The organism is Serratia sp. FS14 (assembly GCF_000695995.1).
Lineage (GTDB): Bacteria > Pseudomonadota > Gammaproteobacteria > Enterobacterales > Enterobacteriaceae > Serratia > Serratia nematodiphila.
In genome coordinates this window covers 1,892,021-2,353,393 of record NZ_CP005927.1, presented here as the reverse complement: position 1 = coordinate 2,353,393, position 461,373 = coordinate 1,892,021, and the positions used below count along the sequence as shown (strand labels likewise).

The window sequence follows — 461,373 nt, the reverse complement described above, 5'->3', positions numbered from 1 at the left end:
CTGGTGCTGTCGGCGGTGTTCGTGCCGATGGCGTTCTTCGGCGGCACCACCGGCGCCATCTATCGCCAGTTCTCCATCACCATCGTCTCCGCCATGGTGCTGTCGGTGCTGGTGGCGATGATCCTGACCCCGGCCCTGTGCGCGACGCTGCTTAAACCGATCGCCAAAGGGCACCATCACGGCAAGCGCGGCTTCTTCGGCTGGTTCAACCGCATGTTCAACCGCAATGCCGATCGCTATGAGCGCGGCGTGGGGCGCATTCTGCACGCCAGCGGCCGCTACATGGTGATTTATCTGCTGTTGCTCGGCGGCATGGCGCTGCTGTTCATCAAGCTGCCGACCTCGTTCCTGCCGCAGGAAGACCGCGGCATCTTCACCGTACAGGTGCAGTTGCCGGCGGGCTCGACCCTGCAGCAAACCTCCAAAGTGGTGGAAAAGGTCGAGCGGTACTTCCTCACCGAAGAGAAACAGGACGTTTTGTCGGTGTTCGCCATCATCGGCTCCGGGCCCGGCGGCAACGGCCAAAACGTGGCGCGCCTGTTCGTGCGGCTGAAAGACTGGGATCTGCGCACCTCGGGTGCCAACAGCTCGTTCGACATCATCGATCGCGCCACGCTGGCATTCAACAAGATTAACGAAGCCCGGGTGATCGCCAGCAGCCCGCCGGCGATCACCGGCCTCGGCAACTCCTCCGGCTTCGACATGGAGTTGGAAGACCACGCCGGGCTCGGCCACGCCAAACTGATGGCGGCGCGCGATCAGCTGCTGCAGCTGGCGGCGCAAAACCCGCTGCTGTCGCGCGTGCGCCACAACGGCCTGGACGACAGCCCGCAGCTGCAAATCGATATCGATCAGCGCAAGGCTCAGGCGCTGGGCGTATCGATCGACGACATCAACAATACCCTCTCCACCGCCTGGGGCTCGACCTACGTCAACGACTTCATCGACCGCGGGCGGGTGAAAAAAGTCTACGTGCAGGCCGCGGCGCCGTTCCGCATGCTGCCGGATGACATCAACAAATGGTATGTGCGCAACAGCGCGGGCGGCATGGTGCCGTTCTCAGCCTTCGCCAGCTCGCACTGGGAGTACGGTTCGCCACGGCTGGAGCGCTATAACGGCAGTTCGGCGCTGGAGATCGTCGGCGAGGCGGCCAACGGCGTCAGCACCGGCACCGCCATGGCGGAAATGGAAAAACTGGTCAGCCAACTGCCGACCGGTTTCGGGCTGGAATGGACGGCGATGTCCTATCAGGAACGGCTGTCCGGCTCGCAGGCGCCGGCGCTGTACGCCATCTCGCTGCTGGTGGTGTTCCTGTGCCTGGCGGCGCTGTACGAGAGCTGGTCGATACCGTTCTCGGTGATGCTGGTGGTGCCGCTGGGGGTGATCGGCGCGGTCGCCGCCACCTGGCTGCGCGGCCTGGAGAACGACGTCTATTTCCAGGTTGGCCTGTTGACCATCATTGGGCTGTCGGCCAAAAACGCCATTCTGATCGTCGAGTTCGCCAATGAGCTGAACCATAAAGGGCAGGATCTGACGTCGGCAACGCTCGACGCGTCACGCATGCGTCTGCGGCCGATCCTGATGACCTCACTGGCGTTCATCTTCGGCGTGCTGCCGATGGCTACCAGCAGCGGCGCCGGTTCCGGCAGCCAGCATGCGGTCGGCACCGGGGTGATGGGCGGCATGATCTCCGCCACTCTGCTGGCGATTTTCTTCGTGCCATTGTTCTTTGTGCTGGTTCGCCGCCGTTTCCCGGGTAAAGCGCATCCGGCAGGCAATACGCCGGCCACCGGGGACTGATCCGCGAGATATAAAAAAAGCAGCGTCGGGTTACCGATGCTGCTTTATTTCGAACGAAAATCTCGTTCCCAAGGTGTTTCAGTGACTTTCCAATGACTCAACCTTGCCATCTGCTTCAACGCTGTGTCAGTTGCCCAACATCTCATCAATGAAGTCTTTCCAGTTTCCTAATTCACGATCAACCATAATACTTTACAACCTCAATTATTTGACGAAGCGGATTCTACGCCTGTTTTTTGACCATGTGAAGGGAAACGGGAACGATGCCGGGCTCGGAAACCGGGCTTAGCGCACATTTTCGTATTTATCTGATCAATGTTCAGTGCAGCTATTCCCTTGTGATATCAATTTCTCCACGATAGCGTGTAAAAGGTATAAAAATACGCCAATGGAGCCCAGATCATGTCCACTTCTTTGTCTCTCTTAGAGTTAAAAACGCAGGGCCGCTATCAGGAGGCGACCGCGCTGGCGCTAAGGCAACTGGCGGCAGAGCCGGAAGCGGCAACGCTGCACTTTCAGCTGGCCTGCCTGTATGACGTACAGGGCCTGGAGCAACAGGCCATTCCCTGTTACCTCGCGGCGTTGGCTCGCGATTTGCCGCCCGCCCAACGCCGCGAGGCCTGGCTGGGTCTCGGCAGCACCTACCGCGCCCTGGGAGAATATTCGGCGTCGCTACGGGCTTTCGACGACGGCCTGGCCGAGTTCCCGCAGGCCAACGAGCTGATGCTGTTTCGCGCCATGGCGCTGTACAACCTGGGTGAAAATAAACGGGCCGTGACCGATCTGTTGCTGCTGCTGGCGGAAACCTCGTCAGACCCCGACATCCGCGGTTATCAACGCGCTATTCGGCACTATGCCGCCGATCTCAGTCTTATCGGTTAGAGGAAAACGATGGAAATTATCACCGACTCGAGTCGCCGCGCCATCGACTGGCAGCGGCTGTGTGAATTGCTGGAGGCCGCCGGGCTGGGCAAGCGCGATCCGCACACCTTGCGGCGCGTTTACCAACACAGCCAGTTTTGCTATTGGGGGTTTATCGGCGACGAGTTGATCGCCACTGCACATGCCATCAGCGATCTGACATCGGTCGCTTACCTGGCGGACGTGGCGATCGATCCGCGCTTTCAGGGACAAGGGCTGGGGCGCAGGTTGATGGATCGGGTGATGCAAGATCTGGCGCCGCTCGGCAAGATTTTCATCTATTCCGTGCCGGAAAAGCTCGCCTTCTATAAAAAGTACGGCTTTCACGATTTGACCACCGGCATGGTGTATGCGGACGGCGCTGCGCTGCAGCGCCTGCAACAAGGGGGCTACGTGCGTTAAACGTGCATCACAAGGTTTTGCTCATAAAGATACGGCGGGTTCCCGGCGGCAAGCAAGGCACTTCACCCATACGCTGCCAGCCATGCCGTTGATAAAAGTCCGGCGCCTGAAAGCTGATGGTGTACAACACGGCGGAAAGGCAACCGCGCCGGCGGCCTTCCTGTTCGAAGCGGCGCAACAGTTCGCTGCCCAATCCCGCGCCGCGCAGCGCTTCCGGCAGATAAAAGAGCTCGAGAAACAGCAGCCCTAACGATGAGCGTCCGGTAATCCCTCCCAGAACTTCCCCACTGTCGGGATCTCTTACCACCACCGCCAGCGGCAGACGATCGCCGTAGCCGACATGTTGATCGTTAAAACGGTCCAATCCCTCCGCGATACAGGACGTTATTTCCTGCGTTACCCGCTCGGAAATTTCGATATGACATTTTTTCACGCCGGCTCTCCGGATCAATCATCCATGTTCACACTCTGATTACAGCTTAAAACATCGCAGTTTCTTTGTTTAGAATTATCTTTGTCTCAATTTCAACGTTAATTTTTTCATGACCTCATCGCCGACTCTGGTGACGTTCAAAATAAAGCCACTCATCGTGACAAAACCAAGAAAAATCTTAGTTATTAATTCGTTAAGCCCAAACAGTCACCCTTAAATGATCGTCAAAACCGATCATTTAACATATTTTGATAGCCTTAATCTATGTTAATTCCTTTTAATTACCAAGGTATTAATAGAAGATGTCTATTCTATTAACCTTACCTTGCTTAAAAATTCGGTTGAAAAAAAGATTTACTCTTTATAAATCATGCTAGTATATAACCTTCCCTTCAAAGCTCGCGCCCAGATAACGCTCATTCATTTGCGGCGCAAGAAAAGTTCAACATGCAATTATTTGGATTATTTCTTTTTTTATGTTTTAAGATAGCCATCCTCACCGGGAAATAAAAAGTAAAGGATTATAATAAAATGGAAATTGATATTTTCAGCGAGTGTGCTTATACCACCGTCGGCATCCGACAACTCATTAACCAAACCTGGGCGGAAAAACGCGCGCCGGCCGGCTTTAGCCGCAGAAGGGTCTGCTTTATCGATGTCACCATCGCCAACTTTGAAGCGCGTTACCGCGATGAATATGCCAACCCCAATACCTACAAAATAATCATTATTACCGACTGCCTGCATGAGATGGTGATTGTCGACAATAAGACCATTATATTATCAAACCTTATATCATTGATCCGCTTCAGCCACCTGGTCGGCGACTTATATAAGCGTTACAGTCACTATACCGAGCCGCCGCAACTCTCTCAGCGCGAATCGCATTTTCTCTCGGAGTGGTCGACGGGAAAATCGCTGGCCGACATCAGCAATGCCATGAATATCAGAAATAAAACCGCCAATCATTACAAATCACGAATCATGAAAAAACTCGGCGCCAGCAGGATAAAACCGCTGTTGCATATTACCCGCGTACGGTGTTTGACCGAGCGTTTAAACATAAGAATCAATAAAGAGTAGTTCTCTCTCCCCCGCGCCGCATTGGCGGCAGAACGCGTTCGCCGGCGCCTTTTAACAGCCCCGCCGGCGAAGATAGCCGTTTCATCAATTTGCCAACCTCTCTCCGTGGCGCCCAATCGTCTCTCGCGCGCATCGTTGTCTGGATCTCGCCGCCGCTTTACTGGCATTATCTCTGCTATCGCCGGGCGGCGAGAAGGCCTAAGACCGCGCCCGCCGCTCAGTATCGACTCGACGAGACAGGTAGCTTTACGCCATGGCAAATAAACCGCAACAGACAACGCTGACGATGTACGGCATCAAAAACTGCGACACCATCAAAAAAGCCCGCCGCTGGCTGGAAGATCAGGGCATAGCCTATCATTTTCACGACTACCGCGCCGACGGCCTGACCGAACAGCAACTGCGCGGTTTCGTCGCGCAACTGGGTTGGGAGCCGCTGCTCAATACCCGCGGCACCACCTGGCGCAAGCTGGATGAAGCGCAGCGCAACGCCTGTGATAACGCCGACGCCGCCATCGCGCTGATGCTGGCGCAGCCGGCAATCATTAAACGTCCGCTGCTGGACGACGGCAACGGCCACGCTCTGCTCGGTTTCAACGCCGACGCTTACCAACAATTTATCGCCGAGGTTGCCGTATGACTTGCCCGGTTATCGAACTGGCCCAGCAGTTGATCAAACGCCCTTCCCTCAGCCCGAATGACGAAGGCTGCCAGCAACTGATGATCGAACGCCTGCAGGCGATCGGCTTCACCGTCGAAGCCATGGACTTCGAAGACACCCAAAACTTCTGGGCCTGGCGCGGCGAAGGGCAAACTCTGGCGTTTGCCGGGCACACCGACGTAGTGCCGACCGGCGATGAAAAACGCTGGGACAACCCGCCGTTTGAACCGGCAATCCGCGACGGCATGCTGTATGGCCGCGGCGCTGCGGACATGAAAGGCTCGTTGGCCGCGATGGTGGTGGCCGCGGAACGCTTTGTCGCCGCCAACCCGAATCACCGGGGCCGCCTGGCATTTCTGATCACTTCGGATGAAGAAGCCAGCGCCACCCACGGCACGGTTAAAGTGGTCGAAGCGCTGATGGCGCGCAACGAGCGGCTGGATTACTGCCTGGTCGGCGAGCCGTCCAGCACCGAACGCGTCGGCGACGTGGTGAAAAACGGCCGTCGCGGCTCCATCACCGCCAACCTGCATATCCACGGCGTACAGGGGCACGTCGCCTATCCGCATCTGGCGGACAACCCGGTGCACCGCGCCATGCCGGCGCTGAATGAACTGGTGGCGATCGAATGGGATCGCGGCAACGAGTTCTTCCCGCCGACCAGCATGCAGATCGCCAACGTGCAGGCCGGCACCGGCAGCAACAACGTGATCCCGGGCGATCTCTACGTGCAGTTCAACTTCCGGTTCAGCACCGAACTCACCGACGCGATGATCAAGCAGCGCGTGGAAGAGCTGCTGGAACGCCACCAGTTGAATTACAGCATCGAATGGCGGCTGTCCGGTCAACCGTTCCTCACCTCGCGCGGCGCGCTGGTGGATGCGGTGGTCAACGCCGTCGAGCACTATTCTGAATTGACGCCGCAGCTGCTGACCACCGGCGGCACCTCCGACGGCCGCTTCATCGCGCAGATGGGCGCGCAGGTGGTGGAACTGGGGCCAGTCAACGCCACCATCCACAAGGTCAACGAATGTGTCAACGCCGCGGATCTGCAGCTGCTGAGCCGCATGTATCAACGCATCATGGAGCAATTGGTCGCATGATCACCGCAGAGATGCTCACCGGCCGTTCGACCGAACACCTGGCGCCGCTGAGCGGCAACCATCGGCTGCAGCCGCAGGCGGTCAATGCCTTCCTGGCGATGCAACAGGCCGCGCGTGAAGCCGGATTCGATCTCCAGCCCGCCAGCACCTTCCGCGACTTCGACCGCCAGTTGGCGATTTGGAATGGCAAATTCTGCGGCCAGCGGCCAGTATTAGATAAGGACAGTCAACCGATCGACGTCGCGCCGCTGTCAGCCGCCGAACGCTGTGAGGCGATCCTGCGCTGGTCAGCCCTGCCTGGCGCCAGCCGCCATCACTGGGGCAGCGATTTGGACGTGTACGATCCGTCGCTGTTGCCGGAAGGGCAAAAGCTGCAGCTGGAGCCGTGGGAATATGAAGAAGGCGGTTACTTTGCGCCGCTCAACCAGTGGCTGACGGCGCATATGGCCGAGTTCGGTTTCTATCGCCCCTTTACCGAAGACAGCGGCGGCGTGGCGGTGGAGCCGTGGCATCTAAGCTACCGACCGCTGGCGCAAGAGGCTGAACATTTGCTGACCCCGGCGCTGTTGCTGGCGGCCTGGCAAGACAAGGAGGTCGCCGGTGTCGAATGGCTCGAACGCCATCTGCCCTCGATTTTTTCGCGTTTCATACGCAGTGAAGGAAAGGAGTAGCTATGCAATGGTTAGCTGATTACTGGTGGATTATTCTGCTGGTTCTGGTGGGGATGGTCGTCAGCGGCATCAAGGAACTGCGCCGCGTCGACGTGAAAAGCTATCTGGCCAACAAGCCGGAGATACCGCCGCACCGCGACAACAATGCCCAGTGGGATGACGAAGACGACTGGCCGAAAAAGAAATGACATCAGGGCGCTCATCGGCGCCCTGAGTTTTTAGCGAAAGGCGATCAGCTCGCCGCGCTTGCCGGACAATGCCTCGTCCCAGTAGCGCTGTGGCACGTAATAATGCAGCCTTTCCAGCGCGGCGTTCATCATGCCCTGATTGATCGCATGCCCGACGTTCTCTTCCACGTCGAGCGTGAAATCCACGCCGTTGGCCCGTAACGCTTCCGCCGCCGCGTGAGCGTGTTGCACCGCGATCACCGCGTCCTCTTCACCGTGGATCAAATGCACCACGCTGTCGCCGAAAGCCTGCTCAGGCAACTGGGCGAAACGCCCGCTGAACGCGACCACGCGCCCGGCCAGCCGGGTTTCCGCTTTTAACGCCTCAAGTGCCATGATCGCCCCCTGCGAGAACCCCACCAGAGCAGTGCCGGCATAGCCCACGCCGCTCAGCTGCTGCCAATGACGCACCACGGCCACAAACTGCGGCATCACGTCTGCGATGCGGGCCGCGCGGTTCTCTTCGGTCACGTCCTGTACCGAAAACCACTGGCGCCCGGCACCGTTGCCAAACGCTTCGGGACCACCGATGCTCACCACCTGTGCCTGAGGAAAGTCTTTGGCGAAGTAGCTGCCGATCTCCCCCATCGCCACCGGGTTGTCGCCGACACCGTGAAACAGCAAGATCAGCTGCGCCGCCGGGGTCGCCGGGCTTTGGACAACGAAATGCTCATGTTTCATCGATGACTCCTTAATAGTAACCAAACCTGGTGTGGCGACAGTCGCCGCCGCACCGCTGACAGTGACTATACGCCGTTGAGAAATCGGGAAAATCGGGTTTTATTGAGCGAGTTATTCAATTTATTGCAACGACTGCGCCCAGTCGTGCCAGTAGCGGCAGTGTTGCGCATTCAACTGTTCCAGCGCCTGCGCCGTTTCGTGCCGCCAGTGGCGCAGCAAGGCTTTCTGGCCGCTTACGCCCGCCTGCTCCACGCAGGCCGCCGGGGATTGCCGCCGTTGCAGGTGGCCGCGCAGCGCGGGCAGCGGCAGACTGCTGGCCAACAGCAAACGCTGCAATGCCCCCAGGCTGGCCTCCAGCGGCCGATGGGCGAAAGCGAACCCGGCCAGTTCGCGCCAGTCCTCTTCACCGAGCGACGTGTCGCCGTCATCGCCCGGGATCGCCAGCACGAGTTCGATGCGCTGCCGCAGCCAGGGCCAGTCGCGCGCCAGGTGCTTGTGCGCCGCGTGCCGCAGCGCCTCCCCTTGCTCGCTCAAGGGTAAGATAGCCATCGCGGTATAACAGCCGCTGCTGGCCTCCGGCTTGCTGCCGATGCGCACCAGCTCGAAACCGCAGGATTGCCAAAAGCGCCACAGCGGCTCGGTATAGCCGAAGCTGACCGACAGGAAATCCAGCCCCTGCGCCTGACGACGTTGCCGCTCGACCAGCTGACGCGCAATACCCTGCCGCCGCAGCGTCGGCAGCGTCGCGATGCGGGTAATGCGCCGTGACCGCAGCGTCGGCGCCCACCACTGGCCGCCATGCGCCGCCAGCGACTGCGCCACCAGGTTGCCGCGCGGCCGGCGGCGGCCGGCCCACACGTCGTGCGCCAACTCGGCGCTCAACCCGCCTTCTTCCGCCAGCCACACGGCACCGACCACCTCCTGTCCGGCCTGCGCCAGCCCGAAATGCATGCCGGGCGCGTCCATCAGCCGGCGTAAGTCCAGCGGCGAGGTGCGGTAATGCGCGCTGCTCAGCAGAGCATAGAAACGCGCCAGCCGCTGCGGATCGGCGCACAGTTCACGCTGCTCCGCCTGGCTGTAATCGATCGCCTGGCCATCCACCGGCCAGGCGGGCAGCTCGTTGAACAACAGCGCATTGTCCGTGACCCGTTCCAACGCATCGCCCTGCGCCCAGCGCATCGGCTGTTGCAGACTCAACGCCTGATAGGACGGCAGCCCGGCGCAAAACTTCAGCAGAAAACCGCGGCCGGTGCCTTCATAGCCCTGCACCGTGGTGGTCAGCAACACGCGCGGGAAATAGCCGATCAGCTGTTGCAACAGCGGCGCGGGGATCGCCGCCGCTTCATCCACCAGCAGCCAGCCCACGTCACTGACGTCCCCCTCCCGGCACTGCGCCAGCAAGGCATCGGGCGCCCAAAACTGTGCGCGCCCCTGCGCCCATTCCCCGGCCACCTCTGTGGCGGCGCGGCTCGGCCCGGTTATCCAGCAGGTCAGCGGCGACTGCGCCATCAGCATGCCGGCCAGCGTCGATTTGCCGCGGCCGCGGGCGGCGGTCAGCACCCACACGCCGGACTCGGCCTGCAACAACGCCGTCAAGATCGCCTGTTGTTCCTCGGTCGGCCCGCCATCCGGCGGCTGCCAACCTTCACGCGCCGGCAGCGCGGCCAACGTCAGGGGCTCATCCTGCCGCCAGACAGTCACTTCGCTGTCGTCGGCCAAATGATGCTGCAGATGATGAATGAAATGCGGCGTGGTGATCGGCTGCGGACAATCGCTCCAGCGCAGGCTGTCGCCGTCCGGCAACTGAGGCCATTGCCGCCAGGGCGGCGTCAACAGCAGCAGCCAGCTGCCGGCGCGCAATGCGCCGCACAGCGCCGCCAACGCCTCCACGTCGAGCGACTGACCGGCATCAAACACCGCGTGCAGCCGCTCCTGCCCCAGCAATTGGCGCACCGCGCGGCTCGGCAAAGCCGACAGGCCGGGCGGCGGGTTTTCCCCCACCCACGGCCAGTCGCCCGGCAGCGTCGCCGCCAGCCGCTGCGCCTGTTCGCGGCACCACTCGGGTTCACCGCTGAGCACCAGCAAACGCCGGATGCCCTGCCGCCGCATGAGTTGTTGCGCTGCCTGTAGCATAAGGCTGTATCTCAATCCGAAAAAAATGCCGGAGTCAGGCTCCGGCACTTGAGGCGTTAACGGGATGCAAAGGTGTTGCAGGTATTGGGATCGCCGCTGTCGAAACCCTGTTTAAACCAGGTGTAGCGCTGCTGCGAAGTGCCGTGGGTGAAGCTGTCCGGCACAACGCGGCCCTGGCTCTGCTGCTGCAACCGGTCGTCGCCAATCGCCTGCGCGGCATTCAACGCCGCCTGCAGGTCACCCTCTTCCAGCATCTGCTGCTTCTCGGCGTATTTGCCCCACACGCCGGCAAAGCAGTCCGCCTGCAGCTCCATTTTCACCGACAGGCGGTTCACTTCCGCCTGGCTAGCGCCTTGCTGCATCTGGCGCACCTTCGGCTCGATGCCCAGCAGGTTCTGCACGTGGTGGCCGACTTCGTGCGCCACCACATAGGCCTGAGCGAAATCACCGCCGGCGCCCAGCTTGGTCTTCATGTCCTGATAGAAAGACAGATCGATATACACCGTTCTGTCGCCCGGGCAGTAGAACGGCCCCATCGCCGCCTGACCGGTGCCGCAGCTGGTGCGCGTTACGCCGCGATACATCACCAGCTTCGGCGGTTGATAGGTTTTGCCCATGCGCTGGAAAATCTCTTTCCAGTTATCCTCGGTCGAAGCCAGCACCACTGAGGTGAATTTGGCCAGCTCATCGTCTTTCGGACTGATGTTGGCGCTCTGTTGTTGACCCTGAGGAGCGACGTTACCGCCGTTCAACAGCGGCGACAGATCGATGCCGTAATAACCGGCCACCAGCACCACTACCAGAATAACGATGCCGCCCTTGCCACCCACCGGCACGCGGAAACCGCCGCCACCGCCGCCCAAACCTGAAGACTGCCCGCGACGATCCTCAACATTGTCACTTTCCCGACGCCCTTGCCAACGCATAAATACACTCCAGATATTTCCCCTGCTCGTTGAAGTTGCGCCGCGATCGTAAGCGCAAAGGCAGCTTCAAGCCTGAGTGGGATAGGTTTTAGTCATCTCACATCCATCATTATAAATGGTCTGCCGCGGAGGAAATGTAGAAATTTTCTGGAAAAACGCAGAATAGCGGGACGATCCGGCCGGATCGCCCCGAATGGCGGTGCCGACGCTTAGTCGAGTTTCACGCCGATGCGGCGCGCCACTTCTTCGTAGGCTTCGATCAGGCCGCCCAGGCTTTGACGGAAACGGTCTTTGTCCATCTTGTCCAGGGTGTTTTTGTCCCACAGGCGGCTGCCGTCCGGCGAGAACTCATCGCCCAGCACCACTTCGCCGTTGAACAGACCGAACTCCAGTTTGAAGTCGACCAGGATCAGGCCGGCGTCGTCGAACAGCTGGGTCAACACGTCGTTGGCGCGGTAGCTCAGCTCGCGCATGCGCGCCAGATGCTCTTTGCTCACCCAGCCAAAGGTTTCGCAGTAGGATTCGTTCACCATCGGATCGTGCATGGCGTCGTTTTTCAGGAACAGATCGAACAGCGGCGGGTTCAGCACCAGACCTTCTTCAATGCCCAGACGCTTCACCAACGAACCGGCGGCGCGGTTGCGGATCACGCACTCCACCGGCACCATGTCCAATTTCTTCACCAGCACTTCGTTGTCGGACAGCAGACGCTCCATCTGGGTCGGGATGCCGGCTTCTTCCAGTTTGCTCATGATGAAATGGTTAAACTTGTTGTTCACCATGCCTTTGCGATCGAACTGCTCAATGCGCTGACCATCCAGTGCTGACGTATCGTTGCGGAACTCCAACACCAACAGATCGGGATTCTCGGTGGTGTAAACGGTTTTTGCCTTTCCGCGATACAGCTCAGCTAGCTTTTGCATCTTACTTACTCCAGTGATGTATCCCCGTTGTCTCCCGAGCGCGGCCCGAAATTAGGGGGTATAGAATTGACCTAATGAATTCTTTGGCGTGCCGGACACTATTGTGCCAAACCTGCGACGCAAACGATACCGTATAGACAAAACAAAAAGGGGCCGAAGCCCCTTTTTGATTAGTTAACGCTGGTTTTGCTGAAGGCTGACTGGAATGCCGCCACCAGTGCGTCGTTTTTCGACTGGGTGAGCGGTTTGCCTTTCGGATCGATGAATTGCAGGCTGGTGCGGTTGTTGAGATCGCCGACCTGCAGTTTGTAATCGCCTTCCGTCAGTTCAGGATCCTTGACGCCCAACGCATCCCAATCGCTGCTGCTCAGGGACTTGTAAGTCACGGCGACGGTGCCCTGCGGACGGCTGCGGTCACCCACTTTCATCCCCAGTTTTTCGAGCGCCGGCGGCAGGCGATCCCACACGACGGTGTACGGGCCGCGCACCACCAGCATCGGCAGGCCGGTATCATCGGCACCGCTCTGCACGTCCAGCGCGCCGAAGCGGTTGGCCGTCTGGGAGCTCGCCAGGTTATCCTGCTTGTCCAGGCCTTCGATCAGGGTGTTGATCATCATGCCGTTGTAGCGCTGGATCTCAGACTGATCGGTCACCTGTTCGGTCTTGCCCTGCTGCTGCAGGCCAACGCTTTTCACCACCAGCGCCTGCTGATAGCCCTGCTGCTGCACGCTGATCTGATAACGGCCTTCGTACTGGTTGTCTTCGTCCAGACGGTTCCACTTCACCCAGTCGGTGGTCAGGGTCTGACCGGCGTCCTGACGGGAAGCGATCGCGATGTTCTTCGCCTGCAGCAGGCTGACCACGCGCGACCACAGGTTCTGGTTCTGCGGGCTGTTTTCCAGCAGCAGCGTGCCGCTGTCGCCGGCGTATTGCGCGCGTGAACCGCTCAGCAGCGCCAACGGCTGCACCGGCGGACGAATGTCCAACTGCTTGCCGACGTTGCCTTGCACCGTTGTGGCCGGCACGTCATAGTTGCCGCTCTGCACCGGCAGGATCATGCCGGACGGCGCGTTCAGCGCCTTGAGCGGAGCCGCGTCGAGGTAGGCCTCGTCGCCGCTGACCTGGCGCTTGTAGCGCTGATCGCTGCTGCAGGCTGCCAGCATCATCACCAATGAGATGCCCACTACTTTTGCTACCGTCGACTTTTGCAATGAATAAGCCATCAAATTTCCCTTAGAGTTACAGCAAGCCGACGCTTTTCAGCGCGCGCTCCACCACCGGGCGGGCGGCTTCGCTCAACGGCGTCATCGGCAGACGCAGCGTATCGGTTGCCATCAATCCCAACGCCTTACAGGCCCACTTCACCGGAATTGGGTTTGCTTCTACAAATAGATCCTGATGCAACGGCATCAAGCGCTGATTTAAGCGGCGCGCTTCGGCAAATTTGCCCTGCGCCGCCAGCGCGCAAAGTTCCGCCATCTCGCGCGCAGCCACGTTGGCCGTCACGGAAATCACCCCTTTGCCGCCCAGTTGCATGAAGTCCAGCCCGCTGGCGTCGTCGCCGCTCAGCAAAATGAAGTCTTCATCGTCAACCAGCACTTGGATCTGACTAACGCGACTTAAGTTCCCCGTCGCTTCTTTTACAGCAACAATATTCTTGATTTTCGCCAGCCGAGCGATGGTCGGCGGCAGCATGTCGCAGCCGGTGCGCGAAGGCACGTTATACAGGATCTGCGGCAGCTCGGTGCTCTCGGCGATCGCCTTGAAGTGCTGATACAGCCCTTCCTGCGTCGGCTTATTGTAGTACGGCGTCACCGTCAAACAACCCACCACGCCGGTGTTGGCGAAGCGGGTGGTGAGCGCGATGGCTTCGGCGGTAGCGTTGGCGCCGGTGCCGGCGATCACCGGAATGCGGCCGTCGGCCAGCTCCAGCGTCTGCAGCACCACGTCAACGTGCTCGTCATGGGCAAGCGTTGCGGACTCGCCGGTGGTCCCTACGGAAACGATCGCCGCGGTGCCACTGGCTACATGATAATCGATCAATTTTTTCAGGCTCGCGCGATCGACAGCACCTTTGTCGTCCATCGGCGTAACCAGTGCAACAATACTTCCCGTAAACATTGGCCGTCCCCTCCACAAACAAGTCACTCATGGTACTTTTGCTGCCTATCCAAAAGCAAGCGCACAACCGCGTTGTAAGCGCTTGGCAGGCGGTTTTTTTATGTTTACCATGGTAACCCCATTAAGCACGACAGGAAGCGCTATTTTGCCTCAGTCAGACGAACACTATCTCGTGATTACCGCGCTCGGCGCCGACCGCCCCGGAATCGTCAATACCATCACCCGCCACGTCAGCAGTTGCGGATGCAATATCGAAGATAGCCGTCTGGCCATGCTGGGAGAGGAGTTCACGTTCATCATGCTGCTGTCCGGCAGTTGGAACGCCATCACCCTGATCGAATCCACCCTGCCGCAAAAAGGCGCGGAGCTGGATCTGCTGATCGTGATGAAGCGCACAAACTCGCACGAAAGGCCGCCGATGCCGGCCACGGTGTGGGTGCAGGTGGAAGTGAAGGACTCGCCGCACATCATCGAACGCTTTACCGATTTGTTCGACTCCAGCCAGATGAATATCGCCGAACTGGTCTCGCGCACGCAGCCGGCGGACGGCGACCTGCCGCCGCAGCTGTATATCCAAATTACCGCCCACAGCTCCGGCGATCGGGACGCCTCAAATATTGAGCAAGCCTTCCATCGCCTATGTACAGAATTGAACGCGCAAGGCAGTATTAGCGTGGTGAACTATCCACAGCATGACGAGAAAGATGGAGAGTAGTGATGAGCCCATTGAAAGCCGGTGACACAGCGCCGAAATTTAGTTTGCCTGACCAGGACGGTGAGGAAATTAATTTGGCCGACTTCCAGGGACAGCGAGTATTGGTCTATTTCTATCCGAAGGCGATGACGCCGGGCTGCACCGTGCAAGCCTGCGGCCTGCGGGACAACATGGACGAATTAAAAAAGGTCGGCGTCGAAGTGCTGGGCATCAGCACCGACAAACCGGAAAAACTGTCGCGCTTCGCCGAAAAGGAGCTGCTCAACTTCACGCTGTTGTCTGATGAAGATCATCAGGTGTCACAACAGTTTGGCGTGTGGGGCGAGAAAACCTTCATGGGCAAGACCTACGACGGCATTCACCGCATCAGCTTCCTGATCGATGCCAACGGCAAGATTGAAAAAGTGTTTGATGATTTCAAAACCACCAATCACCACGACATCGTTCTGAACTACCTGCAGCAGTAATTCTCACGAAGCGCAGCGGCCTGCTGCGCTTCGTTTCTTCCCTGTCAGTCGGCCTTGTCTTCCACCTCGACCCGCAGTTCATCCGGCCAGGCATGGATCACCGCCTTCACCAGCGTCGCCAGCGGTATGGCGAAAAACACGCCCCAAAAGCCCCACATCCCGCCGAACACGATCACCGACAGGATAATCACCAGCGGATGCAGGTTGACCGCTTCGGAGAACAAAATGGGCACCAACAGGTTGCCGTCCAGCCCCTGCACCACCAGGTAGGCGACGATCAGCGTCCAGAAATCGGCGCCGACGCCCCACTGGAACAGCGCCACCACCACCACCGGTATGGTGACCAGCACCGCGCCGATGTAGGGGATCAGCACCGAGAACCCCACCAGCACCGCCAGCAGCAGCGAGTAGCGCATGTCCAGCACAGCGAACACCAGGTAAGTCGCCACGCCGACAATCACCATCTCCAGCACTTTGCCGCGAATGTAGTTGGTGATCTGCTGATTCATCTCGTTCCAGACCTGCCCCGCCAGGCCGCGATTGCGCGGCAGCACGCGGCGCACCGCGTTCAGCAGCTGTTCTTTGTCCTTCAGCAGGAAGAACATCATCATCGGCACCAGGATCAGATAGATAGCCAACGTCAGCAGGCCGACCAGCGACGCCAGCGAGAATTTCACCACCGATTCGCCCATGCCGGACAACCGGCTGCGCAGGTTTTCCGCCATCATGTCGATGATGCCGGCATCCACCAGCGCCGGATAACGCTTCGGCAGCGTCGCGGCGAAGTTATAGAACTGATTGAGCATGCCCGGCAGATCGCTCATCAGATTGATGCCCTGCTGCCAGGCGGTCGGCGCGACGACGAACACCAGCAGCATGGCGACGCCCGCGAACACCAGCAGCATGATGCTCGCCGCCCAGGTGCGCGAACAGCCGATGCGCTGCAGGCGCGCGGTCGGCCACTCGAGCAGATACGCCAGCACGATGGCAACCAGCAACGGGGTCAGAATGCCGTGCAAAAAATAGAGAATAAGGAACCCGGCAACCAGGATCACCAGCAGCGCGATGGCCTGAGGATCGGTGAAGCGGCGGCGGTACCACTGTAATAACATCTCCAGCATCAGAGCGGGCTCCTTGAGATTTGGCGGGCGGGCATGGCGATTCCTGTGATGGGCCTGATTAAAGCATAGATAGAACGGGCGCACGCGGGATGTGCAAAGCACTCAGAGTACTCAAAGTTCGCCATACATCAACAGCGATCTGGCTGATTTTATCGCGCGGGCAGACGATCGACGCAAAAATCCGCAGACGCGGCGACTGGCTCGATGAGCGGCCCCGAACGGGGCCGCGGAAGATTACAGCGAAGTAGCGACAGAAAGGGGCGAACCGACCGCCAATGCGAACAACAACACACAGCCAATCGCGATCGCCGCCGCCAGATCATTTTTCATTGTCCCGTCCCCTGATGCTTAAACTGGTTATCGTCACGAACTCTGTCGGTTCTACGTTCACGGCCTTTTCCGATGCACGTCATTAAAAACCCCCGCCTAAGCGGGGGAGAAAACGTTCTGGTGCATCAAGTGTTACAAGGAGGTCATGAGGGATTGCTAACCCTAAATGACTATTTCAAGCTAGGATTATTCCCAGAACATGGCAAGCGATCGCGTCGAGGTTATCCGCACTTTGGGATAAACCTCATAAAAAAATCCCGCACGGCAGCGGGATGAAGGGATGATAACGTCATGAATTTTTTATGCGGACAATGAGGCGGTATTGTCGTCATTTGGCGACAATACCGCGCCGGCACGGTGGTCACAAGGGAAATTTGGCCACGGTGAGGAAATCAGAATTTCGCCAATGCCCGCGATCGCGCGCCCGTCAGCATCAACGAAAAAATGGGATTTTCGTCAGACAGCCACCGGGAAAAAACCGGTAGCATGGCCGATATAATCCCAAATGCCGTAGGGGGAAAAATGAACAGCAAACCGTGTGAATTTGATGAAGCCATCTGTCTGGCGATCGGGCGTGGCGTTTGCGAAGTCGTCAAGATAGGAGATGAAATCAGCATCTTCTCCCTGCTGGAAGCCATCGAGAGCTTCATCGAACGGCAGGCGCTCAGCGAAAGCGAAATCGCGGCGGCGGACGACGCGCTGGATTTGATCACCGGTTTGGTTCGCCGCCAGTGCTGACGCCTGTTACGAGGCGCGGCCGATGAGCCGTTGCTCTACCGTGACGCCGGGCATCATTTGCCGTAAACCGGCAATCAATTCGTCGCCCGCCTCGTGCAGCGCCGCCAACGGCATCGCCGGCAGGCTCTCCAGGATGAACCACATCCGCTCGGCCTCGGCGCTCAACCGGGTTCTGACCCCCTGGCGCCAATTCCAGCGGCGGCAGGTCACGCCGCGATCGTCGCGCCAAACCACTTCACCCGCCTCCGGCGATTCATGGATCACCGCCCCCTCCTTGACGGTATCAAACAGTTCGCTGCCATCCGCGATAATCAGCCGCGGCTCGCCGACATAGGCCGCGATATTCTCGCCCCCCACCGGCACCGCATAACGAATGCTGACGGCGTTGTAGAGATCGACTACCGGATCGATGCTGGGTATCGTGCCGTCGCGCAACGCGCGCTTGCGCAGGGCGTCGGCGGAACAGGGCGTACGCTTGGGTTTGGCGCCAAACTGCATGAAAACCTCGCGCCAGGCCGTGAGATGCGCCTCTGCCCAGGGGGCGTCTTCCTCGGCGAGAGCGCGACAGGCTTGCGTCAACGCCAATGCCCCTACGTTCGGATGGGCTATGGGAGCCGCAACCGCGGTAATGCTTAACGCCCGGAAACCGGGTGCCAGCGCAGCGACGGCCGGATCGATTGACGGATCGACTAAAATCATTGAATAATCCTATATTGACTATTTTATTGCATAATATTGACCGATGAACGCAAAAGTCAACAGACCGACCGAGTTCGGCGCCGACGTGCAAACCGTCAGCGAAGCGGTGTCGCACCGCATCAAGCAACAGAGAAAAAGCCAAAAGCTATCGCTGGATGAACTGTCGCGCCGGGCGGGCGTCAGCAAAGGCATGCTGGTGGAGATCGAGAAAGGCACCGCCAATCCCAGCATCGCCATCCTGTGCAAGCTCGCGGCGGCGCTGGGCCTGTCGGTGGCGGACATCGTCAACGTCACCCGCGCGCCCGCCGCCTACCTGATTGAAAGCCAAGATATTCCCACGCTGTGGCATGGCGATCGCGGCGGCTCGGCACGTTTGCTCGCGGGCACCCAAGGCCCGAACATGATAGAACTGTGGCGGTGGGAAATGGCGCCGGGGGAAGCCTATACATCGGGCGGCCACCCGACGGGCACCTTCGAGCTGCTGCACGTTGAGCGAGGCGTCTTGAGCCTTGCCGTCGAACAGACCGAGCTCATGATTGCGCCGGGCTGTTCGGCGGTCGCCAAAACGGACGGCCCACATCGGTACGCCAACGAAGGCGAAGACACGCTGATTTTCACCATGACGGTCGCCGAGCTGCACGCCTGAACGGCGACCCTGACCTGAACGCTTGCACAGGAGAAGAGCCATCATGACAACCCCTGCCCCACTGGAGTGGCAGCGTGCGGACTATCTCGTCAGCACCGATCCCGCCCTGCTGGATCTCGATGCCATCCACGCTTTTCTGACCCGTTCGTCATGGGCGGAAGGAATCGATAGAGAAACCGTTCGCCAGTCCCTCGCCCACAGCTTGTGTTTCGGTTTGTATCACGGCGCCAGGCAGATCGGTTTCGCCCGGCTGGTCACCGATTACGCCACTTTCGGCTATCTGTGCGACGTGTACGTGCTGGAAACATTCCAAAAAAGCGGGCTGGGCCTGTGGCTGGCGGAATGTTGCCAGGCCCATCCGCTGATGGCGACGCTGAGGCGAGTCATGCTGGTCACCAGCACCGCCCCCTGGCTCTATGAGAAAGTGGGCTATTCGGCCATCAACCGCCCCGACTTTGTCTGGCAGATCGCCCGGCCGGACATCTACCGACGGTAATGCTATTTCAGCTTCAGCGCCTGCTCGGCCAGCAGCCCGAGGGCGATGACGATCATCGCCGCGCCGGAGATGCGCCCCACCACCTTTGCGGCCTGAGGACGCGTGCGCAGCACCGACTGCGAACCAAACCCCACCAGCAGATACACCAGGCCGCAGCTGATCAAATGCACGACGCCCAACGCCAGCATCTGCATCGGCACCGACCATTCAGCTCGGGCGTCGGTAAATTGTGGCAGCAGCGCCAGAAACAGCAGAAACACCTTGGGGTTCAGCCCGCTGACGCACACGCCTTTGCCGGCCCAGCGCAGCCAGGAATCGGAACGCTGATCTTCACCGGCGCCGGGCACCGGCGGGTGCAACAGCATGTTGAAACCGATCCACAAGAGGTAAGCCGCCCCCAACAGGGTGAGCGCCGTCAGCGCCAGCGGGTTGCCGACCAGCAGCGCGCCGACGCCCGCCACCACGATCGCAATCATCAACAAATGGCCAAACAGCAAACCGGCGACGGCGGGCACTACCACCCGGCCGCGAATGCCCGCCGAGATCACATAGGCCCAATCCATACCCGGCGTGATCACCAACAAAATCGACACCGCCCAAAACGCGGCGAACAGAGCGAGCGTCATGCCGGCGCCCTCTCAAACGCACCGCGCCACACCGAACAGAGAACCATTGCGCTTTCCTCGTGGAAGAAGAACGGCCTCCGCCTGCCGCGGCGGCCGTCAAAACCGTTCAACAGATGGCAAGAATATCCTCAAGGCGTTAAAATGTGCTTTCAATTACTTGCCTGAAATCGGCATAAACGGGGAAATTTTTCCAAATGGACAAGATTGATCGCAAGATTCTTGCTGAACTGCAGGCTGACGGCCGTTTGTCGGTGACCGAGTTGGCCGAGCGGATCGGTTTGAGCGTATCCCCCTGCCACCGCCGGGTGCGGGCATTAGAGGAGTCTGGAGTGATCAGGGGTTACCGCGCCCAGCTCGATCCCGGCAGCCTGGGCTATAACTTTTCCGCCCTGGTGTTCGTCACCATGCGCGAAGGCGATCGCCGCGCCGTCGAAACCTTCGAAAACGCCATGGTGGACATTCCGCAGGTGGTGCAAGCGCAGCGGCTGTTTGGCGATCCCGACTATCTTCTGCACGTTATCGCCCGCGATCTGCCCGCCTTTCAGCAGCTTTACGACGAGAAGCTCTCCGCCCTGCCGGGCGTGCAGCGCCTGAGCTCCACTCTGGTGATGAAAACCGTGGTGCCGGAACGCTCGTTCCTGCCGCTGGGGAAATGACGACGGGAGCGTTGCCGCTCCCGTTTTTATCTTTTTAAGGCACAATCACGAAATCCGGATTGGCGACGGAGAACAACGCCTCGCGGTCCGCTGCCGGTGGGTAAATCCACTGCGTGTTAATCTCCTGTTTAATCTTTTTGCCTTCCTGACGGGTAAAGCGCACCTGGCGCTGCCAGCCTTCGGTATACAGCGCGCCCCAGGGGCCCAGATCCAGACAGGTCACATACTTCGGCTGGCTGTACGGGTGCGTCGGTAACCCCACCAGCTCCGCCGCCGCATTGTGACCGGCGACGCGGCCAAGGCTCATCGCATGCTGGCAGGTCATCAGATTGTGGTTACCGAGATCGTCGGTCGCCGCTTTCACCGTATCGCCGGTCACGAAAATGCCCGCCGCCGCCGGCGCGCGCAGGAAGGCGTCGCCGATCACCCGGCCATTGGCGTCGCGCTCGCCGGGGATCTGCTCGGTCAGCGGATGCGCACGCACGCCTGCCGCCAGGATCACCGTGTTGGCGGCGATGCGTTCACCGTTCGACAGCATCACCCCCTCGGCGTCGATAGCCGAGACGCGCAGGCCGGCTCGCGCTTCCACGCCGCACTCCGCCAGCGCCTGGCGAATTACCGCCCCCGGCTCCGCGCCCATTCCGGCGCCCACTTCCGGGGCGCTATCGACGATCACCACACGCACATTCTCGTTTTGCCCCAGCGCATCGCGCAGCCGCTGCGGCATCTCCGCGGCGCTCTCCAGCCCGGTCAGCCCCGCTCCCACCACCACGGCGGTGTTGCGCGCCGGCGTTGACGGTTTGGCCGCCAGCGCTTTGATATGAGCGCCCAAGCGCTGTGCGCTTTCCAGCGTATCGACATTGAAACCGTATTCGGCAAAGCCCGGCACCGCAGGCACGGAAAGCCGACTGCCGGTGGCCCACACCAAACGATCGTAGGCCAACTCAAGGGGTTCCCCCGCCGCCGGTGCCACCCTGAGCGTTTTGGCGGCGGCATCGATGCGTTCCACCGTCCCGGCCAGGTGCCGCACACCGACGGCGGTGAGCTGCGCGGAAATGTCGGGATTCATGTTTTCCAGCACCGCTTCATACAGGCGTGGCCGGATGGTGACCGTTGGCGTCGGCGAAACCATCAGCACCTCGATGTCGTCATGCTTACCGGCAAGGGTAATGGCGCGCATGGCGGACACGGCGGCCCAAAAACCGGCAAAACCGGAACCGGCAATCACTATTTTCTGCGTCATGGGATGACTCCTTCATACAGGGTTGACCGGGCGACGAGGCTGCCCGCAGTTTTTTCGGATGAACGGCGCCGTTCCGCTCCCGTAGCAGGGTGCAGAAGGACCGCCCGCCCCTTCCGAAGAGGCGGGAAAAAGTGTGTTTTGTTTTAAGGAAAGGCGGAGTTTAGGCCTTGGCGCGAGCCGTTTTGCCGCTGCGCGCGGTGCGTTCCGTCATGCGCTCGTCGAGCCAGATGTTGACCTCGCCGAAGAAGCCCTGTGGCGCCTTGCGGCCAAAACGGGCAGCGACGTCGCCGAGGGTCTGCGCCGCCAGCGCATCGCGCATCGCCTTCTCCGCCTGCAGCATCACCGCATGGATAGCGCATTTGCCGGAGACCGCCCAATCCGGCGGGGAATCATCGAACACCGCACAGCGCCCGCGCACCTCCTGGCAATCGAACAGCGGTTTGTGCCCCTCGATGGCGTCGATAATCTCCAGAAAGCTGATCTCTTTCGCCGGACGGGCCAGCCGGTAACCGCCGCGCACCCCTTCACTGGCGGCGACGATGCCCGCCTTTTCCAGCTTGGGGAAAATCTTGGCCAGAAAGCTGGGGGAGATCCCTTGCAGCTCGGCGAGTTCGCGGCTGCTGAGCGCGCGCTGGTTATCGCCGACCAGCCACAGCAGGCAGTGGATGCCATATTCAACGCTGGTTGTGATGTACGCCATATGTCCGTTTTTGACCGTCAGTAAATCTTCAATAACGCAGACTATATGAGTCTGCGTTTATCTTGTCAATAAAACACAGACTAACTTTATCCGTGTTTTATCGAAGTTCCGTCTCGCTACCGACGGAGAAAACGCCCTTCGAAATGAAAAATAAAACTTTTTTGCCCGATTCGCCCCCGGCTAACGTTTCCTTGTCGCCTGCCGCTGACTATGATGTGATGATTGCCGTCGCGGCGGTTTGTGATCCGCCGCACTTTCACGCGGATCGCGCCGTGGGAATAAAGAACTCTTGTCTGCTGCTGACGTCTTAGAAATGATTATTTAAGGGAAACGCCTGACTATGACCAACCGGTTGACCAAAGCCGCGTTAGCGGTGCTGTTGCTCGGCACGTTGAACGCCACCGCCCTGGCGCCAGCACAGGCGGAAAGCCAGGACCAGTTGCCGGATATGGGCACCTCCGCCGGCGGCACCCTGAGCATCGGACAAGAGCTGGCGATGGGCGACTTCTACGTGCGCCAACTGCGCGCCAGCGCCCCGCTGATCAACGATCCGCTGCTAAGTCAATACATCAACCAACTGGGCAACCGGCTGGTGGCCAGCGCCTATTCGGTGCGCACGCCGTTCCATTTCTATCTGGTGCGCAACGACGAAATCAACGCCTTCGCCTTCTTCGGCGGCAACGTGGTGCTGCATTCCGCCCTGTTCCGCGTCAGCGACAACGAAAGCCAGCTGGCCTCGGTGCTGGCGCATGAAATCTCGCACGTCACCCAGCGCCACCTGGCGCGCGCAATGGAAGATCAGCAGCGCAACGCCCCGCTGACCTGGGTGGGCGCACTCGGTTCCATTCTGCTGGCGATGGCCAACCCGACCATGGGCATGGCGGCGCTGAGCGGCACCATGGCCGGCACCCAGCAAGGCATGATCAGCTTTACCCAATCGAACGAACAGGAAGCCGACCGCATCGGCATTCAGGTGCTGCAGCGCGCCGGTTTCGATCCGGAAGCCATGCCCGACTTCCTGCAGAAACTCTCGGATCAGTCGCGCTACGCCTCCAAGCCGCCGGAAATGCTGCTGACGCACCCGTTGCCGGACAGCCGCCTCTCCGACGCGCGCAACCGCGCCAACCAGATGCCGAAACACATCGTGCAGTCTTCGCAGGACTACCTGATGGCCAAGGTGCGCGCCCTGGGCATGTACAGCTCGGAAGGCTACGGCCTGAACGAAGAGCTGCTCGGCTCACTCAGCAAGGGCAACGTGCGCGAACAGGCGGCCGCCAAATACGGCCGCGCCATTCTGTTCTATGAAGCGAAAAAATACGACGACGCGCGCAACATCATTCAGCCGATGCTGGCGCAGGATGCGAAAAACGTCTGGCTGATCGACCTGATGACCGACATCGATCTCGGTCAGAAACGCGCGCCGCAGGCCATCGCCCGCCTGCAGGCGGCCAACGCCGCCCAGAACAACAACCCGGTGCTGCAGCTCAATCTGGCCAACGCCTATGTCGAAGGCAACCAGCCGGCGCAGGCGTCGAAGATCCTGAACCGCTACACCTTTGCCCATCCGGACGATCCGAACGGCTGGGATCTGCTGGCGCAGGCCAGCGCCGCTCAGGGGCTGCGCGATGAAGAGCTGTCGGCCCGCGCCGAAAGCCTGGCGCTGACCGGCCGGCTCGATCAGGCCATCGGCCTGCTCAGCAATGCCAGCTCGCTGCAGAAACTCGGCAGCCTGAAACAGGCGCGCTACGATGCGCGCATCGACCAGCTGCGCCAACTGCAACAGCGCTTCCGCCAATACCAGCGCAGCTGATTCAACAAGGAATGAACGCCATGAAAAACGTCACGATTTACCATAACCCGCGCTGCTCCAAGAGCCGTGAAACCCTAGCGCTGCTGGAGCAGCACGGTGTCGATCCCAAGGTAGTGCTGTACCTCGATACGCCCCCTACGGTCGATGAGCTGAAAAAACTATTGAAAGAACTGGGCTTCACATCGGCGCGCGATCTGATGCGCAAAAAAGAAGATCTGTACAAGGAATTGAAGCTGGCGGACAACAGCCTGAGCGAAGAGCAACTGCTGGCGGCGATGACGGCGAACCCGAAACTGATCGAACGACCGATCGTGGTGAAAGGCAGCAAGGCGCGCATCGGCCGGCCGCCGGAGCAGGTGCTGGAGATTTTGTAAATTCGAATTCGGGCGCGGACTATTGCGCCCTTTCTTTTACGGTAGCGGCTACAGCCCCAGGATCTCTTTAACGAACGGAATGGTCAGCTTGCGTTGGGCAGTGATCGAGGCGCGATCGAGCTGATCGAGGGTCATAAACAGCGTGCGCATCTCGCGATCCAGCCGCTTCAGCAGGAAGCGGCCCACGTCTTCCGGCAGTTCGAAGCCGCGCAGTTTGCCGCGCAGCTGCAGCGCCAGCAGCTTCTCTTCGTCCGACAGCGGCTGCAGCTTGTAGATCTGCCCCCAGTCCAGACGCGAAGCCAGATCCGGTAAACGCAGGTTCAGCTGACGCGGCGGGCGATCCCCGGTGATGAACAAACGGGTGCGGCCGGTTTCCAGGATGCGGTTGTAAAGGTTGAAGATCGCCATCTCCCACTCTTCGTCGCCGGCGATGCATTCGATATTGTCGATGCAGACCAGCGCCAGCTGTTCCATGCCGTCCAATACTTCAGGCACGAAGTAAGCGCGCTTGTCGAGCGGCACATAGCCCACCGCTTCCCCCTTCTGCGAAAGCTCGGCGCAGGCCGCATGCAGCAAATGGCTGCGCCCGCCGCCTTCACGCGACCAGAAATAGATATAGCTGCCATGTTCCTGACGGACGGCGGATTGGATCGCGGCTAATAGGGATGGGTTCTCGCCCGGATAAAAACTGGCGAAAGTTTCATCATCGGGAAGATAAAGTGGCAGTGAAAGCTGTGCCGGCGTATTCAGAGAAGCACCTCAACCAAAACTGGCAGAAAAACGTGGGCAGTTTAACACAGAAAACGGGCGCTGTTGAACCGGCAGGATCTTATGCCGCAATAGTGAACAATGCCTAAGCGCCGCTTGATTGGCTGCGGCTCCCGCCAAGGCAAGAATTATCCGATATCATTCCCTAACCCCATGCCTGCGCAGGTTAAATTTGTCATTTAAGCCAAATCTGGCCTAGTATAGGTAGGCTAAACGCAATCACCATCAACAAGGTTTCTGCAAGGATATAGACGATGAAAGTATGGAATAAAGTGCTGTTGGCCTCCTTTATCGGGTTGTTGGTTGCCGGCTGTGATGACTCGTCCAAGGTTGACGCCAACCTGGATAAAGCCAAAGACAGCGCCGAGCAGATGAAAGACGCCGCCCAGAAAAAAGCGGACGATCTGACGGACAAGGCGAAAGCGACGGCGGATGAAATCAAAAAAGAGGCCGCCACGCAGGCTGACCAGCTGAAGGACAAAGCTTCGGCGATTAAAGAAGACGCAGCCAAGCAGGCGGACGCCATCACCAACGACGCCAAGGCCAAGGCCGCCGCGATCAAAGATGACGCCGGCAAGCAGAGCCAGCAGTTGGTGGATCAGGCCAAGGCCATCAAGAACGACGCCATCAACGGCGCCAACGATTTGACCGAGCAGGCCAAGGCCAAGACCGAAGCCATCAAGAACAGCGCCGAAAACAAAGCGCAAGAGTTGAAACAAGAGACCGATGCGGCGGTGAACGGCAATACTCAGACTCAGCCAGCCACCCAGCAGTAAGCTATTCTCAGCCACAAAAGAAAGGAGCAGTAAATGGGGATTATTTCCTGGATTATCTTCGGCCTGATCGCCGGTATTTTGGCTAAGTGGATCATGCCCGGCAAAGACGGCGGCGGCTTTATTCTGACCGTCGTGCTGGGGATCGTCGGCGCCGTGGTCGGCGGCTATATCAGCACCTTCTTCGGCTACGGCAAGGTTGACGGCTTCAACTTCGGCAGCTTCGTGGTGGCGGTTATCGGCGCCATCGTGGTGCTGTTCGTGTACCGCAAAATTCGCAGCTGAGGCGAATGCCATCAGTCAAAAGGGCAGCCCCTGGGCTGCCCTTTTCGTTACTTCTGCTCTGCCGGTTCGTCCGGCGCGTCGAGCACCTCTTCTTCCTTGCGGAACAGGCTGATGACCTTGAACAGCAGGCTCAAGCCAATGCCGACGATGGTCGCCAGCGCCATGCCTTTCAGCTCCGCCGCGCCGATGTGCACCTTGGCGCCGCTCACGCCGATAATCAGGATCACCGAGGTTAAAATCAGGTTTTGCGCTTTGTTGTAATCCACTTTGGACTCGATCAACACGCGAATGCCCGAGGCGCCGATCACGCCGTACAGCAGCAGGGAAACGCCGCCCATCACCGGCACCGGCACCGCCTGGATCGCCGCCGCCAGCTTGCCGATGCAGGACAACAGGATCGCCAGCACCGCCGCGCCGCCGATCACCCAGGTGCTGTAGACCTTGGTGATGGCCATCACGCCGATGTTCTCGCCGTAGGTGGTGTTCGGCGTGGAGCCGAAGAAGCCGGAGAATACCGTCGAGATGCCGTTGGCGAACATCGAGCGGTGCAGGCCCGGATCGCGGATCAGGTCTTTTTTCACGATGTTGGCGGTCACCACCAGGTGGCCGACGTGCTCGGCGATCACCACCAGCGCCGCCGGCAGAATGGTGAAGATGGCGAACCACTCAAAGCGCGGGGTGTAAAAAGTCGGCAGCGCGAACCAGTGCGCCTCGCGGATCGGGGTCAAATCCACCACGCCCATGAAGAACGACAGCGCATAGCCCACCAGCACGCCGATCAGGATCGGGATAATCGCCAGGAAGCCGCGGAACAGCACTGAACCGAGCACCGTGACCGCCAGCGTCACCAGCGAAATGGTGATGGTGGTCGAGTCGGCGCTGGCGCCTTCCGCCGGCAGCAGCCCCGCCATATTGGCCGCCACGCCCGCCAACTCCAGGCCAATGACGGCGACGATCGCCCCCATCGCCGCCGGCGGGAACATCACGTCCAGCCAGCCGGTGCCGGCCTTTTTCACGATCAGCGCCACCAGACAGAAGAGTACGCCGCACATGATGAAACCGCCCAACGCCACTTCATAACCGAGCGGCAACAGCAATAGCACCGGCGAGATAAACGCGAAGCTGGAACCGAGGTAGGCCGGGATCTTGCCTTTACAGATGAACAGATACAGCAGCGTGCCAATGCCGTTGAACAACAGCACGGTCGCCGGGTTGATCTTGAACAGGATAGGCACCAGCACGGTGGCGCCGAACATGGCGAACAGGTGCTGGAAGCTGAGCGGAATGGTCTGGAGCAGCGGCGGGCGCTCGCTGACGCCGATGGCGCGACGGGTCATGTGTGTTTTTCCTCGGTTTATTGGTTTTATAGGTTTTAGTCAAAAAAAGCCGACTCATTAAGTCGGCTCAAATGTTTACTTGGTACCAAATATCTTGTCGCCCGCATCGCCCAGGCCAGGCACGATGTAGCCCTTGTCGTTCAGACACTGATCGATGGAGGCGGTGTACAGTTCAACGTCCGGGTGCGCTTTCTCCAGCGCGGCGATGCCTTCCGGCGCGGCGACCAGAACCAGCACCTTGATGCTGTGACAGCCGGCTTTCTTCAGCAGATCGATAGTGGCGATCATCGAACCGCCGGTGGCCAGCATCGGGTCGACGACCAGCGCCATGCGCTCTTCGATGTTGGAAACCAGCTTCTGGAAATACGGCACCGGCTCCAGGGTTTCTTCGTCGCGGTATACGCCCACCACGCTGATGCGCGCGCTCGGCACGTGCTCCAGCACCCCTTCCATCATGCCCAGACCGGCACGCAGGATTGGTACTACGGTAATCTTTTTCCCTTTGATCTGGTCCACTTCAACTGGCCCGCACCAGCCTTCGATGGTGACTTTTTCCGTCTCCAGATCGGCGGTCGCTTCATAGGTCAGTAAACTACCCACTTCTGAGGCCAGCTCACGGAAGCGTTTGGTGCTGATGTCATTTTCGCGCATCAGGCCAAGCTTGTGTTTTACCAGCGGGTGTTTCACCTCAACGATCTTCATCATTTTTCTCCTATTAAGGTGGTTGCGGCCAAAAAAATCGCGGGATTATACCTCCTTTTTTTCGCCGCGCCACCCACAATAGCCCGATCGGGATCAACAAAAGTTTGAATATCAGTATAGATGACGAAAAAGCGGAGCCGGTTCACAAGCCGCTCGCAAACGTTTGCCTGCGCTGTTAGAATTGCCGCGCCTTATTCCGGAATCAACATCGGAAGCACAGTTTTCAAACCGCAAACCGTCGTGGGGAATCGCGCAGTGACCGACAAAACCTCTCTCAGCTATAAAGACGCAGGTGTCGATATCGATGCAGGCAACGCATTGGTAGATCGCATCAAAGGTGTAGTTAAACAGACCCGTCGCCCGGAAGTGATGGGCGGTCTGGGCGGGTTTGGCGCCCTGTGTGCGTTGCCGCAGAAATACCGCGAGCCGGTGCTGGTTTCCGGTACCGACGGCGTGGGCACCAAGCTGCGTCTGGCGATGGATCTGAAACGCCACGACACCATCGGCATCGATTTGGTGGCGATGTGCGTCAACGATCTGGTGGTTCAGGGCGCCGAGCCGCTGTTCTTCCTCGACTACTACGCCACCGGCAAGCTGGATGTGGACACCGCGGCCAGCGTGATCACCGGCATCGCCGAAGGCTGCAAGCAGTCCGGCTGTGCGTTGGTGGGCGGCGAAACCGCTGAAATGCCGGGCATGTACCACGGCGAAGACTACGACGTGGCCGGTTTCTGCGTCGGCGTAGTCGAAAAATCCGAGATCATCGACGGTAGCAAAGTGCAGTCAGGCGATGCGCTGATCGCCCTGGGCGCTTCCGGCCCGCACTCCAACGGCTACTCGCTGGTGCGCAAGATCCTGGAAGTGAGCAGCACCGACCCGACAGCCACCCAGCTGGAAGGCAAGTCGCTGGCCGACCACCTGCTGGCGCCGACCAAAATTTACGTGAAGTCCGTGCTGGAGCTGATCGAGAAGGTTGACGTCCACGCCATCGCTCACCTCACCGGCGGCGGCTTCTGGGAAAATATTCCACGCGTGCTGCCGGAAGGCATGCAGGCGGTGATCGACGAAGCCAGCTGGCAGTGGCCGGCGGTGTTCACCTGGCTGCAGCAGGCCGGTAACGTCAGCCGTCATGAAATGTACCGCACCTTCAACTGCGGCGTAGGCATGGTCATCGCCCTGCCGAAAGCCGAAGTGGAAGCGGCCATCGCGCTGCTGACCGCGGCAGGTGAAAAAGCGTGGAAAATCGGTAAACTGACTGCCTCTTCCGACGAACAACAAGTGGTCATCAACTGATGAAAAAGATCGTGGTGTTGGTCTCCGGCCAGGGGAGCAATCTCCAGGCCCTGATTGACGCCTGCCAGCAGGGCCGCATCGCCGCCGAGATCGTGGCGGTATTCAGCAACAAGGCGCAGGCTTACGGCCTGCAGCGCGCCGAAGCGGCGGGCATCGCCGCCCAGGCGCTGGATGCCAAGGCCTACGCCGATCGCACGGCGTTCGACGCCGCGTTGGCGGACGCCATCGACCAGTACCAGCCCGATCTGGTGGTGCTGGCCGGCTACATGCGCATCCTCAGCCCGCAGTTCGTGCAGCGTTATGCCGGCCGCATGCTGAACATTCACCCTTCCCTGCTGCCGAAATACCCGGGGCTGCATACACATCGTCAGGCCATCGACAACGGCGACAGCGAACACGGCACCTCGGTGCACTTCGTGACCGAACAGCTCGACGGCGGCCCGGTGATTTTACAGGCCAAGGTGCCGATTTTCCCCGGCGATGAAGAGGATGACGTGGTTGAACGGGTGCAAGCCCAGGAACACACGATCTATCCACTGGTGGTGAGCTGGTTCGTCGACGGCCGCCTGGCGATGCGCGACGGCGCCGCCTGGCTGGACGGCGAACGCCTGCCGGTGCAGGGCCACGCCGCCGACTGATGCGCGCAGCCTGAACCTTGCCTAAACGGCGCCCACGCGGCGCCGTTTTTTTCGCTGCCCGCCGCGATGGTTCCAAAAGGCTCGCTGCGCCGTGGCCAAACTGCCCGCTTTAGGGCCAACCCCGTCGTGAGCGCGTCCCAGTATGTCGCATCAATGCCCCGCCCGGAACCGAACGCATCACGGGCGCCAAGCCAACTGTGGTTCCGCGCGCAATAATCCTTGTCAAAAAATAAAACCATTATAATACTTTCCACCCTAAAAAATATTAGATGAAATTTTTCAAAAAAGAATATATTCATCCCTTATACATAGTTTTAAATTAAATAAATTAACGTCAACCCCATGATTATTGTGAACTTCGTTGCAATAACAGAAAAAACCCCTGTCAATTGTAATGATGTGTTGCCGTTCTATTACAAGTATGTAAGAGTGTGTCTAACACGATAACTTAACATTACGTACATAGGATTCCTTTCATATTCGCAAGCGCCAGTCATATATTACGCCTTCAAAGGCAAATAATTCAATATGAAAGAATTCAGTATCGCCGCTGCTTATTTTTATATAATTAGCGCGATATTAAAATTGATTTTTATTTTTCAGATAAATATTTAATGGGGAATATCCCATTGAGATGAATTCGTTTGAATATATTTCAACGATATGCAGCAGCTCGAATCATGTTATAGCTAACTCATCAATAAACTGATTAATAAGGATATTTATGCTTAATCATAGCTCTCTGACTCGTCAATCCCACCGTTTCGATATTGTTCTCGACTCGCCTTCCATGCCCTCTGACGGCATTGATTTATTAGTCGAAGAACTGCCTGAAACGCTGCACTTTGCCAGCGATTGCGCCTCAACCGGCAGCAGCGTCAGCACCGCCTCTACAGCGGGCTGCGGCTGCATTGCAACGGCGAGCTGCATCGGCACAATGGGCAGCATTACCAGTAGCGGCAGCTAAATCATTACCCACAACCGGTACAAGATACTGTGCCAGTTAGTTATCTGAAACTCTACTCACTGGCTTTAAACAATGAGCACGTACACTGACGCCACTTTAGATTTCGACAGCAGTCATAAGCCAACCCTGGATATATCTTGGGATCGCCAACGGCCGCTATTAGAGGTCGAGTCACTGAATAAGTTTTATGGTGACACGCAAGTTCTTCATGACATCTCGCTGCAAATCAAGCCGGGAGAAATCATTGGATTGGTCGGACCTAACGGTGCCGGCAAAACGACGCTCATGGAAACCTTGTACGGAGGACAGCCCTTTGAAGCCGGCTTGGTGCGTTTATTTGGCGAAGACGTTCGACAAGGGCTTAATCACATCATCAAGCAACAGTTAGGCGTCGTTCCGCAATCCTTTAGTTTGCCTTCGCTGCTGCGCGTTGAAGAGATCATTTCGCTCTATCAGGTACTTTATACGGATGCGTTGTCGGTTAAGCAGTTATTGGACATTGTGGCGCTAAAAGCGCAGCGTAAAATGCGTTTCTCGCGGCTTTCAGGGGGGCAAAAAAGACGTTTGGTGTTGGCGCTGGCATTGGCCGGCAAACCCAAGCTTCTTTTGCTGGATGAACCCACCAGCGATCTTGACCCGCAAAGCCGACGCTATATTTGGCGGCACATTATTGCGAATTCTCGTCAATCTGGCACGGGCGTATTGATCGCCACTCACCAAATGGATGAGGCGGAGAATTTATGCGACCGGGTGATGATCATCAACCACGGCCGGTTGCTGGAGAATGCCAGCCCACAACAGCTTATTGAGCGTTATTGTCCTGGGCATCATATCCGATTCTCAGTGCCGTTGACGTCGGTTGACGAGTTCCTCGCGCTCTTCCCTGAGGCGACGCAGGAAAGCGATGAACATGATCAAACCTTCCGCCGCCTACATATTCCCACCCAAGAATTGGCACAGGTGTTACCGCAAGTGATTGCGTTATCACAACGATTGGGTTGTGAACCCGAACAAATGCAGGTAAGCAAAAACACCCTCGAGGATGTGTTCATTCATCTGACAGGCGAAGCATTAAGGGATTAACATGAGCCATAGCTGGCAGATTTATCGGCGCTTCTTCGGCGCCAACACCAAAGAATATTTACGCGATCCGCTATCAACCTTATTTTCTCTTGTATTGCCGTTATTTTTCATCTTTACCTTTGGCATAACGGCAAAAATTATTAATGGCAATCATCAACCGTTCTCCATGCAGGTGAGCGTTGTCGGAGACACGCCGGAAACAGAGGCTCTCTGGCTTAAATTGAACAATTATCCTGGCCTGGTCGTCCAGCGCCAGCTTCGAAGCGATCCGGAAGCGCTGGTGCGCGCGAATGAAGTGAACGCGGCGGTGAGTTGGGATGCAGTACAACAGCGCCCTGCGATCACCACGACGGAATCCATGAGCTCCGTCGCTCAACTGGTTTCCGCCGCACTCAATCAGCAACCGGCCGACGCCCAGCAGCCGATACGCTTCATTACGCTGAAAACTGAGCGTTTCAACTATTTTAGTTTTATCTTCCCGTCCTTGCTGACGCTGGCCCTGTTGCAAGTCGCCTTATTTGGCACGGCGACGCCGCTGATCGCCGCGCGAGAAAAAGGCACTTACCGCTATTACGGCGTCATTCCGTTGCCGCGCTGGATTCTGCTCGCATCACAGGTCAGCGTCCGCCTGATGATATCACTGGTTCAGATCGCCCTGTTAATGCTCATTAGCAGTCTGGTCTTTGGCTTTACCCTTGAGCATCCCCTGCTGTTTATCGTGCTGCTCGTCGCCGGCGCACTGTTGCTGGTAAGCTTTGGGTATGCGCTGGCCGGCTTATTCCGCACGAATACCGTCGCGACAATCGCCCTGACCTTACTCAACTTTTGGTGCATGTGTTTCGGGCAATTGTTCCTCGATCTGAGCGCATTCCCGCCACTCAAATGGTTAATTTTGACGACGCCGGTCGGTTTTGTCTCCGATGCACTGCGATACGCCATGAATGGCAGCGAAGGCGTATTCCCCTTCTTCATTAACTGTATCGGCATGGCGATATGGGGTGTGATCACGCTGTTTGTCGGCGTTAAGTGGTTCCTTTTCCAGCCAAAACAATCTTAAAAAAACAGGTACGCAAAGATGAAAAACAGATCGGCATCTTGGCATTTTTACAAGCTGTATATCGGTAGCCATCATGATGGAATGGACTTTCTGATCACCCAGGGATTGACCCAAGCACTGGCGTACGCTCCTGATTCTCCTTGGTTCTTCTTACGTTATATCGATGAAAAAGGATTACATTTACGCGTTCGTTTTCTGCTGCAGGAAAAGGACAGCCAGCGCTTGGAAACCGCCATTTACGCTGCGCTGCATGATGCGCTGAATAGCCTGCCGTTGCGCCCGGCCAACCTGTGGACGCCATTGGTCAGCTTCCGCGGCAACACGCCGTTTCCCACGCATGAACTCCCGGTCCATTGCGAACGCGCGGAATATGAGCCGGAAACGGACGTCTACGGGGGCGAAACGGGCATTGGCATCGCCGAAGCGCTGTTTCACCAATCCAGTGACATTGCCCGTGCCATATTGCTGGCCGAGGCAGGCGGCGGCATGACGCGCAAAGAGTTTGCGTTGCCTCTGATGCTGGCCATGTTGGAAACGTTCATTCCTGTTGCCCGGCGTTCCGCCTTCCTTGAAAGCTTCTCGACTTTCTGGCTGGCGGGCTCTGCGGATATCGGAATGATCAAAAACAGCTTTACCGATCGCGCATGGGAACTGATTGATGAAAACTCGGTTCTTCTGTCGCCGCAGATACGGCAAGACGCGCAAAGCGCCGAACTGGTGGATCGCTGGCAGTCTGCGCTAGACCAGACCCGGCGTAACTATGAACGCCATTGCGAACGATACAGTGACGGCCTCGCGAAAAATCTGGCATTCCAATTCATGCACCTAATGAACAATCGCCTTGGCTTAAGCACGCTGGATGAAGCCTGGCTGGCCGTGTTGCTGAGCAAAAGCCTGGAAAGCGGAGTTATTCATGCATCATCATAACTTTGCCGTTTCCGCGTCCATGCGCCAGAAATATCCGTTCATGTCGCTGCTCTCGCCGCTGACGGGCGTTGTCGGCAGCGTCTACCCGTTGGAACCGCAGGAGATGCATATCCCCCGCTTTTCGTCGGTTCTGGCCAGCCTGGGCAATCTGTCAATGCCATATCCCCATATCATTGACAATAAAGGCAACGACCTGCAAAAAATCGCGCTTGCCGGCTGCGGCGCCGATGAACACGTCGATATGGCGATCGTCCGCGCTGTCGCCGAAGCGGCAGAGCGATACGCCACCTGCGTCTACCATCCTCGCGATGTTTCGGTCGCCAGCTTCCGCGAACTCGGGACTGACGGTTTGGCGGCCGACAGCCTGCCCCGTTGCAGCGAGGAGGAGCTCGCCGATCCGCTCTGCCCGGTCAAACCCATTGATGACGCCCAGCCGTTGCGCTGGGTGGAAGGTTACTCGTTGACGGACTCCCGCCCGCGCAAGATCCCGTTGATCATGTCGCATCTGTATGTGCGGCCCTGGGAAAGCGAGCGTTTCTGGTTGCCGATATCGACAGGCGTCGCGGCGCACACCGACCTCACCACCGCCACGGTAACCGCGATCAATGAAGTCATCGAACGCGATGCGATTGCCCTTACCTGGCTATTGCAAATGCCTTTAGCGCGCATCCGCTTCGATGAACCGGTACCGGATAGATTACAAGACAAGTTTTCACGCCTGGCGGCCAGTGGGCTGGAACAGCTGTTCTTCGATGCCACTACCGACATCGGCTGCCCGACAATCTACGGATTGCAGCTGCGCGACGGGCATCCGACCTCGGCCCAGTTCGTCAACTGCTCTACGGGGTTCGATCCCTGGGGCAGCTGCGGCAAGATTATTCGAGAAAGCGCCATGGGGCGTTCGGTACTCGAACATCAACTGCCGGTGCCGGACGATATACGCGATTTTATCGCTCTCGAACATGGCGCCATCTTCATGGGGCGAGCCGAACAGCGTTCCGCATTCGATTTTCTCACCGCCAGCGAGCGGCAGATGCCGATTAGCCGCCTGCAGGCCGGGCAACCGCAAACGCCGGCAGCACAGCTGAAAAAATTGGTGGCGCGTTTTCGTCAACTCAAGATGGACGTCGTGATAGCGGACATGACGACGGATGAACTGCGCGATGCCGGTTTACATGTGGTGCGCGCTGTCATCCCCGCCCTTTTGCCCATGACGGCATGCTATCGCGCCCGCTATCTCGGGCATCCGCGCCTACGGGAACAGCAGCAACGGTTGAGTGAACAATTAGGCAAAGCCGCCACGATAAATCCGTGGCCGCAACCTTTTGCCTGAAGGAGAGTGGTAATGATTATCGTCAGTGACACCGCGTTCGGCAATGACGTGGCCGATTATATGCACTGCCAGGAAGGGATCTCTCAACTGACATTGGCAACCGCACTGAACTATTCCTGGGCCGACAGCAAGGCTTCGTTCGTCGGGATCGCGCTATCCGGCGGCGCGCCGCTTAAGCTTGAACAGCTCACCACGCAGCTGTTTCGCGCCGGGATCCCTCACGCTTGCACCGTGTTGAACGACCATATGCTGTTTTGCGGCCCCCTAGTCATCCCAGGCCGAACCGCCTGTTATGCCTGTGCGGCGAAGCGCCTGCTCAGCCTCGCCGAAACGCCGCGTACGGCAATGATGGATTTGAACCTGCAGCGATATCATGAACAGCAGCCGCAGAACGCATTGCGCGGATATACGCCGGCGCTGGTGCTGATGGCTGGATTACGGTTAAAGCAGTATGCGCAGCTCCCCGAAGACCAATTCGGCAAACTGACCGCCGTGAGCTTTGGCAGCAATCGCACCGCGAGCAGTTCCGTGGTGGCGTTACACGGCTGCAGCTGCCGTGAAAACCGGCATATTTCGCAGGCTCAGGGCACGGCCTTGTTGGCCGAACACCTGGAAGGAGCCTTACGCTAATGAAAGCCACTCATATGTCGACCGTCTTGTCGGGCGCACAGTTTAGCCACCATAACGATCTTTACGCTTTGCTGCCCAAGCGCCCCAAATTAATTCCGGAACTGATTTTCATTCCTGAAAGCGATACCCGCGTAGCCGTGTATGGCGCCTATCAGCCGCGCATCCTGACCTGCGTTCAGGGGATAAACACGCTGGCGGTCTTCCTCGAGCGCCTCGATGGCGTCAACGTGCTGGAAAGCGTGCTGACCGACGACGCGACCATGAGCCGCGAGAATGCCCTGGGCATGCTGTCCTTACTGTTTCGCTATGGCTTCCTTGAAGAAGGTGAAGGCCTGGATGACGGCGCCCCAAGCCATTTGGCAAGCTATTGCGGCCGCTTTGTCGACAATACCCGCCTGCACGCCAACCGCACTGCGGCGCTGCAGTCCGCCCGCCGCCGCAGGCTCGCCCTGGTTTGCCCGGAATATGTGTCATCGCTACTGCAACACGCGTTGGCGCCTATGGCCGCCAGCATTGACGTTCTGACCGAGCGCCCAACCTCCAGCGCCCTCCCCTGGGATGATGCACTGATCATTTTTGACGGCAGCGAGTCCGACGCTTTCCGCCAGGCATGCGCCGATGGGTTGCACCAGGCCGGCGTGCGTTATCTGAGCTGCATTATTGGCGCGGATCGCACGCTGGTGGGCCCTTATACCCTCCCGAACATCAGCGCCAGTTATCAATGCGCGCGCACGCAATGTGAGCAGCCATCGCCCGCCAACGATCGGCAAGAGGTGGCGTTCCGCGCCGTCTATGCCGCCCATGAGCTGGGGCAAATTCTGCTCGGGCTGTCCTCTGAAAGCTACCTCAACAAGGTCGTTTCCCATAGCCATCGGGGCGAAGGGGAGTACACCTTAGCCTATAAGGTCGCCCGCATTCCCGGTACCGCGCTAAGCGGTTTAGGCCATGCCGCCTATCTGCCGCCGGGGGAAGAGGCATTTACTGCCTGGCAGCACCATATCGGCACACGCTTGCCGCCGCAGGGCTTGTTGCCACCGCGTTCGCATCAGATGCACTTCACGCTGGATAACCTCAACCGCCACGCCTCAAGGCCGGTCAGGCTGCATGGGCAGCAGCATATCAACCTGCCCGACAGCGCATTGGCGGAGCGCTGTCCGCCGCCCTGGCGAATGTCGGCAATGCCGTCACAACCGTTGACGCTGGCCAATTTGGGCTGGTTGCTGCGCCACGCCACGGGTTATCAAAAAGGTGAAGACGGCACATTACGCCGCATCGCGCCCAGCGGTGGGCAACTGCTCTCGTGCGATATGTTTGTGGTCGTCCGCCGGCCGCTGCCGGAGATACCTTGCGGGGTCTGGTTCTATCTCGGTGAAAAGCACCAGCTCGTCAGGATTGACGGCATTGACTGCCAGCAATTGGAACACTTGCTCCAGCATCCCGAAGAGCCGATTTCACTCATTATCAGCGGCAACCTGAACCGCGTGCGCGGCAAATATAACGACTTCAGCTATAACATCGTTAACCTTGACGCCGGAGTGGTTAATCAATATTGCGCGCTTTCCGCGCGCGCGGCGGGCTGGACGCTGAGAGAAGATCATGGCGTCGACCTGCAATGGTTGGCGTCATTGCTCTTCTTCACGCAACAGGATAACCCCCATATCCTCTGCCAGGTCTTGCATGTGCAAGCGCCCCCGTCACAGGGTGAGCCGTGCCCTGCTCCACTTTATGAAACGGCGAGCAGCCTGGTCGCCGTTAGCCACCGCCCACGGCCGGCCGCCGCGCCAGCGTCGCCCGCGCCCGCTGCTCTCTCATCACTGGCGACTGTGCACCGCGATGAGCCGCTCTCCGCGTTGCTGGAGCGCCGCAGGGCGACGTATGACTATGCCGATAGCCCGTTCCCGGAAACCTGGCTGAATACCCTGATCGCCGTCGCGCATGCCGGTCTTGAACAAAGCCGCCTGCGCGGGATGCCGGCGTTGCCAATGGAACCCTGGATATTGCTGCCGGAAGCCAGCGGCGAACTTGCCGCGGGCATTTATCAGTGCAGTCAGGCAGATCGCCGTTACTGGCGGAAACGGGATAGCGGGTTTGGCCGCGCACATTTGGCTGATTGCATCAATCAATTAGCGTTCCATAAAGCCGGCGCGTTGCTGATGTGGGTTGCCGATCTTGAAAAGACCCTGCATGACCATGGCGCGGCGGGATACCGCATGCAGCTGCAAAACGCCGCGGCAAGCGCGATGCAGTGCTGGTTGGCGGCGCTGGACTGCGGCTTGACCGGAACGCTGGCGGGAGGCGTGATCGAAGAAGGGCTCATTCGCCACGCGGGCGCCGACGGCTATCGCGAGGCGCCGCTGTTCTGTCTAGTGCTGGCGTCCCCTCCGCCGGCAGAGGGTGTTTAACATGCCGCCTGCATCCCCCCTGTTGCGTTTAAACGAGGATGTGAAACTGATCTCTCCGCAGGCGAATGTGGCGCTGTTGCTGCAAGAAAACAGTAATGCGCCGTTAAAGCTGAGTGGGTTTTCTGCCCGGCTTGCCCAACAGTTGCAAGGGGGTAGCTCCATGGCGGCCCTCCTGGCGGAGCTGGCAGAACACCACCCGAACGCAACGCCCGAACAGTGCCAACAGGCGCTGTCCGCGTTTCTGCTGCGGTTGAAACAGGCGAATATGATCGTTGATGGCGCGCAAAAGCCGCCTGCGGCGGCGAAAGTGGCCGGGCGATATCAGCTGCCTAACCCCGATCGCGCCGCACATAAAATCGCCACCGTGCTGCGGGTTGTCCCGCGCGGGTTAGGTTACGGCATGCTGAGCCTCGCGATTGCCGCTGCCTTGTGGCGTTTCATCGCGTGTTTGCCAGGGCTAAACGCCTGGCTGCTGCAGGGCGAATGGGCCAGCGTCCAGCTGATGGTGATGCTTGTCGGCATACCGTTATGGCTGTTTTTGCATGAAATGGCGCATGCCGTCGTTTGCCGTCTTTACGGCTGCCCGGTTCTGGGGGCAGGTCTGCAATTTCGCGGCTGGTGGCTGCCCTCCGTGTTTGTCAACACCAGCGCCATCGCGCTATTCCCACTGCGCGGCATGAAGGCCTGGGTGGCGATGGCAGGGCCATTGATGGATCTCTTGTGTCTGGGAGCGCTCGCGGCGCTGAGTGAAAGCGCCGCCGCCACCGCGATACGGCCGTTACTGCTGTTGATATTGTTCGGCCTGCTTTTCAATCTCACCCCTTTTCGACTTTCGGATGCCACGCGGGCATTTCGCGCCTTTGCCCAACCCGGCGCCAATAAGAAAACCCGCGAGTGGTCTGCCCGAGGCCGCCGCCTATTCCGCAGTTATTGCCTGCTTTACAGCCTCTGCATGGCGGCGGCGATGGGTTGGTTAAGCTTCGTGAGTTGGCAGAAGGTGAATAACTGGTTGGCATCTGGAGTATTATCATGACGTTACCCGCGCAGCCTTTGTTGCTCGTCGCCCCTTTTATCATGCTGCGCACCGCAGGCTTGCCGGCGCACTATGTCAGCCAACTTCCGGATGATTTATCCGCGATTATCCGGCAACACCACTTGCAGGAGCCGGCCTGGCGGCAACTCGGGCAGGCGCTTATCGCCAGGCTGCATGCGAATATCGCATTACCCTCGGCGGACAGCGTTCGCCAGGATATGATTCGCTGTCGCCGCCATATCTTCAACGATCGCTATTTCAACCTGTCTGCCGAAGTGCGCGCCTGGTTGGCGCATTACGACTCAGCCGCTCTGGAGCAACTGACCGAATGGTTGGCGATAGCGGATGAACGCCGGCAGTTGGCGGCAACCTTTAACCAGCGCTGGCAGCGTGTCAACGAACAGACGCAGGCCTTGTTGCTCAAAGCCGCCAACGAACCGGCTCTGCGCCGGGCGCTCTGCCTTGCCTCCCCGCAGTTGCTTTGCGATCTGGAACAAAATTGGCAGAGTTGGCCGGCCAAACGGCGCCGGCGCGTAGAGCGCTCCTTGTTTGCCTACATGATTCGAGCGGCGGGCAAAGTCAGCCCATTCAGCACCTTTTCCTCTTTTAGCCTGGTCCCGTTTGAAAGCTCGGCCGGCGAAGCCACTCTGCAAACCGGTGAAGGCAAGGTGACCTCGACCGTACACCTCAACCGCTCCATCGCATTAGCCTTGCGCGACGCGCTGTATACGCAGCTCTGGTTGGCGAAACATGATCTGCCGCTGTGCCGTAACCCCTCCTTGCAACGCATTTCCGCCAGCCAGATGCGCGGCCATTTCTATCGCTATGAGAAACGCCACGGTTTGTTATGGAACGAAGAGCAGCAATTTGTCCTGGGCCTGGAGGCGGCGGAAATCGACGCCGTTCTGAGCGCCAGCCACCAGCAAAGCTGGAGCGCGTGGCGAGCGCATTTCGAACTGGCCGGGATGGCCCCGCCCGAAGCGGAAAGACTGCTGAGAAAGCTGGTGCGCAAGGACGTCTTGCGCCCGACATTACAGTGGGGAACGCATCATCCTGCCCCTCTGGCCGATGTTTTGGCGCTGATGCCGGCGGAGCTCTCCAGCGACGCTCTGCGCAACCTGCCCGAACTGCCCGAACGCTTTGGTGCGGCAGAAAACGCGGAGCGCGTTGCGCTGCTTGAGCAGGCTCAACAGACGATTCAACAGAGCTGGGAGCGGCTGACCCGCCATCAGATGCCCGAAATTCGCAATATTTTATATGAAGACGCCTGGCGGGAAGGGATCAGGATGACATTGCCTGACGCTTTCATTCCCAATGTACTTGCCCGCGTAGCGAAAGCGGTGGCCAAACGCGCCACGTTGTCGCAGGAGTACCTCTGGCTGCTGCAGAACTTTATCGACAAATACGGCGCAGGTGGCCACTGCACCGATGTCTCATTGTTTTTGCAGCAGAGCTGGCAGGGATTTATTCAATTCACCCAACAACGTATCTCGCAGTCCGCCGCCACAACGGCCCGCTGGCGGCAGCACAATATCAACCCCGCCGCCCTGAAGCTGCCGGTAACGCTCTTCCTGCAATTGGATGCCCGTCATGTGGGGCAGCTAGCGCATCCCCGGGGCAAAGTGGTCATCAACAATGCGTATTCGCGTATCGGCTGGCAGTTGGCGCGCACCACGTTGACCAACGACAGCCAGGCCGACGACAGGCGCCATCAGCTGCAAAACTGGCTGCGCCAGTTCGCCGCGCCGGCGCTGCCATTAACCTTCAGCGTCAGCGGCGAGTCCAGCAATCTTCAGGCTCAGGCCCGCCTGGCGGCTCATCATCTGTGCCTGGATGAGCCGCCTCAGGTTGCCGGCGACCTGACGCTCGACCGGCTCCAACTGCATCATGATACGCAGAGCGGCCTGCTGAAGCTGACGGACAACCAGGGACAAGCGTTCCAATTATGTTACCTCGGCGCGGCGACGCCGATGGTGGCCTGGGGAACCAAATACCTGCTTACCGTACTGGCCGAACCGGTGCAGATTGGCCGCCCCGCCTACAAGCGATTGATGGCCAATGAGCTGGATCATGACTTCCGCCATGCCCCGCGCATGGAGGAGGAAGACTGTGTCCTGATCCGTGAAACCTGGTGGGTCCGCTCTTCCCGCATTTTCCAGGAGCTGTCCGGGCATCAGGCGGCGGAGCATCCGGCGCGCCTGTTGGCATTGTTACTGAAGAACGGCATTCCGACGGACAGCTATGTGAACGGGCAATTCAACGATCATCTTAGCTGGCAGTCATTTAACAACGACAAGATTCGCAAGCCGATGTGGTGCAGGCTGGGCAATTCACATTGCCTTGACCAATTGCTGCTACTGGCGCGAAAAGTTGACTGGTTAGTCTTCCGAGAGGCTCTCCCGTCACCGGAAAACAGTTGGATGGAAGTGAAGAATGAAACCTATCTCACTGAAATACACACTGAGATGGTCATCCCTGGCGATTACCTCGACGCCTCTCTTATGTCCCCTCTGAAGGAGAAATCCCATGCATAAAGTATCAGGCTTGCTGCTTATTATCGGCCTCGTCATGTTCGCTGTCGCCCTGGCCCTCAATATCTACAGTAGCTACACGGCGAGCAACGCCAACGGTGCGTCATTGTTCTCCACCAACTGGTGGGCGCGCTGGTTCCCGCTTTACGCTTCGGGAGCCGCTCTGCTCTTCATTGGTGTGATCTTGCGCCTGACAGTAGGGGATCGTTAAGCACCTATGCGTTCCCCATCTTCAGAGGCACCGCGCAACGCCGCCCGCCAGCAGGCGTTGCACCTGCTGAACTCGCCTCATACTCCGCCGCGCGGGCGGCCATGGCGCAAAGCGGCGCTCGTCGGAGCGATTGCGCTGGCGTTAGCCTTAGGTCTCGTTGCCGGCAGGGCATGGTATACCCAGCCAGCAGCGGCCGAGCGCGCCAGCGCCGCCGAGCCTCAGGCCAACACCGCAGCTGTCGAGCCAGCGCCCCCTGCGGCGGCCGCATCTGCAGTCACGGCCGCAGGATTCATCAAGGCCTCGCGCCTCTCCACCGTTTCGGCAGAGATTACGGGAACGGTGCAAGAGATTTATGTGCAACGCGGGGACAAGGTAAAAAAAGGCGAGCGATTGGCATCACTCGACGGGCGTTCGCTAAGAGCGCAGCTTGCGTCGCTCCAGGCCAGCCAGCAAATCGCGGCGGGCAAACTCGCGCAGACAGAGTCCCGCCTGCCGCGCGCCCGCAATCAGCTGCAGCGATTGAACCGTTTGTTGCCGCTCAACTATGTGAGCCAGGATGATGTCGACAGCGCCAAAGCGGAGTTGGATTCGTTCGAGGCGCAGCGCCGCCAATATCAGGCAGAATTACAACAAGTGGGCTGGCAGATAAAAGCCAGTGAAATCGACCTGTTGCGTACGATTATCCGCGCGCCCTTCGACGGCCAGGTGGTGTCGTTAGACGCCTCCCCGGGGGAAACGGTCTCGCCCATTTCCGCCGGCGGCGGTTTCACCCGCACGGGGATCGCCACCATTGTCGGTTTGGATGATTTTGATGCCGAAGTTTGGCTGCCCGAAAGCCAGCTGGCGAAAGTCGCGCCCCAACAACGAGTGACAATCAAGCCGGATGGCCTCCCCGATCGACAGATCTCAGGCACCGTCAGCCTTATCTCTTCGGTGGTGGATGAGCAACGCGCGGCGGTTTTAGTCATTATCAAGCTCGCTCAGCAACAGCCCTGGCTGAAACATAATATGTCAATTCAGGTAGATTTTTATGAATAAAACGGCAACCGCGCCGAGCGATCCGGTCGTGCAACTGCAACAGGCCGGCAAAGACTATAAAAAAGGGCGCGAACACATCACGGTATTGCACGATCTTGATTTTAGCCTGCACGGCGGCGAGATGGTCAGCATCATGGGGCCATCCGGCTCAGGGAAATCGACGCTGCTCAATCTGATCTCCGGCGTTAATGTCTGCGATCGGGGCGAGGTATTTTTGCAAGGGCATTCGCTGCATCGGCTGCGACCTGAAGAACGCACCTCGCTGCGAGCCCGCCATATTGGCTTCGTCTTTCAGTTTTATAACCTGTTACCTGTGCTCAGCGCCGAGGAGAATGTCGCCCTCCCCCTGCACCTTTGGCATATGGACGCCAAACAGCGCCGGCAACGCGTCGACGCCGCGCTGGAGCTGGTTCAGATGGAACACCGGCGCCGCCACTTGCCGGATGAACTCTCCGGAGGAGAGCGCCAACGCGTGGCCATTGCGCGTGCGATAGCCACTAATCCGGATCTGCTGCTGTGCGATGAGCCTACCGGCGATCTCAGCCAGGAGGCGGGGGAGGAAATTATGGATATTATGACGCTACTGAGCCGGGAGCAGGGCAAGGCTATCATCGTCGTGACGCATGATATTCAGGTCGCCGCGCGGGCACAGCGCCAATTCCAACTCAGGGACGGCAAGCTGATCCGTAGGGATATGCCATGAGAGCCGTGTTTTACCTCTGGTTGTGGCGCTCCGCCACTGAGCAGTCGAGAAGATTTATCATGATCTTGCTGTTTATCGCCAGCGGCGTCATGTTGCTGCTGCTCATGCTGACCTTTGATCGCGCCTTCAGCTTAAAGGCAAGCGCTCCGCCCGGCGCAGACAACCGGCTACTGGTGCTGAATGCCCTCAGTTCCCAGATGCTGCTGCCGCAGTTTTATCATCAGAAAATGAGTCAACTGCCGGCGTTGGATCGGCTGAGCTGGGGAGTTTGGGTCGGTGCTTACTATCGCCACCCCGGATGGTTCGTGCCCGCTATCGCGGTAGAAGACCAACACTACTTCGCCATGATCCCCTCTTTAAAAATAGCGCCGGGCTTACTGGAACGTTGGCAGAATGACCGGCAAGGCGTGCTGGTCGACAGCCGTTTTGCGGCGCAATATCGCTTAAAAGCGGGCGATCGGCTGCCGCTTTCATCCGCGATTTGGAAGCTCGCGCCTAACCCCATTCTCGATCTTTACATTACTGGCATCGTTGAAGAAACCCAAACCGACACCCCTCCCGCGGTCTGGATGCATTATGACTACCTCGACAGCGTGAGACAAAATGGCAAGCGGCTGGTGAGTTTTTTCATGGCGACCCCTAAACCCGGCATGTCTGCCGAGAACCTCTCCCGGCAGATTGATGCCCTGTTTGGCGCGGAGCGGTTGCGCGGCACCACGCAGACAGCCCCCGTACGCATGCATATAAAATTGTTTATGAGTAAATTGTTCGATTTCCATCGCGTGATTTTTTGGGTCAATCTGGCGCTGTGCCTGTTATTGGCGCTGCTGCTCAGCACCAACTTCTATGTCATGACGCATAAAGCCTTGAGCGACTACCGCACCCTTAATTATCTGGGTTTTCGCAAATCACAGTTGATTAAAGCGGTTGCCGTGCAACTCGGCGCCATCACCTTGGCGGGTGCCATCGTGGGCATAGTGTTATCGGTTATTTTTATTCTGCTGTTGCCGACGCTGTTCCCCGCCGTATTAAACGGCGTTGAGCCGCATTTCCAGGATTATGCCATCGGCCTCCTGCTGGTCTTTATTTTATCCCTGGTCTGCGCATTGCCCTCCCTCTTGCAAATCGCTCGCCTGCAGGAGGAGAGAAAATGAACCCGCGTTCATCCTCAAAAATCCACCAGCTCGGGATATTGCTGGGCATTGGATTACGCAACCTGTGGCGGCGGCCGCTTTATTTCACCGCGATTCTATCCAGCTTCATTTTTCTCGCGGTCATTGTGACATCGTTATTTTCACTGCGCGCAGGGCTGATCGGCGCGCTGGAGTCGAGTGCGGAACCCGGCCTGTATTTTGCGCAAAGCAAAGACTCCTCTTCCGAACTGACCAGCACGATAACGCGAACGCAGGCGGCGCAACTTTCGCGCTTGCCCGGCCTTGTTGCGGCTTCGCCGGAGTGGGTTGTCCTGGTGCGGCTCCGCCCAGACAACGTGGAGAAAGAGTATCTGGTGCGCGGCGTAACGCCGGCGGCATTCACGCTGATGAACGCGAACAACGGGCAACCGCTGGTCACCCTCACCCGCGGCAGAGCATTTCAGCCGGGGCAAAATGAGCTCGTCGTCGGCGCGTCATTGGCGCGGCATTATCCGGCGTTCCACGTGGGCGAGACCATACGCCTGCACGACCGCGATTGGAAAATCGTCGGTGAATTTACCACCGGCGGTTCGCCGCGGCAGTCCGAGTTCATGGCCGATCTGGAACATATCCGCACCAGCTGGGGCGCGGGACTGGATTACAACCTGGTGGCATTGACCAGCAATGTCACCTCTGTCGAGCAACTGCAACAAGCCATCCAGGGGACGCTCAATGACCGAGTCGCCATTAGCGACAGCCGAACCTACTATGCCGGCAGCAGCGAAGGGTTGGGCCAGGTGCTGCTGTGGTTCGGCCTGTTATTTTCATTGCTGGCGGGGGTGTCGGTGACTGCGGGCATCATCGCGCTGTGTGAATCGCTCATCGCCAACCAACAAGACCAGCTGGCAATAACGCTGTTGCTGGGATTCGGCAGGGTTATTGATGTGTCTTATCTCTGCCAAACCCTCTTGCTGGGCCTGGCAGGCTCTTCCATTGGCGCCTTATTGAGCATGTTGCTGTTCAACGGCATCACGTTCACCACGTTTGGCCACGCGCATGAGCTGGTGTTCCCCATGATGGTCAGCGGAAAAATGCAGATGATCAGTATCGCTTATGGCGTATTCATCAGCTTTATCGCCTCACTGTTTGTACTGCCGGCCATTCGCGCAGCGACAAAGGGAAAATAATGCCGGGCGCAACGGAGAGCCGGCGAAAAGCAAGCCGCGCGTCGCCGCCGGGGTGCGGCCCAATAGCGATTAAAAAATGATAACTACTTAATTTATTGCGGTATGCCCGGCGAAACGCGGCAGAAGATTTTGCGATGACCTTGGCGATAAGGGCAAGGCAATTTCCCCGCCGGTCATTGTCGCCAACGAAGAGCGCAGGGCATTCATTGAATGAAATCGCGCAAGGTGAAAAACCCAAAGCACTGAATATCAATTACACAGAGATATTGATTTGATTTTGCAGGCCAAAAGAAAAATGGAAAGCCTGGTAACAAGGCACTTGAGTACCACTCCAGAACAGGAGCCAGAGAAAAAATGAATGATTCATCCCTTAATAATACCCCCCTGGCGGACACCCAGCAGGGCGTATGGTACGCATCGCAAGCGAGCCACTCTTCCAAACTCTATGCGACGGCGCAAGCCCTGCGCCTGCACGGTGAAATTAATCGGACATTATTGCTCAACGCCATCGAACTGGCTCTGCAGGATATTGAGGTGCTCAACCACCGTTTCCTCGATATCGATGGCACTCCGTCTTTCGGCATCCGCCAGCCTGCTGGCCGCGTGACCGTCTGCGATCTCAGCCATCACGCAGACCCGGAGGCGCTCGCCTGGCGCGCGATGGAACAGATAACGCAACGGGAACAGGGACCAGAGAATTTACATCTTCATGAACATCAGCTGTATGTTTTGAATGAACGCGAAGCGATATGGTTTTCCCGAATACACCATATCGCTTTCGACGCCTACGCCTATTCCCTGCTCCACCGCCGTGCGGGGGAGCATTACCGAGCGCTGTTGCAAGGAACGCCGCCTCTCCCCAGCCGCTTTGTCAAACTGACCACGCTCTGCCAGGACGACGTCCTCTACAGGCAGAGCACGCAATATGCGGACGATCACCGCTACTGGATGCAGCGCTGCGCGCAGTTGCCTGCGCCGACCTTTCTGGGTGCGCCAGCGCAAGCCATGGCCGAGCACACGTTGGAAGTCGAGACCGTTATCGATACCGAGCTGGCGCTAGCCCTGGGCAGCTTCTACCAAAGCAGCGGGATCGCGTTATCCGACATCTTGCTCAGCGCGTTCGCCAGCTATTTCTCCCGCTGTCAGTCGGGCGAGCGGCAACTGTTGTTCGGCCTGCCCTGCATGGGGCGGCTTGATACTTATGGCGCCCAGGCGGCGGTCACACGCAGCAATATCCTGCCGCTTCTGCTGGATTTGCCGCAACACGCGCACTTTCGCGACGTTTGCGCCACCGTCGCCCGCAGCCGGCGCGAGCTGCTCGCGCACCAGCGCTACCGCGGAGAATGGATCGGCCGAGCCATCGGCAGGGTAGGCGATACTCTGCCCCTTTACGGCATCGAACTGAACATCTTGCCTCCGCCTGCGACGCTCGATTTTGCGGAGCTAAGCGCCACGGTCAAACATATCGCCACCGGCCCCGTACGCGATCTTAACCTCCACCTGGAACTGGGTACGGACCTGCAACCGCGCCGCCTGCGTCTTATCGCCAATGCCGCGCGCCATCATCACGCAGAGCTGCAATTGCATGTGCGGCGGCTGTTGCATTGGATCATGCAGTTGGTTGCGGCGCCGACCCTTCCGCTGCAACAACTGACGCTGCCGGCACCGGCGGAACTGGCGTTAATCGCGCAATGGAACGACACCGCCCAGCCGTTACCCGCCAACACGATCCTCGGCCTGTTCCTCAAACAGGTTCAAGCCACTCCGCATCAGCTAGCCGTGCTCGACGAAAACGAACGGCTGAGCTATTCGGCGCTGGAACTGCGCTCACGGCGGTGCGCGCATGCCCTTGAACGCCATCTGCAAGGCGCTCGCGGCCAGGTGATCGCCGTCACACTTGAACGCAGCGTAGCCTTAGAAGTGGTTCTGCTGGCCATTATGCGTGCCGGCGCCACGCTATTGCCGCTGTCGCCCGAACTGCCGACGCGGCGACAGCAAAAGATGCTCGAGCAGGCCAATGCGGCATTGCTGATAGCCGATCGCGCCGATGACGACAGGTTGCCGGACAGCGTTCCCCGGCTCGATCTCGCCGCGCTGTACTCACTGGCCGCCCATCAGGGCGACGCGGCATTGCCGCTCGTCACGCGGCAAAGCGGCGCAGATCCGGCTTATATTCTGTTCACCTCCGGTTCCAGCGGCGCCCCAAAAGGGGTGATCGTGAGCCATCTTGCCCTGGCCAATCGCCTGCAATGGATGCAGGCCGAATATCCTCTCGGAACGCAGGATCGCGTGCTGCAGAAAACGCCGGCCACCTTTGATGTGTCGATTTGGGAGTTTTTCTGGCCGCTGATCGGGGGCGCAACTTTAGTGATGGCGCGGCCCGGCGGCCATACCGATCCGGCGTACCTGCTGAATTGCATCGTGCAGCATCGCATCACAACGCTGCACTTTGTTCCATCGATGCTGGCGCTGTTTCTCGACGCCGTCGAACGCAGGCCCGAACCGCTGCCGCTGCTCAGGGTATTCGCCAGCGGGGAAGCCTTGTCGCCGGAGCTGGCCCAACGGCAGCGGACATTGCTGACGGCGCCTTTGCATAATCTTTACGGCCCGACGGAGGCCGCCATTGATGTCACTTACCACGCGCTGAGCTGCAGCGACGAGAAGCGCAGCGTGCCTATCGGCCGCCCCATTTGGAATACGCGCATCCACGTGCTGGATCCCTTCGGCAACATCACCCCCATCGGCATCGAAGGGGAATTGCACATTGAGGGCATTTGTCTCGCTGACGGCTATGCGGGCCAACCCGAGCTGACGGCAGAACGGTTTTTCGCCACGGCGGACGGCAAGCGGCTTTACCGCACGGGAGACCTGGCGCGCTGGCGCCCGAATGGCGAAATAGACTATTTGGGGCGGCTGGATCACCAGATAAAAATACACGGGCAGCGTATTGAGCTGGAGGAAATTGACGCGGTTCTCAATCGACATCCGCAGGTGCTCCAGTCCTGCGCCAACATGCATGACGGGCGCATTGTCGCCTATGTCGTGGCCAGCGGCGCCGAGGCCGATGAAAAAGCCTTACTAGCGCTCTGCCGGGAATATCTCCCTGCCTACATGCTGCCGCAGTGCCTGGTGTTTCTCTCCGAACTGCCGCTCAGCCGCAATGGCAAACTGGATAGAAAAGCGCTGCCCGCTCCGCAAAGCCCGCAATCACAGGGCGGTGGCATTCCCTCCTCCCTGACGGAGCAACGGCTGTGCGAATATTTTGCCGATGCGCTGCGCCTGCCTGCCGTGGCGCCTGAAGCCAACTTCTTCGAACTGGGAGGCAACTCGCTGAGCGCCGTTGATGTCGCCGCCCGCATTAACGCCGGCCTGGGTTGGCAAATCACCATCGCCAGCATCTTTGCTCATCCTTCAGCCCGGGCGCTGGCCGAACAAGGCCAGCACTCAGCGCCGGATATGCTCGATGCCACACTGCTGCTGCGCCCTGGCGCCGGCGCTTCGCAAAACGCGCTGCCGACGCTGTTTTGCATCCATCCGGCTGGCGGCATCGCCTGGTGTTACAGCGGCCTGGCGCGTTTTCTCAAAACGCCGTGTGAAATCGTCGGCTTGCAAGCTCAAGGCCTGACGCCGGGCAGCAATATCACCCGAACGATGGATGAAATGGCCGCAGAATATGCCAGGCGCATACGCGCCCATCAGCCCGAGGGGCCTTACTGGATCATCGGGTGGTCGGTTGGCGGCATGATCGCCCACAATGTCGCCATCCACCTAGAGCGACAAGATCAGCAGGTCGAATTGCTGGCTATGATGGATGCCTATCCCAGCGATCTGTGGCGACGCTTCGCTTTTGAAACGCTCAATGGCGAAGAGGAGGAGAGCCTGGCGCTGGCCGCCCTGTTGTTCATTGCGGGCATCGCCTTGCCCTTCGATCAAGAATTGCCTTCGCTGGTCGTGCCGAAAGGCGAGATCCTGCAACGCGCGGAAACAATCGCCCTGTTACGAAAACACGGAAGCGCCCTGGCCAGTCTGGATGACGGCACGCTCGACCGCTTGATTGACGTGGTGATTAATAGCCGCCGCCTGGTCGGCCAGTCGGAACACGGCCACTTCTACGGTAATTTGCTGTTCTTCACGGCAGCAGCGCCGCGCGCAGAAGACTGGTTGGATTTGGAGGCCTGGCGCCCCTATGTACATGGACGAATACAAAATATCGACATCGACTGCGATCACCCCGCGATGGCCAGGGCGGAAGCATTGCGCGATATCGCCGGGCATCTGGACGCCGCTTTTGCTCGTTTCGCGCAGCGCACGTCCGTATCAGAACTGAACTACACCATAGAGTACATCACCCAATGAGCGATTCTTTTTTACTTAAGGACCTGGCGGAAAATTTAGTGCCTTTCACGGCACACCGGGTTACGTCCTCTCTCATTTGGTCCGCCGAAGAAAAGGCAGACGGCGAAGCGCTGCACGCCGCGTGCAGCTATCTGGTCACTCCCGATACGCCAGGCGCCGTCAAAGTTTTCCACGCGGAACGTTACGGCGGAGGCGGTATTCAACGTAACGGCGGCGGCGCCCGCTGCGGTTTTGATGGCCGTTACCAGGTGAAAGGAATCGGTGCTAATCCGCTGGTCGGGCAAGGTTCGGATTGGTATCACTCCAATGGCGAACTGCGCGCCGAACAGGCGATCTATGAAGCCCTATGGAGCGAAATGCTGGCGCAGACGTTGCCTTATGGCGCCGCGCGCACCCACGCGATTTTGCTCACCGACAGCTATACCCATGGGGATTTCACCCGCACAAAGGGCCGCTCTCGCCGCGCCCTTCTGGTTCGCGAGCCCCTGGTCCGCCCGGCACATTTTGAACGAACGCCCTACTTCCGGCCCAAAGCGGAATATGCCGGGCAGCTCATGCATGACGTTCAACGGGTTAAATCCGTGCTTCGCCGCCTGCCGGACTATTTGCCGGTCCCCACCGCGGGCTTCAGCGAACAGGCCGCTCGCGATCCGCGGCGCCGCTGCCTTGAGGGGATGTATGAGCTCACCAAACGTCTGGCTCGGCAAATGGCGTTTTGCCGCACCCGCTTCCTGATGTTGACCACCTCATCCTCCAACATCACCATGGACGGTAGGGTATTGGATTTTAACGGGCTAACCTGTTTATTCCCCAGCGATCATCGTTACGATTTCGAATACCAGCTCAAGTTTGCACAATTGATGAGAGAACCGGCAATCATTCAGAACAGCCTATCCGAGCTGTGCTTCTACCTTGGGAAGTACCTGTTTGATCGGCCTTTCATTGCCATCGCCCAGCAACAGGTAAAAACCTATTTCTGGCATTTTTTTCAGCAGGCCTGTTGCCGCGGCTATTTGACGCTACTGGGCATTCCCATCGACCTGCTCTCACCGGCGGAGACACCAAAACTCTTAGAGAGGCTGGCAAACAGTTTCCTGCAGCTGCTTATCCACCGTTGCCGAAAGCTCTATGTCTCAGCGGAAATGGCGGGAGACGAATCGCCGCTGGAACGTTTGGTCGTGACCTTGATTCGCTGCAGCCAAGGGCACCCCGTCCCCACGCATGACGATTTCTCACGGGATGCGCGTTTTATGGGCACCCTGCGCGCTTTCTCGCAGGTCAATCATTGGTTGGTCGAAACCTGCCGCGCCCAGGGAATCGATGCCACCGTTATTCAGAAAGGCATGGCGCAACAGGCTCGCCTCAGGCTGCGGCCCCGCCCCCAGTGCGGGAAAATACAGATGCTCAACGAAATCACGGCTCTGGTGGAGGCCAATGGTGATGACGACCAACGCTTGCGGCAACTGTTAACCGACATGCGGATAAAGGCGGTGGCCTTCGCCAAAGAAACCTTTGGCGGGCAGCCGCTTGTCATCCTCTCCAGGAGAAATGAACCAGCATGACGCTCTATATTCGAGAAACCGCCGGCGGCCAAGATCAATGGTCAGACTATGAGCAGCTTGGTTTTGCCGTGAGCTGCATGTTACATCACCGAAATTACAGCCTTCATCCGATAAAAAGCGTTCAAGAGCGCTTGATATTTGCCATACAGCACGGGCAGATCAAGTTTCTTTTCGACACCAATGACCAACCGCTGGCCTATGTTCTCTGGGCCTGTCTGACGGAGGACACCGAAACGCAATTGCAACGCGATCCGGGGTTCCCACTTCACCCTTCCGAATGGAATGAGGGAGACAGGATATGGCTGCTCGATTTTTGTTGCAGGCCCGGTTTCGCACCTCAGGCAATCAAGCGCTTCAACAAGCTCAAACCCTGGGGAGAGGGCCAGGTGCGCTGGCAGAACAGAAAGAGAAAGGTAATGACGCTGGCCTGATCCGCACGGCCCGCTCCTTAAATAAAACGAATGGAGAGCCCCTCGATGGACGGATTTGTACTCATGGCGATCAAACGAATCGCGGTAGAAACGGCATTTTTCTGTGAAGGCCCCTATGACAGCGATAACGGATTTGAGCGTCTGATGGCCTGTAAAACCCGCAGCGACTTGAACAGTAGCGCGTTTGGCGATGTCTTCCTGCATTCGTTTCTTCGCGGCAAAAGCGTGGAAGAAATAAAAAGCGTTGTCCTAAATTCGGCAATTCAATTGATTGTTGCGATTAAGAAAGTATCGGCGGAAATCGCCGAACAAATTTTATTGCAGACTCCATTGCCACCAGAGGCCATAAGTGTCGCCAGGCCAGCTAATACCTGCACCGTCTGAAGTCTGAACCTTGCCTAAACGGCGCCCTTGCGGCGCCGTTTTTTTTCGCCTTCATCCATTCTGTGAAGTTATACTTTGCACAATTTCACGGCACAGAGGAGCCCACATGTCCAGCACTGCCAGCGTCAGGTTACGCCCATTGGAACGGGACGATCTGTCGTTCGTCCACCAGATGGACAACAACGCCAGCGTTATGCGCTATTGGTTTGAAGAACCCTACGAAGCCTTTGTCGAACTTTCCGATCTCTACGACAAACACATCCACGATCAGAGCGAGCGCCGCTTTATCATCGAGCACGAAGGCGCCAAGGTCGGCCTGGTGGAACTGGTGGAGATCGATCACATCCACCGCCGTGCTGAGTTCCAGATCATCATCGATCCCGCCCACCAGGGCAAAGGCTATGCCAGCACCGCCGCTCGGCTGGCGATGGACTACGGCTTCTCGGTGCTGAACCTGTATAAGCTGTACCTGATCGTCGACAAGGAGAACCCGAAGGCGATCCACATCTACAGCAAGCTGGGCTTTAACGTGGAAGGCGAGCTGATCGACGAGTTCTTCGTCAACGGCGAATACCGCACCGTGCTGCGCATGTGCATCTTCCAGCCGCAATATCTGGCGAAGTTCAAAACGCCGGGCGATAAGCCGCTGGTGAAGTGACGGTCTGCGAGAAAAAAGAGAAAACCCGCCTAGGCGGGTTTTTATTGGGAAATAAGTGGCTAGTATTAAGGCATGCTATTTTATCGTCAGGAAACAACCTGATGAATACGAAAATAAATAATATTCTCCAATATAATTAATCGAAAAATAATTAATAGTGATAGTAAGAGTTACCCTCTGCCTCTACAAAGGAAAAATGCCATGACAACCGTCTCAAACCTGCTGCTTTTTATCGGCCTGGCGATGCTCGCCATCGCCGCCGGTCTAAATACCTATAGCGGCTACACGTCCGCAGATCCCAACAGCACCCCGCTGTTTTCCCCGCTCTGGTGGACGCGCTGGTTCCCGCTCTATGCCTCGGGCGCTGCGTTGTTGTTGGTGGGGTTGGTATTGCGGGTTACGGCTAAAGGCCGCGCGCATTAAGGATTACCATTTCAGCACCGCCGAGCCCGCCACAGCCATTATCGACATGAGCAATTATATTGATCATCACCGACAACATAATTGTGGTTGATAATAAATTGCAGAGAATGGATTGAATTCCACATGATGAAAAATGAATAAAACAAACTCGCCGGCAATCAGACTTATGCCATGCCTTAATTCATGCCGGCTTAATGCGCGGGTAAAATAAAACAGCAGACGCAGGCCGACTGCAGCGGCCATTGTCGGCGACGGAGCGAAAACCTCCGTCGCTCTACCCTCACCCATACCGCCCGGTAATATAGTCTTCGGTGCGGCGCTGGCGCGGCGAGGTGAAAATGGCGTCGGTGTCGTTGTATTCCACCAGTCGCCCCTGATGAATAAAGGCGGTGTAGTCGGAGACGCGCGCCGCCTGCTGCATATTGTGCGTCACCAGCACCACGCTATAGCGCTGCTTGAGTGCGGAAATCAGCTCTTCGATGGTCAGCGTGGAGATCGGATCCAGCGCCGAGGTCGGCTCGTCGAGCAACAGCACCTCCGGCTCGATGGCGATGGCGCGCGCGATCACCAGGCGCTGCTGCTGGCCGCTGGACAAGCGGAAGGCGTTTTCGCGCAGCCGGTCCTTCACCTCATGCCACAGCGCGGCGGCGCGCAGCGAACGCTCCACCGCCTCATCCAGCAAACGCCGGTCGCGCACGCCCTGCAGCCGCAGGCCGTACACCACGTTTTCATAGATCGATTTCGGGAACGGGTTCGGCCGCTGGAACACCATGCCCACCCGCCGCCGCAGCGCCGCCACGTCGATCTGCGCACCGGAGATCGCCGCGCCGTTCAGCTGCAGTTCGCCCTCGATACGGCAGTTGTCCACCAGATCGTTCATGCGGTTGAAACAGCGCAGCAGCGTCGATTTACCGCAGCCCGAGGGGCCAATCAAAGCCGTCACCCGGTGCTTCGGGATACGCAGCGAAATATCATGCAGCACCTGTTTGTCGCCATAAAACAGGTTCAGGCCGTTGACCGCCAGCGCGGTCTGTTCATCGTCGAGATGCTGGACATCCAGCCGGGGCAAACTGCCTGGCGTCATCAAACCCATTACGCACTCCCCAAAAATAGCGTCATTGTTACTGCGACCATGCTCGGTACCGCTCCCTCAACGAATGGCGGATACCCATCGCCGCCAGATTCAAACTCACCACGATCGTCACCAGCAGGAAGGCGGTGGCGAACACCAGCGGCCGCGCCGCCTCTACGCTCGGGCTCTGGAATGCCATATCGTAGATCTGGAAGCTCAAATGCATGAACTTCCGCTCCAGGTGCAGATACGGGAAAATCTCGTCCACCGGCAGCACCGGCACCGATTTCACGACCCCCACCAGCATCAGCGGCGCGGTCTCACCGGCGGCGCGCGCCACCGCCAGGATCAGGCCGGTCATCATCGCCGGCGCCGCCATCGGCAGCACGATGCGCCACAACGTCTCGGCCCGGCTGGCGCCCAGCGCCATCGAGCCCTGCCGCAGCGAGGCGGGAATGCGCGACAGCCCTTCCTCGGTGGCGACGATCACCACCGGCAGCGTCAGCAGCGCCAACGTCAGCGCCGCCCACAGCACGCCGGGCGTACCGAAGGTCGGGTTGGGCAGGGATTCAGGATAGAACAGCTGATCGAGCGTGCCGCCTATCATATAGACGAAGAAGCCGAGGCCGAATACGCCATAGACGATCGAGGGCACGCCGGCCAGGTTGACCACCGCGATGCGGATCACCCGCGTCAGCAGATTGTTGCCGGCATATTCGTGCAGATACACCGCCGCGATCACGCCAAACGGCATCACCACGATCGACATCAGGATCACCATCAACACCGTGCCGAAAATGGCCGGGAACACCCCGCCTTCGGTATTCGCTTCGCGCGGGCTGTCGGTGAGGAACTTCTTCACCTGCTCGCCCCAGTGTGCCAGCTTCTCGGTGGTGTTCATGGCGTTCGGGTACCAGGCATCGCGCACCTGGCTGAGCGGAATGGTCAACGTCTGCCCGTGCATGTCGCGCAGCAGCAACGCATCGCGCTGGCGATCGCGGTTCAGCCCCGCCAGACGTTCGGACAACAGCTGATACTGCCGCTGCAGTTCCAGCCGTTCGGCCTTGATGGCGTCCTGTGCGCGGGCGTCCAGCTTATCGTCGCGCTGCAGGCGCTTTTCCCGCAGCCGCAGCGCGTCAAACTGCTGATTGATGCGCGCCATGTCGCGGAATTGAATGTCGTGCGCCTGGCGCGAGAGCGCGGCGATTTGCGGCAGGCGCTGCTGGAACGCCTGCCCCAGATTGCGGCCAGTCAGCGGTTGCCCATCTTCCAGCAGCCCCGCCAGATAACCGTAAGCGGTGCCGTGGCTGTCGCGTTCCAGCACCAACAGGCTGCGCGGCGTGCTTTGGCTGCGGATATCACTGGCCAGCAAGGTGCGGAAATCCTGCCCCTCGCGCTCGCGATTGCCGACCTTAATCAGATAGCGTTCGACGCTCTGCGCCTCACCCGGCGGCGTAACGCCCGCCTCCGTCAGCTGGCGCCGGGAAATGCTTTGCTGCTGATACAACTCGCCGATCACCGTCACCGGTCCGGCGCCGTTCTGATTGAGTTCGAACTGATAAACCGGGCTCGGCCAGAAATAGCGCATCCCCTGCCCGGCCAGCAGCAACAGAATGCCGATCAGCGCCAGCAGGCTGACGGCCACCGAACCGGCGGTCAGCCATATCCACGGCGACCCGCTCTTCACCCAGTTCTTCATGGCGCCTCCTGATTCGGCGTGTAGCGCTTGCGCAGCCGCAGGCGCACCGCCTCCGCCAGCGTGTTGAACACGAAGGTGAAGACAAACAGCACCAGCGCGGTCAGGAACAGCACGCGGTAATGGCTGCTGCCGGAGACCGCCTCCGGCATTTCAATGGCGATGTTGGCCGCCAGCGCGCGCAGCCCCTGGAACAGGCTGCCGTCGATAATCGGCGTGTTGCCGGTGGCCATCAGCACGATCATGGTTTCCCCCACCGCGCGGCCAAAGCCGATCATCAGCGCGGAGAAAATGCCGGCGCTGGCGGATGGCAGCACCACCTTGATCACCGTCTGCCACTGGGTAGCGCCCAGCGCCAAAGAACCCTGGCTCAGGGTCGCCGGCACGCTGAACAGTGCGTCCTCCGCCAGCGAGAAGATGATCGGCACCAGCGCGAAGCCCATCGCCACACCTACCACCAGCGCATTGCGCTGGTCATAATTATCCCCCAGCCAGAAATGCAGCGGCTCACCGAACAGCGCCACCTCCAGCCACGGCCCCAGGTTGAGCGCCAGCCACACCGTCAACGCCAGCAGCGGCAGCAGCAACAGCAGATCGACGCCCGGCCGGCAGCGCGGCATAAAGCGATGGGTCAACGCGCCGCACAGCAGCACCGCCGCCGCCAGCAACAGCGGCAACGCCAGCACCGCCAACAGATACTGCTCGATGATCGGCGCCAGCCAGATGCCGGCCACCAGCCCGATCACCACCGTCGGCAGCGCGCCCATCACTTCGATAGCCGGTTTGATCACCCGCCGCAGCCCCGGCGTCATAAAGTAAGCGGTATAGATGGCGCCGGCCAAGGCCAGCGGGATGGCGAACAGCATCGCGTAAGCCGCCGCCTTAAAGGTGCCGAAGATCACCGGCATCAGGCTGAATTTGGGTTGGTAACTGTCTTCGCCGGAGGTGGACTGCCAGACATAGGCCGGCTGCGGGTAGTTCTCATACCACACCTTGCCCCACAACGAACGCCAGGTAACGTCCGGATACGGGTTGTCGAGCGCATAGCGCTGCCAGCCCTGCGCGCTCTCCAGCAGCAGGCCATCGCCGCGCGGCGCGAACGCCATCTGCCGCACCTCGGCGCCCAAACGGGTATTCAGCAGCGGCTGCGGTTGAATGGCGGAGAACAGCGAGAAGCCGCCATCGGGCCGCAGGGTGGCGAACACCCGGCGGTAAGGCTCAGCCACCGTCAGCTCCTGCCCGTCGGCGCCGTGGTCGAAATGCTGCACCGGCGTCAGGCGCCAGCGCCGATCTTTTTCCACCTCGAACCACTCGCGCAGATTGCCGTCGGCGCCCTTGATCAGCAGCGCGCTGCCGCCGGGCAGCGCCGTCATCTGATACGGGGCATGTTCGCCAAGGGTACGCGTTTCACGCAGCTGCAGCTGTGCGCCGTCGATCTGATAACGCGCCAGCCGGTTGCCGGTCAGCAGATAAAGCTGGCGGCCATCCGGCGTCAGCACCAGCTGCTCCCCGTCGTGATCCAGCGGCCGCTCGCTGAACTGCGGCGGCCGGTCGGGGCTGAAGCGGCCGAACACCAGCCGCCGATCGTCGGTCACTCCGGCCAGCAGATACTGCCCGCGATGCGCATCCGCCAGCGACAGCAGCTTCAGCGGCTTGCGCTGTGGATCCAGCGCCAATGGCTGCTGCCCGAGCGGGAACTGCCACTGCGGCCGGCCGTTTTCCGCCGTGGCGAAATCCGCGCGCGCCACCACCAACCGGCCGTCAGCCTGCGCCAGCGCAAACAGATCGCGCTCGCCGGCGGCCTGCGCGAGCAGCGTCGGTTTGGCCAACAGCGTCTGCTGCGCCAGCGGCGTCTGGGCCTGGCCGCTCGGCGCCGGCGTCAGACGATAAAATTGCCCCGCGCCCTGCGCGTCGATGCGATAACCGACGCGCTGCTGCACGTCCATGCCCAGCGCCAGCGCCGGGGCCGATACCGTGAACGGCAGCGGCTGCGCATGGCCGAGCGAGGCCGGTTTGAACAACGGCAGCACCGCAAACAGCAGATAAACGAAGATCAGCATCAACGTCATCAGCACCATCAGCCCGCTGGCGGTCACTGCCGCCTGCACGCCGCGGTCGATGCGCCCGCGCATGCGATCTCGGGGATGTTGATTGGCCGTCGTCTGTGTCATGTGTCTCGCTGTCGCTGATGTAATCGGGCTTGCGCCGTAAGATAACCGGGCATCTTATGTCAGTTTTATGACGTTTGCATGACAAAGTTACCCGCCATAACTCAGGTTTTTTACACTGCCATCAGACAATATGAATTTGATATATTGCTGAAAAATGACCATAAACACGCTTTATAACGCCAAGAATAAGCCTGCTAACCGTCATTTCATGCTGATCGTTTCACTGCCGGGCATCCCGCTGCGGGGAAAATTTATTGCCGCCGAAAAACGCCGCGCGCCAACGCAATGGATATGTTGGACTTTCCTGTCAATCTCTCGCAATAATGATGAAGGACACTAGAGCGGCATCCGGGCGCTGCGTCCCGGATCCTATTCTAAATTTGAACTGGAGTGGCAATGGGTCAGGAAAAGCTCTACATCGAAAAAGAACTAAGCTGGTTATCCTTTAATGAGCGCGTGTTGCAGGAAGCCGCAGATAAGAGCAATCCCCTGATTGAACGTATGCGTTTTCTGGGCATTTACTCCAACAACCTCGACGAGTTCTATAAAGTCCGCTTCGCCGATCTCAAACGGCGCATCCTGATCAGCGAAGAGCAAGGCTCCGCCGGTTCCTCACGCCATCTGCTGAAAAAGATCCAGGCCAAGGTGCTGAAAACCGATCAGGAGTTCGACGGTCTGTACAACGATCTGCTGCTGGAAATGGCGCGCAACCAGATCTTCCTGATCAACGAACGCCAGGTGTCCGAGAACCAGCAAATCTGGCTGCGGCAATATTTCAAACAGCACCTGCGCCAGCACATCACGCCGATCCTGATCAACCACGACACCAACCTGGTGCAGTTCCTGAAAGACGATTACACCTATCTGGCGGTGGAGATCATCCGCGGCGCGCGCATCGACTATGCGCTGCTGGAGATTCCGTCCGACAAGGTGCCGCGCTTCGTCAATCTGCCGCCGGAAGCGCCGCGCCGCCGTAAGCCGATGATCCTGCTCGACAACATCCTGCGTTACTGCCTGGACGATATCTTCAAGGGCTTCTTTGACTACGACGCGCTCAACGCCTATTCGATGAAGATGACCCGTGACGCCGAATACGATCTGGTCACCGAAATGGAATCCAGCCTGCTGGAACTGATGTCCTCCAGCCTGAAGCAGCGCCTCACCGCCGAGCCGGTGCGCTTCGTTTATCAGCGCGACATGCCGAACGAGATGGTGGAGCTGCTGCGCGGCAAGCTGGGCATCTCCAACTACGATTCGGTGATCGCCGGCGGCCGCTATCACAACTTTAAAGACTTCATCAGCTTCCCGAACGTCGGCAAGGCCAATCTGGTCAACAAGCCGCTGCCGCGCCTGCGCCACATCTGGTTCGACGGTTTCCGCAACGGCTTCGACGCCATTCGCGAAAAGGACGTGCTGCTCTACTACCCGTACCACACCTTTGAACACGTGCTGGAGCTGCTGCGCCAGGCGTCGTTCGATCCGAGCGTGTTGGCGATCAAAATCAACATCTACCGGGTGGCGAAAGACTCGCGCATCATCGAATCGATGATCCACGCCGCGCACAATGGCAAAAAAGTCACGGTGGTGGTCGAGCTGCAGGCGCGCTTCGACGAAGAGGCCAACATCCACTGGGCGAAGCGCCTGACCGAGGCCGGCGTGCACGTGATCTTCTCGGCGCCGGGGCTGAAAATCCATGCCAAACTGTTCCTGATTTCACGCCGTGAAGGCGATGAAATTGTGCGCTATGCTCATATCGGTACCGGCAACTTTAACGAAAAAACCGCGCGCATCTATACCGACTATTCGCTGTTGACCGCCGACTCGCGCATCACCAACGAGGTACGCCGGGTATTCAACTTTATCGAGAACCCCTACCGGCCGGTCACCTTCGACAACCTGATGGTGTCGCCGCAGAACTCGCGCCTGAAGCTGTATGAGCTGATCGACAACGAAATCGCCAACGCCCAGGCCGGGGAACAGGCCGGCATTATGTTGAAAATAAATAATCTGGTGGATAAAGGGCTGGTAGATCGGTTATATACCGCGTCCGGCGCCGGCGTGAAGATCCGTCTGCTGGTGCGGGGCATGTGTTCCCTGATTCCCAACCTGCCGGGGATCAGCGACAATATTCAGGTGATCAGCATCGTCGATCGCTTTTTGGAACACGATCGGGTTTACGTTTTCGACAACAAAGGTGACAAACGGGTGTATCTGTCCTCCGCCGACTGGATGACCCGCAACATAGATTACCGTATCGAAGTGGCGGTATCGCTGCTGGATCCGGCGCTGAAACAGCGCGTTCTGGACATTCTGGAGATCCTGTTCAGCGATACGGTCAAGGCCCGTTATGTGGATAAAGAACTGAGCAACCAGTACGTGCCGCGCGGCAACCGCCGCAAAGTGCGCGCCCAGGTGGCTATTTACGAGTATTTAAAAGCTCTGGAACAACCAGGACAGTAGGCCAGCAACTATGCCGCTAAAAAACACTGCAACGAACAAACCGCAGGAAATCGCCGCCATCGACCTCGGGTCGAACAGTTTCCACATGGTGATCGCCCGCGTCGTCAACGGCGCCTTACAGGTATTGGGCCGTTTAAAACAGCGGGTGCACCTCGCCGACGGATTGGACAGCAACAACGTACTCAGTGAAGAGGCGATAGAACGCGGCCTGGCCTGCCTGGCGCTGTTTGCCGAACGGCTGCAGGGCTTCCCGGCGGATAACGTCACCATCGTCGGGACCCATACCCTGCGCCAGGCGGTGAACGCTGAAGTGTTCCTCAAGCGCGCCGCCAAAGTGATCCCCTACCCGATCGAAATCATCGCCGGCCAGGAAGAAGCGCGCCTGATCTTCATGGGCGTGGAGCACACTCAACCGGAGAAAGGCCGCAAGCTGGTGATCGACATCGGCGGCGGCTCCACCGAGCTGGTGATCGGCGAAGACTTCGAGCCGCTGCTGGCGGAAAGCCGCCGCATGGGCTGCGTCAGCTTCGCCCAGCTGTTCTTCCCCGGCGGCGAGATCAGCAAAAACAACTTCCGCCGCGCGCGGCTGGCGGCGGCGCAGAAGCTGGAAACGCTGGCCTGGCAGTACCGCATTCAGGGCTGGCAGTATGCGCTGGGCGCCTCGGGCACCATCAAGGCCGCCCACGAAGTGCTGGTGGCGATGGGCGAAAAAGACGGTCTGATCACCCTCGAACGCCTGGAAATGCTCGCCGAACAGGTGCTGCAGTTCAAAAGCTTCGGCTCACTGAGCCTGCCGGGGCTGTCGGAAGATCGCCAATCGGTGTTCGTGCCGGGGCTGGCTATCCTGTGCGGCGTGTTCGATGCGCTGGCGATCCGCGATCTGCGCTTGTCCGACGGCGCACTGCGCGAAGGCGTGCTGTATGAAATGGAAGGCCGCTTCCGCCACCAGGACATCCGCAGCCGCACCGCCAAAAGCCTGGCCGATCACTACAACATCGACCGCGAACAGGCCAAGCGGGTGCTGGAAACCACCGAACTGCTCTATTCGCAGTGGATGGCGCAAAACACCAAGCTGGTGCATCCGCAATTGGAAGCCCTGCTGAAATGGGCCGCCATGCTGCACGAAGTGGGGCTGAGCATCAACCACAGCGGCATGCATCGCCATTCGGCCTACATTCTGCAAAACTCCAACCTGCCTGGCTTCAACCAGGAACAGCAGCTGCTGTTGGCGGCGCTGGTGCGTTTCCACCGCAAGGCGATCAAGCTGGAAGAGCTGCCGCGCCTCAACCTGTTCAAAAAGAAACACTACCTGCCGCTGATCCAACTGCTGCGTCTGAGCACCCTGCTCAACAACCAGCGCCAGTCGACCACCACGCCGGAAACGCTGCGCCTGACCACCGACGACAACCACTGGACGCTGCGCTTCCCGGCCGGCTACCTGGCGCAAAACAACCTGGTGCAGCTGGACTTCGAGCGCGAGCAGGCCTACTGGAACGACGTCGTCGGCTGGAAGCTGCTGATCGACGAAGAAGGCTCGCAAGACGAACAGCGCTCCGCCTGATCCCTCGCCCCCTGCCAGCCAGGGGGTTTTTCTTTCCGCCCTCGCTCCGCCAACCTAAACGAAACCCTAATACGCCGCGCCGCTCGCCGGAAAAAAATGGACAACTTTTGTCATCAGCGCCTAAAATCCGGTTACAAATTCTCGAGCGAATAACACAGGACACCGGCATACCGGGTGATATATGCGCAAGAAAACCACCGGACAGATGACGAAGATAGTGTTGTTTATCAGCTTTATCATTTTAGTCGGCCGACTGCTGTACGCCGCCGTGGTGGCGGTGCCTCATCATCAGGAAAAAAAGCAGGCCGCTGCGCAAAACGCCGCCGAAGTCAGCGCGCCGCAACAGGACGCCTCCTCTGAATAACCGCCGCGCCCCGTCCGTTTCATAAAAATGACTCCGGCACTCGCTATGCTCTATCTTTTAATGAGCCTGCGTCAGGAACGCCGAGCGCCCGTTAAGGAACACCATGTCAGCCGCAACCCATAACGTCAAAAAAGTCGCTGAACACCGCCAGCGCATTCTCACTCTGCTGTTGAACAATAAGGAATTGGTCGACGGCATTCTCGGCCGGCCAGGGGATGAACACGCCCTCAGCCAAAGCGAACTGCTGAACCAAACGGCGGAAATCACCGGCCTGCTGGACGACATGCACGCCGCCGACCTGGCGGACCTGCTGGAGGCGCTGCCGCAGGACGAACGTATGGCGCTGTGGCGGCTGGTGGGCAACAGCAAGCGCGGCCAGACGCTGGTGGAAGTCGCCGAACCGGTCTGGGACAGCCTGATCGAAGAAATGAGCGACAAAGACCTGCTCAAAGCGATCAAAACGCTGGACGTCGACGAACAGGCCTACCTGGCGCAATACCTGCCGCGTAACCTGATGGGCCGGTTGCTGACCTCGCTGGAGCCGGAACAGCGCGCCCAGGTGCGCGAGATGAGCCAGTACGCCAAAGACAGCGTCGGCTGGATGATGGATTTCGAACTGGTGACGGTGCGGCCGGACGTCACGCTCGGCGCAGTGCACCGCTTTTTGCGCATGCGCAAAACCATTCCCGACGCCACCGATAAACTGTTCGTCACCGATCGCAAAAACACCCTGCTGGGCGAACTGCCGCTCACCGCGGTGCTGCTGAACGACCCGGAGATCCCGGTACGCGAAGTGATGGACAGCGATCCCGCCACCTTCCAGCCTGAGGACAAGGCCGATGAAGCGGCCGGCGCGTTCGAACGTTACGACCTGATCAGCGCCCCGGTGGTTGACGCCAAGGGCAAACTGATGGGCCGCCTGACCATCGAAGAGATCGTCGACGCCGTCAACGAAGAGAGCGACACCAACCTGCGCCGCATGGGCGGTTTAAGCCCGGAAGAAGACGTGTTCGCCCCGGTCAGCAAGGCGGTTAAAACCCGCTGGGCCTGGCTGGCGATCAACCTCTGCACCGCATTCATCGCCTCGCGGGTGATCGGCCTGTTCGAGCACACTATTTCCCAGCTGGTGGCGCTGGCGGCGCTGATGCCGATCGTCGCCGGCATCGGCGGCAACACCGGCAACCAGACCATCACCATGATCGTGCGCGCGCTGGCGCTGCACCAGATCGAAGTCGGCAACATCTCGCGCCTGATGCTCAGAGAGCTAGGCGTCGCCATCATCAACGGCGTGGTGTGGGGCGGCATCATGGGCGTGATCACCTGGCTGCTGTACGGCGACGCGGCGATGGGCGGGGTGATGACGCTGGCGATGCTGCTCAATCTGCTGCTGGCGGCGCTGATGGGCGTGGTGATCCCGATGACCATGCTCAAACTGGGCCGCGATCCGGCGGTCGGCTCCAGCGTGCTCATCACCGCGCTGACCGATACCGGCGGCTTTTTCATCTTCCTCGGCCTCGCCACCCTGTTCCTGCTGTAAGACGCTCAAAGCCGGCCCCGCGCCGGCTTTTTCGTCATTCTGTCGCCGGGTTTGCGCTAACGCAGTAAAGTCGGCCCTCCCGATAGGTTTTCCTCCCGCGCTGTACTACCCTTTTTCAATAAATCATCTTGATTCATCCACGTCATGAATCCAATCACAGGCAGAGGTCATCGGTAAGGATGTCTATGGATATCAGCGCGCCGAACGCGTTCGGCACACACAAAGGCGTTATGCTGACACATTCTCTGTTCGTGGCGCTGGCGACATTTTTGCTCGCCTTGCTGAGCCTGTCGTTATCCAGTGAGGCTCATCACTTCACGCCGCTGTGGTTCCCGACCGCCGCCGCGATCGCCGTGCTGTATCGCCATCCTCCGCGTCATTGGGGTTTGCCGCTGCTGGCCAGCGGCACAGGCATCGTACTCGCCAGCTTCCTGCTGTTCGGCTTCAGCGCCATTCCGGTCAAGCTGGCCGCCATCAACCTGCTGGAAGCGGCAGTGTGCGCTCTGCTGCTGCGCCGCACGCTGCCGGCGATCGATCCGCTGAGCGATCTGGGCTGTTGGCTGCGCTTCGTGGTCTGCGCGGTGATTTTTACCCCGTTGTTCAGCGCGCTGCTGGCCGCCGGACTGACCCCCACGCCGGACCTGACGTTTTGGCAATCGTTCGGCACCTGGTTCATCTCTGAAGCGATAGGGGTGCTGTCGCTGGCGCCGCTCGGGCTCACCTATCACCGCCGTCTGTTGGCCGGGCTGAATCCGTATCCGCTGCTGTTGACCCTGATGGGCTCGCTGGCCTTCAGCTATCTGGCGCTGACGCATCTGCCCTTCCCCTTTACCTTCGTCATCCTGCCGCTGCTGTGGGCGGCTATCGCCCTGTCGCGCTTCGAAACCTTCACCGTCTGTTTCTGCACTCTCCTGCTGATCACCGTCCTGCTGTCGCTGGGCCTGCTGCGCCTTCAGTCTTCCCAGCACACTTTCCTGGGCGAACTCGGCCTCTATCTGCCGATGTTGCTGATCCTGATCCCGGCGCACGCCATGGCGATGGTGATGCACACCTTCCGGGTGGAAAAGCAACATATCGTCGAGAGCGAAAGCCGCTTTCGCAGCGCGCTGGAGTATTCCGCCATCGGCATGGCGCTGGTGTCGCCGGAGGGCAAATGGCTGCAGGTCAATCAGGCGCTGTGCAAGCTGCTCGGCTATCCGCCCGAAAGACTTTATCGCCTGACCTTTCAAGAGATCACCCACCCGGACGATCTGAACGCCGACCTGACCCAACTGCACGAACTGCTCGACGGCCATATCAGCAGCTACACCATGGAGAAGCGTTATATCCGTAGCGACGGGCAGACGGTCTGGGCGCTGCTGGCGGTCTCGCTGGTGCGCGACGGCGAAGGCCGGCCGTTGTACTTCATCTCTCAGGTGGAGGACATCAGCGACCTTAAGCGCAGCGAGGCGGAGAACAACCGGTTGGTGGAGCGCATCACGCTGGCCAACCAGGTGGGCGGCGTCGGCATCTGGGAATGGGTGATGAGCCAGGAAAACTTCACCTGGGATCAGCGCATGTTCGAACTCTACGATCTCCCCCCCGACCAAACGCCGACGCTGGCGTTGTGGCGCACCCTGCTGGTGCCGGAAGATCGCGAGCGCACCGATCGCGAGCTGGCCGAGATCCTGGCGCAGCCGCGACCGTTCGTCATGGAATTTCGCATCACTACGCGCAGCGGCAAACTGCGCCACATCCGCGGCCAGGGCAACGTGATCCTCGACGATCAGGGCCGGCCGCTGCGCCTGATCGGCACCAATATCGACATGACCGAGCTCAAGAGCCTCGCCGAGGCGCTGCACGAAGAGAAAGAGCGCCTGCACATCACCCTCGACGCCATCGGCGAAGGGGTGATCTCCACCGACAGCCACCTGCGCATCACCTTTATGAATCCGGTGGCGGAACAGATGTGCGGCTGGCCGCTCGACCTGGCGATCGGTATGCCCGTCGCCGGCGTGGTGCGCCTGACCAACGGCAAAGACGGCCCGGAAATCGAAAACCTCACGCAATACCCACGGCAATGGCCGGCGGATTATGCGCTGGTGCTGCACAGCCGCGACGGGCGTTATTTCGACGTACAGCAGTCGGTCTCACCGCTGAAAACCCTCGACGGGGAAACCATGGGCGCGGTGATGGTGCTGCAGGACGTCACCGCCTCGCGCGAGCTGATGAAAAAACTCAGCTACAGCGCCTCGCACGATGCGCTGACCGGATTGCCGAACCGCACCCGCTTCGAGAAACAGCTGAAAGCGGCGATCGTCGCCGGCGGGGAACCGTCGTCGCCGCATTCGCTGGTGTTCCTCGATCTGGATCGGTTCAAGGCGGTGAACGACACCGCCGGCCATGCGGCGGGCGATGCCCTGCTGCGGGATATCGCCCAGCTGATGCGGCACCAACTGCGCGGCAGCGACTGCCTGGCGCGTTTGGGCGGCGACGAGTTCGGTCTGATCCTGTACGACTGCCGGCTGGAACAGGCCAAATCGCTGGTGCAGCAAGTGGTTAATCAAATCAGCCAGCACCCGTTCTACTGGGAAGGGAAGATTTACCGCGTCGGCGCCAGCGCCGGCATCACACGCATCAGCGCCAACGCCAAAAGTAGCGAACTGCTGGCGCAGGCCGATATCGCCTGCTACACCGCCAAGCACCAGGGGCGCGGCCAGGTTTATCTGTACGAAACGCGGCAGAAACAGCTGCTGGAGCGGCAGCACGAGGTGCTGAGCCTGCAGGAAGTACAGACGATCATCAGCGAGGGGCAACTGCGGCTGCTGACTCACGCGGTCGCGCCGCCGGCGACGCCGCTGTCGGCCGCGTTTCACCAGGTGAAGCTGCAGGTGATGGCGCCGGACGAGCGCCCGCTGTCGCACAAGGCGTTCATCGCCGCCGCGCAGCTGTACGGCCTGATGCCGGACATCGACCGCTGGACGGCGGCGCAACTGCTGGTGAAATATGCCGACGACATCAAACGCAAAGGGCTGTCGCTCGCGCTGCCGCTGGCCATCGACAGCCTGCTGAGCGCCGACTTCCAGCGCTACCTGACGGAAACGGTGCGCGCTTCCTCGCTGCCGCCGCAGGCGCTGCTGTTCAGCGTCGATGAGGCCGCGATACTGGAACACGCCGCGCAGTGTCGGGCATTTCTCCGCGAACTGCAGCAGCAGGGCTGCCGGCTGATAGTCAACGGCTTCGGGCATAACATCAATGCGTTCGATGAACTCAGCGACCAGAGGATCGACATCATTCGCATCGATGAGCGCTTTATCACCAACGTGCACTGCAACCAGATGGACGAGCTGATGGTCTCGATGCTCAACGGCGCGGCGCATCGCATTAAAGCGCAGACCTTCGCCGGACCGGCTCACCAGCCGGTGACGCTGCAGGCGCTGCGCGACATCGGCGTCGATCTGGCGGACGGCGACCAGGTGGCGCTGGAGCAGCCGCTGGCGGTGTTGCTCAGCGACGGTTATTTCGGCATCCGTTAACCCCTTTCCCCCTCTCAGGCGCCGTCTCCCGGGCGGCGCCTCGCTTCTCGTTCGTTACATGATATTAACCAAGACAAGATTAGTGATATAAATAACACCTGAAGCTTAAACGATTAAGTAAGATGAAATCCCCATGCGAACATCGACGTATCCGTTGATTTTCCTCGACAGGTGATGGCTCAGAGACAAGGGACTATGGAAAAGAAATGGTTTTCCGCCAGGGAACTGATGGGTAAGGCGGGGTTGCCCTCAACCCCGCAAGGGGTCAATTTGATGGCCCGGCGCGAAGGCTGGGTCAGTCGCCGCCGCAGCGGCGTACAGGGCAAAGCGCTGGAATACCATATCGACAGTCTGCCGTACGGCGCGCGCAGCCTGTCGGCGTTGCGCGAAACCGACCAACCGGATTACGACGTCAAACGTCAGGATCCGGTACGGGTCTGGATCGAGTATTACTATCACCTGACGCCGGCCGAACGGGAAAAGCTGCTGGCGTTCCTGATGCGTGAAGGCATGAGCCGCCTGCTGCAGCTGATCGAGTCTCCCCGCTAGCCGCGTTCAACTCTCCGCTTCCGGCGCCCAGCCGCCGTTGTGCCACAGATGCAGCGTGGCGTAAGAGCGCCACGGGCGCCAGCGCTCGGCGTAGCGTTCAATCTGGCGCGGCGTCATGCCGGGGAAACGCTGTTTGATCAGGTAGTCGCCGGCCAGGAACACGTCCGGCCACGACCAGGCGCGCATCGCGATATAGCTGGCGGTCCAGCTGCCGATGCCCGGCAGCGCGGTCAGCGCCTTGATGCCCTGTTCGATATCCAGCACGTTGTCGAGCTGCAGCCGCCCTTCGCCCAGCGCGCGGGCGATCTCGATCAGCGCCGCCGCGCGCTTCACTTGCACCCCGAGCGAGCGCAGTTCTTCAGGCTGCAGCTGCGCCACCCGTTCTGCTGTGGGGAAAACGTGAGTGATGCCCTCATGCGGCGTCGCCAGCACTTCGCCCCAGCGTTCGGCCATCCGCCCGGCAAAGGTCGCCGCCATTTTCACGCTGACCAACTGCCCCAGCACCGCACGCGTCGCCTGCTCGAAACTGTTCACGCAGCCCGGCAGGCGCAGCCCCGGCGCATCGGCCGCCAGCAAGCCCAGCGCCTCATTGATGCGATCCGGCGCGGCGTCCAGATCAAACAGCAAGCGCACCCGGCGCAACACCTCCGTCGTTACCAAACTGAGCGTCGGCGCTACCTCGACCCGAACCCGATTGCGCGCCTCTTCCGGCTGCACGCTAAGCCAGCCGCGATGTTCCGTGCCGCCCTGGCTGACGGCGATCGAGCGCAGGTAGCGGCGCCCCTCGACCCGCTCCACGCCCTGCACGGCGCGCGCCTGCAAGAAATTCAGCATGCGCTCCCAGTCATAGGGCGGCCGATAGCCCAGGTGAAACACCAACCCGCTGGCGGTAGCCCGTTCACCGCGCGCGCCGCCGCTGCGCAGCGCCGACGGGATCAGGCGGTAACGCGCCTTGAACAGCTCATTGAAACGCCGCAGGCTGCCGAATCCGGCGGCGAACGCCACCTCGCTGAGCGGCAGATCGGTGTCCGCCAGCAGGCGCTTGGCCTGCAGCAACCGGTGCGACTGCGCGTAATCGATCGGCGAGGCGCCAAACTGTTCGGCGAAGATGCGCCGCAGATGGCGATCGGAAATGCCCAGCCGCGCCGCCAGCGCTCCGCAGCTGTGTTCGGACAGATATCCCTGCTCGATGAGCTGCACCGCCACTTGGGCATAGCGGTTGCCCAGGTCGATCAGCGCCAGGCCGGGCGCCAGTTCCGGTCGGCATTTGAGGCAGGGGCGAAACCCCGCCAGTTCGGCCGCCGCCGCGCTCGGATAAAAGGTGCAGTTTTCCAGCTTCGGCGTGCGGGCGCTGCACACCGGACGACAATAGATGCCGGTGGAAGAGACGCCGACGAAAAAACGGCCGTCGAATTTGCGGTCACGCGCGCGCAGCGCGTCGTACAACGCTTGCTGTTGAGTATTCATGGCAACGCTCGGGTTCGGTTTTTTCTGCATTATGGGACTCGGCTGGCGCGCTGACGTGCGGAATTCGGACATTAAGTTAAGCACGCCGCCGCCGCGCCCGCTAAATTTTTCGACACTCGCGCATTGGCGCATTGCCCGCCGGCCTCGTCTCGGGTAAAGTCGCCCCCCTTCATTGGCATGGGGACAAAAAAGAGATGTTTATTGGATTCGATTACGGGACCGCCAACTGTTCCGTTGCAGTGATGCGCGACCACGGCCCCGAGCTGTTGACGCTGGAAAACAACGCGCCCTATCTGCCTTCGATGCTGTGCGCGCCGACCCGCGAAGCGGTGAGCGAATGCCTGCACCGCCATTGGCAGATCCCGACCGGCAGCGAAGAAAACCAGCAGTTGCTGCGCCGCGCCATCAGTTACAACCGCGAAGAAGACATTCCGGTCAACGGCGACAGCGTGCTGTTCGGCCTGCAGGCGCTGGCGCACTACATGGAAGATCCGGAAGAGGTGTACTTCGTGCGCTCGCCGAAATCCTTCCTCGGCGCCAACGGCCTGAAGCCGCAGCAGATCGCGCTGTTCGAAGACCTGGTGTGCGCCATGATGTTCCACATCAAACGCCAGGCGGAAAATGTGCTGCAGACCGGTATCGATCAGGCGGTGATCGGCCGGCCGATCAACTTCCAGGGCATCGGTGGCGACGAAGCCAACCGGCAGGCGCAGGGCATTTTGCAGCGCGCCGCCGAACGCGCCGGTTTCAAGGACATTGAATTCCAGTTCGAGCCGGTGGCGGCGGGGCTGGACTTCGAGGCGACGCTGAGCGAAGAGCAAACCGTGCTGGTGGTGGACATCGGCGGCGGCACCACCGACTGCTCGGTGCTGCTGATGGGGCCGCAGTGGCGCGACCGCGCCGATCGCCAGCAGAGCCTGCTGGGCCACAGCGGCTGCCGGGTCGGCGGTAACGATCTGGACATCATGCTGGCCTTCAAACAGCTGATGCCGCTGTTCGGCCTCGGCGGCGAAACCGCGAAGGGCATCGCCCTGCCGGCGCTGCCTTACTGGAACGCGGTGGCGACCAACGACGTGCCGGCGCAAAACGACTTCTACAGCGCCGCCAACGGCCGCGTGCTGCGCGATCTGATCCTCGACGCGGCGGAGCCGGAAAAGGTGAAACGCCTGCTGAAAGTGTACCAGCAGCGCCTGAGCTACCGACTGGTGCGGGCGGCCGAAGAGAGTAAGATAGCCCTGTCCGGCCAAACGGCCATCAGCGCGCCGCTCAATTTCGTGCAGGCCGATCTGGCGGAGAGCATCAGCCAGGATCAGCTCGCCGACGCCATCTCGCAGCCATTGATGCGCATCCAGGAGCAGGTCAGCGCCGCATTGGCCAGCAGCCAGACCGCGCCGCAGGTGATCTACCTGACCGGCGGCAGCGCGCGTTCGCCGCTGCTGCGCGCCGCGCTGCAACAGCAGCTGCCGGGCATTCCGATCGTCGGCGGCAACGACTTCGGCTCGGTCACCGCCGGGCTGGCGCGCTGGGCGCAAACGCTGTTCCGTTGACCGCCCAAGGGCGCGGCTCGCCGCGCCTTTGTTTATTGGAGGCCCTATCATGTCCACCTTGCTTACCCTCGACAGCGCCAGGCTGCGGCTGCGCCCTTGGCGTGACGACGATCTGCCGGCCTTCGCCGCGCTTAACGCCGATCCGCAGGTGATGCGCTATTTCCCGGCGCCGATGACGGCCGAGGAAAGCCGCGCGCAGGCCGAACGCATCCGCGCCTTCATGCAACAACACGGCTGGGGGCTGTGGGCGGTGGAAGTGAAAGACGGCGCGCCTTTTATCGGCTTTGTCGGGCTGGCGCGGCCGGGTGACGACCTGCCTTGCGCCCCCTGCGTGGAGATTGGCTGGCGGCTGGCGGCGGCTCACTGGGGCAACGGCTACGCCGCTGAGGCGGCGCGCGCCGCGCTGGCGTGCGCCTTCGACACGCTGCACCTGCCGGAAGTGGTGTCCTTCACCGCCGAAGATAACCAGCCGTCGCGCCGGGTGATGACGCGCATCGGTATGCGCTTCGACGGTGAAACCTTCCTGCACCCGCGCCTGCCGGCGGGCCATCCGCTGCAAAAGCACGTCTTGTACCGGCTTAACCGGCAAACGTGGTGCGAACGCCACGGCGATTAATACAGCGTATCTTTCAGCCGCTGCGGCAGCGCGCTGTCGTACTCCTCACCGTCGAAGCGCGTTTGGCTCACCGCGGCCAAGATTTGGCCGGGGCTGGGCAGCGCCGAACGTTCGAGGCGGCGGCCCTCTTCCCACAACCCCGAACGCAAGATCGCCCGGCTGCACTGGAAGAACACCGCCTCCACCCGAATGCGCAGCACCGAACGCGGCAGCTGGTTGCGGTGGGCGAAGCGCTGCAACACCGCCGGCGCCACCACGATCTCCGCCCGCCCGTTAATCCGCAGCGTTTCGCCGATGCCGGGGATCAGCAACAGCAGCGCCACCCGGTTATCGTGCAGGATATTGCGCAGGCTATCGATGCGATTATTGCCGCGCCGGTCCGGCAACAGCAGGGTTTTCTCGTCTTCGATCTGGATAAAACCGGCCGGATCGCCGCGCGGGGAGACATCCATGCCGTCCGGCCCGACGGTCGAGAGGGCGGCAAACGGCGCCGCCTCGATAAACGGACGGTACGCCGGGTGGATATAGCTGACTTCTTTAAAAACCGAGGGCGCGGCAGGTTTGCCGTAAAGCTGTTCCAGCGCCGCGAGGTCGTTGATGATATCGCCAGACATTGCAGTTTCCTGAATAAGTCATATTGACCCCTTCAGCATAGAGCAAAATCGCCGGCGGCTCTTACTCAGCGCTGGCGTGGTTCAGCGTCTGAATGTCGTCCGCATCCAGCGTCAGGCGGGTGGCGCTGACCAACTCATCCAGCTGCGGCAACGAGGTGGCGCTGACGATCGGCGCGGTGATGCTCGGACGCGCAATCAGCCAGGCCAGCGAGACCTGCGCCGGAGAGCTGCCGTGTTTGCCCGCCACCTGATCCAGCGCCGCCAGAATGCGGAAACCGCGCGGGTTCAGGTAGCGTTCGACGATGCGATCGCCGCGCTGGCTTTTGCCCTCGTCCGCTTTGCTGCGGTATTTGCCGGTCAGAAAACCGCTGGCCAGCGCGAAGAAATTGATCACCCCGAGCCCGTGGCGCTGCGCCACGCCTTCCAGCTCGGCTTCATACCCTTCGCGCGCATACAGATTGTATTCCGGCTGCAGGGTTTCGTAGCGCGCCAATCCGTTGTTCTCGCTCACCCGCAGCGCTTCTTCCAGGCGATCCGCCTGATAGTTGGAGGCGCCGATCGCCCGCACCTTGCCGGCCTTGATCAGCGCATCGAACGCCGCCAGCGTCTCTTCCAGCGGCGTATCGCGGTCATCGTCGTGCGACTGGTAGAGATCGATATAATCGGTTTGCAGGCGCCGCAGCGAATCTTCCACCGCCTGCTGAATATAGCGCGGCGACAGCCCCTGTTTGCCTTCGCCCATCGGTTTGCCCACCTTGGTGGCGATGATCACCTGGTCGCGCTTGCCGCTCTTCTTCAGCCATTCGCCGATGACGGTTTCCGATTCGCCGCCCCGGTTGCCCGGCGCCCAGCTGGAATAAACGTCGGCGGTATCGATAAAGTTGAGCTGATTGTCCACCAGCGCATCCAGCAGATTGAACGAGGTCGCTTGATCCGCCGTCCAGCCGAACACATTGCCGCCAAAGGTCAACGCCGGCACCTGAATGCCTGAACGGCCCAATTCTCTGTTGCTCATCACCTGCTCCTGTGGGAAAAGATTCGCGGGTTAATTATTAGCGCCAACCAGGATAGAACGCTAAAACGGATTGGCTATAAGCTGAAACCAATCACTTATAAACATAGCACGCTCAAATCACCCACTTATTAGGACAATGCTGACGGTTCCTCCATATTTCCTTCATTTTTATGCCGTCCCCGCTGGCTAAACTAGTATCCTGTAAGGAGTGTCATTTTTGTGGCAATGAGTGCCCGCACCCCTGCCTTTTGGAGAGAATTTTCGCCGCCATGAATGCAAAACCCCAACGCCGTTCCCTGATGCCGCGCCTGCTGGTTGCGGCCATCCTGGTCATCGCCGCCGTCTTCGCCTGGCGTTATTTTAACGCCGCTCAACCGCCGGCCGGCACGGCCCCGGGCGCGCAGCAGGCCGGCGGCAAAGCGGGGGCCGGTCGCGCGGCGGGCGGGCGGCGCGGCGCGCCGATGTCGCCGGTACAGGCCGCGACGGCCACGCAACAGACGGTGCCGCGCTATCTTTCCGGCTTGGGCACCGCCACCGCCGCCAATACCGTGACCGTCACCAGCCGGGTCGATGGCCAGCTGATGGCGATCCACTTTACCGAAGGCCAGCAGGTCAAAGCCGGCGATCTGCTGGCGGAGATCGATCCCCGGCCGTTCCAGGTGCAGCTGACCCAGGCGCAGGGGCAGTTGGCGAAAGATCAGGCCACGCTGGCCAACGCCCGGCGCGATCTGGCGCGCTATCAGCAGTTGGTGAAAACCAATCTGGTTTCCCGTCAGGAGCTGGATACGCAGGCCTCGCTGGTGCAGCAAACCGAAGGCGCCATCAAGGCCGATCAGGGCGCGGTCGACAGCGCCAAACTGCAGATCACCTACAGCCGCATCACTGCGCCAATCGACGGCCGCGTCGGGTTGAAACTGGTCGACGTCGGCAACTACGTCACCAGCGGCAGCACCACCGGTCTGGTGGTGATCACGCAGACGCACCCGATCGACGTGGTGTTCACGCTGCCCGAAGGCAACATCGCCGATCTGCTCAAGGCGCAAAAAGCCGGGCCGGTGAGCGTCGAAGCCTGGGATCGCACCAACCAGAACAAGCTGACTACCGGTTCGCTGCTGAGCCTGGACAACCAAATTGATACCGCCACCGGCACCATCAAGCTGAAAGCGCGTTTCGCCAACGAAGATGACGCGCTGTTCCCCAACCAGTTCGTCAACGCGCGGCTGCAGGTGGATACCCTGCACGATGCGGTGGTGATCCCGACCGCCGCGCTGCAGATGGGCAACGAAGGCAACTTCGTCTGGACGCTCAGCGAAGACAACAAGGTCAGCAAACATCGGGTCACCGCCGGCGTGCAGGACAGCCGGCAGGTGGTGATCAGCGCCGGCCTCAACGCCGGCGATCGGGTGGTGACCGACGGCATCGATCGCCTGACCGAAGGCATGCAGGTGGAAGTGCTCGCGCCGAGCGACGCGCCTGCGACGTCAAAAGCCAAGCGCGAACCTGACGTTCAGAGGAAGTCCTGATGCAGGTGATGCCTCCCAACGCCGGCGGCGGTCCATCCCGCCTGTTTATTCTGCGCCCGGTCGCCACCACGCTGCTGATGGTGGCGATACTGCTGGCGGGGATCATCGGCTATCGCGCGCTGCCGGTTTCCGCGTTGCCGGAAGTGGACTACCCCACCATCCAGGTGGTGACGCTATACCCCGGCGCCAGCCCGGACGTGGTCACCTCCGCCATTACCGCGCCGCTGGAACGCCAGTTCGGCCAGATGTCCGGCCTGAAGCAAATGGCGTCGCAAAGCGCCGGCGGCGCCTCGGTGGTGACACTGCAATTCCAGCTGACGCTGCCGCTCGACGTCGCGGAGCAGGAAGTGCAGGCGGCGATCAACGCCGCCACCAACCTGCTGCCGAACGATCTGCCCTACCCGCCGATTTACAGCAAGGTTAACCCCGCCGATCCGCCGATCCTGACGCTGGCCGTGACCTCCACCGCCATGCCGATGACGCAGGTGGAAGACATGGTGGAAACCCGCGTGGCGCAAAAAATTTCTCAGGTGACCGGCGTCGGCCTGGTGACCCTGGCCGGCGGCCAACGCCCGGCGGTGCGCGTAAAATTAAACGCCGCGGCGGTCGCCGCCTATGGCCTGAACAGCGAAACCATCCGCGCCGCCATCAGCAACGCCAACGTCAACTCGGCGAAAGGCAGCCTGGACGGCCCGACCCGCTCGGTCACCCTGTCCGCCAACGACCAAATGAAATCCGCCGACGACTATCGCCAGCTGATCGTCGCCTATCAGAACGGCGCGGCGATCCGCCTGCAGGATATCGCCACCATCGAACAAGGGGCGGAAAATACCCGACTGGCGGCCTGGGCCAACCAGCAGCAGGCGATCGTGCTGAACATTCAGCGCCAGCCCGGCGTCAACGTCATCACCACCGCCGACAGCATCCGCGAAATGCTGCCGACGCTGATTAAAAGCCTGCCCAAGTCGGTCGATGTCAAGGTGCTGACAGATCGCACCACCACCATCCGCGCCTCGGTCAGCGACGTGCAGTTCGAGCTGCTGCTGGCGATCGCGCTGGTGGTGATGGTGATCTACGTGTTCCTGCGCAACGTGCCGGCGACCATTATCCCCAGCGTGGCGGTGCCGCTGTCGCTGGTCGGCACCTTCGCCGCCATGTATTTCCTCGGCTTTTCCATCAACAACCTGACGCTGATGGCATTAACCATCGCCACCGGTTTCGTGGTGGATGACGCCATCGTGGTGATCGAGAACATCTCGCGCTACATCGAGAAAGGGGAAAAACCGCTCGACGCCGCGCTGAAAGGGGCCGGCGAGATCGGCTTCACCATCATCTCGCTGACCTTCTCGCTGGTGGCGGTGCTGATCCCGTTGCTGTTCATGGGCGACATCGTCGGCCGCCTGTTCCGCGAGTTCGCCGTCACGCTGGCGGTGGCGATTTTGATCTCCGCCGTGGTATCGCTGACGCTGACGCCGATGATGTGCGCCCGCATGCTCAGCCACGAATCGCTGCGCAAGCAGAACCGCTTCTCCGCCGCCTCCGAGCGCTTTTTCGAGCGCGTGATCGCGCGCTACGGCCAGTGGCTGAAAACGGTGCTTAACCACCCCTGGCTGACGCTCGGCGTGGCCGTGGGCACCCTGGCGCTGACGGTGTTGCTGTACCTGCTGATCCCGAAAGGCTTCTTCCCGGTGCAGGACAACGGCATCATTCAGGGCACGCTGGAGGCACCGCAGAGCGTTTCGTTCAGCAACATGGCCGAGCGCCAGCAGCAGGTCGCGGCGCAGATCCTCAAGGATCCGGCGGTGGAAAGCCTGACCTCGTTCGTCGGCGTCGACGGCAGCAACGCCACGCTCAACAGCGGCCGGCTGCAGATCAACCTGAAGCCGCTGAGCGAACGCAGCGACCGCATTCCGGCGATCATCAGCCGCCTGCAGCAGCAAACGGCGCAGTTCCCCGGCGTGAAGCTGTACCTGCAACCGGTGCAGGATCTGACCATCGATACCCAGGTCAGCCGCACCCAGTACCAGTTCACCCTGCAGGCGATGTCGCTGGACGATCTCAGCCTGTGGGTGCCGCAGCTGATGGATGAGCTGAAACAAACCCCGCAGCTGGCGGACGTCACCAGCGACTGGCAGGATCAGGGGCTGGTGGCCTACGTCAACGTCGATCGCGATTCGGCCTCCCGCCTCGGCGTCACCATGAGCGACGTGGACAATGCGCTGTACAACGCGTTCGGCCAGCGCCTGATCTCCACCATCTACACCCAGGCCAACCAATACCGCGTGGTGCTGGAGCACGACGTCAGCGCGACACCGGGGCTGACGGCGCTCAATGAGATCCGTCTGAGCGGCAACGACGGCGCCGTAGTGCCGCTGAGCGCCATCGCCAAAATCGAAGAGCGCTTCGGCCCGCTGTCGGTCAACCATCTCGATCAGTTCCCATCGGCCACCGTTTCGTTCAACGTCGCCGACGGCTACTCGCTCGGCGAGGCGGTGGACGCGGTCACCCAGGCGGAAAAAAATCTCAACATGCCAAGGGACATCACCACCCAATTCCAGGGGGCGACCCTGGCCTTCCAGGCGGCGCTCGGCAGCACGCTGTGGCTGATTTTGGCGGCGGTAGTGGCGATGTACATCGTGCTGGGCGTGCTGTATGAAAGTTTCATTCACCCGGTGACCATCCTCTCCACCCTGCCGACCGCCGGGGTCGGCGCGCTGCTCGCGCTGATGATGGCCGGCAGCGAGCTGGACGTGATCGCCATCATCGGCATCATCCTGCTGATCGGCATCGTGAAGAAGAACGCCATCATGATGATCGACTTCGCGCTGGCGGCGGAACGCGAGCAGGGCTTATCGCCGCGCGACGCCATCTATCAGGCCTGCCTGCTGCGTTTTAGGCCGATCCTGATGACCACGCTGGCAGCCCTGCTCGGCGCGCTGCCGCTGATGCTGAGCACCGGCGTCGGCGCGGAGCTGCGGCATCCGCTCGGCGTCTGTATGGTCGGCGGTTTGATCATGAGCCAGATCCTGACGCTGTTCACCACGCCGGTGATCTACCTGCTGTTTGACAAACTGGCGCGCAACACGCATCGCCAGCCGGATACGCAGGAGCTGCCGTGAAATTCTTCGCCCTGTTCATTCACCGGCCGGTGGCCACTACCCTGCTGACGCTGGCCATCGCCATCAGCGGCGCGATCGGCTTTCGCCTGCTGCCGGTGTCGCCGCTGCCGCAGGTGGATTTTCCGGTGATTTCGATCAGCGCGTCGCTGCCGGGCGCCTCGCCGGAAACCATGGCGTCCTCGGTGGCGACGCCGCTGGAGCGCGCGCTGGGCCGCATCGCCGGGGTCAATGAAATGACCTCGATGAGCTCGCTCGGCAGTACCCGGGTCATTTTGCAGTTCGATCTCGATCGCGACATCAACGGCGCCGCGCGCGACGTGCAGGCGGCGATTAACGCCGCGCAAAGCCTGCTGCCGACCGGCATGCCGAGCCGCCCCAGCTACCGCAAGGTCAACCCATCCGACGCGCCGATCATGATCCTGACGCTGACCTCGGACACCTACAGTCAGGGGCAGCTTTACGATTTCGCCTCCACCCAGCTGGCGCAGAAGATCAGCCAGACCGAGGGCGTCGGCGACGTTTCCGTCGGCGGCAGCTCGCTGCCGGCGGTGCGGGTGGAGCTGAACCCTTCGGCGCTGTTCAATCAGGGCGTGTCGCTGGACACCGTACGGCAGGCCATCGCCAACGCCAACGTGCGCCGCCCGCAGGGCGCCGTGGAAAACCCGCAGCAGCGCTGGCAGATCCAGGCCAACGACGCGCTGAAAACCGCCGATGCTTATCGTCCGCTGATCATTCATTACAACAACGGCTCGGCGGTGCGTTTAGCCGACGTGGCCGAGGTCAAAGACTCGGTGCAAGACGTGCGCAACGCCGGGATGACCGACGCCAAACCGGCGATCATTCTGGCCATCAGCCGCGCGCCGGACGCCAACATCATCGAAACCGTCGATCGCATTCGCGCCGAACTGCCCGCCCTGCAGGAGAATATCCCGGCTTCGATTCAACTCAACGTCGCACAGGATCGTTCGCCGACCATCCGCGCGTCGCTGGCCGAGGTGGAACAATCGCTGGCGATCGCCATCGGGCTGGTGATCCTGGTGGTGTTCATCTTCCTGCGCTCCGGGCGCGCCACGCTGATCCCGGCGGTCGCCGTACCGGTGTCGCTTATCGGCTCGTTCGCCGCCATGTATCTGTGCGGGTTCAGCCTCAACAACCTGTCGCTGATGGCGTTGACCATCGCCACCGGCTTTGTGGTGGACGACGCCATCGTGGTGCTGGAAAACATTTCCCGCCACGTCGAGGCCGGCATGAAACCGATCAACGCCGCGCTGCTGGGCGCGCGGGAGGTCGGTTTCACCGTGCTGTCGATGAGCGTTTCGCTGGTGGCGGTGTTTATCCCGCTGCTGCTGATGGAAGGCCTGCCCGGCCGGCTATTCCGCGAGTTCGCCGTCACTCTGTCGGTGTCGATCGGGCTGTCGCTGATCGTCTCGCTGACGCTAACGCCGATGATGTGCGCCTACCTGCTGCGCCACCAGCCGCCGCGTTCGCAGCGGCGGGCGCGCGGCTTCGGTAAAATGCTGCTGGGGCTGCAGCAGGGCTACGGGCGCTCGCTGAACTGGGTGCTTGGCCACTCGCGCTGGGTGCTGGCGGTGTTCCTCGCCACCGTTGCGCTCAACGTTTGGCTGTATATCAGCATCCCGAAAACCTTCTTCCCGGAACAGGATACCGGGCGTCTGATGGGCTTTATCCAAGCCGACCAAAGCATTTCGTTCCAGGCGATGCGCGGCAAACTGGAAGACTTCATGAAAATCGTGCGCGAAGATCCGGACGTGGAAAACGTCACCGGTTTTACCGGCGGTTCGCGCACCAACAGCGGTTCGATGTTCATCTCACTGAAACCGCTGTCGGTACGCAGCGACGACGCGCAGAAAGTGATCGCCCGCCTGCGCGCCCGCCTGGCCAAAGAACCGGGCGCCAGCCTGTTTCTGATGGCGGTGCAGGATATCCGCGTCGGCGGCCGGCAGGCCAACGCCAGCTATCAATATACGCTGCTGGCGGACGATCTCGCCGCGCTGCGCGAATGGGAGCCGAAGATCCGCACCGCACTGGCCGCATTGCCCGAGCTGGCGGACGTCAACTCGGATCAGCAGGATAAAGGCTCGGAGATGGATCTGGTCTACGATCGCGAGACCATGGCGCGCCTCGGCATTTCGGTGTCCGACGCCAACAACCTGTTGAACAACGCCTTCGGCCAGCGACAGATTTCGACCATCTACCAACCGCTCAACCAATACAAAGTCGTGATGGAAGTGGCGCCGCCCTACACCCAGGACGTGAGTTCGCTGGACAAAATGTTCATCATCAACAACGAAGGCAAAGCGATACCGCTCTCCTACTTCGCCAGTTGGCGGCCGGCCAACGCGCCGCTGTCGGTCAACCATCAGGGGCTGTCCGCCGCCTCGACCGTCTCCTTTAACCTGCCGGACGGCGGCAGCCTGTCGGACGCCACCGCGGCGGTCGAGCGCACCATGACTCAGCTCGGCGTGCCGTCTACGGTGCGCGGCGCGTTCGCCGGCACCGCCCAGGTGTTCCAGGACACCCTGAAGTCGCAGCTGATCCTGATCCTGGCGGCGATCGCCACGGTGTACATCGTGCTCGGCGTGCTGTACGAGAGCTATATCCATCCGCTGACCATCCTTTCCACGCTGCCTTCCGCCGGCGTGGGGGCGCTGCTGGCGCTCGAGCTGTTCGGCGCGCCGTTCAGTCTGATCGCGCTGATCGGCATCATGCTGTTGATCGGCATCGTGAAGAAAAACGCCATCATGATGGTCGACTTCGCGCTCGAGGCGCAGCGCAACGGCGGCATCAGCGCCCGCGAGGCGATTTTCCAGGCCAGCCTGCTGCGTTTCCGGCCGATCATGATGACCACGCTGGCGGCGTTGTTCGGCGCGCTGCCGCTGGTGCTGACCCGCGGCGACGGCGCGGAGCTGCGCCAGCCGCTCGGCATCACCATCGCCGGCGGCCTGGTGATGAGCCAACTGCTGACGCTGTACACCACCCCGGTGGTCTACCTTTACTTCGACCGGCTGCAGGCGAAGTTCCGCCGCAACAAGCAACTGGCCCCGCTGCCCCATTAATGGCCGACCGATGCTGATGAAACACACCGCCACGGTACGCTGGCAACTCTGGATAGTGGCATTCGGCTTCTTTATGCAGACGCTGGATACCACTATCGTCAACACCGCCCTGCCCTCAATGGCCGCCAGCCTGGGGGAGAACCCGCTGCGCATGCAGTCGGTGATCGTCTCCTATGTGCTGACGGTGGCGGTGACGCTGCCGGCCAGCGGCTGGCTGGCGGACAAGATCGGCGTACAGCGGGTGTTTTTCAGCGCCATCGTGCTGTTTACCCTCGGCTCCCTCCTCTGCGCCCGCTCGGAAACCCTGAACGAGCTGATCGCCTCGCGCGTGATTCAGGGCGTCGGCGGCGCGATGATGGTGCCGGTCGGGCGCCTGACGGTGATGAAGATCGTGCCGCGCGAGCAGTACATGGCGGCGATGACCTTCGTGACGCTGCCGGGCCAGATCGGCCCGCTGATGGGGCCGGCGCTGGGCGGTTTCCTGGTGCAATACGCCAGTTGGCACTGGATTTTCCTGATCAATATTCCGGTGGGCATCGTGGGCGCCATCGCCACGCTGCTGCTGATGCCCAACTACCAAATGCAGACCCGCCGCTTCGATCTCAGCGGCTTTATCCTGCTGGCGATCGGCATGGCGTCGCTGACGCTGGCGCTCGACGGCCATAAAGGCATGGGGCTGTCCGGCGGCGCCATCGCCGGCCTGGTGGCGCTGGGCGCAGCGGCGCTGTTGGGGTATGTTTGGCATGCCAACGGCAATAGCCGCGCCCTGTTCTCGCTGCGGCTGCTGCGCACCCCGACCTACAAAATCGGGCTGCTGGCCAGCCTGCTGGGGCGCATCGGCAGCGGCATGCTGCCGTTCATGACGCCGCTGTTCCTGCAGGTGGGCATGGGTTTCTCGCCGTTCCACGCCGGGCTGATGATGATCCCGATGATCATCGGCAGCATGGGCATGAAGCGCATCGTAGTGCAGGTAGTCAACCGCTTCGGCTACCGCAACGTGCTGGTGGCCGCCACGCTGCTGCTGGCGCTGGTCAGCCTGAGCTTCCTGCTGGCGGCGATGCTCGGCTGGCTGTGGCTGCTGCCGGTGGTGCTGTTCTTCCAGGGGATGATCAACTCACTGCGCTTCTCGGCGATGAACACCCTGACGCTGAAAGATCTGCCGGACCGACTGGCCAGCAGCGGCAACAGCCTGCTGTCGATGGTCATGCAGCTGTCGATGAGCCTCGGCGTCAGCGTCGCCGGCATCTTGATCGGCAGCTTCGCCCATCACCAGGTGGTGGCCGATAGCCCGGCCATCCACAGCGCATTTATTTACAGCTACGGCTGTATGGCGTTGATTATCGCTCTGCCCGCGCTGGCCTTCGCGCGCGTGCCGGCCGATAGCGCGCCCAACCGCACGCTGACCAAAGAGCCGGGTACCGGCTCAACGAGGTTGCAATGAGGATAGGCATTACCGGAAAACTGTTCCTGGCCATTTTCGCTACCTGCATGCTGGTGTTGATCACCATGCATTGGGGGGTGCGCGTCAGCTTTGAGCGCGGCTTTATCGATTACATCAAGAGCAGCAACGAGCAGCGCATCAACATGCTGAGCGAAGCTCTGGAAGAACAGTACAGCCATCATGGCAACTGGATATTCCTGCGCAATAACGATCAGGTGGTCTACCAGATCATGCGTTCGTTCGAGCAGAATAGCGACAGCAGCCACAATCTGCCGCCCAAGGGGTGGCGCACCCAGTTTTGGGTGGTGGACAGCCAGTTCAATCGCTTGGTCGGGCATTCGGGCCCCTTGCCGAAGGAGGGGCCGCGCCACCCGATCCGCTACAACAACGAGATCGTCGGCTGGGTGCTCACCACCCCGGTCGAGCGCCTGACGCGCAATACCGACATCAACTTCGATCGCCAGCAGCGGCGCACCAGCTGGATTATCGTCGCGCTCTCCACCCTGTTGGCGGCGGCGGTGACCTGGCTGCTGTCGCGCGGCATGCTGGCCCCGGTCAAGCGCCTGGTGGCGGGTACCCACCGCCTGGCGGCGGGCGATTTCACCACCCGCGTGGCGGTCAGCAGCCAGGATGAACTGGGCAGGCTGGCGCACGACTTCAACCAGTTGGCCACCTCGCTGGAAAAAAAACGAGCAGATGCGCCGCGCCTTTATGGCCGACGTATCACATGAGCTGCGCACGCCGCTGGCAGTGCTGCGCGGCGAACTGGAGGCGCTGCAGGACGGCGTGCGCCAGCCGACGCCGGCGTCGCTCAGTTCGCTGCAGGCCGAGGTATCCACCCTGACCAAGCTGGTCGACGACCTGCACCAGCTGTCGCTCTCCGATCTCGGCGCGCTGGCCTACCGCAAGGCGTCGGTGGACTGCGTGCACCTGGTGCAGATCGCCGTCGCCGCCTTTCGCGAACGCTTCCGCGCCAAAGGGCTGGAGATCGTCACCCATCTGCCGGCCCAGGCGCCGCTGTTCGGCGATCCCGATCGCCTGAACCAACTGTTCAATAACCTGCTGGAAAACAGCCTGCGTTACACCGACGCCGGCGGCCGGTTGGAGATCGGCGTCGAACTGCAGCCGGGGCGGCTGCTTCTTTACTGGCAGGACAGCGCGCCGGGCATCAGCGATCAGCAACTAACGCGCATTTTCGAACGTTTCTACCGGGCGGAAGGTTCACGCAACCGCGCCAGCGGCGGTTCCGGGCTGGGGTTGGCGATCTGCCACAACATCGTGGAAGCGCACGACGGGAAAATCCGCGCCGAGCATTCGCCTTTAGGCGGCGTGCGCATTACAGTAGAATTTGCTACCCCGATAAAAAATAAGGCGCCCTGATGGACATTCAGAATCAACCCCTGCAGATCATGATTGTTGAAGATGAGCCCAAGCTGGGCCAGCTGCTGGTGGATTATCTCCAGGCGGCGGGCTACGCCACCCGCTGGCTGACCAATGGCAATGAGGTGGTGCCGACCGTGCACCAGCATCCGCCGGCGCTGATCTTGCTCGACCTGATGTTGCCGGGGGCCGACGGCCTGACGGTGTGCCGCGAGCTGCGCCGCTTCAGCGACGTGCCCATCGTGATGGTGACGGCGAAAATTGAAGAGATTGACCGCCTGTTGGGGCTGGAGATCGGCGCCGACGATTACATCTGCAAACCCTACAGCCCGCGCGAAGTGGTGGCGCGGGTGAAAACCATCCTGCGCCGCAGCTATCGGCCACAGGAGAACGCGCGGGAAGATGACCTGCTGCATATCGATGAACCGCGCTTCCAGGCCAGCTATCAGGGGCAGTTGCTGGATCTGACGCCGGCGGAGTTCCGCCTGCTGAAAACGCTGGCCAGCCAGCCGGGCAACGTGTTTTCACGCGAGCAGCTGCTGAACAACCTGTACGACGACTACCGGGTGGTCACCGACCGCACCATCGACAGCCACATCAAAAACCTGCGCCGCAAGCTGGAACTGATCGATGGGGAAAAATCCTTTATCCGCTCGGTATACGGCGTGGGCTACCGCTGGGAAGCCGAGCCCTGCCGGCTGATGAATGGGGTTTAGGGGGAAATCAGCGCGTCCAGTCTTCAACCGCCAACCCGGGCACCATGGCGAATGCGCGATCGTTGGTCACCAGCGTCGCGCCACGGCTCTGCGCGTGAGCGGCGATCAGTTGATCCATCGCGCCCATGATTTTGCCCTTTCTCTCCATGTTTGCCCGCATTTCACCGTAGCAGCGGGCGGCCTCGCTATCCCATGCATAGACCGTCACCGCAGCAAGAAAGGCCTCGACCATGCTTTGCAACGCCTTGTTCCGCCGTTTAGCCACACCGTAACGAAGTTCCGCCTCCGTGACGCTGGAAATACATACGGCAGAAGGCGGGAGCTTTTCCATGACGTTAAGCACCTGCGGATGCTGCCGAAACAAGTGGCTGACGGTGTTGGTATCAAACATGTACATCGCCTACTCTTCCTCTGAGAAGGGATCGCGGTCGGCAACCCCTTGCTGACGATCTTCCGCGCCAAGAAACTCTTGCGGCACCGGCGTTTGGGCGATAATGCTCAGCAGCGGTGCCCAGCTGTCCGGCTTTGCCGGATATTTGGATAAAATCACGTTGCCCTCCCGATCGCGACGGATATAGACACGATCCGTATCAAATTCAAATTCCACCGGTAACCTCACCGCCTGATTTCTGCCGTTTTTAAACAGCTTTGCGATCCTTTCCATCTCGATACCTCCACAGCAGGCATAGGCCAAAGCATATGCCTGTAGCGTGTCGATGCCAAGATGTATCGCTCATTTTTCATCCACATTGACGAAACGGCCAAACAGTAACGCACAATCTCACGGGGTGACACCCTGTTCCCCTCGTTATGCGGCGCACTGCGCAATCACGCCTTCTCCCTTAGCTTCCCGTGCGGCGCTGTGCCTCTCGGGCGAAAACTCCGCGCCGGCGCAAAAAAACTGCGCATTTTTTCAACTAAGCTGCTGTGAGGTTTAGCCGCCGATTTTCAAGCGATTGGCTACACTTACATCACGAATCGGAACCTACAGGAGAAGAACCATGGCAATCGGTCATTACGAGCTGAAAAAAGCAAAGAACGGACAGTACCACTTCAACCTGAAAGCCAGTAACGGCGAGATCATTCTGGCCAGCGAGATGTATGCCAGCAAAGCCTCGGCGGAGAACGGCATCGCCTCGGTGCAGACCAATTCACCGCACGAAGCGCAGTACGAACTGAAGCACAGCGCCAGCAATCAGCCCTACTTTGTGCTGAAGGCCAAGAACCATCAGGTGATCGGCGTCAGCGAAATGTACAGCTCCGAAAGCGCGGCCAAAAACGGTATCCAGTCGGTGATAAAAAACGGCCCGACCACCGATATCCGCGATTTGAGCGCCTGATCCCCCGTTTCACCCGCGCGGTGGCGGCCACCGCGCGTTTTCCGTTTGACCGGGATCAATCTCCCTTGAATAAATCCGGTTAACTGCTGATTTCTTGCCGCGCTGCGGCTACAATCCCCCGCTTTTACTGCGCCATCAGGTGGCGTGGTGCTGACCTGAAATCAGACCGAGACACACTATGTTTACACCAGAACTTCTCTCCCCGGCCGGCACGCTGAAAAATATGCGTTACGCCTTCGCCTACGGCGCCGATGCGGTTTACGCCGGCCAGCCGCGCTACAGCCTGCGGGTGCGCAACAACGAGTTCAACCACGAGAATCTGGCGCAGGGTATCAACGAAGCGCATGCGCTGGGCAAAAAGTTCTACGTGGTGGTGAACATCGCCCCGCACAACGCCAAGTTGAAAACCTTCCTGCGCGATCTGAAGCCGGTTATCGATATGGGCCCGGATGCGCTGATCATGTCCGATCCCGGCCTTATCATGATGGTGCGCGAAGCCTTCCCGCAGATGGACATCCACCTGTCGGTGCAGGCCAACGCCGTTAACTGGGCGACGGTAAAGTTCTGGAAGCAAATGGGCCTGACCCGCGTGATCCTGTCGCGCGAACTGTCGCTGGAAGAGATCGCCGAGATCCGCGCCGAAGTGCCGGACATGGAGCTGGAGATCTTCGTCCACGGCGCGCTGTGCATGGCCTACTCCGGCCGCTGCCTGCTGTCCGGCTACATCAACAAGCGCGACCCCAATCAGGGCACCTGCACCAATGCCTGCCGCTGGCAGTACAAAGCGGAGGAAGGCAAAGAGGACGACACCGGCAATATCGTGCACCTGCACGAGCCGATCCCGGTGCAAACCGTCGAGCCGACGCTGGGCATCGGCGCGCCGACCGACAAGGTGTTCATGCTGTCTGAAGCGCAAAAGCCAGGCGAATATATGAGCGCCTTCGAGGACGAACACGGCACCTATATCATGAACTCCAAGGATCTGCGCGCCATCCAGCACGTGGAGCGTCTGACGCAGCTCGGCGTGCATTCGCTGAAGATCGAAGGGCGCACCAAGTCGTTCTACTACTGCGCCCGCACCGCTCAGGTCTATCGCCGCGCCATCGACGACGCGGCCGCCGGCAAACCGTTCGATCCGACCCTGCTCACCACGCTGGAAGGCCTGGCGCACCGCGGCTATACCGAGGGCTTCCTGCGCCGCCACGTGCACGAAGCGCAGCAGAATTACGACTACGGCTCCTCGCTCTCCGAGCGCCAGCAGTTCGTCGGCGAATTCACCGGCGTGCGCCGTGATGGCTGGGCGGAAGTCGACGTGAAGAATAAGTTCGCGCTCGGCGACAGCGTCGAAATGATGACGCCGGGCGGCAACGTGGTGTTCACCCTCGAGAGCATGCAAAATAAGAAAGGCGAATCGATTGAGGTGGCGCCGGGCAACGGCCATATCGTTTATTTGCCGATCCCGCAGGATATCGATCTCAATTATGCGTTGCTGATCCGCAATTTGGCGGAAGAAAATAGCGCCGGGGCATAAAAATGAATCGCCGTCATTCGGCGGCGATTTTTAGCAAATATTAGAATTGGATCACATCAATGCGCGCGCAGCTTGGTTACTATCACGCTGCTTAAAACGAACAACGAAAATATTTGCATAGCAATACTAGGAACCACCTCCTTAGCCGGCCCAATCTCCCTTGGGCTGGCTTTTTCTTTATGGGTGCGCCTATTTTTTTCCACCATGCCTATTTCCATAACTTATTCCCGTTATCCGTTTTAATAATAATAATCACGCCGCTTCGATATATAAATAACGCTACAGCGATTAATCCTCGCTTCTTTAACACTTCGCTTATTTCTGCGTAAAATTCAGATAAATTCGCATTGCTTCATATTCACTGAGCGTCGGCAAATAACCGGAATTAGCTGAATATTCTGATGGCCTGGTGGCGGCAGCTGGTTTATCTTGAGGCATTCTTGGTTTTCCGCCGGAGGATATCGGCAATGCCTCAACACTCACATGCGTCCGCCCTGCTTATCATCAACGGCAAAGGCGCCGGTAACGAAGAGCTGCGTCAGGCGGTCAACCGGCTGCGCAAAGAACAGATAACGTTGCACGTGCGCGTCACCTGGGAGCACGGCGATGCCGCGCGCTATGTCGGGGAAGCCGCGCAGCTCGGCGTCGGCACCGTCGTCGCCGGCGGCGGTGACGGCACCATCAACGAAGTGGCCGCCGCGCTGGTGCAGCTGCCGGCGCACAACCGGCCGGCGCTGGGCATCCTGCCGCTCGGCACCGCCAACGACTTCGCCATGGCCTGCAACATTCCCCTCTCGCCCGAGCAGGCGCTGCAGCTGGCGATCAAGGGCCGTTCAGTGCCGATCGATCTGGCGAAGGTCAACGGCGAGCGCTACTTCATCAACATGGCCACCGGCGGCTTCGGCACCCGTATCACCACTGAAACGCCGGAGAAGCTGAAAGCGGCGTTGGGCGGCGTGTCCTACTTCGTTCACGGCTTGCTGCGCATGGATACGCTGCAGGCCGACCGCTGTGAAATCCGCGGGCCGGACTTCCGCTGGGCCGGCGAAGCGCTGGTGATCGGCATCGGCAACGGCAAACAGGCCGGCGGCGGCCAGGAACTGTGCCCCAACGCGCTGATTAACGACGGGCAGTTGCAGCTGCGCCTGCTGATCGCCGATGAACTGCTGCCGGCGCTGGTCGCCGCCCTGTTCAACGACGAAGAGAGCAACAGCATCCTCAGCGCCGCGCTGCCGTGGCTCGAGATCGACGCGCCACATGAGATGACCTTCAACCTCGACGGCGAGCCGCTCAAAGGCCGCCATTTCCGCATCGAAGTGGTGCCGCAGGCCATCGAATGCCGCCTGCCGCCGAACTGCGCCCTGCTGGGCTAATCCGGCTCTGCGCCCGCTCGCCACTCGGAACGCCAAGGCAGGCGAGATCGAACAATCAAGCACTTAACGCGCCGGGGGCGATCGCCCCCGCGTATTTGGCCACGCAAATGGCATTTCCTCTCAATCGCATCTATTGTTTGTCCTTGCCGGAGCAAGTTCGGTAGCATCGCTTTACAGCTTCAATCACCGCTTTTTACTGCGCCGGTGGTCAAAAACCCTTGCATTGCCGGTGTATGAAGAAGCTTAATCGGGAGTGAATCATGACTGATATTGTGCAGTTGCTAGGAAAGGAAGCGGAAGATCTGCTGCAACACCGCTGTACCACTATCCCCGCCGAGAATCTCTACCTGCCGGGCGCCGACTTCGTCGACCGCGTAATGATCGATAACAACCGCCCCAACAGCGTGCTGCGTTCGATGCAAACCCTGTTCAACCACGGCCGCCTGGGCGGCACCGGTTATCTGTCTATCCTGCCGGTCGACCAAGGCATCGAGCACTCCGCCGCCGCCTCGTTCGCCGCCAACCCGCTGTATTTCGATCCGAAGAACATCGTCGAGCTGGCGATTGAAGCCGGCTGTAACTGCGTCGCCTCCACCTACGGCGTGCTGGCGTCGGTATCGCGCCGCTATGCGCATAAAATTCCGTTCCTGGTCAAACTCAACCACAACGAAACGCTGAGCTATCCGACCCAGTACGACCAGACCCTGTACGCCAGCGTCGAGCAGGCGTTCAACATGGGGGCAGTGGCGGTCGGCGCCACCATTTACTTTGGTTCAGAGCAGTCGCGCCGCCAGATCGAAGAGATCTCGATCGCCTTCGAGCGCGCGCATGAGCTGGGCATGGTCACCGTGCTGTGGGCCTATCTGCGCAACCCGGCGTTCAACAAAGACGGCGTGGACTACCATTCCAGCGCCGATCTGACCGGGCAGGCCAACCACATCGCCGCCACCATCGGCGCCGACATCGTCAAACAGAAAATGGCGGAAAACAACGGCGGCTACCGCGCGGTGAAATTCGGCTATACCGACGACCGCGTCTACACCAAGCTGACCACCGATCACCCGATCGATCTGGTGCGCTACCAGCTGGCCAACTGCTACATGGGCCGCGCCGGGCTGATCAACTCCGGCGGCGCCGCCGGTGAGAACGATCTGCAGGAATCGGTGCGCACCGCGGTGATCAACAAACGCGCCGGCGGCATGGGCCTGATCCTGGGGCGTAAAGCCTTCAAGAAATCGATGAAAGACGGCGTAGCGCTGATCAACGCCGTGCAAGATGCCTATCTGGACAAGAAGGTCACCATCGCCTGATGTGACGGACCGCCTGTCCCAAAGCCCGGTTCGCCGGGCTTTTTTGTGCCCGTTCCCCTAAACCCGACGCCGCCAACCTTCTCTTTCTTTCACTTTAAACTTTCAAAATAAAATATTTATCTTTCAAACTGTGATCTATTTAAAACAAATAGCCCAACAAAGTGACTACTGTAAGGCCCATGGCGACAGAGCCGCCGTTCGCTCCAGGCCATAACAGTCCATTACAGGAGAACATAATGATTGAGCTAATCACCCACGGCGCCGAGTGGTTTATCGGCCTGTTTCAGAAAGGCGGTGAAGTGTTTGTCGGCATGGTGACCGGCATTTTGCCTTTGTTGATCAGCCTGTTGGTTATCATGAACGCGCTGATCAAATTTGTTGGCCAGGAACGTATCGAACGATTGGCGCAGCGCTGCGCGGGCAACCCCGTTTCGCGTTATCTGCTGCTGCCGCTGATCGGCACCTTTGTCTTCTGCAACCCGATGACCCTCAGCCTGGGGCGCTTCATGCCGGAGAAATACAAGCCGAGCTACTACGCGGCAGCCTCCTACAGCTGCCATTCGATGAACGGCCTGTTTCCGCACATCAACCCCGGCGAGCTGTTCGTTTACCTCGGCATCGCCAGCGGCCTGACCACCCTCGGCCTGCCGCTCGGCCCGCTGGCAGTGAGCTATTTCCTGGTGGGGCTGTTCACCAACTTCTTCCGCGGCTGGGTCACCGATCTGACCACCAGCCTGTTCGAACGCAAGATGGGCATCCGTCTGGATCGCCAGGTGCAACTTTAATTCGTGGAGTGCAGCATGAGTGCTTATATCCGTATTGAAAAAGGCGCCAGCGGCTGGGGCGGCCCTTTGGAACTGCCGATCGAACCCGGCAAAAAAGTGGTGTACATCACCGCCGGCACCCGGCCTTCCATCGTCGATCGCCTCAGCGAATTGACCGGCTGGCCCGCCGTCGACGGTTTCAAAGAGGGCGAACCGCCGGCGGAAGAGATCGGCGTGGCGGTGATCGACTGCGGCGGCACCCTGCGCTGCGGCCTGTACCCGAAACGCCGCATTCCGACGGTCAATATCCATGCCACCGGTCAGTCCGGCCCGCTGGCGCAGTTTATCCTCGAAGACATCTATGTCTCCGGCGTGCGCGACCACAACATCAACCGAATCGAAGCGGCAGATAGCCAACCCGCCGCCGCCGTTGCCGCGCCGCCCAAGGCGCGCGACTACGACACCAGCAAGAAGATCACCGAGCAAAGCGACGGGCTGCTGGCGAAGGTCGGCATGGGCATGGGATCGGTGGTGGCGGTGTTCTTCCAGGCTGGGCGCGACACTATCGACACCGTGCTGAAGACCATTCTGCCGTTTATGGCGTTCGTCTCGGCCTTGATCGGCATCATCATGGCCTCCGGCCTCGGGGACTTTATCGCTCACGGCCTGACGCCGCTGGCCAACAGCCCGATCGGCCTGGTGACGCTGGCGCTGATCTGTTCATTCCCGCTGCTGTCGCCGTTCCTCGGCCCCGGCGCGGTCATCGCCCAGGTGATCGGCGTGCTGGTCGGGGTGCAGATCGGCCTCGGCCATATTCCGCCGCAGCTGGCGCTGCCCGCGCTGTTCGCCATCAACGCGCAGGCCGCCTGTGATTTCATTCCGGTCGGCCTGTCGCTGGCGGAAGCCAAACAGGACACCGTACGGGTCGGCGTGCCTTCAGTGCTGGTTGGCCGCTTTCTGACCGGCGCGCCAACGGTCCTGATCGCCTGGGCCGCCTCGGCCTTTATTTATCAATAGCATGATTTCCAGGGAGACGTTTATGCACACCATTTTTCACACCACCATCACGCAGATCGGCGGCTGCGCCCGCGACGCGTTGCTGGACAACATGCTGATCACCTTCCGTGAAGGCGCCCCGGCGGATATCGAAGAGTTCTGCTTTATCCACCGCCACGGCGCAACCGCCGGCGAGCTGCAGGTGGGCGGCGTGATGGAACTGGCGCAGCAGCGCTACGCCATCACCGCCGTCGGCAGCGTCGCCACGCAGAATCTGCGCGAGCTGGGCCATATCACCGTGCGCTTCGACGGCGAAGCCGATGCCGAATTTCCCGGCTCGATCCACGTATCCGGCCCGACGCCGACCGATATCCCGTTGGGCAGCACGCTGTCATTTATCGCATAAGGAGTAGACCATGTCTGAAGTAGCTGTAGTGATTGGCGGCGGCCAAACGTTAGGTGCCTTTTTGAGCCACGGGCTGGCGCAGGCCGGTTATCGGGTGGCGGTGGCCGATCTGAACGCCGACAACGCCAGTCTGGTGGCACAGCAGATCAACGAAGAGTACGGCACAGGCAGCGCCTGCGGTTTTCAGGCCGACGCCACCGACGAGCAGAGCGTGATCGCGCTGGCGGCGGCGGTTGACCGGGCGTTTGGCCAGGCTAATTTGCTGGTGTACAGCGCCGGCATCGCCAAGGCGGCGCCGATCACCGATTTCCCGCTGGGCGACTTCGACCGCTCGCTGCAGGTGAACCTGGTGGGCTATTTCCTCTGCGCCCGTGAGTTCTCGCGCCTGATGATCCGCGACGGCATCGCCGGGCGCATCATCCAGATCAACTCCAAGTCCGGCAAGGTCGGCAGCAAGCACAACTCCGGCTACAGCGCCGCCAAGTTCGGCGGCGTGGGGCTGACGCAGTCGCTGGCGCTCGATCTGGCGGAGTACGGCATCACCGTGCATTCGCTGATGCTCGGCAACCTGCTGAAGTCGCCGATGTTCCAGTCGCTGCTGCCGCAGTACGCGCAAAAACTGGGCATCGCGCCGGATCAGGTGGAGCAGTACTACATCGACAAGGTGCCGCTGAAGCGCGGCTGCGACTACCAGGATGTGCTGAACACCCTGCTGTTCTACGCCAGCGACAAGGCCTCTTACTGCACCGGCCAATCGATCAACATCACCGGCGGCCAGGTGATGTTCTGACGCCAATCGATGCCCCCTTCAGCAGAGGGGGCTAAGGAGAACGCCATGACACAAGCTTTGATCGCCTTCGCGCTGCTGGCCTGGCTGCTGCAAATCGCCTTCGGCTGGTGGCAACTGCAACGTTTCAACCGCGCCTTCGATGGTTTATGCCGGCTGGGCGCCGTGGGCGTCGGCCGTTCCGGTGGCCGTTTTCGCCCGCGAGTGGTGCTGGCGCTGGCCTTCGACGCCGATCGGCGGGTGTGCGGCAGCCTGTTGCTGCGCGGCCTGACCGTTTTCGCCCGGCCACGCCCGCTGCCTCATTTACACGGGTTACATCAGCGGGATTTGCGCCCGGATGTGATCTTCCCCGAGGATCGCGCATGCCAGTCTGCACTATCGTTAGCGATTGAACCCAAATCGTGATATTTTCACATTAAAAGACATTACCTTTCATAGTGAATTATTCAGCGAGGGGAAATGCCCAACTCTTGTGAACGGGAATCGCGATGAAACCAAAGCAGCGGCAGGCCGCTATCCTTGAATATCTGCAGCGACATGGCAAAACGGCAGTGGACGCCCTGGCCGAGCATTTCTCCACTACCGGCACCACCATCCGCAAGGATCTCACCCTGCTGGAAGAAGAAGGCGAGGTGATCCGCACCTACGGCGGCGTGGTGCTCAGCCGCGACGACGGCGATCAGCCGATCGACCGCAAAACCCATATCAACACCGAGAAAAAACGCCAGATCGCCAGCGCCGCCGTGGCACTGATCGCCGACGGCGACTCGCTGATCTTCGACGCCGGCAGCACGGTGCTGCAGATGGTGCCGCACCTGGCACAGTTCAACAACATCACGGTGATGACCAACAGCCTGACCATCGTCAACGCGCTGGTGGAGCTGGACAACGATCAGACCATCCTGATGCCCGGCGGCACCTACCGCAAGAAGTCGGCCTCGTTCCACGGCAGCCTGGCGGAATCGGCGTTTCAGCAATTCAGCTTCGACAAGCTGTTTATCGGCGCGGACGGCGTCGATCTCAACGCCGGCGTCACCACCTTCAACGAAGTGCACAACGTCAGCAAGGCGATGTGCGAAGCCGCCGGCCGCATTATTCTGTTGGTAGACTCCTCGAAATTCGGCCGCAAGAGCCCGAACGTGGTGTGCGAGCTCAGCGCCGTCGATACGCTGATCACCGACCGAGACATCAACCCCGATTATCTCGCCGCCCTGCAGGCGAAAGGCATCAATATCCTTCTGGTAGGAGACCCCGATGAGTAACGCCAACGCCCTGCTCGCCTTTGCCCGCGAAACGCTGGAGATCGAGCTGACCGAAGCGCAGCGCCTGCTGGCGCGCCTGGATGACAACTTCGTCTGCGCCTGCGAGCTGCTGCTGAACTGCCGCGGCAAAGCGGTGATTTCCGGCATCGGCAAGTCCGGCCATATCGGCAAGAAGATCGCCGCGTCGCTGGCCAGCACCGGCACGCCGTCGTTCTTCGTGCATCCGGCGGAGGCGCTGCACGGCGATCTCGGCATGATCGGCGCCGATGACGTGGTGGTGTTCATCTCCTATTCCGGCCGCGCCAAAGAGCTGGATCTGATCCTGCCGCTGCTGGCGGAGAACGGCATTCCGGTGATCGCCATCACCGGCGGCAAAGAGTCGCCGCTGGCGCTGGCCGCCGCCTGCGTGCTGGATATCGGCGTCGAGCGCGAAGCCTGCCCGATGGGGCTGGCGCCGACCTCCAGCGCGGTCAACACCCTGATGATGGGCGACGCCCTGGCGATGGCGCTGATGCGCCAGCGCGGTTTCAACGCGGAAGACTTCGCCCGCTCGCACCCGGGCGGCAGCCTGGGGGCGCGCCTGCTGAACCGTGTGCATCACCTGATGCGCACCGGCGATCGCCTGCCGCGCGTGAGCGAAAGCGCCAACGTGATGGAAGCGATGCTGGAGCTGAGCCGCACCGGGCTGGGGTTAGTGGCGGTGTGCGACGCGCAGCAGCGGGTAGTGGGCGTATTTACCGACGGCGACCTGCGCCGCTGGCTGGTGAAGGGCAACAGCCTGCAGGATCCGCTCAGCCCGGCGATCACCCGCCCTGGCTATCGGCTGCCGGAGCAGTGGCGCGCCGGCGAAGCGCTGGAAGCGCTGCACGAACAGCACATCAGCGCGGCCCCGGTGGTCAACATGGACGGCGTGCTGGTGGGGGCGCTCAACCTGCACGATCTGCATCAGGCCGGCATCGGCTGATCGGTGCCGGGGGCGCCGCCAGCGGCGCCCCCGGTCTGATTATTTCCAGTCGGGATTGTTCTCGAACTGCTGCTTAAGCAGTGCCTTCATGTCGTCATCCGGCTTACCGAGCCACTGGTACCTGGCATACTTCTTCGGGTGATCGACGGCTTCCGGCCGGTCTTCCACTTCCACCCGCACGCCCCAGGCCTGGGATTTATCCGCGCTGAACGCCACGATCAAAAAGTTGTTGCCGCAGTCGTGCGGTTTGCACAGATTGCCGACCAGATACTCTTTGCCTTTCCAGTTCAGATTCTGCGCCGGCGTAGAGGTGCCGACGCCCTTGCGCGCCCAGCCCGGCATCCGCGCCTGGCCTTTGACCATGTTTTGCCAACTGGCCTGATACCCCGGCTGCTGAATCAAATCCGACGTGGTGACGATCTGCTGGGCAAAGCTGCCCGCGCTGAAGCTGAGCAGTGCGCCGAAGAGGGCGCAACGCAGCGCCTGGTGTCCCGTCATAGTCCTTCTCCCTAGGTTAAATCAGGTTTCGCCCGTAAACCGGGCCTGAACTAGTCAGACCACGGTTGCGGCAAAAAGTTGGCTCACCACCAGGCGTGAAAATGATGCACCGGCCCAATGCCGTGCCCCACTTCCAGCGTATCCGCCTGTTGCAGCGCTTGTTGCAGGTAGTCCTTGGCGGCGGCCACCGTGGCCGCCCAGTCGGCATGGCGCGGGCGCAGCGCCGCCAGCGCGGCCGAGAGCGTGCAGCCGGTGCCATGGGTATGGCGGGTGGCGACGCGCGGCGCGGTAAAGCGCTGCTCGCCTTCGGCGGTAAACAGCCAGTCCGGGCTCTCGCTTTCGCTCAGGTGGCCGCCCTTCATCAGCACCGCCTGGCAGCCCATCGCCAGCAGCGCCCGCCCCTGCTCGCGCATCTGCGCTTCATCTTCCGCCGGCGCGCACGCCAGCAGCGCCGCCGCTTCCGGCAGGTTCGGCGTAATGATCGACACCAGCGGCAACAGCTCGCGCCGGATAGACTCTACCGCCTCCGGCGCCAACAGCGGATCGCCGCTTTTTGCCAGCATCACGGTATCCAGCACCACAAATTCCGGCCGGTAATGGCGCAGACGTTCGGCCACCGCCTGCACGATGTCGGCGTTGGCCAGCATGCCGATCTTGACGCTGTCGATGCGCACGTCGCTGAACACCGAGTCCAGCTGCGCGGCGACGAACGCCGGATCGATGTAATACACCGACTGCACGCCGCGGGTATTCTGCGCCACCAGCGCGGTGATCACCGAAGTGCCGTAGGCGCCAAGCGCCGAGAAAGCTTTCAGATCGGCCTGAATGCCGGCGCCGCCGCTGGGATCGGTGCCGGCGATGGTCAGCGCGTTAATACGTTTCATCACAGATCCTCCCCGCGTAGTTGATACAGGGCGTCGAGGAACGCCGGCGTAAAGCTGCCCGGCCCGGCGGCCTGCCTGGCCGCGAGGCCGCCGCAGTGTGACATCACCCGACAGGCGGTTGCCACGTTGTCCAGGCGATCGCCCGGCAGGGCGCAAAACGCCGCCGCCACCGCCGACAGCGCGCAGCCGGTGCCCACCACCCGCGTCATCAGCGGGGAGCCGCCTTCGATCGCCCAGTCGCGTTGGCCGTCGGTGACGTAATCCACCGCGCCGGTGACCGCCACCACCGCGCCGCTGCGCCGCGCCAGCTCACGCGCGGCGGGCAATGCCGCCAGGGAATCGTCGCCGCTGTCCACGCCGCGGCCGCTGGCCAGCAACCCGTTGAGCGCCATGATTTCCGAGGCGTTGCCGCGTATCGCCGCCGGTTGCTCGTCCAGCAGCTGTTTAGCGAAGGCGGTGCGGTAGGAGAGCGCGCCGACCGCCACCGGATCCAGCGTCCAGGGCTTGCCGGCCTGATTGGCGGCGGCCACCGCCGCCCGCATCGATTCGGCGCGCAGCGCATTGAGGGTGCCGACGTTGATCAGCAGGCCGTCGGCCAGCGCGCTGAACTGCGCCGCCTCTTGCGGCTCCACCACCATCGCCGGGGAGGCGCCGAGCGCCAGCAGCACGTTGGCAGTCAGCGATTGCACCACTTCGTTGGTCAGGCAGTGGATCAGCGGAGGCCGCTGTTGGAATTGGGTCAGGCAGGCCGCGGCGCGGGCGCCGGGTAGTGCATCAGGTCGAGCGATCATATTCCTCCCAACCGGCGTTCAAGAAGGCGGCGCCGGTTGAGCGGCCGTGACTTCCCTACGCTGGCATTATCCAGATCAGGTAATACGGGTATTTCTCAGCCTTCACGCGGAAGGGCACCCCGAGTCATGAAAATCAATAGGTTGTGATCAACGTTGCGTTAATCCCTGCAGGGGATCATGCCAGCGGCGGCGCGGACAAACAAGCGATTAAATTGGCTCGCGCCTAAGCGATGCTTCCCTCTTTTCCCGCCAGATACAGGCTCAGCACGCCGGGCAGCTCCGCCAGGGTAAACGCCACGTTCTGCGGCGCCGTTTTGAAGATGTGGTGCAAAGTGCCGGCCACCAGGCTTTGCAACAGCCGGGTTTGCTGCAGGATCTCCGCTTCGGCGGTCTCGGGGCGGCGCAGCTGCAGCACTCGGGCGATCAGCGCCAGGAAGCTGGACTTTTCATCCGGCAGGTTCATTTCCCGCATCACCGGCAGGTAGTCGGCGTGCTCGCGCAGGTACTGCGCATAGGGAGAAAACAGCCGCTGGATCACCTCTTCAGCGGAGAGGCGCCGCCACTCGTCGTCGCTGGCCAACGCCATGTCGCGCACCAGCGCCTCGATCGATTCGGTGTGCCGATCCGCCAGCGCCTTGATCACCGCGTGGCGATCGGGGAAAAAGTGATACATCGAGCCGATGGAGGTTTTGGCGTGCTTGGCGAGCCGCTGCATGCTGAGCGCCGCCAGCCCGTCCTGCGCCACGATCGCCGCCGCCGAATCCAGAATGGTTTGTACGCGTTGCCGCCCTCTTTCCTGCTGCGGCTCCCGCCCGGTGATGTGTTCGTCGATTTGCATATTCGTTTCTGCCCGCTGTCATCAACGCATTATACCCATTTGCCGCCGCGAAGGCAGGGTGACACAAAAAACTAGATTAACCCCTCTAGTTTAGAGTAGAGTATTTATTCTAGTTTCTCCTTGCGCAAGCGTGGGGAAGACAAACAGTGACCTCACTCACTGAAAAAGAGTCATTCCATTCGGCCCGTCGACCAAGCCAATCGCCAGAGAAAGCCCTATGCCCGACAAAAAACTGCTTATCACCTGCCTGACCGCGCTGCTGCTCACCGGGTGCTCACCGGCACCGTCCATGGTGGTGTTCGGCGCTTCGTTCCCCGACTGGCTGTTTTGCCTGTGCGGCGGCGTGGCGGGCATGGTGGCGATCCACCTGCTGCTGCGCACCCCGGAAAAACGCGCCTGGCTGGCGCCGCAGCTGCTGACGTATCCGGCGCTGACCGCGCTGATCGCCATGCTGACCTGGTTACTGGTTTTCCCCCACTGAGACTGACGCCATGACCCAACCACAAACCTCCAACAAGCGCAGACTGCTGGTGCTTACCATCCTGGCGTTGACGCTCATCGTGGCCGCCGTCGTCGTCTGGCGGGTGGAAAACGCCCCCACTACCGACGATGCCTACGCCTATGCCGACACCATCGACGTAGTGCCGGAGGTGAACGGCCGCATCGTCGAGATGCCGATCCGCGACAACCAGGAAGTGCGGCAAGGCGATCTGCTGTTCCGCATCGATCCGCGCCCTTACCAGGACGCGCTGGCGGCCAGCGAAGCGCGCCTGATCACGCTGAATGAACAGATCAAACTGACGCAGCGTTCGGTCAACGCGCAGCAGTACAACGCCGAATCGATGAACGCCATCGTCAAACGCTCGCAGGCGCTGGTGGCGCAGGCGACCGACACCCTCAACCGCCGGCAGAAGCTGCTCGGCAAGAACTACGTTTCGGCGGAAGAAGTGGAAACCGCCCGCACCTCCCAGCGCTCGGCGCAGGCGGAACTGCAGGCCGCATTGCTGCAGGCGAAACAGGCGGAAGCCGCCGTCAGCGGCGTCGAAGCCCTGGTCGCGCAGCGCGCCGAAGTGCAGGCCGACATCGCCATCGCCAAGCTGAATCTGGAATTTACCGAGGTGCGAGCGCCGTTCGACGGCCGCATCGCCTCCCTGAAAACCACCGTCGGCCAATATGCCTCCAGCGCCAAACCGGTGTTCACGCTGATCGACACCCGCCACTGGTACGTGGTCGCCAACTTCCGCGAAACTGACCTGAAAGGCGTGCATCCCGGCGTGCCGGCCACGCTGTATTTAATGAGCGACGCCGGCCAGACCTTCAGCGGCAAGGTGGAGTCGGTCAGCTACGGCGTGCAGCCCGACGACGGCGGCAGCGTGCTGGGCGGGCTGCCCAACGTGTCGCGCAACATCAACTGGGTGCACGTTTCTCAGCGCTTCCCGGTCAAGATCGCGGTAGAGGCTCCCAACCCGGCGCTGTTCCGCGTGGGCGCTTCGGCGGTGGCCAAGCTGAACCTGCGCCATGAAGAATAAAACGATGTCTCGCGGCTGGCTGTCCCAGTTGATCGACGAGCTGCGCCCTTCGGACAGCCGCATAAACCTGGTGATCCGCGCCCTGCTCTCCAGCGCGATCGCCATCGTGACCTCGCAGACGCTGCAGGTACCGTGGCTGGCGCTGTCGCTGATCGCTGTCTTCTTTATCACGCAGTCCAATATCGTGATCACCCGCGCGATCGGTATCCTGTTTTTCGTCAGCTCCACGCTGGCGATCGGCGCCGCTATCCTGGTGCTGAAGTTCACCTACGACTACCCGATGCTGCGCATCTTGCTCTCCAGCGCGCTGTTTTTCCTCAGCGTGTTCCTGATGCGGGTGACCAAGGTTGGGGTGCTGTTCTTCCTGATGGCGCTGGTGGTGATCTACACGCAAAGCTTTGTCGATCTCACTCCGCAGGCGGAAGTGGTGATACGACTGGTGCTGTGGGTATGGGTGGCGATCAACTACGCCATCCTGCTCACCCTGATCGTTAATACCCTGCTGCTGCCGGCCGAACCGCTGAAACAGCTAAAGGGTCGGATGAACGCGGTGTTGGACGAAACCCGCGCTATGTTGACCAACGGCGGCGAGACGCGCGATCTGAGCGCCATCTCCCAGCACGCCACTGAGCTGCATAAGCTGCTGCGCTTTTCGGTGATGCGCAGCGATCGCTGCCGCGCCAACGAGCCCGGTTATCTGGCGCTGATCACCCTGGTGTTGCAGCTCAATATCCTGGCCTACCAGCTGCCGCCGGCTTTCGGCGCGGCCGCGCGTCAATTGGCGCAAGAGATAGATGCCGCCTGCCGCGCACTGCAAACCGCGATAAGCTACGAAAGCGCACTGCGATTTTCCGTCGCGATCGCCGGCAGCGACGATCCGCAGGTGCCGGCGCCGCTCAATGAAATGGCCAGCCTCCTGCAGGTCTACGCCAACCGCAGCGACTACGCCGACGCCCTGCAGGCCGCGCCGCCGCCGAAAGTGCCCTTCTTTACCCCCGACGCCCTGACCAACCCGGTTTACATCCAGTTTTCGTTGAAAACGCTGCTGACCGTACTGGTCGCCTACGTGTTTTATACCGCCGTCGATTGGTCCGGCATTCATACCATCATGCTGAGCTGCCTGATCGTGGCGCAGCCCAGCCTCGGCGCCACACAGCGGCGGGCGCGGCTGCGTCTCGGCGGCGCGGCGATCGGCAGCCTGCTGGCGCTGATCTCGGTGGTGTGGATCATGCCTCACCTCGACAGCCTCGTCGGCTTGCTGCTGCTGACGCTGCCGGTGATCGCCCTCTCCGCCTGGATCGCCGCCGGCTCCGAGAAAATAAGCTATGCCGGGGTACAGATCCTGTTCACCTTTTCCCTGGCGCTGCTGGAAAGCTTCGGCCCGGTCACCGGGCTGACCGAGATCCGCGATCGCCTGATCGGCATCGTGCTGGGGGTAGGGTTCGCCACCTTCATTCACGCCACGCTGTGGCCGGAATACGAAGGGGAGTCACTGCGGCAGCAGGTTGCCAACGTGCTGCGGGAACTGTCGCGCTTCCTCGGCGGCGAGAACACAAACGCCATCGGCATCTGGCAAAAGATCGAGGGCTGCGAAGCGGTAGTGGCCCGGGTGACGCTGGAGCCCACCTGGCAGCTGGCGGACGATAACCATGAAAGCTTCACCCGGCATATCCAACTGATCTTTAACCAGACGCGCAGCCTGTTGCTGACCAGCGAAAAGCTCAACACCTATCTGGCAGGCAGTAGCGCGGCGCTGTCCGCGCAGGAACGCCAGGCGCTGTTCGAGGTGCAACGTCAGGGCGGGCGCGTTCTCGCCGAGTATGCGGCGCAGCTTTCCCGTGCGCCGCAAGCGTTGCGGGCGCCCGACTTTCATCCACCGTTGGCCGCCCTGCACGCCGACACCGTGCGCCACCTGGCTCAGGAGCTGAGCGACGGGGTAAATCGCCTGCCCGCCTGGGGCGACGCCTAGCATTTTCCGTTTGCGGCCATGCACGCCCGGCGCCATGCGCTATAGTGAGCAAAAACCACCGGGAGATGCCATGCAAATAAGACCTTACCAAGAGGCCGATCGCCCCTTCCTGCGCACGCTGTACCTGGCGTCGCGCAAGGCGGCGTTCGGTTGGCGCGATACCTCGAACTATCAGTTGGAAGATTTCGACCGCGCGACGCTGGGCGAAGCGATTTGGGTTGCGGAAGACGGCGGCGTGCTGCTGGGATTCGTCTCCATCTACCGCGAAGACAACTTCATTCATAACCTGTATGTCGATCCCCATCAGCCGCCGCGCGGCGTCGGCAGTGCGCTGCTGCAAGCGGCGCAAGCCACCTTCACCGCCACCGGCTCGCTGAAATGCCTGGTGAAGAATGAAAAGGCGCTGACGTTCTACCGCAAACACGGCTGGCGTATTATCTCTACCGGCAACGACGGCGAAGAAGATTATTACCTGATGCACTCACCGGCACGCTAGCTCTTACCCGCCGCATCCGGCATGCCGCGCAGCGTCAGCCGCCAAAACAGCAGCGCGCTCAGGCTGACGCCTGCCCCCAGCCAGCAGACGCCGCTCCACCCCGCCCAGGCGTACATATGGGTGCCGGCAAAGGCGCCCAGCCCGCTGCCGACGGCGTAAAACAGCATGTAGCAGCCCACCAGCCGGCTATGCGACTGCGGGTGGGCGCTGAAGATCATGCTCTGGTTCAGCACGTGGATCGCCTGGCCCGCCAGATCCAGCAGCACAATGCCCGCCACCAGCCAAACCAGGCCGCTGCCGAGCAAACCGAGCGGCAGCCAGGCCAGCGTCAACAGCAGCAGACACGCGCCGCTGACCGCCTGCCCCAGCCCGAGATCCGCCAGATGCCCGGCGCGCACCGCCGCCAGCGCGCCCACCGCGCCGACCAGGCCGAACGCTCCCACCGCAGCATGGGTGAAGTTGAACGGCGGCCGGCTCAGCGGCAACACCAGCGAACTCCAAAAGAGGCTGAAAGCGCCGAACATCAGCAGCGCCAGCATGCCGCGAATTTGCAGCGTGCGGTCATGCCGCAACAGGCTCAACATTGAACGCAGCAACGCGGGATAACTCAGCGTGCTGGGCGCGGTGCGCGGCGCAGGCAGCAGGCGCGACAGGATCGGCAGCAGCACCAGCGTCACTCCGGCTGAGAAGAAGTACACCGTGCGCCAGCCGCCGACGTCTGCCAGCGCGCCGGACAGGGTGCGCGCCAGCAGCAGCCCCAACACTACCCCGCCCTGCGCCGCGCCAACCACCCGCCCGCGCTCCTGCGGCGCCGCCAGGGCCGCGGCGAATGCGATCAGCCCCTGCGTCATGGCGGTGCCCAGTAGCCCCACCAGCAACATCCCCGCCAGCAGCCAGGGCGCGCCGTGCGCCCATCCCACCAGCAGCAGCGCACCGATCAGCCCCAGCTGTTGCCCCGCCAGCAATCGATGCCGGTTCAGCCGATCCCCCAACGGCACCACCAACAGCAACGCCAGCGCGCAGCCCAACTGAGTCACGGTGATCACCATGCCGACCGCCGCCAGGCTGATGGAAAAATCGCGGGCGATGGCGTCCAGCAGCGGCTGCGCATAGTAAACGTTGGCCACGCTAAAGGCGCTGGCACCGGCCAACAGCAGCACCAGGGCGGCCGGCAGACGCCCCAGCGCCGCACAGGGGGGATCCAGCAGTTTGTCGCTCATCGCACACCCCAATCTGGTTTCATAATTAAACCCAATGAACTTTAGATGCGGAGGTTTTATAATGCAACCAGAATATGTAGTTGGAGATAACCGCCGTGAAACGTAAAAGCCTGGAAGACGCGCCGTGCCCGGTGGCGCGCACGCTGGATGTGATTGGCGACTGGTGGTCGCTGCTGATCGTGCGCGACGCCTTCGACGGCGTCACCCGTTTCAGCGAGTTTCAAAAAGGGCTGGGGATGGCGAAGAACATTCTTGCCACCCGGCTGCGCGCCCTGGTGACGCACGGCGTGCTGGAGATCGTGCCCGCCGCGGACGGCAGCGCCTATCAGGAGTATGTGCTGACTGAGAAAGGCCGCGCGCTGTTTCCGGTGATCGTTGGCCTGCGCCAGTGGGGGGAAGATCATCTGTTCGCCGAGGGAGAGGCGCACTCAACGCTGGTGGAAAGTGACAGCGGCCGCCCCGTGCCGCGCCTGACACCGATCGGCAGCGCCGGGCAGACGCTCACCCCGCTGAATACCCGAGTGGTGAAGGTGGGGGAACGCTTTGAGCCGTCTTTTAACAATCCCCAATTAGCGATAAAAGAAACACTTCCAACCGAAATCGCCGCACAGATCGACGCCGCATGCAACGTGCTGACAGAACAACTCGGCGAGAAACTCTTGGGCATCCATCTGTATGGATCCGCGGTCGATGGCGGTCTTAAACCCAACAGCGATATTGACATCTTGGTCGTCATCAGCAAGCCGCTGATGTCAACCTCTCGGGCCGCCCTTATGAAAGCTTTGCTGACCGTGTCGGCTCCGCCAGGTGCCGACAGTATCTTTCGCCCGCTGGAAGTCACCGTGCTGGTACAGACCGACATCAAACCCTGGCGCTATCCGCCACGACGTGAGTTACAGTTTGGCGAATGGCTGCGTGAAGAGTTGCTGGTGGGAATTGTCTCCCCCGCCACCTTGGATCCTGATGTGGCGATCCTGCTTACCAAAGCCCGGCAGCATCATCGACATCTGTTCGGCGCCTCCTTTGAACTCCTGTATGACAGCGTCCCTCGCAGCGACTTCATCGCCGCGCTCACCGATACCCTGAGTCAATGGAACGAGCCTGATGACTGGCATGGCGACGAATGCAACATTGTGCTGGCGCTGGCGCGCATCTGGTTCAGCGCGGCGACCGGTCGGATCGCCCCCAAAGATGTGGCCGCCGAATGGCTGCTGGAACGCTTGCCATCTGAACACCAGCCGGTACTCAGCACCGCGCGGCGAGTTTATCTCGGACAAGCGATAGATGATCTGCCTCAGCATCAGCAGCCGTTGGCAGCATTCATCGGCTATGCCAAAACGACGATCGCAAGTCTATTGACGACAACAGCATCGCAATAAGACGCCAGCCTGTCGACACCACTTATCGTCTGCACTTATTGATGCAGGGACGGATTTTGTTCATGGCCGCCGCCCCCTGCATGATTCGCTTCGCAGCGTCATCCGGGTAATGTATAGTCCGCGTTTTACGGAGATCCCATGCTGACTAACTCATCCATTCGTCTGAACAAATACATTAGCGAGAGCGGCATCTGCTCACGCCGCGACGCCGATCGATACATCGAACAGGGCAACGTTTTCATCAACGGTAAACGCGCCACCGTTGGCGCCCAGGTATTTGCCGGCGATGTCGTGAAGGTTAACGGTCAGCTGATCGAACCGCGCAATGAAGAAGATCTGGTGCTGATCGCGCTGAACAAACCGGTCGGCATCGTCACCACCACCGAAGACGGCGAGCGCGACAACATCGCCGACTTCGTCAACCACAGCAAACGCATCTTCCCGATCGGCCGCCTGGACAAGGATTCGCAGGGGCTGATCTTTCTGACCAACCACGGCGATCTGGTCAACAAGATCCTGCGCGCCGGCAACAATCACGAGAAAGAGTATCTGGTGACGGTCAACAAGCCGGTGACCGACGAGTTTATTCGCGGCATGGGCGCCGGCGTGCCGATGCTGGGCACCGTGACCAAAAAGTGCAAGGTGAAGAAAGAGGCGCCGTTCGTGTTCCGCATCACGCTGGTGCAGGGGCTGAATCGCCAGATCCGCCGCATGTGCGAACACTTCGGCTACGAGGTCACCAAGCTGGAACGCACGCGCATCATGAACGTCAGCCTGAAAGGGTTGCCGCTGGGCGAGTGGCGCGATCTGACCGATGACGAGCTGATTGAACTGTTCAAGCTGATTGAAGGCTCCTCGTCCGAGGCCAAGCCGGCGAAGAAGGCCCCGGCCAAATCCGCCGCGGCGAAAAAGCCGAGCGCCGGCGGGCCGAAAAGCGCCGACAAAGCCGCTGCGCCGGCCGGCCGCAAGCGCTTTACCCAGCCGGGGCGCAAGAAAAAAGGGCGTTAAACGCCTTCCCCCGTTCAGCCCGCCGTTGCGCGGGCTTTTTTATCGTGAAAGTCAGCCACCGGCCGCCACTGAGTTACCACCATAAAAAAGGCCCGCATCAAGCGGGCCCGTCGGTACCAGAGAAGTCTAGAGGGAAAATCAGAACGACCAGCGCAGGTTGGCGTTGACCGAATTAACGCGGGTATCGGCGCCGAATTGCCCCTGATAGCCGACATCCAGCGTCGCAGCGCGCGACAGCTTCACGCTCACGCCGATATCGCCCACCATCACGTTGTCATCCACGGCCTGGCCCTGCGTGACGAACGCGTCGCTGCCGGCAAACGCCATGCGCGATGAGGTGTTCTTATCGCCGTAAGCATGCTGCCAGCCGAGCGAGCCGTAGAGGCTGACGTTCTTCGGCAGTTCGGTCACGCCGCGCACCCCGAGCGTGGAGTAGAAGGTGTTCATCGTTTCATTGCGCACGCTCAGCGCCGCCGCGCCACCCGACTCCTGGAAGCTGTCGGTATGCAGGCGGATGTAGCTCAGGTTGATGAACGGTTCGACGTTCATCTCCGGCTGGCCGAAACGGTAACCCGCTTCGGTGAACGCCAGCAGCGAGTTGGCGTCGTAATCCGACTTCAGTCGATCCGAGAAGCCGCTGAAATCGACGTTGCGCTTGCCTTCAATCTTGTGCCAGGTGTAACCCAGCGCGCCGCGCAGCGAGAACGCATCCTGCTGCCCGGCCGCATACAGGCCGAGGTGGTAGTTGTCGGTATCGGCTTTGGAGCGGCGGCTGTCGACATCATAGTCGCCGCGGCTGTAACCGAAGTAGCCGCCGATGCGCACGTTATGGTCCGCCAGTTTGCGATCCGCCCCCAACAGGAAGCCGGTGGTGTTGCCATCCAGCTTGCCCACGTTGCCGTTGCCGCTGTTTCTGCCCCAGGAACTGAAGGTCTGCCCCCAGACGCCGCTGTTTTGCGCCGGCGCCGGTTGCACCAGCGACATCGCCAACGGCGGTACCGGCAGACTGTCGTTGTCGAACAGGCGCAGCATGCGCTGGTTCAGCACATTGAACAGCTGGGTGCTGCCGGCGATCAGGTTAGACTGCATCGACGGATAGACTTCGCCGGACAGCTGATTGAACGCCTCGCGCGCTTCCGGCGCGCTCAGCAGCAGCAGCGAGTTGTACAGCGCCAGCGAAGGTCCGCTCTGCGTCAGCGTCGAGAGCGCGCCGGCGGTATTCCACTGGTTGCCGCTCTCGGCCACCGTTTGGAAAATGCCCGGCTTGCCGCTGCCTGGATTCTCGCCCCCCGGATTTTCCCCGCCTGGATTTTCCCCGCCCGGATTCTCGCCCCCCGGATTTTCCCCGCCTGGGTTTTCTCCGCCCGGATTCTCGCCTCCTGGATTCTCGCCGCCTGGATTTTCCCCACCCGGATTCTCACCGCCTGGGTTTTCCCCGCCCGTGTCTTTCTGCGCGATGGTCAGATCCACGGCGTTGGCGCTGTGGTTCAGCGCCACATCGAGGAAGGCAGACTTGGAGACCGCCGACGCGAACTGGCCGTCAATGCCGCCGTCCGAGGTCAGAATGCGGTAGCTTTGGCCGGTTTTATAGCTGGTTTGCGGATCCAGCGCCGTCACCTGCACTTTGGCCCGATCGCTGATGGTGGTTTTGCCCGCCACCAGCAGCTGGTCGCTGCGGCCGTCGCCGGCGATATCGACGTCATAGAAGGATTCGCCGATAAAATTCAGGTAGCGTTTCAGCGTCAACGTGCCGATATTGCCGTCGCCGGGCGAGATATGGCCGCCGGACTGGATCTCGGTCTGGCCCAGCGTGCCGTTGCCGCCCAGCGTGCCGCCGGCCTTGATCGACGCGGCGCTGCTGTAGCCCAGCCCGTTATTGACGCCGGTACCCGCCGTCGCATTCAGGATCAGCGTGCCGCCGTTCTCGGCGCCGAGGGTTTGGATCTCGAAGATGTCGTCTTCTTTCTGGGTATTGATGTCGCTGGCGATGATGAGCTTGCCGCCGCGCGCGGTGACGTTCGCCTGCAGCTCAGAGAGATCGCCGTTCAGCGTCGTGTGCCCGGCGCTGTTGATCACCTCGCCTTCGCCGCTCATCTTGTTGCTGAAAACGTAATTGCCGTCGGTATGGTTAAAGTACACATAGCTGCGGAACAATCCGCCCCGCAGGGCGATCGCCGTCTGGGCATCGATGGCTCCAGCAGCGCCCGCCGCGCCGAGCGTCGGCTCGGTCAACCCGGTGCCGGTGTCCATATTGCCGCGGCTGCCGATAATCAGCGCGCCGCGGTTCGAGCCGGAACCGGTCTCGCCCAGCACCACTTCGTTGCCGCCGGCGGAGAATGTCCCGCCGTCCATGACCGCCAACACGCCGTTGCCGTAATCGCCGACGTTGACGCTGCTGCCGCTGGTAAAGCGCGAGCCGTTGCCGGCGACCACCAGCTCAGCGGTTTTACGCGCGCCCGAGACACCCGCCACCTGGATGTTGCCGACGTTGACCGCAGCGCCGTTCAGCACGTCCAGATCGCCGTAGAGCGTGAGCGCGCGGCCGACGTTCCACTGGGAATTGGCCCCGGTGACCGTAGCTTTCGGGCTCAGCGTATCGGTCTCACCCGGTCCGCTGCCATTGCCGATGCGCGCGTCAAAGGCGGTGTTCAGCACCGCGCCGTCTTCGATCGCCAGCGTGGATCGTGCCCCTAAATCGGTGCCGACACTGAGAAAATTGCTGGTGACGCGAGAACCGGCGCCGGTGGCGATCAGGTGGCTGTCGTAGCCACGGGTGGTGCCGACCACGATCTCTTTCGCGCTGGCCAGCGCGCCGTCTTCAACCCGCAGCGTACCCCGCCCCAGATTCAGGCCGCCGCGCAGCACGAACTGATCGTTCACCGCGTTCAGCTCGGCGTTCGGCCCGCGAACCGTGACCACGCTGTCGTGAATTTGGCCGTTGAACATCCGGCCGATATTGATGTTATAGGCGCTGATCTTGCCATTCTCGATCAGCAAGTTGCCGCTTTGATTGCGGCCGACGTAAACGTCCCCGGTGTAGGCCAATGATTCGGTAATTTTTGAGTCGCCGTCAAAAATGGCATCGTCTGCGCGAGCGAGATCGGCGGGCGCCAGCATCAACAACGGCGCGGAAAATAGAGCGAGGTAAAGTTTGGAAAGCGGTGTTCTAACCGCTAAAGGGTGCGATGTTTTGTCATTCACGGGCTATCTCCGTACTCGTTAGCGTGATGTCGCGAAATTTATTGTTATAGGGAACTCAATACACTAGAGGAGAAGTGAGGCGTTATTTCGCGCACGCCGGTTTAGTGATCGTCGAAGCAAAAGCTTATTGCCCCCCGGCGCTGACGCTCCGACGATGAAAAACCAGGAAGCGGTAATACCGCCCCCAAAGCGAATTATTTATGCGTGACCACCGGCGTACAGGTCGGCGCGCTCAGCGACGGCGAGGAACCTAAAATTCCCGGCATCATCAGCGACGAGCAATCGAAAATGCGGCCTTTTTCCGTGGTGGCGCGATATGAAAGTTTTTGGCCGCCCAGCGCATCCGGCTGTGCGCCATTGACGTTGGTCACGGTAATTTCGTCCGACGATCCCAGCCCCAGCATTTTGGCGGTTTCCGCCTGCAGTAATGGAATGGCCTGATCGGTTTTCAAGGTGGAACAACCGGCTACCATCATCGTAACGGTTAAAGCGATAAGTGGTTTCTTCATAAATTATCCTTTATAACCAATCAGTTAAAATTACCGATTGGCTTTATGTTTTCTCTTATCCAAATCCTCGAATAATATATTTCCCTTTCCTAAACGAAAAAACCCTCCTAAAGTAGGGAGGGTTGATAATAATTCATCAGACCTATCTGATATTTGAAGGCGAAAGGAGAATCCTTTGGGGCAGGATTATGCGTTGGTCGTTGATGACCATCCATTGGTAGCAAGCGGCATCGCCAATTTTCTCAGCACGCATTGCCGATTCAAACAGGCGCATGTGGTGACCAATGAAGAGAATTGCTACCGCCATATTAGGGAAAATGGCCCACCGCGTTTACTGGTGATCGATTTTTGGCTTTCTTCCGGTACAGCGTTGAAATTACTCAAAGAAGTAAAGCAACTTTACCCTCAGGTGCGGATCTTGGTGGTTAGCGGCGACGAGAATAACGATATCTGGCAGAAAGTGCACACTGCCGGCGGGCATGGATTTGTATTAAAAAACGAACCGCCTGAATTATTCGCCAGGGCGGTTTTTGCGTTGAATAATAATCAGGATTGGTTCCCTGACGGTAATGAAACCTGCATAAAAAGCCATCATGAGCACTTAAATAAATTCAATTTAACGCCGAGGCAAATCGACGTATTAACCATGATGCTGCGCGGCCTGCCAAATAAAAGAATTGCGACGCAACTGTCTATTTCCGAACCCACCGTCAAAGAACATATCAGCAATATATTGAAAAAGATCGGCGTCAACAGCCGGGTGGAAGCCATCACGCTGTTGCACGGCAAACGGGATCCGTCGTCATGAGGTTTTTCCAGCATTTACAAAATGATGGCATCTCCCCACGCGCGCAGATCCGCCTGCTGGACAACACCTTCATGCGGCTGGTGTTCAGCTTCACCGCCGTGCCTTTCGTCGGCATCCCATTCGCCATCTGGATTTATTTGCTGGGGGATGAACTTGGCCCAACCATTGCCTGGATCATGGTTTACCTGCTATGCGCCGTGGCGATCAGAATATGGCATCGGCGCTACCTGCGCGAGGCCAAAGAAAATGATGAAGACGCCGTGCTGCGCCGCTGGCTGCCGCGCATTAATAAGGTGGCCTTTATTCACGGCTTGGGGATCTCCTCACTCTATTTAATTACGCCGCAGACCCATAACTTTGACTTTTTTCTGCTGCTCAATATCAGCATCGCCGCGATCGTCGCCGCCAACGCAACGCACCTGACGCCGGTTATCAGCACCTTTACCCGCTTTTTCTTCGCCTCCTGGGGGCTGCTGAACCTCGGCATCATCTGGCGGCTGGAAGACGTGATGTTCATCGTGCTGATGCTGAACTTGCTGTACGGCTTCGCCATTTACCGCCACGCGTTAACCTCGCATGCGTTCTTTATTCAGCAGGCGCTGCTCGAAGAACAAAGCTCGCGCCTGGCGGAGCAGTTCCGTCAGGCCAAAGAAGAGGCGGAACAGGCGCTGCTGGATAAGAACCAATTCCTGACCACCGCCAGCCACGATCTGCGTCAGCCGGTGCACGCCATGGGCTTTCTGATCGAGGCCATCATCCACAAAAACCGCGACGACAGCCTGACGCCGCAGCTGCTGGATCTGCAGCAGAGCGTGCGTTCGGTGCATTTGATGTTCAATTCGCTGCTCGATCTCAGCAAAATCGAATCCGGCAACGTGCGCACCGCCGCCACCCATGTGGATATCGGCGCCCTGCTCGACTCGGTAGTCACCCTGTTCCGCGAAGAGGCCAACAGCCGCGCCCTGACGCTGCGCACCTGGCGCCCCAGACGGCGTATCAGCGTGATGGGCGATCCGCTGCTGGTGCGGCAATCGTTGATCAACCTGATCCAGAACGCCCTGCGCTACACGCAACGGGGCGGCGTGCTGATCGCCATCCGCCCGCGCGGCGCCGAGTGCCTGGTGGAAGTGTGGGACACCGGCGTGGGCATCGCCGACGAAGAGAAAAGCAAAATCTTCTCCCCTTACTACCGCCCCGAGCTGGCGTGGAAAATCGACAGCGCCGGCCACGGGCTGGGGCTGGCGGTGGTGGCGCGCTGCGCTAAGCTGATGAAGGTGAAGTACGGCATGCACTCCGTCGAAGGCAAAGGATCGCGTTTCTGGATGCGCTTCACGCAATACATCGGCGAAGACAAAGCGCCGGAAACCGCGGCCGCCTACGACAACACCGCCACGCCTACCCGCTATGCGCCACTGCGCGGCGCCTGCCTGGTGGTGGACGATGATCCCTTGGTGACCTCCGCCTGGGAGAGCCTGATGAGCACCTGGGGCATCACCGTGCGCTGCGCAGCCTCCGCCGAGGAGGCCTTCGCCATTGTCGACGGCGGCTTCACGCCGTTCGCCGTGCTGTGCGACCAGCGCCTGCGTTCCGGCGAGAGCGGTTTCGACATCCTGAAAGCGCTGTTCGAACGCCTGCCGGACGTGAGCGGCGCGATGGTCAGCGGCGAGTTCAATTCGCAAATATTGCAAGAGGCCGAGCAGGAAGGCTATCTGGTGCTGCGCAAGCCGCTGGAACCGGCCAGGCTGCATGCGCTGCTGACCCAGTGGGGGCGGGTTAACTGCGTCGATGGCGCACGTTATCCGCCAGCAATAAGGCAGGCTTAATGAATAAAACATTAAGCCTGCCGCATATTACGCTGCGTTATCTAAATACGATTAATCGCATTTAGGCGGTTTTGGTTTGCAGACCGGCGGCTCAGGTTTACATACCGGCGGTTTTGGCGTGCAACCGCCCCAGGCATTATTCCACGCGTTTCCCCAGCTGTTAACAACCTTGCCGATGATAGCCAAACCCAGGCCAATCGTTGCGCCGTTCACCTGCTGAACTTCTGTTGAGTTTAATTCTCTCATTTTTCATCTCCATTCACTAAAAGAATCAATTAAAAAAGACTGCTTTTTATGAACCGTCGGTTCACGCTTTAGGTATAAGGCGCTCGATAAATTAACTCAATAACGAAAATCTTAATTAAAGATGAAATAAATATAAAATTTTATATTTCATCAAACAATTACGCCATTGCATTTACAGGTTGCAATGTAATTACCCGATCTGCCGATGCAATCGTCGATGGCCGATGAGCAATGATAACGCGGGTCATTTTCAACGAGGATATGGCTTCGTTCACCCTTTTTTCATTGTCCAGATCCAAATGACTGGTGGCTTCGTCCATAAACAGAATACTGGGCCTTCGATATAACGCGCGGGCGATAAGAACCCGCTGTTTTTGCCCGCCGGAAAGGCTCCCCCCTAATTCGCCCACCAACGTTTCATATCCCATCGGCATTTTCATAATATCGTCGTGAATATTGCAATGCTTGGCGCATTCAACGATAAATTCCGTATCGGGATGAGCATCAAAACTGCATATGTTCTCGGCAATTGAACCGGAAAGCAGTTTATCTTCTTGCAATACACACGCGATGCACTCCCGATAATTATTAATGCCGATATCATGAATGTTAATGCCGTTGATAAACAAGCGCCCTTCCGTCGGTTCCAACAGCCCGCACATCAGCTTCATCAACGTGGTTTTGCCAACGCCTGAAGGCCCGACGATCGCCACGCTTTCTCCCGCTGCGATCTGCAGGCTGAGCCTGGGGATCACTGGGCGCGAAAGGCTGTCATATTGATAAAGCAGATCGCGCACTTCAAAAGTCACCGCCTCGTTGGTATTGCATATCTTGCGATAGGGTTTTTCTTCCTCTGTCGTAGAAAGCACGATGTCCGCCAGCCTTTCATTATGCAAATTCAGCATTCGCAGCCGAATGACCATATCGATAAGATTTGACGCGCGATCGGAGAATTGCCCCCGATAGGCATTAAAGGCGACAAACATGCCTAATGTCATTTGACTGTCGATCACTAAAGACGCGCCCAACCACAAGATAACGATTTGATCGCAGGCCGCAAGAAACGCATTCACGCCGCCAAAGAACATATCGAGCTTCGTCACCCGAATATTGGCGTTTGCCGTATCGATATTTAAATTTAACCAGAATTGCGAACGCGTTCCCGCCAACCCCAACGACTTCAGCGTCGCGATGCTGTACAGCGTCTCCATAAAATGTGAGCTGGCTTTCGCCGACTTCACCAATTGCTCCTCGGACGCTTGCCGATAATAGCGATAGGTCGAAAGGCGCAGCAGAACATATAAGACCGTAAAGCCGGAGGCTACCCACACCAGCCAGCCGCCGTACATGAACATCATGATAAATACGCCGACCGACATGATGCCATCAATGATGCTGGAAACGATACTGGTGGTAAACGTGGTGCGAATGGCGTCCAACGAGCCAAAGCGCGATTGAATATCACCCAGCTTGCGCTTTTCAAAATAGGCAAGCGGGAGCTTCATCAGATGATCAAACAGCCCTGATTTCCACTGTATATCGATCAGCGCGCCCATCACGATGGAGATCCACGAGCGAAACATCGAAACGCAGGTGCGGAACAAGATAAAAAACAATAAACCGACGCAAATAATGACCAATAAATTATGGTCGCCGGCCTGGATGACGTGGTCCATCACCAACTGAGTCCCGACGGGCATCAGCAGGTTGACGGCCTCAATGACCAGCGACAGCGCGAAAATTTTTACCAGCGCGCTTTTAAGACCGGTGACATTGCTGAGCAGTTTTCTAAAGTGCAGGCGATTTTTCTGCACCACAGGCGTGAATTCACTGCTTGGCCATACCTCTAAAGCGATTCCGGTAAAATGAAGGGAAAACTCCTGCAGGCCGATAACCCGGCGGCCAAATGCCGGATCGTGCAGGGTTATCCGCCCACCGCGAATGTTGACCAGGACCACAAAGTGATTCATATCCCAGTGCAATATGCAGGGCCTTTTCACCTGGTGAATCTCATCCAGGCTCAAGGATAAAGCCCGTGTTTTCAAATTGAGATTCTCGGCGATCGCGATCAGCGAGCTCAGGGTGGCGCCGCGGGCCGAGATATCAAACTTCTGGCGCATCGACAGCATATCGATGTGCATGCCGTAATAGCCGCACACCATCGCTAAACTGGCCAGCCCGCATTCGGCGGCCTCCGTTTGCAAGACCTGCGGCACTTTTCTTCTGAGCGACAGGTTCAGCTTGCCAACGATATTCTCATAAACTTTATTCACGAAGTGGCCCCGACACACTGTTTTTCATGTCATAAAATGGCGCGAACATCCATTGGTAGATGGGTCTTTTCTCCAGGAAAAGCGTGGCTTGCGCCTTCATGCCGCTTGAAAGGTTCAGCTTCTTTCCCTGATAGCCAAACTGCGTGTTATCGATAGCCACCAGCACTTTGTAGTACGACTCAACCAGTTCAGCCGATTGTCGAGTTGGCGAACTGCTGTAAGTGGACATTTCCTGAATCGATGCGGGAACATAAGCGATGCTTTCGATCACGCCGGGAAACTGACCAAATTTTTCATACGGAAAGGCGTCATAGCGAACGTTGATGTGATCGCCTCGGCTCACGTAAGGCACGCTGCTGTTGGGCAACCATAAAACCAAATAATAGATGGCATGATTACTGGGGATTAATTGCGCCAGGCTGTCTCCCGTATTGACCATTTGCCCAGGCGTCACGCTGAGCGATTCAACGCGCCCGTCCGCCGGCGCATTGACAATCAACGAGCCGCTGGCGTCCGCTTCGGCCAGCTGCCGCAGGAGATCATTGCGCTGAAATTGATATTGTGAGATTTGATTATCGAAATCGGACGCTCTTGTCGCGAGATCGCTATTCAGGTTAGTTATCTGCAAAGACTCTTGAATGCTTTGGTTATAGAGACTGTGGAACGTACTCTGCTGCTGATAGTAGAGGTAAACCTGGTTATTCAGCTGATCCCGATTAATGAGCCCCTTACTGCGATACTCATCGTAATTTTTCATGGTTTCGCGCATGAAGTTAACGCCGTTGCGTGAATTCTCGACCATCTGTTTGGACTGGCTGTGCGCCAGTTTATATTGGTCAATCTGCGCTTGCAGATTGACCAGGGTCGTTTTCTTGTTCGCCTCCAATTTGGCGATGATGCTATCGACCTGCGCCAGTTGATTTTCTATCGCCTGCCGCGTGCTTGCGCTGACGGTGCCGGAATCCGTCACCCTGCTGACGTCTATCTGATAAAGATGCTGCCCTTTTTTTACCTGATCGCCCACATTGACAAAGCGTTGTGCAATGAATCCCTGCTGAGTAGCAAATATGTTGACCGACCTTGGCAGCGTCGTGACCTCTCCGCCAACGCTGATACGCCGGGTATAACCGCCATAGGTCACGAAAATGATCAGCACAGAAACGAATGAAAGTGAAATGCCCGCGATGACCCAGGCCGGCAACCCTGCAATTAACAATGCTTTTCCTGCCCATTTAGAACGACTGTGCGATAAGGCCTCTTCCCTAAACAAATTTTGACCTCTCCATATATAGCGACACCGTTCATTTTTATCTTATCCATGGCCCAATACGGCGCTTATTTAGATTTAGTCTTTGTTGGCAAAACCCACAAGTAATAATAATCTTAAAAAACCACAAAACTGCTGAAACGTCACAAAAAGTGCGACCCTAATATTAGCGACGGCGTTATGAGTTGCATATTTCAACGCCGACCTCTTTAATCTAAGCGTATTCTCATCAAGCCGTCATTCACAGAGGCTGCGAGAATTAAGCTGCGAAACGCTTTACGTTTCGTTCCTGAGGTATAGGGATAAAGTTGAAAGGATTTACTATGAAAGAGCTAAATACTGCAGAGATCGAAATCGTTTCTGGTGCGGGGATTATTTCCGATACGGCAAGCTTTGTATCAGGATTTGCCGGCGATGTTATCATTGATACCGTAAAATTGGCCAATGATGCGCTTAATACCCGATTGATCTCTTCCGTAGGCCAAGGGTTCAACGCGATCGGTTTTGGCTTGGGCGCCGTTCATAATGTCGCAGACTCGCTTGGCTATGCGGCATTTAAAAGCGTTGCAGCCGTAGGCTCCCTGCTGGGTGGGGATGCAAGCCGTATCGAATATCATTACGAGAAAGAATGGGGTGCTTGAAAACAAGCGGCTCCCTCTGAAAGGTTAATTATGCTAACCACCTGCCCAATCAGGTGGTTATTTCAATTACGCACTCACTAACTCTTCTGTTTGAAAACCGCTTTAGTCAATGGAGAGGAGAACACGTTGTGCGGATCGTACTTATTCAGCACGTTGCAGGCATGATTCCAACTGTCATTGTTCCCTGCCCCGGCATTAAAGCTGCGCGGAATGTTTTCTTCGAGTACGGTTTTATCCTGCCACGCTGCCTGTGACGTATAACCCCAGCCTTTACTCCACTCTACACGAACCGTCGCATAGTCGCCCGCATAGTGGCTAAAAATCCATTTTTCCATTTCACTGTAGAATTTATTGGCATCCGGCGTATCGGGCATGGTCAGAATATCCAACCAGATCGCGACATCCCATTCCGGATGGGATTCAACGGGGCGAATAGCCGAAAGATCGGGAACAATGGCATTGGCCACCGCGCTCTCTTTTGCACTGTCCAACCCGGTGACGCGAATTTCAATCGGGCCATTCATCGGAAATGAATTCTTGCGCTGGTAATCGGCCACCATTTCTTCATATTTTTTCGTGAAATCGTGCAATACGTTTTGAATATTGCTCCGCTTCGTGATTATCGCGTAACCATTGGCCGTCACGCGCAGCGTTGTCGGCTTCACATACAACAGCAGATCCTTGCTCCACCCCCACAGATCCGCCGACACGGTGGCCCCTAAACCAATGCTGACCAACTCCATCTGCGCCTTGCCGAGTGTCGGGGTCAGCTCCGGGTGGCCATTATTGATTTTTTTAATAATATCGGAAATTTTAACCGGCAAATTATCCGAGAACGGATAGTTAAATGGACCATTAACCGGTTTTGACACTTTTGGGAAGCTGTCTTCTTGCTTCCACACTTTCAGCCATGGTTTTTCCGTGAACGGGAACCAGATGACTTCAACGCGCCCGCACAGATCCAAGAAATGGCTGAAGGTATTTTTTGTCGTGCTCGCAGTGGAAAAAAGATCCGCCGCGGTGACATTAACATAACTTTGACAGCGTAAACGCCGGTTGCGCGGCACCTGCAGCGTCACTTCGCTGATAAAAGCCCGGCCGACATGCACCAGGAATGCCGAGCTCTCCGCATTATCACGCGTAAACTCCTTTAATTCATACTTCGACCGCGCCTGATCCCAAACGACAGCTTTTAGCGACACCACGCTATTGCTCACGGAACCAAAGCTGGCAAACTCAGCCAGACGCTCATCTTTTGCCGGGATGCAGGTTCCATGGCCGCCGATGGCGAGCACGCCGCCCAGGGTCAGATCGCCAGGCGCCGGCGTCGCGTAAAAGCCGAGTTTCTTTTTTTCTAATTCAGTGAGCAAAGCCTGCATTGTCACCCCCGTTTGCGCGGTGACGTATCCATGCTCTCCCACTTTATTGATTGAGATGTTTTTGAATTTCCTGGTGAGGTCGATCAGCACGACATTGCTGTTATCCTCCCCGTTTGCAATAACGAGCGGTGACCAGTTGTGCTTGATGCCAACCGGACGCACGCAATATTTATTCTCATGCGCCCAGTTAATCACGGCCAAGAGCTCATCCGTATTTTTTGGATAGCAGGTCAGAATATGATTGCCGGAGATTTCTTTTGACCAATTAACAAAGTTGACATACTCATAGCCCACAGGGAACGTGTTCAAACTAGAACTAGTCATAACTGACTTCCTTTTAAAATTAAAATCGATAGAGATAAAAACGGCAACAGCCCGAGCGCTAATTAATCACCCTGATAAGCACCTCCTTTTCCTTGGGATAACCCCTCTGTTTTACTGCCCGAAGAGCGTCAAGACTTGCCAATATAAACCAACACCTTGACGTTAAGTTCTGCGTATTGAAAATTCTTTTCTTTATGCAATTCAATTAAAAAGCCGTTTCTTATTCGCACACCAAGCAAAGGAAGATAGGCGTCATAGATGCTGTCAAAAAAAACCAGGTATTCGTTCAACCTGCCGTTAAACTCGAACAACAAATACTGCCCTCTTATCAACGTCAGATTGCGTGTCTCGTAGTACCCTTTGCTGAGCGTTACTTCCCAACCGGATGATGCCAACTTTACCGTGTGCATTGACGTATCGGTGTTTTTCCCTGTGCGGCTGCTGTATTTCTGTCGTTCCTCTCCTCCAGAGCAGGAAGCACTCATCGAATGATAGAGAAAAAACTTATATCCCTTAAGCAGGTATATGTTCTTGGGCATTTCGACAAAATGATATGCTGACGAATTTTGTATTAAAAAGGGAGGAAGATGTTTGGAAAAGTCCCATTCCTGGCTCGTTCTAAAGTCCTTTGGGCTTTCACCGAAAAAGCGTTGAAAGGCGCGGCTAAAAGCCTGCTGGGAGCTAAAGCCGATAGCAGTAGCCACTTCCAATACTTTTAAATCAGACTGTTTGAGCATGACGGCAGACTTGCTCAGACGCCTATTTCTGATATACGTCGCTATTTTCATTCCCGTATAACGCTGAAACATTCTTTGCAAGTGCCATTTCGAATAACCAGACAAATCTGATAACTTTTCTATCGAGAGATCATGCTGTATATTCATCTCGATCAAATTAACTAGCTCGACCACGATACTATGCTGGTAACTCATAATGACATCCATGCCCTAACAAAACCCACCCTCAGACAACCTGCTCATTGGGCTTTTATCCATTAAAATGAAAAACAAAGCGCTGCCGCAATCATGCAATTAGGATTAGAATATGAAAAACGATGAACCTTTTATAGTTGATTGACAAAGAGATACTTCTTTTTGGGTAGACATCCTCCTTGTGACGTTATTGGTATAATTCTTATAAAGCTTTTCCCTGGTGAAGGCTTTTCCTGTCCCTTTCATCTTGACCAATATCCATCCTGACGTTGTGCAACTAAGCAGTCAAAAGAAAGCATGTCCTGGCATTCGTTGATAAATCGTTTGCCTCCCTCTCGGCGGTGCATTTTAATACCCTTACATTTAGAGTAGCCTATGTAGATAGCTTAGAAAATATCAAATACCAGATAATTACACAGTTCGCACTTTATGTTACGACAATAATTAAAAGACAAGAAAAATCATATAATTAGAATTTAAATTCCAAGCAATTAATGCCAATAAAACGTAGGAATCGCCCTTGAGAAGCGTTATTAAATACAATGAAACTGCTGATTTCCCCAATAAAAACAGAAGGAAAGATTTATAAAATAAGAAATAGACTAATTCACCATATCCTTCTGATATATTTATTCGTCAGACCAAGTATTTCAGAAAAATCCCATAAAAAGGCTTGCAGAGTCCTTTAATTTTCGCAGAGGATTAATTAGCTACGCTATAGCCCGATGCCGATGAGTCGACGCGCCTCAATACGGCAATTCATTTTAATGCCGCGGCCCGGCGGGTACGGTGAATAAAGACCCGTTATCCGACGAAGTGCGCGTGGTTGCAGAATACCGTGCTGCGGATAGGCGCAAAACCGAGATGGAAAACGCCGCGCCTCAGGAAATGAGCCGTAAGCAAAGCGCAGGCGGCTCCGCGCGGGCTGTCCTCTCCGTTCGCGCCTCTCTCAACCCAGCCCTCCTTTCGGATCGGAGGCCGTCTACGGTACAGGGCGCCAAACATCGGGCATAAAAAAACCCGCCGTTAAGCGGGTTTGGTTCTCATGTGCGGTTCACTGACGCCAGCCTACGCCGGACGAGGGATTACTCCCACTCAATCGTCGCCGGCGGCTTGCCGCTGATGTCGTACACCACGCGGGAGATGCCGTCTACTTCGTTGATGATGCGGTTGGAGACGCGGCCGAGGAAGTCATACGGCAGGTGCGCCCAGTGCGCGGTCATGAAGTCGATGGTTTCTACCGCACGCAGGGAGACCACCCAGTCGTATTTGCGGCCGTCGCCCATCACGCCGACCGAACGCACCGGCAGGAACACGGTGAACGCCTGGCTGACTTTGTTGTACAGGTCGGCTTTGTGCAGCTCTTCGATGAAGATGGCGTCGGCGCGGCGCAGCAGATCGCAGTACTCTTTCTTCACTTCGCCCAGCACGCGCACGCCCAGACCCGGGCCCGGGAACGGGTGACGGTACAGCATGTCGTACGGCAGGCCCAACTCCAGGCCAATTTTGCGCACTTCGTCTTTGAACAGCTCTTTCAGCGGCTCAACCAGGCCCAGCTTCATCTCTTTCGGCAGGCCGCCCACGTTGTGGTGCGACTTGATCACGTGCGCTTTGCCGGTGGCGGAAGCGGCGGATTCAATTACGTCCGGATAGATGGTGCCCTGCGCCAGCCATTTCACCTGCTCTTGCTTGCAGGCTTCTTCGTCGAACACTTCAACGAACACGCGGCCGATGATTTTACGCTTGGCTTCTGGTTCGTCCACGCCCGCCAGTGCGGTCAGGAAGCGGTTTTCCGCCTCGACGTGCACGATGTTCAGGCCGAAGTGGTCGCCGAACATTTCCATCACCTGCTTGGCTTCGTTCAGGCGCAGCAGGCCGTTGTCGACGAACACGCAGGTCAGACGCTTGCCGATGGCGCGGTGCAGCAGCATCGCGGTCACAGAGGAGTCTACGCCGCCGGACAGGCCGAGGATCACGTGGTCTTCCCCCACCTGCTCGCGGATGCGCTCAACCGCATCTTCGATAATGGTGGCCGGCGTCCACAGGGCTTCACACTGGCAGATGTCCAGTACGAAGCGCTCCAGCATGCGCTGGCCCTGACGGGTGTGGGTCACTTCCGGGTGGAACTGCACGCCGTAGAAGCGTTTTTCTTCGTTGGCCATAATGGCGAACGGGCAGGTGTCGGTGCTGGCGACGGTCACGAAGTCGGACGGGATCGCGGTCACTTTGTCGCCGTGGCTCATCCACACGTCCAGCAGCGGTTTGCCCGCCGGGCTGATGGCGTCTTCGATGTCGCGCAGCAGCGCGCTCTCGTTGACGATTTCCACCTGCGCATAGCCGAACTCGCGTTCGTTGGAGCCCTGCACATGGCCGCCCAGCTGCATCGCCATGGTCTGCATGCCGTAGCACACGCCCAGCACCGGCACGCCGGCGTTGAACACGTAGTCAGGGGCGCGCGGGCTGCCGGCTTCGGTGGTGCTTTCCGGGCCGCCGGACAGGATGATGCCGCTTGGGTTGAATTCGCGGATCTGCTCTTCGCTAACGTCCCAGGCCCACAGTTCGCAGTAAACGCCGATTTCGCGCACGCGGCGGGCGACCAGTTGGGTGTATTGCGAACCGAAGTCCAGTATGAGGATGCGATGCTTATGGATATTTTGTGTCATGTGAGGCGAATTCCAGCAACAAGAGAAAAAGAGCGAAAATGTATGTTTTCGGGATGGGGCTTGGCGCCCCACCCCGGCCTCTCACTCAGGAGAGGTTAAGGCATCAGCCCATGCGGTAGTTCGGCGATTCTTTGGTGATGGTCACGTCGTGCACGTGGCTTTCCTGAATGCCGGCGCCGCTGATGCGCACGAACTCCGCCTTGGTGCGCAGATCGTCGATGGTGGCGCAGCCGGTCAGGCCCATGCAGGAGCGCAGGCCGCCCATCTGCTGGTGCACGATGGCTTTCAGCATGCCTTTATAGGCCACGCGGCCTTCGATACCTTCCGGCACCAGTTTGTCCGCGGCGTTATCGGTCTGGAAGTAACGGTCGGAAGAGCCTTTGGACATCGCGCCCAGCGAGCCCATGCCGCGGTAAGATTTGAACGAACGGCCCTGATACAGCTCGATTTCGCCCGGAGATTCTTCGGTGCCCGCCAGCATGGAGCCAACCATCACGCAAGAGGCGCCCGCGGCGATCGCTTTGGCGATGTCGCCGGAGAAGCGGATGCCGCCGTCGGCGATAACCGGAATGCCGGTGCCTTCCAGTGCTTCCACCGCGTCAGCGATGGCGGTGATCTGCGGCACGCCCACGCCGGTCACGATGCGGGTGGTGCAGATGGAGCCAGGGCCGATACCCACTTTCACCGCGCTCACGCCGGCTTCAGCCAGCGCTTTGGCGCCCGCTGCGGTCGCGACGTTGCCGCCGACGATCTGCAGATCCGGGTATTTGGCGCGGGTTTCGCGGATGCGCTGCAACACGCCTTCGGAGTGGCCGTGCGAGGAGTCGATCAGCAGCACGTCAACGCCCGCCGCCACCAACGCGTCGACGCGCTCTTCGTTGCCGGCGCCGGCGCCGACCGCCGCGCCCACACGCAGACGGCCGTGCTCGTCTTTACAGGCGTTCGGCTTACGTTCCGCTTTCTGGAAGTCTTTAACGGTGATCATGCCCAGCAGATGGAAGCTGTCGTCCACCACCAGCGCTTTTTCTACGCGCTTTTCGTGCATCTTCTGCAGCACCACGTCGCGCGCTTCACCTTCTTTCACGGTGACCAGGCGATCTTTCGGCGTCATCACCGCAGTCACCGGCTGAGTCAGATCGGTCACGAAGCGCACGTCGCGGCCGGTGATGATGCCGACCAGTTCGTTGTCTTCGGTAACGACCGGGTAACCGGCGAAGCCGTTGCGCGCGGTCAGCTCTTTCACTTCCTGCAGCGTGGTGGCCGGAGTAACGGTCTGCGGGTCGGTGACTACGCCGCTTTCATGTTTTTTCACGCGGCTGACTTCTTCAGCCTGGCGCTCGATGGACATGTTTTTGTGGATGAAGCCCAGGCCGCCTTCCTGCGCCAGCGCGATGGCCAGGCCGGATTCGGTAACGGTATCCATGGCTGCGGACAGCATAGGGATGTTCAGGCGGATGGTTTTGGTCAGTTGAGTGCCGAGCTCTGCGGTGTTAGGCAGAACCGTGGAGTGGGCTGGAACCAGGAGGACGTCGTCAAACGTCAGAGCTTCTTTAGCGATACGTAGCATGGGCAATATCTCACCAGGGTGGGCTGTGAAAAAGATAAAATATTGCCGCGGCATTATACAGAGCGGAATCGGTTGCCTCCAGCACTTTCTTACAAAAAGTCTTGATTACCTTTTTCAGCCATGTAGTATCGACCAATTAAGTGATTGTTTTGAAATTTGATCTGGGTCACATGTCGCTACCTGTTTCGCCTTCCATTTTTACCGTAAGCCGTCTGAATCAGACGGTTCGCCAACTGCTGGAAAGGGAAATGGGGCAGATTTGGCTCTCCGCCGAGATCTCCAACCTCTCCCAGCCCGCCTCCGGCCACTGGTATTTCACGCTGAAAGACGACCGCGCCCAAGTGCGCTGCGCGATGTTCCGCAACAGCAACCGACGCGTCACCTTCCGGCCGCAAAACGGCCAGCAGGTCTTGGTGCGCGCCAGTATCACGCTGTATGAACCGCGCGGCGACTATCAGCTGATCGCCGAGAGCATGCAGCCCGCCGGCGACGGCCTGCTGCAGCAACAGTTCGAGCAGTTGAAACAGCGCCTGAGCGCCGAAGGGCTGTTCGATCAGCAGTTCAAGCAGCCGCTGCCCGCCCCGGCCAAACGCGTCGGGGTGATCACCTCCGCCAGCGGCGCGGCGCTGCACGATATTCTGCAGGTCTTGCAGCGGCGCGATCCGTCGCTGCCGATCGTCATCTACCCCACCTCGGTGCAGGGCGCGGAAGCGCCGATGCAGATCGTGCGCGCCATCGAGGCCGCCAACCGCCGCGATGAATGCGACGTGCTGATCGTCGGCCGCGGCGGCGGTTCGCTGGAAGATCTGTGGAGCTTCAACGACGAACGCGTGGCGCGAGCGATCTTCGCCAGCCGCATTCCGATCGTCAGCGCCGTCGGCCATGAAACCGACGTCACCATCGCCGACTTCGTTGCCGACCTGCGCGCGCCGACCCCATCCGCCGCCGCCGAACTGGTGAGCCGCAATCAGCTTGAGCTGTTGCGCCAGCTGCAGTCGCAGCAGCAGCGGCTGGAGATGGCGATGGATTACTACCTGGCGCAGCGCCAGCAGCAGTTCACCCGCATTCACCACCGTTTACAGCAGCAGCATCCGCATCTGCGCCTGGCGCGTCAGCAGACGCTGCTGTTCAAGCTGCAGCGCCGGATGGAAGACGGCATGCAGCAACAGCTGCGCCTGGCCGCCCGCCGCAGCGAGCGCGCCCAGCAGCGGCTGGCGCAGGTGCAGCCGCAGGGCCGCATTCACCGCTACCAACAGCGCGTGCAGCAGCAGGAATACCGTCTGCAGCAAGCGATGGAGCGGCAGCTCAACGCCTACCGCCAGCGCTTCGGCGTGGCCTGCAGCCAGCTGGAGACCGTCAGCCCGCTGGCGACGCTGGCACGCGGCTACAGCGTGACGCAAACTCCGCGCGGCGAGCTGCTGAAAACCACCAAGCAGGCGCAGGTCGGCGAACTGCTGAAAACCCGCCTGCAGGATGGCTGGGTGGAAAGCGAGGTGAAAACCATCACCGTCGCTAAAAAGCCGCGCAAGAAGCGCGCGGCCGAGTAAGCCCTACTCCAGCGTAAAACGCTCGCCCGGTTCGCCGTTCACCCACAGTGCGCGCGTTTCGCCTTCCGGCAGGCTGAGCGTCAGCGTGCGCCAGGCCGGGCGGAAACGCCCTTCCGTCGTGATATCCAGCATGATGCGCTGATGGTCGCAGCGCATTTCCCAGCGCAGCCACAGCGCATCGCCCTGCCGCCAACCGTCGCTTTCGCCGTCGTCCTCAAACAGCAGCCCACTGCTTGCACCACCGCCCTTGAGCGGAAACAGCCGCAGCTCGCGCCGATCGTCGGCGGCCACGTCCACATGCGCCAGCCGCTGCGACAGCGGCAGCGCCGCCCCGGCGCGCACCAGCAGCGGCAGACGCTCCAACGGCGCCGCCAGCGTCACCGTCTGCCCGCCGCCGAACCACTGGCCGCTGTAGAAGCAGTACCAGCCTTCGCCGTTATCCGGCAGATACACCGATCGGCGACGCTGCCCCGGCTCCACCACGCTGGCCACCAGCAGATCGCGGCCGATCAGAAAATCGTCGTTTTCGCCAAAGGTGCGCGCATCCTGTTCGTGATCGAGAAAAGTCGGGCGCAGCATTGGCTCGTCGTCGGCGCAGGCCTGCCACAGCAGAGTGTAGAAATACGGCAGCAGCCGGTAACGCAGGTTGATCGCCTCGCGCACCGCCGGGGTAGCGGCCGGGTACATCCAGGGCTCATTGACCGTGGCGTCGTCGTTCCAGGAGTGAATGGTGAAACGCGGGTGCATCACGCCGTTTTGTACCCAGCGCACCAGCAGCTCCGCGTCCGGTTTGTCGCCGGAGAAGCCGCCGACGTCGTGGCCGAGGTTATACAAGCCGGACAGGCTCATGCCCAGCCCCATGCGGATGTTGTAGCGCAGCGTCTGCCAACTGGTGCGGTTGTCGCCGCTCCAGGTCTGCACATAGCGCTGCATGCCGGCGCAGCCGGAGCGCGAGATCAGGTACGGGCGTTTCTGCGGCGCGAAGCGCTGCTGGGCCTCCATCGAGGCGCGCATCATCAGCAGCGGCATCACCGGGCGGATATGCTTGATGGCGATCGGCCGCCCGAAGCCGTGACAGCGCGCTTCGCCATCCCACACTTCGTACTCGTTGTTGTCGTTCCAGGTGGAATCGATGCCCATCTCCAGCAGCTGTTGCGTGACGCCCTGCTGCCACCAGCGTACCGTCGCCGGGTTGGTGAAGTCGAGGTGCGACCCTTCATCGTCCCAGAAGCTGGAGCGTTCCGGCGCGTCGCTTTGCGAATCGCGGATAAACAGCCCCTGCGCCGCCACCTCTTGATACTGCGGATGATCCTGCAGCAGGCACGGCTTGATGTTGGCCGCCAACCTGAGGCCGGCGTCGTGAAACGCCTGGCTGAGCAGCTTGGGCTGCGGCACCTTGTCGTAGTTCCAGTTGAACACGTAGCGTTTGTGGTTGATCGAGGTGTAGCCCGACGACAGCTGGAAGGAGTCGCAGGGAATGGCGTGCTGGCGGCACAGCGCAATGAACTGCTGCAGCTGCTGCTGGGCGTCCGGCGCGTCGGTGTAGTGCATGGTCGAGCCGCTGTAGCCCAGGCTCCACTTCGGCCCGAAGTGGGTGCGGCCGGTCAGGCGCACGAAGGCCTTGGTGACGTCCAAAACCTTCGGCCCGAGGAACAGGTAGTAATCCAGATCGCCCGCTTCGGCCTGATAGCGGCGATAGGCCGCGTGGTAATTGTCGATCTCGTTGCCCAGATCCAGCCAGCAGCTGCTCAGGTTGTCGTAGAACAGGCCGAAGCTCGCCTCCGGCCCACGGGTAATGGTGAACGGAATGTGCTTGTACAGCGGATCGGTGCTGGCGGCGTTGTAGCCCATGGCGTCCAGATTGCGCATCTCGAAGCGGCGGCCGGTGCGTTCCAGATCGCCGGCTTTCTCCCCCAGGCCGTAATAGCGCTCATCGGCAAAACGCCGCTGGTAGTGCGCCACGCCGTCGCCGTGCGCATTGAGCAGGTAGGCGCTGGTCGGCCGATCCGCCGCCAGCGGCCGCCACTCGCCGGCGGCATTGCAATGCTCCCATTCCAACCACAGCGGCTGATGCACCGTCACGCGCAGCAGCGGCGTGCTGACCACCAGCCGATCGCCCGCCTGGCGCAGCTGATAGCCCGGCAGGCTGAAACCGGCGACGCTGAGCCGATCGCGCCCCTCCCAGGGCACATCGTTCTGCGGCGCGATGCTCCAGGTGCGATCCAGCGCCAGCTCGCCCTCACGTTTGATCAACACGCGGAACAGGCCGTCTTCCAGCACGTACAGGCAGAAACGGTGGCGTTCATCGACCAGCAGCTCGACATGATCGGCATGCTGCGCCGCCAATGTCCAATTTTTCAAGGTTTTCATAAAGATTCCATTTAGCTGTGTGAAGGGGTTTTCTTACCGCCGCGCTCGGCGATCAGGGCGATCAGGAACACAGCGCCGATCAGATCGAAGAAGCCCATGGCAATAAACAGCGGGTTGAAGCCGATGGTGTCGGATACCGCGCCGATCAGCAGCGTGAACAGGAAGCTGGCGATCCAGGCGCTGGAGCCGCGCATGCCGTTGACCGTCGCCATCTGGTTTTTATCGAACGACTCCACCACCAGCGCGCTGAGCATGCAGGAGATCACCTGATGGCCGAAACCGCCGATCGAGATCAGCGCGATCGCCACATAGGGATCTTGGGTGATCGCCACGAACGCCAACGACACCATCAGGAAGGCGCCGGTCACCGAGCTGGCGACCACCGAGTTGACGCGGCTGCAGCCGAACCATTTGCGGTACAGAGTGGTGAGATAGCCGCTGGCGACGCTGCCGATATCCGCTGCCAGGAACGGCAGCCAGGCGAACATCGCGATCTGCTTCAGATCCATGCCGCGTTCGGTGGCCAGGTACAGCGGCACCCAGAAACTGAAGACCGCCCAGGCCGGCTCGGCGAGAAAGGCCGGGATGGCGATGCCGTAAAACTTCTTGTTCTTGCACAGGCTGGCCAGCGAAGTGAAAAACGGCAGCTTCGGCAACACCGGCTCGTTGTCTTCGCGGATCAGATCCAGCTCTTGCTGGCTGAGGTTCGGGTGCTGCTGCGGGGAGTGGTAGAACAGCCACCACAGCACGACCCAGATCAGCGCCAGCCCGCCGGAGAACAGGAAAGCCCCCTGCCAGCCGAAGGAGACGTGAGCGATAACGATGATCGGCGGCGCCAACATGGCGCCGATGGAGAAACCGACGCCCGCCCAGCCGGCGGCGATCGGCCGCTCCTTTTTCGGGAACCAGTCGGAGATCGCCTTGGCATTGGCCGGGGTGGCCGCCGCCTCCGCGCCCCCCATGAAGAAGCGCAGAATGGCCAGTTGCAGCCAGCTGCCGGCGCCGGCGTGCAGCATGCATACCACAGCCCAAATGCCGGCGCAGATCAGAAAGCCCATCTTCAGGCCGATGACGTCGATCAGCCAGCCGCAGATCGGCTGGAACACCGTGTAGGCCAGCTGGAACGACGCCACCACCCAGGCATATTGCTCGGTGCTCATGTTCAGGCTGGTTTTCAGTTCCGGCGCCAGAATGCCCAGCGAGTTGCGGGTAATGTAGTTGACCGTGACGCCCAGCAAGAACAGCGCCAGCATCCACCAGCGCAGCGATTTGAACTTGCGCCGGCCGCTCTGCGCGACCGCCTGATTGATCTCCACACTCATCAGTTCTCTCCCCGCGGCCGCCTGTGACAGCGACGCGCGCATTGGTAAGGTACGTTGCGCTATCAAAAGGGGACGGTGAACACAGGCCAACGCTCGCATAACAGACCGGCAGTCCATCACAACCCCATGATTTATTTTTTGTTTTCTTTTTCGCACACCGTTAAAATTGGACTGACAGGTCGTTAAAATTGGTGTACCAATGCAGACTACTCAGCGATAGCGCACAGCGAAACGGGGTTTTTTGCAAAGATTTTCACGAGAGAGTGAAAAAATAGCCATAATGACCGATAAATCCGGTCAAGACGCTGAAAATCCGCAGTGAAAATATTCTCATTGATGAATTTGAAGGAGATCACAAAATGAACGGAAAGCTGAAAATCCAGGAGATCGCCCGCCAAACCGGGCTGTCGATCAGCACCGTTTCCCGCGTGCTGGCCGGCAAGGCCAACACCAGCGCCGAGGCGCGCCGCAAGGTGCTGGACTGTGCGCAGCAAAACGGCATTCTGCAGGGCATTTCCAGCGGCCGGCTGATGCTGAACAACGTGATGGTGTTCGCGCCGCAGCGCGCGTTCGACGTGCGCACCGACATCTTCTACTACAAGGTCATTCAGGGCATTGCCGCCGCGCTGATGGAGCACGAGGTGCGCATCCGCTACTGCGGGCTGGAAGAGCAGCGCAGCGACGGCGCGCTGTTTCTGGAAAAGATGAGCGATCCGCACACCGAAGCGGCGCTGATCATCGGCATCGACGACGAGCATATCCACACCCTGGCGGCCGATCTGCACAAACCTTGCGTGCTGATCAACTGCAGCGATCGGCAGATGCGGCTGGACAGCGTCTCGCCGGATCATCAGTTGATCGGTGATTACTCCGCCAGCTACCTGTTCCAGCAGGGGCACAGCCATATTCTCAACCTGCAGTGTCTGCGCCGCCACACCATGGAGCTGCGTCTGGCGGGCATCCGGCAAGCCTACGCCCGGCATCATCTGCCGTTCGACGACGGCCGCCATCTGGTCACCACCTCCGGCTTCGGCAGCGAAGAGGCCGAGCAGGCGCTGACCACCTATCTCGATGGCATCCACGGCCACGCCCCGCTGCCGACGGCGATCCTGGCCGGCGGCGACTACATGGCGGTCGGGGCGGTCAAAGCGCTCAACAAGCGGGGGCTGAACGTGCCGGGCGACGTGTCGGTGATGAGCACCGACGGCTTCAACCTGGCGGAAATCCATGATGTGCCGCTGACCTCGGTGCAGGTGCCGCGCGACGAACTGGGTTACGAGGCGATCCAACTGCTGCAGCGGCGCATGCTGCGCGCCGACGCACCGCCGTGCAATCTGCTGCTGCACGGCCGGCTGGCGGTACGCGCCTCGGTGCGGCGCATCAGCCCGCACAAGACTGCGCCGGCGGTGAGCACGCATGACCACAGGCTTTATGACGAGTAGGCTACACTTAGGCACAGTGCATTCATTCGATGAGGTAAAATTTTTTGCCTAAGGAGAGCCACTATGCCAGCCCAGCGCATGCGTTCCGTCATTCCTCCCTACATGCTGCGCCGCATCATTGAACACGGCAACGCCCCGCAGCGCGACTGCGCGCTGCACACCCTGAACCACGTGCAAAGCCTGCTCGGCAACAAGCCGCTGCGTTCACCGACCGAGAAAAACGCCCGAGCCGGCGAAGCGCTCCGCGATATCTACGACGCCCAGAACGGCACCCAACTGCCCGGCAAACAGGTGCGTAAAGAGGGCCAGCCCAGCAACCACGACGTGGCGGTGGACGAAGCCTACGACTACCTCGGCGTCACCTACGATTTCTTCTGGCAGGCCTACCGCCGCAACTCACTGGATAACCAGGGGCTGCCGCTGGTCGGCAGCGTGCACTACGGCAAGGAGTACCAGAACGCTTTCTGGAACGGCCAGCAGATGGTGTTCGGCGACGGCGACGGCGAGATTTTCAACCGTTTCACCATCGCCATCGACGTGGTCGGCCACGAGCTGGCGCACGGCGTGACCGAGAGCGAAGCCGGGCTGATCTACTACCAGCAGTCCGGGGCGCTCAACGAATCGCTGTCCGACGTGTTCGGTTCGCTGGTCAAGCAGTTCCACCTGCAGCAAACCGCCGATAAAGCCGACTGGCTGATCGGCGCCGGGCTGCTCGCCAAGGGCATCAAAGGCAAAGGGCTGCGCTCGATGTCAGCGCCCGGCACCGCCTACGATGACCCGCTGCTGGGCAAAGACCCGCAGCCCGCCAGCATGAAGGATTATATCCAGACCAAGGAAGACAACGGCGGCGTGCACCTCAACTCCGGCATCCCCAATCGCGCCTTCTATCTGGCGGCGACGGCGCTGGGCGGCTTCGCCTGGGAGAAAGCCGGCTACGTCTGGTATGACACGGTATGCGACAAAGCGCTGCCGCAAAATGCCGATTTCGCCACCTTCGCCCGCGCCACGGTGAAACATGCGCAAGCGCGTTTCGACCAGAGCGTGGCGGACAAGGTGCAGCAAGCCTGGCATCAGGTGGGGGTGGAATAATGAAACCGCTGCCGACGCTCAATCAGGATACGGTCATTGAGCTGGCGCGCGAGGGAGGCTTCGCCTACATTCCCAAACTGGCGGGCCAGCGCCGCATCGCGCTGGCCGATATCACGCCGGAGCAGCGGCAGCGCCTGAATCAGCTGCTGAACCAGACGCTGCCCTATGCGCAGGAAGAAGGCCAGCCCAACTCCCCCGGCTGCGGCGACCAACGCTACTACCGCATACAGATCAACTACACCAGCCCCACCCTGAGCACCGAGATCGTGCTGTTAATCCCGGAAAGTAGCGCGCCGCAGGCGCTGGTGGATCTGTGGAAAACCGGCCAGGTGGATGAGTGAGGGCTTACAGCGGCTGATAGCTGAAATTCACCCGCTTTTTGGAGATCAGCCCGTGCCCGTTCTGGCACAGGTAATCCACCGCCCCGCAGGCTTTCAATTCTTGCAGCGGCTGCCCGCACTCCGGGCAGCTCGCCAGCTGCCGATAATCACGCTGACAGGCGGCACAATGGTAGTGACCCGCTACCCAATTCATGGTCTGACGACAGTGCGGACAGTGCGCGTCCATAACGACTCCCAAGTTAAATCGCGCCCCATGAGCGCAAAAAATAGATCCCCAACGCGGTGGTGAAGAACGATCCGACGGTGGTGATGGCAATAATGTTGGCCGCCAGCGTGGCGTTGCCGCCCATGGCGCGCGTCATCACATAGCTGCCCGAAGCGGTCGGCGTGGCGGAAAACAGGAAGATAATCCCCAGCGCCGCGCCCTGAAACCCGCACAGCCAGCCGGCCAGCGTCATCAGGCACGGCACCAGAAACAGCTTGGCCGCCGACGACAGCGCCGCCACGTTGGACGAACGGAACATGGCGCGAAAATCCAGGCTGGCGCCGGTGCACAGCAGCGCCAACGGCAGCGACAGCGCGGAGATATAGCTGCCGGTCTGGCGGATCACGGTCGGGATGCCCAGCCCGGTTTGCGCATACAGCAACCCGCACACCAGGCCGATGATCAACGGATTGGTGACGATGCTGCGCAGCAGCGACAGGTGGCTGATTTTCTTGCCCTGCCCGCCCTGCAGGCTGCGCGTGAGGGTGATGACCGACAGTATATTGAACAGGATCACCGTCACCGTCAGGTACAGCGAGGCGAGCGCAATGCCTTCGCTGCCGTAGGCGGTCATGGCGTAGGCCAGGCCGACGATGGCGGTATTGGCGCGGAAGCCGCCCTGCACGAATACCCCACGCTCACGCGGTTCTTTCACCAACCACCTGGCCGCCAGCTCCAAAAGCAGGAAGGTCGCCAGCGTGCCGACCGCGCCGAACAGCACCAGCGGCAGGTTGCCGAGCAGCTGTGGATGGTTGGTGGCGATGCTGAAAAACAGCAGGCACGGCAGCGCCAGATTGAACACCAGGCGGGTCGCACCGTCGACGAAGCGGTCATCCATCAGGCGCCAATGGCGCAGCAGGATCCCCAGCAGCATCATCAGCAGATTCGGCACGGTGACGTTAAACGCAAAACTCCAGGTTTCCCAGGACATGGTGTTCCTTCAGGCAGGCGAGGTAATCTTCAGATAATAAAACGATTTCGGGCCAATAAAAAAGGGCGCGGCATCACTGCCGCGCCCCTCATGAGCGATTACTTGCTCTTTTTCAGGTGGCTCATCAGGCGCTTGCGCTTACGCATCTGGGTTGGCGTCAGCAGGTTGCGTTTGCCGGCGAACGGGTTGTCACCCTCTTTGAACTGGATGCGGATCGGCGTCCCCATCACGTTCAGCGAGCGGCGGAAGTAGTTCATCAGATAGCGTTTGTACGAATCGGACAGATCGCTGACCTGGTTGCCGTGGATCACCACGATCGGCGGGTTGTAACCGCCGGCATGGGCATATTTCAGCTTCACGCGGCGGCCGCGCACCAACGGCGGCTGGTGATCGTCAACCGCCATCTGCATGATTTTGGTCAGCATCGAGGTGTTTACGCGGCGGGTTGCGCACTCGTAGGCTTCCTGTACCGATTCGAACAGGTTGCCGACGCCGCTGCCGTGCAGGGCGGAAATAAAGTGCACGCGCGCGAAGTCGACGAAGCCCAGGCGCAGATCGAGCATCTCTTTCACGTGCTCGCGATCTTCTTCACTCATGCCGTCCCACTTGTTGACCGCAATCACCAGTGAGCGCCCACTATTGAGGATAAAGCCGAGCAGCGAGAGGTCCTGATCGGAAATGCCTTCACGCGCGTCGATCACCAGCAGCACCACGTTGGCGTCTTCAATCGCCTGCAGGGTCTTGATCACCGAGAATTTCTCGACGGTTTCGGTCACCTTGCCGCGTTTGCGCACCCCGGCGGTGTCGATCAGCACGTATTCGCGTTCGTCGCGCACCATCGGAATGTAGATGCTGTCGCGGGTGGTGCCCGGCATGTCATACACCACCACGCGCTCCTCGCCGAGGATACGGTTAGTGAGCGTAGACTTACCTACGTTCGGGCGGCCGACGATCGCCAGTTTGATCGGCAGATCCTGCGGATTGAACGCTTCTTCCGGCTCTTCGTCTTCTTCGCCTTCCAGCGTTTCGCCGTTTTGCTCGGCCCAGTAAGCGGCGTTGGCCTCTTCCTCGGTCAGCTCGACGTCTTCCGGTTTTTCCGGCACGAACGGCACCAGCACGTGTTCAATCAGTTGGGTCACGCCGCGGCCGTGAGAAGCGGCGATAGCGAACACTTCACCCAGACCGAGCGAGTAGAAATCGGCGGTGGCGGTGTCCGGATCCAGACCGTCGGTCTTGTTGGCCACCAGGAAGGTCGCCTTCTGGCGGCTGCGCAGGTGCTGGGCAATGCCCTGATCCGCCGGCATCAGGCCGGCGCGGGCGTCGACCATGAACAGCACGATGTCCGCTTCTTCGATCGCCAGCAGTGACTGGCCGGCCATGCGCGTTTCGACGCCGTCTTCGGTGCCGTCGATGCCGCCGGTATCGACGATGATAAATTCATTGCCTTCGATTTCAGCACGACCATACTTGCGGTCACGCGTCAGCCCCGGGAAGTCCGCCACCAGCGCATCACGCGTATGGGTTAAACGGTTGAACAAGGTGGATTTACCCACATTCGGGCGCCCGACCAGCGCGACGACAGGTATCATTGTTGAAGCCTCATTACTTAATAATCAATGCGTTACTGCACTGTGGATAGACACCAGCGGTGCAGCTTATAAAATACGAAACGGCCCCTGAACACTCAGGAGCCGTTTTCCCCTTCATCTTTCGCGCCACAGCGGCGTTGTCTGCGCACCCTCGCCTCGGTCACTCAGTTCACTGAGCTCCCGAGGACTCATGCGCTTGCCGCCTGGCTGCAACCCGAAAGCTTTCGGGTGCAAGAAGGGTCACGACGAGCGGCGTTAGCGGGTGAAAGCGTAAACTTTCCCACCGCGAGCCTGGATGATCAGCTTGTCGCTGGCCACCATCGGCGCAGACAGGAAGCCGGAGCTGTCCACTTCCTGCTGGGCGACAAAACGGCCATCGGTGGTGTTGATCCAGTGCAGATAACCTTCGGCGTCACCGGTCACCAGATAACCATTATACATCACCGGCGGCGTCAGGTTACGGTGCAGCAGATCGCTCTGCGTCCACACGGTCACGCCGCCTTCGGTGCTGAGCGCCACCACGCGATCGTTCTGGTCGATCAGGTAGATGCGGCCCGCGTCGACGATGAAATCATTCACCGAACCCAGCTCGCGTTTCCAGATAATCTGGCCGGAACGCAGATCCAGCGCCGTCAGGTTGCCGTTGTAACCCAGCGCGTAGACCACGCCGTCAACGATCACCGGCGTGGTGTCCACGTCGTTCAGACGATCGATTTCGGTCGCGCCGCTCGGCTGAGAAATACGCTGTTGCCAGATAATCTGGCCCTGCTGCATCAGCACCGCACTGACGCGGCCGTTGTCACCGCCGACGATGGCGGCGCCAAAAGCGACGGCCGGCGCGGATTCACCGCGCAGCGACAGCGAAGGCATGTCCAGGTTAACCGTCCACTTCACCGCGCCGTCGGCTTCGTTCAGCGCCTGCAGCATGCCGTTGGAGGTATGCACCAACACCATGCCGTCGCTGACAACCGGACGGGAGATCGCTTCGCCGGCCACTTTGGTCTGCCAGGCGATGGCGCCGTCGGCGGTGTTCAATGCGTAAACCACCGCTTTTTCGCTGCCGACGTAAACCTTGTCGCCCGCGACCGTCAGGCCGCCCGACAGCAGCGCAGACAGGTTGCTGGAGAAGAAACCGGTCTTCTCGGAGAGATTGACCTTCCACTTCTCGTTGCCGCTGTCGGCGTCCATCGCTTTCACGATGCCGAAGCGATCGGCGGCATAAATGGTGCCGTCCTGATAGGCCGGACGCAGGTGGGAGTAATACTCACCGATACCGTCGCCCACCGAGGTGCTCCACGCCTTGCTCGGCGTAAACTGATTTTCAACTTTCGGCAACGGCGACATGGTAACCACGTCTTCTTCGCTGTTAAACAGCGAGCAACCACTCAGCAAGGCAGCGGAAACCAGTCCGACCAAGAGTGTTTTACGCAATTGCATGGGAATTCCCCTTAGCTGGACAAGTTATTCAATTTCATGCGCAGCAGAACCTGCAGCGCTTGAGAAGCGTTGGACTCAATGCCTTTGCTGTAAGCTTCGCGCGCGCCCTTGGCGTCGCCCTTGGCCAGCAATACATCGCCGCGCACATCCTGCATCATCGCCACCCAGCCTTCGCCTTTCACGCCATCCAGCGTTTTCAGCGCTTCATCCAGCTTTTTCTCCTGCAGCTGGACGCGCGCCAGACGCAGGTCGATCATCGCCAACAGGTTGTCGTCTTTGGTCTGGCCCTGCGCCAGCACCAATTGTTGTTCCGCCTTGGCGAAATCATTCTGTTCGACAAAGTGCTTGGCCAACTGCAGCGCGGCCAGTACGCCGTAGCTGTTGCCGTTGGCCTGGACAAATTTCTCTGCGGCAGCCACGTCATCCGGCTTGCCGGCCGCCAGACGATCGCTGGCTTCCTGATAGGATTGCGATGCCGCCATCATGTTGGAGTTTTCATGGCTCTGCCAATAACGCCAGCCAACCAGGGCACCAATTCCGAGCACCACGCCCACCGCCAGCGCTTTGCCGTTTTCGGCAAAGAACCGACGCAGTGCGTCGACTTGTTCGTTTTCAGTGGTATAGACTTCCACGGTGTCCTTCTCCTTAACCTAACATCAAAGCCAGACGCGCAGCGACTTCGCTTTGCGCCAGCGTTTCTTGTTCACCACTGCGCAGGTCTTTCACCACCACCTGCTGCGCCGCCACTTCGCTCTCACCCAGGATCAGCGCGATGCGCGCGCCCCATTTGTCCGCACGGGTGATCTGCTTCTTGAAGTTGCCGCCGCCGTAATTGGTCATCAGCTTCAGCTGCGGCGCCGCGTCGCGCACCTGTTCAGCCAGCCGCATCGCCGCACTCTGGGTGCCCGCGCCGGAAGAAATGACGTACACGTCGATAGCCGACGGCGCCTTGAATTCCGGGTTGACCGCCTGCACCAGCAGCACCAGACGCTCGAGGCCCATGGCGAAACCGACCGCCGGGGTGGCGCGGCCGCCCAGCTGCTCGACCAGGCCGTCGTAACGGCCGCCCGCGCAGACGGTGCCCTGCGCGCCCAGGCTGGTGGTCACCCACTCAAACACGGTGCGGTTGTAGTAATCCAGACCGCGCACCAGGCGCTCGTTAACGGTATATGGGATACCTGCCTGCGCCAAAAGTTCACACAGACCGGCGAAGTGAGCACGGGATTCTTCATCCAGGTACTCGGACAGGCGCGGCGCGTCGTTCAGCAGCGCCTGCACCTCAGGATTTTTGGAGTCCAGCACGCGCAGCGGGTTGCTGTACATGCGGCGTTTGCAGTCTTCGTCCAGCACCTCGACGTGCTGCTCCAGGAACGCCACCAGCGCGTCGCGGTAGTTGGCGCGCGCCTCCAGCGAACCGATGGAGTTCAGCTCCAGCGTGACGTGCTCGGCGATGCCCAGCGCTTTCCACCAGCGGGCGGTCAGCAGGATCAGCTCGGCGTCGATATCCGGGCCTTGCAGGCCGAACACTTCCGCGCCCAGCTGATGGAACTGACGGTAACGCCCCTTCTGCGGGCGCTCGTAGCGGAACATCGGGCCGATGTACCACAGACGCTGTTCCTGATTGTACAGCAGACCATGTTCGATGCCGGCGCGCACGCAGCCAGCCGTCCCTTCCGGACGCAGCGTCAGGCTTTCGCCGTTGCGGTCTTCGAAGGTATACATCTCTTTTTCCACGACGTCGGTCACTTCGCCGATCGCGCGTTTGAATAACGGGGTCTGCTCTACAATCGGCAACCGGATTTCGCTGTAACCGTAGCCGCCCAGCACCTGCTTGAGGGTGCCTTCAATACGCTGCCATAATGCCGTTTCTTCCGGCAGGTAGTCGTTCATGCCGCGAATGGCTTGAATGTTCTTTGCCACGTGAGTTCTCTGTCCGTTGTCTGTAAAAATGAACCCGATTATAGGGACTTTGCCGCCCGGTATTCAACGCGGATGCGGTTTTCTGCCCTTCAGGTTCATAAACAAGCGGGCCAACAGGCCCGCCGTGTAGCGATAACGCTTATTTTTCCAGCAGGTTGACCGTGATGCGTTTGCTTTCGTCCATCATCGCGGCCTTGGCGCGAATTTTCGCTTCCAGCTGGTCGATCATCTGTTCGTTGTCGAAACGCTCTTTCTGGCGCACGCCGTCTTCATAGAAGCCGCTCTTCTTGTGGCCGCCGGTTACGCCCATGGTGGACACCAGCGCTTCGCCCGGGCCGTTCACCACGCAGCCGATGATCGAAACGTCCATCGGCGTGATGATGTCTTCCAGGCGCTGCTCCAGCGCGTTCACCGTGCCGATCACGTCGAACTCCTGACGCGAGCAGGTCGGGCAGGCGATGAAGTTGATGCCGCGCGCGCGGATGCGCAGCGACTTCAGGATGTCGAAACCGACCTTCACCTCTTCGACCGGATCCGCCGCCAGCGAGATGCGCAGGGTATCGCCGATGCCTTCAGACAGCAGCATACCCAGGCCGATGGCCGATTTGACCGACCCGCTGCGCGCGCCGCCGGCTTCAGTGATGCCCAGGTGCAGCGGCTGATCGATGCGCGACGCCAGCAAGCGGTAGGATTGCACCGCCAGGAACACGTCCGACGCCTTGACGCTGACCTTAAACTGGTCGAAGTTGAGGCGATCGAGGATGTCCACGTGGCGCATGGCGGATTCCAGCAGCGCTTCCGGCGTAGGTTCGCCGTACTTTTCCTGCAGGTCTTTTTCCAGCGAGCCGCCGTTGACGCCGATGCGAATCGGGATGTTCTTGTCGCGGGCGCAGTCCACCACCGAGCGAATGCGCGATTCGTTGCCGATGTTGCCCGGGTTGATGCGCAGGCAGTCTACGCCATATTCGGCCACCTGCAGTGCGATGCGATAATCGAAGTGGATATCGGCGACCAGCGGCACGTTGACCTGCTGCTTGATCAGTTTGAACGCCTCGGCGGCGTCCATGGTTGGAACCGAAACGCGGACGATGTCGACGCCCACGCGCTCCAGCGCTTTGATCTGATTAACCGTTGCTTCAACATCGGTGGTACGGGTGTTGGTCATCGACTGCACGGCAATCGGCGCGCCATCACCAATAGGCACCTTGCCGACGTAAATGCGTGTAGATTTTCGACGGTTGATGGGCGCTTGGTTATGCATTACTTACTCTCCATTGCTGCTCTGACATCACGACCGGTGCCGCGCGATTACTGCGCGGCGACGGTCAGGCGAGCAACACGGTTTGACTTAACGAACCGGCTTAAATCAACCGGTTTACCCTGATACTGGATCTGAACTGCCGCCGGCGCACCGATGGTCAGTTTATACGGCGCAGTGCCGGTCAGGTTCAGCTTGCCGCCTTGCTTCTGGGTGCCGCTGAACAGCGTTTTACCGCTCGCGTCGGTCACCTGCAGCCAGCAGTCGGCGGAGAAATCCATCACCAGCGCGTTCGGATCGGCCGCCGGCGCAGCCACGCCCGCATCGGCGGTCGGCAACGGCGCTTGCGCCGCCGGCGCGGTTTCCGGCAGGGGGGTCTGGCTTGGCGACACCACGGCAGGCTGCTGTTGAGCCGCGCTCGGCGCCTGGGCGGTCGCCGCCGGCGCCTGAGCCGCTGCGCCGGTATCAGCCGGCGCGGCGCTGTTGTCGGTCAACGGCACGTTGGTGCCGGCGTCGGCATTGCCGTCGGTCAGCGGCACGGACTGCCCTTCGTTATTCTGTGAAAGCTGCGCCGAGGATTGATCGGCCATGGTGGCGATCTCTTCCTGCTGCGCCTTGTGGTTTTGCCACCACCAGGCGCCGGTCAGGCCGATCACCACGAACACGATAAGCCAGGTGAAGCTCATCAGCCAGCCGTCGCGTTTCTTGCGACGCTTGCCCAGCGAGAAACTTTGCATCGGCGCCACTTTCGCCATCTTCAACGGCGCCTGCTTGGCCAACATCGGCAGCAGTTCGTCTTCCGGCAGATGCACCAGCTTGGCGTAGGAACGGATGTAGCCGCGCACGAAGGTGGACGCGAGGTCAGCGGACACGCTGTCTTCCTCGATATCGCGCACGGTGGACATTTTGAGACACAGGCGTTCTGCAACGGTCTGTTGGCTCAGCCCGAGTTGCTCACGGGCCTGACGCAGGCGCTGGCCCGTCGTCATGGATACGGTTTTATCTTGGGAGGCTTCAGTATTCATTAGCTAAGAACTGCTGGTACTGTTTGGATTGTGGAAAACTTCGCGCTAGCTGCTTGCCATAGCGTTGAACGCTATCCTGGCGGCCGGCTAACGCGGCGAAACGAATCTGTAACCATAAGCTGCTGGCGCTGGCCGGCAGAACATGCTGATAAACATCCAATAAAAGTTGCGACTGGGCGCGCTTCCCTTCTCCAAATTGCTTTTCGGCCTCCGCCAGCAGCGGAGTGCCTTTGTCCGGATCGACTTTCAGCGCGCGGCTCAACAGCGTGCGCGCTTCGTCGTTTTGTCCGGCCTTGAGAAAACAGTAACCTGCGTTTTCCAGGCTGTCGGCGACCTGGCCATAATCGGGCGCCAGCGCCGCAGCGCTAAACTGCTGTTGCGCCGGTACATACTGCCCTAAACCGCAAAGAAACGCACCGTAATTATTCAGTACGGTGCCATTGCCCGGCGCAAGTTTGAGCGCTTGCCGATAACGCTGTTCGGCCTCGGCGTTTTCACCGCTGCGCTGCGCGTAGAGCGCCATGCCCAACTGCGTGCGGTAATCCTGCGGGGCCGCGTCCAGCGCCTTTTCCAGGTTCTGGCGCGCGGCGTCCATGTCGCCTTGCTGCAGGTACTCCAGCCCCAGCTGCAGGCGCGTCTGGCCCGCCTCAGAGACCTGTGCTTCCTTTTCCGGCGCTGAACCGGAACACCCGGCCAACAACCCGGCCGCCAGCCACATACCCCACAGTTTCAGCTTCATGCCCGCATTCATTTCCTTATCGGCCGTCAGCTAACGCCCGCCAGCGACACGCTTTCGCATAACAGGCTGTTAGATAACAAAAAATGGTGCTATAGGATTCAGACCGCCCGTACGTTGATAGGTTCCCCGGCCATTTTCTTCTTCAGGGTACGCTTGGTACGGTCGATCACTTCACCCGCCAGTTGCCCGCAGGCGGCGTCGATATCGTCACCACGGGTTTTACGAACAATAGTCGTAAAGCCGTATTCCATCAACACCTTGGAGAAACGATCCACCCGGCTGTTGGAGCTGCGGCCGTACGGAGCGCCCGGGAACGGGTTCCATGGGATCAGGTTGATCTTGCACGGCGTGTCTTTCAGCACTTCCGCCAGCTGATGCGCGTCGTCGGTGCTGTCGTTGATATGATCCAGCATCACGTACTCGACGGTGACGCGGCCCTGGTTGGCGTTGGATTTCTCCAGGTAGCGACGCACCGCGGACAGGAAGGTCTCGATGTTGTACTTGCGGTTGATCGGCACGATCTCATCGCGGATGGTGTCGTTCGGTGCGTGCAGCGAAATGGCCAGCGCCACGTCGATCATGTCGCCCAGCTTGTCCAGCGCCGGCACCACGCCGGAGGTAGACAGGGTCACGCGGCGTTTGGACAGGCCAAAGCCGAAATCGTCCAGCATGATTTCCATCGCCGGCACCACGTTGTTCAGGTTGAGCAGCGGCTCGCCCATGCCCATCATCACCACGTTGGTGATCGGGCGTTGGCCGGTCACCTTCAGCGCGCCGATGATCTTCGCCGCGCGCCACACCTGGCCGATGATTTCCGACACGCGCAGGTTGCGGTTGAAGCCCTGCTGCGCCGTCGAACAGAATTTGCACTCCAGCGCGCAGCCTACCTGCGAGGAGACGCACAGCGTCGCGCGGTCGGCTTCCGGGATATACACGGTTTCGACCTGCTGATCGCCCACCTTGATCGCCCACTTGATGGTGCCGTCGGCCGAACGCTGTTCTTCCGCCACTTCCGGCGCGCGGATTTCCGCTACGCGCTGCAGCTTGCCGCGCAGGACTTTGTTGATGTCGGTCATCTGCTCGAAATCGTCGCAGCAGTAGTGGTAAATCCACTTCATCACCTGATCGGCGCGGAACGGTTTTTCGCCCATTTCGGCGAAGAACTCGCGCATTTGCTGGCGGTTCAGATCCAGCAGGTTGATTTTGGCCGCAGCCGGTTGCTCCACGTTAACGGAGGGGGTAGTCAGCGAATTATTTTCAGACACGGTGTGCTCGGACGTGATGGGTTCTAACATAATGATCTCTGGCCTCGTTATTACACGTTATGGCGCTAAAGAATGGAAAGTAAGTTGTGCATTTCAGCCCGCATGATTCGGGTGGCGGCACTAAAAACACGCCCCTGACAAGTCGTCTTATCAGGGGCGCGGCATTGTACAAATTTTAGTAGCGGGTTTCTATGGCTGAAAGGCATTCAGGGCATTTTTATTGTTTCAGCCGGTGAATGCCTGGTTATCAGCAACGGCACGATTAACGTGCGCAGATTTCGCTTTCGTTGAAGAAGTAAGCGATTTCACGCTGTGCGGATTCAACGGAGTCGGAACCGTGAACGGCGTTAGCGGTGAAGCTGTCCGCGTAGTCGGCGCGCAGGGTGCCGGCCAGTGCGTTGTCCGGGTTGGTTGCGCCCATGATGTCGCGGTTGCGCTGCACGGCGTTTTCAGATTCCAGAACCTGCACCATGATTGGGCCGGAGGTCATGAACTCAACCAGACCGTCGAAGAATGGGCGGCCTTTGTGCTCAGCGTAGAAGCCTTCAGCTTGCTCGCGAGTCAGACGCAGCATTTTAGCGGCGATGATTTTGAAACCGGCGCGCTCGAAACGCGCGTAGATAGCGCCGATGTCGTTGTTGGCTACAGCGTTTGGTTTAACGATGGAAAAGGTACGTTCTACGGTCATGATGGCCTCTGTATGACTTCCAAAACAGGCCGGTCTGCAATGTTGCCGGCCTTCTCAAGTGGCGCAGATTATATGTGCGCCGTTAACGCTTGCCTACGGGAAAATCAACATTTCATTAAAAAAATATGATCTTCATTCGCCACTTTCAGCGGCGCACCGACGTTATTGGGTCTTGTCGGTAGACGGGATCACATTGCGCAGCCAACTGCCCCAGCGGCGCTGATAAAACGGCTGCGTATGAGCGATCAGGTAGTGGCTGATGCCCCGCTCTTTCTCCGATACCAGGCAGAAATCCACCGGTTCGTCATTCGGCGCCGTTTCGCTGGCGACGCTGCCGGCCTCGTTGATCAACGCCTCGATCTCCGCCGGCTCGGCATCCACTTCCAGCCCGATCAGCAGATTCGGCTTCTCGTCCGCCGCCTGGTCGTGCATCAGCGCCAGAAACGCGCGGCGCACCGGTTTGCGCTGGCTGAACAGCGTGGTCAGCGCATCCACCATCGCCGACGGGTACTCTTCGGGCTGCCCCAACAGGATTTGGGTCTCTTTGTCGACGTAATGCTCCACCGGTTTGACGACGCCGCCGGTCGCCAGCAGCATCGCCACCTCTTCCGGGTAGAACTCTTTGCCGTATTCCGCCTTCGGGTTGAGGAACAGATCCGCGCCCTGGGTGATTTCAAACAGCACCCGCGCCGGCATGGCGATGAACGGCTGTTCGTCCTCAACGGCCTTCTGCAACGCTTCCAGCGAGGTGAAGAACGGAATGATGCTGCCGCCGTCCTGCTTTTCCCAATGCTGGATATTGACCGGCGTATCCGCGTTCAGCGTAATGTCGCCGTCCTGCTGCACCTGCTCGCTGTCGCCGAGGATCAGCACCGTGGCGTCGAGCAGTTCACGGAAGAACGCCGGACGGTGGGCCGGCTCCGTCACCGCCAGCTTCAGCAGGCGTTCAAGCTCGTTCTCGCTCGGGGCGGCATCGTGATGATGGGAACTCATGGCAAACTCCAGGGATCAAAGAGCGAGGCCCAGCATGCTGGGCCCCGAAGATAATGCGCATTCTAGCGCCCGCCGCGGCGGGCGTTCAATTATTTGGCTTTGCTCAGCAACAGATTGGCCAGGGTGCGCACACCCAAACCGGTCGCGCCGGCCGACCACTGATCCACCGCGCCTTTGCGGTAGGTGGCGGAGCAGTCGATGTGCAGCCAGCCCTGTTGGTAATTCTTGACGAAGTGCGACAGGAAGGCCGCCGCAGTGCTGGCGCCGGCGGTGTAGGCCGGGCCGGCCACGTTGTTCAGCTCGGCGAAGTTGGACGGCAGCTGGCTGCGGTGGAATTCGGCCAGCGGCAGACGCCAGAACGGCTCTTGCTCGGCGGCGGCGCTGCTCAGCAGCTCTTGCGCCAGCGCATCGTCGAAGCTGAACAGCGCGTGATAGTCGTTGCCTACCGCGGTTTTGGCCGCGCCGGTCAGGGTGGCGCAGTCGATAATCAGCTGCGGGTTCTGCTCGGCGGCGTCGATCAGGCCGTCGGCCAGCACCAGGCGCCCTTCCGCATCGGTGTTCATCACCTCAACGGTTTTGCCGTTGCGGTAACGAATGATGTCGCCCAGTTTGAAGGCGTTGCCGCTGACCATGTTGTCGGCGCAGCACAGGTACAGCTTCACGCGCTGCTTCAGGCCGCGCGCCGCCGCCAGCGCCAGGGCGCCGGTGATGGTGGCCGCGCCGCCCATGTCGGATTTCATCGAATCCATAAAGGCGCTCTGCTTCAGGCTGTAGCCGCCGCTGTCGAAAGTGATGCCCTTGCCGACCAGGCAAGCGAACACCGGCGCATCCGGGTTACCGGTCGGGTTGAAGTCCAATGCCAGCAGCACCGGCGGACGTTCGGAGCCGCGGCCGACGGTGTGGATGCCGGCATAGTTCTGCTCGCGCAGATCTTCGCCCTTGGTGATGCGGTAGCTGACGGCATCGCAGCCGACGTCGCACATCAGATCGACGGCGCGGGTCGCCAGTTGCTCCGGCCCCAGCTCTTCCGCCGGCATGTTGATGGTGTCACGCACCCAGTCGACGATCTTCAGGCGCTTATCCAGCTCCTGACGCGCGGCTTCCGGCAGCTCGGCCCATTCGACGTTGCGCTGCCCTTTCGGCCCGCGATAGCCTTGCCAGAACGCCCAGCTGTTTTCCAAATCCCAACCGTCGCCGGCCAGCTTGACGTTTTTGATGCCCTGGCCGTCAATTTTGCGGCCCGCGCGCTGGATCGCGCCCAGCTTGTCGGCGCCGGTCAGGTGGATGGTCATTCCTTCGCCGTTGGTGCTCAGCAGCGCTTTTTCGCCCCAGCGGGCGTCGGCAGGTTGTTGCGACAGCGTGACCTGCATGAATTCTGTTGTCATAGCCTTCTTACTCCGGATTATTCTTTTATTAATCTTGTCGGATACAAAATAAACGGGCCGCCCATGGCAGCCCGTTACGCTATTTACTCCGCTTCATCTAACCAGACCAGCAGGATCGCTTCCAGTATTTTTTCGTTGGAAGCCTGCGGATCGTCATCGAACTCTTCCAGATCGCAGATCCACTGATGCATGTCGGTAAAACGCACGGTTTTCGGATCGGTATCCGGGTATTGGTCGTACAGGGCTTCGCCGATTTCACGGCTGTCGGTCCACTTCAGTCCCATTATGATCTCCGGGTTGACGCTGCGGCTAACAATTAATGCTCACGCGCGTGGTTGACGGTGTAACGCGGCATTTCGACCACCAGATCTTCGTCGGCGACCAGCGCCTGGCAGCTCAGACGGCTTTCCGGCTCCAGCCCCCACGCTTTGTCCAGCATGTCGTCTTCCAGCTCGCTGCTCTCTTCCAGCGAATCGAAGCCTTCACGCACGATGCAGTGGCAGGTGGTGCAGGCGCAGGATTTCTCGCAGGCGTGCTCGATTTCAATGCCGTTGCGCAGCGCAACGTTGAGGATCGACTCCCCTTTTTCGGCTTCCAGAACCGCCCCTTCCGGGCAAAGATCTTGATGGGGCAGGAAAACAATTTTAGGCATAGTTAAACCTCATCCACAGAATGGCCAGCCAGCGCGCGGCGAATGGAAGCGTCCATGCGGCGCGCGGCAAAATCTTGCGTTTGTGCATCTAATGTTTTGATGGCGTCTTCGATAGCGGCGGGATCTTCACCCTGCGCCGCCTGCTGCAACGCCTGGGTCGCGGCGGCGATCGCCTGGCTTTCCGCCTCGCTCAGCAGCGCGGCGTCGGTGGCCAGCGCGCCCTGCAGGCTTTCCAGCACCCGCGCAGCTTCCACGCGTTGCTCCGCCAGCTTGCGCGCGCCCACGTCGCTTTGCGCATTGGCCATCGAATCCTTGATCATGCCGGCGATTTCACTGTCCGACAGGCCATACGACGGCTTGACCTGGATCGAGGCTTCAACGCCGGTGGATTTCTCCATCGCGGTGACGCTCAGCAGGCCGTCGGCATCCACCTGGAAGGTGACGCGAATGTGTGCGCCCCCGGCAGGCAGCGGTGGCAGGCCGCGCAGCGTAAAGCGCGCCAGCGAACGGCAATCCTGCACCAGCTCGCGCTCGCCCTGCAGCACGTGGATCATCATCGCGCTCTGGCCGTCTTTAAAGGTGGTGAACTCCTGCGCGCGCGCCACCGGGATAGTGGTGTTGCGCGGGATCACTTTCTCCACCAGGCCGCCCATGGTTTCGAGGCCCAGCGACAGCGGGATCACGTCCAGCAGCAGCATATCGCTGTCCGGCTTGTTGCCCACCAGGATGTCGGCCTGGATCGCGGCGCCGATGGCGACCACTTTATCCGGATCGATCGACGTCAGCGGCATGCGGCCGAAGAAGGCGCCCACTTGCTCACGCACCAACGGCACGCGGGTGGAACCGCCGACCATCACCACTTCCAGCACCTCGTCGGCGGCGACGCCGGCGTCTTTCAGCGCGCGGCGGCAAGCCATCAGCGTGCGTTTCACCAACGGAGCGATCAGCGCTTCAAACTGGGCGCGGGTCACCTCCCCCTGCCAGCCGGCCACCTCGACGCGCACGCTGTCGGCATCGCTCAACGCGATTTTGGCGGCGATGGCGGCATCCAGCAGTTGGCGCTGCACGCCGTGGTCGCTGCGATCGGCCACGCCGGCCTGCTCGCGCAGCCAGTCGGCCAACAGATGATCGAAGTCGTCGCCGCCCAGCGCTGAATCGCCGCCGGTCGCCAGCACTTCGAACACGCCGCGGCTGAGGCGCAGAATGGAGATATCAAAGGTGCCGCCGCCCAGATCGTAAACCGCGATCACCCCTTCCTGGCCGGAATCCAGCCCGTAGGCGAGCGCCGCCGCGGTCGGTTCGTTCAACAGGCGCAGAACGTGCAAGCCGGCCAGACGCGCTGCGTCTTTGGTGCCCTGGCGCTGCGCGTCGTCGAAGTAGGCGGGAACGGTGATCACCACGCCATCCAGCTCGCCTTCCAGCGCCGTTTGCGCGCGCGCGGACAGGGCCCGCAGGATATCAGCGGAGACACCGACCGGGTTAACCGGGCCGGCGGCGGTGACGATCAGCGGCAGGCCGTTGTCGCTGGCCTGAAATTGATACGGCAGGTTCGGGTAACGTTGCTGCACGTCCGCCAACGAGCGGCCCATCATGCGTTTGATGGAGCTGACGGTATTGGCCGGATCCTGCGCCGCCTGTTGGCGCGCCTCCCAGCCGACGCGCTGCGCGTCCGCCTGATAATGCACCACCGAAGGCAGCAAATGGCGCCCCTGTTCGTCGGCCAGCGTTTCCGCCTGCCCGCTGCGCACCGTGGCGACCAACGAGTTGGTGGTGCCTAAGTCGATGCCGGCGGCCAAGCGTCGCTGGTGCGGCGCGGCGCTGAGGCCAGGCTCACTAATTTGTAATAAGGCCATGTTGAAGCTTCCACAATCAGAATCAGAAGGTGTTACTCAAAACCCAGCAGTTTTTCTTCGAGTTGTTCAACCTGTTGCTGGAGTTTGTCCAAAAAGCGCAGCTTGCGCACGGTGTCGGCGGCGTCCGCCCACTGCTCACTGTCCAACTGCTGCAGCATCAGCGCGCTGCGCTGTTTGATGGAGACGGCCAGCCGCGCGCCGAAATCGGCCAGCAGGCTTTCCGCCTCCGGCTTGCGCTCAATGGCGTCGAGCTCTTCACGCAGTTCCAGCTGTTCCATCAGGAACGCGGTGTCGCGCATCGTATGCTGTTCGTTGCCCAGATCGAAGCCGTGCAAAGATAGCATATACTCCGCGCGTTTTAACGGGTGCTTCAGCGCCTGGTAGGCTTCGTTGATGGTCGCCGCCTGCTGCAACGCCATCAGGCGTTCGCGCTCCGGCTGGTTGGCGAAACGATCGGGGTGGAATTGGCGTTGCAGATCCTGGAAGCGGGACGCAAGCAGGCTGCCGTCCACGGTGTAGCGAACTGGCAGCCCGAATAAAGTAAAGTAATCCATAGCGTGCTCTGGGCGTTAGCGGATGAAGTTCCCCCGCCGAAACGGGGGAGCACGATGGACTGTCAGACGTTGAAACTCTCGCCGCAGCCGCACTCGCTTGAGACGTTCGGGTTGTTGAACTTGAAGCCTTCGTTCAGGCCTTCCTTAACGAAATCAAGCTCGGTGCCGTCAAGGTAGACCAGGCTCTTGCCGTCGATGATCACCTTGATGCCTTTGTCTTCAAACACGATGTCGTCATCGTTGGCTTCGTCAACAAATTCCAGCACGTACGCCATCCCGGAGCAGCCGGAAGTTCGCACTCCCAGACGCAGGCCGAGACCTTTGCCGCGGTTCGTCAAAAACGCCTGAACACGCTGCGCAGCGCTGTCGCTCATGGTAATAGACATCACAACCTCACACTTCACATCAAAGCCCGGCGCGGCCGGGCCGACTCAGACAAATTACTTGGCGCTATGCTTGCTCTTATAGTCGGCAATCGCTGCTTTGATGGCGTCTTCAGCCAGGATCGAGCAGTGAATTTTGACCGGCGGCAATTCCAGCTCTTCGGCGATCTGGGTGTTTTTGATCGCTTCAGCCTGATCGAGCGACTTGCCTTTCATCCATTCGGTCACCAGCGAGCTGGAGGCGATGGCGGAACCGCAGCCGTAAGTTTTAAAGCGCGCGTCTTCGATGATGCCTTCATCGTTGACCTTGATTTGCAGCTTCATCACGTCGCCGCAAGCCGGCGCCCCTACCATGCCGCTGCCGACGGTAGGATCTTCGTTGTCGAAAGAACCCACGTTGCGCGGGTTTTCATAATGATCGATTACTTTTTCGCTGTAAGCCATGACCTTGCTCCTGAAACCTGAGAATTAATGATGCGCCCATTCGATGCTGTTGATGTCCACGCCCTGCTTGAACATCTCCCACAGCGGGGACAGATCGCGCAGACGGCCGATGGATTTACGCACCAGTTGAATGGTGTAGTCGATCTCTTCTTCCGTGGTGAAACGCCCCAGGGAGAAACGGATCGAGCTGTGCGCCAATTCATCGCTCATGCCCAGCGCGCGCAACACGTAGGACGGCTCGAGGCTGGCGGAGGTACAGGCTGAACCGGAAGAAACGGCCAGGTCTTTCAGCGCCATGATCAGCGACTCGCCTTCAACGTAGTTGAAGCTGACGTTCAGGATGTTCGGTGCGCCGTGCTCCAGATCGCCGTTCAGATACACTTCTTCCATATCTTTCACGCCGTTCCACAGACGGTCACGCAGGGTGCGCAGACGCGCCATCTCTTCGGTCATCTCTTCTTTGGCGATGCGATAAGCTTCGCCCATGCCGACGATCTGGTGGACAGGCAAGGTGCCGGAACGCATGCCGCGCTCGTGACCGCCGCCGTGTACCTGCGCTTCGATGCGGATGCGCGGCTTGCGACGCACGTACAGCGCGCCGATGCCTTTCGGGCCATAGATTTTGTGGCCGGAGAACGACATCAGGTCGACTTTCAGCTTGCTCAGATCGATAGGCAGTTTGCCCACGCTCTGGGTGGCGTCAACGTGGTAGATGATACCGCGCGCGCGGCACATTTCGCCGATCGCTTCGATGTCCTGCACCACGCCGATTTCGTTGTTGACGTGCATGATGGAGACCAGAATGGTGTCATCGCGCATCGCGGCTTCGAGATCCTGCAGGCTGATGATGCCGTTGCTCTGCGGCGCCAGGTAGGTCACTTCAAACCCTTCGCGCTCCAGCTGACGGCAGGTGTCGAGCACGGCTTTGTGTTCGGTTTTGCTGGTGATGATGTGCTTGCCTTTTTTCTGGTAGAAATTGGCAGCGCCTTTGATCGCCAGGTTGTCGGATTCGGTCGCCCCGGAGGTGAAGACGATTTCGCGCGGGTCAGCACCCACCAGTTCGGCGATTTGGTTACGGGCGATGTCTACCGCCTCTTCCGCCTGCCAACCGAAACGGTGGGAACGGGAAGCCGGGTTGCCGAAAGTGCCGTCCAGGGTCAAAAACTGCATCATCTTCTCAGCAACGCGCGGGTCAACCGGCGTCGTTGCTGAGTAATCCAGATAAATCGGTAATTTCATTGCTCTTGTGCTCCGTACATCACTTCCAAAAACTAAAATAATTTCGCCAGCTGCTTATGCGCGCAGATTAACGTTGATAGTTTCTTGCGGACGGCCGTTGGCCGTGCGGCGCGTATCGTTGTTTTGACGATCCGCCACCACCAGCACTTCCTGGTTGTTGACCAGTTCTGCCAGCGTAATATTGTTCAGGAACCCGCTGATGCGCTCGCTCAGATCGCGCCACAGGGCGTGGGTCAAGCAGCGATCGCCGCCCTGACAGCCTTCTTTGCCCTGGCAACGGGTTGCATCTACCGATTCATCGACAGCAGTGATGACAGCGCCAACGGCGATCTCACCCGCGTCTTTACCCAGCAGATAACCACCGCCCGGACCGCGCACGCTGGCCACCAGGCCATTCTTGCGCAGACGGGAGAATAATTGTTCCAGATAAGAGAGCGAAATACCCTGGCGTTCGGAAATGTCCGCCAGTGGCACCGGCCCTTCCTGAGAATGCAGCGCTACGTCGAGCATAGCGGTTACGGCATAACGGCCTTTGGATGTCAGTCTCATAGCTCAATGGTTACCTGTTGGTCAAATATGGCCGAAAGTCTGACATTCCCGAGTAAAACAGTCAACTATTTAACCCAGTAATTAACTCAAGTATTAGCACGTTTTGAACTTAGCAAGAACAAAGGTATATAAAATACATGTTATAACCTTTGGATAACTAATACTATTGTCGCCCACCGTGATGCCACATCAATTAATTACCTTGATGTTTATCCTGTTTCTCGATCGACGTCAGCATGCCGCGCAGGATATTCAGCTCCTGCCCTTCCGGGCGCGCGCGGGTGAACAGCCGACGCAGACGGTTCATCACCTGGCCCGGATGCGACGGGCGAATGAAACCGGTGCGCTGCAGCGTCTGCTCCAGATGCTGATAGAAACGCTCGAGGTCGTCCACCAGCGGATACGGTGTCTCTTCCAGCTGCGGCGCGCCCGCCTGTTGGCGATCGAGGTAAGCCACGCGCACTTCGTACGCCAGGATCTGCACTGCCATCGCCAGGTTCAGCGAGCTGTAGTCCGGGTTGGCCGGAATGGCGACGTGGTAGTGGCACTTTTGCAATTCATCGTTGGTCAGCCCGACGCGTTCGCGGCCGAACACCAGCGCCACCGGCGCGTGCTCGCCTTCGTGCACCGCGCGCACGCCGCATTCGCGCGGCTCCAGCATCGGCCACGGCAAGGTGCGAGAACGTGCGCTGGTACCCACCACCAGGCTGCAGCCGGCGATGGCGTCATCGAGGGTATCGACGATAGTGGCGTTGCCGATCACGTCGCTGGCGCCGGCGGCCAGGGCGATGGCCTGAGAATCGGGTTTGATCAGCGGATTAACCAGATAAAGGTTGGTTAAACCCATGGTTTTCATGGCTCTGGCGGTCGAGCCCATGTTGCCGGTATGTGAAGTCTCTACCAGAACAATGCGGATATTGTGCAGCATACAAACTCTGAGCGTGGCGGAAAATCGCAGCATCTTAACACAGCCGTAGGCAATTTGCCGAACAGCTGCTATACTTCGCGCCGTTTCCTGTTCTTTAACATCCTAGTTGGAAGATACCCATGCATCCGATGCTGACTATCGCCGTGCGCGCTGCGCGCAAGGCCGGTAACCTGATTGCCAAAAACTACGAAACCCCGGACGCTGTAGAAGCGAGCCAGAAAGGGACCAATGACTTCGTCACCAACGTCGATCGCGATGCAGAGCATCTGATCATCGACGTCATCCGCAAGTCTTATCCGCAACACAGTATCGTGAGCGAAGAACGCGGTGAGCTGATCGGCGAAGATCGCGATGTGCAATGGGTGATCGATCCACTGGATGGCACTGCAAACTTCATCAAACGCTTCCCTCATTTCTCCGTTTCCATCGCCGTACGCATCAAAGGCCGTACTGAAGTGGCCGTGGTTTACGATCCAATGCGCAACGAACTGTTCACCGCCACGCGCGGCCAGGGCGCACAGCTCAACGGTTACCGTCTGCGCGGCACCAACGCCAAAGATCTGGATGGCACCATCCTGGCGACCGGCTTCCCGTTCAAAGTCAAACAGCACGCCACGCCTTACATCAACATCGTCGGCAAACTGTTCACCCAGTGCGCGGACTTCCGCCGCACCGGTTCCGCTGCGCTGGATCTGGCCTATGTCGCCGCCGGCCGCGTGGACGGTTTCTTCGAAATCGGCCTGAAGCCGTGGGACTTCGCCGCAGGCGAACTGCTGGTGCGTGAAGCCGGCGGCCTGGTCACCGACTTCGTCGGCGGCCACAACCACTTCAGCTCCGGCAACGTGGTCGCAGGCAACCCGCGCGTGGTGAAAGCCATGCTGGCCACCATGCGTGAAGAACTGAGCGAAGCGCTGAAGCGTTAATCGCCAGAAGCGAATCGAAAAAAAAGCGCTGCCGATGCAGCGCTTTTTTTTATGCCCGTTAGCGGGAGAAGGGGCGGATACCGCCGCCGAATTCCGGCTGCGCGCTGACGTACAGCAACAGCCCGGCGGCCAACAGGATCAGCCCCCCGGCCAGCGCCAACGCCCCCCAGGCCACCGCGCTCCAGGCGGCGGGCGCGCGCGAACGGCTGAGGCGCACCGCCAGCCGGCGGCTGTAATGCACCAGCAGCGCCAGCATGGAGATGGTCAACGAGGTGCCGAACGCCATCGCCAGCGCGGAGATCACTCCCCAGCCAAACACGCCGATCACCTTGGAAAACAGCAGCACCAAAATCGCCCCCGAACAGGGACGCATGCCCATCGCCAGCACGATGGCGGCCTGAGTGCGCCAATCGCCTCCCGCCTGCAGCTCGCTGTCGCTCGGCAGATGCCGGTGGCCGCAGCCGCAGTCGGCGCTGTGCACATGATCCGCCGCCAGCGGCGTCAGGCTGTTGATGCGCAGCGCCGGTGCCGGGCGCATCGCCTTGATCGCCGCAAACAGACGTTTCAGCGCGCGCCAACTCAGCAGCACGCCAAGCAGCATCACCAGAATAAAACTGCCCTTCTCCAGCCAAAAGCTGCTTTGGTGCAGCTGGCGCGAAGAGAGCTGCAACACCACCAGCATCAACGTCACCAGCGCGATCGCCACCAGCCCCTGCACCAGCGAAGCGGCGAAGGTCAGCTTCAGGCTGCTTTTCAGCCGCGCCGGGTGGGTGGCCAGATAGGTGGCGATCACCACTTTACCGTGGCCGGGCCCAAGCGCATGCAAAACGCCATAGCCGAGGCTGAACAGCATCAGCGCCAGCCCGGCCTGCTGCGGCGCGGCCTTCACCTGCTGCAACAGCCCCGCCATCTGTTGATGCAGCGCTTTTTGCCATACCACGCTCTGCATCAGCAGCTGCGGCCAGTAGTGCCACGCCAGCAGCGCGGCGGCCATCAGCGCCAGCGTGAACGGCAGCAGCGGCCACAGGCCAAAGGCCCAATGGCGTCGGCTTGTCGTCGGCGGCGAGAAATTTAGCGACATTGCAGCGTCACCCGCTGGGCAAACTGTTGCCCCAGCGCCAGGTCTTCGCCGGGCGAGTCGTTCTTGTCGAGCGACAGCGCATAGGCCTGCAGCGACGCATTCGGCTTCGGCGTGATCAGCTTGTAGCTGCACTGCTGCGCCATCTCCGGCGGCAGATGCAGCGCATTTTGGTCTTTATAGGTCATATCCACGAAATAAGTCGGATCGTAAGTAGAAAGCTCGAACGGCTTGCCCGCCAGCGGCTGCGGCTCGGCCAACGGCAGCACGAACTCCAGCACCGCCTGGTTGCCCTGGCGCGACAGGTGATATTCGCTGGGCAAGTTCAGGTATTTCACCGGCTTGCCATCGCGGTAAAGATCGGTGAAATAGTGCTGCCCCAGCACGTTGGCCATCACTTCCGCCGCCAGCTTTTTCCACACTTCCGAATCGCTCTTGGCGTTTTTCGCATCGTAGAGCAGATCCGCCGAGGTGATTTCATCCATCACCCACACCATTTTCAGGCCGACCAGCCGCTGGTCCTTGGCGACGAAGGTGGTGTTCATGTCGATAAAGCTGTGCGGATGAGCGGCCGCTCCAGCGCTGAACACGGCGCCGAGGGCAGCCAAAAGACGACGTAACTTCATCATTATCCTGTCTTACCTGCATTTGTTATAACGTAACACAAATAACTGCCGAACGGCCCGCCTCTCCCGGCGATATTTGTGACGAAAGTTGTAAGCCGAAGTAAAAGCCGCGCTGTCATCCTGACGTTACAAAGCCTTTTGCTATGCTTAGGCATAATCGCAACCTTTTATGCCGGAAGGTGATATGAGCCTGGACACCTCTCCCGTGCCTGAGCTCTCCGGACAACAACGGCGCTGCCATCTGCTGCTGATGCTGTACACGCCGGAGCCCGAGTTACAGCTGGAGACCCTCAGCCGAATCAATGGCGTCGCCCCCCCGATAACCCGGCAAGATATAGCCGAGGTGGACAGTGAAATCCAGCGTTTCCACCACCTGGAGATCGCCGTCGATCCCGACTATGGCTACCGATTGAGGGGCAGCGTGCTCAACCAACGCCTGTGCCTGCTCCATTGGCTAAGGCGCACCCTGCGCTGCAGCCCGCGGTTCGTCGAAGACGATTTCGCCCCGCGCCTGCGGCAAGCGCTGGCGGCCGATGCCGAGTCGACATCGCTGTTGGCCCAGGCGCTCGACGCCTGCGAGCCGCTGCTCAATCGTCACTTTGACGCGCGCGACCGCCAATTCCTGCAGCATTATCTGCTCTACTGCGCCTGGCAAAACCGCCTGCAGCAACACCCGCGTTTCGACGCCGTTCAGCGCGACTGGCTGCGGCAAAAGCCGGAACAGCAAGCCGCCGCCTGGCTGCATCAGGCCTGCAACCGGCTGTTTAACCAGCCGCCGCAGGCGGACGAGCGCGATTTTTTAGCGCTGACCTTCACCCTGTTGAAAAATCACAGCTACCACAGCAATGACTCGGCGCAAGAGCAGAGATTGATGGCGGCGATCGGCAGCATGGTCGAGCGTTTCCAGCAACTTTCCGGCATGGCCTTCAGCAGCAAGGCCGAGCTGATCAGCCAGCTGTTCGCCCATCTGGCGCCGGCGCTGGAGCGCTGCCGTTTCGCCATCGGCATCGACAATATGCTGTTGGAGGAAGTGGTGCGCAAATACCCGCGGCTGATGCGCACCACGCAGGAAGCGTTGAAACCGCTGGAGCAGGAGTACGGCGTGCATTTTTCCAACGAGGAGGCGGGCCTGGTGGCCATCAGCTTCGGCGCCTGGCTGATGCAGGACAACGCGCTGCAGGAAAAACAGGTGCTGCTGCTGACGCTGGATAACCCGCAGTTGGAAGAGGAAGTGGAATATCAGATCCGCGAGCTCACGCTGCTGCCGCTGAACATCAAGTATCTGCCGCTGAGCGACTATCTGTGCGGCGGAGCGCCGCAGGGCGTCACGCTGGTGATCACCCCCTACGCGGCGGTGCACAGCGCTCCGCACCCGCCGCTGATCTATACCGAACTGCCGCTGGAAAACCGCCAGCGCCAGGCCATCCGCGCGCTGCTGGAAGCGCCTTAATCAACGGCTGACGCTGACCGCCGGCGGCCGGATGAACAAGGCCGGCACCGCGACCGCCGCCATCACCCAGAACACCCCGCCTTGCCAATGTTCGAACAGGAACCCGGCAATGACCGTCATGACGGCGATACCGCCGCCCATCGCCAGCGCCGAATACACCGCCTGCAGTTGGATCACCTCTTGCCCCTGGCGCGCGGCGATAAAGCGCATCGCCGCCAGATGGCACACGGTGAAGGTGCCGCAGTGCAGGATTTGGATCAGCAGCAGCCAACCCAGCTCGGTGCTGTAGGCCATCAGGCTCCAGCGCAACACGCCGCAGCAGGCGGAAAGCAGCAGCAGGTTGCGCGCATTCCAGCGGCGGAACAGCACGTTGCTGCTGGCGAAAATAATCACTTCCGCCACCACGCCCAGCGACCACAGATAACCGATGGTCGAGGCCGAATAGCCCGCCTCCTGCCAGTAAATGGAGCCGAAGCTGTAATAGCCGGCGTGCGCGCCCTGCAGCAGCGTGACGCACAGCAGGAAGCGCCACACCGGCCCTTCTTTCAACAGCGCCCACAGCGAACGTTCGGCCCCGCCGTGCGTGCGCGCTTCGCCCTGCGGCATCACGCTCGGCTTCAGCAGCATGCCCAGCAGCATCGCCAGCACGCTGAGGATCAGGCTGTAGAGAATGGCGTTATGGCCCCACACCGCCACCAGTTGCCCGGTCAGCGCCGAGCCGATGACGAACGCCAGCGAGCCCCACAGCCGCACCCGGCCATAGTCCATGCGGATCTGCTTTTGCCAGGTGGCGGCCAGCGCGTCGGTCAGCGGCACCAGCGGCGAGAAGAACAGGTTGAACCCCGCTATCACCAGCATCAGCCAGCCCCAGCCGTTGCCGAAGCAGAAGCCAACCGCGAAAGCCAGGGTCAGCAGCGCCAGCAGGCGCAGCGCGGAAATCAGATGAGAGGGATCTTTAACGCGGGGAGCAATCAGTAAACTGCCGAGGAAGCGGGCCACCAAACCGGCGCCGAGCAATATGCCGATGGTCTCGGGCGCGATGCCCTCGCCTTTCAGCCACACGCCCCAGAACGGTAAGAAAATGCCGTAGGAAAAAAAGTAGGTGAAATAACTGAGCGCGAGCCAACGCGTGGATTGCAGAACCATGATCCCTCCGGAGTGAGGGCAATACTTTGACAGAGCTCACACCCGCCCGCAATCTTCATTCCACTTCAATGCGTTAGAGTGCCAGACAGCTCACAGTTTGCCGCGAGCGGCCATAAAAAAACCCCGCCGCAGCGGGTTTTTTCAGGCAAAAGCGGGATTAGGCGTAAACCGGCAGGCGGGCGCAGATATCCAGCACTTTCTTCTTGGTGCGTTCGATGGTGGCTTCATCGTTGATGTTGTCCAGCACATCACAGATCCAACCGGCCAGTTCGCGCACGTCGGCCTCTTTGAAGCCGCGACGGGTCACGGCCGGGGTGCCGATACGCACGCCGGAGGTGACAAACGGGCTCTTCGGATCGTTCGGCACGCTGTTTTTGTTGACGGTGATGTTGGCGCGGCCCAGAGCAGCGTCCGCTTCTTTACCGGTCAGGTTTTTGTCGACCAGATCCAGCAGGAACAGGTGGTTATGGGTGCCGCCGGAGACCACTTTATAGCCGCGCTGCAGGAACACGTCCACCATCGCCTTGGCGTTGACCGCCACTTGCTGCTGGTAAACCTTGAACTCAGGCTCCATCGCTTCTTTCAGCGCCACCGCCTTGCCGGCGATCACGTGCATCAGCGGGCCGCCCTGGCCGCCAGGGAACACGGCGGAGTTCAGCTTCTTGTACAGCTCTTCGTCGCCGCCCTTCGCCAGGATCAGGCCGCCGCGCGGGCCCGCCAGGGTTTTGTGGGTGGTGGTGGTGACGATGTGCGCGTGCGGTACCGGGTTCGGGTACACGCCGGCGGCGATCAGGCCGGCCACGTGCGCCATGTCGACGAACAGATAAGCGCCGATGCTGTCGGCGATTTCGCGCATTTTGGCCCAGTCAACCACGCCGGAGTAAGCGGAGAAGCCGCCGATGATCATTTTCGGCTTGTGGGTTTGCGCCTGCTTGGCCAGATCGTCATAGTCGATTTGACCTTTGTCGTCGATGCCGTAAGGCACCACGTTATACAGTTTGCCGGACAGGTTAACCGGGGAACCGTGGGTCAGGTGGCCGCCGTGCGCCAGGTTCATGCCCAGAATGGTGTCGCCCGGCTGCAGCAGCGCGGTGTACACGGCGAAGTTAGCCTGGGAGCCGGAGTGCGGCTGCACGTTGGCGTAATCGGCGCCGAACAATTCTTTGGCGCGGTCGATAGCCAACTGCTCAACGATATCCACGTATTCGCAGCCGCCGTAGTAACGCTTGCCCGGATAGCCTTCAGCGTATTTGTTGGTCAGCTGGGAACCCTGAGCCTGCATTACGCGCGGGCTGGTGTAGTTCTCAGACGCGATCAGCTCGATGTGCTCTTCCTGACGCACCACTTCCTGCTCCATGGCACGCCACAGTTCCGCATCGTAATCGGCAATGTTCATTTCACGCTTTAACATCCGGCATCTCCTGACTTAAATCAGCTAACTAAAAAATCACCAAATAACTACCCGTTTGGGGTCTGGGCCACAGTGTAAACCGTTTCGCCCTACCGAAGATAGGTCTTGACAGAGGTTTTTACGCAAACGATTGGCATAAGGCAGCGCAAGGCTTTGATCCGCGAAACGCTGCCGTTTATCAACGGACATTTCCTCATGCGAACAATGCGCTTTTTTCATGTTCTGTGAGCGCGATCGACGCTCGAAGAACACCGCAACGAAAACAAGGGTATTTACAAGCGGCGCGGAACCCAATAAGATGCATTTAAAATGCATCATTAAAATTCTCGTCAAGATCCCAACCCAAGGAGCGCTCCCATGCTGGATAGCCAAACCATCGCCACCGTGAAATCCACCATCCCCCTGCTGGCAGCAACCGGGCCGAAGCTGACCGCCCACTTTTACGATCGCATGTTCGCCCACAACCCGGAATTGAAAGACATTTTCAATATGAGCAATCAGCGCAACGGCGATCAGCGTCAGGCGCTGTTCGACGCCATCTGCGCCTATGCCGCCAACATCGAGAACCTGGCGGCGCTGCTGCCGGCGGTGGAACGCATTGCGCAGAAGCACACCAGCTTCAATATCCAGCCGGAGCAATACCAAATCGTCGGCGGCCACCTGCTGGCGACGCTGGACGAAATGTTTAGCCCGGGTCAGGAAGTGTTGGACGCCTGGGGCAAAGCCTACGGCGTGCTGGCCAACGTGTTTATTCAGCGTGAAGAGCAGATTTATCAGCAGAGCGAAACCGACAACGGCGGCTGGCGCGATCTGCGCGCGTTCCGCATCCTGAAGAAACAGCCGCAGAGCGACGTGATCTGCAGCTTCGTGCTGGCGCCGGTGGACGGCGGCCGGGTGGCGGACTTCAAACCTGGGCAATACCTGGCGGTCTACATCAAGCACGACAGCCTGGAGCATCAGGAAATTCGCCAGTACTCGCTGACCACCTCGCCGAACGGCGAGTTCTACCGCATCGCGGTGAAGCGTGAAGATCAGGGTAAAGTGTCCAACTACCTGCACCAGCAGGCGCAGGAAGGCGACGTGATCGACATCGCCCCGCCGCACGGCGACTTCTTCCTCGACGTGACGCCGACCACGCCGGTGGCGCTGATCTCTGCCGGCGTCGGCCAAACCCCAATGCTCGGTATGCTCAACAGCCTGCACGACAGCCAACATCAGGCACAGGTCCACTGGCTGCACGCGGCGGAAAACGGCAGCGTGCACGCCTTTGCCGAGGAAGTGGCGGATATTGCCGGGCGCATGCCGAATCTGAGCCGCCATGTGTGGTACCGCGAGCCGGGCGCCGATGACGTGGAAGGCCGCGACTACCACAGCCGCGGATTGATGGATTTGAGCGCGCTGCAAGGCAGCCTGGCCGATCCGCAAATGCACTATTACTTCTGCGGCCCGGTGGCCTTCATGCAGTTCGTGGGCAAACAGCTGCTGGAGATGGGCGTAGAGGCCGAACGCATCCACTACGAATGCTTCGGCCCGCATAAGGTGCTGTAATGCGTGCGGAGCGCGGCCGTCAGACCGCGCTCCCCCTTCATTTCTCCTGCAGTTGGCGCGCGTCCTGCACCTGCTGCACCGTCACCGGCGCCGCCTGGTTGCCCCAGCTTCCCCGCAGATAGCTCATCAGATCGGCCGCTTGACGATCGTTCAACGCCCAGCCATAAGCCGGCATGTCGAACGCCATCGCCTGCTGCGTGATCGGCGTATGCGCCCCTTCCAGCACCACCCGCAGCGCGGTCAGCGGATTATCCGCCGTTACCGTGGCATTGCCTGCCAGCGCCGGAATGGCAAAATCGGTACCTTCACCTTGATTGCCGTGGCAGGTCGAGCAGTACATCGCATAGGTCGCCTTGCCGCCCGAATTATCCGCCTGCGCAGCAGATGAAGCAGGTTTGGCGGCGGTGTCCGGCGCCAGGCTGCGCAGGTACACCGCGATGGCGTTCAGATCGCCGTCGCTGAGGTACTGCGTGCTGTGGGTCACCACCTCGCTCATTGGCCCGGCGACCGCCGCATGGCGGCTGCGGCCGGTTTTCAGCAGCGCCGTCACCTCTTCCGGCGGCAGGCCGCGCAGATTGGAGGCGTACCAGCCGTCCAGCTCGGCGCCGCTCAGGAACACCGGCTCCTTACCGTCCAGGCCCTTCTCCTGCATCGCCCAGCCGCGCGGCGTGTGGCAGCTGCCGCAATGGCCTGCGCCTTGCACCAGATAGGCGCCGCGGTTCCACTCGGCGCTTTGCTGCGGATCCGCCTGATACGGCTGGTCGTCGTGGAACAGCTGATTCCACACCGCCAGCGGCCAGCGCATCGACAGCGGCCAAGTGATATCGCTGTCGCGGTTGGCGACGTTCTGCGCCGGCACCTCGTTCATCAGATAGTCATACAGCGCGCGCATGTCTTCCGTGCTCATTTTGGCGTACGAGGTGTACGGCATCGCCGGATAAAGCCGGTGACCGTCTTTGGCGATCCCCTGACGCATGGCGCGATCGAACTCTTCGAATGAGTAAGCGCCGATGCCGTGCAGCTTGTCCGGCGTGATGTTGGTGGCGTAGATAGCCCCGAGCGGCGTCGGGAACTTCATGCCGCCCGCCAATTCGGCGCCGCCCGGCGCGGTATGGCAGGCGGTGCAGTCACCGGCTTTGGCGACGTATTCCCCGGCCGACATCGCCTGGGCCGAGCCGCCGGCGGCCAACAGGCTCAACAGGTACAGTGAACGCAGACTCATGCTCCCTCCTTGGCGGCAACCTTGCCGTAGGCCAGTTCGTTAACCGCGCGCCACGCCTGATCGATCGCCGAGTTGGCGTACGGGCTCCAGTCGGCATCGGAGTTGGCGATAGCGATCTTGCCGATCGGCTGCCGCGCCGTTTCGATGATTTTCTTGGCTTCGTCTTCGTCGTCAAACAACCCGTTGAGGAAGTAGGAGTAACCGTGCGACCAGCGGTTGACGGTGATCGCCTGAATGTCGCGCTGATGATCGAAACCGGCCTCGCCCAGCATGCCCTGCAGCTGTTCGCGGATCATCTGCTCGTGCACTTCGAACGGCGTGCCCAGCAGCAGCGCGCGCCCTTTGCGCGACTGTTCGCGCGTGCTGAGGCCGCTGCCCGGCAGCGTCGGCACATACACCATATGCAGGCCGATCGGCCGATCCGGATCGCGCGGGTGCTGATAGCCGCCCATGCTCACCGGATAATCCAGCTTCACGCGGCTGTACGGCGCGGCCGGCGAATAGACCTCGTGCACGCCCAGCTTGATGAACGGCTGCCAGTTGCGGATCACCACCTTGCTGTACACCAGCGGCGCCTTGACGTTCTGCTTCAGCGCCTCCTGCTGCTCGTGCGCCATCTCCGGCACCAGATACGGGATCATCATGTTGTAGCCGGCCATCACCACCTGCCCGGCGCGCACTTTGGTCATCTTCTCGCCGGTCATGTAGGTGACTTCCACCTTGTCGCCGACGTTGGCCGCGTGCAGCCCGGTGCTGTTCAAGCGCAGCTTCACCGGCGATTCCGGCCGATCGAGCTGGCTGTAGTCGAATTTAGCCAGCACCACGTCGTTCATGTCCTTGCCGGCCGGCGCCACCGCCGGGATCAGCTGGCGCACCATCAGGCGCGCCAGCGTAGCGTTGCCGTCCGGGAAGTGGAACACGTAAGGATCGTCGAGATCTGCCTGCGACTCTTCGTCCAGCGGCGGCAGACTCATGCCGTTCAGGCCCGGCAGATCGCAAATGCGCGCATCGCTGCACGAGGTGCCATCGATGCCCACCGCCTGGAAATCGTTGGTGGTCTGCTGGAAATAACGGATCGCCAGCTCGCTCAGCCCAACCTTCTCGCGCAGGAACTGGGTGTAGCTGTGGGTGTCGAGCCATTCGACCTTCTGCTCCAGCGTCATCCCCGGCAGATAATCCTTCTCCACCGTGTGCAGCGCGATCAGCGCCTGGCGATCGCTTTCCGGCAGCGGAAAATCGCCGATGAACGCTTCATAAGAGCGGCCGTTGAGGCGATCGCGCGGGATGTCGTCCGCCACCGTGCGGCCCGGATCGCCGCTCACCACCTTGTCGACGCCGAAGTTCTTGCGATCGAAGTAAACGCCGCGGCTCAAATTCAAATCCGGGTAGAAGGTGGTGTCGAAAGCCTGTTCCAGTTGGTCGATATCGACGCCGAGCTTGCGCAGCAGCCCCATCGCCACCGGGCTGAAGTTGGAGCGCGGCGACTGCAGCGATTCGCTGCCGCCGTAGCCGAGCAGCATGCCGTCGTCGCTGTTGAACTCGTTGCGCTTGGCGTGGCCGCCGAAGTCGTCGTGATTGTCGATCAAAAGAATGCGCTGCCGCTCGCCTTTCAGCTGCTGCCAGAAACAGGCGGCCGCCAGCCCGCTGATGCCGGCGCCGACCACCACCAGATCGAACTCTTCAACGGCGGGCACGCTGCCGAAATCAAAGGTTTTGCCGTCGCGCCCCAGCTGGTGCGCATGCTCGAACGAGCCCGGATGGTTGCCCCGCAACCCGGTCAGCGCCGGCGGATAGTACAGGGTTTGATTGGCGGTTTGCGGCGACGCGCGCAAGATTTGCAGCGGCGTCAACCCGGCGGCGATGGTGATCGCCACCCCGTTGAGAAAATCGCGTCTGGTGATACCCATATAGGCTTCCTTTCAATTTTTATTATCATCAGCCGGCCGGAGCCGGCTCGAAGGCCGCGCTATTGTGCGGATAATTACTGTAAAATCAATGTTTGAACATCACATGACGAATGGCCGTGTAATCCTCCAGCCCGTACATCGACATATCCTTGCCGTAGCCGGACAGTTTCTGGCCGCCGTGCGGCATCTCGCTCACCAGCATGAAGTGGGTGTTCACCCAGGTACAGCCGTATTGCAGGCGGGCGCTTAAGCGATGTGCGCGGCCCACGTCGCGGGTCCATACGGACGACGCCAGCCCGTAGTTGGATTCGTTCGCCCAGGCCAGTACCTGCTCTTCGTCGTCGAACGGCGTCACCGTCACCACCGGGCCGAACACTTCGCGCTGCACGATCTCGTCTTCCTGGCGCGCGCCGGCCAGCAGCGTCGGCTGGAAATAGTAGCCCGGCCCCTTCACCTTCTCGCCGCCGGTGACCACCTGCACATGCGGCAACGCTTTGGCTCGCTCGACAAAACCGGCCACCCGCTCCAGATGCTGGGCGGTAATCAACGGCCCCAGCTCGGTGCTCTCGTCGTCCGGCGCGCCGATCTTCAGGCTGGCCACCGCCTCGCCCAGCCGCTTCACCAGCTCGGGATAAATGCTTTTCTGCGCGTAGATGCGGCAGGCGGCTGTGCAATCCTGGCCGGCGTTGTAGAACCCAAAACCGCGAATGCCGTCCACCACCTGCTGCAGATCGGCATCGTCGAACACCAGCACCGGTGCCTTGCCGCCCAGCTCCATATGGGTGCGTTTAATGCCGGCGGCGGTGTGGGCGATGATGTGCTCGCCGGTGGCGATCGACCCGGTCAGCGACACCATGCGCACCTTGTCATGCCCGGTCAGCCGATCGCCCACGCTGGCGCCGCGCCCGAACAGCACGTTGAGCACGCCCGGCGGGAACAGCCCGGCGGCCAGTTCGGCCAATTTGAAGGTGGTCAGCGGCGTCTGCTCCGAAGGCTTGATCACCACGCAGTTGCCCGCCGCCAAGGCCGGCGCCAGTTTCCAGGCCGCCATCATCAGCGGGTAGTTCCACGGCGCGATCGAGGCCACCACGCCGAGCGGATCGCGGCGGATCATCGAGGTGTGCCCGGCCAGATACTCACCGGCCGCCATGCCGGTCAGGCAGCGGCTGGCGCCGGCGAAGAAGCGAAATACGTCGGCCACCGCCGACAGCTCGTCGTTCAGCACGCAGTGATAAGGCTTGCCGCAGTTGAGCGACTCCAGCCTGGCGAAGGTCTCGGCATGCTCGTCGATCAGATCCGCCAGCTTGAGCAGATGCTCGGCGCGCTCCTTCGGCGTGGTTTGCCCCCAGGCGGCGAACGCGGCGTCCGCCGCCAGCACCGCGCGATCGACCTGCTCCGGGCTGGCCTCCGCCACCTGCGCGATCACTTCGCCGGTCGCCGGGTTATACACCGGCTGGGTCGCGCCCTGGCCATTCACCAGTTGGCCGTCAATCAACAGTTGGCTTTGCATAGGGTTATCCTTTTGTCAGAGGTCGGGTAAGGAAATTATTTGCCGCTGCCGGCGACGCTTTCCCCACCTTTGGTCAGGTAGTAAGCGCCGAGGATCGGCAGCATGGTCAACAGCATCACCGACAGCGCCACCACGTTGGTGATCGGCACGTCGCGCGGGCGACCGAGCTGGTTCAGCAGCCACAGCGGCAGCGTGCGCTCGTGGCCGGCGGTAAAGGTGGTCACGATGATTTCATCGAACGACAGCGCGAACGCCAGCATGCCGCCGGCCAGCAGCGCCGAGCCGAGGTTCGGCAAGATCACGTAACGGAAGGTTTGCCAGCCGTCGGCGCCGAGATCCATCGAAGCCTCGATCAGGCTGTACGAGGTGCGGCGGAATCGGGCGATGACGTTGTTGAACACGATCACCACGCAGAACGTCGCATGGCCGACGACGATGGTCAGGATACCCGGCTCGATGTTCAGCGCCTTGAACGCCGCCAGCAGCGCCAGGCCGGTGACGATCCCCGGCAGCGCGATCGGCAGCAGCAGCAGCAGCGAAATGCTGTCCTTGCCGAAGAAATCGCGCCGATACAGCGCCGCCGCCGCCAGGGTGCCGAGCACCAGCGCGATGGCGGTCGCCAGGCAGGCGATCTGCGCCGACAGCAGCACCGCATCGAGGATGTCCTGCCGCCCGGCGGCGACGTTGAACCAGTGCAGCGTAAAGCCCTTCGGCGGGAAGCTGAAGGCCGCGTCTTCGGTGTTGAAGGCATAGATGGCGATGATCGCCAACGGGAAATGCAGGAAGACAAGTCCGCCCCAGGCGGCCAGCTTCAGCCCTAAGGGCGCGCGTTCAGAGTGCATCGAAAGCCCCCAGACGTTTGACGATGGAAAGGTAGATGGCGATCAGGACGATCGGCACCAGCGTAAAGGCCGCGGCCATCGGCATATTGCCGATCGCGCCCTGCTGGGCGTAGACCATGCTGCCGATGAAATAACCCGGCGGCCCCACCAGCTGCGGCACGATGAAATCGCCCAGCGTCAGCGAAAAGGTGAAGATCGACCCGGCGGCGATGCCCGGCACCGCCAGCGGCAAAATGACGTGGCGGAAGGTCTGCGCCGGCCGGGCGCCCAGATCCGCCGAGGCATGCAGCAGCGAGGGCGGCAGGCGCTCCAGCGCCGCCTGGATCGGCAGGATCATGAACGGCAGCCAGATATAAACGAACACCAGAAAACGCCCCAGCCCCGAGGTCGACAGCGTGTTGCCGCCGACGCCGGGCACCGTCAGCAGCGAAGCCAACAGCGGCTCCAGCCCCAGGTGCTGCAGGAACCACTGCGCCACGCCGTCTTTCGCCAGCAGCAGGGTCCAGGCATAGGCTTTAACGATATAGCTGGCCCACATCGGCATCATCACCGCAATGTAAAAGAACGCCTTGACGCGGCCGCTGGTGTAGCGCGCCATGTAATAGGCGATCGGGAACGCCAGTACCGCGCTGGCCAGCGACACCAGCACCGCCATGGTCAGCGTGCGCAGGATGATGTCGTAGTTGGCCGGGTTGAACAGCGCCGCCAGGTTGGCGAAGGTCAGATCCGGCGTCACCGCCATGGTGAAATCGTCGAAGGTGTAGAACCCCTGCCACAGCAGCGTCAGCAGCGAGCCGAGGTACACCGCGCCGAACCACAGCAGCGGCGGCACCAGCAGTAACAGCAGATACAGCGTCGGCCGGCGATAGAGCCAGGTCGACAGCGCGCGCACGCTACCGCCGCGCGCCGGGGGGGAATCGATGCTCATGTCCATCTCACCTCTCCTCCAGCAGCGGCACCATCGCCGCGCGCGGCCAGCAGGCGACGATCGGCTGGCCGATCTGCCGCTGTTGCCCTTCGGCGATCCACTGTGGATTGGCCTGGCTGACCAGCAGCTTTTCGCCGCCGTTCAGCGCGATCTCATAGCGCGTGGCCGCGCCCTGGTAGTGGATTTCCTGCAGCGTGCCCTGCACCTGGATTTCGTCCTGCGCCGCGCCGCCTTGCTCCAGCAGGCGAATATGCTCCGGCCGGATCGAGAAGGTTCGGCTTTCGCCGAGCAGACGCTGCGCCAGTTCGCTGCGCACCACGTTGGAGGTGCCGACGAACTCGGCGACGAACGGCGTCTTCGGCCGCATGTAAAGCTCGCGCGGCGTATCCACCTGCTCGATGCGGCCGTTATTGAACACCGCCACCCGATCGGACATCGACAGCGCTTCGCTTTGATCGTGGGTGACGAAGATAAAGGTGATGCCCAGCTGGCGCTGCAGCTTCTTCAGTTCGCCCTGCATCTGCTCGCGCAGCTTGAGATCCAGCGCGCCGAGCGGTTCGTCCAGCAGCAGCACCCGTGGCCGATTGACCAGCGCGCGCGCCAGCGCCACGCGCTGCCGCTGGCCGCCCGACAGGTGCGCCGGCTTGCGTTCGGCGACGAAACCGAGCGCCACGCTCTCCAGCGCCTCTTGCGCCCGCGCCAGCCGCTCGCGTTTGGCGACGCCCTTCACCATCAGGCCGTAGGCGACGTTTTCCAGCACCGACATGTGCGGAAACAGCGCGTAATCCTGAAACACGGTATTCACGTCGCGCTGATACGGCGGCAGGTTGGCGGCTTCCTGGCCGTGAATGCGAATCGAGCCGGAAGTCAGCTGTTCAAAGCCGGCGATCAGGCGCAGGCAGGTGGTTTTGCCCGAGCCGGACGGCCCGAGCATGGAGAAGAATTCCCCGTCCTGAATGTCGATGGATACCCGATCCACGGCGCGAACATCGCCGAAAGTCCGCGAAACATCGATGAATTGCACGGCAATGGTCATTTTCTGTGCTCCATTCTGATGTAATTCGGGCGCAGCGAACCGCGCCCCGCGGCTTAGCGGCCGCCCATGATGGCGATGTAATCCTGGGTCCAGCGGCTGTACGGCACGAACTTGCCGCCCTGCGCCTGCGGCGTTTTCCAGAAGGCGATTTTGTCGAACTGGTTGAAACCGTTGGTTTCGCAGCCCTTCTCACCCAGCAGCGCGCTGGCCTTGCAGCCCGCCGGCGAAGCCGGCACCGACCCGAACCAGGCCGCCACGTCGCCCTGCACCTTCGGCTCCAGCGACCAGTTCATCCACTGGTAGGCGCAGCTCGGGTGTTTGGCATCGGCATGCAGCATGGTGGTGTCCGCCCAGCCGGTCACGCCCTCTTTCGGGAACACGGTGGCGATCGGCTGCCCTTCGCCCTTCAGGGCGTTGGCCTGATACGGCCAGGCGCTGGAGGCCACCACGCCTTCGTTTTTAAAGTCGCTCATTTGCACCGAGGTATCGTGCCAGTAGCGGTGGATCAGCGCGTGCTGGCTGCGCAGCAGCTTCAGCGCCGCCTGATACTGCTCTTCGTTGAGCTGGTAAGGATCGCTGATGCCGAGCTGCGGCTGGGTGGCCTTCAGGAACAGCGCCGCGTCGGCGATGTAGATCGGGCCGTCGTAAGCCTGCACCCGGCCCTGGTTGCTCTTGCCGTCCGGCAGGTTCTGCTGCTGGAAGATCACCGCCCAGCTGTCCGGCGGCGTCGGGAAGGTTTTGGTGTTGTACATCAGCAGGTTCGGCCCCCACTGGTACGGCGTGCCGTAGGTTTTGCCGTCCACGGTGTACCAGGCGCCGTTCAGCAGGCGCGGATCGATGTTCTTCCAGTTCGGGATCAGCGCGGTGTTGATCGGCTGCACCCGCTTGCCGAAGATCAGGCGTAGCGAGGCGTCGCCGGAGGCGGTCACCAGATCGTAGCCGCCCTTGGCCATCAGGCTGACCATTTCATCGGAGGTGGCGGCGGTCTTCACGTTCACCGCACAGCCGGTTTGCTTTTCAAACTGGGTGACCCAGTCGTAGTTTTTGTCGGACTGGCCGCGTTCGATGTAGCCGGGCCAGGCGATGATGTCCAGTCGGCCTTCGCCTTTGCCCAGCGCCTGCGGCAGATCGGCCGCCTGGGCCAGGCCGCACAGCACGGTGAGACAGAGCGCGGAGACGGTGGTGGTGACTGCGGTAGTTTTTCCCATCGTAATTACCCCTGTGTTGCTTATCGGTATGCGGCAGGGAACGGCTGCCGCCTGATTTTTCTTGATATAACCGTTAGAAGCCGGCTTTGAACTTCGCCATTACGTGCCTGACAACGCTGTAATCCTGCAGCGAATCGCTGGACAGATCCTTGCCGTAGCCGGAGCGTTTCAGGCCGCCGTGCGGCATTTCGCTCGCCAAGGTGAAATGAGTGTTGATCCAGGTGCTGCCGTACTGCAGATGGGCGGCAATGTGCAGCGCCCGATCGATATTTTGCGTCCACACCGACGAGGCCAGCCCGTATTCCGAGTCGTTGGCCCACGCGACCGCCTGCTCCAGGTGTTCGAAGCGCGTGACGCTGACCACCGGGCCAAACACCTCACGCTGCACGATCTCGTCGCTTTGCAGGCAACCCGCCAGCAGGGTCGGCTGGTAGTAGAACCCCGGCCCGGAGTGCGCCGCGGCGCCGGTGATCAATTCGATATGCGGTTGGCTGAGCGCCCGCTCGACAAAGCTGGCGACGCGATCGCGCTGGCGGGCACTTATCAACGGGCCGATCTCGTTGTCCTGATCGCGCTTGCGGGCGAAGCGCAGGCTGGCGACCGCTTCGCCCAGCGCGTCCACCAGTTTGGGATAGATGCCGGCCTGCGCGTAGATGCGGCAGGCGGCGGTGCAGTCCTGGCCGGCGTTGTAATAGCCATAGGTGCGAATGCCGTTGACCACCTCGTCGAGAGCGGCGTCGTCGCAAACGATCACCGGCGCCTTGCCCCCCAGCTCCAGATGGGTGCGCTTGACGCTTTTGGCCGCCGCCTGGAGGATTTTTTGCCCGGTGACGATATCGCCGGTGACCGACACCAGCCGCACCTGCGGGTGCCCCACCAGCTGGCTGCCGACCCCTTCACCGCCGCCATAGACGATGTTCAGCACGCCTGGCGGCAGGATCTCCTGCAGCGCCGGCACCAGCGCCAAAATGGTCAGCGGCGTATGTTCGGAGGGTTTAAACACCACGGTATTGCCCGCCGCCAACGCCGGCGCGATCTTCCACGCCGCCATCATCAGCGGATAGTTCCAGGGGGCGATCGAAGCCACCACGCCAATGGGATCGCGGCGGATCATCGAGGTGTGGCCCGGCACATACTCACCGGCCAATTGCCCTTGCTGCGTGCGCACCGCGCCGGCAAAGAAGCGGAACACGTCGACCGCCGCCGGCAAATCGTCATTGAGCGCCTGATGCAGCGGTTTGCCGCAGTTGAGGGCTTCCAGCTGCGCCAGCTGCGGCGCCTGCCGCTCGATGGCGTCGGCGATGCGCAGCAACAGCGTGGCGCGCTGGGCCGGCGTAGTGCGCGACCAGTGGCCAAACGCCTGCTGCGCGGCTTTCACCGCGCTGCCGACCTGCGCCGAAGAGGCTTCGGTCAGGGCGATCAGCGTCTCGCCATTAGCCGGATTGACGATGCACTCCTGCTGGCCTTCGCCGTCGATAAGCTGACCGTTAATGAACTGCTGACAGGACAAACCTGAGAGAACCTGCACATCCGCCATCGCCTGACGCCCCTAAGTGACAAAAACGTTAACCAAATGTGAATAAGTTAGTTTTAATCAGCCTAAGCGAGCCTCTGGCGGGCAACAAATTCTAAATACTGAACGACGCGTTCGATTAAATCGAATGCTTAAGCCCGGCGGCATGTTTGCTGCCGTTCTCGCGCGCGATGGTGAGGAACGGCGTCACCAGCTCCGGCCGCGCGCTGCCGCGCCGCCATGCCAACCCGATATCCAGCGGCTCCAGCAGATCGTCCAGCTTGCGCGCCTCGATCATGTTGCCCTCCAGCGACCAGGCGCGGTACGCCATGTCCGGCTGGATGGAGACGCCCATCCCCGCCGCCACCAGGCTGCGCACCGCCTCGGTCGAGGCGGTCTTCATGGCGATCTCCGGCTTCAGCCCGGCGCGCGCCCAGATGCGCCGCGCGTGCACGTCCATTTCATCGGCGTTGAGCTGGATCAGCGGCTGTTTGGCCACGTCCGCCAGGCTGATGCTCTCGTGCTCCAGCAGCGGGTGCAGCGGCGGCAGCCACAGACGATACGGCGAGTGCATCAGCACCTCAGTCTGCAGCGCGTCGCGGTCCTCGATGTTCGACAAGATCAGCACGCCGATGTCGATCTCGCCGCTGACCAGCAGATGCTCGATGTACGGGCGTTCGTCTTCAACCACCTGCACGGTGACGTTGGGATAGGCAGATTTAAAGCGCGTGAGCAACTCCACCAGGAAGTAACCGGCCACCAGGCTGGTGACGCCGATAGTCAGCTTGCCGGTCAGGCTTTCGGTGCCGATCTGCAGGCTGCGCTTGGCGTTGTCCACCGTCGCCAGGATCAGATACGACTGGCGCAAGAACTGGTGCCCCTGATGGGTCAGCGTCATGCCCTTGGCGTGGCGATCGAACAGCCGCACGCCGATCTCGGTTTCCAGCTGCTGGATCGCCAGCGTCAGCGAAGACTGGGAGACAAACACCGCCTGGGCGCCGGCGGAGATCGACCCGGTTTCCGCCACGGCGATGAAGTGGCGGATTTGGCGTAACGTCATCATGGGGGTGATTCCTCAAGCAAAAACATTGCGTTGAGTGTAGACGCCGGCCGTGAAGCGATCGGGAAAAGTGTCAAAAACGCGATAGCGTTCGCTTTTTTAGAATGCCCGCAGGCAAAAATGGGGGAAACGGCGAGGCGAAGAAGTATGATGTACGGGGAGCAGAAATGACAAGGGCGCAGCATGCTGCGCCCTGATGGCCGATGATCCTGCTGAGGATCAGATCGCTTCTTCGTCCTGCTCGCCGGTACGGATGCGCACCACGCGCGCCACGTCGAAGACGAAGATTTTGCCGTCGCCGATCTTGCCGGTCTGCGCGGTTTGCATAATGGTTTCCACGCAGGTGTCGACGATGTCGTCGGCAACCACGATCTCGATCTTCACCTTAGGCAGAAAATCGACCATGTATTCGGCGCCGCGGTACAGCTCAGTGTGGCCCTTCTGGCGGCCGAAGCCTTTGACTTCGGTGACCGTCATGCCGGTGATGCCCACTTCGGCCAGCGCTTCGCGGACGTCATCCAGTTTGAACGGCTTGATAATCGCGTCGATCTTTTTCATCTTCTTTCCTTTTACCAATTTTTGCGGCCAAAACCGGATGTGATGGGGTAGCGGCGGTCTTTGCCGAAGTTACGGGCGGTGATGCGCGGCCCGACGGCGGCCTGACGCCGCTTGTATTCGTTGATGTCCACCAGGCGGATCACCTTGCGCACGATCGCTTCATCGAAGCCTTCGGCCACCAGATCGGCGACCGACTTGTCGCGCTCGACGTAGCCTTCCAGGATCGCATCCAGGATATCGTACGGCGGCAGGCTGTCCTGATCGACCTGATCCGGCGCCAGCTCGGCGGACGGCGGGCGATCGATCACCCGCTGCGGGATCACGTAGGAGACGGTGTTACGGTATTCAGACAGCTTGAACACCAGCGTTTTCGGCACGTCCTTCAGCACGTCGAAACCGCCGGCCATATCGCCGTACAGCGTGGCGTAACCGACCGCCATTTCGCTCTTGTTGCCGGTGGTCAGCACGATGCTGCGGCGCTTGTTGGACAGCGCCATCAGCACCACCCCGCGGCAACGCGCCTGCAGGTTCTCTTCGGTGGTGTCGCGCTCGGTGCCGGCGAACATCGGCGACAGCTGGCCCATAAAGGCGTCGAACATCGGTTCGATGGAGACGATATCGAACTCCACGCCGAGGATTTCCGCCTCTTCCTTGGCGTCGGCGATGCTGATATCCGCGGTGTAGCGGAATGGCATCATCAGCGCCTGCACCTTGTCTTTGCCCAACGCATCCACGGCGATCGCCAGCGTCAGCGCCGAGTCGATACCGCCGGACAGCCCCAGCACCGCGCCTTTAAAGCCGTTTTTGGTCACGTAGTCGCGCACCGCCAGCACCAGCGCCTGATACACCTGCGCCAGCTGCGGCAGTTCGGCGGCCGGATCGGCCATCGGCACCACATCCAACTCGTTGAATTCCAGGCGGGTCACCTGCTCGTCGAAGGCCGCCAGACGGTGAGTCATGGTGCCGGCGGCGTCGAAGACCTTGGAGCAGCCGTCGAAGATCAGCTCATCCTGGCCGCCGACCTGGTTGAGGTACACCAGCGGCAGCTGAGTGCGCTGGCAGTGGCCGGCCATCAGCGTTTTGCGGATATACGGTTTTTCGCGATTATACGGCGAGGCGTTGATCGACAGGATAATCTCCGCGCCGGCCGCCTTGGCGGCGTCGATCGGCTCAGGGAACCACAGATCTTCGCAGATCAGCAGCCCCAGACGGTAGCCTTTCAGCTCCACCACGCAGGTGTCGTTGCCGGCGTGGAAATAGCGCTTCTCATCGAACACGCCGTAGTTCGGCAGCTGCTGCTTGAAGTAGCGGGTCAGCAGGCGGCCTTCGGCGAACAGCGACAGCGCGTTGTACAGCTTGTCGCCTTCGCGCCACGGGTGGCCGACCAGGATCGCCGTCTCGGCGGAGGCCTGCTGCAGGCGCAGCAGCTGCGCATCGCAGCGCTCATAGAAATCATTGCGATACAGCAGATCTTCCGGCGGGTAGCCGGACAGCGCCAGTTCGCTGAACATGACCAGATCGGCTCCCGCCTTCTGCTGCTCCTGCACGATTTGCAACATGCGTTCGGTGTTGCCTTCAATGTCGCCGACCAGCAGGTTCAACTGGGCCAGGGCGATGGAAAGTGATCTGCTCATTTGTGTACGATCCCGCTTAATACGTTCCATAGTGCTCTACGCCGGGGCGCGCCGCGGCAAAGAGAACGGAGTGTAAATCATTCCGCCGGATTTGTTGAGAACCTGCGTGGCAGGCGCCGGCGGGAAACTGTCATTCTTTAAAATCGTTGGCGTCCAGCTCGTGGCGCGACAGCAATTTGTAAAACTCGGTGCGGTTGCGGCCCGCCATGCGTGCGGCCTGGGTCACGTTGCCCTTGGTGATCTGCAGCAGTTTGCGCAGATAGTGCAACTCAAACTGGTTGCGCGCTTCGGCGAAAGTCGGCAGCGCGGTGTTTTCCCCTTCCAGCGCCTGCTCCACTAACGCCTCGCTGATCACCGGTGCCGAGGTCAGCGCCACGCACTGCTCGATGACGTTGACCAGCTGACGCACGTTGCCCGGCCAGCTGGCGGTCATCAGCCGCTTCATGGCGTCGGTCGAGAAGCTGCGCACGAACGGCTTGTGCCGCTGAGCCGCTTCGCGCAACAGGTGATTGGCCAGCAGCGGGATATCTTCGGCGCGCTCGTTGAGCGCCGGGATCTTCAGGTTCACCACGTTGAGGCGGTAGTAGAGATCCTCGCGGAACTCGTTCTTCGCCATCGCCTTTTGCAGATCGCGGTGGGTGGCGGAGATGATGCGTACGTCAATGTCCAGATCGCGATTGCTGCCGAGCGGCCGCACCTTGCGTTCCTGCAGCACGCGCAGCAGCTTCACCTGCAGCGACAGCGGCATATCGCCGATCTCGTCGAGGAACAGCGTGCCGCCCGCCGCCGCCTGGAACAGCCCTTCGCGGCTGCTGACCGCACCGGTAAAGGCGCCCTTGGCGTGGCCGAACAGTTCGGACTCCAGCAGCTGCTCCGGCAGCGCGCCGCAGTTGATGGCGATGAACGCCTTGCTGGCGCGCGGGCTGGCCGCGTGGATCGCCTGCGCCACCACCTCTTTACCGGTGCCGCTCTGGCCGTTGATCAATACGCTGACGTCCGACTGCGCCACCATTTTCACCTGCTCCAGCAGGCGCAGCATCAACGGGCTGCGGGTGACGATGTCTTCCCGCCAGGCATCGTCGCCGGCCGGGCTGGCCGACAGCGCGAGCGCCTCGTCGATGGCCTTGTACAGCGCATCGCGATCCACCGGTTTGGTGAGGAAGCTGAACACCCCCTGCTGGGTGGCGGCCACCGCATCGGGAATCGAACCGTGCGCGGTAAGAATGATCACCGGCATGCCCGGCTGATGCTTTTGGATTTCGGCGAACAGCGCCATGCCGTCCATCTCATCCATGCGCAGATCGCTGATCACCAGATCGATCTGTTCGCGCGCCAACAGGCGCAGCGCTTCCTGGCCGCTTTCGGCGGTGGTGACGTGAAAACCTTCGCTGGTCAGGCGCATGCCCAACAGCTTCAGCAGGCTGGGATCGTCGTCAACCAATAACAGGTTGGCCGGTTTGCGTGCGGTCATTGCGCGTGGGACTCCTTATTGGCGGGATGCGGCGTATAGGTGTCTTCCGGTTCAACCGGCAGCGCGGTGCCTTTTTCCGGTTCGTCCTTTTCAGCGCCTTTGGCGGCCGCGCCGCTTTTACCGGCGGCTTCGCCCTTCTGCTGGCCCGCGCCGTTTTCCGGGATTTCCCCTTGCAGCTGCTTGCGCGATGAGAGCTGGCGCTCGATATCGGTCAGGTTTTCCAGCTTGCGCGAGGTGTCCTGCAGCTGCGACTGCAGGCGCGCCTGATTCTGGCGCAGCGAATCGATCTGGCTGTCGCTGCTCTCCTGCAGATGCTGATAGCGCGCTTTCTCATCGAACAACGTGATCTGCAGCATCTGCTGCTGGCGCCACAGCTGCGTCAACGGACGCAGCGAACCGGGGAACTCCATCCGGTAACTGTTGATCCTGTCGAGCATCTGGCGACGTTCACCGGAGGTCGGCTGTGCGCTCCCCAGCAGGATGCTCTGTTTGAAAACGCCGGACCAGCTGTCGCCCGGCACCGTTTTCGCCAGCGCACGCGCCTGGGTCGAGCCGATGCGATCGGCGCAGTCCATCGCGCGCAGCCAGTAGAGCGCGTTATCCAGCGCGTCCTTGTCGTCCAATTGCCACAGGGTATCGCAAGCCGCGGTGCGGTAATCGATCACCTTGGTATCCGGGATCGCCTCTTGCTGCTGAGGGTTCAATCCGCCGCTGACGGCGCGATCGACGCAGCCCGCCAGCAACAGCGGCATAAAGAAAACGGCGCCCAGCCAGGCGATTGGGCGTTTGCCGAGCGGCGCTCTGTGCGTGGCACGCGGTGAACGTTCGGTCTGTGAAAGACGAAGGCGCTTAGACCATGTGTACATTATTTATTCATTCTCGGCGGTTAACGGCAGTTCAATGCGGAAGCAGACGTCTGCACCGGCGACCGTCGCCAGTTGCAGCTCACCGCGCATGCGACGGATACAGTCCTGAGCGATGCTCAACCCCAGTCCGCTTCCTTTTACCGCCCCTTTTCGCTGGTGACTACCCTGGAAAAAAGGCTCGAAAATCATGGCTCTTTCAGCCTCGGGGATCGGCGTGCCGGTATTGGCGACGTCGATTTGCACCCGTTGTCCAACCTGACGGCTGCGGATCCAAATGTTACCGGATTCCTTGCCGTAGTGCACCGCATTGGAGTAGAGATTATCCAGCACGCGCATTAATAGCGTAGGCTCTGCCCAGCAGATTTCCGCCTCCAGGGCGATTTCGGTGGAAATCATCTTCGCCCGCGCCGGCAAACTGTGCGCGGCGACCACCAAATCGACCATCTCGCGCAGCTCGACGTTCTCGTGCTCCGCCGGGCCATCGGCCAGTTTGCGGTTGTAATCCAGCAGTTGTTCAATCAGCTGCTGCAGGTGGCGGCTGCTGTTGTCGAGGATCGTCACCACCTCTTTCTGGTCTGAAGTCAGCGGCCCCGCCACTTCGTCGGCCAGCAGTTCGGTGCCTTCACGCATGCTGGCCAGCGGCGTTTTCAACTCGTGCGAGATATGGCGCAAGAACTCGTGGCGCTGCGATTCCAGCCACGCCAGCCGCTCGCTCAGCCAAATGATGCGCTGCGCCAGCGAACGCAGCTCGCGCGGCCCTTTGAACGACGCGGTGCTACCCAGCGCGCGCCCTTCCCCCAGGCGATTGATCATCCGTTCCACGGCCTTGACCGGCCCGATGATCATGCGGGTAAACAGCACCACCAGCAGCACGCTGACCAGGAACAACAGCAGCGCCTGCCAGCCGAAGAACTGGCCGCGCTCGGCGATGGCCTGCTGCAGCTGCTGGCCGCGCGAGAACACCACCGCGCGCGTGGCCTGCACCATTTCGGCGTTGGAACGGGAGAACGATTCGAGCAGGGCCGAGGCCTCTTGGTCCGGTCCGCTGTTATGGCATTTGATCGCCGCCAGCTGGGTCAGCAACTGACGCAGCGTTTGGTAATAACGTTCGTCCGGCAGGATCGGCGCGTGGGCGTCCAGCATCTGCGAATACTGTTTGCGCTGGTTCTGGTACAGCTTCTGCAGCGTAGGATCGACCAGCACGCAGTACTGACGATAGCTGCGCTCCATCTCCAGCGCCACGCTGGTCATCGCCTCGCTGCGCCGCGCGTCCACCAGCGTGGTGCGGTTGATGTCCGCCGCCTGCGCGCTGAGGTGATCCAGGCTCTGGTAGGCTTGATAGGCCAGCACCAACAGCGGCAGCAGCACCAACAGGAAGGCCAGCAGCACCAATTGCCGCAGCGAACGGGGGAATAAACGCCATTTTTTCAACGAAATCATCTCATTCTCTCAGCTCTGTCACGATGCTAACTGACTCGCCGGAAAGAGAAAAGCCCGGCAGGGGAGAATCCTGAACGCGCAAGGAAAAAGCCGCGGGATCGGCGAAGCGCGCCCATAGGCCTGGCCTGCCGACGGCATGCGGCCCCGGTAACATCAACCGGCGCGAAAACGAGAGTGTGGGGATAGCGTCTGCGTTCGAGGGCATAGGCAACGAAACGGGCATAAGCGCAGCGTTGAGAATTGACATCGGGGCAAGAAACTTGCCCCAACGCAAGGAAAGTGTGGATGCCCTTAAACCTCGTCCCCAGGGTGATGTAGCGCAGCGGCTGGCATCGAACAGGACGAATAGCATCCGTAAGTATCCAGGATTGATGAACCCTTCATCACAGTTGGATACAGGCGGTGCCTCACTCCACGTGTCGCCCGATGCTTGATAAAGCCGCTTGCGCGGTCTGTTATCGGTTTGGTTGGACGATAGGCACCATTTCTTTGGCATCATTCGGAGGCTTATGAGGCGATTTGCCGTCTAATTACGGCGCCGTCATAAAAAGGTGAATGAGCAGCCGCCGAGAATAATGCACGTAGCGTGCCAACTTTGCAATAAAAATCATAACACAATGATTTTATTTAAAAATAAAATTACATCAGCAAATTCCCCCACCCATTACGCACTGATGAGCGATGAAAAAAACGCCGTGCTGTCGCCAAATGCAGACAACTAAAGTCAAACCTGCTTACCTACAATAAAATCAATTAGTTAAACGTCTCCATTTGGCGACAAGCAAACCAGCGCTTGTCGCAAAATGCAGACACTGCCGCCAGACGGCGAACGCCGGCCATAAAAAAGGGCGCAATTGCTTGCGCCCTCTGTACGGTGGTGACCGTTTTTAGCCCAGCTGCTTACGGGCGTTGCGGAACATACGCATCCACGGGCTGTCCTCGCCCCACTCTTCCGGGTGCCAGGAGTTACTGACGGTGCGGAACACGCGCTCCGGGTGCGGCATCATCACCGTGGCGCGCCCGTTGGCGCTGGTCACGGCGGTGATGCCGTTCGGCGAACCGTTCGGGTTAGCCGGGTAAGCTTCCGTCACCTGACCGGCGTTGTTGACGAAACGCAGCGCCACCAGGCCGTGGCTTTCCAACGCCGCCAGATGTGCCGCATCGCGCACTTCGACGTGCCCTTCACCGTGGGAAACGGCGATCGGCATGCGCGAGCCGGTCATGCCCTGCATGAACAGCGACGGGCTGGCCGCCACTTCCACCAGGCTGAAGCGCGCTTCGAAGCGATCCGACAGGTTGCGCACGAAGCGCGGCCAGTGTTCGGCGCCCGGGATCAGCTCACGCAGGTTGGACATCATCTGGCAGCCGTTGCATACGCCCAGCGCCAGCGTCTGCGGACGGTGGAAGAACGCTTCAAACTCGTCGCGCACCCGCTCGTTGAACAGGATAGACTTCGCCCAGCCTTCGCCGGCGCCCAGGACGTCGCCGTAAGAGAAGCCGCCGCAGGCCACCAGCGTGTGGAAGTCCTGCAGATCGCGGCGCCCGGCCAGCAGATCGCTCATGTGCACGTCCACGGCGTCAAAGCCGGCGCGGTGGAACGCCGCCGCCATTTCAACGTGGGAGTTCACCCCCTGCTCGCGCAGCACCGCCACTTTCGGGCGAGCGCTCTTGGCGATGTACGGCGCAGCGATGTCTTCCTCAGGTGCGAAGGTCAGCTTCACGTTCAGGCCGGGATCTTGTTCATCCTGCTTGGCCTGATGTTCCTGATCGGCGCACGCCGGGTTGTCGCGCAGGCGCTGCATCTGCCAGGTGGTTTCCGCCCACCAGGTGCGCAGCGTATTGCGGCTTTCGCTGTACAACGCCTTGCCATGTTGGTTGATGACGAAACGATCGCCGGCCTGCGCGCTGCCGATGTGATGCACGTTGTCGGTCAGACCGTGCTGCGCGAACGCCCGCTTCACGTCGTCGAGACGTTCGGCGCTCACCTGGATCACCGCGCCCAGCTCTTCGTTGAACAGCACCGCCAGCGCATCGTCGTCGAGGCCATCGAGGTTAACCTCTACGCCGCAGTGACCGGCGAAGGCCATCTCCGCCAGCGTCACCAGCAGGCCGCCGTCGGCGCGGTCGTGATAAGCCAGCAGCGCGCGATCGGCCACCAGCTGCTGCATGGCGTTGAAGAAGCCCGCCAGCTGCGCGACATCGCGCACATCGGCCGGTTTGTCGCCCAGTTGGCGATAAACCTGCGCCAGCGCGGTAGCGCCCAGCGCGTTATGGCCGTTGCCCAGATCGATCAACAGCAGCGCGCTGTCGCCCTTATCGGTGCGCAATTGCGGCGTCACGGTGTGGCGCACGTCTTCCACGCGGGCGAAGGCGGTGATAACCAGCGACAGCGGCGAGGTCATTTCACGCTGTTCATTACCTTCCTGCCAGCGGGTTTTCATCGACATGGAGTCTTTGCCCACCGGAATGGTGATGCCCAGCGCCGGGCACAGCTCTTCGCCCACCGCTTTCACCGCTTCGTACAGGCCGGCGTCTTCACCCGGGTGGCCGGCGGCGGCCATCCAGTTGGCGGACAGCTTCACGCGCTTCAGGCTGCCGATTTCCGTGGCGGCCAGGTTGGTCAGCGCTTCCCCGACCGCCAGGCGGCCGGAGGCGGCGAAGTCCAGCAGCGCCACCGGCGCGCGTTCGCCGAGCGACATCGCTTCGCCGTAATAGCTGTCCAGACTGGCGGTGGTGACCGCGCAGTCGGCCACCGGGATCTGCCACGGGCCGACCATTTGGTCACGCGCCACCATGCCGGTGACGGTGCGGTCGCCGATGGTGATCAGGAAGGTTTTCTCCGCGACGGCCGGCAGATGCAGCACGCGCTTCACCGCGTCGGCCAGCGTGATGTTCTCACGCTGTACCGCCTGGCCCTGCGCCTGCAGACGGGTCACGTCGCGGGTCATCTTCGGCGTCTTGCCGAGCAGCACGTCCAGCGGCATGTCGATCGGCTGATTGTCGAAGTGACGATCGTTCAACGTCAGATGTTGCTCTTCGGTCGCTTCGCCGATCACCGCGTAAGGCGCGCGCTCGCGGCGGCAGATCTCGTCGAACTGCGCCATCTGCGCCGGGGCGATCGCCATCACGTAACGTTCCTGCGATTCGTTGCACCATACTTCCAGCGGGCTCATGCCCGGCTCGTCGTTGAGGATGTCGCGCAGTTCGAAACGGCCGCCGCGTCCGCCGTCGCTCACCAGCTCCGGCATGGCGTTGGACAGGCCGCCGGCGCCGACGTCATGGATAAACAGGATCGGGTTCTGGTCGCCCAGCTGCCAGCAGCGGTCGATCACTTCCTGACAGCGGCGTTCCATTTCCGGGTTGTCGCGCTGCACCGACGCGAAGTCCAGATCGGCATCGGACTGGCCGGACGCCATCGATGACGCCGCGCCGCCGCCCAGACCGATATTCATCGCCGGGCCGCCCAGCACCACCAGCTTGGCGCCGACGGTGATTTCCCCTTTCTGCACGTGATCGGCGCGGATGTTGCCGATGCCGCCCGCCAACATGATAGGTTTGTGGTAGCCGCGTAGCTCGACGCCGTTATGGCTGTTGACGCGCTCTTCATAGGTGCGGAAGTAGCCCAGCAGCGCCGGGCGACCGAATTCGTTGTTGAACGCCGCGCCGCCCAGCGGGCCTTCTGTCATGATGTCCAGCGCGGTGACGATGCGTTCCGGCTTGCCGAAGTCCTGCTCCCACGGCTGTTCAAAGCCGGGAATACGCAGGTTGGATACCGAGAACCCCACCAGGCCGGCCTTCGGCTTGGCGCCGCGGCCGGTGGCGCCTTCGTCGCGGATCTCGCCGCCGGAGCCGGTCGCGGCGCCCGGCCACGGCGAGATCGCCGTCGGGTGGTTGTGGGTTTCTACCTTCATCAGGATGTGCGCGTCTTCCTGATGGTAATCGTACGTGCCGTTCTCCGGCGCGGCGAAGAAGCGGCCGACCTGCGAGCCTTCCATCACCGCGGCGTTGTCTTTATACGCCGACAGCACATAGTCCGGCGTCTGCTCATAGGTGTTCTTGATCATTTTGAACAGCGACTTGGGCTGCTGTTCGCCGTCGATGATCCAGTCGGCGTTGAAAATCTTGTGGCGGCAGTGCTCAGAGTTGGCCTGCGCGAACATATAGAGTTCGATATCCGTCGGGTTGCGCCCCAAACCGGTAAAGGCATTCAGCAGGTAATCGATCTCGTCCTGCGCCAGCGCCAGGCCGAGCCGGACGTTGGCCTGCTCCAGCGCGGCGCGCCCTGCGCCCAGCACGTCGACCGACTGATACGGCGCCGGCTGATGGTGCGCGAACAGCTGTTCAGCCTGTTGCAGCTCGCTGAAGACGGTTTCCATCATGCGATCGTGCAGCAGCGCGGCGAGCTGGCGCCACTGGGCTTCCGTCAGCTCAGGCGCCTTGACGTAGAACGCCAGACCGCGTTCCAACCGCAGCACCTGTTGCAAACCGCAGTTGTGGGCGATGTCGGTGGCTTTGGAAGACCAGGGGGAAATGGTGCCCGGGCGCGGCGTGACCAGCAGCAGCCGGCCTTCGGGGGCGTGTTCGGCGAGAGAAGGACCGTACTTGAGCAAGCGCTGAAGTTTGGCGTGTTCTTCGGCACTTAGCGGTGCGCTAACATCGGCAAAGTGGACGTACTCGGCGTAGATATCACTGACGGGCAGGTGGGCGTCCTGGCAGCGGGACAGCAGTTTGGTAATGCGAAAAGCCGATAAAGCGGGCGAACCACGCAGAATTTCCATAATCAAAGTTCTCTCGTCTTCGAAGCGAAGGATAAGACGCTTCATTGGGCGCAACAGGGGAAAACGCGCGTCATTATAGAGAATCCTCGCCGCCGACGAAACCGTTTGCGTAGGGATTATTGATAAAAGCATGCCGCACCGTCGAATTGTCATAACGTGTCAATAAAGTTGCACACTGGCGTTTTGTTGCGCAAAATGCCCCCCGCACTGGTGATTTAACCATGAGAAAAGTCGCGGTTGTCGTCGCCGGCGTACCTGTGCCACCACTGGATAACTATTTGAAACGTCTTAAAATAAACTACATCCTCATCGGCGTTGTCACTCTGCTTCTGGCTCTCGCGCTGTGGCCCAACATCACCTGGCGCAGCGGCCAGGGCGGGCAACTCCAGGAGATCATTTCCCGCGGCGAGTTGCGTATCAGCACGCTGAATTCACCGCTGACCTATTTCAACACCAAGCAAGGGCCGGGTGGGCTCGACTACGAACTGGCCAAGCGCTTCGCCAACTACCTCGGGGTGAAGCTGGTGGTGATCCCCCATCAGAACATCAATGACCTGTTCGACGATCTGGACGACGACGACGCCGACCTGCTGGCGGCGGGCCTGATCTACAACCAGGAGCGCCTCAGCCGCGCGCGTACCGGCCCGGCCTACTACTCCGTTTCCCAACAGCTGGTGTACCGGCTGGGCACCGCGCGGCCGAAAAGCTTCGCCGACATTAAGGGCAAGCTGGCGGTCGCCTCCGGTTCCGCGCACGTCAGCACGCTAAAACAGCTCAAGCAGGATAAATACCCGGATCTCGCCTGGGAGTCCTCCAGCGATCTCACCTCCAAAGAACTGCTGGAGCGGGTTGCCGACGGCAAGCTGGACTATACCCTCGGCGATTCGGTGACCATCGCGCTGCTGCAGCGCATCCATCCACAGCTGGCGGTGGCGTTCGACGTCACCGACGAAGAGCCGGTCACCTGGTACCTCAAACGCGACGGCGACGACAGCCTGTACGCGGCGATGCTGGATTTCTACAGTCAGATGGTGGACGACGGCACCCTGGCGCGGCTGGAAGAGAAATACCTCGGCCACGTCGGCAGCTTCGACTATGTGGACACCAAAACCTTCCTGTCGGCCATCGATTCGGTGCTGCCCAACTTCCGCCCGCTGTTCGAGAAGCACGCCAACGAGATCGACTGGAAGCTGCTGGCGGCCATCGCCTATCAGGAATCGCACTGGAATCCGCAGGCCACCTCACCCACCGGCGTGCGCGGCCTGATGATGCTGACCCGCGCCACCGCCGACGGCCTGGGGGTCAACGATCGCCTCGATCCGGAAGAGAGCATTCAGGGCGGCGCCCTTTACCTGCAGCGGCTGATGGCTAAGGTGCCGGACAGCGTGCCGGAAGACGAGCGCATCTGGTTCTCGCTGGCGGCCTACAACATGGGGTGGGGCCATATGCTGGACGCGCGCAAGCTGACCAAGACGCAAAAAGGCAACCCGGACAGCTGGGTCGACGTCAAACAGCGCCTGCCGATGCTCAGCCAAAAGCGCTACTACCCGCAGCTGACCTACGGCTATGCGCGCGGGCGTGAAGCCTACAACTATGTAGAAAACATCCGCCGCTATCAGGTCAGCCTGGTGGGTTATCTGCAGGAAAAAGAGAGAAAGGCGGCGCAAGCGGCCGCCGAGCAGGAAGCGTTGGGGAAAGGCTACCCGACGGTGATGCCGGAACTGGCGCTCAACAACTGATTATTCCGGCTTATCCGCCGCCCGCTGCGCCAGCTTGAGCGCTTTTTTCTGTTCGCGGCGCAGGCGGAAGAAATTGCTCAGGGTGGCGGCGCATTCGTCCGCCAGCACGCCCGAGACGATCTCCACCTGATGATTCATGCCCGGATGGCGCAAAATGTCCACCAGCGAACCGGCCGCGCCGGTTTTCTCGTCGGCGGCGCCGTACACCAACCGGCGGATGCGGCTGTGCACCATCGCGCCGGCGCACATCACGCAGGGCTCCAGCGTGACGTACAGCGTGGCGTTTAGCAGGCGATAGTTTTGCAGCACCGCGCCGCCCTGGCGCAGCGCCATGATCTCGGCGTGCGCGGTAGGATCGTGGCGGCCGATCGGCCGGTTCCAGCCCTCGCCGATGACCTGATTGTCCAGCACCAGCAGCGCACCCACCGGCACCTCGCCCTCTTCCTGCGCGCGCAGGGCCAGCTGCAATGCCTGACGCATCCAGTACTCATCGTTATATTCAGTCATCGCATAATTCCTCGTGCGCTTTTGCGGCGGGCATTATACACACTAGCCTCCCTTTGTCGTAGCCGCCCGCCAATGGCTATACTGGCCGAATCAGCATGTGATTCAGGGACAAGAAGCATGAAGCTCAGTAAAAAGAACGCCGTCGTAGTGCGCAAGGCGCTGGACGGCTGGGTTGGGGAAGGCGCCATGACGCCCGAACAACGGCAGCAACTGCTGCAGCATGTGGACGTGCAACCTTTCGACTGGCGGCGGCTGGCGCGCTATGCGTTTCTCGCCGCGCTGGCCTCGCTGCTGATCGCCGTCACCAGCCTGTTCGCCGACAGCGAACTGCTTGCATGGCTGAGCGGACTGTTCCGCTTCGACGCGCCGGTGCGCATGGCGATCGCCGGCGTACTGGCGGCGCTGGCCTACGTTTGGGCGCTGCGTCGTCGTCAACGCCATCCGGAAAAACGCTACGGCAATGAGGCGGCGCTGTTTGTCGCCGTGTTGCTCACCGCCTGCGCCTTATGGCAGTTGGGGGTCTGGCTGGATAACGGCAGCGGCCGGGTTTCCGTACTGCTGCTGGTCGCCGCGCTGCTGTACGGCGCGATCGGCTGGTTCAGCCGCTCCGGGCTGGTATGGTGGTTCGCCCTGCTGTCGCTCGGCAATGCCTTCGGCGCCGAGACCGGCTACCTGTCCGGCTGGGGCGCCTACTGGCTCGGCATGAGCTACCCGATTCGCTTTATCGCCTTCGGCGCGGTGCTGATCGCCGCCGCATTGCTGCTGCGGCCGCTGTTGGCGCAGCGCGGCCTGCAGCGGGTGTCGCTGGCAATGGGCCTGCTGTACCTGTTCATCGCGCTGTGGCTGCTGTCCATCTTCGGCAACTACGGCGATCTCGACAGCTGGTACCGCGCGCGCCAGATCGAGCTGTTCCACTGGAGCCTGCTGTTCGGGCTGGCCGCCCTCGCCGCCATCTGGCTGGGGTTGAAGCATGACGACGCCATGCTGCGCGGTTTCGGGCTGACCTTCCTCGGCATCAACCTCTATACCCGCCTGTTCGAGTTTTTCTGGGACAGCATGCCGAAAACGATTTTCTTCGCGCTGCTCGGCCTGAGCCTGTGGGCGTTGGGGCATTATGCGGAGAAGATTTGGCAGCTCGGGCGCAAACCACACGACGTGAGCGACGACTGATCGCGGCAGCGATAACAGCAAAGGGCGGAATTCTCCGCCCTTTGTTTATTCCAGCTGCTGCAGCTCGCCCTGCTTGCTCACCCGCCAACGGTGCTCGCAAAAAAACAGCAGCGGGTTATCCTGCTTGCTGTCGCTGTAACCGCTGTACAGCTTCAGCGGCGCGCCGAGCCGTTGCTCCAACTGCACCACTTTTTGCACGCCCAGACAGCGCAAGGTCAGCACCCAGCCGCCATAGCGACGCGCGATGCGGCTGCCGACCAACCGCACCCGCGGCAGAAACGCCGAATCCTGATACACCTGCGCCACCAGTTGCTCCGGCGAGCCGGTAATCAACCACACCTCGGCATCGTGCTCATCCAGATACTGCCGCAAGCGCATTTGCACCACCGGAAACGCAGTGACCTTCTGGCGGAAAACCTCAATGAACTGCCGCTCCAGCGCCTTCAGCGTCGCTTCGGTACGCCCGAAGGTGATAGCCCACAGCAACAGGCTCATCGGCCAGCGCGCGGCGCGCCCCAGCAGCAACAGCGCCAGACCAATCAATGGCAACAGCGGTATCACCAGCAGCAGATTCAGCGGTAAACGGCGCAGCAGGAAACGCAAGAAACTGCCGAACATATCTTCCTGATGCAGAGTGCCGTCCAGATCGAAAAAGACCACGCGGCGCCCCTCTGCGGCCGGTTGTTGCTGCTTGTCGCTCAAACGCTACTCCTCGGGATCGTTGAACCCCATCATCCAGGTGAAGAGAAAACCGGCGATAATCGTAATCAGCATCCCCGCCAGATACAACATCACCTTACCTGAGACGATGGTCAACGCCAAAGGCAGCCCCGAAATGCCGAAGGTAATCACCGTCGCCACTTTCCAGTAGCTGATCAGCGCGCCGCCTACCGCACCGCCGAGGCAGGCACCGATAAACGGCCGGCCCAGCGGCAGCGTCACCCCGAAGATCAGCGGTTCGCCGATGCCGAGAATGCCGACCGGCAACGCCCCTTTGATCACCTTCTTCAGCCGCGCGTTGCGGGTTTTCAACAGTACCGCCAGCGCCGCCCCCACCTGACCGACGCCGGCCATCGCCAGGATCGGCAACAGCGGGTTGGAACCGTGCGCCTGCACCAGCTCGACGTGGATCGGCACCAGTCCCTGGTGCAAGCCGGACAGCACCAGCGGCAGGAACAGCCCGGAGAGCAGCGCCCCCACCAGCAGCCCGCCCTTGTCGATCGCCAAATTGGCGCCGTGGGCGATGGCATCGGAAATGGCGCCACCGATCGGCTGCAGGATCAGGATCGCCAACGAGGCGGTGACCAGCGTGGTCAGCAGCGGATTGAGGATCAGTTCGACCGACTCCGGCAGCAGCGTGCGCAGGCGTTTCTCCACCCAGCACATCAACGCCACCACCAGCAGCACGGCGATCACCCCGCCGCGCCCCGGCTGCAGCGCCTCGCCGAACAGGGTGATCTGCGCCAGCGCCGGACTGGAAAGAATGCCGGCCATCACGCCGCCCATCGCCTGTGAGCCGCCGAATACCCGCGCGGCGTTCACCCCGACCAGAATGTTCATAATGGCGAATACCGCGCTGCCGAAGATCGCCAGCAGCCCCAGCGCGTTCGGGTAGTCCACCGCCAGCTGGCCGGCGATGTCGGGCCGCTTCAGCAGGTTGATGATGCCGGTGATCAGCCCCGAGGCGATAAACGCCGGGATCAGCGGAATAAAAACGTCGGCCAGCTTTTTCAGCGCGCCGCTCATCGGCGCAGCGTATTTTTGCTTGGCCTGCGCCTTGGTGCGGGCGGCGTCACCGACGGCGGCAACGGGCTGCGCATCACCGCTCAACAGCCCGCGCATGGCGTCCACCACCTTGGCGGCGGCGCCCGGGCCGACGATAAACTGATGCTGTTCACCCTGTTTGATATAGCCCTTCACCCCCGGCAGCTGCTTGAGGGCGGCCAGATCCAGGCGCTGCTCATCGCTGACCTCGACGCGCACCCGCGTCATGCAGTTTTCCAGTTTGAGGATATTGCCCTCGCCCCCCACGCCCGCCAGGATCTGTGTCGCCAATGCCGTTGTCTTGTCCATCGCCGCCCCCACCGTGAATTAACGCGCCAACGCCGCGCGCAGGTAGCCGTCGTGCCGCTGCAGCCGCTGCTGCGCCTCATCGGCGCTGACGCCGGCTAAAATCATCAGGATCGCCGGTTTGACCTCAAAGCCGGTCTGCGCCAGCGCCGCTTCCGCCTGAGCGCGTTCGGCGCCGGTGGCCTCCATCACGATGCGGCAGGCGCGATCCACCAGTTTGACGTTGGTGGCCTTCACGTCCACCATCAGGTTCTGGTAGACCTTGCCCAGTTTGACCATCGCACCGGTCGACAGCATGTTGAGTACCAGTTTCTGCGCGGTGCCGGATTTCAGGCGCGTTGAGCCGGTCAGCGCCTCCGGCCCCACCACCGGCGAAATCGCCACCTGTGCTTCGTGCGCAATCGGCGAATCCGGGTTGCAGGAGATGGCCGCCGTCGGGCAGCCCAGCCCGCGCGCATAGCGCAGTGCGCCGATCACGTAGGGCGTACGCCCCGAGGCCGCCAGCCCCACCACCATATCAACGGCGGTGAGATTCAGCGCCCGGAGATCGGCTTCACCCAGGGCCTCGTCATCTTCCGCCCCCTCCACCGCTTTGAGCAGCGCGCCCGGCCCGCCGGCGATTAGCCCCACCACCACGCCGTGCGGCACGCCGAAGGTCGGCGGACACTCGGAGGCGTCCAATACGCCCAGGCGGCCGCTGGTGCCGGCGCCCAAATAAATCAACCGCCCACCGGCCTTCAGCGCCGCCGCCGCCAAATCGACCGCCTGCGCGATCGCCGGCAACACCTGTTCAATCGCCTCCGGCACCTTGCGATCTTCCTGGTTAAAGCAACGGACCATGTCCAGCGTCGACATTTCATCCAGCCCTATGGTGGCCGGGTTACGGGTTTCCGATACCAGTGCGCCTAAGTTCATCTGTTCACCTTTGAATTTTTAATTCACAAAATTAAATCAATATTTGAATATTTTATTCAACAAAGCGAGCGCTATTTGCTATTTTAACGGTGAGCTCACAAAAATTTTCACCGCGCGTTTTCGCCCTCTGCATGGCAAAATGGCCGCTGGTTTCCAGGGAAAGAACAATGAGTACCCTTCTGCGCATTCGCCAGATGTATCCGACACTGGCGCAAAACGACCGCAAGCTGGCGGACTTTCTGCTGAATAACGCCGAGCAGGCGCGCCATCTCAGCTCGCAAAAGCTGGCTCAGTTGGCCGGCATCAGCCAGTCGAGCGTGGTGAAGTTCGCCCAAAAACTGGGCTATAAAGGCTTTCCAGCGCTGAAGCTGGCGCTGAGCGAGACGCTGGCCCAACCGCAGGCCGAGCCGGTGGTGACCGTTCACAACCACATCCTCAGCAGCGATACGCTGAAAACCGTCGGTGAAAAGCTGCTGGCGGAAAAGCAGGCGGCGCTGCGCGCGACGCTCGACATCAACAGCGAAGAGCGGCTGCACCAGGCGTTGGACATGCTGCGCCAGGCGCGCCGGGTGATGCTGATCGGCATCGGCGCCTCCGGGCTGGTGGCCAAGGATTTTTCCTTCAAGCTGCTGAAAATTGGCGTGATGGCGGTGGCCGAAGCGGATATGCACGTCCAGCTGGCGGCGGTGCAGGCGCTGGACAAACGCGATCTGCTGCTGGCTATCTCCTTCAGCGGCGAGCGGCGTGAAATCAATCTGGCGGCGGAAGAAGCGCGCCAGGCCGGCGCCAGGGTGCTGGCGCTGACCAGCTTCTCGCCCAACGGCCTGCAGCAACGCGCGGACCACTGCCTCTATACCATCGCCGAAGAACCCCACACCCGCAGCGCGGCCATCTCCTCCAGCACTGCCCAGTTCGCCCTCACCGACCTGCTGTTTATGGCGCTGATCCAGCACGACCTTGATCATGCCCGCGACCGTATCAGGCACAGCGAACAATTGATGAAAAAGTTGGTTTAACCGGTATAATCGCCGCTGCGAAAAATACCCCTGTTAATAATGAGAGATACGTCATGGCCCTGCTAATCACACGCAAATGCATCAACTGCGACATGTGCGAGCCGGAATGCCCGAACCAGGCAATTTCGATGGGCGATGAGATCTACCAGATCGATACCGAGCGCTGCACCGAGTGCGTTGGCCATTATGATACGCCGACCTGTCAGCAGGTTTGCCCTATCGACAACACCATCATCACCGATCCGCAGCATCGTGAGACCAACGAACAGCTGTGGGACAAGTTCGTGGTGTTGCACCACGCCGATCGCATTTAATCCGCCGCAGGACTGACAAGGGCGCCATAGGCGCCCTTTCTATTTTCAGCTTTCGACGATCACCGTCGCACAGGCATAGCGCCGTTCGTCGGCCAGCGAAACGTGGATCGCGGTGACCCCCATCTCCCCCGCCAGCTCGGCGGCGCGGCCGTGCAAACGAATATTCGGCTTGCCCAACGCATCGTTGAACACCTCAAACTGGTTGAACGCCAGGCCGTTGCGAATGCCGGTGCCGAACGCCTTGGCGGCGGCCTCTTTCACCGCGAAACGCTTGGCCAGAAAGCGAATCGGCTGCTGGTGCTGCTGATACAGCGCCCATTCGGCGTCGCTCAGCACGCGGCGCGCCAGACGATCGCCGCTGCGCTCTACCACCGCTTCGATACGCGCCATCTCGACGATGTCGGTACCCAGCCCGAGCACCGCCATTACCGGCGCGCTTCCCGCATCAGCACTTTCATGTCGGCAACCGCGGCCGGCAGCCCGCTCATCACCGCCTGGCCGATAATCGCATGGCCGATGTTCAGCTCGTGCATTTCCGGCAGCGCGGCGATCGGCTGCACGTTATGGTAGGTCAGGCCGTGGCCGGCGTTGACCTTCAGCCCCTTCTCGGCCGCGTAGGCGGCGGCGACCGCGATGCGGTGCAGCTCGGCCTGTACCGCCAGCTCGCCCTGCGCTTCGGCGTAGGCGCCGGTGTGGATTTCGATATAAGGGGCGCCCACCGCCACCGCCGCGTCGATCTGGCGATGATCGGGATCGATGAACAGCGAAACCAGAATGCCCGCCTGCGCCAGGCGCTCGACCGCCACGCTCATTTTGTCTAACTGGCCGGCGACGTCCAGGCCGCCTTCGGTGGTCACTTCCTCGCGTTTTTCCGGCACCAGGCAGCAGAAATGCGGCTGCAGCTCAATGGCGATGTCCAGCATCTCGTCGGTCACCGCCATCTCCAGGTTCATGCGCGTCTGGATGGTCTGACGCAGCAAACGCACGTCGCGATCGGTGATGTGGCGGCGATCTTCGCGCAGATGCACGGTAATGCCGTCGGCCCCTGCCTGTTCGGCAATGAATGCCGCCTGAACCGGATCCGGATATTGGGTTCCGCGCGCGTTACGTAACGTGGCGATGTGATCGATATTGACGCCCAGCAGTAAATCAGCCATGACAACCTCTAAATACGATTTTCAGTGCCAGCAGTTTACACTCGGGTGCAGGGCGGCAAAAGGGGAAAAGGTCAGGCGTCGTCGACCGGCGTATTCGGCTGTTTGCGCACGAACTGGCGGAACAGCTCGCGGCTCTTCAACGGTTTGCCGCCGAGGTAGGGTTTCAGCGCCATGCGGGTGAAACGCTTGGCGGCGCGCAGCGTCTCGGCATCGGGAAACTGCCGCTCCGCCAGCGCGCGCAGTTCACGCCCGGTGAAGCTGTAGTGATCCACCACCAGGCTGGCGATAAAGCCTTTCTCTTCGCGGTAACGGTAGGTCATGGCGTCATCCACCGGCAGGCCGCTGCCGGCGCAGTGCAGAAAATCGAGGCCGTAGCCGAGATGATGCAACAAGGCCAGCTCGAACTGGCGCAGCGCCTGTTCCGGTGAACTGTCTTCCGCCGCCAGCGCCTGCAGGCATTGCAGATAGTCGAAGAACAGCACCGAGTAGTTGGTTTCCTGCTCCAGCACGCGCGCCAGCAGTTCGTTCACGTACAGGCCGCTGTAAAGCATCATGCCGCTGAGGGGTAAACCGAGAGAGACCGCTTCGGCGTTGCGCAGCGTTTTCACTTCGCCGCGGCCGCCCCAGCGCACTAACAGGGGGGTAAAGGGCTGCAGGCAACCCTTCAGATTGGAGCGGCGGCTGCGCGCGCCTTTTGCCAGCAAGCGCACCCGCCCATGACCTTCGGTAAACAGATCCAGCATCAGACTGGTTTCACTGTACGGCCGCCCATGCAGGACGAAAGCGCGCTCCCAGCCGTCCACGGATCGTTACTTCAGATCGTCAACATAGCCCAGGCTGCGCAGCGCACGTTCGTCGTCCGCCCAACCGGATTTCACTTTCACCCACAGCTCGAGATGCACTTTGGCGTCGAACATTTGTTCCATGTCCTGACGCGCTTCGATGCCGATGGTTTTGATCTTGGCACCCTTGTTGCCGATGACCATTTTCTTCTGGCCTTCGCGCTCAACCAGGATCAGGCCGTGCACATCATAGCCGCCGCGATCGTTAGCCACGAACTGTTCGATTTCTACCGTCACCGAGTACGGCAGCTCTTCGCCCAGGAAACGCATCAACTTCTCGCGAATGATCTCGGACGCCATAAAGCGCTGGGAGCGATCGGTGATGTAGTCTTCCGGGAAGTGGTGTTCCGCTTCCGGCAGCAGCTTGCGCACGATGCCGGCGATGGTGTCGACGTTCATCCCTTTCTCGGCGGAGATAGGCACCACGTCGAGGAAGTGCATCTGCTGGCTGAGGAACGCGATGTGCGGCAACAGCTTGGATTTGTCGGTAACGTTATCGACCTTGTTGATCGCCAGCAATACCGGGCAGCGCAGGCTGCGCAGCTTGTTGACCACCATTTCGTCGTCGGCGGTCCAGTTGGTGCCTTCGACCACGAAGATCACCAGCTCAACGTCGCCGATCGAGCTGCTGGCCGCGCGGTTCATCAAACGGTTGATGGCGCGTTTTTCTTCGATGTGCAGCCCTGGGGTATCGACGTAGATCGCCTGATAGGCGCCATCGGTGTCGATGCCCATGATGCGGTGACGGGTCGTCTGCGGCTTACGCGACGTAATGGAAACCTTCTGCCCCAGCAGTTGGTTCAGCAACGTCGATTTGCCCACGTTCGGGCGGCCGACGATGGCGATAAACCCGCAGTGTTGTTTTACTTCGCTCATTCAAGCTCCAGCTTTTTCAGCGCTTGTTCCGCTGCCGCCTGCTCGGCTTTACGGCGGCTCGAGCCGGTGCCCACCACGGGCTCGCTCAAACCACTCACCTGGCAGTGGATGGTAAACTCCTGGTCGTGCGCTTCACCGCGAACCTGCACCACCAAATAAGAAGGCAACGGCAGATGACGCCCCTGCAAAAATTCCTGCAAACGGGTTTTCGGGTCTTTCTGCTTATCACCGGGGCTGATTTCGTCCAACCGGCTGCGATACCAGTCCAAAATCAGACGCTCGACGGTCTGGATGTCGCTATCCAGGAACACGCCGCCGATCAATGCCTCCACCGTATCCGCCAGGATTGACTCGCGGCGGAACCCACCACTTTTCAATTCGCCCGGCCCAAGCCGCAGACATTCGCCCAGGTCAAACTCGCGCGCCATCTCCGCCAGCGTGTTGCCGCGCACCAGCGTGGCGCGCATGCGGCTCATGTCGCCCTCGTCTACGCGAGGAAAACGGTGATAGAGCGCATTGGCGATGACAAAGCTCAGAATCGAGTCACCCAGAAACTCAAGACGTTCATTGTGTTTACTGCTGGCGCTGCGGTGAGTCAAAGCCTGCAGTAAAAGCTCCTGCTGTTGAAAAGTGTAGCCCAGCTTCCGCTGCAGCCTGTTTATTACGATGGGGTTCATGAGTTACCAATAGATCAAGAATGCGTCAAAAACTTGCAGCACACGGAACAGGCCTGCTTCGCCGAAAGCCGATCCAAAGCTGTTTCGTTTGCAGTGGCTCCCAGCAGGAGCCAACTTTTATCGCTCGAGAAGGTATTCTACAACGAGTGGAAACATAATGCTGTGTTTATATCCTCTTAATCTTTCACGCCGCAGTAGGCTGCGGCGTGAAATTGACAGGGAATAAATCAGCGATTAATGAATGCCGCCGATCCGGCTGAAACGCACGCCGGTAGGCCACTCGCCTTCCTGTTTTTCAAAGCTCATCCAGATGGCCGTGGCTTTGCCCACCAGATTCTTCTCCGGCACAAAGCCCCAGTAACGGCTGTCCGCGCTGTTGTCACGGTTGTCGCCCATCATGAAGTAATGCCCGGCCGGCACCACCCACTCCGCCAACGGTTTGCCCGGCTGCTGGTAGTAAGCGCCCACCCGATCCTGCGCGTCCGGCACGGTCAGGATGCGGTGCGTGACGTTGCCGAGGCTTTCCTGGCGCTCACGCATGCGAATGCCGCCCGACGGCACGTTATCGTTCAGCGGGATCTGGTAGAAGCCGTTGCTGGCCTCGCCCATGCCGCTGCGGCTGAACAGCTGCACGAAGTCGCTCGGCTGCGCATCGGCGTAGGTCACGGCCAGCGCGGTATCACAGGACTGCCCGCTGTTGCAGGACGGCTGCACCGTGACGCGCTTATTCACCGGATCGTAAGTAATACGGTCGCCCGGCAGGCCAATCACGCGCTTGATATAATCCAGTTTCGGATCCAACGGATATTTAAATACCGCAATATCACCACGCTTCGGATGGCCGGTTTCAATGAGCGTCGTCTGGGTAATCGGATCTTTAATGCCGTAGGCATATTTCTCCACCAGAATGAAATCGCCAATCAACAGCGTCGGCATCATTGAGCCGGACGGGATCTGGAACGGTTCGTAAATAAACGAACGCACCACAAACACCAGCAGCAACACCGGGAAGACCGATGCGCCGGTCTCCACCCAGCCTGGCTGCTTTGCCACTTTCGCCAGCGTTTTATCGTCTACGGCGCCCGCGGTCTGTGCGTTGACCGCCGCAATCTTCGCGCGGCGGGCCGGCGCCCATTTAAAGCGCTCGAAGCACCAGATGATCCCGGTGACCAGGGTGGCCAACGCCAGGATCAGGGCAAACATATTCGCCATGCAAACTCCCTCGTTTCGCGAACTCGTCGCGGTTACTTGCCGTCTTTACCGACGTGCAGAATGGCCAGGAACGCTTCCTGCGGCAGCTCGACGTTGCCGACCTGCTTCATGCGCTTCTTACCGTCTTTCTGCTTCTGCAGCAGCTTTTTCTTACGGCTGACGTCACCGCCGTAGCATTTCGCCAGCACGTTTTTACGCAGCTGCTTCACGGTGGAGCGCGCGATGATGTGCGTGCCGATCGCCGCCTGAATCGCGATGTCGAACTGCTGACGCGGGATCAGATCTTTCATCTTCTCCACCAATTCACGGCCGCGGTACTGCGAGTTGTCGCGGTGAGTGATCAGCGCCAGCGCATCCACGCGCTCGTTGTTGATCAGCACGTCCACGCGCACCATGTCGGAGGCCTGGAAGCGCTTGAAGTTGTAATCCAGCGACGCATAACCGCGCGACGTGGACTTCAAGCGGTCGAAGAAGTCGAGCACCACTTCCGCCATCGGGATTTCATAGGTCAGCGCCACCTGGTTGCCGTGGTAGACCATGTTGGTCTGCACGCCGCGCTTCTCAACGCACAGGGTGATGACGTTGCCCAGGTATTCCTGCGGCATCAGCATGTGACATTCGGCGATCGGCTCGCGCAGTTCCTGGATGTTGTTCAACGGCGGCAGCTTGGATGGGCTGTCGACGTAGATCACTTCCTTGCCGGTGGTTTCCACTTCATAGACTACCGTCGGCGCGGTGGTGATCAGATCCAGATCGTATTCACGCTCCAGACGCTCCTGAATGATCTCCATGTGCAGCAGACCGAGGAAGCCGCAGCGGAAGCCGAAGCCCAACGCGGTGGAGCTTTCCGGTTCGTAGAACAGGGAGGCGTCGTTAAGGCTCAGCTTGCCCAGCGCATCGCGGAAAGATTCATAGTCGTCGGAGCTGATCGGGAACAGACCGGCGTACACCTGAGGCTTCACTTTCTTGAAGCCCGGCAACGCTTTATCCGCCGGCTGACGCGCCTGCGTCAGGGTATCGCCCACCGGCGCACCGAGGATGTCTTTGATCGCACAGACCAGCCAGCCCACTTCGCCGCAGTTCAGCACGTCGCGATCGACCTGCTTCGGCGTGAAGATGCCCAAACGATCGGCGTTATACACCTGGCCGGTGCTCATGACCTTGATCTTGTCGCCCTTGCGCAGCGTGCCGTTCTTGACGCGCACCAGCGACACGACGCCCAGGTAATTATCGAACCAGGAGTCGATGATCAGTGCCTGCAGCGGCGCATCCGGATCGCCCTGCGGCGGCGGAATGTCGCGCACCAGGCGCTCCAGCACGTCGGGCACGCCGACGCCGGTTTTGGCCGAGCAGCGCACGGCATCGGTGGCGTCGATGCCGACGATGTCTTCGATTTCCTGCGCGGCGCGATCCGGATCGGCGGCCGGCAGGTCGATTTTATTCAACACCGGTACCACTTCCAGATCCATTTCGATCGCGGTGTAGCAGTTGGCCAGCGTCTGGGCCTCTACGCCCTGGCCGGCGTCCACCACCAGCAGCGCGCCTTCGCAGGCCGCCAGCGAGCGGGAAACTTCATAGGAGAAGTCAACGTGGCCAGGGGTGTCGATAAAGTTAAGCTGATAGGTCTGCCCATCCTGCGCTTTATAATCCAGCGTCACGCTCTGCGCCTTGATGGTGATGCCGCGCTCGCGCTCCAGATCCATGGAATCGAGCACCTGCGCAGCCATTTCACGGTCGGTCAAGCCACCGCAGATTTGGATAATGCGGTCAGACAGCGTCGACTTACCGTGGTCAATATGGGCAATAATGGAGAAATTTCGTATATGCTTCATTATAAAAGTTTTTCTGCCTTGGTATTTCTGAATTACTCGCCTATAGAAACCCGCATGGACCTAAAGCGACAGTGAATGGGTGAGGCCGTCTTGCACCTGAATCGCTGCATTCTACATGCCACACCACTGAAAACCTAGCGATCGGTGCAGTGAAGGCACTCTATTATGCGCCGCTAAATGTTACAGGGCGCCCCGGCGGGTGAAAACAGATGTTAACGCGGACGATGCGGCCTGAACCCAAGGCTTGCCGGTGCTTCGTGGCCGTCAAACTTCGGCGCTAATACATAACCGGCCACAGCGCAATAAACCCTCTCCGAAATTATAAAAAAAGAATATTTGGATCAACCTCTTAGAATTCCATTTTGCCCCACTTCCTTTAGGAAAAACCCCATATACGCCACCACCGTCCCTCGGATAGAAAGGGCATGAGCTCCGCGACAAAACATTATTCAGGGCACTACATCGGCAGCCCACCGGGGTTCACCAGCATATCTGCGTACGTTGATTGGAAGGTGCATTATGATCGATAAAGGGCAAATGCTGAGCCGGCACGATTTTTCAAAGGTCAACTGGGGCATACTGGCGGCGGCGGCGCTGCTGTTTAGCATGGGGGCGGCGCTGTTGGTGCTGCCGCTGCTGAGCAGCATTGACGAAAGCCAGGTCATCACGCTGTTGCAAGCCGGCGCGGGCACGATTTTACTCGGCTGTACGCTGCTGGCGCTGCGGCATTATCTGCGTCCGACGCTGACCTATCGTCTGTACGAGCACGGCGTGCGGGTCTTTGACAGCCACCATCACAAAGAGCGTTTCATCCCGTTTGAGAAGATCGGCGACATCTATCGCTTTCGCGGCGGCCAGGCTTTTGGCGGGCTGTTTGACGTTACGGCGTTCCGCGCCGGTGCAGATCAGCCCTGGTGCACGGTTTTCAGCAACGTCGCCCACTCGTGGCGATTGGCGGACGTGATCGTCGACCAACAGCTGCAGCAGCGCGGGCCGCTGGCGCTGAATGCGCTCTATCAGGGGGGAACGGTGTCGTTTCACACCATAGAGGGCGACGCGCGCTGGCTGTGGCAGTTGTTGCTCGGCAAGCAGCAAGGCACGCCAACCGAAACGCTGCGGCTGAGCGCCACCCTGCTGACGACGGAAGGGGGAAACGTGCCTATCGAACAGATCCGCGCGTTGGAAAATCATCCGCAGCGCGGCATCCGCTTATTCGATGGCCAGGGAAATGTGCTGTTCGCAATTAACTACGATTCGCTGCTCAGCGCCGATCTATTCATCGCGCTGTTGGAGCATATGATCCACAACCGCATCCCCGCCTATCACAACCCGGCGATGACGCGGCCATCGGTTTAAATCAGCGGGGAGTTTTCCGCCTGCATGCGCATCGCGGTAGGCGGCAACCCAATTTGCAGCACCACCGGCTGGTAATCGGTCTGCTCGCCCAGACGTCGGGCCAAGCGGCGAGCCAGCATAAAGGCTGCACCGCCGCCCAACACGGCGCCGACTGCCGCCGAGGCGTCGCTGCCGAAACAATATTGCAGCAGCGTGCCACCCACCATCATACCCAGCAGCGGCGTCAGGTAAACCAGCATGGCGGAGCGCAGCAGGCTGCCTTCCGCGATGCCGACCTCGACGCGCTGCCCCGGTTCAAGCGGCTGATCGATATGTACCTGCAGCTGATGCTCGGTTTCCGGCACCAGCTCGTTCAGCGCACGCGCGCCACAGCCGGAGCGCGCGGTGCAGCTGCCGCAGCCGGCCTTGGGTTCACAGCGCAGCAGCGCTACGCCCTGTTGCCACGAAACCACCGTGGCCCACTCTTTCATCATTACGGCGATACCTTGAAAGAAATGCTGTCGGCGATGCGCTTGGCCGTCGCCGGCGGCAATTCGCCCACAATCGTGATTTCGTTGCCCGCGCGCACTTCGGTCTGAATGGTGCGGCGCCCCTGACGGTAGTACTGCTGCCCGGCGCCGCTGCCCGCCGGGCTGACGTTGACCGAGAAGCTGAACAGGCCGTCGCTGTAGAGCCGGGATTCCACCGGCACGGCGACGTTCGGCAATTTGCGGCGATTGCGCGCCACCTCGTCCACGCCGGCCGGCAGCCAGCCGGTGCTCCAGCTGAGCTGGACATTTTCCACCGCCGGCAGCGACAGCAGCGGCGGCAGGTTGGCCTTGAGCAGCCCCTGCATCGCGCCCTGCACCTCGGCGCCGACCGCGAAGGAGATCACCCGATATTGCTCCAGCGTTTCGCCGTCGCGATCGAGCAAATCCACCCGCAGCGGCAGCTTGGTGTCTTCGTCCATCCAGACGATGTAGCTGTAGCGGGAACCGTCGCGCGCCACCACGCGCAGCACTTCACACGGCCGATCGGCGATGCGGGTGCTGCCCACGGAGATGAAGTCGTAATACTTCGCCAGACGGGTGAAATCGGCATAAACGATCGCCGGCAGCGCATCGACGATGTGATCGCCGGTGAGCGTGAACGGCTCCAGACCGGGTTCGAAGTAGCTGATCCCGCCGCCGCGCTGCAACACTTCGCGGCGCGGGCCGTCCATATGCAGCAGCTGGCCGAGCGGCACGTTGCCGATCACCGCATGGCGATAGCGCAACGACTCGATTCCCTGCTTGCTGACGCTGATGTAGGCGAGCTCGTAATTGAGAGAACGGCTGGCGCTGCTCATCTGTTGCAATAACGCCCCGGACGCAGTTGGCTGCGCCGGGGCGATGCTGGAATAGAGCAGGCTGCCCGTCAATAAACAAACGGAGAACCAGATTTGCTTCATTACTGCTGTTGCATTCCTAAAGACTGAGTTCCGGGAACCTGAATGGCAGCCTGTTGCGGGTTGCCTTGCTCAAGCTGCAGCTGATCCGAATGCAGGCGACGTTGCAGTTCATAGTCCTGCAGCATGGCGTTGATACGCTTGCGCTGTTCCTGCACCTGCTGCTGTTGGCCGCTGCCGGTGGAGAAACTGTCGGCAGGAACGCCCAGGCTGACCGGCGAGGCCTGCCCCATGATCGGCAGCGTGGTGAAGGCCGGCGATTCGGACGCGTTCGATGTCGCAGAAGGCTGGTTGTAGTGCTGCACGCCGACGATCACCGCCAGCGACACGCAGGCCGCCATGCCGATTTGCGTAATCTGGCTCGCCCAAGGACGCACTTTGTCCCAGAACGGCATTTTCTGCCAGGTGTGAGGCTGCGGCTGAGATTCCTGAACGGCGGAAGGCACCAGCCGGGCGGGTTCTTTCTCAAGTGCAGCGGCGACGCGATCGGCGATGTCGAGATGCATCACTTGTCCGACATCACCTCGCAGTGTGTCACGTATCAGGTGATAGCTCTGCCAGCTTTGTTGAAGCGTTCGATCTTGCGACAGAGAACTCAACAGCTCGCTGTCGAACGATTCACCATCCATCAGAGCGGAAAGCTTTTCTTTCTGCATGCCTAAGTACCCTTCCTGTGCCCGCCATTGCTAACGCTGGATCAGCGGTTGAACTTTATTATCGATAGCTTCCCGGGCGCGGAAAATACGCGAACGTACGGTTCCGACCGGGCAATCCATGATGGCGGCTATTTCTTCGTAGCTTAGACCATCCAACTCCCGCAGGGTAATCGCCATGCGAAGATCCTCAGGGAGAGACTCAATGGTACGGAAAACTATCTGTCTCAGCTCTTCTGACAACATTAAGTTCTCAGGGTTCGAAATTTCTTTCAGTGCGCCCGCACTTTCGTAATTTTCCGCATCGTTGGCGTCCACATCACTGGATGGCGGACGGCGCCCCTGAGCAACCAGATAATTCTTTGCCGTGTTCACGGCGATTCGATACAACCAGGTATAAAAAGCGCTGTCGCCACGGAACGATTCCAGTGCGCGATAGGCCTTGATAAACGACTCCTGCACCACATCGGGCACATCGCCCTGCGGCACATAGCGGGAAACGAGACTCGCCACCTTATGCTGATAGCGCACTACCAGTAGGTTAAACGACTTCTGGTCGCCCTTTTGGACCCGCTCGACCAGAACTTGATCCGTTAACTGCTCGCTCATCCGAGGTAAACTCTCCCCAAATCCGTCTCCACGCGTAAAATTGTACTGCCAGCCATACATTATTTTCCTGAGCAAGCACTCGCTTGGAGTTCATATAGAACACGAAGTTCCATATCGCCATTGTTTTTTCTGTTGATGTCACCCTATCCGTGGCTTTTGCCCGGACAGTTAGGCTAACATGAAATTCACTCTTCTTCTGCACACATCATACGTTATGCAACCATCATCTGAACATGTTAGCGATGTACTGATCGTCGGCAGCGGCGCTGCGGGCCTGTCACTGGCGCTGCGCCTGGCGCAGCATTGCAAGGTTACCGTTCTCAGCAAGGGGCCGCTCAGCGAGGGAGCCACCTTTTACGCCCAGGGCGGGATCGCCGCGGTGTTCGATGAGACGGACAGCATTGCCTCACACGTTGATGACACTTTGATTGCCGGTGCCGGCCTGTGCGACAAAGAGGCCGTCGAATTCATCGCCGGCAACGCGCGCCACTGCGTGCAATGGCTGATCGATCAGGGCGTGCTGTTCGACACCGAGGTCAACGCGCAGGGCGAGGCGCATTATCACCTCACGCGCGAAGGCGGCCACAGCCATCGCCGCATCCTGCACGCCGCAGACGCTACCGGTAAGGAAGTAGAGACCACGCTGGTAGGGAAAGCAAGCGCTCACCCCAATATTTGCGTGATGGAACGCCGCAACGCGGTCGACCTTATTACCTCGAACAAAATCGGCCTGCCTGGCACCCGCCGCGTAGTGGGCGCTTACGTCTGGAACCGCGAGTTGGAGCGAGTGGAAACCTACCGCGCCAAAACGGTGGTGCTGGCGACCGGCGGCGCGGCCAAGGTGTACCAATACACCACCAACCCGGACATCTCCTCCGGCGACGGCATCGCCATGGCCTGGCGCGCCGGCTGCCGGGTCGCCAACCTGGAGTTCAACCAGTTCCACCCGACCTGCCTGTTCCATCCGCAGGCGCGCAACTTCCTGCTGACCGAAGCGCTGCGTGGCGAAGGGGCTTACCTGAAGCGCCCGGACGGCAGCCGCTTTATGCCGGATTTCGACCCGCGCGGCGAACTGGCCCCGCGCGATATCGTCGCCCGCGCCATCGACCATGAAATGAAGCGCCTGGGCGCCGACTGCATGTACCTGGACATCAGCCACAAGCCGGCGGCGTTCATCACCCAGCACTTCCCGATGATCCACGAAAAGTTGCTGACGCTGGGCTTCGATCTGACCCGGCAACCGATCCCTATCGTCCCGGCGGCACACTACACCTGCGGCGGCGTGATGGTCGATCAGCACGGCCGCACCGATCTCGACGGGCTGTACGCCATCGGCGAGGTCAGCTACACCGGCCTGCACGGCGCCAATCGCATGGCGTCGAATTCGCTGCTGGAGTGTCTGGTTTACGGTTGGTCGGCGGCGGAAGACATTCTGCAGCGCCTGCCATTCATCCAGCAGGCCAAACAGGTGCCGCACTGGGATGAAAGCCGGGTGGACGATGCGGACGAACGGGTGGTGATCCAGCACAACTGGCACGAGCTGCGGCTGTTCATGTGGGATTACGTCGGCATCGTGCGCACCACCAAGCGCCTTGAGCGCGCCCTGCGCCGCATCAATACGCTGCAGGCGGAAATCGACGAGTACTACGCTCACTTCCGCATCTCCAATAACCTGCTGGAGCTGCGCAATCTGGTGCAGGTGGCCGAGCTTATCGTGCGCAGCGCTATGGCGCGCAAAGAGAGCCGCGGCCTGCACTACACGCTGGACTACCCGGATTTGCTGCCGGAAGCGCTGCCGACCATTTTGCAGCCTTAAACCATGCGACAGGGCGCCTTATCGGCGCCCTTTTCCTTTCAGTAGAACAGATAGAAGTCGGCGATCAAGCGGCGGAAATCGTCGGTATAGCTGCCGTCGGCCTGTTTGATCGCCAGCGCCTGCTCCCGCAGCGGCGTTTCCTTACGCATCAGCGCCAGCAGCACCCGGTGCCGCGGCGTATCGGCCCGATCGCTGACGTTCACTTTCGCCGCCGTGTGCCAGCCGCTTTGCTGCGCCAGGCGTTCAAATTCGGCGCCGATGTCGTGCGGCAGCACCACGCAGAACGTACCCTGTTCCGCCAGCAGCTGCGCCGCGCAGGCCAACAGCGCGTCATGCGTCAGGGTTTCGGTGTAGCGCGCGTTGTGGCGCGCCTGATCGCGGCAGGCCACCGCCGGCTCAAAATAAGGCGGATTGCTGACGATCAGATCATACTCAGCGGCATGCTGCTGCGCATAATGGTGAATATCCTGCGCATGCACGCGGATGCGCTGCGGCCACGGCGATTCCGCCGCGTTTTCGCGCGCCTGGCCGGCGGCGGCTTCGTCCAGTTCCACCGCGTCGACGGTCACCTCGTCGCCGCTGCGCTGCGCCAGCATCAGCGCGATCAGCCCGCTGCCGCTGCCGATGTCCAGCACCCGGCGCGCCTGCCCCACCGGCGCCCAGGCGCCGAGCAACACCCCGTCGGTGCCCACTTTCATGGCGCAACGATCGTGGGCGACAAAGAATTGTTTAAAGGTAAATCCCCCGCGGCGCGGGGTAAAATCAGCTTTCGATCGCTTGCTCACACTCACCACCTGGCTATAAAACTGGCGTAGCATAAGGCAATCTGATCGGCGGGAAAAGAGCGGCTTTCCGCTTAAATAGGTGAAGATCGCGGCCAACCCGTCTATAATCGGCGCCCCAAGTAGAGGTAGACCATGACAGCAACCACTTTTTCCGAACTCGAACTCGATGATCGCCTGATCGACGCGCTGCGCGACAAAGGCTACGATCGCCCCACCGCCATTCAGGCCGCTGCGATCCCGCCGGCGATGGACGGGCGCGACGTCTTAGGTTCGGCTCCGACCGGCACCGGCAAAACCGCCGCCTTCCTGCTGCCCGTGTTGCAGCACCTGCTGGACTTTCCACGCAAGAAATCCGGCCCGCCGCGCGTGCTGATCCTGACGCCAACGCGTGAACTGGCGATGCAGGTCGCCGACCAGGCGCGTGAATTGGCTGCTCATACCTCGCTGGATATCGCCACCATCACCGGCGGCGTCGCTTACATGAACCACGCGGAAGTGTTCAGCGAAAACCAGGACGTGGTGGTCGCCACCACCGGCCGCTTGCTGCAATACATTAAAGAAGAGAACTTCGACTGCCGCGCGGTGGAAACCCTGATCCTCGACGAAGCCGACCGCATGCTCGATATGGGCTTCGCGCAGGACATCGAAACCATCTCCGCCGAAACCCGCTGGCGCAACCAGACGCTGCTGTTCTCCGCCACGCTGGAAGGCGAAGCGATCCGCGAATTCGCCGAACGCATCCTGAAAGAGCCGGTGGAAGTGGAAGCCGATCCGTCGCGCCGCGAACGCAAGAAGATCCTGCAGTGGTACTACCGCGCCGATGACGTGCAGCACAAAACCGCGCTGCTGATCCACCTGCTGAAGCAGCCGGACGTGCAAAAATCGGTGATCTTCGTGCGCAAGCGCGAGCGCGTGCATGAACTGGCCACCTGGCTGCGCGAAGCGGGCATCAACACCTGCTATCTCGAAGGCGAAATGGTGCAGGCCAAACGCAACGAAGCGGTCAAACGCATGATGGATGGCCGGGTTAACGTGCTGGTGGCCACCGACGTTGCCGCGCGCGGCCTGGATATCCTCGATATCACCCACGTGTTCAACTTCGACATGCCGCGCACTGCGGATACCTACCTGCACCGCATCGGCCGTACCGGCCGCGCCGGGCGCAAAGGCACCGCCATTTCGCTGGTGGAAGCGCACGATCATCTGCTGCTGGGCAAAGTGGGCCGTTACCTGAACGAACCGCTGAAAGCGCGCGTGATCGACGAACTGCGGCCGAAAACCAAGGTGCCGAACGAGAAGAGCAACGGCAAGCCATCGAAGAAAGTGCTGGCCAAGCGCGCGGAAGACAAGGCGAAGAACAAAGAAAAGGCCAAGGTGAAAGTGCGCCATCGCGACGCCAAAAACGTCGGCAAACGCCGTCAGGCGAAGGCCAAGCCGGCCGGCGACGCGGAATAGGAATAACCGTCGCAACCTAAGAAAAAACCGCCTGTGCAGGCGGTTTTTTTATGGGCGTTTACTGCTGCGCGTAATGCGTGGCCAGGCGGCGCCCCTGCAGCCATTTATCCAGCTCGCGGAACTGCGCCTTCAGCTCGTCATTCTGCAAATGCGCCGGCGTTTGCGAGAAGTAAAACTGGAACGCATAACCCTGCTGATTGCGCGCCCGGGCATCGGCACCGGCCTGCAACAGCAACAGCGCCAGGTGCGGCGCGTTGATCTTCGCCGCCAGATGCAGCGGGGTATCCCCCAGCCGATCGCTCAACGTGGTGTCCGCCCCGGCCGCCAGCAGCAGCCGCAGCTGTTCCTCACGCCCGGCCAGCACCGCCGCCGCGAGCGGCGTGGCGCCGGTAACGGCATTGCGCACGTTCACCTGCGCCCCTTCGGTCAGCAACAACCGCAGATACTGTGCGTCTTGCAACATCGCCGCGGTGTGCAGCGCGCTGTTGCCGTCCAGTCCCGCCGTCGCCGGGTCGGCGCCGAGCTCCAGCAACGTCCGCACGCTGGCCGGCTGCTGAGAAAGCACCGCCCACTGCAACAGCGTGACCTGCCGATCGCCCCGTTCGCGCAAGCGCTCCTGTGTGGCCTGCGCACCGATGTCCTGCGTATCGCCGCGCGCCACCGCCTGAGCCAGCGCCTGGTTGCTGCGGCCGTCAAACGGTGAAATCTCCTGCCCCATCTGTTGCTCCTTAGCCATCATCAGTAAACCGGTCACCGCGACCAGCGCCAGTAAGGCTATCGCCAGCGCCCGCCACAAGCGGCGCCCTTCAGGCATTGGCCTTGGCCTCCCACGGCTTTTGTTCCGCCATCGAGCTTATCACCTTGTCGATGCCGTGCGCCGTCAGGCTGCGATCCAGATGCTTGCTCGGCCGCCAGTCATCGATGCCGGTCAGGGTATCGTTGTTGGCCAGGGTAATATTGTGGCCGATGGCGTCCGGGATCAGCGAAGTCGACTCCTGGGTGCTGGTCAGCATGTCATATTGCTCGCTGTAACGGCGAATGCCACCGGCTTCGGCGTCTTTCTTCGCCGCCGCCGGATCGATACCCAGGCGATTCAGGGTGTAATCCGACACCCCGGCCGCATTGAAGGTGACCGCGACGGTGCCGGTCGCCAGCGCAGCCGTGGCCGCCAGACCGCCGCCGAGCGAATGGCCGGCGATCACCAGCGCATCGCCGAAGGCCACCTTGGCGCTTTTGGCGGCGGCAACCGCCTGATTGTACTGCACATCGTCATAACCCGTCGCCTGCCGCACGTTGCTCAGCCAGTCGCGCCAGTCGTTGGTACCGGCGAACGCCAACACATACTGCTTGTCGTTGCTGTAAATCCCGGCCTGGAAACCGCTGCCCGCGTCGTGCAGGCTGGCGGGATCGATGCCGAACCCGAGCAACGCGCTGTCGCTCAGACGGTTGAACCCGGCGGCGCCCTGGCCGTTCAGCGAGTAAACGTCCTTGGCCAACAGCGCCAACGCATAATCGCCTTCCTGAGATTGTTGTCCCCGGGTCACGCCCGGCGCAACCGCCGTCGGCGCCGCCGCGGAGATATCGCCGACCAGCGTATTCAACAGGTTCTGCGCGTTCAGCGTATTCTGAGAAGGGGTGGCCACCGGCGCCGGATTTGCCGGCGCTGCCGCAGGCTGCGATGCCGTCGCCGTTTCGGCAGCGGCGCGAGGTGTAGGGATCGCGGCCACCGGGGATACTGCAGAGGTAAAACTTAAAGGCATACTCATGCCGACTCCTTGTCGATAGACTTTTTTATTTAGCACCTGAATAGGTGCTGATTTAGCTATCGGCAGGTCGGATGAGTTCTGTATCAGGAATGCTTATCTTTGTGCAGAATGTGATCCGCCTTCAGTTTTCGGCCGTCAAGCGCAAAAAAGGGAGCCGAAGCTCCCTGATTGACTGCGCCGCCGATTACAGGCTTTCGGTAAAGGTGCGGGCGATAACGTCGCGCTGCTGTTCCGGCGTCAGGGAATTGAAACGCACCGCATAGCCGGACACGCGGATGGTCAGCTGCGGGTATTTTTCCGGATGCTTGACCGCGTCTTCCAGAGTTTCGCGACGCAGCACGTTGACGTTCAGGTGCTGGCCGCCTTCCACGCGCACGGTCGGCTGCATTTCCAGCGGCACTTCACGGTATTCGATCTGGCCCAGATCGCTGACCGCGACAACCTGATCTTCCGCGTAGTTGGCCTTGGCGCACACGCAGCGAGCTTCCGCTTTTTCATCGTCCAGCAGCCAGAAAGAATTCACCAGCGCCTGGTCGTTCGCTTTGGTAATTTGAATACCGGTAATCATTATGTTGCCTCCGTACAAGGGCGTAAAAATTCACATCGTGAGAAAACCCAATTCTGGTTTCGGCCATTTGGTAAAACCATTGTTGTCTTGTTGTTCTGTATACCAGCCTGACCGAGTCAGTTCTTTGATTAAAGTCAATTTTTACCGGGTAGGCACAAGGCGTGAAGGGGCAAAATTATGTTTTATATCAATTTTCCCGTCGCGCTAAAAAACAATTATTTTTGTAAATTTTCAAAAATAATTGCATTGCAAACGGCGGCGAGAAATGAAAAGCGGGTTTCGCTGCGCGGGCCGACACGGTAAGCTATAGCCCATGAATTGCTAAAGAAAACAAAGGAGAGCGTTTATGGCCACCTCCCTCACCTGGCATGACGTGATCGGCAAAGAGAAAGAGCAGCCCTATTTTGTTGAAACGCTCGCCTTTGTTGCCGCTGAGCGCCAGGCCGGTAAGACCATTTATCCACCACAGAAAGACGTGTTCAACGCGTTCCGCTTTACCGAGCTGGCGGACGTTAAAGTCGTTATTCTCGGCCAAGATCCCTACCACGGCCCCAATCAGGCGCACGGCCTCTCTTTCTCGGTGCGCCCCGGCGTGCCGGCGCCGCCGTCGCTGGTGAACATGTATAAAGAGCTGGCGACAGACATTCCCGGTTTCGAACGCCCTGATCACGGCTACCTGCAAAGCTGGGCCGAACAGGGGGTGCTGCTGCTCAACACCGTGCTGACGGTGGAAGGCGGCCGCGCGCACTCGCACGCCAACCTGGGCTGGGAAACCTTTACCGATAAAGTGATCGCCGCCCTGAACGAGAATCGCGAAGGCGTGGTGTTCCTGCTGTGGGGCTCGCACGCGCAGAAGAAAGGCAACTTTATCGACCGCAACCGCCACCATGTGCTGAAAGCGCCGCACCCGTCGCCGCTCTCCGCACACCGCGGTTTCCTCGGCTGCCGCCACTTCTCGCAGGCCAATCAGCTGCTGGAGCAGCAAGGGCTCACGCCGATCGACTGGATGCCGCGCCTGCCGCAGGCGTAGTCCAGAGACAAAAAAGGCACCCTCGGGTGCCTTTCTTTATATCGTTGCCGGGGCGATTACGCCTTGGCTTTGGAGACCGCGACCATCGCCGGGCGCAGCAGGCGGCCGTTCAGCGTGTAGCCTTTCTGCATCACCATCATCACGTGGTTCGGCTGGTGATCGGCGGATTCCATCATGCTCATCGCCTGATGCACTTCCGGGTTGAACGGCACGTTGACGTCGCCGACGATTTCGATGCCGTACTTGCGCACCACGTCCAGCAGCGATTTCAGCGTCAGCTCGATGCCTTCGATCATCGCGGCCAGTTCCGGATTGTTTTTATCCGCCAGATCCAGCGCGCGCTCCAGGTTGTCGATCACCGGCAGCAGATCGCCGGAGAATTTCTCCAGGGCGAACTTGTGCGCTTTCTCGACGTCCAGTTCGGCGCGGCGACGGATGTTTTCCGCTTCCGCTTTGGCGCGCAGCAGGCTGTCGCGCTCTTGCTGCTGAGCTTCCGCCAGTTGGGCTTCCAGTTCGGCGATACGCGCATCGCGCAGATCGACGCCTTCCGCCGCTTCCGGCAGCGTATCCTCGTGATGAGCGTGTTGTTCCATTTCTTCCGAGACTTGCTCGTTTGGCGTCTTCTGTTCTTTACTACTCATGAATATCTCCGCGTTTTAGCATTAATCTCGCAACTTGGCTTATTATGGGGATCAAAACCGGGGTTTCAAGTCAACCGGTCACAATGTGGGGCATAAACGGGTCCCGGTGAGGAAAATCACAACAAATGAATAAAAAATTCGCCTGTATTGGCATTGTTGGCCACCCGCGTCACCCTTCAGCGCTGGCAACCCACGAGATGCTGTTCCACTGGCTGGTCGCCCGCGGCTATTCGGTGATGGTCGAACGCCAAATCGCCCATGATTTGGGGCTGAAAGACGCCGTCACCGGCAGCCTGGCGGATATCGGCCAGCGTGCCGATCTGGCGGTGGTGGTCGGCGGCGACGGCAACATGCTCGGCGCCGCGCGCGTGCTGGCGCGCTACGACATCAAGGTGATCGGAGTCAATCGCGGCAACCTCGGCTTCCTTACCGATCTCGATCCCGACAACGCTCTGCAGCAGCTGGCGGACGTGCTGGAAGGCGAGTATATCGACGAACAGCGTTTCCTGCTGGAAACCATCGTGCATAAAGAGCACCAGCAGTGCCGCATCAGCACCGCCATCAACGAGGTGGTGCTGCACCCCGGCAAAGTGGCGCACATGATCGAATTCGAAGTGTACATCGACGATCGCTTCGCCTTCTCACAGCGCTCCGACGGCCTGATCATCGCCACCCCGACCGGTTCCACCGCCTACTCGCTCTCCGCCGGCGGGCCGATCCTCACCCCATCGCTGGAGGCGATCGCGCTGGTGCCGATGTTCCCGCACACCCTTTCCGCCCGGCCGCTGGTGATCAACGGCGACAGCACCATCCGCCTGAAGTTTTCGCAGATCGGCAGCGATCTGGAGATCAGCTGCGACAGCCAGATCGCGCTGCCGATCCAGGAAGGCGAAGAAGTGCTGATCCGCCGCAGCAACTTCCATCTGAACCTGATTCACCCGAAGGACTACAGCTATTTCAACACGTTAAGCACCAAGTTGGGCTGGTCGAAAAAATTGTTCTAAAATCTGCATCGGCCACTTTACTGTATATAAAACCAGTTTATACTGTATGAAACTACAGTTATGTATTTATACACAGGAAGGTTCCCATGCTGGCGCAATTAACCATCAGCAACTTTGCTATCGTTCGTGAGTTGGAAATCGATTTTCAACCGGGCATGACGGCGATCACCGGTGAAACCGGCGCCGGCAAATCCATCGCCATCGATGCGCTGGGGCTGTGCCTCGGCAACCGCGCCGACGGCAACGTGGTGCGCCTGGGAGCCGCCCGCGCCGACATCTGCGCCCGCTTCTCGCTGGCGGATACCCCGTCCGCGCGCGAGTGGCTGGAGCAAAACCAGTTGGACGACAGCAACGAATGCCTGCTGCGCCGGGTGATCAACGCCGACGGCCGTTCGCGCGGCTTTATCAACGGCACCGCCGTGCCGCTGTCGCAGCTGCGCGAGCTGGGGCAACGCCTGATTCAAATCCACGGTCAACACGCCCATCAGCTGCTGCTCAAGCCGGAGCACCAAAAAGCGCTGCTCGACGCCTACGCCGACGAACCCGCCCTGCTGGCGGCGATGAGCCAAGCCTACCAACGCTGGCACCAGAGCTGCCGCGAGCTGGCGCACCATCAGCAGCAGTCCATCGAGCGCGAAGCGCGCAAGCAGCTGCTGCAATACCAATTGAAAGAGCTGAACGAATTCGCGCCGCAGGCCGGCGAGTTCGAGCAGACCGACGCCGAGTACAAGCGCCTGGCCAACAGCGGCCAGCTGCTGACCCTCAGCCAGCAAACGTTGCAGCTGCTGGCCGACAGCGACGAGAACAACATGCTCAGCCAGCTTTACAGCGCCAAACACCTGCTGCTTGAACTGGCCGGGTTGGACGATAAGCTCAGCGGCCTGCTGGACATGCTGGAAGAGGCCTCTATCCAGATCAGCGAAGCCAGCGACGAGCTGCGCCATTACGCCGATCGCATGGATCTCGATCCCAACCGCCTGCACGAGCTGGAACAACGCCTGTCGCGCCAAATCAGCCTGGCGCGCAAACATCAGGTCGCGCCGGAGGAGCTGCCGCAGCTGCATCAGCAGTTGCTGGATGAACAGCAGCTGCTGTCTCAGCAGGAAAGCGACCATGAACACCTGAACGAGGCGGTCACCCTGCATCACCAGCAGGCGCTGGCGCTGGCGGAAGAGCTGCACCAGAAACGCCTGCACTACGCCGCCGAGCTGACCACGCTCATTACCGACAGCATGCAGGCGCTCTCCATGCCGCACGGCAAGTTCAACATCGACGTGCGCTTCGAACCGCAGCACCTGAGCGCCGAGGGGGCCAGCCGCACCGAGTTCTGCGTCTCCACCAACCCGGGGCAGCCGCTGCAGCCGCTGGCGAAGGTCGCCTCCGGCGGTGAGCTGTCGCGCATCGCGCTGGCCATTCAGGTGATCACCGCCCGCAAGATGGAAACCCCGGCGCTGATCTTCGATGAGGTGGACGTGGGCATCAGCGGCCCGACCGCCGCCATCGTCGGCCGTCTGCTGCGCCAGCTCGGCGAATCCACCCAGGTGATGTGCGTCACCCACCTGCCGCAGGTGGCCGGATGCGGGCATCAGCACCTGTTCGTCAGCAAGCAGACCGACGGCACGGTCACCGAAACCCAGATGGCGCCGCTGGATAAACGCGCCCGCCTGCAGGAGCTGGCGCGCCTGCTCGGCGGCAGCGAAGTCACCCGCAATACGCTGGCCAATGCCAAAGAACTGCTGGCGGCATAAAAAAGCTCAACTTTTTCACTTTCCTGCGGTCTGACAGTGACGCTGTTGGCCCGAAAGATATCTAAAGTGCGGCGCGGCGGTGATCTTAAGCTTCCTCAACGGCCTGAAACCGGCCAAGCGCTTGAGGTGCTGAAGGAAAGCCAATGCGTCGCAACGTGAAAGATGAAGGGTATAAAGGTTTCCAACTGCCGCAAGGTCTATTATCATCGGCATCCTATGCCCTAAAGGAATGTGATTACTATGCGCTGTAAAACGCTGACTGCCGCCGCTGTAGTTTTTGTGATGCTGACTGCAGGCTGTTCTACTTTTGAAAAGGTGGTTTATCGTCCTGACATCAACCAGGGGAACTACCTGACGTCGACCGACGTGGCGAAAATTCAGAAAGGGATGACCCAGCAACAGGTCGCTTACACATTGGGCACCCCAATGCTGCAAGACCCGTTCGGAACGCAAACGTGGTTCTATGTGTTCCGCCAGCAGCCTGGCCATGAAGACATCACCCAGCAGACGCTGACGCTGACCTTCGACAGCGCAGGCGTGTTGACCGACATCCAGAACAAACCGGCGCTGACCAAGTAATCGACGCCGCCCGCTCTTCCGGCCCATGAGGGGGCAAGGTGTTCCTCATGACAGTCGCAGGCTGCAACGCGGAAGAGAAAATCAGTTTCAGATAAAAAAATAAGGCGCTATAAGCGCCTTATTTTTTTGCCTTTTCTGCCCGTTGCCGGCGCAGCTCTTTCGGATCGGCTATCAAGGGCCGGTAGATCTCCACCCGGTCGCCGTCGTTCAGCGTATCGCCCAGCTTGGCCGGGCGGCTGTAGATGCCGATTTTGTTGCTTTTAAGATCGATATCCTGGCGCAGCTCCAGCAGGCCCGAAGCCTGGATCGCCTGCTCGACGCTGCTGCCCTCGGCCAGCTTCACCTTGCGCAGGTACTGCCGCTCCGGCAAGGCGTACACCACCTCGACCTGGATGTCAGACACTGTAGACCTCTTTCGCCCGCTGGGTGAATGCCTGCACCATGCTGCCCGCCAGCTCTTTGAACACCTTGCCGAACGCCAGCTCAATCAGTTTGTTGGTGAACTCGAAGTCCAGGTGCAGCTCCACCTTGCAGGCCTCTTCGCTCAGCGGCGTGAACTGCCAGCCGCCCATCAGCTTGCGGAACGGGCCATCGACCAGTTGCATATTGATGCTCTGGTTATCCAGCAGCGTATTGCGGGTGGTGAAGGTCTTGCTGATACCGGCCTTGGCGACGTCCACCGCGGCGGTCATCTCGTTGGAGGTAGCGTTAAGCACCCGGCTGCCGGTGCAGCCTGGCAGAAAATCGGGATAAGAATGAACATCGTTAACCAACTGATACATCTGCTCGGCGCTGAACGGCACTAATGCAGACCGACTGATCTGGGGCATATCATTTCCTGTAAGACATAAAACGTACAGATAATACCATTTATCTGGCGGCAAACAAAAAATCTGCTAAGGGATGAGGGAACCAAAAATGCGAAAAATTGCGCAGGTGCTGACCGGGAAAGGATTTCTTTCGCTGAAGCATCCAGTATAATGAACGCACTATGACAAAGAAAAAAGCACACAAACCCGGTTCCGCCACCATTGCCCAAAACAAGCGCGCACGTTTCGAATACTTCATTGAAGAAGAGTTCGAGGCGGGCCTGTCGCTGCAAGGGTGGGAAGTTAAATCGCTGCGTGCAGGCAAAGCCAACCTCAGCGACAGCTACGTGACGTTCCGTGACGGTGAAGCCTACCTGTTTGGCGCCACCATCACCCCGCTCAACGTGGCTTCGTCGCATGTGGTGTGCGATCCGACGCGTACCCGTAAACTGCTGCTGAACCGACGCGAGCTGGACACCCTGCTCGGCCGCGTCAACCGCGAGGGTTACACCGTGGTGGCCTTGTCCCTGTATTGGAAAAATGCCTGGAGCAAGATCAAGATCGGCGTAGCCAAAGGCAAGAAAGAGCACGACAAACGCGATGACATCAAAGATCGCGAATGGCAGACGGCGAAAGCCCGTATCATGAAGCACGCCAATCGTTAAGCCGCTGGCTTATCGAGGTAAACTTCTGGTATACTGCACAAAGTTACTTGGGGCTGATTCTGGATTCGACGGGATTTGCGAAGCCCTAGGAGCATGCCGAGGGGCGGTTGGCCTCGTAAAAAGCCGCAAAAAAATAGTCGCAAACGACGAAAACTACGCTTTAGCAGCTTAATACCCTGCTTAGAGCCCTCTCTCCCTAGCCTCCGCTCTTAGGACGGGGATCAAGAGAGGTCAAACCCAAAAGAGATCGCGTGGACGTCCTGCCTGGGGCCGAAGCGTTAAACTCAATCAGGCTAGTCTGTCAGTAGCGTGTCCATCCGCAGCTGGCCGGCGAATGTAAAGATTGGACTAAGCATGTAGTGCCGACGGTGTAGTAATTTCGGACGCGGGTTCAACTCCCGCCAGCTCCACCACATTATGTTCCGGATACGTCCGGAAAAGTACGGAAAGCCCGCATCCCACCTAGGTTTGCGGGCTTTTTTGTATCCGTAATCGTCCGAGTGCATCCGGCTAAATCCGGTGATTATTGGTATACGGTTAGGTATACGCTAAAATGTATGCCAATTACGTATACCAATAAACGGACGATCCCTTGCATGGCGCGGACTACACGCCCCCTCACCAATACTGAAGTACAGAAAACAAGAGCACTCGAGAAGGACCTCACCCTGCATGACGGAGACGGGCTCTTTCTTCTTGTAAAAGCTAATGGCAAAAAACAATGGCGCTTCCGTTATCAGCGACCAGCAACAAAACAGCGCACTATGATGGGGCTAGGCCCCTACCCAGCTCTGTCACTTGCCGACGCTCGAGCAATTCGTACAGATTACCTTTCTATGCTAGCTAAGGGCGTTGATCCGCAAATCAAGGCCGAGCAAGCGGCAGAACAGCACCAAATCGCTTTAGACAGCATTTTCTCAACCGTCGCGGCCAATTGGTTTGCCCTTAAGCGAACAAGCGTAACCGAGGATTATGCGAAAGATATCTGGCGTTCTTTGGATAAAGATATTTTTCCAAGCATTGGAGGTATCCCGGTTCAGGAAATTAAGGCTCGAACGCTGATTGAAGCATTGGAACCAATTAAAGCGCGCGGTGCGTTGGAGACCGTTCGCCGTTTGATACAACGTATCAACGAAATTATGATATTTGCGGTTAATACTGGTCTGATTGATGCAAACCCAGCCGCGGGAATCGGCATGGCCTTTGAAAGGCCTAAAAAGCAAAACATGCCGACGCTACGACCAGAAGAGTTACCAAAATTGATGCGTTCACTGGTAATGTCAAACCTGTCTGTTTCGACTCGTTGCCTGATTGAATGGCAGCTCTTAACCCTAGTTCGCCCTTCAGAGGCTTCAGGCACCCGATGGGCAGAGATCGACTTGTACTCAAAGCTATGGACGATTCCAGCCGAACGGATGAAGGCAAAGCGAGAGCACATTGTTCCTTTGTCACCTCAGGCATTAGACATTCTGGAAGTGATGAAGCCAATCAGTGCTCATCGGGAGTATGTCTTTCCGAGCAGGAACGATCCAAAGCACCCCATGAACAGCCAAACGGCAAATGCTGCTCTAAAACGGATTGGATTCGGGGGGAAGCTTGTTGCACATGGGTTACGTTCAATTGCGAGCACAGCCATGAATGAGGAAGGTTTTAGTCCTGATGTCATAGAGGCAGCCTTGGCACATAGCGATAAAAATGAGGTAAGACGAGCATATAATCGTTCAACCTATTTAGAGCAGCGAAAAGATTTAATGTCTTGGTGGGGTATTTTTGTGAACAAAACCCAATAAATGAGGGCTAATACAAATGGAAAATGAACTGTTTAAAGCTTTCAGAGCATCAGAACTACATGATAAAAACATTAATTTCCTTATTGGTTCTGGAGCTTCAGCATCATATATACCAACTCTAAGAATTAATGATGATAAAACTTATGAGGATATACTAACAGATAGTGACTATTCTGACATAAAGAACTTTATTTACTACCAATATTATAAAAATATTCTAAAAAAAAGCTTCTGTCTTATGCCGGAAGACAATGACTCGCGTAAAAGCCGCAGAGAAACGCTAGGTGCATACAAAGAGCTAATAGATAATATCGTGCATCTAATAAATAGAAAAGGAGCAAACCAGATTCGACGAGCTAATATTTTTACGACAAACTATGATTTGTTTTTCGAAAATGCTTCTGATAGATTACTTCGTAACTCCACTAACTTTATTTTTAACGATGGTGCTAGAGGTCTAAAAACACGCTATCTTCAAATCAGTAACTTCCATACATCAACTTGGCATCAAGGTACAAATGATCTATATAAATTCGAGATCCCCACAATAAACCTCATTAAAATGCATGGTTCTGTGTCATGGGAGAAAGTTAGCGAAGAAAAAATTAAGATCAATTACCCAAATCACTTCCCAAAAGGTTTAGAAATTGAATTAGATATCCCTGACATACAAAAAGCAGTAGAACTAGTCGAAGATAATTTATTTATAAAAACAGCTAAAAAAAGCCTCGATCTCTCTAATGAAGTTGAGTTGGCGCTTGAGGAGTTTAGCAAGGAATATAATAAACTAGCCATCGTAAATCCAACGAAAGCAAAATTTGAAGAAACCGTTTTCCAACAACACTATTATCAATCACTACGATTTTTAAGCTATGAACTTGAGAAACCTCAAACCACTTTGATATGTTTTGGTTTTTCTTTCAAAGATGAGCACATTCGAGAAATAATCTCTCGTTCTTTGAGTAACCCCTCATTAATAGTTTACGTTTTCTGCTACAGAAATGATGATAAGACCGCAATAAAAGAATTGATAAACAATAAAAAGATTGTCTTCATTTATCCTGAAAACGATGATGGCGAAAATTTTATAGATCTAAATAGATTCATAGATTGCATATTCTCTATCAGCGGGAATAATCCAATGGAGGGGTTAACATGCAGCTTATAATCGGATATATCACAGCAGTAAGAGGAACCTCAGTCCGTGCGATCGTGCATCCAAATCTCTATCAGACCACATATATATATGATGGGAAATTGTACCGTGGCGTTGCTATAAATGAATTTATCGTCATAAGAAAAGGATATCATGATATTATTGGGAAAATAGAGGGTGAAGAAATTATTGAAAATAAAACCTTTGAAAATTCGCAACCTAATCATGAAAAATTTGATAGATTTGTTGATATAAAAATTATCGGTTACGTTTCAGGCAATAAGTTTCACTCTGGCGTAAAATATCTCCCAATGATCCAAGATGAACTACATCTGATATCTGACGAGCTTATATCTACAATATATTCATTTGACGGAAAGATAAATGCTAAAAAAATACTCATAGGCAAGTCTCTTTTAGAAGAGATACCTATTCAAATTCCAATAAATGGCATATTTAACTCTCATATCGGTATATTTGGAAACACCGGGAGTGGTAAATCTAACTCTTTAGCAAAAATTTACAGCGAGCTATTTTCCTGTGTAGGAGATAGGCTGTTCAAAAAATCCACATTTGTGTTCATTGATTTCAATGGTGAATATAAACCCATCCATAACCAATTTAAAGAAAAAAGTAATTACATTGAACTTGACACTCATTCAAAGGATGGGAATCAAAAACTAAAATAAAAAAATCAGAATTTTGGGACTCAGAATTGCTTTCTGTTTTATTTTCTGCCACAGAAAAAACTCAGAAACCATTTCTTAACATTCTTGTTAGAAACAGACTAAAGTATGGTGATGATCTTAATGACTATTTTCATGACACAATAAGAGTTATGTTTGGTCAAAACCAGCATAGGGAAACGATTAGCGTCCTACGCTCTATAATTAACATCGTCAACCCTGATGAAGCGAAAGAAATAAATTCAGAGCTATCTGAATTCAGTTGGTATTCAAGAGGTGAAAATAACAAATATTATAGAAACGGCGCATTTTTCAACACCCCAGATGAATATCTTGCTCACTTACCTACGCTTGCAAGTACTAACATCGACATAGCAACACTATCGTCCTTTCAACAAATAAATATCAGAGCAACACTTCAACTAATAAAATCCGTATCTAGAAATTATGTGCAATATGAGCACATAAGTCCATTGATTGCTAAAATAAATGCATCTACCAATTCACTTGAAAAGGTGATTAAAGTAATTGATGATGTCGAAATTGAAAATAAACCATTAATATTTATATCTTTAAAAAATTGCAATCAAGAAACAAAAAAAACCATTCCAATGTTGATTGCAAAATGTTCTTTTTTGGAGCATAAGAAAAAAGACACATCAAAAAACAGTTTCCACCTTATTGTTGATGAGGCGCACAACATATTATCGGAGACATCCAGTAGGGAGTCGGAAACTTGGAAAGACTATCGTTTAGAGCTATTTGAAGAGATAATAAAGGAAGGTCGTAAATTTGCTTATTTTGTAACCATTGCAAGCCAACGGCCAGCAGATATATCAACTACTATAATATCTCAAATACATAACTATTTTCTTCACCGTTTGGTTAACGAAAATGATCTATTTTTACTCAAAAACTCTATCAGCAATCTCGATAGCTCTTCACGCGGCCTGGTACCTATACTGCCATCTGGCGCCTGTGTTGTATCGGGAACAGCATTTCATACCCCGATGATTATTCAAATTCAGCGTCTGCCATCAGAATTAGCCCCCGAAAGTGATACTATTGATCTAGACTCATTTTGGTAGCTACAGGGAGTGCGCCACTTCGAAAGTGGTACACCAAGCAGTAAACTTTACTGATAAGTGCCGCTGGATGGCGGCTTCTTATTATTCCTCACACCTGACTATCTAAAAAGTCTGCCACACAAAAAATGACTTCATATCATCCAGCTTAACCCCATGAACCATCATTGCACAGCAACGCACTCAGGCCGCAAAAACAAATACGCATATTACCGCTGGCGCGCAATACTTCCCCCGCCTCGCCTGCGCGCTTCATGTGTCGCTTTTCATGCAGTTGCATGAACGGCCGCAGGCCGCGCCAGTACTGGTGCGGCAGGGGATGAAAAGTGCATTTTCTTGCATGCAAAATCATGCACCCTATGCATGCACGCGCAATTTGAGGCTGGCTAGCCAGGAAAAAGGCTGTTTTGGGCGAGGCGGAAGAGGAATGCCCCGCGATGCTGTCGAGAGCGGCGGGGCGGAGAATGCTTAGTGCAGGGTAGGAGTGCTGCTGTAACGGCGATAGCGGTTCAACGTCCTTTTCTCCGGCGGTGGCAGGGCGTTCTCATCGACCGGTTGCGCCTGTATCGGCTGGCACAGGATTTTATCGACGCTTTCCACCGTCTTGAATGTGCAAGAACAGGTAAGGCTCTGACATTGGTAATACGCCTCTTTCGTCCGTTCCGTGATATAGCGACTGGTGCGAGTATAGGACGCATGAGTGCACAGCGGGCAGCGCATCATGATTTGGCCCCCTTCTGCTGCAAGCGTTGACGTTTTTCCTTCAGTTCTGAGATAGCCCGCATGCGCTTGGCAGGACTGCTTTGCAGTTCCGGCAATGCGCCGGTTTCTTGCGGTATCGTCAGGCCAATCTCATTCAGCACCGGGTGGTCGATATTTTGCGTAGCCATGGTAGCGCGAATGCGGCCTTGTAGCGTGCCCAGTACCTGTTGCTCAATCATTTTCATCGGATTGTCCGCATAGACGCCGTAAGCCCGTGAAGCCAGTGCACACGCCTTGATAACGTCAGGGCTGATAAGCGCCTTGCTCAGCGCATCCACCGCCTGATGCATCGCGTGAGCTGCAAAGGTCGTGAGGGCGTCTTTGTGCGCGCTCACCACCTTCGGGGCTGTGCCGCCGCAGTTGAGGTGAAACTGCATTTTGTCCAGCTCCATCTCCTCAATCAGGCCGTCGAACTCTTTCGCCAGCTCCCGCTTGGAAATCCGGCTGTGGTGTTGCGCTTGCAGTTCCGGCGTCATTTCTCCGCGCAGTTTGCGAAACAGGGTGCGCCACTGGCTTTCTGCCTCCTGGCTCTGCATTTCGGTGTCTTTCTTCTGTTGGTGGCAGCGGGCAATGCCGGTTACGACGTCGGTCAACGCCTGGTAGTTTTTGTCGTGGGCGGCGCGAGCGTCGCGCAGGGCTTGCAGTTTATCGGTGATGTATTTCGGTAAGGCGGTGGTGCTCATGGTCGTGTCTCCGGTGTCAGTCAATGTGAGGCTATTCTGCTGACCGCCGTACAACATCGCCATTCATCCCGGTTGGACTGTCCCCAGGACAACAGCCTTGGGCACTGATGAGAAAACCATCAAGCCGTTTTTAGTTTTACCTAAAACTATTCACCACTGTTCACCTAAATAAAAAATATAGATAAATCAGTAAATAAGAGGGTGAACACTTCTCGCTAAACTCTTCACCCTGTATTCACCACTATTCACCCGGCCCAAAACGACCTTTTCCCTGGCTAGCGCTGTTTGGCGGTTTTTCCCTATTAATCAACCGTCCATCCATCGCTCAGGCTTTTCGGCCGGTTTGCCAACAAAGGTCAATAAAGGCCAATATAGGCCAATATGTCCACTTGATTGAAAAATAAGCATAAAATCTGTTCCACCACACAACAACGCCTTGTTGCCACCCCGGTAAATATTCACATAATAGGGCGCTACCGACATTCACACAGTCCCGGCCAGCGTTGGCCGGACACAAAGAGGTAGCGTTTTATGTTGACCGTTTCCACCCCCGCCCCATCCACTCTGTCGCCGGTGCTTCAGAACGGCTACACCCCGCGCGAGCGCTTTATCCGCCTGCCGGAAGTGCTCTACACCACCGGCCTGTCCCGCTCCACCGTATACGAGATGATGAGCCGCCGGCAGTTCCCGGCCCAGGTCTCCCTCGGCGGTAAAAACGTCGCCTGGCTGGCCTCCGAGGTCGAACAGTGGATGGATGAACGTATTGCCAACCGTCACCAGGGGGCCGCCGTATGATGCAGCTAACCTTTGGTCGCCAGCATTTCACTCTCGATGAGCGCGACGCGCTGTTTGTGGCGGAAGCTATTCTCTTGCAGCGTAAAGAGCCTGGCGTCGTCTTGCCGGAGCACCGCAGTGAAAAACACGGCGTTATTCGTCTGGCGAGTCGCCAGGCCGAGCCGCGCCTGTTCCGTGCCGGGCCGGTGCCGCTGACCTGCGCCGCCGCTGAGACCCGCAATGACCAGCTTACAGACTGTTGATCACTATGCGATCGATTGAACGTCCGGGGGTGTCTTACGGCTTGCCCCCACGTCCGGCCCTGCGCTATAGTCCTCCCGCTGCCGCAAAATCGGCAGCCGGGCGTGGAAACCCGTGTAACTTACTGGCGACACAACACGCGCCATGCGTGTTTTTTTTCGTCGCAGCCTTTGTGCGCTCATTTTTTGCGCGGTGGATGTTATGCTACCGCAGCAGTCAATCAATGGTGGCTCAGGCGGGGCTGACTTCGGTCAGGCCGGTTTCCAGTAAGGCCGGTATTTCCACCCCCGTCTGGGCTACCACCCATAAGCGTGGAAACTTCGGTGGTAGCAATAACCAATACTTGCTGGAGGCTGCCACCATGGCTACGACCCTCACCCCGACTCATCCTACATTCTGCTTTCTGTTTGCGGCCGTGCGCCGTTCTGCGCTGACTGCCGCCCCGCGTATCGTGCGCACCGTGGCGGATTCTGAGCACAACGCTCGCCGCCTGCTGGCCCGTGATTACGTGTTGTCCTTTGCCGGGCGTCTGCCGGTTAAGGCGGCAGCATGAACTCCTTGGCCGACCGTTACTACCGCGATACCCATTACCCCATCCCGCATGCCGATTTTCTGCGTCTCCAGCATGCGCACGCCACCGGCGTGCTGTTCCTTGACCTACTGGACACCCTCGACCTCGGCGGGCAGCGCCCCGATGCCGCGCAACAGGCGTCCTTTGCCTCGGTCATTGCCTTGCTGACCGACCAGCTCGGCCATGTCGTCAACACCTGTGAAACCCAAATCCTTGCCCGCATGGAGGCCACCGCCGCATGAACACTGCATCCTGTTTACCGATTGAAGTCCGTACCGCCGTTTTCCGCCGCGCCGTGGCGCAAGCCTATCTTGATACCTGCGCCTTTTACCGGGTGAGCCTCGGGTACACGCTGGACGAGCTGCAGATGACGATTGCCCTGCGTCTGGAGGGACATTTTGTGCGGCAGTACGGCGCAGAGGACGGCATGGACATGGCGTGCACCATGCTCAGCGACATGGTACAGCCGGACGTTCTGGTGGCCGCACCGCGCCTGACCGCGCTGGGGCAGAAGATGATGGACGAACTGTGCTGCGAGCGCCTGGCGGCGGCACAAAACGCCACCGTACACTGAGGAGAAGAGCATGAGTGCCCACTTCGTTTCCCAGACCGTACGCACCGCCACCGGCCACTGGCCGGTGATACTCCCGGCTCTCGGCATTGCCTTGCAGCCGAACGGCAAGCCACAACCGTGTCCGACCTGCGGCGGCAAAGACCGCTTCCGTTTCGACAATCAGGACGGGCGCGGCACCTGGTTCTGTAATCAGTGCGGGGCCGGTGACGGCCTCAGCCTGGTGGAAAAAGCCTTGTCACTGTCTGCCCGGGCCGCCGCCGAACAGGTGGCCGCCGTGATGGGGAATAGCGCCAGCGCCTTGCCACCGGCCGCTGAGACCGCTCATTCACCACAAGACAAGGCCGAGGCTCAGCGCAAGGCCGCGCTACAGGCACAGGCTCTGGTGACTGCTGCTCGGCCCCAGACCGGCAACGCCTACCTGAGCGCCAAAGGCTGGCCGGAGGCAGAAACCCTGGCCTTGCAGGGCCAGCCGCTGCGCGTGGGCGGTATCACCTACCACCCCGGCGACCTCTTGCTGCCACTGCATAACGCCGGAGGCGAGGTGGTCAACGTGCAGTTGATTAACGCCAGCGGCGACAAACGCATGTTGGCAGGCGGGCAGGTGAAAGCCGCTTGCCACACCCTCTGCGGCCCGGATAACGCGGTTATCTGGCTCACCGAAGGTTATGCCACCGGCCTCACCGTGCACCGCCTGACCGGTGAGACAGTGTGCGTGGCGCTCAGCGCCAACAACCTGACGGCCGTGGCGCAGCAGGTACGCTGCCATTACCCGGATGCGCGGCTGCTGCTGGCGGCCGATAATGACCGCAGCGGCACCGGGCAGACCCGCGCCGCCGAGGCGGCCACACTCACAGGCGGCACTCCGGCGCTGCCGCCTACTGAAGGTGACTGGAACGACGTTTACTGTCAGCAGGGCGCTGAGTCCACGCGCGCGCAGCTCCAGACGTTCAGCCAGCCGCCGCAGCCGAGCCCGTTCGATACGCTGAGCGATGCCGACCTCAAAGCCATGAGCGCCAGCGAGAAAGCTGAGTTGCTGGCCGAGCACTACGGCAATACCCTGGCGGTGCCACCGGTAGGGGAAGAGCTGTGCCGCTATACGCGCGGCGCCTGGCAGGTGCTGCCACACCGACAGCTGAGCCGGGAGATTGCCGCATTGTTCCAGAAGGTGCGCGCACCGTTCTCCGCCGCCGGTATCAACAGCATCCTGGACACCCTCAAGCTGATGGTGCCGCAGATGGGCGAGCCTGCCCGCCGGTTGATTGGTTTTCGTAACGGGGTGTTTGATACCGTCAGCGGGCAGTTCAGCGCCCACCGGCAAGAGCACTGGCTGCGCACCGTCAACAGCGTGGACTACACGCCGCCGCGCGCCGGGGAGAACCTGGCCGACCATGCGCCGCACTTCTGGCAGTGGCTGACGCGTGCCGCCGGGGGGAGTCACGACAAGCAGGAGCGCATTCTCGCGGCACTCTTTATGGTGCTGGCCAACCGCTACGACTGGCAGCTGTTCCTCGAAGTGACCGGCCCCGGCGGCAGCGGCAAGAGCGTAATGGCGGCCATCGCCCGGCTGTTGGCAGGTAGTGACAACACCACCTCCGCCACCATCGATAACCTGGAGTCGGCGCGCGAGCGTGCCAGCGTGGTCGGCTTCTCACTGATTATCCTGCCCGACCAGGAAAAGTGGAGCGGTGACGGGGCGGGCATTAAGGCCATCACCGGCGGCGATGCGGTCGCCATCGACCCCAAATACCGCGACGCCTACGCGGCGCACATTCCGGCGGTGATTTTGGCGGTCAACAACAACCCAATGCAGTTCAGCGACCGGAGCGGCGGCATCTCGCGCCGCCGCGTTATTTTGCCGTTCCCGGAAGCTATCGCCCCCGAAGAGCGCGATCCGCTGCTGCTGGCGAAGATCACCGAAGAGCTGGCCGTGATTGTGCGTCACCTGATGCAACGCTTCGCCAACCCGAATGATGCGCGTGCACTGCTACAGGCGCAGCAGAGTTCGGCGGAAGCCCTGGAAATCAAACGGCATGCCGATCCGCTGGTCGATTTTTGTGGCTACCTGACGGTGCTGGGTACCCCGGAAGGGATGATGATCGGCAACGCCAACATCACCCCACCGAATCCGCGCCGCTACCTCTACCACGCCTACCTGTCGTTTATGGCCGCTAGGGGTTATCAGCACGTGATGAACCTGACGGCGTTCGGCCAGGCGGTGCCGCAGACGCTCAAAGAGTACGAACACACGTTGCTGAAACGCCGCACCAAGCAGGGAATACAGACCAACCTGATTTTGAGTGACGAGTGTGAAGCGGACTGGCTGCCTAAGTGCGGGGCGGTGTGACGGTGAGCGGGTCGATCGGCCGAGCCGATCAATAGGCCATTATTGATCTGCCGAACCCATTGGACGCTCAATCGCCGCGCCGCCTATAGTGGCAGTGACCCGAATACATGCAGCAACACCAGGGCATCCTATCGGCCGCTGAACGGCCACTATCATAACGACAAGTGCTCCCCAAACCGGCTCAGGCCGGTTTTTTTGTGCCTGCGGTTCAGGCTGTTCACCCTGTAGGTGAACAGGGGTGTACACCGAGAAGGTAGCTATACACCCATCAATGCATTGAAATAAAAGGATAAATCTAAAAGGTGTATAGGGTGAACAGTTTTTCTATAAATCTTTTTTTTCTGAGAAAATGGCAGATTGGCTCTATCATGTGGCAGAGCCAAAAAAAACTCTTTGATGGGATAACCGCTAAGATGGAAACGACCAAGAAAATAATTTTGGAAGGTTTAGGGCGGCATGATTTAAGCGAACTACCCGGCCGTCCTTATGATTGTTCCTTCGAATTGTTAGCAGCTAAACCAGCAAGAAAGCGTTTAATCATGGTCGGATTCAACGGCTCATCAGCAGATGGCGGTTTTACAAATGCTGAAGCAGTGATAAACGGTTTTAATTCACCTTGTTTCTCTAATGTTCAGGCAGGTACTGAAGGTGAATGGGGTATCAAACATTTGGCAAACCGTCTGCAATCCGTCCCTGGACAGCTAGGCTTTAGATGGCAAGATACCGTCTACACCAATGCGCTACTCATGTGTTCTAAGGATGCCCTGTCGCTCAAAAAAAGTGCTCAAGAGAGCGCAATTGGCAGTTTGGAGCGGCTGATTGAAAAATCGATGGGTTTCTTTGAAAACATTACCGTCCCCCTATGCAAACCTGAGCTAATTATTGCTTACAGTAACGGAATGAACTCTCACTCAGCAGCTCGCTTGCTTTTAAAAGCATTCGGCGATGGCGATGAGCCCGAGTACATAAGCCAAGACCTCTACTACTCCACGTTCTGCTTTACGGCACGGTTTAAGCAATTCGATGTGCCTGTGGTTGGTATCCGCCACATGTCGCGCTTCAAACCTGATGTGCAGCTCATCAAAAAAGCATGGGATAAAAGGCGCTAGCTGGTGATGGCAGATTCTAGAATAGCGCTCTAAATCGGTCTTACTTTTCTGCATTGGTATACGCTTAGGTATACAAAACAAATTTGAATTCATATTTTTACTTAACTTACAGTAGCTTAATGAAGATATTCAGATTCCGCCAGTCCGTGAACCAGATAGACCCGGCGATAATAGCGAAAAAGCCCACAACTTCGGTTGCGGGCTTTTTTGTTTTTGTCGTATCCCGAAGGCTCGCCCCACGACCCGGGCTGTTCCGGGCCGATGCAGGCTAGTGGTCCAGATAGAGGTAATGCAGCCAGCTGGTCATGCGCAGCAGCACTTTGCGCATCACGGAGACGTGCTCGAAGTGCCCGGTATAGACCGCCGCCTGGGCGCTCACGCCGTCGGGCAGATGATCCAGATCCGGGTTGGCTGCCAGATCGATCATCACGTACACCCCTTCCCGGCCCGGCGTGGCGCTCAGGCCCTGCAGTGCGCCGCTGGCCTGGTAGCTGCCGTCCGGTATCGCCGGCAATACCCGGCTCACGGTGCCGCCATAAACCTGTCCCGGCAAGCCGTTGAACACCACCTCAGCCTGATCCCCCTGCGCCAGGCGCAGGATGGCGTTCTGGCGGAATACCGCCACCACCTGGCGCTTTTGCTGCGGGATAAAGATCATCACCGGTTTGAACGGCAAGCGAACCGCCGCCGTGCCCGGCCGTGCCAGCACCTGCGTGACATAGCCATCGCTCGGCGCACGCACCACCGTTTGTTCCAGGTTGTAACGCGCTTCGGCTATTTGCGATTTCAGGCTGGCTATCGTGGCGTCTTCGCCGCCATAGCGCCCGGACAACCGCGCCTGTTCCTGTTGGAACTGGGCTTTCGCCGCCTGCAGCGCGGCGGATTGCGCCTGATACTGCTGCTGCGCATGGCTGACGTCCTGCTCCGAAAACGGATTGACCGGCATGGCCGCCCCTTTCGCGTAGCGCTGGTAATCCTTACGGGCACGCTCGTATTCCGCGTTCGCCCGCTGCACGTTGGCAGCGGACTCGCTGAGCGCCGCCCGGCGCGTTCTGATCTCCGCCTCTGCTCCGGCCAAGTCAGCCTCCAGCCTGGTGAGCCGCGCGCGGTAGCGGCTGTCGTCGAGCCGGAACAGCACCTCGCCTTTGCGCAGCAGCACGTTGGTTTTCTCCGTCACCTCAACGATCATGCCCGAGACCTGCGGCACCATCGGCACCGACACGGCAATTTTCTGCGCCCGATCGCTGTACGGATGGTTGTAGTTCATCGTCAGAATCAACGCGCCGACGATAACGATCCCGCCGAGTACGGCGGTCGGCACGGTCCATTTGTTGACCGGAATGCGGAACAGTTTAAATACGCCGTAGCTCAGCGCCACGTAGCTGAGAATAATAAGTAAATCCATAGGCTACGCTCAACTCACCGTGGGGCCGGGAACCGCCGTCGGCTTTTCCTGCAGGCGTTGCAATTCCGCTTCGAGCAGTGCGATGCGCGCCTGCAGATCCGTTGAGGATTCCGGCCTTTCACTCATGCCCCAGCCGCGTTCCGGCCGATAGAGCGTCGCCCAGATCCACAGCAGCGGCCAAATGGCGTGCAGCGTAAACAGGCTGACCCAACCGGCAACGTGAATCGCATCCTGATGCGGGTGCCGGCGCTTTTTCGCCAGCAAATAAGGAATGTCATGAATAATAATGACGCCGTAGAATAATATCAGGAATACCGCAATCAGTACGCCTAACGCAAAATAGTTAAAAAACATGTAAAGTCCTGGTTGAGAATAATGGAAATAAATAATCTCTATAGCGTGTTATATTGTCTGATGTCGTTGGCGATGGTATCGATGGCGTTCTTCACGTCGGTGACTTTCAGCTGTGCTTTCTCATTATTAAGATTTTCTCCCGAAGCCTTACGCACCACTTTAATCACCGGCTGGTTGGTCGCGGCATCGATAAACTCGCCTTCCATATAAACCGCGCTCTCCATGGTGCGGTGCCCGGTTACGCTTTGCGTGGCGGCGATCAGCAGCGTGATTGGCAAGACTTCATAGACCTGCAGCCCTTTCTTCTGCGTGTCGATCGCCGTGATGGCGCCGCGGAAGATCAGCGTATGCTCGCGCGGCATGTCCACCAGCGTAAAGTGGGTGCCCATCGCCTGTTTAAACTGCTGGTTGGTGTAATTCAGGATATTGTCGAGCGCGCGTTGGCTGACCATTTCGCTCGGTTTCGGCCGCGGGAAATAGATCATCGGTTGATACACCAGATATTGATAACGGGAAAAATCGACGCTCTGATCTTTCCAATATAAAACGTCTTTACCGGACGCGGATTGGCCTTTGTTAATATCGTTATAATTGGTCAGAAAGGTCGAGTATTTTTCTTTTTCGGTCACGGCGGACGAGCACGCGGCCAATAATAACAGCGCAGGTAAAATCACCGTTCTTGTTACTTTCATTGACGGATTTCTCTTTATTTATGTGGATAGCAAATAATCAAATCGAATGATACCCACCCGCCCGTGATAAGTCATATGACAATGCCGCCAAAGATGTATATCATTTTTGATATACATACTCATACGAGCCAGCCAGTGAAAGAGAAAGACTTCCGTATTGAAGAGCTCAGGATTGTAAGCGTCATCGCCGAAACGGCGAGCGTCAGCAAAGCGGCGCAGCTGCTGGATATGCCGCAGTCCAACGTGTCGCGCGCCCTCACCGCGCTGGAGCGGCGGCTGGGTCTGGAGCTGTTCTTGCGCGGCCCGCGCACTCTGTCACTGACCGAGTTCGGCGAACAATTCTTGCGCCGCGCCTCGCAGTTGCTGAACGAGCATAGCGATCTGCTCGATATGGCCGGCACCTATAAGCGCAGTATGAGCGGCATGGTCACGCTCGGCGCGCCGATAGGCATCCACGCTTTCCTGGCCAGCTATTTGCTGCCGCCGCTGCTGCACGCTGCGCCGGCGCTGACTGTCGATCTGGTGACCCGCAACCCCGACGAACGTGAGAAAAAATATGGCGCAGTATTCGACAGCGACTGCGATTTGCTGATCAGCTTTTTCCAGCCGCAAAACGAAAGCCTGATCGCCAGGCCCTTTACCCGTTTTCGCGTCGGGCTGTTCGCCGCGCCGGATTACATCGCCCGCATGCCGTTGAAGGAGCTGGATGAACTGTCGCAGCATCGCTGCATTACCTTGCGTATGCTGGGCGGCATCCGCAATACCTGGAGCGGCTACAGTGCACAGGGGGAGTTGGTGCAGGTCGAGATCAACGGCGCCAGCGTCTGCGATAACATTCTGCCGGCGATCGAGCTGGCCAAACAGGGCCTGGGCATCGTCTACGCCCCGTATTATTCCGTGGCCGCCGAGCTGGATGCCGGCACACTGCAGCCTTGCCTGGCGCGCGAGCGCGGCATCGATATGCAGGCCTACCTGATCTACCGCCGGCGAGGCGTGTTGCCGCACCGCGTGCAGGTGACGATGGACAGCATCATGGAAAGTGTCAAACTGCACGCGCACCGGCTGATGTAACCAAGAAAAACCCCGCCGCAGCGGGGTTGAACGCCTCACATCAGCGCAAAATACCTCAACGCCCCTCTTTCTCCCCCAGGAAGAAATACCACAGCGGAATGGAAAGCAGCAGGGTGAACACCAGCGTATACAGCAGCACCATCAGGCTCTGCATGATCACCATCTGCGCGCTCCAGTCACCGATCGGCAGTTGAAACTGTTCGACGGTGCCGCCGAGGATCGCCCGGCCCATCACGCAGCCAACCGCCACCGCCACCGTCGCCACCGCCGCGCGGAACTTGCGCACCTCGGCGCGGCGGGCGGCCGCTTCCGGCGTTTCGTCCCGAAGGCCTTGCCGCTGGCCGCGCCAGCGCCCTACATCCACCAGCAGCAACGCCGCGAGGCTCACGCCCATCACCGGCAGACAATAACCCAGCGCCGCTGCCACCAGCAGCGTGACGGCGCGCGCCGGCAGGGAAAGCGCCAGCCAGGCGGCGACCAACGTCAGCACCGGATGCTGCGCCCCCGCCGCCGGGCGGCGCAGCCACCACATGCGGTAACCCAACACGATCGTCAGGCACAGCCCAAGGCCAAACGCCGCCAGCAGCAGCTGATTCGGCAAGCCGAACAGAATACCCATGTGGGCATCGATACCCCAGCGGGTCAGCTTGGCGATGAGCGGGAAGGTGTCGAACCGCACCTGGTCGACGACGGCGAAGCTCTGCGGCGCGATGGCGACCGCGTCCACCTGCGTCGGCCAGCTGCGATCCACTTCGGTCACCGTCCAGGCTTTGCCCTCGCCTTTCGGCTGGCGCAGCTCGACCTTGGCGGCGTCGATCCCGGCGGCGCGCGCGGCGTGCAGCGCCCGATCCCAATCACCGTTCAGCGCATTGGCCTGTGCGGCAGGGGTCATCTTCATGCCCGGCATCATACCGCGGTGCTCGGCGTGCGGATCGGCCGGCGTCTGCGGCGCATCGGCCTGCAGGCTGGCGTTGACCTGCGGCGTCAGCCAGCCCAGGTTGGCCCGCAGCGCGTCGATGTTGCCGCCGGCCCACTGCGACCAAGTCAGCCCGGTGGCCGAGAAGAACAGCAGCCCGGCCAGCAGCGCTACGCCCAGCGTGATATGCCACTGGCGATTGGCGGCGAAACGCCCTTTTGCCCTTTTCAGCTTGCGCTTCGGCCGCGTCGCCAGCCACAGCGCCACGCCGCCCAGCGCGGCCACCCACAGCCAGGAAGCCGCCAGCTCGCTGTAATTGCGGCCCAGGTCGCCGAGCAGCAGGCTGCTGTGCAGCTTATCCAGCCAGGTGCGCAGCGGCAACACGCCGGAGGTGCCGTACACCGTCATATCGCCCTTGATCGCCAGGGTGTAAGGATCGACAAACAGCGCGCGCGACTCGGAAGCGCCCAGATCGGCTCCCACGAACTGTACGCGCGTGGTATCCGTCACGCCGGGCGCCGGGCGCACGGCGTAAATGCGCGTCTCGGCACCCGCCACGCGGCGGGCGGCGGCGATTTGGTCGGCCAGCGATCTCGCCTGTCCGTGCGGTTCGGTGAAAAGCGCATCGCGATACAGCGCCTCTTCAAGCTGCGGGGTTAGCACATACAGCGTGCCGGTCAGTGCGGCGACCAGAATAAAAGGGGCAACCAGCAGGCCGATATAAAAATGCAGCCGTCTGATCAGGTTCAGCATCGCGCCACGCGGCGATGCGGCAGGTGGAGTTTTGGTTATTGAAGACATGGCCTTTCTCGTTTTTCAAACTGTGTGCGCAGGCAAACCGTCCGCAGCGATACGGACGGCGTGACCCATGATCAAGCAATAAGGAAAAACGGCTGGCCGGGCGGCCCGCGCGGGCTCGGCCGCAGGGCAAGGCGCCGAATGGGCGGGGGGACGATGCGCGGAGCGCAAGGCAGGCGCGCAATACGCGCCATCAGCCACAGCAGCGGGACGAATGTCCACAGCAGCAGCGGCACGTGGATCAGCAGCTCACAATAGCCGCAGAAAATCATCTCCGCCGGGTCCATGCCGTGGTGGCCGGCATGCTCGGCGGCGGGCATCGCCATCCCGTGCATCTCATGCGGCATGGCGGCTGCTGGCTGCGCCATGCCGCCCATCATCTGATGGTGCATCAGCGATTTCGACACCACCGGCGCCACAAACAGCAACAGCACCGCCATAATGGCGATGCAGGCGGTAAAGCGTTGCGGTAGCTGGCGTGGCACTCTCATCGCGCGGCGAATTAACCCGGTCGGTGGCGAACAAGCGGCCAGTGTAACCCGCGATGCGCGATGAGGTGAATGAAAAGTCAGGTTTGTCTTACACGGCGGCGACGATCACAGCACCCGCGAATAGACCCGCGAGGTCTCGCCCCAGGGGTGATACCCAAGCCCGTTATAAACGAAACCGCTGCGCTCGTAGTAACCCTCCAGATCGGTGCACAGATGCAGCTGCGGGAAGCCCAACCGGCGGGTTTCCGCCGCCACATGCTCAATCAGTTTGGCGCCGCAGCCCCGGCCGCGCTGCGTTTCTTCTACGTAGAGCGCACACAGCCAGGGATACAATTCCCCACGGCTGATAAAGTCGTTGGTAATCAGCCCCGCACAGCCGAGGATCTGGTCATTTGCCATCAGCAGGTACCACTGCGGCAGCGGGTTGGCGGCGCCGAGGCTGCGGTTGATAGCGTCTTCATACATCATCAGCGTCTCTGCCGTGGCCCAGTGCCGCTGAAAATATGCAATGGCGCGCGGCGCCAGCTCGGGCGCTTGCCGCACCGAAATCATGTCCATCGTCATTCCCGTTATTCATGTTGTCAGCGTAGAATTATGCAGCAATATGCAGAGTATGGCAGCGGCATTCCGCCGCCGTCATTCATCCCAAGGAGTCATCATGACGCAAAACATCTATGACAATCAGGCCTTCTTCGACGGCTACGCGCAGCTCAGCCGCTCGCAGCACGGCCTGGACGGCGCGCCGGAATGGCCCGCCATCCGCCGCATCCTGCCGGACTTGCAGGGAAAAAGCGTGGTCGATCTCGGCTGCGGCTACGGCTGGTTTTGCCGCAGCGCGCGCGAACAGGGCGCAGCCAGCGTGCTGGGGCTGGACGTCTCGGAAAAGATGCTGGCCAAGGCGCGGGAGATGACCGCCGACGCGGGCATCGAGTACCGCCGGCAAGATTTGGCGCAGCTGCAGCTGCCGCCGGAAAGTTACGATCTGGTCTACAGCTCGCTGACGCTGCACTACCTCGAGGATCTGGCCGCGCTGTTCGCCACGGTTTACGCCGCGCTGAAACCCAGCGGGCAGTTCATCTTCACCGCCGAGCACCCGATCTACACCGCCCCGGCGCAGCAGGGCTGGCTGACCGACGGCAACGGGCAGAAATCCTGGCCGGTCAACGGCTACCAGCGGGAAGGCCAGCGCGTCTCCAACTGGCTGGCGGAAGGCGTCATCAAGCAGCACCGCACGCTCGGCAGCTATATCAACCCGCTGGCGCAGCAAGGATTTATCATCCAGCATTTGAACGAATGGGGCCCCAGCGCGCAGCAAATCGCCGCTACCCCGGCGCTGGACGAAGAGCAGGAACGCCCGATGATCTTCATTCTCGCCGCCCGCAAACCCGCCTGATGCTTGCCTGATTCACCTGCAGTACACCATTAACACCGCCAAATTTGGGGAGGCCGCCTCCCCCCAACGTTACTCACCAATCGGCAGATACCCCTGCCACAGCGGCCGGGCCGGTTTGCCGTGCGGGTTGGCCCGCAGATGAACGTGATACCCCTGCAACGCCTGCAGCAGCAGGCAGTCATCCACCTCGGCCAGGTCATCCTTGTGCTGCTGCGCGCTGTCGGTCAGCAGCACTCGTTTGGCTTTCTCCTTCGCCTCGTCGGCGGAGCGCGCCACGAACAGGCCGAACTGGTGCAGTTCCGCCAGCTCATCGCTGCGGTAACCGCCCACGTTAACAAAAAACAGCTTCTCTTCACCGGCGAACGGCGCGGGCTCCAGGCTCACGTCGTAACCGTCCGCCCAGTCGATGCGCGCATAGCCGTCGACATGCACCTTGCGCTTATCGCCGAACCACTTTTCGCGCAGCAGTGGATACGCCTCATCCGGCCGATCCGCCGCCGCGAACTGCACGTCGTGCAACTCAATATTGGCGCCCGGCGCCGTACCGCCCACATAAAACATCAATAATCCCGGCATGTTAGTCTGCTCTCCCTGGTGATAATCGCTGTATAAGTTAATACATAACGAAACATCTGCCAACGGTAGCGCCATTCTGTGTTATCAATAGGTGAGGTTTAATCTGTTGTGGAGGAACGCATGGCATTCAATATCGGTGATTTTGTACAACGCACCACCGGCGGCCCAAAGATGACCGTGATGGCGATCGACGGCGAAACCCTGGTTTGCAGCTGGAATGAACTGGGTAAAGAGCAGCGCACGGAGGTGCAGGCCAGCGAGGTGGCGCTGTACCATGAAGACGGCGATTTCGGCGTCTGCTGAACGCTCGGGGCGCGCGCCGCGCCCCGTTATCGCCTCAGGCGCGAATGTCCTGATAGGCTGGCGTGGTATCAAACTCATGCTTGGCGAACGGGCACAGCGGAATGATTTTGCGCTGCTCCGCGCGCATTTTCTCCACCACCAGCGCCACCAGCTTTTTGCCGACGCCCTGCCCCTTCAATGACTCATCCACCCAGGTGTGATCGATAATGGTCAGCTTGTCACCGCTCGGCACGAAAGAGATCTCGGCGATCAGCTTGCCTTGCTCATCATTGATATAAAAACGCTTGTCGTCTGCCAAGATTTTATGATCCATATTATTTCTCCCTATATTTCAGTGCGCCGCTGGGGCAGCTGTCGATAACGCGTTTCACCTCGGCCGGCTCGGCATTGTCCGGCATAATCCACGGGCGGCGATTCAAGGTAAAAATAGCCGCGTTGCCATGCACGCAGTTGGCGGAATGGCGGCAAACTGCACTGTTAAAATAAACGTCAATCTTATCACCGGAATAACGGCGGTAACCGGCGGCGGTCAATTCCTCATCCATCACGACCTCACATTGCCTGTTTTATTGTTTTTGCTCCAGGCTCAAGTATAGGCAATGTCGCCGGCTTCACCACGCATCTCGCTCAACGAAAAAAGTGGCGCAACCGCCCGTCGCCGCTAGAAAAAACGTAAATTGTTCTAATCTTTATACAGTAAGACAACATAATTCCGACAGTGGCTAAGGAGTTCGAAATGGGTGATAGCTCAAAAGACGGCGTAATTCTGCTGTCCCGCATATTGCTGATGATTCTGTTTATCATTTTCGGTTGGATGAAACTGGTCAACTTCGGTGCGACCGTCACGGCGATGGAAGGTTACGGCACGCCGATGCCTTATTTGGCGGCGATCGTTGCCGTGGTGGTGGAGTTTATTTTCGGCATCGCGCTTATTCTCGGCCTGTTTACTCGCCCTATCGCGGTCATTTTCGCCCTCTATGTTTTGGGCACCGCGTTTATCGGCCATCCATTCTGGAAAATGACCGGTATGGAAATGATGGGCAACGAAATCAACTTCTTTAAAAACATCAGCATCATTGGTGGTTTGCTGTTGCTGGCGGTGACCGGCGCCGGCCGTTATTCGCTGGACTATAAAATATTTAATAAATAATTCATCGATGGCCGGCGATATTCGCCGGCCATTTTATTTCGGCAATCCTTTCAACGGCTGCGCTTGGCGTGGCGCTCAAAGTTTTCCGCCCTGGCCTGCGCCGATTTACGCAGCGTGACGTAGCAGGCGCCCTCGCCGCCGTCGCGCGGTAAGGCGCGGCAAAACGCCTGCACCTGTTCAAACTGCGCCAGCCATTTGGCGACGTAACTGCGCACGATATTCGGATGGCTGTCGTTCTGCCGCCCGCGGCCATGCACGATCAGCAGCGAACGCAGGTTTTGCGCCTCCGCCTGCACGATGAAGCGAAACAGCGCCTGCCGGCTGGCTTCAACCGGCTGACGCAGCAGGTTCAGCGACGCCTGCGGCGGGTAACGCCCGTTGCGCAGCTTGTCCAGCACGCCCTGCTGAATGCCTTCCCCTTTGAACTCCAGCGGCTGTTCGCAGGGGATCACCTCGAGAAAATCGGTGCTGAGGAAGTTTTCCTGCCGCAGCCGCTGTGCTTCGCGCCGCGCGCTTTTGTCCACCGTCTCCTGCGGCCGGAGGTGCAACGTCTGCCGCCCGTTCGCCAGCGGCACCACGTCCGCCATCGCCTGTTCAAAAAAGTCTTTTTCCTGCTCGCTCATGTTCCACCTCTCTTGAACGGCAGCCTTTACGGCCGGGAATGGGGTCGATTGTAAGACGCCTTGCCACGGTTGCAAGCCGGGAATTGTCAGCGGCATGTGTCTCATTTGTCGTCAACGGGTGAGCTTGCGAACAGTTTTCGCTATACTGCTAAGCCATCATTGAGTGCCGCAAAGGATCGAGCCCATGACAATGCGCGAGCTGGAAATCCAGTTTCAAAATGCGATGAATGAGTTGCAGAGCAGCTTCGAACGGCAACACCGCGAATGGCAGCAGAGCTACCAGGCGCTGCAGCAACTGCTGGAAGAAGCCAAACAGCGCGAAGCCGCGCTGCGGGCGCAGAATGAACAACTGGCGCGCAAACTGAGCACCGCCAGTTCGGTGCCGGAACAACATGCGCTGGTGAAGCAGATCAAAATGCTTGGCGCCCATCTCGACGCGTTGGCCAAAGACGCGGCCACCTTTAACCACCATCTGCGCCAGCAGAGCGCGGTCGGTAATTTCAGCGGCGAACAGCATTGATAGCGGGCGCTGTCGCACAGCGCCTCTCCCTCTTCTGGCGTATTGAGAGTGTAATAAAGCCTAAATGACCTGGATCATCCTCGCCGTCCTGATCGTCGTATTTATTATCGGTTACCGCATTCTGACGTCCGACACCCGCAAAGCCATCGATTCGCTGGCCCATCTGCTGAGGGTCAAACCGATGCTGATCGAATCGATGATCCAGGAAATGGGCGGCCGCCAAAGCCAGACCTTTATCCGCATGCTGAACAACGGCTACACCGAAGAGATGCACCAGGCCGCTTACCTGCTGTTCATCTATCTGACGTTCATCAAACAGGCGGACGACGAACAGATTGCCCTGTGGCGCGACGTGCTGCTGCGCGCCGGGCTGTCGCCGGAGCTGCACGCCGAGCACACCGAAGCGGCGCTGTTTTACTTCGCCGAGCTGGATATCGATGCATTTGAACTGGCGCAGTTCCGCCGCGCCTACAATGAGCGTTTCAACCGCGAAGCGTTGGCCCACGGCTGATCGCGTCCCCCGGGCGGGGGACCGATTACAGGAACATGCTGTAGAGGTAGCGCGACAGCGCTTCGCGCGAGCTGAAGCCGTGTGCGATGCCGTAACGCAGGTTCGGGGCGTCGCTGCTTAAATCCAGGGGAAACTCCAGATACTGCTCGCTGGTGCGCACCGGGGAGGTCGGCGTGGCGAAATGCACGCTTCTCTCTTTCAACGCCGGGTGGATCACCAATGCGGTTCTGCCCATCCGCGCTTCGCGATTCACATACACATAATGCGTACCCTTGCGGTAGCCATAGGCCTGATCGGTGACATAATCACGCTCAAAGCCGGTATTCTCCAACACTTTAGCCACTTCATCCGGCCGTAAATACATCGATTCCTCCTCTCATTCTGGACCGCTGAGCGACCTTACCGTAATCATTCACCGAAACAACGATTTTCTGGGGAGGAATCCGGGTTTCGGACTATTCCTGAATCAGCGCCGGCTGCGCTGCAGCAGACGCAGGGTGAGCAGCACCCCGATCGCCACCAGCAGTGCCGCCGCCAGATAGATCGACGGCACGCCCGCCTGCCCAATCAGCAGCCCGGCCAGCGGGCCGGTGATGCCCAACGCCAGGTCGAGGAACGCCGAATCAGTGCCGAGCGCCGTGCCCTGGTTCTGCGGCGGCACCTGTTTCACCGCCTCAACGCCCAGCGCCGGGAACACCAGCGAAAAACCGGCGCCGGCCAGCAACGCGCCGGTTTGCACCATCCAGGGTTCGCCGGCCTGCCAGATCAACAGCAGCCCGACGATCTCGACCAGAAACGATGCCAGCGTCACCTTCAACCCGCCGTGGCGGTTGATGACGTTGCTGAAGATCAGGCGGATGCCGACGAAGGCGCAGCTGAACAGCGTCAGCGAAAACGCCGCGCCGCTCCAGCCCTTGTCGGCGTAGTAAAGGGTGATGAACGTGGCGATGACGCCGAAGCCGACGGTGCCCATCGCCAGCCCGAGACCATAGGCCCAGATGCGGCCGAACACCGCGCTGAAGGCGATGCGCTGCCCGGCGGCGATCGAGACGTCCGGCTTGCCGCTCGCCAACAGCAGCGCCACCGCGACCGCCAGCACGATCAGCGCCGCCACCCCGGCCAAGCCCCACTGCTGATTCAGGTACACGCCGAGCGGCGCGCCGGCCGCCATCGCCCCGTAGGTGGCGACGCCGTTCCAGGAAATCACCCGTGCGGTGTGCATCGCCCCGACCCGGCCGATGCCCCACAGCGTGGAACCGGTGCTGGCGAAGCTTTCGCCGACGCCGAGAAACACCCGCCCCACGCACAGAAACAGCAGGCTGAGCCACGGATAACCGTCAACGCCAAACGCCAGCGCGTAAAACAGCCCGCTGGCGCCGCAGCACGTCAGGCCGAACAGCACCACCTTCTTCGGCCCCAGCTGATCGGCGTAGCGCCCGGCATGCGGGCGGCTGAACAGCGTGGCGAAGTACTGCGCGCTGATGATAAGGCCCGCCAGCACCGAGTTGTAGCCCAGGTGGTCATGCACAAATCCCGGCAGCACCGCCAGCGGCAGGCCAATGGTCAGGTAGCAGACGAAGGTGAACATCACCACGGACAGAATGCGTCGGTTCAGCTGGAAGTTATTTTCTGCGGTCATCGAAGGTGGCTCGCATCGGACGAGGTAGACGAAGCCCTCCAGCATACCCCGATGAGATTTGATGATAAATGAGAGAGTGATAACGAATTATTATTTCGCTAACGGTTTGCCGCCACCCGCACGCGCAGAAAATCGATAAACGCCCGCACCTTCTCCGGCACATGGCGGGTATTCGGGTAGAGCGCATAGATGCTCTGCTCGGGGAAACGGTGATCCGGCAGCAACCGCTGCAGCCTGCCGGTGTCGATCTCGGGCTGCGCCAGCCACGCCGGCAGCAGCGCCACCCCGCCGCCATGCAGGGCGAACGCCAGCAATGCCGCAGCGCTGTCGCCGGTGAGCATCGCGGCGTCCGCGACCTTGAACAGCACCGCTTCGCGCTGCGGCGTGACCACCTGCCAGCTGAGGGGCGAACTGAGCCGGCTGTGGGCGATCCACTGCGCCTGCGCCAGATCCGTCAGCGAATGGATCGGCCGGTCGGCCAGATAATCCGACGCCGCCACCGGAAAAATGGCGAAGCTGTCGATCAAGGCCGCGCGGTGGCTGGAATCCGCCAGCTGGCCCAGGCGGATCGCCACGTCGAAGCGCTCCGAAATCAGATCGGCATGATAAGAAGAAGAGACATGCTGGATGCGCAGGCGCGGATGCTGGCGCGAAAACGCCGCCAGCGCCGGCGCCACCACCTGCGCGCCGTACTCCGGCGTGCTGGTGATGCGCAGCACGCCGCTCAGCCCATGATGATCGCGGCGCACGTCGTCCAGCACGTTCTCCGCCTCCTGCAACAGCTGCAGGCTGCGCTGGTAGAAGCGTTCGCCGGCATCGGTCAGCGATAATCGGCGGGTGCTGCGCGCCAGCAGTGACACCCCCAGTTCGTTCTCCAGCTGCTTGACGTTAAAGCTCACCACCGCCTTGGTTTGCCCCAGCGCCGCCGCCGCTGCGGTAAAGCTGCCCGCCTCCACCACCGCCGCGAAGATCGCCAGGCGCTGCAAATTCAGCATTTCGCCGCCCTTATTGTCAAAATCATTTTGACAGTGTAATCGCCCGCCGCCGATTTATCCGCACTTTTCCCCCCGCTACACTGCTCGCCTTCAACCGGAGGCACTATGTCTTATCGCAGCAAAGTGGCAATCGTCTATCTGCTCGGCTTTTTCGTCGATCTGATCAATATGTTTATCGCCAACGTCGCCTACCCCGCCATCGGCCAGGCGATGCGGGCGTCGGTCAGCCAACTGGCGTGGGTCAGCAACGGCTATATTCTCGGCCTGACGCTGGTGATCCCGCTCAGCGCCTGGCTGGCGCAGCGCATCGGCGGGCGGCGGGTGTTTCTGCTCTCGCTGGCGCTGTTCATGCTGGCCACCCTCGGCGCAGGCAACGCCGAGAGCATCGGGGCGCTGATCGGCTGGCGCACCCTGCAAGGCATGGGCGGCGGCTTGCTGATCCCCATCGGCCAGACGCTGACCTATCAGCTGTATCGCAGCCATGAACGCGCCGGGCTGTCGGCGGCCATCATGTTAGTCGGGCTGCTGGCGCCGGCGCTGTCACCGGCGCTGGGCGGCTGGCTCGTCGATCGGTTGGACTGGCGCTGGGTGTTTTTCGCCAACCTGCCGCTGGCGGCTCTGGCCCTGGCGCTGGCGGCGCTGTGGCTGCGCGCGGAAGCGCCGACGGCGGCGCGTAAACCGCTCGACGCCACGGGGCTGCTGAGCGGCTGCGCGGCGCTAACGTTGCTGCTGCTCGGCCTGACCCGGCTGAGCGAGGCCGGCCATCAGGTTTCCGGCGCGGCGCTGCTGGCCGCCGGTCTGCTGGTGCTGGCCTATTATTTGCGCCATAGTCTACGCACCCCGCAGCCGCTGCTGAACCTGCGGCTGGTCGGCGATCCGCTGCTGCGCAACGCCATGGCGGTTTATTTGTGCATTCCCGGCCTGTTCATCGGCGTCAGCCTGGTGGCAATGCTGTATCTGCAAAACCAGCTGGGGATGCCCGCCGCACAGGTCGGCGGCCTGATGCTGCCCTGGGCGCTGGCATCGTTCCTGGCCATCACGCTGACCGGCAAAACCTTTAACCGCCTCGGCCCGCGGCCGCTGCTGATCGTCGGCTGCCTACTGCAAGGCGCCGGCATGCTGACGTTGGCGCAGATCGATCAGGCCGGGCAGCACGCGCTGCAGATCGCCGCCTTCGCCCTGATGGGGTTCGGCGGCAGCCTGTGCAGCAGCACCGCGCAGAGCAGCGCGTTCCTGCAGATCCCCGACGCTCAGCTGGCGGACGCCAGTGCGCTGTGGAACATCAACCGCCAACTCAGTTTTTGCCTCGGCGTGGCGCTGCTCAGCCTGCTGCTGAATCTGCTGCTGGCCGTGTTGCCGCCCGCAGCGGCTTACCGCACCTGCTTCATTCTGGCGGGCACCAGCGTACTTATCCCGCTGCTGCTGTGCCTGCGCCTCGCCAACCGCGCCATCGTGCGCCAACTCAACGCTCAACAGGATGCTTTATGAACCCGTATTTTACCGAAGTGATCGACGCCCACATCGCCATTGAACGCTGGCTGGGCAAAGGGGCCGGAGAAGAGCAAGCGCTGCTGGCACGCTTTATGCCGGATTTCAGCATGATCGCGCTGAACGGCGCCCCGCTGGATTTCACCGCGCTGTGCGCTTTTTTCCGCGCGCATCGCGCCGCCAAACCGGGACTGGAAATCGAGATAGAAGAGATGAAGCTGGTGGCCGAATGGCCGACGGGCGCGGTAGTCAGCTACCGGGAAAAACAGAGTCTGCCGGGGCAAAGCGCCACGCTGCGCTACTCCACGGTGGTGTTTGAACGCCTGCCCGACGCGCTCGGCTGGCGGCATTTGCACGAAACCGCCGCGGCGCAATAATTACAGGAAGCTGCCGGCCAGAAACAGTTCCCAACCGACGATCACCCCGCACAGGGTTACCGCGCTGAAAATGACTTCAAACAGATAGCGATGGATCATCGTGAGTAGCCTCAAAAGAAGACACCCGGAAAGACCGGGTGTCTGGAATACGGGCTGTAGAATGCGGAACCTTGTCGGTTCCGCAAACATCACTTAATTAAGCTTTTTTACCGGCTTTTTTGTGGTGTTTTTTAGCGGCCTGAGCTTTCTGCACTGGCGCTTTTTTGTGGTGTTTTTTAGCAGCCTGGGCTTTCTGAGCTGGCGCTTTTTTGTGGTGCTTTTTAGCGGCCTGAGCTTTCTGGGCTGGCGCTTTTTTGTGGTGCTTGGCTTTCTTGTGGTGCGTCGCTTTAGCTGGCGCTTTTTCAGCAGCAGCCGCTGGCGCAGCGGTGGTGGTGGTCGCAGCTGGCGCGGTGGTGGTAGCCGGAGCAGTAGCTGCAGTATCAGCAGCGAAAGCAACAGAAGACAGACCCATAGTGGCAGCAACGATCAGCGCTAATACTTTTTTCATCTTTAAATCCTCAGAGTGTTGTTTCGGTAAGCTCCGGTGGAGCCGTTGAAACAGATACTAGTGGAATCAAACCGCCGCTTCCGTGAGTGATTGGTTTCGCCGAGTAACCAAATGTACAAAGCCCAGGTGCCGGCAAACACCTGCGTGACGGCGGTTTTTTTCCGTGATCGGCCACGCAAATCTCGACATGGTCTACACTTAAAAGACATGTGTCGAAATGGAGAGCTGAATGTTTAAGAAAGCGGAAAGAACAGAACGCGACATCGATCAGGACGTCACTCTGTTGGCCGATACGCTGGATGAAGTGTTGCGCGAGTCCGGTGACAAGACCAAAGAGGAACTGAAAGAGCTGCACAGCAAGGCGAAAGGCGTGTTGCGCGACGCCAGGGCGCGGTTCAACGGCTCCACCAGTCTGACACAGCATGCGCGCGACGCGGTCGATCAAGCCGACAGCTATGTGCGTGACAAACCTTGGCAGGGCGTAGGGATCGGTGCCGCTGTCGGCATCGTGCTCGGCGTGCTGCTGGCCCGGCGTTAACACCCCTGCAGTCATAAAGATAAAACAGATGTGCGTCTGGCCCGCGGAAATCGCGGGCCGTTTAATTTGCGTGTTTAAACAGCTGCGCTAGCCCCTGCACCGCCCGCTCCGCCTCCTCTCGCCGGCTGAAATTGGCGAATCCCAACAGTAACCCCTGCCCCGCCGGATGGTCGATGCGCCAGTCTGAGAGCGCCTGCACCGCCAGCCCCTGTTGCCACGCCAGCGCCGCCAAGGGCGCATCCGCCATGCCGTCGCACAGCCGGGCCAACAGCTGAATGCCCCCTTGCTGCGGCACCACCGTCAGCCACGCCTCCAGTCGCCGTTCCAGCGCCTGCGTCAACCACTCGCGCCGCTGGCGGTACAGCGGCCGCATGCGTTTCAGGTGGCGGTAGAAATGCCCTTGGCGGATGAAATCCGCCACGCTTGCCTGCAGCAACGGCGGGCAGCCGCAGCCGCGCAGCCGGCTGCTGCGCGCGAATGCCTCCGTCAGACCGGCGGGCACTACCAAATAAGCCATGCGCAGCGCCGGGAACAGCGTTTTGCTGAAGGTGCCGGCATACAGCACCCGCCCCTGAACGTCGAGGCTTTTCAGCGGCGGCAATGGCCGCCCGTGATAGCGAAACTCGCTGTCGTAGTCATCCTCGAGGATCCAGGCCCCGCGCTGCTGCGCCCAGTCGAGCAGCGCCATCCGCCGCGCCAGGCTGAGCGAGACGCCGAGCGGGCTCTGATGAGTCGGCGTGACCACCGCCAGGCGCGCCTCGGGCTCAGTCAGGATACCGGCGGCCACGTCCATGCCCTGTTCATCCACCGGCACGGCGAGCGGCCTCACGCCGGCGGCCCGCAGCAGCGGGCGCGTAACCGGATAACCGGGATCTTCAATCCATACCGCGTCACCGGCGTGCAACAGCGTCTCCACCACCCAGTCCAACAGCGCCGGGTAGCCGGCGCAGAGGAAAATCTGCTCCGGCTGGCAGCTGATGCCGCGCGACAAATGCAGATAATGGGCGAGCGCCTCACGCAGTTCAGGCAGGCCGCCGGCCGGCGGCAGCGCCAGGGAAGCCACCGTAGAACCGCGCAGCTGGCGGGCGACAATGCGCTGCCACAGCGCACGTGGAAACGCATCCAGCGCCGGCACGCCCAGTTGGAAAGGCTGCAGCATGCCCTGCGGCTGCAGCGGATCGGGCGCCACCGCCGGCAGCGGCGGTGCAGCGGACGCCGCCCCCTGCATGGGCGGCAACTGCGGCGAGACATAGGTGCCTGCCTGCCCCCCGGCTCTGCAAGAAACCTTCGGCAATAAGTTGCGCGTAGGCGCTTTCCACCGTGGCGCGCGCCACGCCAAGATCGCTCGCCAACCCGCGCACCGAAGGCAGCCGGCTGCCCGCCGCCAGGTTGCCCTGGGCGATGGCGTCTTTGATTCGCAGATAAATCTGCCGGTACAGCGGTTCGGCGAGCCGGCTGTCCAAACGCAGCGAGGTCAGGAAAGTTGGCATCATGGCCCGGTTAAATAATCATTTTATGGCCCTATAGCATAGACCATAAGGCCGCTAAAGTAGCGGCATGATTTCGTTACTATCGATTGAGGTTGACCATGATTAAGCAACGTTTGAATTACGCCGAGCTGGCGCCCGCCCCGTACAAAAATATGGTGAGCGCGCTGATGGCGCTGGAGAAAGGCGCTCTGGACAAAGCGACCATCGAGTTGATGTTTATGCGCGTTTCGCAGATCAACGGCTGCGCCTACTGCCTGGACATGCACGGTAAAGCGCTGCGCGAAAGCGGCTTCAGCCACGCCAAACTCGATACGCTGGCGGGCTGGCGCGTCAGCCATGAGTTCAGCGAGCGCGAACGCGCCGCGCTGGAATGGGCCGAGTCGGTGACGCTGATCGCCGCCACCGGCGCGCCGGACAGCGCTTTTGAGGCGCTGAAAGCGCACTTCAGCGATACCGAGATCGCCGATCTGACCTTCGCCATCAGCATCATGAACGCCTTCAACCGGCTGGCCGTCAGCATGCGCCAATAATGCGTTCGCCTCCCCCTCTTCTCTGAGAGGGGGGAATTTCCTACCCGCAAAAAAATTTTCCCCTCGCCTTCCCAGCCCCGACGCGGTCTGCGCACCCAACCCCACAAAACACCATATATAGCGTGGTTGATAAAACAAATATCAACATATAGTATTTTATAGGTCAGCCGCAGGGAATGTCGTTCGGTTGATAACGCCGTCAGAAACGCCAGGAACGATGCTCCGTTATCTGACTTGTCCGCCTTTCCTTCAGCCTAAAGGTAAATGCGAATCATGAGCATTATTATTTACAGTAAGCCGGACTGTGTCCAGTGCAACGCCACCTATCGCGCATTTGATAAGCAGGGGATTGATTATCAGGTGATCGATCTCACCCAGGATCAGCAGGCGCTGAACCACGTTAAATCATTAGGTTATCAGCAGGTTCCGGTGATTATCGCCGGTGACGATCACTGGTCCGGTTTCCGGCCGGACAAAATCGGCGCGCTGGCGCTCACCTGCTGAGGCTCGACGATGAATCCGCTGGTCTATTTCTCCAGCAGTTCGGAGAACACCCACCGATTCGTTGAGAAACTGGGCCTGCCGGCGATCCGCATTCCGATCGCCGGCGCCCGCAGCAAATTGCTGATGGAACAACCCTATATCTTGATCGTGCCCAGCTATGGCGGCGGCAGCGCCGTCGGCGCGGTGCCGATCCAGGTGATCCGCTTTCTCAACGTTCCGCAAAACCGTTCATACCTGCGCGGCGTCATCGCCGCCGGGAACACCAACTTCGGCGCAGCGTACGGCATCGCCGGCGACATCATCGCCAAAAAATGCCAGGTGCCATTTTTGTACCGCTTCGAGCTGCTCGGCACCGCGCAAGACGTTGAAAACGTTCGACAGGGAGTAACCGCATTTTGGCAACGACAGAACTGACCAGGCCCGAGACGGGCGCGCTGGATTACCATTCGCTCAACGCGATGCTCAATCTTTACGATGCGGAAGGCCGGATCCAGTTCGACAAGGATCGGCTGGCGGCGCGGCACTACTTCCTGCAGCACGTCAACCAAAACACCGTGTTCTTCCATAACCTGGAGGAAAAGCTGCGCTATCTGGTGGAAGAAGGCTACTACGAGCCGCAGGTGCTGGCGCAGTACGAGTTCCCGTTTATCAAGCAGCTGTTCCAGCAGGCCTACGCCAAAAAATTCCGCTTCGAGACCTTCCTCGGCGCCTTCAAGTACTACACCAGCTATACGCTCAAAACCTTCGACGGCAAGCGCTATCTGGAACGCTACGAAGATCGGGTGTGCATGGTGGCGATGACGCTGGCGGCGGGCGATACCGCCCTGGCGCAGGATCTGGTGGAGGAGATGATTTCGGGCCGCTTCCAGCCGGCCACGCCGACCTTCCTCAACTGCGGCAAACGCCAGCGCGGCGAACTGGTCTCCTGCTTCCTGCTACGCATCGAAGACAATATGGAATCGATCGGCCGGGCGGTGAACTCCGCGCTGCAGCTGTCGAAACGCGGCGGCGGCGTGGCCTTCCTGCTGAGCAATATTCGCGAAGTGGGCGCGCCGATCAAGCGCATCGAGAACCAGTCTTCCGGCGTCATTCCGATCATGAAAATGCTCGAAGATGCCTTCTCCTACGCCAACCAGCTCGGCGCACGCCAGGGAGCCGGCGCGGTGTATCTCAACGCCCACCACCCGGACATTCTGCGTTTTCTCGACACCAAGCGGGAAAACGCCGACGAGAAGATCCGCATCAAAACGCTGTCGCTGGGGGTGGTGATCCCGGATATCACCTTTGAGCTGGCGAAGAACAACGAGGAGATGTACCTGTTCTCGCCCTACGACGTCGAGCGGGTGTATGGCGTGCCGTTTTCGGAGATTGCCGTCAGCGAGAAGTACCGCGAGATGGTGGACGACAAGCGCATCCGCAAGTCGCGCATCAATGCGCGCGAATTCTTCCAGGTGCTGGCGGAGATCCAGTTCGAATCCGGCTACCCGTATGTCATGTTCGAGGACACGGTCAACCGGGAGAACCCGATCGCCGGTCGCATCAACATGAGCAACCTGTGTTCGGAGATCCTGCAGGTTAACCGCGCCAGTACGTATCATGAGGATCTGAGCTACGATCGCATCGGCAAGGACATCTCCTGCAACCTCGGCTCGCTGAACATCGCCAAAACCATGGACGCGCCGGACTTCGGCAAAGCGATCGAGACCGCGATCCGTGCGCTGACCGCGGTGGCCGACATGAGCGACATCCGCTCGGTGCCGTCGATCGCCGAAGGCAACCGCAGCGCCCGCGCCATCGGTCTCGGTCAGATGAACCTGCACGGTTACCTGGCGCGCGAGCGTATCTTCTACGGCTCGGAAGAAGGCATCGACTTCACCAATCTCTATTTCTATACCGTGGCCTATCACGCCATCCGCGCCTCGAATCGGCTGGCGATCGAGCGCGGCGGCGCGTTCGACGGCTTTGAGCACTCGCGCTATGCCAGCGGCGAGTACTTCGACAAATACACCGAGCGCGACTGGCTGCCGCAGACCGTGCGGGTGCGCGAGCTGTTCGCCACCGCCGGCATCGCCATTCCGGGCCGCGACGAGTGGCGCGCGCTGCGCCAGTCGGTGATGATGCACGGGCTGTACAACCAGAACCTGCAGGCGGTGCCGCCGACCGGTTCCATCTCGTACATCAACAACGCCACCTCCAGCATTCATCCGATCGTTTCGCGCATCGAGATCCGCAAAGAAGGCAAGATCGGCCGCGTTTACTACCCGGCGCCTTACATGACCAACGACAACCTGGCGTATTACCAGGATGCCTACGAGATTGGCCCGGAGAAAATCATCGATACCTATGCCGCCGCCACGCAACACGTCGATCAGGGGCTGTCGCTGACGTTGTTCTTCCGCGATACCGCCACTACCCGCGACATCAACCGCGCGCAGATCTACGCCTGGCGCAAAGGCATCAAGACCATTTACTACATCCGCCTGCGCCAGATGGCGCTGGAAGGCACCGAGGTGCAGGGCTGCGTGTCCTGCTCGCTGTGAGGCAACTTATGACGACCGTAACATCGGCGCCGCTGGTGCGCGCCATCAACTGGAACATCATCGAAGACGACAAGGATCTGGAGGTGTGGAACCGCCTGACCTCCAACTTCTGGCTGCCGGAGAAGGTGCCGCTGTCCAACGATATCCCCTCCTGGGCCACGCTGACGCCGAAGGAGCAACAGCTGACCATTCGGGTGTTCACCGGGCTGACGCTGCTGGACACCATCCAGAACACCGTCGGCGCGCCGGCCCTGATCGCCGATGCGCTGACGCCGCACGAAGAGGCGGTGTACTCCAACATCAGTTTTATGGAGGCGGTGCACGCCCGCTCTTACAGCTCAATCTTCTCCACCCTGTGCCAAACGCCGGACGTGGATGACGCCTATCGCTGGAGCGAGGAAAACCGCGCGCTGCAGAAGAAAGCCGGCATCATTCTGGCGCACTACCGCAGCGACGATCCGCTGCTGAAAAAAGTCGCCAGCGTGTTCCTCGAGTCGTTCCTGTTCTATTCGGGTTTTTACCTGCCGATGTACTGGTCCAGCCGCGCCAAGCTGACCAACACCGCCGATCTGATCCGCCTGATCATTCGCGACGAAGCGGTGCACGGCTACTATATCGGCTATAAGTTCCAGAAAGGGCTGGAGAAAGTGGACGCCGCACGGCGCCAGCAGGTGAAAAACTTCGCCTTCGATCTGCTGCAGGATCTGTACGACAACGAGGTGCGTTACACCGAGGAGCTGTACGACGGCGTCGGCTGGACGGAAGACGTGAAGACCTTCCTGCACTACAACGCCAACAAGGCGCTGATGAACCTCGGGTATGAAGCGCTGTTCCCACCGGCGATGGCGGAGGTCAACCCGGCGATCCTGTCGGCGCTGTCGCCGAACGCCGACGAAAACCACGACTTCTTCTCCGGTTCAGGTTCGTCCTACGTTATCGGCAAGGCGGTCAACACCGAGGATGAGGACTGGGATTTCTGAGGCTGGCTAGCCGTATCAGGAATAAACCTTCACGGGAGTGCGGCGTGTCGTGCTCTCGCGACTATGTGTTTTGCTTGAATTCCGCACGCAGCTCAAGCCGCCGCCAAATAGCGCGTTTCTCCGCGTCGCTGGCGGTCGGCCAGGCGGCGATCTCCGCCCGCGTGCGCCGGCATCCGCGGCACTGCTGGGTTTCGTCGTCGATCCGGCACAGGCTGACACAGGGCGATCTGACGCCAGGATGGGATTGCTGAGTGTGACCCGCCATACGTTGCCCTTGATGTGATATGTTCCGCCACAGGATACCCGATCCGGCGGCGGCGCGTCGCCAATCAGATGATGCCGCCGTTGGCGCGCAGGGTTTGGCCATTGATCCAGCCGCCGTCGGCCCCGGCGAGGAAAGCCACCGCCGCGGCGATATCTTCCGGCGTGCCCAGACGCTCCAGCGGCGCCATCTTCGCCAGCCGCTCGATAAGCTCCGGGGTTTTGCCGTCGAGGAACAAGCCGGTGGCGGTCGGCCCCGGCGCGACGGCGTTCACCGTGATATTGCGGCCGCGCAGCTCTTTCGCCAGCACGCTGGTCAGCGCTTCGATCGCCGCCTTACTGGCGGCATACATGCCGTACCCCGGCTGCAGCAACCCCACCACGCTGGAGGAGAAGTTGATGATGCGGCCATTGTCGCGCAGGCGCTTCGCCGCCTCGCGCATCGCATTGAAGCTGCCTTTCAGGTTGATGTCGAGCAGGCGATCCACGTCTTCATCCTTCATGTCCGCTATCGGCGCCAGCGCGATCACTCCGGCGTTATTGACCAGCACGTCGACGCCGCCAAACGCCTGTTCAGCACTGTCGAACAGCCGGGCGACCGCAGCCGCATCGCTGACGTCGGCCTTGACGCTCAAGGCGCGGCCGCCGCGCTGTTCTATCTTGCCCACCAGCTCATCGGCCGGCGCCGGATTGCCCGAATAGTTGATGATGACGGTAAAGCCATCGGCGGCCAGACGCTCGGCGATGGCCGCGCCGATGCCGCGGGATGCGCCGGTGACGATGGCGACGGAGTGAGTTTTCTGGTTCATCGGGAGCTCCTTAAAGAAAACGACAGGCATGACGTTAATCATGCACTGTTTATCACGGCGAATCAGCCCCGATTCTCTGGCATCATAATCCCAAATTTTCGAACAATGTCCCCAAGGCGCTTACGATGGCCGCCCGTTGGGCGGCCATCTCCATTACAGCGCGCCGTAGTTCAATGGCACCCAGGTATAACCGTCGCCCTGGCGGTTCAAATACCCCAACCCCGGGAACGACAGGTGTGCGCCCCCCACCAGCTCGCTCTGCCGCGCGCTATCGCCAAATATCCGCAGCCGCTGAGCGACCGCCGCCTTGGCGTCATTATCAAAGCTGATAGCCACCTTCGGATGCGGCATCTGCACCGCCGCCACGTGGATCAGATCCCCCAGCAGCAACAGCTTCTGGCCCTGGCTGGTCACCTGATACACGCTATGCCCCGGCGTATGGCCGTGGGCGGCAAAGGCGGCAATGCCCGGGGAAAGCTCACCGTCGCCGCTGAACGGCTTAAAGTGGCCGGCCGCCTGATACGGCTTGATCACTGCCTGAGCCCTTTCGAAGTTGCTCTTATTGCCCGCGCTAGCCTGTTTCAGTTTGTCCGCGCTTAGCCAGAAGTCCGCGTCCTGGCTGGCGGCGCGCACCACCGCATTGGGGAATACCGCCTTGCCGTCGTGCGTCAGGCCGCCGAGGTGGTCCGGGTGCATGTGGGTCAGGTAGATTTCATCCACCTGCTCCGGCTGGTAGCCCGCCGCACGCAGGTTATCCACCAGCTTGCCCAGGCCGTCGCCCAGCAGCTGGCCGGCGCCGCTGTCGATCATCACCAGCTTGTCGCCGGTGTTGATCAGATAGGCATTGACCGAGGTGACCACCGGCAGGCTTTGATGCCGCTCGGCCAACCCGGCGGCGATCTGCTGCGGCGTACTGTTCAGCAACAGCTTGTCCGCCGGCAGGCGAATAATGCCGTCGGACAACGCGGTCACTTCAAAGCTGCCCAGCATGATGCGGTAAAATCCCGGCGTCGGGGTTTTGGCCTGCGGCGCGGCGGCGCCGGCCTGTAACGACATAACGGCCAGCGCCGCGCCCAACAGACAACGTTTCCAGAACATGATGACTCCTTGCGAGAATTGAACAGCGCTAAGTATTGACGCAAAAGGCCCGATGCGCCTGTTTAATAAATGCCTTTGATAAATATATAAACAATATATTTATTGTGAATAATTTTGTTTGTCGCCCCACACAACCCCAATCCATATTTTCTCGTTCGCCACTTGGTTATTTTCCTTACTCCCTAAACCACGAATAAGGAAATAACATGAGCTATCAATTCGAAAACCTGGTCTTTGAAGGCGGCGGCGTAAAAGGCATCGCCTATGGCGGCGCGCTGGAGCTGCTGGAAGCCAAAGGCATCATGCCGCAGATCAAGCAAACCTCCGGTGCCTCGGCGGGCGCCATCGCCGCACTGCTGGTCGGCCTGGGCTGCAGCTCGGCAGACGTAACCAAAATTCTGTCGGCGATGGATTTTAAAAAATTCCTCGATTATAACGGCGGCTTTTTCGGCACGATCCAGGACGCCTATCGCCTGTTTAATCAATACGGCATCGCGCCCGGCGATTATTTCTATCAATGGTCGCGCGATATTATCAAACAATATACCGGCAACCCGGATATTACCTTCGAGCAGTTCGAAGCGATGAAAACGGCGAAAGGGTTCAAGTCGATTTACTTTATCGGCGCCAATCTCAACAGCGGTCAGCGCGAGGTCTATTCTCACCGCACCACGCCGCGCATGAAAGTGGCGGACGGCCTGCGCATTTCGATGTCGTTCCCGTTCGCCTTCGTGGCGAAGAATAATACCCTGGGCGACCTGTGCATCGACGGTGGCATGATCGACAACTATCCGGTGCGGCTATTCGATTATGACTTCTCCGCCACGCCGCCTTACATCGACAGCGCCAGCCAGCGCATCAACACCCGCACGCTGGGCCTTCGCCTGGATTCCGCCAGCGAAATCGCCCAGGCCGCCGGCCAGGCCGGCCCGCGCACGCCGGTCAACAACCTGTTTGATTTCACCCTGGCGGTGGCCAACGTGATGCTGGACATCCAAACCAAGGTGCATCTGGACAGCGACGACTGGAAGCGCACCGTGTATGTCGACACACTCGACGTCGGCACGCTGGAGTTCGGCATCAGCGAGGAGAAAAAACGCGCGCTGATCGAATCCGGCCGTCGCGGCGTAGAGCGCTACTTCGCCTGGTATGACGCCGCCATGAAACAGGCGGCGTAACCGGTGTTTTCCCGCCTGCGCGGCCGGCCGGCGCGCGGGCAAAAAAATCCCCGCGGGGGCGGGGAAAGGCAAAGTAACGCTAAGGATTTATAGGAGTTATACGAAGAACTTGGCCAACACCAGCAGCGACAGCGAGACGTTGATAGCGCCGCCGATACGGGTTGCGATCTGGGCGAACGGCATCAGCGACATGCGGTTGCCGGCGGTGAGGATCGCGACGTCGCCGGTGCCGCCCTGCCCACTCTGGCAGCAGGAGACGATCGCCACGTCGATAGGGTGCATGCCGATTTTCTTGCCGACGAAGAAACCGGTCGCCACCAGCGCGCTGACGGTCGTGACGATCACGATCAGGTTCTGTACGGTAAACGCGTCCACCAGCTCCTGCCACGGCGTGATGGCTACCCCGACCGCGAACAGGATCGGATAAGTCACGGCGGTGCGGAAGAATTTGTACACCACCTGCGAGCCTTCCTGAATGCGCGGCGACACCCCGTGCGCCAGTTTCACCGCCACGGCGGCGAACAGCATGCCCACCGGCGCCGGCAGGCCGATCAGACGGTGCAGCAGCATGCCCACCATATACAGCAGAATGGCCAGCAGCGCGCCGCAGGCGATGGTGCTGACGTCCACCTTGCCACTGATTTTTTCCACCGCGTTCATGTTGCTGTCGCCCTGCTTACTCGGCATCAGGCTGCCTTCGCCGGTCAGGTGCGGATAACGCTTGCCCAGTTGGTTGAGCAGACCGGCGATGACGATGGCGGTCAGGCTGCCGAGCATCGCGATCGGCAGAATGCGCCCCAGCGCCACGCCCTGCTCCATGTGCAGGATCGCCGCGTAGCCCATCGATAGCGGGATCGCCCCTTCACCCACGCCGCCAGCCATGATCGGCAGGATCAGGAAGAAGAAGATCTGGAACGGCTCCAGGCCCAGCGCCATGCCGACGCCCATCCCCACCAGCATGCCGACGATCTCGCCGCACAGCATCGGAATGAAGATGCGCAGGAAACCCTGGATCAACACCTGGCGGTTCATGCTCATGATGCTGCCGACGATGATGCAGCAGATGTAGAGATAAAGAATGTTGGTCGATTTGTAGAACTTGGTGGTCGATTCCACCACCACGTCCGGCAGCAGGCCATAGTGCACCAGCGCGGAAGGAATAAAGGTGGCGCAGATCGCCGCCGCGCCCATTTTGCCGATCAACGGCAGGCGTTTGCCGAATTCGCCACAGGCGAAACCGAAGAACGCCAGGGTGGCCACCATCACCACGATATCGCTCGGCAATTTGCCTTCCAGGCAGTCGAGCAGAATCAATACGCCGGCCAGAATAAAGAACGGTAACGGAATAATCCCTACTTTATAATTGTCCAGTATCCGCCACCATTTCTCACGCAGAGGAATATCGGCGGTCTTGTCTTTGGCTACGAGGTAAGAATCATCTGTTGTGCTCATAATCTGGCCTCTTATTAGTTTGTTCAGCCATCATAGAGAAGCGCACGGATTATCTGCTGTGATTATGTTCAAAGTTAAAAAGGGTTTTTAATGGTGGTTATGGTTTCTATGGGGTTAATTAAGATTATGTAAAAACCGGCGTGGTTTTAATGGTGTTAATACCGTTTTTATTTTAAAGCTTATCAATTTTATCGCAGGCGAACAATTCTCGTCCGGTTCACTCTAATCCCGTGTGAAGGATCACAAGTTGATCGGGCGCAATATTACAGACCCCGCTTCTCGTGATAGGGTAAGGCTTCAGGATCTCTTTACGGTGAAGCTCCGCCATGCGCCTCAAACTCTCATTTCAAATCAAGCTGTTTCTGTGCCTGGTGGCCTTCTCCTGCCTGCTGCTGACTTGCATCGGCGCCTACACCTATTACCAGTTGGATGCGCAGCTGCACCGCGATCTCGGCGCCCGCGCCCAAGTGCAGGCGCGGGAAATCGCCCTCATTCCTTCGCTGGTGGACGCAGTGGAAAAACACGACGCCGCCAGAATTGCCGCGCTGATGAAAAAAATCCGCGCCAGCAGCGACGCCAGTTATATCGTCATCGGCGATAGTCATGCCCGCCACCTTTATCATTCCGAATACGAAGGCCGCCTGGGTACGCCGATGATCGGCGGCGATAATAAAGAGGTGCTGGAAGGGAAAAGCATTATTTCCATTCGCAAGGGCGGCATTGGCGTTTCATTGCGCAGCAAGGCGCCGATCCTGGATGAAAATAATCACGTGATCGGCATCGTTTCCGTCGGCTATTTGAAATCGCACATAGATAATTTAAATGCCAGGACGTTGACGCAAATTATCGGCTCCATCGTCCTGCTGCTGATCGCCCTGTTCGTCTTTTCCTGGCTGCTGTCGAAAAACCTCAAGCGCCAGATGTTCTGGCTGGAACCGAAAGAGATCGCGCTGCTGGTGCGTCAGCAAAAAGCGCTGCTGGAAGCCATTTATGAGGGCGTGATCGCCATCGATCCACAGCAGCGGATCATCACCATCAACCATGCGGCGCGCGAGCTATTGGATCTGCACCAGCCGGCCGCCAGTTTACTGGGCCGGCCGATCGGCGACGTGATCCAGGCGCAGCCTGACTTCTTCGCCGCCGCGCAACTGGGCCAGGATACGCACGACGAGGTGTGCCGCTTCAACCACGTGCGGGTGATCGCCAGCCGGGTGCGCATCATGCAGGAGCAGGAGCTGCAAGGCTGGGTGATCAGCTTCCGCGACAAAAACGACATCAATACCCTGAGCAGCCAGCTCAGCCAGGTGAAACGCTATGCCGACAACCTGCGCATCATGCGCCACGAGCAGCTGAACTGGACCGCCACGTTGGCCGGGCTGTTGCATATGCAGCGCTACGACGAGGCCATTCGCTATGTGGAAGCCCAGTCGGAGGGTGCGCAGGAGATCCTCGATTTCATCTCGCAGCGCTTCAGTTCGGCGGCGCTGTGCGGCCTGCTGCTGGGCAAATATTCCAGCGCCAGAGAAAAAGGCATCGAGCTGCGCTTCGATCCGGCCTGCCAACTGCGGCAGATCCCGGCGGCGCTGAATGAGACCGAACTGATGTCGATCGTCGGCAACCTGCTGGATAATGCGGTGGAAGCGACGCTGCACTGCCCGGCTCCGCACGACGCGATCGAACTCTATATCAGCGACGGCAGCGACGAGCTGGTGATCGAGGTGGCGGATCGCGGCACCGGCATCGCCGAGGAGATTCGTGATACGCTGTTTGAACAGGGCGTCACCACCAAAGCGGATAAAAGCGACCACGGCATTGGCCTGCATCTGGTCGCCAGCCATGTGGCGCAGGCGCACGGCAGCATAGAAGTGTCGGACAACGAGCCGCACGGCGCGATATTCTCTATATTTATCCCTAAATAAAACCCATAACCCGATTTTTTGAGCACCCGATTATGTCACACCTAGCACTGGACGTTCTGATCGTGGAAGACGAGCCGCAACTGGCGACGCTGCACGCGGAGTTCATCGAGAAAAATTTCAACCTGCGGGTGGTGGCTTACGCCGCCACGCTGGCCGAAGCGCGGGCCAAAGCCAACGAGCATCAGCCGCGGCTGATCCTGCTGGACAACTTTCTACCGGACGGCCAGGGCATCGAGCTGATGGAAGAACCGGCGGTAAAAAACCCCGCCTGTTCGGTGATCTTCATCACCGCCGCCAGCGACATGCATACCTGCAGCCAGGCGATCCGCAACGGCGCCTTCGATTACATCATCAAACCGGTGTCCTACAAGCGGCTGCGCAATTCGCTCGAACGCTTCATGCAGTTCGTGCAGACCCAGCGCACCTTCAAGATCATCGATCAGGACAACGTCGATGCGCTGTATAACCTGCAGTCGAAACAGTTCTCCAGCGAGCCGAGTGCCAAAGGCATCGAAACCAACACGCTGGAGCTGGTGCAGGCGCTGTTTATCGCCCAGCCGGCGGTGGCGCATGCGGTGGAAGACGTGGTTGAGCAAGTCGGCATCAGCAAGACCACCGCTCGCCGTTATCTGGAATATTGCGTCGCCACCCAGTTCGTGCGGGTGGAGATGCTGTACGGCAATATCGGCCATCCGCGCAGGCTGTATCGCAAGGCCTGAGGCTGCCATCTGGCTGTCATACTAAGGCGATAACATGACGCCCGACGATATCCCCCTCGATATCGGCACCTGTCGTTAAAATTGATGAAATACTGATGACTTTTACCCGGCCTCTGGTCGGGTTTTTTATTATCCGAACGGCAGGCGCGGCGCCAAAATATCTCTCTGCGCCACACCGTATTATTTTCCCAAAAACCAAACCATTATGCCGAATAATGGCCGTCAATTTTGAGTCACGGGCCAAATTACCATAACTAATTAAAACCTTGATGTAAACCACTAATATCCCATTTAAATGACATTGAGGGTTGTCTCAGATATTCACTGTGTTAGGGTAAAAAGCTCTTTTATTTTGCTAAGGACAGCCCATAACGCGTTAATTAAACCAGAGGAAACAGCAAATTGCATGGCAATTAAACTCGAAGTAAAGAACCTGTATAAGATATTTGGCGAACACCCGGAACGCGCATTCAAACTGCTGGATAAAGGTCTGACAAAAGATCGGTTGTTTGAAAAAACCGGCTTATCGCTCGGCGTAAAAGACGCCACTCTGGCCATTGAAGAAGGCGAGATATTTGTCATCATGGGGCTCTCCGGTTCTGGCAAGTCCACCCTGGTACGCCTTCTCAATCGTCTGATAGAACCCACTCGCGGTCAGGTGCTGATCGACGGTGAGGACATCGCCAAAATATCTGACACCGCGCTGCGCACCGTGCGGCGAAATAAGATCAGCATGGTATTCCAGTCATTCGCGCTAATGCCGCACATGAATGTCCTGAATAACACCGCTTTCGGTATGGAGTTAGCCGGAATACCGCTGCAGGAGCGCCAGGAAAAAGCGCTGGATGCCCTGCGTCAGGTCGGGCTGGAGAATTATGCGCTGTCTTATCCGGATGAATTATCCGGTGGTATGCGCCAGCGCGTGGGATTAGCCCGCGCCCTGGCCAATAACCCGGATATATTATTGATGGACGAAGCCTTCTCGGCGCTCGATCCGTTAATTCGTACCGAAATGCAGGATGAGCTGGTGAAATTACAGGCTCAGCATCAGCGCACCATCGTGTTTATTTCCCACGATCTGGACGAAGCGATGCGCATTGGCGATCGCATCGCCATCATGCAGGGCGGTGAGGTGATCCAGGTCGGCACGCCGGACGAGATCCTGAACAACCCGGCCAACGACTATGTGCGCACCTTCTTCCGCGGCGTGGACATCAGTCATGTATTCAGCGCCAAGGATATCGCCCAACGGCGCCCGGTGACGCTGATCCGCAAAACCCCCGGTTTTGGCCCCCGCTCGGCGCTGCAGCTGCTGCGCGATGAGGACCGTGATTATGGTTATGTTGTTGAACGCGGGAAGAAATTTATCGGCGTGGTGTCGATAGAGTCGTTGAAAAAGGCGCTGTCCGCCAATCAAACGCTGGACGATGCCCTGCTCGAGGCCCCCGCCGCCGTGCCGGCCGACACGCCGCTCAGCGATCTGATTTCCCTGGTCGCCCAGGCGCCGTGTGCGGTGCCGGTGGTGGGCGAAGAACATAACTATCTCGGCATCATCTCCAAGGCCATGCTGCTGCAGGCGTTGGACAAGGAGGGCTCAACCCATGAGTGATACCACGCAAACCCAAGATCCCTGGGCTACCGCACCGGCCGATACCGGCGCCGCACCTGCCAGCGATGCCGCCGCCAACGCCGGTGACGCCTGGTCCAGCGCGCCGCCGCCGGCCGCACATGACGCCGCCGGGCAAAGCGCCGATTGGCTCAGCGGCGCCCCGGCGCAGCCGGAGCACTTCAGCCTGCTCGATCCGTTCCACAAAGCCTGGGTACCGTTCGACACCTGGGTCACGCAAGGCATCGACTGGCTGGTGCTGCACTTCCGCCCGCTGTTCCAGGGCATCCGCGTGCCGGTGGACATGATCCTGAGCGGCTTCCAACAACTGCTGCTGGGCATGCCGGCGCCGATCGCCATTCTGGTGTTCTCGCTGCTCGCCTGGCAGGTCTCGGGCCTCGGCATGGGCGCCGCGACGCTGCTCTCCCTGATCGCCATCGGTGCCATCGGCGCCTGGTCGCAGGCAATGGTCACGCTGGCGCTGGTGCTGACCGCGCTGTTCTTCTGCATCCTTATCGGCCTGCCGCTCGGCATCTGGCTGGCGCGCAGCAAGCATGCCGCCAAGGTGATTAGGCCGCTGCTCGACGCCATGCAAACCACTCCGGCCTTCGTCTATCTGGTGCCGATCGTCATGCTGTTCGGCATCGGCAACGTGCCGGGCGTGGTAGTGACCATCATCTTCGCACTGCCGCCGATCGTGCGTCTGACCATTCTCGGCATCAAGCAGGTGCCGGAGGATCTGATCGAGGCCGCCGAATCCTTTGGCGCCAGCCCGCGCCAGCTGCTGTTCAAAGTGCAACTGCCGCTGGCGATGCCGACCATCATGGCCGGCGTTAACCAGACGCTGATGTTGGCGCTGTCGATGGTGGTCATCGCCTCGATGATCGCCGTCGGCGGCCTGGGACAGATGGTGCTGCGCGGCATCGGTCGGCTGGACATGGGCTTGGCCGCCGTCGGCGGGGTCGGCATTGTGATCCTGGCGATCATTCTCGATCGCCTCACCCAATCGCTGGGGCGCGATCGCCGCAGTAAAGGCATCGGCCGCTGGTATCGCCGCGGCCCCATCGGGTTACTGACTCGCCCGTTCATCAAGCAAGCCTGACGCTTTTCCCGCCGGCGGCTGCGGCCCCGGCGGGCTATGACACCACCACATCGAAAGAGGGGAAACACTATGCGCACCACGGGCATCTGGGCTCTCGCCCTGACGACGCTGATTGGCTCACAGAGCGTGAGCGCGGCAGATTTACCCGGCAAGGGGATCGCGGTACAGCCGGTGCAAAGCACCATTTCCGAAGAGACTTTCCAGACGCTGCTGGTCAGCAAGGCGCTGGAAAAATTGGGTTACGACGTGAAAGAACCGCGTGAAGTGGATTACAACGTCGCCTACACTTCGATCGCCTCCGGTGACGCGACCTTTATCGCGGTCAACTGGGATCCGCTGCACGCCGATCAGTACAAGGCCGCCGGCGGCGACGCCAAGTTCTACCGCGAAGGCGTCTACGTCAACGGCGCCGCGCAGGGCTACCTGATCGACAAGAAAACCGCCGAGCAATACCACATCACCAACGTCGAGCAGCTCAAGGATCCCAAGATCGCCAAGCTGTTCGACACCAACGGCGACGGCAAGGCCGATCTGACCGGCTGCACCCCGGGCTGGGGCTGCGAAGCGGTGATCAACCACCACATCAAGGCCTATGGCCTGAGCAACACCGTCGAGCACAATCAGGGCAACTACGCGGCGATGATCGCCGACACCATTACCCGCTACAAAGAGGGCAAACCGGTGCTGTATTACACCTGGACGCCGTACTGGGTCAGCGATGTGATGGTGCCGGGCCGCGACGTGGTCTGGCTGCAGGTGCCGTTTTCCTCCCTGCCGGGCGAGCAGAAAAACGTCGACACCAAACTGCCTAACGGCGCCAACTACGGCTTCCCGGTCAACACCATGCGCATCGCCGCTAACAAACAGTGGGCCGAAGCCAATCCGGCGGCCGCCAAGCTGTTCGCCATCATGAAGCTGCCGATCGCCGACATCAACGCGCAAAACCTGCGCATGCATGAAGGCCAGGCTTCGGAAGCCGATATCCAGAACCACGTCAACGGCTGGATCAAGGCGCACCAGGCCACCTTCGACGGCTGGGTGAAAACCGCCGCCGCAGCGGCGAAGCCGTAACCGTTCAGGGGCGCCGCCTTTGCCGCGCCCCTACCCCACCATATCAATGCCGCTGAACTGTAAAAAACGTGTGGCGGCGTTCGATAAGGGCTGCGGCCAAATGCAATACACCTGGCGCCGCGGCCCGTCTTCAATCGGAATCGACACCAACGCGCTTAAGCGTTGCGCGGTCGAGACAGGTACGATACCCGCCGCCAACCCGCGCCGCACCAGATTCTCCAGCCATTCGATATGATCGATCTCAAAACTGACGTGCCGGCGGATGCCCGCCGCCAGGAAGGCGCGATCGGTTTGGCGCCGCGCGCCGGTGCCGCTGTAAAAATCCACCAGCGGCACTTCCGCCAGCGCTTGCAGGTTGACCCGCTCGCGGTTGGCCAGCGGGTGCTGCGGCGCCACCAGCGCCACCAGCGGCTCATCGGTCAACTGCCGGTGCGACATCGGCAGTAAATCGACATCGCCGGGCCAGATGCCGACAAACGCCATATCACACTTCTGCTGACGCACGTCCTCCAACAGGGCTTCGCTCATGCCAACGTAAAGGCGGATGTTCACCGCCGGATAGTGGCGATGAAACTTGTCGAGCTTTTCGGTCAGATCAATCGCGTTTATGGTTGAAATCGTGCCGATGGTCAGGGTGCCGGACACCGCATCGCCGGCGGCGGTCACCTCTTCCACCAGCGCCTGCTGCGCCGCCAACAGCCGCTGCGCCGACGGAATGAAAGCCTGGCCGGCGGGGGTCAACCGCACCCGGCGCGAGGTGCGTTCAAACAGCGTACAGCCCAGCTCTTCTTCCAGTTTGGCGATCTGGTGGCTGAGCGCCGACTGCACCGTATGGCAGCGCTGCGCCGCCCGGGTGAAACTCTGTTCTTCCGCCACCGCCAGCGCATAGCGGATCTGTTTCAGGTTCATGGCATCTATCTTGAAATGAGATAAATCAAATGAAAATTATACATTGGTTTCCGCAGACGCGTTGCCGGATACTGCGCGCTATCTTCTTCCCGTGATGAAAAAATCATGAACCAACAAAACGCCCATCCGGGCCTCAGCCCGGCGCTGACCGTGCTGATTGCCATCGCCACCGGCCTGGCGGTCGCCAGCAACTACTACGCGCAACCGCTGCTGGAAACCATCGCCACCAGTTTCAACCTGTCGGTCAACCAGGCCGGCTTTATCGTCACCGCCGCGCAGCTCGGTTACGCCACCGGCCTGCTGCTGCTGGTGCCGCTCGGCGATATGTTCGAGCGCCGCGGGCTGATCGTTTTCATGACGCTGCTGGCCGCCGGGGGCATGCTGATCACCGCCACCTCCGCCACGCTGCCGATGATGATCCTCGGCACCGCGCTCACCGGGCTGTTCTCGGTAGTGGCGCAGATCCTGGTGCCGCTGGCCGCCACGCTGGCCCACCCGGAAAAGCGCGGCAAGACCGTCGGCATCATCATGAGCGGCCTGCTGCTCGGCATCCTGCTGGCGCGCACCGTCGCGGGCGCACTGGCGTCGTTCGGCGGCTGGCGCACCATCTACTGGGTCGCCAGCGTGCTGATGATCCTGATGGCGTTGATCCTGTGGCGCGCGCTGCCGCGCTATAAGCAACACTCCGGGCTGAACTACCCGCAGCTGCTGGCCTCGATCTTCAGCCTGTTCTGCCGCACGCCGCTGCTGCGCACCCGCGCCATCCTCGGCGCCCTGTCGTTCGCCAACTTCAGCGTGCTCTGGACCTCAATGGCCTTTCTGCTCGCCGCGCCGCCGTTCAACTATTCCGAGGGGGTGATTGGGCTGTTCGGCCTGGTGGGCGCCGCCGGGGCGCTGGCCGCTTCGCGCGCCGGGCATCTGGCGGACAAAGGCAAGGCCGGGCTGACCACCACCGTCGGCCTGGTGTTGCTGCTGCTGTCCTGGATCCCTATCGCGTTCGCCAAACAATCGCTGTGGGCGCTGATCGCCGGCATCCTGATCCTCGATCTGGCGGTGCAGGCGGTACACGTCACCAACCAGAGCGTGATGTACCGCATCATGCCGGACGCGCGCAACCGCCTGACCGCCGGCTACATGACCAGCTACTTTATCGGCGGCGCGCTCGGTTCGCTGCTCTCCGCCTCGGCCTATCAACATGCAGGCTGGTACGGCGTGGCTGCCGCCGGCGGGGTGTTATGCCTGCTCAACCTGCTGACCTGGTGGCTCGGCAAGCACCACGATCCGCAGGGGCCGGCGACAATCTGATTATCGTGCAAATAGTCACTAAAGAAATTTATTAGCGGTGCAGGGTATAAACATTACTTACTCTCTGGTAATGTTCTGGGCATAAACTATTGAAGTCCTATCTACCCTGCGATCCACAACCATGCAAAGCCAAGCTGCAGACAGCCTCAATCCGCCCGCCGTCAGCGCCACCTTCGCCAACGGCGTCGTCGACAGTTTGCCGATCGTCATCGGGTATGTCCCGGTGGCGTTCGCCTTCGGCCTCAGCGCCGTCAAACTGGGTTTTTCCCCGCTGGAAAGCATTTTCTTCTCCTGCATCATCTACGCCGGCGCCAGCCAGTTCGTGATCACCGCCCTGCTGAGCGCCGGGATGTCGCTGTGGGTCTCCGCATTGACGGTGATGGCGATGGACGTGCGCCACCTGCTGTACGGCCCGGCGCTGCGTCACCGCATCGTCTCGCGCATGTCGCCCGGCAAAACGGCGATATGGGCCTTTGGCCTGACCGATGAGGTCTTCGCCGCCGCCACCGCCAGGCTGATGCGCAATAACCGCAGCTGGAGCGAAAACTGGATGCTGGGCATCGCGCTCTGTTCCTGGCTCTCCTGGGTGGCCGGCACCGCGCTCGGCGCGCTGTTCGGCAACGGCCCGCTGGAGCAGTTCCCGGTGATCGAGGCCTCGCTGGCCTTCATGCTGCCGGCGCTGTTTCTCAGCTTCCTGCTGGCCGCCTTCCGCCGCCCGCAGAGCCTGACCATCGCCGCCGCGCTGGCCGGCGCGCTGCTCGGCGTGGTGCTGTTCTCCATTCCGGTCGCCATTTTGGCCGGCATCGGCGCCGGCTGCATTGCCGCCCTGTGCCAGCCAGCCCCTGCGGAGGCCAGCCATGAACATTGATGTGCTGGTGATTGGCCTGGTGGTGGGCTGCGCCAATTACCTGTTCCGTTATCTGCCGCTGCGGCTGGCGCCGGCGCGCGCCCAGCCCGGCCTCAAACGCGGTAAAGCCGCCCTGTTGCTCGACAGCATCGGCATCGCCTCGATCTGCGCCCTGCTGGTGGTCTCCAGCACGCCGGTGGTGATGCGCGAACCGGACAAGCTGCTGCCGACGTTGGTGGGGTTCGCCGCGCTGGCACTGTGCTTCTACCGCAGCAAAAGCATCATTCTGTCGACGCTGCTCGGCGCAACGGCCTTTGGCGTCACATTAAAACTGTTAATGCTTTTCGGTGCAGGCTGACGCCGCTCCCGATCGTTTGGCTTCACACTGGCGTTTTCAGGCGCCACATCTTTACAAACACTGACAAATGACACGAATTGCTAAATTATCCGCACGGCTGAACATTTACATTATTTGTCACCGTCGTTACTATCTCGAACGAAATTAATGAGGCCCTAAATTATGGAAAGCTCGTTTGCCCCCATAGAACAAATGCTGAATTTCCGCGCCACGCGGCAGAAAGATTTCCCTTATCAGGAAATCCTGCTGACCCGCCTGTGCATGCACATGCAAGGCAAGCTGCTGGAAAACCGCAATAAGATGCTGAAAGCGCAGGGGATTAACGAAACACTGTTTATGGCGCTGATTACCCTGGATGCGCAGGAAAGCCACAGCATCCAACCTTCTGAGCTAAGCTCTGCCCTGGGCTCCTCGCGCACCAATGCGACCCGCATCGCCGACGAGCTGGAGAAGCGCGGCTGGATCGAGCGCCGGGAAAGCGACAACGATCGCCGCTGCCTGCATCTGCATCTGACGCCGCAGGGGGAAGAATTTCTCAGTCAACTGCTGCCGCCGCAGCACCAATGTCTGCATTTCCTGTGGTCCACGCTGACCGACGATGAGCAAAAACAGCTGGAACAGCTGACGCGCAAATTGCTGGCACGTCTGGATCAAATGGAAATCACAGAACAGTTACCCTAATTCACAATTTCTGTTCAGGTACCTACTTATGCGATCCCCATTTCACTGGAGATTCACCCCGCTGTTCGCCGTGTTGCTGCTGGCCGGGTGTGCTTCGACCGATAATATTGCCCCGCAATCCACGCTGATGGATCCGCAGAGCCTGCAGTTGGCTCAGCCGAAAGTCAGTTCGCTGGCCGTCAGCCCGCAGTGGTGGCGCGCCCTCAAGGATCCGCAGCTGGACGCCCTGATGACGCAGACGCTGCAAAGTTCGCCGACCCTGCGTCAGGCCGCCGCCCGCGTGCGCGAAGCGCAGAGCGTGGTAGGCGAAGCCAGCGCCGCCAACGGGCCGAACCTGGATCTGAACGCCAGCACCCAGCGCCAGCGCGTGCCGCAGAACGTCAATATGGGGCTGGGGTATCCGCATAAGCCGATCTATTCAAGCTCCAACTCGCTGGGGTTGAACCTGGCGTACGAGTTCGACTGGTGGGGCAAATACCGCAACCAGGTGAACGCCGCCAAGGCGCAAGTGAACGCAGCGCGCGCCGAGCAGGAACAGGCGGCGTTGACGCTGACCAGCTCGGTGGCGTCCGCCTACTACCAGCTGCAGAGCAATCTCGCGCTCGAGAAGCTGCTGCAGCAGGAAGTGAACAACAACGAGCGCCTGACCGCGCTGCGCCAACAGCGCTATCAGGCCGGCCTGACCGGCGTCGATGTGCCGCAACAAACCCAGGCGCAGTCCGACGTCGCCAAGCAGCAAATTCTGCAGCTGCAGTCGCAAATCGAACAGCTCAGACACCAGCTCGCCGCGCTGGCGGGCCAGGGCCCGAACGCCATGCAGCACCTGCGTCAGGTGCCTTTGCCCGCAGACAACCTGATGGCGCCGCAGGGCGAGCTGACGGCGGATCTGCTGGGCAAACGCCCGGACATCGCCGCGCAACGCCAGCTGGTGGAGTCTTACAACCAGCGCGTCAGCGCCGCGCGTAAAGAGTTTTACCCCAGCCTGACCATTTCAGCCTTCGCCGGCCTGATGACCACCAATACCAGTGGCACCAGCCCGAATCTGTTTGAAGCGGCCAGCCAGGCCTGGAACGTGATGCCGGCGATCTCGCTGCCGATCTTCCACGCCGGGGCGCTGCGCAGCAAGCTGGGCGAGGAATCCGCGCTGTATGACGAAGCGGTGGAATCCTACAACCAAACCATCCTGAATGCGGTACAGGAAACCGCCGACGCCATCACCATCCAGCAGAGTTCTGCGCAGCAGCAACTGCAGGCGGCGTCCGCGGCCCAGTCGATGCAACAGGTGTATCAGGTCGCCAACGCCCGTTACCAGGCAGGGATTATCGGGCGCGACGATCTGTTGACCAGCCAGACGCAGCTATTGCAGCAGCAACAGGCGGAGTTGAATGCCAGCAGCAATTTACTGCAGGCGAAGATAGGACTGATCCGCGCGTTGGGCGGTGGCTATCAGGCCCCGGCCGCAGCGGATTCGAAAGCATAATAATATAAGGCTTGGAGAACACCATGAGCGCAAGCGCGGAAACCCAAAACCCGCAGCAGCCGAGCGGCAAAAAGAAGCAGCGCAAATTTTGGCTGCTGTTGCTGACGGTTATTTTCATTGTTATAGGGGTGGCTTATTTAGTGTATTGGTTCCTGGTGCTGCGTCATCACCAGGAAACCGACGACGCCTACGTCTCCGGCAACCAGGTGCAGATCATGGCCCAGGTGTCCGGCAGCGTGAACAGCGTCAACTTCGACAACACCGACTACGTCAAGCAGGGCGACGTGCTGCTGACGCTCGATCCGACCGATGCCGAGCAGGCGTTTGAACGCGCCAAAACCGGCCTGGCCAACAGCGTGCGTCAGACCCACCAGCTGATCATCAACAGCAAGCAGTATCAGGCCAACATCGCCCTGCGCAAGACCGATCTGAGCAAGGCCGAGAACGATCTGAAACGCCGCGTGGTGCTGGGCAGCGTTGACGCCATCGGCCGCGAAGAGCTGCAACACGCTCGCGATGCGGTCGACAGCGCCAAAGCCGCGCTGGAAGTGGCGGTGCAGCAATACAACGCCAACCAGGCGATGGTGCTGAACACCCCGCTGGAACAGCAGCCGGCGATCCAGCAAGCCGCCGCGCAGATGCGCGACGCCTGGCTGGCGCTGCAGCGTACCAAGGTGATCAGCCCGATTACCGGCTATGTCTCGCGCCGCAGCGTGCAGGTCGGCGCGCAGATCGCCGCCGGTTCGCCGCTGATGGCGGTAGTGCCGGCCGATCACATCTGGGTTGACGCCAACTTCAAGGAAACGCAGATCGCCAACATGCGCATCGGCCAGCCGGCGACGGTGGTCAGCGACGTCTACGGCGACGACGTGGTGTATCAGGGCAAAGTGGCCGGTATCGACATGGGCACCGGCAGCGCCTTCTCGCTGCTGCCGGCCCAGAACGCCACCGGCAACTGGATCAAGGTGGTGCAACGCCTGCCGGTGCGTATTGAGCTCGACGCCAAGCAGGTGGCCGATCATCCGCTGCGCATCGGTCTTTCGACGCTGGTGACCGTCGATACCGCCAATTTGGACGGCCGCGTGCTGGCCGACGTGGTGCGCGACAAACCGCTGTATCAGAGCGACGCGCTGGCGTTGAATCTGGCGCCGGTTAACCAGCTGATCGCCGACGTGATCCATGCGAACGCCGGCTAAGCGCGCGGGAGGCCATCTTGCCACAGAAACCGCTTGAAGGTGCCCAGCTTGCCTGGATGACGGTCGCGCTCGCCATGGCGACCTTCATGCAGGTGCTGGACTCCACCATCGCCAACGTGGCGATCCCCACCATTTCCGGTAACCTCGGGTCTTCCAACTCGCAGGGTACCTGGGTGATCACCTCGTTCGGCGTGGCGAACGCCATCTCGATTCCGATCACCGGCTGGCTGGCGAAGCGTTTCGGCGAAGTGCGGCTGTTCCTTTGGTCCACCGCGCTGTTCGCCATCGCCTCCTGGCTGTGCGGCATATCCAACAGCCTTGGCATGCTGATCTTCTTCCGCGTGATCCAGGGCGTGGTGGCCGGGCCGCTGATCCCGCTGTCGCAGAGTTTGTTGTTGAACAACTACCCGCCCGCCAAGCGAGCGATGGCCCTGGCGCTTTGGTCGATGACCGTTATCGTCGCGCCAATCTTCGGGCCGATCCTCGGCGGCTATATCAGCGACAACTACCATTGGGGCTGGATCTTCTTCATCAACATCCCGATCGGCGTCTTCGTGATCGTGGCGGCGATGGCGACGTTGAAGGGGCGGGAAACCAAAACCGAGATCAAACCGATCGACACCGTCGGCCTGGTATTGCTGATCGTCGGCATCGGTTCTCTGCAGATCATGCTCGATCAGGGCAAGGAGCTGGACTGGTTCAACTCGACCGAGATCATCACGCTCACCGTCGTGGCGGTGGTGGCGCTGCTGTTCCTGGTGGTGTGGGAGCTGACGGACGACCATCCGGTGGTGGATCTGTCGCTGTTCAAGTCGCGCAACTTCACCATCGGCTGCCTGTGCATCAGTCTGGCGTACATGCTGTACTTCGGCGCCATCGTGCTGCTGCCGCAGCTGTTGCAAGAGGTGTACGGCTATACCGCCACCTGGGCGGGGCTGGCGTCGGCGCCGGTCGGGCTGATCCCAGTGCTGCTGTCGCCGATCATCGGCAAGTTCGGCAACCGGCTCGACATGCGCCGGCTGGTGACCTTCAGCTTCATCATGTATGCCGTGTGCTTCTACTGGCGCGCCTATACGTTTGAACCGGGCATGGACTTCGGCGCATCCGCCTGGCCACAGTTCGTTCAGGGCTTCGCCATCGCCTGCTTCTTCATGCCGTTGACCACCATCACGCTGTCCGGCCTACCGCCGGAACGCATGGCGGCGGCATCGAGCCTGTCGAACTTCACGCGAACGCTGGCGGGCTCGATCGGTACCTCGATCACCACCACCCTGTGGACGCAGCGCGAATCGCAGCACCATTCGCAACTGACGGAGTTCGTCAACCCGTACAACCCGCAGTCGCAGGAGATGTACCGGCAACTGGAGCAGCTCGGCATGAGCAAGCAGCAGGCGTCGGCGTATATCGCCAACGAGATCACCGCGCAGGGCCTGATCATCTCCGCCAACGAGATATTCTGGCTGTCGGCCGGGGTGTTCCTGGTGTTGCTGGTGCTGGTGTGGGTGGCGAAACCGCCATTCAGCTCCGGCGGCGGCGGGGGCGGCGGCGCTCACTAAGCTTCAATAAACGAAACGGGCGCCCTGGGGCGCCCGTTTTTTTATCCGACGTAGAAAATTACGCCTGATTCTGACGCCACCAGTCCGCCAGCAGAATGCCGGTCGCCACGGAAACGTTCAGGCTTTCCACCTTGCCGGTGCCGCCGATGGACACGTTCATATCGCCCTGCTGCCAGGCGCTGTCGCTCAGACCGTCGCGTTCCTGGCCCAGCACCAGCACCATCTTGGCCGGCAGCTTGGCCTGCGCCAGCGCGGTGCCTTTGTGGCTGGAGGTGGTGACGATGGTGTAACCCGCCTTGCGGAAGGTATCCAGCACCGACAGGAAATCATCGGCGTTGATCGCCTTGATGTGCTCCGCGCCGCCTTCTGCGGTGCGCACCGCCGCGCCGGATTCCAGCAGCGCCGGATCCTGCAGCAGCACGCCGTTGACGCCGAAGTGGGCGCAAGAACGAACGATGGCGCCCAGGTTATGCGGGTTGCCCACTTCTTCCAGCGCCAATACGCAGTCGGTCGCCGGCGCGCTTTTCAGGTAGGTCTGCGCATCCAGGCCCTGACGCTTTTTGATCAGGAAGCAGACGCCGCCGTGGTGCTCGGTGCCGGAAGCCTTGGCCAGTTCTTCTTCATCCACCACGTGGTAAGCTTTGCGGTTAGCCGCCATCCAGCGCAGCGCTTCGCGGAAGCGCGGGGTGACCGACTGCACGAACCAGGCGCGCACGATCGCTTCCGGACGGCTGGCGAACAGCGCCTGACAGGCGTTTTCACCGTAAACGCGGGTTTCTTCCGCGCGCTGGCGGCGCAGCTGCTCAGGATCGATAAAGCTTTTGCCGCTGATGCCGCCATGATCGAACGCCGGCTCTTCATTCGGCGCGCGCGAGACGGTTCTCCACGGCGACTCATTGCCACCGCGATCTTCAGAGCGCGCCGGACGGCGAGGACGATCGCTTTCACTGCGGCGGGAGTCGGCGCCGCGGCGATCGTTGCCGCCGCGCGCCTTGTCTTGACCGGTGCGGCCCGATCGCGCACCGTCAGCCGGACGGCCTTTGCCGGCCGGACGTTTATTCTTGTTACGGTCGTCGCCGTTGTCGTCGTCACTGCGGACGTACATCACTTTGACTTTACCGTTCTTGCCACTAAATGAATCGTTCATTGTCTTCTCCACCAACGCGCAGGGCGCGAAGATTACCTGATGTTGGTGCACGAAGCCACCAACTTGCGCTAAAAGCTCCCAACTATCACATCCATTGAACAAACCTCATTGTTCACGCGCCGGGTTTTGCCGATAATTGTCAGCATTAAAGAAACATCTCCGCAACCGCGTTGCGGGGACCATGCTTTGTCTGTACCCGAGGTCAACATGAATACAGTTTGTGCAGCTTGCAATGCCACCAACCGCGTGCCGGAAGAACGTCTGGCGGACAATGCGAAATGCGGCCGCTGCGGCCATGAGCTTTTCGACGGTGAAGTGATCAACGCCACCGCCGCCACGCTGGACCAGTTGCTGCAGGACGATCTGCCGGTCGTGGTCGATTTCTGGGCGCCGTGGTGCGGCCCGTGCCGCAGCTTTGCGCCGATCTTTGAAGACGTGGCCGAAGAGCGCGCCGGCAAAGTGCGCTTCGTGAAAGTGAACACCGAAGCCGAGCCGGAGCTGAGCGCCCGTTTCCGCATCCGCAGCATCCCGACCATCATGGTGTTCCGTCAGGGCAAGATGGTCGACATGCTCAACGGCGCGATGCCGAAAGCGCCGTTTGACAACTGGCTCAACGAGTTAGTGTGATTCGGCAAGTATAGGCCGTATCCCGCCATTGCGCGCGAACGCGCCCCGATCGAGCCCGCCCCTCCCGGCGGGCTTTTTTCTGCGTTACAATAGCGGTTTTTCCCCAGGATCGTTATGACCGACAACGCCGTACTTCGCCTGCGCCAATTCCGTTTAGACCGCGCCACCCGCCCTTTTTTGGCGCGCGGTTGCCGGGTGGCGCGTTGTCAGGGTTGCCTGCTGCCGCATAAAAACTGCCTGTGCGACACCATTCGCCCACAGCAGGCCGGCAGCCGTTTCTGCCTGATCATGTTCGGCGCCGAGCCGCTCAAGCCCAGCAACACCGGCCGCCTGATCGCCGATATCCTGCCGGACACCCAGGCGTTCCTCTGGTCGCGCACCGAGGTCGATCCCGCCCTGCTGGCGGCCATCAACGATCCGACACGGCAGCCTTATGTGGTGTTCCCCGCGTCCTACGCCGACGCCGAACGGCCGGTGTTCAGCGCACTGCCCGTCGGCGGCAAACCGCCGCTGTTCATCATGCTGGACGGTACCTGGGCGGAGGCGCGCAAAATGTTCCGTAAAAGCCCGTATCTCAATCAATTCCCGGTGTTTTCCCTCAACGTCGACGCCGCATCGGACTACCAACTGCGCGAAGCCAGCCGCGCCGAGCAACACTGCACGGCGGAAGTGGCCGCCGCCCTGCTGCAACAGGCGGGCGATCTGCCGGCCGCCGACGGATTGAATCAGCATTTTCGCTATTTCCGTCAACAGTATCTGGCGGGAAAACCGACCCGGCCGGAGGCATCGGTCACAGCAATGCAGCCATAAAGCGCCTAAAATCAGGCATAACGTTGCCAAAAGGAGCCGTGCATGAGCCAGCGAGGGTTAGAAGCGCTACTACGTCCCAAATCGATCGCCGTGCTGGGCGCTTCGCAGCAGCCGGGCCGCGCCGGCAACCTGATGATGAGCAACCTGCTGGCCGGCGGTTTCGGCGGCCCCATCCTGCCGGTGACGCCGCGCTACAAGGCGGTATGCGGCGTCATGGCCTATCCCGACGTCGCCAGCCTGCCGCTGACGCCGGATCTGGCGATCATCTGCACCCACGCCAAGCGTAATCTGGCGCTGCTCGACGCGCTGGGGCAGCGCGGCTGTAAAACCGCCATCGTGCTCTCTTCACCGCCAGAACAGTTCGCCGAGCTGAAAGCCTGCGCGCAGCGCTACGCCATGCGGCTGCTGGGCCCCAACAGCCTGGGATTGCTGGCGCCGTGGCAGGGCATTAACGCCAGCTTCTCGCCGGTGCCGATCCAAAAAGGCAAGCTGGCGTTTATCTCGCAGTCTGCCGCCGTCGCCAACACCATTCTCGACTGGGCGCAGCAGCGCGAAGTCGGCTTCTCCTATTTCATCGCGCTGGGCGACAGCCTGGATATCGACGTCGACGATCTACTCGACTTTTTGGCGCGCGACGGCAAGACCAGCGCCATCCTGCTGTATCTGGAAAACATCAGCGACGCACGGCGCTTTCTCTCTGCCTCGCGCAGCGCCTCACGCAATAAACCCATTCTGGTGATCAAAAGCGGCCGCAGCCAACAGGCGCAATTACTGCTCAACAGCCAGCAAGGGCTGGACGCCGCTTACGACGCCGCCATCCAGCGCGCCGGCCTGCTGCGCGTGCAGGATACCCATGAGCTGTTCTCAGCGGTGGAAACCCTCAGCCATATGCATCCGCTGCGCGGCGAACGGCTGATGATCGTCAGCAACGGGGCGGCGCTGGCGGCGATGGCGCTGGACGAGCTGCTCGGGCGCAACGGCAAGCTGGCGACGCTGAGCGAGGAGAGCCTGGCGAAGCTAAGCGATGCGCTGCCGGATTTCATTCGCGCCGGCAACCCGCTCGATCTGCGCGACGACGCCACGCCGCAGCGCTACCTGGCGGCTATTGAAGCGCTGCTCGACAGCCACGACTATGACGCGCTGCTGCTGATCCATGCGCCGAGTGCGGCGGCGCCGGGCACCGCCACGGCGCAGCGGCTGATCGACGCGCTGCACCGCCATGCGCGCGGCAAACGCATCACCTTGCTGACCAACTGGTGCGGCGAATACTCTTCTCAAGAGGCGCGCCGGCTGTTTACCGAGGCCGCCATTCCCACCTACCGCACGCCGGAAGGCGCTGTGACCGCTTTTATGCATATGGTGGAATACCGCCGCAACCAAAAGCAGCTGAAAGAGACGCCGGCGCTGCCGGTCGGCCTGACCGCCAATACCGCCGACGCCCACCGCCTGATCCATCAGGCGCTGGCCGAAGGCGCCACCCAGCTGGATACCCACGAGGTGCAATCCATTCTGCAGGCCTACGATCTGAGCACCCTGCCGACCTGGATCGCCGAAGACAGCGCCGAAGCGGTACATATCGCCGAACAGATCGGCTACCCGGTAGCGCTGAAGCTGCGTTCGCCGGATATCCCGCACAAGTCGGAAGTTCAGGGCGTGATGCTCTACCTGCGCACCGCGACCGAAGTGCAGCGCGCGGCGGAGGCGATCCTCGACCGCGTGAAGCGCACCTACCCTCAGGCGCGCATCCACGGCTTGCTGGTGCAGAGCATGGCCAACCGCGCCGGCGCCCAGGAGCTGCGCATCGCGGTAGAGCAGGATGCGATTTTCGGCCCGCTGATCATGCTGGGCGAAGGCGGCGTAGAGTGGCGCCAGGAAAATCAGGTGGCGGTCGCGCTGCCGCCGCTGAATATGGCGCTGGCGCGTTATCTGGTGCTGCAGGCGGTGAAAGGCGGCAAGATCCGCGGGCGCAGCGCGCTGCGGCCTTTAGATATCCCCGGGCTAAGCCGCTTGCTGGTGCAGGTCTCCAACCTGATCCTCGACTGCCCGGAGATCGCCCGGCTGGATATCCACCCGGTGCTGGCCTCCGGCAGCGAATTCACCCTGCTGGACGTGTCGATGCAGCTCGCGCCGTTCAGCGGCGATCCGCAGGCGCGGCTGGCGATCCGCCCTTATCCGCATGAGCTGGAAGAGACCATCGCGTTGAAAGACGGCAGCCAATGCCTGTTCCGCCCTATCCTGCCGGAAGACGAACCGGCGCTGAAGCATTTCATCGACCGAGTGACCAAGGAAGATCTCTATTATCGCTACTTCAGCGAGATCAATGAGTTTACCCATGACGATTTGGCCAACATGACGCAGATCGACTACGATCGGGAAATGGCCTTTGTGGCGGTGCGGGCAGACGAGATTATCGGCGTGACCCGCGCGCTGTCCGATCCGGACAACACCGACGCCGAATTCGCCGTGCTGGTGCGTTCCGACCTGAAAGGCCTGGGCCTGGGGCGTCAGCTGCTGGAGAAAATGATCGCCTATGCGCGCGCGCATGGCCTGACTCGTCTGAGCGGCATCACCATGCCGAATAACCGCGGCATGATCGCGCTGGCTCAGCGGCTGGGCTTTGGCATCGAGGTGCAGCTTGAGGACGGCATCGTCAATCTGACGCTGCCGCTGCGGGCCGACGGCGCGCAGTGACCTGCGTCGCAATGCGCTACGAATCCACCACTTAACGCCAAAACATACGCACAATCGGGGCAACTAATGGTATTATCGCCCGATTATTCGGTTTATTGTTTTTATGCCTGTGGCGTTCTGGCCATCAATCATGAGAGAAGAAACGCACTGTGATGTTGTCAAAATTTAAACGTAGCAAACATCAACAACACCTTGCACAACTGCCCAAACTCCCCCAGACGGTTGCTGATGTTCGTACGTTGTACGCGCCGTCCGATTTTCGCACCACGCTGCTGGACGCCATCGCCAACGCCACCCAACGCATCTATCTGGTGGCCCTGTATCTGGAGCATGACGACGCCGGGCGCGAGATCCTCAATGCGTTGTATCAAGCCAAACAGCGGCGGCCCGAGCTGGAAATCTGCGTACTGGTCGACTGGCACCGCGCACAGCGTGGGCGCATCGGCGCCGCCGCCGCCAATACCAACGCCGACTGGTACTGCGCCATGGCCAGCCAACATCCGGAACAGTCGGTACCGATCTACGGCGTGCCGGTCAATACCCGCGAAGCGCTGGGCGTATTGCATCTGAAGGGCTTTGTGGTCGACGATACCGTGATCTACAGCGGCGCCAGCATTAACGACGTTTATCTGCATCAGCATGAGAAATACCGTTACGATCGCTACCAGCTGATCACCAACGGCGTGCTGGCCGATACCCTGATCGATTACATCAAGCGGCATCTGCTCACCGCCGGTGCCGTACAGCGCCTCGATCGCAGCGATCGGCCGAAAAGCCCGGAGATCAAAAACGAGACCCGCCTGTTCCGTTTCGCCCTGCGCCGCGCCGGTTACCACTTCCGCGGCAAGGCCGGCAACGATGAGCTGGCGGTGACGCCGCTGGTTGGGCTTGGCAAGCAAAGCGTGCTGAATAAAACTATTCATCACCTGATGTCATGCACCGACCAGAAACTGACGCTCTGTACCCCCTACTTCAACCTGCCGGCGCTGCTGGTGCGCAACATCATTTATCTGCTGCGCCAGGGTAAACAGGTGGAAATCATCGTCGGCGACAAGACCGCCAACGACTTCTATATTCCTGAAGACCAGCCGTTCAAAATCATCGGCGCGCTGCCCTACCTGTACGAGATCAACCTGCGCCGCTTCCTGAGCCGCTTGCAGCGTTATATCGACACCGGCCAACTGATCGTGCGTTTGTGGAAGGATGGCGATAACAGCTATCACCTGAAAGGCATGTGGGTAGACGAAGAGTGGCAGCTGATTACCGGCAATAACCTCAACCCGCGCGCCTGGCGGCTGGATCTGGAAAACGCCATTCTGATCCACGATCCCAAGCAAGAGATGCGCGAGCAGCGGCAGAAAGAGCTGGAGTGCATCCGTACTCACACCACCGTGGTCGGCCACTATCAGGAGCTGCAAAGCATTCAGCAGTACCCGATCAAGGTGCGCAAGCTGATTCGCCGTCTGCGCCGTATCCGCATCGATCGGCTGATTAGCCGTATCCTGTAAGCGGTATGCTGACCCCGGCCAAGGCCGGGGTTTTTATTACAGCTGTATCTCCTTGCCTTTGCGATGCAACCGGAGCGAGACCAGCAGCGCCAGCAGGCACATGCCGGAGACATACCAGAAGAAAGCGTTTTCCACGCCAAACGATTTAAGCGACAGCGCGACATATTCCGCCGAGCCGCCGAACATGGCGTTCGCCACCGCATAAGACAAGCCCACCCCTAACGCACGTACCTCCGGCGGGAACATTTCGGCTTTAAGCAGCCCGCTGATCGCGGTGTAAAAACTGATGATGAACAGCGCCAATACGATCAGACCAAACGCCATAAAGGGGTTGGTCACCTCTTTCAAGGCAAACAGGATCGGCACCGTCAACACCGTGGCGAAGGCCGAGAAGATCAACATCGAGCTGCGACGGCCGATTTTGTCCGAAAACGCGCCTACCGCTGGCTGCAGCAGCATAAAGACGAACAGCGCGACGGTCATGATGGCGCTGGCCAACTTGGCGTCCATACCGGCGGTGTTCACCAGGTATTTCTGCATGTAGGTGGTGAAGGTGTAGAAGGTCAGTGAACCGGCAGCGGTAAAGCCCAGCACCATCAGGAACGCCTTGCGATTTTTCCACAACCCCGTCAGCGAACCGGCATCTTTGTGGTTACGCGTCTTCGCATCGGAGGTTTCATTCAGCGAGCGGCGCAGGTACAGTGCCACCACCGCCAACACGGCCCCCAGGGCAAACGGAATACGCCATCCCCAGGCCTTCAGCTCTTCAGCGGGCAATATCTGCTGCAGGATCACCAAGACCAGCAGCGCCAACAGTTGCCCGCCGATCAGCGTGACATACTGAAACGAGGCGTAGAAGCCACGCCGCCCCTTGATCGCCACCTCGCTCATATAGGTGGCGCTGGTGCCATACTCGCCGCCCACCGACAATCCCTGGAACAATCGAGCGATCAGCAGCAGCGCCGGGGCCCAGCTGCCGATCGATTCATACGTCGGCAGGCAGGCGATCACCAGCGATCCGGCGCACATCATGCAGACTGAAAGCAGCATGGAGTTTTTTCTGCCATGCTTGTCGGCAATATAGCCGAACAGCCAGCCGCCGATCGGCCGCATAAAGAAGCCGGCGGCGAATACCCCGGCGGTTTGCAACAGCTGCGTGGTGCTGTTGACCCGCCGGAAAGAACGAGGCGGCAAAGTAAATGGAACAGAAGGAATAAACGTAAAAATCAAACCACTCCACCAGATTGCCTGATGAAGCTCCGACGATAGCGAAAATGCGTTTCTTGTTATCCAGCGCCCCCTGTTCGACGCCGTGCTCATCCCCAAGAGCCGAGGTTGTTTCTGTCATGATATTTTCTCCGAGCCATAGCAATGATGAAATTCGGCTTCCTGCCGCCCTGGTTGTTACTTTATTGTTATTTATAAGTTAACAGCCAAACTTAATAGCGGACGAAGAATATCTGACATTCAGAGAAACAATGCGTTGGTTTTGTGATGAATATTAAACAGTACGATGAAAGCTGAAGCGGATTACAACGGGGATTTTCCATTTTTCCCATAGCAAAAAGCCCTGAACGTCAGTTCAGGGCATTTCGGCTTTGTTTGATGMCTSGMAGWGTCCTAMTCTCGCATGSGGAGACCCCACACTACCATCGGCGCTACGGCGTTTCACTTCTGAGTTCGGCATGGGGTCAGGTGGGACCACCGCGCTATTGCCGCCAGGCAAATTCTGTTTCATTCCAACCGCTTCACTCTCGTGTCGCCATCAGAACCAATCTCGGAACTTCGCTGAAAATCTCTCTAAAAACACCTTCGGTGTTGTAAGGTTAAGCCTCACGGATCATTAGTACTGGTTAGCTCAATGCATCGCTGCACTTACACACCCAGCCTATCAACGTCTTAGTCTTAAACGTTCCTTCAGGGRCCTTAAAGGYCCAGGGAAGACTCATCTTGAGGCAAGTTTCGCGCTTAGATGCTTTCAGCGCTTATCTTTTCCGCACTTAGCTACCGGGCAATGCCATTGGCATGACAACCCGAACACCAGTGGTGCGTTCACTCCGGTCCTCTCGTACTAGGAGCAACCCCTCTCAATCTTCCAACGCCCACGGCAGATAGGGACCGAACTGTCTCACGACGTTCTAAACCCAGCTCGCGTACCACTTTAAATGGCGAACAGCCATACCCTTGGGACCTACTTCAGCCCCAGGATGTGATGAGCCGACATCGAGGTGCCAAACACCGCCGTCGATATGAACTCTTGGGCGGTATCAGCCTGTTATCCCCGGAGTACCTTTTATCCGTTGAGCGATGGCCCTTCCATTCAGAACCACCGGATCACTAAGACCTACTTTCGTACCTGCTCGAGCCGTCACTCTCGCAGTCAAGCTAGCTTATGCCTTTGCACTAACCTCACGATGTCCGACCGTGATTAGCTAACCTTCGTGCTCCTCCGTTACTCTTTGGGAGGAGACCGCCCCAGTCAAACTACCCACCAGACACTGTCCTCACCCCGGATCACGGGGCCGAGTTAGAACATCAAACATTAAAGGGTGGTATTTCAAGGATGGCTCCACGCAGACTGGCGTCCACGCTTCAAAGCCTCCCACCTATCCTACACATCAAGGCTCAATGTTCAGTGTCAAGCTATAGTAAAGGTTCACGGGGTCTTTCCGTCTTGCCGCGGGTACACTGCATCTTCACAGCGAGTTCAATTTCACTGAGTCTCGGGTGGAGACAGCCTGGCCATCATTACGCCATTCGTGCAGGTCGGAACTTACCCGACAAGGAATTTCGCTACCTTAGGACCGTTATAGTTACGGCCGCCGTTTACTGGGGCTTCGATCAAGAGCTTCGCCTTGCGGCTGACCCCATCAATTAACCTTCCAGCACCGGGCAGGCGTCACACCGTATACGTCCACTTTCGTGTTTGCACAGTGCTGTGTTTTTATTAAACAGTTGCAGCCAGCTGGTATCTTCGACTGGCTTCAGCTCCATCCGCAAGGGACTTCACCTACATGCCAGCGTGCCTTCTCCCGAAGTTACGGCACCATTTTGCCTAGTTCCTTCACCCGAGTTCTCTCAAGCGCCTTGGTATTCTCTACCTGACCACCTGTGTCGGTTTGGGGTACGATTTAATGTTACCTGGAGCTTAGAGGATTTTCCTGGAAGCAGGGCATCAACTACTTCTGCACCGTAGTGCATCGTCATCACGCCTCAGGGTTAGTATGCAACCGGATTTACCAGGTCACACCCCCTACACGCTTAAACCGGGACAACCGTCGCCCGGCCAGCCTAGCCTTCTCCGTCCCCCCTTCGCAGTAACACCAAGTACAGGAATATTAACCTGTTTCCCATCGACTACGCTTTTCAGCCTCGCCTTAGGGGTCGACTCACCCTGCCCCGATTAACGTTGGACAGGAACCCTTGGTCTTCCGGCGAGCGGGCTTTTCACCCGCTTTATCGTTACTTATGTCAGCATTCGCACTTCTGATACCTCCAGCAACCCTCACAGGCCACCTTCAACGGCTTACAGAACGCTCCCCTACCCAACAACGCTAAGCGTCGCTGCCGCAGCTTCGGTGCATGGTTTAGCCCCGTTACATCTTCCGCGCAGGCCGACTCGACCAGTGAGCTATTACGCTTTCTTTAAATGATGGCTGCTTCTAAGCCAACATCCTGGCTGTCTATGCCTTCCCACATCGTTTCCCACTTAACCATGACTTTGGGACCTTAGCTGGCGGTCTGGGTTGTTTCCCTCTTCACGACGGACGTTAGCACCCGCCGTGTGTCTCCCGTGATAACATTCTTCGGTATTCGGAGTTTGCATCGGTTTGGTAAGCCGGGATGGCCCCCTAGCCGAAACAGTGCTCTACCCCCGAAGATGAGTTCACGAGGCGCTACCTAAATAGCTTTCGGGGAGAACCAGCTATCTCCCGGTTTGATTGGCCTTTCACCCCCAGCCACAAGTCATCCGCTAATTTTTCAACATTAGTCGGTTCGGTCCTCCAGTTAGTGTTACCCAACCTTCAACCTGCCCATGGCTAGATCACCGGGTTTCGGGTCTATACCTTGCAACTAATCGCCCAGTTAAGACTCGGTTTCCCTACGGCTCCCCTATACGGTTAACCTTGCTACAAAATATAAGTCGCTGACCCATTATACAAAAGGTACGCAGTCACACCACGAAGGTGCTCCCACTGCTTGTACGTACACGGTTTCAGGTTCTATTTCACTCCCCTCGCCGGGGTTCTTTTCGCCTTTCCCTCACGGTACTGGTTCACTATCGGTCAGTCAGGAGTATTTAGCCTTGGAGGATGGTCCCCCCATATTCAGACAGGATGTCACGTGTCCCGCCCTACTCATCGAACTCACGACCTGTGCATTTTAGTGTACGGGGCTATCACCCTTTGCTGCGCGACTTTCCAGACGCTTCCACTAACACACAAGCCGATTCAGGTTCTGGGCTCTCCCCGTTCGCTCGCCGCTACTMGGGGRAATCTCGGTTGATTTCGTTTTCCTCGGGGTACTTAGATGTTTCAGTTCCCCCGGTTCGCCTCATGCCACTATGTATTCATGACATGATAGTGTGTCGAAACACACTGGGTTTCCCCATTCGGGTATCGCCGGTTATAACGGTTCATATCACCTTACCGACGCTTTTCGCAGATTAGCACGCCCTTCATCGCCTCTGACTGCCTAGGCATCCACCGTGTACGCTTAGTCACTTAACCTCACAACCCGAAGATGTTTCCATCGTTCGYGCTGCAAACATTTGAGAGACTCTATGACAGGTTACTCTTTATCCCRRWRCTTCTACGGAGGGATAAATTTCAGCCGTCATGTTTCAATTTTCAGCTTGTTCCAGATTGTTAAAGAGCAAAATACTTCGCAGCACTGTCGCCAATATACTCTGAAGTATTGAAATACCGGACTATATGGTGGAGCTAAGCGGGATCGAACCGCTGACCTCCTGCGTGCAAGGCAGGCGCTCTCCCAGCTGAGCTATAGCCCCATACAGTCACGCGCAGTACCTTTTCCACTTCATGAGAAGTGGTAGGCCTGAGTGGACTTGAACCACCGACCTCACCCTTATCAGGGGTGCGCTCTAACCACCTGAGCTACAAGCCTATAAAGGTATTTCTGCTCGTTACTTTCTATCAGACAATCTGTGTGAGCACGCCACGCGAACTAATATCTTTAGGTAAGGAGGTGATCCAACCGCAGGTTCCCCTACGGTTACCTTGTTACGACTTCACCCCAGTCATGAATCACAAAGTGGTAAGCGCCCTCCCGAAGGTTAAGCTACCTACTTCTTTTGCAACCCACTCCCATGGTGTGACGGGCGGTGTGTACAAGGCCCGGGAACGTATTCACCGTAGCATTCTGATCTACGATTACTAGCGATTCCGACTTCATGGAGTCGAGTTGCAGACTCCAATCCGGACTACGACGTACTTTATGAGGTCCGCTTGCTCTCGCGAGGTCGCTTCTCTTTGTATACGCCATTGTAGCACGTGTGTAGCCCTACTCGTAAGGGCCATGATGACTTGACGTCATCCCCACCTTCCTCCAGTTTATCACTGGCAGTCTCCTTTGAGTTCCCGGCCGAACCGCTGGCAACAAAGGATAAGGGTTGCGCTCGTTGCGGGACTTAACCCAACATTTCACAACACGAGCTGACGACAGCCATGCAGCACCTGTCTCAGAGTTCCCGAAGGCACCAATCCATCTCTGGAAAGTTCTCTGGATGTCAAGAGTAGGTAAGGTTCTTCGCGTTGCATCGAATTAAACCACATGCTCCACCGCTTGTGCGGGCCCCCGTCAATTCATTTGAGTTTTAACCTTGCGGCCGTACTCCCCAGGCGGTCGATTTAACGCGTTAGCTCCGGAAGCCACGCCTCAAGGGCACAACCTCCAAATCGACATCGTTTACAGCGTGGACTACCAGGGTATCTAATCCTGTTTGCTCCCCACGCTTTCGCACCTGAGCGTCAGTCTTCGTCCAGGGGGCCGCCTTCGCCACCGGTATTCCTCCAGATCTCTACGCATTTCACCGCTACACCTGGAATTCTACCCCCCTCTACGAGACTCTAGCTTGCCAGTTTCAAATGCAGTTCCCAGGTTGAGCCCGGGGATTTCACATCTGACTTAACAAACCGCCTGCGTGCGCTTTACGCCCAGTAATTCCGATTAACGCTTGCACCCTCCGTATTACCGCGGCTGCTGGCACGGAGTTAGCCGGTGCTTCTTCTGCGAGTAACGTCAATTGATGAACGTATTAAGCTCACCACCTTCCTCCTCGCTGAAAGTGCTTTACAACCCGAAGGCCTTCTTCACACACGCGGCATGGCTGCATCAGGCTTGCGCCCATTGTGCAATATTCCCCACTGCTGCCTCCCGTAGGAGTCTGGACCGTGTCTCAGTTCCAGTGTGGCTGGTCATCCTCTCAGACCAGCTAGGGATCGTCGCCTAGGTGAGCCATTACCCCACCTACTAGCTAATCCCATCTGGGCACATCTGATGGCAAGAGGCCCGAAGGTCCCCCTCTTTGGTCTTGCGACGTTATGCGGTATTAGCTACCGTTTCCAGTAGTTATCCCCCTCCATCAGGCAGTTTCCCAGACATTACTCACCCGTCCGCCGCTCGTCACCCAGGGAGCAAGCTCCCCTGTGCTACCGCTCGACTTGCATGTGTTAAGCCTGCCGCCAGCGTTCAATCTGAGCCATGATCAAACTCTTCAATTAAAAGCTTGATTTGCTTCCACTCGAGAAGCGATGCTCAAAGATTTACTGCATGAATTTTACTTCAGTTAGTCACTCTTCAAGACTTGATATTTTTTGCATCCGAAGATGCTGGATATCGTCTTGTGGAGTGCCCACACAGATTGTCTGATAAATTGTTAAAGAGCAGTGAGTTAGGCGCTTTCGCTTGCTAACTCGAGGTGGCGTATATTACGCKTATAACTTCGTATAATGTATGCTATACGAAGTTTTMGCTTGCTAACTCGAGGTRGCGTATATTACGCTTTCCTCKTTCAGAGTCAACCCTAATTTTCAGGATTTTTTCTCTTTCTTCCCGGCCGCTGTGTGAAGTGAATCACTTGCGCCGTGTCGATGGAGGCGCATTATAGGGAGCCGGTTCAGAATGACAAGCGATAATATGCATTTTTTATCTGACCGCTCACTATTCATGCGTAACGCCTATTAAACCCGCTTTTTGATGGCTGCCGGCAGGTCCGCCAGGCTATTTAGCACCCAATCGGCCAGCTTTTCACCCTGCTCCGTCACCGGCTTGCCGGTACGCACCAGCACCTTGGTGCCGACGCCGGCCGCGATCGCCGCCTGCATATCTTCCGGTTTATCGCCCACCATATAAGAAGCGGCCATATCGATGTTCAATTCCTGCTGCGCTTGCAGCAGCATGCCCGGCTGCGGTTTACGGCAGTCACAGACCTGACGATACTCTTCCACTACCGCCTCCGGATGATGCGGGCAGAAATAGATGCCGTCGAAGTCGACGTCGCGATCGGCCAGCGACCAGTCCATCCACTCGGTCAGGTACATAAACTGGTCTTCGCTGAACTTGCCGCGCGCAATGCCCGACTGGTTGGTCACCATCACCAGCGCGAACCCCATCTTTTTGAGTTCGCGACAGGCGTCAATCACGCCGTCAATAAAGTGGAAATTGTCGATTTCATGGACATAACCATGGTCAACGTTAATCGTACCGTCACGATCGAGAAAAATTGCTGGAACGCTTTGTGTCACCGCTTTGCTCCTGAGGGGCTGAATACGCTGACAAGTATCGCATGTTTTACCCCGCACTGAGAACGCCGGAGAACCTCGCTGGTCGTTGACTTAGACGTCTAGACGCCTTAACATCTGAGCCATACCTTGGTTCCACGCCGGGGTTTACTTTTATCTAGCCACGGGCAACCACGCTAAAATAAGAAGAATATGATTAAACTTTCTAACATCACTAAAGTGTTCCAGCAGGGTTCGCGCACCATTACCGCGCTCTCTGACGTGACCCTTCACGTCCCTGCCGGGCAAATCTATGGCGTTATCGGCTCTTCCGGCGCCGGCAAAAGCACGCTGATCCGCTGCGCCAACATGCTTGAGCGCCCTACCTCCGGCCAGGTGCTGGTCGATGGCCAGGATCTGACGTCTCTGTCGGAAAGCGAACTGACGCGCGCCCGTCGCCAAATCGGCATGATCTTCCAGCACTTCAACCTGCTCTCTTCCCGCACGGTGTTCGGCAACGTGGCGCTGCCGCTGGAGCTGGACAATACGCCGCGCGCCGAGATCAAAAAGCGCGTGACCGAACTGCTGGAGCTGGTCGGCCTGGCGGACAAACACGACGCCTATCCGGCCAATCTGTCCGGCGGCCAGAAACAGCGCGTGGCGATCGCGCGCGCGCTGGCCAGCAATCCCAAAGTGCTGCTGTGCGACGAAGCCACCAGCGCGTTGGATCCGGCCACCACCCGTTCCATCCTGGAGCTGCTGAAAGACATCAACCGCCGTCTGGGCCTGACCATTCTGCTGATCACCCACGAAATGGACGTGGTGAAACGCATCTGCGACCAGGTCGCGGTCATCAGCCAGGGGCAGCTGATCGAAAAAGACAGCGTCAGCGAAGTGTTCTCACACCCGAAAACCCCGCTGGCCCAGCAGTTCATTCAGTCCACGCTGCATCTGGATATCCCGGACGACTACGCCGCGCGCCTGTCGCCGGAGCGTCAGGGCGACCGCCAGCCGCTGCTGCGCCTGGAGTTCACCGGTCAGTCGGTCGATGCGCCGCTGCTGTCTGAAGCCGCTCGCCGCTTCAACGTGAACAACAACATTATCAGCGCCCAGATGGATTATGCCGGCGGCGTGAAATTCGGCGTGATGCTGGCGGAGCTGCACGGCAGCGACGAAGACGCGCTGGCGACGATTAAGTTCCTGCAAGAAAATCAGGTAAAAGTAGAGGTTCTGGGTTATGTCTGAGGCAATGATGTGGTTGATGGCGCGTGGCGTGTGGGAAACCGTCATGATGACCTTTGTCTCCGGCTTCTTCGGTTTCGTGCTCGGCCTGCCGGTAGGCGTGCTGCTGTATGTCACCCGCCCGGGGCAGATCATCGCCAACAATTCGCTGTATAAGATCCTGTCCGGGCTGGTGAACATCTTCCGTTCCATTCCGTTCATTATCCTGCTGGTTTGGATGATTCCGTTTACCCGCATGATCGTCGGCACCTCGATCGGTCTGCAGGCGGCGATCGTGCCGCTGACCGTCGGCGCCGCGCCGTTCATCGCGCGCATGGTGGAAAACGCCCTGCTGGAAATCCCGTCCGGCCTGGTGGAAGCCGCGCGCGCCATGGGCGCCACGCCGATGCAGATCATCAAGAAAGTGTTGCTGCCGGAAGCCCTGCCGGGCTTGGTCAACGCCGCAACCATCACCCTGATCACCCTGGTGGGCTACTCCGCCATGGGCGGCGCGGTCGGCGCCGGCGGCCTGGGCCAAATCGGTTACCAATACGGTTATATCGGTTATAACGCCACAGTGATGAATACCGTATTAGTATTACTGGTAGTTTTGGTTTATCTGATCCAATTCTGCGGCGATCGCATCGTCAAAGCCGTTACCCATAAATAATTTCACCGCATATTAATGCGAGTCTAATGAGGAAGGGATATGTCGTTAAAATTTAAATCCATCGCGGCAATTGGCGCACTGATCGGCACGCTGGCTCTGACGGGCTGTGGCCAGGATGAAAAGAATCCGAACCACATCAAGGTCGGCGTGATCGTCGGCGCTGAGCAGCAAGTGGCTGAAGTGGCGCAGAAAGTGGCGAAAGAGAAATACGGTCTGGACGTTGAACTGGTCACCTTCAACGACTACGTGCTGCCTAACGAAGCGCTGAGCAAAGGCGATATCGATCTGAACGCCTTCCAGCACAAGCCTTATCTGGATCAGCAGATCAAAGACCGCGGTTACAAGCTGGTGCCGGTCGGCAACACCTTCGTTTACCCGATCGCCGGTTACTCCAAGAAAATTAAATCGCTGGACGAGCTGAAAGAAGGTTCGCAGATCGCGCTGCCTAACGATCCGACCAACCTGGGCCGTTCGCTGCTGCTGCTGCAGAAAGTCGGTCTGATCAAGCTGAAAGACGGCGTTGGCCTGCTGCCGACCGTGCTGGACGTGACCGAGAACCCGAAAAACCTGAAGTTGGTTGAGCTGGAAGCGCCTCAGCTGCCGCGCTCTCTGGACGATCAGCAGATCGCGCTGGCGGTGATCAACACCACCTACGCCAGCCAGATCGGCCTGACGCCGGCGAAAGACGGTCTGTTCGTGGAAGATAAAGACTCGCCTTACGTCAACCTGCTGGTTGCGCGCGAAGATAACAAAGATGCGGAAAACGTGAAGAAATTCGTCCAGGCCTATCAATCTGACGAAGTTGACGCGGCCGCCAACAAAATCTTCAACGGCGGAGCGGTGAAAGGCTGGTAAGCGCTTATTCACCTATTTTATTCCTATAATTGCAAGACGGGCCAAGGCCCGTCTTGTTATTTCCGCCATAGCTTGCTTCAATAGCGCCACTTTCATTAAGGCAGAGGAATCTCAATGCGTGTTTTACCTCTCTGTTTGTTAGCGCTCGCGCTGGCCGGATGTTCATCGCAGCGTATCGCGCCGTCCTCAACAAGCAGCACCAGCAAGCCGACCACCACCGCTCCGGCCAAGACCACGCCGGCCGCCCGCCCCGCTCCGGTAAAACTGTACAAAAGTGCAGAAGAGCTCGTGGGCAAGCCGTTCCGCGATCTGGGTGAAGTGTCCGGCGAATCGTGCCAAACCACCGTGCAAGACTCTCCACCGAATCTGGCCACCGCCCGTAAACGCATGCAAATCCGTGCGTCTTACATGAAGGCCAACGCCGTGCTGCTGCACGACTGCCAGATTGTCAGCGGCGTCGCCGGTTGCTATCAACAGGCCGTTTGTCAGGGCTCGGCGCTTAACGTCTCGTCCAAATGACCGAATTCGTTTTCGAGCAGATCGGCGTGATCCGCTCGCCCTATAAAGAGAAATTCGCCGTGCCCCGCCAGCCGGGGCTGGTCGAAGACGGCGGCGGCGAACTGCTGCTGCTGCCGCCTTACAACCAGGCGGAAGCGGTGCGCGGCCTCAGCGATTTTAGCCATCTGTGGGTGATGTTCATTTTCCATCAAACCATGGAGGGTGGCTGGCGCCCGACGGTGCGTCCACCGCGTTTAGGCGGCAATGCCCGCATGGGCGTGTTCGCCACCCGCTCCACCTTCCGCCCCAACCCGCTCGGCATGTCGCTCATTGAGCTGAAGGGCGTGCGGGTGAAAAACGGTGAAGTGGCGCTGGAACTGGGCAGCCTCGACCTGGTCGACGGCACCCCGGTGGTGGACATCAAGCCTTATCTGCCGTTCGCCGAGAGCCAGCCGCAGGCCCGCGCCGGCTTTGCTCAGGCCGCGCCCGCCGGCGATATGCCGGTGCGTTTCGCACCGCAGGCCGAGCAGCAGCTGCAGCAACATCAGGCGCGCTACCCGCAATTAAGGCGTTTTATCAGCCAGGTGCTGGCGCAAGACCCCCGTCCCGCCTATCGTAAAGGAGAGGACATCGAACGGGATTACGCCGTCTGGCTGTTGGATTTCAACGTGCGCTGGCGCGTCGTGGACGGCCACACCGAAGTGTTGGCGCTCGACCCGCGTTAAAATTCCGCCGCCTCTCTTTTGGCGACCCGCTCGCGCTGGTAAACTAAACCACTTTTGTCACTTTTGGCCGCCACTCTGGCAGCCCGATGCAATTTGCAGTTCTAACGGAACCAAAACACCATGCGTACTAGCCAATATCTGCTCTCCACTTTGAAGGAGACACCTGCCGACGCCGAAGTGATCAGCCACCAGCTGATGCTGCGCGCCGGGATGATCCGCAAGCTGGCCTCCGGTCTTTACACCTGGCTGCCGACCGGCCTGCGCGTTCTGAAAAAGGTTGAAAACATCGTTCGCGAAGAAATGAACAATGCTAACGCGATCGAAGTTTCCATGCCGGTGGTTCAGCCTGCCGATCTGTGGCAGGAAAGCGGCCGTTGGGAGCAATACGGCCCCGAGCTGCTGCGCTTCGTCGACCGCGGCGATCGTCCGTTCGTACTGGGCCCGACGCATGAAGAAGTGATCACCGATCTGATCCGCAACGAGATCAGCTCGTACAAGCAGCTGCCGCTGAACTTCTTCCAGATCCAGACCAAGTTCCGTGATGAAGTGCGCCCGCGTTTCGGCGTGATGCGTTCCCGTGAGTTCCTGATGAAGGATGCCTACTCCTTCCACACCTCACAGGAGTCTCTGCAGGAGACTTACGACGCGATGTACGAAGCATACAGCAAAATCTTCAGCCGCATGGGCCTGGATTTCCGCCCGGTGCAGGCGGATACCGGCTCGATCGGCGGCAGCGCCTCGCACGAATTCCAGGTGCTGGCGCAGAGCGGTGAAGACGATATCGTGTTCTCCACCGGTTCCGATTTCGCCGCCAACATCGAGCTGGCGGAAGCGGTCGCGCCGGCAGAGCCACGCGCTGCAGCCAGCGAAGAGCTGCGCCTGGTGGATACGCCGAACGCCAAAACCATCGCCGAGCTGGTCGAGCAATTCCAGCTGCCGGTGGAAAAAACCGTGAAGACGCTGATGGTGCGCGCCACCGAAGAGAGCGGCCATAAACTGGTCGCCCTGCTGGTGCGCGGCGATCACGAACTGAACGAAATCAAGGCAGAGAAGCTGGCGCAGGTTGCCGCGCCGCTGACCTTCGCCACCGAAGAAGAGATCCGCGCCATCGTCGGCGCCGGCCCAGGCTCGCTTGGCCCAGTCAAGCTGCCGATGCCGGTGGTAGCCGATCGCAGCGTAGCGGCGATGAGCGATTTCGGCGCCGGCGCCAACATTGACGGCAAACACTACTTCGGCATCAACTGGGAGCGCGATCTGCCGCTGCCGCAGGTGGCCGATATCCGTAATGTGGTAGAAGGCGACGCCAGCCCGGACGGTCAGGGGACGCTGCTGATCAAACGCGGCATCGAAGTGGGCCATATCTTCCAGCTCGGCACCAAGTACTCGGAAGCGATGAAAGCGACCGTGCAGGGTGAAGACGGCCGCAACCAAGTGCTGACCATGGGTTGCTACGGCATCGGTGTCACGCGCGTCGTGGCCGCCGCCATCGAGCAGAACCACGACGAACGCGGCATCATCTGGCCGGACGCCATCGCGCCGTTCCAGGTGGCGATCCTGCCGATGAACATGCACAAGTCATTCCGCGTGCAGGCGCTGGCGGAAGAGCTGTACAACACCCTGCGCACCCACGGCATCGATGTGATCCTCGATGACCGCAAAGAGCGTCCGGGCGTGATGTTCGCGGATATGGAGCTGATCGGCGTGCCGCACTCTATCGTTATCGGCGATCGTAACCTCGACAACGAAGAGATCGAGTACAAGAACCGCCGCGTCGGCGAGAAGAAAATGATCAAAACCGGCGAAATCGTTGATTTCCTGCTGGGCCAGATCAAACGCTAAGCGCCGATCGCCAGAGAATAAAAAACCCGCCTAGGCGGGTTTTTTTATATCCGAAACGCGTTACTTGCTGCTGCAGCTTTTACTGCGGTCGAACGCGATCTTGCCGTCCGGCACCACCGCTTTTTCAATCTGCCCCTCTTCCATCGACGGCTGCACGCTGAAGTGCGCGTTGAAGGTCAGGAACACCGGCTCGCCGGCAGTCTTATTGGCCTTGGCGTAACCTTGCTCCAGCGCGATGTTGTTATCCACCGGGAAAGTGATGCCGGTGGCGCAATCTTTGAACACCGCCGCGTCGGCCATATAGCTGTAGCTGCCTTTCATCACCATCGGGGTTTTAGGCAACGGCTTTTCGACCGGCTCCAGACGGTAATTCAGCTTGGACTCGATCGGCGCGCCGCTGCGATCCAGCATCTCCAGGCTCTTGCCCACCGGACGGAAGTAGCGTTTCTCGCCGGTGCTGTCGGTCAGCACCAGCTTATCCGCGGTGCGCGCCCATTTGCCGTAGTCGGCAAAGGTCTGATCGCCGTCTTTGCTGCCGCGATAGGTTTCCTGCAGCACGAAGGTGCCGTCTTCATCCAGGAACAGCGCCGTATCCAGACCGCCGCAATCGGCGCAAGGCAACACCCCTTGATAACTCTGCGGCATCGCCTGCAGCGGTTGTTCCTTCGGTTGATAATGATTGTTGCATCCCAACAACGAGAGTGCGCCTGCCGCCAAGAACAGGGCTATCGTAATTTTCTTCACAGTTATTCTCCTACTGTGTTCATGTATTCCTAAGTGCGAACCTTGCCGCGCAGCGCCTTGGTGGCGCCTTTACGCGTCTTGCCTTCCAGGCGACGCAGTTTCGCTCCTTTCGTCGGCTTGGTCGCCTTGCGCGTTTTTTCCACCACCATCGCCTGCTGAATCAACGCGACCAGCCTGGCCAACGCCGCTTCGCGATTCAATTCCTGACTGCGATACTCTTGCGCCTTGATAATCACCACGCCATCGGCGGTAATTAAATGATGATTCAGCGCCAGCAGCCTTTCCTTATAATACTCTGGCAGGCTAGATGCCCGGATGTCAAAGCGCAAATGGATCGCCGTTGAGGTTTTGTTCACGTGCTGGCCGCCCGCGCCCTGCGCGCGGATCGCCGTCAATTCCAGCTCATTATCCGGTATGGCGACGTTTCTTGACAGTTCCAGCACCGGTCACACCTGTGCCCGCTGCCACTCGGCAAATTGGATTTCCAGACTATTCTGAGCATCGGACAGCCAAATAGTTCCTTCCTGCAGCGTCGCCTGCAGCGTCATGGTGCGGCTGGCCAACGCCGTCAGCCGCGCCAGCTGCTCGTCGTCGAGGAAGCGTACGCTCAGGTTCTTGTAACCGGCCACTTTGCCCTGCATCGCCTGCCACCAAACGTGCGCGGCGCGCTCGCCGTAAGCGTACAACACCACGCGCGGCGACTGGTTGCAGGCCTTGCGAATGCGCTTCTCGTCAGGCAACCCCATCTCGATCCACATTTCCAGCCCGTTATGGTCGTTGCGCTGCCAGATCTCCGGCTCATCGTCGGCGCTCAGCCCTTTGGTGAACACCAGCCGCTCGTCAGCATGGCAGATCCAGGCCAACAGGCGCAGCATCATGCGCTGTTCATTTTCGGACGGGTGTTGCGCCAGCGTCAGCGTGGCGTCGTGATAGAAGTGACGATCCATATCAGCGATATTGACCGCGGCTTTATAAATGGTTGCTTTCAGCGCCATGGGTGACCTCGTTGTTATTCGGCGACAGTGTACTTGATCAGGGGTGAACGCCGCCAGCGCAGCCCGGCTCGGCGCAGAACGAAAGGCGTGTCGGGGTGCTGATAACTCCATAACAGCTGTGCTATAGTCGTCTAGGATAGGATAAAACTCCGAGAGCCTGCGCCTCATCGCGAGAGCGGTCTTGATGATGCAGAGGTTCTTAAGGGAGGAAACTGTGCAACAATACTGTGAGTTAGTACGCCGTACTTACGCCGAGATTGGCAGTGGAGATCTTGGCTACGTGCCTGATGCGCTGGCTTGTGCGTTAAAGGCATTGGACGATGTCGCAGCGAACGACGCGCTACCGTCCTCCGTTAGGGAACAGGCGGCCTTTGCCGCCGCTAACTTATTGGTGAGCGACTATGTTGATGAATGATGAGTACCAACCCATCAATTGCGATGACTACGACAACCTGGAACTCGCCTGTCAGCATAAACTTATTCTGAAGCTGGAGTTACGCGACGGAGAAGTGATCGAGGCCAAGGCGATCGACCTGCTGCAAAAGAAACGCGTTGAGTATCTGACCATCGAACAGAACGGCCAGCAGCGCGACCTGCGTCTGGACCATATCAGCAGTTTCAGTCATCCGGAAATCGGTACCGTGGTCGTCAGTCTGTCGGACTGAGCAGCGGTAACCCCATCCCAACAGGGCAGCCCAACGGCTGCCCTCGTCATTTAGGGCTTCAGGCTGGCGTAATAAGCCGCCAGATCGGCGATATCGTCATCCGACAATCCCGACACATAGGCTTTCATCACCTCGGCCTGGCCGCCGTTGCGCTCCCCTTTCTTATACGCCTGCAACGCGTGCTGCAGGTACATGGCGTTCTGCCCGGCGAGATTCGGGTACATCGGCACCGTCACCTTGCCCTGCGCGCCGTGGCACGCCGCACAGGCGGCGGCTTTGGCCTGACCGGCGGCCGCATCCCCCGCCGCCAACGCCGGCAGGCTGAACAGGCCGGCGGCCAACAGCGTGATCCCCACTAACTTCATCAGTGCTCCTCGCGATTATGATTTTTTTTCCCAGCGCAGCCGCCACGGGCGTTCGCCTTCCGGCACCTGCCCCGCCTCACAGACGAATACGCCCAGCGCGGCGATCAGCTGCTCATCATAATAAATCAACGGGATGCGTTCACGCTGCCAGGGAGGAATACCCAGCTCCTGCCACAGTTTTTTTATCGGCCGCGAATGGGCGCGCCCCACGATGCGCACCGCGCCCTGCACGCCGCCGAAACGAATGCTGATCCGCTGCGCTGGCTGCGGCGCGCGCAGCGCCAGATCGCCCTCACCGGCAACCAACTGCCCCAGCCCGTCCGGCAACGTCAGCGGCTGGTCAGGCCGCCAGGGCAGATGCACATCGCGCAGCGCCGCCAGCGGCGGCAGCAGGTGCAGTCGGTCACGGAAACGGCGGATCTGATAGGCGCCGAGCTGCAGCTGCGGTTCGGCGTCTTCCCGGCTGAGTGCCACCTCCTCCCACAGGCGCTGTAGCTGCTCACGCGCCGGCATAGTGACGTTAAACAACGCGATCCAGCGCCGCAACAAAGCGAAACGCCGTACCGGCGAACAGTCGGTCAGGCCGTCGATCGCCAATGAGCGATCCGCCGCCAACAGGCTTTGCAGCGGTTCCGCCAGCAGTTCGTCCAGCAGCTGCTCCTGCTCGGCGCACAGGCTGGCGCTGCGCGCCACCGCCGAAGCGAAGTGCGGCCAGCGCTGGTTGAGCTGCGGCAAAACCTGCAAACGCAGGAAATTGCGATCGAAGCGCGTGTCCTGATTGCTGTCGTCATCTATCCAGCTTAAGGCGTGGCGCTGCGCGTAGCTTTCCAGCGTTTGACGCGAGCAGCCCAGCAACGGCCGCAACAGCAAGTGCTCGCCCAGCGTGGCGCGCGCCGCCATCGCCGACAACCCCGCCGGCCCGCTGCCGCGCTTGAGCGCCAACAGGAAAGTTTCGCTTTGATCGTCAAGGTGTTGGGCGGTAAGCAGCGCTTCTCCCTCCGCCAGGGCGGCGCTGAAAGCGGCATAGCGCGCCGCACGCGCCGCCGCTTCGATGCCGCCCTGGCGGGCATCCACCTGCACGTGCGTCACCGTCAGCGGGATCCGCCACTCGGCACATCGGCTGCGGCAATGCTCAACCCAACGGTCGGCAAAGGCGCTCAGGCCATGATGCACGTGCAGCGCACGCAGCTGCAGCGCCGGACGCTGGCTGCGCAACGTCGCCAGCAGATGCAGCAGCACGCTGGAATCCAGGCCGCCGCTGAACGCCACCAGCAGCCGCTGCTGCGCGCCCAGTTGGTCCGCTACCTGCGTCGTTAATTGATCAGTATCCATCGGTAGGCTTTGTCACTTCTACATAGCTGCACGTTAACCCCGCCTACCGCCATCAATCAAGCATTAACCGTCCGGGCCTGGCGCCGCGTCAGCAGCCACCAGCCGCCCAGCACCGCGATCACCGCCAGCGCGCACCCGGCCGCCCCCCAGCCGATCTGGGCGAAAATGCGGCCATACGCCTGCATCGCCGCCCCCTCGATGTGGTCTTCGGCGGTCTGATTGGCGATGATGCCCGCCAGATAGTTGGCGATCGAACCGGTCGCCAGCATATAGATACCGGTCAACACGCCGGTGGCGCCGGGGATATTCAGCCGGGTGATCTGCGCCATCGCCACCGGATCGATAAACAGTTCGGCGAAGCCCATCACCGCCAGGCCGGCGATCATCAGCCCCATCGAACCCGGCCCGTGCAGCCGCGTATTGAGCGCCATCAGCATAAAGCCGACGCCGATCAACAGCAGACCGAAGGCGAACTTGCACCAGATGCGCAGCGTCCGGTCGCCCGCGCCACCGCCGCTCGCCAGCCAGGCCAGCGCCACGCCGCCCAGCATCACCGCGCAGGCGTTAACCGACTGGAACAGCGCGGTCGGCACCGTCCAGCCGAACCAGCGCCGGTCGACGAAGTGATCGATAAACAGGCTGATGGAGCTACCTCCCTGCTGGGCAAAAGCCCAGAACAGCGTGCCCAGCAGCATCAGTACGATGATCTGCCACAGCCCCCGCCGCTGGCCGGCGTCCGCACGCAGCATAATGCGCGCCACCAGCGCCACCGCCGCCACGCACACCAACCCGAGCAAATAGCCGGCCCAGCCGCGTTCAAACAGCAGCGTGAAGAACAGCGGCGACGCCAACAGCGCCGCCAACAGCCAGCCCCAGTGCGGCAGGCCCAGGCTTCTGGCGCGCATCAGCGGGGCATTCACGCCGCGAGTGTGGCGGAAATGGCGTCCGCCCAGCAGAAAAATCACCAGGCCTGCGAACATGCCGATCCCGGCCAACGCAAAGCCGACGTGCCAGCCATAGCGCTCGGCCGCCAACCCACAGGCGATCGGCGCCAAAATGGAACCGACGTTGCCGGCGGCGTACAGCAGCGAGAAGCCCCCTTCGCGGCGCGAGTCCTGCGCCGGGTAAAGCTCGCCCAGCAGGCAGCTGATATTGGATTTGAACAGGCCGTAACCGCAGATGATGATCGCCAGCGCCAGATAGAGCGACTGGGCGGAGACCGCGCTCAGGCCGAGCACGATATGCCCCAGGGTCATCAGCGCCGCGCCGGCGATCACCGCGACGCGGTTGCCCAGCAGGCGGTCGGCGAGCCAGCCGCCCAAAATAGGAGTGACGTAAACTAACGAAGCGTAAGCGCTGTAGAGATCGATGGCGTGGCTGTCGGTATAGCCGAGTTGGTGGGTCAGATAGAGGATCAGTAACGCACGCATGCCGTAAAAGCTGAAATATTCCCAAATTTGTATCGCTACGACATAGTAGATTGCGCGCGGCTGTGAGGGTGTTTTCATGGTGGTCTCCCATCAGTCGGTGAACGACAAAGGGGAAGCGCGAGCGCCTCCCCTGTTTTTGGCTGCGGTTATTTCGCCTTCAGCACTTTCACCCGATAACGTCCGTCCGCCTGACGGTAGGCGCCGTGAATGTCGGTTTCAAAGCCCGGATAATGCGCGCCGATTTCGCACAGCATCTGCAGGAACTCCAGCACCGGCCGGCTCTCTTCGGTCAGCATCTCGCCCGGCATCACCAGCGGCACGCCCGGCGGGTATGGGAGGATCATGTTGGCGTTGACCTTACCGACCATCTCTTCCAGATAGACCTCTTCCACTTCGCCGTGCAGCTCTTTCTGGAACGCCTGATACGGGTTCATCACCATGGTTGGCAGCACTTCGAATGCGCGGTACATCAGGTCCGGCAGGTTGTGTTGCTCCACCAGGCGGTGAATGTTCTGCGCCAGATCCTGAATGCGCATGTTTTCATAGAAATCAGGCGCTTCCTGATACAGCGAAGGCAGCATGTTTTTCACCCGCAGGTTCAGGTCGAACGAGCGTTTGAAGTCGGTCATCGCGCGCAGCAGGCTGAGCGCCTTGGTTTTATCGATACCGATGCTGAACAGGAACAGCAGGTTGTACGGCCCGGTTTTCTCGACGATGATGCCGCGCTCGTCGAGGTATTTCGCCACGATGCTGGCCGGGATGCCGAACGGCTGCATCTCGCCTTCCTTGCTCATCCCCGGCGTCAGAATGGTGACCTTGATTGGATCCAGATACATGTGTTCATTGTCGATGTTCTTGAAACCGTGCCAGGCGCTGTCGGAGCGCAGCGGCCAGCATTCCGGCTCATCGATATGCTCCGGCTGCCAGACGTCGAAGAACCAGCCGTCGGATTCGACTTTCAGGCGTTTGATCTCTTTACGGAACTTGATCGCGCGTTCGATAGAACCGTGGATCAGGCGCTTGCCGGCGTTGCCTTTCATCATCGCCGCAGCGGTTTCGGTCGAGGCCACAATGCCGTAGTGCGGCGAAGTGGTGGTGTGCATCATGTAGGCTTCGTTGAAGGTCTCTTCGTTGATGTCGCCCTTCACGTGGATCATCGACGCCTGCGAGAAGGCCGCCAGCAGTTTGTGAGTGGACTGGGTTTCATAGATCACCTTGCCCTCCACGCGGCCGCCGCTCATGCCGCACTTGCCTTTATAGATCGGATGGAAGTTGGTGTAAGGCACCCAGGCGGAGTCGAAGTGGATAGACTTCACGTCCAGGGTGTTCTTGATAAAGTCGGTGTTGTACAGCAGGCCGTCATAGGTGGAGTTGGTGATCACCGCGTGCACCGGCCAGGTGGCGTTCGGGGTGTCCTTCACGCGTTTGGCGATGGTGGCGCGCTGGAACTCGCTCTGCGGAATGCCGCCGAGGATGCCGTAAGCGTTGCGGGTCGGGCGGAAATAGATCGGCGTGATGTCGCTCATCATCATCAGGTGAGTCAGCGACTTGTGGCAGTTACGGTCAATCAGCACCGTGCTGCCCGCCGGCGCCGAATACATGCCGACGATCTTGTTGGCAGTGGAAGTGCCGTTGGTGACCATGTAGCTGCGTTCGGCGTTGAACACGCGAGAAATATACTCTTCCGCCTCTTTGTGCGGGCCGGAGTGATCCAGCAGCGACCCCAGTTCGGACACCGAAATCGAGATATCCGACTTCATGGTGTTCGGGCCAAAGAAATCGTAGAACAGGCTGCCGACCGGGCTTTTCTGGAACGCGGTGCCGCCCATATGGCCCGGCGTACAGAAGGTGTATTTGCCTTCGCGCACGTATTTGAACAGCGCCTTGGTCAACGGCGGCAGGATGGTGTCGATATACTCGTCGGTATTCTGTTTGATCTTGGCGGCGATGTCGGTTGCCGCGCCGAGCGCATATTCGAAGAAGCGCACCTGCATGCGCAGATCGTTCAGGCTGACGTCCAACGTGGAATAGGTGTTGGCGAATGCGTACAGCGGCATGTATTCGTTCAGCTGGCTGATCTCTTCGCACAGCTCCAGATTGTATTTGTCCCAGTCGAAGATCACCCCGCACAGACGGGCGTTGTTCTCGATCAGTTTCAGCAGGTCTTCGCGATCGTTAGGGTAAACGATGCGGAAATCCAGACTTTCCAGCGCCTGATGCAGTTCACGGATAGGCTCTTCTTTAAAGTAGACACCCATGTGATTCATGATGGCGATAACGTTCATATGCATTTCTCCTGGCAAAGCAAGCCCCTTCCCGTCGCGGCTGACAGGTCGGAAAGAAAGGGGCTGGGTAAATTCAGTCGGTCAGCGGACGCGAATCAGTGCGCTTTGGCCGTGGTGTTTTCATCGACCGCCGCTGCGTTGGCAGCCTGGCGGGTATTCATTTTCCGGGCGTAGAACATCAGGATAATCAGGCTGATGATAAAGGTGCCGGACAGTTCGAAAGAGTTAGCGCCCATCAGCGCGATGAAGCAGAAGCCGCAGCCGCACACTGAAGCGATCAGGCTCAGCAGGTTGCGCACGTTGACCCCTTCAAAGCGGATCAGGTCTACGCAGGAGTAGAAGTAAGGCAGCATGGTCAGCAGCACCGCGATACCGGTCAGCTCGCCGAACAGGTCGGACGCTTTGCCGCCGGCGGAGCTCATCAGGGTGATCAGCACCATCAGCGCGGTCATTTTGCAACCGGCCAGCAGCAGGCCTTTCTTCGGAATGCCGTTTTTATCCAGCTCGCCGTACACTTTCGGGAAGTTGCCGTCGTTGGCGGCGCGCACCCCGGCCTGGCCGACCAGCATCATCCACGAACCGAGCGAGGTCAGGCAGGCGAAGGCGGTGAAGGCGGAAACCATCGGTGCGGCCCAGTTGCCCATAATCGCCGAGGCGCTGATGGCGAACGGCGCGCCGCTGGCGGCCATTTCAGACGCCGGGAACATGCCGCTGATCACCTGGGTGGCGGCGATGTAGATGATGCCCGCCAGACCGGTGCCGAGCATGGTCGCCAGCGGTACGGTGCGTTTCGGGTTTTTCACCATGCCGGTGCTGACCGCCGCGGATTCCACGCCGATGAACGCCCACAGGCACAGCAGGATACTTTTGATGACCGCATGGCTGTCGGTGGTGCCGGAGGTATTCCAGTTAGCCTGGTAGGTGGCGGCGTCAAACCAGTGCCAGCCGAGGGTGGCGGTCACGATCACCGGGATCAGCACCAGCACCAGGCCCAGGGTGGTCAAACGGCTGACCCAGGTTCCGCCCAGCATGTTAACGAAGGTGAAGACCCACACGATGGCGATACAGGCGATGCCGGCGGGCACCGGGTTGTTCAGCGCCGGGAAGAAGGTGGAGAGATAAGAAACGGCGGTAATGCCGATGGCCAGGTTACCGATCCAGTTGGCATGGTAATAAAGCACGCCGGTCTGGAAACCGAAGGCCGGGGAAATTTCACCGGCGTAGGCGATAGGGCCGCCCTGCTGTGGGTTTTTGGTGGCGAGGCGGGCATACACATAAGCCAGCGACATCGCCCCGATAATCGAGATCACCCATCCCCAAATGGCGATGGATCCGAGACTCGCCAGGTTGGCGGGCAATAAGGCAATCCCGCTCCCCATCATATTACCGGCGACGACGCCGGTGCAGGCAATAAGCCCTATTTTCTTGGGTGAAGCCATGGTCAGTTTCTCCTGATTTACGTTTCTTATAAGCCATGCCCATAAATAAAAGATTTTAATGAGCCGGCTTGATAGTCAGGATGCTAACCATCGGGGGGAATAAAGTCCTAAAGATAAAGTGAGATTACGCTCATGATCATACAAATGATAACCTGAGGTTTTTTATTAACACATCAAGATAAAAAGACAGGCTAAAGAAAAGATAAACATCATTTAAAAACAAAAAGATGACAAGGTTAATAACGCATAACAAATGGCAAAAAAGAGATAATATCGCGCAGCAAAATAATACATTCATGCAACATGACTTCACCAATAAATAACGCCGCCATGATCCCCGAAGAATAAGAGCGGCGTGATATTGGGTTAATTATTGGCGCTGATAGTTATTTAAATAAGGCACCACGTTGGTCAATGACGTCTGGAATACGCCATTGGTGATCCAATGCAAGGTATCCTCACCGGGGCGAAGATTGAAGGCGGTAATATAAGAGTCGGCCGCCAAATGATTCTGCCCCTGCATTTCATACACCTTGCCCAGCAGCACATAATTCAGCCACGACATTTGCAATTCAATCCCCAGATCGATCGCCCGGTGCGCCTCGTCAATGCGCCCCTGCGTCAAGGCATCTACCGCCAGAACTTGCTGCATGATCGGCGTGTTTTTCAATTCGGGGATCGCCGCCAGATGGCTGATATCGGCGCGCAATTGCCCCAAGGCCGGGCTGTCGAACGGTTGATAAGAATTGCGCAGCAGATCCACCAACGCTTTTTCAGCCAGCAGATAGCGGAAGTTCGGCGCGCTGTTAATCAGCTCGCTCAGCTGGGCGCTGGCGCGGGTCAACGAATCGGCGTCACCGCGGATCAGCAACTGATGCGCCTGGTAGAAACGCTGCAGCAACGGCCCGTTGTCGGGCAGCAACTGCGCCAGACGCTGCTCCAGCTGTGGCGGCCAAGGCTGCTTCAGCGCCGCGGACAGGCTGGCGAGGAAGTCGGTCTGGATCTTCAGCTGGTTATCGGCGGTGATGAAGTAACGCTTGTCCAACATGATCGAACTGTCAGCGTTATCCACCAGCCGCACGGAGAGGAAACACTGCTGGGCGCGGTAGTGGCGCTGATTGACGAACTCGATATACAGCGACTTGCCCGAGTTGCTGGGGCCGGAATAGTTGTAGTTGGTCTGGTCGTGCACCAGGAAGGTCGAGTAAGTGTTCAACGAATCGGTAATCAGCTCGCTGACGCCCACCACGTAAGAGAGCTGCGGCATCCAGTTGCTGCAGCTCTCGCCGCCCTGAATGCGGATATCGATATCGCGCGGGTTGAGCAGCACCGGCATGGTCGATACCGGCACGCGCTGCGACAGCGTGGCGATGCCGACAAACGCCACGCAGACGCTTAGCGCACTCAGAAACGCCAGCCACACCCAGAACGTCGAGCGGCGATAAAAATGCGGCTTCTTCTCGCCGGGCGCGGCAGCCGGCACGCTTGCCCGGCGCGGCGGCACATAGGGCGTATCCTCTTCATCATCGCTGCCGTCTTCCGGCTCATGCATGATCACCGCGATCTGCGGCGCCGGTGCAATCGCGGGTTGTGTCTCCCCCTCTTCACACCAGATCACCGACGTCGCCAGCTTATACCCGCGCTTGGGCACGGTGATAATGTATTCCGGGCTATCGCTGTCGCCGTCTTTCAGGTACTTGCGCAGCTCTGAAATACATTGGGTCACCACGTGGTTGGTGACAATATTGCGCTTCCAGACGTTGTCGATCAGCTCGTCGCGGCTCAGCACCACGTCGGGGTGCCGGGCGAAATAGCACAGCATGTCGATCAGGCGCGGTTCCAGCGTTTTCTGGCGACCATCGCGGCTGATGGTGTTGTCGGCAGGAGTAACCAGCCACTCCCCGACGCGAAAAGCAGGCTCTTGCATGGCGGAAATAACTCTGTAGGCATGTAGGGCAAGGGCGCGATCATAGCATAACCGCCCCCGGCTGTGGCCGCCGGGAGGCGATTAAGCCGTTAACTCTCGTATAATTCTAACGGTAAACCATCGGGATCGCTGAAAAAGGTAAAGCGGGATTGGGTGTAGGGATCGACACGCACCGGTTCGCAGGCAACGCCGGCCGCCTGCAGATGAGCGATAGCCTGATCGATGTCGTCGACGCTGAACGCCAGATGGCGCAGGCCGCAGGCCTCCGGGCGGCTGACGCGAGCCGGCGGCGAGGGGAAAGAAAACAGCTCGATGGTGTATTGCCCGTTGAGCGCCAGATCCGCTTTCCAGGAGCCGCGCTCCTCACGGTAGACTTCGCTCAGCAAGGTAAACCCGAGAATGTCGCAGTAAAAACGCTTGCTGGCGGCGTAGTCCGCGCCAATGATCGCGATGTGGTGCACCTGACGTAATGCCAGCATAGAAACCCTCCCCAGTTCATTCTGATGGGGCACGGTATCCGGCGGCGGCGATGCCGTCAATGAAAAAGCCCGGCTTATCTTGCCAAACCGCCAGGCGCGTTATGGCCTTATGGCTGCGGGGCTTTCAGCACCTTCACCAGATAGCACCCGTCTTCCGTCAGTTTGGCGCCGTGGATATCGGTTTCAAAACCGGGATAGCGCTCACCGATCGAGCATAGCATCAGCAGGAAATCGAGCACCGCCCGGCTCTCTTCGGTGATCATTTCCCCCGGCATCACCAACGGCACGCCCGGCGGATAAGGCAGGATCATATTGGCCGCCACCTTGCCCACCAACTGATCCAGCTCGCAGGTTTCGACATTGCCGCGCACCTGCTCCTGGAACATCTGGTGCGGCGTCAGCTTCATTTCCGGCAGCACGTCGAACGCCCGCTGCATCAGGCCTGGCAGATCGTGTTGGCGGATCAGGCGATGAATGCCGGCGGCCAGATCCTGGATGCGCATATGGCGATAGAAATCCGGATCTTCGGCGTACAGATCCGGCAGCATGTTCTTCACCCGCAGGTTGAGATCGTAGGCGCGCTTGAAGTCGGTCAGGCCGCGCAGCAGGCTCATCGCCTTGGTTTTATCGATGCCGATACTGAACAGGAACAGCAGGTTGTACGGCCCGGTCTTCTCCACCACGATGCCGCGTTCGTCGAGGTACTTCGCCACCAGCGCCGCCGGGATCCCCTCTTCTTCCAGCGCGCCCAGCTCATTCATGCCCGGTGTCAGGATCGTCACCTTGATCGGATCGAGGTACATATGATCGCGATCGGTCTGGCCGAAACCGTGCCAGTTATCGTCCGGATCCAGCGGCCAGCACTGCGCCTCATCGATCTCTTCCGGCTGCCAGATATCGAAGAACCAGCTGTCGCTCTCCTCGCGCAGCCGCTGCACCTCTCGGCGAAAATGCAGCGCGCGCTCCACCGAACGGTTGATCAAACGCCGCCCCGGGTTGCCGCGCAGCATGGCGGCAGCGGTCTCCATCGACGCCACGATGCCGTAGTGCGGCGAAGTGGTGGTGTGCATCATGTAGGCTTCGTTGAAGGTGCTCTCATCGTAGTCACCCTTGATATGAATCATCGAGGCCTGCGAGAAGGCGGCCAGCAGCTTGTGGGTGGATTGGGTTTCGTAGAAAACCTTGCCGGGCACCCGCTCGCCGCTCATGCCGCTTTTGCCGTCGTAAATCGGATGGAAGTTGGTGTAAGGCACCCAGGCGGAGTCGAAGTGGATCGATGGCACCTCCAGCGTCTGCTTAATGTAGTCGGTGTTGTACAACAGGCCGTCATAGGTGGAGTTGGTGATCACCGCGTGCACCGGCCAGGTGGCGTTCGGCGTCGCCTGCACCCGGGCTGCGATGCTCTCGCGCGTGAATTCGCGCTGCGGGATCCCGCCGAGGATGCCGTAGGCGTTGCGCAGCGGGCGCAGATAGATCGGCACGATATCGCTCATCATCAGCAGGTGGCACAGCGATTTGTGGCAGTTGCGGTCGATCAGTACCGTGCTGCCCGCCGGCGCCGAATACATGCCGACGATCTTGTTGGCGGTGGAGGTGCCGTTGGTGACCAGATAGCTCTGCTCGGCGTTGAAGGTGCGCGCGATATACTCTTCGGCCTCCAGGTGCGGCCCGGTGTGATCCAGCAGCGAACCGAGCTCGGTAACCGAAATCGAGATGTCGGCCTTCAGGGTGTTGGCGCCGAAGAAGTCATAGAACAGGCAGCCTACCGGGCTTTTTTGAAACGCGGTGCCGGCCATGTGGCCCGGCGTGCAGAAGGTGTACTTGCCTTCGCGCACATAGTTGAACAGCGCCTTGGTCAGCGGCGGCGTGATGGTGTCGATGTATTCCGCGGTGTACTGCTGGATGCGCTGCGCGATGTCGTCCGCCGCATTCAGGCCGTACTCGAAGAAATAGAGCACCATGCGCATTTCATGCAGGCTGACGTCGAAGGTGGAGTGGGTATTGATAAAGGCGTACAGCGGCAGGTATTCGTTCAGCTCGTTGATCTCGCTGCACAGCTCCAGGCTGTAGTCGTCCCAGTCGAAGATCACCCCGCAGATGCGGGCGTTGGCTTCGATCAGCTTCAGCAGATCACCGCTGTTTTTGGGGTACACCAGCTGGAATCCCATGGCGGCCAGCGCAGCGTGGAGCTCGCGAATCGGCTCATCTTTGTAGTAGACGCCCGTCGGGCCCATGATGGCGATGATATTCATCGGCAGCTCCTGTCAGTTAACGGCCAAGTCTCTATAACACCACGAAAATCCGGCGGTGTGTAGCCAAAAAAAACCGCCCGGAGGCGGTTTCTTGCAGCGAAGCACAGAACTCAGCAGTAGCCGTAGTTCATCAGACGCTGGTAACGGCGGTTGAGCAACTCTTCGTCGTTCAGACCATCCAGATCTTTCAGATCGGCCAGCAGCTGCGCTTTCAGCGCGGCGGCCATCGCCGGCACGTCGCGGTGCGCGGAACCCAGCGGCTCCGGGATCACCGAGTCGATCAGCTTCAGCTCTTTCAGACGCGGTGCGGTGATGCCCATCGCTTCTGCGGCCAGCGGGGCCTTATCGGCGCTCTTCCACAGGATGGAGGCGCAGCCTTCCGGCGAAATCACCGAGTAGGTGCTGTACTGCAGCATGTTCACCTTGTCGCCCACGCCGATCGCCAGCGCGCCGCCGGAGCCGCCTTCGCCGATGACGGTGCAGATGACCGGCACGTTCAGACGCGACATCTCACGCAGGTTGCGCGCGATAGCTTCCGACTGGCCGCGTTCTTCCGCGCCCACGCCTGGATAAGCGCCCGGGGTATCAATAAAGGTGATGATCGGCATCTTGAAGCGTGCGGCCATTTCCATCAGGCGCAGCGCCTTGCGGTAGCCTTCCGGCGCCGGCATGCCGAAGTTGCGGCGGATCTTCTCTTTGGTTTCACGGCCTTTCTGGTGCCCGATGATCATCACCGGGCGGCCATCCAGGCGCGCAATGCCACCGACGATCGCTTTGTCGTCAGCGTAAGCGCGATCGCCCGCCAACTCTTCGAAGTCGGTAAAGATGTGTTTGATATAATCCAGGGTATAAGGACGGCGCGGGTGGCGTGCCAATTGGGCAATCTGCCAGGCCCCAAGATCGGCAAAAATCTTGCGCGTCAGCTCAACGCTCTTTTCACGCAGGCGCTGAACCTCTTCGTCCAGATTAATATCTAATTTTTCGTCTTGACGGCTGACTGCAGTCAGCGAGTCAATTTTCGCTTCCAGCTCTGCAATCGGCTGTTCAAAATCAAGAAAATTCAGACTCATAGCATTCCTATTTTAGTCAAATTCCAAGTCCACCTGCTCATTGCCTACCAACGTCCGCAAGTCGATCAACAAGCGGTCGGTGGGCGTCACGCGCCAGGTTGCGCCAAAACGCAGCTTGGCTCGCGCATCTTCCCGTTGATAGTAGAGATGCACTGGAATCGTCCCCGATCGATGGGGTTCCAACGACTGACGGAGACGGTTCAAAAGCTGGTCATCAATTTGCCTGTCAGTCAGCGAGATAGCAAGCCCGCGAGCGTATTTTTCCCGGGCTTCACTGATGTCCATTACCTCGCGGGCCATCATTTTAAGCCCGCCGCTAAAGTCATCAAAGCTGACCTGTCCACTGGCGATAAGGATACGGTCTTTTTCCAACAAATGCTGGTATTTTTCTAACGCTTCGGTGAATAACATCACTTCCAGACGGCCCGAACGGTCATCCAGCGTGCAGATGCCGATGCGGTTGCCGCGCTTGGTCACCATCACCCGCGCGGCGACCACCAACCCAACGGCGGTAGTCATTTTGCCCCGATCCGTCGGGTGCATGTCTTTCAAACGCTGGCCACCGGCGTAACGTTCGATCTCCTTCAGGTACTGGGTGATCGGGTGGCCGGTCAGGTACAGCCCCAGCGTCTCCCGTTCACCGTCCAGCACCACCTGCTCCGGCCAGGGCGCGATATTGGCGTAGGATTGCTCTACCTGCTCCGGCGCTTCCGCCAGCACGCCAAACATATCCACCTGGCCGATAGCTTCGGCTTTCGCATGCTGATCCGCCGCTTTCAACGCGTCGCCGAGCGAATTCATCAGCGCGGCGCGATGCGGCCCAAGGCGATCGAACGCCCCGGACATGATCAGTTTTTCCAGAATGCGGCGGTTCAGTTTCTTGATGTCGGAGCGCGCGCAGAGATCGAACAGGTCTTTGAAGTAACCTTGTTCGCCGCTGTTGCGCGCCTCGATAATCGCCTCGATTGGCCCTTCCCCTACGCCCTTGATGGCGCCGATGCCGTACACGATCTCGCCGTCGTCGTTGACGTGGAAGTGATACAGGCCGCTGTTGATGTCCGGCGGCAGGATCTTCAGCCCCATGCGCCAGCATTCGTCCACCAGCCCCACCACTTTGTCGGTGTTGTCCATATCGGCGGTCATCACCGCCGCCATAAACTCGGCCGGGTAGTGGGCCTTCAGCCACAGCGTCTGGTACGACACCAGCGCATAGGCGGCGGAGTGCGATTTGTTGAAGCCATAACCGGCGAATTTCTCCACCAGGTCGAAGATTTTCACCGACAGTTCACCGTCGATGCCGCGCGCTTTGGCGCCGTCTTCAAAGCCGCCGCGCTGCTTGGCCATTTCGACCGGGTTCTTTTTACCCATCGCACGACGCAGCATGTCCGCGCCGCCCAGCGTATAGCCGGCCAGCACCTGGGCAATCTGCATCACCTGTTCCTGATACAGGATGATGCCGTAGGTCGGCTCCAGCACCGGCTTGAGCGACTCGTGCTGCCACTGAATGTCCGGGTAGGAGATCTCTTCACGGCCGTGTTTGCGGTCAATGAAGTTATCCACCATGCCCGACTGCAGCGGCCCCGGACGGAACAGCGCCACCAGTGCGATCATGTCTTCGAAGCAGTCGGGCTTCAGACGTTTGATCAAATCTTTCATGCCGCGCGATTCAAGCTGGAACACCGCCGTGGTTTCCGAGCGCTGCAGCATGTCGAAACTTTTCTTGTCGTCGAGCGGAATGGCGGCGATGTCGATCGGCTCCAGCCCGGTCTTGGCGCGCCGGGCGTTGATCATCTCCAGCGCCCAGTCAATGATGGTCAGGGTGCGCAGACCGAGGAAGTCGAACTTCACCAGCCCGGCGTATTCCACGTCGTTCTTGTCGAACTGGGTCACCGGGTGGTTCCCTTCGGCATCGCAGTACAGCGGCGCGAAGTCGGTGATCTTGGTCGGCGCGATCACCACGCCCCCGGCGTGTTTACCGGCGTTGCGCGTTACCCCTTCCAGCTTGCGCGCCATGTCGATCAGCGCCTTGACCTCTTCGTCGGCCTCGTAAATTTCCGGCAGCTGCGGTTCGGCGGCGAAGGCTTTCTCCAGCGTCATGCCCGGATCCGGCGGCACAAGCTTGGAAATGCGATCGACGAAGCCGTACGGGTGCCCCAGCACGCGGCCCACGTCGCGGATAACCGCTTTCGCCGCCATGGTGCCGAAGGTGATGATCTGCGATACCGCTTCGCGGCCGTACATCTCCGCCACGTGCTCGATCACCTGGTCACGCTTCTCCATGCAGAAGTCGACGTCAAAGTCGGGCATTGAGACACGTTCCGGGTTCAGGAAGCGTTCGAACAGCAGATCGAACTCCAGCGGATCGAGGTCGGTGATTTTCAACGCATAGGCCACCAGCGAACCGGCGCCGGAGCCGCGCCCCGGGCCCACCGGCACGTTGTTGTCCTTCGACCACTGGATAAATTCCATCACGATCAGGAAGTAGCCGGGGAACCCCATCTGGTTGATCACCTTCAGCTCTACGTCCAGACGCTCGTCATATTCCGGGCGGCGCTGCGCGCGCACTTCAGGATCGGGGAACAGGAACTCCAGACGCTCTTCCAGCCCCTCTTTCGATTTGAGCACCAGGAAGTCCTCGGTGCTCATATCGCCGGTCGGGAACTGCGGCAGGAAGTATTCGCCAAGGCGAATGGTGACGTTGCAGCGCTTGGCGATTTCGACGCTGTTCAGCAGCGCTTCCGGGATGTCGGCGAACAGTTCGCACATCTCGTCTTCGCTGCGCATGTATTGTTGCGGGCTGTAGTTGCGCGGCCGCTTGGGATCGTCCAGCGTAAAGCCGTCGTGAATGGCGACGCGAATCTCATGAGCGTCGAAGTCATCTTCCACCAGGAAGCGCACGTCGTTGGTGGCCACCACCGGCAAGCCGCGCTCAGTGGCCAGCGCCACCGCCGCATGCAGGTAGTTCTCTTCGTCCTGACGGCCGGTGCGGATCAGTTCCAGATAGTAACAGTCCGGGAAATGCTGCTGGTAGAAATCAAGACACTGATCCACCTGCGCCTGGTTGCCGCGCAGCAGAAACTTGCCGACGTCGCCCTGACGCGCACCGGAGAGCAGGATCAGCCCTTCGCGATGTTCAATCAGCCAGTCGCGATCGATAGTCGGGCCGGCGGCGCCGTAGCCGCGCTGATAGGCGCGGGAAATCAGCAGCGTCAGGTTCTGGTAGCCTTCGTTGTTGCTGGCCAGCACCGTCAACTGAGCCAGTTCATCGCCCAGCTCTTCGCTTTGCACATGGAAATCCGCGCCGATGATCGGTTTGATCCCGGCGCCGTGCGCGCTGCCGTAGAATTTCACCAGCCCGCACAGGTTGGTGAAATCGGTGATTGCCAGTGCAGGCATGGCTAACGCGGCGGCTCTTTTCACCAGCGGCGCCGTCTTGGCCAATCCATCAATCATGGAGTAGTCACTGTGGACGCGCAGGTGAATAAAACGAGGTTCGGCCATCTCCAGATACCTGATTGAAGGGGCTCAGCAGGCTGAGCCCGGGTTAATGCTATCGTCGAGCCGGTCAGGCTCGCAGACTACAGCGCCAGCGCTCTTTTCACCGGCGCGAAACTGCGGCGATGATGCTCGGTGGCGCCCAGCGCGGCCAGCCGCTCCAGGTGGAAGGCGGTCGGGTAGCCTTTATGCTGCGCGAAACCGTAGTCCGGGTACTCGCTGTCCAGCTCGGCCATTTCGCGATCGCGCGTGACCTTCGCCAGAATGGACGCCGCGCTGATCTCCGCCACGCGGCTGTCGCCCTTCACCACCGCCTGCGAACGCATCGGCAAGCTCGGGCAACGGTTACCGTCGATTAAAACCATGTCCGGCGCGATATGCAACCCGGCCACCGCGCGCTGCATCGCCAACATGGTGGCGTGCAAAATGTTCAGTTGGTCGATTTCCGCCGGTTCGGCGCGCCCCAGGCTCCAGGAGAGCGCCTTGGCGACGATTTCGTCATACAGCGCCAGGCGGCGTTTTTCACTGAGTTTCTTGGAGTCCGCCAGACCGACGATCGGCTGCGCCGGATCGAGGATCACGGCGGCGGTGACCACCGCGCCGACCAACGGGCCGCGGCCCACTTCGTCCACACCGGCAATCAGCGTGGCAGCGGGATAGATAAAGGGTTCAATCATGCTTTCGCCAGCTCCAACACAGCCTGAGCGGCCTGTTCGTCCGCACCGCAACGGATGCTTTGGTGCAAGGTAAGGAAAGTCTGTTTCAGCGCGTCGGTTTCCGGGCTCTCTTCCAGCAGCGGCATCACGGCGGCGGCCAGTTTGTCCGGTACGCAGTCATGCTGCAACAGCTCGGTGACGATCTCGCGCCCCGCCAGCAGATTCGGCAGCGAAACGTAAGGCGTTTTTACCAGCTTCTGCGCCAACCAGAAAGTGAACGGCTTCATGCGATAGCCCACCACCATCGGGCACTTGGCCAGCATGCACTCCAGCGCCGCCGTACCGGATGCCAGCAGCGCCGCGTCGCTGGCGATCATCGCTTCGCGCCCCTGCCCGTTCAGCAGGTGTACGGTCAAATCCGGTGCAACCTCGGCCTTGATGCGCTCAAACTGCTCGCGCCGTTTGGCGTTGACCAGCGGCACCACCACTTCCAGCTCGGGATAACGGGTGCGCAGCAGCTGCGCGGTTTTGAGGAAATCGGCGCTCAGCATCTCGACTTCGGCGCCGCGGCTGCCCGGCAGCAAGGCCAGACAGCGCGCCTGCGGAGCGATGCCAAGCTGAGCGCGCGCCGCCAGCCGGTCGGGCTGCAACGGCATGGCGTCCGCCATAGTGTGGCCAATAAACCGGCAAGGCACGTTGAAACGATCGTAAAACGCTTTTTCGAAAGGGAGAAAGGCCAGCACCAAATCGGTGGCTTTGCCTATTTTGAAAACGCGCTTTTGTCGCCAGGCCCACACGGAAGGGCTGACGTAGTGGATGGTGCGAATGCCGCGCTGCTTGAGGCGGCCTTCCAGCGTGATGTTGAAGTCCGGCGCGTCGATGCCGACAAACACGTCCGGCCGCAGCTCACCGAAGCGGCGGGTAAGATCCTTGCGGATCTTCAACAGGCGTGGCAAACGCTCGAGCACTTCCACCACGCCCATGACCGCCAGCTCTTCCATTTCGTACCAGGCTTCGCAGCCTTCGGCCTGCATCAGCGGGCCGGCGACGCCTACGAAACGCGCGTCGGGGATCTGCGCCTTGAGCGCACGGATCAAGCCGGCGCCGAGAATGTCACCGGAGGTTTCTCCGGCGACCAGTCCGATAGTCAATGGACGATTCGACATAACTCAGCGAATGATTCCACGGGTGGAACGGGTGAAGAAATCGAGGTATTGCTGCACCACCGGCTGTTCTTTGGCCAGGGCTTCGATTTCCGCTTTCGCTTCATCCAGCGTTTTCTCGCTGCGATACAGGATTTTGTAGGCGTTGCGGATTGCCTGCATTTCATCCTTGTCAAAACCGCGGCGCTTCAGGCCGACCGCGTTGACGCCGAACGGCGTAGCGTGGTTGCCCTGAGCGATGACGAAAGGAGGCACGTCCTGAGCGACACCGGAACAACCGCCTACCATCACATGCGCGCCGATAATGCAGAACTGGTGGATCGCCGTCATGCCGCCGATGATGGCGTGATCGTCGATTTCCACATGCCCCGCCAGCGTGGCGTTGTTGGCCAGCACGCAAGCATTGCCGACCACGCAATCGTGGGCGACGTGCACGTTGACCATCAGCAGGTTGTCGTTGCCCACTTTAGTCAGGCCGGTACCCTGCGCGGTGCCGCGATGAATGGTCACGCTTTCGCGGATGCGGTTGCGATCGCCCACTTCAACGCGCGTCGGTTCGCCCGCGTATTTCAGATCCTGATTCACTTCGCCGATAGAGGCGAACTGATAAATCTGATTATCGCAGCCAATCTTGGTAATACCGTTCACCACCACGTGGGATTTCAGCACCGTGCCGGCGCCGATTTCCACCTGGGAGCCGACGTAGCAGAAAGGGCCGATATGCACGTTGGCGCCTATCACGGCGCCTTCTTCGACTATCGCGCTAGGATGGATAAAGGCGGTTTGGTCAATCACGGATTAAGCCTCCCGGCTGCGGGCACACATCATGGTTGCTTCGCAGACAATTTTACCGTCAACGGTCGCCACGCCTTTGAAGCGAGTCAGACCGCGGCGAGTTTTCTCGAAGGTGACTTCCATGACCATCTGATCGCCTGGCACCACAGGGCGCTTGAAACGTGCTTCGTCGATACCGGCGAAGTAATACAGCTCGCCCGGCTCCAGTTTGCCGACGCTTTTAAACGCCAGAATACCGGTGGCCTGCGCCATGGCTTCCAGGATCAATACGCCTGGGAAAATCGGTTTGCCAGGGAAATGGCCCTGGAAAAACGGTTCATTCACCGATACGTTCTTCACCGCACGCAGATATTTGTGCTCTTCAAACTCGAGGACGCGGTCGACCAGCAAGAACGGGTAACGGTGAGGAAGCAGATCCAAAATTTCTGCAATATCCAGAGTATGAGTGTCAGTAGTCAAAATACTCTTCCTGTCTCTAAAAACTGATGGCATCAACAACACGGCCTGCGCTGACCCCAAAAGGAGATCATCATGCAGGCCGCAAATTAACATCTCTTTGCGCTTTTGGTCTCACGACCAACGCGTTTCGTTTTGTACCCGCCAGGGCGGGCGGCAATGATTAGTCTTTTCCGACTTTACGTTCGACAGCTTTCAAGCGTTTGCTGATCTCATCGATATTCATCACCAACGCAGCGGTTTTACGCCAAACCTTGTTAGGCTGCAACGGAATGCCCGAAGAGTATACCCCAGGTTCGGTGATTGGTCGCATAACCATTCCCATTCCGGTAACAACAACCTTGTCGGCAATCTCCATGTGACCGTTGATCACGCTGGCACCGCCGATCTGGCAGTAGCGGCCGATTTTCAGGCTGCCGGCCATGATCACACCGCCGGCGACGGCGGTATTGTCGCCAATCACGACGTTATGTGCAATCTGACATTGGTTGTCGATGATAACACCATTCCCGATTTGGGTGTTATCCAAAGCGCCGCGGTCAATGGTGGTGCAAGCGCCGATTTCGACGCGATCGCCGATAATCACCGTGCCCAACTGAGGGATTTTGATCCACTCGCCGCGCTCGTTCGCATAGCCGAAACCGTCCGCGCCGATCACGGTGCCGGACTGGATCAGGCAGCGCTGGCCGATTTCAACCGCATGATAAATTGTGACATTCGCCCACAGACGCGTTCCCGCGCCGATGCGTGCGTGTTTGCCGATGAAGCAGCCCGGGCCGATAACCACGTTATCGCCAAGCACCGCACCCGACTCAATCACCGCGTTCGCCCCAATGGCGACGTTCTGCCCCAGCTGCGCTTCAGGCGAGATCACCGCGCTTGGCGCGATATCCTGCGCCGGTGCCGGCGTAGTGTCCATCAGTTGCGCCATGCGCGCGTAGGTCAGATAAGGGTTTTTAACCACCAGCGCCGCAGCACGGCAGTGTGGTAAATCCGCTTCGGTAAGCACCACGGCGCTTGCCTGGCAGGAAGACAGCTGCTCTTGATAGCGGCTGTTTGACAAAAACGTGATTTGGCCAGGCTGTGCCGAATGCATAGAAGCAATGCCGGTGATGACGAGATCGCCATCACCGTGCAATTGTGCATCCAACTGCTGCGCTAAATCAGCCAGTCGAATTGAAAGCATGTGTTATTTAACCTGTTTCAGCACGTCAGCAGTGATATCTTTGGAAGAGTCTGCATAGGCAACGGCGTTGGCGTCGATCACCACGTCATAACCGCCTTTGCTGGCGACAGATTTCACCGCGTCCTGAATGCGGCTCAGGATCTTGTTACGTTCTTCCATCTGGCGACGGCGGTTGTCCTGCTCGAAAGCCTGGGCTTTCTGAGAGAACTGCTCGCGTTGCGCCATCACGTCTTTTTCCAACTTGCTGCGGTCGCTGGCTTTCATGGTAGCGCCGTCACGCTGCAGACGTTGCATTTTGGTCTGCAGGCTACGTTCCATGTTCTGGAGTTCGCTTGCACGGCCTTTAAACTCGTTTTCCAGCTGTTTAGCGACCGCTTCGCGGGCCGGCAGCTGTTGGAAAATGCTGGAGACGTTAACGACAGCGATCTTATCTGCTGCCTGAACGCCAGCTGAAGCAGCCATTGCTAAACCGAGGCCTGCGGCACACAACCACTTTTTCACTATAAACTCCTTACCATCACCCATTTGTGTCATATGACACTGAAGTACACAATTTGCCAGACTTGTCCCACCAAACAATGAGAATCATCTCCCTCTGCCGGCGGGCGCCTGGCCATTGCGATTCTTAATAACTGTTATGCCCAGAGGCGAGACCCGTTACCAGGTCTTACCGATGTTAAACTGGAACTGTTCGGACTTGTCGCCTTCGTATTTCTTGATCGGGTTGGCGTAAGAGAACACCAATGGCCCCAATGGCGACATCCACTGCAGCGCGATACCGGCGGAAGAACGAATATTGCTGGCCTTGCTGTAGTCCGGCACGCCGTACATCAGCGTTTCGTCGGTATTCTTCCACTTGGTATCCCACACGGTACCGGCATCGATGAACAGCGAGGTCCGCACCGAGTTGGCGTATTTCTCGCTGATGAACGGCGTCGGGGTGATCAGCTCCAGGCTGGCGACCGCCATGGCGTTACCGCCCACCGCGTCATCCGAGCTACAGATGCTCTGACGCGAGGTCGTGCTGCCGGCGTTGAACTGACACTGGTACGAGTTGGAGTTGTAGTACACCGCCTTCGGACCAATGGTGTTGGACTGGAAGCCGCGCACGGTGCTCGAACCACCGGCGTAGAAGTTCTCGTAGAACGGCATTTCCTTGCCGCCCAACCCATCCGCGTAACCCAGACGGCCACGGCCCAACAGCACCCAGGTGCGATCGTCGTTGATCGGCACGTACTGTACGCTGTCCAGCGTCACCTTGTAGTATTCGTTGTCCGAGCCCGGAATGGTGACCTTACCGTTCAACGTGGTGCGGTTACCCGAGGTCGGGAAGTAGCCGCGGTCCAGGTTGTTGTAGGTCCAGCCCAGGTTCAGCGTAAAGTCGTCGGTCGAGTAGCTGGCGCGGTCGGTTTTGTTCGCATCCACGCCCATCGAGTCGAGGTAACGCCACATGGCGATCTGCGGCTGCATGTTCGACAGGCCGTTGTGGACGTAGCCCAGGCCGGTACGCAACGAGTTGTTTTCGTTGATCGGGAAGCCCAGCGTGCCGTCGATACCGTAACTCTTGTTGGTATAGTCCGACAGATCCGCGTCATCCGCCTTAAAGTCGTTGTAGAAGATGCGGCCGCCCAGGCTCACACCGTCAACGGTGAAGTACGGGTTGGTGACCGACAGTTCGGTATAGGTCTGATAGTCGTTCTTGGTGCCGCTGATGCCGACCGAGTACCCGGTACCCAACCAGTTATCCTGCTGCACGCCCGCCTGGAAGCTGACGCCGCTCTCGGTGCCGTAACCGACGCCGAAGTTGAAGGTACCGGTGTTGCGTTCTTTCACCTTGTAGGTCACATCGACCTGATCGGCGGTGCCCGGCACGCGCTGGGTTTCCACGTCAACCGTTTCGAAGTAGCCCAGACGGTTCAGACGCTCTTTGCCCTGCTCGACCTGCTCGTTGCCGAGCCAGGCGCCTTCCATCTGGCGCATTTCGCGACGCAGTACGGAATCCTTGCTGGTGTCGTTGCCTTCGAACTTGATGCGACGCACGTAGAAGCGGTTGCCCGCGTCAACGTTGACGTGCAGTTTGACGGTTTTATCCGCGTCGTTGATCTCAGGCTGAGTGCCGACGCGCGGGTAGGCGTAACCATAACGGCCCAACATCGTTTTGATGTTGTCTTCCATTTTGGTCACCTTGCTGCCGTTGTACAGCTCGCCTGGCTCGATTTTGGTGATCTGAGCGACTTCCGCCGAGTGGCCGGCCAGATTGCCGTTCACGACAACATCGGAAAGCTTGTACTGCTCGCCTTCGGTGATGTTGATGGTGATGTAAATGCCTTTTTTATCCGGCGTCAGGCTCACCTGGGTAGAATCGATGTTGAAGCGGGCATAGCCGCGATCCAGATAGAAGCTGCGCAGGGTTTCGAGATCGCCCGCCAGTTTTTGCTTCTGGTATTTGCGATCGCCGACCAGGTTCCACCATGGCACTTCGTCACGCAGTTGGAAGCGTGAGATCAGTTCGTCGTTGGTGAAGGCATGGTTGCCGACGATGTTGATTTGTTGAATCTTGGCGGAGACCCCTTCCGTGAACACCAGCTTCAGGTCGACACGGTTGCGCGGCAACGGCGTGACTACGGCTTTCACCGAGGCGCTGTATTTACCGACGCTGTAGTAGAAGTCTTCCAGCCCTTTTTCAATGCTGGAGATCGTGGTGCGGTCGAGCGCCTCGCCCACCCGGACGCCGGAGGCTTCCAGGTTCTGCTTGAGCATGTCATCCTTCACCGACTTGTTGCCGGAGAAAGTGATGCTGGCGATGGTAGGACGTTCCTTCACCTGCACGATCAAGGTATTACCATCGCGCAGCACGCGCACGTCCTCGAAGTTGCCGGTGGCAAACAAGGCACGGATGGTATTACTGATGTCATCGTCAGTGACGGTATCGCCGACGCGAACCGGCATGTTGAGTAACGCCGCACCGACGGCGACTCGCTGCAGGCCTTCGAAATGAATGTCTTTCACTACGAACCCGTCTGCACCGTATACGGTGGCGCTGCCAAACAGCAGCGACGCTATGAGCAACTTTTTCATCGCCATCGTTGTTATGCGTTCTTCCTAACCTATCCCCGCCCCTAAAGGCGGGAAAAATCATTGAAAAGTGCAAGACCCATCAACAACACCAGCACGATCGAACCTATGCGGTAGCTGTAGTCCTGTACTCGCTCGGAAACCGGCCCACCCTTCAGCTTTTCTATCGCCAGGAAGAGGAGATGCCCACCATCTAACACCGGTAATGGGAACAGGTTGATGATACCCAGGTTGACGCTAATCAACGCCAGGAACATCAGATAATACACGAACCCGACTCCGGCTGACGCCCCAGCTCCCTGTGCAATCGAGATCGGGCCACTCAGGTTGTTCAGCTTTACATCACCGGTTATTAATTTGCCCAGCATGTTGACCGTCAGCCGCATCAGCTGCCAGGTCTTGTCGCCGGCCTGATACAGCGCCGGGAACGGTCCATACTGGCGAATCGTTTTATACTCGTCCGGCAGCGGCAGCACTTTTGGAATGATGCCTGCAAACCCCACCGATTTGTCTTTTCCCACCGGCTTTGTATCCGGTATCAGCGTCAAAGACAAGGGGGCGCCGTTTCTTTCAATCTCCAAAGCCAGCGGTTGCCCCGGGCCATCGTGGATACGCTTCACCAGCGTCTGCCAACGACCCAACGGCTGACCATCGACTTTAACGATCCTGTCCCCCGCTTGTAAACCCGCCTTTTGCGCCGCCGAGTTAGGCTGCACTTCCGCCAACACGGATTCGATCTGCGGGCCGCGCGGCATAATGCCCAGCGCGACAACGGGATCCTGCTTGTCCGGTTCAAAGTTCCACTGGCGCAAGTCCAGGGTTTTGCTCACCACCTGCGAAGAGCCGAACGGCGCGACGCCGACCTCGGTTTGCGCATCGCCAATCTTCGCCACCAGCGCCAGACGAACTGACTCCCAATCAGGCGTTTCGATGCCGTCAACCGACTTTAGTTCCATGCCAGACGAAATTTCGGCCTTGGCGGCGATGGATTGCGGCGCGATTTCGCCGATCACCGGGCGGAAACTCGGCACGCCGATGATGAACACCAACCAATAGGCAAGGATAGCAAACAGGAAGTTGGCGATGGGGCCGGCGCTGATGATGGCCGCGCGCTGCCAGACGGTTTTGTTGTTGAAGGCCTGATGGCGCATTTCCGGCGCCACCGACTCCACGCGCTCGTCCAGCATCTTCACGTAGCCACCGAGCGGAATCAAAGCGATGACGTACTCGGTGCCCTGGCGATCGGTGCGGCGCCACAGCGCCCGGCCGAAGCCGATGGAGAAGCGTTCAACGCGCACGCCGCAACGACGGGCAACCCAAAAGTGTCCGAACTCGTGCACGGTAATCAAAATACCGAGCGCAATCAGAAACGCCACCAGGTTCCAAAGCACGCTGACCATCATCCCTCACTTTCCGTCATTGACGGATTAAAACACCAACAGCATCAGGCAGGCAAACACCGGCACCGCCGCGGTCAGGCTGTCGATACGGTCCAGTATGCCGCCGTGACCGGGAATCAAATGACCGCTGTCCTTGATGCCCGCTTCGCGTTTGAACATGCTTTCGGTCAAATCGCCCAGCACCGAAGCCAGCGCGGCGATCACCGAACAGGCCAGCAGCGTGGTCGGCACCACGTTCAGCGGCGCGTAGCGGCCGAACAGCCAGGAAATGACCGCCGATGTCAGCAGCCCGCCGATCAACCCTTCCCAGGTTTTACCCGGCGAGACCTTCGGCGCCAGCTTATGCTTGCCGAACAGCTTGCCGAACATATAGGCGCCGGAATCCGCGCCCCACACCAGCAGCATCACGTACAGCAGCCACCAGGCGCCGGTAAACGGGTTTTGCTCATAGCCGAACTGGCGCAGCGCCAGCATGCCCCAAAAAAACGGCACGATGGTCAGCAGGCCGAACAGCAGGCGCAGCGGGCGCGAATTGCGCCAGATGGCGGCCGAGCCGGGGTAAAACAGCACCAGCAGCAGCGCCGCCAGCCACCAGGCCAGCGACAGCCACAGCGAGCCGCTTACCTGCGGCACGGATTGATGGTAGGCGGGAACGCTGAGCATCATCAGCGCCAGCAGAAAACCGCACAGTATCGCCAGCCAGATGCGCTGCGAACGGGAGGTAAAACCGGCCAGTTGGCCCCACTCCCAGGCTGCTAACATGCACACGACGAGCGTTACCAGAGCAAAGGCCAGCGGCGGCAACAGGAACAGCGCCGCGATAACGATCGGGATTAAAATCAGAGCAGTTATGAGGCGATACTTCAGCAAAAGTTCTCCCTAGGACGCATCGGCGCCGATAGGTGTTGTTCCCCCGAAGCGGCGCTCACGTTGTGCAAATGCATTCAGCGCACCTTCAAAGACAAGTTCATCGAAATCAGGCCAGAGCACATCAGTAAAGTAAAGTTCAGCATAGGCGATTTGCCACAGCAGGAAGTTACTGATGCGATGCTCGCCACCGGTGCGGATAACCAGATCCACCGGCGCCAGGTCGCTCATGCAAACCCGTTCGCTCAATAATTCCTCGCTGATCTGATCCGGGTGCAACTCCCCGCCCCGAACCTGCTCGGCCAGTTCCCTTACTCCCTGAATGATATCCCAACGGCCGCCGTAGTTGGCAGCGATATTGAGCGTCAGGCCATCGTTATTTTCCGTCAGTGCTTCAGAGCGGCGGATCCGCTCCTGCAAACGCGCGCTGAACCGGCTAATATCGCCGATCACCCGCAGCCTGACGTTATGTTTATGCAGGCTTTTTACTTCACTATCCAAAGCGCGGACAAAAAGCTCCATCAGGGCAGAGACTTCCTGCACCGGACGGTTCCAGTTTTCGCTGCTGAAGGCATAAAGCGTGAGTGCATCTAAATGGTGGCTGGCGGCAAAACTGACCGCGCGGCGAACCGATTTCACCCCTGCTTTATGACCGAAGACACGTAACTTGCCCTGACGTTTGGCCCAGCGTCCGTTACCGTCCATGATAATGGCGACATGGCGCGGCCCCGGGGAAGATGGATTAGCCTCTTGTTGGTTTGCGGACGACATAACTCGTACTTATTTCCTCAATAGAAATATAACTGCCTTTCCGGAACATCAGACCCTTACGCGCAAAAAAAGCCGTGTGCCCGACACGGCTTTCAGCCTGCCCTCGCGATACCCGACGCAGTCGGGTCGCCATTGGCGCACAAGGCGCCAATCGAGCCATAATTCAACGGTATAACCGCTGACAGGTGGCGCAGACTATACCACCTCAGCGGGGCATGAACAAACGGCCCCGCGGCGGCACGCGCGAATTACGAGCAAAATCGGATAATCACCGTGATCGGCCGCACAACGTGCGAACGCGTTCCTCGGCGGCGGCGCGCGCCTGGCGGTCAATGTCTAAGACCGCTTCGATGCTGGTCGGTTCCTGCAGCGCGAGACGCTCCACCACCTGGCGATTGACCGCCGCAATGTCGGTAAAGCGAATCTGCTGCTGCAAAAATGCCGCCACGGCGATTTCATTGGCCGCGTTCAGCGCGGTGGTCGCCGCCTGGCCGGCCTCGAACGCTTCGATCGCCAAATACAGGCAAGGATAACGTTCGCGTTCCGGTTCAGCGAAGGTCAGCGAACCGATGCGGCAGAAGTCCAGCGCTTCCACGCCGGAGTTCACGCGCTGCGGATACGCCATCGCGTGGGCGATCGGCGTGCGCATATCCGGCGTACCCAGCTGCGCCAGCACGCTGCCGTCGGCATAGCGCACCATCGAGTGAATCACCGACTGCGGGTGCAGGATCACTTCCATTTGCTCGGCCGAGGCGTTAAACAGCCAGCGGGCCTCAATGTATTCCAGACCTTTGTTCATCATGGTGGCAGAGTCCACCGAGATCTTGCGGCCCATCGACCAGTTCGGGTGGGCGCAGGCTTGATCCGGCGTCATCGCGGCGAACTGTTCCAGCGGCGTGGTGCGGAACGGGCCGCCGGAGCCGGTAAGTACGATGCGCGAAACACCATGACTGTCCAGTGAAGAGTATCCCAACTGGCGCTGAATACTCTCAGGCAAACTCTGAAAAATCGCGTTGTGCTCGCTGTCGAGCGGCAGCAGTTGCGCCTGGCTTTGCCGCACCGCGTCCATAAACAGGCGGCCGCAGGTGACCAGCGACTCTTTGTTGGCCAGCAGCACCTGCTTGCCTGCGCGGATCGCCGCCAGCGTCGGCAACAGCCCCGCAGCGCCAACGATGGCTGCCGTCACTTGATCAACGTCATCCAAAGCGGCCAATTCACAGGCCGCTTGTTCCCCGGCCAACACTTCGGTAGCGACGCCGTTCTCCGCCAGGATAGCGCGCAGCTCGCGCGCGGCGCTTTCATCCGCCATCGCGGCGAAGGCGGGCCGGAATTCGATGCATTGCTGCGCCATAACCGCGACGTTGCGGCCGGCCACCAACGCTTTGATCGCAAAACGCTCGGGATTCGCCCTGACCACGGCCAGGGTGCTGGTCCCTACCGAGCCGGTCGAGCCAAGAATGGTCAGTTGCTTCATGAGTTCACTCTGAATAACTGTCTGATGAGATCGGAGGTGCTCCAGTGTGGAACCTTGGACAGCGCTTGTCCATGATCTTTCAGTACGATGAAACGGGATCTGCGCCACAAAAAACAAAGCGCCGCCCAGGCGACGCTTTTTTTCTGCGCGATGCTGATTAGAAATCCATCAGCTCTTTTTCTTTCTCCGCCAACGCGGCGTCGACCAGCTTGATGTAAGCGTCGGTCATTTTCTGAATCTCGTCTTGTGAACGACGTTCTTCGTCTTCGCTGATCTCTTTGTCTTTCAGCAGCGCCTTGACCTTGTCGTTGGCGTCGCGACGCACGTTACGCACCGCTACGCGGCCCTGCTCAGCTTCACCGCGTACGATCTTGATCAGATCCTTACGGCGTTCTTCGGTCAGCGGAGGCAGCGGAACGCGAATGTCAGAACCGGCGGAAGACGGGTTAAGGCCCAGATCGGAGCTCATGATCGCTTTCTCAACGGCCTGGCTCAGGCTGCGGTCGAACACGTTGATTTTCAGCGTGCGGGAGTCTTCCACGGTCACGTTGGCCAGTTGACGCAGCGGGGTAGCGGCGCCGTAGTATTCCACCATGATGCCGTCCAGAATGCTTGGCGAAGCGCGGCCGGTGCGGATCTTGCTGATTTGGTTTTTGAATGCTTCTACGCTTTTTTCCATGCGTGAATCAGCATCTTTTCTGATTTCATTAGTCACGTTGCAAACCCTTGGAAGCTGGTTACTTGGCAGGCGATACTCAAGTATAGCCCGTAATCGTACTCGGAGAGCGCGCGGCGCCTGGCGTCACGCGCTCCGAAAAGGGGTGTGAACAGCCTTATTTGCTGATCAGCGTACCTTCGTTCTCACCCATCACCACGCGGCGCAGCGCGCCAGGCTTGTTCATGTTGAACACGCGGATCGGCAGACCGTGATCGCGAGCCAGCGTAAACGCCGCCAGATCCATCACTTTCAGCTCGCGCTCCAGCACGTCCTGATAGGTTAATTGTTCATACAGCGTCGCATCCGGGTTTTTCACCGGATCGGCGGAGTAGACGCCATCCACTTTGGTGGCTTTCAGCACCACGTCCGCTTCGATCTCGATGCCGCGCAGGCAAGCAGCGGAATCGGTGGTGAAGAACGGGTTGCCGGTACCGGCGGAGAAGATCACCACGCGGTTGTTGCGCAGCAGGCTGATCGCCTCTGCCCAGCTGTAATTGTCACACACGCCGTTCAGCGGGATCGCCGACATCAGGCGGGCGTTCACATAGGCACGGTGCAGTGCATCACGCATAGCCAGGCCGTTCATCACGGTAGCCAGCATTCCCATGTGGTCGCCCACTACGCGGTTCATGCCGGCTTGCGCCAGGCCCGCGCCGCGGAACAGGTTCCCGCCGCCAATAACTACACCGACCTGAATTCCCAGTTCGACCAGCTCTTTCACTTCCTGAGCCATGCGATCCAAAACGCTGGCGTCGATACCAAAACCTTCTGCACCTTGCAGGGCTTCGCCACTCAGTTTAAGCAGAATACGCTGATATACGGGTTTTGCATTGGTTGCCATGGTGTTCTGTCCTAAGAAGCAGTATTAGTATTGGGGATTTCAGCCGATGAAACGCGCCTGAGGTGAGTATCACGCTGCAGGGCTTGCCACCGGTGTAATTCTGGCTGGATAGTATGGAACCGCCAGACGGCGGTTCCATCGACAGTCATTAAGACTGTTTGCTCATCGCGGCAACTTCAGCAGCGAAGTCGGTTTCGACTTTCTCGATGCCTTCGCCCACTTCGAAGCGAATGAAGTTGGTCACGTCAGCGTTGTGCTCTTTCAGCACCTGAGCAACGGATTTGCTCGGATCCATAACGAAAGGCTGACCGGTCAGAGAAACTTCGCCGGTGAATTTCTTCATGCGGCCTTCAACCATTTTCTCTGCGATTTCTTTCGGCTTGCCGGACTGCATGGCGATGTCCAGCTGAACCTGGTACTCTTTTTCTACCACTTCAGCAGACACGTCTTCTGGCTTCACGAACTCTGGCTTGCTCGCCGCAACGTGCATTGCGATTTGCTTAACCAGCTCTTCGTCAGCGCCTTTAGCCGCAACCAGAACGCCGATACGCGCGCCGTGCAGGTAGCTGCCCAGCACTTCGCCTTCCAGGGAAGCAACGCGACGAATGTTGATGTTTTCGCCGATTTTTGCCACCAGCGCTACGCGCTCTTCTTCGAACTGTGCTTTCAGCACGTCAACGTCAGTGATTTTGCCGGCCATAGCGGCATCCAGCACTTTGTCGGCGAACGCCTGGAAACCGGCGTCTTTTGCTACGAAGTCAGTCTGGCAGTTAACTTCCAGAATGATGCCGTAGTTGCCTTCGATCTTGGTTTTGATCACGCCGTCAGCAGCCACGTTGCCTGCTTTTTTAGCGGCTTTGATCGCACCGGACTTACGCATGTTTTCGATTGCCAGTTCGATGTCGCCGTTGGATTCAACCAGCGCCTTCTTGCAATCCATCATGCCAGCGCCGGTACGCTCGCGCAGTTCTTTTACCAGGGCAGCGGTAATATCAGCCATTTCTTTTTCCTCGGTTATCTCGCGTGGAGACAGTTCTCATTCAGATAAGCAAAGGGGGCCTTAACAGGCCCCCCTAACCAACATATGTCAATACCTGGTTAATAAGGGCTCAGTGACGAGCTTGCCTTATTATTCAGCTTCTACGAAGCCTTCTTCCGCCTGAACGGCCAGATCTTGAGAACGACCTTCACGCACAGCGGCAGCAACAGCAGTCAGGTACAGGTTTACTGCACGGATTGCGTCGTCGTTACCAGGGATGATGAAGTCAACGCCGTCTGGGTTGGAGTTGGTATCAACGATAGAGAATACCGGGATACCCAGGTTGTTGGCTTCTTTGATCGCGATGTGCTCGTGATCGGCATCGATAACGAACAGTGCGTCTGGCAGACCGCCCATATCTTTGATACCGCCCAGGGAGTTTTCCAGCTTGGCCAGTTCACGAGTGCGCATCAGCGCTTCTTTCTTGGTCAGCTTGTCCAGGGTGCCGTCTTGAGACTGGATTTCCAGATCTTTCAAACGCTTGATGGACTGACGAACGGTTTTCCAGTTAGTCAGCATACCGCCCAACCAGCGGTGGTTCACGAAGAACTGGTCACAGCTGTTAGCAGCGTCTTTTACCGCTTCGCTTGCTGCGCGCTTGGTACCAACGAACAGGATCTTGCCTTTACGGGAAGAGATCTTGGTCAGTTCAGCCAGAGCGGCGTTGAACATTGGTACGGTCTGCTCCAGGTTGATGATGTGAACCTTGTTACGAGCGCCGAAGATGAAAGGCTTCATTTTCGGGTTCCAGTAACGGGTCTGGTGACCAAAGTGAACACCAGCCTTGAGCATGTCGCGCATGGAAACAGTTGCCATGATTAAACCTCTATAGATTAATTGGGGTTATGCCTCCACGTATCCCATAACGCCGACCCTGGCGGCGACAAGTCACCTCAGGGCACCCCGGCGGATGTGCCGATACGTGTGTGTTATTTACACAAAATGAGTGCAGTTAAAGTATTTTCGGCCGATTCCCGCCAGGCCACAAGAACCAAGTCGCGGATCGCCGGCGCGCTTTATACCATAAACCCGCCGCCGACACCAACTTTTGTTGCGTTTCGCCGGGCGTCAGGAAATGAAATTTGGCAGCCCCCGGCCGGGCTGATACCATAAGTCACTGCTTCTTATTGTCGACGATAACGACACCTGCGGACGAATTTCATGGCAATCTCAATTAAAACACCTGATGACATCCAAAAAATGCGCGTGGCCGGCCGCCTGGCCGCCGAAGTGCTGGAGATCATCGAGCCGCACGTCAAACCTGGCGTGACCACCGGCGAACTGGACCGTATCTGTCACGAGTACATCACCAACGAGCAGCAGGCCATCTCCGCCTGCCTCGGCTACCACGGCTTCCCGAAATCCGTGTGCATCTCGGTGAACGAAGTGGTGTGCCACGGCATCCCGAGCGACGACAAAACGCTGAAAGACGGCGACATCGTCAACATCGACGTGACCGTGATTAAAGACGGTTTCCACGGCGACACCTCGAAGATGTTCATCGTCGGCAAACCGACCATTCTGGGCGAGCGCCTGTGCCGCGTCACTCAGGAAAGCCTGTATCTGGCGCTGAAGATGGTCAAACCGGGCATCCGTCTGCGCACCCTGGGCAAGGCCATCCAGCAATTCGTCGAGGCCGAGAAATTCTCCGTGGTGCGCGAGTACTGCGGCCACGGCATCGGCGAAGTGTTCCATGAAGAGCCGCAGGTGCTGCACTATGACGCGGACGACGGCGGCGTGGTGCTGCAGGCGGGCATGGCCTTCACCATCGAACCGATGGTCAACGCCGGCGACTACCGCATCCGCACCATGAAAGACGGCTGGACGGTAAAAACCAAAGATCGCAGCTTGTCGGCGCAGTATGAGCATACTATTGTGGTCACTGATAACGGCTGCGAGATAATGACGTTGCGCAAGGATGACACTATCCCCAACATCATTACGCACGAGATGTAAGCACTGCGGCGCACGCCGCGTGCAGAATGTCACCAGGCCGGCTTATGCCGGCCTTTTTTATGGGCTGCGCACTATGTCTGACAATCTCCTTCAACCGGCTGTGCCGATGCCGCCCGCCTCTCCCAGCGTCTACGGCGACGACGAGCTCACCTGCCCGCTGCTGAAACAGCGGCTGGAGCAGTTCCAGCTGTGGCTGGCGGCGGCGTTCGACGCCGGATCCAGCGCCGAAAGCCTGGTGGCGGCGCGCAGCGACTTCATCGATCGCCTGCTGCGCCGGCTGTGGACGTTCTACGGCTTTGAAGATATCCCGGAAACCGCGCTGGTGGCGGTCGGCGGCTACGGCCGCTGCGAGCTGCATCCGCTGTCGGATATCGACGTGCTGGTGCTCAGCCAGCGCCGGCTGACGGAGCAACAGTCGCAGCGGGTCGGCGAATTCATCACCCTGCTGTGGGATCTCAAACTGGAAGTGGGCCACAGCGTGCGCACCCTGGAAGAGTGTCTGCTGGAAGGGCTGGCGGATCTGACCGTGGCCACCAACCTGATCGAATCGCGCATGATCTGCGGCGACGTTGCGCTGTTCCTGCAGATGCAAAAACATATCTTCAGCGACGGCTTTTGGCCTTCGCCGCAGTTCTTCCACGCCAAGATCAGCGAGCAACAGGAGCGTCATCAGCGCTACCACGGCACCAGCTATAACCTGGAACCGGATATCAAAAGCAGCCCCGGTGGCCTGCGTGACATCCACACGCTGCTGTGGGTGGCGCGTCGCCACTTCGGCGCCACCTCGCTGGACGAAATGGTCGGCTTCGGTTTCCTCACCCAGGCCGAGCGCAACGAGCTGAACGAATGCCAGAGCTTCCTGTGGCGCATCCGTTTCGCGCTGCATCTGGTGCTGCCGCGTTACGACAACCGTCTGTTGTTCGATCGTCAGCTCAGCGTCGCGCAGCTGCTGCGCTATGAAGGCGAAGGCAACGAGCCGGTCGAGCGCATGATGAAAGACTTCTACCGCATGACGCGCCGCGTCAGTGAGTTGAACCACATGCTGCTGCAGCTGTTCGACGAAGCCATCCTGGCGCTGGACGCCACCGAAAAGCCGCGCCCGCTGAACGACGATTTCCAGCTGCGCGGCGATCTGATCGATCTGCGCGATGAAACGCTGTTCATCCGCGAGCCGCAAGCCATCATGCGCATGTTCTACCTGATGGTGCGCAACCGCGAGATCAAAGGCATTTACTCCACCACCGTGCGCCAGCTGCGCCACGCGCGCCGCCACCTGAAACAGCCGCTGTGCACCATCCCGGAAGCGCGCGATCTGTTTATGGCCATCCTGCGCCACCCCGGCGCGGTGTCGCGCGCGCTGGTGCCGATGCACCGTCACAGCGTGCTATGGGCCTATATGCCGCAGTGGGGCAAGATCGTCGGGCAGATGCAGTTCGATCTGTTCCACGCCTATACCGTCGACGAACACACTATCCGCGTGCTGCAGAAGCTGGAGAGCTTCGCCGAGCCTGAAACCCGGCCGCGCCATCCGCTGTGCGTGGAGCTGTACCCGCGCCTGCCACACCCGGAACTGCTGCTGCTGGCGGCCTTGTTCCACGATATCGCCAAAGGGCGCGGCGGCGATCACTCGATCCTCGGCGCGGAAGACGTGGTGGAGTTCGCCGAACTGCACGGCCTCAACTCGCGAGAAACCCAGCTGGTGGCCTGGCTGGTGCGCTGCCACCTGCTGATGTCGGTCACCGCGCAGCGCCGCGATATTCAGGATCCGACGGTGATCCAGCAGTTCAGCAGCGAAGTGCAGAGCGAAACCCGCCTGCGCTATCTGGTGTGCCTGACGGTGGCGGATATCTGCGCCACCAACGAAACCCTGTGGAACAGCTGGAAGCAGAGCCTGTTGCGCGAGCTGTATTTCGCCACCGAAAAACAGCTGCGCCGCGGCATGCAAAACAGCCCGGATCTGCGCGAACGCGTGCGCCACCATCGCCTGCAGGCGCTGGCGCTGCTGCGCATGGACAACATCGACGAAGAGGCGCTGCACCGCATCTGGAGCCGCTGCCGCGCCGATTACTTCCTGCGCCACTCGCCGAATCAGCTGGCCTGGCACGCCCGCCACCTGCTGGCCCACGACTCCACCCAGCCGCTGGTGCTGGTCAGCCGCCAGGCGACGCGCGGCGGCACCGAGATCTTCATCTGGAGCCCGGATCGCCCTTACCTGTTCGCCGCCGTCGCCGGAGAGATGGATCGCCGCAACCTGAGCGTGCACGACGCCCAGATCTTCACCAACCGCGACGGTATGGCGATGGACACCTTTATTGTGCTGGAGCCGGACGGTAGCCCGCTGGCGCAGGATCGCCACGCGGCGATCCGCCAGGCGCTGCTGCAGGCCATCACCCAGCGGGAGTACCAGCCGCCGCGCGTGCGCCGCCCCTCTTCCAAGCTGCGCCACTTCAGCGTGCCGACCGAGGTCACCTTCCTGCCGACCCATACCGATCGCCGCAGCTACCTGGAGCTGACCGCGCTCGACCAACCTGGCCTGCTGGCGCGGGTGGGCGAAGTGTTCGCCGATCTGGGGCTGTCGCTGCACGGCGCGCGCATTTCCACCATCGGCGAGCGGGTCGAGGATTTGTTCATCCTGGCCGACGGCGAGCGGCGCGCGCTCGACCAAGAAACGCGCAGAAAGTTGGAGCAACGGTTGACAGAGGCCCTCACCCCAAACGATAAAATGTGATACAAGTAACTTTTTACCGACAACATCAGGAAAGAGAACAGCATGCAGCAATTACAGAACGTTATTGAAAGCGCCTTCGAACGCCGTGCGGACATCACCCCGGCGAACGTAGACACCGTAACGCGCGAAGCGGTAAACCAGGTGATCGGCCTGCTGGACAGCGGCGCCCTGCGCGTCGCCGAGAAGATCGACGGTCAATGGGTCACCCACCAGTGGCTGAAGAAAGCCGTGCTGCTCTCTTTCCGCATCAACGACAACAAGGTGATGGACGGCGCGGAAACCCGCTACTACGACAAAGTGCCGATGAAATTCGCCGACTACGACGAAGCGCGCTTCCAGAAGGAAGGCTTCCGCGTCGTGCCGCCGGCCACCGTGCGCCAGGGCGCGTTCATCGCTCGCAACACCGTGCTGATGCCGTCTTACGTTAACATCGGCGCCTACGTCGACGAAGGCACCATGGTCGACACCTGGGCCACCGTCGGCTCTTGCGCGCAGATCGGCAAAAACGTTCACCTGTCCGGCGGCGTCGGCATCGGCGGCGTGCTGGAGCCGCTGCAGGCCAACCCGACCATCATCGAAGACAACTGCTTCATCGGCGCGCGTTCCGAAGTGGTGGAAGGCGTGATCGTGGAAGAAGGCTCGGTGATTTCGATGGGCGTGTACCTCGGCCAGAGCACCCGCATCTATGACCGCGAGACCGGCGAAATCCATTACGGCCGCGTGCCGGCGGGTTCGGTGGTGGTTTCCGGCAACCTGCCGTCGAAAGACGGTTCTTACAGCCTGTACTGCGCGGTGATCGTCAAGAAGGTCGACGCCAAAACGCGCGGTAAAGTCGGCATTAATGAGTTATTGCGCACTATCGACTAAATTGAAATAGCGGGTGATTCACCCGCTATTTTTTTGTCTGCGTTTCGCTGGCAGTCACAGTCGCAGATCTCGCTTTCCGCCATAATCGCAGTCGTGGAATATAACGATCACATCTAAAGAGGGCGCAGTATGTACGATAACTTGAAGAGTTTGGGCATCAATCAACCGGAAGACGTCGATCGCTATAGCCTGCGTCAAGAGGCCAACAACGACATCCTCAAGATCTATTTCCGCAAGGACAAGGGCGAGTTCTTCGCCAAGAGCGTGAAGTTCAAGTATCCGCGCCAGCGTAAAACCGTGGTGGCGGACAACGCCGGCCAGGGCTACAAGGAAATTCACGAGATCAACCCAAACCTGCGTTATGTGATCGACGAGCTGGATCAGCTGTGCCAGCGCGATCAGGTGGAAGTGGATCTGAAGCGTAAAATCCTCGACGACCTGCGCCATCTCGAAGGCGTGGTGTCGCACAAGATTGCCGAGATCGAAGCCGATCTGGAAAAACTCACCCGCGGCAAATAATGCGGATCGGTTGACCCACATCATCGCCAAGGCGCCCTTTTGCGGCGCCTTTTTACTTTACGATTGCAGCAGCGTGCCCCACTGCTCGACCCACGGGCAGGCGGCCACCTCCGGTTCCGGCTGTTCCATCGCATCGATCTCCAGCACTTCGCCAACGCGGGTGGCGCCCTGCTCCTGCAGCAGCGCGTCGAACGCGCGCCCGGCACCGCAGAAGTGGTCATAGCTGCTGTCTCCGAGGGCAATCAGCCCATAGCGCAGCTCCGGCTGGTAGCCAACCCGATCGCGGATAGCGTGGAACAGCGGCGCGATGCTGTCCGGCAGATCGCCCTGCCCGGTGGTGGAGGTGATCACCAGCGCGTAGTGCTGACGATAAAACTGCCAGGCCTCCAGCGTGCCCTCTTCGAACAGTTTGACCTCATGGCCCTGCTCGCTGAGGATGTTTTGCGCCTCTTCCGCCACCAGCAGCGAATTGCCGTAGACCGTTCCCACGAAGATACCAACCTGAGCCATGGCTCCTACTCCCTTCATTACCTTTAAAAATTGTCAGCTATCCTGACCGTTAGCCGCGCTAAACTCAACCCCGGCAAGTTCAGGGAATACCCCCGCCCAGCCGAACTGCGCCATCACCCCTTGCCAGGCTTCGTCCCAGCGCGCCGTTACCTGCAGCGGCTCGCCGGTCACCGGGTGCTTCAGCTGCAGATGGCTGGCGTGCAGCATCAGGCGCGGGCAACCGAAATGCTGCGCCATCCCGCGGTTCTGCCGCAGATCGCCGTGCTTGCTGTCGCCGATGATCGGATGGCGAAGATGCGCCATATGGCGCCGCAGCTGATGTTTGCGGCCGGTTTCCGGCTGCAGTTCCACCAGGCTATACCGCGCGCTGTCGTAGCGGCCGACGGCCACCGGCATCTCCACCTGCGCCAACGGCCGGTAGTGCGTTACCGCCGGCTGCGGCCCCTTGTCGGCATCGGCATGTTTATCGGCGATTTTGTCCAGTTCCGCCGTCAGCGGGTAGTCGAGGGTCGCCCCCTCCTGCACGTAACCCCGCACCACCGCATGGTAGGTTTTCTGCACCTGATGTTGTTCGAACTGCTGCGACAGCAGGCGCGCCACCTCGCTGGACAGCGCCATCAGCAGCACGCCGGAGGTCGGGCGATCGAGACGGTGCACGGTAAAAACGTGCTGCCCGAGCTGATCGCGCACCGTCTGCATCATAAAGCGGGTTTCATGACGATCCAGCCAACTGCGGTGCACTAACCAACCCGACGGCTTGTTCACCGCCACCAGGTGCTCATCCTGATATAAAATCTCAATCACATCACGTTCCCAGGTCAATAACCGTTTCGGGCGCGAGTATAACAGGCATGAGACGCAACGCTAGTTCACCCATTCGATGGTCACCAGCCGCGTATCGGCGCGGCCGCGCTCGTCTACCGCCCGAATGCGGTAGCGCCCGTTGTTGATCGGCCGCCAGTCGATCGGCTTTTTGCTGGCACTGCTGCCGAGATAGATATCGTCGACGAACCAGTACACCGTCTTGCTGTCGGCGTCCGTCACCGCATTGAAGGCGATTTTGTCCCGCCCCTGCTGCGACTGGCGCAGGGTATAGGTGGTGTTTTTCAGCGGTGAAGTGATGCGCGGCGCGCTGCCGCCGACGGCGATGCCGTTGTCCTTGCAGCGATTGATCGGCGGCGCCCGCTTCGGCAACCCGGCCTGAGCGAACACATTGGCCAGATCGGAAGGCCAGAATTCAAAAATTTCGGTGCGGGTCTGCGCCGCGTCATACGGCGGGCAAACAACCTCGCCGCTGTGAATATCCAGCACCACCGGCCGGTAAACGCTGTCGACCTTGATCGGCGACTTGCCGGGAATGAACCAAGTCTTGCCCTTTTGCTGGCACCACGGCGTCGGCAGATCGCCGCTGGCGAGACAAATGTCCACCCGCCGCAGCCGTTGGGGGAATGGGTGTTTCGGTTCCCGCAGGCCGGGATAGCTGGCGTTGACGCTGTCGATGATGTTGAAGAACAGCGGCGCGGCGGCTTCGGCGCCGACCAACGCATTGTTGCCGCGCCCATCGAAGTTGCCTTCCCACACCACCAGCACATAAGGGCCGAAAATCCCGACGCTCCAGGCGTCGCGAAAGCCCCATGAGGTACCGGTCTTCCAGTACACCGGCAGCGACGAAGAACGCTGCGCCAGCGTATCGCCCGGCCGCCGGTGCTGGCGCAGCATATCCAGCGTGATGAAACTGGCCTCCTCGCTCAGCAGCCGTACCGGCGTCGATTCGGCCAGGTTAAGCTGCATGCGAAGCGGCCGCAGCTCGCCGCGATTCGCCAGCAGCGCATACAGCTTCGCCAATTCCTGCGCCGTTACCTCGCCGCCGCCCAACACCAGCGACAGCCCGTAGTGGCTCTCGTTGGCCATATTGGCGACGCCGGTCAGGCGCAAAAACTGATAAAAGGTCGGCTGACGCAGCTGTGAGGCGACATAGACCGCCGGGATGTTACGGCTGAAATTCAGCGCGTCGGTGGCGGTCACCGGGCCGAGAAAGCGCCGGTCGAAATTTTCCGGCGCATAGGCCCCAAACGACGAAGGCACGTCTTTCAGAATGGTCATCGGATGCAGCACGCCCTGCTCCATGCCCAGCGCGTAGATGAACGGCTTCAGCGTCGATCCCGGCGAGCGTTTGGCGTTGGTGCCGTTCACCTGCCCCTGAATAGGGCGATTGTAATAGTTCGCCGATCCCACCAGCGCGCGCACCCCCATATCGCGGCTGTCCACCAGCAGCACCGCGGCGTTTTGGATGCCGCGGCTGCGGTTGCGGGCGATAAAGGCGTTGACCTGTCGTTCGACCAGCCGCTGCAACCCGGCGTCCAGCGTAGTGTCGACGCGGGTATCACGTTGCACCAGTTGCTGCGTCTGCAGGCGCAGCTGTTCGATAAAGTGCGGCGCGATATAGGGTACTTGCTCAGGCTGGCGCAGCGCCAACGGCAGGCGGAACAGCGTTTGCTGGCTGGCGTCGGTAGGGTAAACCTGTTGCCAGCGCAGGAACAGACGGTTGCGCGCCTGCGTCAACGCCGCGCCGAGCACGCCGGTTTTCGGCTCCAGACGGTAGCTGGGCGACTGCGGCAACACCGCCAGCGTCAGCGCCTCCGGCAGGGTCAAATCCTTCGGCGACTTGGCGAAATAGATCAGGCTGGCGGCGCCGATGCTTTCAATGTTGCGGCCGTAGGGCGCGTAATTCAGATAGGCTTCCAGGATATCGCGCTTGGAGTAGCTCAGTTCCAGCTGCACCGCACGCAGCACCTGCAGCAGCTTGCCGCCCGGCGTACGGGTATTGAGATGCCAGCGCATCCGCGCCAGCTGCATGCTGATGGTCGAACCGCCCTGCATTTTGCCGCCGGCGACATAGCTGCGCCAGAAACCGCGCATCAAGCTGACGGGGTTAAAGCCGGGGTTATAGTAGAACCAGCGATCTTCGTGCAGCAGCAATCCGCGCACCGCCAGCGGCGACACTTGCTCCAGCGGGGTCCACAGCCGGTAGCGATCGTCGTTGGCCAGCGTAATGCGCAGCAGCGCGCCGTGCCTGTCGTAATAAACGGAAGACTGCGGCAGCCCCTGCCACAAGGGCGGATGCGGCCACAGCCGAATTGCGGTCAACAGCAGCGCCAGTAAAAACACCGCCATCAAGCCGTTTTGCAGCACGCGCCCGGTCAGGATCTTCATACGTTCTCAGCATTCCGGCGCCAGACGCTGGCCTGGCGCCGGATACGGCCTAGTCGTTGCCCGCCGGCACCACCACCAGCTTGCCGCCGCCGGCCGACATGGCCTGCACTTCTCGGTCATACATGGCTTCGCCGTAGGCCGGTGGAATAATAAAGCTGCCGGTATTGGTGGCCTTGATCTGATAGACGAACTCCTGCACCTCGGTGCCGGCGCTGCCGTAGATAATCACCCGATCTTCACGGATATCGCTGTAATCCGGCGCCCAGGTGGAGCCGGTGGCGGCCAGCGGCGACTGCCAGCCGCCGCGATCGTCGCTCTCTTCACCGGCGTCGGCCGGCTCCGGCGGCGTCTGCTGCACCACTTCGAACCCGCCCGGCAGGAGATCGACGATCGCCAGGTTGCTCTGCCCCTCTTTCGAGTTGGCGCGCACCTTCAGATGGACGTTGATCTTCTGCCCCAGCGTCACCTGCGTCACCGGCTTGCCCTGTTCGTCGGTGTAATCGCGGACGATCTCAATCCCGCGCGACAGCGCTTTTTGCGGCGCATTCAGATCGTAACCGGCCTGCGTCACCACATACCAGGCCGGCGCGCTGCCGCCGTTGGTGAAGCGCACGGCGGTAGCGTCGGCGTTAAATTGCCCCTGAACGAACAGCCCCTGCAGCTCGCTGATGCGCTGCGGGTCGCCGCCGCTTTTGCCCACCTGCACGATGCCTAACGCGTCCGCATTGGCGGATTGCGCCGCCACCTGGGCCGAATAGCTTTCCAGCGCCAGAATGCTCATTGCCGAGGAGTAGGTGGTGTAACGCTCTTCTTTCAGTGCCTTGACCATATTCTCCAGCACCTGCGGCGGGATCGACGCCACCTTCTCAGGGAAGTGACGGGTAATCAGATACAGCCGCGTCGCATCCTGCACCAGCGGATCGAAATAGTTCTGCGTCCACCAGGCGCTGTCATAGGCTTTGCTCAGTTGCTGCCAGCTCGGTTGCAACAGCGCGGCGGCTTCGTCGTCCATCTTCAACAGGCGATAGGAAGAGGCCAGATAGAGTGCGCTCAGATCGGTTTTCCAGCCCTCGCCATAGCGTTTTTGCAGCGTATCCTGCACCGCCGCCAGCGAGTTGGTGGTCACTTCGCCCTGCAGCGTCAGCAGGTAAACCGCCCAGCTGCGCAGGCGCAGCAGATACAGATCGTCGAATCCGCTGGCCGCCAGCTCACGCAACGCGCCGTTGGCTTCGTCCAGCATGCCTTCCGGCAGGGCGTAACCCGCTGCTTTGGCCTCGAGCAGATATTGCACCACATAAGGCGTGACGAAAGGATCGGCATCCGGCGACGAACGCCATGCGCCGATCGCCCCGCTGTCGTTCTGACGGGCGCGCAGCACGCCCAGCAGATTGCGCAGCTGCTTGCTGACTTCCGCCTGGCTCAGGCTGCTTTTCATCTCCGGATGACGGCTCTGCAGCATCAGCGGAATGGAGCGGCTGACGATCTGCTCGGAACAGTAATACGGGTAATCCGCCAGGTATTGCGCCAGCCCGCTGGTCAGCACCAGCGGCGAATTCGACACCGCCGCCCGGCGCTGTGCGAAGGCGTCGAACATCTGGCGCAGGCCGTCGACGTTCTGGCTGCCGCCGCTCATGCGCCCCATCACCGACTGGGTGCGGTACGGCGCCGCCGGCCGTACCGAGGTGCTGACGGTGCGGCGGCTGGCCTGGTCGCCGTAACGGGCGTCGAACACCAGCGGCGCATCGCCCAGCATGGCTTTGGCGCGCAGGCGGAAGGTGATAACGCCTTCGCGTTTTTCCGCCAGCGTCAGGCTTTGCGTCGCGTTGCCCACCACCTCCAACTGCGGCGGCGGCGTCAGCAGGACGTTGATGGCGACCGACTGGCCTTTCAGCCCTTCAAGATTGTTGCTGACGCCCACGCTGACGTCGAACTCATCGCCCGGCGCCACCATCGCCGGCACATTCGGCGTCATGATGAAGCTGTCGCGCACCGTGGCGGCGGTTTGCGCCTTGCCGATTTTCTCCGGCGTCACCGAAATCGCCATGACGCGGATCTTGCCGTTGAAGTAATCCGGCACCGGATAGACGAACTGTTTCTCGCCGCTGACCTCGGTAATGCCGGACCAATAGGCCACCGGCTTATCGCGCTTGCGCTTGAACGGGTTGAGGTTGAGATCCAGCCCTTCGCCCGCATCGCCGCCCGGCGCCGCGGTCAGCGCCATCAGCTTGCTGAATTCCGGAAGGATCAGATCGAGGATCTGCGAGCTGCTCACGTTGAGTTCGCGCTTGCTGAAGAAGAACTCCAGCGGATCCTTCAGGCGGTAACGCGCCACCTGCAGAATGCCCTCATCGACGGCGAACAGCGCCACCTGCTGCGGCGCATCGGTCTTGACCGTCATCGTCAGGTTTTCACCCGGCTTGATGACCTGCGGCGCCGTCACCTCGAGGCTGTTTTGGCGCGCCTTGGTGCTGATCTTGAACGGCATCACGCCGTAGCTCAGCGGGCTCATGAAGATCTCGCTGGAGTTGATGTCGCGCACGAACTGCACGTTGATGTAGCCGTTGCCCTCCATGCCGGCCGGCACGCGGATCTTCTGCACCGAGCTGGTGGTGTCGGTGTGGAACCACTGCCAGGCGTAAACCTTGTCCTTCTCGATGGTGATCAAGCCGCTGCCGGTATAAGGCGCGTTGATCGCCACCTCGATCTCCTCACCCGGCTGGTATTCCGCCTGGTTGAGTTTCAGCTTCAGTTCGGCATTGCGATCCAGCGAACGGCTCAGGTTGGCGTTGCCGGCCACGCTGTAGGCGACGCGATTGAGCGTCTTGCCCTGCGCATCTTCAATCACCAGCACGAAGTCGCCCGGCTTATCGGTCGCCAGCCGCAGATCCGCGCCCTGCTCGCTCAGCGCCAGCGGCTGTTCCGACAGCTGCACTTCCTTCATCTTCGACTGGTATTTGTAAACGCCCGAATCCTGTTTGGTCAGCACCGAAATGTATTTCTGCTCGATCAACACCTGCTTCAGGTTCGGCATGGCGATCTGTTTCAGGGCCGGATCGATGGCGATCACGTTCAGATGCCGCTCCGCGTCACGGTTGATGTAGCCCAGATCGCCGTCGGCCTTCACCCCAATCAGGTAATCGTAAGGGGAAACCAGCGTACGGGCGGTAGCCGCCACCGAGCGCCCGCCGCCAGCGACGAACGCCTCCGACAGCAATTGCAGCTGATAGGTGGCGTCGGCGTAGGATTTCAGATCGAGCGGAATATCGGCCGCGCCGTGCTCATCGGTGGTGCGATCTTCCAGCTCGGTCTCGAACCCGTCGCTGTTTTGCCGGTTTTCGTAGAACGCATAATCCGGGAAGCGATCGAAGCTCGGATACATTGGCCGCAGCGTCAGCATGGTGGTCACACGGCGATCCTGCGCCGGGGTGCCGAACAGGTTCTGCACATCGATGCTGGCCTTCAGCTCGGACGGTTTTACCCAGCCTTGCTGGCGGTCAGGCGTCAACGCCAGCTTCACTTTCAGCTGATCCGGTTCGAACTCCTTCACATTGACTGCGGTATGGCCGAGCAGCGTGGAGGTATCGTTATTTTTGCCGATCAGATACAGATAGACGTTCCACTCGCCGGTAGGCGAATTTTCATCGGTGGTATAGCTCAGCTCGTTGAAACCGCTGGCGCCCAGCGTCAGCGGCACGGTGGACATCAGCTTATCGCGCGGATCGCGGATTTCGGCGCGCACCGGCACGCCGGCCAGGCCAACGCCCCAGTCGGCGGCGCGGGTGATCAGGCCGATGTTAAAGGTATCCCCCGGCCGATAAACGCCGCGATCGGAGAACAGGTAGCTGCTGAGCGTGCGCGGATCGGTCGGCGTTTGTTCACCGGCAACGTCGAAGCGCGAGAAATCCAGCCCGCGATCGTTATAGCTGCCGGTCGGCAGGAAGGAGACATCCCCTTCTTTCTCCACCAGGAACATCACCGGCTGGCGCTCGTTGGTGTACACATCCAGCGCCGGGAAACGCACGTGCCCATCGGCGCCGGTGGTTTGGCTGAGCAGCGTCACGCCGTTTTTGGCCACCACCGACACGGTGGCGCCGCTGACCGGCGCGCCGCTTTGGATCGACTGCACAAAGACGTCGCGCGTCTTGTCCTGCGAGCTCTTGGCGACGATGCCCAGATCGGTCACCACCACAAAGCGCGAATCGCCGACGTCGGGCTGTTCTTCCCCTTCGCTCTCATCCTGTTCCTGATCCTGCTCGGCGCCCGCCTCTTCCGCCGCCGGTTTTCGATTCGGCTGCCATTCAGACAGCGTCAGCAGGAACACCCCGCGATGGGAACTGGCGTTGGTGGAGAGATAGCGGGAAAGATCGATGCCCTGATAGTTCACTTCCCCCGGCCGCTCGTTGTTGAGCGCCGTCTGGTATTTGAAATGCTCGGTGAAATACTCGTCGTTGAGCCGGTTGAATTCCGTGGAGGAGTATTCCCGGCTTTTGAAGGAGACGATATGCTGCAGCTGGCTCGGGATCACCCGCTTGATGTCCAGCCGCAGGCCCGCCACGTTGCGCGCCGCCACGCTGATCTGCTTGTCGCCGTTGACCGACAGCAGCGAGCCCTGCGACATGAACTGCAGCGATTTCGGGAACTCCGGCACTTCGACCACGCGGTAAACCTTCTTCGGCATTTTGTAACCGCCGGCGGAAACCAGCTGGTTATCGATCTCGAGCAGCACAAAGCGGTGCGCCGGGGCGTCGAAACGGAAGCTGAACTGCGGTTGGTAGGCCTCTTCCGCCTCGTTAAGCGTCAACGGCAGCGGCGTCGCCTGCGCCAGCACGTTTTTACCGACGCTGTCGACCGTCCATTGATAGAAATCGTCGGCATCGTTGGCGGCCTCGGCATCGCTCGGATCGTGCTGCGGCAGCAGCCAGGCTTTCGCGGCCCGCGCCAGCTCGGCATCCTTCACCGCATCACTGAAACCGACCACCAGCGCACGCTGGCCTTTACCGCTGTCGGTATCCACGACCTGGGCGCTGGCGTCGCTCAGCGCCAGGCTGTACAGCGTCGGTACTTTGACCCAGTTGCTTTTCGCCTCTTCGACCGCGTTGCCGGCCGCCGTCGATTTAACGCCCTTGCCGACGGTCAGATGTACCGCGCCGCCCTGATCCAGCGCCTGCAGCGGCTCGGAATGCACCCAGGCGTTCAGTTTTTTCTCGTCATAGACCAGAGAGAAGTTCAGCTTTTTCTCGGAGGTGGCGCTGCCTTCTTTCAATCCCAGCGAAATCTGTTTTTCAAAGCTGCCGACGTCAACCGGCGCGTTGAACTGCAAATTGAAGATCGCGCTGCGTTTTTGCGCATTTTGCGGATCGCGGTAATACTCGGCCTGCCCCAGGCGGTAATCGAACGCGGGCACGGTGAAGGCATAACGGGTTTTGGCGAGCTTGACCTGCGGCGCCAGCAAGGTGGCGGGTTCAAGGGTCACCTCATATTTCGCGCCCATCGGCAGCGGCTTTTTCGCCGTGAACACCAGTGTCGACTCATTGCTCCATGCCCACTGCCCTTCCGCCGACGGTTTCAGAGTGATGCCGGCGCTCACGGTTTTGCCCGCCGCGGTTATCGGCGCAGCCGAGCCGCTGAAGGTCAGGCTCACCGTTTGCGGCGCCTGCCGGGCGGCGGCGTAGTCTATCGGCTCGGGGTTGGACAACTCGGCGTTGATCTCCTGAACCACCATCGGCGCCGGTTCAATCGGTTGGGGCCGGTTTTGCCACCAGTGCCAACCGTAAAATGCGCCGCCCGCAACGCCTGCCAGCAGCAGCAGGCTCAGACCGACCGCTTTCGGGTGTTTATCCACGCCGCTTTCCAGCCGCAAAAAACCGCGCGGCAGCGCAGCCCACCAGGCCGGCGCGCGCCAGCTGAGGTTGCCGACCAGCGGTCTCAGCAACCGCCCCAACAGCGACAACGCCCCGCCCAGCAGGCGACAAACGCCCTTAACCAGGGTAAAAGGCAAACGCAGGATAAACCTTAATAAATCCATTATTGCAGCACCTCATCATCCTAATGCAGCTCCCGGTCAACCGCCGCGGTTAAACCGAGCCGAAAGACGCCGTCGGCTCTCCTGCCCGGCATCCGCGCGAGTACTCTACACTGCCGGGCGGCAAAAATCTGCGCGCCGCCGGCGCATTACGGCTCTTTATTCAACATCAAATCCAGCTGCTGCAGCAGCACCAACAGCGGCAGACTGCTCGGTTCACGATCTTTCAACGTCTCTTCGAAATAAGGCGTGATGGCGAAGCGCGTCGGCAACGGCGCCTCGGCGTCCAACAACGCATACATGCGCGGCAAGAACACCCACTGCAGCCAGGCTTCGGCCGACATGCTGTCGATGCAGAACGGCTCGGTGCTGGAGAAAGCCTCATGCTCAGGGGGCGCGGCCTGCCACAGCGCCAGATCGCGCATGGATTGTTCAATCGCCTGCAAACTGCGGCGCACCTGGTTATGTATACTCATCTGCATTCCCGATCTCTTTTCATCATGGTATTCAGCGCTCTGGCTGAAAGGCGGCAAAGCATAGCATTTTTATAGCCCAAATTCGGCGCGCCTGAGACAGCTCGCCGTTTTTATCTGGTGACGTTCGCCGTCGCGCGGCACAATAGGCCCACCGAATTCACCACACAGATAAAGATTCATGTCCGTAATAACAGAGAAAAAAACCACGCGACGCCCGGTAAGGCCATGTTGGCCTCGGTCACCGGTTATGCCATGGACGGGTTTGACCTGCTGATCCTCGGCTTTATGCTGCCGGCCATCAGCATCGAATTGGGATTATCCTCATCGGCCGCCGGTTCGCTGGTCACCTGGACGCTGATCGGCGCGGTGCTGGGCGGCGTGATCTTCGGCCACCTCAGCGATCGTTTCGGCCGCATCCGGGTGCTGACTATCACCATCCTGATGTTTTCCCTGTTCACCGGCCTGTGCGCCGTGGCGCAAGGCTATTGGGATCTGCTGGCCTATCGCACCCTGGCGGGCATCGGGCTGGGCGGCGAGTTCGGCATCGGCATGGCGCTGATCGCCGAAGCCTGGCCGGCGGAGAAGCGCAACCGCGCTTCGGCTTACGTCGGCATGGGCTGGCAGTTGGGGGTGCTGGCGGCCGCTTTCCTGACGCCGCTGCTGCTGGAACACATCGGCTGGCGCGGCATGTTCCTGGTCGGCCTGCTGCCGGCGCTGGCGTCATTCCTGATCCGCCGCACGCTGGGCGAACCGGAGGAATTTGTGCGGCAGAAAGACGCCGGGCAGCCGCTTTCCTTCCTGCAGCGTTTGCGCCTGCTGTTTAAGGATCGCGCCACCGGCAAGGCCAGCATCGGCATCTTCATTCTCTGTTCGGTGCAGAACTTCGGTTACTACGGGCTGATGATCTGGATGCCGACTTACCTGGCGAAAAACTTTGGTTTCTCGCTCACCAAGTCCGGCCTGTGGACGGCGGTGACGGTCGTGGGCATGACGTTCGGCATCTGGCTGTTTGGCGTGCTGGCCGACCGCTTCGCCCGCTGGAAGATTTTCGTGCTGTATCAGGTCGGCGCGGTGGTGATGGTGATCGGCTACGCCCAGTTGAGCGACCCGATGCTGATGTTGTTCGCCGGCGCCGTGATGGGCATGTTCGTTAACGGCATGATAGGCGGCTACGGCGCGTTGATTTCCGATACTTATCCGGTACAGGCGCGCGCCACCGCGCAAAACATCCTGTTCAATCTCGGGCGCGGTGTCGGCGGCCTGGGGCCATTGGTTATCGGCGCGCTGGTGACGCAGGTGTCGTTCACCGCCGCTATCAGCCTGCTGGCGGCGATTTACCTGCTGGATATCTACGCCACGCTGTTCCTGCTGCCGAAAAAACAGGGCGCAGGCGATACGCTGGGCGCGATTGGTTAACGCTGGCGATGGATTAAGCAGAGAAGCACGCACGGCGGGATAGAACAAAAAGTTGGGGGCACTGCGTTAACAGTGCCCCCGGTTCGTTTTATAGCCATCCCGCTACACAGTGTGCTCCCTGCTCAATCCTTGAAAACTTTTCCTGCGGCCATCCTGACCAAGTGGTCCTTGCATCATCCTGCAGCATCGTCCTGACGCGGTTCCTCAGCCTTCCTGACCCGCCGACAGTCCTGTGCCGGCTCTCAATCTCCGTCCTGGAGGTGTCCCTGGTTTCTATCCTGAAACATCCTGGGCATCTCCTGACGCCATCCTTCGCTCTTGCCTGAGCGCATCCCTTTCTTCGTCCTGAAGCTGCATCATCCTGATGCTTTCCTGCTCCGCCGGTTCCGTTCCGGTAACGATAAGATCGCTTAAATTCCCCGGAATCACAAGGGTTTGAGAGGCGTCTCACACTAAATTAAGCCTAAGAGTTATCCTAAAGAAATTCTAACCAATTGATCTGGATAACAATAATCTCATAGTCTGGAAAAAGGTGGGAAAAATTAAGAGCGATCTCTCACACCCCGTGTGAGAGATCTCTTACACGGGCGACGGCGAATCCGCCGCGCTTCAGTCCAGCACCGGGCGCAGCGCATCGAGGAAATTCCCCAGCGTCGCCGCCAACAAGGTGCGCTTATCGCTGCCGAATTGTTCCAGCACCACGTTGCCGCTAACGTTGCACAGCGACACCATCGTCATCTCGGATTCGGTGGTCGCCAGGAACAGCGTTGGCGACAGCTTGAGACGTTTTTGCGTCACCAGATGACCGATCAGGTTCTCCTGCAGGCGGATAAAATCCTCCTCGCTCCAGACCTGCAGCAGGCTCAGGCGATGCTCCCCAAATTGCGCGCTCATGTCGCCCGCGTATTGCTGCGTGTAAAAACGGTGCGCATCCGGCTGCAAACGCAGCTCCAGCGCGGCTTCTACCTTCTCCAGCGTCGCCGCCGGCTCGAAAGGCTGCGGCAACCACAGCACCTCGTCCTCGCGATTCTCCACGATGCAGGGCGACGGCACGCCGTACAATGCCTGGCTGGCCGGCGCGTGGCCGCGCGCTTGCTGCCACAACTCGACATAGCGTTGAGTGAATTCACGCAGAGCGTGCGATACATCATGGTCCATATTCTTTCTCGCATACGTTAAACTGACGGCCATTGTACCTATCTCTGAGCGAGGTGACAGCAGATGTCCTCCTATCAAGACCACCAGGCCCTGTCAGGGCTGACGCTGGGCAAACCCACCGCCTACCGCGATCGCTACGACGCCACGTTGCTGCAGGCGGTGCCGCGCAGCATGAACCGCGAGCCGCTGGGGCTGTATCCCGACAACCTGCCCTTCCACGGCGCGGACATCTGGACGCTTTACGAACTCTCCTGGCTGAACGCCAACGGGCTGCCGCAGGTGGCGGTCGGCGAGATCAGCCTCAACGCCGACAGCCTGAACCTGATCGAATCGAAAAGCTTCAAACTGTATCTCAACAGCTTCAACCAAACCCCGTTCGCCGATTGGGAAACGGTGCGCAGCACCCTGCAGCGCGATCTGTCTGCCTGTGCCCAGGGCGAGGTAAGCGTCACCCTGTTCAGCGTCGAGCAGCTGGAAGGCACGCCGATCGCCCGTCTGGCCGGCGACTGCATCGACCAGCAGGATATCCGCATCGACAATTATGAGTTCAACGCCGACTACCTGCTGAACGCCGCCGGTGAAGAGGTGGTGGAAGAGCAATTGGTCAGCCACCTGCTGAAGTCCAACTGCCTGATCACCCATCAACCGGACTGGGGCTCGGTGCAAATAAGCTACCGCGGCGGCAAGATCGATCGCGAAGCGCTGCTGCGCTACCTGGTCTCCTTCCGCCACCACAACGAATTCCACGAGCAGTGCGTCGAGCGCATCTTCAACGATCTGATGCGCTACTGCCGGCCGCAAAGCCTGACGGTTTACGCCCGCTACACCCGCCGCGGCGGGCTGGACATCAACCCGTGGCGCAGCAACGTCGTATTCGCTCCCGCGCACGGCCGCCTGGCGCGCCAATAAGTGCGAAACATTGCTCAACAACTGAGCTAACGAGCGGTTTATGTTGGTAAAAGCCCAGGGACGGCGGTAAGGTTAAAACGAGGCTGCGGCCGGGCAGAGCGCCCGCTGCGCCGCAGCACGCCAACCATAACGAGATGCTGTTTTGCTGCGTATGGATTACTACCGCCCCGCACCGGGTGCAAAGGAGTTACCTTGATTACACACATCAGCCCGCTTGGCTCTATGGATTTATTGTCGCAGCTGGAAGTAGACATGCTGAAGCGCACCGCCAGCAGCGACCTGTACCGCCTGTTCCGCAACTGTTCGCTGGCCGTGTTGAACTCCGGCAGCCAAACCGACAACAGCAAACAGCTGCTGTCGCGCTATGAAACCTTCGACATCAACGTGCTGCGCCGCGAGCGCGGGGTGAAGCTGGAGCTGGTCAACCCGCCGGAAGAGGCGTTCGTCGACGGCCGCATCATCCGTTCGCTGCAGGCCAACCTGTTCGCCGTGCTGCGCGACATCCTGTTCGTGCACGGCCAAATCGCCAGCGCCGGCCGTTTCCAGCACCTGAACCTGGAAAACTCGGCCCACATCACCAACCTGGTATTTTCGATCCTGCGCAATGCGCGCACGCTGCATCTGGATGAAGATCCCAACATGGTGGTGTGCTGGGGCGGGCACTCGATCAACGAGAACGAATATCTGTACGCGCGCAAGGTCGGCAGCCAGCTGGGCCTGCGCGAGCTCAACATCTGCACCGGCTGCGGGCCGGGCGCCATGGAAGCGCCGATGAAAGGCGCGGCGGTCGGTCACGCGCAGCAGCGTTACCGCAACAGCCGCTTTATCGGCATGACCGAGCCTTCGATCATCGCCGCCGAGCCGCCTAACCCGCTGGTGAACGAGCTGGTGATCATGCCGGACATCGAAAAACGCCTGGAAGCCTTCGTGCGCATCGCGCATGGCATCATTATCTTCCCGGGCGGCGTCGGCACCGCCGAAGAGCTGCTGTACCTGTTGGGTATCCTGATGAACCCGGAGAACAGTGAACAGGTGCTGCCGCTGATCCTGACCGGGCCGAAAGAGAGCGCCGACTACTTCCGCGTGCTGGACGAGTTCATCATGAACACGCTGGGCGACGAAGCGCGCCGCCATTACACCATCATCATCGACGATCCGGCGGAAGTGGCGCGGCAGATGAAAAAAGCCATGCCGCTGGTGAAGGAAAACCGCCGCAACACCGGCGACGCCTACAGCTTTAACTGGTCGATCCGCATCGCGCCGGATCTGCAGCTGCCGTTCGAGCCGACCCACGAGAACATGGCGAACCTCAACCTGTATCCGAACCAGCCGCCGGAGCAATTGGCCGCCGCGCTGCGCCGCGCCTTCTCCGGCATCGTGGCCGGCAACGTGAAGGAAAACGGCATCCACGCCATTGAGCAGTTCGGCCCGTACAAGCTGCACGGCGAACCACAAATGATGAAGCAGATGGATAGCCTGCTGCAGGGCTTTGTCGCCCAGCACCGCATGAAGCTGCCGGGCAGCGCCTATGTGCCCTGCTACGAAATCGTCGCCTGATCCTCAATCCCGGGCGGCGTAACGGCCGCCCTGTTTTTTCTGACCTTACCGCCCATGATGATACACCTACTGATTGTCGACGCCCTGAACCTCATCCGCCGCATTCACGCCGTGCAGGGCTCCCCTTGCGTCAACGCCTGCCGCCACGCGCTGCAGCAGTTGCTCCAGCACAGCCGCCCGACCCACGCGGTGGCGGTATTCGACGAGGACGACCGCAGCGACAGCTGGCGCCACCAAATTCTGCCGGACTACAAGGCCGGGCGCTCGCCGATGCCGGAAAACCTGCAGCAGGAGATGCCGCAGCTGCGCGAGGCCTTCGCCGAGTTGGGCGTCGCCAGCTGGCATTCGCCCGGCAATGAGGCGGACGATCTGGCGGCCACGCTGGCGGCGAAGGTCGCCGGCGGCGGCCACCAGGTGACCATCGTCTCCACCGACAAAGGCTATTGCCAACTGCTGGCGCCGAACATACAAATTCGCGATTACTTCCAGAAACGCTGGCTGGATATGCCTTTCGTGCAACAGGAGTTTGGCGTGCAGCCGCAGCAGCTGCCGGACTATTGGGGGCTGGCGGGAATTGGCAGCAGCAAGATCCCCGGCGTGGCCGGCATCGGACCGAAAACCGCCGTGCTGCTGCTGCAGCAGTCGGGCAGTCTGGACGGGATCTATCAGCACCTGGAGCAGGTGCCGGAAAAATGGCGCAGTAAGCTGGAGCAGCACCGCGAGCTGGCCTACGTCAGCAAACGGGTCGCCACGCTGCGCACCGATCTGTCGCTGGACGGCAACCTGCAGCAGCTGCGCCTGCCGATACAATAAGGGCGCTGCAAGCAGCGCCCTTCATCAAGGCTTCACGCGGTTAATCGCGCTCGTCGCGGCGGCCCGGCACCGCCGACCACATGCGGCGCACGTGTACGGTGATCTCTTCGCGATCGTGATACAGCTGCTTGGCGTGCACTTCAGCGCTGATGCCGGCGGCGCCCAACGCTTCGCGGATGCTCATCAGGTTTTGCGACACTTCCTCGTAGCGCTTTTTCATCGGCAGTTTGAGGTTAAAGATCGCTTCGCGGCACCAGCCTTTCACCAGCCACTGAATCATCAGGCTGGTCACCTTCGCCGGTTTTTCCACCATGTCGCACACCAACCAATAGATCTTGCTGCTGTTCGGCTCGAACTTGAAGCCGTCGGCGCGGTGATGCGTTACCTGGCCGGTTTCCATCAGGCTCGGCGCCATCGGGCCATTATCCACCGAATGCACCATCATGCTGCGCTTCACCAGCTGATAGGTCCAGCCGCCCGGGCAGGCCCCCAGATCGACCGCATGCATGCCGCTGGCCAGGCGCTCGTCCCACTCGTCGGCGGGGATGAACACATGGAACGCTTCTTCCAGCTTCAGCGTCGAACGGCTCGGCGCATCGGCCGGGAAACGCAGACGCGGAATGCCCATATAGAACGGTGAGTTGTTATTGCTGTAGGAGTAACCGACGTAACAGCAGCCCGGCGCGATGAAGAACACGTGCACCACCGGGCGAGTCGGGTTCTCCCGCGCCATCAGCACCTTCTGCTCACGCATCGCGGCGCGCAGCGGCACCGTCAGCTTGCGGCAGAATTTCATCAGCTCTTTGCTTTCGTTGGTGTCCGGCACTTCCACCCGCAGCTCGCCGCCGCGATCGACCACGCCGATCAGCATGCCGACGATCGGCGATACCCGATCTTCCTGCGGCAGATCGCGCAGCAGCTCCCCCACCACGATCATCTGGCGGGCGAAAATCAGTTCGCGGAACGGAATCTCCCGCGCCAGGCGGTCGGCATCGTCCGGCTGATAGCATTCGAACAACACGTAACCGCTGTGCTCTTTTACCCGCGCAAAGCCGTAAATCTCCAGCTGGGCGGCTTTATCGGTGATCTCCGCCGCACACTCTTTTTCGAAGCCGGGGCGGCAGTACAACGCAATCTTATTCATGGCGCTCGGCCTTTTTCCTCAGACGCAAAGCGCCAATCAACATCAATATCCAGCCGATCAAGAAGCACACGCCGCCAACCGGCGTGATATATACCCAGACCTTCAGGTGCGACAGCGCCAGGCAATAGAGGCTGCCGCTGAACAACACGGTGCCGAACGCCAACAGCGCTCCGCTCCAGTAAAACCACAGGCTCACGCGGCGCTGCATCGCGACCGCCAGCGCCAGGATGGCCAGGGTATGGAACCCCTGATACTCCAGCCCGGTGCGGATCCAGGCCATTTCGTTGGCGCCCAGCGTGCCGCTTAACACATGCGCGCCGAATGCGCCCAACGCGACAAACACAAAGCCGCTGATAGCGGCGAAAACCAGCATGGAACGGCTGCTCATCGTGATCTATCCCATTAAAAATCACCGGCCGCGGCAAGGCGGCGGCCGGCCTTATTGTTCGTAGCGGAAGCGGAACTTCTCTTGTTCGCTGGCGGCACGCGCCAGGATCCACTGCCGGAAGGCGGCTATTTTACCCAGTTCTGCCTGGCTGTCATGACATACCAGATAAAAAGCATTTTTACTGACCAACACATCGTTGAACGGGCACACCAGACGACCGGCTTCGATCTCGGTTTGCGCCATCACGTTATTCACCAGCGCCACGCCCTGGCCGTGCACCGCCGCCTGCACCACCATGGCGCTGTGGCTGAAGATCGGCCCCTGCTGCACATTGATGTGTTGCAACCCCAGCTGGCGCGTATAGGCCAGCCAGTCACGGCGTGAAACGTCATGCAGCAACGTATGATAAGCCAGATCGTCTGCGGTTTTCAGCGGATGATCGCCGGTCAGCAGGCTCGGCGAACAAACCGGCAGCAGATATTCCGCATACAGGCGCTCGGCGCGCAGCCCCGGCCAATTGCCGCGGCCGTAGAAAATCGCCACATCGACGTCGTCCGCCAGCTTGTCTTCTTCGCGGTCCACCGCCTGGATGCGCACATCGATCCCCGGATAAGCTGAGTTAAAGCCGGACAGGCGCGGCACCAGCCACTGAATGGCGAAGCTCGGCGGCAGACTGACGGTCAATGCCCCCTTGGCGCTGCGCGCCTGCAGCTTGCGCGTCGCCTCGTTGATCGAAGAGAAGATCTCCTTGATATCGAGGTAGTAACTTTGCCCCTCTTCGGTCAGCAGCAGCGAGCGGTTGCGCCGACGAAACAGCTTCAGCCCGAGGAAGTCCTCCAGCGACTTGATCTGGTGGCTCACCGCGGCCTGGGTCACGAACAGCTCTTCCGCCGCCTTGGTGAAACTCAGGTGGCGAGCGGCCGCATCGAACACGCGCAGCGCATTGAGGGGAGGTAAGCGTTTAGACATTAAATTAGCTACTTTTGTGTAACATTAATCCGAATGATTCGGCGCCGAAAATCGGGCGGCTTTGCGTGGCAAGCCATCGGTAAACGCTAACGGCGTATTGCCATTAGTTTTTTTATCCGAGCCATTATAATTTGTCCGTTGAGGATGCGCCAGCAAATACCTATAGTGGCGGCACTTCCCGGGCCGGAACGAAAAGGGAGTGGGTGTCGAGGACGCCGATGAACTTTTGGCTTGTGGTTGTGATGTTGTGTTTGCAAATTGTCCGGCGATTCCGGACATGGTAGCTAGGCTACTGTTTTTTCACTTCCTGTACATTTACCCTGTCTGTCCATAGTGATTTTATGCAGCACCGCAAAACTTGCGGTGCTTTTTTTTGCCTGACGATTACTGGTTGCTTTCAACCATCTCTTTCACATCGGCGCGGTTGATCTGTTGCTCGACGCCGTTGGCGTCTTTATAGCTGATCATGCCGGTGTCGTTGTCCACTTTAGGCTTACCGTCAGCGACAATGGTGCGTCCGTCATTGGTATGCATCACGTAGTTGCTGGAACAGGCGGCCAGGGTGAACGTAAGCATCAGGGCAGAGAGAACTGCGGCTGTTTTCTTCATTGAGGACTCCTTTGTAGTTTTAAATGCTGATAAATACCTTTTATGTGTATAGATGCGATTAATAAGCGCACGTTTAATAGCATAACAAACTTTCCCAATTTTGCCAGGCGATAAGTCCTAATCGGCGCGAACGCTTGTCTCCGGCGGCAAAATAGGACAGGATCACCCATCGACTCAAGCCAGTGACAATCAGGGTATGACGCCTTTTAACCCCAGCCTTTTTCGCCAACAGTTTCCCGCGCTCGCGCAGGACGGCATCTATCTGGACAGCGCCGCCACCGCGTTGAAACCGCAGGCGGTGATCGACGCCACGCAGCAGTTTTATCGCGACGACGCCGCCACCGTGCACCGCAGCCAGCATCGGGCGGCGCAGGATCTGACCGCCCGTTTCGAGCAGGCGCGCGGCCAGGTCGCGCAACTGATCCATGCGCCGTCGGCCGACGACATCGTCTGGACGCGCGGCACCACCGAGGCGATCAACCTGGTGGCACAGAGCTACCTGCGCCCGCGTCTGCAGCCAGATGATGAAATTCTGGTGAGCGAAGCGGAACACCATGCCAACCTGATCCCCTGGCTGATGGTGGCGGAGCAAACCGGCGCGCGGGTGGTGAAACTGCCGATCGGCGCCGATCGGTTGCCGGACCTGGCGCAGCTGCCCGCCCTGCTCAATGACAAAACCCGCCTGTTGGCGCTGGGGCAAATGTCCAACGTCACCGGCGGCTGCCCGGATCTGGCGCCGGCTATCGCGCTGGCCCATGCCGCCGGCGCGCGCGTAATGATCGACGGCGCCCAGGGCGTGGTGCACGACCCGGCCGACGTACAGCGGCTCGACATCGATTTTTACGCCTTCTCCGGCCACAAGCTGTATGGCCCGACCGGCATCGGCGCGCTGTACGGCAAAGCCGAGCTGCTGGCGCAGATGGCGCCGTGGCAAGGAGGGGGAAAGATGCTGATCCAGGCGTCGTTCGACGGCTTTACCCCGCAAAAGCCGCCGCACTGCTTCGAGGCCGGCACGCCAAACATCGCCGGCGTGCTGGGATTGGCCGCTGCGCTCACCTGGCTCAGCGAACAGGATATGGCGGCGGCGGAGCGCTACAGCCGCGAGCTGGCGGACCGGGCGGAACAGCGGTTGGCGCAGCTGCCGGGCTTTCGCAGCTTCCGCAGTTCCGGTTCCAGCCTGCTGGCGTTCGATATCTCCGGCGTACACCACAGCGACATCATCACGCTGCTGGCGGAGCAAGGCATTGCGCTGCGCGCCGGCCAGCACTGTGCGCAGCCGCTGATGGCGGCGTTAGGCGTCAGCGGCACGCTGCGCGCGTCGTTCGCTCCCTACAATACTCAACAGGACGTCGATACGCTGGTCAGCGCGTTAACTCACGCCCTCGATCTGCTGGCCGACTGACTTGACTCCCGGAGACGCTATGCTCGCCCCCCATCCTTTTGGCCGAGAGGTCACCGCCGACGCGTTGATCGCCACCTTCAGCGCGCTGAAACAGTGGGAAGACCGCTACCGCCAGCTGATTATGCTCGCAAAACGGCTGCCGCCGCTGCCGGAAGCCTTGCGCAGTGAAGAAATGGCATTGAGCGGTTGTGAAAACCGCGTCTGGCTGGGGCACCAGTTGCTGGAAGACGGCACGCTGCACTTCTATGGCGACAGCGAAGGCCGCATCGTGCGCGGCCTGCTGGCGGTGCTGCTGACCGAAGTGGAAGGGAAAACGCCGCCGCAGATCGCCGCAATGGATCCGCTGGCGCTGTTCGACCGCCTGGCATTGCGCGCGCAGCTGAGCGCCACCCGCGCCAGCGGCCTGGCGGCGTTGGCCGCCGCCGTAAAGGCGATCGCCGCCCGTTACGCCTGACGCGCCGCCTTCGCCACCATCTTTTTCAGCGCGTGCGACACGGCGACGAAGCCGAAGGTGGCGGTGACCATGGTCGCCGCGCCGAAACCTGCGCTGCAATCCATTCTTTTCGGCCCTTCCGCCGTGCTGCGCGAAGCGCATACCGAGCCGTCCGGCTGCGGATAAACCAGCGGCTCGCTGGAGAAGACACAGTCGATGCCCAGCTTGCCCTTGCCGTTTTTCACCACGTTGAAATCGTGCTTCAGCCGCTCGCGCAGTTTGGCGGCCAGCGGATCCTGAATGGTCTTCGCCAGATCGGCCACTTCGATTTTAGTCGGGTCTATTTGCCCGCCGGCGCCGCCGGTAGTCACCACAGGGATCTTGAAACGGCGGCAGTAGGACAGCAGCGCCGCCTTCGGCCGCACGCTGTCGATGGCGTCGATGACATAGCTGAAGTTATGGTCCAGCAGCTCGGCGACGTTGTCCGGGGTAATGAAATCATCGATGCAGGTCACCCGGCATTCCGGGTTAATCGCCAGGATACGCTCCGCCATTACCTCGGTTTTCGATTGCCCGACATGCTGACGCAATGCGTGGATTTGACGATTGGTATTGGTGACGCAGACATCATCCATGTCGATCAGGGTGATGGCGCCGATGCCGGTGCGCGCCAGCGCCTCAGCCGCCCAGGAACCCACGCCGCCGATGCCGATCACGCAGACGTGTGCCTGCGCGAACACCGCCAGCGCCTGCTGGCCGTACAACCGCGCCGTGCCGCCGAAACGCTGCAGATAGGCTTCCGAATAAGCTGTGCTCATAACGCTTTAATTACCTTCGTAATGCAAATGATAAGGGCCGGAAAATCCGGCCCTTGCGGGTCAATCTTTTCACACCGCGCGCGTTTACCGGGTGGCCAACAACGAACCGCCGCCGTTTGACTGATTGGCGCTGAACAGCTGGCCACCGCCGTTGTTCTTCAGCACCCAGACGCGGCCGTAGTGGTTGTAGTACCCCGCCGAGTGGCCGGCTTCCGGCCCGATGCCCTGATACATGTCAAAATGCTGGCCCTTGATGGCGCCGCCCACGTCGAGCGCGACCATCAGACGCATCTCGTATTTTCCCGTGAATTTACCCTTGTTGTCCAGCAGCGGCACTTCGGCCAGCAGCGTGGTGCCCGCCGGGATCAGCGAACGGTCGGAAGCCACCGAGGCTTTGGCAATCAGCGGCACCGCACTGGCGCCTTTCACCGGCGCAAAAGCTTCCGGGCGGAAGAACACGAACGACGGGTTCTGCTCCAGCAGCTCACGCACCTCTGCGGCGCTGTGGGTATCCGCCCACTGACGGATCGCCTGCATCGACATGTCCGCCTTGGCCACTTCGCCGCGATCGATCAGCACCTTGCCGATGCTGCGATAGGCGTGGCCGTTCTTGCCGCCGTAGCCGAAGAACACCAGCGGCTGGCCGTTGCCGTAGTCGACATAACCGCTGCCCTGGACTTCCATCATGAAGTTGTCCATCAGCGAGTTGGTGTAAGCGATGATATAGCGATCGTCGAGCGCGCCGGAGTAGATGCCCGCGCGATCCGGCAAGCGGCCCCTGCCCTTCGGCGGCATGCGGTACAGCGGATAGCGGAACTCGCCCTGTTGGGTATAGCGCGCCTGCACCACCGGCGTATAGTAGCCGGTAAACTGCACGTTGCCGTAATTGTCGACGCCTTCCATCTGGTAAGCGCTGAGGCCGTACTGGCTCAGCATGCGCGTGTCGGCGCCGGACGCCATCCAGCTTTGCACCGCCTGATAGGTGCTGTTGTTGCGGTTAAACAGCGAAGGCGACGCGTACTTGATCTCCATCAGCTGATCCGAGTAATCCTTGGCGTTGACCGGCGAACCTTTGGCGTTGGGCTGATTGACCAGCTCCAGCGATTGATCCAGACGGCCGTCCTTATATTGCTGACCCCGATCGGTCGGCTTGGACGAACAGCCCGCCAACACCGCCACCATCAACCCGCCCAGCAGGTATTTGCCCCAACGTCCTTTCATCGCGCACACTCTCAAACTGATATGATCTACCGGCTGAACGATAACAAACGCTCATTGATAAAGGAATCGCTGCAAATAAAAAAAGCCGCACGGAGGATGGTGATGAAAAAGAAGGCAAATTGCGGGCAAATTCAGCAGAAAAACGGGTTTAGGGCAATAAAATGCAAAAAGGGTTTGCAACAAAACGCATGGAGAGTATAGTGCGCATCCATCGGACGCGGGGTGGAGCAGCCTGGTAGCTCGTCGGGCTCATAACCCGAAGGTCGTCGGTTCAAATCCGGCCCCCGCAACCAACCGATGCCGCATTGGCGGTATTTTTCTTTTGGTTTCGATAACAAAGTATTACACGGACGCGGGGTGGAGCAGCCTGGTAGCTCGTCGGGCTCATAACCCGAAGGTCGTCGGTTCAAATCCGGCCCCCGCAACCAACCGAATGTCGTACCAGCGGCATAACATGAACGGTGGTTTCGTCGTAATACCGCATCAAGACGGACGCGGGGTGGAGCAGCCTGGTAGCTCGTCGGGCTCATAACCCGAAGGTCGTCGGTTCAAATCCGGCCCCCGCAACCAACTCTTGATGACAACAGATAAGCACCCTGACGGGTGTTTTTTTGTATCTGCAATCCGCGAAAATAGCCGGACTCCCGCCCGGCCCTGCCGTTATCGACTCGCCAGCGCGCCGCCGTTGGCGAAATAAGCCTTGATGCCCGCCAGAATCGACTCCGCCACCTGCTGCTGGAAGTGGCTGGTGCGCAGCTTGCGCTCCTCTTCGATGTTGCTGATAAACGCCGTTTCCACCAGGATCGACGGGATATCCGGCGCCTTCAACACTGCAAAACCGGCCTGATCGACGCGATTCTTGTGCAACCGGTTGATTTTGCCCATCCGGTTCAACACTTCCTTGCCGAATTTCAGGCTGTCGTTGATGGTCGCGGTCTGGATCAGATCGAACATGGTGTGGTCGAGATAGCGGTCGCCGCTCTTGCTGACGCCGCCGATTTGGTCCGAGGCATTCTGCGTCTGCGCCAGGAACTTGGCCGCCGAGCTGGTGGCGCCTTTGGTGGACAATGCGAACACCGATGACCCGCGCGCAGCGCGGCTGGTGAAGGCGTCGGCATGAATCGAAACGAACAGATCGGCGCGCTGCTTGCGCGCCTTGGCGACGCGCACCTTGAGCGGAATAAACACGTCCTCATTACGCGTCATGAACACTTTCATGTTCGGCTCGCGCTTGATCATGGCGCTCAGCTTGCGGGCAATCTGCAGTACGATGTCTTTCTCGCGCGTCTTGTACTTGCCGATCGCACCGGGATCTTCGCCGCCGTGGCCAGGATCCAGCATGATGACGATCGGCCGATCGCGCCCCGCTTTGCCGGCCTGCGGCGCTTCCGGCGGCAGCGTGCGCTCCAGATCGCCCTTGTTGTAATCTTCCAGTAACGCCAGTAGCGGATCATATTCCTCGCCGCCGCTGCCGCCCTTGGTCGGATAGAGATCCATCACCAGACGGTTGCGATACTCCGGCACCGGCGCCAGCGTGAAAATATGCGGGCTGACGCTTTGTTTGAGCTCCAGCACCAGCCGCACGGTATTCTGATCGAACTGGCCGACGCGCGCCTGCTTGAGATAAGGATCGTCGGCGCGCACCTGCCCGGCGATGCCCTTCAGCACGCTGTTGAGGTGAACGCCTTCGATATCCACCACCACGCGATCGGGATTGGTCAGGGCGAACTGCTTGTATTTCAGCTCGACGTTGGATTCCAGCGTGACGCGGGTATAGGTGGAGGATGGCCAGACGCGCACGGCGATCACGTGCGATGATGCGGCGAAGCCCGTACGACTCACACTCAGCAACCAGCTGGCGGCAACGCCCTGTAATAAACGACGGCGGCCCAGATTGTGATTAGCGTTTGGCATGCGGCTCCGGCAGTAATAGCTGTTTACAACAGATGAAAAAAACACCAATGAAATGGGGATGCCGAAAACTTTAACCAATCATTCCAGCCCTGTCATCAGAAAATCTTTTTATGGTTTTTCAATTTATTAACGATTTAGCGCCCTTAGCGCACGCTTCATGACGATTTCCCACTTGCCATCGGCGCAATAAAAGAATAAAAATACAAAAATATCGTATAAATATGCAAAGAGGTTTGGCCGTGAAGGAACGTAGTACAGAGCTGGTGCAAGGATTCCGTCACTCAGTCCCCTATATCAACGCCCACCGCGGCAAGACGTTCGTCATCATGCTCGGCGGGGAAGCCATCGAACACGAGAATTTCTCCAACATCGTCAACGATATCGGGTTGCTGCATAGCCTGGGCATTCGCCTGGTGGTGGTTTACGGCGCGCGGCCGCAGATCGACGCCAATCTGGCTCAGCATAACTATGAGCCGATCTACCACAAACACACCCGCGTGACCGACGCCCATACGCTCGAACTGGTCAAGCAGGCTGCCGGCCTGCTGCAGCTCGACATCACCGCTCGGCTGTCGATGAGCCTCAACAACACGCCACTGCAGGGCGCGCATATCAACGTGGTCAGCGGCAACTTCATCATCGCGCAGCCGCTGGGCGTTGATGACGGCATCGACTACTGCCACAGCGGCCGCATTCGCCGCATCGATGAAGACGCAATCCACCGTCAGCTCGACAGCAACGCCATCGTGCTGATCGGCCCGGTCGCGGTTTCGGTCACCGGCGAGAGCTTCAACCTGACTTCGGAGGAAGTCGCGACTCAGCTGGCGATCAAACTGAAAGCGGAAAAAATGATCGGTTTCTGCTCCTCGCAGGGCGTGACCGACGCGGAAGGCAACATCCTTTCCGAGCTGTTCCCCAACGACGCGCAAAAGCGCCTTGAAGAGCTGGAGGAAGGCGGCGATTACCATTCCGGCACCGTGCGCTTCCTGCGCGGCGCGGTGAAAGGCTGCCGCAGCGGCGTGCGCCGCAGCCACCTGATCAGCTATCAGGAGGACGGCGCGCTGGTGCAAGAACTGTTCTCACGCGACGGCATCGGCACCCAAATCGTGATGGAGAGCGCCGAACAGGTGCGCCGGGCGACGATCAACGACATCGGCGGTATTCTGGAGCTCATTCGGCCGCTCGAACAGCAAGGTATTCTGGTGCGCCGTTCGCGTGAACAGCTGGAGATGGAGATCGACAAATTCACCATTATCGAACGCGACAACCTGACCATCGCCTGTGCGGCGCTGTACCCGTTCCCGGAGGAAAAAATCGGTGAGATGGCCTGCGTGGCGGTGCATCCCGATTACCGCAGCTCTTCGCGCGGCGAGATGCTGCTGCAGCGGGTGGAAAATCAGGCGCGGCAGATGGGATTGAAGAAGCTGTTCGTGCTGACCACCCGCAGCATCCACTGGTTCCAGGAGCGTGGCTTCACCCCGGCAGAAGTCGACGTGCTGCCGATGCAAAAGCAGGCGCTGTACAACTATCAGCGCCGTTCCAAAATCCTGCTGGCCGATCTGTAATCTCCGCGGCGCGGCCCTTGCCGCGCCCCTTCAACGCTTATTCCGTTGCCTGCAGCCGTTCAGCCAATCCGCTGCGGCGCTGGGTCGGCATACGAATGGCACGCAGCAGCACCGCCTCCGTGGCATACAGCGAGAGCTGCTTACGCGCGCGAGTGATCGCGGTATAGACCAATTCACGCGTCAGCACCGGCAGGAAGTGATTCGGCAACACCAGCACCGTATGGTCAAACTCCGATCCCTGAGATTTGTGCACCGTCATGGCATAGGCGGTTTCATGCGCCGGCAAACGGCTCGGCTGCACCGACTTGATGCTTCCATCAGGCAGTTGGAAATGCACGCGCAGCTCGCCGCGCTCATCCGGCAGCGTAATGCCGATATCCCCATTGAATAACCCCAGCGCGCTGTCGTTGCGGCCGATCATCACCGGCCGCCCCCGATACCAGCGGCCGAGCACGCCCGGTTTGCGGTCGATCAGACCGGCGCGCTGCAGCCCGAGTTCAATACGTTCATTCAGGCCGGCAACGCCGAACGGCCCTTCACGCAGCGCGCACAGCACCTGGAAGCGGCTAAAGGCGGCCAGCACCGCCGCCGCATCCGCGCCTTCGGCAGTCAGCCGCAGATAGTCGCGATAGCCCGCCACGCAGGCATCCAGCAGCGCCTGATACTCTTCGCTCGTCGCCAGCGCATAGCCCACGACATCGCCGAAACTGCCGCTTAAGGCTGCCAGCGCGCGCTCCCCGGCACCGGCGTTAACCGCCAACGCCAGTTGGCCGATGCCGGAGCGGGCATCGAAGCGATAGCTCTTGCGCAGCAGGCATAGGCTGTCACGCACCGCCGCTTCCGCGTCGGCCTGCCGCCCTGCGAGCGAACAGCCGGTCAGGCGGCTTAGCTCTGCAGCACGCGCATCGCTGTATCCCTGCTCGGCAAAACGGCAAATGTCCCCCAGCACCGCGCCGGCCTCCACCGAGGCCAGCTGATCGCGATCGCCGAGGAAAATCACCCGCGCCCGATCGGGCAGCGCGGCAATCAGGCGCGCCATCATCGGTAGATCGACCATCGAGGCCTCATCCACCACCAGTACATCCAAATGCAGCCGGTTGCCGCGGTGATAGCGCATGCGTTGACTGTTCGGCTGCGCCCCCAACAGGCGGTGTAACGTCGCCGCCTCGGTCGGGAACAGCGCCTGCTGCGCCGGGGTCAACGCCAGCTGACGGCTGGCGCTGCCAAGCGACTCCGTCAGACGCGCCGCCGCCTTGCCGGTTGGCGCTGCCAGCTGAATGCGCAAGCGCGCGCTTTCATCCAACTGCACCAGCGCCGCCAACAGCTTGGCGACGGTGGTGGTTTTACCGGTGCCCGGCCCGCCGGAAATGACCGCAATGCGCCGCGTGGCGGCTACCGCGGCGGCGATCTTCTGCCAATCGGGTTCGTCGCTCGCCGAACCGAACAAGCGGTCGAGAATAGTGCGCAGTTCAGCCTCCGGCACCGCCAGCGACTCGCCTTCGCCGCCGATAAACGCCGCCACTTCACCTTCGTTTTGCCACATGCGCTGCAGATACAAGCGCGGCCCGCGCAGCACCAGCGGCGTAGCGCTACTGCCGTCCCCGACCGCCGCGCTGGCCGCCAGGCGCTGCTGCCAACGCTCGCTATCCGGTCGCCCGGCCGCCTCCCACAGCGCCAGCGCCAGCGCCGGTTGGCGCCCTTCAAACAGCGTATCCGCCTGCAGCTGCTCCAGCATCAGACAGACGTGACCGGCCCCCGCCTCTGCGCTCAGGCAGGCGGCGGCCAGCAAAATATCGGGCTCGTCTTCGTTCGCCACCACGCGGGCGAACTGCACGTCCAGCGGGCGCAACACGCCAAGCGCCACCGCCTGCTCCAGCAGTGCGATCATGATCCATCCTCCGTCGCAGCAGCCTCGCCGCTGAACAAGCGATCCATCCCCGCCACCAGCTCAAACTCGGGAAGACAGGTGAAAATGCCGTTGCCCGGGTGCGCCGCATCCACGCCGCGCAGGAACAGATAAATCACCCCGCCGAAATGGCGCCGGTAATCGTAATCCGGCAGCCGATGACGCAGATAACGGTGCAGCGCCAGCGTATACAGCTGATATTGCAGATCGTAACGATGCTCCGCCATCGCCTGCTCCATCGCCGGCCGGGTATAGGCGCTGCTGTCTTCCCCTAACCAGTTGGACTTGTAGTCCAGCAGGTAGTATTTGCCCTGCCAACAGAACACCAGGTCGATAAAGCCTTTCAGCATGCCCTGCACCTGATGGAAATCCAGCGCCGGGCAGCGAGCGGAAAGCGGATCGTAACGCTTCACCAGAGCATCGAGCTCCTTCGCCTGCAACAGCCGGTTAATCGGTAAATAGAACTGCAGCTCTGCCTGCTTATGCTGCGGCGTCAGCGCCGCCAGCGTCACGCCGCTGTCGGCGAGCGGCGTGTTGAGCAATACCTGCATCCACGCCAGCAAAATCGGCTGCCAGTGTTCGGCAAACCCTTGCTGCTGCAGCTGTTCCAGCAGCCACTGTTCGTCGAGCGGCTGGGTGAAGTCCAGCGTTTCAAACAGGCTGTGCAGGAAAGTGCCGGGCGTTGCGCCGCGTGGGAAGGTATGCGGTGTAAGCGCTGGCTCACTTTCTTCCCCGCGCTCACCGGCTGCGTCGACATCCAGACGCGGCAGCAGATCCTGCATCAGGCTCGCGCCGTGCTGTTGCAAACCGGTATAGCTGGTCACCCGCCAAAAATCCTGGATCCGTCGGGTAAAGCTTTTCGCCGCCAACGCTTCGGCCAGCGACGCCTGGGGTTGCCAGGGTTCTGCATCCGGCGGTTCAACCAGCGACAGCGCAATGCCGCCACCCGCCAATTGCTGCAGCCGCTCCTGCAGATACACGGCGTCGCCGGGCTGCCCGCCCTGCACCAGATAGCCCAATGCGCTGCGGTGCAGATCGGTATCGCCCTGCTTCTTGCGCGTGCCCTGGAACAACGGCGCGATGCCGATGCTGCAGTGGTACACCGAGCGGGTCAGCGCCACGTACAGCAGACGCAGGTCTTCCGCTAACCGCTCCTCCTCCGCCCAGGCCTGGCTCTCTTCATTGGCGTCGAGGTCCAGCAACGCCTGGAAACTGTGGCGATCGTGATACAGCGCCTGCTGCTGCTGGCGGAAGTTGCCGACGAACGGCAGCCACACCAGATCGAACTCCAGCCCCTTGGACTTGTGGATCGTGATCACCTGCACCAGATGCCGGTCGCTCTCCAGCCGCAGCTGCTGATTGTCGGACTGGCGATTAGGCTGGGCGATCTGCTGCGCCAGCCAGCGCACCAGCGCATGCTCGCTGTCGAGCTGCGCCGCCGCTTCTTGCAACAGCTCCCCCAGATGCAGCACGTCGGTCAAGCGACGCTCGCCGCCGGCGCTGGCCAGCAGGTTCTCCGCCAGTTGGCGCGCTTTCATCACCTCGCTCAGCATCGGCAACACGCCGCGGCGCAGCCAGAGCGTGCGGTAATTGTCGAATTCATTAACCAGCGCGTCCCAGGCGCGCTCATCGCGGCTCAGGCCGTCCAGCGTCGGCGCGTCCAGCCCCATCAGCCCGGTGGCCATGGCGCTGCGCAGCGTACGCTCCTGCTCCGGCGCCAACACCGCCTGCAGCAACCACAGCAGGTCTTTGGCCTCCGGGGTGTCAAACACGCTGTCGCGGTTGGACAGGTAGACCGACGGAATAGACAGCGCGCTCAGCGCATCGCGCACCAACGCCGCCTCATTGCGGCTGCGCACCAGCACCGTGATATCAGAGGCTTGTACCGGCCGTGACGCCTTGCCGCTCTGCAGCCGCGCCAGCCCCTGCTGCCCGGCGCTGAGCCAGTCGCGAATTTGCGTGGCGCACAGGCGCGCCATCAGCTGTTGGTAATCACTTACACCCACGCCTTCTCCCTGCTGCAGCCAGAACTGCATCGCCGGCTGCGGCGTGCCGTGCAATTCAAACGCCAGCCCTTGGTTCTTTTCCGCCGCGTTAACCTCAATAAAGGGGATTTGGCCGAACAGGAAAGGTTTTTCTACCTGAGAAAACAGGTGATTGACGCTGGCGACCATCGACGGCGACGAGCGCCAGTTGGTCTCCAGCGTATAGTGGGCGCTCACCTCTGAACGCGCACGCATGTAGGTGAAGATGTCGGCGCCGCGAAAGGCGTAAATCGCCTGCTTGGGATCGCCGATCAGCAGCAGGCCGCAATCGGGCCGGCCGACGTAAAGTTTTTGGAAAATACGGTATTGCTGCGGATCGGTATCCTGGAATTCATCGATCATCGCCACCGGATAGCGCTGGCGGATCGCCTGCGCCAGCTGTTCGCCGCCGCCGCTTTGCAGGGCGCCGTCCAGTCGACTGAGCAGGTCGTCAAACCCCAGCTCGGCGCGCTGGCGCTTTTCCTGCTGAATGGAAGTGCGGATCTCGCTGAGTGCGCGCGCCATGATCAGGTCGCGCAACGTCAAGGGTTCATCGAACAGTTCGTCTATCGCCGTGAACAGCGCATGCCGCGGCGGCTCGCCCTTCTTGGTCTTCTCCAGCAGCACCGACTGGCGAAATTTATCCAGTTCCTTCGGCAGCTGGTAGTCCTGAGTCTCCTGCCCGCTCCATTCGCCGACCTTGTTCAGCCAGTTCGGCAGGTGTTTACTGCTGTAGCTGCGCTTATCGACGCCGGACTGGGCGATCAACGCCTCAAGATCGCCCGCCGCCGCCCGCCATTGCGCCTTGATGGCGTCGATGCGCGCGACGATCTGCTCGTGGCGCATCAGGACGGTTTCTTCGTCCTTCGGCGGCCGCCGCAGCGCCGGCGCTTCACCGTGCAGATAGCCGGAGAGATCGGCCAGCAACGCTTCCGGGCCGCTCCACTCCTGGCTGACCGCACGCGCCACGCCCAGCGGCAACGGATAGCAGTGGCGACGCCAAAAGTCGGCACAGGCCTGCCGCCGCAGCGGCAGCTCGTCCTGCACCAGCGTTTGTTCAAACAACATGCCGGACTCGAAGGCGTTGTGCGTCAGCATCCGTTGGCAAAAGCCGTGAATGGTGTAGATCGCCGCTTCGTCCATTTGCCGCTCCGCCGCCAGCAGCTGTGAGGCGGCGTCGCTCAAATCGTCAATTTCTTCCATCAGCGCCGAAAACAACGGGTTGACGCTGACACCGCGCACGCAGGCGATGCGCAGCCCGTGGATATTGTCGCGGATGCGCCCGCGCAGCTCCTCGGTGGCGGCCTCGGTAAAGGTCACCACCAGGATTTCTTCGACCGTCAGCGGGCGGGGAAACGCCGCGTCACCGCCCAACCCCAGCAGCAAGCGCAGGTACAGCGCGCCGATGGTAAAAGTTTTGCCGGTGCCCGCCGACGCCTCGATCAGGCGTTCGCCAAACAGCGGCAACGTCAGCGGTTCTAGCCTCTGCGGGGCGACTTCCGTCATGGCGTCGCCACTTTGCGCGGCAGGATCTGCTGCAATGCCGACGCGTTCGGATAGGTGACCCAATCCTTAGGCGCCGCGTAATCCGCCTTGTCTTGCCCGCTGCCGCTAACCTGCGACAGCACCGCCAGCCCCTGTGGCTGGATCACCGCCTGGTGGAAATAATCCGCCAGTTTGGCCGGCGTCAGCTGTTGCACCTGCGCGATCAGTTTCTGACGAGTATCGAAGGCGAAGTTGCCGCGATCGAAATCGTTGGCGAACCGGCTGGCCTCTTCGCTCAGAGTTTGCGGCCGCTGTTTCAGCTCATTGATGAGCGCCTGTTTGTACTGTTCAAAGTCCGCCTCGCTCATGTCGCGCAGGCGTTTCTCGGTTTTCGGGTAGAAATCCTGATAGCGCTGGTACAGGTAGGCCGGCTGTTTGCTGTTGCTCTGCAACAGGAAGCCCACGCCCCACTGGCGCCCCACCGACATCGGGAAAGCGAAGACCGCGTACCCCAATTGCTCCTGCGTGCGCAGCTGGCTGTAAAACCACGGCTGAATAATCTGCCCCAGCAGCGAACTGTAGGCCATGCCGGTCACTTCGTCGTAGCCGGTCGGCACATAAACCGCCGCCAGCGCCGAGTCAGTGCTGCTGCCCACCTGTTGCAGGTTGGCCAGATGATCCTTGTCCACCACCACGTCTTCGCCGTGCCACCATTCGCTCCCGGTACAGCCCAGACGATGTTTCAGCGTCGACGCCAACGTGTCGACCTGCTGCTTGCTCATGTTGCCCACCACCAGCAGCTCCGGCGTGGCCTCGGCCAGCAGGCTGTCGCGATAGGCCAGCACGTCTTTCAGCGTTAACGTCTTCAGCACTTCGCGGCGCTCGCTGCGTTCGGAATACGGCACGCGGGAAACCATCTGCACCGGCTGAATGGCCAGCTCAAACGCCTTGCCCTTCTCGGCGGCGTCCAACTGCTCCAGGTACCAGGACTTGGCCTGCGCCAGCTGATCTTCCGTCGGCGTGAAGCTGGAATAGCCCTCGATCAGCGCCGTCAACAACTGCGGCAGGCGCTGGGTAAAGCCGTTGGCGTTAAACATCAGGCCGTTGTTCGGCGACGTCGAGAAACTCAACCCGCCGACCGACGCCTGATAGCTCAGCTGATCCAGCGCCAGGCCGGCCAGATAATCCGTCAGCGAGAACAGCACCTGATTGCGCGCGGAATCCATGGTTTTGGCGTTGCGGAAAGCGACGGTGACGTCGGCCTTCGGCTCGTCGGCGAAGTAACGACTCGGCATGTACAACACACGCAGGCCGGGTTTATCTACCACCATTTCCGGTTTTTTGAACTCGTGCGATGGCTTGGTCAGGGTAAAGTCATCCGGGATGTACGGGTTGAGCGCCGGCAGCGACAGGGAAATGCCGCTCTCCAACTGCTGCCACTGCGTAAAGCGCTGCGGCGTGATTTTGTCGACCTGGTAAGGCGCGTTGACGAAATAGGCCGTCTTGTTGTGCGGTTCATCCGGGCTGACGAACCAGATGCGCGCGTTTTGCGGCGTCATGGCGTCCAGGCGTTCGGCGATCGCCTTTGGATCATAACGGTCGGCCAGATAAGGCGCGTCCAGCGCATGCTCAACCGGCACGCGCAGCATGGTGTCCACCAGCCATTCGATATAGTCCATGTCGCGCGTGATCGAGGGATAACGGAAGTCCAGGTTCAGAACATGCGAGATTTCATCGAAGTAGCTCTGCTTGATGCCCTCGCTGCGCAGCATTTTCAGGTAGTTGAAAATGGCGGCGACGACCTCATCGCGCTGGGCCAGGCCTTTGTCAGTGAGTGAAACGCTGATGGCGAAGACGCCGCCGTTGCGATCCACCATCGGATCGGCGCCGGCATTGATGGCGTCCGCCAACCCTTGCTTCTGCAGCCAGTCAGACAGGGTGTTTTTGCTGCGGTTGCCGATCAGGTAGCTGATGTAGGTATCGGTTTTGCTGCGAAACGCGGCGCTGTTGTTATCGATGCGGAATTCGACCTTCAGCTGCTTGCGCGGCTGCGCCGGCACATAGTGAATGATGATGCCCTGCTGTTCCGGCGTGACGGCCGGCACGGTGATCGGCGGCACGCTGGCGTCATGATTCGGCACGCGGCCAAAGGTTTTCGCCGCAATGCCAGCCAACTGCGGCAGCGACTGATTACCGTACAAAACGCCCATCATCAGATTGGCGGAATAGTAACGCTTATAGAAGCCGGTCAGTTCATCGTGCAACTTGCTGTCCGGCTTGTCTTTCAACGTATCGAGATTGCCGCCGGAGAAGCGCGCGCTCGGGTGCGCCGGGTTCAGGGTTTCCGCGCCGACCTGCGCCATGCGCATGCCGTCGCGCGAACGCGCCATCGTTAACTCGGCGTTCACCGCGTTACGCTCGCGATCGGCATTGCCCGGATCCAGCAGCGGCTCGGCAATGGCGTCGGCCATGCGGTCGACCGCCGGCTCCAGCGCGTCATTTTCCACTTCCAGATAGAAAGCGGTGCGATAAGAGGCCGTGCTGGCGTTGTGGCTGCCGCCGTGCTTTTTCAGGAATTCGGACAGGTTTTCCGGCTCTGGATAGCGTTTGGAGCCCATCAGCACCATATGTTCCAGATAGTGCGCCAATCCCAGTTGGCTGTTCGGATCTTCGAGCGATCCAACCGGCAATGCCAGCGCCGCCAGCGATTTCGGCGCCTGGGCATCGGACACCAGCAGCACCGTCATGCCGTTAGCCAACTTGATCGCCTCGTACTGACGCGGATCGTGCTCGCTCTTGTTGATCTTCTCCGCCAGCGGTTGCCATCCTTGTGCGGCCCAACTCAACGGCGCCCAACACATAGCCAATAATACCAGCCCGGTGATGCGGGCCAACTGTCTGCGCATATCCAAAATAAACCCCTATTCTGACATCGCCACGCCCACTCCCTGACGCTGGCGACGTACATCAAAACCACATAACCAAATCTGTACTCGCCGGATTCTTCGCCAATGTGGCGCCCCAAAACGCGGCGGGTATATGCCTGTACGTTATGTAAGACCGGGAATCACCCCAATGGTTGAATATAACCTTCGTTATTTTTACCACCTCCCGCCGCACAGCACCACCGGGGGATTGTTACCCCAGGTTATGACGCGCCACCGGCAGCAGATAACGCTCTGTTTCGGCCAGTATTTGCGCTAAGTATTCATTATCCAATTGGCGGAACACTCGCTGAACGTAGGGATCTTCCCCTTCTCCGGGAATGCGCTGATCGCCCTGCCAGGCCTGCAGCAATTTGGCGCGAGCCTTTGTTTGCGCTTCTTTCTCCCAGTCGATTTGCTGTGTTTCCGGCTGATAGCACTGACTCAGCCACGCCCAGCCGCTCTTGTTCAGCAACAACAGCGGCTGACACAGACCGCGCTGATAACCCGCCAGCAGCTCCGCCAACTGCGCCTGCGCCTCTTCAGGCGCCAGCGCGGCAAAGCGCCAGGCGGAGTTCTTGCGGCCGTAGATGCGGCTCTCGCCGGTGCCGCCGGCGCGGCAGTACACCAGGTGCTCCAGCCACAGCAATATGCCATCCACCGCCGACAACGTGGCGGGCCGCCAGCGCAACAGGCCGTCATCCTGCACCTGATGCAGCCAGCCGCTGAGACGTACGCCGGCAATATCGATATCCAATTCCAGGCTATGGCTCTCTGCGCGTTCCGCACGCACCTGCTCGGCCAGTTCGCTCATCTCTTCCTGCTGCTTTTGCCAATAGATCTCGCCGAAGGCGCCATAGGGCAAGCCGCCGGCGGCACGCACCCGCTGGAACAACCGTTCGGGATCGTCGCCGTCGATCAGGGTATTCAGCAGTTGGCTGTTGAACTGGTAGCGGCTGAGGTTATCCAGCGTGAAGGGCTCTTCGTCCGGCAGCTCAGTCTCTTCCAGGATAAAACTGACGCCCAACCGCAATTGGAAAAACGCGCGAATCGGATGGCGGTAAAACCGCAGCAGCTCATCCAATGATATTTGCTGCAGCGCTTCGGCAGGCAGCGGCTGGTTGAACGCCGGATGCGCCGCACCGCGACCATCTGCGGCGGGCAGCCACTCGGCGGCATAGCTTTGCGCCTCCGAGCCCGGCAAGAAATTCTCGGCGGCGAACGGCATGCGCGCATGCCACTTCAGCAAGTGCTCACCAACCCGCCGGGCGCTGTCGTCTGCGCTGAGTTCCTCATCTCCCGGCAGGCAATAGCTTTGCTCCAGGTACTCAAGCAGCTCAGTGACCAGCACAGAAGGGTAGCGCGGGCTGTTGTCCTGAATGGAACGGCCGATGAAGCTGATATATAGCCGCTGCTGAGCGGACAGAATCGCTTCCAGGAACAGATATCGGTCGTCATCGCGGCGGCTGCGGTCGCCGCGCTTGACCTGCTGCGCCATCAGATCAAAGCCCAGCGGCGGCAGCGTGCGCGGATACACGCCGTCGTTCATGCCCAGCAGGCACACCACCTTGAACGGAATCGAGCGCATCGGCATCAGCGTACAGAAGTTGATTTGCCCGGCGAGGAAGCGCTGGCTGATGCGCTCCTGATCGAGGCGCGCCGCCAGATCGTCGCGCAGAATGGTCAACGGCACCTCATCGGGATAGCGCGCCGCCAGGCCAAAATTAATGGCCTGCTGCCACTGCTGCTCAATCAATGCCAGCACCACTTCGGTGTCGCTGTCCGCTGCGAAGAAGGCATCCAGCAGTTGGCGGCACAGCGGCAGCCACGCCTCGAGCGGGCGCGCTTCGCTCAAGATTTGCCGCCAGTGGCTGAGCTGCGCCAGCAGGTCTGCCAGTTGCCCCGCCAGTTCGGCGACCAACCCGCTCGATTCATCGTAAGGCAAAATGCCCTGCCAATCGCCGGCGTTGCTGTCCATCGCGTAACCGAGCAGCATGCGCGTAATGCCGAATCGCCAGGTGTGCTGGCCGGTGGCGGGCAGATCCAGTTCGCGCACGTTATCATCGTCCAGGCCCCAGCGCACGCCGGATTCACCAACCCAGTGGCGCAACAGACGCAGCCCCTCTTCGCCAATGGCGAAACGGGCGGCCAGGGCAGGCACCTCCAGCAGCGCCAGCACCTGTTCAGAGGTAAAGCGACTTTGCGGCAGATCGAGCAGTGAAATGAACGCCTGCAGCGCCGGATGCGCCTGCCGCGCTTTGCGGTCGGAAATGGCAAACGGCAGGTAGCGCTCGGCGGGGGCATTGCCGAACACCGCCTGAATGTAAGGCGTGTAGCTGTCGATATCCGCCACCATCACGATGATGTCGCGCGGCGTCAACGACGGATCCTGCGCCAGCATGCTCAGCAACCGATTGTGCAAAACCTCCACTTCCCGCTGCGGGCTGTGACAGGCGTGCAGGCTGAGGGAGCGGTCGTTTTCATCAAGCGGACGTTTGCTGAAGCTGCTTTCCAGCGTTTCCGCGGTAATACCGATTACCGCATGGTCTTCCAGTTCCAGCATATCGCGCTGAACGGCGTGCAGCATGGTATCGGCCGGGATATCGACAAAGGCGTCGACCTCTTGCGCCCCTTCCATCTGCGACAGCAGGTAAAGGTGATCGCGCCCCAGCTTGCCCCAGGAGGCCAGCAGCGGGTTGCTGAGTTGCTGCTGCCCTTCGGCGTCAAACAGGCGCGCCGCGTCATCCGGCTCGCGGAACAGCCCTTGCTCGCGCGCCTGATGATAGTGACGACGCTTGCGGCTCTGCAAGCGGGCCAGAAAGGCGTAATCCTGAATATCACCCCAATAGTAGCGACAGGGGTTGGTGAACATCAGGTGGATGTCGATATGCCGTCCCAGCGCCTGCAGCGCTTCCAGATAGATCGGCGGCAATGCCGAGATGCCGCAGATAAACACCCGCGGCGGCAAACCGGGCGGGCATGTTTTTGCCTGCTCCAGCGCGTGGATAAAGCGGCTGTACAGATTGGCGCGGTGCCATTCCGGCTGCCCCAGTTCGCGCGTGTACTCCACCAGCCGCGCCCAGAGCGGCGCCTGCCATTGCTGAGCCTCCGCCAGACCGTCGATGCGCTCGCCGCGCTGCCAGCTCTCCAGCCACTGCGGGCGATAAACCAAATATTGGTCGAACAGGTCGGCGACCCGGCCGGCCAACTGGTGGATTTTGCGCTTGTCGCCGTCATCGGTCAGATAGTGCTGCAGTGGCGCAAACGCCGGCTGAGTCAACATCTCCGGCAGCAGCCACATCAGCTTCCAGGTCATGGCGTCCTTGCTGAAGGCGCTCTCTTTCGGAATATCCGGCAACACCCGGGTGAACATGTCCCAAATGAAGGTCGCCGGCAGCGGAAACGCGACATTGGCGGCGATGCCGAACTGCTCCGCCAGCTGCATCTGCAGCCATTGCGCCATACCGGGGCTTTGCACCAGCACCACCTCCTGTTGAAAAGGATCGGTCAACGGATCTCTGGCTATCAGCGCGCTGGTCAGCGTTTTCAACAAATCCAGCTGATTGGAATGATAAACCGTGAACATGAAGACTCCTTTAAAACAAGATACGTACCGGCTCAAAAACGGGTGCAATACCAGCGGCTCAGCGTCGCCCACTGCCGTTGCGGAGTTTGTACTCTGACCGTCAATCGGCGGCAATCCGCATCCGCGCCGTCGAACGCCGTCTCGCGTCGCCAGCCTTCCGGCAGCGGTTCGGCATCGAGCCGACCGGTGACTGCGAACGCCTCCAACTGCTGATGCGCCATCACCCAGGCTTGCCGGTAATGCCACTGGCGCTGGAACGACTGCAACAGCACCTGATGATACTGTAACAAGCCCAGCAGCGACACCGAGAACAACAATGCCGCCACCAACACTTCCGGCAGGCTGAAGCCGTTGCGGGATAACCGCCCTGCGCGAGCGTTAACCCTCACAGTCGGCCGGCCTTTTCTCGGGGCAAAAATCCAGCCGGCCGCCCGGCTGCGCTTGCACCCTGCCGACCGATTCCGCACCGTCAAACGCGCCCCATTGATACAGCCAAAGCGGCTCACCGCCGCGCATCTCCCCAAGGCCGCGTACCGTCACGACGCCCGCTCTGGCAGACAGCCGGGCGCAGGCCGTCAGTTCCGCGCGCTGCCTGCATAACCAGGCCGCCGCACTCAGCTCGGCGCGTGGCCAACGCTGGAGCATGCCCCAACTCAGCGCCGATGCGGCCTGATTGTAAGCCTGGAGGTAGCGCTGCTGATCGGCGGCCAGTAACAGCGCGTTATCCAATTGCCGGTGCTGGGCATTGAGCAACATCAACCCCAACGCCAACAGCAACATTACCGCCGCCAAAGTGCTGCCGCCTCGCTGGCTCCGCCGGTTCATGGCAACGCCGCCATTTCGACGCTCCCGCTCAGGCTGCGCCTGATACGCGCATCGCCGACAGAGCGCCCCGCCAGAGTCAAACGGGCCAGCGCACCGCCATACTCCCCGCGCTCTATCGCCACATGAAACCGCTCAATGCGCACTTCGTCACGATCGAGCAGCCGCTCCCAGCCGCCGCCGTCGCATTGGCTTACGCCGCGCTGCCCTTCCAAGCCGCCATTGCGCAGCCGATAGCCGAAATAACCTGCATCCTCGCCCGAGGTGAGCCATTGCCCACTGCGGGTGATATCGTAAGCGACGATAACGCAGCTGCCCGCCGCTTCTCCCACCGCCTGGCCGATCAGCAGCGGGCGGCCGGCGCACTGCCCGGCACAGAAACCGGCGCGGCGCAGGTCTTTCTCGATGCCGAACGCCAGTTGCCGCAGCGTTGACTCCAGCCGAAAATGCTGGCCGACGGCCACGTTTTGCTGGCGCAACAGCGGGTAGGTTTTCGCGGCGCCGAGCGCGATCACGCTGCCGAACACCAGCGCCAACATCACCTCCGGCAAGGTAAAACCGCGTTCTACAGTCAGCATGGCGCGATCCCCCTTATCCGGAGCCCTTCGCTGCACAAACGCAGCCGCCCTCGGGCGGACAGCACTAGCCGCAGGCCGCCTGCCTCGTTGCTGAGCAGGATGTGCCCCGCCTGCGCGGTATTGCGCAAGCCGTAAAACCCGATCTCTTTGTCGGTGTAGCCGCTCAAAACGACGTCGCGGTAAGACGGTGAGAAAACGGAACCCTCGGCGGAAGCGCAATCCGGCGGCGGCACACCGCCGCCCAGGCACCAGGGCGTGCCGTTCTTGAACCACAGCAGCGTCGTGCGGTTGCGCCAGTTGGCGTCCGCCTGCAGTCGCAGTAAAAACGCCAGCAGCTGCTGGGCAGTATGTTCCAGGCGCAACGTTTGCTGATGGTGGCGCCATTGACCGACGCCCCAGCCGGTGAGCATGCCGGCGATCAGGAGCGCCGCCAACAGCTCAATCAGCGTCATGCCACGCTGGCGGTGATCGATGTTCGAGAGCGTATTTTCATTCATGCGGCCAGTTTAAGGGCCGTAACAAGGCGGTAAAGCCGCATGCGCAAGCCTTGCGGCAAGCTGCGCAATGTTTTCCCTGTAGCGACAAATGGCGACAATAAAATGCGGCGCGGCGCGCAATGCGGATAAAAAAAGGGGCGCAATCGCTGCGCCCCTGGTGTGATGCGGTTAAGGTCAGATCGCGACCGGCGCCTTGATGGCCGGGTGCGGATCGTAACCTTCGATCTCGAAGTCTTCGAAACGGTAATCGAACAGCGAAGCCGGCTTGCGTTTGATCACCAGCTTCGGCAACGGACGGGGTTCACGCGTCAGCTGCAGCTTCGTCTGTTCCATATGATTGCTGTACAGATGGGTATCGCCACCGGTCCAGACGAAGTCGCCGACGTCCAAATCGCACTGCTGCGCCATCATATGCACCAACAGCGCGTAGCTGGCGATGTTGAACGGCAGACCGAGGAACACATCGCAGGAACGCTGGTACAGCTGGCAAAAGAGCTTACCGTCCGCCACGTAGAACTGGAAGAACGCGTGGCACGGTGCCAACGCCATCTGATCCAGCTCGCCGACGTTCCAGGCGGAAACGATGATGCGACGCGAATCCGGATCTTGCTTCAGCTGTTGAAGCACGTTGCTCAGCTGATCGATCTGACGACCGTCCGCCGCGCCCCAGGCGCGCCACTGTTTGCCGTACACCGGGCCGAGATCGCCGTTTTCATCGGCCCACTCGTCCCAAATGGTGACCTTGTTGTCACGCAGATAGGCGATGTTGGTATCGCCGTTCAGGAACCACAACAGCTCATGAATGATCGAACGCAGATGACATTTCTTGGTGGTCACCAACGGGAAACCTTCCTGCAAGTTGAAACGCATCTGGTGGCCGAAAATCGACAATGTGCCAGTGCCGGTACGGTCGGCTTTAGGGGTGCCCTCGGCGAGCACCTTGTTCATCAAATCCAGATACTGTTTCATTTGTCCCTCACGACAGTTGTTGCTGCGGGCGACGACGGTACGCCCAAATCATCATAATAACACCGGCCACCACCATCGGGATGGACAGGATCTGCCCCATGCTGATCACGCCGTCGAACAGGCCAAGCTGGGCATCCGGCTGGCGGAACGCTTCAACGATGATGCGGAATGCGCCATAACCGATCAGGAACAGGCCCGATACGGCACCCATCGGCCGCGGCTTGCGGATGAACAGGTTCAGAATGATAAACAGCACCACGCCTTCAAGCAGCAGTTCATACAGCTGGGACGGGTGACGCGGCAGCACGCCGTACTGATTCAGCAGCGGCAGCAGAGAAGGGTCGGCGGCGGCGAGCGCCACGTCTTCGCTGCGCGAACTTGGGAACAACATCGCCCAAGGGGTGTCGGTGGTCACACGGCCCCATAGCTCGCCGTTGATAAAGTTGCCGAGGCGGCCGGCGCCCAGGCCGAATGGGATCAATGGCGCGATAAAATCGGAAACCTGGAAGAAGGTGCGCTTGGTGCGGCGAGCGAACCAGAACATCACCAGAATCACCCCCATCAAACCGCCGTGGAATGACATGCCGCCATCCCAGACCTTGAACAGATAAAGCGGGTTATCCAGGAACAGCGGCAGGTTGTAGAACAGCACATAGCCTACGCGGCCGCCGACGAATACGCCCAGGAAGCCGGCGTAGAGCAGGTTTTCCACTTCGTCTTTGGTCCAGCCGCTGCCCGGCTTGTTGGCGCGACGCACCGCCAGCCACATGGCAAAAACGAAGCCGACCAGGTACATCAGGCCGTACCAATGCAGAGAAACCGGACCAATGGAGAAAATGACCGGATCAAATTTAGGAAACGCCAGATAGCTATTGCTCATCTATCACCACAACATGTCTGTTATTTTTCCCCATGCGGGGGCGGCAGGTGCCAAGCGGCGACGGAGATTATCCCGCGCCTTGCAAGCGGCAGCATTGGCCGCTGCGATCTGCAAGACGACGAACATGCGCCGCGCTGAGGTTGCGCATCATAACATAGGCTTAGCGCGGTCCGGGCCGGCAGCGCGGGAAAAGTTCTGTAAAAAAATCACATCGCGCGGCGATTATCTGCCGCCGCGAATCAACCCACCCATGCCGCGTCGTTCCATAAACGCCGCCACCAAATGGCGCACTTCCGTGGTCATTTGGGTGTTCAACACCCGGTGCGCCAACACTTCCGCGTCGGCAAGGTCGATATGCCGCAGCAGGTATTTGATGCGTGCCACGCTGCGGCCGTTCATGCTCAGATTGCGATAGCCCATGCCCACCAGCAACAGCGCGCCCATGGGATCGCCGGCCAACTCACCGCACAGGCTAAGCTGCAGCCCGACTGCTTTCCCCTGCTCGGCGATCAGCTTCAGCACCTGCAGCATCGCGGGATGCAAACTGTCATACAGCGAGGCTACCCGCGTGTTGTTGCGATCCACCGCCAGCAGGTACTGGGTCAAGTCGTTGGTGCCGACCGAGATGAAGTCGACGCGCCCGGCCAAATGCGGGATCAGGAAAATCATCGACGGCACTTCCAGCATCACGCCGATTTTCGGTTTCGGGATCGCGTAGCCAAGCACCTCTTCCACCTCGCGCCCGGCGCGGTCAATCAAGCGCTTGGCCTCATCGACCTCTTCCAGGCTGGTGACCATCGGCAGCAAAATGCCCAGGTTGCCGGTGCCGGCATTGGCGCGCAGCATGGCGCGCACCTGTATCAAAAAAATCTCCGGCTGATCCAGAGTGATGCGGATGCCGCGCCACCCCAGGCAAGGGTTTTCTTCACTGATCGGCATATAGGGCAGTTGCTTGTCGGCGCCGATATCCAGGGTGCGCAGCGTAACCGGCTTGCTCGGATAGAGCTGCAGCATGCCTTGATACTGCGCGACCTGTTCTTCTTCGGACGGGAAACCGCTTTGCAACATGAACGGGATTTCGGTGCGGTACAACCCCACGCCATCCACTCGGCCGCCCAACAGCTGTTCATGTTCCGGGCTGAGGCCGGCGTTCAGCATCACCTGAACGCGTTCGCCGCTTTTCAACTGCGCCGGCTGCTCGACGTCGTCTTCCGCCAGCTTGCTCAACTCCAGCTCTTCGCTGATCAGCCGTTGATATTCCTGCACCAACACCGGCTCAGGATCGACCAGCAGTTCACCGCGATAACCGTCGACGATCAGCAACCGCTGGCTGAGCAGAGAAGGCTGGATGTCGGCGCCCATCACCGTCGGCACGCCCATCGCACGCACCAAAATCGCCGCATGCGAGTTGGCGGCGCCGTCGCGCACCACCACGCCGACCAAGCGATCCTGCGGCACTTCGGCCAGCAATGTCGCGGTCAGCTCATCCGCCACCAGCACAAAACGCGCCGGCCACTGGGTGGCGCCCTGGGTGGTGTCGTCGAGGTGGAACAGCAGGCGTTGGCCCAGCGCGCGCAGGTCGCTGCCGCGCTCGCGCATATAGGTGTCCTGCAGTTTGGCGAACTGTTCGGCAAAGGCTTCTATCACCTGCTTCACCGCCCACTCCGCCACCGAACCGTTGTCGATTTCGGCGAACAGTTCGCGCTTGAGGCGAGCGTCGTTTAACAGGTGAGAATAAAGATCGAAGATCGCCGCGCTCTCTTTTTGCGAGCTGGCGGCAAAACGCTTGCTGAAACGGCGAAACTCCGCGCCGGCCTCTTCCAGCGCCAGCGTCAGGCGCTCGCGCTCGCTGGCGGTGTCCAGCGTCGACGCGCGGTAAACCTGATCGAGCGAAGGCTGGCTGCTGTCCTGCCACCCTTCCGCCACCGCCACGCCGGGCGAGGCCGCCAGCGCGCGCACGCGCGTTTGGCGATACTGACCGAAAATGGCGTTGAGCTGCGACTGTGACAGGATCCCGGCCATCTGCGTGGCCAGGGTGACCATGAAAGACTCTTCGCTTTCATCGAACTGGCGCAGCTCGCGCTGCTGCACCACCAACACCCCCAGCAGTTGGCGCCGATGAATGATCGGCACCCCGAGGAAGGATCGGAAACGATCCTCTTTCACCTGCGGAACGTATTTAAAACTGGGGTGGCTTTGGGCATCGGCCAGGTTGATAGGCTCGGCTCGGCGGCCGACCAACCCGACGACGCCCTCGTCAAACGCCAATGCGATAGTGCGCCCACGCGGCTTTTTCAGCCCGCGCGTGGCCATCAGGTAGTAACAGCGGCGATCGTTGTCCGCCAGGTAGATGGAACACACTTCGGTGTCCATCGCCAGACAGGTTTCATTGACCAGCAGATCCAGCGCATCCGTCAGACTGGCCGCCGCGGCCACCTTCTCTACAATTTCTCGCAAGCGCGTGAGCATAGTCGGCTTAACTTAACCTCTCTTTCGGCGATAAGCGGGGGCCTGCCGCGGCGCCGCCTGCTCTTGCATCGGCATCACGGTCACGGCGAATTCTTTCATCACCCGGCGGTAGACGTCGCGTTTGAACGACACCACCTGGCGCACCGGATACCAGAAGCTCACCCAGCGCCAACCGTCGAACTCCGGCGTGCTGCTGCGCTGCATATTGATATCAGCGTCATTGCACAGTAGCTGCAACAAAAACCATTTTTGCTTTTGGCCGATACAAACCGGCTTTGTGTCCCAACGCACCAAACGTTTCGGCAATTTATAGCGCAACCAGTTGCGGGTCGAAGCCAGGATGCGCACATCCTTTTTACTCAGCCCCACTTCTTCGAACAGCTCACGGTACATCGCCTGCTCCGCAGTTTCGCCAGGGTTAATCCCACCTTGGGGAAACTGCCAGGAGTGCTGACCGTAACGGCGGGCCCATAGGACCTGCCCCTGACGATTACAGATTACGATACCAACATTCGGGCGGTAGCCATCATCATCGATCACCGGACTACCTCGATAAGCTTAAATTCGCATAGATGTCCTGATTGTTTCACACAAGCTACAGGCGGTAAACCACTGCTTTACGGCGCTGCGGGCCGGATAACATTGGGATAACTCACAGATATAGGCAAAGTTATAAACATACCCCAGCCTTTCAGACCGGTTTTATTCACTTTTTCTGTGGATAGGTGTGTGCAGAACTCGAGGGATAAGCCGGTAAAACTCTCGCTCCCTAAAATTCCCCCTCATACCTAAAAACAAATATTAAGCTTAAAAACATACATTTAAACAATATCCCACAGTGATTTACAGGGCAAAAATGTGATCTATGCACGGTAAGGATCTTACCCTGGCGAAAGATCCACCAACGCCGTTTTTATCCACAGATTATCCGGGCAAGTTACGCACAAAACGGACAAATTCGTAAAAATCCGCCTGAGTCAAGGCTGTAAATTGAACCAGTGATCGGTAAAAATTTGGGTTATCCCATAAATCTGTGGATAAATAGGTGTAAGATCCTGTTTATTGTCGGTGGCTTCAGGTGAACAAGCCCCGCAAGTGCATTGTCGCCCGCGCAAGGAAAGAAAAAAAGTCATGTAAAATCATGCTACTATTATTCTTTTCCCCAGGCGACTGGGGTTAGCGTTTCCCGTGTATCTATGCAGTACGTTTTTCAACCAAATTCGACAGGCTTGATTTATGGCGTTTTTATCCCCTCTGCCGCCCCCGCCGGAAAATGAACGGCAGCTGTTCGAGCGCGCTCAGGCGCTGGCCGGCTTCAGTTTTGGCGAACTGGCCGCCCGCGCGCAGTTGCCGATCCCCAAGGATCTGAAACGCGATAAAGGCTGGGTGGGCATGCTGCTGGAGCTGTACCTCGGCGCCATGGCCGGCAGTAAACCGGAACAGGATTTTCCTGAGCTGGGCATTGAGCTGAAAACCATTCCTGTCGACGCCGCCGGCAAACCGCTGGAGACCACTTTCGTCTGCGTCGCCCCGCTCACCGGCAACAGCGGCGTCACCTGGGCCAGCAGCCACGTTCGCCACAAGCTGGCGCGCGTGTTGTGGATACCGGTAGAGGGCGAACGGCAAATCCCTCTGGCGCAGCGCCGCGTCGGTTCGCCGCTGCTGTGGAGCCCGAGCCTTGCTGAAGAAGAGATGCTGCGCCGCGATTGGGAAGAGCTGATGGATCTGATTGTGCTCGGTCACGTAGAACGCATCACCGCACGCCACGGCGAAGTGCTGCAACTGCGCCCCAAAGCGGCCAACAACAAGGCGCTCACCGAAGCCATCGGCGAACAGGGGCAACCTATCATGACGCTGCCGCGCGGTTTCTATCTGAAAAAAGGTTTTACCGGCGCGCTGCTGGCAAGACATTTCTCAATCTAAGCGATTTCGTTTAACTCTGGTTTAGCTAGCCCTGTCAGCGCCACGATAAACGCGTATAATTCACGCTTTGCATTTATTAAGTACTAAGGTGTGTCGGGCAATGTTCGAATGGATTATGGATCCCAATGCCTGGTTAGCGTTAGGTACGCTAACCATTCTTGAGATCGTACTGGGTATTGATAACATCATTTTTCTGTCGCTGGTGGTGGCGAAGCTGCCCAAAGCGCAACAGAACAAAGCTCGCCGAATGGGCTTGGCCGCCGCCATGCTGATGCGCCTGGCGCTGCTGGCCTCCATCGCCTGGGTGATCCGCTTGACGCACCCGCTGTTCACCGTGCTGGATCACGCCATTTCCGCCCGCGATCTGATCCTGCTGCTGGGGGGACTGTTCCTGATCTGGAAAGCCAGCAAAGAGATCCACGAAACCATCGAAGGGTCGGAAGAAGAGCACCACACCAAGGTGCACAGCTTCTTCGGCGCGATCGTACAGATCATGCTGTTGGATATCATCTTCAGTCTGGATTCGGTGATTACCGCCGTGGGCCTTTCCGATCACCTGTTCATCATGATGGCGGCGGTGGTGATTGCCGTCGGCGTGATGATGTTCGCCGCCCGGCCGATCGGCGAATTCGTCAATCGCCATCCGTCGGTGAAAATGCTGGCGCTGGCGTTCCTGATCCTGGTGGGCTTCACGCTGATGCTGGAAAGCTTCCAGGTGCACGTGCCGAAAGGCTACATCTACTTCGCCATGTTCTTCTCCATGTCGGTAGAAGCGCTCAATCTGATGCGCAGCAAGAAAAACCGTTCGCCGGAATAACCCTGCGCGGAGGCCGCCATCGGCGGCTTCCGCCGTTTCGTTGCCCCCTCATTTCAGTTTTTCTTATCAGATAAAGACTTATCTGAGACGTCCCCGGCCAAGAGTTTGCTAATCTTGAAAGAATATTGTTTTTGCATAATCGAGGATCCGCAGGATGAAAAAGTGGGTAATGGCAGTGTCTGCGCTGGTGATGGCGGCCGGTTTGGCGGGATGTTCCAGCGACTACGTCATGGCGACCAAAGACGGCAACATGATCCTGACGCAAGGCAAACCAGAGATCGACGAAGACACCGGACTCATCAGTTATAAAGACGAGAAAGGCAACCACCGCCAGATCAACGGCGATCAGGTTTCCCAGGTTATCGAACGCTAATCACCGCTCGCCGGCTATCGCCCGTTCAAGCGCGGTAGCCCTCATTCGTCTCCGCACTGAATCCGCTTCCCCCATCTTCACCGCTTGGTTATAGTCAGGAAAGGCGACATCGCCGCCCGACGGACTTTGCGCCGTCTTCTGAATTGGGCTCCTGTTTCACCGGGCCGCGCGGCCCGTCAGCGCTAACAAGAAAGGAAGGCCGTTAATGCAATACCACCGTATTCCCCACAGTTCTTTAGAAGTGAGCGTGCTGGGACTGGGCACCATGACCTTTGGCGAACAGAACAGCGAAGCCGACGCCCATGCGCAACTGGACTATGCATTGGCCGCAGGCGTGAACCTGATAGACACCGCCGAACTGTACCCGGTGCCGCCTCGCCCGGAAACCCAGGGCCTGACCGAGAGCTATATCGGCAGTTGGATCAAGGCGCGCGGCAATCGCGAAAAAATCGTCCTGGCCAGCAAAGTTTCGGGCCCGGTACGCGGCACCGACAGCAGCATCCGTCCGCAGCAGGCGCTGGATCGCAAAAACATCCGCGCCGCGCTCGACGCCAGCCTCAAGCGGCTGAACACCGATTATCTCGATCTTTATCAATTGCACTGGCCGCAGCGTGCTACCAACTGCTTTGGCAAACTCAACTATCAATACACCGAGGACAAAGCTACGGTCACGCTGTTGGAAACGCTGGAAGCGCTGACCGAGCAGGTGCGCGCCGGCAAGATCCGCTATATCGGGGTTTCCAATGAAACGCCCTGGGGCGTGATGCGCTACCTGCAGCTGGCGGAGAAACATGAGCTGCCGCGCATCGTGTCGATTCAAAACCCGTACAGCCTGCTGAACCGCAGCTTTGAGATTGGCCTGGCCGAGATCAGCCAGCACGAAGGGGTGGAACTGCTGGCCTATTCCAGCCTGGCGTTCGGCACCCTGAGCGGTAAATACCTCAACGGCGCAAAACCGGCCGGCGCGCGCAATACGCTGTTCACCCGTTTCAACCGTTATTCAGGGCAGCAAACCCAGTTGGCGATCGCCGAATACGTGGCGCTGGCCAAAAAACACGGGCTGGATCCTTCGCAGATGGCCTTGGCCTTCGTGCGTCAGCAGCCATTCGTCGCCAGCACTCTGCTGGGCGCCACCTCGGTGGATCAGTTGAAAATCAACCTCGACAGCCTCGACGTGATTCTGGATGAGGACGTGCTGCAGGCGCTCGAAGAAATCCACACCCGGTTTACCATTCCGGCGCCTTGATAGCCTGAGGGCGCAGCCTGGCTGCGCCCCGTTTCACCGCCGCTGAGACCACCACAATGCGCTAATCGCCAGCGCAAACACCACGCCAAACCCTACGCCGACGCCCACCACCGGCACGCCCAGCTTCACGACCAAAGAATACAGGCCCAGCATCAGCAACATGGCGGCGTTTTCACCCAGGTTTTGCACTGCGATCGCATTACCGGCGCCGACCGAATGTTTGCCCCGCTCCTGCAGCAACGCATTGAGCGGCACGACGAAGAAGCCCCCCAGCATGCCGATGAGCGCCAGCAAGACGTAGGCATTGAGCATAGTCGTTTGCAGCGCAAACACCGCGACCGCGATGCCGATCAGGATCCCGGCCGGCATGCAGCGTTTCACCGTCTTCAGCGTGACGAAGCGCGCGGCGGCACCCGCGCCCAACACGATGCCGACGGCCACCATGGCGTTCAGCAGCGTCGGCGTGGCGTTATCGGCGATGCCAAGCGCCACCGGCACCCACAGCACCAACAGAAAACGCAGCGTCACGCCGGCCCCCCAAAACAGGCTGGTGCCAATCAATGAGAAACGCGTCTGCCCATCGCGCCATAATGTGACGCAGGCGGTAAAGAAACTGTTCGTCATGGCCCGCGGCCGCCATGAAGCCCCTGGGCGCGCCGCCGCCAGACGTGGAATATACAGGTTGGCGACCACCGCCCCCGCGTAAACCAACGCGCAGGCCGCCAGCGCCGCGACCACGTGCCAGTCCGCCAGAATACCGCCGGCCACCGAACCGGTCAGAATGGCGGCGATGGTCGAGGCCTCCATCAGGCCGTTAGCCTTGACCAGCTTCTCGCCGCTAGTGATCTCGCCCAGAATGCCGTATTTGGCCGGAGAATACGCGGCGGCCCCCACGCCGACCAGGCTGTAACCCAGAAACGGGTTCCCCCCAAAACAGATCACCAATGCCCCCGCCAGCTTCAGCGCGTTGGCGAACATCATCACCCGCCCTTTGGCGAAGCTGTCGGCCACCTGGCCGACAAACGGTGCCAGGATGATGTAGGTGGCGACGAAGGCCATCTGCAGGATCGGCTGGCTCCAGTCCGGATACAGCTGCTGCTTGATCAGCGCCAGCGTGGCGAACAGCAACGCATTGTCGCCGAACGCCGAGAGGAACTGCGCGCTGATCACCGCGATCATGCCGCGTGACAACAAAGGGGATTCGGTCGAAGGATTCATCAGGCACTCTCCGGCTGTTCGGCCATATGACGCAAGGTGACGAAATCAGGTTTGCCGCTGCCGAGCACCGGCAGCGTTTTCAACAGGCGAATATCGCGCGGCACCGCCAGCTCCGGGCTGCCCAGCTCGCGCGCCACCCGCAGCAATGCCTCGCGGGTAATGGCGGGATCGGTGGTGAACAGCACCAGCGCCTCGCCTTTGCTGCTGTCGCTTTTGACCGTGGCAGCATGCAGTTTTTCCGGCGACAGCCGTTGCGCCAGCAGTTCGACGCTCTCCAGCGACACCATCTCGCCCGCCAGCTTGGCGAAGCGCTTCACGCGTCCGCGAATGGTGCAGTAACCCTGCTCATCCAGGCTGACGATATCGCCGGTATCATACCAACCCGGCTGCAGCACACCGTTCGCATCTTCCGCCGCCGGCGGTTCCAGCTCACCGGGACGTTCAACCCGCAGGTAGCCTTTCATGATATTCGGCCCCTTCAGCTGCAGGCGGCCGCCGTTATCGATGCCCGGCACCGCGATCAAACGCGCCTCCATCTGCGGCATGATACGGCCAACGGTGCCCACCTTGGTCGCCAGCGGCACGTTGATCGACACCACCGGCGCGCACTCGGTCACGCCATAGCCTTCCAGAATGCGGATGCCGTATTTATCCTGATAGATCTGTTTGGTGCTGTCCGCCAGTTTCTCCGCGCCGGCCACCACATAGCGCAAGCGGGCGAAATCATACGGATGCGCGAAGTGCGCATAGTTGTTGAGGAAGGTCGCCGTGCCGAACAGCACCGTGCAGTTACGGTCATACACCAACTCCGGCACCACGCGATAGTGCAGCGGGCTGGGGTAGAGGAAAATGCGGCTGCCGGTGAGAAGCGGCGTCAGCAGCCCCACCGTCAGGCCGAACGAGTGGAACAGCGGCAGTGACGACATGAAGCGGTCGCGCGGCGTGAAATCGGCGATGGTGCGGATTTGTTCTACGTTGGCCAGCAGGCTGGCATGCGAATGCACCACGCCCTTGGGGTGGCCTTCGGAACCGGAAGTGAACAAGATCAGCGCCGCGTCCTCCGGGCGTTGCGGCAACATCGCGCGCTGCGGTTGCAGCAAGTGCCGCAGGATCCACAGCTTGTCCGCCAGCGTAACGGTGCCTTTCAGATCCTCCAGATACACCCAGTTGGCCTGCGTCACCTGCTCCGGCAGATGGGTCAGCTTGCCCTTCTCCAGGAACTGGCGCGAGGTGACGATGGTCTTGATGCCGGCGGCGGTCATCGCGCTGTTCAGGCCGTTGGCGCCGGCGGAGTAGTTGAGCATCGCCGGAATGCGGTTGCGCAGCGAAGCGCCGAAGATCGCCGCCGCGGTGATGGTGGCGTTGGGCAACAGCAGCCCGACGTGCTCCCCTTCGGCGGTAAAGCGCTGCAGAATGCGGCTGACGCCCAGCGATTTCTTGATCAGCGTTTGGTAGCTGTCCTCTTTGAAAGCGATGTCTTCGATACAGGGCTTGCGGCGCCCATAGCGCTGCTGCGCCGCCAGCAAGGCATGGAACAGCGTCTGCGGTTCGCGCGTCTCCATGCGCGCCCGCATCATGATCTGCATCAGCCGATCGCCCGCCAGCGCCCGCCGCTCGCGCGCACGCGGCGCCTCCGGCATCGGTAGCGTGGTCGGCGGCAAGATGCGGATGCTGATTTGCGGAAACCAGCGGATCTTGAACACCCCGGCCATGCGGCCGAACGGGCTGAATTCGGGGCCGTCGATCCGCACCGGCACCACGGTGGCGCCCGATTTGGCGGCGATAAACGCCGCGCCGTCGTAGATTTTCATCAGCGCGCCGGTTACGGTGATGCGCCCTTCAGGGAACACCACGATCGGCCGCCCCTGTTCGACCATGCGCACCAGCTGCTTGATGGCCATCGGCTTGGTGGGATCGAGCGAGACGAAATCGATGTAAGGCCGCAGCCAGCGCATAAACCAGCTCTCGCCGATGCTGGCATAGACCGCAAACACCGGTTTTATCGGCAGGAACAGCGCCAGCAGTACGCCGTCGAGGAAAGAGACGTGGTTCGGCGTAATCAGTAATTTTTGCCGTTCGAAGTGCTGGACGTCCCCTTCGACCCGTACCCGAAACAACAGGCGAAACAGCGCGCGCAGCAGTGAAAAGATCATGCCCTTCTCCCTTGGCCATGGAGGCGTAAATCGTTGTAGGGAAAAGAATACTATATGGCAGGCAAAAAAAACCTACGCATCCGCGTAGGTTGGTGCAATTGAAAATGGCTTCAACATACAGAGTATGCTGATTTCTCACCAATCAATACCTCTGGGATCACCTACTCTAGAGAGATGGCGTGCAGGAAACTACCGCCGAATCGCAAGAGTTCTGCTCCAAATGCAACCAGCTGTAAATTTCCCGCGATCTGCTGTAATAACTCAATGAAACTTAAACCTTCCCGCAGCGACGAAAATAAATATAACAACGACGAGCCAGTGACCCAGACGTGAAATCTTCACTCATCGCGCGCTGACCTCGACCAGGCAGCTCATGGCGTTCGGCCCCTGCGTCAGAGGCGAGGTGCCGATATCCAGCGTCAGCACGTTCGGGTTGCCCGCCTGCTCGACCGGCCGGCGCTGCGCGTCGAAACCCGGCTCGAACCAGGCACCGGTCGCCATCAACACCACGCCGCGCGTCACGCCATCGGTGAGCGATACCCCCGCCAGACAGCTGCCGCGCGCATTGCTGACCAGCACTTCGGCGCCGTCCGCCACGCCGCGCGGCTCCGCATCGTCCGGATGCATATACAGGGTTTCGCGCCCGGCGGTCTTGTTGCCCTGCGCCAGCGGCGCCGGATCCATCTGGCTATGCAGGCGATCGCTCGGCTGAATGGAGATCAGGTGCAGCGGCCAGTTTTTGGCCTGCGGCGCACCCAGCCACTCCACCGGCGGCCGCCACTGCGGATGCGGAGCGAAATCTTCGTAGCGATAGCCGGCGATCCGCTCGCTGAACAATTCGATCTTGCCGCTGGGCGTTTGCAGCGGGTTAACCTGGGGATCGGCGCGAAACGCGTCAAAAAATACAAACTCTTTGGCCGGCGCGGGCAGCTCGACATAGCCCCGTTGCCAGAACGCCTCAAACTCGGGCCAGGCGACGCCGGCGCGCTGCTGCGCCGCGCCGCATTGCCGATAGATAGCTTCGATCCAGGCGCGCTCATCGCGGTTTTCGGTAAAGCGCTCGCGATAACCGAGACGCTCGGCCAGATCGGCGAAGATATCGAAATCGTTGCGCGCCTGATGCTGCGGCGAAATGGCCTGATGCATCGCCAACACGTAGCGATCGCGCGACGAGCCGCCGATGTCGTTACGCTCCAGCGAACTGGTGACCGGCAGCACGATATCCGCCATTTTGGCCGCCGCCGTCCACCAGATATCTTGGACGATCACCGTATCCGGCTTCTGCCAACCTTCCACCAGTCGGTTCAACTGCTGATGGTGATGGAACGGATTGCCGCCGGCCCAGTGCACCAGATGGATATCCGGATAATGCCGCGTCTCGCCGCAAAATTGATAGGCTTCGCCGGGGTGCAGCAGCATGTCGCAGATGCGCGCCACCGGGATCGCCAGCCCGGCCGGGTTATCCCCTACCGGCATGGTCGGCGCGGGGGTATCCACGCGCGGGTTGCCGACGCCGTTCATTGAGCCGTGGCCGAACGAAAAACCGCCGCCCGGCAGCCCCACCTGACCCAGCATCGACGACAGCGCGATCATCATCCAGTACGGTTGCTCGCCACGATGCGCGCGCTGCACAGAGTAGGAACAGGTGATAAAACTGCGCACGCCGATCAGCTGCCGCGCCAGCAGCGCTATGCGCGCCGTCGGAATGCCGGTGATGGCGCTGGCCCAGGCCGGCGTTTTCGCCACGCCGTCGCTCACGCCGTTCAGGTAATCCGCCAACTGTTGATAACCCACGCAGTGGCTGTGCAGGAAGGCTTCATCCTGCGCGCCCAGCCGCTGGATTTCGTAAGCCAGCGCCAGCATCAGCGCCACGTCGGTATTCGGCCGGATCGGGATCCATTCCGCATTGACGAACTCGGGGCAATCATCGCGCATCGGGCTGATGTTGACCACCGGCGTACCCTTGCGCGCCAGCTTTTGCAGCCAGGGCTTGAGCGCATGTTCCGCCGCGCCGCCGGAAGAGACCTGAGCGTTTTTCAGCGCCAACCCACCAAACGCCACAAACAGCTCGCAATGCTCCACCACGCTCGGCCAACTGGTGACGCGCCCGGTCAACGGCGAGAAAGTGCCGATCACATACGGCAGAAAGAACTGCGCTGCGCCCCAGCTGTAGTTGCCCTGCTGATCGACCCCGCCGCCGCCGCTGAAATAGAATCGCCGCACCAGCGAGCGGGCATGGTGCAACCGCCCGGCCGACGACCAGCCATAAGAGCCGGTAAACAACCCGGAGGCGCCGTAGCGCTCGCGCACCCGGCGATTCTCCTGCGCCACCAAATCGAGCGCCAATTCCCAGTCCACCTCGACGAAATCTTCCCTGCCGCGCAGCGTACGGTCGCTGCCCTCGCGCTTTTGCAGCCACGAGCGGCGCACCGCCGGCTTGCGAATGCGTTTGTCGGAGTAAACCATCGGCGCGATGGAATCGAGCAGCGGCGAAGGGTCGGGATCGTCGACGAAGGGTTCACAACGGATAAGCCGGCCGTCTTCAACCACGGCGGTATAAGCGCCCCAATGGGCGAGCTGCGGATAGCGTTTAATGGACATGGCGTTCTCGGCGCAAATCGGAATGCACAGACGTTACCTCAAGCCCACCGCCGGTGCCAACGTACAAATTGCGCTATCGTTCGGTAGCAGTTGGTTATGCGTACAGACTCGAAGAGATTCTGCAACCGCCGCCACAAGTTGCGCACGAGACCGCTTGCAGCCCCGGTTTTTTTCCGCAAAACTGGGGGATGTAAGCGATTACCCAGGATGTGTTGACTGATATGGCTACGATAAAGGATGTTGCCAGGCTGGCGGGGGTTTCCGTGGCCACGGTATCCCGCGTGATAAACAATTCCCCCAAGGCCAGCGAAGGGTCGCGCACCGCGGTGCAGGCCGCGATGGAACAGCTGCAGTATCACCCTAACGCCAACGCTCGGGCGCTGGCGCAGCAATCCACCGAGACGCTGGGGCTGATCGTCTCCGACGTTTCCGATCCCTTCTTCGGCGCGATGGTCAAAGCGGTCGAGCAGGTGGCCTACGCCACCCACAATTTTCTGCTGATTGGCAACGGTTACCACGACGCCGAAAAAGAGCGTCAAGCGATTGAACAACTGGTGCGGCACCGCTGCGAAGCGCTGGTGGTGCACGCCAAAAGACTGAGCGATCAGGAACTTTGCGGCTGGATGCAACAGATCCCGGGCATGGTGCTGATCAATCGCACGCTGCCGGGCTTCGAAACGCGCTGCGTGGCGCTCGACGATCGCTACGGCGCCTGGCTGGCAACCCGTCATTTGATCCAGCAAGGGCATCAGCGCATCGCCATCATCTGCTCCACCCACCAGATTTCCGACGCCACCGACCGGCTGCAGGGCTATCTCGACGCGCTGCGGGAACACGGTATCGCGGTGGATGAAAAGCTGATCGCCTATGGCGAACCGGACGAAATCGGCGGCGAACAGGCGATGACCGAATTGCTCGGCCGCGGCCGTTCGTTCTCCGCCATTACCTGTTACAACGATCCGATGGCCGCCGGCGCGCTTTCGGTGCTGAGCGATAACAGCGTCGACGTACCGGGGGAAATTTCGCTGATCGGTTTCGACGACGTGCTGATTTCGCGCTATCTTCGGCCGCGCCTGACCACCATTCGCTACCCGATCGTGGCGATGGCCACCCAGGCGGCGGAGCTGGCGCTGGCGCTGGCCAACCGGCAACCGCTGCCGGAAATCACCAACATGTTCAGCCCAACGCTGGTGCGCCGCCACTCGGTCGCCACCCTCAACAACGCACACGAACAGCCGTAATTCCCGCCGCCGCATGGGTGAGCCGTCACCCATGCGCTCAGATTGCGCAGCCCGCCGCATTTCCCGCTTTTGGATTTTTTCCGCTCCCAGCGTTCGTGCATATTGTTGGCACAATAACCTTTACACTATATAGCATAAACGCTATATTCGGAGCGCGTCATGTGGCAAGTGGTGACCGTCGAACGGTTTGACGACTGGTTTTTGGCGCTCAACAACGCCCAGCAAACAAGCATCCTGGCGGCGATCTACAAATTGCAGACGTTCGGTCCGCAATTGGCGCGGCCGCATGCCGATACGCTGCATTTTTCCGACGCGGTCCGGCAGTTGAAGGAGCTGCGCATTCAACATCGCGGGCGCCCTTTCAGGGTGTTTTTCGCCTTTGATCCACAGCGGCAAGCGGTATTGCTGTGCGGCGGCGATAAAACCGGCGACAAACGCTTTTACCAGCGCATGTTGCCCATCGCCGCCATGGAGTTTTCACATTATCTGGCAACCCGGAGGTAGTGCAGATGGCCAAACCTTTATCCCAACTGATCGATAAACTCGATCCCGCCGTCGTTGCCGCCGCCAGGCAAAAAGCGGACCAGGAGATTTTCGAGCTGCGGCTGGCGATGCTGAGGGAAGAGTTGGCGGTTTCTCAGGTTGAATTGGCGAAGCGGCTCGGCATCAGCCAACCCTCCGTCGCCAATTTGGAAAAGCGCGGCAGCGAAATCAAACTGTCGTCGCTCAAACGCTATATCGAGGCGATGGGCGGCACGCTGTCGCTGGATGTGCAATTGCCCAATGGCCAGCACCGCCGCATGACGCTGTGAAGCGGGCGCCAGGCGCCCGCCCGCTGATCAGATAAGTTCCAGCGCGATCAGCTCTTCGATGGTTTGGCGGCGGCGGATCAAACGCGGCTCGCCGTTTTCGAACAGCACTTCAGGCAACAGCGGACGGCTGTTGTAGTTGGAGGACATCGACGCGCCGTAGGCGCCGGTATCGTGGAACACCAGATAATCGCCGATCTGCACCGGCGGCAGCTCGCGGGTTTCCACGCCGCCGCCCGCCTGCTGGGTAAACACGTCGCCGGATTCGCACAGCGGCCCGGCGATCACCGTGTCGCGCAGCGCTTGCCCCGAGGTATCGCGCCCATCGGCCGGCAACAGCGAAATATGGTGGTAACTGCCGTACATCGCCGGGCGCATCAGATCGTTAAAACCGGCGTCCACCAGCACGAAGTGGCGGCTGCCCATGTCTTTTACCGCCCGCACTTCGGCCACCAAGATGCCCGCTTCTGCCATCAGGAAACGCCCGGGTTCGATCTCCAGCTGCACCGGATGCCCCAGATGCGCGGCGATGCGTTCACGCGCCCGGTTCCACAAACCGAAATAGTGTTCGGTATCGATCGCCTCTTCGCCGTACTGATACGGGATAGACAGGCCGCCGCCGGCGGAAATGGCGCTGATGTCATGACCGAGATCGATCACCTGCTGCACCATCGCATCGCAGACCCGCTCCAGATGCTGGTAATCGACCCCGGAACCGATGTGCATATGCACGCCGATCAGTTTCAGGCCGTAGCGGCGAATTTTCTCCACCGCCTGCGGCAGGTCGGCATACCAGATGCCGTGCTTGCTGTTCTCGCCGCCGGTGTTGGTTTTCTGGCTGTGGCCATGGCCAAACCCCGGATTAATGCGCAGCCACACCGGATGCCCGGCGGAAACCTGGCCGAGCTGATCCAGCATGTCGATGGAACCGGCGTTAACCGGGATCTTCAATTCGCTGACGCGCGCCAGCGTGGCGTGATCCAACACGTCCGCGGTAAACACGATCTCGCTCGGTTCGCCGCCCGGTTGAAAACCGGCCTGCAGCGCCCGTTCGATCTCGCCCAGCGACACCGAATCCACCTTCACGCCCTGCTCGCGCATCAAGCGCAAAATATGAATGTTCGAACAGGCCTTCTGCGCGAAACGAATGGTGTCGAAGTGGCGCAGCTGAGCGATGCGCTGGCTGATGATGTCGGCATCATAGGCCCAGACCGGGCAACCGAAACGCTGCGGCAAGGCCAGCAGGTTAGCGGCGTTCAACGCGGTGGAGGTGTCGTGCAACGGGCGTGGCATGGCGATATTCCCAATTCGAAAATGACGGCAGATAAGGCCATAGTGCCGCACGCTGAATCGAGTGGAAAATATCTATTTAGCCGTAGTCTATTCATTTATGATATGGCTTTCTCTACAGTCGAGCGGCCTCGCCATGCACAGTATCTCTTTGCGGCAGATCGAAATCTTTCGGGCGGTGATGACCACCGGCAACCTGACCGAGGCGGCAGCCCTGCTGCAAACCTCGCAACCGACCGTCAGCCGCGAGCTGGCGCGCTTTGAAAAGCTGATTCGGCTGCAGCTGTTCGACCGGGTGCGCGGGCGTTTGTCCCCCACCGTGCAAGGGTTACGGCTGTTCGAAGAGGTACAGCGCTCCTATTACGGCCTCGATCGCATCGTCAACGCCGCCGCCGGCATCCGCCAGTTTCAGCAGGCGCAGCTGTCGATCGTGTGTCTGCCGGTATTCTCCCAATCGCTGCTGCCGGCGGTGTGCCAGCCCTTTATCGAACGTTATCCGGAAGTCAGCTTCAGCGTGATCCCGCAAGAGTCGCCGCTGCTGGAAGAGTGGCTGTCTGCCCAGCGCCACGATCTCGGGCTGACGGAAACCACCCTCACGCCGGCGGGCACCGAACGGGTGACGCTGATGACGTTGAACGAAGTGTGCGTGCTGCCGACGGGCCACCCGCTGCTGGTAAAAGACCAGCTGACGCCGCAGGACTTCGCCGGGCAGAACTTTATCAGCCTGTCGAGCACCGACAGCTATCGTCACTTGCTGGATGCGCTGTTCGGCGAACAGGGCGTCGAGCGCCGCATGGTGATGGAAACGCACAGTGCGGCGTCGGTGTGCGCCATGGTGAGAGCCGGCGTGGGGGTGTCGATCGTTAACCCGCTGACGGCGCTCGACTATGCCGGCAGCGGCGTGCACGTGCGGCCGTTCAGCATCGACGTGCCGTTCACCGTCAGCCTAATCCGGCCGCTGCACCGCCCTTCATCGGCGCTGGTCACGGCCTTTATCGACCATCTGCATCAGCAGGCGGCACGCTTCTCCGCCCGGCTGGCCGCCGCTGTCAGGCGCTGAAAGCGGCCAGGGAATATTGCCGAGACCTTAGCGCAGCGTCGCCTGCCACTGCGGATCGGTGGCGAACCACTCCACCAGAAAGTCCAGCATGGTGCGCAAGGTGGCGGGCATCTGGCGACGCGAGGTGTAGATGCCGTAGATGCCCATCGACTGCGGCCGGTAATCCGGCAACAATTCGACCAGTTCGCCGCTGGCCAGCAGCGGGGCCGCCGAATAATAGGGCTGCATGGAAATGCCCGCGCCCTGCACCGTGCCAGCCATCAACACCACCGACTCGTTGGCGCTCAGGTTGCCGCTGACCGCCACCGCCGATTTCACCCCCTGAGCATCGAAGTGCCACAGGCTTTTGCCGAAATAGGAGTAGGTCAGGCAGTTGTGCAACGCCAGATCCTGCGGTTGGCGCGGGGTGCCGTGTGCCGCCAGATACGCCGGCGCGGCGCACACCACCGATGCGCAGGTGGACAGCGGACGGGCGATCAGGTTGGGATCCAGCTCGTTGGTGATGCGCAGCGCCAGATCGATGCGCTCTTCCACCAGGTTCACCGCCCGGTTGTTCATCTGCAGATCGACCGCCACCTGCGGGTGACGCTTCAGATACTGGGCGACGGCCCCCACCAGCGCCGTTTGCCCGAGCGACTGCGAACAGGTGATGCGCAGCAGGCCGCGCAGTTCGTCGCTCTGCCCTTCCTCCACCAGATCGATCTCCCCCGCCAGCGCCAACATTTGTCGGCAGCGCTCCAAAGTACGCTCACCGGCGTCGGTCAGACTAAGCTTACGGGTAGTGCGGTGCAGTAAACGCGCCCCGGCCCACTGCTCCATCTGCGCCAGGTAGCGAGTGACCATTGCGCGCGACATCTCCAGCGTTTCCGCAGCGGCGATCATGCTGCCGCGATCGACGATGGTGACAAAAACCTCAGCGGCGGTAATGCGATCCATGATTAGTCCGATTTATGCAACGAATAATTGCTTATTATCCGGTTTTTCTATCGCTTTATGCAACCTAACATCATTACAACATTAACCGATACCTAAGGACCTCTGCCCATGTTTAAGAAATCACTGTTAACTCTGGCCTTCACCGGCGTCGCCACCCTGAGCACCTACGCCACCGCTGCCGATACCCTGACCATGGAAGTGTATAACCCGGGCGAGAAAAGCGTGTTCCCGGTGTCTTCCGAAATCATCAGCGGCCAACACGAAGTGGCGCTGATCGACGCACAGTTCCAGCGCAACGATGCCGAAGAGCTGGTGAAAAAGATCAAGGCGACCGGCAAGAAGCTGACCACCGTTTATATCAGCCACTCAGACCCGGATTTCTACTTCGGTCTGGACGTGATTAAGGCCGCTTTCCCGGAGGCGAAAATCATCGCTTCGCCAGGCACCATCAAGGACATCAACGCCACCAAAGACGGCAAAGTCGCCTATTGGGGCCCGATCCTGAAAGACAACGCGCCGAAAACCGTGATCGTGCCGCAGCCGCTGCAGGGCGACAGCTTCACCATCGACGGCCAGAAAGTGGAAGTGAAAGGCCTGAACGGCCCGACCCCCGATCGCACCTTCGTCTGGATCCCGGCGCTGAAAGCGGTCGTGGGCGGCGTCGCGGTCGCCGGTGACAATATCCATCCGTGGATCGCCGATAACCAGACCGTAGAATCGCGTCAGCACTGGCAGCAGACGCTGAAAAACATCGAAGCGCTGAAGCCGCAGGTCGTCGTGCCGGGCCACTTCCTGCCGGGCGCCGCACAGACGCTGGCATCGGTGCACTTTACCCAAAAATACCTGACCACGCTGGAAGCCGAACTGCCGAAGGCCAAGGATTCCGCCGCGCTGATTGAAGCGATGAAAAAGCACTACCCGACGCTGAAAGACGAATCGAGCCTGGAACTGAGCGCGAAAGTGCTGAAAGGCGAGATGAAGTGGCCGCAATAAGCGCCCGTGCGTGATTGAGCCAGCCCTGGCGCCGCGGCGAGCTGCCGCGCGCCAGACGAGGAGTAAAAATGACCGAAACCACTCTGCATTACATTTTCGATCCGCTGTGCGGCTGGTGCTACGGCGCCGCGCCGCTGGTGAAAGCGGCTCAGAGCCTCCCCGGGCTGAAGATCGTACCGCACGCCGGCGGCATGATGACCGGCAACAATCGCCGCCAGATCACCGACGAGTGGCGCAACTACGTCATTCCGCACGACAAACGCATCGCCGAAATGACGGGCCAGCCGTTCGGCGAAGCCTATTTCAACGGCCTGCTGCGCGACACCACGGCGGTGATGGATTCCGAACCGCCGATCACCGCTATCCTGGCGGCGGAAAAGCTGTCTGGACGCGGGCTGGATATGTTGCACCGCATTCAGCAGGCGCACTATAAGGAAGGCCGGCGCATCGCCGATACACCAGTGCTGGAGGCGTTGGCGAAAGAGCTGGGGTTGCCTTCGGCGGCGTTTATCGCCGAAATGCGCTTCAACAGCGGCGCACCGACCGCGCAACACATCGCGGAAAGCCGGGCGTTGCTGGCCAAAGTGCAAGGCCAGGGCTTCCCGACCTTTGCGCTGCAGGATAGTGATGGCCGCCTGCATCTGCTGCCAGCCGGCAACTATCTGGGTAATGTGGAAGCCTGGAAGAACCTGCTGGGCGCCGCCGCGCTGGCATAACCCTGCTCGCCCCGATCGTCGGGGCGGGTCATTCTACCCGCACGAACCGCCCTTCCGCCCGCACGTTGCGGCCGAACCCGCAATCGCCCCGCGTGTGCATTTCCAACGCTTGCTCGCCAAACTCCATCGTCACGTCGCAGACCTGCGCGCTTTCCGCTTCATGCTGGTGGTAGACAGCCTTGCCGTGTTCGATCGGCAGCTCGGCGGAGAAGTCCCCCATGTTCGGCCCGTAATACAGCCCCATCTGCGGCATGGCGTAGCCGGAGAAATCGATCAACCAGCGCTCGCCCTGCGGCTTCACCGCCACTTCGCTCCACACGCCTCGCCCGGCGTATTGCCAGTACACGCCGCCCGGCCCCTGCGGCTGCGGCCGCTGCGCCAGCCGTTGGCGCAACAGGCTCAGGTTGTGCTGCGATTTGTCATCGTGCGGCGCCAGCGCCAGATAGGCCTGCGCCTTGAGCAATTCGCCGGCGTGCATCAGCGACAGCGCCACGTTGTTGTAAGCCGTGGCGATAGCCTGCTCGCTCAGGCCGCAAAACTCGCTCCAGGCCGCCTGATCGCGAAAGATGTCGGCGGCTTTGGCGTAATCTTGCCGCTGATAGGCCTTTTTTCCCAGTTCGGCGTAGCTCGCCACCTTTTGGCAATCGGCGGCGATGTCCGGCTCGTCAATGTGCGCCCAGGCCCGGGCGCTGGCGAAGACGCCGCAGGTCAGCAACAGGGGAAACCAAGCCTTCATCGTTTATCCTTTCTGCAAAAATTCGGCGCCAGTATAACCGCCCTGCGCCGGAGTGTATGCCGCAATTGCGCCCGCCAACGCGCCGCTGGCGATTCAGCCGCCTTATTTCAAACGGTTAGCGGAGTCAAAACTGCTTACAGTCGCGGTTTGTTTGTTACCGGCCCGCAGCCCATGCTGAACAAAATACCGCAATTATCGAGCCGTTATGAACGCAACCCCCTTGCAGAAACACGCCGTGTGGCAGCTGATCAAACCCTTTTGGGTGTCTGAGGAGCGATGGCGCGCCTGGGCGATGTTGATCGCCATCGTCATCCTGTCGCTCGGTCTGGTCTATATCAGCGTGCAGATCAACCAGTGGAACCAGGTGTTCTACGATGCGTTGCAGAACAAAAACTACCCGGTGTTCAAGGCGCAGCTGTGGCGCTTCACCTATCTGGCGCTGATCTTCATCGTGCTGGCGGTCTACAAGATCTACCTGACTCAGGGGCTGCAGATGCGCTGGCGCCGCTGGATGACGGAAAAGTTCATGGGAAAATGGCTGGCGCACCAGGCGTATTACCACACCGAGCAGCAGCAGATCGTCGATAACCCCGATCAGCGTATCGCTGAAGATCTCAACGTACTGACCCAATATACCCTGTCACTGTCGCTCGGGCTGCTCTCCAGCCTGGTGACGCTGTTTTCCTTCATCGACATTTTATGGCACGTCAGCGGGCCGATGACCTTCGCGCTCGGTCAACACGCCATCACCTTACCCGGCTATATGGTGTGGTTCGCGCTGCTGTATGCGGTGCTGGGATCGCTGCTGATCTGGTGGGTCGGCAAACCGCTGGTCATGCTGGGCTTTAACCAGGAGCGGTATGAGGCGAACTTCCGTTTCGGCCTGATCCGCATCCGCGAAAACAACGACGCCATTGCGCTATACCACGGCGAACCGCGCGAGGCGCAACAGTTGGGTGACCGTTTCGACACCATTCGCAGCAACTGGTGGGCGATCATGCGCATCACCCGGCGGCTGAACATCGCCACCAACTTCTACGGCCAGTTCGCCATCGTGTTTCCCCTGCTGGTGGCGGCGCCGCGCTACTTCTCCGGCGCCATTCAGATGGGCGGCCTGATGCAGATCGCCTCGGCCTTCGGCCAGGTGCAGGGTGCGCTGTCGTGGTTTATCGACGCGTTTAACGACTTGGCGACCTGGAAAGCCTGCGTTAACCGTTTGGCCGGCTTCAACGCCGCCGTCGATCAGGTTCACCATCAGCCGCGCGGCATTCAGTTGCGGGAAGAGAGCGCCCATCCGTTGACGCTGGATAACCTCAGCCTGAACTTGCCCGACGGCCAGCCGCTGCTGGCCGGCGCCGAGATGACGCTGCAACGCGGCGATCGCCTGCTGATCGTCGGCCCTTCCGGCTGCGGCAAGTCGACGCTGCTGCGGGCCATCGCCGGTATCTGGCCTTACGGCGCGGGCGCCATCGGGGTGGCGGCCAACGCCAACACGCTGTTCCTGCCCCAGCGCAGCTACATTCCGATCGGCACGCTGCGCGAGGCGCTGAGCTACCCGAGCCTGGCGTCAGAATACAGCGACGAACAGTTGATGCGGGTGCTGGAAAACTGCCGTCTGAAACACCTGCAGCGCTGGCTGGATACCTCCGCCAACTGGAGCCATCGCCTGTCGCCGGGTGAGCAACAGCGGCTGGCGTTCGCCCGCGCCCTGTTGATTCGCCCGAACCTCCTGTTCCTTGACGAAGCCACCAGCGCGCTGGACGACGAAACCGAGCAACTGATGTACTGCCTGCTGGTGGATGAACTGCCGGACATGACGCTGATCAGCGTAGCGCACCGCAACAGCGTGGCGAAGTACCACCAGACCTGCTGGCGCTTCAGCCGCGGCGAAGACCAACCGGCGCGCCTGGCGCTGAGCCCGTTGCCGGCATAACTCACGAAGCCGGGCGCAAGCGCGCCCGGTTTTCGTTCAGATGCCATCGGCCTGCGCGTCTTCGCACTTCACCCGGCGGCGTTCATGCCACAGGCTGGTCAGCCCGCGTTTACCGCACGCCAAAGCCATCTCGCGAAATTCATCCAGGCTCAGCCCATCGCGCTCCAGCATCATTTCCGCCGCCAACTGCATGTTGACACCAGTCAGCACTTCACAATCCCCCTGCGCATCCGCCAGCTCGCAGGCGCTGCGAAACGGCGAACCGCCGAGCATATCGGTGAGGAACACCACACCGTCCGGCTGCGCCACTGCCGCCAACGCCGAGCGTAAGGCGTCGTTGAGCTGCGCGGTGCTCATCTGTTCGGGGAAATCAACCGCCGCACAGTGCCGCTGCGGCCCCACCACCTGTTCCACCGCCTGCAACAGCCCGGTGGCAAAGCCGCCGTGGCCGGTAATCACAATGCCTGGCATAGCCCGCTCCTCACAAAATACCGATAAATTTGCCCGCCACGCCGATGACTACGGTGACGCCAATCAGCTTCACCGGCGAGAATCCGCGCTTCATCAGGAAGAAAATGAGCAGCGTGAAACACAGCGGCAACAAGTTGGGCATCAGCTTGTCCAGCACGTCGGTCTGCAGCGCCACGCTGGCCTTGCCGGCATGCATCACCAGCGGCGTGGACAGGTGCACATACGAGGCCACCAGCGCGCCGATCACCGTCATGCCGACAATGGAGGCAGCGTGCGAAATGCGCCGGGTGTGGGTCTTCAGCAGCGCCAGCGCGCTGGTGCCGGCCTGATAGCCGTAGTGCGCCAGCCCAAAACGCAGGCCGAAGTGGAACAGGTTGAACAGCAGCAGGAAAACGATCGGCCCGAACAGGCTGCCCTCCAATGCCAGCGAAGCGCCTATGCCGGCGCAGATCGGCAGCAGCGTCAGCCAAAACAGCGCGTCGCCGATGCCGCCGAGCGGCCCCATCAGCGCCACTTTCACCGCGCGAATGGTGGAGATTTTCTCCTTGTTCTGCTCCATCGCCAGCACCAGGCCGGACAGGAAGGTGACGTCGAACGGGTGCACGTTGATAAATTCCATGTGCATCTTCATCGAGTTGGCCAGATCCTGCGGGTTGCGGTGGATCTTGCGCAGCCCGGGGATCAACTGATACAGCCAGCCGCCCGCCTGCATGCGCTCGTAGTTGAACGACGCCTGCAACAGCAGCGAACGCCAGGCCATGCGGTTGATGTCGCCGCGCGTCAGCGCTTCGGCGGGCTGGCTGTCCAGATAATCGTCCTGTTCCACCTGGCTGGTGGCCAGCGCCTGCGCCATGCGCTGCTCGGCTTTTTGCGCCAGCAGATCGTCGGAATCGTTAAATGCCATCTTCGGCGTCCTCCTGCGGAGCGGGCCGGGTGGTTGCCTCTGCCGCGCCGCGTTGCGTGTTGAAGAAGTCGATCAGAGCGATCGCCAGAGCCCCCAGCGCCACCGCCAGGATCGGCAGCTTGAGAAACGTGACCGAGATGAAACCGAGGATAAAATAGGCCACGTAGGTTTTTTTCATCATCACTTTCATCAGCAGCGAGAAACCGATCGCCGGCATCATGCCGCCCGCCACCGCCAGCCCGTCCAGCAGCCAGCCCGGCGCCTTCTGCACCATGGCGCTGGCCGCATCGGCGCCGAAGTAAATCGGCAGGAACGCCACCACGAAATAGAAGATGAACAGAATGCTGATGCCCAGGTAATTCACCCGTTCGATGCCGCGCCAGTTCAGCGCTTTCACCATGCGATCGCAGCGGTGCATCATCGGTGAAAACAGCGTAAACAGCAGCGTGATGCAGCCCTGCACCGCAATCGAGAAAGGCACCGCCACGCCGATCGCCACTTTAGGATCGGCTTTGGTCAGAATGGCGAATGCGGTGCCGATCACCCCGCCGATCACCACGTTAGGCGGTTGGGCTCCCGCCAACGGCACCATCCCCATCCACACCAGCTCCAGCGTGCCGCCCACCAGCAACCCGGTATAGACATCGCCCAAAATCAGCCCCACCAACGGCCCCATCACTACCGGCCGGTGGAAGTGGGTCAGACCGTCGAACAGGTCAACCCCCGCCAGCCCGGCCAACAGCGCAATCAATAACGCATCCGTCAACATGCTTTCCCCCTGGCTCAAAAGAGCAGTTTGCCGATCGCCTCGCCCGCTTCATCCGGCACCCGGCGCACTTCGCACTCCACGCCCAGTTCCGCCAGCGCGCGGAACGCGGCCACGTCGCCGTCGTCTAGCGACACCGTTTTGTGCACCTGCCGCTTCCCCTCGGCGAAGTGCATATTGCCGACGTTGACGAAACGGATCGGCACCCCACCGCGCACCAGCGTCAACACGTCCTGCGGCGTTTTGCACACCAGAAAGATCTTCTGCCGATCCGCCGCCTTGTGGATCACGTCAATGGTTTTCTGCAGCGTGAAATAACGGGTCTGCACCCCTTCCGCCACCACCATGTCCATCAGGTTCTGCTGCACCGGATCGGCGGCGGCCTCGTCGTTGGCCACCACCACCAGGTTGGCGCCGAGGGTATTGGTCCAGGTCACGCCTACCTGGCCGTGCACCAGGCGATTGTCGATGCGGGTCATTAAAATGTTCGGCATATCAGCGGCCCTCCGGGTAACAGGCGGCGTGGTAATCGTCGAGCACCTGCGTCACTTTATGCAGCACCCACTCCTGCGGATCGGCGCTCAATTCGCCGGCGTTCAGCGCCCGCGCCTGATCCGGCAGGTACTGGCTGAGCAGCGCCAGCGGCGCCGGGCTGCGGCGCAGGTTGTCCAGCAAACCGTCGACCGCCTGCTGCACCTGCGGCTGCGGCCAGTAGTAACGCACCCGATCGCTCAGGCTGTAGTGGCGATCGAGGTACTGTTGGTGCGGCGTGCCCTGGTAATAGCGGCTCCACTGCTGCGGCTGCTCGCGCATCACCTGCTCCAGCGTGGCGCACAGCTGCGCCGACTGACGTTCCCCCAGCCATTCGCGTTCGATGCGATCGAGGGCGAACAGCGCTTCGCGCAGCGCGAAGGTCAGCGCCGGCCCCACCTTCAGGATGGCGAAATGATCGCGCACCAGCTGGCGGTAGGCCTGCGGCGGCTGATAGTCCGTGGAGTGCGCTTCATAGATCATGCCCGGCTGCCGTTCAATGAAATGGCTCAATGCGTCGGCGCGCTGTGGCTGGTAGTGCTCAACGCTGTGGTGATCGAACTCAACGCCCGGCTGCACCACGAGCGCAATAGTTCGCTGCCAGGCATCGTTCAGCTCGGCCTTTTGCCAGGCGATACGATGTGTTTCCAGCGTTTGCGCCACCGCCTGCGGCGTGGTGACCTGTAGACCCGCCAGCGCCTCCTGCGCGCCGCCCGGCACCGGCACTTCGGTGCCGATCACATAGACCGGCGCTTCGCCGCCGCTCTGCGCCCAGGCGCGTTCCGCTACCGCGCACAAACGCGCCGCCCGCTCGGCAACCGTGGCATCCCCCAGAGGCGAGGGATCATCGGCGCACGACATGGAACAATCGAGGTGAATTTTGCGAAATCCGGCGCGAACGTAATCGTCTATCAAGGTTTCCGCCAGCGCCATCGCTTCCTGAGCCGGGCGATCTTGCCAAGCGTTGGGCCCCAGATGATCGCCGCCCAGCCACACGCGCTCGCGCGCCAGGCCCACTTCATCCGCCAGACGCCACAGCGCATCGCGAAACTGGGCCGCCGTTTGGCCGGTATAGCCGCCGAACTGATTGACCTGATTGGACGTCGCCTCCACCAACACCGGCGTGCCACGCGCTTTGGCCTGCCGCAGCGCGGCCTTCAGAACCCAGGGATGGGCGGAACAGACGGAAAAGATCCCGACCGGCATACCGGCCTTGTGCTGCTCGACAAGCTGTAACAACTGCTGCATGAAGCCCCCATGCAGGCGCCGTGCTACCGATCGGCGATGATGACCTCAACGCCCAGCTCGGTTAACGCCCGCTCGTAATCGTCCGGAAGACGGCTGTCGGTGATCAGCCGATGGATTTGTCCGGCTTCGCGAATCATGCAAAAGCTTTTGCGACCGAATTTGCTGGCATCCGCCACCGCGATAATCTCGCGCGCCACCTCGCACATCACGCGATTGAGGTGCGCTTCACCGGGGTGAGGCGTGGTGATGCCGGCGCTCAGATCGAACCCGTCGACGCCCAAAAACAGTTTGTCGAAGCGGTACTGACGCAATTGCTGCTCGGCAGCCGGACCGTAGAGTGAGTAAGAGTTGCGGCGCACGCTGCCCCCCAGCACCATGACTTCCACCCCGTCGTTTCCCGAAAGCTCGTAGGCAATGTTCAGCGCATTGGTCATCACCACCAGATCGCGCCGCCCCTTCAGGAACGGCACGATCTGCGCGGTGGTTGAACCGGAATCGAGGATCAGCGCATCGCCGTCGCGCACATAGCCGGCCGCCGCGTTGGCGATCAGCGTTTTGACGTCGCGATTCAACCGCCCTTTGTCCCGCAGCGGCCGATCGAAAGCGAATTGCTGATTGAGCATCGCGCCGCCGTAAGCGCGCAGCGCACACCCTTTTCGTTCCAGAAAGCGCAGATCGTTGCGGATCGTCACCGTGGATACCGCAAACTGTTTGCTGAGCTGCTCCACGCGCACGCTGCCGTGCTCGCATAACAGATCGATAATGTGTTCACGTCGCTTTGCGGTATTCACTGGCATGAGCTGCGGTCCTCAGGTTTCCGGCATCGCCGGGGAGAAGATGGCTTTCGCTCTACTGCGCTGGCATTACAGCAAAGCGAAAGCAATGAAATTGTGATCGGGCTTACAGCCCCGTTTTAGCAAAAAAACCGCCAAAAAACCTTTCGAATCGAAACGGATCGAAAAGCCTAAAAGCGGAAGGGGGGAAAAGTGAAATGCCATGACGGGCGATAACCCCCGGAGCGCTGAGGCGTGGGCTGCACGGAAAGCGAAAGCGACGCATGGTGCGCCCCGCGCCATGACTTTTAGTTCACTCAGTGACCAGGATCACATAATGGCAATTATCCGTCGGCCGGCGGGGATTAACCGCCGCCATCCCGCCGGGCCGTCCCCTTGTCAGCACGAGACATCTTCCCTACACTGGCGAACGGATACCGTCGATTTTCGGTACGTAAGCGTTAACGTCAATCAACGCATCACGCCATGCAGCACTGATTGACTGCATGCCTTGATGCGAGGAACCCATGCCGCAACCCGCTTCACCCCCAGCGTCCACCGGGACCCCGCGTCGCCGGTTACACCGCCCTATTCTGCTGATCGTCGGCATTATGCTGATCGCGGCCAATTTGCGCGCCGCCCTGACCAGCGTCGGCCCGCTGCTGGAGCAGATCCAGCAACAGCTGGCGTTGTCCGCCACCGCCGCCGGCCTGATCAATTCGCTGCCGCTGATCCTGTTCGCCATCCTCTCGCCATTGACCCCGACGCTGGCGAAACGCATCGGTATCGAGCGCACCCTGGGCCTCGCCCTCGCGCTGCTGATCTGCGGCATCGCCCTGCGCTCCCTGCCGCAAGACGCCATGCTATGGCCGGGCAGCATCCTGATCGGCGCCGCCATCGCCTTCGCCAACGTGGTGCTGCCGACGCTGGTGAAAAGAGATTTCCCACATCGCGCCGCCGCGATGATCGCCGCCTATGCGGCGGTGATGTCGCTGGTTGCCGCCATCGCTTCAGGTTTGGCCGTGCCACTGGCTTCGCTGGCCGACCTTGGCTGGCGGTTCTCCTTGTTATGCTGGGGCTTGCCTGCGCTGTTGGCGCTGCTGGTGTGGTTGCCGCAGCTGCGGCGCTCCGCCACACCCGCCACTAAAGAGCCGCAGCCGACGGAGCCGCAACGCTATCGCTCTCCCTGGGGCAGCGCGCTGGGTTGGCAAGTGGCGATGTTCATGGGGCTGCAATCGATCGCCTTCTACACCATCATCGGCTGGTTCAGCGCTTTTGCCGCCAGCCACGGCACCTCCGCTCAGCAGGCGGGTTTCGAACTGTTCGTTTACCAGGTGGTGGCGATCGTCGCCAACTTTGTCATGGTGGTGATTTTGCCGCGGGCGCGCGATCAGCGGGCGATCGCGTTGGGCAGCTCTCTGCTGATCTTCATCGGCGTCGGGGGATTATTGGTGCAACCCGCCAGTTCACTGGTGTGGCTGACGTTTGCCGGGTTGGGGGCGGGGAGTTCGCTGGTGCTGGCGCTGTCGTTCTTTGGATTGCGCAGTCAGCATCATCATCAGGCGACGCTGTTGTCGGGTATGGCGCAATCCGTCGGTTATCTGTTGGCGGCGCTGGGGCCCACCCTATTCGGCCTGCTGCACGATCTGACGGAAGGCTGGCGCTTGCCGTTGATCGCCCTGCTGGGTCTGACCGTCTTGCAAATGCTGTTCGGCGCGCTGGCCGGCCGCAGCCGCGTGATCAGCTAATGCTGCGGCGCAATGGGGGCCGCACGGGCTCAGAGTCGGTGTCCTGCCATAAATCATCAATAAAGGCGCGCTGCTCATCGCTCAGCACCCATGACGGCGGAATTTTGGACTGTGCGCGACGCTCAGCGCCCTCACGGTTTTTAGCCTGCTTTTTGTTCACGAATCGCCTTCCTGCTTAACCTGCTAACTCAGTAACCAGTAAATCACGGCGGCGGTTAACAGCCAGAACAGCCCGCTACCGATAAACACACACAGCCATGCTCTACGTTTGATATCCGATCCATCCTTGCTCACCACAGCGCCCCCAACCAATAGATTAAACCACTCAAACAGCAATTATTGATCTGTTTTAACGATCGATAAAGTCGTTTTTTCCTATGGAAATTTAAAAAACAGCTGCTAGCCATAGACCTGCATCACCGCCTCAGTAAGAACGGCACCGTGGATATCACTGTTATCGGCAGGCGATAACTTGAATTGATAGGCGAACGAACGTGCAGTGTGCCATACCTTGAAAGGTCAAAATCAAACCACTAGTAAATAATTCAACCATCAATTATTTGACTGGTCATAAGCCAAATCGGCAACAGACAGCGCTGAAGGCGGGGGATAAAATGAAGCGACGCACTGGGATCATACGGAGAGAAGCACCGGCCCGCGTTGGTCTCGCTCGGGCCGGCGTGAGTTAACCGATTCTGCTGACGGAATCCCGGCTGGCGTGTTCACGCTCGCTGCCGGTCAGCTCACGTAAATGACCCGAGCGCATCTCAAGCAGCCGATCGGCATGTTCGAAATAGTGATCGTCATGGCTGATGGCAAACACCGTTTTGCCCAGCGCGCGCAGTTCTGGCAACAGCTCGCGATAGAAAATGCGCCGGAATTGCGGATCCTGATCCGCGGCCCATTCATCCAACAGCAAGATATCGCGCTGTTCCGCCACGGCCAGCAGCAAAGCCAGACGCTTGCGCTGCCCCTGCGACAGTTGCGGGTTAGTCACCCTGGCGCCGTCGAACTGCAGCTTGCTTTTCATATTCAACCGCTCGATCCAGCCGGCGACCAGTTCCGCATCGGGTTCGCCGCCTTCCGGCCCTTGCAAACGATCGAACTGATGAAAATCAGTGAAAATCGCCGAAAACAGCCGACGATAGTCCGGCATATCCGCCGCGGTCTGCGCGACGCCATCCAGAACGATGTGCCCGCTCACCGGCCGGTACAACCCGGTCAACAGCATCGCCAGCGTTGACTTGCCGCTGCCGTTGCCGCCGATCAAAAAGATCAGCTCGCCACGCCGCAGCGTCAGATTAAGCGGCCCGACGGCAAAACCGGGCTGTTGCTCCGTATCGGCATAGTGAAAAACCACGTCGCGCAGCTCCAGCGTCTGCCAGGAACGGCCGGCGGCGGCAGGGAACGCCGGTTGGTACTCGGCCAGGCGCAGCGTCTTCAGCTTGTTGAAAGCGACTTCGGCGCTGACCAGCGTCGGAAACGCCCCGACCGCCTGCAGTAATGGCGTGCGCAAGAACAGCAGCGTCAGAGAATACGTGGCGGCCACCGCCGAGTTCGCCCATCCCAGGCTGTTAGCCATAAAGAACACCAGTCCGATCGCCCCCAACATCATGATATTTGACCAGTTGAGCGCACTCAAATGGAAGGTATCGGCGCGAATGATATGGTGGCGGTAAGCTTGCGCATCGGGTTGATAGGTCTGTTCGTACAGCGCCTGCGCTCGCTTGCGGTTTAACGTCAGTTCCTTGCGACCGTCAATCACCGATTCGTAATGATGATAGAGGCTCTCTTCCGACTCGCGCAAACTGGCCATATGGCGATAAACCCGCGAGACCAGGCAACCGCTGCCCACCACGGTGACGGCGACCCACACCGCCGTCACCGCCAGCATTTTCGGTGATAGCCACCCCAGATAGGCCGCCGACCCCAGAGTTAAAATCACCCCTTGCACCAGTTCGGGCAAGCGCACGAAGGCGACGGTGATATTGCGGACATCGCTAGAGAGACTGGCCAACAATGAGGCGCTGCCTAACTGTTCAAGGCGTTCAATATCGGTATCCAGGATGCGCTTCACTAACTGCCCGCGCAGGCGGTAGACGAAGTAATGGCCCAATGTCGTCAGCGCCAATTGCGATCCCAGCGTGACCGCCATCAGCAATGCCAGCAGAGCGAGAAACATCGGCAGCACAGCCAATGCTTCGCCGCCGGCGTCCATCAGGTATTGATTGATAAACGCAATGATACCGATGCCCAAGCCGGCGCTGGTCATGGTCAATGCCATAACCGCCAGAAATGGCCAACGATACTGGTGATAAACCACCCGTAGCAGTTCCATGAAAAACCTCTGAAGTCGCGATCTGGCAGGCATTGTAAGCGGCGTGAGAATGAGATCAAGACGAATTCTCATCACAGTTTATTGAGCACTGGTCGGGGAGAGGCGTTGCCGCCTGACGGCGGCCAATTCGCAGCATCGTTCGCTCTGGACGCTATATATTCGCCAATTAAATAAGCTGCTAAAGAAAATAGATCTATAAAATCAAAATTCATTCACTAAAAAATAAAAAAACAAAAAGATAAAATAAACCCATGAATTAACAAATAAAATTATTTATTTCCTTTGCTGCCTATTATGTTCCAATGCTTTAATAAAACTTCATGATGGAAATCGCCAGTACCAGATACGCAGGAAAGGAAAATGAAAAAAAGGAAATTCCTTAGCCAGATTGAAATTGAACAACTGATTGCCGCCGTGCATGAGGGTAAAAATAGCATTCGAGACCGTTGTTTACTATTAATGTGCTTCATTCATGGCTTGCGGGTGAGCGAACTGCGATCATTACGCCTGCAAGATATTGATCTTGCCTCCCATCGGATCCATATATCTCGGCTAAAGAACGGTTTTTCCGTTCAGCACCCCATTCAGCCGCGAGAACGACAGGCGCTGTTAAACTGGCTGGCCCAGCGGACGAACTATCCTGACGCCAATTCCCCATGGTTATTTCTGTCGCGCCACGGCGGGCAAATTTCACGTCAGCAACTGTATCGCCTAATGAGAATGTACGGTGAAATGGCCGGTATTAGCGTTCAGGTTCATCCTCACATGCTGCGACACTCCTGCGGTTACGCGCTTGCAGATAACGGGGTCGATACGCGCTTGATTCAGGATTATTTAGGGCACAAAAATATCCAGAATACGGTGATCTACACCGCAACCAATGTAGAGCGATTCCGCACGATCAGCATTTAATCTTACGATGGAAATAACGGTGCAGGCGCTCATCTTCTTTTAACATGCGCATCGAGTAAGGTAAAAAATATCGGATGGGAAAATGCAGCCCGGCACGCCAACAACGGTCTAATTCAGCACTATTCCAACGCCGAGCTGCTTTCATCCACCCGCCCAGGGGAACACTTGTTTGATTATTTTTTCAGCGCCTATGCTACCTGCTTTTACCCTGTCATTAACGATTAAGTCCCCTTTGACCACTTCCCGCCAAATTGTCGTGTAATATTGCCGTGCAATGAAAACAGTTCGCTGTCATTCTTCACCTGCAGTTTGCGCATGGCGCTGCATTTATGCGCGCTGATCGTCTTGATGCTGCGGCGTTGCAATTCGGCGATTTGCCGCAGGCTCATGCCGTTGAACAAAAAGGCCAACACATCAGTCTCGCAGCGAGTCAGCTTTCGGGTGAACACCTCATCTCCGCTAACCGAGGGTGCCAGAAAAGTCCCTATCTGTGGGCTCAACACTCGCTCCCCAAGCAAGACCCGATTAAAAAACTCCGCCACCAGCGGTAAAGCGTCATCTCTGGCGACGATGCTGACATTGGGCTGAGGCAACAATCGCCCTAACTCTTCTGCATTACGGCAACGGGTATAGGCAATCACCCGTAATTCGGGCAGTTGCGTGCACAGGGACAGCAACGCTTCCCTGCCCTGAGCCACCGTTTCATCGTCACCGTCCAGTTCGGTAATCAGCACGTCGGCCTGCTGATAGACCACGCTATCCACCACGGCACGTACGCTGGTTTCCTTTACGACGACTTTTACCTGGGTTGGCAGCGTTTTTAAAAAACTGGCCAACCCTTCCAGCGTCAATGGACATCTGTCCATTAACGCTATGTTCAGCGGTTGCTGACGCCATAAATGCATAATCTGCTCCTATGCTTGCTTACCCGAGAGGCATCGCACGCTTGCCTAGCGAACCAAGGATGAACCTTGCGCAGCCATCCATTTCCCCTGAAGATACAGTTCCCCATCGCTGTGAAACCCCAGCTTCAACATCGCATTGCGTTTATGGGTGCTGACGGTGCGGATATCACGGCACATTGTCAGCGCCACGCAGGTCACGCTCTTACCGGAAAACAGTTGGGTCAACACATCCAGTTCCTTCGCCGTCAGCGGCTTATCGGCGCCAGCCTCATGCAATTGACGTTGGCGTACCCGGTGGCTGAAGCTGCAACTGCCTGTCAGGACTTGCTGAACACAGTGGGTCAATGCAATAGCCGGTTCCTGCTTCAGCATCAGGCCGCGAATACCGGAAGCGATGAGCTGCCGCAACAACCTCGGTTCATCCAATGCCGTACAAATGACAATCGCGGTGTCCGGCGAGTTTTCCCGCACCTCGGCGATCAGCTTGAATCCCTCCAATACCGACTCTGATTGTCCACACAGCTCCATCACCAATAAACGATGCGGATGTTCAGTCAATAAGGCTCTCAGTTCCACCAGATTCGCCACCTGCCGAATGTTGCCAGGTTGGAGACCGCAGGATTCAATCAGCCGGTTTCTCATCCCCAGAGCCGTCATGGCGCAGGGTTCCATGACAGCCACGGCACCCGCCGCTTCATTGCCCGCCGCCAAGGTCATTCCATCGGGATAATTGATTTTCATATCATCACCTTAACTCTGTCGTTAGCCTTCCGCCCACGCTGGCCCTTTTGTCCCATTGCCTACTGATAGACAAAAGTGACCTGCAGAGTGCCGTCTATTGAACCAGGCGTCGATCCGCCATGGGTGCTGTACGCCCGCGCCCGCAAATTGAATTTGGCTTCATGCGTCGCCTGGTTAACTGACTGGGTCATGTTCTTGCCATTACCCAGGTTTGCTCCCTGGTTGTCTTGCAATTCAATTTGTACCCGACGAGAACTGCCGGTGCTTTTGTATAAGCTGGTGCTTTCCTCAGCGACGGTCCCGCTGAAGGTCGCGACAACCGACGTGGTGGTGCTCGGGCAGTTTTTTAACGTCAGGGGGAACTCCACCCAAGGGCTGAAGGCGCCGGAGGTCGCCAGCGTGGCGGCGGAAATATCGTCCCCCAGATTGACCGTAACGCTAGCGTTCGCACTGTCGATTTCGCAGGGAGCAGCTTTAATGTTGCCGGAAATCACTATTTTCGATACCGCTTGTGCCGTCGGGATCGTCAAAATCAACATGCTGCTCAGCACCAGGTTGCAGCCAAAACGATTAAACATTTTCACCATAATCTGTTCCTTCTCGTTAAACGCAGGGGCCCGCCCACCCCACTGCCGTTGAAATATCCGTTTATTGGATTTCTGCCTGAATGGTCGCCGTGGCATTGAACTTGCCCATCGCAGGCGCCTTCCCGGTGGTATTGATGGGATAGACGCTGATCCCGGTTCGCCCTGACTGACTCGGGTATTGAAAATCGACCGGCAACCGGCCGTTTTGCGGTGCAATCGGGTTGCCAAACAGATCCTTTATCATCACCCCGATGCTGTCGTTGCTGGTCTTCAGCGCCTCGGGCATGTTGCCGTCGGCTTCGCCGCGAAATGACAGGCTGACTTTGACGCCATTGGAAATGTTGCTACAAGCCAGCGTCAGCGTTTTCTCATGCGGGGTGAAGCGGGACGGCATCGCCCCTTTGGTTTGAAAGTCCGTGGTCAGGATATCGCCGAAATCCACCGTCACCGTCTGAGGGCTGATTTCGCAGCTTTGCGGCACGGTGACGGTGCCGCTCATTGAGACGGTAGACACCGCCACATCACTGCTCACACCGCTCACGACCGAGACATAAGTTTCCACCAGTTTGGTGCTGGGTATCGTCGTCACCCCCACGAAAGGACGGCGGAAATAGAGATGGATTCGCCCTTTAGCGCCGCTGTTATAAGGTGTACTGGCGCAGGACTCATCATCGCCATCCATATCGGTCTTTTTATTCGACTCATTCTCAAACGGTGCGGCGATATACTCTTCGCGGTAGCCCGCCACGTACACTTCACTGGCGACGCCCAGATATTCATTCAGCGCGTAATAGGTTAGTCCCCCCTCAATGAATACCTGGTCACTCAGCAGTACTTTGGCGGTTACGTAAGACGCCGTACGATACTGGCATTCACACTCAACCAGATAGGAGCCGGCCAGATTCCATTTACCGCCGTCGGCGTTCTTGATAATTCGCCCCGCCATGTTTTGAGACGGATCAACCAATTTCGGCGAGAAAACAAATGAGAATCCTTTAGTGCCGGATTTCGGCTTGCATTGCCCAAAAACGGCCTGCGCTTGCTGAGCGTACAGCATCATACTCAGCAGCAATCCCCAGGCGCTGACCACACGTTTAATAGATATTCCCTTAACCATCATATGCACCTTATAGACACTGCCCATTCACGAGGCGTATACCGCCGCTCTCAGGCTGATTAGCCAATTGATAGTTAGCCTGACATTGCTGAGCGGCATCATTGCCCCACTTAACCAGCAGCCGGCCACTCTCCGCCATGCCGGCCAAATAAACCTGCCCACCATCGCCGACAATGCTGCCCTTATCGGAAGGGCTGTTGAGATCGCTGACGGTGGCGCCGAAGGGCACCGGATCACCGCTACGCGTCAGCAACGTCAGCAACACTCGGGCTCCGACATCTGGATTGAAGCTGGCGCGCACTACGGCGCCGCGAGTTGGAATCACCGTTTGGCTGCTTAGCGTCATGTCGACATCCTCGGCGAAAGACTCACCGTCCAGCCCGACGATATTGCGCCGGTAAGGCGTCAGATAAGGGACAACCGCATAGCCACGCCAGTCCGTGCTGACCCCGGTCTGGTTCAGGACATCGATCCCTGCGGCGCCAGGTGCCTGCACCAACGCCACCGTATCGCCCAGCGGCTGCGACAACGTGACGCCGTTTTGGTGCACCAGCACGCCGCCCTGCACGCCGTAGTTCACCTGCCGGCGATGGCGCTCGTAGCCATAGCCCAGGTTCCACTCAGCGAGGGCGCCTTTATAATCCGCCTGAATATTCCCGTTCGCCCCCACGCCCCTGCCGGTATAACCCTGGCTGATGCTGTAGTTCAGGTTGTCGCCCGGCAGAGCAGTACCGCTCAACCCAAGGTTGTTGCTGGTGGCGCCATTGCGGCTGGCGTTCATGCCGTAGGTGGCGTAGCTGCCCGGCAGCCATTTGCTGAGCGGCACGCTGACGTTGAAGGCAACGATGTGATCGCGGATATTGCTGTGGTTGCCGTTGCTGTCGTAACCATTTTGGCTGAAGGTATAATTCAGCCCATAACTGATGGCTTCCCAGCTGTTGTTGTAGCTGAGGCTGACCGACTGCGAGCGGCGATTGTCATTCCAGTAATCCTCGTTAAACAGGCTGAGCGACAGCGTTCCGCCCAGATCCCACAGGCTCTGGCTCATCGTCAACTCGGCTCGGCTCTTTTTGCGGTCGTTATAGACAGCACTGTTGCCACCGTAACTCTCCAGCGCCTCTTGCAGGTTATAAAAACCGCGCGTGGAATAGCGGTAGCTGGCCAAGCTGAAGTTAGTGCCGGTTTCAATGAAGTTTTTGCCGTAACGCAGACGCCATGATTGCCCTTGCTCTTTCGGCCGAGTTTCCTGCTTGGTCCATGCCTGAGTGACATCTGCGGACAACGCCCCCACCGCCCCCATGTTCTGCCCCCACCCCAGCGCCAGAGACTGGTACTTACTGGCCGCCTGCACGCCGCCATACAGGGTAGCTCCCCACGGCAAACCGTAGATGCCGGTGGCCTGGCTGAACGGACGTTCATCAACGCCGCCGCTGTATGAACGGTATTTCCCGCTGGTCAGGCTGTATTTGAAACGCCCTTCGCGCTGAAGCACCGGCACCACAGCATAAGGCACCACGAAATGTTGCTCCTGCCCGTCAGCCTCGCGCACGCTGACGTTCAGATCGCCGCTGCCGCCCGTGGGGTACAGATCGGTAATTTCAAACGCACCCGGCGGTACATAGCTTTGATAAATCACGTAGCCGTTTTGCCGGATCACGATTTGCGCGTTAGTGCGCGCAATCCCGCGCACCACCGGCGAGTAGCCCTTCATGCTGTCCGGCAGAATGTCATCTTCAGAAGCCAATTGCCCGCCGCGGAACTGTACGCTGTCGAACACCTCGCTGGACGTTGTGCTGTCCCCCAGCGTCAGGCGGCTTTGCAACGCAACAATATCGCGCTGCAGATAGGTATTGATTGAACGCCAGGATGAAGCACCGCCGGTGTAGTGATTCCAGATGGAATAGTTACGCAAACGCCAGGCGCCCCAGTTGATACCCGAGCGCAAATTGAGGTAATAGTTATTGTTGTTCTGCCGCTGCGTGTCGCGCATCTGACTATTGGCGCCGCTGAAGTTGTAATTGACCAATAACGCGGGTATGCCGGAATCCCATTTATCCGGGGAGACATAGTCGCGTGCATTCAAGCGCAATGCCGCCTGAGGAATGCTTAGGTTCAGTCTCAACTGATTGAACTGGAATACTGCAGAGGCCTGTGGAATGGCCTGCGCCAGGTTGACGCAGCTATCCCCAGGCACCATCGCTGGGAACATGGCCACCCTCACGCCTAGCTCAGCCCATTTTTCCGTGCTGAGACAAGGCTGCAGCGTTTGCTTACCATCTGCTCTCGGCATCAGCCGGAACTCGACGTCAAGGCTGTCGATCTGTTCTCCGTTCAAGTAAAGATCGACCCGATAGCGCCCGGGCGCCTGGCTGCTGTTCTCTTCAAATACGGAGAGGTCGGCGCCACGCAGCGCCGGATTATCAATCTCCAGCAGCGCCGGGTTAAAGTAATCGCGCGCATGCGCTGCACCGATTGGATAAAGCAGTGCCACCTGGCAAGACATCAAACCGGCCAGAATCGATCGGCTCCCTGGTAAACCAATGCAATTCGGGTTATTCATCCTTTTAACTCCCTGTCCCGATTGGCTTAGCCCGTCGAAAGCTCAGGTAAGCCGAACGCCGGCCCCGGCGTACTCCGGAGCCCAAAAAACACGCATCGCTGCCCGGCTATAACGTGCCAGTAAAAGTCTGGCCGGTTCCGCCATAGTCGTTGATGATTTGCCAGCTTAGGCTGCCGCCCCCAGCGTGCGCCGTCGGCAACGGAAAACTGGCGGTAGCTTGCGGCGCGACCATGGTGTTGCCGGTAATGGCGCTGCCGTTCAGCTTCAAATTAAAAAAGGTGAGGTAATAGGGAGAAGGATTGGTCACCTGCAGCCGGTCGCCGCTGCGCCGCCATGTCACTTTACCGGCCGCCTCTTCCGGATTGCCAGCCAGCCCCTGGGGACGATAAATCAACTTGATGCGGGTCTTGATCGCAATTTGCAGCGTGTTCTCTTTCTTTTCCACCGAAGGGATTGCCTTCACATTCAGCCAATACAGCGATTCTCTGTCCGTCGGCAAATTGCCGCCCGCACGCACCACGCGCAACAGGTTATTTTGGCCGCCGTCCAAACGAAACAACGGCGGCGTGATGATAAAAGGCGCTTTAACGCTGTCGCCCTCTTGCCCATCGACCCAAGATTGGATCAGATAAGGCACCGCATCCGGATTATTGATATTCAGTGCAGACTCTTTTTTGCCGCCATCGTAAATCAGACGTGTCCCACCCACGATCACGCCGGCCTGTACCGGAGTCCAAAGCGCCATCAATAACGCTGCCGCCAGCGCAAAATATCCCGCTTTCATTTTGTTACCTTCCCCGATGGATAAAGAGCCAGAGGCGCAGCCTCTGGCCCAGTTTTCTAACGCTTACGCCAGAATGACGACGTGAATTTACTGATAAACGATGGTGAAGTTGGCGGTGGCGTTCGCGCTACCGACAGAGACTGTGTCGTAAGCGAAGTAGCGCGCCACAAAGCCCAGAACGTTGTCTTTGTTCTCTGCCAACGTGTACACGCGGGAATCGTTGCCGATGTTGAGTACGTTGCTGCCGTCATCCAGCAGCTGTACGCCAATGCCGCCTGCCACTCCAGCGGTGCCGGCGCCGGTCAGTTGCAGAAGCCCGGACTGCCCCTGCACCTGCGTGCCGTCAAAGCGTACGGTCGCCCCGGTGACGGTGGCCGGGCAGTTTTTCAGCACCAGGTTGAATGCTTTGGCACCGGCAGTTTTAGACAGGGTGAACGCATCTTTAGCGATTTTGCCCAGAGCAACCTGCTTGTTCTGGGAATCCGGATCGACGGTGCAAGACTGATCGGTGATGGTACCGGTGATATTCAGCGCGCCGTCAGCAGCAAATACAGAGGGGATAAATGCGGACGCGGTCAATACAGCTACAGCCAGCAGATTCTTTTTCATCCTACTTTCCTTAAAATTATGCAAAACATGCATGGTTTTATTTCCGACATATCCTTAATGTCATTCCTTTTATTTAGTTCCATGAATGTAAAGGGCCTTAGCCAGACTGATTAGTGGCTTCGGACTTATTCACCCAAACGATTCATTTTGAACTAAAGTGACTCCTTTGGCTTTTAAAACCAAAAAAATATATTTAACAGAATTTAAAACTAACTTGATAACAAATGGACAATAAATCAGACTAAAAAACCAAGGTGTAAACCCAATGATTTAAATCTGCGGATCTTTGATTAGGATTTTGCTTAGATGAAGAGGTGGGGTTCGACAAGAAATAAAATCACAGCGCACTGTTTTTAAAGACAATTAAACTTTGATCGGGAAAGAGAGCATAGGAATATTGACATTGTTTTTACGCGTCCTTACAGTATGTTTCAGTTTAGTTCAAAGTGACTCCTTATCGTTATTAACTTAAATCACACTTACCAAATTTCCTTAAAGCGCTGTGCATTGCTGGCGGTATAAATCACCGTATTCTGAATATTTCTATGCCCGAGGTAATCCTGAATTAAACGGGTGTCGATACCGCGGTCCGCCAATGCAAATCCGCAGCCATGCCGCAGCATATGTGGATGAGCGTTGACCTCCAATTTGGCCACCTTGCTGTAATGGCGAATCAACCCGTAAATACGTTGGCGCGACAGACGGCCACCGCGGTTGGACAGGAACAACCACTCTTGATCGGCCCAGCGGTGCCGTTGACGCTTATCCAACCAACGCCGCAGACATTGCCTTTCGCGCAGATAAAGCGGATGCACCGTGGAAAAACCATTCTTCAAGCGATGAACATAAATGTTGCCGCCTTCCAGATCGATATCCGACAAACGCCATCCCCCTATTTCGCTGGCGCGGCACCCATGAATAAAACACATATAAATCAAGCAATAATCGCGTTCTGGATTCTTTCCCTGCAGCGTGACCTCAAGCAGTCTCTCCACTTCGGAAGGCGTCAGATGTTTACGATTAGACATACAACCTCTATTACTTTGATCGGAAAAATGTGGCTGTCATTTTCCTTTTACATCACCACAATGGACACTCAGGGTTTCCCCTGGCTATGGATAGGTTCCTGCATCCAGCGCGGAGTATAACGGATTTGCCAAACGCGAACAGTGCACAGGAATTATTCACCGCTTCAGCGCTCCCCTTGAGGCCCCTCGTTAATGAAAACCGCAGCTCAACTGCCACTATCAGAAATAATAAGGATGGCATACTTCCTGATTCACTTTAGTTTGCGTTAATTCTTCCATTTCACACATGCGCTGAAATTGGCAAACAAACCGACAAAACAAAGAAAAATCCTAATAAAATCGCGAGGCGTCATGGGTTTCGAAGCGTTATACGGCACGTAAAAAAACGAAATAAATCCGCCGACGCAAACGTAACTTAACCAAACAGATAAGTATTAATCTTTATGTGAATCGATAAGAGGAAAAATCAGGGCAGGAGGAAATAAAGTCACGATGGGGAATAGCCCAGGCCTGGCCGCAGCACACGGCCGCCTGGGAGGCGAATTATTGACTGGTCATAACGTGACACAGCTCACCAAGGGTCAGGTCAGGCCGTTCGATAAACATTTCCGCATTGAGCGTAATGCCGAACTCACGCCTAACCAGCAGCATCAACTCCATATAATCCAGGCTGTCCAACCCCAACTGTTGCAGCGGCATATCGGCCGACAGCAGCGTTCTGTCCAATCCTTTGGCTTCATACAACAGGCCGCAAATCGCCTCATACAATCGATGATACTTTTCCATATGCCCTACCATTATCCATTGTGATTGCCGAATACCAGCGCTGCATTAGCACCGCCGAAACCGAAGTTGAGACTCATGACATTGCGCAAACGACCGCGACGATGCCCCTCGCGGATATAATCGAGATCGCATTCGGGATCAGTCTCGTGCAAATGGCAGGTTGCCGGCATCATTTGCTGCTGCAATACCTGTAGGCAGACGATCGCCTCAAAGCTGCCGGATGCGGCGAGCAAGTGCCCGGTATAGGATTTCGTACTGGAAATCGGCGTGCGATAAGCATCGCGCCCCAAAGCCGCCTTGACCGCAGCGGTTTCGTTTACGTCGTTTTGCGGCGTAGACGTGCCATGCGCATTGATATAGTCGATCTCATGGCTGCCGAGCCCCGCCTGCTCCAGAGCACGTCGAATGGTTTTCACCTTGGCCTGCGGATCCTCCGCCGGCGCGGTAAGGTCAAAAGCATCTGAAAAGTTGCCGTATCCCTTGATCTCCCCCAATATTGTCGCACCGCGCGCTAAAGCCGCCTCTCGCTCCTCAAGACACAACACGGCGGCCCCTTCCGCCAACACGAAACCGCTGCGCTCCCGGCTGAACGGGCAACTGGCCTTGGTAATATCCTTTTGCTCCCGACTCAGCAAACGCAGCGCGTCGATATTCCAGATCGCGCCATTGCCGCTCAGTGATTCCGACGCGCCGGCCAGCATCATTGAAGCGCGACCGCTGCGGATCACCTCAAACGCATCACCAATCGCGATGCCGCCGGTCGCGCAGGCCGCCGCCGGCGAGCCTTGATAACCCCGCAGCAACCAATGTTGGCCGCATATGGCGGTCGCGATATTGGGCATCGCGTGAAAACATCCAAACAGCTGTCCCAGCCCGGATTGCAGATAGTCCGCATTGTTTTGCATGATCTCATCCTGCCCTCCCCAGCCGCTGCCGATAATCGCCCCGCATTCCAACGACGAATAAAAGTGCACAGGCCCTCTGTAAGAGGATGAAAACGCCATTCCGATCGCCTCCGCGGCGGCGGCAAGCGCCAGCCTGGCGAATCTGGGCAGCCGGCGGCTTACCCGTCCGGCAACGCCCTCCAGCTGCGGTTCAGACTCCAGCAAAGCAAAAAAGCGCGCATGTATTCCCGCCGCCGATTTATCGTGATAGCGATAGGCCAGGCGGTTGGCCATGATAGCCTGCCAGTTTTGCTGCGCGTTGCCACCCAGCGCGGTGACGGCGCCGTAACCCGTGACCACCACACGTCTTGTATTCCGTTCTCTGTCCATGCTTATTCCCCTTGCCCGGATGCGAAAGCCTCGTTGCCGCCCAGCGCCAGCCAGAGCTGCATCGTGGCGTTCAGGTAGCGATATTGCAGTGCCGATAGCGAATTCTCGCTGGTTAACACCGCCTCTTGCGCGTCCAGCAACGTTTGCAGCGCGACGGAACCGGCCTGATATTGATGGCGGGCCAATGCCACGGCTTGTCTCCCCATCGCCAGATGTCGCTGTTGATTGCCGATTTGCCGCTGCGCTTCCAGACGTTCCCGCATGGCGTTGTCTACCTCAGCCAGCGCGCGGTAAACCGCATCGCGAAATTGAATCTCCGCGCGTTGCGCCTGCAACGCCGCTTTGTCGCTGGACAAGCGCATCTTGCGCCACTCAATGAACGGCAGCGTCAACGTCGCGCCCAGCGAGCGCGAAGGTTCACTGAACCATTGGCGGAAAAGCCCGCTGCCGGCATCCAGTGCGGCCTCCAGACTCAGCGCCGGATAAAAACTCAATTTAGCGGCCTCCGCACCGGCCAGCGCCGCCCGCAGGCGCCGCTCCGCCGCCTGCACATCCGGCCGTCGCGCCATCACCGCCGCCGGCAGACGTGGCGCAATGGGCACTTCGTTGATCGGTAGCGCTCGCCTTTCGCGGTATCGCAGCAAGGGTGAACGGCCGAACAACAGTGCCAGCGAGTTGCGAGCGTCTTCCCGCTGCCGTGCCAGTTCATCCCGTTGATTCTCCCGCGCCAATAGGTTTTGCTCCGCCTGCAACAACTCGAATCGGCCGACGTCGCCGGCGGTGTGACGTGCCGCCACCAGCCGTAAAGTCTCACGCGCGAACGCCACCGCCTGTTGTTGATGGATGACTTGCTGATTCAAATCGGCGATCTGCCAATACCCGCGGGCGGTCGCACCGATCAAGGTCAACGCGGTATTGCGCCGATCCAACTCCGAGGCGACGGCCAGCCACTGAGCCTGCTCGCGAATACGCGCCAGCTTGCCCCATAAATCCAGTTCATAACTCAGTGACAGTCCTGCGCGGTAACTTTCTTGCGGCCGCGCCGCGCCGCGCAATGCCTTGGTATTGCGGCCACTCAGGCTGGCGGCCAGGTCGGGGGTCGCATTGCCGGCTATCAACCCGGCCTCCAACATCGCCTCACGCCACTGCAATCCGGCCAGCGCCAGATCCTGGTTCGCGATCAGCACGCCATCGATCAGCGAGGAAAGCTGCGGATCATTGAAGTTTTCCCACCAGGCGACGCCCACCCGCAGTGAACCGGAACGTTCATCGACCACACGCCACTGCGGCGGCAGCGACGGTGGCGCCGTGGCGTCGATCGGCCGCCCTCCGCAAGCGCTCAAAGACAGCATGACCAGCCCGCAAACCAGAAGTCGGCTCATTCTCGCGCCAACGCCTCCACCGGCTGCAGGCGCGCGGCGGCACGGGCGGGAAAGAAGCCGAACCCGACGCCGATCAACGCCGAGAACCCGCAGGCCAGCAGCAATGGCGGCCAGGTAAAGAGCATCGTCACCTGCGGCGCCAAGCCGCTCAGAACCCCTTTAACCAGCGCGGCGCAGGCGATCCCCAACACGCCCCCCAGGCTGCAGATCACCACCGCCTCAATCAAAAATTGCCGCATAATGTCTTTCTCAGCGGCGCCCACCGCCAATCGAATGCCGATCTCATGGGTTCGTTCCGTCACCGAAACCAACATGATGTTCATCACCCCCACCCCGCCGACCAGCAGCGAGATGGCGGCAATCGCGGTGATCAGCAACTGCATGGAGTCTGAGGCACGCTGAATGGATTGCGTCAGTTGATCGTCGGTCAGCGTGAAAAAATCCCGCCGGCCATGTTCTATGGTCAAACGCCGGGTCACATCCCGCCTTGCCGCTTCCAACGTCAATTTTTCATTCACTCGCATCACAATCGATTCCAGCGGCATATCGCCGGCGATGCGGCCAGTCAGGGACGTATGGGGCAGCCAGGCAAGCGGTTGAGAACCGGCGTATTGGGCGCCGCGGCGCTGCGCGACGCCGATCACCCGATAAGGCACACCCGCGATCAGCAAAACCGCGCCCACCGGATCTTGCCGGGAAGAAAACAGAGCCTGTTGCAGCAAGGGATCGATCACCGCCACCGGCGCGCGCTCACTCAGATCCTGCGCAGCAAACAGGCCGCCGGAAAGCAGCCGAATGCCCTGCGTGCGGAAATACCCCTCGCCGACGCCCATCACGGCGAGCGGCACCTGCTTGCCTTCGCGCACGGCCAGCAGTTGGGTGCTGATAACCGGCGAGATGCTGTCGACGTAAGGCATCTCCGCCAGCAATGCAGCATCGCGCGCGCTCAGCGAACGCGCAAAATCGGGACGCGTTTTTTCCCATCCCAATCCGGGACGAATGTCCAACGTGCTGGAGCCGAGCTGGCTGATTTCCCTGAGAATGCTTTGACGCGTGCCTTCACCGATGGCGATGGCGGAAACGACCGCCGCAATGCCGATGATGATGCCGAGCATCGATAATAATGCCCGGACCCGATGCCCTAATAATGCCCGCCAAGCCATGCCGATCGCCTCTCGCAGCGCCGCCCAAGGGCTCATGCGTTTCAGCGGCGCAGCCAGCGCCAGCGGCCTCTCGAACGCAAAACGCTGTCGGGCGGCATCATGGCAACGATCCGCCACTATCTCGCCGTCGCCGATCTCAATGATCCGCCGTGCCTGCTCGGCGATCCGCCGATCGTGTGTCACGATGACCACGGTATGCCCGATCGCGTTCAGCTCATGCAAAATGGCCATCAACGCCTGACCGCTGGCGCTATCCAGCGCGCCGGTCGGTTCATCAGCCAAAATGATTTCCGCACCGTTCATCAGGGCGCGTGCAATACTGACCCGCTGCTGTTGCCCACCTGAAAGCTGCGCCGGGCGATGACCGCCGCGCTGCGCCAACCCGAGCCGGGTCAACAAATGCGCGGCCCGCAGGCGGCGCTCGGCGGCCGGCATGGCGGTATACAATGCAGGGATAGCCACGTTCTCACCGGCCGTCAGATAGGGCATCAGGTGGTAGCGCTGGAAAATAAAGCCGATATGCCGACTGCGGAGCCGCGCCAGGCGATTGCCGTCGGCTTGCCCAATCGCCACCCCGTTGACGTAAACATCCCCCTGAGAAGGCTTGTCCAGACAGCCGATAATATTCATCAACGTCGATTTTCCGGAGCCGGAGGCGCCGACGATAGCGACCATTTCTCCCCGCTGAATGCTCAGGGAAACGCGTTTGAGGACCGTGATTTTCTGCTCTCCGGCTTGAAACTCGCGGGAAACGTTATCCAAAACGATAATGGGATCCGTGCTAGCTGACATGGCCGTCCTCCGCATCAGGCTGCTGCTCCAGCAGCACCCGGTCCCCTGCGTTCAGCCCTTCCAGCACTTCGGCATAGCGACGATCGCGGGTACCGATACGCACTCGGCGTACCACGGTCTGCTCACCTTCCAACACCTTGACCTGGTAACCCCCTTCATCCAATGCCGCGCCCAGCGCAGCCATCGGCACCCGCACCACTCCCTGTGCGCGTTCGGTAATGATAAATACCTGCGCCGTCATCGAGGTGCGCAGTCGACGTTCGCCGTTGGCGACGGCAAACACGCCGTTGTAATACACCGCCGCCGTTTGCTGGCTTGAATTCCTGCCCAGCGGGTCGGTTTCCAGCGCCTCCGCCGGTGCCTGCTGTATCGCGCCCATGGTCCCCTCATATCGGCGGCGGGGATCGGCGGCGACGTAAAACCACAGCGGCTGCCCCGTCTTCACCTGCAAGATGTCATTTTCCGATATGCGGGTATGCACCATCATCGTATCCACGTCTGCCATCACCAAAATGGTCGGCGCGCTTTGCGACGAGACGATGGTTTGCCCTTCTTGGGTGACGATGCCCAGCACTTCGCCGTCGATAGGCGCGGTAATACGGGTAAAAGCCAGGTTGGCCCTCGCCGTTTCCTGTGCGACTTCGGCCTGAACGATCTGCGACTCATTCACTTTCAACTGCGCCAGCTGCGCGTCGTGCTGCGCCTGCGCTTTTTCCAAATCGCTGGCCACGCCGGCACGATCTCGCGCCAACGCCCTTTGCCGCGTCAGCTCCAGTTGATACTGCTTGAGCTGCGCCTGACTCGCCAATTTCTGCGCCTGCGCGCTGCGTAATTCAGCCTGCGACTTGCGCAGTTCGTTAAGTTGCAACGTCGGATCTATCTCGGCCAACAGCTGGCCCTGAGCCACCCTGTCCCCCTGTTTAACATACAGTTTTTTCAGTTGGCCGTTGACCTGCGCGCCAACGTTCACCTGCCGGGCCGGTTTCAAAATGCCGGTAGCCAACACGCTTTTTTCGATGTCGCCGCGATCGACGCGCGCCGTCTGCGGCGGTAATACTTCAGGCGCTCGATTCAGCCATAACAGCCCGCCAGCCAGCCCCCCCAACACGATCGTCGCCAGCGCCACACGCCGCCAGCGTCTCTTTCCGGGCACGTCACTCCACCTCAGCACAGTCATTCATCCTGGTGTCGACGGCAGCCACCAACCGGCCCTGCGACAAGTGCAGCACCCGATCAAACAACGGCAGCAGCCGCGGGTTATGCGTCACGGTCACCAGGGTTTTACCCTTCTCGCGGCAATGCGCTACCAGAGCCGACATCGCCGCCGCAGCGTTTTTTTCATCCAGATTCGCCGTCGGTTCATCCAGCACCAACACCGGACAACGGCTGTACATGGCGCGCGCCAGCAACAGACGCTGCCGTTGCCCCAGCGACAACCCCGCATGGCTCTCTCGCACCAGAGCGTTCACGCCTCCGGGCAGCTGCGCCACCGCATCCGCCAGCCCCAAACTGCATAGCGCCTGCTCCACCTCCCTTTGCTGACCCGGCGCCGACGGGGCGAACAGCGTGATGTTTTGCAACACAGAGGCATTGAACAGAATGTCCTCCTGGCTTTGCAGGAAGAACAGCCGCTGCGCGGCGGCGTTTGCCAGCACGCGGCCATCCAGCGTCAGTTCCCCCCGCTGCGGCGTCAGCAGACAGGCTAGCACCTTCAGCAGGGTGCTCTTGCCCGCGCCGGAACCGCCGCAGATGGCGATGCACTCGCCCCGTTCCAGCGTCAGCGACAGGTCGCGCAAAACCGGTTGGCCAGCGTCGTAAGCGAAGCTCACCCCCCGATACGCCAACTGCACATCAAAATGGTTCACGCTTTCGTCGCCAGACCCGGTACGCAGAGAGACGGCAGGAAACAGATCCCGCGCACGTTCATCGATAACGTGCAGTTGGTTTTTCTGCAGGACGGCAAAAAAGATCTTGCTGGTGTAAGAGGTAAAGATTTCGCGCAAAAAACTGTAGGCGAAGAAGGCCCCCAGGCTGAGCTCGCCCCCTTTGAGCAACGGCAACGCCAGCAGCATGAACACCACCATTTCCAGGCTGCCAATCAGTTGATAAATGCTGCCCTTGACCTGCTCATAGACTTTTTGCCGCTGCAGGCAGTTGAACAGCGAACGGGCATGTTCGGCGAACCCTTCCTGCCGCTGGCCAGCCAAACCGGCGGACTTGATGGTCGAAAACCCTTGAATGGTTTCCAGAATAAAATCATTCTGCGCCGCCCCTCTCACCTGCAACTGCTGGGTGAAGTGGCGATCGCGATAAATGGCCCAAACGCTGACCGCCCCCATCAGCAGCATGCCGACAACCGGCACCAGCGCCAGCATCGGGCTCAAATAGCCCATCACCGCCAGTGCGATAGCTCCGATGATCCAGTCGGTGCGCAGGCCATTATCCAGTTCGATTTTCTGACCGGCGGCCATCTGCCAGCTGGTGAAACGGCTGAAAATCTCGCCGGGCGCGCGCTTGCTGAAGAAATTCAGCGAATTTTCCAACAGGCGGGAAAAGCCGGCGGCGCCGTGCAGCAACACGAAGTTTTTGATAAAACGCTCGGTGATGATGCGCGCCATCAGAGCCAGCGCCGTGGATGCCACAAACGCCAGCAGATAGTAGGCGTAAGGGAATGCGATCTCACCGGCCATGGCGAACACCTGATTGATCGCGCTGGCGACCATCATCGGCATGATGAACAGCGTCAGCGAGATAAGAAACGTCATCGCCGCCAGGCGATAAATGCCGGCGATGCCGGCGGTATCCTTCAGGCTTAAACTGGCGAAAGCGCCCCGTCGGCGGCTCCGCGCGGCGGGGGCGGTGGACGGTAAATCGTCGCGATCGAGCACCAATGCGTAGCCGCTGATTTCCGCTTTCAGGGCGGCGTAGGGCAGCAGCTGTTGCCCCAACGCCGGATTCATTACGCACACGTAACCGCCCTGACGATATGCCAGCAGTACATAGTGGCCCGCGCCGTAATGCAGAATCGCCGGTAAAGGCAGCGCCGCCAGATCCCGGTGCTCGAACGCCACCGGATAAGCCGGCAGCGCCAGCTCCCCTAAAATGGCGCACAGCGTCGCCAGCGAAGTGCCATGTTGCGAAGCGGGGTAACGCTCACGCAGTTCCGTCAATGGCGCGCGAACGCCCTGCGTTTCCGCCAGCATGGCGATGCAGGCCAGCCCGCATTCATTGATTTCGCTCTGCAAGACCGGCATAGGGAGGGTGTTTTCCATGCGTAGTGATATCCCTGACTTATTCGTTGATAAAAAATAAAGAGTGCGAATGCCACAGCAGCCAATCATCCGCATGTCGCCGCAGGGTGCGCTCGACGATCGCCGGCACGGCACGGCCGACCTGCTCTGTGGCAATCGGTTCTTCTATGTGAATGCGAACGCCGCGATCGTAATAAAGCGAATAGCACACCACCCGAGCCCGCATCGCCCGGGATAATCGAACGATGCCGCTGTGCAAATGCGCCGGCCGGTTGAACAAACGGCAAGCCAGTTTGGCCGAGGCCTCCCGGGTGCTGTTCAAGGTGTAATCCGGCGTGATGTCCGGGAAGAGGATGATGTTGCGCCGATGCTCCGCCGCCTCCAGCAGCGCCTGCGACAAGGAGCCGGCAATATGCCGGGGATCGTCGTGAATCGAGCAATAGTCGAGCCGCTGCCGCCATTCCTCCTCAGGCGCTCGCCGCGCTAACGTCTGTACGTCGCCGGAAACGATCACCGTTGCCCGCCCGGGATAAACGCCCGCGCCGACCAGCGTCGCCAATACGTCGGAAACCGTGTGCATCGGCGCCAACAACACCGGCACCCCGGCGCGATGCAGCGGCTCCACCACCTGATTGAGCTGTGAGGTGCACTGCGCCAAACGTTCCATCAACGCGGCGTTGCGGGCCTGGAGCGCCGCCAAATCCAGCCATTGCCGCCGCTGCATCAGCCAGGCAAAGTCCAGCCTGCCGTCGCCCAACAGACTTTGGCGATTCGCTTCAGCGACCGCTTGCCGGTGGCGAAAACGGCGTTGCTGCAGACCCCACCTCAACCGCCTCTGCATCTTTAGCCACAGGCGATAATCCATGCGGCGCAGCAGAGCGCACGTCAGACTCCGGCTCACCCCGGTGCGGACAGCCGAGAGACGCGCCACGGCGTCCAGGCCGTTACGCCAGGCCAGATAGCCTCGAACCGCGAGCAGGCGCATCAGGGAGCCAGCGGCTTATCGTGCTGCAACAGCGACAGCAGTTGCCGGCTGAAAGCGGAAAACTCGCGGTCTTGCAACGCCAGCCATTTGCGATTAACGATAAAGCTGGGGGTCGCGTTGACCTGGTAATAGCGACTTACCGCCGTCATATACGCCAACAGTTCCTTGACCCGCTCTGAATCTCTGGCCCGCTGATAAGCGGCCTCGTCGATGCCGTTGGCCTCCAACCAGGCGCTGAGCTGCTTTTCATCCTCCAGATTGAGGTTTTCTTTGATAATGGCGCGGTAAGCGGCGGGACGATGCTGCGCCTCGATCCCCATGACCGTCAGGGTGGCGAAGAGGGGCGCAAAGGCCGCCATGCCGGCGTGATCGTCGTCGCTGAGATGCAAACGCACCAATTTGGCACCCGCTGGTAAACGTTTTTCCAGCTCGGCCACGCCGCTCTCATTGACTTCACAATAATGACAGGCGTAAGAGAACACTTCGACAATCGTATTGTCGTCTTGCAACGGGCTTTGCTCGACTTTTTCCGAAGAGAGAAAACTCAGGCTTTCCGCCGCCGGCGAGGCCATAACATAATGCTGGAAATAAAGCGCGATCAAAAAAGAAGAGGCGAAAATAATAACGAGCGTGTAGCTGATAAAAAGCAAGGGACGTTTATACATAACGGACGCATCCTGCGCATTAATTAATATTCACTTGGCAGAGTGAACGTGTGTAAAAGAATTAACACCGTAAATAATAAAAAGCTAAAGACGACTGCTTCGCCCGATATCAGGCGGGACAGCGTGAACGCTGCCCGCCTGCCCACCGTTCATCCAAATGCAGGCGGTCTACCCGCCTCAGCTTGGCGTGGTTGGATTAGTCGGGCAGCTCGCAGCAGGTGCCGGCGTATAATACTTTTGCACACCGCCGAACTTATTCGCGCAGGTTTTCACCAGGTTACAGGTTCTGTTGCTGCCGGTCCCCACCCAAGCAAATTCCTTAGAACAAACGAAAGTACCGCCGACGATGTTTTCCGCTTCAGACAGATTGATTTTCTTCATTACAATATCCTTATATATATTAAAATATAAACACACTACCCATCACTCTGCCGGTAAGACAGAGTAATTCTTCAATACATTGAAAAACATTTAATTGATAACAATGAGAGCGCTGCGAGAAAAAGAATAGCCCTCTCACACAAGCAGATCAATACAATTATTTACACTGCACCGCAGGCTTAGTGGAATAAGTAACGTTTGATATAAGGATTATTCTCATTTAATTGCTTATAAAAACATGGAAGTTAATTACCCCCCCCGCAATAGCCACGATTTATTTGAAGGATAATTCTCGGTTTAAGAGGTAATTAACCAGGAAAATTTCAGATCCGACCAGTTAGCCGGCGCTGGAAACAGGCTGAAAAGATTGCTTCCTGCCGCGCCGGACTTACACTGGGCAACAGGACTCTCACTCTTAGGATGCCCATGCTCGCCACTCACGAATACGCCAACGACCTGATTCTGTTTGCCCTGATTGTCGACTGCGGCTCGTTCAGCAAGGCCGCGGAGAGCGCCGGCATCACCAGCTCGGTGGTCAGCAAACGCATCGGGCGGCTGGAAAAATCGCTGGGTGCCCGCCTGCTGTACCGCACCACCCGCAGCCTGACGCTGACCGAAAGCGGCCAGGCGCTCTACCAGCAGGCCAAAGAGATCGGCGCCAAAGTGCAGGAGGCGCTGTACGCCGTCAGCGAAAAGAGCGAAGAGTTGACCGGCACCATCCGTATGTCGGTGCCGACCATTTCGGGCGAGCTGTTGCTGAGCGAAAGCGTGGCGGAATTTTGCGCCCTGCATCCCAGCCTGAAGGTCGAAATGCGGCTGGAAAACCGCTTCGTCGATCTGGTGGAAGAAGGCATCGATCTGGCGATCCGGACCGGCACCATGCCGGATTCCAGCCTGATTGCCCGGCCGATCTTCGATTCCCGCTGGGTGATCGTCTGCTCGCCGGGCTACCTGGAAAGCCACCCGGAACCGCGCAGCGCCGACGATCTGCTGAGCCACAACTGCCTGACCTACACCTACCAGGAGAGCGGCACCGCCAACTGGCTGATGAAGCGGCCGGGGCGCAACGACATCTACGAGCTGCAGGTTAACGGCAACCTGTCGGCCAACAATGCGCGGGCGATCCGCAAAGCGGTGATCGGCGGCCACGGCATCGCCATGGTGCCGCGCTGCATGGTGTATGAAGATTTGCAGGACGGTAAACTGATGGAGATCCTGGCCGGCCACTGCGGCAAAGTGCTGGGCATTTACGCCGTTTATCCTTACACCCGCAATCTGCCGTTAAAAACCCGTCTGCTGATCGAACATATCATCGGTTCCTACCAAAATATCAGCCATTATTTTTGAGTTCCCTGCTCTGATTATTTCCCTGCGGCCGTAAAAAGACGCGGGGATTACCGCATTTTTGGACATGAACTATTGAACATTACCGCTTAATTAATGTGAGCTCACGCATTCATCACACAAAATTACCTCCTATCAAACTGATTTTAAAGCAGTTAATTTAACGCCTCCTGCCGGCCAGTTTCCCACCGCCGGCGCCGTTCGCCGATGTTAAAAAATTACCGCATGGCATCGTCGCCAACGTTGTGATTAGAATGAAAATGTTGCGGTAATTAACCTTTCAGCTACATATCTCTGCCCATAAAAATAATAACCCTGAGGATCTTATGCCCCTGCTTTTCAGTATTGCGCCCATCGTCCTGCTGATTTGGATGATGACCAAAAGGAATGGCGTGCCCTCTTACCTCGCCCTGCCGCTGACGGCCGCCGTGGTGTATGCCGTACAGCTCCTGTGGTTCGATGCCTCGCTGCGGCTGCTGCATGCCAATATCATCACCGCGCTGGTGTCGACGCTGACGCCGATCACCATCATTGCCGGCGCCATCCTGCTCAACAAACTGATGCAGGTAAGCGGCGCGGAAAACGTGGTGCGCCGCTGGCTGGAAACCATCAGCCCCAATCCCGTGGCCCAACTGATGATTATCGGCTGGGCGTTCGCCTTTATGATCGAGGGCGCCAGCGGCTTCGGCACCCCGGCCGCCATCGCCGCGCCGATTCTGGTCGGGCTGGGCTTCAACCCGCTGCGCGTCGCCCTGCTGACGCTGGTGATGAACTCGGTACCGGTCTCCTTCGGCGCCGTGGGCACCCCTACCTGGTTCGGCTTTGCCAATCTCGGCCTGTCGGACGCAAGCCTGCTGGAGATCGGCCGGCAAACCGCGCTGATCCACTTCGTCGCCGGCTTCGTCATTCCTCTGCTGGCGCTGCGCTTTATCGTTTCCTGGCGGGATATCCGCCGCAACCTGCCGTTTATCCTGCTCAGCGTGCTGAGCTGCACTGTGCCCTATCTGTTGCTGGCCCAGGTGAACTATGAGTTCCCGGCGCTGGTCGGCGGTGCAATCGGCCTGGCGCTCTCGGTGCTGCTGGCGCGCGGCGGCATCGGCCTCGCCCGCGGCGACAAACCGCAGAGCGCCGGGCAGGCGGTGCCGTTCATGCAGGTGGTCAAGGCCATGACCCCGACCCTGCTGCTGATTGCTATTCTGATAGTGACGCGCGTCCACCAGCTGGGCCTCAAGGCGCTGCTCAACAACACCGCGCTGCTGTGGCGGGAAAACCTCGGCTGGCTCGGAGAGCTGCGCATCAGCCGGGCGCTGATCGTCGAACTGCAGCAGGTGCTGGGCACCTCCGCCGCCGCCGGCTACAAAACGCTGTATGTCCCGGCGCTGATCCCGTTCCTGTTGGTGGTGCTGCTGTGCATTCCGTTGTTCCGGCTGAATGGCGGCCAGGTGCGGCAAATGTTCAGCGAAACCGGCGGGCGCATCGCGCGGCCCTTTATTGCGCTGTTCGGCGCGCTGGTGATGGTCAACCTGATGATGCAGGGCGGCGACAACGCGCCGGTGATCCTGATCGGTAAAGCGCTGGCGGCGCTGACCGGCGGCAGCTGGCTGCTGTTCTCGTCGTTCCTCGGCGCGCTGGGCTCGTTCTTCTCCGGCTCCAATACCGTTTCGAACCTGACGTTCGGCGGCATTCAGCAGTCGATCGCCCAGAGCAGCGGTCTTGACGTCAACCTGACGCTGGGCTTGCAGTCCGTCGGCGGCGCCATGGGCAACATGGTGTGCCTGAACAACATTATCGCGGTCTGTTCGATCCTCGGGATCGGCAACGCCGAAGGCAAAATCATCAGAAAGACCGTACTGCCGATGCTGGCGTACGGCGGGATTGCGGCCGGTATGGCGGCGATCCTCACGCTCTGACCGACAACTCGTTATCGCAAGCAAGACAAGAAGGTAAACACTATGATCATCTCCGCGTCAACCGACTACCGGGCCGCCGCCCGGGCCAAACTGCCGCCGTTTCTGTTTCACTATATCGACGGCGGGGCCTACGCGGAGCATACGCTGAAGCGCAATACCGCAGACCTGGCCGATATCGCCTTGCGCCAGCGCGTGCTGCGCAATATGTCCGAACTCAGCCTGGAGACCACGCTGTTCGGCGAGCAGCTGGCGATGCCGGTGGCGCTGGGGCCGGTGGGGCTGACCGGCATGTACGCCCGCCGCGGCGAAGTGCAGGCCGCGCGCGCCGCGGCCAAAAAAGGTATTCCGTTCACGCTGTCCACCGTGTCAGTCTGCCCCATCGAAGAGGTGGCGCCGGCGATCGATCGGCCGATGTGGTTCCAGCTCTACGTGCTGAAAGATCGCGGCTTTATGCGCAACGCGCTGGAGCGCGCCAAGGCCGCCGGCGTGAAAACGCTGGTGTTCACCGTCGACATGCCGGTGCCGGGCGCCCGTTATCGCGACGCCCATTCGGGGATGAGTGGCCCTAACGCCGCCCTGCGCCGCGTGCTGCAGGCGTTTACCCATCCGCAGTGGGCCTGGGACGTCGGCCTGCTCGGCAAGCCGCACGATCTGGGCAACGTCTCAGCCTACCGCGGCAAACCGACCAGCCTGGAAGACTACATCGGCTGGCTGGGCGCCAACTTCGATCCGTCGATTTCCTGGAAAGATCTGGAGTGGATCCGCGAATTCTGGGACGGCCCGATGATCATCAAAGGCATTCTTGATCCGGAAGACGCCAAAGACGCGGTGCGCTTCGGCGCCGACGGCATCATCGTCTCCAACCACGGCGGCCGCCAACTGGACGGCGTGCTGTCGACCGCGCGCGCCATGCCGGCGATCGCCGACGCGGTGAAAGGCGACATCACTCTGCTGGCCGACTCCGGCATCCGCAGCGGCCTGGACGTGGTGCGCATGATCGCGCTGGGCGCCGACAGCGTGCTGCTGGGGCGCGCCTTCGTCTATGCACTGGCGGCGGCCGGCGAAGCCGGGGTGGCTAACTTGCTGGATCTGATCGACAAAGAGATGCGCGTCGCCATGACGCTCACCGGCGCGAAAACCATTGCGGAGATCAACGCCGGATCGCTGGTCAGAAACGCCTGAATCAAAGCGGCTGTACCCCTTCCGGGTAGGCGTTGTAGCTCATCTTGCTGATGAACGCCCCGGCCGGTGACACCAACACCCGGCCGGCGGCGTCCAACCCGAGGAAGGTGCCGGTGCAGCGCCCGGAGACAAAGTCGAAGAAGAACACCGAGCACACCGGGATAATCTTTTCCCGGAAGGTGAACAAGAACATCTCGTCCTCAAACTTGTAGTAAGTGGCGTAATCCATGTCGCCGTGCCCGAACTGCTCGCCGCGCAGGTTTTGCCAGGCATAACGCTCGGTGTTGACGTAGAAGTGCTCGTAGTAATGGTTGGGGCTGTAGACATTCAGCGTGCGATAACCGATCAGCTCGCGGGTCAAATGCGGCGCGATGCCGCCCGGCGTGACGCCGGCAATCAGCCCAACGTGGAAGCTTTGCTTGAGGCGGGATCCCTTTTCCACCGTTTGTTCGGGCAACAGCGTGCTGCGCACCAGCAGCGCCCGGCCGCTGTCGCGGTTGAGCACCAGCGTCAGGCATTCGTTGCCCGGCGTCTGCAGCGGAATATTGAAGAAATAGCGCGCGGCGGAGGTTTGCACCTCTTCGTAAGCGTCCTCACCGCTCTCCCCTCCCCAGGCCCACAGCACCCGCTGCCGATCGGCGCTGAAACGCAGCGTGATTTCCCCGCCGTCTTCAAAGGCGATCTGCAGCGTTTTGCCGCGCCAGTCCTGGGTGCCCGGCAGCCGGTTGGTGTCGATGCCGCGCGCGAAATCGTCGTAATTCTTCCAGTCCGGCTCGGCATTTTGATTCAGTACGGATGGTTCTGCTGACATCTTCGCTCTCCTTGATTGAATGGGATGAAAACCGCCTCAGACGTCGGCGATGCCCGCCGGTTTCACCGCTCGGCGGTTAACCACGGCAGGGGCGGTTTCATCGAGAAAACAACTCAGTACGCCGGCGCACACGGCGCCGGCGGCCGCCAGCCACATCACGCTGACCAGCCCGTAGCGATCGGCGATCAGCCCGGCGATAAACGGCGCCAGGCAGCCGCCAATCACCTCGCCAATTCCCATCACCAGCCCCAACGCGGTAGCGATGCGCGCCGGCGACACCGTTTCAGACGGGATGGTGGCCATAAACAGCGTGAAACAGCCAAGGCCCGTATAAGACAGGAACACCAGCACGCCCAGCAGCCACGGGTTATCGACGTAGCTCAGAAACAGCGGGCAGCACACCGCCAGCAGCGAAAAGAAGATCAGCGTCGGCTTGCGGCCGAAGCGATCTGAAATCGCCGGCACCGCCACGCCCCAGAACACCCAGGCGGCGCCGATGGCGCTCATGATGCCGCCCATCGTGCCTTCGCCGAAGCCGCGGTCGGTCACCAAAAAGTTGGGGGTGAAGGTAATGATGATCATGAACCAGGTGACGAACACACAGGAGATCAGAATGCACAGCGCCACGTTCTTGATTTTGAACAGCTCGCCGTAAGCACCTTTGTTCGCCGCCTTGTCGGCCGCCGGCACTGCGCTGAAAGCGGGATCCTTCTTGCCGTTCACATAGCGATAGATCAGCCACGCCAGAATGATGCCCGGCACGGCGGTCAGGTGAAACGCCATGCTCCAGCCCCACTTCTGCGCCAGATAGATGATCAGCGGCGGCGCGATAATACCGCCCAACAATCCCGGCGCCGCGCCCTGGATCAATCCCATGTTGAAACCGCGGCGCTGCGGCTGCGATTTTTCCACCATCAACGACTGTGCGATCGGCAATACCGGCCCTTCGGCGATCCCCATCAACGCCCGGAAGATCAATAGCATGGCAAAGCCGCTGACCAACCCCGACAGCGCGGAGAACAGCGAAAACACCAGGATCGACAGGATCAGCATCGGTTTACGGATATTAAAACGATCGGCTATCGCCCCCAGCCCGGCGCCAGACAGCGCCCAGGTTAACGCCAGCACCGCCGACAGGGTGCCGAGATGCACGTTGCTGAGCTTGAGGTCGGCGGCAATCATCGGAAACAGAAACGAGATGGTCAGACGGTCGACAAACACGCAGCCGAAAACGAAAATAAAATAATCAGCAACCGGTTCTCTTCACTTAATGCGCTGCGAGGCTCTGGCGATGTATTCATAGCGTCATTTGTCCATAAGTTAACTTATGAATGGCGACCCGCCATGGCATAAGTGTGTTAAGCGCTCGGCCAAGAGAGAAATTGGCCCTCCGTCACGACAACAACTCATTAACATGTTAATGACATAAAATTATCGCAAGCCGGCGGTCTGTCAACCGGCGCTCTCCGAGAGACAAATAAAATTCTGAACGGGTACTATTTCAATATCGCATTATCACCTTCAGGTTATTTATCCTTCTGTTCTTGATACATATAAAATAATGTCCGGTACTTTCTTGCGATTAAAAAAAGCCTGTTTGCGCGTTATTTGCGAATAATCCCATCGATGACGCTTCAGGTTTATTAATTTTTCATCGGCATTGAATGATCCCCGCACGCGCTTCAGAGCCATTTTTATCTATTGAATCATCTCGTTTTATTTTAAGGCCGCAGAAAAAACTAACTCTTACGAGGGAAAGGCCAACGGCGGGGTTATATAACCCCGTCTGGACAATAGCAAAAGCGCAGAGCGTGACGTAAATCACGGCAATCATGCCGTATCCTGCAAGGTAATTATGCTCGCAACAGCAATTATCTATTGCGATTAGGGCTGTTTATCTCAATTAATCGCCATGCAACACTTCGTGCCATCGTTCGACACCGCGCCGCAAGGCCTGAGACGGAGTGACACATGAGCATCGAAAGACTAACTCGGGAGCCGCTTTCCATCGGCATTGAGCTGCCGTTGGACAATGATTGGTCCACCAGCGGGCAGCTGAAACGCCAGCAGGACGGGCGGCCGTTCGGCGTGCCGGACATGAGTGAACACGCTGCGCGCATCAAGCTGGCCGATGAGCTCGGCTTTCGCGCCGCCTGGGTTCGCGACGTGCCGCTGTACGATCCGGACTTCGGCGACGCCGCGCAGGTGTTTGAGACCTTTACCTACCTCGGCTACCTGTCCAGCCTGACGCGCAATATTCTGCTGGGCACCGCGGCCGTGGTGCTGCCGCTGCGCCAGCCTTGGCTGGTGCGCAAAGCGGCTTCCACGCTGCAAACGCTGAGCGGCGATCGTCTGCTGCTCGGCGTCGCCAGCGGCGATCGCCCCGTGGAGTACCCGCTGTTCGGCGCCGATTACGCCGCGCGCGGTGAAAACTTCAGCACCAGCGTCGGCATTCTCAAAGGTGAAGCCGACAGCGCGCTCCAGCCCGGATTGCGCCTGCTGCCGGCCACGCCGCCGCCGCCGCTGCTGGTCGCCGGGCTGGCGCAACAAACGCCCGAGTGGGTGGGCAAAAATATGGATGGCTGGCTGTCGTATCCCGGCACGCCTGCGGACCACGTTTCGCGAGTCAAACTCTGGCGTAACGTAGCCGGTGACAAGCCCTACGTCAGCTTTATTCATCTCGACCTCACCGATAACGCCGACGCGCCGATTCAGCGCCATCGCTTCGGCATCAAGAGCGGCCGCAATGGATTGATTCAGGAACTGAGCGCCATGCGTGACGCCGGGGTCAACCACATCGGCCTGCATTTCCGCCGCAACCAGCGGCCGCTGGAAGAGACGATGCAGGAGATCGGTCAACTGGTGTTGCCGGAATTCCATCGCGCCTGACGCCCGCTTTAGCCCGCTATTCCGACCTGAGCGGGTCTTTGCCTCGTTACCGGGGCTTTTTTATTTCCGCCGCTGCTAGTTCATAACAACTCAGTCTAATCCCTGCGGCCAAACGGCGGCATGATGACGGGGCAACGAGCCACCATGAGGAATGAGCAATGACGGCAAAACTGACAGAAGCGGGCTTTTGGCGCAAAACCGCTGACTCTTCATCGCTGCGCGAGCCGCGCGTGCTGATCCGGGTCTACGTCGACGAAGGCGAGATTGACCGCGCCATCGCGTTTTACGAGCGGCTGCACGGCGTGGAAGCGGATATGCGTTTCGACTTTCCCGAACATCGGCTGGTGCTGGCGGCGGTGGGGCCGTTTCTGATCCTGGAAGGCTCGGAAGAAAGCCTGCGTCCTTTCCGCAGCACCGTCGGCACGTTGCTGGTCGATGACATTTATCCTTACCACCAGCGGCTGCTGGCCGCCGGGGCCGATATCTTCTTTGGCCCGGTGGACGTGCCCACCGGCGCCTGTTTCAATGCGCGCCTGCCGGACGGCACGATTATCGAATACGTGCATCACCGGCCGCGCGCGGACGAATAAGCCGCCTCAAGGGAGCGCCGGCGTCATGGCGTAACCGCGCAGATCCTTGCGCAGGCTGACCATGTACAACACGATCACCGCCGAGAACGGCAGGCCGCACAGCACCACCGCGGTCTGCATCGCGCTGAAACTGCCGGCGTACAGCAACCCGGCGCAGATCAACGTGGTGACCGCCGCCCAAAATACCCGCAGCCAGGCCGGCGCGTCATCGTGGGCGGAACCGCCCTGGCAGGAGAGGTTCGCTATCATCAGCGTGCCGGAATCAACCGGCGTCAGGAACAGCACGAAACTGATCACCACCACAAAACCGGCGGTCAGCTGGGTATAGGGCAGGTATTCGAACAGCTTGAACACCGCCATCGGCGGATCGCTTTGCGCCACCTGCCCGAGGATCGCCTGCCCGCCTTCCAACACCAGGCTGATGGCGGTATTGCCGAAGATCGACAGCCACGCCAGCGTGAAGCCCAGCGGGATCAGCAACACGCCGAAGATCAATTCACGAATGGTGCGCCCTTTGGAAATGCGCGCGATGAACAGCCCGACAAACGGCGCCCACGCCACCCACCAGGCCCAATAGAACAACGTCCAGGCGCCCTGCCACTGGCGCGCCTTGCCGTACAGATACATATCGAAGCTGCGGCTGACCAGCGAAGTGAGATAATCGCCGAGGTTCTGCAACATGCCGTTGAGCAGATTCAGCGTCGGGCCGGCCAGAAACACGAACAGCAACAGCAGGCACAGGAAGCCGACGTTGATGTTCGACAGCATCGCAATGCCCTTCTCGACGCCGGTGACCGCCGCCAGCGTGGCCACCACCATCATCACCACGATCAGCGCCAGCAGCACGCCGGTGTTTTGCGGAATATCGAACAGATAAAACAGCCCCGAGTTCACCAGCAGCGCGCCGATCCCCAGGTTGGTTACCATCGAAATCACCGTCACCAGAATGCCGAAGCTGTCCACCAGATGGCCGGCGCCGCCGTGGGTGCGCTCGCCGAAGATCGGGTATAACGCAGAGCGCAGCGCCAGCGGCAGGCCGCGGCAATAGGCGAAATAGGCCAGCGCGGTGGCGATCAGCGCATACAGCGCCCAGCCGTGCAGCCCCCAATGCAAAAAGGTCAGCGCCATCGCCTGCCGCGCCGCCTGCACGGTGCCGCCGCTGCCTTCCGGTGGCGACAAAAAATGATCCAACGGTTCATAGGCGCCGTAGTACACCAGCGCAATGCCGATGCCCGACGAGAACAGCATCGCCACCCACGAGGGATAGCTGAACTGCGGCGGTTCGTCATCCTGGCTGAGGCGAATATGGCCGAAGCGCGACAGCGCCAGCCAGAAGACAAACACCATGCAGGCGACCATCAACAGCATGTAGTACCAGCCGAACACGTCGGCGACCCAACTTTGCGCGACGTTCAACCACTGTTTGCTGGCTGCGGGAAACAGCACGACCAGCGATCCCAGCAGCAGGATCACCGCCGCCGAGCCGAAAAATACCGGGACATTCAATCTGACAGGTTCTTCGTCAAGCGATGGAGGAGTTTTTGTTGTCATTGGCAGGCTTCCATGATGCGAAAGACAGACGATTTAAATGCAACCTTTAATTAACATTTTATCGTCATTTATTTGACATTTTCGCAGCATATAGAGTATTGATTGACCGTTCAATCAATCAAATCCAAAGTGTGATTGGCCTATCAGTTGAGGAAAATATGTACCGAAGAGACATTCCGGAGCAGCGTAAGGAGCAGTTGATTAACGCCGCCTTCGAGACCATAAACGTCGTCGGACTGGCCGGCGTCACCCTGTCTCAGGTCGCGAAAGAAGCCGGGCTGTCGACCGGCATCGTCAGCCACTATTTTGGCGATAAAGAGGGGTTGCTGAGCGCCACCATGCGCAAGATCCTGCGCGATCTGCGCGACGCGGTGGCCGAGTGCCGCGCGCAAGCGGCGAGCGACAGCCAGTCACAGCTGTTCGCCATTATCCAGGGCAACTTCCACCCCAGCCAAACCAACGCCGTGTCCATGCGCGCCTGGCTCGACTTCTGGGCCGCCAGCATGCATCAGCCGGTGCTGCGCCGCCTGCAGCGCGCCAACGATCGGCGGCTCTATTCCAATATTTGCTGCCAGTTCCGCCGCGAGCTGCCGCTGCAGCAGGCGCGCGACGCGGCGCGCGGGCTGGCGGCGATGATCGATGGGCTTTGGCTGCGCGGCAGCCTGGCCGGCGGCGAGACAGACCTAAAGCAGGACTGCCGCATCGCCTGCGACTACGTGGCGCAGCGGCTCAACGCCGCTCAGCCGCTGAGGTGAACGTGAACGGCTCCGTCAGTGCGGTTCCTGCTCTTCGCTGTACTGGGTTTGCCACATGGCGGCGTAGCGGCCGTTCGCGGCCAGCAACGCCTCGTGCCCACCGCGCTCGACGATCTCCCCCGCCTCCAGCACGATAATTTCATCGGCATCCACCACGGTGGAGAGCCGATGAGCGATCACCAGCGTGGTGTGGTTGCGGCTCACCTCGCGCAGGTGCCCCTGGATTTCGCGCTCGGTCTGGGTATCCAGCGCGCTGGTCGCCTCGTCAAACACCAGGATGGCCGGATTTTTCAGAATGGTGCGCGCAATCGCCACCCGCTGCTTTTCCCCGCCCGACAGCTTCAGCCCGCGCTCACCCACCCGGGTGTCGTAACCGTCGGGCAGACCGACGATAAAATCATGGATATGCGCCAGCCGCGCCGCCCGCTCGATATCTTCATCGCTGGAGCCGGTTTTGCCGTAACCGATGTTATAACGCAACGTATCGTTGAACAGCACCGTATCCTGCGGCACGATGCCGATCGCCTGCCGCAGGCTGGCCTGGGTCAGTTGGCGAATGTCCTGGCCGTCGAGGGTAATGGCGCCCTCCTGCACGTCGTAAAAGCGGAACAGCAGGCGCGACAGCGTGGACTTGCCCGCGCCGGAGGCGCCGACCACCGCCACCGTGTGGCCCGCCGGAATGGTAAAACTCACCTGCTTGAGGATCGGCCGACGCGTGTCGTAACCGAAGCTGACCGCGTCGAACCTCACTTCGCCGCGATCGAGGCGCAGCGGCTGCGCATCCGGGCTATCGACGATCTCACGCGGTTCCTGCAGCAGATCGAACATGTTCTCCATGTCGATCAGCGCCTGACGCACCTCGGAATAAATAAAGCCGAAGAAGTTCAGCGGCTGATACAGCTGCAGCAGATAGGCGTTGACCAGCACGAAGTCGCCGACCGTCATCGTCCCCTGCGTAATGCCCCGCGCCGCCATGGTCATCATCACGATCAGTCCGATCGAGATAATGGCGGTTTGCCCCAGGTTGATCGCCGTAAAACTGAATTGGTTCTTGATGGCGGCGTATTCGTACAGCCGGCGCGACAGGTCGAAACGCTCGGCCTCGAACTCTTCATTGCCGAAGTACTTCACGGTCTCATAGTTCAGCAGGCTGTCGATGGATTTGCTGTTGGCGTCGGCGTTGGCCTTGTTGAGCTCGCGGCGAAAGCGGGTGCGCCAGCTGACCGCCAGCACGGTGAACAGGATGTAGCAACCGACCGTCGTCAGGATCGCCAGCGCGAACCAGCCGTTTAGCATATGCCACATGATCGCCGTGACCAGCGAGAGCTCGAACAGGATCGGCACGATGGAGAACAGCAGCCGCGACAGCACCGTGGACACCGCCTGAGTGCCGCGCTCGATGGACAACGACAATCCGCCGGTCTGGCGCTCCAGATGGAAACGCAGGCTCAGCGCATGCAGCTGGCGGAACACCCGCACGCCCAACAGGCGCGTGGCGTTCTGGCTGACGTGGATAAACATCACGTTGCGCAGTTCCTCAAACAGCGCGCCGCCCACCCGCGCCACGCCGTAGGCGACGATCAGCCCCAGCGGCACCGCCAGCATTTTCGCCGTCTCGCCGCTCAGCGCATCGACCATCGCTTTATAAGCCAGCGGCACCAGCGTGGTGCTGACCTTGGCCGCCACCATGAACACGAAGGCCACCACCAGATACCAACGCAGCCGCGGGTTATCTTTCGGCCACAGATAGGGCAGCAGGAATTTCAGCAAACGGGAACGATCCATCATGTAATATTCATCTTCTCGGTCGGGATCGCGGCGCACAGCCGCGCGGGGGTTATGAGTTTGGCCTGGCCGGCGGCGAACGCCGCACCATTCCCTTTTCCTGCAGCGATAACTCAGCATCATCCGTCAGGAGAAGCGGCGGCGGCTCGGGCAAAGTTCAGGCATGGAGGAGACAATCACATGACCCAGACGTATGCAAAGCGCTTTGCGCTGGTCCTTGACTATATCGACCGCCACCTGGACGAGGCGCTCACCGTCGAGAAACTGAGCGAAGTGGCCCACTTTTCGCGCTTTCACTTTCAACGCCAGTTTAGCGCGTATTGTGGCATCTCGGTGTGGCGTTATATCCAGTGGATGAGGCTCAAACGCGCCTCGTACCGCCTGGCGTATAACCCGCTGGAGCCGGTGATTGACATCGCGCTGGACGCCGGTTTTCAAAACCCGGAGTCCTTCAGCCGCGCCTTCAAACAGGCGTTCAGCCAAACGCCAAGCCAGTTTCGCAAACGGCCGGCCTGGATCGATTGGCAACAGCGCTTTCCCGAGCCGAAACACAAAAGGAAACAACCCATGAAGGTAGACATTCTCGACTTCCCGGCCACGCCGGTGGCGATGATCGAACATCGCGGCCCATCCGCGCTGGTCAACGAAACCGCCGCACGCTTTATCGAGTGGCGCAAAACCAGCGGCCTGTCGCCGGTCAGAAGCAGCCGCACTTACGGTATCGCGCCGCACGATCCGGCCACCACCGAAGCGCAGGACTTCCGCTTCTACATCTGCGGAGAGGTCACTGCGCCGATCCCGGAGGACAACGCCTTCGGCGTGGTGAACAGCACGCTGCCGGCCGGGCGCTGCGCGGTGCTGCGCCATCTCGGATCGCTGGATGGGCTCTCGGAAAGCGCCCGCTATCTTTACAGCGAGTGGTTGCCGGCCAGCGGCGAGGAGCTGCGCGATTTCCCGCTCTATTTCCACTACCACAACTTCGTGCACGAGGTAGCGGAATATGAACTGGTGACCGATCTTTATCTGCCGCTGAAATAGCTGACATCCGGCCCCGCAAGGAGCCGGATTGACGTTAACAGGACGGCGACGATCCCTGCGGCGGCAGATAGCGCTGCGGATCGAGCGCGGTGGCGCGGTAGCGGATCTGGAAATGCAGGAACACCGAATCGGTGCCGGTGCTGCCCATGGTGCCGATCTTCTGCCCCGCTTTCACATCCTGGCCGTTGCGCACCAGCGTGGTGTCGTTGTGCGCATAGGCGGTAATGAAGTCTTCGCCATGCTTAATCATGATCAGGTTGCCGTAGCCGCGCAGCTGGTTGCCGACGTACACCACTTTGCCCTTGGCGGAAACATAGATCGGCTGGCCGCGTTTACCGGCGATGTCGATGCCCTTGTTGCCGCCATCGGCATTGGAGTACGCCTGCACGATTCGGCCGCTGGTCGGCCAGCGCCAGCAACGTGCGGCGCCCGGCGGCGGCGTTTGCTTGGCGATCGCGGAGGAAGATGTTTTACGGCGCGTGGCGGCGGTTTTGGTCGGCGCGCCGCCGCTCAGCCGCAGCTTTTGCCCCACTTCCAGATTATAGGGCGGGCGTATCTTGTTGATTCTGGCCAGATCGCTGACTTCGCTGTCGGTGATCCAGGCGATGTAATACAGCGTATCGCCCCGTTTGACGGTGTAGGACTTGCCGGTGTAGCTGCCCTTCGGCAGTTTGTCGTAGTCGCGGTTGTAGGTGTTTTTACCCGAACATCCGGCCAACAACAGCCCCAATGTCAGACACACCGCGATGCGGCGCCACCTCGCCAGCTTGCTTCCTGTGCTCAAATCCTGTCCCCAATCGTCTTTTCGGTTCTGATACGCCTCAGCCACACAGTGTAACATTTGCGCCGGGTCAGTCAAAAACCCCCAGACGGTCTATGCTAAACAGGTAAGGATGACTGATTAATTACCCAACGACGAAATGGAGTACTGTCATGTTGAACCTCGACCGCAATAATCTGCCCCTCCTGAGCGAAGAACTGCTCAAAAAGCAACGCACCACCCTGCTGATCATCGCCTTCCTGCTGCTGGCGGGCGGCATACTGTGCCTGGTCAACCCTTTCGCCTCCGGCGCGGCGCTGAGCATCGTGGTGGGCGTCCTGCTGCTGTTGAGCGGCGCCGGGCTGATTATCGCCATGATCGCCAACCGGGCGCAGAATACCTGGCCGATGATCGGCGGCATTCTGCTGGGCGTGGCCTACCTGATTATCGGCTATGTGTTCATCACCAGTCCGCTGGCGGGCATTCTGGCGCTGGCGGTCTACCTCGCCGTGCTGTTTGCGCTCGGCGGCATCGCGCGCCTGGCAGCCGGCTATATGCGCCGCGGATTGCCGGGCAACTGGCTGCAGTTCGTCATTGGCGTACTCGATTTGATCATCGCCTGGATGCTGATCGGCTCAGGCCCGGCGGCGTCGGTCACGCTGGTGACGGCGATCGTCGGCATCGAGATGTTAGTCAGCTCCTTTGCGCTGTTCCAGGCGGCGAATCTGTTTAAACGCGCCTAACGCTACCGGCCCGCCATCGCGGGCCTCATCGCTTTTGTTGCTTCCAGACAAAACAAGGCGATACCCCCTCGGCTTGTCCGTGGTTATCTTCATCGGTAAGTGCCAATATAGGCGCAGACAAGGGAGCTGAAACCGATGACAACCCATTCCAACCCGTTGAACTCGCGGGAAGTCTGCCTGCAATTACGCCATTTCAATCAGGTAATTGGGCAACAATGCCGCAATATGGCGCGCCAAAATACCACCTGCCCGTGCTGCCTGACGGACATCGCCACCGGTTGCGACGCCGGAATCAAACTGTGCGGCCAGCAGTTGGCCAAACCCAACCCGCAAACCCCGTTATTCCGGCAGATTCGCAACTTGCTGCTCGATCTGCGCGCAGAAGCGATAGGGGTTCACAGAATTGACGTCCTAAACCGCACCAATAACGAAATATCCTGGCTGTTGCGTGAGCTGTATTTCGAGACGTTCTGATCCCGCATTTTGTCGGCGCCGCTAAAGCGAAAGCCGAAAGCGAGATACGGGCTTTTGGCGACGCGATCGTGTTCATCAATCATTAGCGTCACCGGCTCCACGCCATACAGCCTGAACTCCGCGAGCAGTCAGCGGAAGGAGCCCGTTTAAAAGCGGCTCTGGCAAAGGAAACGTCCACCGGCGCGGGGTTAACCGGCGGCAGCGGTTTTCGGCAACACGAAGTCAACCCGCCGATTCTTGGCCCGGCCCGTCGGCGTGTCGTTGGAAGCCACCGGTTCAGCCTCCCCTTTTCCCCGTTCACTCAGACGAGATTTTTCTACCCCATGTGCGATCAGCCAAACAGCCACCGCACGTGAGCGTCGCAGCGACAGATCCTGATTATATTTATCGCCGCCCACCGCATCGGTGTGTCCCTCGATCACCACGTTCCCTACCGGTTCGGCAGCGATAAATTGCGCCACCTGTCGCAGCGCAGGCTCCGCTTTAGCAGCAATCGCATCGCTGTCGAAGGCGAACAGCACATCGCTGCGCATCGATAACGTTACGGCATTTTTGCTGTCTCTGACGGAAATGTCGGCGGATTGTTTAGCCAAATCCGCTGCCTTACTCTGCAGATCAAGGACGCCGGCATTCAGCCCCGAAGGCAAACCAACCAAATCCAGCCGGGTAGCCTTGAGATCGAGTATCACCGGTTTCCTCACGGACGCCGGCTCTCCGCTGTCAGCCCATGAACCCAATGACACCAGCCCAAAGGCTAACATCCCACCCACACAGGCGGCTTTCCTGAGGCCGTTCATCGCTCAACGATCCGTAATGGCTATCGGCCCGAGCGGCTCGACGTTGGCGATCGTCAGGTACACCTCTTTCACATCAGGTGGAGGCGCGGGGAAGCTGCCAAACCAGGTGGCGACATAGGGAATGCCTGAGCTTGAGCTGAATGACACGTTGGGAGAGGCCAGTGGGACATTATTGCTATCGGTAAGCAGCAGGTATTTTTTATTACCCACCAGAATGTAGAAGGATTTCTCAAGACTGCTTTTATCCAGACTGCTATACAAGCCTTGTCCATTAAGGTTGTCTTTCAACCCTTTGAAACGCACCTTGATGGTCAGGATTTCACCGTGGCGCACGGCCTCGGTCACTTGCGCTTCGGCTACGCCGCTGCTGACGATCCCGGTAGCCAACGGGGTCACGGGGGGATCCTCCGCGAACGCCATGCCGGGAAGCATTATCGAAGCAAACAGGCAGGAAATGATGAATTTTCTGACATGCTGCATGATCGGAGTCCTTATTCAGGAGGGAGTTGAAGATTGTTCTTTCAACAATCAGGCAATTCCACTGCGGTCACTCGGTCCCGGAATTATAGTAAAGCACCTCATATTCATGAGAGTTATCCCTGAAAGCGTAACCTTGGTCACGTTATGCTTGCGCATGAACTCTCACCCGTAGTGCTTATTTTGCTGAATGACCGGCTTCATACAGGCATTGCCTTCTGCTCATCCTCTCTGCTGTTCACCCCACTTTACGACCGCCGTCACACCTCGCTACCGCTAAATTGCGTTGGTTATAGAGTCGTCTACAATTCAATCGAATTACCCCCTACAACATCAGAAATTATTATTATTAGAGGTGATTATGTTACAGAAACACGAAAACGTAATAAGTATGACTGTACTAAGCCCGCAAGCCACCCAACAGCTGATGCCATCGTTCTCCTCCTTGCCCCACACGCAACACGCCGACGGCAAATATCGCCTGCGCCGTTATTCGGTCGTTAAATACCTCAACCCCAACGTCGCCGAAGTGGGGCCGCGCACCTTCATGCAGTCGGATCAGATCAACCACTTCCAGGGCAATGTGGTACGCCGCTTCGAACCTATCGACAGCGCCGTGTTGCAGAGCGCCGGCATGGCAGAGATGTGCAACTTGTTTGCAGAAAGCAACGAACTGCCGGAAGGCGCCGAGATAGAGATCCACCAGATGCGCGTGGTCGCCATCGAGAAAGACACCCAGGTGGCGCCGGAAGGCATTCACCAGGACGGTTTCGACCATATCGCAATGATCGCCATTCATCGGCACAACATCGTCGGCGGTGAAATCATGCTGTATGACGACAGCCACCACGACCCTTTCTTTAAAAAAGCGCTGGCGGACGGTGAAGCCGTGCTGCTGGCGGACAGCAAACTGTGGCACAACGCCACGCCGATCAACGCCGTGAGCCCGGAAGAAGAAGGTCATTTGGATCTCTTTGTCCTCACCGCTCGGGGGGAGAAAGCATGACCTTTACCCCCGAGCTCGCCCGCGCCCAGTTCAGCGCGCTGTCACAGCAGATCGACGGCAAACCGGCCATCTTTTTCGACGGCCCCGGCGGTGCGCAGGTTTCACGGGGCGTGCTGGAAAAAATGACCGACTACCTGGGAAGGTACAACGCCAACCTGGGCGGCCACTATTTCTCGAGCCGGGTCACCGGCGAGGTGATGGGCCAGGTGCGGGAATCGGTGCGCGCCTTGTTAAATGCGCCGTCGCCCGACAACATCGTCTTCGGCATGAACATGACCACGCTGACTTTCCATCTCAGCCGCATCATCAGCCGCGACTGGCAGGCCGGCGATGAAGTCATCGTCACCGCACTGGATCACTACGCCAACGTCTCCAGTTGGCAGCAGGCTGCCGCTGACAAAGGAGCCGCGGTGCATCAGATACCGCTGGAGAGCGCCGACTGCGCATTGGATGCCGCGAAAGTGTGCGAGCGCATCAACGCCAACACCCGTCTGGTGGCGGTCAGCTACGCCTCCAACGTCACCGGCAGCATCGTCGATATCAAAACCATCGTCGAAGCCGCGCATCGGGTCGGCGCGCAGGTGTATGTCGACGCCGTGCACTATGCGCCGCACAACCTGATTGACGTGCAGGCGCTGGGCTGTGACTTCCTGGTGTGCTCCGCCTACAAGTTCTTTGGCCCGCACGTCGGCATGGCCTACATCGCGCCGCAGTGGTTGCAGCGCCTGCGCCCTTACAAGGTCGAGCCGGCCACCGACGTCGGCCCCGGCCGTTTCGAGACCGGCACGCAAAGCTTCGAAGCGCTGGCCGGCGTCGCGGCCGCTATCGAGTATCTGGCGCAGTGGGGCACGCCCGGTGCGCCGTTAAGGCAGCGTCTGCAGGAGAGCTTCGCCGCCTACCACCAGCATGAAGAGGCGTTGTGCAGCCACTTCCTGCAGCGGCTGCAACAACTCGACGGCGTGCGGCTTTATGGCAACCCCCGGGCGGACAGCGCGCGCCGCACGCCGACCTTCGCCCTGACCTTCAGCGGCCATACGCCTGACGCGATCGCCCGCCGCCTGGGGCAGCACAACATCTGCGCCGGCAGCGGGCATTTCTATGCGTTGGGCTTGGTGCAACAGCTGGGGTTGCAGGACGGCGGCGTGCTGCGCATCGGCATGATGCATTACAACACTCGGGGCGAGATCGATACGCTGTTCAACGTGATCGCCGAAGATATTCTCAGTTAATCCGGCCATATCGGCCCGTTCATCTTATTGAGCGGGCCGAATAAGGTATCAAACTGCCCGTCTTTTCTTCCACCGCGTCCACGGCGCACAGATGCGTGCCTTTCTTTCCCCGCGTTACGAAATGCGGAGATAACGAACATATAATGCCGGAGACCGGAATCGGCGCATCGTGCGGTTGTCACCGGATACGGCGGAGGCAGCACATTGCGCGCATTCTCTTTTGACTCGGCAGTGGGCATAATGACAAACACGGTCTGGATCAGATGAGTATGAATGGTGAAGTCGCAGCGCATTACGTTAAATGACATTGCTGTACTGGCTGGTGTCACCAAAATGACGGTCAGCCGCTATCTGCGCACGCCGGACAGGGTTAAACCGGAAACCGCTGCGCGCATCGCCGCCGTGATCGAGGAAGTCGGCTATCAGGCCGATCCTGACAATCCCGCCCTCTATTCCAATAGCCCTCCCCTCATCGGCGTTCTGGTTCCTTCTTTTAACAATCTGATATTTGCTGATGTCCTCGCCGGCATTGAATCCGTGACGTCTGTACAGGGTTATCAGACGCTGGTCGTCAATTATGACTACAACAGCAAACGCGAAGAGGAGCAAATTGCCGCGATCCTGGCTTTTAAGATCAAAGGGCTGCTGCTGACCGAGTCAGTTCATAGTCTGCGGGCGGAAAAATTCCTGAAGACGGCAAAAATACCCGTTGCTGAAATCATGGGGCTGTCAGGCAATGCAGATCGAATTAACGTGGGTTTTGATAATGTGAAAGCCGGCTACGATATGACCACCATGTTGCTGGCAAGCGGTAAAAAACGCATTATCTATTTTGGTTCAATGTCTGATATCCGCGATGAACAGCGTTACACGGGATACTGTCAGGCAATGGCTAACCATGATTTACCTACCGGTCGTATTTCCCCCAATAAGATCTCTTCCATTTCAATTGGGACGGGCATGATGACGCTTGCGAGCCAAATGTATCCGGATATGGACGGTATTCTCTGTACCAACGACGATCTGGCCGTGGGCGTGTTACAGGAATGCCTGGCAAACGGTATCAGCGTTCCAGCGCAAATTGCCATTGCCGGATTTCACGGTCTTGAGATCGGGCAGATCATCACCCCCCGGTTAGCCAGCGTACTGACGCCACGGTATGAGATGGGGAAAGTGGCGACAGAAATCATAATAAAAAAAATTAAAGGGCTGCCGACCATTGAACGTGTCGATCTCCACTTCCGCCTGTCAATGGGGGAGACAATATAGCTTTCCTCGCCAGTCACTTCAGCACTGGCCATAATTGCCCGCTTCGCCAGAAAAACATCACTCGCTATCCCGACCAGAAATTCGGCCAGATGGCGCCACCCACCTGACCGAACGCCCCCTTAACGTGCCTTGCGGCGCCGGAGCCAGAATAGGACCAGCAGAATAATGACGACCGCCGCGACGGCCATGCCAGGCAGAATCATCGGCTGTGCGCGCGCCAACAGCGGTTTCGGGCCCCCGGCGCGCACCTCACTCACGTCCTCCTCAGTCACGCTCAGCGTGCTGTTGCCGTATTTCTGCAGCACGAAGTTAGCGATATCGGCAACCTGCTTATCCGTCAGCTCTCCGACATAGGAACCGGCGCCAAAGCTCGGCATCAGTACGTGCTTGCCGTCAACCCGGCGATCAACCCCCTGCAAAATGGCGGCAATCAGGTTTGACGGATTGCTCGCGGCCGTGGTGGAGTTGTTGAATAGCGAAGGGTAGGCCTGGTTCAAACTACCGCTGCCGTCCGGCTGATGGCAACTGGCGCAGTAGCCGCTGTAGAGCGCCTCGCCGCTATTGAGCGTGTGGTTGGCGTTGGGCGAATTCATGCCGCGGAGATGGGGCTCAACGTTGTAGTGCGCCTGGCTAAGGCCATTGCCCTGGCGCCCCTCGCCCTGTGACGGCACGGTCTTCAGGTAAGTTGCAATCGCCCGCAGCTGCCGGTCGGTCAGGTATTGGAAGCTGTGCTCAACGGCTTCAGCCATTGGCCCCGCAGCTTGTGCGCGCCCTTCCGCCCGACCGGTTTTCAGGTAGTCCACTAACTCCTGCTCGCTCCAGTCGCCGATCCCTTCCTGGCGATCGGCGGTGATATTCGGCGCGTACCAAGCCCCCAACGATGCCCCCATCAGGAAGCGCGAATTGTCTTCCGCCATCAGCACATTACGCGGCGTATGACAGGTTCCGCAGTGAGCCGAGCCCTGCACCAGCGCAGCCCCCTCGTTCCACGCCTCACCTTTCGTCACATCCGGGGTGAAACGCCGATTGTCCAAATAAAGCATGTTCCACACCGCCATGGAGAGGCGGATGTTGAACGGAAACGGCAGATCGGTTTGGCGCTTGGCCGGCTCATCGACCGGGGCAACGCCATGCATGAAATAGGTATACAACGCGTGGATCTCGTCATCACTCAGACGGGTATAGGCGGTGTAAGGCATTGCCGGATAGAGATACGTCCCATCTTGCCGGATCCCAGAACGCAGAACCTCGGCAAACGCCGCTTCAGAATAGCCGCCGATGCCGTATTTTACCGATGGGGTTATATTGGTGGCGTAGATAGTGCCCATGGGAGAAGCAATGCCGTACCCCCCGGCAAAAGGCTTGCCCTGCTGCTGCGTATTCGTATGGCAGGCCATGCAGTCCGAGGCGATAGCCAGCGCTTGCCCTCTAGCGATCAGATCGCCGTCCTGGGCATGCGCCGCGAAGCCGCTTCCCAGCAGCAGCGTCGCTGCCAGCGAGTGGGTGATTTTATTCATTTGCTCTCCAGGGCGCGCAGTACGTCATTGGCCGCCTTGAGTCCAAGCGCCGCCATCGTCAACGTGGTGTTGACAACGCTGGCTGAAACCATGGCGCCTCCACCCGGGATCCAAAGGTTGTCATGATCGTGGGCGCGGCAATTGCCGTTCACCACCGAGTTCGTGGGATCGCTGCCCATGATCGTGCCGCCCATAATGTGGTTGTTGGCATTCAGCTTGTCGTTAATCACAAACTCTTGCGCATCGAACAAGTCGCCAATCTGCCGTAGCTGGATTTTGACCACTTCCAGCCCTTTACGCACATAATCGCCGACGTCGTAGTGGATGTCCGGGCAGGCCAGGCCATGCTTGTCTTTGCGGGTGGGGCTCAGGGTCAGACGGTTGTTCGGGTCCGGCAGCGGTTCCAGGCTGATGGAGAGATCCACCGAGCGGCTGGCGCGATCGCGCACTTCATCCTGCAGCGCCTTGCCGACCTTGCCCGTTTTCAGGACTTCAAGGGCGGAGGGGATCACCCGGTTGATGTTGTTGATGATGATCTTGTTGGCGGAGTGGTCGCTGCGGAACGCACCGTCACGATACCCCACCATGCAGCTGCTCTGCGCCGGGCCGCGGCCAACCCACAGGGCCTCTCGCGCCAGGAAGGAGCAGTGCAGGCCAGAGTGATCCATCATGTTGCGCCCCACCTGATCCGAGCTGTTCGCGATGCCGTTCGGGTTCTTTTCGTTGGCCGCCAGCAGCAGCAAGCGCGGGTTCTCAATCCCATTGCAGGCCAGAACGAACGTTTTACCGATCGCCCGATGGGAGTTATGCGCCGTGTCGTACCAGTGAACGGCGGTGACGCGGTTATTGTCGTCGGTGTCAATTTTGTACACCACCGCCTCGGGGATCACCTTCGCCCCCTTGTGTTCGGCCCGTTCAACGTGGTGAATGCCGTTGTACATCGCCCCGATAGGGCAAATCGGCTGGCAATTGTTATTGCCGCAGCAGGTGGGCCGTCCGTTCCAGGGGCGGGTGCTGCGGCCTTGCGGAATGGGCACCGATTTAAAACCGTGAGGATTAACAATCTCAGCAATGCGTCTGTCGCCGTAGGCCCAGGGCACCATGTCCATCGGGTAAGGCCCGCTGCGTTCCGCAGGGGACTGCCACTCCGGATTATTCGGGCCGGCAACGCCTATTTCCTCTTCGGCTTTCGCGTACCACGGTTCGATATCTTCGTAGGAAATAGGCCAGTCTCTCCCCACGCCATAGAGGGATTTCATGCGAAAATCATTGGGATGGTTGCGCCAGCAAGAAGCGGCCCAGTGCCAGGTGGTTCCCCCCACCACACGCAAATAGCCCTGTTTAAAGCCTGAGCCATTGGGGCCGGTCAGTTTGATATAGTCGTTCTCCGGGAAATAGAACGGCGCGGTGGCGTACTCCGATTGCGGGTAAAGCCCCTGAAAATCCGACCCCGCACGATTGTGCAGTGGCATATTGCGCCAGTTTTCCACAGCCTGTGCGCGCTCAATGCGCGGGCCTGCCTCAAGTACCAGCACCGAGTAGCCCTGGCTCACCAAAGCATCCGCCATCAGACCGCCCACAATACCGGAACCGACAATGACGACATCGGCCTCTGCATCGCCGGAAGCATTAATTATTGGGCTTTTCACACGCGGTCCTCATATTTTTTATCGGCTAAGGCAGGTAAATCTGTTGCGGGAATGGAAGGTTGGCGGGTAACGCCCGGCGGCAAGCCGGTCCACCACAGCGGGCCAAAATTGCACCAGGTCGGCACAATCAGGGCATCCTGAACCGTGCGATACATCAGCGCCTCTTTATAACTAATCAACTGACCCTGCTCAGCGTTTGAAGGATCTACGGTTCCGGTATACCACGCGGTCACGATCGCCTGGATAAGCTCCCTCTGCCCCTGTTCAATCGCATGTCGGTTCAAGGCTTCCGCATCGGTGGCTTGCTGGCTCAGGATGAACAGGGCGTTGAGTTGCGAGTTCAACTGCGGAAAATGTTCGCGCAGTGCGGAAAAATAGCGGGCGGAGAGTGTGACGTCCAAATCGTCAAACTCGGTAATTTTTCTCGAAATTTGCAAAAATTGCGCGTATTCAACGGGCGAGGCGGCAATTTGCGCCCGTTCGGCATAGGTTATATTTGAATAAGGCAACAGGCTGGCGGCGACGATGACGCCCACCATTTTCCCCAGCACCTCCCTGCGGGTAAGCACGATTTGCAACGACATTATTAGCTCCGAAATAATTTATTTTTATATAGTTTTTTTAATATCTATCAGAACGCAGGCAAACCAAAATAAAAAATTGTGCTAATGGGGAGGAACCGCATTAAAAGATCAAGGCGTTATGAGATTGGCTACATCGACTACAGAGGTAAACTCCGGCCTTAATGATGTAATCTGAACCTGAAGCAAATATCCCTGTAAATAATACGGCGTAATCTCTGCCGTAAATTTATTCAACCCAACTCAATCTTTAAAAGTTAGGGGCTATGGCTTTGACGGGAAAGGCGCATTCTTCGGAATCGCTGCAGACGGCGGATGAGCAAGGCTTTCCGCCGGGCAGCCTGAAGTAGCGATACCAGCCGCCGCTGAACGTCTTGCTACGTCAGCAGGGCGCCGTCGATTTTCGCCACAATTTTACGCAGAACTGCCGGCGTTGTGCAGGTACTCATCGGGCGATGCAGTTCCCCCGGAAAGATAACGGCCAGTTCACCGGGTTGCAGGTGGATGAGAGTCTCACCGGGGATCGCCGGGCTAAACCCAAGGTCGTGCGCCTCGTTAAATGGCTCACTCAACGGCAAAGGCAGCCCCAGAACCCCGGCGCCAATCACTTCTCGCCCTTCCAGGACAAGATGGATATCCAGATACTGGCGATGAAACTCCGGCTTCTGGTCGGCCAACAGTTTGGTTTCCCCTTCAACGACGTTAAAGAACATCTGTTTACCCTGCACCTGATAGTGGCCGACAGGTAAATTGTACGGCTCACTTTCAATAATGCTGGCCAGCATTTTTCGAATGGCTGCCGGATAGAATTTATTATTTACGGCAGTGGTTAAGGCATCAATAATCATAATATTTTCTCTGGTAGATATCGATTCGGTATTTCACCGACAAGAACAATGGCTGGGTAGTTTTATGGCAACAGGCAATCTCGGTGTAATTACGGTAGAATCTCTATTCGATCGTTCTACGGGCGCCACTATGAATAAGCAACAAAGCAAACCGCTTTGTTGTTAATATTTACAACCTATCACCACTGTGAGTAAACTCCACCTGAAAGGCTATTCGGCATGGTGAAATAAGTCATGACCTATCTCACGGTTTTTAGCCGCTTAAAACTGTGACAAAAGTCACTTAATTAAGTGTTACGAAACGACGTTACTTATCCTGTGATCCACGGCAGAAAATCACTGGATATTCACCGCTCTCACCAAAATCGACCGATTTAGCCTTCTCCCCCTACGGGCATAATGAGTTATTTTCCCCGATAGTCACTGACAGAAACCACGAAATTGCACACGAGATCACGCCAGCAGTAACATGCTTTTTTAACACTCTTTGGCGTGATGCAGATCGCAAAAATAAGCGGTAAAAAAACGTCTGATACAGGGTATCCCCTATTTTTCAGACAGGATCGCAACGATGCACACTGACACTCAACCTACCATTTTGCTTATCGCGCCGGTGATGGATGCTTTGCAAGCCGCCTTGGACGCCCGCTACCGGGTATTCCGTCTCTATGAACAATCAGATATTCCAGCCTTCCTGGTTCGCCATGGCGCAGACGTTCAGGCGGTGGTCACCCGTGGTGATGTGGGGGTAACCCGAGAGACGCTGGAGCAGTTGCCGCAGGTGGGCATGATTGCTGTCTTTGGCGTGGGAACCGACGCTATCGATCTCAACTACACCCGGGAACGCCATATCAGCGTCGGGATCACCGCCGGCGTGCTGACCGATGATGTGGCAGATCTGGCTCTGGGGCTAATGCTGTCCGCCAGCCGCCGCCTCTGCCAGGGGGACCGATTTGTACGCGAAGGCCGCTGGGAAACGACGCCGCCACCGCTGGCGACTAAAGTGAGCGGTAAACGCATCGGTATTTTCGGCATGGGGAATATTGGCCAAGCCATCGCCCGCCGGGCGAAAGGCTTCGATATGACCATCCTGTATACTGACCGCCAGCGCAAAGACGGCCTGGATTACCAGTGGTGCGCCGATCTGCACACGCTCGCAGCACAGAGTGATTTCCTGGTGATCGCGGCATCCGGCAGTGCGGAAAACCGCGGGATTATTGATGCCAGTGTATTTAACGCCATGCCCGAACGCGCCTGGCTTATCAATATTGCCCGCGGCAGCCTGGTCGATGAGGAGGCGCTGATAAAGGCGTTACAAAATCATGTTATCGCCGGGGCCGCTCTGGACGTCTTTGAAAACGAACCCCATGTCCCGACAGCGTTCTTTGCTCTCGAGAATGTTCTGCTTCAACCCCATGTGGCCAGCGCTACCGTAGAAACTCGTCAGGGAATGAGCCAATCCGTTTTGGATAATCTGGCAGGTTATTTTTCACATCAGGATATTCCTGGGTTAATTCAATAAAAATGATCGTTTGAGTTACGAATAATCATTTTTATCCGCCAACTCAATATCCTCTGTGAATGGCGGATATCATCGAGACGCTATTATGACCGATAAAATACCAGGAACTCGCTGGCTGCGGGTTATCGCGCCGATCCTTATCACCTGTATTATTTCATTTATGGATCGCGTTAATATCAGCTTTGCTCTGCCGGGCGGCATGGAACAGGATTTAGGCATTACCAGCCAGATGGCTGGCGTGGCCAGCGGTATCTTTTTTATTGGTTATTTATTTCTGCAAATCCCTGGCGGACGACTTGCGGTTTACGGTAGCGGAAAACGTTTTATAGCCTGGTCGCTCGTGGCCTGGGCGATTGTCTCTATCGCCACCGGATTCGTCACCCATGAATATCAACTGCTCGTGCTGCGTTTTATTCTCGGGATCTCCGAAGGGGGAATGTTGCCCGTCGTGCTGACCATGGTAAGCAATTGGTTCCCGGAAAAAGAACTGGGGCGCGCCAATGCCTTTGTCATGATGTTTGCCCCACTAGGGGGGATGCTGACCGCCCCGGTTTCCGGCGCGATTATTGCCACTCTCGACTGGCGCTGGCTGTTCATTATCGAAGGCTTGTTGTCGGTCGTGGTGTTGACCATTTGGTGGCTGGTAATCAGTGACCGTCCGGAAGAGGCGCGTTGGCTACCGGCGAAGGAACGCGACTATTTATTGACCGAACTGGCCCGGGAGCGCAAAGCGCGGGAAGGGAGGGTGCCGGCAGCGAAGGCGCCGTTAAAAGCGGTGTTTCGCAACAAGGGATTGATGCGCCTGGTCGTGCTGAATTTCTTTTACCAGACCGGAGACTATGGGTATACGTTGTGGCTGCCCACCATCTTGAAAAACCTGACCGGTGGCAGCATGGCCAATGTTGGGGTATTGGCGATCCTGCCGTTTGTTGCCACTCTGGCGGGGATTTATGTGATTTCGATGTTCAGCGATCGCAGCGGTAACCGCCGTTTGTGGGTCAGGATCTCCCTGTACTGTTTTGCGGCGGCGCTGATAGCCTCAGTGATCCTGCATGAGCACGTGGTGGCCGCCTATATCGCGCTGGTGGTGTGCGGCTTCTTCCTTAAAGCGGCGACCAGCCCCTTCTGGTCAATTCCCGGACGCATTGCGGCGGCGGAAGTGGCGGGCAGCGCACGCGGGGTGATCAACGGGCTGGGCAACCTCGGTGGGTTCTGCGGCCCCTATCTGGTAGGCGTCATGATTTATCTGTACGGACAGAACGTCGCGGTTTGCGCGCTGGCGGCATCGCTGTTGCTGGCAGGAAGTATCACCTTCCTGCTGCCGAAAGAATGCGACCGCTCCTGCGAAGAAACGGACAACCGCCTGCCATCCGGGGCTAAACAGAAGTGGAGTTAAACGGTAATGGCGCGCTGTGGGCAGCAACGGCGGCTCACACCCGCATCAGGATTGGGCGGCGTGTTGTGTTATCGCGGTTAAATGCCAGGCCAATGGCTTGAGCGACTCACAAGCCAACCCGCACCAAACGGTGATGCAATCGTTGAGAATCAGCTTTTCTAAAAACGGTTATAACTCAATGGGGTGATGCATAGGGAGATTGGAGCGGTGAAGGGAGTAGAACACAGCATAACAAACCCAGTAAAAACGGGAAATACTGACTTTTAAAAAACCAAACTACACACATTTCTATACACATTCATCTTTCGCTAGGGCTAACTACTCGCACCTTTTTGATCTATCCCACTGATTCATGCATTGCAATCTTACCGCCTCTAAATTCCCCCAAATCGTTCTCAGTGTCACACCATTGGTCAAAAAACACCCATAACATGCGTGTATACCTTTCTAAGAGCTATGGTGATGAAGGAGGAAATATGCGCGATAAGGAAGCTTGGATGACAACTAAACAGGTGTGCTCTTTAGTTAGTGTGTCATCCAGAACGTTGCTGCGAATGCAAATGAAACCAGTAAATCCGTTTCCCAGGCCCGATGTAACCCACGCTGGTGGAGCAAACCGCTGGAAGAGATGGAGGGTTCTGGCATGGCAGGATGCAGAGTCGTTATTAAGCTCGTCAAAACCACAAGCCCAGGGAAAGATCGCGAGAGACAGCCAAACTATCCAGAAAATTAGTCCTAATCAAAGCCACAAGCAGGCAACAAAACTCAGTGACGAAGAGTTGTGCACACTATGCTGGCTCTGGAACCATGCAGCATTCATGATTAGCCGAATAGCTGAAATTGAGCCGCTACTACGTGTAGCTGAACACCGGCTTGCCGGCGCTTACTGGTCAATGGCTCATGAGTACGTAAACAACACCAATAACGCCAGAAGAATACTTGAAAAGGTAACGGCTCATATCGAATACGAAAAACATCAGAAAGATGACTGGCGTGTCTTAGGGAGGCTGAGGGCAGATAAGCCATAAGATAATCCATACAAATCACATCACAGAGATTTATAGGCAACATATGGCATGGCCGTAGGCTGTGACCACAAAAACAAAAGCACTCACGCAAATGAAGGCTCTTGTTAGGCGGCTTTCCTTCGATACCAGTGAATCGCCCTATCAGATAATGACTCGGGATCACTATCGACCTCAGTTTCTATTGATTGAGTCTTTAAATACCAGCAAAACTTATCAATTTCCAAATCTACCTGATCTCTCTTTTCCACTTTTAGATCATTGTTTGGAGACAAAATAAAAATGGCCCCATCCTCATACTCACTATAGTTGCTCAGAGCCAGAGAGATATCTCTCTGCGCATCATACAGATGACACTTGGCTAAGTTTTCATCCGAATATGCAGCTGAGGCAATCGTGCCTAATGATTTTCTTGCTTTATAAGGCAGATAGATAGACTGTGATTGATGTCCTAAATTTATTCTTTTTAGAGGGGATGGATCCCTCATCTCAAAGTACTCTTGATACTCAAGGTGTTTTTTAAGATAACCATCCATTATATTGTATAAACGATCGCGGCTAATAGGTGAGAATACCTTTTCTTTCCGCTTAACAATCTTTACAGATAACGGGACTACATTGGAGAATAATGAAGACACTATGTCATCAGCGGACTCACCCTGAGCATAACCGTTATTTTTGAACGTTATACTATTGCAGTAATTCTCGTGAAAAACTTCACCAGATAGCGCTATTTCTTTTGCAACCTGACAAGCAAGCTGAAGATGAAATACCATCCCTTGAGAATACAGACATGTAATCCTTTCAAAATACTCTAACGTTTGCACAAATGATGTGCCCATACTATCAACAAAGCAGACGCCAATATTAAGCCTCTCGCCTGTGGCGATGTCAGGGTTCCACTGAATTGTAAACCATTCCCCTGCGACAACGGGCTTGTGAGAGTGTTCATTCATTATTGAACTAAAATTAATCACGCTACCCCCACCAGTACGCCAAGTCTTTTGCTTAATCTTTCTTTCGAAATGAGAGCCCTTTGAGCCAAAAAGGTCAACAAACAATCCTTTGCCTTTTTATTCAAAAGCTTATCACACCAATAGATAAGTTCATCAATAACAATATTTAATGCCTCTGACTGCCCATTTGCACTATTAACAATATCCATTTTCTGCGGCAAGGTCGGAGTCGAACGCAAAGCTATCTCCAATTTATTAATCGGATGAAGGTCAATAGACAAATCATCTGGAGACCAGACTAAATCAACAGGCATATTACTATGGTCAATTAAAGTCACATGGCTATTTGAATCAATAATCAAGTTACCTAGATTTCTATCCTGATTAGCCACCCATTCATCAAAGGCAATGGTTTTATGTAATTTATCCCAGCCATCTAAAATATTCTTTAGACTCTCAAAATTTAGCATATCACCTATATTATAATAACTACTAGGAGAGTTGCCTGAGACTTTTGACGTAACAAAAGCAATCGGGGATGCATCCTGACCAATACTATTTATAATACCTTCCGGTAGTATTATTATTCCTGCCTTTGGTGATACTGGAAGATCGTGTGATTTTGTGAGCAGATAACCAAGCACTTCATTAAAAACGCCAATGCCTTCATTTTTAGCAAAAATTTTGACATATGATTGCCTTTGTACTCCATCGGGCCAATCAATGAGGCATAACAGTGTTAAAGCCATCTGACCTTCTCCCGGCCTTCCAAGTATTGTCTTAAAGCTTGTCTGGCTAAGCACTTCGATAGAAGTCTGCATCCTAACATCCATAACTCACGATTATGATGATTAGAATTCTAGAGTAAAAACGCCAAAGCTATGTACTGTGAATTTCAACAGCAACATAATACTGTACATAAACACAGTATGTTAATTTGTTTATATCATCAAATAGGTTTTGCCTATGGATAGTTATCACAGAAAGTAACAGAAATGACCTAACTTTCGTCGCTGCCCGTCACAACGATATAACAACACTGACGGCAGTCATGTGTCACTGCTTTGGTGACACTTTTGTCACCAAAGTGATTACACTATGGCGTGTAAAAGTTACTTGCTTGCTGCTAGATGCTCAAAATGAGGGGCTCAATTGCACAAGAGGTGTATTCATTCTTTTGCGCGCATATCCCTCTACATGCAAGAGATAAGGAAATATATGTGGCGACTGATGATAGCCTTTCTAGCATCCCTTCGCTTACCTTACTCCATAAGGCCGAATAGTTCTCTCGGAAAACCATCATTATTAGGGAACCCCATAGCCGTCAAGTTACACCCTGGCAGATATGGTTTATTATCAATCAAATCAGCAACATCATTAATCCAATTGGAGCCGGGGCCTATCTCTTTTAGCAATAACCAAAGTATAGCGATCATGCCATACAACCGTTCATATGCATCATCATTCAATTGTAGGCGTTCAAAGTATGGGTGTTTTTGTAACGGCATAAGTTTAGGCTCGTTGACCTTATTCCAGATACGCGAATGATGGGCACAACGGTTTCGAAGCACATTCATGGCACTAAGCCAATTTTGGAAAATAGCACCATTTCCTGCGGTGATACCCAATCGAGACAGCACTTTATTTCTATATCCATCTTTAAGCATGGCATAATACTTTGACATTAGCCCGAAATCCCAAACTTCAATAGCAACCCAGAATGGAACCCCCTCATATCTGCCCTCGTGCCACTTGATACAGTCCTCTCTGCTCTTTGCTATTTCCTGTGAATGCTTCGCTAGCCACTCATCCCTTGCGCTGCGGCGCCCAAGACTCCTTGGCTTCAAGTGTTTAGGATTGATGATGGCATCATCTAGGTAGCTAAGAGGAGAGAGCTCACCAATTTCATGGGCAATAACTGAACGAACATAAACCTCTATTCTCTCTAACGCATCCATCATCAGGAGGCGTAATTTTTTATCGAATAGATAAAGGTCATATACGGCACGAAAACTTGTTCCAGGGCGCACTTGATCCAGTCTGGTTCTTACTTGCTCAGGTGTGATGTGAGGAATACGGCAAGGGTACCAAAAGCCGGACAAACGGTAGTAACCAACTTGAGAGATTTTCTTCATAGCATGGTTTCGATCTGGAATATCCATACCACGGAAAAGCAGCAGATCAATTAGTTCGTCATACTTTTTATGAACTTTGACCGGATCAGCCATAGAAAATTTCCCTACCTCCAGATGTAAGAAGGCCCGGCCATAACAATCTCCCATCAGAGATGGGGTCAAGCCAGGGGGCCGGGCTCAGTTGAGGTTAAATCTACACTATGTTGGTTCTATGTCAACGTGACCGGTCACGATGTTTTTTGTATAGCTAGCTATACATCAAGGGCAAACTACTACATGTAGTTGTTCACTCTTAAGTTACAACGCTAAAGGATGTGGTGAATGTTTTTACCTATCAATGCCAATAACATACTATTGCGCTGGTAGATAGGGAGTCCCAACCTCCTCCACCAGCGTAATCTGTAGCACCTCTAACCACTCTTTACCCTATGCTCTGAGCTTGTCAGCCTTCCAAAAGCCGTTCATAGTCAGCAGGAAACTCCACCCCAGGCTGAAGCTTTAAAGTCTCGACTTTTCTCAAGATCAAAGCTCTGTCATCTTGCCCGCCATCACGGTAATAAGGTTTCATGGCTTCAATAATTGGTTGCCAATCCCAACCCGTAACCTCTTGTTTGGAAAGAATAGAATATAATTCAATATTGAGCTTTTCCATGTTGTCTCCGGCCATCATAGTTAACGTTACTTCCATCACTCTGAATCCACTCTAAAACAGCAGCCCCATAAAACCCAAGGAACCTCTGCAAACCATCCATACTTGCTTTATGCGAACTACACTTGCAAAGGTAGTTACCTGTATTTACCTTTACACTTTTGGACGGTCAGCGGCCCGTGAGAGCGCCAAGCGACAGGCTCTGCGGCATTCCACTAGTTTGGCCTATCAATCCTTCCAAAGCATTCCAAAATCTTCGACAACCTTAGCAATTCTGTACAGTGAGAGTCAGCGTTGCTGACTCGCAAAAGGAGCCGACGAGCAATGACTATGGACAGAGCTGATCGTCTTAAAAGCCTAAAACCTGATATTTACATAATAATATCAATAAATTAAGCATCACCTGATAGCTATCGCGCCTCACGAGCCGTCCAATACAGTCCAATATTTACGCCAGCATACTGCCACTTAACCAATGAATGGGTTCCCCTGCCATAGTTCTTTACGCACCCACTGGGAAAACCTGCCAGAACGCAAGCGGGGCGCGACTTTATGTAGTCAACGCCTTCTCAATCCGTCATAAGCAGTCAAGAATTTTCCCATCATAAGGATGGCGATAAGTAGCTATTGCTGGTGCTGCGGGTGCGTAAGTTTGGGCTCATAATGTTGAGCGGGGATATTATTTATCGCCGAGGCGTTGGCTTTTTCCATTGGTAGGTTGGCGCGGTCATGCGCTGCCGGTGTCGCTCTTTGGCTGCCAGGGTGGCCACAACGCTGGTGCGCAGATCCAACAGGTCTTTACCGCTCAGCTCTACCCCTTGCTGGTGGGCTGAGCTGATTAGCGCCTGTTCTATGGCGTGGTGATCTAACATGGCGTTACCTCCTTGGGGGGCTGGCTCTCGCTGCCTGGACGTTAGGATTTGTTAGGTTTTACAGCTGCGCATTACCGTTTGAGGCGGCTTTTAACCTAAGATTTCCTAAGATTTGGCTCGGCTGGTGACGGTGGCTAAGCGTTCTTATTCGTTCCTTTCTTTCAATGTGAACCTTACTATTTCTTACTATTCGCATCACCAGCGGCCAGAAAGGTGGCAACCTTATCAAAACTTATCATTCGGGCTTGGAGGGTATTAGCGTTACTATTTGTTACTATCTGACCGCGAATGGTGGCGCACCATTGGCAGGCTGTAAATTTGTTGCCCTGTCTTGAAACGCTCGCAACGTTACCATTTGTTACCATGCCCAAGCCGTAAACTGGACATAATTGTCTATATTTTTCGCTATAGCTGCCGGTCTCCCCTTAGCCATTCTTAGCGATGAGGGTTGACACCTTTACGTAAAAAAATCGCATTACCCCCGGCTTTCTTGCGTTTTCGCGGCTAAAAGTGTCAGGTTTCCGTTTCGTTTTCTCGCAACGTTGACACTTTTCCGGGGAATTTCCTGCCAAAGCGTCAAGCATGGGCGCAGCTCTGAGAGCGCTACTGGGTCAACAACGGCTTACAGAGTGCCGCCAATCCCTCAGGGCTCCAGTCTGTTACCTCCTCTGGGCTTTCCATTGCGGTGTAAGCCAGATAAGCCCTGAGAAACGCTTGAGCACCGTTCTCGTAACCATCGCTCCCAAAATAGTGATCTTCTTCATCGGTGGCGCCGCTGTCGTAAATCCGCACGCCAGTGAAATCACCGGCTAAAAACTCAATGTCGAATCCAAGCTCATCGACTGCGGCTTCAAGACGTTCGCGGGCTTCTGCAGGATTTGCCGCTGGTGGGTTCTCGCCATCATGGGCCCACACCCATTCCGCCGCCTGCCGCCATGTGAACGGCATGGTGCGATTCGTCCAAGGGTTACCACTGCTCGGGAGCGGGCTTTGCCGGCGCTCTGTGGCCGCTACATCGATTTTCTTGCCGGACATGACCAGCTCGCCCTTGGCTATCCAGCCGTAGACGGTCTGACGGCTTACACCTCGATGCCTGGCGTATTCGGCTTTACTCATCAACATAAAAACACCTCATCGCATGGATTTGTCGAAATGATGATGCCGTGACAGGCCGATAAACACTGAGTAGAGAAATACGCCCTAGTCACGTAGCTATCAGTAACCCCAAACAAAAATGCGCCCACCAATACCAGCCTCTGGCCTTGGTATTCCTGTACCAGGGATTGTTCTGACCCTAGCTACAGCAGTTGTCTTTGATGATGCAGGCAAATCAAACCCCCATACCGTCACGCTGTCATTACTCCAACCAATAGGATTGCTTTCGTTCACTATCCCACCTAGTATTTCTGTAGTGAACGGGGTAGGAAGATTTAAGGTTAGAACTCCACTCTCATTACTCGCCCCGGAGGCCCATTGAATAATTAGATTCTTCACCACCCCAGAAATGTTGACAGGTATGGAAATATACCCATTTTTGTCAAGCACACCGGGCACCGCCCCAAACAAAGAGAGAGCGATTCCCAACTGGTCAACCAGCCCTGACACATCTCCGTTATCCAGTACGTCCTGCTCGGTTTTTTCCGCAATAAACTGTCCTAACGCAGAAGCCATAACCGACGCCTGGCGCCAGACAGTGTTCAATTCCTCTGATTTGGCAACTCCAGGACTAAAACCAGCCGTGCGAGCTGGTAACGCCTGATAATCAGCGTTGGGTAAAACGTTAGCGTTCGCCGCTGTGCCGAAAGGTAAAAACTCATTCTTAGCCATTAGATGCCTCTCCGCTAACGTGTGCGCCCTTGTCAAAACCCGCCACCAGTTCGTTATCAACATCAAAGCCAAATGCTGGTGCTTTGGCACTCAAGGCAGAATCCACCAGCCCACGCACGATAGCGTGGATGCTTGGCGCCACACCTATTCCGGATTTCTCGCTGACTTCATCTTGCAGTTTGCGGATGGCTTCCACCTGGTCATTGCGGAGCAGTACAGCTTTAACATTTACCTTTGCCATTACCATATCCCACTGTTTATTTATACAGCCTCAATTATTGCATAAATTGGCACAAGATCAATGCTTGTTGCAATTATTGCAATACAACTTCATCAATCGAAAAAAAACCGGGTTTCCCCGGTAGTGAAGCGGTGTGCTTTGTTAGCCATGTCAGTAAATCGGGCTAGTACCCTTTGGAACTGGCCACTCTCGATATACCGACCCAATGATGAAATAATACTGCGCCGAACCCGGCAAGGCCTGATGTTGAGGCTTCACTGTGGCCGATTGCCCACGCCCGATTAGTAATGGTTTTATCTTTAGAAAGAGTTATCCACGCTTTCAAATCCTTTATAATGCCGTTTCGGCAAGCATCGTCTATTCCCTGAATATCGATATAGGCTTCATAGCCTTCACATAGCTCAAACGTTCTATAAAGCACATTGCCAAACTCTGCCTCGTTCATGCTCAATGGGCGGCCATTCATTATCAAACGGTTTCCAGCGGCGTAAGTGATTTGCTGCTGATGTATAAGGGCCAATGCCTGCACTCCATAACGTTTGTTTATTTCTGCCATTTTGCGCTGATGTATTACTACCGGGTTGCTTTCTCGCTTCTTATTCGCATCTTCTTGTCTCTGCGCTTTTTCCTGATTTGCTTTGGTCAGTTGCGCTTTTAGCACGCCAACAATGCGATCCCTTTCGTTAAGAAGTTCAGCATCTGAAATGCCTGTAAAGCGCATAGCTTTTTTGGCTTGATGGTATTGTTCAAGTAGTCGGTTTGTTTCCGAAAGTACACCAATCGTATCCTCACTTACGGCCACGGACTTGAGGCAATCAGATGAAGAAATACAGCTATCAGCAGGTGGATGAGGGATATTGTTAATTGTGTAGTAACTCATAAAAACAAGGGCCGCGATCTTTGTGGGGTAGGTTTGCCCAATGTCCTTCTCTTGCAACAGCAATAATGGAGCCTTGGCATTGTAAGGTTGTGAAAGGCTTTGTGATGACCAAATAATAAGCGATTCACCTCCTGTCTGGCGGGTTTTGAAATCTTCTTTCAAAATTGCCTGTACCACTTGCCAGCCTCTGGTTTTTTCATACTCTGGTATCGTATTTGATTCTTTTGCTGCGCAGGCAGAAATTACAAAAATGCTTGCCATCCAAAGTCGAATTTTCATGTTATTAACACCTCTCCCTATATGCTGTTTTCACTGGTCTGCCCTCTGTCAAAATGGTGCGTCATATGGCGGAGTTTGGTCGAAATCTTCCGGCTGCTGGTAAGGTGCTGGGCGCTGTCCGGCTTGATGTTCTTCCTGTTTTCCACCCTGATTTGAGGCGTTTTTCTGACTGGCTGCCCCGCCGCCTGGTCGCGCCGTTCTGGCGCTAACCACAGAATCGGCCACTACCTGGTAGCCACTGGCGGTGCTGCCGTCCTGCGCTGTCCACTGGTTAACCTGCATATTGCCGGACACGCTCACCATATCGCCCTTTCCGTGACGCGCCAGAGCATCAGCCTGCTTGCCAAAGGCTACTACGCCCAGCCAGAAAGGAGCCTCGCCGCTCTCTGCGCTGTGGCATGGCAGTGACACCGCCATCCGTGCAAAGGCCATTGTGTTGCCGTTGCTGGTGGGTTTGCTCTGCACATCGGCCACTAGCCGGCCATATGCTGCGATTTGTGCTGTCATAAAATGACTCCTAAGTTGTCTATACAACATGAGAGTGATTTTCTCGAAAATGTGTATAGATAAGCAAAAGTATGTGGTTCCAGTGGTTCCAGTGGTTCCGAATTAGGTTATGTATATGATTTTAATGAAAACATGCCTCTAAATCTGGAACCACTCACCCCCGTTTTGGAACCACCATAACCCACCCTGGAACCACTTTTACTCGCGAAAATGTCGCAATTTGTCGCATTTTATCGGATTGGCAGCGTCTGCCGGTTATCCCGCCGCGATGGGTTGTTTATTTATACAGTGGTTCCAAAATCCCCTAAAGTGGTTCCAGAGTGGTTCCAGACAAAAAACACAGATGACTTATAAAACATGCAGTTAAATAAATACCGATGCCTTTGGAACCACTGGAACCACTGGAACCACCCATAAATCACTCACGTGTGAGTGTTAGTCTTCCTCTGCCGCTATCTGGATCACCAGGTAGGCCCGCTGCCGAATGTCGCCCAGGTGGTTAAGGCGTGGCGTCAGTGTCTGATAGCCCTTTCTCTTGGCTGGTTTCTTTAACCTGCCTGATTCGTGCAGCGTTCGGGCAAATTGTGACGGGTCGAACCCTTTCGCCATCTCGCCCTTGAAGGTCGCCGGCAGCACATAGAACGCGACTGGATCACCGAAGCTTTTACTCTCCCGGTAACCGGCCAGATTGGAGATAGGCAGCGCGTCAGGGTTGTAGGGCAGCGGTGCAAAGCGGCTCATGCCGTAGGCGCTGAGAAATGCCTCGGCCTGCTCGATAATCTGTTCAACCTCTTTGTTGCCGGTACCAAAGACGGAGATCCAGGCGTTATAGCTGTGCTGGACGGCATCACGGCAGGTTTGTTCACCCCAGCCGGTAATAACGCGCCCCAGCAGTAACGCTGCTTCCAGTACGGCAAAACGAGCAGCCACGCGGTGTACCTGCTCGCCATAGTCTGCCGGTATAAGAGAACGCCAGCGGCTCTCTGCGTCCCTTACGGATTCAATGGCCTGTTGCTGGTGGTCTGCCAGATACCTGATCCATTCGCGCCCAGCAGCGCCGTGGTGGCTCTGATACGCATCTTTGAGGGCGTCGGCGTGCTGCTTGCCATTCTGGAACTCATGGAAAGCAACCGCCTTGCTGAGCGGGATATTCAGCAAGCGCACCAACTGGCCCGCCTTGATTTTCTTGCCGGCGCCGGCAATGAACGTTTCCATGTCTACCTCACCGGTACTGATCGCCATCGTGCGCCAGCGTTTCAAGTCACGGTTACCGCCTTCCTTCGCACCTTGCAGCTTCCCTACACCGTTAAACAAAGCATAGGCAGACTGAGCCACGCTAAGCGGATCAGCGCCTTGCCCTACCTCATCCAGCGGCATCAGCGCGTCATTGTGGGCTGCGGCCTCGTTTGCTAACCCCAGCGCGGTGCCGTACCACGTCAGGCGGAGCAAGTCTGGATTGCCGTACAGACTGCTCGCCACGTTGGCGGTGGTGGTCTTGCCGGCGCTTGACTGCTCGTAAAAGTGGAGGCCGAACCCATCAGCGCCCGCCAGTCCAATCAGCGGCGCGGCCAGTGCCACGGCGATGCCGGTCATCATGGAGTAGTTGCCATCAGCAAGGCGCGCTACGCTGTTACGCCAGCTCTGCGCATCGCCTTTGACCGTATAGCCCGCAGCGGCCGAACTGCGGCCATTGAACAGCACAGGCTTATCCGGCGTGCCGATAATGTCGCCGTCCGGCATGATGTAGGCGCCACATTGCCAGCCGGTAGCTTGTGCCACTCGCCAGATATCACGAGAACCTCCACGCTGTAACCAGTCGGCCAGCGTCGCCCTGAGCGAACTTTTTGTTGTCACGTTCACACCACCAGCCTTAAGAGTGCGCCAGCCTTCGCGCTCACCAATATCAGCCAGGGGGATAGCGGCGGTTGTCAGTGCCTTCTCACCTGCCGGAAGCCAGCGCATTATCAGATACTGATCTTTGTCGTCCTTCCCCGTGCCAATCACTTCCAACGGGGAGCAAAGCCAACTCTCGTTATTGATAATTTCTCCACTGTCTTTATCCACCTTCGGCGTTACCCAGAAAATGCCATCTTTCCGGCTCTCAACGTGCGGCTTGAGCGGATCGCCGTCTAAGCGTTCTTTCTTGTTGGTGTCCGTGCTGTGGGAGTGCGCACTCAGTGGTTGATATAACCGTTCAGTAAAATCGCGCTGCGCTTGGTCAGTCCCCACCTGCTGGCGGTAATCATCCCAATCGGCATGGTGTTCAGTTGGCGGCAGAGTCACCCAGCCAGAAACAGCTATGGCAGCTTTTTCTGCGGCCAACTTGCCCGTATTGCGCTTTGGTTTACCTTGCTTATCCAGCTCGCCCGGGGCGTGCCAATCGTTATCTGCGGCAAGGGTTATTTCTGCGTCAGGCCAGCATTCACGAAATGCCATGGCAACAGAGAGCAGATTACCTGCATCCAGTGCCGCCACTACCAGAGCTTCCGGAGCCAATAGTGAGACACTTTGCGCTGTGGCATAACCTTCACAGATCACCACCATCTCGGCTTGTTTGGGAATTTCCCCTATCGCGATAAAGGCCCCTTTCTTATGCGAGCCGGATACCAGCTTCTTATCACCCGATGGGCGTATGAGCTGCGCCCCGGTCACAGTGCCATCCAGCAAGCGCAGCGGCAGCACAAGAGAGCCATCAGGCAAAATAGGCAGGTTGGCCCGGATAATACCCTTATCAGTCAGGTATCGAGACTCGCCAGGTTGGGATTTCTCCAGCAGCGCTTTAACGCGGTCTG

416 protein-coding genes, 5 tRNA genes, 3 rRNA genes, 1 other RNA gene, 4 pseudogenes and 1 riboswitch (2 of these 430 only partly in view) are annotated in these 461,373 nt (G+C 59.4%); of the genes and pseudogenes, 187 read left to right on the top strand and 242 right to left on the bottom strand.

The annotated features are described in order from the left end of the window. Positions 1-1,800, top strand: partial view of a multidrug efflux RND transporter permease AcrD gene (acrD, locus tag L085_RS10635; protein WP_044030714.1) — the 3' portion only. The gene continues 1,338 nt to the left of window position 1, outside the view; 1,800 of the gene's 3,138 nt are visible here — the last part of the coding sequence; its start codon lies off the left edge, out of view; the stop codon is at positions 1,798-1,800. A 126-nt stretch (positions 1,801-1,926) separates the two neighbouring features. Here the strand turns inward: acrD and ypfM are convergent, their stop codons facing one another. Further along, entirely contained in the window at positions 1,927-1,986 is a 60-nt protein-coding gene (gene ypfM, locus L085_RS25305; protein ID WP_100396732.1) for a protein YpfM, read from the bottom strand. Between the two features lie 216 nt (positions 1,987-2,202). On the opposite strand from ypfM, the gene L085_RS10630 reads away from it, so the two are divergent. Together L085_RS10630 and L085_RS10625 are read left to right on the top strand one after the other, a co-directional pair. Then, the gene (locus L085_RS10630; protein ID WP_015378699.1) at positions 2,203-2,682 is read left to right on the top strand and encodes a tetratricopeptide repeat protein; all 480 of its coding nucleotides are present in this window, start codon (positions 2,203-2,205) and stop codon (positions 2,680-2,682) included. Positions 2,683-2,691: 9 nt separating this feature from the next. Continuing rightward, the gene (locus L085_RS10625) at positions 2,692-3,123 is read left to right on the top strand and encodes a GNAT family N-acetyltransferase (protein WP_015378700.1); all 432 of its coding nucleotides are present in this window, start codon (positions 2,692-2,694) and stop codon (positions 3,121-3,123) included. Positions 3,124-3,130: 7 nt separating this feature from the next. On the opposite strand, the gene L085_RS10620 is transcribed toward L085_RS10625, so the two are convergent. After that, positions 3,131-3,556 carry a GNAT family N-acetyltransferase gene (locus L085_RS10620; RefSeq protein WP_044030713.1) on the bottom strand — a complete coding sequence of 142 codons (426 nt, stop codon included), beginning with the start codon at positions 3,554-3,556 and terminating at the stop codon, positions 3,131-3,133. Positions 3,557-4,087: 531 nt separating this feature from the next. Between L085_RS10620 and L085_RS10615 the strand changes: the two genes are divergently transcribed. From L085_RS10615 to L085_RS10595, 5 genes are all read left to right on the top strand, one after another. Next, positions 4,088-4,639 (top strand): LuxR family transcriptional regulator, encoded by a 552-nt coding sequence (locus L085_RS10615; RefSeq protein WP_044030712.1) that lies wholly within the window; start codon positions 4,088-4,090, stop codon positions 4,637-4,639. 253 nt (positions 4,640-4,892) lie between these two features. Next, positions 4,893-5,279, top strand: a complete 387-nt coding sequence (locus tag L085_RS10610) for an ArsC family reductase (protein WP_004941730.1) — start codon at positions 4,893-4,895, stop codon at positions 5,277-5,279. After that, complete coding sequence (gene dapE, locus L085_RS10605) at positions 5,276-6,403, top strand: succinyl-diaminopimelate desuccinylase (protein WP_004941726.1); 1,128 nt, start codon at positions 5,276-5,278, stop codon at positions 6,401-6,403. Before L085_RS10610 ends, dapE begins: the two co-directional genes overlap by 4 nt. Beyond that, positions 6,400-7,074: a M15 family metallopeptidase gene (locus L085_RS10600; RefSeq protein WP_004941723.1), complete on the top strand. Its 675-nt coding sequence runs from the start codon at positions 6,400-6,402 to the stop codon at positions 7,072-7,074. The genes dapE and L085_RS10600 overlap by 4 nt, the downstream gene beginning before the upstream one ends. Before the next feature lie 2 nt (positions 7,075-7,076). Then, entirely contained in the window at positions 7,077-7,262 is a 186-nt protein-coding gene (locus tag L085_RS10595; protein WP_004941720.1) for a YpfN family protein, read from the top strand. Positions 7,263-7,292: 30 nt separating this feature from the next. Here L085_RS10595 and ypfH read toward each other — a convergent pair whose 3' ends face one another. The 6 genes from ypfH to dapA all read right to left on the bottom strand — a co-directional run bounded on the left by ypfH (position 7,293) and on the right by dapA (position 14,085). Continuing rightward, the gene (gene ypfH / locus L085_RS10590) at positions 7,293-7,982 is read right to left on the bottom strand and encodes an esterase (RefSeq protein WP_015378704.1); all 690 of its coding nucleotides are present in this window, start codon (positions 7,980-7,982) and stop codon (positions 7,293-7,295) included. 120 nt (positions 7,983-8,102) lie between these two features. Next, positions 8,103-10,115 (bottom strand): GNAT family N-acetyltransferase, encoded by a 2,013-nt coding sequence (locus tag L085_RS10585; RefSeq protein WP_044030711.1) that lies wholly within the window; start codon positions 10,113-10,115, stop codon positions 8,103-8,105. A 56-nt stretch (positions 10,116-10,171) separates the two neighbouring features. Beyond that, the gene (locus L085_RS10580) at positions 10,172-11,041 is read right to left on the bottom strand and encodes a neutral zinc metallopeptidase (RefSeq protein WP_033632407.1); all 870 of its coding nucleotides are present in this window, start codon (positions 11,039-11,041) and stop codon (positions 10,172-10,174) included. Positions 11,042-11,250: 209 nt separating this feature from the next. Next, positions 11,251-11,964, bottom strand: coding sequence for a phosphoribosylaminoimidazolesuccinocarboxamide synthase (purC, locus tag L085_RS10575; protein WP_004941708.1), 714 nt, complete (start codon positions 11,962-11,964; stop codon positions 11,251-11,253). A 170-nt stretch (positions 11,965-12,134) separates the two neighbouring features. Then, complete coding sequence (gene bamC, locus L085_RS10570) at positions 12,135-13,187, bottom strand: outer membrane protein assembly factor BamC (protein ID WP_044030710.1); 1,053 nt, start codon at positions 13,185-13,187, stop codon at positions 12,135-12,137. A gap of 16 nt (positions 13,188-13,203) precedes the next feature. Further along, a complete protein-coding gene (gene dapA / locus L085_RS10565; RefSeq protein WP_004941701.1) occupies positions 13,204-14,085 on the bottom strand; it encodes a 4-hydroxy-tetrahydrodipicolinate synthase in 882 nt (293 codons plus the stop codon). Positions 14,086-14,230: 145 nt separating this feature from the next. Here dapA and L085_RS10560 point away from each other — a divergent pair, with 145 nt between their 5' ends. Both L085_RS10560 and bcp read left to right on the top strand, forming a co-directional pair. Beyond that, positions 14,231-14,800: a glycine cleavage system transcriptional repressor gene (locus L085_RS10560; protein WP_015378708.1), complete on the top strand. Its 570-nt coding sequence runs from the start codon at positions 14,231-14,233 to the stop codon at positions 14,798-14,800. Between the two features lie 2 nt (positions 14,801-14,802). Then, positions 14,803-15,267, top strand: coding sequence for a thioredoxin-dependent thiol peroxidase (bcp, locus tag L085_RS10555; RefSeq protein WP_015378709.1), 465 nt, complete (start codon positions 14,803-14,805; stop codon positions 15,265-15,267). A gap of 44 nt (positions 15,268-15,311) precedes the next feature. On the opposite strand, the gene L085_RS10550 is transcribed toward bcp, so the two are convergent. After that, positions 15,312-16,388, bottom strand: coding sequence for an AI-2E family transporter (locus L085_RS10550; protein WP_004941690.1), 1,077 nt, complete (start codon positions 16,386-16,388; stop codon positions 15,312-15,314). 852 nt (positions 16,389-17,240) lie between these two features. On the opposite strand from L085_RS10550, the gene L085_RS10545 reads away from it, so the two are divergent. Then, positions 17,241-17,456, top strand: coding sequence for a hypothetical protein (locus L085_RS10545; RefSeq protein ID WP_004941687.1), 216 nt, complete (start codon positions 17,241-17,243; stop codon positions 17,454-17,456). Positions 17,457-17,462: 6 nt separating this feature from the next. Here the strand turns inward: L085_RS10545 and L085_RS10540 are convergent, their stop codons facing one another. After that, the gene (locus L085_RS10540) at positions 17,463-18,155 is read right to left on the bottom strand and encodes a B3/4 domain-containing protein (RefSeq protein WP_044030709.1); all 693 of its coding nucleotides are present in this window, start codon (positions 18,153-18,155) and stop codon (positions 17,463-17,465) included. Between the two features lie 43 nt (positions 18,156-18,198). Here L085_RS10540 and L085_RS10535 point away from each other — a divergent pair, with 43 nt between their 5' ends. Both L085_RS10535 and L085_RS10530 read left to right on the top strand, forming a co-directional pair. Further along, a complete protein-coding gene (locus L085_RS10535) occupies positions 18,199-18,801 on the top strand; it encodes an XRE family transcriptional regulator (RefSeq protein WP_044030708.1) in 603 nt (200 codons plus the stop codon). 43 nt (positions 18,802-18,844) lie between these two features. Continuing rightward, positions 18,845-19,297, top strand: a complete 453-nt coding sequence (locus tag L085_RS10530; protein ID WP_021504392.1) for a GNAT family N-acetyltransferase — start codon at positions 18,845-18,847, stop codon at positions 19,295-19,297. 2 nt (positions 19,298-19,299) lie between these two features. On the opposite strand, the gene L085_RS10525 is transcribed toward L085_RS10530, so the two are convergent. Then, a complete protein-coding gene (locus L085_RS10525; RefSeq protein ID WP_044030707.1) occupies positions 19,300-19,923 on the bottom strand; it encodes a LysE family translocator in 624 nt (207 codons plus the stop codon). A 194-nt stretch (positions 19,924-20,117) separates the two neighbouring features. Here L085_RS10525 and L085_RS10520 point away from each other — a divergent pair, with 194 nt between their 5' ends. After that, complete coding sequence (locus tag L085_RS10520; RefSeq protein WP_004941672.1) at positions 20,118-20,579, top strand: Lrp/AsnC family transcriptional regulator; 462 nt, start codon at positions 20,118-20,120, stop codon at positions 20,577-20,579. 34 nt (positions 20,580-20,613) lie between these two features. On the opposite strand, the gene L085_RS10515 is transcribed toward L085_RS10520, so the two are convergent. Further along, entirely contained in the window at positions 20,614-21,822 is a 1,209-nt protein-coding gene (locus L085_RS10515) for an FAD-dependent oxidoreductase (RefSeq protein ID WP_044030706.1), read from the bottom strand. A 160-nt stretch (positions 21,823-21,982) separates the two neighbouring features. Beyond that, positions 21,983-22,522, bottom strand: coding sequence for an Rrf2 family transcriptional regulator (locus L085_RS10510; RefSeq protein ID WP_044030705.1), 540 nt, complete (start codon positions 22,520-22,522; stop codon positions 21,983-21,985). Positions 22,523-22,862: 340 nt separating this feature from the next. Between L085_RS10510 and L085_RS10505 the strand changes: the two genes are divergently transcribed. Both L085_RS10505 and arsC read left to right on the top strand, forming a co-directional pair. Next, positions 22,863-24,332, top strand: coding sequence for a M48 family metallopeptidase (locus L085_RS10505; protein WP_044030704.1), 1,470 nt, complete (start codon positions 22,863-22,865; stop codon positions 24,330-24,332). A 20-nt stretch (positions 24,333-24,352) separates the two neighbouring features. Further along, entirely contained in the window at positions 24,353-24,706 is a 354-nt protein-coding gene (arsC, locus tag L085_RS10500) for an arsenate reductase (glutaredoxin) (RefSeq protein WP_044030703.1), read from the top strand. A 48-nt stretch (positions 24,707-24,754) separates the two neighbouring features. On the opposite strand, the gene hda is transcribed toward arsC, so the two are convergent. After that, entirely contained in the window at positions 24,755-25,456 is a 702-nt protein-coding gene (hda, locus tag L085_RS10495) for a DnaA inactivator Hda (protein WP_025159568.1), read from the bottom strand. 272 nt (positions 25,457-25,728) lie between these two features. On the opposite strand from hda, the gene L085_RS10490 reads away from it, so the two are divergent. Then, a complete protein-coding gene (locus L085_RS10490; protein ID WP_015378718.1) occupies positions 25,729-26,250 on the top strand; it encodes a hypothetical protein in 522 nt (173 codons plus the stop codon). A gap of 33 nt (positions 26,251-26,283) precedes the next feature. After that, positions 26,284-26,532 (top strand): GlsB/YeaQ/YmgE family stress response membrane protein, encoded by a 249-nt coding sequence (locus L085_RS10485; protein WP_004941647.1) that lies wholly within the window; start codon positions 26,284-26,286, stop codon positions 26,530-26,532. A gap of 47 nt (positions 26,533-26,579) precedes the next feature. Here the strand turns inward: L085_RS10485 and uraA are convergent, their stop codons facing one another. Further along, positions 26,580-27,869, bottom strand: coding sequence for a uracil permease (gene uraA / locus L085_RS10480; protein WP_004941645.1), 1,290 nt, complete (start codon positions 27,867-27,869; stop codon positions 26,580-26,582). Between the two features lie 75 nt (positions 27,870-27,944). Further along, entirely contained in the window at positions 27,945-28,571 is a 627-nt protein-coding gene (upp, locus tag L085_RS10475; protein ID WP_004941642.1) for a uracil phosphoribosyltransferase, read from the bottom strand. Positions 28,572-28,826: 255 nt separating this feature from the next. On the opposite strand from upp, the gene purM reads away from it, so the two are divergent. From purM to L085_RS10370, 22 genes are all read left to right on the top strand, one after another. Continuing rightward, positions 28,827-29,864, top strand: a complete 1,038-nt coding sequence (purM, locus tag L085_RS10470; protein ID WP_044030702.1) for a phosphoribosylformylglycinamidine cyclo-ligase — start codon at positions 28,827-28,829, stop codon at positions 29,862-29,864. Beyond that, positions 29,864-30,502: a phosphoribosylglycinamide formyltransferase gene (gene purN, locus L085_RS10465; protein WP_044030701.1), complete on the top strand. Its 639-nt coding sequence runs from the start codon at positions 29,864-29,866 to the stop codon at positions 30,500-30,502. The genes purM and purN overlap by 1 nt, the downstream gene beginning before the upstream one ends. A gap of 724 nt (positions 30,503-31,226) precedes the next feature. Beyond that, the gene (locus tag L085_RS25300) at positions 31,227-31,469 is read left to right on the top strand and encodes a hypothetical protein (protein ID WP_144240684.1); all 243 of its coding nucleotides are present in this window, start codon (positions 31,227-31,229) and stop codon (positions 31,467-31,469) included. A 72-nt stretch (positions 31,470-31,541) separates the two neighbouring features. Then, complete coding sequence (locus L085_RS10460; RefSeq protein WP_049870660.1) at positions 31,542-32,552, top strand: ABC transporter ATP-binding protein; 1,011 nt, start codon at positions 31,542-31,544, stop codon at positions 32,550-32,552. A 1-nt stretch (position 32,553) separates the two neighbouring features. Further along, complete coding sequence (locus L085_RS10455; protein ID WP_044030700.1) at positions 32,554-33,609, top strand: ABC transporter permease; 1,056 nt, start codon at positions 32,554-32,556, stop codon at positions 33,607-33,609. A gap of 18 nt (positions 33,610-33,627) precedes the next feature. Next, positions 33,628-34,536, top strand: a complete 909-nt coding sequence (locus L085_RS10450) for a thiopeptide-type bacteriocin biosynthesis protein (protein WP_071841623.1) — start codon at positions 33,628-33,630, stop codon at positions 34,534-34,536. Next, positions 34,523-35,869 carry a YcaO-like family protein gene (locus L085_RS10445; RefSeq protein WP_049870659.1) on the top strand — a complete coding sequence of 449 codons (1,347 nt, stop codon included), beginning with the start codon at positions 34,523-34,525 and terminating at the stop codon, positions 35,867-35,869. Before L085_RS10450 ends, L085_RS10445 begins: the two co-directional genes overlap by 14 nt. A 12-nt stretch (positions 35,870-35,881) precedes the next feature. Then, positions 35,882-36,499, top strand: a complete 618-nt coding sequence (locus L085_RS10440) for a hypothetical protein (RefSeq protein WP_021504405.1) — start codon at positions 35,882-35,884, stop codon at positions 36,497-36,499. Next, the gene (locus tag L085_RS10435; RefSeq protein ID WP_044030699.1) at positions 36,499-38,901 is read left to right on the top strand and encodes a nitroreductase family protein; all 2,403 of its coding nucleotides are present in this window, start codon (positions 36,499-36,501) and stop codon (positions 38,899-38,901) included. The genes L085_RS10440 and L085_RS10435 overlap by 1 nt, the downstream gene beginning before the upstream one ends. A 1-nt stretch (position 38,902) precedes the next feature. Then, a complete protein-coding gene (locus tag L085_RS10430; RefSeq protein ID WP_044030698.1) occupies positions 38,903-39,934 on the top strand; it encodes a PqqD family peptide modification chaperone in 1,032 nt (343 codons plus the stop codon). Continuing rightward, positions 39,931-42,468 (top strand): lantibiotic dehydratase, encoded by a 2,538-nt coding sequence (locus tag L085_RS10425; RefSeq protein ID WP_044030697.1) that lies wholly within the window; start codon positions 39,931-39,933, stop codon positions 42,466-42,468. Before L085_RS10430 ends, L085_RS10425 begins: the two co-directional genes overlap by 4 nt. Further along, complete coding sequence (locus tag L085_RS10420) at positions 42,461-42,676, top strand: hypothetical protein (protein WP_033644030.1); 216 nt, start codon at positions 42,461-42,463, stop codon at positions 42,674-42,676. The genes L085_RS10425 and L085_RS10420 overlap by 8 nt, the downstream gene beginning before the upstream one ends. Before the next feature lie 6 nt (positions 42,677-42,682). Beyond that, positions 42,683-43,714: an efflux RND transporter periplasmic adaptor subunit gene (locus tag L085_RS10415; protein WP_081835514.1), complete on the top strand. Its 1,032-nt coding sequence runs from the start codon at positions 42,683-42,685 to the stop codon at positions 43,712-43,714. Next, entirely contained in the window at positions 43,707-44,417 is a 711-nt protein-coding gene (locus L085_RS10410; protein ID WP_033644033.1) for an ABC transporter ATP-binding protein, read from the top strand. Before L085_RS10415 ends, L085_RS10410 begins: the two co-directional genes overlap by 8 nt. A 59-nt stretch (positions 44,418-44,476) precedes the next feature. Next, complete coding sequence (locus L085_RS10405; RefSeq protein WP_044030695.1) at positions 44,477-45,571, top strand: ABC transporter permease; 1,095 nt, start codon at positions 44,477-44,479, stop codon at positions 45,569-45,571. Continuing rightward, positions 45,568-46,737 (top strand): ABC transporter permease, encoded by a 1,170-nt coding sequence (locus L085_RS10400; protein WP_033644036.1) that lies wholly within the window; start codon positions 45,568-45,570, stop codon positions 46,735-46,737. Before L085_RS10405 ends, L085_RS10400 begins: the two co-directional genes overlap by 4 nt. A gap of 354 nt (positions 46,738-47,091) precedes the next feature. Next, a complete protein-coding gene (locus L085_RS10395; protein ID WP_071841621.1) occupies positions 47,092-51,093 on the top strand; it encodes a non-ribosomal peptide synthetase in 4,002 nt (1,333 codons plus the stop codon). Beyond that, positions 51,090-52,655 carry a hypothetical protein gene (locus L085_RS10390; protein WP_044030694.1) on the top strand — a complete coding sequence of 522 codons (1,566 nt, stop codon included), beginning with the start codon at positions 51,090-51,092 and terminating at the stop codon, positions 52,653-52,655. Before L085_RS10395 ends, L085_RS10390 begins: the two co-directional genes overlap by 4 nt. Then, entirely contained in the window at positions 52,652-53,086 is a 435-nt protein-coding gene (locus L085_RS10385) for a toxin-activating lysine-acyltransferase (protein ID WP_033644038.1), read from the top strand. Before L085_RS10390 ends, L085_RS10385 begins: the two co-directional genes overlap by 4 nt. A 45-nt stretch (positions 53,087-53,131) precedes the next feature. Then, positions 53,132-53,470, top strand: a complete 339-nt coding sequence (locus L085_RS10380; protein ID WP_044030693.1) for a hypothetical protein — start codon at positions 53,132-53,134, stop codon at positions 53,468-53,470. 106 nt (positions 53,471-53,576) lie between these two features. After that, positions 53,577-54,128 (top strand): spermidine N1-acetyltransferase, encoded by a 552-nt coding sequence (gene speG, locus L085_RS10375; RefSeq protein ID WP_033644040.1) that lies wholly within the window; start codon positions 53,577-53,579, stop codon positions 54,126-54,128. A 201-nt stretch (positions 54,129-54,329) separates the two neighbouring features. Further along, entirely contained in the window at positions 54,330-54,551 is a 222-nt protein-coding gene (locus L085_RS10370) for a hypothetical protein (RefSeq protein WP_044030692.1), read from the top strand. Positions 54,552-54,831: 280 nt separating this feature from the next. Here L085_RS10370 and pstB read toward each other — a convergent pair whose 3' ends face one another. The 3 genes from pstB to L085_RS10355 are packed head-to-tail and all read right to left on the bottom strand — an operon-like array spanning position 54,832 to position 59,490. After that, positions 54,832-55,644: a phosphate ABC transporter ATP-binding protein PstB gene (pstB, locus tag L085_RS10365; RefSeq protein WP_004941613.1), complete on the bottom strand. Its 813-nt coding sequence runs from the start codon at positions 55,642-55,644 to the stop codon at positions 54,832-54,834. A gap of 28 nt (positions 55,645-55,672) precedes the next feature. Continuing rightward, positions 55,673-57,322 carry a phosphate ABC transporter permease PstA gene (pstA, locus tag L085_RS10360; protein ID WP_044030691.1) on the bottom strand — a complete coding sequence of 550 codons (1,650 nt, stop codon included), beginning with the start codon at positions 57,320-57,322 and terminating at the stop codon, positions 55,673-55,675. Then, a complete protein-coding gene (locus L085_RS10355) occupies positions 57,319-59,490 on the bottom strand; it encodes an ABC transporter permease subunit (protein WP_044030690.1) in 2,172 nt (723 codons plus the stop codon). The genes pstA and L085_RS10355 overlap by 4 nt, the downstream gene beginning before the upstream one ends. 396 nt (positions 59,491-59,886) lie before the next feature. Here L085_RS10355 and ppk1 point away from each other — a divergent pair, with 396 nt between their 5' ends. The 6 genes from ppk1 (at position 59,887) to L085_RS10325 (ending at position 69,476) form a co-directional block, all read left to right on the top strand. Continuing rightward, positions 59,887-61,950: a polyphosphate kinase 1 gene (ppk1, locus tag L085_RS10350; protein WP_004941606.1), complete on the top strand. Its 2,064-nt coding sequence runs from the start codon at positions 59,887-59,889 to the stop codon at positions 61,948-61,950. 10 nt (positions 61,951-61,960) lie between these two features. Next, entirely contained in the window at positions 61,961-63,511 is a 1,551-nt protein-coding gene (gene ppx / locus L085_RS10345) for an exopolyphosphatase (RefSeq protein WP_004941603.1), read from the top strand. 181 nt (positions 63,512-63,692) lie between these two features. Further along, the gene (locus L085_RS10340; protein WP_004941600.1) at positions 63,693-63,875 is read left to right on the top strand and encodes a YfgG family protein; all 183 of its coding nucleotides are present in this window, start codon (positions 63,693-63,695) and stop codon (positions 63,873-63,875) included. A 103-nt stretch (positions 63,876-63,978) separates the two neighbouring features. Continuing rightward, positions 63,979-65,412 (top strand): magnesium transporter, encoded by a 1,434-nt coding sequence (gene mgtE / locus L085_RS10335; RefSeq protein ID WP_004941597.1) that lies wholly within the window; start codon positions 63,979-63,981, stop codon positions 65,410-65,412. A gap of 230 nt (positions 65,413-65,642) precedes the next feature. Further along, a complete protein-coding gene (locus tag L085_RS10330) occupies positions 65,643-68,927 on the top strand; it encodes a diguanylate cyclase (RefSeq protein WP_226988588.1) in 3,285 nt (1,094 codons plus the stop codon). A gap of 195 nt (positions 68,928-69,122) precedes the next feature. Further along, the gene (locus tag L085_RS10325) at positions 69,123-69,476 is read left to right on the top strand and encodes a DNA-binding protein (RefSeq protein ID WP_044030688.1); all 354 of its coding nucleotides are present in this window, start codon (positions 69,123-69,125) and stop codon (positions 69,474-69,476) included. Between the two features lie 6 nt (positions 69,477-69,482). Here the strand turns inward: L085_RS10325 and alkA are convergent, their stop codons facing one another. Continuing rightward, positions 69,483-70,973 carry a DNA-3-methyladenine glycosylase 2 gene (gene alkA, locus L085_RS10320; protein ID WP_044030687.1) on the bottom strand — a complete coding sequence of 497 codons (1,491 nt, stop codon included), beginning with the start codon at positions 70,971-70,973 and terminating at the stop codon, positions 69,483-69,485. 164 nt (positions 70,974-71,137) lie between these two features. Between alkA and yegD the strand changes: the two genes are divergently transcribed. Next, entirely contained in the window at positions 71,138-72,490 is a 1,353-nt protein-coding gene (yegD, locus tag L085_RS10315) for a molecular chaperone (RefSeq protein ID WP_033632391.1), read from the top strand. A gap of 49 nt (positions 72,491-72,539) precedes the next feature. Next, entirely contained in the window at positions 72,540-73,106 is a 567-nt protein-coding gene (locus L085_RS10310) for a GNAT family N-acetyltransferase (RefSeq protein ID WP_044030686.1), read from the top strand. Here the strand turns inward: L085_RS10310 and L085_RS10305 are convergent. Then, a complete protein-coding gene (locus L085_RS10305; RefSeq protein WP_004941582.1) occupies positions 73,103-73,720 on the bottom strand; it encodes a pyridoxamine 5'-phosphate oxidase family protein in 618 nt (205 codons plus the stop codon). The two genes, L085_RS10310 and L085_RS10305, sit on opposite strands and share 4 nt — an antisense overlap. A 61-nt stretch (positions 73,721-73,781) precedes the next feature. Further along, the gene (locus L085_RS10300) at positions 73,782-74,735 is read right to left on the bottom strand and encodes an aldo/keto reductase (protein WP_044030685.1); all 954 of its coding nucleotides are present in this window, start codon (positions 74,733-74,735) and stop codon (positions 73,782-73,784) included. A gap of 269 nt (positions 74,736-75,004) precedes the next feature. Between L085_RS10300 and L085_RS10295 the strand changes: the two genes are divergently transcribed. From L085_RS10295 to baeR, 6 genes and pseudogenes are all read left to right on the top strand, one after another. Next, positions 75,005-76,258: an MdtA/MuxA family multidrug efflux RND transporter periplasmic adaptor subunit gene (locus L085_RS10295; RefSeq protein WP_044030684.1), complete on the top strand. Its 1,254-nt coding sequence runs from the start codon at positions 75,005-75,007 to the stop codon at positions 76,256-76,258. Beyond that, entirely contained in the window at positions 76,258-79,377 is a 3,120-nt protein-coding gene (locus tag L085_RS10290) for an MdtB/MuxB family multidrug efflux RND transporter permease subunit (protein WP_044030683.1), read from the top strand. The genes L085_RS10295 and L085_RS10290 overlap by 1 nt, the downstream gene beginning before the upstream one ends. Further along, the gene (gene mdtC, locus L085_RS10285; RefSeq protein WP_015378737.1) at positions 79,374-82,454 is read left to right on the top strand and encodes a multidrug efflux RND transporter permease subunit MdtC; all 3,081 of its coding nucleotides are present in this window, start codon (positions 79,374-79,376) and stop codon (positions 82,452-82,454) included. The genes L085_RS10290 and mdtC overlap by 4 nt, the downstream gene beginning before the upstream one ends. Positions 82,455-82,464: 10 nt before the next feature. Further along, positions 82,465-83,895 (top strand): multidrug transporter subunit MdtD, encoded by a 1,431-nt coding sequence (gene mdtD, locus L085_RS10280; RefSeq protein ID WP_044030682.1) that lies wholly within the window; start codon positions 82,465-82,467, stop codon positions 83,893-83,895. After that, positions 83,892-85,275, top strand: a pseudogene (gene baeS / locus L085_RS10275) (two-component system sensor histidine kinase BaeS). The gene mdtD and the pseudogene baeS overlap by 4 nt, the downstream one beginning before the upstream one ends. Beyond that, complete coding sequence (baeR, locus tag L085_RS10270; protein WP_015378739.1) at positions 85,275-85,991, top strand: two-component system response regulator BaeR; 717 nt, start codon at positions 85,275-85,277, stop codon at positions 85,989-85,991. The pseudogene baeS and the gene baeR overlap by 1 nt, the downstream one beginning before the upstream one ends. Positions 85,992-85,998: 7 nt before the next feature. On the opposite strand, the gene L085_RS10265 is transcribed toward baeR, so the two are convergent. Both L085_RS10265 and L085_RS10260 read right to left on the bottom strand, forming a co-directional pair. Further along, positions 85,999-86,388: a type II toxin-antitoxin system VapC family toxin gene (locus L085_RS10265; protein ID WP_021504433.1), complete on the bottom strand. Its 390-nt coding sequence runs from the start codon at positions 86,386-86,388 to the stop codon at positions 85,999-86,001. 3 nt (positions 86,389-86,391) lie between these two features. Continuing rightward, complete coding sequence (locus tag L085_RS10260; protein WP_004941563.1) at positions 86,392-86,655, bottom strand: AbrB/MazE/SpoVT family DNA-binding domain-containing protein; 264 nt, start codon at positions 86,653-86,655, stop codon at positions 86,392-86,394. A gap of 337 nt (positions 86,656-86,992) precedes the next feature. On the opposite strand from L085_RS10260, the gene L085_RS10255 reads away from it, so the two are divergent. From L085_RS10255 to gutQ, 11 genes are all read left to right on the top strand, one after another. Then, positions 86,993-87,331: a YegP family protein gene (locus tag L085_RS10255; RefSeq protein ID WP_004941561.1), complete on the top strand. Its 339-nt coding sequence runs from the start codon at positions 86,993-86,995 to the stop codon at positions 87,329-87,331. Positions 87,332-87,509: 178 nt separating this feature from the next. Then, a complete protein-coding gene (yegQ, locus tag L085_RS10250; RefSeq protein ID WP_004941558.1) occupies positions 87,510-88,862 on the top strand; it encodes a tRNA 5-hydroxyuridine modification protein YegQ in 1,353 nt (450 codons plus the stop codon). A 467-nt stretch (positions 88,863-89,329) separates the two neighbouring features. Next, positions 89,330-90,235, top strand: coding sequence for a lipid kinase YegS (yegS, locus tag L085_RS10245; RefSeq protein ID WP_044030681.1), 906 nt, complete (start codon positions 89,330-89,332; stop codon positions 90,233-90,235). A 260-nt stretch (positions 90,236-90,495) separates the two neighbouring features. Next, the gene (fbaB, locus tag L085_RS10240; protein WP_015378749.1) at positions 90,496-91,545 is read left to right on the top strand and encodes a class I fructose-bisphosphate aldolase; all 1,050 of its coding nucleotides are present in this window, start codon (positions 90,496-90,498) and stop codon (positions 91,543-91,545) included. A gap of 236 nt (positions 91,546-91,781) precedes the next feature. Next, complete coding sequence (locus tag L085_RS10235; RefSeq protein ID WP_004941528.1) at positions 91,782-92,330, top strand: PTS glucitol/sorbitol transporter subunit IIC; 549 nt, start codon at positions 91,782-91,784, stop codon at positions 92,328-92,330. Positions 92,331-92,345: 15 nt separating this feature from the next. After that, positions 92,346-93,326 (top strand): glucitol/sorbitol-specific PTS transporter subunit IIBC, encoded by a 981-nt coding sequence (locus tag L085_RS10230; protein ID WP_015378750.1) that lies wholly within the window; start codon positions 92,346-92,348, stop codon positions 93,324-93,326. Positions 93,327-93,348: 22 nt separating this feature from the next. After that, complete coding sequence (srlB, locus tag L085_RS10225) at positions 93,349-93,711, top strand: PTS glucitol/sorbitol transporter subunit IIA (protein ID WP_044030680.1); 363 nt, start codon at positions 93,349-93,351, stop codon at positions 93,709-93,711. A gap of 10 nt (positions 93,712-93,721) precedes the next feature. Continuing rightward, the gene (gene srlD / locus L085_RS10220) at positions 93,722-94,501 is read left to right on the top strand and encodes a sorbitol-6-phosphate dehydrogenase (RefSeq protein ID WP_015378751.1); all 780 of its coding nucleotides are present in this window, start codon (positions 93,722-93,724) and stop codon (positions 94,499-94,501) included. Between the two features lie 45 nt (positions 94,502-94,546). Continuing rightward, positions 94,547-94,903: a transcriptional regulator GutM gene (gene gutM, locus L085_RS10215; protein WP_004941515.1), complete on the top strand. Its 357-nt coding sequence runs from the start codon at positions 94,547-94,549 to the stop codon at positions 94,901-94,903. An 83-nt stretch (positions 94,904-94,986) separates the two neighbouring features. After that, on the top strand, positions 94,987-95,760 hold the full coding sequence (locus L085_RS10210; RefSeq protein ID WP_015378752.1) for a DNA-binding transcriptional repressor: 774 nt from the start codon (positions 94,987-94,989) through the stop codon (positions 95,758-95,760). Then, entirely contained in the window at positions 95,753-96,724 is a 972-nt protein-coding gene (gutQ, locus tag L085_RS10205) for an arabinose-5-phosphate isomerase GutQ (protein ID WP_004941509.1), read from the top strand. Before L085_RS10210 ends, gutQ begins: the two co-directional genes overlap by 8 nt. 39 nt (positions 96,725-96,763) lie before the next feature. Here the strand turns inward: gutQ and L085_RS10200 are convergent, their stop codons facing one another. The 4 genes from L085_RS10200 to L085_RS10185 all read right to left on the bottom strand — a co-directional run bounded on the left by L085_RS10200 (position 96,764) and on the right by L085_RS10185 (position 99,735). Then, entirely contained in the window at positions 96,764-97,222 is a 459-nt protein-coding gene (locus L085_RS10200) for an inhibitor of vertebrate lysozyme family protein (RefSeq protein WP_044030679.1), read from the bottom strand. 83 nt (positions 97,223-97,305) lie between these two features. After that, positions 97,306-98,106: a bifunctional hydroxymethylpyrimidine kinase/phosphomethylpyrimidine kinase gene (thiD, locus tag L085_RS10195; RefSeq protein ID WP_044030678.1), complete on the bottom strand. Its 801-nt coding sequence runs from the start codon at positions 98,104-98,106 to the stop codon at positions 97,306-97,308. Beyond that, positions 98,106-98,897 (bottom strand): hydroxyethylthiazole kinase, encoded by a 792-nt coding sequence (gene thiM / locus L085_RS10190; RefSeq protein WP_015378755.1) that lies wholly within the window; start codon positions 98,895-98,897, stop codon positions 98,106-98,108. Before thiM ends, thiD begins: the two co-directional genes overlap by 1 nt. Before the next feature lie 35 nt (positions 98,898-98,932). Further along, positions 98,933-99,029, bottom strand: a riboswitch (TPP riboswitch). A gap of 91 nt (positions 99,030-99,120) precedes the next feature. Then, positions 99,121-99,735 (bottom strand): TetR/AcrR family transcriptional regulator, encoded by a 615-nt coding sequence (locus L085_RS10185; RefSeq protein WP_004941499.1) that lies wholly within the window; start codon positions 99,733-99,735, stop codon positions 99,121-99,123. Positions 99,736-99,952: 217 nt separating this feature from the next. Between L085_RS10185 and L085_RS10180 the strand changes: the two genes are divergently transcribed. The 4 genes from L085_RS10180 (at position 99,953) to L085_RS10165 (ending at position 103,729) form a co-directional block, all read left to right on the top strand. Further along, positions 99,953-100,216, top strand: coding sequence for a YtcA family lipoprotein (locus tag L085_RS10180; RefSeq protein ID WP_004941494.1), 264 nt, complete (start codon positions 99,953-99,955; stop codon positions 100,214-100,216). A 10-nt stretch (positions 100,217-100,226) separates the two neighbouring features. Beyond that, complete coding sequence (mdtN, locus tag L085_RS10175; RefSeq protein WP_015378757.1) at positions 100,227-101,264, top strand: multidrug transporter subunit MdtN; 1,038 nt, start codon at positions 100,227-100,229, stop codon at positions 101,262-101,264. Positions 101,265-101,268: 4 nt separating this feature from the next. After that, positions 101,269-103,233, top strand: a complete 1,965-nt coding sequence (locus L085_RS10170; protein ID WP_044030677.1) for an FUSC family protein — start codon at positions 101,269-101,271, stop codon at positions 103,231-103,233. A gap of 70 nt (positions 103,234-103,303) precedes the next feature. Further along, on the top strand, positions 103,304-103,729 hold the full coding sequence (locus L085_RS10165; protein ID WP_021504444.1) for a GNAT family N-acetyltransferase: 426 nt from the start codon (positions 103,304-103,306) through the stop codon (positions 103,727-103,729). Here L085_RS10165 and L085_RS10160 read toward each other — a convergent pair. After that, complete coding sequence (locus L085_RS10160) at positions 103,726-104,949, bottom strand: MFS transporter (RefSeq protein WP_044030676.1); 1,224 nt, start codon at positions 104,947-104,949, stop codon at positions 103,726-103,728. The genes L085_RS10165 and L085_RS10160 overlap by 4 nt on opposite strands. Before the next feature lie 95 nt (positions 104,950-105,044). On the opposite strand from L085_RS10160, the pseudogene L085_RS25710 reads away from it, so the two are divergent. From L085_RS25710 to rluF, 3 genes and pseudogenes are all read left to right on the top strand, one after another. Next, positions 105,045-105,488 (top strand): annotated as a pseudogene (locus tag L085_RS25710) (helix-turn-helix domain-containing protein); the annotation flags it as partial. Further along, positions 105,471-106,328 (top strand): aminoglycoside adenylyltransferase family protein, encoded by an 858-nt coding sequence (locus L085_RS25035; protein ID WP_226988596.1) that lies wholly within the window; start codon positions 105,471-105,473, stop codon positions 106,326-106,328. The pseudogene L085_RS25710 and the gene L085_RS25035, both read left to right, overlap by 18 nt. Positions 106,329-106,466: 138 nt before the next feature. Next, positions 106,467-107,336, top strand: coding sequence for a 23S rRNA pseudouridine(2604) synthase RluF (gene rluF, locus L085_RS10150; protein ID WP_021504493.1), 870 nt, complete (start codon positions 106,467-106,469; stop codon positions 107,334-107,336). A 138-nt stretch (positions 107,337-107,474) separates the two neighbouring features. Here rluF and L085_RS10145 read toward each other — a convergent pair whose 3' ends face one another. Continuing rightward, positions 107,475-110,537, bottom strand: a complete 3,063-nt coding sequence (locus L085_RS10145) for an autotransporter domain-containing protein (RefSeq protein ID WP_044030675.1) — start codon at positions 110,535-110,537, stop codon at positions 107,475-107,477. A 194-nt stretch (positions 110,538-110,731) separates the two neighbouring features. Then, positions 110,732-111,046, bottom strand: a complete 315-nt coding sequence (locus L085_RS10140) for a hypothetical protein (RefSeq protein ID WP_015378764.1) — start codon at positions 111,044-111,046, stop codon at positions 110,732-110,734. 175 nt (positions 111,047-111,221) lie between these two features. Here L085_RS10140 and L085_RS10135 point away from each other — a divergent pair, with 175 nt between their 5' ends. Together L085_RS10135 and L085_RS10130 are read left to right on the top strand one after the other, a co-directional pair. Next, positions 111,222-111,854 carry a response regulator transcription factor gene (locus L085_RS10135; protein ID WP_015378765.1) on the top strand — a complete coding sequence of 211 codons (633 nt, stop codon included), beginning with the start codon at positions 111,222-111,224 and terminating at the stop codon, positions 111,852-111,854. Continuing rightward, entirely contained in the window at positions 111,851-113,677 is a 1,827-nt protein-coding gene (locus L085_RS10130; RefSeq protein ID WP_049870656.1) for a hybrid sensor histidine kinase/response regulator, read from the top strand. The genes L085_RS10135 and L085_RS10130 overlap by 4 nt, the downstream gene beginning before the upstream one ends. A gap of 51 nt (positions 113,678-113,728) precedes the next feature. On the opposite strand, the gene L085_RS25295 is transcribed toward L085_RS10130, so the two are convergent. The 3 genes from L085_RS25295 to L085_RS10120 form a co-directional block, all read right to left on the bottom strand. Further along, the gene (locus L085_RS25295) at positions 113,729-113,923 is read right to left on the bottom strand and encodes a hypothetical protein (RefSeq protein ID WP_126186674.1); all 195 of its coding nucleotides are present in this window, start codon (positions 113,921-113,923) and stop codon (positions 113,729-113,731) included. Between the two features lie 158 nt (positions 113,924-114,081). Beyond that, positions 114,082-116,196 (bottom strand): peptidase domain-containing ABC transporter, encoded by a 2,115-nt coding sequence (locus L085_RS10125; protein WP_044030674.1) that lies wholly within the window; start codon positions 116,194-116,196, stop codon positions 114,082-114,084. Continuing rightward, positions 116,189-117,466 (bottom strand): HlyD family secretion protein, encoded by a 1,278-nt coding sequence (locus L085_RS10120; RefSeq protein WP_033644082.1) that lies wholly within the window; start codon positions 117,464-117,466, stop codon positions 116,189-116,191. Before L085_RS10120 ends, L085_RS10125 begins: the two co-directional genes overlap by 8 nt. A 320-nt stretch (positions 117,467-117,786) precedes the next feature. On the opposite strand from L085_RS10120, the gene L085_RS10115 reads away from it, so the two are divergent. After that, on the top strand, positions 117,787-118,104 hold the full coding sequence (locus L085_RS10115) for a hypothetical protein (RefSeq protein ID WP_079007635.1): 318 nt from the start codon (positions 117,787-117,789) through the stop codon (positions 118,102-118,104). Positions 118,105-118,181: 77 nt separating this feature from the next. Here the strand turns inward: L085_RS10115 and L085_RS10110 are convergent, their stop codons facing one another. The 4 genes from L085_RS10110 to guaB form a co-directional block, all read right to left on the bottom strand. Further along, a complete protein-coding gene (locus L085_RS10110) occupies positions 118,182-119,807 on the bottom strand; it encodes a cholesterol oxidase substrate-binding domain-containing protein (protein WP_044030673.1) in 1,626 nt (541 codons plus the stop codon). Positions 119,808-119,935: 128 nt separating this feature from the next. Then, positions 119,936-120,739, bottom strand: coding sequence for a helix-turn-helix domain-containing protein (locus tag L085_RS24165; protein ID WP_158499085.1), 804 nt, complete (start codon positions 120,737-120,739; stop codon positions 119,936-119,938). Positions 120,740-121,824: 1,085 nt separating this feature from the next. Next, a complete protein-coding gene (gene guaA, locus L085_RS10100; protein WP_021504498.1) occupies positions 121,825-123,402 on the bottom strand; it encodes a glutamine-hydrolyzing GMP synthase in 1,578 nt (525 codons plus the stop codon). Positions 123,403-123,505: 103 nt separating this feature from the next. Continuing rightward, positions 123,506-124,969, bottom strand: coding sequence for an IMP dehydrogenase (gene guaB, locus L085_RS10095; protein ID WP_004941460.1), 1,464 nt, complete (start codon positions 124,967-124,969; stop codon positions 123,506-123,508). A 170-nt stretch (positions 124,970-125,139) separates the two neighbouring features. Here guaB and xseA point away from each other — a divergent pair, with 170 nt between their 5' ends. After that, positions 125,140-126,516 carry an exodeoxyribonuclease VII large subunit gene (gene xseA / locus L085_RS10090; protein ID WP_004941456.1) on the top strand — a complete coding sequence of 459 codons (1,377 nt, stop codon included), beginning with the start codon at positions 125,140-125,142 and terminating at the stop codon, positions 126,514-126,516. Positions 126,517-126,519: 3 nt separating this feature from the next. Here xseA and L085_RS10085 read toward each other — a convergent pair whose 3' ends face one another. After that, a complete protein-coding gene (locus L085_RS10085) occupies positions 126,520-128,886 on the bottom strand; it encodes a glycoside hydrolase family 31 protein (protein WP_044030672.1) in 2,367 nt (788 codons plus the stop codon). Between the two features lie 11 nt (positions 128,887-128,897). Further along, positions 128,898-130,208, bottom strand: a complete 1,311-nt coding sequence (locus tag L085_RS10080; protein WP_015378771.1) for an MFS transporter — start codon at positions 130,206-130,208, stop codon at positions 128,898-128,900. Positions 130,209-130,567: 359 nt separating this feature from the next. On the opposite strand from L085_RS10080, the gene L085_RS10075 reads away from it, so the two are divergent. The 3 genes from L085_RS10075 to L085_RS10065 all read left to right on the top strand — a co-directional run bounded on the left by L085_RS10075 (position 130,568) and on the right by L085_RS10065 (position 133,080). Further along, on the top strand, positions 130,568-131,650 hold the full coding sequence (locus tag L085_RS10075; protein ID WP_004941451.1) for a LacI family DNA-binding transcriptional regulator: 1,083 nt from the start codon (positions 130,568-130,570) through the stop codon (positions 131,648-131,650). 63 nt (positions 131,651-131,713) lie between these two features. Continuing rightward, positions 131,714-132,739: a M4 family metallopeptidase gene (locus tag L085_RS10070; RefSeq protein ID WP_015378772.1), complete on the top strand. Its 1,026-nt coding sequence runs from the start codon at positions 131,714-131,716 to the stop codon at positions 132,737-132,739. Beyond that, positions 132,739-133,080, top strand: a complete 342-nt coding sequence (locus L085_RS10065) for a protealysin inhibitor emfourin (RefSeq protein ID WP_004941448.1) — start codon at positions 132,739-132,741, stop codon at positions 133,078-133,080. The genes L085_RS10070 and L085_RS10065 overlap by 1 nt, the downstream gene beginning before the upstream one ends. 4 nt (positions 133,081-133,084) lie before the next feature. Here L085_RS10065 and L085_RS10060 read toward each other — a convergent pair whose 3' ends face one another. The 22 genes from L085_RS10060 to trmJ form a co-directional block, all read right to left on the bottom strand. Then, positions 133,085-133,306, bottom strand: coding sequence for a zinc ribbon domain-containing protein (locus L085_RS10060; protein WP_004941446.1), 222 nt, complete (start codon positions 133,304-133,306; stop codon positions 133,085-133,087). 13 nt (positions 133,307-133,319) lie between these two features. Then, positions 133,320-134,276, bottom strand: a complete 957-nt coding sequence (locus L085_RS10055) for an AEC family transporter (protein WP_044030671.1) — start codon at positions 134,274-134,276, stop codon at positions 133,320-133,322. A gap of 98 nt (positions 134,277-134,374) precedes the next feature. Then, positions 134,375-135,865 (bottom strand): ribosome biogenesis GTPase Der, encoded by a 1,491-nt coding sequence (der, locus tag L085_RS10050; RefSeq protein WP_015378774.1) that lies wholly within the window; start codon positions 135,863-135,865, stop codon positions 134,375-134,377. A gap of 255 nt (positions 135,866-136,120) precedes the next feature. Then, the gene (gene bamB / locus L085_RS10045) at positions 136,121-137,302 is read right to left on the bottom strand and encodes an outer membrane protein assembly factor BamB (RefSeq protein WP_044030670.1); all 1,182 of its coding nucleotides are present in this window, start codon (positions 137,300-137,302) and stop codon (positions 136,121-136,123) included. Positions 137,303-137,313: 11 nt separating this feature from the next. Beyond that, entirely contained in the window at positions 137,314-137,934 is a 621-nt protein-coding gene (locus L085_RS10040) for a YfgM family protein (RefSeq protein ID WP_015378775.1), read from the bottom strand. A gap of 13 nt (positions 137,935-137,947) precedes the next feature. Beyond that, a complete protein-coding gene (hisS, locus tag L085_RS10035) occupies positions 137,948-139,222 on the bottom strand; it encodes a histidine--tRNA ligase (protein ID WP_004941437.1) in 1,275 nt (424 codons plus the stop codon). A 139-nt stretch (positions 139,223-139,361) separates the two neighbouring features. Next, positions 139,362-140,483, bottom strand: coding sequence for a flavodoxin-dependent (E)-4-hydroxy-3-methylbut-2-enyl-diphosphate synthase (gene ispG / locus L085_RS10030; protein WP_004941434.1), 1,122 nt, complete (start codon positions 140,481-140,483; stop codon positions 139,362-139,364). Between the two features lie 47 nt (positions 140,484-140,530). Then, a complete protein-coding gene (rodZ, locus tag L085_RS10025) occupies positions 140,531-141,505 on the bottom strand; it encodes a cytoskeleton protein RodZ (protein ID WP_044030669.1) in 975 nt (324 codons plus the stop codon). Further along, the gene (pilW, locus tag L085_RS10020) at positions 141,495-142,244 is read right to left on the bottom strand and encodes a type IV pilus biogenesis/stability protein PilW (protein ID WP_044031999.1); all 750 of its coding nucleotides are present in this window, start codon (positions 142,242-142,244) and stop codon (positions 141,495-141,497) included. The genes rodZ and pilW overlap by 11 nt, the downstream gene beginning before the upstream one ends. Before the next feature lie 98 nt (positions 142,245-142,342). After that, positions 142,343-143,539: a bifunctional tRNA (adenosine(37)-C2)-methyltransferase TrmG/ribosomal RNA large subunit methyltransferase RlmN gene (locus tag L085_RS10015; protein ID WP_004941426.1), complete on the bottom strand. Its 1,197-nt coding sequence runs from the start codon at positions 143,537-143,539 to the stop codon at positions 142,343-142,345. A 232-nt stretch (positions 143,540-143,771) separates the two neighbouring features. Continuing rightward, positions 143,772-144,197: a nucleoside-diphosphate kinase gene (gene ndk, locus L085_RS10010; protein ID WP_004941424.1), complete on the bottom strand. Its 426-nt coding sequence runs from the start codon at positions 144,195-144,197 to the stop codon at positions 143,772-143,774. A 162-nt stretch (positions 144,198-144,359) separates the two neighbouring features. Further along, on the bottom strand, positions 144,360-145,190 hold the full coding sequence (sseB, locus tag L085_RS10005) for an enhanced serine sensitivity protein SseB (protein WP_044030668.1): 831 nt from the start codon (positions 145,188-145,190) through the stop codon (positions 144,360-144,362). An 89-nt stretch (positions 145,191-145,279) separates the two neighbouring features. After that, positions 145,280-146,575, bottom strand: a complete 1,296-nt coding sequence (gene pepB, locus L085_RS10000) for an aminopeptidase PepB (RefSeq protein WP_044030667.1) — start codon at positions 146,573-146,575, stop codon at positions 145,280-145,282. 83 nt (positions 146,576-146,658) lie between these two features. After that, positions 146,659-146,859: a Fe-S cluster assembly protein IscX gene (gene iscX / locus L085_RS09995; protein WP_006327336.1), complete on the bottom strand. Its 201-nt coding sequence runs from the start codon at positions 146,857-146,859 to the stop codon at positions 146,659-146,661. 32 nt (positions 146,860-146,891) lie between these two features. Next, complete coding sequence (gene fdx, locus L085_RS09990) at positions 146,892-147,227, bottom strand: ISC system 2Fe-2S type ferredoxin (RefSeq protein ID WP_004941417.1); 336 nt, start codon at positions 147,225-147,227, stop codon at positions 146,892-146,894. A 2-nt stretch (positions 147,228-147,229) separates the two neighbouring features. Further along, positions 147,230-149,080, bottom strand: coding sequence for a Fe-S protein assembly chaperone HscA (gene hscA / locus L085_RS09985; RefSeq protein WP_044030666.1), 1,851 nt, complete (start codon positions 149,078-149,080; stop codon positions 147,230-147,232). Positions 149,081-149,112: 32 nt separating this feature from the next. After that, positions 149,113-149,634 carry a co-chaperone HscB gene (gene hscB / locus L085_RS09980; protein ID WP_004941412.1) on the bottom strand — a complete coding sequence of 174 codons (522 nt, stop codon included), beginning with the start codon at positions 149,632-149,634 and terminating at the stop codon, positions 149,113-149,115. A 62-nt stretch (positions 149,635-149,696) separates the two neighbouring features. Next, positions 149,697-150,020 carry an iron-sulfur cluster assembly protein IscA gene (gene iscA, locus L085_RS09975; RefSeq protein ID WP_004941410.1) on the bottom strand — a complete coding sequence of 108 codons (324 nt, stop codon included), beginning with the start codon at positions 150,018-150,020 and terminating at the stop codon, positions 149,697-149,699. Positions 150,021-150,074: 54 nt separating this feature from the next. Then, positions 150,075-150,461, bottom strand: a complete 387-nt coding sequence (gene iscU / locus L085_RS09970) for a Fe-S cluster assembly scaffold IscU (RefSeq protein ID WP_004941408.1) — start codon at positions 150,459-150,461, stop codon at positions 150,075-150,077. A gap of 24 nt (positions 150,462-150,485) precedes the next feature. Next, complete coding sequence (iscS, locus tag L085_RS09965) at positions 150,486-151,700, bottom strand: cysteine desulfurase (RefSeq protein WP_015378780.1); 1,215 nt, start codon at positions 151,698-151,700, stop codon at positions 150,486-150,488. 54 nt (positions 151,701-151,754) lie between these two features. Beyond that, positions 151,755-152,249, bottom strand: a complete 495-nt coding sequence (gene iscR, locus L085_RS09960; RefSeq protein ID WP_004941404.1) for a Fe-S cluster assembly transcriptional regulator IscR — start codon at positions 152,247-152,249, stop codon at positions 151,755-151,757. A 193-nt stretch (positions 152,250-152,442) separates the two neighbouring features. Next, on the bottom strand, positions 152,443-153,177 hold the full coding sequence (trmJ, locus tag L085_RS09955; protein ID WP_015378781.1) for a tRNA (cytosine(32)/uridine(32)-2'-O)-methyltransferase TrmJ: 735 nt from the start codon (positions 153,175-153,177) through the stop codon (positions 152,443-152,445). A 119-nt stretch (positions 153,178-153,296) separates the two neighbouring features. Between trmJ and suhB the strand changes: the two genes are divergently transcribed. Then, positions 153,297-154,100 carry an inositol-1-monophosphatase gene (suhB, locus tag L085_RS09950; protein WP_004941400.1) on the top strand — a complete coding sequence of 268 codons (804 nt, stop codon included), beginning with the start codon at positions 153,297-153,299 and terminating at the stop codon, positions 154,098-154,100. Positions 154,101-154,158: 58 nt separating this feature from the next. Here the strand turns inward: suhB and L085_RS09945 are convergent, their stop codons facing one another. Together L085_RS09945 and L085_RS09940 are read right to left on the bottom strand one after the other, a co-directional pair. After that, entirely contained in the window at positions 154,159-155,181 is a 1,023-nt protein-coding gene (locus tag L085_RS09945) for a nickel/cobalt transporter (protein WP_044030665.1), read from the bottom strand. Next, the gene (locus L085_RS09940; RefSeq protein ID WP_031299949.1) at positions 155,172-155,807 is read right to left on the bottom strand and encodes a DUF1007 family protein; all 636 of its coding nucleotides are present in this window, start codon (positions 155,805-155,807) and stop codon (positions 155,172-155,174) included. Before L085_RS09940 ends, L085_RS09945 begins: the two co-directional genes overlap by 10 nt. Positions 155,808-155,988: 181 nt before the next feature. Between L085_RS09940 and csiE the strand changes: the two genes are divergently transcribed. Then, complete coding sequence (gene csiE / locus L085_RS09935; RefSeq protein ID WP_044030664.1) at positions 155,989-157,254, top strand: stationary phase inducible protein CsiE; 1,266 nt, start codon at positions 155,989-155,991, stop codon at positions 157,252-157,254. Here the strand turns inward: csiE and L085_RS09930 are convergent, their stop codons facing one another. Next, positions 157,255-158,400, bottom strand: coding sequence for a 3-phenylpropionate MFS transporter (locus tag L085_RS09930; protein ID WP_044030663.1), 1,146 nt, complete (start codon positions 158,398-158,400; stop codon positions 157,255-157,257). A gap of 157 nt (positions 158,401-158,557) precedes the next feature. Further along, positions 158,558-159,811 (bottom strand): serine hydroxymethyltransferase, encoded by a 1,254-nt coding sequence (glyA, locus tag L085_RS09925; protein ID WP_025303922.1) that lies wholly within the window; start codon positions 159,809-159,811, stop codon positions 158,558-158,560. 357 nt (positions 159,812-160,168) lie between these two features. Here glyA and hmpA point away from each other — a divergent pair, with 357 nt between their 5' ends. Next, entirely contained in the window at positions 160,169-161,359 is a 1,191-nt protein-coding gene (hmpA, locus tag L085_RS09920) for an NO-inducible flavohemoprotein (protein WP_004941387.1), read from the top strand. A 37-nt stretch (positions 161,360-161,396) separates the two neighbouring features. Here hmpA and L085_RS09915 read toward each other — a convergent pair whose 3' ends face one another. The 15 genes from L085_RS09915 to purL all read right to left on the bottom strand — a co-directional run bounded on the left by L085_RS09915 (position 161,397) and on the right by purL (position 183,335). After that, positions 161,397-162,581 (bottom strand): cytochrome c, encoded by a 1,185-nt coding sequence (locus L085_RS09915; RefSeq protein ID WP_021504512.1) that lies wholly within the window; start codon positions 162,579-162,581, stop codon positions 161,397-161,399. Further along, positions 162,578-164,488 carry an FAD/NAD(P)-binding protein gene (locus tag L085_RS09910; RefSeq protein WP_044030662.1) on the bottom strand — a complete coding sequence of 637 codons (1,911 nt, stop codon included), beginning with the start codon at positions 164,486-164,488 and terminating at the stop codon, positions 162,578-162,580. Before L085_RS09910 ends, L085_RS09915 begins: the two co-directional genes overlap by 4 nt. 85 nt (positions 164,489-164,573) lie before the next feature. Continuing rightward, entirely contained in the window at positions 164,574-165,998 is a 1,425-nt protein-coding gene (gene patD / locus L085_RS09905) for an aminobutyraldehyde dehydrogenase (RefSeq protein ID WP_044030661.1), read from the bottom strand. Between the two features lie 35 nt (positions 165,999-166,033). Further along, positions 166,034-166,840: an ABC transporter permease gene (locus L085_RS09900; protein WP_004941378.1), complete on the bottom strand. Its 807-nt coding sequence runs from the start codon at positions 166,838-166,840 to the stop codon at positions 166,034-166,036. Next, positions 166,830-167,774, bottom strand: coding sequence for an ABC transporter permease (locus tag L085_RS09895; RefSeq protein WP_021504515.1), 945 nt, complete (start codon positions 167,772-167,774; stop codon positions 166,830-166,832). The genes L085_RS09900 and L085_RS09895 overlap by 11 nt, the downstream gene beginning before the upstream one ends. Position 167,775: 1 nt before the next feature. Further along, positions 167,776-168,804 (bottom strand): ABC transporter ATP-binding protein, encoded by a 1,029-nt coding sequence (locus L085_RS09890; RefSeq protein ID WP_015378790.1) that lies wholly within the window; start codon positions 168,802-168,804, stop codon positions 167,776-167,778. A gap of 53 nt (positions 168,805-168,857) precedes the next feature. Next, positions 168,858-170,012, bottom strand: a complete 1,155-nt coding sequence (ydcS, locus tag L085_RS09885) for a putative ABC transporter substrate-binding protein YdcS (RefSeq protein WP_015378791.1) — start codon at positions 170,010-170,012, stop codon at positions 168,858-168,860. Positions 170,013-170,085: 73 nt separating this feature from the next. Continuing rightward, positions 170,086-171,549 carry a gamma-aminobutyraldehyde dehydrogenase gene (locus tag L085_RS09880; RefSeq protein ID WP_044030660.1) on the bottom strand — a complete coding sequence of 488 codons (1,464 nt, stop codon included), beginning with the start codon at positions 171,547-171,549 and terminating at the stop codon, positions 170,086-170,088. A 115-nt stretch (positions 171,550-171,664) separates the two neighbouring features. After that, positions 171,665-172,588 carry a LysR substrate-binding domain-containing protein gene (locus L085_RS09875; RefSeq protein ID WP_015378793.1) on the bottom strand — a complete coding sequence of 308 codons (924 nt, stop codon included), beginning with the start codon at positions 172,586-172,588 and terminating at the stop codon, positions 171,665-171,667. 216 nt (positions 172,589-172,804) lie between these two features. Further along, complete coding sequence (gene glnB, locus L085_RS09870) at positions 172,805-173,143, bottom strand: nitrogen regulatory protein P-II (protein WP_004847623.1); 339 nt, start codon at positions 173,141-173,143, stop codon at positions 172,805-172,807. An 11-nt stretch (positions 173,144-173,154) separates the two neighbouring features. Then, positions 173,155-174,777, bottom strand: coding sequence for an NAD+ synthase (locus L085_RS09865; RefSeq protein ID WP_004941363.1), 1,623 nt, complete (start codon positions 174,775-174,777; stop codon positions 173,155-173,157). Positions 174,778-174,907: 130 nt separating this feature from the next. Further along, on the bottom strand, positions 174,908-176,248 hold the full coding sequence (glrR, locus tag L085_RS09860; RefSeq protein ID WP_004941361.1) for a two-component system response regulator GlrR: 1,341 nt from the start codon (positions 176,246-176,248) through the stop codon (positions 174,908-174,910). Beyond that, positions 176,245-177,114, bottom strand: a complete 870-nt coding sequence (qseG, locus tag L085_RS09855; protein ID WP_049870654.1) for a two-component system QseEF-associated lipoprotein QseG — start codon at positions 177,112-177,114, stop codon at positions 176,245-176,247. Before qseG ends, glrR begins: the two co-directional genes overlap by 4 nt. A gap of 3 nt (positions 177,115-177,117) precedes the next feature. Further along, the gene (locus L085_RS09850) at positions 177,118-178,554 is read right to left on the bottom strand and encodes a HAMP domain-containing sensor histidine kinase (RefSeq protein WP_044030659.1); all 1,437 of its coding nucleotides are present in this window, start codon (positions 178,552-178,554) and stop codon (positions 177,118-177,120) included. An 887-nt stretch (positions 178,555-179,441) separates the two neighbouring features. Then, on the bottom strand, positions 179,442-183,335 hold the full coding sequence (gene purL / locus L085_RS09845) for a phosphoribosylformylglycinamidine synthase (RefSeq protein ID WP_193378783.1): 3,894 nt from the start codon (positions 183,333-183,335) through the stop codon (positions 179,442-179,444). Between the two features lie 275 nt (positions 183,336-183,610). On the opposite strand from purL, the gene mltF reads away from it, so the two are divergent. Continuing rightward, a complete protein-coding gene (gene mltF, locus L085_RS09840; RefSeq protein ID WP_044030658.1) occupies positions 183,611-185,071 on the top strand; it encodes a membrane-bound lytic murein transglycosylase MltF in 1,461 nt (486 codons plus the stop codon). On the opposite strand, the gene tadA is transcribed toward mltF, so the two are convergent. Beyond that, positions 185,072-185,578: a tRNA adenosine(34) deaminase TadA gene (tadA, locus tag L085_RS09835; RefSeq protein ID WP_033644114.1), complete on the bottom strand. Its 507-nt coding sequence runs from the start codon at positions 185,576-185,578 to the stop codon at positions 185,072-185,074. 117 nt (positions 185,579-185,695) lie between these two features. Between tadA and L085_RS09830 the strand changes: the two genes are divergently transcribed. Continuing rightward, a complete protein-coding gene (locus L085_RS09830; protein ID WP_044030657.1) occupies positions 185,696-186,748 on the top strand; it encodes a DUF2157 domain-containing protein in 1,053 nt (350 codons plus the stop codon). Between the two features lie 45 nt (positions 186,749-186,793). Here the strand turns inward: L085_RS09830 and yfhb are convergent, their stop codons facing one another. The 3 genes from yfhb to murQ are packed head-to-tail and all read right to left on the bottom strand — an operon-like array spanning position 186,794 to position 189,733. Continuing rightward, entirely contained in the window at positions 186,794-187,450 is a 657-nt protein-coding gene (gene yfhb / locus L085_RS09825; protein WP_044030656.1) for a phosphatidylglycerophosphatase C, read from the bottom strand. 3 nt (positions 187,451-187,453) lie between these two features. Then, a complete protein-coding gene (locus tag L085_RS09820) occupies positions 187,454-188,821 on the bottom strand; it encodes a PTS transporter subunit EIIC (RefSeq protein WP_044030655.1) in 1,368 nt (455 codons plus the stop codon). A gap of 18 nt (positions 188,822-188,839) precedes the next feature. Further along, complete coding sequence (murQ, locus tag L085_RS09815; RefSeq protein WP_044030654.1) at positions 188,840-189,733, bottom strand: N-acetylmuramic acid 6-phosphate etherase; 894 nt, start codon at positions 189,731-189,733, stop codon at positions 188,840-188,842. 167 nt (positions 189,734-189,900) lie between these two features. On the opposite strand from murQ, the gene L085_RS09810 reads away from it, so the two are divergent. Further along, positions 189,901-190,749 carry a MurR/RpiR family transcriptional regulator gene (locus L085_RS09810; RefSeq protein WP_044030653.1) on the top strand — a complete coding sequence of 283 codons (849 nt, stop codon included), beginning with the start codon at positions 189,901-189,903 and terminating at the stop codon, positions 190,747-190,749. 53 nt (positions 190,750-190,802) lie between these two features. Continuing rightward, entirely contained in the window at positions 190,803-191,063 is a 261-nt protein-coding gene (locus L085_RS09805; RefSeq protein WP_021504526.1) for a YfhL family 4Fe-4S dicluster ferredoxin, read from the top strand. Positions 191,064-191,108: 45 nt separating this feature from the next. On the opposite strand, the gene acpS is transcribed toward L085_RS09805, so the two are convergent. The 7 genes from acpS to lepA all read right to left on the bottom strand — a co-directional run bounded on the left by acpS (position 191,109) and on the right by lepA (position 197,659). After that, the gene (gene acpS, locus L085_RS09800) at positions 191,109-191,489 is read right to left on the bottom strand and encodes a holo-ACP synthase (RefSeq protein ID WP_004929169.1); all 381 of its coding nucleotides are present in this window, start codon (positions 191,487-191,489) and stop codon (positions 191,109-191,111) included. Further along, entirely contained in the window at positions 191,489-192,220 is a 732-nt protein-coding gene (pdxJ, locus tag L085_RS09795; protein WP_004929166.1) for a pyridoxine 5'-phosphate synthase, read from the bottom strand. The genes acpS and pdxJ overlap by 1 nt, the downstream gene beginning before the upstream one ends. 71 nt (positions 192,221-192,291) lie before the next feature. Next, entirely contained in the window at positions 192,292-193,023 is a 732-nt protein-coding gene (recO, locus tag L085_RS09790; RefSeq protein WP_004929165.1) for a DNA repair protein RecO, read from the bottom strand. Between the two features lie 6 nt (positions 193,024-193,029). Then, on the bottom strand, positions 193,030-193,938 hold the full coding sequence (era, locus tag L085_RS09785; RefSeq protein ID WP_044030652.1) for a GTPase Era: 909 nt from the start codon (positions 193,936-193,938) through the stop codon (positions 193,030-193,032). Then, the gene (gene rnc, locus L085_RS09780; protein WP_004929158.1) at positions 193,935-194,615 is read right to left on the bottom strand and encodes a ribonuclease III; all 681 of its coding nucleotides are present in this window, start codon (positions 194,613-194,615) and stop codon (positions 193,935-193,937) included. The genes era and rnc overlap by 4 nt, the downstream gene beginning before the upstream one ends. A 234-nt stretch (positions 194,616-194,849) precedes the next feature. Then, positions 194,850-195,827 carry a signal peptidase I gene (gene lepB / locus L085_RS09775; RefSeq protein WP_004929153.1) on the bottom strand — a complete coding sequence of 326 codons (978 nt, stop codon included), beginning with the start codon at positions 195,825-195,827 and terminating at the stop codon, positions 194,850-194,852. Positions 195,828-195,859: 32 nt separating this feature from the next. Next, positions 195,860-197,659, bottom strand: a complete 1,800-nt coding sequence (lepA, locus tag L085_RS09770) for a translation elongation factor 4 (protein WP_004929150.1) — start codon at positions 197,657-197,659, stop codon at positions 195,860-195,862. Between the two features lie 519 nt (positions 197,660-198,178). Between lepA and L085_RS09765 the strand changes: the two genes are divergently transcribed. Then, a complete protein-coding gene (locus tag L085_RS09765; protein ID WP_044030651.1) occupies positions 198,179-199,015 on the top strand; it encodes a hypothetical protein in 837 nt (278 codons plus the stop codon). Here L085_RS09765 and rseC read toward each other — a convergent pair. From rseC to rpoE, 4 genes are read right to left on the bottom strand one after another with little or no spacing between them, the layout of a single operon-like run. Then, complete coding sequence (rseC, locus tag L085_RS09760; protein WP_044030650.1) at positions 199,012-199,488, bottom strand: SoxR-reducing system protein RseC; 477 nt, start codon at positions 199,486-199,488, stop codon at positions 199,012-199,014. The two genes, L085_RS09765 and rseC, sit on opposite strands and share 4 nt — an antisense overlap. After that, positions 199,488-200,444, bottom strand: a complete 957-nt coding sequence (rseB, locus tag L085_RS09755; RefSeq protein WP_004929141.1) for a sigma-E factor regulatory protein RseB — start codon at positions 200,442-200,444, stop codon at positions 199,488-199,490. Before rseB ends, rseC begins: the two co-directional genes overlap by 1 nt. After that, a complete protein-coding gene (rseA, locus tag L085_RS09750; protein WP_015378809.1) occupies positions 200,444-201,097 on the bottom strand; it encodes an anti-sigma-E factor RseA in 654 nt (217 codons plus the stop codon). Before rseA ends, rseB begins: the two co-directional genes overlap by 1 nt. 30 nt (positions 201,098-201,127) lie before the next feature. Further along, complete coding sequence (rpoE, locus tag L085_RS09745; protein ID WP_004929136.1) at positions 201,128-201,703, bottom strand: RNA polymerase sigma factor RpoE; 576 nt, start codon at positions 201,701-201,703, stop codon at positions 201,128-201,130. A 214-nt stretch (positions 201,704-201,917) separates the two neighbouring features. Here rpoE and nadB point away from each other — a divergent pair, with 214 nt between their 5' ends. Further along, positions 201,918-203,519 (top strand): L-aspartate oxidase, encoded by a 1,602-nt coding sequence (gene nadB, locus L085_RS09740; protein ID WP_004929128.1) that lies wholly within the window; start codon positions 201,918-201,920, stop codon positions 203,517-203,519. Positions 203,520-203,557: 38 nt separating this feature from the next. On the opposite strand, the gene L085_RS09735 is transcribed toward nadB, so the two are convergent. Continuing rightward, a complete protein-coding gene (locus L085_RS09735) occupies positions 203,558-204,337 on the bottom strand; it encodes a methyltransferase (RefSeq protein WP_044030649.1) in 780 nt (259 codons plus the stop codon). Between the two features lie 99 nt (positions 204,338-204,436). Between L085_RS09735 and srmB the strand changes: the two genes are divergently transcribed. After that, on the top strand, positions 204,437-205,759 hold the full coding sequence (gene srmB / locus L085_RS09730) for an ATP-dependent RNA helicase SrmB (RefSeq protein ID WP_016929798.1): 1,323 nt from the start codon (positions 204,437-204,439) through the stop codon (positions 205,757-205,759). 58 nt (positions 205,760-205,817) lie between these two features. On the opposite strand, the gene L085_RS09725 is transcribed toward srmB, so the two are convergent. From L085_RS09725 to grcA, 3 genes are all read right to left on the bottom strand, one after another. After that, the gene (locus tag L085_RS09725; RefSeq protein WP_044030648.1) at positions 205,818-206,573 is read right to left on the bottom strand and encodes an ankyrin repeat domain-containing protein; all 756 of its coding nucleotides are present in this window, start codon (positions 206,571-206,573) and stop codon (positions 205,818-205,820) included. Beyond that, positions 206,566-207,525, bottom strand: a complete 960-nt coding sequence (locus L085_RS09720) for a DUF2974 domain-containing protein (RefSeq protein ID WP_044030647.1) — start codon at positions 207,523-207,525, stop codon at positions 206,566-206,568. The genes L085_RS09725 and L085_RS09720 overlap by 8 nt, the downstream gene beginning before the upstream one ends. A 184-nt stretch (positions 207,526-207,709) precedes the next feature. Beyond that, positions 207,710-208,093: an autonomous glycyl radical cofactor GrcA gene (grcA, locus tag L085_RS09715; protein WP_004929114.1), complete on the bottom strand. Its 384-nt coding sequence runs from the start codon at positions 208,091-208,093 to the stop codon at positions 207,710-207,712. Between the two features lie 346 nt (positions 208,094-208,439). On the opposite strand from grcA, the gene ung reads away from it, so the two are divergent. Further along, a complete protein-coding gene (gene ung, locus L085_RS09710) occupies positions 208,440-209,123 on the top strand; it encodes a uracil-DNA glycosylase (RefSeq protein ID WP_004929112.1) in 684 nt (227 codons plus the stop codon). 56 nt (positions 209,124-209,179) lie between these two features. On the opposite strand, the gene grpE is transcribed toward ung, so the two are convergent. Further along, entirely contained in the window at positions 209,180-209,764 is a 585-nt protein-coding gene (gene grpE / locus L085_RS09705) for a nucleotide exchange factor GrpE (RefSeq protein WP_016929801.1), read from the bottom strand. A 125-nt stretch (positions 209,765-209,889) separates the two neighbouring features. Between grpE and nadK the strand changes: the two genes are divergently transcribed. The 3 genes from nadK to bamE all read left to right on the top strand — a co-directional run bounded on the left by nadK (position 209,890) and on the right by bamE (position 213,095). Further along, positions 209,890-210,768: an NAD(+) kinase gene (gene nadK, locus L085_RS09700; RefSeq protein ID WP_004929107.1), complete on the top strand. Its 879-nt coding sequence runs from the start codon at positions 209,890-209,892 to the stop codon at positions 210,766-210,768. A gap of 86 nt (positions 210,769-210,854) precedes the next feature. Beyond that, positions 210,855-212,516 carry a DNA repair protein RecN gene (gene recN, locus L085_RS09695; RefSeq protein WP_004929104.1) on the top strand — a complete coding sequence of 554 codons (1,662 nt, stop codon included), beginning with the start codon at positions 210,855-210,857 and terminating at the stop codon, positions 212,514-212,516. Positions 212,517-212,756: 240 nt separating this feature from the next. Beyond that, positions 212,757-213,095 (top strand): outer membrane protein assembly factor BamE, encoded by a 339-nt coding sequence (gene bamE / locus L085_RS09690; RefSeq protein ID WP_044030646.1) that lies wholly within the window; start codon positions 212,757-212,759, stop codon positions 213,093-213,095. Between the two features lie 118 nt (positions 213,096-213,213). Here bamE and L085_RS09685 read toward each other — a convergent pair whose 3' ends face one another. Together L085_RS09685 and L085_RS09680 are read right to left on the bottom strand one after the other, a co-directional pair. Next, entirely contained in the window at positions 213,214-213,498 is a 285-nt protein-coding gene (locus L085_RS09685) for an RnfH family protein (RefSeq protein WP_004929098.1), read from the bottom strand. Continuing rightward, positions 213,491-213,925 (bottom strand): type II toxin-antitoxin system RatA family toxin, encoded by a 435-nt coding sequence (locus L085_RS09680; protein ID WP_004929096.1) that lies wholly within the window; start codon positions 213,923-213,925, stop codon positions 213,491-213,493. Before L085_RS09680 ends, L085_RS09685 begins: the two co-directional genes overlap by 8 nt. A 161-nt stretch (positions 213,926-214,086) precedes the next feature. Between L085_RS09680 and smpB the strand changes: the two genes are divergently transcribed. The 6 genes from smpB (at position 214,087) to L085_RS25700 (ending at position 219,289) form a co-directional block, all read left to right on the top strand. Further along, positions 214,087-214,569 carry an SsrA-binding protein SmpB gene (smpB, locus tag L085_RS09675; protein ID WP_004929094.1) on the top strand — a complete coding sequence of 161 codons (483 nt, stop codon included), beginning with the start codon at positions 214,087-214,089 and terminating at the stop codon, positions 214,567-214,569. A gap of 49 nt (positions 214,570-214,618) precedes the next feature. Continuing rightward, positions 214,619-214,982: a transfer-messenger RNA gene (ssrA, locus tag L085_RS24610) on the top strand. Between the two features lie 183 nt (positions 214,983-215,165). Continuing rightward, entirely contained in the window at positions 215,166-216,359 is a 1,194-nt protein-coding gene (locus tag L085_RS09670; protein WP_044030645.1) for an integrase domain-containing protein, read from the top strand. A gap of 16 nt (positions 216,360-216,375) precedes the next feature. Beyond that, on the top strand, positions 216,376-217,527 hold the full coding sequence (locus L085_RS09665; protein WP_044030644.1) for an SIR2 family protein: 1,152 nt from the start codon (positions 216,376-216,378) through the stop codon (positions 217,525-217,527). Beyond that, positions 217,515-218,204, top strand: a complete 690-nt coding sequence (locus L085_RS25705; RefSeq protein ID WP_226988587.1) for a DUF87 domain-containing protein — start codon at positions 217,515-217,517, stop codon at positions 218,202-218,204. The genes L085_RS09665 and L085_RS25705 overlap by 13 nt, the downstream gene beginning before the upstream one ends. Before the next feature lie 149 nt (positions 218,205-218,353). Beyond that, the gene (locus L085_RS25700) at positions 218,354-219,289 is read left to right on the top strand and encodes an ATP-binding protein (protein ID WP_226988586.1); all 936 of its coding nucleotides are present in this window, start codon (positions 218,354-218,356) and stop codon (positions 219,287-219,289) included. 465 nt (positions 219,290-219,754) lie between these two features. Here the strand turns inward: L085_RS25700 and L085_RS24600 are convergent, their stop codons facing one another. Both L085_RS24600 and L085_RS09655 read right to left on the bottom strand, forming a co-directional pair. Further along, the gene (locus L085_RS24600; protein ID WP_048326857.1) at positions 219,755-220,009 is read right to left on the bottom strand and encodes an ogr/Delta-like zinc finger family protein; all 255 of its coding nucleotides are present in this window, start codon (positions 220,007-220,009) and stop codon (positions 219,755-219,757) included. Then, complete coding sequence (locus L085_RS09655) at positions 220,006-220,731, bottom strand: hypothetical protein (RefSeq protein WP_044030643.1); 726 nt, start codon at positions 220,729-220,731, stop codon at positions 220,006-220,008. The genes L085_RS24600 and L085_RS09655 overlap by 4 nt, the downstream gene beginning before the upstream one ends. A gap of 531 nt (positions 220,732-221,262) precedes the next feature. On the opposite strand from L085_RS09655, the gene L085_RS09650 reads away from it, so the two are divergent. The 7 genes from L085_RS09650 (at position 221,263) to L085_RS09620 (ending at position 226,364) form a co-directional block, all read left to right on the top strand. Then, a complete protein-coding gene (locus L085_RS09650; protein WP_044030642.1) occupies positions 221,263-221,526 on the top strand; it encodes an AlpA family transcriptional regulator in 264 nt (87 codons plus the stop codon). After that, positions 221,523-221,768 carry a hypothetical protein gene (locus L085_RS09645; protein ID WP_044030641.1) on the top strand — a complete coding sequence of 82 codons (246 nt, stop codon included), beginning with the start codon at positions 221,523-221,525 and terminating at the stop codon, positions 221,766-221,768. Before L085_RS09650 ends, L085_RS09645 begins: the two co-directional genes overlap by 4 nt. 5 nt (positions 221,769-221,773) lie before the next feature. Next, a complete protein-coding gene (locus L085_RS09640; RefSeq protein WP_044030640.1) occupies positions 221,774-222,319 on the top strand; it encodes a host cell division inhibitor Icd-like protein in 546 nt (181 codons plus the stop codon). Beyond that, complete coding sequence (locus L085_RS09635; RefSeq protein ID WP_044030639.1) at positions 222,316-222,579, top strand: hypothetical protein; 264 nt, start codon at positions 222,316-222,318, stop codon at positions 222,577-222,579. Before L085_RS09640 ends, L085_RS09635 begins: the two co-directional genes overlap by 4 nt. Further along, a complete protein-coding gene (locus L085_RS09630; RefSeq protein WP_044030638.1) occupies positions 222,576-222,911 on the top strand; it encodes a DUF5375 family protein in 336 nt (111 codons plus the stop codon). Before L085_RS09635 ends, L085_RS09630 begins: the two co-directional genes overlap by 4 nt. Positions 222,912-222,921: 10 nt before the next feature. Then, on the top strand, positions 222,922-225,255 hold the full coding sequence (locus L085_RS09625; RefSeq protein ID WP_044030637.1) for a primase-helicase zinc-binding domain-containing protein: 2,334 nt from the start codon (positions 222,922-222,924) through the stop codon (positions 225,253-225,255). A gap of 311 nt (positions 225,256-225,566) precedes the next feature. Next, complete coding sequence (locus tag L085_RS09620) at positions 225,567-226,364, top strand: hypothetical protein (RefSeq protein WP_226988585.1); 798 nt, start codon at positions 225,567-225,569, stop codon at positions 226,362-226,364. Positions 226,365-226,632: 268 nt separating this feature from the next. Here L085_RS09620 and L085_RS09615 read toward each other — a convergent pair whose 3' ends face one another. Genes L085_RS09615 through L085_RS09605 form a run of 3 tightly spaced genes read right to left on the bottom strand, consistent with a single transcriptional unit; the run spans position 226,633 to position 228,815 of the window. Further along, positions 226,633-227,769 (bottom strand): HlyD family secretion protein, encoded by a 1,137-nt coding sequence (locus L085_RS09615; RefSeq protein ID WP_044030636.1) that lies wholly within the window; start codon positions 227,767-227,769, stop codon positions 226,633-226,635. A 9-nt stretch (positions 227,770-227,778) separates the two neighbouring features. After that, positions 227,779-228,123, bottom strand: coding sequence for a DUF3302 domain-containing protein (locus tag L085_RS09610; protein ID WP_044030635.1), 345 nt, complete (start codon positions 228,121-228,123; stop codon positions 227,779-227,781). Between the two features lie 38 nt (positions 228,124-228,161). Next, positions 228,162-228,815 (bottom strand): DUF3313 domain-containing protein, encoded by a 654-nt coding sequence (locus L085_RS09605; protein WP_004929005.1) that lies wholly within the window; start codon positions 228,813-228,815, stop codon positions 228,162-228,164. Between the two features lie 135 nt (positions 228,816-228,950). Between L085_RS09605 and L085_RS09600 the strand changes: the two genes are divergently transcribed. Further along, positions 228,951-229,886, top strand: coding sequence for a LysR family transcriptional regulator (locus L085_RS09600; protein WP_044031992.1), 936 nt, complete (start codon positions 228,951-228,953; stop codon positions 229,884-229,886). Between the two features lie 55 nt (positions 229,887-229,941). On the opposite strand, the gene L085_RS09595 is transcribed toward L085_RS09600, so the two are convergent. From L085_RS09595 to L085_RS09585, 3 genes are all read right to left on the bottom strand, one after another. Next, positions 229,942-231,603 carry a DUF2534 family protein gene (locus L085_RS09595; RefSeq protein ID WP_044030634.1) on the bottom strand — a complete coding sequence of 554 codons (1,662 nt, stop codon included), beginning with the start codon at positions 231,601-231,603 and terminating at the stop codon, positions 229,942-229,944. 71 nt (positions 231,604-231,674) lie between these two features. Continuing rightward, positions 231,675-232,091, bottom strand: a complete 417-nt coding sequence (locus L085_RS09590) for a DUF2946 domain-containing protein (protein ID WP_226988584.1) — start codon at positions 232,089-232,091, stop codon at positions 231,675-231,677. 105 nt (positions 232,092-232,196) lie between these two features. After that, entirely contained in the window at positions 232,197-232,649 is a 453-nt protein-coding gene (locus L085_RS09585) for a GNAT family N-acetyltransferase (protein ID WP_081835544.1), read from the bottom strand. 100 nt (positions 232,650-232,749) lie between these two features. Here L085_RS09585 and L085_RS09580 point away from each other — a divergent pair, with 100 nt between their 5' ends. Next, complete coding sequence (locus tag L085_RS09580) at positions 232,750-233,484, top strand: methyltransferase domain-containing protein (RefSeq protein WP_044030631.1); 735 nt, start codon at positions 232,750-232,752, stop codon at positions 233,482-233,484. A 69-nt stretch (positions 233,485-233,553) separates the two neighbouring features. On the opposite strand, the gene L085_RS09575 is transcribed toward L085_RS09580, so the two are convergent. Next, positions 233,554-234,060, bottom strand: a complete 507-nt coding sequence (locus L085_RS09575) for a DUF1543 domain-containing protein (protein ID WP_004928988.1) — start codon at positions 234,058-234,060, stop codon at positions 233,554-233,556. 120 nt (positions 234,061-234,180) lie between these two features. On the opposite strand from L085_RS09575, the gene L085_RS09570 reads away from it, so the two are divergent. Then, the gene (locus L085_RS09570; RefSeq protein WP_004928985.1) at positions 234,181-234,363 is read left to right on the top strand and encodes a DUF2158 domain-containing protein; all 183 of its coding nucleotides are present in this window, start codon (positions 234,181-234,183) and stop codon (positions 234,361-234,363) included. 34 nt (positions 234,364-234,397) lie between these two features. Here the strand turns inward: L085_RS09570 and L085_RS09565 are convergent, their stop codons facing one another. Beyond that, complete coding sequence (locus L085_RS09565; RefSeq protein ID WP_004928983.1) at positions 234,398-234,676, bottom strand: GNAT family N-acetyltransferase; 279 nt, start codon at positions 234,674-234,676, stop codon at positions 234,398-234,400. Position 234,677: 1 nt separating this feature from the next. Further along, complete coding sequence (locus L085_RS09560; RefSeq protein ID WP_044030630.1) at positions 234,678-234,908, bottom strand: (4Fe-4S)-binding protein; 231 nt, start codon at positions 234,906-234,908, stop codon at positions 234,678-234,680. A 191-nt stretch (positions 234,909-235,099) separates the two neighbouring features. Here L085_RS09560 and L085_RS09555 point away from each other — a divergent pair, with 191 nt between their 5' ends. Next, a complete protein-coding gene (locus tag L085_RS09555) occupies positions 235,100-235,513 on the top strand; it encodes a DoxX family protein (RefSeq protein WP_004928980.1) in 414 nt (137 codons plus the stop codon). A 50-nt stretch (positions 235,514-235,563) separates the two neighbouring features. On the opposite strand, the gene smrA is transcribed toward L085_RS09555, so the two are convergent. Next, on the bottom strand, positions 235,564-236,136 hold the full coding sequence (gene smrA / locus L085_RS09550) for a DNA endonuclease SmrA (RefSeq protein ID WP_015378857.1): 573 nt from the start codon (positions 236,134-236,136) through the stop codon (positions 235,564-235,566). Positions 236,137-236,320: 184 nt separating this feature from the next. Between smrA and L085_RS09545 the strand changes: the two genes are divergently transcribed. Both L085_RS09545 and L085_RS09540 read left to right on the top strand, forming a co-directional pair. Beyond that, on the top strand, positions 236,321-236,656 hold the full coding sequence (locus L085_RS09545; protein WP_004928976.1) for an MbeD/MobD family mobilization/exclusion protein: 336 nt from the start codon (positions 236,321-236,323) through the stop codon (positions 236,654-236,656). A 64-nt stretch (positions 236,657-236,720) separates the two neighbouring features. Next, positions 236,721-237,167, top strand: a complete 447-nt coding sequence (locus L085_RS09540; RefSeq protein WP_004928974.1) for a DUF1198 family protein — start codon at positions 236,721-236,723, stop codon at positions 237,165-237,167. Between the two features lie 25 nt (positions 237,168-237,192). On the opposite strand, the gene L085_RS09535 is transcribed toward L085_RS09540, so the two are convergent. The 3 genes from L085_RS09535 to L085_RS09525 all read right to left on the bottom strand — a co-directional run bounded on the left by L085_RS09535 (position 237,193) and on the right by L085_RS09525 (position 239,801). Then, positions 237,193-237,531, bottom strand: coding sequence for a DUF2002 family protein (locus L085_RS09535; protein WP_004928971.1), 339 nt, complete (start codon positions 237,529-237,531; stop codon positions 237,193-237,195). 102 nt (positions 237,532-237,633) lie between these two features. After that, the gene (locus L085_RS09530) at positions 237,634-238,806 is read right to left on the bottom strand and encodes an MFS transporter (RefSeq protein ID WP_044030629.1); all 1,173 of its coding nucleotides are present in this window, start codon (positions 238,804-238,806) and stop codon (positions 237,634-237,636) included. Between the two features lie 98 nt (positions 238,807-238,904). Beyond that, positions 238,905-239,801, bottom strand: coding sequence for a LysR family transcriptional regulator (locus L085_RS09525; protein ID WP_044030628.1), 897 nt, complete (start codon positions 239,799-239,801; stop codon positions 238,905-238,907). Positions 239,802-239,906: 105 nt separating this feature from the next. Between L085_RS09525 and L085_RS09520 the strand changes: the two genes are divergently transcribed. Both L085_RS09520 and L085_RS09515 read left to right on the top strand, forming a co-directional pair. After that, positions 239,907-241,289, top strand: coding sequence for an MFS transporter (locus L085_RS09520; protein WP_044030627.1), 1,383 nt, complete (start codon positions 239,907-239,909; stop codon positions 241,287-241,289). Further along, positions 241,286-241,666, top strand: coding sequence for a DUF4440 domain-containing protein (locus L085_RS09515; protein ID WP_044030626.1), 381 nt, complete (start codon positions 241,286-241,288; stop codon positions 241,664-241,666). Before L085_RS09520 ends, L085_RS09515 begins: the two co-directional genes overlap by 4 nt. Before the next feature lie 196 nt (positions 241,667-241,862). Here the strand turns inward: L085_RS09515 and asr are convergent, their stop codons facing one another. After that, positions 241,863-242,213, bottom strand: a complete 351-nt coding sequence (gene asr / locus L085_RS09510) for an acid resistance repetitive basic protein Asr (protein ID WP_004928953.1) — start codon at positions 242,211-242,213, stop codon at positions 241,863-241,865. A gap of 229 nt (positions 242,214-242,442) precedes the next feature. On the opposite strand from asr, the gene L085_RS09505 reads away from it, so the two are divergent. Beyond that, positions 242,443-242,751, top strand: coding sequence for a YqjD family protein (locus tag L085_RS09505; RefSeq protein WP_004928950.1), 309 nt, complete (start codon positions 242,443-242,445; stop codon positions 242,749-242,751). A gap of 61 nt (positions 242,752-242,812) precedes the next feature. On the opposite strand, the pseudogene L085_RS09500 reads toward L085_RS09505, so the two are convergent. Next, positions 242,813-244,244 (bottom strand): annotated as a pseudogene (locus L085_RS09500) (PLP-dependent aminotransferase family protein). Positions 244,245-244,339: 95 nt separating this feature from the next. Here L085_RS09500 and L085_RS09495 point away from each other — a divergent pair. From L085_RS09495 to nrdF, 5 genes are all read left to right on the top strand, one after another. After that, positions 244,340-244,771 (top strand): carboxymuconolactone decarboxylase family protein, encoded by a 432-nt coding sequence (locus L085_RS09495; protein WP_015378864.1) that lies wholly within the window; start codon positions 244,340-244,342, stop codon positions 244,769-244,771. A 273-nt stretch (positions 244,772-245,044) separates the two neighbouring features. Next, positions 245,045-245,275 (top strand): glutaredoxin-like protein NrdH, encoded by a 231-nt coding sequence (gene nrdH, locus L085_RS09490; protein ID WP_004928934.1) that lies wholly within the window; start codon positions 245,045-245,047, stop codon positions 245,273-245,275. 9 nt (positions 245,276-245,284) lie between these two features. Continuing rightward, the gene (nrdI, locus tag L085_RS09485; protein WP_015378865.1) at positions 245,285-245,689 is read left to right on the top strand and encodes a class Ib ribonucleoside-diphosphate reductase assembly flavoprotein NrdI; all 405 of its coding nucleotides are present in this window, start codon (positions 245,285-245,287) and stop codon (positions 245,687-245,689) included. Next, complete coding sequence (gene nrdE, locus L085_RS09480) at positions 245,671-247,815, top strand: class 1b ribonucleoside-diphosphate reductase subunit alpha (protein WP_071841619.1); 2,145 nt, start codon at positions 245,671-245,673, stop codon at positions 247,813-247,815. Before nrdI ends, nrdE begins: the two co-directional genes overlap by 19 nt. Before the next feature lie 8 nt (positions 247,816-247,823). Then, complete coding sequence (gene nrdF, locus L085_RS09475) at positions 247,824-248,795, top strand: class 1b ribonucleoside-diphosphate reductase subunit beta (protein ID WP_004928917.1); 972 nt, start codon at positions 247,824-247,826, stop codon at positions 248,793-248,795. Between the two features lie 61 nt (positions 248,796-248,856). Here nrdF and L085_RS24595 read toward each other — a convergent pair whose 3' ends face one another. The 3 genes from L085_RS24595 to L085_RS09465 all read right to left on the bottom strand — a co-directional run bounded on the left by L085_RS24595 (position 248,857) and on the right by L085_RS09465 (position 250,963). Next, positions 248,857-249,060 (bottom strand): DUF1289 domain-containing protein, encoded by a 204-nt coding sequence (locus tag L085_RS24595; protein WP_015378867.1) that lies wholly within the window; start codon positions 249,058-249,060, stop codon positions 248,857-248,859. 64 nt (positions 249,061-249,124) lie between these two features. After that, positions 249,125-249,865: an SDR family oxidoreductase gene (locus L085_RS09470; protein ID WP_044030624.1), complete on the bottom strand. Its 741-nt coding sequence runs from the start codon at positions 249,863-249,865 to the stop codon at positions 249,125-249,127. A 153-nt stretch (positions 249,866-250,018) separates the two neighbouring features. Beyond that, on the bottom strand, positions 250,019-250,963 hold the full coding sequence (locus L085_RS09465; protein ID WP_044030623.1) for an MBL fold metallo-hydrolase: 945 nt from the start codon (positions 250,961-250,963) through the stop codon (positions 250,019-250,021). A gap of 206 nt (positions 250,964-251,169) precedes the next feature. Between L085_RS09465 and L085_RS09460 the strand changes: the two genes are divergently transcribed. Continuing rightward, on the top strand, positions 251,170-252,141 hold the full coding sequence (locus L085_RS09460; protein WP_044030622.1) for a patatin-like phospholipase family protein: 972 nt from the start codon (positions 251,170-251,172) through the stop codon (positions 252,139-252,141). Between the two features lie 96 nt (positions 252,142-252,237). Here L085_RS09460 and L085_RS09455 read toward each other — a convergent pair whose 3' ends face one another. After that, positions 252,238-253,593: a 2-hydroxycarboxylate transporter family protein gene (locus L085_RS09455; protein ID WP_044030621.1), complete on the bottom strand. Its 1,356-nt coding sequence runs from the start codon at positions 253,591-253,593 to the stop codon at positions 252,238-252,240. A 326-nt stretch (positions 253,594-253,919) separates the two neighbouring features. On the opposite strand from L085_RS09455, the gene L085_RS09450 reads away from it, so the two are divergent. Together L085_RS09450 and L085_RS09445 are read left to right on the top strand one after the other, a co-directional pair. Further along, a complete protein-coding gene (locus L085_RS09450) occupies positions 253,920-255,512 on the top strand; it encodes a sensor histidine kinase (protein WP_044030620.1) in 1,593 nt (530 codons plus the stop codon). A gap of 32 nt (positions 255,513-255,544) precedes the next feature. Then, entirely contained in the window at positions 255,545-256,231 is a 687-nt protein-coding gene (locus L085_RS09445) for a response regulator (RefSeq protein WP_004928904.1), read from the top strand. Positions 256,232-256,247: 16 nt separating this feature from the next. Here L085_RS09445 and L085_RS25280 read toward each other — a convergent pair whose 3' ends face one another. Beyond that, positions 256,248-256,511 (bottom strand): hypothetical protein, encoded by a 264-nt coding sequence (locus L085_RS25280; protein ID WP_131165109.1) that lies wholly within the window; start codon positions 256,509-256,511, stop codon positions 256,248-256,250. A gap of 126 nt (positions 256,512-256,637) precedes the next feature. On the opposite strand from L085_RS25280, the gene proV reads away from it, so the two are divergent. The 3 genes from proV (at position 256,638) to proX (ending at position 260,010) form a co-directional block, all read left to right on the top strand. Continuing rightward, the gene (gene proV / locus L085_RS09440; protein ID WP_044030619.1) at positions 256,638-257,840 is read left to right on the top strand and encodes a glycine betaine/L-proline ABC transporter ATP-binding protein ProV; all 1,203 of its coding nucleotides are present in this window, start codon (positions 256,638-256,640) and stop codon (positions 257,838-257,840) included. Beyond that, positions 257,833-258,939 carry a glycine betaine/L-proline ABC transporter permease ProW gene (gene proW / locus L085_RS09435; protein WP_004928897.1) on the top strand — a complete coding sequence of 369 codons (1,107 nt, stop codon included), beginning with the start codon at positions 257,833-257,835 and terminating at the stop codon, positions 258,937-258,939. Before proV ends, proW begins: the two co-directional genes overlap by 8 nt. Positions 258,940-259,008: 69 nt before the next feature. Then, the gene (gene proX / locus L085_RS09430; RefSeq protein WP_044030618.1) at positions 259,009-260,010 is read left to right on the top strand and encodes a glycine betaine/L-proline ABC transporter substrate-binding protein ProX; all 1,002 of its coding nucleotides are present in this window, start codon (positions 259,009-259,011) and stop codon (positions 260,008-260,010) included. Positions 260,011-260,040: 30 nt separating this feature from the next. Here the strand turns inward: proX and L085_RS09425 are convergent, their stop codons facing one another. Further along, complete coding sequence (locus L085_RS09425; RefSeq protein ID WP_044030617.1) at positions 260,041-260,919, bottom strand: LysR family transcriptional regulator; 879 nt, start codon at positions 260,917-260,919, stop codon at positions 260,041-260,043. A 105-nt stretch (positions 260,920-261,024) separates the two neighbouring features. On the opposite strand from L085_RS09425, the gene L085_RS09420 reads away from it, so the two are divergent. The 7 genes from L085_RS09420 (at position 261,025) to emrB (ending at position 268,342) form a co-directional block, all read left to right on the top strand. Continuing rightward, positions 261,025-262,224: an MFS transporter gene (locus L085_RS09420; protein ID WP_044030616.1), complete on the top strand. Its 1,200-nt coding sequence runs from the start codon at positions 261,025-261,027 to the stop codon at positions 262,222-262,224. Between the two features lie 121 nt (positions 262,225-262,345). Next, positions 262,346-263,092 carry an AzlC family ABC transporter permease gene (locus L085_RS09415; protein WP_044030615.1) on the top strand — a complete coding sequence of 249 codons (747 nt, stop codon included), beginning with the start codon at positions 262,346-262,348 and terminating at the stop codon, positions 263,090-263,092. Continuing rightward, positions 263,082-263,429, top strand: coding sequence for an L-valine transporter subunit YgaH (gene ygaH / locus L085_RS09410; RefSeq protein ID WP_004928882.1), 348 nt, complete (start codon positions 263,082-263,084; stop codon positions 263,427-263,429). Before L085_RS09415 ends, ygaH begins: the two co-directional genes overlap by 11 nt. 162 nt (positions 263,430-263,591) lie before the next feature. Continuing rightward, complete coding sequence (gene mprA, locus L085_RS09405; protein ID WP_004928879.1) at positions 263,592-264,110, top strand: transcriptional repressor MprA; 519 nt, start codon at positions 263,592-263,594, stop codon at positions 264,108-264,110. A gap of 28 nt (positions 264,111-264,138) precedes the next feature. Next, a complete protein-coding gene (locus L085_RS09400; RefSeq protein ID WP_044030614.1) occupies positions 264,139-265,590 on the top strand; it encodes an efflux transporter outer membrane subunit in 1,452 nt (483 codons plus the stop codon). Positions 265,591-265,613: 23 nt separating this feature from the next. After that, the gene (gene emrA, locus L085_RS09395; protein ID WP_015378875.1) at positions 265,614-266,786 is read left to right on the top strand and encodes a multidrug efflux MFS transporter periplasmic adaptor subunit EmrA; all 1,173 of its coding nucleotides are present in this window, start codon (positions 265,614-265,616) and stop codon (positions 266,784-266,786) included. Positions 266,787-266,800: 14 nt separating this feature from the next. Continuing rightward, on the top strand, positions 266,801-268,342 hold the full coding sequence (gene emrB / locus L085_RS09390) for a multidrug efflux MFS transporter permease subunit EmrB (RefSeq protein ID WP_161800767.1): 1,542 nt from the start codon (positions 266,801-266,803) through the stop codon (positions 268,340-268,342). Positions 268,343-268,400: 58 nt separating this feature from the next. Here emrB and L085_RS09385 read toward each other — a convergent pair whose 3' ends face one another. Then, entirely contained in the window at positions 268,401-269,489 is a 1,089-nt protein-coding gene (locus L085_RS09385) for a tRNA/rRNA methyltransferase (protein ID WP_015378876.1), read from the bottom strand. A 207-nt stretch (positions 269,490-269,696) separates the two neighbouring features. Between L085_RS09385 and trxC the strand changes: the two genes are divergently transcribed. The 4 genes from trxC to pssA all read left to right on the top strand — a co-directional run bounded on the left by trxC (position 269,697) and on the right by pssA (position 275,125). Further along, positions 269,697-270,116 carry a thioredoxin TrxC gene (gene trxC / locus L085_RS09380; RefSeq protein ID WP_004928868.1) on the top strand — a complete coding sequence of 140 codons (420 nt, stop codon included), beginning with the start codon at positions 269,697-269,699 and terminating at the stop codon, positions 270,114-270,116. A gap of 114 nt (positions 270,117-270,230) precedes the next feature. After that, a complete protein-coding gene (locus tag L085_RS09375; RefSeq protein WP_044030613.1) occupies positions 270,231-270,926 on the top strand; it encodes a tRNA-uridine aminocarboxypropyltransferase in 696 nt (231 codons plus the stop codon). Positions 270,927-270,968: 42 nt separating this feature from the next. Then, positions 270,969-273,617, top strand: a complete 2,649-nt coding sequence (locus L085_RS09370; RefSeq protein ID WP_044030612.1) for a bifunctional acetate--CoA ligase family protein/GNAT family N-acetyltransferase — start codon at positions 270,969-270,971, stop codon at positions 273,615-273,617. 152 nt (positions 273,618-273,769) lie between these two features. After that, positions 273,770-275,125 (top strand): CDP-diacylglycerol--serine O-phosphatidyltransferase, encoded by a 1,356-nt coding sequence (gene pssA, locus L085_RS09365; protein WP_044030611.1) that lies wholly within the window; start codon positions 273,770-273,772, stop codon positions 275,123-275,125. A 36-nt stretch (positions 275,126-275,161) separates the two neighbouring features. Here pssA and L085_RS09360 read toward each other — a convergent pair. From L085_RS09360 to gmhB, 7 genes and pseudogenes are all read right to left on the bottom strand, one after another. Continuing rightward, a pseudogene (locus tag L085_RS09360) lies at positions 275,162-276,473 on the bottom strand (MFS family transporter). Positions 276,474-276,732: 259 nt separating this feature from the next. After that, positions 276,733-276,848, bottom strand: a 5S ribosomal RNA gene (rrf, locus tag L085_RS09355). A gap of 99 nt (positions 276,849-276,947) precedes the next feature. Next, positions 276,948-279,855, bottom strand: a 23S ribosomal RNA gene (locus L085_RS09350). Between the two features lie 205 nt (positions 279,856-280,060). Next, positions 280,061-280,136: transfer RNA gene (locus tag L085_RS09345), tRNA-Ala, on the bottom strand. A gap of 39 nt (positions 280,137-280,175) precedes the next feature. Continuing rightward, positions 280,176-280,252 (bottom strand) — tRNA-Ile (locus tag L085_RS09340). Between the two features lie 74 nt (positions 280,253-280,326). Continuing rightward, positions 280,327-281,868, bottom strand: a 16S ribosomal RNA gene (locus tag L085_RS09335). The 16S, 23S and 5S rRNA genes sit together here with 2 tRNA genes alongside, the layout of an rRNA operon. A gap of 459 nt (positions 281,869-282,327) precedes the next feature. Continuing rightward, positions 282,328-282,891: a D-glycero-beta-D-manno-heptose 1,7-bisphosphate 7-phosphatase gene (gene gmhB, locus L085_RS09330; protein WP_015378880.1), complete on the bottom strand. Its 564-nt coding sequence runs from the start codon at positions 282,889-282,891 to the stop codon at positions 282,328-282,330. Between the two features lie 189 nt (positions 282,892-283,080). Here gmhB and metN point away from each other — a divergent pair, with 189 nt between their 5' ends. The 6 genes from metN (at position 283,081) to proS (ending at position 288,675) form a co-directional block, all read left to right on the top strand. Then, positions 283,081-284,112 carry a methionine ABC transporter ATP-binding protein MetN gene (gene metN / locus L085_RS09325; protein ID WP_004932012.1) on the top strand — a complete coding sequence of 344 codons (1,032 nt, stop codon included), beginning with the start codon at positions 283,081-283,083 and terminating at the stop codon, positions 284,110-284,112. Beyond that, entirely contained in the window at positions 284,105-284,758 is a 654-nt protein-coding gene (locus tag L085_RS09320; protein ID WP_004932010.1) for a methionine ABC transporter permease MetI, read from the top strand. Before metN ends, L085_RS09320 begins: the two co-directional genes overlap by 8 nt. A 39-nt stretch (positions 284,759-284,797) precedes the next feature. After that, positions 284,798-285,613, top strand: coding sequence for a MetQ/NlpA family lipoprotein (locus L085_RS09315; RefSeq protein ID WP_019455780.1), 816 nt, complete (start codon positions 284,798-284,800; stop codon positions 285,611-285,613). Between the two features lie 114 nt (positions 285,614-285,727). After that, the gene (rcsF, locus tag L085_RS09310) at positions 285,728-286,132 is read left to right on the top strand and encodes an Rcs stress response system protein RcsF (protein WP_004932006.1); all 405 of its coding nucleotides are present in this window, start codon (positions 285,728-285,730) and stop codon (positions 286,130-286,132) included. Next, entirely contained in the window at positions 286,129-286,836 is a 708-nt protein-coding gene (gene tsaA, locus L085_RS09305) for a tRNA (N6-threonylcarbamoyladenosine(37)-N6)-methyltransferase TrmO (protein WP_004932003.1), read from the top strand. The genes rcsF and tsaA overlap by 4 nt, the downstream gene beginning before the upstream one ends. 120 nt (positions 286,837-286,956) lie before the next feature. After that, positions 286,957-288,675: a proline--tRNA ligase gene (gene proS, locus L085_RS09300; protein ID WP_044030610.1), complete on the top strand. Its 1,719-nt coding sequence runs from the start codon at positions 286,957-286,959 to the stop codon at positions 288,673-288,675. Positions 288,676-288,735: 60 nt separating this feature from the next. Here the strand turns inward: proS and nlpE are convergent, their stop codons facing one another. From nlpE to L085_RS09285, 3 genes are read right to left on the bottom strand one after another with little or no spacing between them, the layout of a single operon-like run. Continuing rightward, positions 288,736-289,419 carry an envelope stress response activation lipoprotein NlpE gene (nlpE, locus tag L085_RS09295; RefSeq protein WP_004932000.1) on the bottom strand — a complete coding sequence of 228 codons (684 nt, stop codon included), beginning with the start codon at positions 289,417-289,419 and terminating at the stop codon, positions 288,736-288,738. A 29-nt stretch (positions 289,420-289,448) separates the two neighbouring features. Further along, positions 289,449-289,862: an alternative ribosome rescue aminoacyl-tRNA hydrolase ArfB gene (gene arfB, locus L085_RS09290; protein WP_004931997.1), complete on the bottom strand. Its 414-nt coding sequence runs from the start codon at positions 289,860-289,862 to the stop codon at positions 289,449-289,451. A gap of 3 nt (positions 289,863-289,865) precedes the next feature. Continuing rightward, positions 289,866-290,414 carry a YaeQ family protein gene (locus tag L085_RS09285; RefSeq protein ID WP_015378883.1) on the bottom strand — a complete coding sequence of 183 codons (549 nt, stop codon included), beginning with the start codon at positions 290,412-290,414 and terminating at the stop codon, positions 289,866-289,868. A 214-nt stretch (positions 290,415-290,628) separates the two neighbouring features. On the opposite strand from L085_RS09285, the gene L085_RS09280 reads away from it, so the two are divergent. Both L085_RS09280 and rof read left to right on the top strand, forming a co-directional pair. Next, positions 290,629-290,829: a YaeP family protein gene (locus tag L085_RS09280; RefSeq protein ID WP_004931993.1), complete on the top strand. Its 201-nt coding sequence runs from the start codon at positions 290,629-290,631 to the stop codon at positions 290,827-290,829. After that, a complete protein-coding gene (gene rof, locus L085_RS09275) occupies positions 290,816-291,079 on the top strand; it encodes a Rho-binding antiterminator (protein WP_004931991.1) in 264 nt (87 codons plus the stop codon). The genes L085_RS09280 and rof overlap by 14 nt, the downstream gene beginning before the upstream one ends. Before the next feature lie 50 nt (positions 291,080-291,129). Here rof and L085_RS09270 read toward each other — a convergent pair whose 3' ends face one another. The 25 genes from L085_RS09270 to rpsB form a co-directional block, all read right to left on the bottom strand. Then, a complete protein-coding gene (locus L085_RS09270) occupies positions 291,130-291,444 on the bottom strand; it encodes a c-type cytochrome (RefSeq protein WP_004931989.1) in 315 nt (104 codons plus the stop codon). Between the two features lie 15 nt (positions 291,445-291,459). Continuing rightward, entirely contained in the window at positions 291,460-292,776 is a 1,317-nt protein-coding gene (gene tilS, locus L085_RS09265; protein WP_044030609.1) for a tRNA lysidine(34) synthetase TilS, read from the bottom strand. Positions 292,777-292,832: 56 nt separating this feature from the next. Beyond that, positions 292,833-294,284, bottom strand: coding sequence for a dipeptide permease DtpD (dtpD, locus tag L085_RS09260; protein ID WP_044030608.1), 1,452 nt, complete (start codon positions 294,282-294,284; stop codon positions 292,833-292,835). Between the two features lie 68 nt (positions 294,285-294,352). Then, on the bottom strand, positions 294,353-296,491 hold the full coding sequence (cadA, locus tag L085_RS09255) for a lysine decarboxylase CadA (protein WP_004931982.1): 2,139 nt from the start codon (positions 296,489-296,491) through the stop codon (positions 294,353-294,355). Positions 296,492-296,586: 95 nt separating this feature from the next. Beyond that, positions 296,587-297,930, bottom strand: coding sequence for a cadaverine/lysine antiporter (cadB, locus tag L085_RS09250; RefSeq protein WP_033639529.1), 1,344 nt, complete (start codon positions 297,928-297,930; stop codon positions 296,587-296,589). A 370-nt stretch (positions 297,931-298,300) separates the two neighbouring features. Beyond that, a complete protein-coding gene (gene cadC, locus L085_RS09245) occupies positions 298,301-299,857 on the bottom strand; it encodes a lysine decarboxylation/transport transcriptional activator CadC (protein ID WP_021505645.1) in 1,557 nt (518 codons plus the stop codon). Between the two features lie 89 nt (positions 299,858-299,946). Next, positions 299,947-300,336, bottom strand: a complete 390-nt coding sequence (locus L085_RS09240) for a VOC family protein (RefSeq protein WP_015378887.1) — start codon at positions 300,334-300,336, stop codon at positions 299,947-299,949. A gap of 107 nt (positions 300,337-300,443) precedes the next feature. Further along, positions 300,444-302,588 (bottom strand): lysine decarboxylase LdcC, encoded by a 2,145-nt coding sequence (locus tag L085_RS09235; RefSeq protein WP_004931974.1) that lies wholly within the window; start codon positions 302,586-302,588, stop codon positions 300,444-300,446. Between the two features lie 110 nt (positions 302,589-302,698). Next, complete coding sequence (gene accA, locus L085_RS09230; RefSeq protein WP_004931972.1) at positions 302,699-303,658, bottom strand: acetyl-CoA carboxylase carboxyl transferase subunit alpha; 960 nt, start codon at positions 303,656-303,658, stop codon at positions 302,699-302,701. 12 nt (positions 303,659-303,670) lie between these two features. Next, positions 303,671-307,159, bottom strand: coding sequence for a DNA polymerase III subunit alpha (gene dnaE / locus L085_RS09225; RefSeq protein ID WP_004931970.1), 3,489 nt, complete (start codon positions 307,157-307,159; stop codon positions 303,671-303,673). Between the two features lie 77 nt (positions 307,160-307,236). Then, the gene (gene rnhB / locus L085_RS09220) at positions 307,237-307,830 is read right to left on the bottom strand and encodes a ribonuclease HII (protein ID WP_015378890.1); all 594 of its coding nucleotides are present in this window, start codon (positions 307,828-307,830) and stop codon (positions 307,237-307,239) included. Continuing rightward, positions 307,827-308,975 carry a lipid-A-disaccharide synthase gene (lpxB, locus tag L085_RS09215; RefSeq protein ID WP_004931967.1) on the bottom strand — a complete coding sequence of 383 codons (1,149 nt, stop codon included), beginning with the start codon at positions 308,973-308,975 and terminating at the stop codon, positions 307,827-307,829. The genes rnhB and lpxB overlap by 4 nt, the downstream gene beginning before the upstream one ends. A gap of 3 nt (positions 308,976-308,978) precedes the next feature. Continuing rightward, positions 308,979-309,767, bottom strand: a complete 789-nt coding sequence (gene lpxA, locus L085_RS09210) for an acyl-ACP--UDP-N-acetylglucosamine O-acyltransferase (protein WP_004931964.1) — start codon at positions 309,765-309,767, stop codon at positions 308,979-308,981. A gap of 3 nt (positions 309,768-309,770) precedes the next feature. Next, positions 309,771-310,226, bottom strand: a complete 456-nt coding sequence (gene fabZ, locus L085_RS09205) for a 3-hydroxyacyl-ACP dehydratase FabZ (RefSeq protein WP_004931962.1) — start codon at positions 310,224-310,226, stop codon at positions 309,771-309,773. A gap of 160 nt (positions 310,227-310,386) precedes the next feature. After that, positions 310,387-311,409, bottom strand: a complete 1,023-nt coding sequence (gene lpxD / locus L085_RS09200) for a UDP-3-O-(3-hydroxymyristoyl)glucosamine N-acyltransferase (protein ID WP_004931959.1) — start codon at positions 311,407-311,409, stop codon at positions 310,387-310,389. 3 nt (positions 311,410-311,412) lie between these two features. Continuing rightward, on the bottom strand, positions 311,413-311,910 hold the full coding sequence (gene skp / locus L085_RS09195) for a molecular chaperone Skp (RefSeq protein WP_004931958.1): 498 nt from the start codon (positions 311,908-311,910) through the stop codon (positions 311,413-311,415). Between the two features lie 156 nt (positions 311,911-312,066). Further along, a complete protein-coding gene (gene bamA, locus L085_RS09190) occupies positions 312,067-314,493 on the bottom strand; it encodes an outer membrane protein assembly factor BamA (protein WP_004931955.1) in 2,427 nt (808 codons plus the stop codon). Positions 314,494-314,528: 35 nt separating this feature from the next. Further along, positions 314,529-315,884 carry a sigma E protease regulator RseP gene (rseP, locus tag L085_RS09185; RefSeq protein WP_044031990.1) on the bottom strand — a complete coding sequence of 452 codons (1,356 nt, stop codon included), beginning with the start codon at positions 315,882-315,884 and terminating at the stop codon, positions 314,529-314,531. A gap of 27 nt (positions 315,885-315,911) precedes the next feature. Then, positions 315,912-316,754, bottom strand: coding sequence for a phosphatidate cytidylyltransferase (cdsA, locus tag L085_RS09180; RefSeq protein WP_004931949.1), 843 nt, complete (start codon positions 316,752-316,754; stop codon positions 315,912-315,914). A 9-nt stretch (positions 316,755-316,763) separates the two neighbouring features. After that, complete coding sequence (ispU, locus tag L085_RS09175) at positions 316,764-317,522, bottom strand: (2E,6E)-farnesyl-diphosphate-specific ditrans,polycis-undecaprenyl-diphosphate synthase (protein WP_004931947.1); 759 nt, start codon at positions 317,520-317,522, stop codon at positions 316,764-316,766. 268 nt (positions 317,523-317,790) lie between these two features. Then, complete coding sequence (gene ispC / locus L085_RS09170; protein ID WP_015378893.1) at positions 317,791-318,996, bottom strand: 1-deoxy-D-xylulose-5-phosphate reductoisomerase; 1,206 nt, start codon at positions 318,994-318,996, stop codon at positions 317,791-317,793. A 157-nt stretch (positions 318,997-319,153) separates the two neighbouring features. Further along, on the bottom strand, positions 319,154-319,711 hold the full coding sequence (gene frr / locus L085_RS09165) for a ribosome recycling factor (protein WP_004931943.1): 558 nt from the start codon (positions 319,709-319,711) through the stop codon (positions 319,154-319,156). Positions 319,712-319,829: 118 nt separating this feature from the next. After that, positions 319,830-320,555, bottom strand: a complete 726-nt coding sequence (gene pyrH, locus L085_RS09160; RefSeq protein WP_004931940.1) for a UMP kinase — start codon at positions 320,553-320,555, stop codon at positions 319,830-319,832. 148 nt (positions 320,556-320,703) lie between these two features. After that, entirely contained in the window at positions 320,704-321,555 is an 852-nt protein-coding gene (gene tsf, locus L085_RS09155; protein WP_004931939.1) for a translation elongation factor Ts, read from the bottom strand. 129 nt (positions 321,556-321,684) lie between these two features. Beyond that, positions 321,685-322,410 carry a 30S ribosomal protein S2 gene (rpsB, locus tag L085_RS09150; RefSeq protein ID WP_004931937.1) on the bottom strand — a complete coding sequence of 242 codons (726 nt, stop codon included), beginning with the start codon at positions 322,408-322,410 and terminating at the stop codon, positions 321,685-321,687. A 345-nt stretch (positions 322,411-322,755) separates the two neighbouring features. Here rpsB and map point away from each other — a divergent pair, with 345 nt between their 5' ends. The 4 genes from map to L085_RS09130 all read left to right on the top strand — a co-directional run bounded on the left by map (position 322,756) and on the right by L085_RS09130 (position 327,664). Continuing rightward, positions 322,756-323,550: a type I methionyl aminopeptidase gene (gene map, locus L085_RS09145; protein ID WP_004931936.1), complete on the top strand. Its 795-nt coding sequence runs from the start codon at positions 322,756-322,758 to the stop codon at positions 323,548-323,550. A 73-nt stretch (positions 323,551-323,623) separates the two neighbouring features. Then, on the top strand, positions 323,624-326,278 hold the full coding sequence (glnD, locus tag L085_RS09140) for a bifunctional uridylyltransferase/uridylyl-removing protein GlnD (RefSeq protein WP_044030607.1): 2,655 nt from the start codon (positions 323,624-323,626) through the stop codon (positions 326,276-326,278). A gap of 42 nt (positions 326,279-326,320) precedes the next feature. Continuing rightward, on the top strand, positions 326,321-327,145 hold the full coding sequence (gene dapD / locus L085_RS09135) for a 2,3,4,5-tetrahydropyridine-2,6-dicarboxylate N-succinyltransferase (RefSeq protein ID WP_004931932.1): 825 nt from the start codon (positions 326,321-326,323) through the stop codon (positions 327,143-327,145). Positions 327,146-327,274: 129 nt separating this feature from the next. Next, a complete protein-coding gene (locus L085_RS09130) occupies positions 327,275-327,664 on the top strand; it encodes a DUF3461 family protein (RefSeq protein ID WP_004931929.1) in 390 nt (129 codons plus the stop codon). Between the two features lie 57 nt (positions 327,665-327,721). Here L085_RS09130 and L085_RS09125 read toward each other — a convergent pair whose 3' ends face one another. From L085_RS09125 to L085_RS09105, 5 genes are all read right to left on the bottom strand, one after another. Further along, positions 327,722-328,174, bottom strand: a complete 453-nt coding sequence (locus L085_RS09125) for a flavodoxin (protein ID WP_044030606.1) — start codon at positions 328,172-328,174, stop codon at positions 327,722-327,724. 33 nt (positions 328,175-328,207) lie between these two features. After that, a complete protein-coding gene (truC, locus tag L085_RS09120; protein WP_031300599.1) occupies positions 328,208-328,978 on the bottom strand; it encodes a tRNA pseudouridine(65) synthase TruC in 771 nt (256 codons plus the stop codon). A gap of 60 nt (positions 328,979-329,038) precedes the next feature. Then, positions 329,039-331,387 carry a penicillin-binding protein 1C gene (gene pbpC, locus L085_RS09115; protein WP_044030605.1) on the bottom strand — a complete coding sequence of 783 codons (2,349 nt, stop codon included), beginning with the start codon at positions 331,385-331,387 and terminating at the stop codon, positions 329,039-329,041. 49 nt (positions 331,388-331,436) lie between these two features. Next, on the bottom strand, positions 331,437-337,412 hold the full coding sequence (locus L085_RS09110; RefSeq protein WP_044030604.1) for an alpha-2-macroglobulin: 5,976 nt from the start codon (positions 337,410-337,412) through the stop codon (positions 331,437-331,439). A gap of 146 nt (positions 337,413-337,558) precedes the next feature. After that, complete coding sequence (locus tag L085_RS09105) at positions 337,559-337,885, bottom strand: YqcC family protein (RefSeq protein ID WP_044031989.1); 327 nt, start codon at positions 337,883-337,885, stop codon at positions 337,559-337,561. A 225-nt stretch (positions 337,886-338,110) separates the two neighbouring features. Between L085_RS09105 and L085_RS09100 the strand changes: the two genes are divergently transcribed. Further along, positions 338,111-339,301 carry an MFS transporter gene (locus L085_RS09100; protein WP_021505656.1) on the top strand — a complete coding sequence of 397 codons (1,191 nt, stop codon included), beginning with the start codon at positions 338,111-338,113 and terminating at the stop codon, positions 339,299-339,301. A gap of 609 nt (positions 339,302-339,910) precedes the next feature. On the opposite strand, the gene syd is transcribed toward L085_RS09100, so the two are convergent. Beyond that, positions 339,911-340,459, bottom strand: coding sequence for a SecY-interacting protein (syd, locus tag L085_RS09095; protein ID WP_004931906.1), 549 nt, complete (start codon positions 340,457-340,459; stop codon positions 339,911-339,913). A 63-nt stretch (positions 340,460-340,522) separates the two neighbouring features. Between syd and queF the strand changes: the two genes are divergently transcribed. The 3 genes from queF (at position 340,523) to xni (ending at position 343,738) form a co-directional block, all read left to right on the top strand. Further along, the gene (gene queF, locus L085_RS09090; RefSeq protein ID WP_004931905.1) at positions 340,523-341,368 is read left to right on the top strand and encodes an NADPH-dependent 7-cyano-7-deazaguanine reductase QueF; all 846 of its coding nucleotides are present in this window, start codon (positions 340,523-340,525) and stop codon (positions 341,366-341,368) included. Between the two features lie 192 nt (positions 341,369-341,560). Then, positions 341,561-342,925, top strand: coding sequence for a nucleotide 5'-monophosphate nucleosidase PpnN (gene ppnN, locus L085_RS09085; RefSeq protein ID WP_021505658.1), 1,365 nt, complete (start codon positions 341,561-341,563; stop codon positions 342,923-342,925). A 54-nt stretch (positions 342,926-342,979) separates the two neighbouring features. Next, positions 342,980-343,738, top strand: coding sequence for a flap endonuclease Xni (xni, locus tag L085_RS09080; protein ID WP_044030603.1), 759 nt, complete (start codon positions 342,980-342,982; stop codon positions 343,736-343,738). A gap of 40 nt (positions 343,739-343,778) precedes the next feature. On the opposite strand, the gene rlmM is transcribed toward xni, so the two are convergent. The 4 genes from rlmM to L085_RS09060 form a co-directional block, all read right to left on the bottom strand. Continuing rightward, positions 343,779-344,882, bottom strand: a complete 1,104-nt coding sequence (gene rlmM / locus L085_RS09075) for a 23S rRNA (cytidine(2498)-2'-O)-methyltransferase RlmM (protein ID WP_044030602.1) — start codon at positions 344,880-344,882, stop codon at positions 343,779-343,781. Next, a complete protein-coding gene (locus L085_RS09070) occupies positions 344,875-345,270 on the bottom strand; it encodes a DUF423 domain-containing protein (RefSeq protein ID WP_004931896.1) in 396 nt (131 codons plus the stop codon). The genes rlmM and L085_RS09070 overlap by 8 nt, the downstream gene beginning before the upstream one ends. 51 nt (positions 345,271-345,321) lie before the next feature. Next, a complete protein-coding gene (locus L085_RS09065) occupies positions 345,322-346,239 on the bottom strand; it encodes a transcriptional regulator GcvA (protein WP_004931894.1) in 918 nt (305 codons plus the stop codon). Positions 346,240-346,623: 384 nt separating this feature from the next. Further along, positions 346,624-346,848, bottom strand: a complete 225-nt coding sequence (locus L085_RS09060; protein ID WP_025304050.1) for a YgdI/YgdR family lipoprotein — start codon at positions 346,846-346,848, stop codon at positions 346,624-346,626. A 196-nt stretch (positions 346,849-347,044) separates the two neighbouring features. On the opposite strand from L085_RS09060, the gene csdA reads away from it, so the two are divergent. Together csdA and csdE are read left to right on the top strand one after the other, a co-directional pair. After that, complete coding sequence (gene csdA, locus L085_RS09055; protein WP_044030601.1) at positions 347,045-348,250, top strand: cysteine desulfurase CsdA; 1,206 nt, start codon at positions 347,045-347,047, stop codon at positions 348,248-348,250. Positions 348,251-348,269: 19 nt separating this feature from the next. Further along, the gene (csdE, locus tag L085_RS09050) at positions 348,270-348,704 is read left to right on the top strand and encodes a cysteine desulfurase sulfur acceptor subunit CsdE (protein WP_044030600.1); all 435 of its coding nucleotides are present in this window, start codon (positions 348,270-348,272) and stop codon (positions 348,702-348,704) included. Here csdE and tcdA read toward each other — a convergent pair. Both tcdA and mltA read right to left on the bottom strand, forming a co-directional pair. Beyond that, positions 348,695-349,501 (bottom strand): tRNA cyclic N6-threonylcarbamoyladenosine(37) synthase TcdA, encoded by an 807-nt coding sequence (gene tcdA / locus L085_RS09045; protein ID WP_004931886.1) that lies wholly within the window; start codon positions 349,499-349,501, stop codon positions 348,695-348,697. The genes csdE and tcdA overlap by 10 nt on opposite strands. A gap of 84 nt (positions 349,502-349,585) precedes the next feature. Then, complete coding sequence (gene mltA / locus L085_RS09040; protein ID WP_004931884.1) at positions 349,586-350,722, bottom strand: murein transglycosylase A; 1,137 nt, start codon at positions 350,720-350,722, stop codon at positions 349,586-349,588. A 216-nt stretch (positions 350,723-350,938) separates the two neighbouring features. Here mltA and L085_RS09035 point away from each other — a divergent pair. From L085_RS09035 to L085_RS09025, 3 genes are all read left to right on the top strand, one after another. Continuing rightward, positions 350,939-351,015: transfer RNA gene (locus L085_RS09035), tRNA-Met, on the top strand. A gap of 58 nt (positions 351,016-351,073) precedes the next feature. Continuing rightward, positions 351,074-351,150 (top strand) — tRNA-Met (locus tag L085_RS09030). A 65-nt stretch (positions 351,151-351,215) separates the two neighbouring features. Continuing rightward, positions 351,216-351,292 (top strand) — tRNA-Met (locus L085_RS09025). A 90-nt stretch (positions 351,293-351,382) separates the two neighbouring features. Here the strand turns inward: L085_RS09025 and amiC are convergent. Continuing rightward, complete coding sequence (amiC, locus tag L085_RS09020) at positions 351,383-352,636, bottom strand: N-acetylmuramoyl-L-alanine amidase AmiC (RefSeq protein WP_004931882.1); 1,254 nt, start codon at positions 352,634-352,636, stop codon at positions 351,383-351,385. A gap of 239 nt (positions 352,637-352,875) precedes the next feature. Here amiC and argA point away from each other — a divergent pair, with 239 nt between their 5' ends. Further along, positions 352,876-354,201 carry an amino-acid N-acetyltransferase gene (gene argA / locus L085_RS09015; RefSeq protein WP_031300600.1) on the top strand — a complete coding sequence of 442 codons (1,326 nt, stop codon included), beginning with the start codon at positions 352,876-352,878 and terminating at the stop codon, positions 354,199-354,201. 37 nt (positions 354,202-354,238) lie between these two features. On the opposite strand, the gene recD is transcribed toward argA, so the two are convergent. The 12 genes from recD to rppH form a co-directional block, all read right to left on the bottom strand. Beyond that, positions 354,239-356,089: an exodeoxyribonuclease V subunit alpha gene (gene recD, locus L085_RS09010; protein WP_044030599.1), complete on the bottom strand. Its 1,851-nt coding sequence runs from the start codon at positions 356,087-356,089 to the stop codon at positions 354,239-354,241. Next, positions 356,086-359,637 carry an exodeoxyribonuclease V subunit beta gene (recB, locus tag L085_RS09005; RefSeq protein ID WP_044030598.1) on the bottom strand — a complete coding sequence of 1,184 codons (3,552 nt, stop codon included), beginning with the start codon at positions 359,635-359,637 and terminating at the stop codon, positions 356,086-356,088. The genes recD and recB overlap by 4 nt, the downstream gene beginning before the upstream one ends. Further along, complete coding sequence (ptrA, locus tag L085_RS09000) at positions 359,634-362,522, bottom strand: pitrilysin (protein ID WP_015378913.1); 2,889 nt, start codon at positions 362,520-362,522, stop codon at positions 359,634-359,636. Before ptrA ends, recB begins: the two co-directional genes overlap by 4 nt. A gap of 232 nt (positions 362,523-362,754) precedes the next feature. Further along, a complete protein-coding gene (gene recC, locus L085_RS08995) occupies positions 362,755-366,126 on the bottom strand; it encodes an exodeoxyribonuclease V subunit gamma (protein WP_044030597.1) in 3,372 nt (1,123 codons plus the stop codon). Between the two features lie 32 nt (positions 366,127-366,158). Further along, the gene (locus L085_RS08990; RefSeq protein WP_015378915.1) at positions 366,159-366,515 is read right to left on the bottom strand and encodes a prepilin-type N-terminal cleavage/methylation domain-containing protein; all 357 of its coding nucleotides are present in this window, start codon (positions 366,513-366,515) and stop codon (positions 366,159-366,161) included. Beyond that, positions 366,505-366,951 carry a YgdB family protein gene (locus L085_RS08985; RefSeq protein WP_015378916.1) on the bottom strand — a complete coding sequence of 149 codons (447 nt, stop codon included), beginning with the start codon at positions 366,949-366,951 and terminating at the stop codon, positions 366,505-366,507. The genes L085_RS08990 and L085_RS08985 overlap by 11 nt, the downstream gene beginning before the upstream one ends. After that, the gene (locus L085_RS08980; RefSeq protein ID WP_015378917.1) at positions 366,948-367,526 is read right to left on the bottom strand and encodes a prepilin peptidase-dependent protein; all 579 of its coding nucleotides are present in this window, start codon (positions 367,524-367,526) and stop codon (positions 366,948-366,950) included. The genes L085_RS08985 and L085_RS08980 overlap by 4 nt, the downstream gene beginning before the upstream one ends. Further along, positions 367,520-368,023: a prepilin peptidase-dependent protein gene (locus tag L085_RS08975; protein WP_015378918.1), complete on the bottom strand. Its 504-nt coding sequence runs from the start codon at positions 368,021-368,023 to the stop codon at positions 367,520-367,522. Before L085_RS08975 ends, L085_RS08980 begins: the two co-directional genes overlap by 7 nt. Positions 368,024-368,197: 174 nt before the next feature. After that, positions 368,198-368,992 carry a thymidylate synthase gene (gene thyA / locus L085_RS08970; protein ID WP_044030596.1) on the bottom strand — a complete coding sequence of 265 codons (795 nt, stop codon included), beginning with the start codon at positions 368,990-368,992 and terminating at the stop codon, positions 368,198-368,200. Positions 368,993-368,999: 7 nt separating this feature from the next. After that, complete coding sequence (gene lgt, locus L085_RS08965) at positions 369,000-369,872, bottom strand: prolipoprotein diacylglyceryl transferase (protein WP_015378920.1); 873 nt, start codon at positions 369,870-369,872, stop codon at positions 369,000-369,002. A gap of 222 nt (positions 369,873-370,094) precedes the next feature. Beyond that, entirely contained in the window at positions 370,095-372,341 is a 2,247-nt protein-coding gene (ptsP, locus tag L085_RS08960; RefSeq protein WP_044030595.1) for a phosphoenolpyruvate--protein phosphotransferase, read from the bottom strand. A gap of 12 nt (positions 372,342-372,353) precedes the next feature. Next, entirely contained in the window at positions 372,354-372,881 is a 528-nt protein-coding gene (rppH, locus tag L085_RS08955; protein WP_004931849.1) for an RNA pyrophosphohydrolase, read from the bottom strand. 696 nt (positions 372,882-373,577) lie between these two features. On the opposite strand from rppH, the gene mutH reads away from it, so the two are divergent. From mutH to L085_RS08935, 4 genes are all read left to right on the top strand, one after another. Further along, entirely contained in the window at positions 373,578-374,264 is a 687-nt protein-coding gene (mutH, locus tag L085_RS08950; RefSeq protein ID WP_004931848.1) for a DNA mismatch repair endonuclease MutH, read from the top strand. A gap of 100 nt (positions 374,265-374,364) precedes the next feature. Further along, a complete protein-coding gene (locus tag L085_RS08945) occupies positions 374,365-375,081 on the top strand; it encodes a TerC family protein (protein ID WP_004931845.1) in 717 nt (238 codons plus the stop codon). A 154-nt stretch (positions 375,082-375,235) separates the two neighbouring features. Continuing rightward, positions 375,236-375,454, top strand: a complete 219-nt coding sequence (locus L085_RS08940) for a YgdI/YgdR family lipoprotein (protein WP_004931843.1) — start codon at positions 375,236-375,238, stop codon at positions 375,452-375,454. A 205-nt stretch (positions 375,455-375,659) separates the two neighbouring features. Next, positions 375,660-376,700, top strand: coding sequence for an NADP(H)-dependent aldo-keto reductase (locus tag L085_RS08935; RefSeq protein ID WP_015378923.1), 1,041 nt, complete (start codon positions 375,660-375,662; stop codon positions 376,698-376,700). Positions 376,701-376,733: 33 nt separating this feature from the next. Here the strand turns inward: L085_RS08935 and lplT are convergent, their stop codons facing one another. From lplT to L085_RS08920, 3 genes are all read right to left on the bottom strand, one after another. Next, positions 376,734-377,918, bottom strand: coding sequence for a lysophospholipid transporter LplT (gene lplT / locus L085_RS08930; RefSeq protein ID WP_004931838.1), 1,185 nt, complete (start codon positions 377,916-377,918; stop codon positions 376,734-376,736). Next, on the bottom strand, positions 377,918-380,071 hold the full coding sequence (gene aas, locus L085_RS08925) for a bifunctional acyl-ACP--phospholipid O-acyltransferase/long-chain-fatty-acid--ACP ligase (protein WP_044030594.1): 2,154 nt from the start codon (positions 380,069-380,071) through the stop codon (positions 377,918-377,920). Before aas ends, lplT begins: the two co-directional genes overlap by 1 nt. A 342-nt stretch (positions 380,072-380,413) precedes the next feature. Further along, positions 380,414-382,672, bottom strand: coding sequence for a molybdopterin guanine dinucleotide-containing S/N-oxide reductase (locus tag L085_RS08920; protein WP_044030593.1), 2,259 nt, complete (start codon positions 382,670-382,672; stop codon positions 380,414-380,416). A gap of 221 nt (positions 382,673-382,893) precedes the next feature. Between L085_RS08920 and galR the strand changes: the two genes are divergently transcribed. The 3 genes from galR to L085_RS08905 all read left to right on the top strand — a co-directional run bounded on the left by galR (position 382,894) and on the right by L085_RS08905 (position 384,725). After that, on the top strand, positions 382,894-383,913 hold the full coding sequence (galR, locus tag L085_RS08915; protein ID WP_004931832.1) for an HTH-type transcriptional regulator GalR: 1,020 nt from the start codon (positions 382,894-382,896) through the stop codon (positions 383,911-383,913). A gap of 159 nt (positions 383,914-384,072) precedes the next feature. Then, positions 384,073-384,417 carry a type II toxin-antitoxin system RelE/ParE family toxin gene (locus tag L085_RS08910; protein ID WP_004931830.1) on the top strand — a complete coding sequence of 115 codons (345 nt, stop codon included), beginning with the start codon at positions 384,073-384,075 and terminating at the stop codon, positions 384,415-384,417. 5 nt (positions 384,418-384,422) lie between these two features. Beyond that, positions 384,423-384,725, top strand: coding sequence for a helix-turn-helix domain-containing protein (locus tag L085_RS08905; RefSeq protein ID WP_004931828.1), 303 nt, complete (start codon positions 384,423-384,425; stop codon positions 384,723-384,725). 27 nt (positions 384,726-384,752) lie between these two features. On the opposite strand, the gene lysA is transcribed toward L085_RS08905, so the two are convergent. Further along, positions 384,753-386,015, bottom strand: coding sequence for a diaminopimelate decarboxylase (gene lysA / locus L085_RS08900; RefSeq protein WP_044030592.1), 1,263 nt, complete (start codon positions 386,013-386,015; stop codon positions 384,753-384,755). 133 nt (positions 386,016-386,148) lie between these two features. Between lysA and L085_RS08895 the strand changes: the two genes are divergently transcribed. Next, positions 386,149-387,072, top strand: a complete 924-nt coding sequence (locus L085_RS08895; RefSeq protein ID WP_021505677.1) for a LysR family transcriptional regulator — start codon at positions 386,149-386,151, stop codon at positions 387,070-387,072. 27 nt (positions 387,073-387,099) lie between these two features. Here the strand turns inward: L085_RS08895 and L085_RS08890 are convergent, their stop codons facing one another. Next, on the bottom strand, positions 387,100-388,008 hold the full coding sequence (locus L085_RS08890) for a LysR family transcriptional regulator (protein WP_015378928.1): 909 nt from the start codon (positions 388,006-388,008) through the stop codon (positions 387,100-387,102). 108 nt (positions 388,009-388,116) lie between these two features. Here L085_RS08890 and L085_RS08885 point away from each other — a divergent pair, with 108 nt between their 5' ends. Both L085_RS08885 and L085_RS08880 read left to right on the top strand, forming a co-directional pair. After that, positions 388,117-389,001 carry an MBL fold metallo-hydrolase gene (locus tag L085_RS08885; RefSeq protein ID WP_044030591.1) on the top strand — a complete coding sequence of 295 codons (885 nt, stop codon included), beginning with the start codon at positions 388,117-388,119 and terminating at the stop codon, positions 388,999-389,001. A gap of 68 nt (positions 389,002-389,069) precedes the next feature. Continuing rightward, positions 389,070-389,717 carry a DsbA family protein gene (locus L085_RS08880; RefSeq protein WP_004931818.1) on the top strand — a complete coding sequence of 216 codons (648 nt, stop codon included), beginning with the start codon at positions 389,070-389,072 and terminating at the stop codon, positions 389,715-389,717. Between the two features lie 28 nt (positions 389,718-389,745). Here L085_RS08880 and L085_RS08875 read toward each other — a convergent pair whose 3' ends face one another. Then, complete coding sequence (locus tag L085_RS08875; protein WP_044030590.1) at positions 389,746-390,453, bottom strand: hypothetical protein; 708 nt, start codon at positions 390,451-390,453, stop codon at positions 389,746-389,748. Positions 390,454-390,658: 205 nt separating this feature from the next. Here L085_RS08875 and L085_RS08870 point away from each other — a divergent pair, with 205 nt between their 5' ends. Further along, a complete protein-coding gene (locus L085_RS08870) occupies positions 390,659-392,386 on the top strand; it encodes an ABC transporter ATP-binding protein/permease (protein ID WP_015378932.1) in 1,728 nt (575 codons plus the stop codon). A 36-nt stretch (positions 392,387-392,422) separates the two neighbouring features. Here L085_RS08870 and agaF read toward each other — a convergent pair whose 3' ends face one another. From agaF to agaR, 6 genes are read right to left on the bottom strand one after another with little or no spacing between them, the layout of a single operon-like run. Beyond that, positions 392,423-392,857: a PTS galactosamine/N-acetylgalactosamine transporter subunit IIA gene (gene agaF, locus L085_RS08865; protein ID WP_004931813.1), complete on the bottom strand. Its 435-nt coding sequence runs from the start codon at positions 392,855-392,857 to the stop codon at positions 392,423-392,425. Positions 392,858-392,867: 10 nt separating this feature from the next. Continuing rightward, positions 392,868-393,761 (bottom strand): PTS system mannose/fructose/sorbose family transporter subunit IID, encoded by an 894-nt coding sequence (locus L085_RS08860; RefSeq protein WP_015378934.1) that lies wholly within the window; start codon positions 393,759-393,761, stop codon positions 392,868-392,870. After that, positions 393,751-394,530, bottom strand: a complete 780-nt coding sequence (gene agaW / locus L085_RS08855) for a PTS N-acetylgalactosamine transporter subunit IIC (RefSeq protein ID WP_015378935.1) — start codon at positions 394,528-394,530, stop codon at positions 393,751-393,753. The genes L085_RS08860 and agaW overlap by 11 nt, the downstream gene beginning before the upstream one ends. A 14-nt stretch (positions 394,531-394,544) precedes the next feature. After that, the gene (agaV, locus tag L085_RS08850) at positions 394,545-395,021 is read right to left on the bottom strand and encodes a PTS N-acetylgalactosamine transporter subunit IIB (protein WP_004931808.1); all 477 of its coding nucleotides are present in this window, start codon (positions 395,019-395,021) and stop codon (positions 394,545-394,547) included. 1 nt (position 395,022) lies between these two features. After that, positions 395,023-396,306, bottom strand: a complete 1,284-nt coding sequence (locus L085_RS08845) for a D-tagatose-bisphosphate aldolase, class II, non-catalytic subunit (RefSeq protein WP_044030589.1) — start codon at positions 396,304-396,306, stop codon at positions 395,023-395,025. 23 nt (positions 396,307-396,329) lie between these two features. Further along, positions 396,330-397,103, bottom strand: a complete 774-nt coding sequence (gene agaR, locus L085_RS08840) for a transcriptional repressor AgaR (protein WP_004931804.1) — start codon at positions 397,101-397,103, stop codon at positions 396,330-396,332. Positions 397,104-397,606: 503 nt separating this feature from the next. Here agaR and L085_RS08835 point away from each other — a divergent pair. Then, entirely contained in the window at positions 397,607-398,827 is a 1,221-nt protein-coding gene (locus tag L085_RS08835; RefSeq protein ID WP_031300604.1) for an MFS transporter, read from the top strand. Here the strand turns inward: L085_RS08835 and L085_RS25580 are convergent. The 3 genes from L085_RS25580 to L085_RS08830 all read right to left on the bottom strand — a co-directional run bounded on the left by L085_RS25580 (position 398,820) and on the right by L085_RS08830 (position 401,165). Beyond that, entirely contained in the window at positions 398,820-398,987 is a 168-nt protein-coding gene (locus tag L085_RS25580) for a hypothetical protein (protein WP_193378780.1), read from the bottom strand. The genes L085_RS08835 and L085_RS25580 overlap by 8 nt on opposite strands. A 23-nt stretch (positions 398,988-399,010) precedes the next feature. Beyond that, positions 399,011-399,124 carry a YmiA family putative membrane protein gene (locus L085_RS24585; RefSeq protein ID WP_049232362.1) on the bottom strand — a complete coding sequence of 38 codons (114 nt, stop codon included), beginning with the start codon at positions 399,122-399,124 and terminating at the stop codon, positions 399,011-399,013. Between the two features lie 388 nt (positions 399,125-399,512). Then, the gene (locus L085_RS08830) at positions 399,513-401,165 is read right to left on the bottom strand and encodes a multidrug ABC transporter permease/ATP-binding protein (protein WP_044030588.1); all 1,653 of its coding nucleotides are present in this window, start codon (positions 401,163-401,165) and stop codon (positions 399,513-399,515) included. A gap of 360 nt (positions 401,166-401,525) precedes the next feature. Between L085_RS08830 and L085_RS08825 the strand changes: the two genes are divergently transcribed. Then, on the top strand, positions 401,526-402,077 hold the full coding sequence (locus tag L085_RS08825; RefSeq protein ID WP_044030587.1) for a tyrosine-type DNA invertase: 552 nt from the start codon (positions 401,526-401,528) through the stop codon (positions 402,075-402,077). 221 nt (positions 402,078-402,298) lie between these two features. Here L085_RS08825 and L085_RS08820 read toward each other — a convergent pair whose 3' ends face one another. From L085_RS08820 to L085_RS24580, 17 genes are all read right to left on the bottom strand, one after another. Then, entirely contained in the window at positions 402,299-402,982 is a 684-nt protein-coding gene (locus L085_RS08820) for a response regulator transcription factor (protein ID WP_044030586.1), read from the bottom strand. Between the two features lie 45 nt (positions 402,983-403,027). Next, a complete protein-coding gene (locus L085_RS08815; protein ID WP_044030585.1) occupies positions 403,028-403,723 on the bottom strand; it encodes a response regulator transcription factor in 696 nt (231 codons plus the stop codon). A 59-nt stretch (positions 403,724-403,782) separates the two neighbouring features. Then, positions 403,783-404,310 carry a fimbrial protein gene (locus tag L085_RS08810; protein WP_226988583.1) on the bottom strand — a complete coding sequence of 176 codons (528 nt, stop codon included), beginning with the start codon at positions 404,308-404,310 and terminating at the stop codon, positions 403,783-403,785. A gap of 61 nt (positions 404,311-404,371) precedes the next feature. After that, positions 404,372-405,430: a fimbrial protein gene (locus L085_RS08805; protein WP_226988582.1), complete on the bottom strand. Its 1,059-nt coding sequence runs from the start codon at positions 405,428-405,430 to the stop codon at positions 404,372-404,374. Between the two features lie 7 nt (positions 405,431-405,437). Then, complete coding sequence (locus tag L085_RS08800) at positions 405,438-407,987, bottom strand: fimbria/pilus outer membrane usher protein (protein WP_044030584.1); 2,550 nt, start codon at positions 407,985-407,987, stop codon at positions 405,438-405,440. 106 nt (positions 407,988-408,093) lie between these two features. Beyond that, a complete protein-coding gene (locus L085_RS08795; protein ID WP_044030583.1) occupies positions 408,094-408,771 on the bottom strand; it encodes a molecular chaperone in 678 nt (225 codons plus the stop codon). An 87-nt stretch (positions 408,772-408,858) separates the two neighbouring features. Next, the gene (locus L085_RS08790) at positions 408,859-409,380 is read right to left on the bottom strand and encodes a fimbrial protein (RefSeq protein ID WP_044030582.1); all 522 of its coding nucleotides are present in this window, start codon (positions 409,378-409,380) and stop codon (positions 408,859-408,861) included. A gap of 479 nt (positions 409,381-409,859) precedes the next feature. Continuing rightward, positions 409,860-410,408, bottom strand: a complete 549-nt coding sequence (locus L085_RS08785) for a tyrosine-type DNA invertase (protein ID WP_044030581.1) — start codon at positions 410,406-410,408, stop codon at positions 409,860-409,862. A gap of 543 nt (positions 410,409-410,951) precedes the next feature. Then, a complete protein-coding gene (locus L085_RS08780; protein WP_033644937.1) occupies positions 410,952-411,194 on the bottom strand; it encodes an acyl carrier protein in 243 nt (80 codons plus the stop codon). Between the two features lie 11 nt (positions 411,195-411,205). Continuing rightward, positions 411,206-412,468: a beta-ketoacyl-[acyl-carrier-protein] synthase family protein gene (locus L085_RS08775; RefSeq protein ID WP_044030580.1), complete on the bottom strand. Its 1,263-nt coding sequence runs from the start codon at positions 412,466-412,468 to the stop codon at positions 411,206-411,208. A gap of 2 nt (positions 412,469-412,470) precedes the next feature. Continuing rightward, the gene (locus tag L085_RS08770; protein ID WP_044030579.1) at positions 412,471-413,850 is read right to left on the bottom strand and encodes an efflux transporter outer membrane subunit; all 1,380 of its coding nucleotides are present in this window, start codon (positions 413,848-413,850) and stop codon (positions 412,471-412,473) included. Continuing rightward, positions 413,847-415,805, bottom strand: a complete 1,959-nt coding sequence (locus L085_RS08765; RefSeq protein WP_044030578.1) for a MacB family efflux pump subunit — start codon at positions 415,803-415,805, stop codon at positions 413,847-413,849. The genes L085_RS08770 and L085_RS08765 overlap by 4 nt, the downstream gene beginning before the upstream one ends. Further along, on the bottom strand, positions 415,795-416,982 hold the full coding sequence (locus L085_RS08760) for an efflux RND transporter periplasmic adaptor subunit (protein WP_049870652.1): 1,188 nt from the start codon (positions 416,980-416,982) through the stop codon (positions 415,795-415,797). The genes L085_RS08765 and L085_RS08760 overlap by 11 nt, the downstream gene beginning before the upstream one ends. Beyond that, positions 416,960-419,077, bottom strand: a complete 2,118-nt coding sequence (locus L085_RS08755) for an ATP-binding cassette domain-containing protein (RefSeq protein ID WP_044030576.1) — start codon at positions 419,075-419,077, stop codon at positions 416,960-416,962. The genes L085_RS08760 and L085_RS08755 overlap by 23 nt, the downstream gene beginning before the upstream one ends. 19 nt (positions 419,078-419,096) lie before the next feature. Next, a complete protein-coding gene (locus L085_RS08750) occupies positions 419,097-420,041 on the bottom strand; it encodes an ABC transporter (protein WP_044030575.1) in 945 nt (314 codons plus the stop codon). Beyond that, entirely contained in the window at positions 420,041-420,706 is a 666-nt protein-coding gene (locus L085_RS08745) for a DsbA family protein (protein ID WP_044030574.1), read from the bottom strand. The genes L085_RS08750 and L085_RS08745 overlap by 1 nt, the downstream gene beginning before the upstream one ends. Positions 420,707-420,883: 177 nt before the next feature. Beyond that, the gene (locus tag L085_RS24580; RefSeq protein ID WP_071841617.1) at positions 420,884-421,087 is read right to left on the bottom strand and encodes a DUF4762 family protein; all 204 of its coding nucleotides are present in this window, start codon (positions 421,085-421,087) and stop codon (positions 420,884-420,886) included. Between the two features lie 426 nt (positions 421,088-421,513). Between L085_RS24580 and L085_RS08740 the strand changes: the two genes are divergently transcribed. From L085_RS08740 to lldD, 3 genes are all read left to right on the top strand, one after another. Beyond that, complete coding sequence (locus L085_RS08740; RefSeq protein WP_021505685.1) at positions 421,514-422,434, top strand: LysR family transcriptional regulator; 921 nt, start codon at positions 421,514-421,516, stop codon at positions 422,432-422,434. Between the two features lie 323 nt (positions 422,435-422,757). Then, positions 422,758-424,341: an L-lactate permease gene (locus tag L085_RS08735; protein WP_044030573.1), complete on the top strand. Its 1,584-nt coding sequence runs from the start codon at positions 422,758-422,760 to the stop codon at positions 424,339-424,341. 42 nt (positions 424,342-424,383) lie between these two features. After that, a complete protein-coding gene (lldD, locus tag L085_RS08730; RefSeq protein WP_044030572.1) occupies positions 424,384-425,523 on the top strand; it encodes an FMN-dependent L-lactate dehydrogenase LldD in 1,140 nt (379 codons plus the stop codon). 1 nt (position 425,524) lies between these two features. Here lldD and L085_RS08725 read toward each other — a convergent pair whose 3' ends face one another. The 3 genes from L085_RS08725 to L085_RS25275 all read right to left on the bottom strand — a co-directional run bounded on the left by L085_RS08725 (position 425,525) and on the right by L085_RS25275 (position 428,168). After that, the gene (locus L085_RS08725; RefSeq protein ID WP_044030571.1) at positions 425,525-426,334 is read right to left on the bottom strand and encodes a MoaF C-terminal domain-containing protein; all 810 of its coding nucleotides are present in this window, start codon (positions 426,332-426,334) and stop codon (positions 425,525-425,527) included. 36 nt (positions 426,335-426,370) lie between these two features. Beyond that, the gene (locus L085_RS08720) at positions 426,371-427,555 is read right to left on the bottom strand and encodes an MFS transporter (RefSeq protein ID WP_255347250.1); all 1,185 of its coding nucleotides are present in this window, start codon (positions 427,553-427,555) and stop codon (positions 426,371-426,373) included. A gap of 430 nt (positions 427,556-427,985) precedes the next feature. Next, entirely contained in the window at positions 427,986-428,168 is a 183-nt protein-coding gene (locus tag L085_RS25275; RefSeq protein ID WP_144240680.1) for a hypothetical protein, read from the bottom strand. Positions 428,169-428,305: 137 nt separating this feature from the next. Between L085_RS25275 and L085_RS08715 the strand changes: the two genes are divergently transcribed. Both L085_RS08715 and L085_RS08710 read left to right on the top strand, forming a co-directional pair. After that, positions 428,306-429,223 (top strand): TIGR03571 family LLM class oxidoreductase, encoded by a 918-nt coding sequence (locus L085_RS08715; protein ID WP_044030570.1) that lies wholly within the window; start codon positions 428,306-428,308, stop codon positions 429,221-429,223. Positions 429,224-429,381: 158 nt separating this feature from the next. Beyond that, entirely contained in the window at positions 429,382-429,813 is a 432-nt protein-coding gene (locus L085_RS08710; RefSeq protein WP_015378948.1) for a glyoxalase/bleomycin resistance/dioxygenase family protein, read from the top strand. A gap of 6 nt (positions 429,814-429,819) precedes the next feature. Here the strand turns inward: L085_RS08710 and L085_RS08705 are convergent, their stop codons facing one another. After that, on the bottom strand, positions 429,820-431,364 hold the full coding sequence (locus tag L085_RS08705) for a BCCT family transporter (RefSeq protein ID WP_044030569.1): 1,545 nt from the start codon (positions 431,362-431,364) through the stop codon (positions 429,820-429,822). A 158-nt stretch (positions 431,365-431,522) separates the two neighbouring features. Here L085_RS08705 and betI point away from each other — a divergent pair, with 158 nt between their 5' ends. Next, the gene (gene betI / locus L085_RS08700; RefSeq protein WP_015378950.1) at positions 431,523-432,119 is read left to right on the top strand and encodes a transcriptional regulator BetI; all 597 of its coding nucleotides are present in this window, start codon (positions 431,523-431,525) and stop codon (positions 432,117-432,119) included. Positions 432,120-432,134: 15 nt separating this feature from the next. Here betI and L085_RS08695 read toward each other — a convergent pair whose 3' ends face one another. Next, entirely contained in the window at positions 432,135-433,904 is a 1,770-nt protein-coding gene (locus L085_RS08695) for an ABC transporter ATP-binding protein/permease (protein ID WP_044031981.1), read from the bottom strand. Positions 433,905-434,084: 180 nt separating this feature from the next. Here L085_RS08695 and L085_RS08690 point away from each other — a divergent pair, with 180 nt between their 5' ends. Further along, the gene (locus L085_RS08690) at positions 434,085-434,942 is read left to right on the top strand and encodes an AraC family transcriptional regulator (RefSeq protein WP_044030568.1); all 858 of its coding nucleotides are present in this window, start codon (positions 434,085-434,087) and stop codon (positions 434,940-434,942) included. 34 nt (positions 434,943-434,976) lie between these two features. Here the strand turns inward: L085_RS08690 and actS are convergent, their stop codons facing one another. Further along, complete coding sequence (actS, locus tag L085_RS08685; RefSeq protein WP_044030567.1) at positions 434,977-435,726, bottom strand: amidase activator ActS; 750 nt, start codon at positions 435,724-435,726, stop codon at positions 434,977-434,979. 149 nt (positions 435,727-435,875) lie between these two features. On the opposite strand from actS, the gene L085_RS08680 reads away from it, so the two are divergent. Next, complete coding sequence (locus L085_RS08680; protein ID WP_004931723.1) at positions 435,876-436,445, top strand: HdeD family acid-resistance protein; 570 nt, start codon at positions 435,876-435,878, stop codon at positions 436,443-436,445. Positions 436,446-436,580: 135 nt separating this feature from the next. Then, entirely contained in the window at positions 436,581-436,919 is a 339-nt protein-coding gene (locus tag L085_RS08675; RefSeq protein WP_015378954.1) for a hypothetical protein, read from the top strand. 188 nt (positions 436,920-437,107) lie between these two features. Here L085_RS08675 and L085_RS08670 read toward each other — a convergent pair whose 3' ends face one another. Then, positions 437,108-437,608 carry an OmpA family protein gene (locus L085_RS08670; protein ID WP_226988581.1) on the bottom strand — a complete coding sequence of 167 codons (501 nt, stop codon included), beginning with the start codon at positions 437,606-437,608 and terminating at the stop codon, positions 437,108-437,110. Between the two features lie 111 nt (positions 437,609-437,719). Continuing rightward, entirely contained in the window at positions 437,720-438,196 is a 477-nt protein-coding gene (locus L085_RS08665) for a hypothetical protein (protein ID WP_044030565.1), read from the bottom strand. Positions 438,197-438,620: 424 nt separating this feature from the next. Between L085_RS08665 and L085_RS08660 the strand changes: the two genes are divergently transcribed. The 3 genes from L085_RS08660 (at position 438,621) to L085_RS08650 (ending at position 441,697) form a co-directional block, all read left to right on the top strand. After that, positions 438,621-439,199 (top strand): 2OG-Fe dioxygenase family protein, encoded by a 579-nt coding sequence (locus tag L085_RS08660; protein ID WP_021505695.1) that lies wholly within the window; start codon positions 438,621-438,623, stop codon positions 439,197-439,199. Then, entirely contained in the window at positions 439,196-440,428 is a 1,233-nt protein-coding gene (locus L085_RS08655; RefSeq protein WP_044030564.1) for a cysteine desulfurase-like protein, read from the top strand. Before L085_RS08660 ends, L085_RS08655 begins: the two co-directional genes overlap by 4 nt. Positions 440,429-440,704: 276 nt before the next feature. Beyond that, positions 440,705-441,697: a LacI family DNA-binding transcriptional regulator gene (locus tag L085_RS08650; RefSeq protein ID WP_031300612.1), complete on the top strand. Its 993-nt coding sequence runs from the start codon at positions 440,705-440,707 to the stop codon at positions 441,695-441,697. A gap of 119 nt (positions 441,698-441,816) precedes the next feature. On the opposite strand, the gene L085_RS08645 is transcribed toward L085_RS08650, so the two are convergent. From L085_RS08645 to L085_RS08630, 4 genes are all read right to left on the bottom strand, one after another. Next, a complete protein-coding gene (locus tag L085_RS08645) occupies positions 441,817-443,214 on the bottom strand; it encodes a cytochrome c (protein ID WP_021505697.1) in 1,398 nt (465 codons plus the stop codon). Further along, on the bottom strand, positions 443,211-444,863 hold the full coding sequence (locus L085_RS08640) for a GMC family oxidoreductase (protein ID WP_044030563.1): 1,653 nt from the start codon (positions 444,861-444,863) through the stop codon (positions 443,211-443,213). Before L085_RS08640 ends, L085_RS08645 begins: the two co-directional genes overlap by 4 nt. Continuing rightward, complete coding sequence (locus L085_RS08635) at positions 444,860-445,447, bottom strand: sorbitol dehydrogenase family protein (protein WP_044030562.1); 588 nt, start codon at positions 445,445-445,447, stop codon at positions 444,860-444,862. The genes L085_RS08640 and L085_RS08635 overlap by 4 nt, the downstream gene beginning before the upstream one ends. A 374-nt stretch (positions 445,448-445,821) precedes the next feature. After that, positions 445,822-446,292 carry a YhcH/YjgK/YiaL family protein gene (locus L085_RS08630; RefSeq protein WP_015378962.1) on the bottom strand — a complete coding sequence of 157 codons (471 nt, stop codon included), beginning with the start codon at positions 446,290-446,292 and terminating at the stop codon, positions 445,822-445,824. Between the two features lie 571 nt (positions 446,293-446,863). On the opposite strand from L085_RS08630, the gene L085_RS08625 reads away from it, so the two are divergent. From L085_RS08625 to xis, 3 genes are all read left to right on the top strand, one after another. After that, positions 446,864-447,814, top strand: a complete 951-nt coding sequence (locus L085_RS08625) for a 2-hydroxyacid dehydrogenase (RefSeq protein WP_044030561.1) — start codon at positions 446,864-446,866, stop codon at positions 447,812-447,814. 85 nt (positions 447,815-447,899) lie between these two features. After that, complete coding sequence (locus L085_RS08620) at positions 447,900-449,210, top strand: MFS transporter (protein WP_044030560.1); 1,311 nt, start codon at positions 447,900-447,902, stop codon at positions 449,208-449,210. A 476-nt stretch (positions 449,211-449,686) separates the two neighbouring features. Beyond that, entirely contained in the window at positions 449,687-450,238 is a 552-nt protein-coding gene (xis, locus tag L085_RS25030; RefSeq protein ID WP_049870651.1) for an excisionase Xis, read from the top strand. Between the two features lie 104 nt (positions 450,239-450,342). On the opposite strand, the gene L085_RS08610 is transcribed toward xis, so the two are convergent. The 11 genes from L085_RS08610 to L085_RS08555 form a co-directional block, all read right to left on the bottom strand. Then, a complete protein-coding gene (locus L085_RS08610) occupies positions 450,343-451,212 on the bottom strand; it encodes a hypothetical protein (protein WP_044030559.1) in 870 nt (289 codons plus the stop codon). Next, on the bottom strand, positions 451,209-452,012 hold the full coding sequence (locus L085_RS25270; protein WP_144240679.1) for a hypothetical protein: 804 nt from the start codon (positions 452,010-452,012) through the stop codon (positions 451,209-451,211). Before L085_RS25270 ends, L085_RS08610 begins: the two co-directional genes overlap by 4 nt. Positions 452,013-452,453: 441 nt before the next feature. Continuing rightward, a complete protein-coding gene (locus L085_RS08600) occupies positions 452,454-453,419 on the bottom strand; it encodes an Abi family protein (RefSeq protein ID WP_044030557.1) in 966 nt (321 codons plus the stop codon). A 349-nt stretch (positions 453,420-453,768) separates the two neighbouring features. Next, entirely contained in the window at positions 453,769-453,978 is a 210-nt protein-coding gene (locus L085_RS08595) for a hypothetical protein (RefSeq protein WP_144240678.1), read from the bottom strand. Positions 453,979-454,658: 680 nt separating this feature from the next. Beyond that, positions 454,659-454,847 carry a hypothetical protein gene (locus L085_RS08590; protein WP_044030555.1) on the bottom strand — a complete coding sequence of 63 codons (189 nt, stop codon included), beginning with the start codon at positions 454,845-454,847 and terminating at the stop codon, positions 454,659-454,661. A gap of 603 nt (positions 454,848-455,450) precedes the next feature. Then, positions 455,451-455,969: a hypothetical protein gene (locus tag L085_RS08585; RefSeq protein ID WP_044030554.1), complete on the bottom strand. Its 519-nt coding sequence runs from the start codon at positions 455,967-455,969 to the stop codon at positions 455,451-455,453. A gap of 93 nt (positions 455,970-456,062) precedes the next feature. After that, positions 456,063-456,674, bottom strand: coding sequence for a hypothetical protein (locus L085_RS08580; protein ID WP_049870650.1), 612 nt, complete (start codon positions 456,672-456,674; stop codon positions 456,063-456,065). Further along, positions 456,667-456,915: a hypothetical protein gene (locus tag L085_RS24155; RefSeq protein ID WP_144240677.1), complete on the bottom strand. Its 249-nt coding sequence runs from the start codon at positions 456,913-456,915 to the stop codon at positions 456,667-456,669. The genes L085_RS08580 and L085_RS24155 overlap by 8 nt, the downstream gene beginning before the upstream one ends. Positions 456,916-457,078: 163 nt before the next feature. Then, positions 457,079-458,074, bottom strand: coding sequence for a hypothetical protein (locus L085_RS08565; RefSeq protein WP_144240676.1), 996 nt, complete (start codon positions 458,072-458,074; stop codon positions 457,079-457,081). A gap of 48 nt (positions 458,075-458,122) precedes the next feature. Then, complete coding sequence (locus L085_RS08560) at positions 458,123-458,581, bottom strand: single-stranded DNA-binding protein (protein ID WP_044030552.1); 459 nt, start codon at positions 458,579-458,581, stop codon at positions 458,123-458,125. 435 nt (positions 458,582-459,016) lie between these two features. Then, on the bottom strand, positions 459,017-461,373 hold the 3' portion of the coding sequence (locus tag L085_RS08555; RefSeq protein WP_044030551.1) for a TOPRIM and DUF927 domain-containing protein. It continues 394 nt past the right edge of the window; the window shows 2,357 of its 2,751 coding nt (coding positions 395-2,751); its start codon lies off the right edge, out of view — the gene reads right to left on this strand; its stop codon occupies positions 459,017-459,019.

What these genes read in the sequence shown, in the direction of transcription:
- L085_RS10255 (WP_004941561.1), top strand. Translation starts at nt 86,993, where the DNA reads ATGGCAATCGGTCATTACGAGCTGAAAAAAGCAAAGAACGGACAGTAC.
- hscA (WP_044030666.1), bottom strand. Translation starts at nt 149,080, where the DNA reads ATGGCCTTATTACAAATTAGTGAGCCTGGCCTCAGCGCCGCGCCGCAC.
- L085_RS09105 (WP_044031989.1), bottom strand. Translation starts at nt 337,885, where the DNA reads ATGAGTATACATAACCAGGTGCGCCGCAGTTTGCAGGCGATTGAACAA.
- pilW (WP_044031999.1), bottom strand. Translation starts at nt 142,244, where the DNA reads ATGAAGCTGAAACTGTGGGGTATGTGGCTGGCGGCCGGGTTGTTGGCC.
- L085_RS10140 (WP_015378764.1), bottom strand. Translation starts at nt 111,046, where the DNA reads ATGAAGAAACCACTTATCGCTTTAACCGTTACGATGATGGTAGCCGGT.
- L085_RS10340 (WP_004941600.1), top strand. Translation starts at nt 63,693, where the DNA reads ATGCGCAAGAAAACCACCGGACAGATGACGAAGATAGTGTTGTTTATC.
- L085_RS10075 (WP_004941451.1), top strand. Translation starts at nt 130,568, where the DNA reads ATGAACGGAAAGCTGAAAATCCAGGAGATCGCCCGCCAAACCGGGCTG.
- L085_RS09425 (WP_044030617.1), bottom strand. Translation starts at nt 260,919, where the DNA reads ATGAACCTGAAACAGATCCGCTATGCGCTGGCGGTGGCGGAAGAACAG.
- agaF (WP_004931813.1), bottom strand. Translation starts at nt 392,857, where the DNA reads ATGCCAGGCATTGTGATTACCGGCCACGGCGGCTTTGCCACCGGGCTG.
- L085_RS09850 (WP_044030659.1), bottom strand. Translation starts at nt 178,554, where the DNA reads ATGATTTCGTTGAAAAAATGGCGTTTATTCCCCCGTTCGCTGCGGCAA.
- L085_RS10065 (WP_004941448.1), top strand. Translation starts at nt 132,739, where the DNA reads ATGAAACCGCTGCCGACGCTCAATCAGGATACGGTCATTGAGCTGGCG.
- L085_RS08715 (WP_044030570.1), top strand. Translation starts at nt 428,306, where the DNA reads ATGAGCATCGAAAGACTAACTCGGGAGCCGCTTTCCATCGGCATTGAG.
- L085_RS24600 (WP_048326857.1), bottom strand. Translation starts at nt 220,009, where the DNA reads ATGATGCGCTGCCCGCTGTGCACTCATGCGTCCTATACTCGCACCAGT.
- nrdF (WP_004928917.1), top strand. Translation starts at nt 247,824, where the DNA reads ATGACGACCGTAACATCGGCGCCGCTGGTGCGCGCCATCAACTGGAAC.
- L085_RS09930 (WP_044030663.1), bottom strand. Translation starts at nt 158,400, where the DNA reads ATGGTTCTGCAATCCACGCGTTGGCTCGCGCTCAGTTATTTCACCTAC.
- L085_RS10170 (WP_044030677.1), top strand. Translation starts at nt 101,269, where the DNA reads ATGTCTCGCGGCTGGCTGTCCCAGTTGATCGACGAGCTGCGCCCTTCG.
- L085_RS09915 (WP_021504512.1), bottom strand. Translation starts at nt 162,581, where the DNA reads ATGAGTCTGCGTTCACTGTACCTGTTGAGCCTGTTGGCCGCCGGCGGC.
- L085_RS10390 (WP_044030694.1), top strand. Translation starts at nt 51,090, where the DNA reads ATGAGCGATTCTTTTTTACTTAAGGACCTGGCGGAAAATTTAGTGCCT.
- glnD (WP_044030607.1), top strand. Translation starts at nt 323,624, where the DNA reads ATGTCTGACAATCTCCTTCAACCGGCTGTGCCGATGCCGCCCGCCTCT.
- L085_RS08765 (WP_044030578.1), bottom strand. Translation starts at nt 415,805, where the DNA reads ATGTCAGCTAGCACGGATCCCATTATCGTTTTGGATAACGTTTCCCGC.
- L085_RS10535 (WP_044030708.1), top strand. Translation starts at nt 18,199, where the DNA reads ATGAACGCAAAAGTCAACAGACCGACCGAGTTCGGCGCCGACGTGCAA.
- L085_RS09060 (WP_025304050.1), bottom strand. Translation starts at nt 346,848, where the DNA reads ATGAAGAAAACAGCCGCAGTTCTCTCTGCCCTGATGCTTACGTTCACC.
- L085_RS08910 (WP_004931830.1), top strand. Translation starts at nt 384,073, where the DNA reads ATGTGGCAAGTGGTGACCGTCGAACGGTTTGACGACTGGTTTTTGGCG.
- L085_RS08735 (WP_044030573.1), top strand. Translation starts at nt 422,758, where the DNA reads ATGCCCCTGCTTTTCAGTATTGCGCCCATCGTCCTGCTGATTTGGATG.
- mdtN (WP_015378757.1), top strand. Translation starts at nt 100,227, where the DNA reads ATGACCCAACCACAAACCTCCAACAAGCGCAGACTGCTGGTGCTTACC.
- L085_RS10550 (WP_004941690.1), bottom strand. Translation starts at nt 16,388, where the DNA reads ATGCTGGAGATGTTATTACAGTGGTACCGCCGCCGCTTCACCGATCCT.
- L085_RS10520 (WP_004941672.1), top strand. Translation starts at nt 20,118, where the DNA reads ATGGACAAGATTGATCGCAAGATTCTTGCTGAACTGCAGGCTGACGGC.
- L085_RS10435 (WP_044030699.1), top strand. Translation starts at nt 36,499, where the DNA reads ATGAAAGCCACTCATATGTCGACCGTCTTGTCGGGCGCACAGTTTAGC.
- L085_RS10115 (WP_079007635.1), top strand. Translation starts at nt 117,787, where the DNA reads ATGAAAGAGCTAAATACTGCAGAGATCGAAATCGTTTCTGGTGCGGGG.
- L085_RS08695 (WP_044031981.1), bottom strand. Translation starts at nt 433,904, where the DNA reads ATGGATCGTTCCCGTTTGCTGAAATTCCTGCTGCCCTATCTGTGGCCG.
- L085_RS09535 (WP_004928971.1), bottom strand. Translation starts at nt 237,531, where the DNA reads ATGTATTTACGGCCGGATGAAGTGGCTAAAGTGTTGGAGAATACCGGC.
- tcdA (WP_004931886.1), bottom strand. Translation starts at nt 349,501, where the DNA reads ATGAGCACAGCTTATTCGGAAGCCTATCTGCAGCGTTTCGGCGGCACG.
- L085_RS10610 (WP_004941730.1), top strand. Translation starts at nt 4,893, where the DNA reads ATGGCAAATAAACCGCAACAGACAACGCTGACGATGTACGGCATCAAA.
- arsC (WP_044030703.1), top strand. Translation starts at nt 24,353, where the DNA reads ATGAAAAACGTCACGATTTACCATAACCCGCGCTGCTCCAAGAGCCGT.
- L085_RS09805 (WP_021504526.1), top strand. Translation starts at nt 190,803, where the DNA reads ATGGCCCTGCTAATCACACGCAAATGCATCAACTGCGACATGTGCGAG.
- purN (WP_044030701.1), top strand. Translation starts at nt 29,864, where the DNA reads ATGAAAAAGATCGTGGTGTTGGTCTCCGGCCAGGGGAGCAATCTCCAG.
- L085_RS09665 (WP_044030644.1), top strand. Translation starts at nt 216,376, where the DNA reads ATGGAAAATGAACTGTTTAAAGCTTTCAGAGCATCAGAACTACATGAT.
- L085_RS09585 (WP_081835544.1), bottom strand. Translation starts at nt 232,649, where the DNA reads ATGGACATGATTTCGGTGCGGCAAGCGCCCGAGCTGGCGCCGCGCGCC.
- L085_RS08975 (WP_015378918.1), bottom strand. Translation starts at nt 368,023, where the DNA reads ATGAATGAAAATACGCTCTCGAACATCGATCACCGCCAGCGTGGCATG.
- accA (WP_004931972.1), bottom strand. Translation starts at nt 303,658, where the DNA reads ATGAGTCTGAATTTTCTTGATTTTGAACAGCCGATTGCAGAGCTGGAA.
- L085_RS25275 (WP_144240680.1), bottom strand. Translation starts at nt 428,168, where the DNA reads ATGATTGCCGTGATTTACGTCACGCTCTGCGCTTTTGCTATTGTCCAG.
- L085_RS09415 (WP_044030615.1), top strand. Translation starts at nt 262,346, where the DNA reads ATGCAAAGCCAAGCTGCAGACAGCCTCAATCCGCCCGCCGTCAGCGCC.
- dapE (WP_004941726.1), top strand. Translation starts at nt 5,276, where the DNA reads ATGACTTGCCCGGTTATCGAACTGGCCCAGCAGTTGATCAAACGCCCT.
- L085_RS09820 (WP_044030655.1), bottom strand. Translation starts at nt 188,821, where the DNA reads ATGGACAAGACAACGGCATTGGCGACACAGATCCTGGCGGGCGTGGGG.
- L085_RS09370 (WP_044030612.1), top strand. Translation starts at nt 270,969, where the DNA reads ATGAGCCAGCGAGGGTTAGAAGCGCTACTACGTCCCAAATCGATCGCC.
- L085_RS08665 (WP_044030565.1), bottom strand. Translation starts at nt 438,196, where the DNA reads ATGCAGCATGTCAGAAAATTCATCATTTCCTGCCTGTTTGCTTCGATA.
- L085_RS10160 (WP_044030676.1), bottom strand. Translation starts at nt 104,949, where the DNA reads ATGAGCGACAAACTGCTGGATCCCCCCTGTGCGGCGCTGGGGCGTCTG.
- rluF (WP_021504493.1), top strand. Translation starts at nt 106,467, where the DNA reads ATGCTGACTAACTCATCCATTCGTCTGAACAAATACATTAGCGAGAGC.
- L085_RS10110 (WP_044030673.1), bottom strand. Translation starts at nt 119,807, where the DNA reads ATGACTAGTTCTAGTTTGAACACGTTCCCTGTGGGCTATGAGTATGTC.
- pepB (WP_044030667.1), bottom strand. Translation starts at nt 146,575, where the DNA reads ATGACAACAGAATTCATGCAGGTCACGCTGTCGCAACAACCTGCCGAC.
- L085_RS25700 (WP_226988586.1), top strand. Translation starts at nt 218,354, where the DNA reads ATGTTTGGTCAAAACCAGCATAGGGAAACGATTAGCGTCCTACGCTCT.
- L085_RS10455 (WP_044030700.1), top strand. Translation starts at nt 32,554, where the DNA reads ATGAGCCATAGCTGGCAGATTTATCGGCGCTTCTTCGGCGCCAACACC.
- bcp (WP_015378709.1), top strand. Translation starts at nt 14,803, where the DNA reads ATGAGCCCATTGAAAGCCGGTGACACAGCGCCGAAATTTAGTTTGCCT.
- L085_RS09725 (WP_044030648.1), bottom strand. Translation starts at nt 206,573, where the DNA reads ATGCCTGAAGGGCGCCGCTTGTGGCGGGCGCTGGCGATAGCCTTACTG.
- L085_RS09065 (WP_004931894.1), bottom strand. Translation starts at nt 346,239, where the DNA reads ATGTCTAAACGCTTACCTCCCCTCAATGCGCTGCGCGTGTTCGATGCG.
- rpsB (WP_004931937.1), bottom strand. Translation starts at nt 322,410, where the DNA reads ATGGCAACTGTTTCCATGCGCGACATGCTCAAGGCTGGTGTTCACTTT.
- gutQ (WP_004941509.1), top strand. Translation starts at nt 95,753, where the DNA reads ATGAGTAACGCCAACGCCCTGCTCGCCTTTGCCCGCGAAACGCTGGAG.
- L085_RS24595 (WP_015378867.1), bottom strand. Translation starts at nt 249,060, where the DNA reads ATGGCGGGTCACACTCAGCAATCCCATCCTGGCGTCAGATCGCCCTGT.
- L085_RS10295 (WP_044030684.1), top strand. Translation starts at nt 75,005, where the DNA reads ATGAATGCAAAACCCCAACGCCGTTCCCTGATGCCGCGCCTGCTGGTT.
- ppk1 (WP_004941606.1), top strand. Translation starts at nt 59,887, where the DNA reads ATGGGTCAGGAAAAGCTCTACATCGAAAAAGAACTAAGCTGGTTATCC.
- thyA (WP_044030596.1), bottom strand. Translation starts at nt 368,992, where the DNA reads ATGAAACAGTATCTGGATTTGATGAACAAGGTGCTCGCCGAGGGCACC.
- lplT (WP_004931838.1), bottom strand. Translation starts at nt 377,918, where the DNA reads ATGAATCCTTCGACCGAATCCCCTTTGTTGTCACGCGGCATGATCGCG.
- ptrA (WP_015378913.1), bottom strand. Translation starts at nt 362,522, where the DNA reads ATGCGCAGACAGTTGGCCCGCATCACCGGGCTGGTATTATTGGCTATG.
- L085_RS10290 (WP_044030683.1), top strand. Translation starts at nt 76,258, where the DNA reads ATGCAGGTGATGCCTCCCAACGCCGGCGGCGGTCCATCCCGCCTGTTT.
- iscU (WP_004941408.1), bottom strand. Translation starts at nt 150,461, where the DNA reads ATGGCTTACAGCGAAAAAGTAATCGATCATTATGAAAACCCGCGCAAC.
- L085_RS09615 (WP_044030636.1), bottom strand. Translation starts at nt 227,769, where the DNA reads ATGGATTTACTTATTATTCTCAGCTACGTGGCGCTGAGCTACGGCGTA.
- alkA (WP_044030687.1), bottom strand. Translation starts at nt 70,973, where the DNA reads ATGCAGAAAAAACCGAACCCGAGCGTTGCCATGAATACTCAACAGCAA.
- L085_RS10595 (WP_004941720.1), top strand. Translation starts at nt 7,077, where the DNA reads ATGCAATGGTTAGCTGATTACTGGTGGATTATTCTGCTGGTTCTGGTG.
- aas (WP_044030594.1), bottom strand. Translation starts at nt 380,071, where the DNA reads ATGATCTTTTCACTGCTGCGCGCGCTGTTTCGCCTGTTGTTTCGGGTA.
- L085_RS10260 (WP_004941563.1), bottom strand. Translation starts at nt 86,655, where the DNA reads ATGGAAAGGATCGCAAAGCTGTTTAAAAACGGCAGAAATCAGGCGGTG.
- L085_RS10450 (WP_071841623.1), top strand. Translation starts at nt 33,628, where the DNA reads ATGAAAAACAGATCGGCATCTTGGCATTTTTACAAGCTGTATATCGGT.
- syd (WP_004931906.1), bottom strand. Translation starts at nt 340,459, where the DNA reads ATGGACCATGATGTATCGCACGCTCTGCGTGAATTCACTCAACGCTAT.
- L085_RS09400 (WP_044030614.1), top strand. Translation starts at nt 264,139, where the DNA reads ATGCGATCCCCATTTCACTGGAGATTCACCCCGCTGTTCGCCGTGTTG.
- glrR (WP_004941361.1), bottom strand. Translation starts at nt 176,248, where the DNA reads ATGACCGCACGCAAACCGGCCAACCTGTTATTGGTTGACGACGATCCC.
- L085_RS10200 (WP_044030679.1), bottom strand. Translation starts at nt 97,222, where the DNA reads ATGACGGGACACCAGGCGCTGCGTTGCGCCCTCTTCGGCGCACTGCTC.
- L085_RS09110 (WP_044030604.1), bottom strand. Translation starts at nt 337,412, where the DNA reads ATGGATTTATTAAGGTTTATCCTGCGTTTGCCTTTTACCCTGGTTAAG.
- L085_RS09465 (WP_044030623.1), bottom strand. Translation starts at nt 250,963, where the DNA reads ATGTTCTGGAAACGTTGTCTGTTGGGCGCGGCGCTGGCCGTTATGTCG.
- L085_RS08680 (WP_004931723.1), top strand. Translation starts at nt 435,876, where the DNA reads ATGTTGAACCTCGACCGCAATAATCTGCCCCTCCTGAGCGAAGAACTG.
- recD (WP_044030599.1), bottom strand. Translation starts at nt 356,089, where the DNA reads ATGATCGCACTGCTGGAGCAGGCGGTGGCGCTTGGCGTGTTGCGCCCG.
- L085_RS08775 (WP_044030580.1), bottom strand. Translation starts at nt 412,468, where the DNA reads ATGGACAGAGAACGGAATACAAGACGTGTGGTGGTCACGGGTTACGGC.
- L085_RS09375 (WP_044030613.1), top strand. Translation starts at nt 270,231, where the DNA reads ATGACCGACAACGCCGTACTTCGCCTGCGCCAATTCCGTTTAGACCGC.
- L085_RS10430 (WP_044030698.1), top strand. Translation starts at nt 38,903, where the DNA reads ATGCCGCCTGCATCCCCCCTGTTGCGTTTAAACGAGGATGTGAAACTG.
- bamA (WP_004931955.1), bottom strand. Translation starts at nt 314,493, where the DNA reads ATGGCGATGAAAAAGTTGCTCATAGCGTCGCTGCTGTTTGGCAGCGCC.
- qseG (WP_049870654.1), bottom strand. Translation starts at nt 177,114, where the DNA reads ATGTACACATGGTCTAAGCGCCTTCGTCTTTCACAGACCGAACGTTCA.
- galR (WP_004931832.1), top strand. Translation starts at nt 382,894, where the DNA reads ATGGCTACGATAAAGGATGTTGCCAGGCTGGCGGGGGTTTCCGTGGCC.
- proV (WP_044030619.1), top strand. Translation starts at nt 256,638, where the DNA reads ATGGCAATTAAACTCGAAGTAAAGAACCTGTATAAGATATTTGGCGAA.
- L085_RS08835 (WP_031300604.1), top strand. Translation starts at nt 397,607, where the DNA reads ATGCCGCAACCCGCTTCACCCCCAGCGTCCACCGGGACCCCGCGTCGC.
- queF (WP_004931905.1), top strand. Translation starts at nt 340,523, where the DNA reads ATGTCCTCCTATCAAGACCACCAGGCCCTGTCAGGGCTGACGCTGGGC.
- tilS (WP_044030609.1), bottom strand. Translation starts at nt 292,776, where the DNA reads ATGGATACTGATCAATTAACGACGCAGGTAGCGGACCAACTGGGCGCG.
- srmB (WP_016929798.1), top strand. Translation starts at nt 204,437, where the DNA reads ATGACAGCAACCACTTTTTCCGAACTCGAACTCGATGATCGCCTGATC.
- srlD (WP_015378751.1), top strand. Translation starts at nt 93,722, where the DNA reads ATGTCTGAAGTAGCTGTAGTGATTGGCGGCGGCCAAACGTTAGGTGCC.
- L085_RS09530 (WP_044030629.1), bottom strand. Translation starts at nt 238,806, where the DNA reads ATGACCGCAGAAAATAACTTCCAGCTGAACCGACGCATTCTGTCCGTG.
- ispU (WP_004931947.1), bottom strand. Translation starts at nt 317,522, where the DNA reads ATGTCGTCCGCAAACCAACAAGAGGCTAATCCATCTTCCCCGGGGCCG.
- nrdI (WP_015378865.1), top strand. Translation starts at nt 245,285, where the DNA reads ATGAATCCGCTGGTCTATTTCTCCAGCAGTTCGGAGAACACCCACCGA.
- L085_RS25270 (WP_144240679.1), bottom strand. Translation starts at nt 452,012, where the DNA reads ATGCAGACTTCTATCGAAGTGCTTAGCCAGACAAGCTTTAAGACAATA.
- L085_RS08875 (WP_044030590.1), bottom strand. Translation starts at nt 390,453, where the DNA reads ATGAAGGCTTGGTTTCCCCTGTTGCTGACCTGCGGCGTCTTCGCCAGC.
- L085_RS10185 (WP_004941499.1), bottom strand. Translation starts at nt 99,735, where the DNA reads ATGCAAATCGACGAACACATCACCGGGCGGGAGCCGCAGCAGGAAAGA.
- L085_RS08705 (WP_044030569.1), bottom strand. Translation starts at nt 431,364, where the DNA reads ATGACAACAAAAACTCCTCCATCGCTTGACGAAGAACCTGTCAGATTG.
- L085_RS09450 (WP_044030620.1), top strand. Translation starts at nt 253,920, where the DNA reads ATGCGCCTCAAACTCTCATTTCAAATCAAGCTGTTTCTGTGCCTGGTG.
- L085_RS08870 (WP_015378932.1), top strand. Translation starts at nt 390,659, where the DNA reads ATGAACGCAACCCCCTTGCAGAAACACGCCGTGTGGCAGCTGATCAAA.
- L085_RS09515 (WP_044030626.1), top strand. Translation starts at nt 241,286, where the DNA reads ATGAACCCGTATTTTACCGAAGTGATCGACGCCCACATCGCCATTGAA.
- L085_RS10300 (WP_044030685.1), bottom strand. Translation starts at nt 74,735, where the DNA reads ATGAGCAACAGAGAATTGGGCCGTTCAGGCATTCAGGTGCCGGCGTTG.
- L085_RS08980 (WP_015378917.1), bottom strand. Translation starts at nt 367,526, where the DNA reads ATGCTGACTGTAGAACGCGGTTTTACCTTGCCGGAGGTGATGTTGGCG.
- tadA (WP_033644114.1), bottom strand. Translation starts at nt 185,578, where the DNA reads ATGACTGAATATAACGATGAGTACTGGATGCGTCAGGCATTGCAGCTG.
- baeR (WP_015378739.1), top strand. Translation starts at nt 85,275, where the DNA reads ATGGACATTCAGAATCAACCCCTGCAGATCATGATTGTTGAAGATGAG.
- tsaA (WP_004932003.1), top strand. Translation starts at nt 286,129, where the DNA reads ATGACCGAATTCGTTTTCGAGCAGATCGGCGTGATCCGCTCGCCCTAT.
- L085_RS09125 (WP_044030606.1), bottom strand. Translation starts at nt 328,174, where the DNA reads ATGGCTCAGGTTGGTATCTTCGTGGGAACGGTCTACGGCAATTCGCTG.
- L085_RS09590 (WP_226988584.1), bottom strand. Translation starts at nt 232,091, where the DNA reads ATGAGAGTGCCACGCCAGCTACCGCAACGCTTTACCGCCTGCATCGCC.
- L085_RS10445 (WP_049870659.1), top strand. Translation starts at nt 34,523, where the DNA reads ATGCATCATCATAACTTTGCCGTTTCCGCGTCCATGCGCCAGAAATAT.
- der (WP_015378774.1), bottom strand. Translation starts at nt 135,865, where the DNA reads ATGATACCTGTCGTCGCGCTGGTCGGGCGCCCGAATGTGGGTAAATCC.
- ispC (WP_015378893.1), bottom strand. Translation starts at nt 318,996, where the DNA reads ATGAAGCAACTGACCATTCTTGGCTCGACCGGCTCGGTAGGGACCAGC.
- ung (WP_004929112.1), top strand. Translation starts at nt 208,440, where the DNA reads ATGGCCACCTCCCTCACCTGGCATGACGTGATCGGCAAAGAGAAAGAG.
- L085_RS08810 (WP_226988583.1), bottom strand. Translation starts at nt 404,310, where the DNA reads ATGGTGAAAATGTTTAATCGTTTTGGCTGCAACCTGGTGCTGAGCAGC.
- L085_RS10505 (WP_044030704.1), top strand. Translation starts at nt 22,863, where the DNA reads ATGACCAACCGGTTGACCAAAGCCGCGTTAGCGGTGCTGTTGCTCGGC.
- L085_RS10015 (WP_004941426.1), bottom strand. Translation starts at nt 143,539, where the DNA reads ATGTTAGAACCCATCACGTCCGAGCACACCGTGTCTGAAAATAATTCG.
- pstA (WP_044030691.1), bottom strand. Translation starts at nt 57,322, where the DNA reads ATGAAGAACTGGGTGAAGAGCGGGTCGCCGTGGATATGGCTGACCGCC.
- L085_RS09830 (WP_044030657.1), top strand. Translation starts at nt 185,696, where the DNA reads ATGAAGCTCAGTAAAAAGAACGCCGTCGTAGTGCGCAAGGCGCTGGAC.
- proW (WP_004928897.1), top strand. Translation starts at nt 257,833, where the DNA reads ATGAGTGATACCACGCAAACCCAAGATCCCTGGGCTACCGCACCGGCC.
- recB (WP_044030598.1), bottom strand. Translation starts at nt 359,637, where the DNA reads ATGACGGAAGTCGCCCCGCAGAGGCTAGAACCGCTGACGTTGCCGCTG.
- rseC (WP_044030650.1), bottom strand. Translation starts at nt 199,488, where the DNA reads ATGATGAAAGAGTGGGCCACGGTGGTTTCGTGGCAACAGGGCGTAGCG.
- iscS (WP_015378780.1), bottom strand. Translation starts at nt 151,700, where the DNA reads ATGAAATTACCGATTTATCTGGATTACTCAGCAACGACGCCGGTTGAC.
- L085_RS08795 (WP_044030583.1), bottom strand. Translation starts at nt 408,771, where the DNA reads ATGAAAGCGGGATATTTTGCGCTGGCGGCAGCGTTATTGATGGCGCTT.
- L085_RS08740 (WP_021505685.1), top strand. Translation starts at nt 421,514, where the DNA reads ATGCTCGCCACTCACGAATACGCCAACGACCTGATTCTGTTTGCCCTG.
- agaV (WP_004931808.1), bottom strand. Translation starts at nt 395,021, where the DNA reads ATGCCGAACATTTTAATGACCCGCATCGACAATCGCCTGGTGCACGGC.
- L085_RS08580 (WP_049870650.1), bottom strand. Translation starts at nt 456,674, where the DNA reads ATGGCTAAGAATGAGTTTTTACCTTTCGGCACAGCGGCGAACGCTAAC.
- L085_RS10235 (WP_004941528.1), top strand. Translation starts at nt 91,782, where the DNA reads ATGATTGAGCTAATCACCCACGGCGCCGAGTGGTTTATCGGCCTGTTT.
- nadB (WP_004929128.1), top strand. Translation starts at nt 201,918, where the DNA reads ATGCAACCATCATCTGAACATGTTAGCGATGTACTGATCGTCGGCAGC.
- L085_RS09735 (WP_044030649.1), bottom strand. Translation starts at nt 204,337, where the DNA reads ATGCTACGCCAGTTTTATAGCCAGGTGGTGAGTGTGAGCAAGCGATCG.
- rcsF (WP_004932006.1), top strand. Translation starts at nt 285,728, where the DNA reads ATGCGTGTTTTACCTCTCTGTTTGTTAGCGCTCGCGCTGGCCGGATGT.
- rpoE (WP_004929136.1), bottom strand. Translation starts at nt 201,703, where the DNA reads ATGAGCGAGCAGTTAACGGATCAAGTTCTGGTCGAGCGGGTCCAAAAG.
- L085_RS09645 (WP_044030641.1), top strand. Translation starts at nt 221,523, where the DNA reads ATGATGCAGCTAACCTTTGGTCGCCAGCATTTCACTCTCGATGAGCGC.
- L085_RS10440 (WP_021504405.1), top strand. Translation starts at nt 35,882, where the DNA reads ATGATTATCGTCAGTGACACCGCGTTCGGCAATGACGTGGCCGATTAT.
- glnB (WP_004847623.1), bottom strand. Translation starts at nt 173,143, where the DNA reads ATGAAAAAGATCGACGCGATTATCAAGCCGTTCAAACTGGATGACGTC.
- L085_RS09070 (WP_004931896.1), bottom strand. Translation starts at nt 345,270, where the DNA reads ATGAGCAGCCGTTCCATGCTGGTTTTCGCCGCTATCAGCGGCTTTGTG.
- L085_RS09445 (WP_004928904.1), top strand. Translation starts at nt 255,545, where the DNA reads ATGTCACACCTAGCACTGGACGTTCTGATCGTGGAAGACGAGCCGCAA.
- lpxB (WP_004931967.1), bottom strand. Translation starts at nt 308,975, where the DNA reads ATGTCGAATCGTCCATTGACTATCGGACTGGTCGCCGGAGAAACCTCC.
- guaB (WP_004941460.1), bottom strand. Translation starts at nt 124,969, where the DNA reads ATGCTACGTATCGCTAAAGAAGCTCTGACGTTTGACGACGTCCTCCTG.
- yegQ (WP_004941558.1), top strand. Translation starts at nt 87,510, where the DNA reads ATGTTTACACCAGAACTTCTCTCCCCGGCCGGCACGCTGAAAAATATG.
- L085_RS09385 (WP_015378876.1), bottom strand. Translation starts at nt 269,489, where the DNA reads ATGAACGATTCATTTAGTGGCAAGAACGGTAAAGTCAAAGTGATGTAC.
- L085_RS24165 (WP_158499085.1), bottom strand. Translation starts at nt 120,739, where the DNA reads ATGAGTTACCAGCATAGTATCGTGGTCGAGCTAGTTAATTTGATCGAG.
- L085_RS10405 (WP_044030695.1), top strand. Translation starts at nt 44,477, where the DNA reads ATGATCTTGCTGTTTATCGCCAGCGGCGTCATGTTGCTGCTGCTCATG.
- L085_RS08745 (WP_044030574.1), bottom strand. Translation starts at nt 420,706, where the DNA reads ATGTATAAACGTCCCTTGCTTTTTATCAGCTACACGCTCGTTATTATT.
- ydcS (WP_015378791.1), bottom strand. Translation starts at nt 170,012, where the DNA reads ATGGGAAAAACTACCGCAGTCACCACCACCGTCTCCGCGCTCTGTCTC.
- L085_RS09525 (WP_044030628.1), bottom strand. Translation starts at nt 239,801, where the DNA reads ATGCTGAATTTGCAGCGCCTGGCGATCTTCGCGGCGGTGGTGGAGGCG.
- xis (WP_049870651.1), top strand. Translation starts at nt 449,687, where the DNA reads ATGCGCGATAAGGAAGCTTGGATGACAACTAAACAGGTGTGCTCTTTA.
- L085_RS09900 (WP_004941378.1), bottom strand. Translation starts at nt 166,840, where the DNA reads ATGCACTCTGAACGCGCGCCCTTAGGGCTGAAGCTGGCCGCCTGGGGC.
- dapA (WP_004941701.1), bottom strand. Translation starts at nt 14,085, where the DNA reads ATGTTTACGGGAAGTATTGTTGCACTGGTTACGCCGATGGACGACAAA.
- lpxD (WP_004931959.1), bottom strand. Translation starts at nt 311,409, where the DNA reads ATGCTTTCAATTCGACTGGCTGATTTAGCGCAGCAGTTGGATGCACAA.
- thiM (WP_015378755.1), bottom strand. Translation starts at nt 98,897, where the DNA reads ATGATCGCTCGACCTGATGCACTACCCGGCGCCCGCGCCGCGGCCTGC.
- ndk (WP_004941424.1), bottom strand. Translation starts at nt 144,197, where the DNA reads ATGACCGTAGAACGTACCTTTTCCATCGTTAAACCAAACGCTGTAGCC.
- L085_RS25705 (WP_226988587.1), top strand. Translation starts at nt 217,515, where the DNA reads ATGCAGCTTATAATCGGATATATCACAGCAGTAAGAGGAACCTCAGTC.
- trxC (WP_004928868.1), top strand. Translation starts at nt 269,697, where the DNA reads ATGAATACAGTTTGTGCAGCTTGCAATGCCACCAACCGCGTGCCGGAA.
- L085_RS08825 (WP_044030587.1), top strand. Translation starts at nt 401,526, where the DNA reads ATGAAAAAAAGGAAATTCCTTAGCCAGATTGAAATTGAACAACTGATT.
- ypfH (WP_015378704.1), bottom strand. Translation starts at nt 7,982, where the DNA reads ATGAAACATGAGCATTTCGTTGTCCAAAGCCCGGCGACCCCGGCGGCG.
- L085_RS09520 (WP_044030627.1), top strand. Translation starts at nt 239,907, where the DNA reads ATGTCTTATCGCAGCAAAGTGGCAATCGTCTATCTGCTCGGCTTTTTC.
- glyA (WP_025303922.1), bottom strand. Translation starts at nt 159,811, where the DNA reads ATGTTAAAGCGTGAAATGAACATTGCCGATTACGATGCGGAACTGTGG.
- L085_RS09890 (WP_015378790.1), bottom strand. Translation starts at nt 168,804, where the DNA reads ATGACCATTGCCGTGCAATTCATCGATGTTTCGCGGACTTTCGGCGAT.
- L085_RS09875 (WP_015378793.1), bottom strand. Translation starts at nt 172,588, where the DNA reads ATGATGACGTTACGCCAAATCCGCCACTTCATCGCCGTGGCGGAAACC.
- lldD (WP_044030572.1), top strand. Translation starts at nt 424,384, where the DNA reads ATGATCATCTCCGCGTCAACCGACTACCGGGCCGCCGCCCGGGCCAAA.
- lgt (WP_015378920.1), bottom strand. Translation starts at nt 369,872, where the DNA reads ATGAGCAATAGCTATCTGGCGTTTCCTAAATTTGATCCGGTCATTTTC.
- dapD (WP_004931932.1), top strand. Translation starts at nt 326,321, where the DNA reads ATGCAGCAATTACAGAACGTTATTGAAAGCGCCTTCGAACGCCGTGCG.
- mprA (WP_004928879.1), top strand. Translation starts at nt 263,592, where the DNA reads ATGGAAAGCTCGTTTGCCCCCATAGAACAAATGCTGAATTTCCGCGCC.
- L085_RS09130 (WP_004931929.1), top strand. Translation starts at nt 327,275, where the DNA reads ATGTACGATAACTTGAAGAGTTTGGGCATCAATCAACCGGAAGACGTC.
- L085_RS10625 (WP_015378700.1), top strand. Translation starts at nt 2,692, where the DNA reads ATGGAAATTATCACCGACTCGAGTCGCCGCGCCATCGACTGGCAGCGG.
- uraA (WP_004941645.1), bottom strand. Translation starts at nt 27,869, where the DNA reads ATGACCCGTCGCGCCATCGGCGTCAGCGAGCGCCCGCCGCTGCTCCAG.
- asr (WP_004928953.1), bottom strand. Translation starts at nt 242,213, where the DNA reads ATGAAAAAAGTATTAGCGCTGATCGTTGCTGCCACTATGGGTCTGTCT.
- L085_RS10580 (WP_033632407.1), bottom strand. Translation starts at nt 11,041, where the DNA reads ATGCGTTGGCAAGGGCGTCGGGAAAGTGACAATGTTGAGGATCGTCGC.
- agaR (WP_004931804.1), bottom strand. Translation starts at nt 397,103, where the DNA reads ATGCCAGTGAATACCGCAAAGCGACGTGAACACATTATCGATCTGTTA.
- L085_RS10305 (WP_004941582.1), bottom strand. Translation starts at nt 73,720, where the DNA reads ATGTCTGGCGATATCATCAACGACCTCGCGGCGCTGGAACAGCTTTAC.
- L085_RS10085 (WP_044030672.1), bottom strand. Translation starts at nt 128,886, where the DNA reads ATGAAAACCTTGAAAAATTGGACATTGGCGGCGCAGCATGCCGATCAT.
- nadK (WP_004929107.1), top strand. Translation starts at nt 209,890, where the DNA reads ATGAATAAAAAATTCGCCTGTATTGGCATTGTTGGCCACCCGCGTCAC.
- L085_RS09420 (WP_044030616.1), top strand. Translation starts at nt 261,025, where the DNA reads ATGAACCAACAAAACGCCCATCCGGGCCTCAGCCCGGCGCTGACCGTG.
- L085_RS08890 (WP_015378928.1), bottom strand. Translation starts at nt 388,008, where the DNA reads ATGGATCGCATTACCGCCGCTGAGGTTTTTGTCACCATCGTCGATCGC.
- grcA (WP_004929114.1), bottom strand. Translation starts at nt 208,093, where the DNA reads ATGATTACCGGTATTCAAATTACCAAAGCGAACGACCAGGCGCTGGTG.
- L085_RS09720 (WP_044030647.1), bottom strand. Translation starts at nt 207,525, where the DNA reads ATGAGTATGCCTTTAAGTTTTACCTCTGCAGTATCCCCGGTGGCCGCG.
- L085_RS09655 (WP_044030643.1), bottom strand. Translation starts at nt 220,731, where the DNA reads ATGAGCACCACCGCCTTACCGAAATACATCACCGATAAACTGCAAGCC.
- purC (WP_004941708.1), bottom strand. Translation starts at nt 11,964, where the DNA reads ATGCAAAAGCTAGCTGAGCTGTATCGCGGAAAGGCAAAAACCGTTTAC.
- L085_RS09625 (WP_044030637.1), top strand. Translation starts at nt 222,922, where the DNA reads ATGAGTGCCCACTTCGTTTCCCAGACCGTACGCACCGCCACCGGCCAC.
- L085_RS08690 (WP_044030568.1), top strand. Translation starts at nt 434,085, where the DNA reads ATGACCCAGACGTATGCAAAGCGCTTTGCGCTGGTCCTTGACTATATC.
- yegD (WP_033632391.1), top strand. Translation starts at nt 71,138, where the DNA reads ATGTTTATTGGATTCGATTACGGGACCGCCAACTGTTCCGTTGCAGTG.
- L085_RS10070 (WP_015378772.1), top strand. Translation starts at nt 131,714, where the DNA reads ATGCCAGCCCAGCGCATGCGTTCCGTCATTCCTCCCTACATGCTGCGC.
- sseB (WP_044030668.1), bottom strand. Translation starts at nt 145,190, where the DNA reads ATGAGTTCCCATCATCACGATGCCGCCCCGAGCGAGAACGAGCTTGAA.
- speG (WP_033644040.1), top strand. Translation starts at nt 53,577, where the DNA reads ATGTCCAGCACTGCCAGCGTCAGGTTACGCCCATTGGAACGGGACGAT.
- rodZ (WP_044030669.1), bottom strand. Translation starts at nt 141,505, where the DNA reads ATGAATACTGAAGCCTCCCAAGATAAAACCGTATCCATGACGACGGGC.
- L085_RS09765 (WP_044030651.1), top strand. Translation starts at nt 198,179, where the DNA reads ATGATCGATAAAGGGCAAATGCTGAGCCGGCACGATTTTTCAAAGGTC.
- L085_RS08770 (WP_044030579.1), bottom strand. Translation starts at nt 413,850, where the DNA reads ATGAGCCGACTTCTGGTTTGCGGGCTGGTCATGCTGTCTTTGAGCGCT.
- csiE (WP_044030664.1), top strand. Translation starts at nt 155,989, where the DNA reads ATGAGCCTGGACACCTCTCCCGTGCCTGAGCTCTCCGGACAACAACGG.
- nrdH (WP_004928934.1), top strand. Translation starts at nt 245,045, where the DNA reads ATGAGCATTATTATTTACAGTAAGCCGGACTGTGTCCAGTGCAACGCC.
- trmJ (WP_015378781.1), bottom strand. Translation starts at nt 153,177, where the DNA reads ATGCTGCACAATATCCGCATTGTTCTGGTAGAGACTTCACATACCGGC.
- L085_RS10080 (WP_015378771.1), bottom strand. Translation starts at nt 130,208, where the DNA reads ATGAGTGTGGAGATCAATCAGGCGGTCGCGCAGAGCGGCCGGCGCAAG.
- L085_RS10545 (WP_004941687.1), top strand. Translation starts at nt 17,241, where the DNA reads ATGAACAGCAAACCGTGTGAATTTGATGAAGCCATCTGTCTGGCGATC.
- guaA (WP_021504498.1), bottom strand. Translation starts at nt 123,402, where the DNA reads ATGACACAAAATATCCATAAGCATCGCATCCTCATACTGGACTTCGGT.
- cadA (WP_004931982.1), bottom strand. Translation starts at nt 296,491, where the DNA reads ATGAACGTTATCGCCATCATGAATCACATGGGTGTCTACTTTAAAGAA.
- lepA (WP_004929150.1), bottom strand. Translation starts at nt 197,659, where the DNA reads ATGAAGCATATACGAAATTTCTCCATTATTGCCCATATTGACCACGGT.
- fbaB (WP_015378749.1), top strand. Translation starts at nt 90,496, where the DNA reads ATGACTGATATTGTGCAGTTGCTAGGAAAGGAAGCGGAAGATCTGCTG.
- L085_RS10400 (WP_033644036.1), top strand. Translation starts at nt 45,568, where the DNA reads ATGAACCCGCGTTCATCCTCAAAAATCCACCAGCTCGGGATATTGCTG.
- L085_RS09540 (WP_004928974.1), top strand. Translation starts at nt 236,721, where the DNA reads ATGACCTGGATCATCCTCGCCGTCCTGATCGTCGTATTTATTATCGGT.
- L085_RS09640 (WP_044030640.1), top strand. Translation starts at nt 221,774, where the DNA reads ATGCGATCGATTGAACGTCCGGGGGTGTCTTACGGCTTGCCCCCACGT.
- rnc (WP_004929158.1), bottom strand. Translation starts at nt 194,615, where the DNA reads ATGAACCCCATCGTAATAAACAGGCTGCAGCGGAAGCTGGGCTACACT.
- L085_RS10410 (WP_033644033.1), top strand. Translation starts at nt 43,707, where the DNA reads ATGAATAAAACGGCAACCGCGCCGAGCGATCCGGTCGTGCAACTGCAA.
- tsf (WP_004931939.1), bottom strand. Translation starts at nt 321,555, where the DNA reads ATGGCTGATATTACCGCTGCCCTGGTAAAAGAACTGCGCGAGCGTACC.
- L085_RS09555 (WP_004928980.1), top strand. Translation starts at nt 235,100, where the DNA reads ATGGGTGATAGCTCAAAAGACGGCGTAATTCTGCTGTCCCGCATATTG.
- L085_RS10180 (WP_004941494.1), top strand. Translation starts at nt 99,953, where the DNA reads ATGCCCGACAAAAAACTGCTTATCACCTGCCTGACCGCGCTGCTGCTC.
- L085_RS08595 (WP_144240678.1), bottom strand. Translation starts at nt 453,978, where the DNA reads ATGGAAAAGCTCAATATTGAATTATATTCTATTCTTTCCAAACAAGAG.
- proS (WP_044030610.1), top strand. Translation starts at nt 286,957, where the DNA reads ATGCGTACTAGCCAATATCTGCTCTCCACTTTGAAGGAGACACCTGCC.
- L085_RS08760 (WP_049870652.1), bottom strand. Translation starts at nt 416,982, where the DNA reads ATGACTGTGCTGAGGTGGAGTGACGTGCCCGGAAAGAGACGCTGGCGG.
- iscX (WP_006327336.1), bottom strand. Translation starts at nt 146,859, where the DNA reads ATGGGACTGAAGTGGACCGACAGCCGTGAAATCGGCGAAGCCCTGTAC.
- hscB (WP_004941412.1), bottom strand. Translation starts at nt 149,634, where the DNA reads ATGGATTACTTTACTTTATTCGGGCTGCCAGTTCGCTACACCGTGGAC.
- rseB (WP_004929141.1), bottom strand. Translation starts at nt 200,444, where the DNA reads ATGAAGCAAATCTGGTTCTCCGTTTGTTTATTGACGGGCAGCCTGCTC.
- hmpA (WP_004941387.1), top strand. Translation starts at nt 160,169, where the DNA reads ATGCTGGATAGCCAAACCATCGCCACCGTGAAATCCACCATCCCCCTG.
- L085_RS08565 (WP_144240676.1), bottom strand. Translation starts at nt 458,074, where the DNA reads ATGAAAATTCGACTTTGGATGGCAAGCATTTTTGTAATTTCTGCCTGC.
- iscR (WP_004941404.1), bottom strand. Translation starts at nt 152,249, where the DNA reads ATGAGACTGACATCCAAAGGCCGTTATGCCGTAACCGCTATGCTCGAC.
- L085_RS24155 (WP_144240677.1), bottom strand. Translation starts at nt 456,915, where the DNA reads ATGGCAAAGGTAAATGTTAAAGCTGTACTGCTCCGCAATGACCAGGTG.
- L085_RS09580 (WP_044030631.1), top strand. Translation starts at nt 232,750, where the DNA reads ATGACGCAAAACATCTATGACAATCAGGCCTTCTTCGACGGCTACGCG.
- iscA (WP_004941410.1), bottom strand. Translation starts at nt 150,020, where the DNA reads ATGTCTATTACCATGAGCGACAGCGCTGCGCAGCGTGTTCAGGCGTTT.
- recC (WP_044030597.1), bottom strand. Translation starts at nt 366,126, where the DNA reads ATGTTCACGGTTTATCATTCCAATCAGCTGGATTTGTTGAAAACGCTG.
- L085_RS09570 (WP_004928985.1), top strand. Translation starts at nt 234,181, where the DNA reads ATGGCATTCAATATCGGTGATTTTGTACAACGCACCACCGGCGGCCCA.
- L085_RS10540 (WP_044030709.1), bottom strand. Translation starts at nt 18,155, where the DNA reads ATGATTTTAGTCGATCCGTCAATCGATCCGGCCGTCGCTGCGCTGGCA.
- lysA (WP_044030592.1), bottom strand. Translation starts at nt 386,015, where the DNA reads ATGCCACGCCCGTTGCACGACACCTCCACCGCGTTGAACGCCGCTAAC.
- pstB (WP_004941613.1), bottom strand. Translation starts at nt 55,644, where the DNA reads ATGGGTTTGATGACGCCAGGCAGTTTGCCCCGGCTGGATGTCCAGCAT.
- fdx (WP_004941417.1), bottom strand. Translation starts at nt 147,227, where the DNA reads ATGCCTAAAATTGTTTTCCTGCCCCATCAAGATCTTTGCCCGGAAGGG.
- rnhB (WP_015378890.1), bottom strand. Translation starts at nt 307,830, where the DNA reads ATGATTGAACCCTTTATCTATCCCGCTGCCACGCTGATTGCCGGTGTG.
- L085_RS09610 (WP_044030635.1), bottom strand. Translation starts at nt 228,123, where the DNA reads ATGTTTTTTAACTATTTTGCGTTAGGCGTACTGATTGCGGTATTCCTG.
- L085_RS08905 (WP_004931828.1), top strand. Translation starts at nt 384,423, where the DNA reads ATGGCCAAACCTTTATCCCAACTGATCGATAAACTCGATCCCGCCGTC.
- bamC (WP_044030710.1), bottom strand. Translation starts at nt 13,187, where the DNA reads ATGGCTTATTCATTGCAAAAGTCGACGGTAGCAAAAGTAGTGGGCATC.
- L085_RS09285 (WP_015378883.1), bottom strand. Translation starts at nt 290,414, where the DNA reads ATGGCGCTGAAAGCAACCATTTATAAAGCCGCGGTCAATATCGCTGAT.
- L085_RS09455 (WP_044030621.1), bottom strand. Translation starts at nt 253,593, where the DNA reads ATGAGCACAACAGATGATTCTTACCTCGTAGCCAAAGACAAGACCGCC.
- L085_RS25300 (WP_144240684.1), top strand. Translation starts at nt 31,227, where the DNA reads ATGCTTAATCATAGCTCTCTGACTCGTCAATCCCACCGTTTCGATATT.
- acpS (WP_004929169.1), bottom strand. Translation starts at nt 191,489, where the DNA reads ATGGCGGTGCTCGGGCTGGGTACCGACATCGTCGAGATGGCGCGTATC.
- L085_RS09635 (WP_044030639.1), top strand. Translation starts at nt 222,316, where the DNA reads ATGAACTCCTTGGCCGACCGTTACTACCGCGATACCCATTACCCCATC.
- L085_RS09320 (WP_004932010.1), top strand. Translation starts at nt 284,105, where the DNA reads ATGTCTGAGGCAATGATGTGGTTGATGGCGCGTGGCGTGTGGGAAACC.
- smrA (WP_015378857.1), bottom strand. Translation starts at nt 236,136, where the DNA reads ATGAGCGAGCAGGAAAAAGACTTTTTTGAACAGGCGATGGCGGACGTG.
- L085_RS10265 (WP_021504433.1), bottom strand. Translation starts at nt 86,388, where the DNA reads ATGTACATGTTTGATACCAACACCGTCAGCCACTTGTTTCGGCAGCAT.
- L085_RS10585 (WP_044030711.1), bottom strand. Translation starts at nt 10,115, where the DNA reads ATGCTACAGGCAGCGCAACAACTCATGCGGCGGCAGGGCATCCGGCGT.
- L085_RS09595 (WP_044030634.1), bottom strand. Translation starts at nt 231,603, where the DNA reads ATGTCTTCAATAACCAAAACTCCACCTGCCGCATCGCCGCGTGGCGCG.
- L085_RS09460 (WP_044030622.1), top strand. Translation starts at nt 251,170, where the DNA reads ATGAGCTATCAATTCGAAAACCTGGTCTTTGAAGGCGGCGGCGTAAAA.
- mltA (WP_004931884.1), bottom strand. Translation starts at nt 350,722, where the DNA reads ATGAAAGGACGTTGGGGCAAATACCTGCTGGGCGGGTTGATGGTGGCG.
- L085_RS08710 (WP_015378948.1), top strand. Translation starts at nt 429,382, where the DNA reads ATGACGGCAAAACTGACAGAAGCGGGCTTTTGGCGCAAAACCGCTGAC.
- rseP (WP_044031990.1), bottom strand. Translation starts at nt 315,884, where the DNA reads ATGGTCAGCGTGCTTTGGAACCTGGTGGCGTTTCTGATTGCGCTCGGT.
- metN (WP_004932012.1), top strand. Translation starts at nt 283,081, where the DNA reads ATGATTAAACTTTCTAACATCACTAAAGTGTTCCAGCAGGGTTCGCGC.
- cadB (WP_033639529.1), bottom strand. Translation starts at nt 297,930, where the DNA reads ATGGCTTCACCCAAGAAAATAGGGCTTATTGCCTGCACCGGCGTCGTC.
- rseA (WP_015378809.1), bottom strand. Translation starts at nt 201,097, where the DNA reads ATGCAGAAAGAAAAGCTTTCCGCTCTGATGGATGGTGAATCGTTCGAC.
- L085_RS08635 (WP_044030562.1), bottom strand. Translation starts at nt 445,447, where the DNA reads ATGTCGTTGCAAATCGTGCTTACCCGCAGGGAGGTGCTGGGGAAAATG.
- L085_RS09670 (WP_044030645.1), top strand. Translation starts at nt 215,166, where the DNA reads ATGGCGCGGACTACACGCCCCCTCACCAATACTGAAGTACAGAAAACA.
- patD (WP_044030661.1), bottom strand. Translation starts at nt 165,998, where the DNA reads ATGCAAAGCCAACTGTTGATTGACGGCCAACTGGTGAATGGCCAGGGC.
- L085_RS08895 (WP_021505677.1), top strand. Translation starts at nt 386,149, where the DNA reads ATGCACAGTATCTCTTTGCGGCAGATCGAAATCTTTCGGGCGGTGATG.
- L085_RS10425 (WP_044030697.1), top strand. Translation starts at nt 39,931, where the DNA reads ATGACGTTACCCGCGCAGCCTTTGTTGCTCGTCGCCCCTTTTATCATG.
- L085_RS09545 (WP_004928976.1), top strand. Translation starts at nt 236,321, where the DNA reads ATGACAATGCGCGAGCTGGAAATCCAGTTTCAAAATGCGATGAATGAG.
- L085_RS10420 (WP_033644030.1), top strand. Translation starts at nt 42,461, where the DNA reads ATGCATAAAGTATCAGGCTTGCTGCTTATTATCGGCCTCGTCATGTTC.
- L085_RS10355 (WP_044030690.1), bottom strand. Translation starts at nt 59,490, where the DNA reads ATGACACAGACGACGGCCAATCAACATCCCCGAGATCGCATGCGCGGG.
- L085_RS10325 (WP_044030688.1), top strand. Translation starts at nt 69,123, where the DNA reads ATGGAAAAGAAATGGTTTTCCGCCAGGGAACTGATGGGTAAGGCGGGG.
- L085_RS08780 (WP_033644937.1), bottom strand. Translation starts at nt 411,194, where the DNA reads ATGGAAAAGTATCATCGATTGTATGAGGCGATTTGCGGCCTGTTGTAT.
- L085_RS08630 (WP_015378962.1), bottom strand. Translation starts at nt 446,292, where the DNA reads ATGATTATTGATGCCTTAACCACTGCCGTAAATAATAAATTCTATCCG.
- L085_RS08585 (WP_044030554.1), bottom strand. Translation starts at nt 455,969, where the DNA reads ATGTTGATGAGTAAAGCCGAATACGCCAGGCATCGAGGTGTAAGCCGT.
- L085_RS09470 (WP_044030624.1), bottom strand. Translation starts at nt 249,865, where the DNA reads ATGAACCAGAAAACTCACTCCGTCGCCATCGTCACCGGCGCATCCCGC.
- L085_RS09880 (WP_044030660.1), bottom strand. Translation starts at nt 171,549, where the DNA reads ATGGCGGATGTGCAGGTTCTCTCAGGTTTGTCCTGTCAGCAGTTCATT.
- ptsP (WP_044030595.1), bottom strand. Translation starts at nt 372,341, where the DNA reads ATGCTCACGCGCTTGCGAGAAATTGTAGAGAAGGTGGCCGCGGCGGCC.
- proX (WP_044030618.1), top strand. Translation starts at nt 259,009, where the DNA reads ATGCGCACCACGGGCATCTGGGCTCTCGCCCTGACGACGCTGATTGGC.
- cadC (WP_021505645.1), bottom strand. Translation starts at nt 299,857, where the DNA reads ATGCAAGAGCCTGCTTTTCGCGTCGGGGAGTGGCTGGTTACTCCTGCC.
- L085_RS10485 (WP_004941647.1), top strand. Translation starts at nt 26,284, where the DNA reads ATGGGGATTATTTCCTGGATTATCTTCGGCCTGATCGCCGGTATTTTG.
- L085_RS08660 (WP_021505695.1), top strand. Translation starts at nt 438,621, where the DNA reads ATGCCATCGTTCTCCTCCTTGCCCCACACGCAACACGCCGACGGCAAA.
- L085_RS10385 (WP_033644038.1), top strand. Translation starts at nt 52,652, where the DNA reads ATGACGCTCTATATTCGAGAAACCGCCGGCGGCCAAGATCAATGGTCA.
- dnaE (WP_004931970.1), bottom strand. Translation starts at nt 307,159, where the DNA reads ATGGCCGAACCTCGTTTTATTCACCTGCGCGTCCACAGTGACTACTCC.
- L085_RS10395 (WP_071841621.1), top strand. Translation starts at nt 47,092, where the DNA reads ATGAATGATTCATCCCTTAATAATACCCCCCTGGCGGACACCCAGCAG.
- pssA (WP_044030611.1), top strand. Translation starts at nt 273,770, where the DNA reads ATGTTGTCAAAATTTAAACGTAGCAAACATCAACAACACCTTGCACAA.
- ygaH (WP_004928882.1), top strand. Translation starts at nt 263,082, where the DNA reads ATGAACATTGATGTGCTGGTGATTGGCCTGGTGGTGGGCTGCGCCAAT.
- amiC (WP_004931882.1), bottom strand. Translation starts at nt 352,636, where the DNA reads ATGCCAAACGCTAATCACAATCTGGGCCGCCGTCGTTTATTACAGGGC.
- L085_RS25295 (WP_126186674.1), bottom strand. Translation starts at nt 113,923, where the DNA reads ATGAGAGAATTAAACTCAACAGAAGTTCAGCAGGTGAACGGCGCAACG.
- L085_RS09810 (WP_044030653.1), top strand. Translation starts at nt 189,901, where the DNA reads ATGAGTACCCTTCTGCGCATTCGCCAGATGTATCCGACACTGGCGCAA.
- L085_RS10055 (WP_044030671.1), bottom strand. Translation starts at nt 134,276, where the DNA reads ATGTCCTGGGAAACCTGGAGTTTTGCGTTTAACGTCACCGTGCCGAAT.
- map (WP_004931936.1), top strand. Translation starts at nt 322,756, where the DNA reads ATGGCAATCTCAATTAAAACACCTGATGACATCCAAAAAATGCGCGTG.
- rlmM (WP_044030602.1), bottom strand. Translation starts at nt 344,882, where the DNA reads ATGAATAAGATTGCGTTGTACTGCCGCCCCGGCTTCGAAAAAGAGTGT.
- L085_RS08830 (WP_044030588.1), bottom strand. Translation starts at nt 401,165, where the DNA reads ATGGAACTGCTACGGGTGGTTTATCACCAGTATCGTTGGCCATTTCTG.
- L085_RS09605 (WP_004929005.1), bottom strand. Translation starts at nt 228,815, where the DNA reads ATGAAAGTAACAAGAACGGTGATTTTACCTGCGCTGTTATTATTGGCC.
- L085_RS09650 (WP_044030642.1), top strand. Translation starts at nt 221,263, where the DNA reads ATGTTGACCGTTTCCACCCCCGCCCCATCCACTCTGTCGCCGGTGCTT.
- mutH (WP_004931848.1), top strand. Translation starts at nt 373,578, where the DNA reads ATGGCGTTTTTATCCCCTCTGCCGCCCCCGCCGGAAAATGAACGGCAG.
- L085_RS10330 (WP_226988588.1), top strand. Translation starts at nt 65,643, where the DNA reads ATGCTGACACATTCTCTGTTCGTGGCGCTGGCGACATTTTTGCTCGCC.
- xseA (WP_004941456.1), top strand. Translation starts at nt 125,140, where the DNA reads ATGTCGCTACCTGTTTCGCCTTCCATTTTTACCGTAAGCCGTCTGAAT.
- yegS (WP_044030681.1), top strand. Translation starts at nt 89,330, where the DNA reads ATGCCTCAACACTCACATGCGTCCGCCCTGCTTATCATCAACGGCAAA.
- L085_RS09240 (WP_015378887.1), bottom strand. Translation starts at nt 300,336, where the DNA reads ATGCTGGCATTACGTCAGGTGCACCACATCGCGATCATTGGCGCGGAC.
- agaW (WP_015378935.1), bottom strand. Translation starts at nt 394,530, where the DNA reads ATGTTGACGGATGCGTTATTGATTGCGCTGTTGGCCGGGCTGGCGGGG.
- L085_RS09910 (WP_044030662.1), bottom strand. Translation starts at nt 164,488, where the DNA reads ATGGGTATCACCAGACGCGATTTTCTCAACGGGGTGGCGATCACCATC.
- L085_RS08985 (WP_015378916.1), bottom strand. Translation starts at nt 366,951, where the DNA reads ATGAACCGGCGGAGCCAGCGAGGCGGCAGCACTTTGGCGGCGGTAATG.
- L085_RS08655 (WP_044030564.1), top strand. Translation starts at nt 439,196, where the DNA reads ATGACCTTTACCCCCGAGCTCGCCCGCGCCCAGTTCAGCGCGCTGTCA.
- grpE (WP_016929801.1), bottom strand. Translation starts at nt 209,764, where the DNA reads ATGAGTAGTAAAGAACAGAAGACGCCAAACGAGCAAGTCTCGGAAGAA.
- L085_RS10510 (WP_044030705.1), bottom strand. Translation starts at nt 22,522, where the DNA reads ATGGCGTACATCACAACCAGCGTTGAATATGGCATCCACTGCCTGCTG.
- bamE (WP_044030646.1), top strand. Translation starts at nt 212,757, where the DNA reads ATGCGCTGTAAAACGCTGACTGCCGCCGCTGTAGTTTTTGTGATGCTG.
- L085_RS10515 (WP_044030706.1), bottom strand. Translation starts at nt 21,822, where the DNA reads ATGACGCAGAAAATAGTGATTGCCGGTTCCGGTTTTGCCGGTTTTTGG.
- betI (WP_015378950.1), top strand. Translation starts at nt 431,523, where the DNA reads ATGTACCGAAGAGACATTCCGGAGCAGCGTAAGGAGCAGTTGATTAAC.
- L085_RS09495 (WP_015378864.1), top strand. Translation starts at nt 244,340, where the DNA reads ATGATTAAGCAACGTTTGAATTACGCCGAGCTGGCGCCCGCCCCGTAC.
- L085_RS09315 (WP_019455780.1), top strand. Translation starts at nt 284,798, where the DNA reads ATGTCGTTAAAATTTAAATCCATCGCGGCAATTGGCGCACTGATCGGC.
- xni (WP_044030603.1), top strand. Translation starts at nt 342,980, where the DNA reads ATGATGATACACCTACTGATTGTCGACGCCCTGAACCTCATCCGCCGC.
- L085_RS08945 (WP_004931845.1), top strand. Translation starts at nt 374,365, where the DNA reads ATGTTCGAATGGATTATGGATCCCAATGCCTGGTTAGCGTTAGGTACG.
- L085_RS10230 (WP_015378750.1), top strand. Translation starts at nt 92,346, where the DNA reads ATGAGTGCTTATATCCGTATTGAAAAAGGCGCCAGCGGCTGGGGCGGC.
- upp (WP_004941642.1), bottom strand. Translation starts at nt 28,571, where the DNA reads ATGAAGATCGTTGAGGTGAAACACCCGCTGGTAAAACACAAGCTTGGC.
- L085_RS08860 (WP_015378934.1), bottom strand. Translation starts at nt 393,761, where the DNA reads ATGGCATTTAACGATTCCGACGATCTGCTGGCGCAAAAAGCCGAGCAG.
- L085_RS08845 (WP_044030589.1), bottom strand. Translation starts at nt 396,306, where the DNA reads ATGCAGCAGTTGTTACAGCTTGTCGAGCAGCACAAGGCCGGTATGCCG.
- L085_RS10380 (WP_044030693.1), top strand. Translation starts at nt 53,132, where the DNA reads ATGGACGGATTTGTACTCATGGCGATCAAACGAATCGCGGTAGAAACG.
- L085_RS08820 (WP_044030586.1), bottom strand. Translation starts at nt 402,982, where the DNA reads ATGCATTTATGGCGTCAGCAACCGCTGAACATAGCGTTAATGGACAGA.
- L085_RS10165 (WP_021504444.1), top strand. Translation starts at nt 103,304, where the DNA reads ATGCAAATAAGACCTTACCAAGAGGCCGATCGCCCCTTCCTGCGCACG.
- L085_RS24580 (WP_071841617.1), bottom strand. Translation starts at nt 421,087, where the DNA reads ATGAAGAAAATCAATCTGTCTGAAGCGGAAAACATCGTCGGCGGTACT.
- L085_RS09505 (WP_004928950.1), top strand. Translation starts at nt 242,443, where the DNA reads ATGTTTAAGAAAGCGGAAAGAACAGAACGCGACATCGATCAGGACGTC.
- pyrH (WP_004931940.1), bottom strand. Translation starts at nt 320,555, where the DNA reads ATGGCAACCAATGCAAAACCCGTATATCAGCGTATTCTGCTTAAACTG.
- L085_RS09945 (WP_044030665.1), bottom strand. Translation starts at nt 155,181, where the DNA reads ATGTCGCTAAATTTCTCGCCGCCGACGACAAGCCGACGCCATTGGGCC.
- L085_RS10060 (WP_004941446.1), bottom strand. Translation starts at nt 133,306, where the DNA reads ATGGACGCGCACTGTCCGCACTGTCGTCAGACCATGAATTGGGTAGCG.
- gutM (WP_004941515.1), top strand. Translation starts at nt 94,547, where the DNA reads ATGACACAAGCTTTGATCGCCTTCGCGCTGCTGGCCTGGCTGCTGCAA.
- L085_RS08815 (WP_044030585.1), bottom strand. Translation starts at nt 403,723, where the DNA reads ATGAAAATCAATTATCCCGATGGAATGACCTTGGCGGCGGGCAATGAA.
- L085_RS10310 (WP_044030686.1), top strand. Translation starts at nt 72,540, where the DNA reads ATGTCCACCTTGCTTACCCTCGACAGCGCCAGGCTGCGGCTGCGCCCT.
- pbpC (WP_044030605.1), bottom strand. Translation starts at nt 331,387, where the DNA reads ATGAAGATCCTGACCGGGCGCGTGCTGCAAAACGGCTTGATGGCGGTG.
- pdxJ (WP_004929166.1), bottom strand. Translation starts at nt 192,220, where the DNA reads ATGGCTGATTTACTGCTGGGCGTCAATATCGATCACATCGCCACGTTA.
- L085_RS08800 (WP_044030584.1), bottom strand. Translation starts at nt 407,987, where the DNA reads ATGAATAACCCGAATTGCATTGGTTTACCAGGGAGCCGATCGATTCTG.
- L085_RS10600 (WP_004941723.1), top strand. Translation starts at nt 6,400, where the DNA reads ATGATCACCGCAGAGATGCTCACCGGCCGTTCGACCGAACACCTGGCG.
- L085_RS10615 (WP_044030712.1), top strand. Translation starts at nt 4,088, where the DNA reads ATGGAAATTGATATTTTCAGCGAGTGTGCTTATACCACCGTCGGCATC.
- L085_RS09565 (WP_004928983.1), bottom strand. Translation starts at nt 234,676, where the DNA reads ATGGATCATAAAATCTTGGCAGACGACAAGCGTTTTTATATCAATGAT.
- murQ (WP_044030654.1), bottom strand. Translation starts at nt 189,733, where the DNA reads ATGAACTTAGGCGCACTGGTATCGGAAACCCGTAACCCGGCCACCATA.
- L085_RS09560 (WP_044030630.1), bottom strand. Translation starts at nt 234,908, where the DNA reads ATGGATGAGGAATTGACCGCCGCCGGTTACCGCCGTTATTCCGGTGAT.
- emrA (WP_015378875.1), top strand. Translation starts at nt 265,614, where the DNA reads ATGAGCGCAAGCGCGGAAACCCAAAACCCGCAGCAGCCGAGCGGCAAA.
- L085_RS08790 (WP_044030582.1), bottom strand. Translation starts at nt 409,380, where the DNA reads ATGAAAAAGAATCTGCTGGCTGTAGCTGTATTGACCGCGTCCGCATTT.
- L085_RS08885 (WP_044030591.1), top strand. Translation starts at nt 388,117, where the DNA reads ATGTTTAAGAAATCACTGTTAACTCTGGCCTTCACCGGCGTCGCCACC.
- L085_RS08750 (WP_044030575.1), bottom strand. Translation starts at nt 420,041, where the DNA reads ATGCGCCTGCTCGCGGTTCGAGGCTATCTGGCCTGGCGTAACGGCCTG.
- L085_RS08645 (WP_021505697.1), bottom strand. Translation starts at nt 443,214, where the DNA reads ATGAATAAAATCACCCACTCGCTGGCAGCGACGCTGCTGCTGGGAAGC.
- csdE (WP_044030600.1), top strand. Translation starts at nt 348,270, where the DNA reads ATGCTCGCCCCCCATCCTTTTGGCCGAGAGGTCACCGCCGACGCGTTG.
- dtpD (WP_044030608.1), bottom strand. Translation starts at nt 294,284, where the DNA reads ATGAAAACACCCTCACAGCCGCGCGCAATCTACTATGTCGTAGCGATA.
- L085_RS10210 (WP_015378752.1), top strand. Translation starts at nt 94,987, where the DNA reads ATGAAACCAAAGCAGCGGCAGGCCGCTATCCTTGAATATCTGCAGCGA.
- L085_RS09575 (WP_004928988.1), bottom strand. Translation starts at nt 234,060, where the DNA reads ATGCCGGGATTATTGATGTTTTATGTGGGCGGTACGGCGCCGGGCGCC.
- recN (WP_004929104.1), top strand. Translation starts at nt 210,855, where the DNA reads ATGCTGGCGCAATTAACCATCAGCAACTTTGCTATCGTTCGTGAGTTG.
- smpB (WP_004929094.1), top strand. Translation starts at nt 214,087, where the DNA reads ATGACAAAGAAAAAAGCACACAAACCCGGTTCCGCCACCATTGCCCAA.
- L085_RS08625 (WP_044030561.1), top strand. Translation starts at nt 446,864, where the DNA reads ATGCACACTGACACTCAACCTACCATTTTGCTTATCGCGCCGGTGATG.
- L085_RS10630 (WP_015378699.1), top strand. Translation starts at nt 2,203, where the DNA reads ATGTCCACTTCTTTGTCTCTCTTAGAGTTAAAAACGCAGGGCCGCTAT.
- era (WP_044030652.1), bottom strand. Translation starts at nt 193,938, where the DNA reads ATGAGCGAAGTAAAACAACACTGCGGGTTTATCGCCATCGTCGGCCGC.
- L085_RS09630 (WP_044030638.1), top strand. Translation starts at nt 222,576, where the DNA reads ATGAACACTGCATCCTGTTTACCGATTGAAGTCCGTACCGCCGTTTTC.
- L085_RS10525 (WP_044030707.1), bottom strand. Translation starts at nt 19,923, where the DNA reads ATGACGCTCGCTCTGTTCGCCGCGTTTTGGGCGGTGTCGATTTTGTTG.
- L085_RS10130 (WP_049870656.1), top strand. Translation starts at nt 111,851, where the DNA reads ATGAGGTTTTTCCAGCATTTACAAAATGATGGCATCTCCCCACGCGCG.
- L085_RS09865 (WP_004941363.1), bottom strand. Translation starts at nt 174,777, where the DNA reads ATGAGCAGATCACTTTCCATCGCCCTGGCCCAGTTGAACCTGCTGGTC.
- L085_RS09100 (WP_021505656.1), top strand. Translation starts at nt 338,111, where the DNA reads ATGTTGGCCTCGGTCACCGGTTATGCCATGGACGGGTTTGACCTGCTG.
- L085_RS08755 (WP_044030576.1), bottom strand. Translation starts at nt 419,077, where the DNA reads ATGGAAAACACCCTCCCTATGCCGGTCTTGCAGAGCGAAATCAATGAA.
- L085_RS09895 (WP_021504515.1), bottom strand. Translation starts at nt 167,774, where the DNA reads ATGGACATGAGCATCGATTCCCCCCCGGCGCGCGGCGGTAGCGTGCGC.
- ispG (WP_004941434.1), bottom strand. Translation starts at nt 140,483, where the DNA reads ATGCATAACCAAGCGCCCATCAACCGTCGAAAATCTACACGCATTTAC.
- mgtE (WP_004941597.1), top strand. Translation starts at nt 63,979, where the DNA reads ATGTCAGCCGCAACCCATAACGTCAAAAAAGTCGCTGAACACCGCCAG.
- bamB (WP_044030670.1), bottom strand. Translation starts at nt 137,302, where the DNA reads ATGCAATTGCGTAAAACACTCTTGGTCGGACTGGTTTCCGCTGCCTTG.
- csdA (WP_044030601.1), top strand. Translation starts at nt 347,045, where the DNA reads ATGACGCCTTTTAACCCCAGCCTTTTTCGCCAACAGTTTCCCGCGCTC.
- rof (WP_004931991.1), top strand. Translation starts at nt 290,816, where the DNA reads ATGTTGATGAATGATGAGTACCAACCCATCAATTGCGATGACTACGAC.
- L085_RS08590 (WP_044030555.1), bottom strand. Translation starts at nt 454,847, where the DNA reads ATGTTAGATCACCACGCCATAGAACAGGCGCTAATCAGCTCAGCCCAC.
- L085_RS09235 (WP_004931974.1), bottom strand. Translation starts at nt 302,588, where the DNA reads ATGAATATCATCGCCATCATGGGCCCGACGGGCGTCTACTACAAAGAT.
- srlB (WP_044030680.1), top strand. Translation starts at nt 93,349, where the DNA reads ATGCACACCATTTTTCACACCACCATCACGCAGATCGGCGGCTGCGCC.
- L085_RS08940 (WP_004931843.1), top strand. Translation starts at nt 375,236, where the DNA reads ATGAAAAAGTGGGTAATGGCAGTGTCTGCGCTGGTGATGGCGGCCGGT.
- L085_RS09940 (WP_031299949.1), bottom strand. Translation starts at nt 155,807, where the DNA reads ATGATGAAGTTACGTCGTCTTTTGGCTGCCCTCGGCGCCGTGTTCAGC.
- L085_RS08725 (WP_044030571.1), bottom strand. Translation starts at nt 426,334, where the DNA reads ATGTCAGCAGAACCATCCGTACTGAATCAAAATGCCGAGCCGGACTGG.
- thiD (WP_044030678.1), bottom strand. Translation starts at nt 98,106, where the DNA reads ATGAAACGTATTAACGCGCTGACCATCGCCGGCACCGATCCCAGCGGC.
- L085_RS08620 (WP_044030560.1), top strand. Translation starts at nt 447,900, where the DNA reads ATGACCGATAAAATACCAGGAACTCGCTGGCTGCGGGTTATCGCGCCG.
- L085_RS09270 (WP_004931989.1), bottom strand. Translation starts at nt 291,444, where the DNA reads ATGAAGTTAGTGGGGATCACGCTGTTGGCCGCCGGCCTGTTCAGCCTG.
- L085_RS08785 (WP_044030581.1), bottom strand. Translation starts at nt 410,408, where the DNA reads ATGTCTAATCGTAAACATCTGACGCCTTCCGAAGTGGAGAGACTGCTT.
- L085_RS10490 (WP_015378718.1), top strand. Translation starts at nt 25,729, where the DNA reads ATGAAAGTATGGAATAAAGTGCTGTTGGCCTCCTTTATCGGGTTGTTG.
- L085_RS08675 (WP_015378954.1), top strand. Translation starts at nt 436,581, where the DNA reads ATGACAACCCATTCCAACCCGTTGAACTCGCGGGAAGTCTGCCTGCAA.
- L085_RS09680 (WP_004929096.1), bottom strand. Translation starts at nt 213,925, where the DNA reads ATGCCCCAGATCAGTCGGTCTGCATTAGTGCCGTTCAGCGCCGAGCAG.
- L085_RS08935 (WP_015378923.1), top strand. Translation starts at nt 375,660, where the DNA reads ATGCAATACCACCGTATTCCCCACAGTTCTTTAGAAGTGAGCGTGCTG.
- lepB (WP_004929153.1), bottom strand. Translation starts at nt 195,827, where the DNA reads ATGGCGAATATGTTTGCCCTGATCCTGGCGTTGGCCACCCTGGTCACC.
- L085_RS08805 (WP_226988582.1), bottom strand. Translation starts at nt 405,430, where the DNA reads ATGATGGTTAAGGGAATATCTATTAAACGTGTGGTCAGCGCCTGGGGA.
- L085_RS08880 (WP_004931818.1), top strand. Translation starts at nt 389,070, where the DNA reads ATGACCGAAACCACTCTGCATTACATTTTCGATCCGCTGTGCGGCTGG.
- L085_RS08600 (WP_044030557.1), bottom strand. Translation starts at nt 453,419, where the DNA reads ATGGCTGATCCGGTCAAAGTTCATAAAAAGTATGACGAACTAATTGAT.
- suhB (WP_004941400.1), top strand. Translation starts at nt 153,297, where the DNA reads ATGCATCCGATGCTGACTATCGCCGTGCGCGCTGCGCGCAAGGCCGGT.
- L085_RS10370 (WP_044030692.1), top strand. Translation starts at nt 54,330, where the DNA reads ATGACAACCGTCTCAAACCTGCTGCTTTTTATCGGCCTGGCGATGCTC.
- L085_RS08920 (WP_044030593.1), bottom strand. Translation starts at nt 382,672, where the DNA reads ATGTCCATTAAACGCTATCCGCAGCTCGCCCATTGGGGCGCTTATACC.
- L085_RS08560 (WP_044030552.1), bottom strand. Translation starts at nt 458,581, where the DNA reads ATGACAGCACAAATCGCAGCATATGGCCGGCTAGTGGCCGATGTGCAG.
- L085_RS10415 (WP_081835514.1), top strand. Translation starts at nt 42,683, where the DNA reads ATGCGTTCCCCATCTTCAGAGGCACCGCGCAACGCCGCCCGCCAGCAG.
- L085_RS10460 (WP_049870660.1), top strand. Translation starts at nt 31,542, where the DNA reads ATGAGCACGTACACTGACGCCACTTTAGATTTCGACAGCAGTCATAAG.
- ppx (WP_004941603.1), top strand. Translation starts at nt 61,961, where the DNA reads ATGCCGCTAAAAAACACTGCAACGAACAAACCGCAGGAAATCGCCGCC.
- mdtD (WP_044030682.1), top strand. Translation starts at nt 82,465, where the DNA reads ATGCTGATGAAACACACCGCCACGGTACGCTGGCAACTCTGGATAGTG.
- L085_RS10530 (WP_021504392.1), top strand. Translation starts at nt 18,845, where the DNA reads ATGACAACCCCTGCCCCACTGGAGTGGCAGCGTGCGGACTATCTCGTC.